The organism is Streptomyces sp. MAI_2237 (assembly GCF_054189285.1).
In genome coordinates this window covers 3088528-3543879 of sequence record NZ_JAJPGQ010000003.1, presented here as the reverse complement: position 1 = coordinate 3543879, position 455352 = coordinate 3088528, and the positions used below count along the sequence as shown (strand labels likewise).

The 455352-nt window shown below is 72.1% G+C and carries 388 protein-coding genes, 1 tRNA gene and 13 pseudogenes (2 of these 402 cut by a window edge); 176 read left to right on the top strand and 226 right to left on the bottom strand.

What is annotated here, in order from left to right:
- Positions 1–314, top strand: the 3' end of a protein-coding gene (locus LN251_RS26585) for a VOC family protein (RefSeq protein ID WP_458246608.1). 472 nt of this gene lie to the left of the window's left edge; only the last 314 of its 786 coding nucleotides appear in the window; the start codon falls outside the window, past its left edge; the stop codon is at positions 312–314.
- A gap of 15 nt (positions 315–329) precedes the next feature.
- Here the strand turns inward: LN251_RS26585 and LN251_RS26580 are convergent, their stop codons facing one another.
- From LN251_RS26580 to ligD (LN251_RS26570), 3 genes are all read right to left on the bottom strand, one after another.
- Complete coding sequence (locus LN251_RS26580; RefSeq protein WP_458246607.1) at positions 330–1364, bottom strand: LacI family DNA-binding transcriptional regulator; 1035 nt, start codon at positions 1362–1364, stop codon at positions 330–332.
- 164 nt (positions 1365–1528) lie between these two features.
- Entirely contained in the window at positions 1529–2488 is a 960-nt protein-coding gene (locus LN251_RS26575) for an ornithine cyclodeaminase family protein (RefSeq protein ID WP_458246606.1), read from the bottom strand.
- A 51-nt stretch (positions 2489–2539) separates the two neighbouring features.
- Positions 2540–3556 carry a non-homologous end-joining DNA ligase gene (gene ligD / locus LN251_RS26570; RefSeq protein WP_458246605.1) on the bottom strand — a complete coding sequence of 339 codons (1017 nt, stop codon included), beginning with the start codon at positions 3554–3556 and terminating at the stop codon, positions 2540–2542.
- A 73-nt stretch (positions 3557–3629) separates the two neighbouring features.
- On the opposite strand from ligD (LN251_RS26570), the gene LN251_RS26565 reads away from it, so the two are divergent.
- Positions 3630–4691 carry an ATP-dependent DNA ligase gene (locus tag LN251_RS26565; RefSeq protein WP_458246604.1) on the top strand — a complete coding sequence of 354 codons (1062 nt, stop codon included), beginning with the start codon at positions 3630–3632 and terminating at the stop codon, positions 4689–4691.
- 13 nt (positions 4692–4704) lie between these two features.
- Here LN251_RS26565 and LN251_RS26560 read toward each other — a convergent pair whose 3' ends face one another.
- On the bottom strand, positions 4705–5895 hold the full coding sequence (locus tag LN251_RS26560; RefSeq protein ID WP_458246603.1) for a zinc-dependent alcohol dehydrogenase: 1191 nt from the start codon (positions 5893–5895) through the stop codon (positions 4705–4707).
- A 221-nt stretch (positions 5896–6116) separates the two neighbouring features.
- On the opposite strand from LN251_RS26560, the gene LN251_RS26555 reads away from it, so the two are divergent.
- Complete coding sequence (locus tag LN251_RS26555) at positions 6117–7085, top strand: DUF3048 domain-containing protein (RefSeq protein ID WP_458246602.1); 969 nt, start codon at positions 6117–6119, stop codon at positions 7083–7085.
- Between the two features lie 13 nt (positions 7086–7098).
- Here the strand turns inward: LN251_RS26555 and LN251_RS26550 are convergent, their stop codons facing one another.
- Positions 7099–7563 (bottom strand): MarR family winged helix-turn-helix transcriptional regulator, encoded by a 465-nt coding sequence (locus LN251_RS26550; RefSeq protein WP_458246601.1) that lies wholly within the window; start codon positions 7561–7563, stop codon positions 7099–7101.
- Positions 7564–7774: 211 nt separating this feature from the next.
- On the opposite strand from LN251_RS26550, the gene LN251_RS26545 reads away from it, so the two are divergent.
- From LN251_RS26545 to LN251_RS26510, 8 genes are all read left to right on the top strand, one after another.
- Positions 7775–8530 carry a CoA transferase subunit A gene (locus LN251_RS26545; RefSeq protein ID WP_458246600.1) on the top strand — a complete coding sequence of 252 codons (756 nt, stop codon included), beginning with the start codon at positions 7775–7777 and terminating at the stop codon, positions 8528–8530.
- Positions 8530–9174 carry a CoA transferase subunit B gene (locus LN251_RS26540; protein ID WP_458246599.1) on the top strand — a complete coding sequence of 215 codons (645 nt, stop codon included), beginning with the start codon at positions 8530–8532 and terminating at the stop codon, positions 9172–9174. The genes LN251_RS26545 and LN251_RS26540 overlap by 1 nt, the downstream gene beginning before the upstream one ends.
- Positions 9171–10373 (top strand): thiolase family protein, encoded by a 1203-nt coding sequence (locus LN251_RS26535; RefSeq protein WP_458246598.1) that lies wholly within the window; start codon positions 9171–9173, stop codon positions 10371–10373. Before LN251_RS26540 ends, LN251_RS26535 begins: the two co-directional genes overlap by 4 nt.
- A gap of 18 nt (positions 10374–10391) precedes the next feature.
- Positions 10392–11165: a protocatechuate 3,4-dioxygenase subunit beta gene (gene pcaH, locus LN251_RS26530; RefSeq protein WP_458246597.1), complete on the top strand. Its 774-nt coding sequence runs from the start codon at positions 10392–10394 to the stop codon at positions 11163–11165.
- Positions 11166–11171: 6 nt separating this feature from the next.
- The gene (gene pcaG, locus LN251_RS26525; RefSeq protein ID WP_458246596.1) at positions 11172–11777 is read left to right on the top strand and encodes a protocatechuate 3,4-dioxygenase subunit alpha; all 606 of its coding nucleotides are present in this window, start codon (positions 11172–11174) and stop codon (positions 11775–11777) included.
- Positions 11774–13108 (top strand): 3-carboxy-cis,cis-muconate cycloisomerase, encoded by a 1335-nt coding sequence (gene pcaB, locus LN251_RS26520; protein ID WP_458246595.1) that lies wholly within the window; start codon positions 11774–11776, stop codon positions 13106–13108. Before pcaG ends, pcaB begins: the two co-directional genes overlap by 4 nt.
- Entirely contained in the window at positions 13105–14232 is a 1128-nt protein-coding gene (gene pcaDC, locus LN251_RS26515) for a bifunctional 3-oxoadipate enol-lactonase/4-carboxymuconolactone decarboxylase PcaDC (RefSeq protein ID WP_458246594.1), read from the top strand. Before pcaB ends, pcaDC (LN251_RS26515) begins: the two co-directional genes overlap by 4 nt.
- 64 nt (positions 14233–14296) lie before the next feature.
- Positions 14297–15088: an SDR family NAD(P)-dependent oxidoreductase gene (locus LN251_RS26510; RefSeq protein WP_458246593.1), complete on the top strand. Its 792-nt coding sequence runs from the start codon at positions 14297–14299 to the stop codon at positions 15086–15088.
- Between the two features lie 5 nt (positions 15089–15093).
- Here the strand turns inward: LN251_RS26510 and LN251_RS26505 are convergent, their stop codons facing one another.
- Complete coding sequence (locus LN251_RS26505; protein ID WP_458246592.1) at positions 15094–17775, bottom strand: ATP-binding protein; 2682 nt, start codon at positions 17773–17775, stop codon at positions 15094–15096.
- A gap of 909 nt (positions 17776–18684) precedes the next feature.
- Here LN251_RS26505 and LN251_RS26500 point away from each other — a divergent pair.
- Positions 18685–19686, top strand: coding sequence for a DUF2510 domain-containing protein (locus LN251_RS26500; RefSeq protein WP_458246591.1), 1002 nt, complete (start codon positions 18685–18687; stop codon positions 19684–19686).
- Positions 19687–19833: 147 nt separating this feature from the next.
- Here the strand turns inward: LN251_RS26500 and LN251_RS26495 are convergent, their stop codons facing one another.
- Complete coding sequence (locus LN251_RS26495) at positions 19834–20445, bottom strand: TetR/AcrR family transcriptional regulator C-terminal ligand-binding domain-containing protein (RefSeq protein WP_458246590.1); 612 nt, start codon at positions 20443–20445, stop codon at positions 19834–19836.
- A 241-nt stretch (positions 20446–20686) separates the two neighbouring features.
- Between LN251_RS26495 and LN251_RS26490 the strand changes: the two genes are divergently transcribed.
- Together LN251_RS26490 and LN251_RS26485 are read left to right on the top strand one after the other, a co-directional pair.
- Positions 20687–21487, top strand: coding sequence for a phosphatase PAP2 family protein (locus LN251_RS26490; RefSeq protein ID WP_458246589.1), 801 nt, complete (start codon positions 20687–20689; stop codon positions 21485–21487).
- Complete coding sequence (locus tag LN251_RS26485) at positions 21484–22428, top strand: hypothetical protein (RefSeq protein ID WP_458246588.1); 945 nt, start codon at positions 21484–21486, stop codon at positions 22426–22428. Before LN251_RS26490 ends, LN251_RS26485 begins: the two co-directional genes overlap by 4 nt.
- 592 nt (positions 22429–23020) lie before the next feature.
- On the opposite strand, the gene LN251_RS26480 is transcribed toward LN251_RS26485, so the two are convergent.
- Together LN251_RS26480 and LN251_RS26475 are read right to left on the bottom strand one after the other, a co-directional pair.
- The gene (locus tag LN251_RS26480) at positions 23021–23848 is read right to left on the bottom strand and encodes a phospholipid scramblase-related protein (protein ID WP_458246587.1); all 828 of its coding nucleotides are present in this window, start codon (positions 23846–23848) and stop codon (positions 23021–23023) included.
- 94 nt (positions 23849–23942) lie between these two features.
- The gene (locus LN251_RS26475; protein ID WP_458246586.1) at positions 23943–26000 is read right to left on the bottom strand and encodes a phosphocholine-specific phospholipase C; all 2058 of its coding nucleotides are present in this window, start codon (positions 25998–26000) and stop codon (positions 23943–23945) included.
- A gap of 252 nt (positions 26001–26252) precedes the next feature.
- Between LN251_RS26475 and LN251_RS26470 the strand changes: the two genes are divergently transcribed.
- The 3 genes from LN251_RS26470 to LN251_RS26460 are packed head-to-tail and all read left to right on the top strand — an operon-like array spanning position 26253 to position 28431.
- Complete coding sequence (locus LN251_RS26470) at positions 26253–27326, top strand: aromatic ring-hydroxylating dioxygenase subunit alpha (RefSeq protein ID WP_458246585.1); 1074 nt, start codon at positions 26253–26255, stop codon at positions 27324–27326.
- Positions 27323–27499: a hypothetical protein gene (locus LN251_RS26465; protein ID WP_203237643.1), complete on the top strand. Its 177-nt coding sequence runs from the start codon at positions 27323–27325 to the stop codon at positions 27497–27499. The genes LN251_RS26470 and LN251_RS26465 overlap by 4 nt, the downstream gene beginning before the upstream one ends.
- Complete coding sequence (locus LN251_RS26460) at positions 27496–28431, top strand: PDR/VanB family oxidoreductase (protein ID WP_458246584.1); 936 nt, start codon at positions 27496–27498, stop codon at positions 28429–28431. The genes LN251_RS26465 and LN251_RS26460 overlap by 4 nt, the downstream gene beginning before the upstream one ends.
- Before the next feature lie 123 nt (positions 28432–28554).
- On the opposite strand, the gene LN251_RS26455 is transcribed toward LN251_RS26460, so the two are convergent.
- From LN251_RS26455 to LN251_RS26375, 17 genes are all read right to left on the bottom strand, one after another.
- Positions 28555–28950, bottom strand: a complete 396-nt coding sequence (locus LN251_RS26455; RefSeq protein WP_458246583.1) for a group I truncated hemoglobin — start codon at positions 28948–28950, stop codon at positions 28555–28557.
- Between the two features lie 143 nt (positions 28951–29093).
- The gene (locus LN251_RS26450) at positions 29094–31235 is read right to left on the bottom strand and encodes a discoidin domain-containing protein (protein WP_458246582.1); all 2142 of its coding nucleotides are present in this window, start codon (positions 31233–31235) and stop codon (positions 29094–29096) included.
- Positions 31236–31305: 70 nt separating this feature from the next.
- The gene (locus LN251_RS26445; protein WP_458246581.1) at positions 31306–32904 is read right to left on the bottom strand and encodes a glycoside hydrolase family 13 protein; all 1599 of its coding nucleotides are present in this window, start codon (positions 32902–32904) and stop codon (positions 31306–31308) included.
- Between the two features lie 30 nt (positions 32905–32934).
- Complete coding sequence (locus LN251_RS26440) at positions 32935–33795, bottom strand: carbohydrate ABC transporter permease (RefSeq protein ID WP_458246580.1); 861 nt, start codon at positions 33793–33795, stop codon at positions 32935–32937.
- Positions 33792–34748 (bottom strand): carbohydrate ABC transporter permease, encoded by a 957-nt coding sequence (locus LN251_RS26435; RefSeq protein WP_458246579.1) that lies wholly within the window; start codon positions 34746–34748, stop codon positions 33792–33794. Before LN251_RS26435 ends, LN251_RS26440 begins: the two co-directional genes overlap by 4 nt.
- 5 nt (positions 34749–34753) lie before the next feature.
- Positions 34754–36103: an ABC transporter substrate-binding protein gene (locus LN251_RS26430; protein ID WP_458246578.1), complete on the bottom strand. Its 1350-nt coding sequence runs from the start codon at positions 36101–36103 to the stop codon at positions 34754–34756.
- Positions 36104–36252: 149 nt separating this feature from the next.
- Positions 36253–37248, bottom strand: a complete 996-nt coding sequence (locus LN251_RS26425; RefSeq protein ID WP_458246577.1) for a LacI family DNA-binding transcriptional regulator — start codon at positions 37246–37248, stop codon at positions 36253–36255.
- Between the two features lie 76 nt (positions 37249–37324).
- Entirely contained in the window at positions 37325–38026 is a 702-nt protein-coding gene (locus LN251_RS26420; protein WP_458246576.1) for a GntR family transcriptional regulator, read from the bottom strand.
- Positions 38027–38125: 99 nt separating this feature from the next.
- Positions 38126–39127, bottom strand: coding sequence for a proline racemase family protein (locus LN251_RS26415; protein ID WP_458246575.1), 1002 nt, complete (start codon positions 39125–39127; stop codon positions 38126–38128).
- A gap of 15 nt (positions 39128–39142) precedes the next feature.
- Entirely contained in the window at positions 39143–40033 is an 891-nt protein-coding gene (locus tag LN251_RS26410) for a dihydrodipicolinate synthase family protein (protein ID WP_458246574.1), read from the bottom strand.
- Positions 40030–41439 carry an FAD-dependent oxidoreductase gene (locus LN251_RS26405; RefSeq protein WP_458246573.1) on the bottom strand — a complete coding sequence of 470 codons (1410 nt, stop codon included), beginning with the start codon at positions 41437–41439 and terminating at the stop codon, positions 40030–40032. The genes LN251_RS26410 and LN251_RS26405 overlap by 4 nt, the downstream gene beginning before the upstream one ends.
- On the bottom strand, positions 41432–41734 hold the full coding sequence (locus LN251_RS26400) for a (2Fe-2S)-binding protein (protein WP_458246572.1): 303 nt from the start codon (positions 41732–41734) through the stop codon (positions 41432–41434). Before LN251_RS26400 ends, LN251_RS26405 begins: the two co-directional genes overlap by 8 nt.
- Positions 41731–42882 carry an NAD(P)/FAD-dependent oxidoreductase gene (locus tag LN251_RS26395; RefSeq protein WP_458246571.1) on the bottom strand — a complete coding sequence of 384 codons (1152 nt, stop codon included), beginning with the start codon at positions 42880–42882 and terminating at the stop codon, positions 41731–41733. Before LN251_RS26395 ends, LN251_RS26400 begins: the two co-directional genes overlap by 4 nt.
- 120 nt (positions 42883–43002) lie before the next feature.
- Positions 43003–43818, bottom strand: a complete 816-nt coding sequence (locus LN251_RS26390; RefSeq protein WP_458246570.1) for an ABC transporter permease — start codon at positions 43816–43818, stop codon at positions 43003–43005.
- Between the two features lie 21 nt (positions 43819–43839).
- A complete protein-coding gene (locus LN251_RS26385) occupies positions 43840–44703 on the bottom strand; it encodes an ABC transporter permease (RefSeq protein WP_458246569.1) in 864 nt (287 codons plus the stop codon).
- A gap of 3 nt (positions 44704–44706) precedes the next feature.
- Positions 44707–45900: an ABC transporter substrate-binding protein gene (locus LN251_RS26380; RefSeq protein ID WP_458246568.1), complete on the bottom strand. Its 1194-nt coding sequence runs from the start codon at positions 45898–45900 to the stop codon at positions 44707–44709.
- 29 nt (positions 45901–45929) lie between these two features.
- Entirely contained in the window at positions 45930–46967 is a 1038-nt protein-coding gene (locus LN251_RS26375; RefSeq protein WP_458246567.1) for an ABC transporter ATP-binding protein, read from the bottom strand.
- 127 nt (positions 46968–47094) lie between these two features.
- On the opposite strand from LN251_RS26375, the gene LN251_RS26370 reads away from it, so the two are divergent.
- Positions 47095–47820, top strand: coding sequence for a FadR/GntR family transcriptional regulator (locus tag LN251_RS26370; protein WP_383665646.1), 726 nt, complete (start codon positions 47095–47097; stop codon positions 47818–47820).
- A 36-nt stretch (positions 47821–47856) separates the two neighbouring features.
- Entirely contained in the window at positions 47857–48624 is a 768-nt protein-coding gene (locus LN251_RS26365) for a cache domain-containing protein (RefSeq protein WP_458246566.1), read from the top strand.
- 34 nt (positions 48625–48658) lie between these two features.
- Here the strand turns inward: LN251_RS26365 and LN251_RS26360 are convergent, their stop codons facing one another.
- On the bottom strand, positions 48659–49321 hold the full coding sequence (locus LN251_RS26360) for an MmyB family transcriptional regulator (protein ID WP_458246565.1): 663 nt from the start codon (positions 49319–49321) through the stop codon (positions 48659–48661).
- A gap of 224 nt (positions 49322–49545) precedes the next feature.
- On the opposite strand from LN251_RS26360, the gene LN251_RS26355 reads away from it, so the two are divergent.
- On the top strand, positions 49546–50199 hold the full coding sequence (locus LN251_RS26355; RefSeq protein ID WP_458246564.1) for a helix-turn-helix domain-containing protein: 654 nt from the start codon (positions 49546–49548) through the stop codon (positions 50197–50199).
- A 204-nt stretch (positions 50200–50403) separates the two neighbouring features.
- Here the strand turns inward: LN251_RS26355 and LN251_RS26350 are convergent, their stop codons facing one another.
- A complete protein-coding gene (locus LN251_RS26350) occupies positions 50404–51414 on the bottom strand; it encodes an alpha/beta fold hydrolase (RefSeq protein WP_058921992.1) in 1011 nt (336 codons plus the stop codon).
- 218 nt (positions 51415–51632) lie between these two features.
- Here LN251_RS26350 and LN251_RS26345 point away from each other — a divergent pair, with 218 nt between their 5' ends.
- Positions 51633–51860 carry a hypothetical protein gene (locus LN251_RS26345; RefSeq protein WP_458246563.1) on the top strand — a complete coding sequence of 76 codons (228 nt, stop codon included), beginning with the start codon at positions 51633–51635 and terminating at the stop codon, positions 51858–51860.
- A gap of 30 nt (positions 51861–51890) precedes the next feature.
- On the opposite strand, the gene LN251_RS26340 is transcribed toward LN251_RS26345, so the two are convergent.
- On the bottom strand, positions 51891–52574 hold the full coding sequence (locus LN251_RS26340) for a 4'-phosphopantetheinyl transferase family protein (RefSeq protein ID WP_458246562.1): 684 nt from the start codon (positions 52572–52574) through the stop codon (positions 51891–51893).
- A 55-nt stretch (positions 52575–52629) separates the two neighbouring features.
- Complete coding sequence (locus tag LN251_RS26335) at positions 52630–53490, bottom strand: metallophosphoesterase family protein (protein ID WP_458246561.1); 861 nt, start codon at positions 53488–53490, stop codon at positions 52630–52632.
- A 305-nt stretch (positions 53491–53795) separates the two neighbouring features.
- Between LN251_RS26335 and LN251_RS26330 the strand changes: the two genes are divergently transcribed.
- Together LN251_RS26330 and LN251_RS26325 are read left to right on the top strand one after the other, a co-directional pair.
- A complete protein-coding gene (locus LN251_RS26330; protein WP_458246560.1) occupies positions 53796–54941 on the top strand; it encodes an ATP-grasp domain-containing protein in 1146 nt (381 codons plus the stop codon).
- Positions 54942–55078: 137 nt separating this feature from the next.
- The gene (locus tag LN251_RS26325) at positions 55079–56767 is read left to right on the top strand and encodes a carbohydrate binding domain-containing protein (RefSeq protein ID WP_458246559.1); all 1689 of its coding nucleotides are present in this window, start codon (positions 55079–55081) and stop codon (positions 56765–56767) included.
- A 10-nt stretch (positions 56768–56777) separates the two neighbouring features.
- Here LN251_RS26325 and LN251_RS26320 read toward each other — a convergent pair whose 3' ends face one another.
- From LN251_RS26320 to LN251_RS26305, 4 genes are all read right to left on the bottom strand, one after another.
- Positions 56778–57608 carry a sulfotransferase family protein gene (locus LN251_RS26320; protein WP_458246558.1) on the bottom strand — a complete coding sequence of 277 codons (831 nt, stop codon included), beginning with the start codon at positions 57606–57608 and terminating at the stop codon, positions 56778–56780.
- 218 nt (positions 57609–57826) lie between these two features.
- Entirely contained in the window at positions 57827–60868 is a 3042-nt protein-coding gene (locus LN251_RS26315; RefSeq protein WP_458246557.1) for an alpha-mannosidase, read from the bottom strand.
- Between the two features lie 67 nt (positions 60869–60935).
- Positions 60936–62273: a 6-phospho-beta-glucosidase gene (locus LN251_RS26310; protein WP_458246556.1), complete on the bottom strand. Its 1338-nt coding sequence runs from the start codon at positions 62271–62273 to the stop codon at positions 60936–60938.
- Positions 62270–63034 carry a DeoR/GlpR family DNA-binding transcription regulator gene (locus tag LN251_RS26305; RefSeq protein ID WP_249838044.1) on the bottom strand — a complete coding sequence of 255 codons (765 nt, stop codon included), beginning with the start codon at positions 63032–63034 and terminating at the stop codon, positions 62270–62272. The genes LN251_RS26310 and LN251_RS26305 overlap by 4 nt, the downstream gene beginning before the upstream one ends.
- Positions 63035–63161: 127 nt before the next feature.
- On the opposite strand from LN251_RS26305, the gene LN251_RS26300 reads away from it, so the two are divergent.
- The 8 genes from LN251_RS26300 to LN251_RS26265 all read left to right on the top strand — a co-directional run bounded on the left by LN251_RS26300 (position 63162) and on the right by LN251_RS26265 (position 74742).
- Positions 63162–64181 (top strand): carbohydrate kinase family protein, encoded by a 1020-nt coding sequence (locus tag LN251_RS26300; protein ID WP_458246555.1) that lies wholly within the window; start codon positions 63162–63164, stop codon positions 64179–64181.
- Positions 64182–64263: 82 nt separating this feature from the next.
- Positions 64264–65550 (top strand): ABC transporter substrate-binding protein, encoded by a 1287-nt coding sequence (locus tag LN251_RS26295; RefSeq protein WP_458246554.1) that lies wholly within the window; start codon positions 64264–64266, stop codon positions 65548–65550.
- Positions 65550–66506, top strand: a complete 957-nt coding sequence (locus LN251_RS26290) for a carbohydrate ABC transporter permease (protein WP_458246553.1) — start codon at positions 65550–65552, stop codon at positions 66504–66506. The genes LN251_RS26295 and LN251_RS26290 overlap by 1 nt, the downstream gene beginning before the upstream one ends.
- 14 nt (positions 66507–66520) lie before the next feature.
- The gene (locus LN251_RS26285) at positions 66521–67384 is read left to right on the top strand and encodes a carbohydrate ABC transporter permease (protein WP_458246552.1); all 864 of its coding nucleotides are present in this window, start codon (positions 66521–66523) and stop codon (positions 67382–67384) included.
- Positions 67381–70299 (top strand): glycoside hydrolase family 2 TIM barrel-domain containing protein, encoded by a 2919-nt coding sequence (locus LN251_RS26280; protein WP_458246551.1) that lies wholly within the window; start codon positions 67381–67383, stop codon positions 70297–70299. Before LN251_RS26285 ends, LN251_RS26280 begins: the two co-directional genes overlap by 4 nt.
- Before the next feature lie 53 nt (positions 70300–70352).
- A complete protein-coding gene (locus LN251_RS26275; protein WP_458246550.1) occupies positions 70353–72185 on the top strand; it encodes a LamG-like jellyroll fold domain-containing protein in 1833 nt (610 codons plus the stop codon).
- Positions 72186–72202: 17 nt separating this feature from the next.
- A complete protein-coding gene (locus LN251_RS26270) occupies positions 72203–73873 on the top strand; it encodes a histidinol-phosphatase (RefSeq protein ID WP_458246549.1) in 1671 nt (556 codons plus the stop codon).
- 35 nt (positions 73874–73908) lie between these two features.
- Positions 73909–74742, top strand: a complete 834-nt coding sequence (locus LN251_RS26265) for a PaaX family transcriptional regulator (protein ID WP_458246548.1) — start codon at positions 73909–73911, stop codon at positions 74740–74742.
- Here the strand turns inward: LN251_RS26265 and LN251_RS26260 are convergent.
- Genes LN251_RS26260 through LN251_RS26245 form a run of 4 tightly spaced genes read right to left on the bottom strand, consistent with a single transcriptional unit; the run spans position 74733 to position 78514 of the window.
- Positions 74733–75188, bottom strand: a complete 456-nt coding sequence (locus tag LN251_RS26260; protein WP_362985829.1) for a MaoC family dehydratase — start codon at positions 75186–75188, stop codon at positions 74733–74735. The two genes, LN251_RS26265 and LN251_RS26260, sit on opposite strands and share 10 nt — an antisense overlap.
- Before the next feature lie 8 nt (positions 75189–75196).
- Positions 75197–76699, bottom strand: coding sequence for an acyl-CoA synthetase (locus LN251_RS26255; protein WP_458246547.1), 1503 nt, complete (start codon positions 76697–76699; stop codon positions 75197–75199).
- Between the two features lie 10 nt (positions 76700–76709).
- The gene (locus tag LN251_RS26250; protein WP_458246803.1) at positions 76710–77585 is read right to left on the bottom strand and encodes an amidohydrolase family protein; all 876 of its coding nucleotides are present in this window, start codon (positions 77583–77585) and stop codon (positions 76710–76712) included.
- Positions 77586–77596: 11 nt separating this feature from the next.
- Complete coding sequence (locus tag LN251_RS26245; protein ID WP_458246546.1) at positions 77597–78514, bottom strand: SDR family NAD(P)-dependent oxidoreductase; 918 nt, start codon at positions 78512–78514, stop codon at positions 77597–77599.
- A gap of 261 nt (positions 78515–78775) precedes the next feature.
- Here LN251_RS26245 and LN251_RS26240 point away from each other — a divergent pair, with 261 nt between their 5' ends.
- From LN251_RS26240 to LN251_RS26220, 5 genes are all read left to right on the top strand, one after another.
- Positions 78776–79201, top strand: coding sequence for a MarR family winged helix-turn-helix transcriptional regulator (locus LN251_RS26240; RefSeq protein WP_249838047.1), 426 nt, complete (start codon positions 78776–78778; stop codon positions 79199–79201).
- A gap of 49 nt (positions 79202–79250) precedes the next feature.
- Positions 79251–80660, top strand: coding sequence for an alpha/beta hydrolase family protein (locus LN251_RS26235; protein ID WP_458246802.1), 1410 nt, complete (start codon positions 79251–79253; stop codon positions 80658–80660).
- Positions 80657–81412, top strand: coding sequence for an IclR family transcriptional regulator (locus tag LN251_RS26230; protein ID WP_458246545.1), 756 nt, complete (start codon positions 80657–80659; stop codon positions 81410–81412). Before LN251_RS26235 ends, LN251_RS26230 begins: the two co-directional genes overlap by 4 nt.
- 138 nt (positions 81413–81550) lie before the next feature.
- Positions 81551–82750 (top strand): sensor histidine kinase, encoded by a 1200-nt coding sequence (locus tag LN251_RS26225; RefSeq protein WP_458246544.1) that lies wholly within the window; start codon positions 81551–81553, stop codon positions 82748–82750.
- Positions 82747–83415, top strand: coding sequence for a response regulator (locus tag LN251_RS26220; RefSeq protein WP_458246543.1), 669 nt, complete (start codon positions 82747–82749; stop codon positions 83413–83415). The genes LN251_RS26225 and LN251_RS26220 overlap by 4 nt, the downstream gene beginning before the upstream one ends.
- 28 nt (positions 83416–83443) lie before the next feature.
- On the opposite strand, the gene LN251_RS26215 is transcribed toward LN251_RS26220, so the two are convergent.
- Complete coding sequence (locus LN251_RS26215) at positions 83444–83857, bottom strand: VOC family protein (protein WP_058922014.1); 414 nt, start codon at positions 83855–83857, stop codon at positions 83444–83446.
- 209 nt (positions 83858–84066) lie between these two features.
- On the opposite strand from LN251_RS26215, the gene LN251_RS26210 reads away from it, so the two are divergent.
- From LN251_RS26210 to LN251_RS26200, 3 genes and pseudogenes are all read left to right on the top strand, one after another.
- A complete protein-coding gene (locus LN251_RS26210) occupies positions 84067–86184 on the top strand; it encodes an MMPL family transporter (protein ID WP_458246801.1) in 2118 nt (705 codons plus the stop codon).
- A 278-nt stretch (positions 86185–86462) separates the two neighbouring features.
- Complete coding sequence (locus LN251_RS26205) at positions 86463–87707, top strand: L,D-transpeptidase (protein ID WP_458246542.1); 1245 nt, start codon at positions 86463–86465, stop codon at positions 87705–87707.
- Positions 87708–87879: 172 nt separating this feature from the next.
- Positions 87880–89266, top strand: a pseudogene (locus tag LN251_RS26200) (glycoside hydrolase family 16 protein).
- Between the two features lie 59 nt (positions 89267–89325).
- On the opposite strand, the gene LN251_RS26195 reads toward LN251_RS26200, so the two are convergent.
- Positions 89326–90231: a helix-turn-helix domain-containing protein gene (locus LN251_RS26195; RefSeq protein WP_458246541.1), complete on the bottom strand. Its 906-nt coding sequence runs from the start codon at positions 90229–90231 to the stop codon at positions 89326–89328.
- A 146-nt stretch (positions 90232–90377) separates the two neighbouring features.
- Between LN251_RS26195 and tkt the strand changes: the two genes are divergently transcribed.
- The 8 genes from tkt to LN251_RS26155 all read left to right on the top strand — a co-directional run bounded on the left by tkt (position 90378) and on the right by LN251_RS26155 (position 100816).
- Positions 90378–92453 carry a transketolase gene (gene tkt / locus LN251_RS26190; RefSeq protein ID WP_458246540.1) on the top strand — a complete coding sequence of 692 codons (2076 nt, stop codon included), beginning with the start codon at positions 90378–90380 and terminating at the stop codon, positions 92451–92453.
- Between the two features lie 19 nt (positions 92454–92472).
- Positions 92473–93618 carry a transaldolase gene (gene tal / locus LN251_RS26185; RefSeq protein ID WP_458246539.1) on the top strand — a complete coding sequence of 382 codons (1146 nt, stop codon included), beginning with the start codon at positions 92473–92475 and terminating at the stop codon, positions 93616–93618.
- The gene (zwf, locus tag LN251_RS26180; RefSeq protein WP_458246538.1) at positions 93615–95156 is read left to right on the top strand and encodes a glucose-6-phosphate dehydrogenase; all 1542 of its coding nucleotides are present in this window, start codon (positions 93615–93617) and stop codon (positions 95154–95156) included. The genes tal and zwf overlap by 4 nt, the downstream gene beginning before the upstream one ends.
- The gene (gene opcA / locus LN251_RS26175) at positions 95153–96079 is read left to right on the top strand and encodes a glucose-6-phosphate dehydrogenase assembly protein OpcA (protein ID WP_058922022.1); all 927 of its coding nucleotides are present in this window, start codon (positions 95153–95155) and stop codon (positions 96077–96079) included. The genes zwf and opcA overlap by 4 nt, the downstream gene beginning before the upstream one ends.
- A complete protein-coding gene (gene pgi / locus LN251_RS26170; protein ID WP_458246537.1) occupies positions 96079–97761 on the top strand; it encodes a glucose-6-phosphate isomerase in 1683 nt (560 codons plus the stop codon). The genes opcA and pgi overlap by 1 nt, the downstream gene beginning before the upstream one ends.
- Before the next feature lie 11 nt (positions 97762–97772).
- A complete protein-coding gene (gnd, locus tag LN251_RS26165; RefSeq protein ID WP_458246800.1) occupies positions 97773–98651 on the top strand; it encodes a phosphogluconate dehydrogenase (NAD(+)-dependent, decarboxylating) in 879 nt (292 codons plus the stop codon).
- A gap of 6 nt (positions 98652–98657) precedes the next feature.
- Complete coding sequence (locus LN251_RS26160; protein ID WP_362987942.1) at positions 98658–99251, top strand: histidine phosphatase family protein; 594 nt, start codon at positions 98658–98660, stop codon at positions 99249–99251.
- Between the two features lie 107 nt (positions 99252–99358).
- Positions 99359–100816 carry a membrane-associated oxidoreductase gene (locus LN251_RS26155; RefSeq protein ID WP_458246536.1) on the top strand — a complete coding sequence of 486 codons (1458 nt, stop codon included), beginning with the start codon at positions 99359–99361 and terminating at the stop codon, positions 100814–100816.
- Here the strand turns inward: LN251_RS26155 and LN251_RS26150 are convergent.
- Together LN251_RS26150 and LN251_RS26145 are read right to left on the bottom strand one after the other, a co-directional pair.
- Positions 100803–102602 (bottom strand): bifunctional sugar phosphate isomerase/epimerase/4-hydroxyphenylpyruvate dioxygenase family protein, encoded by a 1800-nt coding sequence (locus LN251_RS26150; RefSeq protein ID WP_458246535.1) that lies wholly within the window; start codon positions 102600–102602, stop codon positions 100803–100805. The two genes, LN251_RS26155 and LN251_RS26150, sit on opposite strands and share 14 nt — an antisense overlap.
- Before the next feature lie 17 nt (positions 102603–102619).
- On the bottom strand, positions 102620–103495 hold the full coding sequence (locus LN251_RS26145; protein ID WP_458246534.1) for a shikimate dehydrogenase: 876 nt from the start codon (positions 103493–103495) through the stop codon (positions 102620–102622).
- Positions 103496–103638: 143 nt separating this feature from the next.
- Here LN251_RS26145 and LN251_RS26140 point away from each other — a divergent pair, with 143 nt between their 5' ends.
- Both LN251_RS26140 and LN251_RS26135 read left to right on the top strand, forming a co-directional pair.
- Complete coding sequence (locus LN251_RS26140) at positions 103639–104304, top strand: TetR/AcrR family transcriptional regulator (protein ID WP_458246533.1); 666 nt, start codon at positions 103639–103641, stop codon at positions 104302–104304.
- A gap of 190 nt (positions 104305–104494) precedes the next feature.
- Positions 104495–105841 (top strand): MFS transporter, encoded by a 1347-nt coding sequence (locus tag LN251_RS26135; protein WP_458246532.1) that lies wholly within the window; start codon positions 104495–104497, stop codon positions 105839–105841.
- A gap of 463 nt (positions 105842–106304) precedes the next feature.
- Here the strand turns inward: LN251_RS26135 and LN251_RS26130 are convergent, their stop codons facing one another.
- The gene (locus LN251_RS26130) at positions 106305–106679 is read right to left on the bottom strand and encodes a VOC family protein (protein WP_458246531.1); all 375 of its coding nucleotides are present in this window, start codon (positions 106677–106679) and stop codon (positions 106305–106307) included.
- A 104-nt stretch (positions 106680–106783) separates the two neighbouring features.
- Between LN251_RS26130 and LN251_RS26125 the strand changes: the two genes are divergently transcribed.
- The gene (locus tag LN251_RS26125) at positions 106784–109153 is read left to right on the top strand and encodes an ATP-binding cassette domain-containing protein (protein ID WP_458246530.1); all 2370 of its coding nucleotides are present in this window, start codon (positions 106784–106786) and stop codon (positions 109151–109153) included.
- Positions 109154–109352: 199 nt separating this feature from the next.
- Here LN251_RS26125 and LN251_RS26120 read toward each other — a convergent pair whose 3' ends face one another.
- On the bottom strand, positions 109353–109763 hold the full coding sequence (locus LN251_RS26120; protein ID WP_458246529.1) for a VOC family protein: 411 nt from the start codon (positions 109761–109763) through the stop codon (positions 109353–109355).
- Positions 109764–109892: 129 nt separating this feature from the next.
- Positions 109893–110330, bottom strand: a complete 438-nt coding sequence (locus LN251_RS26115) for a PPOX class F420-dependent oxidoreductase (RefSeq protein ID WP_458246528.1) — start codon at positions 110328–110330, stop codon at positions 109893–109895.
- A 92-nt stretch (positions 110331–110422) separates the two neighbouring features.
- On the opposite strand from LN251_RS26115, the gene LN251_RS26110 reads away from it, so the two are divergent.
- The 3 genes and pseudogenes from LN251_RS26110 to LN251_RS26100 all read left to right on the top strand — a co-directional run bounded on the left by LN251_RS26110 (position 110423) and on the right by LN251_RS26100 (position 113710).
- Entirely contained in the window at positions 110423–111013 is a 591-nt protein-coding gene (locus tag LN251_RS26110) for a TetR/AcrR family transcriptional regulator (protein ID WP_458246527.1), read from the top strand.
- Positions 111010–112403, top strand: a pseudogene (locus LN251_RS26105) (MFS transporter). The gene LN251_RS26110 and the pseudogene LN251_RS26105 overlap by 4 nt, the downstream one beginning before the upstream one ends.
- A 74-nt stretch (positions 112404–112477) precedes the next feature.
- Positions 112478–113710 carry a serine hydrolase domain-containing protein gene (locus tag LN251_RS26100; RefSeq protein ID WP_458246526.1) on the top strand — a complete coding sequence of 411 codons (1233 nt, stop codon included), beginning with the start codon at positions 112478–112480 and terminating at the stop codon, positions 113708–113710.
- Positions 113711–113715: 5 nt separating this feature from the next.
- Here the strand turns inward: LN251_RS26100 and LN251_RS26095 are convergent, their stop codons facing one another.
- The 4 genes from LN251_RS26095 to ribA form a co-directional block, all read right to left on the bottom strand.
- Entirely contained in the window at positions 113716–114867 is a 1152-nt protein-coding gene (locus LN251_RS26095; protein ID WP_458246525.1) for a saccharopine dehydrogenase family protein, read from the bottom strand.
- Positions 114860–115921: a saccharopine dehydrogenase gene (locus tag LN251_RS26090; protein ID WP_458246524.1), complete on the bottom strand. Its 1062-nt coding sequence runs from the start codon at positions 115919–115921 to the stop codon at positions 114860–114862. Before LN251_RS26090 ends, LN251_RS26095 begins: the two co-directional genes overlap by 8 nt.
- Positions 115918–117063, bottom strand: a complete 1146-nt coding sequence (locus LN251_RS26085; protein WP_458246523.1) for an NAD(P)/FAD-dependent oxidoreductase — start codon at positions 117061–117063, stop codon at positions 115918–115920. Before LN251_RS26085 ends, LN251_RS26090 begins: the two co-directional genes overlap by 4 nt.
- A 70-nt stretch (positions 117064–117133) precedes the next feature.
- The gene (gene ribA, locus LN251_RS26080) at positions 117134–117793 is read right to left on the bottom strand and encodes a GTP cyclohydrolase II (protein WP_249840867.1); all 660 of its coding nucleotides are present in this window, start codon (positions 117791–117793) and stop codon (positions 117134–117136) included.
- 38 nt (positions 117794–117831) lie between these two features.
- Here ribA and LN251_RS26075 point away from each other — a divergent pair, with 38 nt between their 5' ends.
- Complete coding sequence (locus LN251_RS26075; RefSeq protein ID WP_458246522.1) at positions 117832–118596, top strand: creatininase family protein; 765 nt, start codon at positions 117832–117834, stop codon at positions 118594–118596.
- Between the two features lie 134 nt (positions 118597–118730).
- On the opposite strand, the pseudogene LN251_RS26070 reads toward LN251_RS26075, so the two are convergent.
- The 5 genes and pseudogenes from LN251_RS26070 to LN251_RS26050 all read right to left on the bottom strand — a co-directional run.
- Positions 118731–119813: pseudogene (locus LN251_RS26070) on the bottom strand (lysylphosphatidylglycerol synthase transmembrane domain-containing protein); the annotation flags it as partial.
- A gap of 11 nt (positions 119814–119824) precedes the next feature.
- Positions 119825–120856 (bottom strand): class I SAM-dependent methyltransferase, encoded by a 1032-nt coding sequence (locus tag LN251_RS26065; RefSeq protein ID WP_458246521.1) that lies wholly within the window; start codon positions 120854–120856, stop codon positions 119825–119827.
- Between the two features lie 89 nt (positions 120857–120945).
- A complete protein-coding gene (locus LN251_RS26060; protein ID WP_458246520.1) occupies positions 120946–122136 on the bottom strand; it encodes a glycosyltransferase family 4 protein in 1191 nt (396 codons plus the stop codon).
- Positions 122133–122531: a 6-pyruvoyl trahydropterin synthase family protein gene (locus LN251_RS26055; RefSeq protein WP_058922042.1), complete on the bottom strand. Its 399-nt coding sequence runs from the start codon at positions 122529–122531 to the stop codon at positions 122133–122135. Before LN251_RS26055 ends, LN251_RS26060 begins: the two co-directional genes overlap by 4 nt.
- Positions 122532–122696: 165 nt before the next feature.
- Complete coding sequence (locus tag LN251_RS26050) at positions 122697–123677, bottom strand: zinc-dependent alcohol dehydrogenase (RefSeq protein WP_458246519.1); 981 nt, start codon at positions 123675–123677, stop codon at positions 122697–122699.
- Positions 123678–123783: 106 nt separating this feature from the next.
- Here LN251_RS26050 and LN251_RS26045 point away from each other — a divergent pair, with 106 nt between their 5' ends.
- Complete coding sequence (locus LN251_RS26045) at positions 123784–124560, top strand: CDP-alcohol phosphatidyltransferase family protein (protein WP_458246518.1); 777 nt, start codon at positions 123784–123786, stop codon at positions 124558–124560.
- A gap of 61 nt (positions 124561–124621) precedes the next feature.
- Here the strand turns inward: LN251_RS26045 and LN251_RS26040 are convergent, their stop codons facing one another.
- Together LN251_RS26040 and LN251_RS26035 are read right to left on the bottom strand one after the other, a co-directional pair.
- The gene (locus tag LN251_RS26040; RefSeq protein ID WP_458246517.1) at positions 124622–125059 is read right to left on the bottom strand and encodes a GNAT family N-acetyltransferase; all 438 of its coding nucleotides are present in this window, start codon (positions 125057–125059) and stop codon (positions 124622–124624) included.
- A 50-nt stretch (positions 125060–125109) separates the two neighbouring features.
- A pseudogene (locus tag LN251_RS26035) lies at positions 125110–125772 on the bottom strand (ABC transporter permease); the annotation flags it as partial.
- Here LN251_RS26035 and LN251_RS26030 point away from each other — a divergent pair.
- Both LN251_RS26030 and LN251_RS26025 read left to right on the top strand, forming a co-directional pair.
- Positions 125767–126251 (top strand): annotated as a pseudogene (locus tag LN251_RS26030) (ATP-binding protein); the annotation flags it as partial. The pseudogenes LN251_RS26035 and LN251_RS26030 sit on opposite strands and share 6 nt — an antisense overlap.
- A 45-nt stretch (positions 126252–126296) precedes the next feature.
- Entirely contained in the window at positions 126297–126692 is a 396-nt protein-coding gene (locus tag LN251_RS26025; RefSeq protein WP_458246516.1) for an SCO5389 family protein, read from the top strand.
- A gap of 13 nt (positions 126693–126705) precedes the next feature.
- Here the strand turns inward: LN251_RS26025 and LN251_RS26020 are convergent, their stop codons facing one another.
- The 4 genes from LN251_RS26020 to LN251_RS26005 are packed head-to-tail and all read right to left on the bottom strand — an operon-like array spanning position 126706 to position 131258.
- On the bottom strand, positions 126706–128070 hold the full coding sequence (locus LN251_RS26020) for a GH1 family beta-glucosidase (protein WP_458246515.1): 1365 nt from the start codon (positions 128068–128070) through the stop codon (positions 126706–126708).
- A 29-nt stretch (positions 128071–128099) separates the two neighbouring features.
- Entirely contained in the window at positions 128100–128939 is an 840-nt protein-coding gene (locus LN251_RS26015; protein WP_058922053.1) for a carbohydrate ABC transporter permease, read from the bottom strand.
- Between the two features lie 7 nt (positions 128940–128946).
- Positions 128947–129936: a carbohydrate ABC transporter permease gene (locus LN251_RS26010; protein ID WP_458246514.1), complete on the bottom strand. Its 990-nt coding sequence runs from the start codon at positions 129934–129936 to the stop codon at positions 128947–128949.
- Positions 129937–129941: 5 nt separating this feature from the next.
- Positions 129942–131258 (bottom strand): ABC transporter substrate-binding protein, encoded by a 1317-nt coding sequence (locus tag LN251_RS26005; protein WP_458246513.1) that lies wholly within the window; start codon positions 131256–131258, stop codon positions 129942–129944.
- Positions 131259–131468: 210 nt separating this feature from the next.
- On the opposite strand from LN251_RS26005, the gene LN251_RS26000 reads away from it, so the two are divergent.
- Positions 131469–133241, top strand: a complete 1773-nt coding sequence (locus LN251_RS26000; RefSeq protein ID WP_458246512.1) for a coagulation factor 5/8 type domain-containing protein — start codon at positions 131469–131471, stop codon at positions 133239–133241.
- Between the two features lie 43 nt (positions 133242–133284).
- On the opposite strand, the gene fusA is transcribed toward LN251_RS26000, so the two are convergent.
- Positions 133285–135315 carry an elongation factor G gene (fusA, locus tag LN251_RS25995; protein WP_458246511.1) on the bottom strand — a complete coding sequence of 677 codons (2031 nt, stop codon included), beginning with the start codon at positions 135313–135315 and terminating at the stop codon, positions 133285–133287.
- A 424-nt stretch (positions 135316–135739) separates the two neighbouring features.
- On the opposite strand from fusA, the gene LN251_RS25990 reads away from it, so the two are divergent.
- The 3 genes from LN251_RS25990 to LN251_RS25980 all read left to right on the top strand — a co-directional run bounded on the left by LN251_RS25990 (position 135740) and on the right by LN251_RS25980 (position 139404).
- Positions 135740–136912, top strand: a complete 1173-nt coding sequence (locus LN251_RS25990; protein WP_458246510.1) for an acyltransferase family protein — start codon at positions 135740–135742, stop codon at positions 136910–136912.
- Positions 136913–137050: 138 nt separating this feature from the next.
- Entirely contained in the window at positions 137051–138388 is a 1338-nt protein-coding gene (locus LN251_RS25985) for a hemolysin family protein (RefSeq protein WP_458246509.1), read from the top strand.
- A complete protein-coding gene (locus tag LN251_RS25980) occupies positions 138385–139404 on the top strand; it encodes a hemolysin family protein (protein WP_458246508.1) in 1020 nt (339 codons plus the stop codon). The genes LN251_RS25985 and LN251_RS25980 overlap by 4 nt, the downstream gene beginning before the upstream one ends.
- 67 nt (positions 139405–139471) lie before the next feature.
- On the opposite strand, the gene LN251_RS25975 is transcribed toward LN251_RS25980, so the two are convergent.
- From LN251_RS25975 to sucC, 4 genes are all read right to left on the bottom strand, one after another.
- A tRNA-Leu gene (locus tag LN251_RS25975) sits at positions 139472–139559 on the bottom strand.
- 151 nt (positions 139560–139710) lie between these two features.
- Positions 139711–141273, bottom strand: a complete 1563-nt coding sequence (locus tag LN251_RS25970) for an aldehyde dehydrogenase family protein (protein WP_458246507.1) — start codon at positions 141271–141273, stop codon at positions 139711–139713.
- A gap of 54 nt (positions 141274–141327) precedes the next feature.
- The gene (gene sucD, locus LN251_RS25965) at positions 141328–142227 is read right to left on the bottom strand and encodes a succinate--CoA ligase subunit alpha (RefSeq protein ID WP_458246506.1); all 900 of its coding nucleotides are present in this window, start codon (positions 142225–142227) and stop codon (positions 141328–141330) included.
- A gap of 10 nt (positions 142228–142237) precedes the next feature.
- Entirely contained in the window at positions 142238–143368 is a 1131-nt protein-coding gene (sucC, locus tag LN251_RS25960) for an ADP-forming succinate--CoA ligase subunit beta (RefSeq protein ID WP_458246505.1), read from the bottom strand.
- 177 nt (positions 143369–143545) lie between these two features.
- Here sucC and LN251_RS25955 point away from each other — a divergent pair, with 177 nt between their 5' ends.
- From LN251_RS25955 to LN251_RS25930, 6 genes are all read left to right on the top strand, one after another.
- Positions 143546–145228, top strand: a complete 1683-nt coding sequence (locus tag LN251_RS25955) for a thiamine pyrophosphate-binding protein (RefSeq protein ID WP_458246504.1) — start codon at positions 143546–143548, stop codon at positions 145226–145228.
- A gap of 11 nt (positions 145229–145239) precedes the next feature.
- Positions 145240–146472 carry a formyl-CoA transferase gene (gene frc, locus LN251_RS25950; RefSeq protein ID WP_458246503.1) on the top strand — a complete coding sequence of 411 codons (1233 nt, stop codon included), beginning with the start codon at positions 145240–145242 and terminating at the stop codon, positions 146470–146472.
- Positions 146473–146476: 4 nt separating this feature from the next.
- Positions 146477–148609: an acetate--CoA ligase family protein gene (locus LN251_RS25945; RefSeq protein ID WP_458246502.1), complete on the top strand. Its 2133-nt coding sequence runs from the start codon at positions 146477–146479 to the stop codon at positions 148607–148609.
- A gap of 243 nt (positions 148610–148852) precedes the next feature.
- Complete coding sequence (locus tag LN251_RS25940) at positions 148853–150241, top strand: OFA family MFS transporter (RefSeq protein WP_458246501.1); 1389 nt, start codon at positions 148853–148855, stop codon at positions 150239–150241.
- A gap of 2 nt (positions 150242–150243) precedes the next feature.
- Complete coding sequence (locus LN251_RS25935; protein WP_458246500.1) at positions 150244–151635, top strand: OFA family MFS transporter; 1392 nt, start codon at positions 150244–150246, stop codon at positions 151633–151635.
- Positions 151636–151844: 209 nt separating this feature from the next.
- Positions 151845–153020: a low temperature requirement protein A gene (locus LN251_RS25930; protein WP_458246499.1), complete on the top strand. Its 1176-nt coding sequence runs from the start codon at positions 151845–151847 to the stop codon at positions 153018–153020.
- A gap of 37 nt (positions 153021–153057) precedes the next feature.
- Here LN251_RS25930 and LN251_RS25925 read toward each other — a convergent pair whose 3' ends face one another.
- The 4 genes from LN251_RS25925 to LN251_RS25910 form a co-directional block, all read right to left on the bottom strand.
- Positions 153058–153732 (bottom strand): GntR family transcriptional regulator, encoded by a 675-nt coding sequence (locus LN251_RS25925; RefSeq protein WP_362988037.1) that lies wholly within the window; start codon positions 153730–153732, stop codon positions 153058–153060.
- A gap of 139 nt (positions 153733–153871) precedes the next feature.
- Positions 153872–154810 carry a beta-ketoacyl-ACP synthase III gene (locus tag LN251_RS25920; protein WP_458246498.1) on the bottom strand — a complete coding sequence of 313 codons (939 nt, stop codon included), beginning with the start codon at positions 154808–154810 and terminating at the stop codon, positions 153872–153874.
- Positions 154811–154984: 174 nt separating this feature from the next.
- Positions 154985–155119: an MFS transporter small subunit gene (locus tag LN251_RS25915; protein WP_275297591.1), complete on the bottom strand. Its 135-nt coding sequence runs from the start codon at positions 155117–155119 to the stop codon at positions 154985–154987.
- Complete coding sequence (locus tag LN251_RS25910) at positions 155088–156422, bottom strand: OFA family MFS transporter (RefSeq protein ID WP_458246497.1); 1335 nt, start codon at positions 156420–156422, stop codon at positions 155088–155090. Before LN251_RS25910 ends, LN251_RS25915 begins: the two co-directional genes overlap by 32 nt.
- 239 nt (positions 156423–156661) lie before the next feature.
- Between LN251_RS25910 and LN251_RS25905 the strand changes: the two genes are divergently transcribed.
- From LN251_RS25905 to fdhD, 5 genes are read left to right on the top strand one after another with little or no spacing between them, the layout of a single operon-like run.
- Positions 156662–157633 carry a 2-dehydropantoate 2-reductase gene (locus LN251_RS25905; protein ID WP_458246496.1) on the top strand — a complete coding sequence of 324 codons (972 nt, stop codon included), beginning with the start codon at positions 156662–156664 and terminating at the stop codon, positions 157631–157633.
- A 10-nt stretch (positions 157634–157643) separates the two neighbouring features.
- Positions 157644–159569 (top strand): molybdopterin oxidoreductase family protein, encoded by a 1926-nt coding sequence (locus tag LN251_RS25900; protein ID WP_458246495.1) that lies wholly within the window; start codon positions 157644–157646, stop codon positions 159567–159569.
- A 4-nt stretch (positions 159570–159573) separates the two neighbouring features.
- Complete coding sequence (locus tag LN251_RS25895; RefSeq protein ID WP_458246494.1) at positions 159574–161391, top strand: NADH-ubiquinone oxidoreductase-F iron-sulfur binding region domain-containing protein; 1818 nt, start codon at positions 159574–159576, stop codon at positions 161389–161391.
- A complete protein-coding gene (locus tag LN251_RS25890; RefSeq protein ID WP_458246493.1) occupies positions 161388–162248 on the top strand; it encodes a 2Fe-2S iron-sulfur cluster-binding protein in 861 nt (286 codons plus the stop codon). The genes LN251_RS25895 and LN251_RS25890 overlap by 4 nt, the downstream gene beginning before the upstream one ends.
- Before the next feature lie 7 nt (positions 162249–162255).
- Entirely contained in the window at positions 162256–163104 is an 849-nt protein-coding gene (gene fdhD / locus LN251_RS25885; protein WP_458246492.1) for a formate dehydrogenase accessory sulfurtransferase FdhD, read from the top strand.
- A gap of 271 nt (positions 163105–163375) precedes the next feature.
- On the opposite strand, the gene LN251_RS25880 is transcribed toward fdhD, so the two are convergent.
- Together LN251_RS25880 and LN251_RS25875 are read right to left on the bottom strand one after the other, a co-directional pair.
- Positions 163376–163903: an isochorismatase family protein gene (locus LN251_RS25880; protein WP_458246491.1), complete on the bottom strand. Its 528-nt coding sequence runs from the start codon at positions 163901–163903 to the stop codon at positions 163376–163378.
- A gap of 19 nt (positions 163904–163922) precedes the next feature.
- Positions 163923–164360 (bottom strand): MarR family winged helix-turn-helix transcriptional regulator, encoded by a 438-nt coding sequence (locus LN251_RS25875; RefSeq protein WP_403949974.1) that lies wholly within the window; start codon positions 164358–164360, stop codon positions 163923–163925.
- A 106-nt stretch (positions 164361–164466) separates the two neighbouring features.
- Here LN251_RS25875 and LN251_RS25870 point away from each other — a divergent pair, with 106 nt between their 5' ends.
- The 3 genes from LN251_RS25870 to LN251_RS25860 all read left to right on the top strand — a co-directional run bounded on the left by LN251_RS25870 (position 164467) and on the right by LN251_RS25860 (position 168608).
- Complete coding sequence (locus tag LN251_RS25870) at positions 164467–165384, top strand: quinone oxidoreductase family protein (RefSeq protein ID WP_458246490.1); 918 nt, start codon at positions 164467–164469, stop codon at positions 165382–165384.
- Positions 165385–165520: 136 nt separating this feature from the next.
- Positions 165521–167383, top strand: coding sequence for an exo-alpha-sialidase (locus LN251_RS25865; RefSeq protein WP_458246489.1), 1863 nt, complete (start codon positions 165521–165523; stop codon positions 167381–167383).
- A 10-nt stretch (positions 167384–167393) separates the two neighbouring features.
- Entirely contained in the window at positions 167394–168608 is a 1215-nt protein-coding gene (locus tag LN251_RS25860; RefSeq protein ID WP_458246488.1) for a DUF4185 domain-containing protein, read from the top strand.
- Here the strand turns inward: LN251_RS25860 and LN251_RS25855 are convergent.
- On the bottom strand, positions 168544–169560 hold the full coding sequence (locus LN251_RS25855; RefSeq protein WP_458246799.1) for a bile acid:sodium symporter family protein: 1017 nt from the start codon (positions 169558–169560) through the stop codon (positions 168544–168546). The two genes, LN251_RS25860 and LN251_RS25855, sit on opposite strands and share 65 nt — an antisense overlap.
- Before the next feature lie 191 nt (positions 169561–169751).
- Between LN251_RS25855 and LN251_RS25850 the strand changes: the two genes are divergently transcribed.
- Positions 169752–170639: a LysR substrate-binding domain-containing protein gene (locus tag LN251_RS25850; RefSeq protein ID WP_458246487.1), complete on the top strand. Its 888-nt coding sequence runs from the start codon at positions 169752–169754 to the stop codon at positions 170637–170639.
- Positions 170640–171258: 619 nt separating this feature from the next.
- On the opposite strand, the gene LN251_RS25845 is transcribed toward LN251_RS25850, so the two are convergent.
- Positions 171259–172254, bottom strand: a complete 996-nt coding sequence (locus LN251_RS25845; RefSeq protein WP_458246486.1) for an Lrp/AsnC family transcriptional regulator — start codon at positions 172252–172254, stop codon at positions 171259–171261.
- A gap of 111 nt (positions 172255–172365) precedes the next feature.
- Here LN251_RS25845 and LN251_RS25840 point away from each other — a divergent pair, with 111 nt between their 5' ends.
- The 3 genes from LN251_RS25840 to LN251_RS25830 all read left to right on the top strand — a co-directional run bounded on the left by LN251_RS25840 (position 172366) and on the right by LN251_RS25830 (position 176927).
- Positions 172366–173874, top strand: a complete 1509-nt coding sequence (locus LN251_RS25840) for an MFS transporter (RefSeq protein WP_458246485.1) — start codon at positions 172366–172368, stop codon at positions 173872–173874.
- Between the two features lie 232 nt (positions 173875–174106).
- Positions 174107–175933, top strand: a complete 1827-nt coding sequence (locus LN251_RS25835) for an AMP-dependent synthetase/ligase (protein WP_458246798.1) — start codon at positions 174107–174109, stop codon at positions 175931–175933.
- Between the two features lie 157 nt (positions 175934–176090).
- Entirely contained in the window at positions 176091–176927 is an 837-nt protein-coding gene (locus tag LN251_RS25830; RefSeq protein WP_458246484.1) for an aldo/keto reductase, read from the top strand.
- A gap of 109 nt (positions 176928–177036) precedes the next feature.
- Here the strand turns inward: LN251_RS25830 and LN251_RS25825 are convergent, their stop codons facing one another.
- A complete protein-coding gene (locus tag LN251_RS25825; RefSeq protein WP_458246483.1) occupies positions 177037–177651 on the bottom strand; it encodes a hypothetical protein in 615 nt (204 codons plus the stop codon).
- 191 nt (positions 177652–177842) lie between these two features.
- Between LN251_RS25825 and LN251_RS25820 the strand changes: the two genes are divergently transcribed.
- On the top strand, positions 177843–178538 hold the full coding sequence (locus tag LN251_RS25820) for a glycoside hydrolase family 75 protein (protein WP_458246482.1): 696 nt from the start codon (positions 177843–177845) through the stop codon (positions 178536–178538).
- Between the two features lie 126 nt (positions 178539–178664).
- On the opposite strand, the gene LN251_RS25815 is transcribed toward LN251_RS25820, so the two are convergent.
- On the bottom strand, positions 178665–179576 hold the full coding sequence (locus tag LN251_RS25815) for a class I SAM-dependent methyltransferase (protein WP_458246481.1): 912 nt from the start codon (positions 179574–179576) through the stop codon (positions 178665–178667).
- 125 nt (positions 179577–179701) lie between these two features.
- Between LN251_RS25815 and LN251_RS25810 the strand changes: the two genes are divergently transcribed.
- Entirely contained in the window at positions 179702–180472 is a 771-nt protein-coding gene (locus LN251_RS25810) for a phytanoyl-CoA dioxygenase family protein (protein ID WP_458246480.1), read from the top strand.
- 117 nt (positions 180473–180589) lie between these two features.
- On the opposite strand, the gene LN251_RS25805 is transcribed toward LN251_RS25810, so the two are convergent.
- Both LN251_RS25805 and LN251_RS25800 read right to left on the bottom strand, forming a co-directional pair.
- Positions 180590–182356, bottom strand: coding sequence for a glycoside hydrolase family 6 protein (locus LN251_RS25805; protein WP_458246479.1), 1767 nt, complete (start codon positions 182354–182356; stop codon positions 180590–180592).
- 30 nt (positions 182357–182386) lie between these two features.
- Complete coding sequence (locus LN251_RS25800; protein ID WP_458246478.1) at positions 182387–183874, bottom strand: cellulase family glycosylhydrolase; 1488 nt, start codon at positions 183872–183874, stop codon at positions 182387–182389.
- 278 nt (positions 183875–184152) lie between these two features.
- Between LN251_RS25800 and LN251_RS25795 the strand changes: the two genes are divergently transcribed.
- Positions 184153–187071, top strand: a complete 2919-nt coding sequence (locus LN251_RS25795) for a glycoside hydrolase family 48 protein (RefSeq protein WP_458246477.1) — start codon at positions 184153–184155, stop codon at positions 187069–187071.
- 296 nt (positions 187072–187367) lie between these two features.
- Positions 187368–190031, top strand: a complete 2664-nt coding sequence (locus LN251_RS25790; protein ID WP_458246476.1) for a cellulose binding domain-containing protein — start codon at positions 187368–187370, stop codon at positions 190029–190031.
- Between the two features lie 46 nt (positions 190032–190077).
- On the opposite strand, the gene LN251_RS25785 is transcribed toward LN251_RS25790, so the two are convergent.
- Complete coding sequence (locus tag LN251_RS25785) at positions 190078–191955, bottom strand: rhamnogalacturonan lyase (RefSeq protein WP_458246475.1); 1878 nt, start codon at positions 191953–191955, stop codon at positions 190078–190080.
- Between the two features lie 39 nt (positions 191956–191994).
- On the bottom strand, positions 191995–192945 hold the full coding sequence (locus LN251_RS25780; RefSeq protein WP_458246474.1) for a helix-turn-helix transcriptional regulator: 951 nt from the start codon (positions 192943–192945) through the stop codon (positions 191995–191997).
- A 39-nt stretch (positions 192946–192984) separates the two neighbouring features.
- Between LN251_RS25780 and LN251_RS25775 the strand changes: the two genes are divergently transcribed.
- Entirely contained in the window at positions 192985–193464 is a 480-nt protein-coding gene (locus LN251_RS25775) for a hypothetical protein (RefSeq protein WP_458246473.1), read from the top strand.
- Positions 193461–193922: a hypothetical protein gene (locus tag LN251_RS25770; RefSeq protein ID WP_458246472.1), complete on the top strand. Its 462-nt coding sequence runs from the start codon at positions 193461–193463 to the stop codon at positions 193920–193922. Before LN251_RS25775 ends, LN251_RS25770 begins: the two co-directional genes overlap by 4 nt.
- Here the strand turns inward: LN251_RS25770 and LN251_RS25765 are convergent.
- Both LN251_RS25765 and LN251_RS25760 read right to left on the bottom strand, forming a co-directional pair.
- Positions 193906–194649, bottom strand: a complete 744-nt coding sequence (locus tag LN251_RS25765) for a class I SAM-dependent methyltransferase (protein WP_458246471.1) — start codon at positions 194647–194649, stop codon at positions 193906–193908. The genes LN251_RS25770 and LN251_RS25765 overlap by 17 nt on opposite strands.
- A 5-nt stretch (positions 194650–194654) precedes the next feature.
- Positions 194655–194960 carry a 4a-hydroxytetrahydrobiopterin dehydratase gene (locus LN251_RS25760; protein WP_458246470.1) on the bottom strand — a complete coding sequence of 102 codons (306 nt, stop codon included), beginning with the start codon at positions 194958–194960 and terminating at the stop codon, positions 194655–194657.
- A 134-nt stretch (positions 194961–195094) separates the two neighbouring features.
- On the opposite strand from LN251_RS25760, the gene LN251_RS25755 reads away from it, so the two are divergent.
- From LN251_RS25755 to narJ (LN251_RS25740), 4 genes and pseudogenes are all read left to right on the top strand, one after another.
- On the top strand, positions 195095–195925 hold the full coding sequence (locus LN251_RS25755) for a helix-turn-helix domain-containing protein (protein WP_458246469.1): 831 nt from the start codon (positions 195095–195097) through the stop codon (positions 195923–195925).
- 132 nt (positions 195926–196057) lie between these two features.
- Positions 196058–196921 carry a helix-turn-helix domain-containing protein gene (locus LN251_RS25750; RefSeq protein WP_458246468.1) on the top strand — a complete coding sequence of 288 codons (864 nt, stop codon included), beginning with the start codon at positions 196058–196060 and terminating at the stop codon, positions 196919–196921.
- Between the two features lie 68 nt (positions 196922–196989).
- Positions 196990–197802, top strand: a complete 813-nt coding sequence (locus LN251_RS25745) for an SAM-dependent methyltransferase (RefSeq protein WP_458246467.1) — start codon at positions 196990–196992, stop codon at positions 197800–197802.
- A gap of 131 nt (positions 197803–197933) precedes the next feature.
- Positions 197934–198419 (top strand): annotated as a pseudogene (narJ, locus tag LN251_RS25740) (nitrate reductase molybdenum cofactor assembly chaperone); the annotation flags it as partial.
- A gap of 110 nt (positions 198420–198529) precedes the next feature.
- On the opposite strand, the gene dnaK reads toward narJ (LN251_RS25740), so the two are convergent.
- From dnaK to LN251_RS25710, 6 genes are all read right to left on the bottom strand, one after another.
- The gene (dnaK, locus tag LN251_RS25735) at positions 198530–200404 is read right to left on the bottom strand and encodes a molecular chaperone DnaK (RefSeq protein ID WP_458246466.1); all 1875 of its coding nucleotides are present in this window, start codon (positions 200402–200404) and stop codon (positions 198530–198532) included.
- A 169-nt stretch (positions 200405–200573) separates the two neighbouring features.
- Positions 200574–201002 carry an OsmC family protein gene (locus tag LN251_RS25730; RefSeq protein WP_058922110.1) on the bottom strand — a complete coding sequence of 143 codons (429 nt, stop codon included), beginning with the start codon at positions 201000–201002 and terminating at the stop codon, positions 200574–200576.
- Positions 201003–201059: 57 nt separating this feature from the next.
- Complete coding sequence (locus tag LN251_RS25725; RefSeq protein ID WP_458246797.1) at positions 201060–202793, bottom strand: vWA domain-containing protein; 1734 nt, start codon at positions 202791–202793, stop codon at positions 201060–201062.
- A gap of 62 nt (positions 202794–202855) precedes the next feature.
- Complete coding sequence (locus tag LN251_RS25720) at positions 202856–203917, bottom strand: ATP-binding protein (protein WP_458246465.1); 1062 nt, start codon at positions 203915–203917, stop codon at positions 202856–202858.
- An 82-nt stretch (positions 203918–203999) separates the two neighbouring features.
- On the bottom strand, positions 204000–206018 hold the full coding sequence (locus LN251_RS25715) for a phage holin family protein (protein ID WP_458246464.1): 2019 nt from the start codon (positions 206016–206018) through the stop codon (positions 204000–204002).
- 133 nt (positions 206019–206151) lie between these two features.
- Positions 206152–206559, bottom strand: coding sequence for a hypothetical protein (locus tag LN251_RS25710; RefSeq protein WP_458246463.1), 408 nt, complete (start codon positions 206557–206559; stop codon positions 206152–206154).
- An 84-nt stretch (positions 206560–206643) separates the two neighbouring features.
- Between LN251_RS25710 and LN251_RS25705 the strand changes: the two genes are divergently transcribed.
- Both LN251_RS25705 and LN251_RS25700 read left to right on the top strand, forming a co-directional pair.
- The gene (locus tag LN251_RS25705) at positions 206644–207417 is read left to right on the top strand and encodes an MBL fold metallo-hydrolase (protein ID WP_458246462.1); all 774 of its coding nucleotides are present in this window, start codon (positions 206644–206646) and stop codon (positions 207415–207417) included.
- On the top strand, positions 207414–208043 hold the full coding sequence (locus LN251_RS25700) for a DedA family protein (RefSeq protein WP_383677016.1): 630 nt from the start codon (positions 207414–207416) through the stop codon (positions 208041–208043). The genes LN251_RS25705 and LN251_RS25700 overlap by 4 nt, the downstream gene beginning before the upstream one ends.
- 55 nt (positions 208044–208098) lie before the next feature.
- Here LN251_RS25700 and LN251_RS25695 read toward each other — a convergent pair whose 3' ends face one another.
- From LN251_RS25695 to LN251_RS25680, 4 genes are all read right to left on the bottom strand, one after another.
- A complete protein-coding gene (locus tag LN251_RS25695; RefSeq protein WP_458246461.1) occupies positions 208099–209148 on the bottom strand; it encodes an MBL fold metallo-hydrolase in 1050 nt (349 codons plus the stop codon).
- Positions 209145–210392 (bottom strand): aminotransferase class I/II-fold pyridoxal phosphate-dependent enzyme, encoded by a 1248-nt coding sequence (locus LN251_RS25690; RefSeq protein WP_458246460.1) that lies wholly within the window; start codon positions 210390–210392, stop codon positions 209145–209147. The genes LN251_RS25695 and LN251_RS25690 overlap by 4 nt, the downstream gene beginning before the upstream one ends.
- A 165-nt stretch (positions 210393–210557) precedes the next feature.
- Entirely contained in the window at positions 210558–211496 is a 939-nt protein-coding gene (locus tag LN251_RS25685; RefSeq protein WP_458246459.1) for a hypothetical protein, read from the bottom strand.
- A gap of 213 nt (positions 211497–211709) precedes the next feature.
- Positions 211710–212504, bottom strand: coding sequence for an RNA polymerase sigma factor SigF (locus LN251_RS25680; protein WP_458246458.1), 795 nt, complete (start codon positions 212502–212504; stop codon positions 211710–211712).
- A gap of 255 nt (positions 212505–212759) precedes the next feature.
- On the opposite strand from LN251_RS25680, the gene LN251_RS25675 reads away from it, so the two are divergent.
- Both LN251_RS25675 and LN251_RS25670 read left to right on the top strand, forming a co-directional pair.
- Entirely contained in the window at positions 212760–214553 is a 1794-nt protein-coding gene (locus tag LN251_RS25675) for a thiamine pyrophosphate-requiring protein (protein WP_458246457.1), read from the top strand.
- A 122-nt stretch (positions 214554–214675) separates the two neighbouring features.
- Positions 214676–215326 (top strand): methyltransferase family protein, encoded by a 651-nt coding sequence (locus LN251_RS25670; RefSeq protein ID WP_458246456.1) that lies wholly within the window; start codon positions 214676–214678, stop codon positions 215324–215326.
- 10 nt (positions 215327–215336) lie between these two features.
- Here the strand turns inward: LN251_RS25670 and LN251_RS25665 are convergent, their stop codons facing one another.
- Positions 215337–215483: a hypothetical protein gene (locus tag LN251_RS25665; protein ID WP_458246455.1), complete on the bottom strand. Its 147-nt coding sequence runs from the start codon at positions 215481–215483 to the stop codon at positions 215337–215339.
- Positions 215484–215612: 129 nt separating this feature from the next.
- On the opposite strand from LN251_RS25665, the gene LN251_RS25660 reads away from it, so the two are divergent.
- The 4 genes from LN251_RS25660 to LN251_RS25645 all read left to right on the top strand — a co-directional run bounded on the left by LN251_RS25660 (position 215613) and on the right by LN251_RS25645 (position 217848).
- Positions 215613–216002: a DUF2795 domain-containing protein gene (locus tag LN251_RS25660; RefSeq protein ID WP_458246454.1), complete on the top strand. Its 390-nt coding sequence runs from the start codon at positions 215613–215615 to the stop codon at positions 216000–216002.
- Between the two features lie 215 nt (positions 216003–216217).
- On the top strand, positions 216218–216649 hold the full coding sequence (locus tag LN251_RS25655; protein WP_458246453.1) for a CBS domain-containing protein: 432 nt from the start codon (positions 216218–216220) through the stop codon (positions 216647–216649).
- Positions 216646–217302 carry a diguanylate cyclase gene (locus LN251_RS25650; RefSeq protein ID WP_458246452.1) on the top strand — a complete coding sequence of 219 codons (657 nt, stop codon included), beginning with the start codon at positions 216646–216648 and terminating at the stop codon, positions 217300–217302. The genes LN251_RS25655 and LN251_RS25650 overlap by 4 nt, the downstream gene beginning before the upstream one ends.
- Before the next feature lie 3 nt (positions 217303–217305).
- Positions 217306–217848, top strand: a complete 543-nt coding sequence (locus tag LN251_RS25645) for a type 1 glutamine amidotransferase domain-containing protein (protein WP_458246451.1) — start codon at positions 217306–217308, stop codon at positions 217846–217848.
- Positions 217849–217890: 42 nt separating this feature from the next.
- Here the strand turns inward: LN251_RS25645 and LN251_RS25640 are convergent, their stop codons facing one another.
- Complete coding sequence (locus LN251_RS25640) at positions 217891–218169, bottom strand: DUF6158 family protein (RefSeq protein ID WP_458246450.1); 279 nt, start codon at positions 218167–218169, stop codon at positions 217891–217893.
- Positions 218170–218225: 56 nt separating this feature from the next.
- Between LN251_RS25640 and LN251_RS25635 the strand changes: the two genes are divergently transcribed.
- Entirely contained in the window at positions 218226–219332 is a 1107-nt protein-coding gene (locus LN251_RS25635; protein ID WP_458246449.1) for a baeRF2 domain-containing protein, read from the top strand.
- A 4-nt stretch (positions 219333–219336) separates the two neighbouring features.
- On the opposite strand, the gene LN251_RS25630 is transcribed toward LN251_RS25635, so the two are convergent.
- Positions 219337–220956: an ABC-F family ATP-binding cassette domain-containing protein gene (locus tag LN251_RS25630; RefSeq protein WP_458246448.1), complete on the bottom strand. Its 1620-nt coding sequence runs from the start codon at positions 220954–220956 to the stop codon at positions 219337–219339.
- Between the two features lie 64 nt (positions 220957–221020).
- Positions 221021–221674 carry a histidine phosphatase family protein gene (locus LN251_RS25625; RefSeq protein ID WP_458246447.1) on the bottom strand — a complete coding sequence of 218 codons (654 nt, stop codon included), beginning with the start codon at positions 221672–221674 and terminating at the stop codon, positions 221021–221023.
- 231 nt (positions 221675–221905) lie between these two features.
- On the opposite strand from LN251_RS25625, the gene LN251_RS25620 reads away from it, so the two are divergent.
- Both LN251_RS25620 and LN251_RS25615 read left to right on the top strand, forming a co-directional pair.
- Positions 221906–222727 carry a class I SAM-dependent methyltransferase gene (locus LN251_RS25620; RefSeq protein ID WP_458246446.1) on the top strand — a complete coding sequence of 274 codons (822 nt, stop codon included), beginning with the start codon at positions 221906–221908 and terminating at the stop codon, positions 222725–222727.
- A gap of 42 nt (positions 222728–222769) precedes the next feature.
- The gene (locus LN251_RS25615) at positions 222770–222940 is read left to right on the top strand and encodes a hypothetical protein (RefSeq protein WP_058922132.1); all 171 of its coding nucleotides are present in this window, start codon (positions 222770–222772) and stop codon (positions 222938–222940) included.
- Between the two features lie 29 nt (positions 222941–222969).
- Here the strand turns inward: LN251_RS25615 and LN251_RS25610 are convergent, their stop codons facing one another.
- From LN251_RS25610 to LN251_RS25550, 13 genes are read right to left on the bottom strand one after another with little or no spacing between them, the layout of a single operon-like run.
- Positions 222970–223254 (bottom strand): gas vesicle protein K, encoded by a 285-nt coding sequence (locus LN251_RS25610; RefSeq protein ID WP_058922133.1) that lies wholly within the window; start codon positions 223252–223254, stop codon positions 222970–222972.
- A complete protein-coding gene (locus LN251_RS25605; protein ID WP_458246445.1) occupies positions 223251–223439 on the bottom strand; it encodes a gas vesicle protein in 189 nt (62 codons plus the stop codon). Before LN251_RS25605 ends, LN251_RS25610 begins: the two co-directional genes overlap by 4 nt.
- Positions 223436–224206, bottom strand: coding sequence for a GvpL/GvpF family gas vesicle protein (locus LN251_RS25600; protein ID WP_458246444.1), 771 nt, complete (start codon positions 224204–224206; stop codon positions 223436–223438). Before LN251_RS25600 ends, LN251_RS25605 begins: the two co-directional genes overlap by 4 nt.
- Entirely contained in the window at positions 224203–224553 is a 351-nt protein-coding gene (locus LN251_RS25595; protein ID WP_458246443.1) for a gas vesicle protein, read from the bottom strand. The genes LN251_RS25600 and LN251_RS25595 overlap by 4 nt, the downstream gene beginning before the upstream one ends.
- Positions 224550–225701: an SRPBCC family protein gene (locus LN251_RS25590; protein ID WP_458246442.1), complete on the bottom strand. Its 1152-nt coding sequence runs from the start codon at positions 225699–225701 to the stop codon at positions 224550–224552. Before LN251_RS25590 ends, LN251_RS25595 begins: the two co-directional genes overlap by 4 nt.
- Positions 225701–226420 (bottom strand): DNA primase, encoded by a 720-nt coding sequence (locus tag LN251_RS25585; RefSeq protein WP_458246441.1) that lies wholly within the window; start codon positions 226418–226420, stop codon positions 225701–225703. The genes LN251_RS25590 and LN251_RS25585 overlap by 1 nt, the downstream gene beginning before the upstream one ends.
- A complete protein-coding gene (locus LN251_RS25580; protein WP_058922139.1) occupies positions 226417–226680 on the bottom strand; it encodes a gas vesicle protein GvpG in 264 nt (87 codons plus the stop codon). Before LN251_RS25580 ends, LN251_RS25585 begins: the two co-directional genes overlap by 4 nt.
- 4 nt (positions 226681–226684) lie before the next feature.
- Entirely contained in the window at positions 226685–227455 is a 771-nt protein-coding gene (locus LN251_RS25575) for a GvpL/GvpF family gas vesicle protein (RefSeq protein WP_458246440.1), read from the bottom strand.
- A complete protein-coding gene (locus tag LN251_RS25570; RefSeq protein WP_458246439.1) occupies positions 227452–227886 on the bottom strand; it encodes a gas vesicle structural protein GvpA in 435 nt (144 codons plus the stop codon). Before LN251_RS25570 ends, LN251_RS25575 begins: the two co-directional genes overlap by 4 nt.
- Positions 227887–227938: 52 nt before the next feature.
- Entirely contained in the window at positions 227939–228295 is a 357-nt protein-coding gene (locus LN251_RS25565) for a gas vesicle protein GvpO (protein WP_458246438.1), read from the bottom strand.
- 46 nt (positions 228296–228341) lie between these two features.
- Complete coding sequence (gene ligD, locus LN251_RS25560; protein WP_458246437.1) at positions 228342–229271, bottom strand: non-homologous end-joining DNA ligase; 930 nt, start codon at positions 229269–229271, stop codon at positions 228342–228344.
- The gene (locus LN251_RS25555; protein WP_458246436.1) at positions 229268–231118 is read right to left on the bottom strand and encodes a transketolase; all 1851 of its coding nucleotides are present in this window, start codon (positions 231116–231118) and stop codon (positions 229268–229270) included. The genes ligD (LN251_RS25560) and LN251_RS25555 overlap by 4 nt, the downstream gene beginning before the upstream one ends.
- Entirely contained in the window at positions 231115–232803 is a 1689-nt protein-coding gene (locus tag LN251_RS25550) for an FAD-dependent oxidoreductase (protein ID WP_458246435.1), read from the bottom strand. Before LN251_RS25550 ends, LN251_RS25555 begins: the two co-directional genes overlap by 4 nt.
- A gap of 146 nt (positions 232804–232949) precedes the next feature.
- Here LN251_RS25550 and LN251_RS25545 point away from each other — a divergent pair, with 146 nt between their 5' ends.
- Both LN251_RS25545 and LN251_RS25540 read left to right on the top strand, forming a co-directional pair.
- On the top strand, positions 232950–233909 hold the full coding sequence (locus LN251_RS25545; protein WP_458246434.1) for an LLM class F420-dependent oxidoreductase: 960 nt from the start codon (positions 232950–232952) through the stop codon (positions 233907–233909).
- Between the two features lie 10 nt (positions 233910–233919).
- Positions 233920–235011 carry an enolase C-terminal domain-like protein gene (locus LN251_RS25540; RefSeq protein ID WP_458246433.1) on the top strand — a complete coding sequence of 364 codons (1092 nt, stop codon included), beginning with the start codon at positions 233920–233922 and terminating at the stop codon, positions 235009–235011.
- Positions 235012–235049: 38 nt separating this feature from the next.
- Here the strand turns inward: LN251_RS25540 and LN251_RS25535 are convergent, their stop codons facing one another.
- Together LN251_RS25535 and LN251_RS25530 are read right to left on the bottom strand one after the other, a co-directional pair.
- Positions 235050–236069, bottom strand: a complete 1020-nt coding sequence (locus LN251_RS25535) for an SDR family oxidoreductase (protein ID WP_458246796.1) — start codon at positions 236067–236069, stop codon at positions 235050–235052.
- Between the two features lie 24 nt (positions 236070–236093).
- Positions 236094–236612, bottom strand: coding sequence for a phage holin family protein (locus LN251_RS25530; RefSeq protein WP_458246432.1), 519 nt, complete (start codon positions 236610–236612; stop codon positions 236094–236096).
- 188 nt (positions 236613–236800) lie between these two features.
- Between LN251_RS25530 and LN251_RS25525 the strand changes: the two genes are divergently transcribed.
- On the top strand, positions 236801–237349 hold the full coding sequence (locus LN251_RS25525; protein WP_458246431.1) for a hemerythrin domain-containing protein: 549 nt from the start codon (positions 236801–236803) through the stop codon (positions 237347–237349).
- 81 nt (positions 237350–237430) lie between these two features.
- Positions 237431–237778, top strand: a complete 348-nt coding sequence (locus LN251_RS25520) for a VOC family protein (protein WP_362988157.1) — start codon at positions 237431–237433, stop codon at positions 237776–237778.
- Here the strand turns inward: LN251_RS25520 and LN251_RS25515 are convergent, their stop codons facing one another.
- From LN251_RS25515 to LN251_RS25470, 10 genes are all read right to left on the bottom strand, one after another.
- Complete coding sequence (locus tag LN251_RS25515) at positions 237779–239707, bottom strand: DUF5107 domain-containing protein (RefSeq protein WP_458246430.1); 1929 nt, start codon at positions 239705–239707, stop codon at positions 237779–237781.
- A gap of 69 nt (positions 239708–239776) precedes the next feature.
- Positions 239777–240322: a GNAT family N-acetyltransferase gene (locus LN251_RS25510; RefSeq protein ID WP_458246429.1), complete on the bottom strand. Its 546-nt coding sequence runs from the start codon at positions 240320–240322 to the stop codon at positions 239777–239779.
- A gap of 32 nt (positions 240323–240354) precedes the next feature.
- Positions 240355–241290, bottom strand: coding sequence for a S66 peptidase family protein (locus LN251_RS25505; RefSeq protein WP_458246428.1), 936 nt, complete (start codon positions 241288–241290; stop codon positions 240355–240357).
- A complete protein-coding gene (locus LN251_RS25500) occupies positions 241287–243239 on the bottom strand; it encodes a dipeptidyl-peptidase 5 (RefSeq protein ID WP_458246427.1) in 1953 nt (650 codons plus the stop codon). The genes LN251_RS25505 and LN251_RS25500 overlap by 4 nt, the downstream gene beginning before the upstream one ends.
- A gap of 16 nt (positions 243240–243255) precedes the next feature.
- On the bottom strand, positions 243256–244560 hold the full coding sequence (locus LN251_RS25495) for a M20/M25/M40 family metallo-hydrolase (protein ID WP_458246426.1): 1305 nt from the start codon (positions 244558–244560) through the stop codon (positions 243256–243258).
- Positions 244553–245386: a M55 family metallopeptidase gene (locus tag LN251_RS25490; protein WP_458246425.1), complete on the bottom strand. Its 834-nt coding sequence runs from the start codon at positions 245384–245386 to the stop codon at positions 244553–244555. The genes LN251_RS25495 and LN251_RS25490 overlap by 8 nt, the downstream gene beginning before the upstream one ends.
- A gap of 366 nt (positions 245387–245752) precedes the next feature.
- Positions 245753–246478, bottom strand: a complete 726-nt coding sequence (locus LN251_RS25485) for a class I SAM-dependent methyltransferase (RefSeq protein ID WP_458246424.1) — start codon at positions 246476–246478, stop codon at positions 245753–245755.
- Positions 246479–246652: 174 nt separating this feature from the next.
- A complete protein-coding gene (locus tag LN251_RS25480; protein ID WP_458246423.1) occupies positions 246653–249166 on the bottom strand; it encodes a SpoIIE family protein phosphatase in 2514 nt (837 codons plus the stop codon).
- Positions 249167–249310: 144 nt separating this feature from the next.
- On the bottom strand, positions 249311–251686 hold the full coding sequence (locus LN251_RS25475) for an MFS transporter (RefSeq protein ID WP_458246422.1): 2376 nt from the start codon (positions 251684–251686) through the stop codon (positions 249311–249313).
- Positions 251687–251855: 169 nt separating this feature from the next.
- The gene (locus tag LN251_RS25470; protein ID WP_362988179.1) at positions 251856–252299 is read right to left on the bottom strand and encodes an SRPBCC family protein; all 444 of its coding nucleotides are present in this window, start codon (positions 252297–252299) and stop codon (positions 251856–251858) included.
- 190 nt (positions 252300–252489) lie between these two features.
- Between LN251_RS25470 and LN251_RS25465 the strand changes: the two genes are divergently transcribed.
- The 3 genes and pseudogenes from LN251_RS25465 to LN251_RS25455 all read left to right on the top strand — a co-directional run bounded on the left by LN251_RS25465 (position 252490) and on the right by LN251_RS25455 (position 255705).
- On the top strand, positions 252490–253533 hold the full coding sequence (locus LN251_RS25465; RefSeq protein WP_458246421.1) for an Rv2578c family radical SAM protein: 1044 nt from the start codon (positions 252490–252492) through the stop codon (positions 253531–253533).
- 135 nt (positions 253534–253668) lie between these two features.
- A complete protein-coding gene (locus LN251_RS25460) occupies positions 253669–255246 on the top strand; it encodes an alpha/beta hydrolase (RefSeq protein ID WP_458246420.1) in 1578 nt (525 codons plus the stop codon).
- A gap of 58 nt (positions 255247–255304) precedes the next feature.
- A pseudogene (locus LN251_RS25455) lies at positions 255305–255705 on the top strand (RidA family protein).
- 25 nt (positions 255706–255730) lie between these two features.
- Here LN251_RS25455 and LN251_RS25450 read toward each other — a convergent pair.
- On the bottom strand, positions 255731–256306 hold the full coding sequence (locus LN251_RS25450; protein ID WP_458246419.1) for an adenylosuccinate lyase: 576 nt from the start codon (positions 256304–256306) through the stop codon (positions 255731–255733).
- A gap of 394 nt (positions 256307–256700) precedes the next feature.
- On the opposite strand from LN251_RS25450, the gene LN251_RS25445 reads away from it, so the two are divergent.
- The 9 genes from LN251_RS25445 to pssA all read left to right on the top strand — a co-directional run bounded on the left by LN251_RS25445 (position 256701) and on the right by pssA (position 267649).
- Positions 256701–258506: a 3-hydroxyacyl-CoA dehydrogenase family protein gene (locus tag LN251_RS25445; protein WP_458246418.1), complete on the top strand. Its 1806-nt coding sequence runs from the start codon at positions 256701–256703 to the stop codon at positions 258504–258506.
- A 160-nt stretch (positions 258507–258666) separates the two neighbouring features.
- Positions 258667–259482, top strand: a complete 816-nt coding sequence (locus LN251_RS25440) for a TetR family transcriptional regulator (RefSeq protein WP_458246417.1) — start codon at positions 258667–258669, stop codon at positions 259480–259482.
- A 410-nt stretch (positions 259483–259892) separates the two neighbouring features.
- A complete protein-coding gene (gene ccrA / locus LN251_RS25435) occupies positions 259893–261236 on the top strand; it encodes a crotonyl-CoA carboxylase/reductase (protein WP_458246416.1) in 1344 nt (447 codons plus the stop codon).
- A gap of 17 nt (positions 261237–261253) precedes the next feature.
- Positions 261254–263302: a protein meaA gene (locus LN251_RS25430; RefSeq protein ID WP_458246415.1), complete on the top strand. Its 2049-nt coding sequence runs from the start codon at positions 261254–261256 to the stop codon at positions 263300–263302.
- Positions 263299–264258: an HpcH/HpaI aldolase/citrate lyase family protein gene (locus tag LN251_RS25425; RefSeq protein ID WP_058922167.1), complete on the top strand. Its 960-nt coding sequence runs from the start codon at positions 263299–263301 to the stop codon at positions 264256–264258. The genes LN251_RS25430 and LN251_RS25425 overlap by 4 nt, the downstream gene beginning before the upstream one ends.
- Positions 264259–264263: 5 nt before the next feature.
- Positions 264264–264770: a MaoC family dehydratase gene (locus tag LN251_RS25420; protein ID WP_458246414.1), complete on the top strand. Its 507-nt coding sequence runs from the start codon at positions 264264–264266 to the stop codon at positions 264768–264770.
- A gap of 5 nt (positions 264771–264775) precedes the next feature.
- Positions 264776–265981, top strand: a complete 1206-nt coding sequence (locus LN251_RS25415) for an acyl-CoA dehydrogenase family protein (RefSeq protein ID WP_058922169.1) — start codon at positions 264776–264778, stop codon at positions 265979–265981.
- Positions 265982–266151: 170 nt separating this feature from the next.
- A complete protein-coding gene (locus LN251_RS25410; RefSeq protein WP_458246795.1) occupies positions 266152–266808 on the top strand; it encodes a phosphatidylserine decarboxylase in 657 nt (218 codons plus the stop codon).
- Positions 266809–266830: 22 nt separating this feature from the next.
- On the top strand, positions 266831–267649 hold the full coding sequence (gene pssA / locus LN251_RS25405; RefSeq protein WP_058922171.1) for a CDP-diacylglycerol--serine O-phosphatidyltransferase: 819 nt from the start codon (positions 266831–266833) through the stop codon (positions 267647–267649).
- A gap of 121 nt (positions 267650–267770) precedes the next feature.
- Here pssA and LN251_RS25400 read toward each other — a convergent pair whose 3' ends face one another.
- On the bottom strand, positions 267771–268901 hold the full coding sequence (locus LN251_RS25400) for a glycerate kinase (protein WP_458246413.1): 1131 nt from the start codon (positions 268899–268901) through the stop codon (positions 267771–267773).
- A gap of 200 nt (positions 268902–269101) precedes the next feature.
- Between LN251_RS25400 and LN251_RS25395 the strand changes: the two genes are divergently transcribed.
- Together LN251_RS25395 and LN251_RS25390 are read left to right on the top strand one after the other, a co-directional pair.
- Positions 269102–270175, top strand: coding sequence for an ADP-ribosylglycohydrolase family protein (locus tag LN251_RS25395; protein ID WP_458246412.1), 1074 nt, complete (start codon positions 269102–269104; stop codon positions 270173–270175).
- 25 nt (positions 270176–270200) lie between these two features.
- Complete coding sequence (locus LN251_RS25390) at positions 270201–270695, top strand: NUDIX domain-containing protein (RefSeq protein ID WP_458246411.1); 495 nt, start codon at positions 270201–270203, stop codon at positions 270693–270695.
- Positions 270696–270720: 25 nt separating this feature from the next.
- Here LN251_RS25390 and LN251_RS25385 read toward each other — a convergent pair whose 3' ends face one another.
- The gene (locus LN251_RS25385) at positions 270721–271101 is read right to left on the bottom strand and encodes a hypothetical protein (protein WP_458246410.1); all 381 of its coding nucleotides are present in this window, start codon (positions 271099–271101) and stop codon (positions 270721–270723) included.
- Between the two features lie 80 nt (positions 271102–271181).
- Here LN251_RS25385 and LN251_RS25380 point away from each other — a divergent pair, with 80 nt between their 5' ends.
- Positions 271182–271934 (top strand): SIR2 family NAD-dependent protein deacylase, encoded by a 753-nt coding sequence (locus tag LN251_RS25380; protein ID WP_458246409.1) that lies wholly within the window; start codon positions 271182–271184, stop codon positions 271932–271934.
- A gap of 13 nt (positions 271935–271947) precedes the next feature.
- Here LN251_RS25380 and LN251_RS25375 read toward each other — a convergent pair whose 3' ends face one another.
- Positions 271948–272430, bottom strand: coding sequence for a methylated-DNA--[protein]-cysteine S-methyltransferase (locus LN251_RS25375; RefSeq protein ID WP_458246408.1), 483 nt, complete (start codon positions 272428–272430; stop codon positions 271948–271950).
- Between the two features lie 20 nt (positions 272431–272450).
- Complete coding sequence (locus LN251_RS25370; protein ID WP_458246794.1) at positions 272451–273923, bottom strand: AlkA N-terminal domain-containing protein; 1473 nt, start codon at positions 273921–273923, stop codon at positions 272451–272453.
- Between the two features lie 159 nt (positions 273924–274082).
- On the opposite strand from LN251_RS25370, the gene LN251_RS25365 reads away from it, so the two are divergent.
- Positions 274083–274442, top strand: a complete 360-nt coding sequence (locus tag LN251_RS25365; RefSeq protein WP_058922177.1) for an ArsR/SmtB family transcription factor — start codon at positions 274083–274085, stop codon at positions 274440–274442.
- A gap of 16 nt (positions 274443–274458) precedes the next feature.
- The gene (locus tag LN251_RS25360; RefSeq protein ID WP_458246793.1) at positions 274459–275634 is read left to right on the top strand and encodes an MFS transporter; all 1176 of its coding nucleotides are present in this window, start codon (positions 274459–274461) and stop codon (positions 275632–275634) included.
- A 587-nt stretch (positions 275635–276221) separates the two neighbouring features.
- On the opposite strand, the gene LN251_RS25355 is transcribed toward LN251_RS25360, so the two are convergent.
- Together LN251_RS25355 and LN251_RS25350 are read right to left on the bottom strand one after the other, a co-directional pair.
- On the bottom strand, positions 276222–277109 hold the full coding sequence (locus tag LN251_RS25355; RefSeq protein WP_458246407.1) for a M48 family metalloprotease: 888 nt from the start codon (positions 277107–277109) through the stop codon (positions 276222–276224).
- Positions 277110–277169: 60 nt separating this feature from the next.
- Positions 277170–277553 (bottom strand): BlaI/MecI/CopY family transcriptional regulator, encoded by a 384-nt coding sequence (locus LN251_RS25350; protein ID WP_458246406.1) that lies wholly within the window; start codon positions 277551–277553, stop codon positions 277170–277172.
- A 217-nt stretch (positions 277554–277770) separates the two neighbouring features.
- On the opposite strand from LN251_RS25350, the gene LN251_RS25345 reads away from it, so the two are divergent.
- A complete protein-coding gene (locus LN251_RS25345; protein WP_458246405.1) occupies positions 277771–278712 on the top strand; it encodes a lysylphosphatidylglycerol synthase domain-containing protein in 942 nt (313 codons plus the stop codon).
- A gap of 30 nt (positions 278713–278742) precedes the next feature.
- On the opposite strand, the gene LN251_RS25340 is transcribed toward LN251_RS25345, so the two are convergent.
- The 3 genes from LN251_RS25340 to LN251_RS25330 form a co-directional block, all read right to left on the bottom strand.
- A complete protein-coding gene (locus LN251_RS25340; protein WP_458246404.1) occupies positions 278743–279501 on the bottom strand; it encodes a phosphatase PAP2 family protein in 759 nt (252 codons plus the stop codon).
- 164 nt (positions 279502–279665) lie between these two features.
- Entirely contained in the window at positions 279666–280280 is a 615-nt protein-coding gene (locus tag LN251_RS25335; RefSeq protein WP_458246403.1) for a phosphatase PAP2 family protein, read from the bottom strand.
- Positions 280277–280942, bottom strand: coding sequence for a DedA family protein (locus tag LN251_RS25330; protein ID WP_404162093.1), 666 nt, complete (start codon positions 280940–280942; stop codon positions 280277–280279). The genes LN251_RS25335 and LN251_RS25330 overlap by 4 nt, the downstream gene beginning before the upstream one ends.
- A 119-nt stretch (positions 280943–281061) precedes the next feature.
- On the opposite strand from LN251_RS25330, the gene LN251_RS25325 reads away from it, so the two are divergent.
- The gene (locus LN251_RS25325; protein WP_458246402.1) at positions 281062–281487 is read left to right on the top strand and encodes a BlaI/MecI/CopY family transcriptional regulator; all 426 of its coding nucleotides are present in this window, start codon (positions 281062–281064) and stop codon (positions 281485–281487) included.
- Positions 281488–281536: 49 nt separating this feature from the next.
- Positions 281537–282490, top strand: a complete 954-nt coding sequence (locus tag LN251_RS25320; RefSeq protein WP_458246401.1) for a M56 family metallopeptidase — start codon at positions 281537–281539, stop codon at positions 282488–282490.
- 29 nt (positions 282491–282519) lie between these two features.
- On the opposite strand, the gene LN251_RS25315 is transcribed toward LN251_RS25320, so the two are convergent.
- On the bottom strand, positions 282520–286194 hold the full coding sequence (locus LN251_RS25315) for a glycoside hydrolase family 2 TIM barrel-domain containing protein (RefSeq protein WP_458246400.1): 3675 nt from the start codon (positions 286192–286194) through the stop codon (positions 282520–282522).
- Between the two features lie 530 nt (positions 286195–286724).
- On the opposite strand from LN251_RS25315, the gene LN251_RS25310 reads away from it, so the two are divergent.
- The gene (locus LN251_RS25310; protein ID WP_458246399.1) at positions 286725–288578 is read left to right on the top strand and encodes a M1 family aminopeptidase; all 1854 of its coding nucleotides are present in this window, start codon (positions 286725–286727) and stop codon (positions 288576–288578) included.
- Positions 288579–288636: 58 nt separating this feature from the next.
- On the opposite strand, the gene LN251_RS25305 is transcribed toward LN251_RS25310, so the two are convergent.
- The 5 genes from LN251_RS25305 to LN251_RS25285 all read right to left on the bottom strand — a co-directional run bounded on the left by LN251_RS25305 (position 288637) and on the right by LN251_RS25285 (position 294562).
- Positions 288637–289428, bottom strand: coding sequence for a COG4705 family protein (locus LN251_RS25305; protein WP_458246398.1), 792 nt, complete (start codon positions 289426–289428; stop codon positions 288637–288639).
- Positions 289429–289620: 192 nt separating this feature from the next.
- Positions 289621–290130, bottom strand: coding sequence for an O-acetyl-ADP-ribose deacetylase (locus LN251_RS25300; RefSeq protein WP_458246397.1), 510 nt, complete (start codon positions 290128–290130; stop codon positions 289621–289623).
- A gap of 76 nt (positions 290131–290206) precedes the next feature.
- The gene (locus LN251_RS25295; RefSeq protein WP_458246396.1) at positions 290207–291619 is read right to left on the bottom strand and encodes a phytoene desaturase family protein; all 1413 of its coding nucleotides are present in this window, start codon (positions 291617–291619) and stop codon (positions 290207–290209) included.
- A gap of 111 nt (positions 291620–291730) precedes the next feature.
- On the bottom strand, positions 291731–292597 hold the full coding sequence (locus LN251_RS25290; RefSeq protein ID WP_458246395.1) for an inositol monophosphatase family protein: 867 nt from the start codon (positions 292595–292597) through the stop codon (positions 291731–291733).
- A gap of 138 nt (positions 292598–292735) precedes the next feature.
- Positions 292736–294562 (bottom strand): gamma-glutamyltransferase family protein, encoded by a 1827-nt coding sequence (locus tag LN251_RS25285; protein ID WP_458246394.1) that lies wholly within the window; start codon positions 294560–294562, stop codon positions 292736–292738.
- Between the two features lie 337 nt (positions 294563–294899).
- Here LN251_RS25285 and LN251_RS25280 point away from each other — a divergent pair, with 337 nt between their 5' ends.
- A complete protein-coding gene (locus tag LN251_RS25280; protein WP_458246393.1) occupies positions 294900–297182 on the top strand; it encodes an MMPL family transporter in 2283 nt (760 codons plus the stop codon).
- Positions 297183–297299: 117 nt separating this feature from the next.
- Here the strand turns inward: LN251_RS25280 and LN251_RS25275 are convergent, their stop codons facing one another.
- A complete protein-coding gene (locus tag LN251_RS25275) occupies positions 297300–297962 on the bottom strand; it encodes a response regulator (RefSeq protein WP_458246392.1) in 663 nt (220 codons plus the stop codon).
- A 96-nt stretch (positions 297963–298058) separates the two neighbouring features.
- Positions 298059–299165, bottom strand: a complete 1107-nt coding sequence (locus LN251_RS25270) for a sensor histidine kinase (RefSeq protein ID WP_458246391.1) — start codon at positions 299163–299165, stop codon at positions 298059–298061.
- 166 nt (positions 299166–299331) lie between these two features.
- On the opposite strand from LN251_RS25270, the gene LN251_RS25265 reads away from it, so the two are divergent.
- Entirely contained in the window at positions 299332–300336 is a 1005-nt protein-coding gene (locus LN251_RS25265; RefSeq protein WP_458246390.1) for a carboxymuconolactone decarboxylase family protein, read from the top strand.
- 243 nt (positions 300337–300579) lie between these two features.
- A complete protein-coding gene (locus LN251_RS25260) occupies positions 300580–301239 on the top strand; it encodes a hypothetical protein (RefSeq protein ID WP_458246389.1) in 660 nt (219 codons plus the stop codon).
- 25 nt (positions 301240–301264) lie between these two features.
- On the opposite strand, the gene LN251_RS25255 is transcribed toward LN251_RS25260, so the two are convergent.
- The 9 genes from LN251_RS25255 to LN251_RS25215 form a co-directional block, all read right to left on the bottom strand.
- Positions 301265–302791, bottom strand: coding sequence for an NCS1 family nucleobase:cation symporter-1 (locus LN251_RS25255; protein ID WP_458246388.1), 1527 nt, complete (start codon positions 302789–302791; stop codon positions 301265–301267).
- Positions 302792–302905: 114 nt separating this feature from the next.
- Positions 302906–303925, bottom strand: coding sequence for a TIGR03842 family LLM class F420-dependent oxidoreductase (locus LN251_RS25250; RefSeq protein WP_458246387.1), 1020 nt, complete (start codon positions 303923–303925; stop codon positions 302906–302908).
- A gap of 11 nt (positions 303926–303936) precedes the next feature.
- Positions 303937–305340, bottom strand: coding sequence for a dihydropyrimidinase (gene hydA, locus LN251_RS25245; RefSeq protein WP_458246386.1), 1404 nt, complete (start codon positions 305338–305340; stop codon positions 303937–303939).
- Positions 305341–305445: 105 nt separating this feature from the next.
- Positions 305446–306288, bottom strand: coding sequence for a nitrilase-related carbon-nitrogen hydrolase (locus tag LN251_RS25240; protein WP_058922200.1), 843 nt, complete (start codon positions 306286–306288; stop codon positions 305446–305448).
- Positions 306289–306443: 155 nt separating this feature from the next.
- Entirely contained in the window at positions 306444–308003 is a 1560-nt protein-coding gene (locus LN251_RS25235; RefSeq protein ID WP_458246385.1) for a PucR family transcriptional regulator, read from the bottom strand.
- Between the two features lie 42 nt (positions 308004–308045).
- A complete protein-coding gene (locus tag LN251_RS25230; protein ID WP_458246384.1) occupies positions 308046–309329 on the bottom strand; it encodes an aspartate aminotransferase family protein in 1284 nt (427 codons plus the stop codon).
- Positions 309326–310168 carry a nitrilase-related carbon-nitrogen hydrolase gene (locus LN251_RS25225; protein WP_383670013.1) on the bottom strand — a complete coding sequence of 281 codons (843 nt, stop codon included), beginning with the start codon at positions 310166–310168 and terminating at the stop codon, positions 309326–309328. The genes LN251_RS25230 and LN251_RS25225 overlap by 4 nt, the downstream gene beginning before the upstream one ends.
- A gap of 204 nt (positions 310169–310372) precedes the next feature.
- On the bottom strand, positions 310373–311062 hold the full coding sequence (locus LN251_RS25220) for a hypothetical protein (protein ID WP_458246383.1): 690 nt from the start codon (positions 311060–311062) through the stop codon (positions 310373–310375).
- Positions 311063–312207: 1145 nt separating this feature from the next.
- Complete coding sequence (locus tag LN251_RS25215; protein ID WP_249839680.1) at positions 312208–312459, bottom strand: helix-turn-helix domain-containing protein; 252 nt, start codon at positions 312457–312459, stop codon at positions 312208–312210.
- Positions 312460–312516: 57 nt separating this feature from the next.
- Between LN251_RS25215 and map the strand changes: the two genes are divergently transcribed.
- Both map and LN251_RS25205 read left to right on the top strand, forming a co-directional pair.
- Positions 312517–313284 (top strand): type I methionyl aminopeptidase, encoded by a 768-nt coding sequence (gene map, locus LN251_RS25210; protein WP_458246382.1) that lies wholly within the window; start codon positions 312517–312519, stop codon positions 313282–313284.
- A gap of 553 nt (positions 313285–313837) precedes the next feature.
- Positions 313838–316365: pseudogene (locus LN251_RS25205) on the top strand (ATP-dependent Clp protease ATP-binding subunit).
- A 45-nt stretch (positions 316366–316410) separates the two neighbouring features.
- On the opposite strand, the gene ggt reads toward LN251_RS25205, so the two are convergent.
- Positions 316411–318213 (bottom strand): gamma-glutamyltransferase, encoded by a 1803-nt coding sequence (gene ggt / locus LN251_RS25200; RefSeq protein ID WP_458246381.1) that lies wholly within the window; start codon positions 318211–318213, stop codon positions 316411–316413.
- A 116-nt stretch (positions 318214–318329) separates the two neighbouring features.
- On the opposite strand from ggt, the gene LN251_RS25195 reads away from it, so the two are divergent.
- A complete protein-coding gene (locus LN251_RS25195; protein WP_458246380.1) occupies positions 318330–319091 on the top strand; it encodes a hypothetical protein in 762 nt (253 codons plus the stop codon).
- A gap of 115 nt (positions 319092–319206) precedes the next feature.
- Positions 319207–320772 carry a CocE/NonD family hydrolase gene (locus LN251_RS25190; RefSeq protein WP_458246379.1) on the top strand — a complete coding sequence of 522 codons (1566 nt, stop codon included), beginning with the start codon at positions 319207–319209 and terminating at the stop codon, positions 320770–320772.
- A gap of 48 nt (positions 320773–320820) precedes the next feature.
- On the opposite strand, the gene LN251_RS25185 is transcribed toward LN251_RS25190, so the two are convergent.
- Positions 320821–321564, bottom strand: coding sequence for an amino acid ABC transporter ATP-binding protein (locus tag LN251_RS25185; protein WP_458246378.1), 744 nt, complete (start codon positions 321562–321564; stop codon positions 320821–320823).
- Between the two features lie 102 nt (positions 321565–321666).
- Positions 321667–322074 (bottom strand): DUF6278 family protein, encoded by a 408-nt coding sequence (locus tag LN251_RS25180; protein WP_249839673.1) that lies wholly within the window; start codon positions 322072–322074, stop codon positions 321667–321669.
- A 166-nt stretch (positions 322075–322240) separates the two neighbouring features.
- Between LN251_RS25180 and LN251_RS25175 the strand changes: the two genes are divergently transcribed.
- Positions 322241–324007 carry an SGNH/GDSL hydrolase family protein gene (locus tag LN251_RS25175; protein ID WP_458246377.1) on the top strand — a complete coding sequence of 589 codons (1767 nt, stop codon included), beginning with the start codon at positions 322241–322243 and terminating at the stop codon, positions 324005–324007.
- A 4-nt stretch (positions 324008–324011) separates the two neighbouring features.
- Here LN251_RS25175 and LN251_RS25170 read toward each other — a convergent pair whose 3' ends face one another.
- From LN251_RS25170 to LN251_RS25135, 8 genes are all read right to left on the bottom strand, one after another.
- Positions 324012–324791: an exodeoxyribonuclease III gene (locus LN251_RS25170; RefSeq protein ID WP_458246376.1), complete on the bottom strand. Its 780-nt coding sequence runs from the start codon at positions 324789–324791 to the stop codon at positions 324012–324014.
- Positions 324792–324843: 52 nt separating this feature from the next.
- Positions 324844–325479 carry an MBL fold metallo-hydrolase gene (locus LN251_RS25165; RefSeq protein WP_383669986.1) on the bottom strand — a complete coding sequence of 212 codons (636 nt, stop codon included), beginning with the start codon at positions 325477–325479 and terminating at the stop codon, positions 324844–324846.
- A 50-nt stretch (positions 325480–325529) separates the two neighbouring features.
- Positions 325530–326837, bottom strand: coding sequence for a bifunctional 3-oxoadipate enol-lactonase/4-carboxymuconolactone decarboxylase PcaDC (gene pcaDC / locus LN251_RS25160; RefSeq protein WP_458246375.1), 1308 nt, complete (start codon positions 326835–326837; stop codon positions 325530–325532).
- A gap of 146 nt (positions 326838–326983) precedes the next feature.
- Positions 326984–327751 carry a respiratory nitrate reductase subunit gamma gene (narI, locus tag LN251_RS25155; RefSeq protein ID WP_458246374.1) on the bottom strand — a complete coding sequence of 256 codons (768 nt, stop codon included), beginning with the start codon at positions 327749–327751 and terminating at the stop codon, positions 326984–326986.
- Positions 327748–328407, bottom strand: coding sequence for a nitrate reductase molybdenum cofactor assembly chaperone (narJ, locus tag LN251_RS25150; RefSeq protein ID WP_458246373.1), 660 nt, complete (start codon positions 328405–328407; stop codon positions 327748–327750). The genes narI (LN251_RS25155) and narJ (LN251_RS25150) overlap by 4 nt, the downstream gene beginning before the upstream one ends.
- On the bottom strand, positions 328404–330089 hold the full coding sequence (narH, locus tag LN251_RS25145) for a nitrate reductase subunit beta (RefSeq protein ID WP_458246372.1): 1686 nt from the start codon (positions 330087–330089) through the stop codon (positions 328404–328406). The genes narJ (LN251_RS25150) and narH (LN251_RS25145) overlap by 4 nt, the downstream gene beginning before the upstream one ends.
- Positions 330089–333796 carry a nitrate reductase subunit alpha gene (locus LN251_RS25140; RefSeq protein ID WP_458246371.1) on the bottom strand — a complete coding sequence of 1236 codons (3708 nt, stop codon included), beginning with the start codon at positions 333794–333796 and terminating at the stop codon, positions 330089–330091. Before LN251_RS25140 ends, narH (LN251_RS25145) begins: the two co-directional genes overlap by 1 nt.
- 103 nt (positions 333797–333899) lie before the next feature.
- Entirely contained in the window at positions 333900–334376 is a 477-nt protein-coding gene (locus tag LN251_RS25135; RefSeq protein WP_458246370.1) for a hemerythrin domain-containing protein, read from the bottom strand.
- Positions 334377–334561: 185 nt separating this feature from the next.
- Here LN251_RS25135 and LN251_RS25130 point away from each other — a divergent pair, with 185 nt between their 5' ends.
- Positions 334562–335029: a pyridoxamine 5'-phosphate oxidase family protein gene (locus tag LN251_RS25130; protein WP_458246369.1), complete on the top strand. Its 468-nt coding sequence runs from the start codon at positions 334562–334564 to the stop codon at positions 335027–335029.
- 144 nt (positions 335030–335173) lie between these two features.
- Here LN251_RS25130 and LN251_RS25125 read toward each other — a convergent pair whose 3' ends face one another.
- From LN251_RS25125 to LN251_RS25115, 3 genes are all read right to left on the bottom strand, one after another.
- Positions 335174–336394: a TIGR04053 family radical SAM/SPASM domain-containing protein gene (locus LN251_RS25125; protein ID WP_458246368.1), complete on the bottom strand. Its 1221-nt coding sequence runs from the start codon at positions 336392–336394 to the stop codon at positions 335174–335176.
- Between the two features lie 269 nt (positions 336395–336663).
- A complete protein-coding gene (locus LN251_RS25120) occupies positions 336664–337164 on the bottom strand; it encodes a hypothetical protein (RefSeq protein WP_458246367.1) in 501 nt (166 codons plus the stop codon).
- A gap of 39 nt (positions 337165–337203) precedes the next feature.
- On the bottom strand, positions 337204–338097 hold the full coding sequence (locus tag LN251_RS25115) for a DUF2249 domain-containing protein (protein WP_458246366.1): 894 nt from the start codon (positions 338095–338097) through the stop codon (positions 337204–337206).
- 405 nt (positions 338098–338502) lie between these two features.
- Here LN251_RS25115 and LN251_RS25110 point away from each other — a divergent pair, with 405 nt between their 5' ends.
- The 5 genes from LN251_RS25110 to LN251_RS25090 are packed head-to-tail and all read left to right on the top strand — an operon-like array spanning position 338503 to position 345904.
- Entirely contained in the window at positions 338503–342198 is a 3696-nt protein-coding gene (locus tag LN251_RS25110; RefSeq protein ID WP_458246365.1) for a nitrate reductase subunit alpha, read from the top strand.
- 1 nt (position 342199) lies between these two features.
- On the top strand, positions 342200–343723 hold the full coding sequence (gene narH / locus LN251_RS25105; protein WP_458246364.1) for a nitrate reductase subunit beta: 1524 nt from the start codon (positions 342200–342202) through the stop codon (positions 343721–343723).
- Positions 343720–344511 carry a nitrate reductase molybdenum cofactor assembly chaperone gene (gene narJ / locus LN251_RS25100; protein ID WP_458246363.1) on the top strand — a complete coding sequence of 264 codons (792 nt, stop codon included), beginning with the start codon at positions 343720–343722 and terminating at the stop codon, positions 344509–344511. Before narH (LN251_RS25105) ends, narJ (LN251_RS25100) begins: the two co-directional genes overlap by 4 nt.
- Complete coding sequence (gene narI / locus LN251_RS25095) at positions 344508–345290, top strand: respiratory nitrate reductase subunit gamma (protein ID WP_450439142.1); 783 nt, start codon at positions 344508–344510, stop codon at positions 345288–345290. The genes narJ (LN251_RS25100) and narI (LN251_RS25095) overlap by 4 nt, the downstream gene beginning before the upstream one ends.
- On the top strand, positions 345287–345904 hold the full coding sequence (locus LN251_RS25090) for a vitamin K epoxide reductase family protein (protein WP_458246362.1): 618 nt from the start codon (positions 345287–345289) through the stop codon (positions 345902–345904). The genes narI (LN251_RS25095) and LN251_RS25090 overlap by 4 nt, the downstream gene beginning before the upstream one ends.
- Here LN251_RS25090 and LN251_RS25085 read toward each other — a convergent pair.
- Genes LN251_RS25085 through LN251_RS25075 form a run of 3 tightly spaced genes read right to left on the bottom strand, consistent with a single transcriptional unit; the run spans position 345867 to position 348702 of the window.
- Positions 345867–346448, bottom strand: a complete 582-nt coding sequence (locus LN251_RS25085; RefSeq protein ID WP_458246361.1) for a NifU family protein — start codon at positions 346446–346448, stop codon at positions 345867–345869. The genes LN251_RS25090 and LN251_RS25085 overlap by 38 nt on opposite strands.
- Positions 346449–346456: 8 nt before the next feature.
- Positions 346457–348406: a ferrous iron transporter B gene (gene feoB / locus LN251_RS25080; protein ID WP_458246360.1), complete on the bottom strand. Its 1950-nt coding sequence runs from the start codon at positions 348404–348406 to the stop codon at positions 346457–346459.
- Positions 348403–348702 carry a FeoA family protein gene (locus tag LN251_RS25075; protein ID WP_458246359.1) on the bottom strand — a complete coding sequence of 100 codons (300 nt, stop codon included), beginning with the start codon at positions 348700–348702 and terminating at the stop codon, positions 348403–348405. The genes feoB and LN251_RS25075 overlap by 4 nt, the downstream gene beginning before the upstream one ends.
- 422 nt (positions 348703–349124) lie before the next feature.
- On the opposite strand from LN251_RS25075, the gene LN251_RS25070 reads away from it, so the two are divergent.
- On the top strand, positions 349125–349454 hold the full coding sequence (locus tag LN251_RS25070; protein WP_458246358.1) for a cupin domain-containing protein: 330 nt from the start codon (positions 349125–349127) through the stop codon (positions 349452–349454).
- A 13-nt stretch (positions 349455–349467) separates the two neighbouring features.
- Here LN251_RS25070 and LN251_RS25065 read toward each other — a convergent pair whose 3' ends face one another.
- From LN251_RS25065 to LN251_RS25045, 5 genes are all read right to left on the bottom strand, one after another.
- Positions 349468–351498: an SWIM zinc finger family protein gene (locus tag LN251_RS25065; protein WP_458246357.1), complete on the bottom strand. Its 2031-nt coding sequence runs from the start codon at positions 351496–351498 to the stop codon at positions 349468–349470.
- Entirely contained in the window at positions 351495–354320 is a 2826-nt protein-coding gene (locus LN251_RS25060; RefSeq protein ID WP_458246356.1) for an SNF2-related protein, read from the bottom strand. Before LN251_RS25060 ends, LN251_RS25065 begins: the two co-directional genes overlap by 4 nt.
- 112 nt (positions 354321–354432) lie before the next feature.
- The gene (locus LN251_RS25055; RefSeq protein ID WP_458246355.1) at positions 354433–355014 is read right to left on the bottom strand and encodes a sugar kinase; all 582 of its coding nucleotides are present in this window, start codon (positions 355012–355014) and stop codon (positions 354433–354435) included.
- Positions 355011–356159 (bottom strand): ROK family glucokinase, encoded by a 1149-nt coding sequence (locus LN251_RS25050; protein WP_458246354.1) that lies wholly within the window; start codon positions 356157–356159, stop codon positions 355011–355013. The genes LN251_RS25055 and LN251_RS25050 overlap by 4 nt, the downstream gene beginning before the upstream one ends.
- 172 nt (positions 356160–356331) lie before the next feature.
- Complete coding sequence (locus LN251_RS25045; RefSeq protein ID WP_458246792.1) at positions 356332–357069, bottom strand: GntR family transcriptional regulator; 738 nt, start codon at positions 357067–357069, stop codon at positions 356332–356334.
- Between the two features lie 129 nt (positions 357070–357198).
- On the opposite strand from LN251_RS25045, the gene LN251_RS25040 reads away from it, so the two are divergent.
- Positions 357199–358221, top strand: coding sequence for a Gfo/Idh/MocA family protein (locus tag LN251_RS25040; protein WP_458246353.1), 1023 nt, complete (start codon positions 357199–357201; stop codon positions 358219–358221).
- Positions 358222–358298: 77 nt separating this feature from the next.
- Here LN251_RS25040 and LN251_RS25035 read toward each other — a convergent pair.
- The 3 genes and pseudogenes from LN251_RS25035 to LN251_RS25025 form a co-directional block, all read right to left on the bottom strand.
- Positions 358299–359484 (bottom strand): annotated as a pseudogene (locus LN251_RS25035) (cytochrome P450 family protein).
- A gap of 73 nt (positions 359485–359557) precedes the next feature.
- The gene (locus LN251_RS25030) at positions 359558–360232 is read right to left on the bottom strand and encodes a response regulator transcription factor (protein WP_458246352.1); all 675 of its coding nucleotides are present in this window, start codon (positions 360230–360232) and stop codon (positions 359558–359560) included.
- Positions 360233–360388: 156 nt separating this feature from the next.
- The gene (locus LN251_RS25025; RefSeq protein ID WP_458246351.1) at positions 360389–361645 is read right to left on the bottom strand and encodes a sensor histidine kinase; all 1257 of its coding nucleotides are present in this window, start codon (positions 361643–361645) and stop codon (positions 360389–360391) included.
- A 168-nt stretch (positions 361646–361813) separates the two neighbouring features.
- On the opposite strand from LN251_RS25025, the gene LN251_RS25020 reads away from it, so the two are divergent.
- Positions 361814–362014, top strand: a complete 201-nt coding sequence (locus LN251_RS25020; RefSeq protein ID WP_458246350.1) for a hypothetical protein — start codon at positions 361814–361816, stop codon at positions 362012–362014.
- 498 nt (positions 362015–362512) lie between these two features.
- Here the strand turns inward: LN251_RS25020 and LN251_RS25015 are convergent, their stop codons facing one another.
- The 3 genes from LN251_RS25015 to LN251_RS25005 all read right to left on the bottom strand — a co-directional run bounded on the left by LN251_RS25015 (position 362513) and on the right by LN251_RS25005 (position 364553).
- Positions 362513–362899, bottom strand: a complete 387-nt coding sequence (locus tag LN251_RS25015) for a ribonuclease domain-containing protein (protein ID WP_458246349.1) — start codon at positions 362897–362899, stop codon at positions 362513–362515.
- 132 nt (positions 362900–363031) lie between these two features.
- Positions 363032–363658: a dihydrofolate reductase family protein gene (locus LN251_RS25010; RefSeq protein WP_458246791.1), complete on the bottom strand. Its 627-nt coding sequence runs from the start codon at positions 363656–363658 to the stop codon at positions 363032–363034.
- A gap of 82 nt (positions 363659–363740) precedes the next feature.
- A complete protein-coding gene (locus LN251_RS25005; protein ID WP_458246348.1) occupies positions 363741–364553 on the bottom strand; it encodes an AIM24 family protein in 813 nt (270 codons plus the stop codon).
- A 104-nt stretch (positions 364554–364657) separates the two neighbouring features.
- Between LN251_RS25005 and LN251_RS25000 the strand changes: the two genes are divergently transcribed.
- Positions 364658–365416 (top strand): SDR family oxidoreductase, encoded by a 759-nt coding sequence (locus LN251_RS25000; protein WP_458246347.1) that lies wholly within the window; start codon positions 364658–364660, stop codon positions 365414–365416.
- A 166-nt stretch (positions 365417–365582) separates the two neighbouring features.
- Here the strand turns inward: LN251_RS25000 and alc are convergent, their stop codons facing one another.
- Together alc and allB are read right to left on the bottom strand one after the other, a co-directional pair.
- The gene (alc, locus tag LN251_RS24995; protein ID WP_458246346.1) at positions 365583–366698 is read right to left on the bottom strand and encodes an allantoicase; all 1116 of its coding nucleotides are present in this window, start codon (positions 366696–366698) and stop codon (positions 365583–365585) included.
- A 49-nt stretch (positions 366699–366747) separates the two neighbouring features.
- Positions 366748–368088: an allantoinase AllB gene (gene allB / locus LN251_RS24990; RefSeq protein ID WP_458246345.1), complete on the bottom strand. Its 1341-nt coding sequence runs from the start codon at positions 368086–368088 to the stop codon at positions 366748–366750.
- A gap of 272 nt (positions 368089–368360) precedes the next feature.
- Here allB and LN251_RS24985 point away from each other — a divergent pair, with 272 nt between their 5' ends.
- The gene (locus LN251_RS24985; RefSeq protein ID WP_458246344.1) at positions 368361–369152 is read left to right on the top strand and encodes an IclR family transcriptional regulator; all 792 of its coding nucleotides are present in this window, start codon (positions 368361–368363) and stop codon (positions 369150–369152) included.
- A 42-nt stretch (positions 369153–369194) separates the two neighbouring features.
- Here the strand turns inward: LN251_RS24985 and LN251_RS24980 are convergent, their stop codons facing one another.
- Positions 369195–369509, bottom strand: coding sequence for a DUF5955 family protein (locus LN251_RS24980; RefSeq protein ID WP_458246343.1), 315 nt, complete (start codon positions 369507–369509; stop codon positions 369195–369197).
- A gap of 191 nt (positions 369510–369700) precedes the next feature.
- Between LN251_RS24980 and LN251_RS24975 the strand changes: the two genes are divergently transcribed.
- Positions 369701–370300 carry a nucleotidyltransferase family protein gene (locus LN251_RS24975; protein ID WP_403949450.1) on the top strand — a complete coding sequence of 200 codons (600 nt, stop codon included), beginning with the start codon at positions 369701–369703 and terminating at the stop codon, positions 370298–370300.
- Positions 370301–370484: 184 nt separating this feature from the next.
- Complete coding sequence (gene aceB / locus LN251_RS24970; protein ID WP_458246342.1) at positions 370485–372110, top strand: malate synthase A; 1626 nt, start codon at positions 370485–370487, stop codon at positions 372108–372110.
- Here aceB and LN251_RS24965 read toward each other — a convergent pair.
- The 3 genes from LN251_RS24965 to LN251_RS24955 are packed head-to-tail and all read right to left on the bottom strand — an operon-like array spanning position 372100 to position 374820.
- Entirely contained in the window at positions 372100–372393 is a 294-nt protein-coding gene (locus LN251_RS24965; protein ID WP_458246341.1) for a SelT/SelW/SelH family protein, read from the bottom strand. The genes aceB and LN251_RS24965 overlap by 11 nt on opposite strands.
- The gene (locus LN251_RS24960) at positions 372390–373295 is read right to left on the bottom strand and encodes a HipA family kinase (protein ID WP_458246340.1); all 906 of its coding nucleotides are present in this window, start codon (positions 373293–373295) and stop codon (positions 372390–372392) included. Before LN251_RS24960 ends, LN251_RS24965 begins: the two co-directional genes overlap by 4 nt.
- Before the next feature lie 22 nt (positions 373296–373317).
- Positions 373318–374820, bottom strand: a complete 1503-nt coding sequence (locus LN251_RS24955; protein WP_458246339.1) for an IucA/IucC family protein — start codon at positions 374818–374820, stop codon at positions 373318–373320.
- A 103-nt stretch (positions 374821–374923) separates the two neighbouring features.
- Between LN251_RS24955 and LN251_RS24950 the strand changes: the two genes are divergently transcribed.
- Genes LN251_RS24950 through LN251_RS24940 form a run of 3 tightly spaced genes read left to right on the top strand, consistent with a single transcriptional unit; the run spans position 374924 to position 378543 of the window.
- Positions 374924–376423 carry an IucA/IucC family protein gene (locus tag LN251_RS24950; RefSeq protein ID WP_458246338.1) on the top strand — a complete coding sequence of 500 codons (1500 nt, stop codon included), beginning with the start codon at positions 374924–374926 and terminating at the stop codon, positions 376421–376423.
- A gap of 45 nt (positions 376424–376468) precedes the next feature.
- Complete coding sequence (locus LN251_RS24945) at positions 376469–377734, top strand: VWA domain-containing protein (RefSeq protein WP_458246337.1); 1266 nt, start codon at positions 376469–376471, stop codon at positions 377732–377734.
- On the top strand, positions 377734–378543 hold the full coding sequence (locus tag LN251_RS24940) for a hypothetical protein (protein WP_458246336.1): 810 nt from the start codon (positions 377734–377736) through the stop codon (positions 378541–378543). The genes LN251_RS24945 and LN251_RS24940 overlap by 1 nt, the downstream gene beginning before the upstream one ends.
- Before the next feature lie 45 nt (positions 378544–378588).
- Here LN251_RS24940 and LN251_RS24935 read toward each other — a convergent pair whose 3' ends face one another.
- Positions 378589–379215, bottom strand: coding sequence for a winged helix-turn-helix transcriptional regulator (locus tag LN251_RS24935; RefSeq protein ID WP_458246335.1), 627 nt, complete (start codon positions 379213–379215; stop codon positions 378589–378591).
- Between the two features lie 81 nt (positions 379216–379296).
- Between LN251_RS24935 and LN251_RS24930 the strand changes: the two genes are divergently transcribed.
- The 3 genes from LN251_RS24930 to LN251_RS24920 all read left to right on the top strand — a co-directional run bounded on the left by LN251_RS24930 (position 379297) and on the right by LN251_RS24920 (position 381724).
- Complete coding sequence (locus tag LN251_RS24930) at positions 379297–380505, top strand: pyridoxal phosphate-dependent aminotransferase (protein WP_458246334.1); 1209 nt, start codon at positions 379297–379299, stop codon at positions 380503–380505.
- 103 nt (positions 380506–380608) lie between these two features.
- Positions 380609–381238 (top strand): hypothetical protein, encoded by a 630-nt coding sequence (locus tag LN251_RS24925; protein WP_458246333.1) that lies wholly within the window; start codon positions 380609–380611, stop codon positions 381236–381238.
- A gap of 63 nt (positions 381239–381301) precedes the next feature.
- Entirely contained in the window at positions 381302–381724 is a 423-nt protein-coding gene (locus tag LN251_RS24920; protein ID WP_458246332.1) for an acyl-CoA thioesterase, read from the top strand.
- Between the two features lies 1 nt (position 381725).
- Here LN251_RS24920 and LN251_RS24915 read toward each other — a convergent pair whose 3' ends face one another.
- Positions 381726–382277, bottom strand: a complete 552-nt coding sequence (locus tag LN251_RS24915) for a GNAT family N-acetyltransferase (protein ID WP_458246331.1) — start codon at positions 382275–382277, stop codon at positions 381726–381728.
- Positions 382278–382970: 693 nt separating this feature from the next.
- Complete coding sequence (locus LN251_RS24910) at positions 382971–383270, bottom strand: GntR family transcriptional regulator (RefSeq protein ID WP_458246330.1); 300 nt, start codon at positions 383268–383270, stop codon at positions 382971–382973.
- 338 nt (positions 383271–383608) lie between these two features.
- Here LN251_RS24910 and LN251_RS24905 point away from each other — a divergent pair, with 338 nt between their 5' ends.
- A complete protein-coding gene (locus LN251_RS24905; protein ID WP_458246329.1) occupies positions 383609–383809 on the top strand; it encodes a hypothetical protein in 201 nt (66 codons plus the stop codon).
- A gap of 697 nt (positions 383810–384506) precedes the next feature.
- On the opposite strand, the gene LN251_RS24900 is transcribed toward LN251_RS24905, so the two are convergent.
- The 6 genes from LN251_RS24900 to LN251_RS24875 form a co-directional block, all read right to left on the bottom strand.
- Positions 384507–384956: a hypothetical protein gene (locus tag LN251_RS24900; RefSeq protein WP_458246328.1), complete on the bottom strand. Its 450-nt coding sequence runs from the start codon at positions 384954–384956 to the stop codon at positions 384507–384509.
- Between the two features lie 578 nt (positions 384957–385534).
- Positions 385535–386119, bottom strand: coding sequence for a GNAT family N-acetyltransferase (locus tag LN251_RS24895; RefSeq protein ID WP_458246327.1), 585 nt, complete (start codon positions 386117–386119; stop codon positions 385535–385537).
- A gap of 287 nt (positions 386120–386406) precedes the next feature.
- Positions 386407–388608 (bottom strand): phage/plasmid primase, P4 family, encoded by a 2202-nt coding sequence (locus LN251_RS24890; RefSeq protein ID WP_458246326.1) that lies wholly within the window; start codon positions 388606–388608, stop codon positions 386407–386409.
- A gap of 221 nt (positions 388609–388829) precedes the next feature.
- A complete protein-coding gene (locus LN251_RS24885; RefSeq protein ID WP_458246325.1) occupies positions 388830–389123 on the bottom strand; it encodes a helix-turn-helix domain-containing protein in 294 nt (97 codons plus the stop codon).
- Positions 389124–389292: 169 nt separating this feature from the next.
- On the bottom strand, positions 389293–390198 hold the full coding sequence (locus LN251_RS24880; protein ID WP_458246790.1) for a recombinase family protein: 906 nt from the start codon (positions 390196–390198) through the stop codon (positions 389293–389295).
- Positions 390182–390802 carry a recombinase family protein gene (locus LN251_RS24875; protein WP_458246324.1) on the bottom strand — a complete coding sequence of 207 codons (621 nt, stop codon included), beginning with the start codon at positions 390800–390802 and terminating at the stop codon, positions 390182–390184. Before LN251_RS24875 ends, LN251_RS24880 begins: the two co-directional genes overlap by 17 nt.
- 45 nt (positions 390803–390847) lie before the next feature.
- Between LN251_RS24875 and LN251_RS24870 the strand changes: the two genes are divergently transcribed.
- Positions 390848–391429: an exonuclease gene (locus LN251_RS24870; protein WP_458246323.1), complete on the top strand. Its 582-nt coding sequence runs from the start codon at positions 390848–390850 to the stop codon at positions 391427–391429.
- Here LN251_RS24870 and LN251_RS24865 read toward each other — a convergent pair.
- The 9 genes from LN251_RS24865 to polX form a co-directional block, all read right to left on the bottom strand.
- Entirely contained in the window at positions 391375–391995 is a 621-nt protein-coding gene (locus LN251_RS24865; protein ID WP_458246322.1) for a TMEM175 family protein, read from the bottom strand. The genes LN251_RS24870 and LN251_RS24865 overlap by 55 nt on opposite strands.
- The gene (locus tag LN251_RS24860; protein ID WP_458246321.1) at positions 391988–393382 is read right to left on the bottom strand and encodes a nucleobase:cation symporter-2 family protein; all 1395 of its coding nucleotides are present in this window, start codon (positions 393380–393382) and stop codon (positions 391988–391990) included. The genes LN251_RS24865 and LN251_RS24860 overlap by 8 nt, the downstream gene beginning before the upstream one ends.
- A gap of 277 nt (positions 393383–393659) precedes the next feature.
- Positions 393660–395039 carry an 8-oxoguanine deaminase gene (locus LN251_RS24855; protein WP_458246320.1) on the bottom strand — a complete coding sequence of 460 codons (1380 nt, stop codon included), beginning with the start codon at positions 395037–395039 and terminating at the stop codon, positions 393660–393662.
- Between the two features lie 110 nt (positions 395040–395149).
- On the bottom strand, positions 395150–396097 hold the full coding sequence (pucL, locus tag LN251_RS24850; RefSeq protein ID WP_458246319.1) for a factor-independent urate hydroxylase: 948 nt from the start codon (positions 396095–396097) through the stop codon (positions 395150–395152).
- Between the two features lie 4 nt (positions 396098–396101).
- A complete protein-coding gene (gene uraH / locus LN251_RS24845; protein ID WP_058922258.1) occupies positions 396102–396497 on the bottom strand; it encodes a hydroxyisourate hydrolase in 396 nt (131 codons plus the stop codon).
- Positions 396498–396500: 3 nt separating this feature from the next.
- Entirely contained in the window at positions 396501–397013 is a 513-nt protein-coding gene (uraD, locus tag LN251_RS24840) for a 2-oxo-4-hydroxy-4-carboxy-5-ureidoimidazoline decarboxylase (RefSeq protein ID WP_458246318.1), read from the bottom strand.
- A gap of 166 nt (positions 397014–397179) precedes the next feature.
- On the bottom strand, positions 397180–397548 hold the full coding sequence (locus tag LN251_RS24835; protein ID WP_458246317.1) for a helix-turn-helix domain-containing protein: 369 nt from the start codon (positions 397546–397548) through the stop codon (positions 397180–397182).
- On the bottom strand, positions 397545–397796 hold the full coding sequence (locus tag LN251_RS24830) for a hypothetical protein (RefSeq protein WP_458246316.1): 252 nt from the start codon (positions 397794–397796) through the stop codon (positions 397545–397547). Before LN251_RS24830 ends, LN251_RS24835 begins: the two co-directional genes overlap by 4 nt.
- A 46-nt stretch (positions 397797–397842) precedes the next feature.
- Positions 397843–399585, bottom strand: a complete 1743-nt coding sequence (gene polX / locus LN251_RS24825; protein WP_458246315.1) for a DNA polymerase/3'-5' exonuclease PolX — start codon at positions 399583–399585, stop codon at positions 397843–397845.
- Positions 399586–399694: 109 nt separating this feature from the next.
- Here polX and LN251_RS24820 point away from each other — a divergent pair, with 109 nt between their 5' ends.
- The 4 genes from LN251_RS24820 to LN251_RS24805 all read left to right on the top strand — a co-directional run bounded on the left by LN251_RS24820 (position 399695) and on the right by LN251_RS24805 (position 403662).
- Positions 399695–400516, top strand: a complete 822-nt coding sequence (locus LN251_RS24820; RefSeq protein ID WP_458246314.1) for a TIM barrel protein — start codon at positions 399695–399697, stop codon at positions 400514–400516.
- Positions 400517–400541: 25 nt separating this feature from the next.
- Entirely contained in the window at positions 400542–401435 is an 894-nt protein-coding gene (locus LN251_RS24815) for a 2-hydroxy-3-oxopropionate reductase (RefSeq protein WP_458246313.1), read from the top strand.
- 175 nt (positions 401436–401610) lie between these two features.
- Complete coding sequence (locus LN251_RS24810; RefSeq protein WP_458246312.1) at positions 401611–403068, top strand: catalase; 1458 nt, start codon at positions 401611–401613, stop codon at positions 403066–403068.
- A gap of 354 nt (positions 403069–403422) precedes the next feature.
- Complete coding sequence (locus LN251_RS24805) at positions 403423–403662, top strand: hypothetical protein (RefSeq protein WP_404161864.1); 240 nt, start codon at positions 403423–403425, stop codon at positions 403660–403662.
- Positions 403663–403940: 278 nt separating this feature from the next.
- On the opposite strand, the gene gcl is transcribed toward LN251_RS24805, so the two are convergent.
- Positions 403941–405725: a glyoxylate carboligase gene (gene gcl, locus LN251_RS24800; RefSeq protein WP_458246311.1), complete on the bottom strand. Its 1785-nt coding sequence runs from the start codon at positions 405723–405725 to the stop codon at positions 403941–403943.
- Positions 405726–405892: 167 nt separating this feature from the next.
- On the opposite strand from gcl, the gene LN251_RS24795 reads away from it, so the two are divergent.
- Positions 405893–406582, top strand: coding sequence for a hypothetical protein (locus LN251_RS24795; protein WP_458246310.1), 690 nt, complete (start codon positions 405893–405895; stop codon positions 406580–406582).
- 75 nt (positions 406583–406657) lie between these two features.
- Here LN251_RS24795 and LN251_RS24790 read toward each other — a convergent pair whose 3' ends face one another.
- Positions 406658–408253 carry an AMP-binding protein gene (locus tag LN251_RS24790; RefSeq protein WP_458246309.1) on the bottom strand — a complete coding sequence of 532 codons (1596 nt, stop codon included), beginning with the start codon at positions 408251–408253 and terminating at the stop codon, positions 406658–406660.
- Positions 408250–409923 carry an AMP-binding protein gene (locus LN251_RS24785; protein WP_458246308.1) on the bottom strand — a complete coding sequence of 558 codons (1674 nt, stop codon included), beginning with the start codon at positions 409921–409923 and terminating at the stop codon, positions 408250–408252. Before LN251_RS24785 ends, LN251_RS24790 begins: the two co-directional genes overlap by 4 nt.
- 149 nt (positions 409924–410072) lie before the next feature.
- On the opposite strand from LN251_RS24785, the gene LN251_RS24780 reads away from it, so the two are divergent.
- The 3 genes from LN251_RS24780 (at position 410073) to LN251_RS24770 (ending at position 414884) form a co-directional block, all read left to right on the top strand.
- Positions 410073–410909 carry a response regulator transcription factor gene (locus LN251_RS24780; protein ID WP_458246307.1) on the top strand — a complete coding sequence of 279 codons (837 nt, stop codon included), beginning with the start codon at positions 410073–410075 and terminating at the stop codon, positions 410907–410909.
- A 168-nt stretch (positions 410910–411077) separates the two neighbouring features.
- On the top strand, positions 411078–413882 hold the full coding sequence (locus tag LN251_RS24775; RefSeq protein ID WP_458246306.1) for an ATP-binding protein: 2805 nt from the start codon (positions 411078–411080) through the stop codon (positions 413880–413882).
- A gap of 210 nt (positions 413883–414092) precedes the next feature.
- On the top strand, positions 414093–414884 hold the full coding sequence (locus LN251_RS24770) for a S1 family peptidase (RefSeq protein ID WP_458246305.1): 792 nt from the start codon (positions 414093–414095) through the stop codon (positions 414882–414884).
- Positions 414885–414979: 95 nt separating this feature from the next.
- On the opposite strand, the gene dmpI is transcribed toward LN251_RS24770, so the two are convergent.
- The 3 genes and pseudogenes from dmpI to LN251_RS24755 all read right to left on the bottom strand — a co-directional run bounded on the left by dmpI (position 414980) and on the right by LN251_RS24755 (position 417316).
- On the bottom strand, positions 414980–415162 hold the full coding sequence (gene dmpI, locus LN251_RS24765; protein ID WP_058922274.1) for a 4-oxalocrotonate tautomerase DmpI: 183 nt from the start codon (positions 415160–415162) through the stop codon (positions 414980–414982).
- A 93-nt stretch (positions 415163–415255) separates the two neighbouring features.
- Complete coding sequence (locus tag LN251_RS24760) at positions 415256–416122, bottom strand: LysR substrate-binding domain-containing protein (RefSeq protein ID WP_458246304.1); 867 nt, start codon at positions 416120–416122, stop codon at positions 415256–415258.
- A 53-nt stretch (positions 416123–416175) separates the two neighbouring features.
- Positions 416176–417316, bottom strand: a pseudogene (locus LN251_RS24755) (winged helix DNA-binding domain-containing protein).
- Between the two features lie 142 nt (positions 417317–417458).
- Between LN251_RS24755 and LN251_RS24750 the strand changes: the two are divergent.
- Positions 417459–418619 (top strand): magnesium and cobalt transport protein CorA, encoded by a 1161-nt coding sequence (locus tag LN251_RS24750; protein WP_458246303.1) that lies wholly within the window; start codon positions 417459–417461, stop codon positions 418617–418619.
- 53 nt (positions 418620–418672) lie between these two features.
- On the opposite strand, the gene LN251_RS24745 is transcribed toward LN251_RS24750, so the two are convergent.
- On the bottom strand, positions 418673–419611 hold the full coding sequence (locus LN251_RS24745) for an MIP/aquaporin family protein (RefSeq protein ID WP_249838556.1): 939 nt from the start codon (positions 419609–419611) through the stop codon (positions 418673–418675).
- A gap of 220 nt (positions 419612–419831) precedes the next feature.
- A complete protein-coding gene (locus LN251_RS24740; RefSeq protein ID WP_458246302.1) occupies positions 419832–420629 on the bottom strand; it encodes a YqjF family protein in 798 nt (265 codons plus the stop codon).
- A 174-nt stretch (positions 420630–420803) separates the two neighbouring features.
- Here LN251_RS24740 and LN251_RS24735 point away from each other — a divergent pair, with 174 nt between their 5' ends.
- On the top strand, positions 420804–421553 hold the full coding sequence (locus tag LN251_RS24735) for a YwiC-like family protein (RefSeq protein WP_458246301.1): 750 nt from the start codon (positions 420804–420806) through the stop codon (positions 421551–421553).
- Positions 421554–421648: 95 nt separating this feature from the next.
- The gene (locus LN251_RS24730) at positions 421649–422089 is read left to right on the top strand and encodes an SRPBCC family protein (protein WP_058922281.1); all 441 of its coding nucleotides are present in this window, start codon (positions 421649–421651) and stop codon (positions 422087–422089) included.
- A gap of 52 nt (positions 422090–422141) precedes the next feature.
- Here LN251_RS24730 and LN251_RS24725 read toward each other — a convergent pair whose 3' ends face one another.
- From LN251_RS24725 to LN251_RS24705, 5 genes are all read right to left on the bottom strand, one after another.
- Entirely contained in the window at positions 422142–423293 is a 1152-nt protein-coding gene (locus LN251_RS24725) for an XdhC family protein (RefSeq protein ID WP_458246300.1), read from the bottom strand.
- A 61-nt stretch (positions 423294–423354) separates the two neighbouring features.
- Positions 423355–424812, bottom strand: coding sequence for an NCS2 family permease (locus LN251_RS24720; protein ID WP_458246299.1), 1458 nt, complete (start codon positions 424810–424812; stop codon positions 423355–423357).
- 170 nt (positions 424813–424982) lie between these two features.
- Positions 424983–427370, bottom strand: a complete 2388-nt coding sequence (locus tag LN251_RS24715) for a xanthine dehydrogenase family protein molybdopterin-binding subunit (protein ID WP_458246298.1) — start codon at positions 427368–427370, stop codon at positions 424983–424985.
- 2 nt (positions 427371–427372) lie between these two features.
- Complete coding sequence (locus tag LN251_RS24710; protein ID WP_249838562.1) at positions 427373–427942, bottom strand: (2Fe-2S)-binding protein; 570 nt, start codon at positions 427940–427942, stop codon at positions 427373–427375.
- On the bottom strand, positions 427942–428832 hold the full coding sequence (locus LN251_RS24705) for an FAD binding domain-containing protein (protein ID WP_249838563.1): 891 nt from the start codon (positions 428830–428832) through the stop codon (positions 427942–427944). The genes LN251_RS24710 and LN251_RS24705 overlap by 1 nt, the downstream gene beginning before the upstream one ends.
- 345 nt (positions 428833–429177) lie before the next feature.
- On the opposite strand from LN251_RS24705, the gene LN251_RS24700 reads away from it, so the two are divergent.
- From LN251_RS24700 to LN251_RS24690, 3 genes are all read left to right on the top strand, one after another.
- Positions 429178–430851 carry a PucR family transcriptional regulator gene (locus tag LN251_RS24700; protein ID WP_458246297.1) on the top strand — a complete coding sequence of 558 codons (1674 nt, stop codon included), beginning with the start codon at positions 429178–429180 and terminating at the stop codon, positions 430849–430851.
- 152 nt (positions 430852–431003) lie between these two features.
- Positions 431004–431786, top strand: coding sequence for a hypothetical protein (locus tag LN251_RS24695; RefSeq protein WP_458246296.1), 783 nt, complete (start codon positions 431004–431006; stop codon positions 431784–431786).
- 93 nt (positions 431787–431879) lie between these two features.
- Positions 431880–432386 carry a DUF2231 domain-containing protein gene (locus LN251_RS24690; protein WP_458246295.1) on the top strand — a complete coding sequence of 169 codons (507 nt, stop codon included), beginning with the start codon at positions 431880–431882 and terminating at the stop codon, positions 432384–432386.
- A gap of 69 nt (positions 432387–432455) precedes the next feature.
- Here the strand turns inward: LN251_RS24690 and LN251_RS24685 are convergent, their stop codons facing one another.
- Positions 432456–433265 carry a GntR family transcriptional regulator gene (locus LN251_RS24685; RefSeq protein WP_458246294.1) on the bottom strand — a complete coding sequence of 270 codons (810 nt, stop codon included), beginning with the start codon at positions 433263–433265 and terminating at the stop codon, positions 432456–432458.
- Positions 433266–433794: 529 nt separating this feature from the next.
- Between LN251_RS24685 and LN251_RS24680 the strand changes: the two genes are divergently transcribed.
- Positions 433795–434829, top strand: coding sequence for a DUF2637 domain-containing protein (locus tag LN251_RS24680; protein WP_458246293.1), 1035 nt, complete (start codon positions 433795–433797; stop codon positions 434827–434829).
- A gap of 53 nt (positions 434830–434882) precedes the next feature.
- Here the strand turns inward: LN251_RS24680 and LN251_RS24675 are convergent, their stop codons facing one another.
- From LN251_RS24675 to LN251_RS24660, 4 genes are all read right to left on the bottom strand, one after another.
- Positions 434883–435335: an ATP-binding protein gene (locus LN251_RS24675; protein WP_458246292.1), complete on the bottom strand. Its 453-nt coding sequence runs from the start codon at positions 435333–435335 to the stop codon at positions 434883–434885.
- A 374-nt stretch (positions 435336–435709) separates the two neighbouring features.
- A complete protein-coding gene (locus tag LN251_RS24670; protein WP_458246291.1) occupies positions 435710–435835 on the bottom strand; it encodes a hypothetical protein in 126 nt (41 codons plus the stop codon).
- Between the two features lie 453 nt (positions 435836–436288).
- Positions 436289–436750 carry a hypothetical protein gene (locus LN251_RS24665; RefSeq protein ID WP_458246290.1) on the bottom strand — a complete coding sequence of 154 codons (462 nt, stop codon included), beginning with the start codon at positions 436748–436750 and terminating at the stop codon, positions 436289–436291.
- 56 nt (positions 436751–436806) lie between these two features.
- Positions 436807–437454, bottom strand: coding sequence for a hypothetical protein (locus LN251_RS24660; protein ID WP_458246289.1), 648 nt, complete (start codon positions 437452–437454; stop codon positions 436807–436809).
- A gap of 180 nt (positions 437455–437634) precedes the next feature.
- Between LN251_RS24660 and LN251_RS24655 the strand changes: the two are divergent.
- Positions 437635–439018: pseudogene (locus LN251_RS24655) on the top strand (helix-turn-helix domain-containing protein).
- Here LN251_RS24655 and LN251_RS24650 read toward each other — a convergent pair.
- Both LN251_RS24650 and LN251_RS24645 read right to left on the bottom strand, forming a co-directional pair.
- On the bottom strand, positions 439015–440757 hold the full coding sequence (locus LN251_RS24650; RefSeq protein ID WP_458246288.1) for a pyruvate dehydrogenase: 1743 nt from the start codon (positions 440755–440757) through the stop codon (positions 439015–439017). The pseudogene LN251_RS24655 and the gene LN251_RS24650 overlap by 4 nt on opposite strands.
- A 66-nt stretch (positions 440758–440823) precedes the next feature.
- Entirely contained in the window at positions 440824–442365 is a 1542-nt protein-coding gene (locus LN251_RS24645; protein ID WP_458246287.1) for a protein phosphatase 2C domain-containing protein, read from the bottom strand.
- A gap of 467 nt (positions 442366–442832) precedes the next feature.
- Here LN251_RS24645 and LN251_RS24640 point away from each other — a divergent pair, with 467 nt between their 5' ends.
- Positions 442833–443315: a DUF456 domain-containing protein gene (locus tag LN251_RS24640; protein ID WP_458246286.1), complete on the top strand. Its 483-nt coding sequence runs from the start codon at positions 442833–442835 to the stop codon at positions 443313–443315.
- Positions 443316–443334: 19 nt separating this feature from the next.
- Here the strand turns inward: LN251_RS24640 and LN251_RS24635 are convergent, their stop codons facing one another.
- The 7 genes and pseudogenes from LN251_RS24635 to LN251_RS24605 form a co-directional block, all read right to left on the bottom strand.
- On the bottom strand, positions 443335–443817 hold the full coding sequence (locus LN251_RS24635) for a methylated-DNA--[protein]-cysteine S-methyltransferase (protein ID WP_458246285.1): 483 nt from the start codon (positions 443815–443817) through the stop codon (positions 443335–443337).
- A 6-nt stretch (positions 443818–443823) separates the two neighbouring features.
- Positions 443824–445206, bottom strand: a complete 1383-nt coding sequence (locus tag LN251_RS24630) for a DNA-3-methyladenine glycosylase 2 family protein (protein WP_458246789.1) — start codon at positions 445204–445206, stop codon at positions 443824–443826.
- A gap of 649 nt (positions 445207–445855) precedes the next feature.
- A pseudogene (gene rsgA, locus LN251_RS24625) lies at positions 445856–446659 on the bottom strand (ribosome small subunit-dependent GTPase A); the annotation flags it as partial.
- Position 446660: 1 nt separating this feature from the next.
- Positions 446661–447425: pseudogene (locus tag LN251_RS24620) on the bottom strand (cellulose-binding protein); the annotation flags it as partial.
- Between the two features lie 218 nt (positions 447426–447643).
- Positions 447644–448987 carry a radical SAM protein gene (locus tag LN251_RS24615; RefSeq protein WP_458246284.1) on the bottom strand — a complete coding sequence of 448 codons (1344 nt, stop codon included), beginning with the start codon at positions 448985–448987 and terminating at the stop codon, positions 447644–447646.
- 58 nt (positions 448988–449045) lie between these two features.
- A complete protein-coding gene (locus tag LN251_RS24610) occupies positions 449046–449708 on the bottom strand; it encodes a pyridoxamine 5'-phosphate oxidase family protein (RefSeq protein ID WP_458246283.1) in 663 nt (220 codons plus the stop codon).
- A 97-nt stretch (positions 449709–449805) separates the two neighbouring features.
- The gene (locus LN251_RS24605) at positions 449806–450813 is read right to left on the bottom strand and encodes a hydroxyacid dehydrogenase (RefSeq protein WP_458246282.1); all 1008 of its coding nucleotides are present in this window, start codon (positions 450811–450813) and stop codon (positions 449806–449808) included.
- A gap of 109 nt (positions 450814–450922) precedes the next feature.
- On the opposite strand from LN251_RS24605, the gene LN251_RS24600 reads away from it, so the two are divergent.
- The 5 genes from LN251_RS24600 to LN251_RS24580 form a co-directional block, all read left to right on the top strand.
- Positions 450923–452173, top strand: coding sequence for an FAD-binding protein (locus tag LN251_RS24600; RefSeq protein ID WP_458246281.1), 1251 nt, complete (start codon positions 450923–450925; stop codon positions 452171–452173).
- Between the two features lie 101 nt (positions 452174–452274).
- Positions 452275–453438, top strand: coding sequence for an MFS transporter (locus LN251_RS24595; protein ID WP_458246280.1), 1164 nt, complete (start codon positions 452275–452277; stop codon positions 453436–453438).
- On the top strand, positions 453435–454442 hold the full coding sequence (locus tag LN251_RS24590; protein ID WP_458246279.1) for an ABC transporter ATP-binding protein: 1008 nt from the start codon (positions 453435–453437) through the stop codon (positions 454440–454442). The genes LN251_RS24595 and LN251_RS24590 overlap by 4 nt, the downstream gene beginning before the upstream one ends.
- 1 nt (position 454443) lies before the next feature.
- Positions 454444–455247, top strand: a complete 804-nt coding sequence (locus LN251_RS24585; protein ID WP_458246278.1) for an ABC transporter permease — start codon at positions 454444–454446, stop codon at positions 455245–455247.
- A gap of 59 nt (positions 455248–455306) precedes the next feature.
- On the top strand, positions 455307–455352 hold the 5' end (the start) of the coding sequence (locus LN251_RS24580) for an ABC transporter permease (RefSeq protein ID WP_458246788.1). It continues 701 nt past the right edge of the window; 46 of the gene's 747 nt are visible here — the first part of the coding sequence; its start codon is at positions 455307–455309; its stop codon lies off the right edge, out of view.

The window sequence follows — 455352 nt, the reverse complement described above, 5'->3', positions numbered from 1 at the left end:
CGCTCGGCCTGGAGACCTCCGCGGTGCCCTTCCCCGGCGGTACGTACACGTGCCTGAACCCCTCCGGCGGCGGCGAGGACTCCATGTTCGGCGGCATCGTCTCGCTCGCCGACGACCCGTCCGAGGACAGCCCCTACTGGCTTCCCTACTTCGAGGTCGCCGACGCCGAGGCGACGGTGGAGCGGGCCCGGGAGCTGGGCGCGACGGTGCGGATGCCGGCCACGGAGATCGAGGGCGTCGGCAGCGTGGCGAGGCTCGCGGACCCGTACGGCGCCCGCTTCGCGGTCATCAGGAGCGCGCCGCCGCAGGGCTGAGGGCGGCGGCCGGCGTCACGCCGAGGCCCGTCGCACCAGGGTGGTGGGCAGCACCACCCCGGCCGATGTGCCCTCGGCGTCCCGGTCGGTCCGGTGCCCGAGCCGGCCCAGCAACAGCCGTGCCATCAACCGCCCCATGCCCTCGATGTCCTGACGGACCGTGGTGAGCGGCGGGTCTGCCTGCTCGGCGACGGGCAGCATGTCGTCGAAACCGATCACGGCCACGTCCTCGGGCACCCGCCGCCCGTGCTCGCGCAGCACCCGCAGGGCCCCCACGGCGGTGAGGTCGTTCGCGGCGAAGACCGCGTCCACGTCGGGGCGCCGGTCCAGCAGCGCGCGCATCGCCCGCTCGCCGCCGGCCGGCGTGAAGTCGCTCTCCTCGACCAGCCGCGGGTCCGCGTCGGGCATGACGTCCCGGAAGCCGTCGAGCCGGTCGGCGGCGGACGTCTGGTCCAGCGGGCCGGTGATGTGCGCGACGCGGGAGCGGCCGAGGCCGACGAGGTGCCGTACGGCCTCGCGGGCGCCGCCCCGGTTGTCGCTGTCGACGTACACGGCGTCGCCGCCGCTCTCGCTCCAGCCGGGCCGTCCGCCGAACACGGTCGGCACGCCGGCGTGCTGGATCAGCCCGGGCAGCGGGTCGTCGAGGTGCAGTGAGAAGACGAGCGCGCCGTCGACGTGGCCGCCGGCGAGGTAGCGGCCGACCCGGGCGTGGTCGTCGCGGCCCTCGGTGAGGAGCAGCACGAGCTGGTTGTCGTGGGCCGTCAGCTCCTTGCTGATGCCGCGCAGCTGCAGGGCGAAGAAGGGATCGGCGAAGACCCGCGTCTCCGGTTCGGCGATGACCACGGCGACGGCGTCGTGGCGCCGGGTGACCAGGCTGCGGGCGGCCTGGTTCGGCACGTACCCGAGTTCGTCCACGGCTTGCCGCACCCGGGTGACGAGCGCTTCGCGCACGCCGTCCCCGCCGTTGACCACGCGCGAGACGGTGGCCCGCGACACGCCCGCCCGGGCGGCCACGGCCTCCAGCGTGGGGCGCGGTGCGGTCTCGGTCACTCGTGGCTCCTCGGGTGCGGGTGCCGATCAGGATAGCCCGGGCGACCGTCGAGGTGAGAGCGCTCTCGCTCCGGGCCGATGGCTGACGGCGCCGCTCGCCCGCGGTCGCGCCGCGCGCCCGCCCTGGTCTTCGCGCCGGGAGTCACCCTTCACGGAGTGGACGTTCATCGACCCCGGTCGACCGGCCCTTCGGCCAGCAGATCCACACGCTGCCCGGCGCCGTCCCGGTCGGCCCGCCGGTAGGCGAGCCAGGCCAGGGCCAGGTCCTGCCAGGGGAGCCCCACCGGGGCGTAGACCGTGCGCTCGTCGGCGCTCCTCCGTCCCGGGTGTTCCCCCCGCAGCACCTCGCCCAGCTCCGCGTCGGCGGCGGCCGCCGGGAGGCCCGCTGCGGCCAACGCGCCCATGTCCGCGGCGAGTTCGCGGTCGTCGACGACGAGCGTCGCGGCCTCAAGGAGATCGGCGGCCAGTTCCTGCTTGCCCGGCTCGTCCGCGCCGAGGCTGGTGACGTGCTGTCCCGGCCGGGTGTCCGCCCGCCGCAGCAGCGGCCGGCGCGACCACGTGGCCAGCAGCACCACGTCGGCCGCCGCGGCGACCTCCGGCGCCGACCCCACGACCCGGCCGCCGTGCCGTGCGGCGAACCGTGCCGCCCGTGCGCCGTCGGTGTCGTGGACGACCGGCGCGCCGGTCCCCCGCAGTGCCGCCAGGCCCTGTATCACCAACTCGGCCTGCGCGCCCGCCCCGACCACGCCCAGCGTCGCGCCGGGCCCGGCGAGCGCGTGGGTGCCCAGGGCCGCGGCGAGGCCGGTCCGCCAGGCCGTGACCGTCGCCGAGTCCAGCAGCGCGAGCAACTCGCCGTCCCTGCCGCTGTGCAGGCAGATCACCCCGCGCAACGCGGGGCCGGCGCCGGGGAACTTGGCGTTGACCTTGACCGTGTAGGCCTCGACTCCCGGCAGCAGCCCGGGCATCAGAGCGGTGGCCGTCCCGGGAAACGGCAGGTCCGTACGGACCCGCTGCCCCGCGACCGGCACGTCCCGCGCCGTGCGGAACCCCTCCCGGAGTGCGTCGAGACAGTCCTCGACGGTCAGCACGGTCTCCAGGTCGCCTCGCGTCAGTACAAGTGTCACCCGCCCATGATCGGCTGCGGCCGCGTCCGGGTCGAGGACCCGCGGGCACCCTCAGGAGGGGTCCTTCCGCGCCCGGCTGGGCTGCACCCGTCTGGGCTCCCCCGGCATCTTGGGGTACTCGGGCGGATACGGGAGATCGCCTAGCCCGTGATCGTGCTCGTCCCGGCGCGCGAGGTCCAGAAGGGCGTCGAGGGAGTAGCGGTGGTCGTCCATGTCGGCGTGCACGTCGCCGAGTTCGGCGAAGCGCGCGGGCATGGTGGCGATGTCGAAGTCCTGCGGATGCGCGACGCCGACCTCGTCCCAGCGCAGGGGCGCCGAGACGGGGGCGTGCGGGCGGGGCCGTACGGAGTAGGCGGAGGCGATGGTGCGGTCGCGCGCCGTCTGGTTGTAGTCGAGGAAGATGCGCTCGCCGCGCTCCTCCTTCCACCACTTGATGGTCACGCGGTCCGGCAGCCTGCGCTCCATCTCGCGGCCCACGGCGATGGCGGCGCGGCGCACCTGGGTGAAGGTCCAGCGGGGTTCGATCGGCACGAAGACGTGCAGGCCGCGTCCGCCGGAGGTCTTCGGGAAGCCCTTGAGGCCGCCGAACTCGTCGAGGACGGCGCGCAGTTCGTGGGCGGCGTGCACGGCGTCGTCGTAGTCGGTGCCGGGCTGCGGGTCGAGGTCGATGCGCAGTTCGTCGGGGCGGTCGACGTCGTCGCGGCGCACCGGCCACGGGTGGAAGGTGAGGGTGCCGAACTGGGCCGCCCACAGGACGGCGGCCTCCTCCGTGGGGCACATCTCGTCGGCGCTGCGGCCGCTGGGGAAGGTGATGTGGGCGGTCGGGATCCAGTCGGGCATGTTCTTGGGCGCCCGCTTCTGGAAGAAGGACTCGCCGGTGACGCCTTCCGGGTAGCGCTCCAGGGTGGTGGGCCGGTCGCGCAGGGCGCGCAGGATGCCGGGGCCCACGGCGATGTAGTACCGGGCGAGGTCCAGCTTGGTGAATCCGCGCTCCGGGAAGAAGACCTTGTCCGGGCTGGACAGCCGGACCGTACGGCCGCCCGCTTCCAGTTCCACCGCTTCGCCCATACCGACACGGTAGGCATACCCCGTACACCTCGCATACCGGGCGCAAAGCGACGTAGGCGAGCAGAATCGGGGCATGGATCTCCCGGTGATGCCGCCCGTGAAGCCGATGCTCGCCAAGTCGGTGGCGAAGATCCCGCCGGGCATGCAGTACGAGGCGAAGTGGGACGGCTTCCGGGCCATCGTGTTCCGCGACGGGGCCGAGGTCGAGCTCGGCAGCCGTACGGGCAAGCCGCTGACCAGGTACTTCCCCGAGCTGGTGAGCGCGCTCAGGGAGCGGGTGCCCGAGCGCTGCGTCCTCGACGGGGAGATCGTGATCGCCCGGGACGGGCACCTCGACTTCGACGCGCTCAGCGAGCGCATCCACCCGGCGGACTCACGGGTGCGGACCCTCGCCGAGCGGACCCCGTCCTCCTTCGTGGCCTTCGACCTGCTGGCCCTGGCGGACGAGTCGCTGCTGGACGTCCCGCTCACCGACCGGCGGGCGCTGCTGGAGCGGGCGCTGTCCGGGGCCACCGCGCCGGTGCACCTGGCGCCGGCGACGACCGACCTGGACGTGGCGCAGGGCTGGTTCGAGCAGTACGAGGGGGCGGGCCTGGACGGTGTCATCGCCAAGCCGCTCACGGCGCGCTACCTCCAGGACGAGCGCGCCATGTTCAAGATCAAGCACGAGCGGACGGCGGACGTCGTCGTCGCGGGCTACCGCCTCCACAAGAGCGGACCCGTCGTGGGTTCGCTGCTGCTCGGCCTCTACGACGACCAGGGCCGCCTTCAGCACGTCGGCGTGTCCGCCGCCTTCCCGATGAAGCGGCGCGCGGAACTGATCGAGGAGCTGGAGCCGCTCAGGATGGCGGACGTCGCGGGGCACCCCTGGGCGGCCTGGTCCGACGAGGCGGCGCACGAGACGGCGCGGCTGCCCGGCGCGCCGAGCCGCTGGTCGGGCAAGAAGGACCTGTCCTGGGTGCCGCTCAGCCCCGAGCGGGTGGCCGAGGTGGCGTACGACCACATGGAGAACGGGGCGCGCTTCCGGCACACGGCCCGATTCCGCCGCTGGCGCCCGGACCGGACCCCCGAAAGCTGCACGTACGCGCAGCTGGAGGAGCCGGTCCGCTACGACCTGGGCGAGATCCTCGGCTAGCGCCGCTGCCGCGTCAGGGCTGCATCAGCACCTTCACCATGCCGTCCCGCTTCTTCTGGAACGTCTCGTACGCGTGCGGCGCATCGCTGAGCGGCAGCCGGTGGGTGGCGAAGTCGTCGACGCCGAGCGGGTCCTCGTCCGTCAGGTAGGGGATGATCTCGTCGCTCCAGCGGCGCACGTTGGCCTGCCCCATGCGCAGCTGGATCTGCTTGTCGAACATGGTGAGCATGGGCATCGGGTCGGCCATCCCGCCGTAGACGCCGCTCAGCGAGATCGTGCCGCCCCGGCGGACCAGTTCGATCGCGGTGTAGAGGGCGGCCAGCCGGTCGACGCTGAACCGCTCGGCGAAGGGGCCGCTGATCTTGCGCGGCAGCATGGCCGCGGCCTGCTGGGCCAGCTTGGCCGCCGCGCTGCCGTGCGCCTCGGTGCCGACGGCGTCGATCACGGCGTCGGGACCCCGCCCGTCGGTCTCGTCGCGGATCGCCTCGACGAGTTCCTTCTCGTTGTCGAAGTTGCGGAGGTTGTACGTCTCCACGCCGCGCGCCCGCGCCCTGCGCAGCCGCTCGCCGACCAGGTCCACGCCGAACACCCGCCCGGCGCCTCGCGCCATGGCGATCCGGCAGGCCATGTCGCCGATCGGGCCGAGCCCGAGCACGGCGACGCTGCCGCCCTTGGGGACGCCCGCGTACTCGACCGCCTGCCAGGCGGTGGGCAGCACGTCCGAGAGGTAGACGAAGCGGTCGTCGGGCGGGCCCTCGGGAACCTTGATCGGCCCGAACTGGGCCTGCGGGACCCGCAGGTACTCGGCCTGTGCGCCCGGGACGGCGCCGTAGAGCCGGGTGTAGCCGAACAGGGCGGCGCCCATGCCCTCGCTGGTGACCTGGGTGGTCTCGCACTGGGTGGGCAGCCCGGTCAGGCACATCCAGCAGTTGCCGCAGGCGATCTGGAACGGCACCACGACGCGGTCGCCGACCGCAAGGTCGGGGACGCCCGCCCCGACCTCCTCGACGATGCCCATGGGTTCGTGGCCGAGGATGTCGCCGGGTGTCATGAACGGGGTCAGCACCTCGTACAGGTGCAGGTCGGAGCCGCACAGGCCGGTGGACGTGATGCGGATGATCGCGTCGGTCGGCTCCTGGATCTTCGGATCGGGCACGGTGTCCACTCGTACGTCCCGCTTGCCCTGCCAGGTCACAGCCTTCATCGCGTGGCACTCCCTCCATCGCGTCGGTGAGTCCGGTGCCGCGAGCCGCCCGAGTACCCGTGCGCCTGCCGGCGAAGCGCGCACGCAGGCGATGCCGGTTGTTCAGGGCCATTCGGCCCATTCGAGGCGCGCAATCAGATTCGATCGGGTATGGCCATCGATGAACTTATAAGCGCACAATCCTTGACAAGAGATAGGTGCCAACGGTAGAGGTGGGACGAATGGTGCGCAAGAGACGTGCCTCGCTGGTCGTGGCGCTGCTGGCCACGGGAACGGCGGTGCTGGCCGCGGGCTGCACGGGCGGGCACGGCACGGGGGACGGCGGTCGCGGGCGGCCGAAGTCGCCGACGGCTTCCGCCTCCCCGTCCACGCACCCCGGTTCCGTGCTCGCCGTGAAGATCGACAACGCCGGCCCCGCCCGGCCCCACACGGGCCTGCGCGACGCGGACGTCGTGTACGTCGAGCAGGTCGAGGGCGGACTGAGCCGGCTGATGGCGATCTACGCGAGCAAGCTGCCCAAGGCCGTCGGCCCGGTGCGCAGCGCCCGCGAGTCGGACCTGGAACTGCTCGGCCAGTACCACGATCCGACGCTCGCCTTCTCCGGCGCCCAGCACAAGCTGCTTCCGCTGATCGACAAGGCCCATCTGACGGCGGAGCCGCCCGAGAAGGCCGCCGACGCCTACTTCCGCGGCGGCGACCGGCCCGCACCGCACAACCTCTACCTGCGCCCCGCCCGCCTGATGCGCTCCGCCCCGGGCGCGGACGCCCTCACCGACGGCTTCCGCTTCGGCGCCGCGCCGGCCGGAGGCCGGGCCGACACCGCCACCACGGTCGCCTACCCCTCCGCCCGGTTCGCCTTCCGCTGGTCGACCGACCGCCACCGCTGGCTGGTGTCGATGGACGGGACGCCCACGGTGACGACCGACGGGCAGCCGGTGACACCGGCGACCGTCGTCGTGCAGCACGTGCGGATCCGCAAGTCCGGCTTCCGCGACTTCCTCGGCAACAACACGCCCTACACCGAGACGGTGGGCTCCGGGAAGGCGGAGGTGCTGCGGGACGGGAAGGTCTACGAGGCCGGCTGGAAGCGCGCGAAGGCCGCCGACGGCACCGACTTCACGACCGCCGACGGCAGGCCGATGAACTTCGCGAGCGGCCAGGTGTGGGTCGTGTTCGTCAAGGCCTCGTGACCGCTTCCTTCGCTCACCCCTGCGCCAGGAGGGGTTCCACCGGGTTGCGGAGCCCCTCGGCCGCGTCCGCGACCCGCTGGATGAGGTCGAAGAACACCGCCTGCTCGGCGGCGGACAGCGGGGCCAGGAAGACCTGGTTCATCCGGGCGGTGCGCACGGTCAGCTTGCGGTGGGTGCGCTCGCCGTCGTCCGTCAGCCGCAGCAGGAAACGGCGGCCGTCCTGCGGATCGCGCACCTTGTCCACCAGCCCGCGCCTGCCGAGCCGGCTGATCACCTCGGCGATCGTGGAGCGGTCGAGGCCCACCCGCTCCCCCACCGTGCGCTGGTCCAGGCCCGGCTCGTCGGCGAGCGCGTTGAGGACCGCGAACTGCGGCGAGGTGATCTCCTCCGAGACCATCGCGTTCCACAGCAGGTAGTGGGCCTGCTGCAGCCGCCGGGCCAGGTGCCCGGGGTGGGTGGTGAGGTCCACCGCGGCCATGTGAGCTCCCCGAGGTCGAATTAGTCTGTGCACTGAACGATACCTGCCGCCGTGCCGCCTGTCGCGGGTCCGGCGCCCTCTCACGACCTCGTAAAGCTCTCAGCTCTTGACGCTGCACTGTTCCGATGGCAGCGTGAAGGAAACTTCACGGAAATACTCAGTGCCCTGATCAATTCGTCACCGGGCGCTCGGACGGGATGGGGCTTCACGGATGGACAAGGTGGTCGCCACAGCCGCGGAGGCGGTGGCCGACGTGCCGGACGGCGCGTCGCTGGCGGTGGGCGGTTTCGGCCTGAGCGGGGTGCCGAACGTGCTCATCGGGGCGCTGTACGAGCGGGGCGTGTCCGGGCTGCGGGTGGTCTCCAACAACTGCGGGGCGATGGAGACGGGGCTCGCGGTGCTGCTGGCGGCCGGGCGGATCGCGCGGGTGACCGGGTCCTACATCGGCGCCAACAGGGAGTTCGCCCGGCAGTACCTGGCCGGGGAGCTGGAGGTGGAGCTGATCCCGCAGGGCACGCTGGCCGAGCGGCTGCGGGCCGGCGGCGCGGGCATCCCCGCCTTCTACACCCCGGCCGGAGTGGGCACCCAGGTCGCCGAGGGCGGCCTGCCCTGGCGCTACGACGGCACGGGCGGCGTCGCGCTGGCCTCGCCGCCGAAGGAGGTGCGGGAGTTCGACGGCACCGAGTACGTGCTGGAGCGGGGCATCCGCACCGACTTCGCGCTGGTGCGAGCGGCGAAGGGCGACCGGCACGGGAACCTGGTGTTCAACAAGTCGACCCGGAACTTCAACCCGCTGGCCGCCATGGCGGGCAGGGTCACCGTCGCCGAGGTGGAAGAGCTGGTGGAGCCCGGGGAGATCGACCCGGACGCGGTGCATCTGCCGGGCATCTTCGTCCAGCGGGTGGTGGCGCTCACGCCGGAGCAGGCGGCGGACAAGAAGATCGAGCAGCGGACGGTGAGCAGCTGATGGCCTGGGCGCGAGAGCAGATGGCGGCGCGGGCCGCGCGCGAACTGCGGGACGGGCAGTACGTCAACCTCGGCATCGGTCTGCCGACGCTGATCCCGAACCACCTGCCCGAGGGCGTGGAGGTGATCCTGGAGTCGGAGAACGGCATCCTGGGCACCGGCCCCTACCCCGCCGAAGCGGACGTCGACCCGGACCTGATCAACGCCGGGAAGGAGACGGTGACGGTCCTGCCGGGTGCGTCCTTCTTCGACTCGGCGCTGTCCTTCTCGATGATCCGCGGCGGGCACATCGACGTGGCCGTGCTGGGCGCGATGCAGGTCTCCGCCAAGGGCGACCTGGCGAACTGGGCCGTCCCCGGCAAGCTGATCACCGGCATCGGCGGGGCGATGGACCTGGTGCACGGCGCCCGCACGGTCATCGTCGTGATGACCCACAGCGCCAAGGACGGCTCGGCGAAGATCCTCGACGAGTGCACGCTGCCGCTCACGGGCAAGGCGTGTGTGAACCGTGTCATCACCGATCTCGGCGTGATCGACGTGACACCGGGCGGCCTGGTGTTGACCGAGGTCGCCCGAGGGGTGAGCGTCGATGACGTCGTCGCCAAGACCGGCGCGAAGCTGACTGTTGCGGAGGACCTGCTGTGAACACGGTTTACCTCGTCGACGCCGTCCGTACCCCGATCGGCCGCTACAACGGCGGCCTGGCGGCGGTGCGCCCGGACGACCTGGCCGCCCACGCGATCCGCGAACTCCTCGCCCGCACCCCCGGCCTGGACCCGGCCCGCATCGAGGACGTCTACTTCGGCAACGCCAACGGCGCGGGCGAGGAGAACCGCAACGTCGGCCGCATGGCCGCCCTGCTGGCGGGCCTGCCGACCTCCGTGCCCGGCGTCACCGTCAACCGGCTGTGCGCCTCCGGCCTGGAGGCCGTCATCCAGGCGGCCCGCGCCATCGCCGCCGGCGACGCGCACATCGCCGTGGCCGGCGGTGTGGAGTCCATGACCCGGGCGCCGTACGTGCTGCCCAAGTCGGACAAGCCGTTCCCCGCCGCGCACACCGAGCTGTACTCCACCACCCTGGGCTGGCGCATGGTCAACCCGAGGATGGAGCCGCAGTGGACCATCCCGTTGGGTGAGTCGGCCGAGCTCATCGCCGACAAGCACAAGATCAGCCGTGAGCAGCAGGACGAGTTCGCGCTCGCCTCGCACCGGAAGGCGGCCGACGCACAGCAGCAGGGCCTGTTCGACGCCGAGCTCGCCCCCGTCTCACTCCCGCAGCGCAAGGGCGAGCCGGTCCTCTTCGCCGCCGACGAGTGCGTCCGCCCCGACGCCTCCCTGACCGCGATGGCGAAGCTGAAGCCGTCCTTCCGCAAGGAGAACGGCACCGTCACCGCCGGCAACGCCTCACCGCTGAACGACGGCGCGGCCGCCCTGCTGCTGGTCGACGAGGAGGGCCTGAAGGCGGTGGGCCGCGAGCCGCTCGCCCGCATCTCCGCGACCGGCGTGAACGCCCTCGACCCGGACTACTTCGGCCTGGCCCCCGTCGAGGCCGTCAACCGGGCCCTCGCCAAGGCGGGCAAGACCTTCGACGACCTGTCCGTGCTGGAGCTGAACGAGGCCTTCGCCGCCCAGGTGCTCGGCTGCGTCGCCGAGTGGCCCGAGTTCGACCCGGCGATCCTCAACCCCCAGGGCGGCGCCATCGCGCTGGGCCACCCGCTCGGCGCCTCCGGTGCCCGGCTCGCCGGCACCGTCGCCCACCAGCTGGCCCGCCGCGGCTCCGGTGTCGGCGTCGCCACCCTCTGCATCGGCGTCGGCCAGGGCCTCGCCCTCGTCCTGGAACGCTAGGAACCCCGAGGAATCCCCATGACTCTCACCCAGCACGACATCGACCAGGAGATCGCCGCCGAGCACGCGGCCTACGAGAAGCGGGTCGCCGACGGCGCGCCGGTGGAGCACCACCCGCGCCGCGACTACGCCCCGTACCGCTCCTCGGTCCTGCGCCACCCCAAGCAGCCGCCGGTCGCCATCGACGTCAGCAAGGACCCGGAGCTGGTGGAGCTGCACTCCCCCGCCTTCGGCGAGCGGGACCTCGGCGCCATCGACAACGACCTCACCCGCCAGCACACGGGCGAGCCGGTCGGTGAGCGCATCACGGTCTCGGGCCGGCTGCTGGACCGGGCCGGAAAGCCCGTACGCGGCCAGCTCGTCGAGATCTGGCAGGCCAACTCGGCCGGCCGCTACGCCCACCAGCGCGAGCAGCACGACGCCCCACTGGACCCGAACTTCACCGGTGTCGGACGGACGATCACCGACGCCGAGGGCCGCTACCACTTCACCACGATCCAGCCCGGCCCCTACCCCTGGCGCAACCACCTCAACGCCTGGCGGCCCGCCCACATCCACTTCTCGATGTTCGGCACGGCGTTCACCCAGCGGCTGGTGACGCAGATGTACTTCCCGGCCGACCCGCTCTTCCCGTACGACCCGATCATCCAGTCGGTGACGGACGACGCGGCGCGCCAACGGCTGGTCGCCACCTACGACCACGACCTGTCCGTGCCGGAGTTCTCCCTGGGCTACCACTGGGACATCGTGCTGGACGGCCCGAACGCCACCTGGATCGAAGAGGGACGCTGACCTGCCATGACGAAGATCGACACCAGCCGGCCGGAGAGCGTGCTGCCCACCCCCTCGCACACCGTGGGCCCCTTCTACGGCTACGCGCTGCCCTTCCGCGGCGGCGAGGACATCGCCCCCCACGGGCACCCGGACACCCTCACCGTCCACGGCTACGTCCTCGACGGCGAGGGCCGGCCGCTGCCCGACGCGTTCGTGGAGCTGTGGGGCGCCGACCCGGACGGCAACGTCTCCACCACCGACGGCTCCCTGCGGCGCGACCCCGCCTCCGGCGACCACCTGGGCCGCAACGGCGTGGAGTTCACCGGCTGGGGACGCATCCAGACCGACGCGAACGGCCACTGGTACGCGCGGACCCTGCGTCCGGGCGCCCGGGGCCACAGCGCGCCCTACCTGAGCGCGTGCGTCTTCGCGCGCGGGCTGCTGGTGCACCTGTTCACCCGGATCTACCTGCCGGGCGACGAGGCGGCGCACGCGGCCGACCCGCTGCTCGCGCGGCTGCCGGCGGAACGCCGCGACACGCTGATCGCGAAAGACGAGGGCCACAGCACCTACCGTTTCGACATCCGCCTTCAAGGCGAAGGCGAGACGGTCTTCCTGGAGTTCCAGTGACTTCTGCCGGTCCCGACGACCCCGGCCTGCTCGCCCCCGGATGGGCCGGCTCCCCCGCCGCCTCCGCGACCTCCGACACGGCCTTCCTGCAGGCCCTGCTCGACGCGGAGGCGGCCCTGACCCGCGCCCAGGCCGCCCTGGGCCTCGCCCCGGCCGAGGCGGCGAGCGCGGTCACCGAGGCGGCCGACGCCGCCCGCTTCGACGTGCGCTCCCTCGCCGGGCGCGCCCGCTCCGGCGGCAATCCGGTCATCCCCCTGGTCGCCGACCTGACCAAGGGCGTCGGCGAGGAGTACGGCCCCTACGTGCACCGGGGCGCCACCAGCCAGGACATCATGGACACGGCGATGATGCTGGTCGCCGTGCGCGCCCTGGGGCCCGCCCTGGCCGACCTCGCCCGCACCGAGCGGGCGCTGGCCCGCCTCGCCGCCGAGCACCGCGACACCCCGATGCCGGGCCGGACGCTCACCCAGCACGCCGTGCCGACGACGTTCGGGCTGAAGGCGGCCGGCTGGCGTTCCCTGGTGCTCGACGCCCGCGACCGCCTCACCCGGGTGCGGGACTCCCTGCCCGCCCAACTCGGCGGCGCCGCCGGGACCCTGGCCGCCTTCACCGTGTACGGCGCCGCGGACACCGCGGACCTCGGCGCGGCCTTCGCCGGTGAACTCGGCCTGCGCACACCGCTCCTGCCGTGGCACACCCTGCGCACCCCGGTGGCCGATCTCGCGGGCTGCCTGGCCTTCACGGCCGGCGCGCTGGGCAAGATCGCGGCGGACGTCCTGGTCCTCGGCCGCACCGAGATCGCCGAGGTCGCGGAGGGCAGCGGCGGCGGCTCCTCGGCCATGCCGCACAAGGCCAACCCCGTGCGCTCCACGCTGATCGCCGCCGCCGCCCGGCGCGCCCCGCAGCTCGCGGCCACGCTGTACGGCGCGCTGGCCGCCGAGGACGAACGGCCCGCCGGGGCCTGGCACGCCGAGTGGGAGCCGCTGCGGGACCTGCTGCGGCTGACCGGCGGCGCCGCCCGGGACGCGGCCGAACTGACCGAGGGACTGCGGGTGAACGCGGACGCGATGCGCGAACACCTCTGCCTCACCAACGGGTTGATCGTATCCGAACGGCTGTCCGCCGAACTGGCCGCGGTGCTCGGCCGGGCCCGCGCCAAGGAACTGCTGACCGAGCTCGCCCGGCGGACCTACGCCGAGGGCCGCCCGCTCGGCGAACTCCTCGCCGAGCAGCCGGAACTGAAGGACACCGGCCTCGGCGAGCTCACCGACCCCGCCCGCTACACCGGCTCCGCCGGAGCCCTCACCGACCGTGCGCTGGAGCGACGTTGACCGAGAAACTCCTCAACCACCGTGCCGAGGGGCCCGCTTCCGCGCCCGCACTGCTGCTCGGGCCCTCGCTCGGTACGTCGTACGCGCTGTGGGACGAGGTCGCGCCCGAGCTGTCCGCCGCCCACCGCGTGATCCGCTGGGACCTGCCGGGGCACGGCGGGTCCGCCCCCGGCCTGATCGGGCCCGGCGCCACCGTCGGCGACCTCGCCGACCTGGTGCTCGCCCTCGCCGACTCCCTCGGCATCGACCGGTTCGCCTACGCGGGGGTGTCGCTGGGCGGCGCCGTCGGTCTGCACCTCGCCCTGCACCACCCCGAGCGCGTCTCCTCCCTCGCCGTGATCTGCGCCTCCGCCCACTTCAACGGCCCCGGGCCCTGGCAGGAGCGGGCCGAGCGGGTGCGCCGGGAAGGGCTGGACTGGCTCGTGGAGAACGCCCCGGCACGCTGGTTCCCCGACGGATTCACCATCCCGGAACTGGTACGGGACCAGGCCGCGGCCGACCCCGAGACGTACGCCGCCTGCTGCGACGCGCTGGCCGCCTACGACCTGCGCGACCGGCTCCCCGAACTCTCGGTGCGCACCCTGCTGATCGCCGGCCGCGAGGACCGGGCGACCCCGCCGCCGCACCTGCGCGAGATCGCCGACGCCGTCCCCGGCTCCACCCTCGTCGAGCTGCCGGGCGCCGGCCACCTGGCCCCCGCGCAGTGCCCCCAGGCCGTGCTGACCGCCCTGCGGGCACACCTCGACGGCGGCGCCGAGCCCGGCATGCGGGTACGGCGCGAGGTGCTCGGCGACGCGCACGTGGACCGCGCCCAGGCCCGCCAGACGCCGTTCACCGCCCGCTTCCAGGACTTCATCTCCCGCTACGCCTGGGGCGAGATCTGGACCGACCCGACGCTCTCGCGCCGCGAGCGCAGCATGATCACCCTGACCGCGCTGGTCGCGCACGGCCACTACGACGAACTGGCCATGCACGTGCGCGCGGCCCTCCGCAACGGGCTGACCCCCGAGGAGATCGGCGCGGTGCTGCTGCAGACCGCCGTGTACTGCGGGGTCCCGGCGGCCAACTCGGCGTTCGCCACGGCGCAGCGCGTCCTCGCCGAGGAGGCCGGGACGCAAGGGTGACCCTGCTGGTCGTAGCCTCAGCAGCAGCTCGCACATGCCGTCGCCGCGTGCCTACGGTGGCAGCATGTCCACCATCCTCATCACCGGCGCCACCTCGGGGCTCGGCCGCCACGTCGCCTTCGAGCTGGTCCGCTCCGGACACGTCGTCCTCGCCCACGGCCGCGACGCCGGGCGTACCGAGCGGCTCGTCGAGGAGCTGCGCACCGAGGGCGACGCCGAGGGGTTCGTCGCCGACCTGGCCTCCCTCGCGCGCGTGCGCGAGCTGGCCGCCCACGTCGCCGACGCGCACCCCGACCTGGACGTACTGATCAACAACGCCGGTGTGGGGGCGGGCAGCCCCGGCGCGGAGCGCGAGTTGAGCGCCGACGGCCACGAACTGCGCCTGGCCGTGAACTACTTGGCGCCGGTGGTGCTGACCCGCGCGCTGCTGCCGGTGCTGCGCGCGAACACACCGGCCCGGATCGTCAACGTGGGGTCGGCGGGCCAGGAGCCCCTGGACTTCGACGACGTCGAGTTCCGTCGCGGCTACGACGGCTTCGCGGCCTACCGCCGCGCCAAGTTCGCCCTGGCAGCCCACACCTTCGCCCTGGCCGAGGAACTGGCCGGCACCGGCGTCGCGGTGAACGTCCTGCACCCCGCGACCTTCATGGACACGGCCATGGTCCGGGAGGGCGGCGTCACGCCCTGGAACACGGTCGCCGACGGCGCACCGGGCGTCCTGGCCCTGGCGACCCAGGACGTGGGCACGGGCGGCTACTTCGACGGCACGAGCCGGTCGAGGGCGCACGAGCTGACGTACGACCGCCAGGTGCTCAGGCGTCTGTCGGCGGTGACGGACCAACTGCTGGCGCTGTAGCGCCCTCAGCGCAGGCCCCGTCCCGTCTCCAGCACCTCCCGGGCCGTCGCCACCAGACCGTCCGCACCGCACGAACGCGCCAGCGCCAGGCCGCGGTTGATCTCGGCCACCGACCGGGCGGCGATCCCGTACTCCACGCGGGCCGCCGCGTGCTCGTACTGGCAGGGCGACGCCTCCAGGTAGGCGACCGCCTGGGCGGCCAGCCGGACCGCCCGCTGCCCGGTCTCCAGCGCCGCGGCGCACCGCAGCGCCTCGCCGATGGCGGTGTCCGTACCGAACCGTTCGGCCTGCCGGCGGGCGTCGGTGGCCAGCCGGGCGGCCCGGGCCGGGTCCTCCGTGGCGAGGGCGCGCGCCAGGTCGAGGGCCCAGGGGACGACGACGGGGTTGTGGTGACCGCGGGCGGCGGCGGACTTCTCGGCCTCCTCCAGTTCGTTGATGCCGTCCTTCGTACGGCCGACGGCGAGCAGCAGCCTGCCGCGGACCGAGCGGACGTCGGGCATCACGATGGTGGAGGGGTAGGGCGGGGCGAAGCCGTACCGCTCGGCGATCTCCCAGGCCTCCACGACATGGCCGCGGGCCAGCAGGGTGTCGACGAGGTTGCAGGTCACGGTCCAGTACAGCGGCAGTCCGCGGCCGACCCGTTCGGCGAGGCGCAGCGACTCGCGCAGCGAGGTCTCCGCCTCCCGCAGCCGGCCGCGCCTGCGGTGCGCGAGGCCGACGTAGGCGTGCGCCAGGACGAGGTGGCCGCCGCTCCAGCCGGCGGTCTCGTAGGCGCGCAGGGCCTCGGTGCACAGGCTCTCGGCGCGGTCGAGGCGGTCGGTGTGCGCGTAGGAGCTGGCGAGCATCAGCAGCAGTTCGATGCCCCACTCGGTGTCGGTCCAGCCGAGGCCGGGGGCGAGGCGGCCGTTGACCAGGGAGCGGTCGCAGTACTCGACGACCTCTTCGGCGTTCTCGCCGTGGATCAGGGCGTCGAAGCCGCGCAGCATCAGCAGGGCGCGCTCGGAGTTGTCGCGGCCGGTGCAGGTCGCGGCGAGGGCGGCGAGGCGCTCGGAGCGGTCCGGGGAGACGGCCTCGCCGGCGATGCCCTCCCACATGAACCTGACCGCCTGCAGCCGCAGCTTGGCGGGGCCGTCCTCGTGCCGGGCGGCCTCCGCCTCGACCGTGCGGACGGCCTCCTCCAGCTGGTCGTTGTGCAGAAGGGCCTGGGAGAGGCGGAAGACGGCGTCCACGCGCTCGTCGCCGGCCAGGCCGGGCATGCCGAGCGCGGACTGGAGGTGGTCGATGGTGACGGCGGGCGCGGTCAGCAGGGTGGCGCAGCCGAGTTCGTAGAGCACGCGCGCGTGGACGTCCGGGGTCGGCGGTTCCAGCAGGGCGCGTTCCAGGCAGCGGCGGGCCGCGTCCGGGGCGCCGACGGCGACGTGTTCGCGGGCGGCTTCGCGCAGCTGCTCGACGAGTTCCTCGTCGTCGTCCGGGTGCACCTGCAGCAGGTGCCGGGAGGCCATGGCGGCGCCGAGCCCGGAGTCGGTGATGACCTGGGCGGCGATGCCGTGCATGGCGGTGCGCAGGGCGTCGGGGATGGAGTGGTAGACGGCGGTGGCGATCAGCGGGTGGACGAACTCCAGCTCGCCGGCGCCCGCCCCGGCGTCCGAGGGGTCGGGTTCGGCGAGGATGCGGGCGCCCTTGAGCAGCTCGGCGCAGCGTGCCGCCGCGGCCGGGTCCATGGTGGCGAGCTTGGCGACGAGGCGGACGGTGATGCCGGTGCCGAGGATGGCGGCGGCCCAGGCGAACCGGGTGGCGTCGATGCCGAGTTCCTCCAGGCGGGCGACGAGTCCGCCGCCGCGGGCCGAGCGGTTGAGGGCGCGCAGCTCGGCGGCGGAGCCCTCGGTCGGCTCCAGCTCGCTGTCCTGGACCTTGGCGAGGAGTTCGACGGTCTCGTACGGGTTGCCGCCGGTGACGGCCCAGACCTCGCGGCAGAACGGGGCGTCCGCGTGCGCGCCGAGGGTGGCGCGGGTGAGTCCGGCGGTGGCGTCCGGGGTGAGGGCGCTCAGCAGGGTCCCGGGGCGGCCCGCGGTGGCGGCGACCGCGTCGAGGAGGCGAGCGCTCTCGCCGCTGACCTCGCCGGGGCGGCGCGCCACGACGACCAGGACGGAGAGGTCGTCGAGGCGCTCGGCGAACGCGGCGAGCCAGAGCAGGGTCTCCTGGTCGGCCCAGTGGGCGTCGTCGATGAGCAGCACCAGGGGCCAGTCGCGCCGGGCGAGCCGGCGCACGGCGGCGACGAGGCCGTCGCGCACGCCCTGCGGGTCGGCCTGGCGCTCGCCGGGCTCGGTGATGCCGAGGGCGGGGCCCGCGACCTCGTACCAGTCGCCGAGGTACTCGCGCGCCTCCTCCGGCATCAGGGACACCAGGGCGGGCTGCAGCAGCTGGCGGATCACATTGAAGGGCACGGACCTGAGGGTCTCGCCGCCGCGGGCCGACCAGACCGTGCAGCCGCGCCGCTCCGCGATGTGGCGGGTCTCGGCGAGCAGGGCGGTCTTGCCCAGGCCCGCCTCGCCCTGGACCATCAGCAGGCTGCCCGAGGACGAGCGGTCGGCGCGCAGGGCGTCGACCGCCTGTGCGACGGCGGCGAGTTCCTCGTCCCGCTCCCACAGGGAGGCCGAGGCGGCCTCCATGGGCCGTACCTCCGTCATCCCGCTACCTCCCCAAGTCGCCCGAACGACGTACAGATCTCGAGCGTAGCGGGCCGGTCGTACGAGTGGAGGCCGGTCGGGGCAGCTGTTGCCGTGATGGGTGACAGCGGGTGCGGCCGGGCGACGCGCCGACGGCCTGACCTGCGTCCGAGTAGCCGACGGACCGTCAAAAGTCCTTCAAATGCAACTGTTTTTCCGCCAACGCGGGAACAGGCGGGGTTCGTGAGCGCTATGGGGGGCGCCGGGTGACGTGGCCGAGCGGCGCGTGGGCACGGGGGTGCGGCGGCGCGCGCCTGGCCCGTGAGCGGCGCGAGGGCACGGGGCCCGCGAGCGGCGCGAGGGCACAGGGCCCGTGAGCGGCGTGGCGGTGCGTATGGGCGTGCGGCACGCGCGCGTGCCGGGGCATCGCGTCCGGACCGGACGGGGTGCGGGCGAGGGCGCCGGGGCGGGGGCGGAAGCACGCCGGGAAGGGGGCGGCGCCGGGCCGGGGGCGAGGCGACGCCCGGACGAGTGAGGGGCGGCACTGGGGCGGGTGCGGGGGTAGGTGCGGGCGCGGGGCGACGCCCGGGCGGGCGCAGGGGCGGGGCGGCGCCGGGACGGGTGCGGGGGCAGGCGCGAGTGCGAGGCGACGCCGGAACGGGGACGGGGCGACGCCCGGGCGGGCGCAGGGGCGGGGCGGCACCGGGACGGGTGCAGGGGCAGGCGCGAGTGCGAGGCGACGCCGGAACGGGGACGGGGCGACGCCCGGGCGGGCGCAGGGGCGGGGCGGCACCGGGACGGGGCGGGTGCGGGGCGCGGTCGCCAGCGGATTGCGTGGGAAGGGGGGAAGCAGCCGACGTAGGGGCCGGTCGCGGCGCGAAGTCCGGATCCTCTCATCCCGCTTTCACCGACGCCTCATACGGTGGGGTCATGACGCAGGTGACTCCTCCCGGGTGGTATCCCGATCCGGGGCAGACGAATGAGGGTCCCGCCACCGAGCGCTGGTGGGACGGCAAGGCATGGACGGACCAGATCCGCCCCGCGGGCTCGGCCGCCGTATGGGGTCCCCCGGCGCAGTCGCCGACGGCCGGGGCGGATCCGGCGTACGCGGCGTATCCCACGTATCCGGCGTTCCCAGCCCAGCCGCCGCGCGCTCCGCGGCGCGGGCTGCACACGGTGATAGCCGTCGTCGTGGCGGCGGCGGTCCTCACGAGCATCGGCGTGGGCGTGTGGGCGCTGACCCGCGACGGCGGCTCGGGCGGCGGTACGGCGAACTCGCAGCCGGGCCCGGGCGGGCGGGGCGCGCCGTTCGGAGGCGAGGGCGGGCAGGGCGGCCCGGGCGGCTCCGGCGGCCCGGACGGCGGGCAGTCCCCCGCCCCCGGCCAGTCCGGGGCACCGAAGATCAGGAGCGGTTCGGTGACCGACCCGATCAGCGGCATCAGCCTGCCCATACCAGCGAACTGGTACGGACAGCAGCTCCAGGTGGGCGCCTCGGTCACGTCGAACGACTCCTACAAGTGCCCCGGCGACACCTCCAAGAGCTGCACCAGGGGTGGCGCGTACTCGGCTCCGGCCCAGGTCCTGAAGGCGTCGGGCAGCACGGCCGAGGAGGTCGCGAAGGCCGACATTCAGGCGAACGCCACGGAGTCGTACGGCGGCAAGACCTACGGTGCGATCACCTCGCACCAGGTGCTCGGCTCCAAGGCGGTCACGGTGGCCGGGCAGAAGGGCTACATGGTCCGCTGGAAGGCGGTCACCAGCAAGGGCTCCGACGGCTACGTCGAGTCGCTCGCGTTCCCCTCCCCCGCGAACCCCTCGAACATCGTCGTGGTGCGCTTCGGCGTCGACGTCGGCGAGAAGCAGTCGGTCATCGACGAGATCACCAAGGGCATCAAGGTCTCGACCGGCGGCGGTGACGGCAGCAACGTCTGACGCCGGTCCCGGCACAGGTCGGCCGGGTGGGGTGCCCCTCCGCTCAAGGGGCACCCCACCCGGCCGGGGAGTGCGCGCCGCCCCCGTCCCCACGGTGCGGCGCGACCAGGTCGCCGTCCAGTCATCCCGTGGACGGCGGCCCGGGTCTCAGGTGAGTCCGAGCGCGGGCAGCACGGCTGCCTCGACGAAGCGGACCAGGTAGTCGGGGTCGGCGTACGCGCCGTCCACGACGGGTCGGGCGCGGGCGACCCCGAACATCTGCGCCGGGATGTACTCCAGCGCCGGATGGTCGGCGGGGATCTCGCCGCGTTCCACCCCGCGCCGCAGCAGTTCCTTCAGCGCGGCGATCTCCGGGTAGACGATGGCCTCGCGCAGCGCCTGGGCGAGTTCGGCGTCCTGGGTGACGGCGTGGCCGAGGGCCTGCAGCAGCTTGGTGTCGTTGGTCGACCAGCGGCCCACGGCCCGCGCGGCCTCGCGCAGGTCGCCGGCGAGGGAGCCGGTGTCGATGCCGTCGAAACGGGACCTGCGACGCGAGCGCAGCGCGGCGACCACGAACTGGGGCTTGGTCTTCCACTGCCGGTACAGCGTGGACTTGCTGCACCGCGTGGTGGCGGCGACGCCCTCCATGGTGACGGCGTCGTAGCCGCACTCTCGGATCTGCTCGAGCACGGCGTCGAAGAACTCCTGCTCACGCTCGGGCGTGAGCTTGGAGCGGCGCGAGGCGACCGTGTCCGGTCCGTCCGCTGCCTGCGACGTCATGTGCTCGTCTCCCTCCGTGCGTCGAGCCGGGGCCGGGTGGGGCTCCACCTCGACCCTATTCCCTTGAGCGACTGTGTCTTTCCTCAATCGATACGCCAGTGTACCGGAACGCCCGCGTATCGGTACACTGCCGTATCGGAACGCTTCCGTTTCGGGACGTTGGCGTACCGATGAGTTCCGGCCGCGACAGAGGTCTCGACTCGCACCACCACACGCACCTCGTCAGCGAAGGGGCCGGGGGATGACAGCCCACACCGAGCCTGCAGAAGGAGAGACCCGCGCGACCGCGCGGCCTCCGCTCGTCCGTGAGCTCCTGCTCGTCGCAGGGCTCTTCCTCGTCTACAAGCTCGGCCGGCAGCTGGCCACGGGCCACACCGGCGAGGCGATCCACAACGCGCACCGCGTGTGGGACCTGGAACGAGCGGTCCGTCTGCCCGGGGAGGGCTCGGTGCAGTCCGCCCTGCTGCACGGAGACACGCTCGTGCACGTGGCGAACACCTACTACGCCACCGTCCACTTCCCCGCCACCGTGGCCTTCCTGGTCTGGCTGTACCTGCGGCGGCCCGCGCACTACGTCTGGGCCCGCCGAGTCCTCGCCACGGTCACCTCGGCGGCCCTGGTGCTGCCGTTCGTCTTCCCGCTCGCGCCGCCGCGGATGCTGGCCGGCACGGGCCTGATCGACACCGCCAGGGTCTACGGCCCCTCGGTCTACGGACCGCCGTCCTCGGACCATCTGTCGAACCAGTTCGCGGCGATGCCCTCGCTGCACTTCGGCTGGGCCCTGATGGTGGCCGTCGGCCTGATCGCGGCCTCCCGGTCCCGGTGGCGTTGGCTGTGGCTGCTGCATCCGCTGGTCACCCTGCTCGTCATCGTCGGGACGGCCAACCACTACTGGCTCGACGCGATCGTGGCCACGGCGATGCTCGGTACGGCGCTCGCCCTGATCCACCGGCCGCGGCACACGGTCTCCACGGCGGGCCGGGGCGGCACCACGCCGGCCTCCGCCGTCGACGACAAGATCCTGGTGGGAGCGGCCCGATGAGCGCCACCCTTGTCGCCGTCGCCCTGTCCCTGGTCTCCGCCGTCGCCTACGCGGCCGCGGCCGTGGCCCAGGAGCGGCTCGCCGCCCGCAGCTCCGGCACCGGCGCACTGCGCCTGCTGGCCGCCGGCGCCTGGTGGGCCTCCGTCGGCCTGAACGCGGGGGCGGCCCTGCTGCACGTCGTCGCCCTCAAGTACGGCCCGCTCACCGTCGTGCAGCCGCTCGGCGCGCTGACCCTGGTCGCCGCGGTGCCGATGGGGGCGCGCGCGGCCGGGCGGAAGGTGACGTCCGCCGAGTGGCGGGGCACCGCGCTGACGCTGGCCGGGCTGGGCGCGATCCTCGTCTCCGCTTCGGGGCAGGCGCCGGAGGCGGTGCTGAGCGTGCCCGAGGCGCTGGCGGTCGCCGGGGGGACCGCCGCGCTGATCGGCGCGCTCGCCCGACCGGGCGCCAGGCCGGGGCTGCGGCACGCCACGGCGTCCGGCTTCGCCTCAGGGGTCGCCTCGGCGCTCACCCAGACGGTGACGGTGGCGGCGACGGACCGTTCCGGTTCGCTGCTGAGCTGGCAGGTGATCGGCGTGGCCCTGCTGGTCGCCGCCTTCGCGGCGGGCGGACTGCTGCTGTCGCAGACGGCTTACCAGGGCGGGCTGGGCGCGCCCCTCGCCATGGTGACGCTGGCCAACCCGCTGGCCGCCGCGGCGATCGGGCTCTCGCTGCTCGGGGAACGGCTGCAGGGCGGGGCGGCGGGCGTCCTGCTCGCCGTCGCGGGAGCGGGCCTCGCTTCCTGGGGCGTGGTCCTGCTGACCCGGACCGGTCCCGGCTTCGCGCCGGCGGACGAGGAGCACCCGGTGGCGGCCGTCCTGGCCCTGAAGCCCGAATCGGCGCTGCGGGAGAACCCGCCGGTACCCCGGCAGCAGGCCGACCCGGGCCGCCTGACACCCCTCTGACCCTTCTTCGCCCGAGGTAGGCCTTGCCGGCGGAGCTATCCCGGTCCGCGGTCGGCCTCCCGGCGGAGCTATCCCAGCCCCGGCCGGTCTCTCAGCCGGGCTACCCCAGCCCGCGGCCGGCTTCCCGGCCGGGTGTCCCAGCCCGCGTGAGTCCTGCTTGAGCGCCGTGTCGACCGTCGGGTCGGCCTCCCGGCGGGGCCAGCCCAGCCTGCGGCCAGCTTCCCGGCCGACTATCCCAGCCCGCAGCCGGCCACCCGACCCGGCCTACCCCAGTACGCGGCCGGCCACCCGGCCGGGGCTACCCCAGCCCGCAGCCGCCCCCCGGCCGTGCTAGGCCAGCCCGCAGCCGGCCCCCCGGCCCGGGCTACCCAGCCCGCGGCCGGGCTCTCGGCCGGGTGTCCCAGCCCGCGCGAGTCCTGCTTGAGCGCCGTGTCGACCGTCGGGTCGGCCCCCCGGCGGGGCCAGCCCGCCCGCGGCCGGCTTCCGGCCGACTATCCCAGCCCGCAGCCGGCCACCCGACCCGGCCTACCCCAGTACGCGGCCGGGCCCCCCGGCCCGGCCTACCCCAGCCCCCGGTCGGCCTCCCGGCGGGCTATCCCAGTCCGCGCGAGTCCTGCTTCAGTGCCGTGTCGACCGTCAGGGCCGTGGCCACCACCAGGCTCAGCAGCGGTTCGGGCAGCTGGTAGTGGATCTGCAGCACGTAGTTGTCCGCGGTGGTGAACATCGTCTTGGCGAGGCCCTCCCACGTCTTCGTGATCCGGGCGACCTCGTTGCCCGCGTGGTCGACGATCGCGAAGTTCCAGGCCCGCCAGTTCTCCGCCTTGATCGCCCCGACCTGTTGGCCGTCGACGACCATCGCGAAGTTGATCTTCCCGATCATGTTCTGCTGGACGATCTCACCGACCGGCGAGCCGTCCGGACGGGACACGATCACCCGGGACTTGAGCACCTTCGCGGGCCGGGTCAGCACCAGCTGCGGCTGCCCGTGGGCGTCCCGGATCTCCAGCCGGTGCGTCATGAACTGGTCGAGGCTGGAGACGAACCGCAGCGCCTTCTTCAGCGCGCTCTGCCCGACCTCGGTCACCGAGCCGAGCTGGTTGCCGTTCTGATCCATGACCGTGTACTCGTTGGTCAGCTCGATCAGCTTGGCCTTCTGGTTGACCACCAGGACCGGCTCGGTGAACAGGCTGCCGCCACCGGGGCCGCTGGGCGCGACCCCGGCCTGCTGCTGCACCTGACGCTGCACCCGCGGGTCCGGGCCGGCGGGCTGCTGCGGTATGTGCTGAGCGGCGGCCTGCGGCTGCTGTTGGTCCGCCTGGGTGTGCTGGGTCCACTGGGCACCGTCCCAGTAGCGCAGGGTCTGCGGCGCTCCGTGCGGATCCGGATACCAGCCAGCAGATGTGTTCGATTGTGTGGTCACCGGGGCACACTACCCCGGCACCACCCACGCCCCGCCAGTCCCGGCAACACCGCCTTCATCAGCTTTTACCCGGGCCGCGGTCAGCCTCGGTCGCCTAGACCGTGATGAGCCCCGGGTCGCTCACCCCGGGCCGCCCGTTCTCGACGTGCCCGGCGAACCGCCGCAGGAACGCCGGGTCGGACTCGGAGGTGACGGTGAGGTCGTACCAGCGGCGGCTCGCCGCCAGATCGACCGTGTGCTTGACCGTGGCGCCGGGCCGGACGGTCAGGTACGTCGTCCGGCAGCCGTAGCCGCCGCTCAGCTTCAGCCGGACCGTGCCGGGGCCCTTGTTGGTGAGGGTCAGCTCGATGTCGTCGCCCTTGTGCCGGGCGGTGACCTCGGGTCCGGCGGTCTTGTTCGCCCCCTTGAAGGAGCGCAGGAAGCCGTTGGGGCCGTGCACGGTCAGGTCGTACGAGCCGTTCGAGTACGCCGAGTTCCAGGTGTCCGCCACCGTCTTGCCGGCCTCGGTGGTGTAACTCCACGGTCCGTCGGTGCGGTTGGCGGAGGTCACCAGGAAGGCCGTGCCCGCCTTCGCCCCGGAGGCGAAGGTCAGGGTGAACTTCCCGGCAGCCGTGTCCGCCGAACCGTCCACGGACGGCGCGTACTTGAGCGGGCGGGTGGGACGCGAGCCGCGCTCCTGCTTGGGCAGCGATCCGCTCGCCGGCGGGGTCGGCACGTAGTCGGGGTGACGGTTGTGGTCCGGCGGCAGGTAGCCGTCCGTGCCGGGCAGGGCGACCGGCCGGACGTCGTGGTGGGAGAAGTCGAACGCCGAGGTCAGGTCGCCACAGATGGCGCGCCGCCAGGGCGAGATGTTCGGCTCGTGCACGCCGAAGCGCCGCTCCATGAACCGGATGATGGAGGTGTGGTCCATGGTCTCGGAGCAGACGTAACCGCCCTTGCTCCAGGGTGAGACCACGAGCATCGGCACGCGCTGGCCGAGGCCGTAGGGGCCGGCCGGGTGGCCGGCGTCGCCCTTGAACAGGTCGGGGCCGACGTCGACGGTCGACTTGCCCTGCGCGGCCGAGCCGGGGGCGAACGGCGGGATCTGGTGGTCGAAGAAGCCGTCGTTCTCGTCGTAGGTGATGAACAGGGCCGTCTTCGCCCACACCTTCGGGTCGGAGGTCAGCGCGTCGAGGACCTGGGCGATGTACCAGGCGCCGTAGTTGGCGGGCCAGTTGGGGTGCTCGGTGAAGGCCTCGGGGGCCACGATCCAGGAGATCTGCGGCAGCTTGCCGCCCTTGACGTCCGCCTTCAACCGGTCGAAGAAGCCCTCGCCCTTGGTCGCGTCGGTGCCGGTGCGGGCCTTGTCGTGGAGGGGGTCGCCGGGCTGGGCGTTCTGGTACTGCTTGAAGTACAGCAGCGAGTTGTCGCCGTAGTTGCCGCGGTAGGCGTCCTGGATCCAGCCCCAGCCGCCGGCCGCGTCGAGGCCGTCGCCGACGTCCTGGTAGATCTTCCAGGACACGCCGGCCTTCTCCAGGCGCTCGGGGTAGGTGGTCCAGGTGTAGCCCGCCTCGTCGTTGCCGAGGACCGGGCCGCCGCCCTGGCCGTCGTTGCCCGTGTACCCGGTCCACATGTAGTAGCGGTTGGGGTCGGTCGAGCCGATGAACGAGCAGTGGTAGGCGTCGCAGACGGTGAAGGAGTCGGCGAGCGCGTAGTGGAACGGGATGTCCTCGCGGGTCAGATAGGCCATCGTCGTGGAGCCCTTGGACGGGACCCACTTGTCGTACCTGCCGCCGTCGAAGGCGGCGTGTCCGTCGTTCCAGCCGTGCGGCAGGTCCTGGATGAAGGCCAGTCCCAGGTCGTCGGCGTCCGGGTGGAAGGGCAGGATGTCCTTGCCGTTCGCGTCGGCCTGGTACCAGACCGGCTTGCCGTCCTGCCGGGTCACGGCCGGGCGCGGGTCGCCGAAGCCGCGAACGCCTCTGAGGGTGCCGAAGTAGTGGTCGAAAGAACGGTTCTCCTGCATCAGGACGACGATGTGCTCGACATCCTCGATCGACCCCGTGCGATGGTTCGCGGGCAGCGCGGCGGCGCGCTGGATGCTGCTGGACAGGGCGGTGAAGGCGCTCGTGGCGCCCGCGAGTTGGAGGAATCGGCGCCGATTGACTTCGGGCATGGGTGAGTGCCTCTCATCCTGGGTGCGGATGGCCGGAGCATGACGGATTGCGCGCGGTGCGAGTGTTCCAAGAGCGACGAACGTCAGGGAAGGGTGCGGTGGCGTCCGTGTGAAAGTCACCGGTACGCGCGGTGGGCCGGCCTGCTTCCGTCAGACGGAAGCGCCCTTGCCCGCCTGTGCCGCCCGTCACGAATCTGAGTCCAACCACGGCACGCGGGGCGAGGACGCCCCGCTCTCAGGGACGGGAACGCCATGCCTCACATCACCGCCTTCGCCAGGAACCAGTGGTACGTCGCCGCCTACAGCCATGAGGTGGGGCGCGAGGAGTTGCTCGGGCGGACGATCCTCGGTGAGCCCCTCGTGTTCTACCGGACCGAGGAGGAGGGCACGCCGGTCGCGCTGGCCGACCGCTGTGTGCACCGCCGCTTCCCGCTGCACGAGAAGCCGGGCCGGCTCGACGGCGACCGGCTCGTGTGCGGCTACCACGGCTTCACCTACGACACGACGGGCACCTGCGTCTACGTCCCCGGCCAGAAGCGCATACCGCGCACCGCACGGGTCGCCTCCTACCCCGTGGTCGAACAGGACTCCCTGGTGTGGGTGTGGATCGGCGACCCCGCGCTGGCCGACCCGCAGACCATCCCGCGGGCGCGGCACCTGGACTCCCCCGGCTGGGTCACCGTCCGCGGCATGGAGCCCCTCGACGCGGACTACGGGCTGCTGGTCGACAACCTCCTCGACCTGTCCCACGAGACGTATCTGCACGGCGGTTACATCGGGACGCCCGAGGTCGCCGAGACGCCGATCACCACCGAGGTCGACGAGGGCGCGGGCATCGTGCGGGTGAGCCGGCACATGGACGACGCCGCGTGCCCGCCGTTCTACGCCCGCTCCACCGGCATCGAGGGCCGGATCACGCGCTGGCAGGACATCGAGTACCACGCGCCCTGCCTGTACCTGCTGCACAGCCGGATCGCCCCGGTGGGAGTGGTGCCGGAGGCCGACGGCAGCGACCCGAACGCCTTCCACACCGAGATCACCTACGCGATCACCCCGTCGTCCGACGGACACGTCTACGACTTCTGGATGGTCTCCCGCGACTGGGCGACCGAGGACGCGGAGGTCACCGAGTTCCTGCGGGGCAACAACCACACCGTGGTGATGCAGGACGTGGACGCGCTCAACCTGCTGCAGCGGACGCTGGGTTCGGAGCGGACGGGATACCAGGAGCTGAGCATCAACATCGACACCGGCGGCCTGGCCGCCCGCCGCATCCTCGCCCGGCTGGTCGAGGAGGGCGACAAGCCCGTGGAGAAGGTTCTGTGAGCAACGGCCCCACCGGCGAGATCTACCGCATCGACTGGCTGCCGGGCACCGACGTCCTGCACGGCACCTGTCACTGCGGAGCCGAGCACACCGCCCAGGACCCGGTCGAGATGTGGGAGTGGATGCTCGGCCACCCCGAAGGACACCGGCCCTCGGAAGGCAGCACCTCATGACCGTGTACGAAGCCGAACTCGTCGTCGGCAGCCGGGAGTTCGCGGCCGACGGCGTGCTGTCCCTCACCCTGCGCCATCCTCTCGGCGAGGATCTGCCGGCCTGGGAGCCGGGCGCCCATGTCGATGTCGTGCTCGGGCCGGACCTGGAGCGGCAGTACTCGCTGTGCGGGGACCCCGGGGACCGCTCGGCGTGGCGGATCGCGGTGCTGCGCGAGCCGGCCGGGCGGGGCGGATCGGCGCACGTGCACGCGCAGTTGGGGGTCGGTGACAAGGTGCGGGTGCGCGGACCGCGCAACCACTTCCGGCTGGAGAGCGCGCCCCGGTACCGGTTCGTCGCCGGCGGCATCGGCATCACCCCCATCCTGCCGATGCTGGCCGCGGCCGCGGCGGCGGGCGCCGAGTGGACGCTGCTGTACGGCGGCCGGACGCGTGACTCCCTCGCCTTCACCGGGGAGTTGGCGCGCTACGGCGACCGGGTGACCGTCGCCCCGCAGGACGAGACGGGCCTGCTGGACCTCGGCTCCGTTCTCGACGACCTGCCCGCGGACACACTCGTCTACTGCTGCGGTCCGGGCCCGCTGCTCGACGCGGTCGAGGAACGCTGCCCTGCCGGACGGCTGCGCGTCGAGCGGTTCACGCCGAAGCCCTTGGAGGGCGGCGAGAACGGCGCGTTCGAGGTGGAGCTCGCGCAGAGCGGCCGTACGGTCACCGTCGCGCCGGACGTCTCGGTGCTGGACGCCGTCCGGGCCGCGGGCGTGGAGGTGCTGTTCTCCTGCACCGAGGGCACGTGCGGCACCTGCGAGACCGACGTGCTGGAGGGCACGCCGGACCACCGGGACTCGGTGCTCACGGACGCGGAGCGGGAGAGCGGGGAGACGATGATGATCTGCGTCTCGCGCTGCCGCGGCAGGAGGCTCGTGCTGGATCTCTGACGCCGCCGCACCCGGCTCCTCCGAGTGTCAACAATTTCATCGGCCGAACCCTCGACCCCGCGGGACGCGGCGCTCTGGGCTCCCTGCACGCCAGTCGAGCACTGCTGCGCGGTGCGCGGCGCGTCAGGCGGTGACGATGTCCGCCTTCAGCGGCAGCAGGGCCTGGGCGATCGTGCCGATGGTCGCCTCGTCCACCCCGGCCTCGGTGAGCGCGCCGGCCAGGTGGCCCACGACCTTGCCGAAGGCGTCGTCGGTGACGGCCAGGTGCTCGTGGGCCTTGCGCATGGAGCGGCCGGAGTAGGGGCGGGTGGCTCCGAGGGCCTGGCCGATGAAGCGCCGCTGGTGCTGCTTGAGGCGGTCCAGGTCCACCCCCGTGAAGTACGGCTGGAGGTCGGGGTCGCCGAGGACCCTGGCGTAGAAGAGGTCGACGACGGCCCCGACGGCGTCCTCCCCTCCGAGTCGCTCGAAGAGGGTGGGGGACGGGGTCGGGGCCGGCGTGCCGGAGGTGGTGTCGGTCATGGGGTCAGCGTCGCGACGCCGTCTTGCCGGGGCGTGAGGAGAGGGTTTCCGGGTTGTCAGAAGGGCCTCCGGCGGGCCCGGGACCGCGGTGAACTCTTCGCAACCGGCTCCTCACGCGCCGAGTGGACGCCCGAAACGGGGGGTCAGCTGGTCAGGTACGCCTCCACCTCGCTGAACTGACCCGCCGGCCAGCCGGTGTTGGCGCTGACGGACAGCCGCAGGTACCGCAGGTTCGTGCTCGCGGGCAGCGAGACGGTGGCCGTGTTGCCGCTCGCCGGGTCGAAGCGGTAGCCGGCGGAGCCGACGACGGTCGAGTAGGAGGAGCCGTCGGTGCTGCCCAGCACGGTGACGGTCTGGGTCCGCGCGCCCCACGCGGAGGACGGCGGCAGCTTCAGCACCAGGCGGCGGACCGCGTAGGACGAGCCGAGGTCGACCGTCCAGGACTGCGGGAAGGCGTTGTTCGTCGACTCCCAGTAGCTGTTGGCGTCGCCGTCGACGGCCTTGCCCGGCGTGTAGACGTCCTGCGAGCCGGTCGCGGTGGCCGGGCGGCCCTTGGCCAGGTTGCGGCCCGGGTCCGGGTCGGGGTTGCCCTGACCGGGCTGCGGCCAGGTCGAGCAGTCCGACCAGGTGCTGCTCCAGCCGGAGTTGCCGCCGCCGTCTGTGAGGACGAAGGTCCCCGAGCTCGCCGGGTAGGGGCAGTTGTAGACGCCGGCGACGCCGACGGCGGTGGCGCTCACGTTGCGGAAGGTGGCGGCGCCCTGCGCCTCGGCCTGGACCACGACCGTGCCGGTGTTCCTGACGGTGGCGCCGTCCACGGTGACGTTGCGGACGGGGTAGCCCTGTCCCCCGCCGGAGACGAACTCGAAGGCGCTGTAGGGGCTGTCGGTGATCGTCGTGTTGGTGATGTTCACGGTCGCGTTGATCGCGCTGTCGTAGGAGTCGACGCGCAGCGCGCCCATCGGGTGGTTCCAGTTGGGGTTCATCGCACCGGCGCGCACGAGGGTGTTGCCGTCGACCGTGATCGTCCCGGCGAGCGGGGAGAACGGGTCGAGGAACTTCTGGTTGGAGATCGCGATGCCGCTGCCGAGGGCGTTGGTGTCGGAGACCAGGTTGTTCTTCACGGCGATGTCGGTGCCGCCGTAGATCGCGATGCCGTTGGCGAGGTTGGGCTGCGAGATGGTGTTGTTCTCGAAGCTGCTGTTGCTGTCCGCCCCGTTCAGCGACCACATGGCGAGCGAGTCGTCGCCCTGGTTGCGCAGGAAGTTGCCCCGCACCCGGACCCCGTGCGCGTTGCCGTTGAGGTTGAGGCCGTCGGCGGTGGTGTCGAGGATGCGGCTGTTCTCGACGACCAGGTTGTCGTTGTTGCCCATCAGCCACAGGCCGACCTTCATGTGCTGGATCCACATGCCGGATACCGAACTGTTCGGCCCCAGCGCCCCGTTGACGAAGTTGTCGGGGTTGGAGTCGACGCGTTCGGTGACCTCGCCCATGACCGCGAAGTCCTTGATGTGGACGCCTCCGGAGGAGCTGGACTGGTCGATGAAGCGGGAGGTGTGCACGACCGAGTACCAGCTGCCGGCGCCCTGGAGGGTGACGTTCTGGACGCCGCTGAGGGAGGAGGTCAGCTTGTAGTCGCCCGGCGGGATCCACACCACTCCGCCCTGGGCGGCGGCGACGGCGTCCCGGAAGGCCTGGGTGGAGTCGACGTTGCCGCTGGGGTCGGCGCCCTTGGAAGTGACCGAGACGGACCCGGCGGGCTGGCTCGCGGCCTGGCCGACCTGCTCGAAGTCGGCTACGTCGACGGTCACTTGGGTGCCGGTGGCCTGGAAGGCGACCTTGTCGCCCTGCTGGACGTCCTGCCCCAGGAGCAGCCGGGCGTCGTCGAAGAAGTGGTGTGTCTTGGCGCCGGGGATCCAGCTGGTGTCGATGTAGGAGTACTTGGAGGTGACCGGCAGGGTCTTGGCGATCTTGGTGCCGTTGACGTACACGTCGAGCGAGCCCGACTGGCCGTCCGGGACGCTGTAGGAGAGGTTCACGGCGTTGGCCGCGCGCGGCACGGTGAACTCGACGCGCTGCCCGGCGGAGAGGCGTACGGCCTGGCGTCCCGAGGCCTCGGAGGCGAGGGTGCCCTGGGTGTAGTCGGGGCCGATCCTGGTGCCGGTGGTGGTGGCCGACTCGGCCTCGACCGAGGTGAAGGGCAGGGCGGCGCCGACGGCCGCGTGGGCGGTGGGCGCGGTGGTGGTGAGCAGGCCGGCGGAGAGGGCGACCACCATGGCGGCTGGCATGCCCCTGACAGTTCTGCGCATGTGCTGATCCCTTCGGGAGGTGGGGGTGAGGGGATGGCGGGACGCGGTCTCAGGCGCGCAGCCAGACCGCGGTGTCCTTCGGCAGCCGTCCCTCGTCGTCCAGGGGGCCGCTGCCGAGCAGGAGTCGGAAGTGGTCGGGCAGAGTCGCTGGCGGGTCGGCGAGGTTCACCACGCACAGGGTGTCGGCCCGGGCGAAGGCGAGGACGCCGTCGGGAGCGGGCAGCCAGGTGAGGGGGCCGTCGCCGAAGCCCGGGCGGAGACGGATCGCGGCCCGGTACAGGGCGAGCATCGAGCCGGGGTCGGCCGCCTGGAGGTCGGCGGCATACGCGGACCAGCCGGCCGGCTGCGGCAGCCACGGCTCCTGCCGCGAGCCGAAGCCCGCGTGGGGTGCGTCGGCCGTCCAGGGCAGCGGCACCCGGCAGCCGTCGCGGCCGGGGTCGTCGCCCTGGGAGCGAAAGTACATCGGGTCCTGGATGCTCTCGCGCGGGATGTCGGCCTCGGGCAGGCCGAGTTCCTCGCCCTGGTAGACGTAGACGGCGCCGGGGAGGGCGAGCGAGAGCAGGGCGGCCGCGCGGGCGCGCCGGGTGCCGAGCGCGAGGTCGGTGGGGGTGCCGAACGCCTTGGCCGCGAAGTCGAAGCCGGTCTCCGCGCGGCCGTAGCGGGTGACGGTCCGGGTGACGTCGTGGTTGCACAGCACCCAGGTGGCGGGGGCGCCGACCGGGGCGTGCTCGGCGAGCGTGGTGTCGATGGACGTACGCAGGCGGCCGGGCTCCCAGGGGCAGGACAGGAAGGAGAAGTTGAAGGCCGTGTGCAGTTCGTCGGGGCGCAGGTAGCGGGCGAAGCGCTCGGCGTCGGGCAGCCACACCTCGCCGACGAAGACGCCGTCGTAGTCGTCGGCCACGGCCCGCCAGGAGCGGTAGATGTCGTGGAGTTCGTCGCGGTCGACGAACGGGTGGGGGTCGCGGCCCGCGACGAAGTCCGGCAGTTCGGGGTCCTTGGCGAGCAGCGCCGCCGAGTCGATGCGGACGCCCGCCACACCCCGTTCGAACCAGAATCGCAGGATGTCCTCGTGTTCCTGGCGGACGGCCGGGTGGGCCCAGTTGAGGTCGGGCTGCTCGGGGGTGAACAGGTGCAGGTACCAGTCCCCGTCGGGCAGCCGGGTCCATACGGGGTCGGTGGAGCCGACGAACTGGGACGGCCAGTCGTTGGGCGGGTGATGGCCGCCCGGGCCGCGGCCGGGCCGGAAGTGGAACAGCTCGCGCTCGGGGCTGCCCGGGCCCGCGGCGAGCGCGGCCCGGAACCAGGGGTGCTGGTCGGAGACGTGGTTGGGCACGATGTCGACGATGGTGCGGATGCCGAGCTCCCATGCCTCGGCGATCAGCTTCTCGGCCTCGGCGAGAGTGCCGAACGCCGGGTCGACGACGCGGTAGTCGGCGACGTCGTAGCCGCCGTCCTTCATCGGCGAGAGGTACCAGGGGTTGAACCACAGCGCGTCGACGCCGAGTTCGGCGAGGTACGGCAGCTTCGAGCGGACGCCGGCGAGGTCTCCGGTGCCGTCGCCGTCGCCGTCGGCGAAGCTGCGGACGTAGACCTGGTAGATGACGGCGGAGCGCCACCAGTCCTTCCGGGCAGGGGTGGGCTGTCCCACGGTGCGTGCCTTTCTGTCGGAGGGAGGGCGTCAGCCCTTGGTGCTGCCCGCGCTGATCCCGGCGATGATGTGCCGCTGGAAGACGAGGAACAGGGCGACCATCGGGATGCTGGCGATCACCATCGCGGCGATGAGCACGGTCAGTTGGATGTTCTGCGACAGCTGGACCAGGGCCACGCTGATGGGCTGCTTGTCGGTGTCGGAGAAGACCATCAGCGGCCAGAGGAAGTCCTGCCAGACGGCCACCAGCGCGAAGATCGACACGACGCCGAGGACCGGCCGCGACATGGGCAGCACGATCGACCACAGGGTGCGCAGCTTCCCGGCCCCGTCGATCTCCGCTGCCTCCAGCACGTCGCGCGGGAGCTGGTCGAAGAACCGCTTGAGCAGATAGAGGTTGAAGGCGTTGGCGACGGCCGGCAGCCAGATGGCGACGGGATCGTTGAGCAGGCCCAGGTCGGCCACGGTGAGGTACTTCGGTACGACGAGCGCTTGTGCGGGGACCATCAGCGTGGCGAGGATGCCGCCGAGGATCACCTTGCCGAAGGCGGGCCGGAGCTTCGACAGGGCGTAGGCCGCGGCGGTGCAGAACACCAGCTGGCAGGCCCAGGCGCCGGCCGCCTGGACGACGGTGTTCCACAGGTGCTGCGGCAGCTGCATCAGGTCCCAGGCGTCCGTGTAGCCGCCGAGGTGCCAGCGCTGGGGAACGAGGGTGGGCGGGGTCCGGGCGATCTCGTCCGGCGACTTCATCGCGCCGGTCACCATCCAGTAGACCGGGAAGAGGAAGGCCAGGGCGAAGAGCAGGACGACGGCCGTGAAGACGCTCCAGTACAGCGCCCTGCCGCGGGGGCGGGCGAGGACCGCCGGGGAGATCAGGGTCCGGGTGCTCACGCGTCCTCCTCTCCGGAGCGGGTCAGTCGCAGGTAGACGGCGGCGAAGGCGCCGAGCAGCACCAGCAGCATGACGCTCAGGGCGCAGGCGCCGCCGAAGTCGTTGTAGAGGAAGGCGTACTTGTAGATCAGGTACAGGACGGTGACGGTGGCGTTCTCCGGACCGCCGCCCGTGATCACGAAGGGCTCGGTGAAGACCTGCATCGTCGCGATGATCTGAAGGAGCATCAGCATCAGGATGACGAAGCGCGTCTGGGGGACGGTGACGTGCCGGACGCGCTGGAGCAGGTTCGCTCCGTCGAGTTCGGCGGCCTCGTAGAGCTCGCCGGGGATGGACTGCAGGGCGGCGAGGTAGATCAGGACGGTGCCGCCCATGTTGGCCCAGGTCGCCACGAGGACCAGGGAGACGAGCGCGGTGTCGGCGCCGTTGGACCAGTTCGAGGTGGGCAGGTGCAGGAAGCGCAGCGCCTCGTTGGCGAGGCCGGCCCCTGGGTCGTAGAACCACTTCCACAGCAGGGCGCTGACCACCGGCGGGATCATCACCGGCAGGTAGACCACGACTCTGAAGAAGGCCTTGGCGTGCCGGAGTTCGTTGAGGACGAGGGCCATCACGAACGGGATCGCGAACCCGATCAGCAGGGCGAGCAGGGTGAAGGTGAGCGTGTTGCGCCAGGCGGCGGTGAACTCGGGGTCGTGCCAGACGCGGGTGAAGTTGGCGGTGCCGACCCACTCGGGCGAGGAGCCCGGCGTGTACTTCTGGAAGGCGATCACGACGGCGCGGATCGCCGGGTACCAGGAGAACAGGGCGAAGCAGACGAGGCCGCCGAGGAGGAAGGCGTAGGCCCGGGCCTGCTCGGCCGGGCGGCGCCGCCCCCGGCCCCCTACCGGGGGCGGCGCCGGGTCGGTGGCGGCGACGGCCGTGGTCACCGGTCGCCGTTCGGCCGTCTTGGTCATGGCGGTCAGCTCCGCGCCAGGATGCCGTCGATCTTGCCGGAGGCGTCCTTGAGGAGCTGGTCGATGTCCGCGTCCTTCTTGGTGAGGACGGCGGACACGGCGCCGTCGAGGACGGAGTAGATCTGCTGGGCGTCCGGCGGTTCGATCTTCATCTGCAGGCTCTGGTTGCCGTCGAGGAACGCCTGGTAGTTCTCCACCGGGACGTTGGCGTTGGCCTTCTTGACCTGCTGGTCGGTGGCGTCGGCGGCGCCGGTGAACAGGCGCGGCTCGGGCAGGCCGACCGGCGCGTCCGCCTTCTTGGCGCGGGCGTAGTCGCCGAGGAAGCCCTTGCCGGGGGTGAGGAACATGTGGTCGAGCCACTTCAGGCCGGCGCGGATCTGGGCGGGGGTGTCGTGCTTGTTGAACATGTAGCCGTCGCCGCCGATGAGCGTGCCCTTGCCGCCGGGCATGGGGGCGAGCGCGAGGTCCTTGTAGTCGCCGCCCTTCTCCTTGACCAGGATCGGGATGTTGTCGGGGGCGGAGAGGTACATACCGAGCTTGCCCGAACCCATCATCTGCTGCACGTCGTTGATGACGAGGAGCTGCTTGCTGCCCATCGAGTCGTCGGTCCACCGCATGTCGTGCAGGTTCTGCAGGACGGCGCGGCCCTCGGGGGTGTCGATGGTGGCCTTCTTGCCGTCGGCGCTCACCACGTCCCCGCCCTGGGAGTACAGCTCGGCGGTGAAGTGCCAACCGCCCTGGTTCTGGGCGCTGTAGTCGGCGTATCCGACGGTGCCGCCGCCGAGGGCGGCGATCTTCTTGGCGTCGGCGCGGACCTCCTCCCAGGTGGTGGGCGGCTTGTCGGGGTCGAGGCCGGCCTTCTGGAAGAGCTTGCGGTTGTAGATCAGGCCCATCGAGTAGCCGGTGCGCGGGATGCCGTAGATCTTGCCGTCGACGGTGTAGATGTCGCGCAACTGCTTCTGGATGGTGGCGTAGCTCTTCAACTCCTTGACGTACGGGGTGAGATCGGCCGCCTGGCGGATGTCGACGACGTGCTTGGCGTCCGTGAAGTACGTGTAGAAGACGTCCTCCATCTGCCCGCCGGCGAGCTTGGCGTCGAAGGTCTTGGGGTCCTGGCAGGGGAAGGCGTCGTGGGCGACGACGTCGATGTCCGGGTGCTTCTTCTCGAAGGCGGCGACGTCCTGCTCGAAGAACCCGCGGTCGACCTTGGCGCTCTTGGGCGGTTCGCAGTTGACGGTGATGCGCGTCTTGCCGCCGGACGAGCCGTCGTCGCCCGACCCGCAGGCGGAGGCGGCGAGCGCGAGCGAGCAGACGCTGAGCGCGGCGAAGGTACGGCGGAACCCGGTGCTTGTCATCGGTGGACCCCTCGTGGCGGGAGCGTGGAAAGCCCACGGCGGCCTGCGAGCGCACACCACCGTGTCCGGCGCCGCACACTCAAGCACCGCTGACATCTATCCGCAAGATGTCGCGCATCATCTGTAATTATTTGACAGCCGGGCGGATCTCAGGGACGAGGGGCTTGCGCGGTGGATCCGCGGACCACCAGCTCGGGCTCGAACAGCAGCTCCTCGGGGGTCACCGAACCGCCGCCGATCTGCGCGTTCAGCAGTTCCACTGCGGCCCGGCCCATGGCCTCGATGGGCTGGCGGACGGTGGTCAGCGGGGGCTCGGTGCAGTTCATGAAGGCCGAGTCGTCGTAGCCGACGACCGACACCTGCTCGGGCACGCCGAGACCCTTGCGGCGGGCGGCCCGGATCGCGCCGAGCGCCAGCGGGTCGCTGGCGCAGATGATGCCCGTGACGCCCCGGTCGATGAGCCGGGAGGCCGCCGCGTGCCCGCCCTCGAGGGAGAACATGGCCCGCGCCACGCGCTCCTCCGGCAGCTCGCCCATGGTCCGTGCCGCGGCCAGTTTGCGCGCCGACGGCATGTGGTCGTCGGGTCCGAGGACCAGTCCGATCCGCTCGTGCCCGAGGGAGGCCAGGTGCCGCCAGGCCTGCTCCACGGCCACCGCGTCGTCGCAGGAGACGCCCGGGAAGCCGAGGTCGTCGATGGAGGCGTTGACCAGCACGACCGGGATGTTGCGCTCGGCGAGCCGGCGGTAGTGCTCGTGCGGGGCGTCGGCCTGGGCGTAGAGGCCGCCGGCGAAGACCACGCCGGAGACCTGCTGTTGCAGCAGCAGGTCCACGTAGTCGGCCTCGGAGACGCCGCCCTTGGTCTGGGTGCACAGCACCGGGGTCAGACCGAGCTGGGCCAGCGCCCCGCCGATCACCTCGGCGAACGCCGGGAAGATGGGGTTCTGCAGCTCGGGCAGGACCAGACCGACCAGCCGGGCGCGCTCGCCGCGCAGCTGCGTGGGCCGCTCGTAGCCGAGGACGTCCAGGGCGCTGAGCACCGACTGCCGGGTGGCCTCGGAGACCCCCGGCTTGCCGTTGAGCACCCGGCTGACCGTGGCCTCGCTGACCCCTACCTTCTTCGCCACCTCGGCAAGTCGTCGCGTCATGAACGCAAGAATAGCGCAAGAAACGCAAACGGTTTGCGTAATGCTGCGGTTCGACGTAATGCTGCGTGTCGAGAGGTCAGCGTTCCTCGCGGGCGGCCCACAGGCCGCGGACATGGCCGAGGTGACGGTCCATGACCGCGCGTACGGCCTCCTCGTCCCGGGCCAGCAGGGCGTCGAGGAGTTCGAGGTGCTCCTGGGCGGAGGCCTCCAGCCGGCCCGCCTCCGACAGCGCCGTCAGCCCGTACAGCCGTGCCCTTCGCCGCAGGTCCCCCACGACCTCCACGAGGTGGTCGTTGCCCGCCAGCGCCAGCAGCCCGAGGTGGAACCTCAGGTCGGCCTCGACGTAGGCGATGAGGTCGCCCTTCGCGGCCGAGGTGACGATCTCCAGGGCGACCGGCCGCAGCGCCTGCAGATCGGCGGGGTCGGCGGTCGCCGCGAGGCCGACGGTCGTCGGGATCTCGATCAGTGACCGGACGTGGGCGTACTCGTCGAGCTGCTTCTCGGACAGGGCGGTGACCCGGAAGCCCTTGTTCGGGACGATGTCGACCAGGCCCTCCTTCGCCAGCTCCAGCATCGCCTCGCGGACCGGGGTGGCGGAGACGCCCAGGCGGGGGGCGAGGGCCGGCGCCGAGTACATATGGCCCGGGCGCAGCTCGCCGGTGATCAGCGCGGCCCGCAGCACGTCCACGACCCGCTCCCGGAAGTTGGGCTTCCGGCCGCCGAGCGCGGGCAGGGCGGGGGCGGGAAGGGCCGGGCTGGCGGGGCGGCGGGCGGGCATGGGCGTCTTCTCCCTGGGCGGTGCGAGGTCAGGTGGTACGTCATTGTCCCCGCCGCCGCCTGCCCGGGACCCGCGCGGCCGGGAGGCGGCGGCCGGCCCCTACAGGACGAACCCCGCGGGGAAGGGGTCGGTGGGGTCGAGCAGGTACTGGGCCGTGCCGGTGATCCAGGCGCGGCCGGTGAAGCTGGGCAGCACGGCGGGGCGGCCGGCGACCTCGGTGGTGCCGAGGAGGCGGCCGGTGAACCGGGTGCCGATGAAGGACTCGTTGACGAACTCGGTGTGCAGGGGGAGTTCGCCGCGTGCGTGCAGCTGGGCCATGCGGGCGCTGGTGCCGGTGCCGCAGGGCGAGCGGTCGAACCAGCCGGGGTGGATCGCCATGGCGTGCCGGGAGTTCCGGGCGGTGGAGCCCGGCGCGAGCAGGTGGACGTGGTGGCAGCCGCGGATGGACGCGTCCTCCGGGTGGACGGGTTCGTCCTCGGCGTTGATCGCGTCCATCAGGGACAGGCCCGCGGCGAGGATGTCGTCCTTGCGGGCCCGGTCGAAGGGCAGGCCGAACTCCTCCAGCGGAAGGATGGCGTAGAAGTTGCCGCCGTACGCCAGGTCGTAGGTGACGGTCCGGCCGTCGGCGAGGGTGGCCTTGCGGTCGAGGGCGACGGAGAACGACGGCACGTTCTTCAGCGTGACGTTCCTCGCCGCTCCGTCCTCCACCGCGACCTCGGCCACGACGAGGCCGGCCGGGGTGTCGAGCCGGATGGTGGTGACGGGCTCGGTGACCTCGACCATCCCGGTCTCCACCAGCACGGTCGCCACCCCGATGGTGCCGTGCCCGCACATCGGGAGGTAGCCGGAGACCTCGATGTAGACGACGCCCCAGTCGCAGTCGGGGCGGGTGGGCGGCTGGAGGACGGCGCCGCTCATCGCGGCGTGGCCGCGCGGCTCGTTCATCAGCAACTGCTTGATGTCGTCGCGGTGTTCGCGGAAGTACAGCCGCCGCTCGTTCATCGTGGCGCCGGGAATCGTGCCGATCCCGCCCGTGATCACCCGGGTGGGCATGCCCTCGGTGTGCGAGTCGACCGCGTGCAGGACGAGTCTGCTGCGCATGCGCTCTCCTCCCTCCTAGGCCAGGCCCGCCGCGACGGCCCGCTCGGTGGCCGTGCGGACCGCGGCCTCCTGCTCGGGCAGCAGCGGGACGCGCGGCGGCCGGACCGGGCCGCCGTGGCGGCCGACGACGTCCATGGACAGCTTGATGGCCTGGACGAACTCGACCTGGGAGTCCCAGCGCAGCAGCGGGTGCAGTTGCTCGTACAGCTTCTTCGCGGTGGCCAGGTCGCCGTCGACGGCCGCGTGGTAGAGCGCGCTGCTCGCGGCGGGCAGCGCGTTCGGGTAACCGGCCACCCAGCCCTTCGCGCCCGCGATGGCGAGCTCCAGCAGCACGTCGTCGGCGCCGATCAACAGGTCGAGTTCCGGGACGAGTTCGGCGAGGCGGTAGGCACGGCGGACGTCTCCGGAGAACTCCTTGACGGCGTGGATGTACCCCTCGCGGTGCAGTGCGGCGAGGAGTTCCGGCACCAGGTCGACCTTGGTGTCGATGGGGTTGTTGTAGGCGACGATCGGCAGGCCCGCCTTCGCGACCTCGGCGTAGTGCGCGAGCACGGAGCGTTCGTCGGCGCGGTAGGCGTTGGGCGGCAGCAGCATCACGCTGGCGCAGCCCGCGTCGCGTGCCTGCTCGGCCCAGCGCCGGGACTCCGCCGAGCCGTAGGCGGCGACGCCGGGCATCACGCGCGCGCCGCCGATCGCGGCGACGGCGGTCTCCACGACCCGGGCCCGCTCCTCGGGGGTGAGCACCTGGTACTCGCCGAGCGAGCCGTTGGGGACGACACCGTCGCAGCCGTTGTCGACGAGCCATGAGCAGTGCTCGGCGTACTTGTCGTAGTCGACGGACAGGTCGTCGGTGAGCGGGAGCGCCGTGGCGACGAGGATGCCGCGCCAGGGGCGGTGGTCGGTCATGAGGGCCCTTCCTCGGTGGGGTGGTCGGATGCCCGGGCCAGGACGCCGAGCGGCACGGGTCGCGCGAACGGCCGTCTGGACGCGGTGGGAGAGCATCCCGCGAGCCCGGCGACCGCGGGTGCGCAGATCCGGCCCTGACACCAGCCCATGCCGGCCCGGGTGAGCAGCTTCACGGTGCGCGGATCGCGCGCGCCCAGGTCTTCGACGGCGGCCCGGACGGCGCCGGCGGTCACCTCCTCGCACCGGCAGACCACCGTCTCGTCGGTCACCTGCTCGCTCCAGTGCGCGGGCGGCCGGTACACGCCGTCGAGGGCGGCGGCGAACTCCCGCAATCGGGTACGGGACTTGACGGCGGTCGCCCACTCCGCACGGTCGGGTTCGGTCCCCGTCAGGCGCGCCGCGGCGGAGCGTCCCGCGAGGCGGCCCTCGACGAGGGCGAGGGCGGAGCCGCCGATGCCGGTGGCCTCCCCCGCGGCCCACACGCCGGGTACGTCGGTGCGCTGCTCGTCGTCGACATGGACGGCCTGTCCGTCGAGGCGGCAGCCGAGGCTCTCCGCGAGGTCGGTGTGGGCCAGCATGCCGTGGCTCACGGCGAGGGTGTCGCAGGCGATACGGCGCCGGGTGCCGGGCCGGACGCGTCCCTCTGCGTCGAGCGCGGCGACGGTGACGGCCTCCACGCGCTCGGTGCCGTGCGCCTCGACGACCGTGTGCCGGAGCAGCGGCCGGATCCGGTGCCTGGCCAACTGGCCGGCGTAGCGGGCTGCTTCGGCGAGCTTGCCCGGCTGGGAGAGCAGCGGGCGGAGGTGCCGTACGAAGGCCCGGGGAGCGGCGGACTCGACGAGGGCGGCCACGTCCACGCCCGCGGCCGCCAGTGCCGTGGCCACCGGCAGCAGCAGCGGGCCGGTCCCGGCGACCACGGCGGCCCGGCCCGGGACGACCAGGCTTCCCTTCAGCATGGCCTGGGCGCCGCCCGCGGTGACGACACCCGGGAGGGTCCAGCCGGGGAAGGGCAACGCCTGTTCGTACCCTCCGGTGGCCAGGAGTACGGCGTCGGCGCGGACGGCCGCCGGGTCCTCCTGCTCGGGTCCGAGCAGCGCGTGCACGACGAAGTCCGCGGACCGCCGCTCCACGAACCAGACGTGATGATCCGTCAAGTGCCGTACGGTGCCTGCCCTCAGGTGGCCGCGCAGGTCGTCCCGCAGTCGCTCCCACACCCGCCACTGGTGGTGCAGGGCCTGCGGCCGGCGGGCGCGCAGCTCCGGCGCGGGCTGCCGGTAGAACTGGCCGCCCGCCTCCGCGGCGGAGTCGACGAGGGTGACGCGGAGCCCGCGCGCGGCCGCGGCGAGGGTCGCGGCGAGGCCCGCCGGGCCCGCGCCGATCACCGCGAGATGCGGTCGGTCAGTCATCGTGGCCGGTCCCCTCCTGCGTACGGATCACGTCGCCCGGGGCCAGCGGCAGCAGGCAGGCGCGCTGGTTGGGGCGGTCGTTGACGGTCACCAGGCAGTCGAAGCAGACGCCGATGCCGCAGAAGACCCCGCGGGGACGGCCCTCACCCCGGGTGGTGCGCCACGAGGTGACGCCGGCCGCCCACAGCGCGGCGGCGACGGTCTGGCCGGGCAGCGCCTCGATCTCCCGGTCGTCGAGGGTGACCGTGAAGGCGGGGCCGGGACGGGCGTCGGCCAGGTCCAGCGGGGAGTTCACGCGGCCTCCTCGGGGAAGCGGTCGGGGCGGAACGGCGCCAGGTCCAGGTCGGGTCGCCTGCCGGTCAGCGCCTGGGCGACGAGGTGTCCGGTGCCGGTGGACAGCCCGATGCCGGCGCCCTCGTGGCCGCAGGCGTGGTACAGGCCGGGAACCCTGGGGTCGGGGCCGACGGCGGGGAGGTGGTCGGGCATGTACGGGCGGAAGCCGAGGTAGGCGCGGGTGGCGCGCACGTCGGCCAGGAAGGGGAACAGCCGGGTGGCGCCCGCGGCCAGAGCGCGGACGGCGGGCAGCGAGAAGGTCCGGTCGAAGCCGACCCGTTCGCGGCTCGCGCCGATCAGGACGGGTCCGGCGGCGGTGCCCTCGACGACCGGCGAGGTCTGAAGGGCGGCCGAGTCGCTGGCCACGTCGGCCACATAGTCGGCGGCGTACACCTTGTGGCGGATCCGGCGCGGCAGGGGCTCGGTGACCAGGACGAAGCCGCGGCGCGGCAGGACGGGCAGGTGGACGCCGGCGAGGGCGGCGATCTCGCCGCCCCAGGTGCCGGCCGCGTTGACGACGGCCGGGGCGTGCAGGTCGCCCCGGTCGGTGCGTACCCCACGGACCGCGCCGTCCGGACCGCGCAGCACGTCCGTCGCCCGGTGGCCGGTGAGCAGGCGGGCGCCCGAGGCCCGCAGGAGGTGGGCGGCGGCCAGGGCGGGCATGACCTGGCCGTCCTGGGGGTAGTGGACGCCGCCCGGCAGCCCGGGGGCGAGGTGCGGTTCGAGCGCGTAGAGGGTGTCGCCCGCGACCGGTTCGGCGACGACCCCGGCGGCGCGCTGGGCGTCGGCGAAGCGCTCCAGGGCGGTCAGGCCGCCCGGGGAGGAGGCGACCACGACACCGCCCTTGGCCTCGTACTCGGCGGACGCTCCCAGCTCGGCGGCGAGTTCGGTCCACAACCGCCAGGACAGCAGAGCGAGTTCGAGCTCGGGTCCCGGCCCCTTGTCGGAGACGAGGATGTTGCCCTCGCCGGCGCCGGTCGTGCCGCCGGCCACGCCTCCGCGGTCCACGACGAGGACGTCCAGGCCCGCGCGGGCCGCGTACAGGGCGCAGGCGGCGCCCACCATTCCGGCGCCGATGACCACGACATCGCAGGTCAGTGGCTTGCTCACGCCAGTACTATGTCACATACCGCACGCGCTGGGAACGTCTTCGCCTCCCCCGGCCTTGCGTCCCCGGCCTGTGCCTGTCCCGGCCTTCGCCTCCCCCAACGCCGTCGCGCGCCCCGCCCCTCAGACCCGGCTCCCGGTCGCCGTGTCGGCCGACAGCCGCTGGGCGACGTAGATCGGGAGGACGGAGAGCAGCACCAGGACGGCCGCCACCACGTTCACCACGGGCGCCTGTTGGGGCCTGGTCATGTTGTTGAAGATCCAGATGGGGAGGGTCTCGATGCCGGGCCCGGCGGTGAACGTCGTCACCACGATCTCGTCGAAGGAGAGCGCGAAGGCGAGCAGTCCGCCCGCCAGAAGGGCCGAACGCACCAGCGGGAAGGTGACGTCGACGAAGGCACGGAAGGTGTCGGCGCCCAGGTCCATCGCGGCCTCCTCGTAGGAGCCGGAGGTCCGCCGCAGCCGGGCGACGACGTTGTTGAAGACGACGACGATGCAGAACGTGGCGTGGCCGACGATCACGGTGAACAGTCCCAGGCCCACCCCCAGCGGCTGGAGGACCGTGCCGAAGGCCGAGTTGAGGGCGATGCCGGTGACGATGCCGGGCAGGGCGATCGGCAGGACGACCACGAAGGAGATCGTGCCGCGGCCGAAGAACCGGTGCCGGGCGACGGCGAACGCGATCAGCGTGCCGAGGACGAGGGCGATCGTGGTCGCCCCCAGCCCGGCCTTGACCGAGGTCCACAGCGCTTCGCGGGCACCGGAGTTGCGCCAGGCGACGGACCACCAGTGCAGGGTCAGGCCGGGCGGCGGCCAGCTCGCGCTGCGGTCCGGGTTCAGGGAGTTGACGACGACCAGCAGCAGGGGCACGTAGATCACGGCGAAGCCGACCCCGGCGGCGACGCGCAGGGCGATGCGCGCGGAACGCGAGAGTTGCACGGCGGGCTCCTTCTCCAGGCTCTACAGGCTGCTGAGCGCGCCCGTACGCCGCATGGCGAGCAGGTACAGGACGATGACGACGACCGGGACCGTGCCGAGCGCGGCGGCCATGGGCAGGTTGAGCTCGATGTTGGAGTACACGAGGTTGCCGATCAGCTGGGTCTTGCCGCCGACGATCTGCACGGTGATGTAGTCGCCGAGGCTGAGCGAGAACGTGAAGATCGACCCGGCGGCGACGGACGGCAGCACCATCGGCAGCACGACCGAGCGGAAGGTGCGCCAGGTCCTGGCCCCCAGGTCGGCGGAGGCGTCGAGCAGGTTGGCGGGCAGCTGCTCCAGGGCCGTGTGGATCGGCAGGATCATGTACGGCAGCCAGAGGTAGGTCAGGGTCAGTACGGCGGCCGGCAGACCGAAGCCGGGGCCGCTGAGCCCGAACGGCCTGAGCATCCAGTCGGCGAGGCCGCCCTCGGACAGGATCAGCCGCCACGCGTACACCTTGACCAGGTAACTGGCCCACAGCGGGGTGAGGATGGCGACGACGAGCAGCGGGCGCCACCTGGGCCGGGCGACCCGGGCCGTGTAGAAGGCGACCGGGAAGGCGAGGACGGCGCACAGCACGGTCACCGCGGCGGCCACCCCCACGCTGCGCAGGATCACCTGCCGGTAGACGGGCGTCGTGAACAGCTCGTGGAAGTTGTCGGCCGACCAGACCTTCACGACCTCGGAGGTGAAGGAGTCCGTCGTCCAGAACGCGGAGACGAACAGCACTGTGAGCGAGCCGAGGTAGACCACGGCCAGCCACAGCAGCGGGGCGGTCAGCAGCAGGGCCAGACGGAGGCGGGGGCGGCGGTGCAGCGCCCCCGCGGTCCGGGTCAGCAGGGCCACGCCTCAGCCCTTGATCTCGGTCCAGGCCTGCACCCACTTGGCGTAGGGCACGCACTTGACGTCGGTGCGGCCGTCGAGGCACTGCTCGATGGGGGTGTTCCAGAAGGCGATGTTCTTCCAGTAGCCCTCGTCGGCCGCGTGGTAGGTGGCGCAGAAGTTCTTGTCGCTGGTGAGGTCGCAGGCCTTGGAGTTGGCGGGCGCCTCGCCGAAGTACTCGGCGACCTGGGCGTTGACCTTCGGGGAGACGATCCAGTCCAGCCATTTGTAGGCGCAGTTGGGGTGCTTGGCCTTGGCGGAGACCATCCAGGTGTCGGACCAGCCGGTGGAACCCTCCTTGGGCACGAACGCCTTGACCTTGGCGCCCTCGCCCGCGGCGAGGCTGGCGATGACCTGCCAGGTCGTGCCGACGACGGAGTCACCGCTCTTGAAGGCGGAGATCTCCTTGAGGTAGTCGCTCCAGTACTCGCCGATGTCCGCGTTCTGCTTCTTCAGCAGGCCGACGGCCGCGTCGAACTGCTTCTGGTCCAGCGCGTAGGGGTCCTTGATCTTCAACTCGGGCTTGGTGGCCTTGAGATACAGGGCGGCGTCGGCGATGTAGATCGGCGAGTCGTACGCGGTGACGTGGCCCTTGTACTTCGCGGCGTCGTCGAAGACCGCGGCCCAGGAGGTCGGGGCCGGGGTGACCTTCTGGGTGTTGTACATCAGCAGGTTGGCGCCGCGGCCGTGCGGGATGCCGTACATCTGCCCCTTGACGGAGTTCCAGGCGCCGTTCTTCAGGCCGCTGAAGATGTCCTTGTAGTTCGGTACGAGCTTGGTGTTGACGGGGGCGGCGTCGCCGGAGGCGATCAGGCGCAGGGAGGCGTCGCCGGAGGCGGAGACGGCGTCGTACTCGCCGGTCTTCATCAGCTTGACCATCTCGTCGGAGCTGGCGGCGACCTTGGAGTTCACCCGGCAGCCGGTCTGCTTCTCGAAGTCGGTGACCCAGTCGACCTTGGGGTCGTTGGAGCCGTCCTCGACGTAGCCGGCCCAGGCGATCAGGTTGACGCTGCCCTCGGGCTTGCCGAGTTTCGACGGCGCCTTGAGGTCAGGGGGGTTGAGGCCGCCGGCCGCCGAGCCGCCGCCGGAGTCGCAGGCGGTGGCGGCCAGCAGGAGTGCGGCGGCACAGGCCGCGACCTGGAAGGTTCGGGTGAGGCGCACGTCGTTCTCCCAATCGAGGTGGAGCGGGATCAGGGGTGGTCCGGGACCGGGACGGTGTGGCGGCGGTGCCACTGGAGCCGCACCCGGGTGCCGCGGTAGGCGGCCACGTCCTCGGCGGACGTCTCCAGGTTCTGCTGGAGGGCGGTGAGGCGGCCGCCGGCGTCGAGGTCGACGAGGAAGCGGGTGGCGTCGCCGAGGTAGACGACCTCGGCGACGGTGCCGACGGCGGTGGTGTGCTCCGGCTCGTCGGGTTCGGCGGACTCCTTCAGCACGCGGATCTTCTCGGGGCGGATGCTGTAGATGCCGGGGGTGCCGACGATCCGCTGGGCGGACTCGCCCTCCAGCAGGTTGGAGGTGCCGACGAAGGAGGCGACGAACGCGGTCGCGGGGCGTTCGTAGATCTCGGCGGGGGCGCCGACCTGTTCGATGCGGCCCTGGTTGAAGACGGCGATGCGGTCGCTCATCGTCAGGGCCTCCTCCTGGTCGTGGGTGACGAAGACGAAGGTGATGCCGACCTCGCGCTGCAGGGCCTTGAGCTCGACCTGCATCTGTTCGCGCAGCTTCAGGTCGAGGGCGCCCAGCGGTTCGTCCAGGAGCAGCACCCGCGGCCGCCCCACCAGGGCGCGGGCGAGGGCGACACGCTGGCGCTGGCCACCGGAGAGCTGTGCGGGCCTGCGCTTGCCGAAGCCCTCCAGGCGGACCTCGGTGAGGGCCTTGCGCGCCCGCACCAGCCGCTCGGCCTTGGGGACCTTGCGGACCTTGAGGGGGTAGGCGACGTTCTGCTCGACGCTCATGTGCGGGAAGAGGGCGTAGTCCTGGAAGACCGTGTGCACGTCCCGCTCGAAGGGGGCGAGGCCCGTGACCTCCTGGCCCGCGAGCTCGATGCGTCCGGCCGTCGGTGTCTCGAACCCGGCGATCATCCTCAGGACCGTGGTCTTGCCGGACCCGGACGGCCCGAGCATCGAGAAGAACTCGCCGTCAGCGATGTCCAGGTCGACCCCGGCCACGGCGTCGGTCTCCCCGAACGACTTCCGCAGATCCCGCAGCCGGATCGCACTTCCCTCCATGCAGGGGAACCTTTCTGGCGCTGTCCTCGTTTCACGGAAAGATATGAAGTCATAGTTCAAAGCTCAAGGCCCCCTTAGGGTAAAGCTTGAGTCAACGCGGAAGGTGGTGGCCGTGAAGCAGCAGCAGATGGACGGCGGCGCCCGCGGAGCCGTCTTCGCCCCGGTCGACAGCCGGGCGCGGGTGGACGCGGTCGTGCGCCGCATCGGCGACGCCATCGAGCTCGGCCTGCTCGCCGACGGCGAGCAGCTGCCCGGCGAGACCGAGCTGGCCGGCCGGCTCGGGGTGTCCACCGTGACCCTGCGCGAGGCCCTCATGGCCCTGCGTCAGCAGGGCCTGGTCACCACCCGCCGCGGCCGCGGCGGAGGATCCTTCGTCTCCCTCCCCGAGGTCCCCGGCGAGGAGCGCCTCAGGGCCCGCCTGCGCGGCTGGAGCACCGAGGAACTGCGCGACCTCGGCGACCACTGGGCGGCCCTGTCGGGCACGGCGGCACGGCTCGCCGCCGAGCGCACGGAACCGGACGACCTCCTGCAACTGCGCCGTACGGCTGACGAGTTGGCGCACGCCCAGGACGCACCGGCCCGCAGCCGCGTATACGGCCGCTTCCATGTCGAGCTGGCCGCGGCCGCCCAGTCGGCACGCCTGACCCGGGAGCAGGTGGCCCTGCAGACCGAGGTCGGGGCCCTGCTGTGCCTTGTGCTGGGGGACGACGAATATCGTGAAGAGGTGGCGGACCGTCACCGCGCCGTAATCTCCGCCGTGCAGGATGGGGCCCACGATTCGGCCAGGCAGCTGGCCGAGCGGTGCGTCCTGGAGTCCACGACACGGCTCATCGCCGTACGGATGTCCCTCTAGCCGCGCCGCGTCCGGTCACCGTCCGCTGGAGGGCGCATGAGGCTCGCGACCACGGCGCTCGGCACGGCAGCGGAGGAGTCGGTCGCGGCCGGGGTCGGCTCCGCCCTTGAGCACGTGTTCGAGGCCGTCTCCGCCACCCGCTCCGAGACGGCCGCACTGCTGGCTCGGGTGGCCGCCGAGGGCCGCCGCCCCGCCACCGTGGACCTCGCGGCCCTGCGCCCCGGCCTGCACACGCGGCTCGCCCGTATGGAACTGGTGTCGGGGGTGGGCTTCGTCGCCGCGCCGGGCCTGCTCGGCGACGTGCCGGCCTGGCTGGAGTGGTGGCAGTCCGACGCGCAGGGGGACGTCCGGCCGCTCCTGCTCGACCTCGACCCCGACCACTCGGCCTACGCCGACTACACGCACTGGGACTGGTTCGCGCTGCCCCGCGACACCGGCGAGCGCGCGGTGGCGGGACCGTACGTCGACTACCTCTGCTCCGACGAGTACAGCCTCACGCTGTCCGCACCGGTCGAGCTGGAGGGCCGGTTCGCCGGGGTCGCCGCGGCCGACGTCTACCTGCGGCACTTCGAGGCGGCCGTTCTGCCTCTCCTACGGCGGCTGCCCCGCCCGGCGCACCTGGTCAACGCGCGCGGCCGGGTGGCGGCCTCCGCGGACCCGGCGCATCTGGCCGGGTCGCTCACCAAGGGCCCTGACTTCGCCGCCGTGCTGGAGCGGCGGCGGCCCTCGACGGCCGGCGGCACCCTCCTCGTGCCCTGCGGGGGCGTGCCGCTCGTCCTGGTGACGCACCCACCACTGACATGACACCGTCGGCGACCTGAACGCCGACGGGGCCAGGTCAGCGCTCGGCGGCCGGCACCACCCGCAGGTGCGCGCCCGCCGACCGTGCCCTGGGCGACCTCGGACGGTCGCGCCGGGTTTCCCGCAGCACCAGCGTCCATCGCGTGTACCCCATCTCGCGCAGGGTCCGCGGCGTCTCGTCGACGACCCGGCAGTCCGTGGCGCCCCATCGCGGATCGGGGTGGAGCAGGGGCCGCACCGCGCCGTCGTGCTCCACGGCCCGCTCCCCCACCACGCTCATCCAGCGGGGCAGCCCCTGCCGGTAGGCGGCGTCCATGATGGGGTCCTGGGCGATGTCCCGGCGGATGGCCTGCAGACCGTGATCCTGGCCGTACCGCTCCACGGCGGCCGCGAAATGGGCCAGCATGGGCAGGCACCAGCTCGACTCGTGCTCGCCGAGCACGGTCCCCGCGTCGGGGTGGAACAGGACGAACCGCAGGAAGTTCTCGCCCGGCATGGCGGAGGGGTGCGGACCCACCCCGCCGAAAAGTGACGCGAAAGCGTTGTTGGAGAGAACGACGTCCCACCGGTGGTCGAGCACGACCGACGGAAAGGGAACGGCGTCCAGGAGGGTGGCGTAGTCCTGCAGGTACGCCTGGGCCCCAAGACTCTCGGGGACGGGCCGCGGTGCCGGCCGCCGCCCTCCTGCCTGATGTGCCATCGGGAGGTCACCCCTCTTGCCTATGCGGCCTTCACGCGGCGCCTTGATCCTGCGGCCCGGACGCGAGTCGTGTCAACTATCGTGGCATTTCATGCTCGTTGACGGCTGAAACTGGCCACAGTTGTGGCGAGACCTGGATGTGAGTTCGAAACTCCCGGTAATGTCCGTCGAGTTCACGGCAACCGCTTGTGAGAATCCTGTTGGGATACGTAGGAGATCTGTCGGTGACGGACGGCATCGAGGCTCCGGGGACCACGCCGGCGACCGCCGCGCTCTCGGCAGTCGTCGCTCGCGTCGGCACGCTCGCCGACCGGCTCGGCGTGCCGCACACGGAGATCTTCGACACCCGCCGCCTGTCGGCCGCCTCCGGCGTCCCCGAACCCGTCGTCAGGGCCCTCCTCGGCGGCCGCCCGGCCGGCGAACCGGACGTCCAGGCCCGCTTCCTGCAGCGCCTGGACCTGCTGCGCCGCACCCGTCTGAAGCCGAACGGCCGCAGGTACACCCAGCAGGAGATCGCCGACGGCGCGGGCATGTCCCGCCAGCAGGCCGGGGCCCTGATCAACGGCGACCGCCGCCCGACCATGGAACACTGCGACGCCATCCAGCGCTTCTTCCGCGTCCACGCGGGCTTCCTCACCGCCGAGGACCCCGAGGCCCTGACCACCGCGCTGCAGAGCACCGAACAGGACCTCCTGCAGCGGCTGGCCGAACGCGACGAGGCCGGCACCGCCGCGGACCCGCTGGAGAAGCTGCTGCAGGACCACGGCGTCCGCGGCATCGCCTGGCGGGCCGCCCAACTGCCCACCGACCAGCACCGCGACAAGGTGGCGGAGTGGCTGGACATGCTCCTGGAGGGCGTCAAGCGACCGGAGGGCTAGAGCCTGCCGTTTGGATCAGCTCGGCGTCGCGGCCCCTGGCGCGCACATCTGCGGCGTCGTCGTCACTCGCCGACTCCCTCCTCCGCTTTGCAGCTGCACGCACCAGACCCCGCTCGGGTCCGCCGCGGCCCACTGCTCCCTGCAGCCGAGCTGATCCACACCACAGGCCCTGGAGCCCTCGGCGGCCCGCTCGGCGAGCCGGTGTCACGTGGCGCTGCGTTCGCTCGCCTCTCTCAGTCCCCGCTCCGCGCCGCGGCCCGGGCCCTGGCCGACCAGCAGCTCCCGCCACCGCTCCCGGCTCCAGTGCGCCGCCTCGGTGCCCTCCGTGAACTCCTCGACCAGCGCCACGAACCGCCCCGGATCGCTGTGGAACGGAAAGTGCCCGGCGCCCTCGAAGATCTCCAGCCGGCTGCCCGGCATCGCCTCGTGCGCCCGGTACGCGTGCCGCACCGGCACCACGCTGTCCCGGTCGCCCCACAGCAGCATGGTCGGCATGCCCTGCGTCAGGTAGCACCGGTCGAGCATGGTCACCACCTGGCCGCGCCAGTCGACCACCGCCCGCAGCGTGCGGATGAACGCGTTGCGGGACGTCTCGTCCGGCAGCGCGTCCACCAGCGTGAGCAGTTCCGAGGCGTCCTGCCCGAGATCGGTGTCCAGCAGTCTCATCAGCCGTACCGCCGCCCCCACTTGCCACCGCATTCCCGGCAGCCGCAGGGCGGAGAGCGCCAGATGGGCTCCGGGCAGCGACACGAACCGCAGGACGGGGTTGACCTCCCGGCCCACTCCGCCCGCGCTGACCAGGATCAACCGCTCGGTCCGCTCGGGGAACTGGTAGGCGAACTGCATGGCCACCCCGCCGCCCAGGGAATGCCCCACCAGCGTCGCCGACTCGATGCCGAGCGCGGTCAGCAGATCGCGCACGCCGTTCGCGTACGCGGCCACCGAGTAGTCCGCCCGGGGCTTGTCCGAGTCCCCGTGGCCGAGCAGGTCGGGCGCGATGACCGTGTGCGTCCGGGCGAGATCGGGGATCAGCTCGGCCCAGGTGGCCGAGGAGTCGCCGATCCCGTGGATGAGCACCAGCGCCGGCCCCTGCCCCGCCCTGCGGAAGGCACGCCGGTATCCGTGCACCACCCGGTGGTGCAGCTGAAGTTCGCCGTCGCGGACCGGACGCAGCCGTGCGGCGCGCACCGGACGCGGGAGCGGGACGTCGACCATGCGCACGCCTCCCCTTCCCGGGCCGCCCCAAGGCGGCCGAAAGCCCTTGGCTCCAGCCTAGAACCGCTTTCCGACAAGGGATTTCGAGGACGTTTCACCTCCGCTAAGCGGGCGATCCGAAGCGTCCTCGAAGCCCATTGTCAGTGGCGGACGGCAAGCTGGACCCACGCACTCGAGTGAATGCGTGACCGATGACGCCGACACGGGGAGAGCCGACGATGCCGACTGCTGTACTGACCGACCGCGAGCGCACCGCCGTCCAGGCCTACCTGCGGCTGTTGCACACCGTACGAGCCGCCTTCGACGGTCCGCGCGGTGAGGTCCGACCATCCGTGGTACCGCCGTCCGTCCTCGCCGAGGCGGAGCAGGCGCTGGCGGCAGCGGGACTGACGGGGAACGAGGAGGAGTTCTTCCGGCTGCTGCAGAGCTGGTGTCCGGAGCCCTGAAGCCGTAGGACGAGAGCGCCGACCGGGGGCTCAGGCGGGGTGCGGGACCGCGACCGCCGTCGCCACGAGCCCCCGCTGCACGGTCCAGCGGCCCTCGAAGTGCCCCAGCCTGCGACCGCCCACCACCGGCCCGGGGACGAGGAGTTCGGCACGGAAGCCGCCGTGCCGCGGCCGGCCGGTGCCGGCGAACACCTCGATGTCGGCCTCGGCGAAGTCCAGCCAGCGCCCGGTGAGGGGGAACCACGCCTTGTAGACGGACTCCTTGGCGCTGAACAGGAGCCGGTCCCAGTGCACCTCGGGACGCTCCTCGGCCAGGCGGCGCAGCCGTGCCGCCTCCCCGGGCAGGAACACGGTGTCCAGGACCCCGTCCGGCAGGGGCTGGTCGGGTTCGGCGTCGATGCCGATGGAGGCCAGGTCGGTGGCGCGGACCACGGCCGCGGCGCCGTAGCCGTCGCAGTGGGTCATGCTGCCGGCCAGGCCGGCGGGCCAGCGGGGCGCTCCGCGTTCGCCGGGCAGCAGGGGCTGCGGGGGCACGCCGAGCTTCTCCATGGCGCGGCGGGCGCAGGTGCGGACGAGGGCGAACTCACGGCGGCGCTTGGCCACCGCCCGCCTGACGACCTCCGCCTCCTCCGGGTACAGGTGCCCGGGCTCGGTGCCGTCGTCGCCGTGCGCCTCCACGACCACCACCTCGTCCGGCAGCAGCTCCTCGATCACCCGTCCCCGACCTCCCTCGTCCGGTCCCGGCCGCACGGCTCGTCCCCAGGATCCCTCATCCGGCGCCGCCGTTCCGCGGCAGCACCGGCCGCAGCCGTGCCGGTGGTCGCGACCGCCCGCGCCACTCCCGTGGGTAGCCGACGGAGACCTCCTCGAAGCGGACGCCGTCCTGCCAGGTCGTCCGGGGGATGTGCAGATGGCCGTAGACCATCGTCCGCACGCGGTGGCGCAGGTGCCAGTCGGCGGTCAGGGCGGTGCCGCACCACATGGCGAACTCCGGGTGCCACAGCACGTCGCAGGGGTGCCGGTGCAGGGGGTAGTGGTTGACCAGGACGGTGGGCAGGTCGTCCGGAAGGGCGGCGAGCCGGCGTTCGGTCGCGGCGACCCGGGCCCGGCACCAGGCCTCCCGGGACGGGTAGGGGTCGGGGTGCAGAAGGTACTCGTCGTTGCAGACGATGCCGGTGCCGTGCGCGTGGGCGAGTCCCTCGTCCTTGGTGGCGCAGCCGGCCGGCAGGAACGAATAGTCGTACAGGAGGAAGAGCGGTGCGACGGCCACGGGTCCGCCGGTGCCCTCCCAGACGGGGTAGGGGTCCTCGGGCGTCGTGACGCCCAGGTCACGGCACATCTCGACGAGGTGCTCGTAGCGGGCGACGCCGCGCAGCGCGACGGGGTCATTCGGACGGGTCCACAGTTCGTGGTTTCCGGGCGCCCAGATCACCCGGGCGAACCGGCTCGCGAGGGTCTTCAGCGCCCAGCGGATGTCGGCGACGGTCTCCGAGACGTCGCCGGCGACGAGCAGCCAGTCGCCGTCGGACCCGGGGCGCATCGCCTCCACCAGGGCCCGGTTCTCGGGGTACCCGACGTGCAGGTCGCTGATGGCCAGCAGCCGCCCGGTGCCCTCGGCCGTCGACGTCACCTCTCGCCCCCCTCCGCGCCCTGTCACACGTGCGGACGCGACCCACGGGACCACATTCGCGACGTGTGGACAAGGCGGCATCCGGGGCCGTGCGCAGGTCCGCGCGGGGGCGGGCCGGTGCGGTCGGGCGGAAGCGGCCGATCCGTAACACGCGCGTTGCACGCGCAGCCCCGGGAAAGCCGTATGATCGCCCCACCACCACCGCATGCATCTCCCTTCACAGGGGCGGTTTGGTGACCCTCCATCTCCCCTGCCCGGGCACGGGCTGCTCCGCCCTGCCCGTGAACCGTGAAAGGACGGCTTGCATGGTCTCTCGCGTACGCGTCTGGCTCAACCGCACGTACGCGGAGAACGTGTTCTTCATGGATCAGCTGCGGCGAAATCCGAGTGATCGCGCGGTCGAGATCCATGCGACGCACGGCGACGCGGACTCGCCCGTGCTGGCCGCCGCCGACACCGCCGAACTGGAGCCGGAGGGCCTGTCCTCCGCCGCCTACGTCGAGTACGCGCTGGCCCAGTGCCGCCGCCGCGGCATCGACGTGTTCGTGCCCCGGCTGGAGCAGTCGGCGATCGTCGCGCACCGCGCGGACTTCGAGGCGGTCGGCACGGCGCTGCTGGCGCCGCCGCCGGAGGCCGTGGCCGTCTTCGAGGACAAGGTGATCGCCTACGAGGCCGTGCAGGCGATCGGGGTGCCGGTGCCCCCGTGGTGGCGGGTCCGCGGGGTCGACGAACTCGTCGCCGCCGTCGAGGAGTTGGAGGCGGCCGGGCACAAGGCGTGCTTCAAGCCGGCGTCCGGTGCGGGCGGGGTCGGCTTCCGGGTGATCACGCGTGCGCCCTTCTCGATGGCGCAGCTGACCGGCTTCCCGAGCCCGTACGTGCCCTTCGACCTGGTCGTCTCCGCGCTCAAGGACAGCGACGAGCCGGTGGACTGGCTGGTGATGCCGCGGCTGGAGCAGCCGGAGGTGTCGGTGGACTGCCTGACCGGGCCGGACAACCGGGTGCGGCTGGCCATCGGCCGGACGAAGAACGGCCGTCGGCGCGGGTTCACGCTCAACGAGCAGTGGCTGGAGCCGGCGCGGCGGATCGCGGAGGGCTTCGGTCTGCACTACCTGTCCAACATCCAGTTCCGGATGTTCGGCGACCGCCCGGTACTGATGGACGTCAACACGCGACCCGCGGGCGGGCTGCACCAGCTGTCGCTGTGCGGGGTCAACGCCCCTTGGGCGGCTGTGCAGTTGGCGCTCGGGGAGGACCCGGGCGAGATGGCGCCGCCCTTCCTGGGGCAGGACTACACGGTGGTGTCGGGGCCCCGGCCGCTGCGTGCGGTCTCCCTTCCCCAGCAGCGGGCCGAGGAGACCGGGACGCTGCTTCCGGCGGTGCCCGCACAGACGGCGGAGCCGGTCGAGGTCACTCCTTCCGGGGCGGCCGGCCGGGCCATCGCGCCCGCCTAGATCTCACCTCCACACCGGTCTGGACCAATCACGGCGCAACGTCTTGACACCGTGACTGGTCCAGACCAACTTGGTTGCGCACACCCCTGCTCTTCTCTCTGCACTCCCGAACACCCCCATTTCCCCAGGGAGATCGCGTGCGCGACACACTCAGACGTTCCAGACACCGGCTCCTCGCCCTGGTCGGCTCCGCCGCTCTCGCGCTCGCCGGGGCCATCGCCCTCCCGGGCACGGCCCAGGCGGCCAACATCCTGACCAACCCCGGCTTCGAGTCCGGCAGCCTCTCCCCCTGGACCTGCACCGGGAACCTCGGCTCGGTCGTCTCCTCACCCGTCCACGGCGGCTCCAAGGCGCTGCAGGGCGCGGTCACCGACAGCGACAACGCGCAGTGCACCCAGACCGTGGCGGTCCAGCCCAACACCACCTACTCGCTCAGCGGCTGGGTGCGCGGCTCCTACGTCTACCTGGGCGTCAACGGCGGTGCGTCGACCTGGACCACCTCGCCGTCGGCGTACAGCCAGTTGAGCGTCTCCTTCACCACCGGTGCCTCGCAGACCAGCGCGCAGATCTATGTGCACGGCTGGTACGCGCAGGGGACGTACTACGCCGACGACATCAGCCTCGACGGCCCCGGCGGAGGCGGAGGCGGCGGTGACACCCAGGCGCCCAGCACGCCCTCCGGACTGACCTCCACGGGCAAGACGTCGTCGAGCGTGTCGCTGAAGTGGAACGCCTCGACCGACAACGTCGGCGTCACCGCCTACGACGTCTACAGCGGCTCCAACAACGTGCTCTCCGTCTCCGGCACCTCCGCGACGGTCGGCGGGCTCTCGCCCAGCACGGCCTACACCTTCACCGTCAAGGCGCGGGACGCGGCCGGGAACACCTCCGGCGCCTCCAACTCCGTGAGTGTGACGACCGACGCGGGCGGCGGGGGCGGGACCGGCTTCAAGCAGGCCGCGCCGTACCTGTACGAGGGCTGGGGCGACCCGCCGAACCCGTCGACCGTGATGAGCGCGACCGGCGTCAAGTGGTTCACGATGGCGTTCGTGCTGGACTCGGGTGGCTGCACCCCGGCCTGGGACGGCAGCCGGGCGCTGACGGGCGGCGTCGACCAGACCGCCATCAACCAGATCCGTTCCGCCGGCGGTGACATCGTGCCGTCGTTCGGCGGCTGGCAGGGCAGCAAGCTGGGCGCCAACTGCTCCTCCGCGAGCGCGCTCGCCGGGGCCATCCAGAAGGTGATCGACGCCTACGGCCTCAAGGCCGTCGACATGGACATCGAGAACACGGACGAGTTCGAGAACGAGGCCGTGCAGGCGAAGATCCTGACCGCGCTGAAGACCGTCAAGGCCAACAACCCCGGTCTGAAGACGATCGTCACCTTCGGGACCACCACCACCGGGCCGACGTACTACGGCAACCGGCTCATCGAGCAGGCCCAGTCGCTCGGCGCGAACATCGACGTCTTCACCATCATGCCGTTCGACTTCGGCGGCGGCTCGGACATGTACGGCAACACCGTCAACGCGGCCGAGGGCCTGAAGGCGAAGCTGAAGTCGACGTTCGGCTGGGACGACGCGACCGCCTACGCGCACATCGGCATCTCCGGCATGAACGGCCTGTCCGACCAGCAGGAGAACACCACCCCGGCGATCTGGACCCAGATCAAGGACTGGTCCAACGCCCACCACATCGCGCGGCTCGCCTTCTGGTCGGTCAACCGCGACCGGCCGTGCCCGGGCGGGGGCGTGGTGAGCAACTGCTCCGGCATCAGCCAGAACAACTGGCAGTTCACCTCGATCACGGCCGGCTTCACCGGCTGAGCCGTCGTCGTCACGGGCGTGGGGGTGTCCCGGCCGGATACCCCCACGCCTGCGCCAACTCCGCCAGCCGGGGCGGCAGTTCGGTCCCGGAATCGGCGGTGCGGGCGGGCTGGACGCGGCCCGACCTGATGGTCGCGGACCAGTCGCCGAGCTGAGGCCGGAAGGTGCCGTGGTCCTTGCCGCCGTAGTCGAGCATCGCGGGCTCCCATGCGACGCCGAGGTAGTCGCACAGCGCGTGGGTCGCGCCCTCCGGGTCGGCGGTGAGGTCCTCGTACCGCAGCACGTGCGCGTCCAGGTTCCGCCGCGCCTCCTCGAGCCTCTCGGCGTAGCCGAGGACCTCGGCGCGGATGGCCGCGTGGTCGGGGTCGGTGCGCCGGTCGGTCAGCGAGGCGATGACGGCGCCTGGGTGGCGGAGCAGCAGGATGTACCGGGCGTTGGGCCAGCATCGGTGCAGGCGCGGCCAGATGAGCGCGTTGGGCGGCGTCTTGTCGACGATGACGTCCTTGCCGCTGCGGGTGAGTTCGAGGTGCAGCACCCGGTCCCACAGCAGGTGTTCGAGTTCGTCCTTGTCGAGCCGGAGGGCTTCCATCGCGTCCGCGGTGAACTCGCGGGAGAGGTGGACGTGCAGGGTGCGCAGGTGCATCTCGTGCGGGGCGCGGACGCGGCTGTGGCTGTTGAGCAGCACCCTGAGCAGGGTCGAGCCGGAGCGCACCGAGGACAGCACGAAGACCGGCGACTCCACCAGGCGCGGGGCGGGCGGGGCCGTGTACGACGACTCCGTGCCGCGCGGGGAGGGGATGGCGTCGAGCGTCCGCCGGGGCGGACTCACAGCCTGCGCCATCAGCCTCCCCCGCCGCCTCAGGCCCTTTCGTATCGCGGACATACGCCGGTCACGCACGCTGACACCTCTCTCTTGCCGTTGGCCCGCATCCCAGAGGGAGCGGGCGAACCCCAGGTGTCGCGCAGAAGAACGGCCCTGGTCGCAGACCTCCACGAGGCGTCTGCGACCAGGGCTTTTACCGCTTTCTTAAGATTCGATGGAAATCACCGCCGGACCGGTCAGCCGCGTCGCAGCCGAAGCGTGAGGATCTGGAAGGGCCGCAGGGCGACCGGGACCCCGTCCTCGGCCGTCTCCGCGTCCTCCAGCGGGCGCTCCAGCAGGTCGGTCACCTGGGCCCCGGCCAGCGGGAAGCCGGTGCGCAGGACGCCGGTCGCGCGGCCGCCCCGGGACTCGTAGAGCCGTACCACCACGTCGCCGGACTCGTCGTCGGCCAGCTTCACGGCCTCGACGGTGACGCCCTCGCCCTCGACCGAGACGACCGGCTGCGGCGCGCCCGCCGAATCGGCCACCCGCAGCGGCAGGTTGAGGGCGTAGCCCGCGGCCACCGCGTCCTCGATGCTCGCGCCGGGCAGCAGGGAGTAGGTGAGGTGGTGGCGGCCCTGGTCGGCGCCCGGGTCCGGGATGCGCGGGGCGCGGACCAGGCTGAGGCGGACCGTGGTGGTCGTACCGCCGTCCTCGCGGACCGTGCGGGAGACGTCGTGGCCGTAGGTGGAGTCGTTGATGACCGCGACGCCGTAGCCGGGCTCGCCGACGTGCACCCAGCGGTGCCCGGAGACCTCGAATCGGGCCGCCTCCCACGTGGTGTTGGTGTGCGTGGGCCGCTGGATGTGGCCGAACTGGATCTCGGCGGAGGAGTGCGGAGCCCGGATGTCCACCGGGAAGCCCGCCTTGAGGAACTTCTCCGCCTCGTGCCAGTCGATGTCCGTCTCGAAGTCGATACGGGGGCTGCCGGCACGCAGCGTGATCGTCTGGACGATCTTCGAGCCCTTGCCGAAGGAGCGCGTGACGCGGATCGAGCCGAGCAGCGGGTCGTCGTCGACGATCTCCACGGAGTCGGCGTCGAGGAGGTCCGTGTAGCGGTTCTTGTAGTGCTTGTCGACGTCCCACGCGTCCCAGTAGTTGGGCAGGTCGGTGTGCAGGCGCAGCAGGTTGCCCGCCTCGGCGAGGACCTCGCGGTTCGCCCTCAGGTCGAGAACGGACGAGAGCGTGCCGTCCTCGGCGACCACGACCCGGACCAGGCCGTTGTCGAGGACGCGGCCCTCCACCGTGACGGGGGCCGGGGGTTCGGCCGCCGCGACCGGCGCGCTGCCGTTGGCCGGCACCTCGACGAACGTCGGGAAGCCCGTCGCCGTACGGATGACCTCGGCGCGGTCGAAGGGGCTCGTGTTGAACACCCGAGTGCCGCCGGCGCCCAGCGCGGCCACCGCCTCGGCGGTCAGCGCCTCCAACTCCTCGGCCACGCGCACGTATTCGGCCTCGGCCTCGCGGTGGACCCAGGCGATGGACGAGCCGGGCAGGATGTCGTGGAACTGGTGCAGCAGGACCGTCTTCCACAGCCGGTCCAGCTTCTGGTACGGGTAGGCGTAGCCCGGCGCGTGCAGCGCGGCGGTGGTCGCCCACAGCTCCGCCTCGCGCAGCTTGTGCTCGCTGCGCCGGTTGCCCTGCTTGGTGCGGGCCTGCGAGGTGTAGGTGGCGCGGTGCAGCTCCAGGTAGAGCTCGCCGACCCACACGGGCGCGTCGGGGTACTCGGCGCGGGCCTTGGCGAAGAACTCGTCCGGGTGCTCGACGACGACCTTGGGCGAGCCCTCCAGGTCGGCCAGCCGACGGGCCCGCTCCATGATCTCGCGGGTGGGGCCGCCGCCGCCGTCGCCCCAGCCGAAGGGGGCGAGGGAGCGGGTGGCGTTGCCCTTCTCGGCGTAGTTGCGGACCGCGCGGGACATCTCCTCGCCGCTGAAGCGGGCGTTGTAGGTGTCGACCGGCGGGAAGTGGGTGAAGATGCGGGTGCCGTCGATGCCCTCCCACCAGAAGGTGTGGTGAGGGAAGGTGTTGGTCTGGTTCCAGGAGATCTTCTGGGTGAGGAACCACTCGTTGCCGGCGAGCTTGGCGAGCTGCGGGTAGGCGGCGTTGTAGCCGAAGGAGTCGGGCAGCCAGACGCCCTTGGTCTCGATGCCGAAGTGCTCGATGAAGAACCGCTTGCCGTGGATGAGCTGGCGGGCGATGGCCTCGCCGCCGGGCAGGTTGCCGTCGGACTCCACCCACATGCCGCCGACCGGCGCCCACTGGCCCTTCTTGACGGACTCCTGGATGCGGGCCCACACGTGCGGGTAGTTGTCGCGCACCCACTCGTACTGCTGGGCCTGCGAGCAGGCGAAGACGAACTCCTCGTACTCGTCGGCCAGGGCGGTGACGTTGGAGAAGGTGCGGGAGGTCTTGCGCTTGGTCTCCCGGATCGGCCACAGCCAGGCGGAGTCGATGTGGGCGTGGCCGACGCCGGAGATGACGTGGGCGCTGGCGTTGGCGGGCTTGGACAGCACCGGCCGCAGGGCCTCGCGCACGGCGGCGGCCGAGCCGGCGACGTCGTCCAGGTCGAGCAGGTCCAGGGAGCGGTCGAGGGCGTGCAGGATCTCGTGCCGGCGCGGGTCGTGCTCGCCGAGCTCCACCATCAGCTCGCGCAGCACCTGCAGGTCGAGGTCGAGGTGGAAGACCTCCTCGTCGAGGACGGCGAGGTCGGCGCGCCGGAAGGTGTACAGCGGCTCGTCGCCGGCCGTGCGGACGTCCCCGAGCGGGGTCGGCGCGGTGAAGTTGTTCGCGAGGATGTCGGGGTTGGAGGCCGCCTCGACCAGGTAGTCGATCGGCTCGCCGCCCTGCGCCGGGTTGGCGACGGGTACGTACTGGTTGAGCGGGTTGACCGCCTTCAGCGGGCGTCCGTCGGGCAGGTGGACCAGCGCCTCGGCCTGGTTGCCGGGCCAGTCGCCGGTGAAGCCGAGGTCGATGACCGCCTCGACGCGCCGGCCGGCCCACTCCGCGGGCACCTGTCCGCTCATCCGGAACCAGGTCGTGCCCCACGGCGGGCCCCACGGGGTGTCCATGGCGAAGGGCGCGTAGCGCTGGGACGCGGCCTCCTCGAAGGAGACGGGCTCGCCCGGAGCCTGCCAGGACTCGACCGACATCGGGACGGTGGCCGCGTAGAGCGCGGGCTTGATGCGCTGGGTGTGGAGGCGCTCGGCGCGCTCCTCGATCCGGCGGCGTTCGTCGTGCATCAGGGGTCTCCAGTGAGGCGGCGGCGGGAGTGGCTGGGGGACCTGGAAAGCGCTTTCCAGGTGCCGGTCACCTAAGGTACGCGAGGCCAGGATGGACCGCGGTGTAGCCCTCCACCAGACGTCGGGCCACGTTCACGGAGTCGACCAGCGGGTGCAGCGCGAAGGCCTTGGCGGCCGTGGTGCGGGAGCCGGACTCGGCGGCGGCCAGCACCTCGCGCTCGACGGCCTTGACCGCGCAGACCAGGCCGGTGGCGTGGCCGGGCAGCGGGTCGACGGCGACGGGGTGGGCACCGCTCGCGTCGACCAGGCAGGGCACCTCGATGACCGCGTCGGAGTCGAGCACCGTGAGGCTGGTGCGGTTGCGGACGTTGAGGATCAGGGTGGTGCGCTCGTCGCGGGCGATGGCCCGCATCAGGGCCAGGGCGACCTTCTCGTAACCGCCGGACAGGTCGTCGGCGTCGCGCTCACCGGCGCCGGCGGTCTCCCGGTTCTCGGCCATGTACGTCGCCTCGCGCTCGGCGCGGGTGCGGTCCCACAGCTCCAGGGCGGAGCCGCCCGAGCGCTCGACCTGCTCGTAGAAGCCGGCCTGCTGGTCGCGCAGGAAGGCACCGCGGGTGCGCTCGGCCCGCTGGTAGGAGCGGACGGCCTCGCGGTTGAAGTAGTAGTAGTGCAGGTATTCGTTGGGGATCGCGCCGAGGGAGCGCAGCCAGTCGACGCCGAAGAGCTTGCCCTCCTCGAAGGAGCCGAGCAGGTCGGGGTCGGCGAGCAGGCGCGGCAGCTCGTCACGGCCGGCGACGCGCAGGCCGCGCACCCAGCCGAGGTGGTTGAGGCCGACGTAGTCGATCCACGCCTCCTTCGGGTTCGCGCCGAGCACCCGCGCGATACGGCGACCGAGGCCGACCGGCGAGTCGCAGATGCCGATGACGCGGTCGCCGAGATGGCGGGACATGGCCTCGGTGACCAGGCCGGCGGGGTTGGTGAAGTTGATGACCCAGGCGTCGGGGGCGAGGCGGGCCACCCGCCGCGCGATGTCGACGGCGACGGGCACGGTCCGCAGGCCGTAGGCGATGCCGCCGGCGCCGACCGTCTCCTGGCCGAGGACGCCTTCGGCGAGGGCGACCCGCTCGTCGTCCGCCCGCCCCTCAAGGCCGCCGACGCGGATCGCCGAGAAGACGAAGTCGGCACCGCGCAGGGCGTCGTCGAGGTCGGTCGTGGCGGTCACCGTGGGCGCGTCCGCGACCGGGGCGGCCTGCTCGGCCAGCACCCGGGTCACCGCGGAGAGCCGGCCGGCGTCCAGGTCGTGCAGCACGACCTCGGTGACCCTGCCCGCGCCGCGGTCGCCCAGCAGGGCGCCGTACACGAGCGGCACACGGAACCCGCCGCCGCCCAGAATCGTCAGCTTCACTTGCGCACCTTTCCTGCCACGACCACCTCGACGCCCGCCTCCTGGAGGGAGGAGCGGGTCACCGGGTCGGCCGGGGCGTTCGTGACCACCACGTCCAGGTCCTCGGGACCACAGACCTTCGCCATGCCCGTACCCGGGAACTTGGCGGCGTCCGCGAGCAGGACGACCTTGTCGCTCGCCTTGATCATGGCCCGCTTCACCGGCACCTCGACGACCGTCGTGTCCATCACCTGCCCGCCCGGACGCACTCCACTGGTGCCCAGGAAGAGCCAGTCGGCATGCAGCTGGCGCAGGTTGTCCTCGGTGAGGAAGCCGACGAGGGAGCGGTACTCGCGGCGGACCATGCCGCCGAGCAGGACCAGCTCGATGCCCTCGTCGTCGGCGAGCTCCTCGTAGACGACGAGGTTGCTGGTGATCACCGTCAGCCGGCGGCCGTGCAGCTGCCGGGCGAGCCGGTAGGCGGTGGTGCCGATGTCCAGCAGCACCGACTGGCCGTCCGCGACCATGGCGGCGGCCCGCTCGGCTATGGCGTCCTTCTCGGCCACGCGCACCTCGGCGACCTCGGCGAAGGGCTGGTCGCCCTCCTCCACGACGGCGCCGCCGTGCACGCGGGTGAGCAGGCCGTCCTCCTCCAGCTTGACCAGGTCGCGCCGGATGGTGGCGGGGCTCACGGCCAGCTGCTCGGAGAGATCGGTCACGGACGCGGGGCCGCCGGAGCGCAGGGCCCGCAGGATGAGTTGGTGTCGTCGTTCTGCCAGCACGCCGTGCACACTACTCGTCATCTTCAATCAAATCCATGCTCGCTTCTGCTCGGGTATTGACCAATCTCGTGGATCGGCGCACGATTCCCGTCATCGAAATTGACGGGTTTTGACGAGAGGCGTTCCCGTGGACGACGACAGGCCCGATGTGCTGCTGACCGGGCTGCTCTTCTACGACCTCGTCCTCACGGGGCTCGGGAAGCCGCCGACGCCGGGCGAGGAGATCTGGACGGCCGGCATGGGCTGCGGCCCCGGCGGCATCGCCAACCTGGCGGTGGCCGCGTCCCGGTTCGGTCTGCGCACCTCGCTGGCCACGGTCTTCGGCGACGACTTCTACGGCGAGCACTGCCGGGACGTGCTGTGCGACCAGGAGGACATCGACCTCTCGCTCTCCCGGACCGCGGACGGCTGGCCCACCCCCGTCACCGTCTCGCTCGCCACCGGCGACGACCGGGCGCTCGTCACCCACGGCCAGGAGCCGCCGTACTCGCAGGACGCGCTGATGGGCGACCCGCCCGAGGCCCGCACCGCCCTCGTCCACCTCGAGGCCGAACCCCGCGAGTGGCTCACCAGGTCCGCCGCCGACGGCACCCGCATCTACGCCGACGTCGGCTGGGACCCCACCCAGGAGTGGTCCACCGACCTCCTGGACCAGCTCAAGCTGTGCCACGCCTTCCTCCCCAACGAGACCGAGGCGATGGCCTACACCCGCACCGACAGCGCGGTCGCGGCCCTCGGCACGCTCTCCGAACTGGTGCCGGTGGCCGTGGTCACCCGGGGCGGGGCCGGGGCGGTCGCCGTCGACCAGACCACGGGCGAGTACGCGGAGGTACCGGCCCTCGCGGTCGACGTGCTGGACGCGACGGGCGCCGGTGACGTGTTCGGCGCGAGCTTCGTCGCGGCCTCGCTCGGCGGCTGGCCGCTTCAGGAGCGGCTGCGGTTCGCCGTCCTCGCGGCCGGGCTGTCCGTCCAGCGGCACGGCGGCGCGCTCGCGGCCCCCGGCTGGTACGGCGTCGACCGCTGGTGGCGGTCGCTGACCGACCCGGACCTCCGGCGCGCCTACGGCTTCCTGGCCGACCGCCTGCCGGCGGACCCCGGCCCGCCCGTGCGGTACGCCCCCGTCACCCCGCCGGCCCGCCACCCCTGACCGCGCGGCTCCCCCACGAGCCCCGCGGACGCTAGCCCGTCCTCCGAACGTTGCGAAAAGATTCCGAAAGGCGGTGGGAGCTGTGCGGCTCTCACGAAGAGGCCTGCTGCGCGCGGGCCTGGCCGGTACGGCCGCCACGGCGCTCGGCGGCCTGACCTCCGGCTGCGCCGTGCCGACCGGTTCCACCGGCCGGAACATGGTCCTGTGGTACTGGGACGGCGGTCTCGGCGACACCGTCGTGAAGAAGGCCAAGGCCCGCTACGACTCCTCGGTCGACCTCCAGGCCATCAAGATCGGCGGCTACTACCGCTCCAAGCTGATCACCACGCTGGCCGGCCGTGCCCACGTCCCCGACATCGCGGGCCTCAAGGGCGAGGACATGGCCTCCTACCTCCCCGACGCCGACCAGTTCGTGGACCTGCGCACGCTCGGCGCCGACCAGTACGAGAGCCGGTACCTGCCGTGGAAGTGGCGGCAGGGCATCGCCGACGACGGCACGATGGTCGGCTTCCCCATCGACTGCGGCCCGGTCGCGCACTTCTACCAGTACCAGGTCTTCCGCAAGGCCGGACTGCCCTACGAACCGGCAGACGTATCGAAGGAGTTGAACACCTGGGAGAACTTCTTCGCGGCGGGCGAGCGGCTGCGGAAGCGGATCCCCGGCACCTCGCTGCTGACCGACGTCAACTCGGTCTTCGAGAACGTGGTGCAGCAGGGCGCCAAGCGGTACGTGGACAAGGACCGCCACTTCATCGGCGACCAGGAACACGTGCGCCACGCCTGGGCGCTGGCCGTGGAGGCCAAGCGGCGCGGGATCGTCTCCAACCTCGTCACGGGCACCCCGGACCAGATCTCCGCGGTGGACACCGGCAAGCTGCCCAGCCAGCTCGGCGCCTCCTGGGCGACGTACGACATCAAGAACGGCAATCCGAAGACCAAGGGACGATGGCGGATCGCCGACATGCCGGTGCGGCCGTCGAACAACGGCGGCTCGTTCCTGTCGATCACCAAGGCGTGCCGGGAACCGCAGCAGGCGTTCGAGATCATCTCCTGGATGCTCGACGCGGCCAACCAGGCCTCCGGCTACGTCGACGCGGGCCTGTTCCCCTCCACGCCCGCCTCCTACGGGCTGCGGCAACTGCGCGAACCCGACCCGTTCTTCGGCGGCCAGGTGACGACGGACGTCTTCGGTCCGGCCGCGCAGAAGATCGCCGTCGCCTACAACAGCCCGTTCGACGTGGCGCTCGGGCAGCCCATCAAGGACGAGATCAAGAACGTCGGCGTCCTCGGCAAGGACCCGGACAAGGCCTGGAGTGACGCCATGAGCAAGTGCCGGCGCATCGCGAAGCACCTGGGGGTGAGCCACTGATGGCCACCGCCCTGGAGAAGCCCCCCGTCGTCGCGGAGCGCACGCCGACGGCCCGTCCCCGCTCGGGGATACGCAAGTACTGGCACCTGTACGCCGCGATCTCCCCCTTCTACCTGCTCTTCCTCGCCTTCGGTCTGGTCCCCGTCGGCTTCTCGCTGTACCTGTCCTTCCACCGCTGGGACGGTCTCGGCTCCATGGAGTGGGCGGGCCTGTCGCAGTACCGCTACCTGCTGAGCGACAGCGACTTCTGGAGTTCGATCGGCACCACCCTGATCATCTGGGCGCTGGCCACCTTCCCCATGATCTTCCTGGCGATGGTCACGGCGGTGATGCTCAACTCCGCGGTCCGCTTCAAGAACGTGTACCGCTTCGCCTACTTCCTGCCGAACGTCACCTCCGTCGTCGCGATCGCCATCGTCTTCGGCTCGGTGTTCTCCACCAACTTCGGTCTGGTGAACGCCCTGTTGCAGGCCGTGGGGCTGGACCAGGTGGCCTGGCTCAACACCCCCTGGGGCATCAAGATCGCCATCGCGACGCTGATGACCTGGCAGTGGACGGGCTACAACGCGATCATCTTCCTCGCGGGTCTGCAGACCATCCCGAGCGAGCTGTACGAGGCGGCGCGCGTGGACGGCGCGAACCCCGTGCAGACGTTCTTCCGGATCACGCTGCCCCTGCTGCGCCCGACCCTGCTGTTCGTGCTGGTGGTCTCGACCGTCACCGGCCTGCAGAGCTTCACCGAGGCGCAGGTGCTGCTGCAGAACACCTCGAACGACTCGACGTTCTCCGGCGGCCCGGACCACGCGGGCCGGACGATGGTCCTCTACTTCTTCCAGCAGACCTTCGACAACAACGACTTCGGCTACGGCGCCGCCGTGGCGTGGGGGATCTTCCTCGTCGTCGTCATCTTCTCGATCATCAACTGGCGCCTGGTGCGGCGCCGGGGCGAAGACTAGGGGGCCGGGACACCATGGCATCCATCCAGGACACCAAGCGCCCCAAGGGCATCAGGGGAACCCGCGGCCGGGGCGTCGCGCTGCACGCGGTCCTCGTCGCCGGACTGCTGCTGTCGGCCTTCCCGTTCTACTGGGCCGTCATCATGTCGACGCACACGTCGACCGAGATCTTCTCCTACCCGCCGAAGCTGCTGCCCGGCTCGCACTTCCTGCGCAACGTCCGCGCCCTCTTCGACAACGTCGACTTCTTCGGCTCGATGCTCAACTCGCTGCTGGTGGCGGGCTCGGTGACCGTTCTGGTCCTGTTCTTCGACTCCCTCGCCGCCTTCGTCTTCGCCAAGTTCCACTTCCCCGGCCGCAGGCTGCTGTTCGGGCTGCTCATGCTGATCTTCATGGTGCCGACGCAGCTGGCGATCATCCCGCAGTTCGTGATGATGGCGAGGATCGGCTGGATCGGCTCGATGACGGCACTGATCGTGCCGGCGGCGGCCAACGCCTTCGGCATCTTCTGGATGCGCCAGTACATGCGCAGCGCCATCCACGACGAGCTGCTGGACGCCTCACGCATCGACGGGGCGCACTTCCTGCGCCAGTACTGGCACGTGGCCCTCCCGGTCGTCCGGCCGGGCCTGGCCTTCCTCGGCATCTTCACCTTCATGGGCCAGTGGAACGACTACGCCTGGCCGCTGGTCGCCCTCACCAACCCCGACAACGTCACCCTCCAGGTGGCCCTGTCCCAGCTCAACGGCGTGCACGGCACCACCGACTACGGCATGGTGATGACCGGCGCGCTGCTCGCCCTCGTCCCCCTGCTCATCGTCTTCGCCATCGGCGCCAAGCAGATCATCGGCGACCTCGGCAAGGGGGCCATCCGTTGAGCGACCCGCTCCTCGCGCTGCGCCCCTGGGAGGCCCCCGAGGTGACCTCCTGGGGGCGGCTGCCCATGAACGCCGTCGACCGGCGTGCCGGAGCCCTCTGCCTGGACGGCGACTGGCGCTTCCAGCTGCTGCCCGCTCCCGGAGCGCCGGCCGACGGCGCCTGGTCGTCGGCGTACGTCCCCGGCGCCTGGACCCTGCAGGACACGGACGACCTGCCGCGGTACACCAACGTCCGCATGCCGTTCGGCGACATCCCGCCGCACTCCCCCGCCGCCAATCCGACGGGGGTGTACGAACGTGACCTGGACGTGCCCGCCGAGTGGGCCGGGCGGCGGATCGTGCTCCAGGTCGGCGCCGCCGAGAGCGTGCTGCTGGTGCACGTCGACGGCCGGCCCGTCGGCCTCTCCAAGGACTCCCACCTGGCCGCCGAGTTCGACCTCACCGGCGTCGTGCGCCCCGGCGGGCGGTCGGTACTGCGGCTGACGGTCGTGAAGTGGTCGGACGCCTCGCACATCGAGGACCAGGACCAGTGGTGGCACGGCGGTGTCACCCGGTCGGTGCTCCTGTACGCGACCGACCCGCTGCACCTCGCCGACGTCACCGTCAGGGCGCGGCAGGACGGGGAGCTGCGCGTCGACTGCCGGGTGCGCGACGCGCGCGGCCCACTGCCCGACGGCTGGTACGTCAGCGCCGAGCTGGACGGCCGGCTCCTCACCCAGGACGCCGAGTTCGACCGGGTCAACGCCGAGGACGACCGGGTCTCCGGCTTCCTCGGCGAGGCCCGCGTGCACGGCTTCGTCCCCGAGGTGCGCACCTGGAACGCCGAGACGCCCGAGCTGTACGGCCTCACCGTCCGCCTGCACCGCCCCGACGGCACCCTCGCCGACGCCTCGCACCACCGGGTCGGCTTCCGCGACGTCGAGATCACCGGCCGGGACCTGCTGGTCAACGGCGAGCGCGTGTACATCCGGGGCGTCAACCGGCACGACTTCCATCCGCTGACCGGCCGGACGGTGTCGTACGACGACATGCGCGCCGACCTCGTCCTGCTCAAGCGCTTCGGCTTCAACGCGATCCGCACCTCGCACTACCCGAACGACCCGGCCCTGTACGACCTCGCCGACGAACTCGGCTTCTACGTCGTCGACGAGGCGGACATCGAGTCCCACGACCACGCCCACGAGATCGCCGACGACCCGCGCTACCTGAACGCCTTCGTCGACCGGGTCTCCCGGATGGTGCTGCGCGACAAGAACCACCCGTCGGTGATCATCTGGTCGCTGGGCAACGAGTCCGACTACGGCGCCCACCACGACGCCGCGGCCGGCTGGGTGCGCCGGCACGACCCGGCCCGGCCCCTGCAGTACGAGGGCGCGGCCAAGCTCAACTGGGCGGCCACGGACGACTGCTCCGACATCGCCTGCCCCATGTACGCGCCGCTGGAGGACTGCGTCGCCCACGCCCTGTCGGGCCGGCAGACCAGGCCGCTCATCCAGTGCGAGTACTCCCACGCCATGGGCAACAGCAACGGCACGCTCGCGGACCATTGGGCGGCCATCGAGTCCACTCCGGGTCTTCAGGGCGGGTTCATCTGGGAGTTCTGGGACCACGGCATCCTGCAGCGTGTGAACGACGGCAGACCGGCCGGGCGTGGGGGCGCCGGGCTCTATGACAACGGTGTCGCCGCGCCGGGCCATCGCTGGGCGTACGGCGGCGACTTCGGCGAGACGATCCATGACGGCGCCTTCATCGCGGACGGGGTCGTCTTCCCCGACCGCACCCCGAAGCCCGCCCTGTACGAGCACCGCGAGATCGCGGCGCCGGTGCGCATCGAGTGCTTCCGGCACGAGGGCATCGTCCTCGGCAACCACCAGCACTTCCGCGGCCTGGACTGGCTGGCCGGCACCTGGGAGCTGTCCCTCGCCGACGGCGGCACGCTGACCGCGCCCGCGGACCTGCCCGGCCTCAGGCCCGGCGAGACGGCCGCCGTGCCGCTGCCCTTCGCGCTGCCCCGCGACGGCGGCGAAGCCTGGCTGACCCTGCGGGTGACGACCGCGGAGGACCAGCCGTGGGCGCCGCGCGGCACCGAGGTGTGCCTGCCGCAGGTGCGCCTGCGCGGGCCCGCCGTCGCCGAGGACGCCCTCATGGACGGGGCCGTCGAGGTCGACGGCGAGGGCCTGCTCGTGCATCCGTCGCTGACGGCCGCGCCCACGCTGTCCCTGTGGCGGGCGCCCACCGACAACGACGAGCTGGGCGGCATGGCGCCGCGCTGGCGGACCTGGGGGCTGGACTCGCTGGTCCGCAAGCTCGTGTCGGTGCGGGCCGACGGCGGCCGGGTGACCGTGGACGCCGAGTACGCCGGCACGGCCGGCGTCGTGCGGCACCGGCAGGTGCTCACCCCGGTCGAGGGCGGCATCCGGATCGAGGAGGAGGCGGAGCTGCCCGAGGAGTTCGACGACGTGGCGCGGGTCGGCACCGTCTTCGAGACGGCGCCGGGACCGGACCTGCTGGAGTGGTTCGGGCAGGGGCCGTGGGAGTCGTACCCCGACCGGTGCGCGGGCGCGCCGGTCGGCCATCACTCGCTGCCGGTCGAGGCGACGTTCACGCCGTACCTGCGTCCGCAGGAGAGCGGCGGCCGGCACGGAGTACGGCGGTTCACGCTGTCGGCGCCCGACGGCACCGGTCTCGCGGTCGTGCTGGACGCACCCCGGCAGGTCTCCGTCACCCGGTACCGGGCCGAGGACCTGACCGCCGCACGGCACCACGACGAACTGGTGCCCCGTGCGGGCTGTGTCGTGCACATCGACGCGGCGCACCGGGGCCTGGGCACGGCCTCGTGCGGCCCCGACACCTTCCCCTCCTACCGCGTCGCGCCGGGTGTCCACCGCTGGAGCTGGACGCTGCGCGTGCGGTGACCCCGCCTCTCTGTCCCTGTCCCAGGTGACATGTCACATCCCACGGAGCACATGTGTGCACTTCGCATGACCACCCCCAGGGCGAGGCCGCGCAGGCCGGCGCCGGACGACGCAGTCTCCTCAGGGCCACCGCGCTGCTGGGCGCCGCCGCGGCCACGGGGCTCGCCCTTCCGGCCGGCGCCGAGGCGGCGCCCGCGAGCGCGCGTGCCCGGCGGCCCGATCCCGACAGCCGCCGCTTCACGCTCGCGGTGATGCCGGACACCCAGTACCTCTTCGACGGGCCCAGCATCGACAAGGCGCCGGCCGAGGCATCGCTGCGCTATCTGCTGGAGCACGGCCGGGAGGAGAACCTCGTCTTCCTCTCCCACCTGGGCGATCTCACGCAGAACGGCGCGCAGGCCGAATGCGCCGCGATCGGCGAGGCGTTCGGGCTGCTGGACCGGCGGGGCGTGGGCTACAGCGTCCTGGCGGGCAACCACGACGTGAAGTCCTCCTCGGACGACCAGCGCGGCCCGACGCCCTACCTTGACACGTTCGGTCCCCGGCGCTTCAAGCGTAAGCCGACGTTCGGCGGGGCCTCCGCGGACGGCTACAACACCTACCACCTGTTCCGGGCGGCGGGGCGCGAGTGGATGGTCCTCGCGCTGGACTGGCGGCTGTCGGACCAGGGCTACGCCTGGGCGAAGGACGTGCTCGCCGCCCACCCGAGGACAGCCGTCGTCCTCACCACACACGAACTCGTCGTCGCTGACGATCAGTTGTCGGCCTACGGGCAGCAGCTGTGGGACCGGCTGATCGCGGACCACGACCAGATCTTCCTCACCCTCAACGGCCACTACTGGCCGGCGGCCCGCGCCACCCGAAAGAACGCCGCCGGCCACGACGTGCACCTGCACCTCACCAACTACCAGAACCGCTACTTCGGCGGCGCGGCGATGATTCGGCTGTACCGCTTCGACCTGGACCGGGGCGTCATCGACGTGGAGACGGTCTCCCCGTGGATCCTCGGCCGGGCCCAGCAGGGCCTGAACCCGCTGGAGCGGCAGGAGATCGAGCTGAGCGGCGACGCCGACCGCTTCTCGGTGGAGATCGACTTCGCCGACCGGTTCTCCGGCTTCGACCCCGTGCCGGCCCGCGCGGCGCGGCCGGTGTCGCGGATGCTGGTCCCGGGCACCGTCGCCTACTGGCGGTTCGAGTCACCCGTCGCCGGCACCGTCCGCGACCTGTCCGGACACGGAAACGACCTCGCCCTCGTCACGGTGGGCGGCGGTGCGCTCGGCTGGTCCGCCGACCACCATCCCGACCAACCCGGCCACGGCAGCCTGGAGTTCCAGGGCTACAAGTCGCCGCTGAAGGGCGCGTACCTGCGCACCGTCGACGGCGCGCCGCTGAACTCCGGTACGTTCGAGGGCGGTTACACCATCGAGGCGTTCTACCGGCTTCCCGCCGACTGGGACCCGGACCATCACGCCTGGTCCGGCCTCGTCGGCCGCACCGGCACGGGCGGCGCCGCCGGCAAGACCGGCGACGACCCCGACGAGCCGCTCGCCACCCTGTCCCTGTCCAACGACCGCGAACCGCAGTGGGCGATGCGCCCGCTGAACCAGCAGGGCATCGCCACCAACTGGGGCCAGGAGACACCGCTGGAGACCTGGTGGCACCTGGCGGTCGTCAACGACGGCAGGCACACCACGCTGTACGTCGAGGGCTGCCCGGTGGTCCGCAACCCCAGGGCCCCCGCGGTCGGCATCGCCTCGGTGGGGCTGCCGTGGCTGCTGGGCGGCTACGAGTATGCCGGGAAGATCGACCAGATCCTGCACGGCCGCCTCGGCGACGTCCGGATCGTCTCCGGGGCGCTGCCCGTCACCTCCTTCATGAACCACTGAGCGCACAGGAACCGAAGATGACCGAGCAGCGACTGCCCGCCTGGGCCGACCCGTCCGTCTCCCCCGCCCGCCTCGACGCCCAGGGCGTGTCGAGGCGCCAACTCCTGCGCCGTGCCGGTCTGTTCGGTACCGCCTTCGCCCTGGGGTCGGCGGCGAGGCCCGCACTCGCCTCCCCGCGCGGCGGCTTCGGCGGCGAGGACCCCCGGCTCGCCTACCTCGTCGGCGACCACCACGTGCACTCCGTCTACAGCCACGACGCCAAGTACACGTTCTCCCAGCAGGCACGGGCCGCGGCGACGTACGGCCTGGACTGGATGGTGTTCAACGAACACTCCAACTTCGGGCACGCCTCCCACGGCGCGAAGCTGGAGCACGCCGAGATCGTCAGGGCCCGCGCGGAGAACCCGCGTCAGCTGATCTTCCAGGGCCTGGAGTGGTACATCCCGGCCGCCGAGCACTGCACGGTGTTCGCTGCTCCCGGCCCCCACGAGACCGATCTGCTCACGCAGTTCGAGCTGGCCTACGACGGCAAACTGCTGGGCTACACCGAGGGCTCCGCGGGCGCCGCGGACACCGCCCGCAACGAGGCCCATGCGGTCAAGGCGATCAAGTGGCTGGCCGAGCAGCGCCGTTCGGGCTACGTCGACGATGTCCTCGTCCTCGCCAACCACCCGCTGCGCCTGGGCATCGACTCCCCGCACGAGATGCGCAACTGGCGGGACGCGGCCCCCGAGATCATGATCGGCATGGAGGGCGCGCCCGGCGCCCAGGGTGCCGCGATCCCCGGCTGGCGCGGCAGCACCTCGATCCGCGGCGAGTACGAGAACAAGCCGACCGCGCAGTCCTGGGCGGGCTACCCGGCCGACGCGTTCCTCACGTACGGCGGCTTCGACTGGGCGACGGCGACGGTCGGCGGCCTGTGGGACTCGATGCTCGCCGAGGGCCGGCTGTTCACGATCACCACCAACTCCGACAACCACCGCACGGTCTTCGACACTTGGAAGAACGGCGACTGGCCGGCCGGGCAGAACTTCGACAACACCGGCAAGCTGCCCGACCCGGTGAACACCGACGCCCCGCAGCCCGGAAGCGACTTCTGGCCGGGCGAGTTCAGCCGCACCCACGTGGGCGTGACCCGCTACGGCTTCCGCGCCGTGATGGCGGGCCTGCGCGCCGGCCGGGTCTGGCTGGACCACGGGCACCTGCTGGACGGGCTGGACGTCCGGCTGAGGCGGGACCGCGACGCGGGCCGGGGCGTCACCCTCGGCGGCCGGCTCCGCGTCCGCAAGGGCGAGCGGATCACGCTGTACGTCACCGTCACCACGGCGTCCCGGCCCAACCCGCAGGGAATCCTGCCCGAGTTGGCGCACGTCGACGTGATCCGGGGCGCGGTGCGCGGCCCGGTGGCCGACCGGGACACCTGGCGGGCGCCGGACACCAGGGTCGTACAGACCAGGGACGTCTCCGGCCGCAAGGGGACGTACACCCTGCGCATCCCGCTGACGGCAGGCGAGGAGTCCTTCTACGTGCGGCTGCGCGGCAGCGACGGCAACCGGCACGGCGCGGGCTACCTGGGCGCCGCCGTCGACCCGAACGGCCCGGTTCCGCACGAGCCCGGGAACGGCGACCCGTGGGCGGACACGTGGTTCTACTCGAACCCGATCTTCGTCGACGTGGCGGGTGACTGAGCGGCACTGATCGACGACGTCGTACCGTGGGCCGCATGAACGGTGAGGAATCGTCCTTGCGGCCCCAGTCGCTGCTGCTGACGTTCCTGGGCGACCAGGTGCTCGGGCGGGACGTCTGCGTGTACTCCGGCAGCGTCATCGACGTCTTCGAGCGCGCCGGCGTCGGCGAGCAGGCGACCCGCTCCACACTGACCCGGATGGTCAAGCGCGACCTGCTGCGGCGCCAGCGCGAGGGACGCCGGATGTACTTCGGGCTGACCGAGCACTCCACGGCGGTCCTGCGGGACGGCGAGCGGCGCATCTGGCAGACCGGCGCCGTCAACCGCGACTGGGACGGCACCTGGACCCTCCTCGGCTTCTCCCTCCCGGAGTCCTGGCAGCGCCAGCGCCACGACCTGCGTTCCAAGCTCACCTGGAGCGGTTTCGGCCCCCTGTTCAGCGGCCTGTGGATCGCCCCCGGCGAGGTCGACGTCGCGGAACTGGTCTCCGAGCTCGGCCTCTCCGCGCACGTCAAGGTCTTCCGCGCGCACGCCGACGCCGGCATGGACATCGGCGCGATGATCGAGGAGACCTGGGAGCTGGCCGAACTCGCCGAGCGGTACACCGCCTTCGTGCGCCGCTGGCAGCCGTGGGAGACCGCTTCCCCCGAGGCCGACGAGGCCCTCGTGCTCCGCCTGCGCCTGCAGGCCGAGTGGCTGCAGATCATCCGCCGCGACCCGCGTCTGCCGGTCAAGCACCTGCCGGACGACTGGCCCGCGGAACAGGCCGAGAAGACGTTCCGCGCGGTCCACGACCGGCTCACGCCCCTGGCGCGGGACGCCGCGACCCGCCTTCTCGACCTGGTGCCGGTCCGCCCGGATCAGGCGTAGAAGCGCGACAGGCTCTGCAGCACCGCGGCCGGTTTGCCCCCGCCCTCGATCTCGATGGTGCCGTCCACGGTGATCTGCACACCGCCCGGCACCTCCTCCACCTCGGCCAGCCGCGCGGCCAGCCGGATACGCGACCCCACCTTCACCGGGGAGGGGAAACGGACCTTGTTCAGGCCGTAGTTGACCTTGGTGGTGACGCCCTGGACGTCCAGGAGCTCGGTGAACAGGGGGATGAACAGGGAGAGGGTGAGGTAGCCGTGGGCGATGGGGGCACCGAAGGGGCCCTCGGCGGCGCGCTCGGGGTCGACGTGGATCCACTGGTGGTCGCCGGTGGCGTCGGCGAAGGTGTCGATGCGCTCCTGGGTGACCTCGATCCATTCGCTGGTGCCCAGGTCGCTGCCCGCGAGCTTCTTCAGTTCGTCGATGCCGTTCACGGTGAGGCTCATGAGATTCCTTACTGGTTTCCGAAGCGCTTGCGCACGCGGGACTTGAGGAGTTTTCCGGAGGCGGTGCGCGGGAGTTCGTCCGCGAGGACCACCGACTTCGGGATCTTGTACTTGGCGAGGCGGCCGGCCAGGGTGGCCAGCACCTCGTCGGGGTCGAGCGAGGCGCCCTCGCGGGGCACGACGACCGCCCGCGGCACCTCGCCCCACTTGTCGTCGGGGACGCCGATGACCGCGCACTCGACGATGTCCGGGTGGGCGAGGAGCTGGTCCTCGATCTCGGCCGGGTAGACGTTCTCGCCTCCGGAGATGATCATGTCCTTGATGCGGTCGACGATGAAGACGTACCCGTCCTCGTCGACGCGGGCCGCGTCCCCGCTGCGGAACCAGCCGTCCGCGAAGGAGGCGGCCGTCTCCTCCGGCAGCCCCCAGTAGCCGGGCATGACATGGGGTCCGCGGACCACGACCTCGCCGGTCTCGTCGACCTCTACGGGGGTGAGGTCCGGCCGGACCACCCGGACGTCGCTGAAGAAGTGCGGGACGCCCGCCGAACCCGCCTTGCCCACCGCGTGTTCCGCGTCCAGGAACAGCGTTCCGGGGGACGCCTCCGTCATGCCGTAGCCCTGGAGGAAGGTGAGCCCGCGTTCCTGGTAGGCGGCGATCAGCGGCGTCGGCACCGGGGAGCCGCCGCAGGTCAGGATCCGCAGTGAGGAGAGGTCCGCGGACGGCCAGCGGGGGTGACGGGCCACCTGCTCGAACATCGTCGGGACACCGAACATGAAGGTGATCCGGTGTTCCTCGATCAGGTCGAAGGTGGCCTCCGGGTCGAAGGCCTCCACCAGGACGCAGGTGCCGCCCTTCAGGAGCACCGGCAGCGTCAGCATGTTCAGGCCGGCCGTGTGGAACAACGGCGCGGAGACCAGGGCGCGTTCGTCGGCGATCAGGTCGGTGTCGACCAGGACGTTGACCGCGTTCCAGGTGAGGTTGCCGTGCGTGAGCATGGCGCCCTTGGGGCGGCCGGTCGTCCCCGAGGTGTACATGATGATGCAGGTGTCGTCCGGGACGACCGGTTCGTCGATCGGTTCGGCCGCCGCGGCGGCGACCGCCCGTTCGTACTCGGCGCCCACTTCGACGTACGTACGCACGTCCGTGTCGCCCGGCAGTCCGGCGACCAGGCCGGCGTGCGAGGGGCCGTAGACGAGTGCCTTCGCGCCGGAGTCGGCGAGCTGGAAGGCGATCTCCGGGCCGGCCAGGCGGGTGTTGAGCGGGACGAAGACCGCGCCGAGGGTGCCCGCCGCGAACAGGGTCTCCAGGTAGGCGGGATGGTTCGGGCCGAGGTAGGCGATGCGGTCGCCGCGGCGCACCCCGCGGGCGCGCAGGGCGTGGGCGAGGCGGGTGGTGCGCTCGTACAGCCGCGCGTACGTGAGCGGGGCGCCGCCGTGGATCAGGGCGGTGCGGTGCGGGGTCTTGCGGGCCCGGCGTGCGGGCCACGAGCCCAGTCCCTCATTGCGCATCTACGGCCCCTTACGGCGTGGTGAGCCCGAGCAGGCGGGCGGCGTTCTCCTTCAGGATCCTCGGCCTCACCTCGTCCTTGATCGACAACTTGCCGAAGTCGGCGAGCCAGCGGTCGGGGGTCAGGACGGGGAAGTCGGAGCCGAAGAGGACCTTGTCCTTCAGCAGCGTGTTGGCGTACTGCACGAGCTGCGGCGGGAAGTACTTCGGCGACCAGCCGGACAGGTCGATGTGCACGCCCGGCTTGTGCGTGGCGACGGCGAGGGCCTCGTCCTGCCAGGGGAAGGACGGGTGCGCCAGGATGATCTTCAGATGCGGGAAGTCGGCGGCGACGTCGTCGACGTGCAGCGGGTTGGAGTACTTCAGGCGGATGCCGCCCCCGCCGGGGACGCCGGCGCCGATGCCGGTCTGGCCGGTGTGGAAGAGGGCGATGGTGCCCGTCTCCTCGATCACCTCGTACAGGTCGTACGCCACCGAGCGGTCGTTGGGGAAGAAGCCCTGGATGCTCGGGTGGAACTTGAAGCCCTTGACCCCGTACTCCTCGACCAGGCGGCGGGCCTGCTTCACGCCCGCCCTGCCGCGGAAGGGGTCGATGGAGGCGAAGGGGATGAGGACGTCCGCGTTGGCGGCCGCAGCCTCGGCGACCTCCTCGTTCGGGACGGGCGCGGTGCCGGTCGCGGACTCGGCGTCGACGGTGAAGATCACCGCGGCCATCCTCCGCTCGCGGTAGTACGCGGCCGTCTCCTCCAAGGTCGGCTTCCGCTTGCCCTCCACCTTGAAGTAGGCGGAGGACGCGTCGTGCAGATCGTCGTCCAGGGAGGAGTGGCCCTTGGAGGAGACCTCCGCGTGGGTGTGGACGTCGATCGCGACCAGGTCGTCGACGTTCATCGAGGGGGACATCACGCCTCCGGGAACTGGGGCGCCGGAATGCCGACCGACTGCAGCTCGGCGCCGACGGAGGTGGGGAAGGCGTCGGCCAGCGCCTCGGGGGTCCAGCCGCCGTCGGCGTACGCCGTCCTGATCTCCTGCGGATGCGACCAGAGTGCCACCTTGTCGCCGCCGATGCCGATGGCCTGTCCGGTGATGGAGCGGGCGGCGTCGGAGGCGAGGAAGGGCACGAGGGCCGCGCAGTCCTCGGGGGTGCCGAAGCCCTCGCCCTTGCGCAGGAAGGCCGGGAGCGGCTCGCCGTTGCGCATGGCCTCGATGTACGGGGCGAAGGCGGGGACGGTCTCGGTCATGGCGGTCGCGGCGACCGGCACGATCGCGTTGGCGGTGATGTTCGCCCGGCCCAGCTCCATCGACCAGGTGCGGGCCATGGCGGCGATGCCAGCCTTGGCGGCGGCGTAGTTCGTCTGCCCGAAGTTGCCGCGCTGCCCGGCCGGGGAGCCGACCAGGATCAGGGTGCCGCCCTCGCCCTGCTCGCGCATCCGGACGGCGGCGGCGCGGGCGCAGGTGAACGTGCCCTTGAGGTGGGTGGTGATCACCGCGTCGAAGTCGTCGTCGGTCATCTTCCACAGCACCTTGTCGCGCAGGATGCCGGCGTTGGTGACCAGGACGTCCAGCCGGCCGAACTCCTCGACTGCCCGGTTCACCAGGCGCTCGGCGGCCTCGCTCGTGCCGACCGGGACGACCTCGGCGACGGCCCTGCCGCCCGCCTCGGCGATGGACTTCACGGCCGCCTCGGCCACGGCCTCGTCGACGTCGTTGACGACCACGGACGCGCCGTGTGCGGCCAGGGCGTGCGCGTAGGCGAGGCCGAGGCCCCGGCCGCTGCCGGTGACGACGGCGACCTTGCCGGTGAGATCGATGCTGGGCACGAGTGGGTCCCTTCACGAGCTGAGCTGATGCGGGTGGTGCGGCTGACGTGCGTGGTGCGCGTGGTGCCGGTAGTGCGGCCGTACGACGCCGGCCGCGGCTCCGAGATCGAAGCTAAGAGCAATAATTGTTGACGTCAATAGTTGTTGGCGACCCACAGGTGCGACATGCTGGAATCGTCACGACGCACCGAGCCCAGGGAGCCCGCCATCACACGCCAGCACGTCACGAACCCGAGCCCCATCGACGCGGACGAGCCGTGGATGCGCGGACTGCACGCGGACACGGGCTACCTGCTGTATCGCCTGGGCCTGCGCTCGGGTCAGTTGTTCAACACGTTCCTGCAGGAGTCCGGGCTGCGCCTGCGCCACTACGCGGTGCTGCGCTTCCTGGCCGGCTCCGACGGCGCCCTGCAGCGGGAGCTGAGCACCCGCCTCGGCTACGACCCGAGCGCGATCGTCGGCCTGGTCGACGACCTGGAGAAGCTTGGCTTCGCCGAGCGCAGGCCCTCCCCCGACGACCGCCGCAGCCGGATCGTCGTCCTCACCACCGAGGGGCGCGCCTTTCTGCGCGACACCGACGAGGCGGGCCTGCGCGTGACGAACGACCTGCTGGGCCCCCTCGACCCGGCCGAACGGGAGGCGCTGCACGGCCTGTTGCTGCGGATCGCGGGGGACGGACTCGGCTGAGATGTTGTGCAAGTTGTTGACTGCCGATACTTGAGTGCCTAACTTCACGATGGCCTCGTCCCGCACTCCCCCCACGGAAGGGACCTCTGTGAAGACCCGCACCTGCCTCGCCGTACTGACCCTCGCCCTGAGCGCGGCCACCGCCCTGCCCGCCGGGGCGGCCACCGACACCCATCTGTCGGGTCAACTCCCCTCGGGTGCCGCGTACGTGATGGACGTCCCCGCCGCCTGGAACGGCACCGTGCTGCTCTACAGCCACGGCTACACCCCCGCCGGAGTCCCCAACCCGGCCCAGAACGCGCCCGGTTCGGGCACCCGGACCACACTGCTCGCCGAGGGCTACGCGCTCATCGGCTCCTCGTACGCCACCACGGGCTGGGCGGTGACGGACGCCGTACCCGACCAACTCGCCACGCTGGAGCTGTTCACACGGAAGTTCGGACCGGCGCGGCGCACCCTCGCCTGGGGCACCTCCTACGGCGGCTTCGTCACGACGGCCCTCGCCGAGCGGCAAGCCGACCGCTTCGACGGCTCGCTGTCGATGTGCGGGCTGGTCCAGGGCGGGGTCGCGAACTGGAACAGCACGCTGGACCCCGTCTTCGCGCTGCGGACACTGCTCGCGCCCGGCGAGGACATCCCGCTCACCGGCTTCGCCGACCAGGCGTCCGCGTCCGCCGCCGCGAAGTCGCTGACCTCGAAGACCGCCGCGGCCCAGCGGACGCCCGCGGGGCGTGCGCGCATCGCCCTCGCCGCCGCCCTGCACAACATCCCCGGCTACAACGACGCCTCGCAGACCGAGCCCGGCCCCGCCGACTGGACCACCCGGGAGGCCAACCAGTACACGGCGGTGAACGGGCTGCTGCAGCTGCCCGCCTTCAGCTGGCGGCAGGAGGCCGAGAGCCGGGCGGGCGGCAACATGTCCTGGAACACCGGCGTCGACTACACGTCGATGCTGGGCCGCTCCCCGCTGTACAAAGAGGTGACCGAGCTCTACAAGGAGGCGGGACTGTCCTTGCGCACCGACCTCGCGGCCCTCGCCACCGCGCCCCGGATCTCCGCCGACCCCGCGGCCGTCCGGTGGATGCGGCACACCAGCGTGTTCGGGGGCCGTCTCACCGACCCCCAGCTGGACATCCACACCACCGGCGACGCCCTGATCCCGGTACAGGCGGAGAGCGCCTACCGGCGGGCGGCCGGCGCGGCGGGCCGGGGCCCCCTGCTCGCCCAGGCCTACGTCGACGGACCCGGCCACTGCGCCTTCACCGACGGCGAGATGCTCGGCGCCCTGCACACCCTGGAGCACCGGCTGGACACCGGCCGCTGGGACGCCTCGCCGGGCACGCTCAACGCCCGCGCGGCGCAGGAGGACCCCGGAAGCGCACCGCGGTACGTGACCTACCGCCCGGCCGCATACCCCCGCCCCTACGACCTCGCCCACCCGGGAGACGCCCGGCCATGACCCTGCGCTCGGCCCCCGACCGGCTGCTGTCCGTCCTCGCCGCGTTCGACCACGAACACCCGGCGCTGTCCCTGACGGACATCAGCCGGCGGGCCGGGCTGACCCTGACCACCGCACACCGGCTGGTGGGCGCCCTGACGGAGTGGGGCGCCCTGGAGCGGGACGCCTCCGGCGTCTACCACGTCGGGCTCCGGCTGTGGGAGGTCGCGGCCCTCGCCCCGCGCGGTCTGGGCCTGCGGCAGATCGCGCTGCCGTACCTGGAGGACCTGTACGAGGCGACGCACGAGAACGTGCAGCTGGCGGTGCGGGACGGGTCGGAGGTCGTCTACATCGAGTGGATCTCGGGGCGCTCGGCCGTCGGCGTGCACATCCGGGTGGGGGCGCGCTGGCCGCTGCACGCCACCGGCGTCGGGCTCGCGCTGCTGGCGCACGCGGGCCAGGACGCGCAGGAGGAGTACTGCGCGGCCCCGCTCGCCCGCTTCACGCCGTACACCCTCACCGATCCGGCGGGACTGCGCCGGATGCTCGCGGAGGTGCGCCGCACGGGGGTCGCGGTGAGCGCCCGGCAGGTCACCGAGGACGCCCTGTCGGTGGCCGCCCCGGTGCGCGGGCCGGGCGGCGAGGTGGTCGCCGCGGTGTCCGTGGTGGTACCGCACGCCGACGCGCAGGTACCGGTCCTGGTGCCGGCCGTACGGCTCGCGGCCCGCGGCATATCGCGGGCCCTGGGGTGGCGGCCGCCGAAGGAGCCGTAGAGGTCCGGAAGGGCCCGGAGGTTCGGGAGGGGGCGGGAGGGGTCCGGAAGGGTCCCGTTCGAATATCCCTCTCGCCGGTGAGGCCGGCGGCCGGATGCGCTCGGGATACTGGGACCGCCCTGTCCCGAGGAGCCGCCCATGTCCCCGCAGTCCTGGTACGGGCGGGTCGCCGCGCGGCTGCGCACGGCCGACCCGTACGCCGTCGACACCGCTCTCGCCGCGCTCGTGCTGTTCGCCGTCTCCCTGCAGTGGCTCTTCCCCGACGAGGGCGACGACCGGCTGTCCTGGCAGGGCTGGCTGCTGGGGGCCGCGACGGCGGTGCCGCTGGTGTGGCGGCGGCGGGCGCCGTTCGCGACCGCGTGGGTCGTCTCCGCGGCCACCCCCGCGATGGCGGTCTACCACGCGCCGCCACCGGACGTGGTGTGGGGCGGCCTGGTCGTCCTCTACACCGTCGCCTCCCTCTCGCCGCCCTGGCAGCGCCGCCTGATGCTGACGGGCTGGCTGGTCGGCGCCACGCTCACCATGCAGCACAAGGAGCACGCCCGGCCCTTCGAGTACGCCTTCCACCTGCTGACGATCCTGTGCGCGTACGGGCTGGGCACGATGGCCCGGGACCGGCGCGCCCACACGGAGGCGGTCGAGGACCGGGCCCGGCGCCTGGAGCGGGAGCGGGCCGCCGACACCGCGCGGGCGATCGCCGAGGAACGCTCCAGGATCGCCCGGGACATGCACGACGTCCTCGCCCACGCGGTGAGCCTGATGGTGGTGCAGGCGGAGGCCGGACCCGTCGTGGTGCGCAGCGATCCCGAGCGCGCGGAGGCGTCCTTCGACGCCATCGCGTCGGCCGGCCGGGACGCGATGGCGCAGCTGCGGCGAATTCTCGGCGTCCTCAAGGAAGAGCCCGCGAACGGCACTTCACCGCAGCCGGCGGTCGCGGGGGTGCCCGCGCTGGTGCGTCAGGTCGCCGAAACAGCGGACCTGCGCGTGGAGTTGCGGACGCGCGGCGAGCCGCGGCCGCTGCCGGCCGACGCCGAGGTCGCCGCCTTCCGGGTGACGCAGGAGGCGCTGACCAACACGGTGAAACACGCCTACGCTACCTGCGCGACGGTCGAACTGGACTGGACGGAGGACGCGTTGACGCTCACGGTGACCGACGACGGACGAGGGCCGACGGCCCCGGACGGCGGGCACGGGCTGATCGGCATCCGGGAGCGGGCCGCCGCCTGCGGGGGCAGCGCCGAGGCGGGCCGCGGTCCCGACGGCGGCTTCCGCGTCGCCGTACGGTTGCCCGTCGTGGACGAGCGGCGGGCGGGAGTGCGGCAGCGGGGGCGGGCGTGAGCATCCGGGTGGTCGTCGCCGACGACCAGGAGCTGGTCCGCAGCGGCTTCAGCATGATCCTCGAGGCGCAGGCGGACATCGAGGTGGTCGCCGAGGCCGGGGACGGCGCCGAGGCGGTCGCGGCGGTGCGGCGGCACGGCCCGGACGTGCTGCTCCTCGACATCCGTATGCCGGTCATGGACGGGCTGGAGGCGGCGCGCCGGGTGTGCGCACACTCCGGCTGCAAGGTCGTCATGCTGACCACGTTCGACCTCGACGAGTACGTCTACGAGGCGCTGTCCGCGGGAGCCAGCGGCTTCCTGCTCAAGGACGTGCGCCGCGACGACCTCGTGCACGCCGTGCGCGTGGTCGCGGCCGGCGACTCCCTGCTCGCGCCCGCGGTGACCCGGCGCCTGGTGGCGGACGTCGTGCGCCGCCGCCGCGCGGAGGCCGCCTCGTCGGTCACCCCGCAGCGCCTGGAGGTCCTGACCGCCCGCGAGGTGGAGACGCTGCGGCTGCTGGCCCGGGGCCTGTCCAACTCCGAGATCGCCACGGCGTTCTTCGTCAGCGAGCACACCGTCAAGACCCATGTCAGCAACGTGCTGGGCAAGTTGGGGCTCCGGGATCGGGTGCAGGCGGTGATCTGCGCCTACGAGACGGGGCTGGTGACACCGGGCAGTCCCTGAGCCCGGGCAGCGCCGGGCCGGCCTCCGGCTACGGCGCCCGGTCGCCCAGTTCCTCGAACAGGGTCAGCTGGAGGGCGCCCGGGGCGTCGAGCCGGGAGTTCAGGGAGTTCCAGGGGGTGCGGGTCGGCTCGGCGAGGACCTCGGCCCCGGCGGCCGACAGCCGTGCCGTGGCGGCGGTCGCGTCGTCGACCTGGAGGGCGACCCGGACGGGGCCGGCGACACGGCGGCCCACCTCGACGTCGTCGATGAAGGCCGCGTGCCCGGGGTCGGTCAGCTCCAGCGTGGCCCGGCCCGCCTCCAGGATGGTGACCCTCCCGTCGGGGGAGGAGAACGCGGCGCGCTCGGGCAGGCCGAGGACGTCGCGGTAGAAGCGCAGGGCCTCGTCGTAGTCGGGTGCCGTGACGACGAGCCGGAGCTCGCGGACGGCGGGTTCCTCGGACATGCGGACTCCTCCGGGATCGCGGACGGCCTTCCCCGTCAGCCCCGGCGGCCCCGCGGTCGATTCCCGTCGCCTCCCTCCGGAGAGTGAGCCGGGCCGTTGTCTCCCCCGCGCGGGCGATGCCTCGAAACCGCTCCCTCCGGCGATCCTCCGGCACCCCGCCCGGCAGCAGTCTGAGGGCGATGGCAACCGACGACCCGCCGGGAGGCACCATGCTCTCCTCACTCGCCCGGACGGCGACCCGCCGCCCGCTGACCGTCATCCTGCTGTGGGTGCTCTTCCTGCTGCTCGGCTTCGGGCTGGGCACGGGCGTCTTCGGGCGGCTGTCCGACAACGTGCCCGAGGTACCGGGCACCGAGTCGGAACAGGCCGCCCAGTACCTCGACCGCGCCGACCCGGCCGGTGAGTCGATCACCGGCGTCGTGGCGGGAACCGCCGTCACCGCGCCCCGGCTGCGCGCGCAGGTCGAGCGGGCCGTCGCCGACGTGCGCCGCATCGAGGGGATCGCCGCCGTACCGGACCCGTACACGACGGACGGGCTCACGGCGCGGGACGGGCAGGCGCTGATCGTCCCGGTCACCCTCGACGGCGGTCTCGGCGACGACGCCGAGAAGAAGGCCGTGGACGCGGCCGTCGACCGCATCGAACGCATCGACGCCCCCCAAGTGCACGTCAGCGGAGGCCCGTTGCTGGGTCGGCAGCAGGGTGAGCGGGCCCAGCACGACGTCCGTGACGCCGAGTTGATCTCGCTGCCGGTCGTCCTCGCCCTGCTGCTGGTCGTGTTCGGCGGACTGCGCGCGGCCGCGCTGCCGCTGGTGATCGCGGTGAGCGGGATCGCGGGCGCCTTCCTGGCCCTGTTCGGCTTCAGCCACGTCACCGACATCTCGGTGTACGCGATCCAGGTGACCACCATGCTGGGGCTCGGACTCGCCGTGGACTACGCCCTGTTGATGCTGGTCCGGTTCCGCGAGGAGCGCCGGCACACCCCGGACGTCGACGAGGCCGTGCGCCGCACGGTCGCGGCGGCCGGGCGGACGGTGCTGTTCTCCGGGCTCACGGTCGCCGTCAGCCTGACCGGGCTGCTGGTCTTCCCCAGCGTGTTCCTGCGCAGCATGGGCCTGGCGGTGGCCGCCGTCGTCGTCATCGACATGCTGGCCGCGCTGACGCTGCTGCCCGCGCTGCTCGCCCGGTTCGGCGGCAGGATCGCCCCGGCGAAGGCCCGGCCGGTGGGCGAGGAGGGCCGCTTCTTCGCCCTTGTCGCCCGCTTCGCGGCCCGCCGCCGTGTCGCCGTCCTGGCGGTGGTCGTACCGGCCCTGCTGGTACTGGCCCTGCCCGTCACGGGCTTGCGGATCGAGATCGGCGACGCCACGCAGCTGCCCGCCACCACCGAGGCCCGGCGGCTGTACGACACCGTGGACGCCCACTTCCCGCCGGGCACCGGCGTCTCGCCGGTGACGGTGGTGCTGAAACCGGGCACCGATGCCGCCACCGCCGGCCGGATCCGCGCCCTGTCGCCCGTCGCCCGCTCCCGCTCACTGCCGGGCGGCGCCACCGTCGTCCAGCTGCAGCCGTCCGGGCGGGCGGACGGGGCGCGGGCCACCGCGCTGGTGGAGGCGGTGCGCGATCTGCGAGGCGGAGAGCCAGTGCAGGTCACCGGACCCGCCGCGCGCCTGGTCGACTTCCGCGCGATGCTCGCCGACCGGGTGCCGTGGGCGGCCCTGACCGTCCTCGTGGGCATCTTCGTCCTGCTGTTCGCGTTCACGGGCTCGGTCCTGATCCCGCTGCGCACAATCCTGACGACGCTGCTGAGTCTGGGCGCGGCGCTGGGCGTGGTGGTGTGGGTGTTCCAGGACGGCCACCTGGCCGGCCTGCTGGGCGCCGAGGGCCTGGGCGCGCTGAGCCTGACGGCGCCGCCGCTGATCGTCGCGATCGCCTTCGGGCTCGCCATGGACTACGAGCTGTTCATCCTGGCCCGGATGCGCGAGGCGCGGCGCGCGACGGGTGACGACCGGGAGGCGGTGGTGACCGGGCTGCGCCGTTCCGGCCGCGTCGTCACCTGCGCCGCGCTGCTGCTGGCCGTCGTCTTCGGCGCGTTCATGACGGGCGGTTTCTCGCCCATCCTGCAGATCGGCCTCGGCCTGACCCTGGCGGTCCTCGTCGACGCGACGGTCGTCCGGATGCTGCTGGTCCCGGCGACGATGGCGCTGCTGGGCCGGTGGGCGTGGTGGGCGCCGAGGCCGCTGCACCGCGCGCACGAGCGGATCGGGCTCGGCGAGGAGGCCCCGGCCCCGGAGACGGCCGTCGTGGGGAGCGGTTCCCGGACTCCGTGACGGCAGGACGCGTGCCCACTCGCCCGAGCGAGGGAGCTCTTCGGACCGGTCACGGTGATCGCGGACCTCTGCGCGGAGGCGGGTGCGGCGACGGACCTCGCGGCCGCGGCGACGTACCTCTTCGAGGAGCTCGCCACCGGCCCCGACGGATGCGTGTGGGTCGGCCCCGGCCGCTCCTCACGGGAATCTCAGGGAGCGGCCCGGGGATTCAAAGGATCAGCACATCTGCGCGGCGCAGGATGCTCCCGGAAAAGGTGGATATCCCAGGAAGGCCTGACGTGGGCGTCTCGCACATATCGAACCGGTCGCAGCGGCCGTCGCACAGGTGGTCCCGGCGCGGGCTGCTCGGCGCGCTCGGCGTGGCGCCGGCCGCCGCGGTCCTGACGGCGTGCAGCGGCTCGGCGGGCGCGTCGGAGGGCGCGGCGGAGGCGTCCTCGACGTCGACGCCGTCCGCCGCCGCGAAGAAGCCCGTCGTCTCGGTCACGCCCGCCGACGGCACCCGCAAGGCCGGTTTCTCCAGCCCCGTCGAGGTCACCGTGACCGACGGCGCCCTGGCCTCGGTGAAGGTCACCGGCAACGACGGCTCCACGCTGGCCGGTTCCCTCGACGCCGCCAGGACGAGGTGGACCTCGGTGAGGAACCCGTACTCGGGCACGAAGTACACGGTCACGGCCACCCCGGAGGGCGCCGCCGCGCAGACGGCGACCTTCACCACCAGGTCGCCGGGCGAGACCTTCGTCGGGTACTTCACGCCCGAGGCAGGCTCGACCTCGGGCGTCGGCATGCCGGTGTCGATCAACTTCACGCACGCGGTGAAGGACCGGGCGGCCGTCCAGAGGGCGATCACCGTCACCGCGGAGCCCGCGGTGGAGGTGGTCGGCCACTGGTTCGACGACACCCGGCTCGACTTCCGTCCGGAGACCTACTGGGCGGCCGGGACGAAGATCACGCTCAGTCTGCGCCTGAAGGACGTCGAGGGCACGGACGGCGTCTACGGCGTGCAGCAGAAGGACGTCACCTTCCACATCGGCCGGGAGCAGATCAGCACGGTCGACCTGTCGAGCAAGGAGATGACGGTCCGGCGGTCCGGCCGCACCGTCGCCACGTATCCGGTCTCCGGCGGCAACGCCCAGCACACCACCTGGTCCGGGATCATGGTCATCAGCGAGCGGTTCCGGCAGACCCGCATGGAGTCCTCCACGGTCGGGCTCGGCGACGAGTACGACATCTCCGACGTCCCGCATGCCCAGCGCCTGACCACCTCCGGCACCTTCGTGCACGGCAACTACTGGGCGTCCACCTCGGTGTTCGGCCACCAGAACACCAGTCACGGATGCGTGGGCCTGCACGACGCCAAGGGCGCGAGCGACGCGTCCGTGGACGGTTACAGGTTCTATGCGTCCTCGATGCTCGGTGACGTCGTCATCGTGAAGAACTCCGGTGAGAGGACGGTCGATCCGGCCAACGGCCTCAACGGGTGGAACCTGTCGTGGGCGGACTGGAAGGCGGGGAGTGCGGTTTAGCACGATTGCGTCGTTCAGGGTGTGAACTTCCGTGCCACGAAAGGACTTTCCTTGCTTTAACTCTTGACGACCCCGGTACCGGGGAGCACATTGGGCCCACTCTGAGAGCGCTCTCATCCCGCGCTCTCGAAGGTACCCGCAGCCCCTCACCCCGTACCCGGGAGGCACCCCCATGAGTGCAACCTCCGGCAGGCCCAGACGGCGACGCACGCTCGTCGCCGCCCTCAGCACGCTCGGCCTGGCGGCCGTGCTCGCCACGGCCGCCACCCAGTCCGCGGACGCCTCCGCGCCCACGCCCCCCTCGGGCTGGACACAGGTCTTCGCCGACGACTTCAACGGCTCGGCCGGCACCGGCGTCAACACCACCAACTGGCTCTACGACACCGGGACCTCCTACCCCGGCGGCGCCGCCAACTGGGGCACCGGCGAGGTCGAGAGGATGACCAGCAGCACCGGCAACGTCGCCCTCGACGGAAGCGGCAACCTGAAGATCACGCCGCTGCGCGACGCGGCCGGCAACTGGACCTCGGGCCGCATCGAGACCAACCGCACCGACTTCCAGCCCCCGGCCGGCGGCAAGCTGCGCGTCGAGGCGCGCATCCAGATGCCCAACGTCACCGGCACCGCGGCCGCCGGCTACTGGCCCGCCTTCTGGATGCTGGGCGCGCCCTACCGCGGCAACTACCAGAACTGGCCGAGCGTCGGCGAGCTCGACATCATGGAGAACGTCAACGGCATCAACAAGACCTGGGCCACCATGCACTGCGGGACGGCCTCCGGCGGCCCCTGCAACGAGACGACGGGCCTGGGCAATTCGACCGCCTGCCCCAACTCCACCTGCCAGTCCGGCTTCCACACCTACACCATGGAGTGGGACCGCTCGGCCAGCCCCGAGGCGATCCGCTTCTACGTCGACGGCGTCAACTACCAGACGGTGACGGCCAATCAGGTGGACGCGACGACCTGGGCCAACGCCACCAACCACGGCTTCTTCATCATCCTGAACGTGGCGATGGGGGGCGGCTTCCCCGCGGCGTTCGGCGGCGGGCCGACCAGCGCGACGGAGTCCGGCCACCCGATGCTCGTGGACTACGTCCAGGTGCTGTCGACCGGTGGGAGCGGTACCACTCCCCCGCCGTCCGGCAACCGCGACGCCTACAGCGCCATCCAGGCGGAGTCCTACGACAGCCAGTCCGGCGTCACCACCGAGGCCACCTCGGACACCGGCGGCGGCCAGGACGTCGGCTACATCGCGAACGGCGACTGGGCCCTCTACAAGGGCGTCAACTTCGGCTCCACGGCGGCCAAGCAGTTCTACGCCCGGGTGGCCAGCGGTGCCGCGTCCGGGGTCAGCGGCCCTGGTCCAGGTCCGCCTGGACAGCGCCACCAGCACCCCCATCGGCAGCTTCGCCGTCGGCAACACGGGCGGCTGGCAGTCCTGGACGACGATCCCGGCCAACATCAGCTCCGTCACGGGCACGCACGACGTCTATCTGACCTTCAGCAGCGGCCAGCCGGCGGACTTCGTGAACGTGAACTGGTTCGACTTCGGGCACTGACACCGCCCGGTACCGAGGAGGGGCTCCACGCACCGGCGTGGAGCCCCTCCTTCATGTCCTCACCGCAGCTCCGCCCGGAACGCCGCCGGTGTCATCTCCGTGTGCTGCTGGAAGAACTTGGAGAAGTTCGCCGCGTCCGGGAAGCCGATCGCCGCGCCCACCCGGCCGATCGGCATGTCCGTGTGGGCGAGGAGCCGCTTGGCCTCCAGGATCACGCGTTTGTCGATGAAGCCCTTCGGAGTCTCGCCGGTGGCGGCGCGGACCGCGCGGACGAGGGTGCGGCGGGAGTAACCGAGGGAGTCGGCATAGGCGCTGACGCTGTGATTGGTGGCGAAGCCCTTCTCCACGGCGTCGCGGAAGAGGGTGAAGGTGGTGTCCGACTGGAGCCGGGCAGCCTCGGCGGAGCTGGTCGCCAGATGGGCGAGGCGGAGCAGGAACGCCGTGAGGGAGTGGCGCAGGACGGCGGTGTGCAGGCTCGGCGGCAGGGTCTCGGTGTCCTCGTACTCGCGCGCGAGCTGGGCGAGGGCCGAGCGCAGGGCGGCCAGTCGGACCGGGCCGGGGCGGAGCAAGGGCGGGAGATCGTAGCGGTAGAGGCCGGTGGCCTCCACGGTGGCGCGCGGGAGGAAGCCGGGCTGCATGGTCAGCACGGTTCCGCGGTACTCGCTGGTCCGGGAGAAGCGGTGGACCTGACCGGGGCGGATCCACAGCAGGTCGCCGGCCGTCGCCTCGTACTCGGCGAAGTCGATCATATGGCGGACGGGGCCGGCGTCGAAGAGCATCACGACATGGAAGTCGATGCGGTGGACACGATGCAGGGGTGCGTCGGCGTGCCAGGTGCGGTCGGTTCCCATCGGGCCCACCTGCATCCCGACGCCCCGCACACTCAGCTCGACCGGGAAGGGGAACGTTCTGATCCCGTCCACACCGCCGTCACCGTCTCCGCCTTGGATGCTTCTGTCCGTCATGTCCCTCTACCGCCGCCCAGCTGCTGCTTTCGGTGTCCCACTTTCACCACAGGCTGGCACACGAGGACCTTCCCCCGTAAAAGTCAGACTTTTAAGTTTGAACGAGTCAGGCCAGCAATCCCGCTCAGATCGAGGATTTCTTGAAGATGAGTACGCAGACACCGGACAGCTTCGAATGGACCGAACTCGACCGTCGAGCCGTCGACACCGCCCGTCTGCTCGCGGCCGACGCCGTGCAGAAGGTGGGCAACGGCCACCCGGGCACCGCGATGAGCCTCGCCCCGGCGGCGTACACGATCTTTCAGAAGTTGATGCGTCACGATCCGGCCGACCCGGAGTGGACCGGCCGTGACCGGTTCGTCCTCTCCCCCGGCCACACCTCACTGACCCTCTACACCCAGCTCTTCCTCGCCGGGTACGAGGTCGAGCTGGACGACCTCAAGTCCTTCCGCACGCACGGCTCGCGGACCCCCGGCCACCCGGAGTACGGGCACACCGCCGGTGTGGAGACCACCACCGGCCCGCTCGGCCAGGGCGCCGCCAACGCCGTCGGCATGGCGATGGCCGCCCGCTACGAGCGCGGCCTTTTCGACCCCGAGGCCCCCGAGGGCACCTCCCCCTTCGACCACACGATCTGGGCGATCGTCTCCGACGGCGACCTGGAGGAGGGCGTCTCCTCCGAGGCATCCTCGATGGCCGGCCACCAGAAGCTCGGCAACCTGGTCTTCCTCTACGACGACAACCACATCTCCATCGAGGGCGACACCGCGACCGCGTTCTCCGAGGACGTCCTGAAGCGGTACGAGGCCTACGGCTGGCACACCCAGCGCGTCGAGCCCACCGAGAACGGCGACGTCGACGTGCCCGCGCTGTACGCGGCCCTGAAGGCTGCGCAGGCCGAGACCGGGCGCCCCTCGATCGTCGCGATGCGCACGATCATCGCCTGGCCCGCCCCGAACGCGCGAAACACCGAGGCCTCCCACGGCTCGGCGCTCGGCGACGACGAGGTGGCGGCCACCAAGCGCGTCCTCGGCTTCGACGCCGAGCAGACCTTCCAGGTGGCCCCCGAGGTCTTCGCCCACGCCCGCCAGGCCCTGGACCGGGGTGCCGAGGCGCACGCGGCCTGGGACAAGCAGATCGACAAGTGGCGCGGCGCGCACCCCGAGCGGGCCGAGCTGTTCGACCGGATCGTGGCCGGCCGGCTCCCGGAAGGGTGGCAGGACGCGCTGCCGGTGTTCGAGGAGGGCAAGGCCGTCGCCACCCGTGCCGCCTTCGGCAAGGTGCTGCAGTCCCTGGGCGCCGTCCTGCCGGAGCTGTGGGGCGGCTCCGCCGACCTGGCCGGCTCGAACAACACCACCATCGACAAGACGTCGTCGTTCCTGCCGGCGGGCAACCCGCTGCCCGAGGCCGACCCGTACGGCCGTACCGTCCACTTCGGCATCCGCGAGTTCTCGATGGCCGCGGAGATGAACGGCATCGCCCTGCACGGCAACACCCGCATCTACGGCGGCACCTTTCTGGTGTTCTCCGACTACATGCGCAACGCGGTGCGGATGTCGGCGCTGATGCAGCTGCCCGTCACCTACGTGTGGACGCACGACTCCATCGGGCTCGGCGAGGACGGCCCCACACACCAGCCGGTCGAGCACCTCGCCTCCCTGCGCGCCATCCCCGGCCTCAACGTCGTCCGCCCCGCCGACGCCAACGAGACCGCGATCGTCTGGGCCGAGATCCTCCGGCGGCACGCCACCGACCCCGCCCCGCACGGCCTCGCGCTCACCCGCCAGGGTGTCCCGACGTACGCGCCGAACCCGGATGCGGCGAAGGGCGGTTACGTGCTGAAGGAGTCCTCGAAGGACACCCCGGACGTCGTCCTGATCGCCACCGGCTCCGAGGTGCAGCTCGCCGTCGCCGCACGGGAGCAGCTGGAGGCCGAGGGGATCGGCGCGCGGGTGGTGTCGATGCCGTCCGTGGAGTGGTTCGAGCAGCAGCCGCGCGAGTACCGCGACAGCGTGCTTCCGCCGTCCGTACGCGCGCGGGTCGCCGTCGAGGCCGGGATCGGTCTGACGTGGTACCGCTTCACCGGTGACGCGGGACGCATCGTCTCCCTCGAGCACTTCGGCGCCTCCGCCGACGCCAAGATCCTGTTCGCCGAGTACGGCTTCACCCCCGAGAACGTCGCAGCGGCCGCCCGGGAATCCCTGACCGCCGCCCGCGGTTGATCCGATCGCAAGAAAGAAGATGATCACAGTGACCGAAGTGACCGCGACCGCGGGAGCACTCAAGCGCCTGAGCGACGAAGGCGTCTCCATCTGGCTGGACGACCTCTCGCGCCGCCGGATCGAGTCCGGCAACCTCGCCGAACTCGTCGCCAACAGCAACGTGGTGGGCGTGACCACCAACCCCTCCATCTTCCAGGCCGCCATCGGTTCGGGCGAGGGCTACGAGGAGCAGCTCGCCGACCTGGCGGTGCGGGGCGTCACGGTCGAGGAGGCCGTGCGCATGATGACCACCGCCGACGTCCGCGCCGCCGCCGACGTCCTGCGTCCGGTGTACGACGCCACCGGCGGCCGGGACGGCCGCGTCTCCATCGAGGTCGACCCGCGTCTGGCCCACGACACGAAGGCCACCGTCGCCGAGGCCCGGCAGCTCGCCTGGCTCGTCGACCGCCCCAACGTCATGATCAAGATCCCGGCGACGAAGGCCGGCCTCCCGGCGATCACCGAGGTCATCGGCCTCGGCATCAGCGTCAACGTCACGCTGATCTTCTCCCTGGAGCGCTACCGCGAGGTCATGGACGCCTACCTCGCCGGCCTGGAGAAGGCCCGGGCCAAGGGCCTCGACCTCTCCGTCATCCACTCCGTGGCCTCCTTCTTCGTCTCCCGCGTCGACTCCGAGGTCGACAAGCGGCTGGCCGCCCTCAGCTCCCCCGAGGCCGCCGCCCTCAAGGGCAAGGCCGCCCTGGCCAACGCCCGCCTGGCCTACCAGGCCTACGAGGAGGTCTTCGGCGGTGAGCGCTGGACCGCCCTGGCCGGGGCGCGGGCCAACAAGCAGCGCCCGCTGTGGGCGTCGACCGGCGTGAAGGACCCCGCGTACAAGGACACCCTGTACGTCGACGAGCTGGTCGCGCCGGGCACCGTCAACACCATGCCGGAAGCCACCCTGAACGCCACCGCCGACCACGGCGAGATCACCGGCGACACGGTGACCGGCGGCTACGAGCAGGCCCACGCCGACCTGACCGCCGTCGAGGCGCTCGGCATCTCCTACGCCGAGGTCGTGCAGCAGCTCGAGGACGAGGGTGTCGCCAAGTTCGAGACGGCCTGGCAGGAACTGCTGGACGCCGTGACGAAGTCCCTGGACAGCAAGGGGGTGGACGCGGGATGACCGAGATCGCCGCCACCGACTGGCAGAACCCGCTGCGCGACCCGCGCGACCGGCGGCTGCCCCGCATCGCCGGCCCGTCCGGCCTCGTCATCTTCGGCGTCACCGGTGACCTCTCCCGCAAGAAGCTGATGCCGGCCGTCTACGACCTCGCCAACCGCGGTCTGCTGCCGCCGGGCTTCTCCCTCGTCGGGTTCGCCCGCCGGGACTGGGAGGACCAGGACTTCGCGCAGGTCGTCCACGACGCGGTCCGCGAGCACGCGCGCACCGAGTTCCGCGAGGAGGTCTGGCAGCAGCTCGCCGAGGGCATGCGGTTCATCCCCGGCGACTTCGACGACGACACCGCGTTCGAGCAGCTGCGCAGCACCGTCGACGAGCTCGACAAGGCCCGCGGCACGAGCGGGAACTACGCCTTCTACCTGTCCGTACCGCCGAAGTTCTTCCCCAAGGTCGTCGAGCAGCTGAAGGCGCACGGCCTCGCGGACGCCCCCGAGGGTTCCTGGCGGCGCGCGGTCATCGAGAAGCCCTTCGGCCGCGATCTTTCGACCGCCCGGGAGCTGAACGCGCTCGTGCACGACGTGTTCGAGCCGGACCAGGTCTTCCGCATCGACCACTACCTGGGCAAGGAGACCGTCCAGAACATCCTGGCGCTGCGCTTCGCCAACCAGATGTACGAACCGATCTGGAACCGGTCGTACGTCGACCACGTGCAGATCACCATGGCCGAGGACATCGGCATCGGCGGCCGCGCCGGCTACTACGACGGCATCGGCGCCGCCCGTGACGTCATCCAGAACCACCTGCTGCAGCTCATGGCGCTGACCGCGATGGAGGAGCCGGCCTCCTTCGACGCCGGGTCGCTGCTGACGGAGAAGCTGAAGGTGCTCAAGGCCGTGAAGGTGCCGGAGGACCTCGGCCGGCACACGGTCCGCGGGCAGTACGCGGCCGCCTGGCAGGGCGGCGAGAAGGTGCGCGGCTACCTCGACGAGGACGGCATCGACCCGGCCTCGACGACGGACACGTACGCCGCCATCAAGCTGAACGTGGACAACCGCCGGTGGGCGGGTGTGCCGTTCTACCTGCGGGCCGGCAAGCGGCTCGGCCGGCGCGTCACCGAGATCGCGGTGGTCTTCCAGCGGGCCCCGCACTCGCCGTTCGACTCGACGGCGACGGAGGAGCTGGGTGAGAACGCGATCGTGATCCGCGTCCAGCCCGACGAGGGCATGACGGTCCGCTTCGGCTCCAAGGTGCCGGGCACCTCCATGGAGATCCGGGACGTGTCGATGGACTTCGCCTACGGCGAGTCCTTCACGGAGTCCAGCCCCGAGGCGTACGAGCGGCTCATCCTGGACGTACTGCTCGGCGACGCCAACCTTTTCCCGCGTCACCAGGAAGTGGAAGAGTCCTGGAAGATCCTCGACCCGATCGAGGAGTACTGGGCGAAGAACGGCAAGCCGGCGCAGTACGCCTCGGGGACCTGGGGACCCGGGGAAGCCGACGAGATGCTCGCACGAGACGGACGGAGCTGGCGCAGGCCATGAAGATCGACCTGACCGACACCACGGCAAGCAAGATCAACAAGGCGCTGGTGCAGGGTCGCCGCGCCCTGGGCACGCCCGCCGTGGGCATGGTCCTGACGATGGTGATCGTCACGGACGAGGAGAACGCCTACGACGCGATCAAGGCGGCCGAGGAGGCCTCGCACGAGCATCCCTCGCGCACCCTGGTCGTCATCAGGCGGCAGGCGCGCACCCCGCGCGACCGCATCGCGTCCAAGCTGGACGCGGAGGTGCGGGTGGGCTCCGACGCGGGCACCGGCGAGACGGTGGTGCTGCGCACCTACGGCGAGGTGTCCGACCACGCCGACTCGGTGGTCCTGCCGCTGCTGCTGCCGGACGCGCCGGTCGTCGTGTGGTGGCCGGTGGACGCGCCGGACAACCCCGCGAAGGACCCGCTGGGCGCCCTCGCGCAGCGCAGGATCACGGACCTGTACGCGGTGGAGAACCCGCTCCAGGCGCTGGAGACCCGCAGGCGTTCCTACGCCCCCGGCGACACCGACCTCGCCTGGACCCGGCTGACGCCGTGGCGTTCGATGCTGGCCGCCGCCCTGGACCAGGCCCGCGCCCAGATCATCTCGGGCGCGGTGGAGGCCGAGGCGGAGAACCCGGCCGCCGAGCTGCTGGCGCGCTGGCTGGAGGCGCGGCTGAAGGTGAAGATCGACCGCGTGGTCACCGCCGGCCCGGTCGTCACCGCGGTCCGCCTGGGCACCGTCGACGGCGAGATCGTCATCGACCGCCCGGAGGGCCCGCTGGCCACCCTGTCCCTGCCGGGGCAGCCTTCCCGCACCCTCGCGCTGAAGGTGCGCACCACCTCCGAACTCATCGCCGAGGAGCTGCGCCGCCTCGACGCCGACGAGATGTACGCCGTGGCCCTGCGGGCCGAGGCCGCCGAGGAGACCGTCTGATGTCCGACCACCCCCAGCTGTCCCGGCGCCCCGAGTGGACCGCGCTGGAGGACCACCGCGCCCAGGGGCAGCCGCAGCTGCGCGAGCTGTTCGCCACGGACCCGGGGCGCGCGGAGCGCTACGTGGTACGCGTGGGCGACCTGCGCATCGACTACTCCAAGCACCTGATCACCGACGAGACGCTCGCGCTGCTGCAGGAACTGGCCGCCGCCACCGACGTGTTCGGGCTGCGGGACGCCATGTTCCGCGGCGAGCGGATCAACCTCACCGAGGACCGTGCCGTCCTGCACACCGCGCTGCGCGCCCCGCGCGATGCGGTGATCGAGGTCGACGGCGAGAACGTCGTGCCGAAGGTGCACGAAGTCCTCGACAAGATGAGCGACTTCGCCGGGCGGGTCCGCTCCGGCGAGTGGACCGGGCACACCGGCAGGCGCATCAGGAACGTCGTCAACATCGGCATCGGCGGCTCGGACCTCGGCCCGGCCATGGCCTACGAGGCCCTGCGGGCCTTCACGGCACGGGACTTGACGTTCCGGTTCGTGTCGAACGTCGACGGCGCCGACCTGCACGAGGCGGTCCACGACCTGGACCCGGCGGAGACGCTGTTCATCGTCGCCTCCAAGACGTTCACCACCATCGAGACGATCACCAACGCCACCTCCGCCCGCTCCTGGCTGCTGGCCGGATTGGGGGACGGGGGCACCTCCCGCTCGAGCGAAGCCGAGAGCGGGGGAGACAAGGCGGTGGCCCGGCACTTCGTGGCGCTGTCGACGAACGCCGAGAAGGTCACGGACTTCGGCATCGACCCGGAGAACATGTTCGAGTTCTGGGATTGGGTCGGCGGCCGCTACTCCTACGACTCCGCCATCGGCCTGTCCCTGATGATCGCCATCGGTCCCGAGCGCTTCCGCGAGATGCTCGACGGCTTCCGCATCGTCGACGAGCACTTCCGCACCGCGCCCGCCGAGGCCAACGCCCCGCTGCTGATGGGCCTGCTGGGCATCTGGTACGGCAACTTCTTCGATGCCCAGTCGCACGCCGTGCTGCCCTACAGCCACTACCTCTCGAAGTTCACCGCTTATCTGCAGCAGCTGGACATGGAGTCCAACGGCAAGTCGGTGCAGCGCGACGGGCGTCCGGTGGGCTGGCAGACCGGCCCGGTGGTGTGGGGCACGCCCGGCACCAACGGCCAGCACGCGTACTACCAGTTGATCCACCAGGGCACCAAGGTCATCCCGGCGGACCTGATCGGCTTCGCCCGCCCGGTCGCCGAACTGAGCGACGAGCTCAAGGCCCAGCACGATCTGCTGATGGCCAACCTGTTCGCGCAGGGCCAGGCGCTGGCCTTCGGCAAGACCGCGGACGAGGTCCGGGCGGAGGGGGTGCCCGAGGAGCAGGTCGCGCACCGCACCTTCAAGGGCAACCACCCCACCACGACCGTCCTGGCCCGCGAGCTGACGCCCTCTGTCCTCGGCCAGCTGATCGCCCTCTACGAGCACAAGGTGTTCGTCCAGGGCGCGGTCTGGAACATCGACTCCTTCGACCAGTGGGGCGTCGAGCTCGGCAAGGTGCTCGCCAAGCGCGTCGAGCCCGCCCTGACGGAGGGCGCGGACGTCCCCGGCCTCGACCCCTCCACCACCGCACTCGTGGCCGCCTACCGCGACCTCAAGGAAGGCAACTGAACATGACAGCGATGCAGCTGGGCCTCATCGGTCTGGGCAAGATGGGCGGCAACATGCGCGAGCGGATCCGCCGCGCCGGCCACACCGTCATCGGCTACGACCGCAATCCCGAGCTCTCCGACGCGGCGAGCCTCGCCGACCTGGTCGACAAGCTCGAAGCCCCGCGCGTGGTCTGGGTGATGGTCCCGGCCGGCGCCCCGACCCAGTCCGTCGTGGACGAGCTGGGCGACCTCCTCTCCCCCGGCGACACCGTCGTGGACGGCGGCAACTCCCGCTGGACGGACGACGAGAAGCACGCCGCCGAACTCGGCGCCAAGGGCATCGGCTTCGTCGACGCGGGCGTCTCCGGCGGTGTGTGGGGACTGCAGAACGGCTACGCGCTCATGGTCGGCGGCGACAAGGAGCACGTCGAGCGGCTCCAGCCGATCTTCGACGCGCTCAAGCCGGAGGGCCCCTACGGCTACGTCCACGCGGGCAAGGTCGGCGCCGGGCACTTCTCCAAGATGGTCCACAACGGCATCGAGTACGCCATGATGCAGGCCTACGCCGAGGGCTGGGAGCTGCTGGAGAAGGTCGACTCCGTGGACAACGTCAGCGAGGTCTTCCGCTCCTGGCAGGAGGGCACGGTCATCCGCTCCTGGCTGCTGGACCTCGCGGTCAACGCCCTCGACGAGGACCCGCACCTGGACAAGCTGAAGGGGTACGCGCAGGACTCCGGCGAGGGCCGCTGGACGGTCGAGGCGGCCATCGACAACGCGGTGCCGCTGCCCGCGATCACGGCCTCCCTCTTCGCACGCTTCTCCTCCCGCCAGGACGACTCGCCGCAGATGAAGATGGTCGCCGCGCTGCGCAACCAGTTCGGCGGCCACGCCGTCGAGTCGAAGAAGTAGCGTGCCGTGGGTGACCTCCTCCTGGTCCGTCACGGCGAGACCGAGTGGAGCGCCTCGGGACAGCACACCAGCTTCACGGACCTGCCCCTCACCCAGCGCGGTGAGGAGCAGGCCAAGTCCCTCGCTCCGCTTCTCGCCCGGCGGACGTACGCGCTCGCCCTCACCAGCCCGCTGGCCCGCGCCGTACGGACCGCCGAACTGGCGGGCCTGACCGGCACGGCCGTCGAGCCGAACCTGCACGAGTGGAACTACGGCGCCTACGAGGGCATCACCACCGTCGAGATCCACCGCACCCGCCCGCACTGGGACCTGTGGCTGCACGGCGTCCCGCCGGGCGGCGAGGGCCGCCCGGGCGAGACGCCGGCCGAGGTCGGCGAGCGGGCCGACCGGGTGCTGGCCCGCGTCGACGCGGCCCTGCAGAACAGCACGGGCGACGTGATCCTGGTCGCCCACGGGCACTTCCTGCGCGTGCTGACGGCACGCCGGCTGGGGCTGTCCCCGGCGGAGGGCCGGCTGTTCCAGCTGGCGACGGGCACGGTGGGCCGGCTGTCCACCGAGCACGGCCACCCCGTCATCGCCGAGTGGAACACCCGGCCGTAGGTCCGCGGCCTCTCTTGGGCCATGTCGACGGCCTCGCTCAACACCCCTGGTGGAGCGGGGCCGTCGGCGTAGTGGCCGGACCCGGGACTGACTAGAGTTCCCGGTTTGTGGAGATCAACGAGCTGACGGCGGCCGAACGGCGGGTGTGGCGGGCGTTCGCCACGGGAACGGCCGTCGACTTCCGCGCGGGCGACGACGAGGACGTGACGGACGGCGGCCGGTGGGGGCCCGAACGAACCGTCCGGGCAGGCGTGTTGCGCGCCCTGCTGCTCAACGGCCCCCAGGAGGCCGGGGAGATAGCGGCCCTCAAGCTGGCCGGAGCCCGGATCACCGGAGTCCTCGACCTGCGCTACGGCGCGAGCGACGCCGCCGTCCGGCTGAGCCACTGCCACTTCCACGATGTTCCGGAGCTGTACGGCGCCCGGTTCCGTCAGCTCAACCTGAGCCATTCCGCGCTGCCCGGCCTGACCGCGGCCACCCTGCGGGTGGAGGGCGTGCTGCGGCTGACCGACTGCCGGATCTCCGGGCCCGTGCGGCTGGGCGGGGCCCACATATCCGGGGCGCTGTTCCTGGAGCGGGCGCGTCTGTCGGCGCCGGACGACCCGGAGCCGGTGCTGCGGCTGCACCACGCCGAGATCGGCGACGACCTGTGGGCGCCCGGGATGCGGGCCGACGGCCAGGTGCAGCTCGACGGGGCGGCCGTCGCGGGCACGGTGAATCTGGAGGGGGCGGAGTTCCACAACCCGGGGGCCACGGCCGTCAGTGCCCTGCGCATGGACACGGGGTCCGACCTCAGGATGAGATCCGTGCGCACCGACGGCCGGGTCGACCTTCGCGGCTCCCGTGTCCCGGCCCGTTTCGACCTGACCCGGGCCCGGCTGGCGAACCCCGACGGCACGGCCCTGCGCCTGAGCAGTTGCACCATCGGCGAGCTCTGGCTGCTGAAGGGCGCCATCGCGGGCATCCTCAATCTGCGCCGTGCCCACCTCGACGTCCTGTACCTGGACCCCGGGATGCTGCCGGCCAAGGTCTTCCTCAGCGACCTGACCTACACCACCCTCACCCCGCACGAGCCCGCCGAGCGCCGGCTGCCGATGCTGGAGCGCGACCCCCGCTACGAGCCCCACTCCTACGAGCAGCTGACCGCCGCCTACCGCCGCATCGGCGACGACTACGCCGCCCGCCTGGTGCAGCTCGCCAAGCAGCGCCGGCTGCGCACCACCCGCGCCTGGTACGGCCGCCTGTGGGGATACGTCCAGGACGCCACCGTCGGCTACGGCTTCCGTCCGCTGCGGGCGGCGGTCTGGCTGTTGTCGCTGCTCGCGATCGGCTCGATCGCGTTCGCGACGCACCACCCCCGGCCGCTCAAGGCGTCCGAGGCCCCGCACTTCAACCCCGTCTTCTACACCCTCGACCTGCTGCTGCCCGTGATCTCCTTCGGCCAGGAGGACGCCTTCGCCCCGGACGGCTGGTACCAGTACCTGGCCTACACCCTGATCATCACCGGCTGGATCCTGGCCACGACCGTCGTCACCGGCGTGACCAGGAGCGTCAGCCGCCAGTGAGCCGGCGCACCGCGTGCTGGGCGGCCAGCCGGACGGGGGCGTTGACCGCGCCGTACCCGCGGTAGCCGCCGTCGCGCTGGACCAGCTCGAAGAAGACGCGGCCCACGGTCCGGGTGTAGCAGTGCCGGAACTCCCCGTGGGCGTCACGGTCGTAGAGGATGCCCAGCTCGCGGTACGTCTCCAGCTCGCCGTCGGCGAACGCGAACCGGGCGGCCAGGTCGTCGTAGTAGTTCGCCGGCATCGGCAGCAGCGCGCCACCCGCCGCCCGGAAGCGCCGGGCCGCGGCCACCACGTCCGGGGTCGCCAGGGCGATGTGCTGGGCGTGGACGGTGTCGTCGGCCGGGGCCGCGCCGACCGACAGGGCGATGCGGACGCCGCCGCCGTCTCCCGTGACCGCGCGGCTGCGCAGCAGGCCGTAGGGGTCGGCGACGTCCACGCTCTCCTGGGCGGACAGGCCGAGGACGCCGCGGTGGAAGAGGGCGGCCTCGTCGAAGTGGTGCCAGGGCTGGACGCGGGCGAGGTGGTCGATGCGCATCACGCCGGTGCCGGCGGCCGGCTGCCCGGTGTCCTCGAAGTCGGCCCGCCAGTCGGGCAGTCCGGGGCGGTCGGTGGCGCAGAAGAACAACTCGGTGCCGTCGGGGGCCGCCACGGCGTCCAGCGGGGCGTCCCGCTCGGCGCGCCGGCGCGGCAGCACCGGCGCGAGCAGCGCCTCGGCCCGGCGGGCGGCGCCGGCCGGGTCCGGGGACTCCAGGCCGATCGCGGCGAGCCCGGTGCCGTCGCCGCGTCGGACGCCCGTGCCGGTGTTGACGAGGACGCGGGCCTCGCCCTGCTGCCACAGGTCGACGGGCTTGCTGCGGTGCCGGGCGCCGCGGGTGAAGCCCAGGGCGGCGAGCACGTCGGCGACCGGTCCGGCGTCGGGCGTGACCAGTTCGGCGAAGGCGACGCCGGTCGGGACGACCGGGGCGGGCAGGTCGGCCACGCCCACCTGTTCCTGTAGGACGAGCAGGGAGCGGTGGGCGTCCACGGCGGTGGGGCCGGCCTCGGCCTGGCGGAAGACGTCGTTGAAGACCTCCAGGGAGAGCGGGCCGTCGTATCCCGTGCGCAGCACGTGCCGCACGAGGCCGGTCACGTCGAAGCCGCCCTGGCCGGGGAAGCAGCGGTAGTGGCGGCTCCACTGCAGGACGTCCATGGCGAGCAGGGGCGCGTCCGCGAGCTGGAGGAAGAAGATCTTCTCGCCGGGGATGTCCTCGATGCCCTTGGGGTCCGAGCCGCGCGAGAGGATGTGGAAGCTGTCCAGGCAGGTGCCCAGCGCGGGGTGGCCCGCCGTCTCGACGACATGCCAGGCGTGGTCGTAGGTGCTGACGTGGCGGCCCCAGGCGAGCGCTTCGTAGGCGACGCGGACGCCGAAGTCCTGCGCGAGGTCGGCGAGCCGGCTCAGCTGCTCGGCGGCGAGGGCGTCGTCGTCGGTCGCGAGCGGGTGGACGCTGGAGCAGACGAGGACCGTGTCGGCGCCGAGGCGCCGCATCAGCTCGAACTTGTGCCGGGCGCGGCGCAGGTTCCGCGCGAACTCCTCCTCCGGCTCGGCCTCGATGTCCCGCAGGGGCTGGTAGAGGTCGACTCCGAGGCCGAGGTCGGCGCACCGGGCGCGGATCTCCTCGGGGCCGAGCGGGCTCGCGAGCAGGTCGTTCTCGAAGATCTCGACGCCGTCGAAGCCGGCCCGGGAGGCCGCGGTGAGCTTCTCGGTGAGGGAGCCGCTGAGGGAGACGGTGGCGATGGACGTACGCACCTTCGGGTACCTCCGTTTCAGTTGGCGGCGGTGACGGCGCCCGCGAGTTCGCCGATGTCCCGCAGCATGCGGGCCGTGTCGGGTTCGCGGCCGGTGAAGAGGCGGAAGGCGTCCGCGGCCTGGAAGACGGCCATGCCGCCGCCGTCCAGCGTGGCGCAGCCCACGGCGCGTGCGGTGCGCAGCAGTTCGGTCTCCAGCGGGCGGTAGACGACCTCGGCCACCCAGAGTCCGGGGCTCAGCAGCGCGGCGGCGAAGGGCAGGCCGGGGTGGGCGGCCATGCCGGTCGGGGTGGCGTGCACGACGCCGTCGGCCCCGTCGAGGAGTTCCGGGAGCCGGTCCGGGGTCGCGGCGGCGGCGCGTCCGGCGCCGAAGTGGCGGTTCAGGGCGGCGGCGAGGTCCGCCGCCCGGTCGGCGAGCGCGTCCACGACGGTGACCCGCCCGGCGCCGAGGGTGAGGGTGGCGTGCGCGACGGCCGCCCCCGCCCCGCCGGCGCCGAGCTGCACGACCCGCTCCAGCGGTACGTCGGGCAGCCCGCGGGCGAAGGACGCGGCGAAGCCGGTGACGTCGGTGTTGTGGCCGGTGGCGCGGCCGTCCTCGAAGACGACCGTGTTGACCGCGCCGAGCGCCTCGGCCTGCGGGGCGAGCGCGTCGAGGTGGTCGAGGACGAGCTGCTTGCACGGGTGGGTGATGTTCAGCCCGTCGTAGCCGAGGTCGCGGGCGGCCCGCACCAGGTCGCCGACGGCCTCCGGGCGCACGCCGAGGGTGTCGATGTCGATGAGCCGGTAGAGGTAGCGCAGGCCCTGCCGGTCCGCTTCCCGCTCGTGCAGCGCCGGGCTGAGCGAGGGGCCGATGCCGGCGCCGACCAGTCCGACGAGATACGAGTCCTTGGCCACGCGGTCCTCCTGAGCCAGACGCTAATGTACGAACCAGTACGTTAGCTATAGCAGCCGGACGGCCTCCCCGGGAAGACCCCGCAGGCGGCGCCCGGCACTCCTTCTAGAATCTGCGGCACCGGCCGCACTCCCGAAGGAACCCGATGACCAGCGTCGACGAACCGGCACGACCGAACGGGCGGATCCGCGACGCCGCCCGCACCCAGGCCGAGATCCTCGACGTGGCCACCCAGGAGTTCGCGCGGGCCGGCTACGACGGCGCCCGGGTCGACGAGATCGCCGCCCGCACCCGCACCACCAAGCGGATGATCTACTACTACTTCGGCGGCAAGGAGCAGCTGTTCACGACCGTCCTGGAGCGCGCCTACGGCGTGATCCGCGAGGCCGAGCAGCAGCTCGACGTGGACCACCTGGACCCGGTCGCGGCGATCCGGCGGCTGGCGGAGCTGACCTTCGACCACCACGAGCAGCACCCGGACTTCATCCGCCTGGTCAGCATCGAGAACATCCACGGCGCCGAGCACATCGCCGCCTCCGAGAAGCTCGGCCGGATGGGCTCCCCCGCCCTCGACGTGATCCGCCGCATCCTGGCCGCCGGGCAGGAGTCGGGCCTGTTCACGGCCGACGTCGACGCCGTCGACCTGCACGCGATGATCAGCTCGTTCTGCTTCTTCCGGGTCGCCAACCGGGCCACCTTCGGCGCCCTGTTCGACCGCGACCTGGTGGACCCGGCGCGACGCGAGCACTACCGCGCCATGCTGGGCGACATGGTGATCGCCTACCTGACGGCGGAGCGGACCGCCGGCTGAAGCCGTACGACGGCACCTCTTGACACCCGGGAAACGCGGCTGCACCATCCCTGGACATCCGCTACTAACTATCCAGTGCGTTCATTAGCCGGGTAGCGCCCGGCGCGGCCGCCCCGCCACCCCAGGGTCGCGGCACCTTCCCTCTCCGCTCACTCCGCCTACGCTGGAGTCCCCCCGAAGGAGCACCGCCGTGTCGTCCGTCCCCGCCGAAGCCGTCGGGCAGCCGAAGAAGGCGGCCGCCGCCGCCTGGATCGGCAGCGCCCTGGAGTACTACGACTTCTTCATCTACGGCAGCGCGGCCGCGCTGATCTTCCCGAAGGTGTTCTTCGACGAGTCCGACCCCGCCACCGCGACCCTGCTGTCGCTGGCCACGTTCGGCGTCGCCTACGCGGCCCGGCCGGTCGGCGCGCTCTTCCTCGGCCACTTCGGCGACAAGCTGGGCCGCAAGAAGATCATGGTCTTCACGCTGATCCTGATGGGTGTGTCGACGTTCCTGATCGGCTGTCTGCCCACCCGCGCCCAGGTCGGCACCCTCGCGCCGGTCCTGCTCGTGCTGTGCCGGGTGCTGCAGGGCATCTCGGCCGCCGGTGAGCAGGCCAGCGCCAACTCCATGACCCTGGAACACGCGCCGGGCCACCGGCGCGGCTTCTTCACCAGCTTCACGCTCAGCGGCACCCAGGGCGGCCAGCTCATCGCCACCCTGGTCTTCATCCCGGTGGCGGCCCTGCCCGAGGACCAGTTGCTGACCTGGGGCTGGCGGGTCCCGTTCTGGGCGAGCGTCGTCGTCGCGGGCGTCGGCTACGTCATCCGCCGCCGGCTGGAGGAGACACCGGTCTTCACGCAGCAGGCGTCCTCCTCCGAGGGCGTCGTGAAGCTGCCGCTGGCGGTGCTGCTGCGCGAGCACTGGGCGGACGTGCTGCGGGTGATCGCGGGCGCGCTGATCGCCTCCGTCTCCACGATCTTCACGGTCTGGGCGCTCGCCTACGCCACCGGCGACACCGTCGGCATGTCCCGCTCCTCGATGCTGTGGGTGGGCGCGCTCGCGAACCTCGTCGCGCTCGCGGCGATCCCGCTGTGGGCGACGCTGTCGGACCGCATCGGCCGCCGGCCGGTGTACCTGATCGGCGCCGCGGGCAGCGCGGTGGCGATGTTCGGGTACCTCTGGGCGATCTCCACCGGGAACTACCCGCTGACCCTGGTGCTGGGCATCGTCGCCTTCGGCGTCGTCTACAGCGCCGCGAACGGCGTGTGGCCGTCCTTCTACGGCGAGATGTTCTCCACCCGGGTCCGGCTGTCCGGCATGGCGATCGGCACCCAGGTCGGCTTCGCCGTGGCCGGTTTCGCGGTCACCTTCGCCGCCGAGATCGCGGGCCCCGACGGCGGTGACTGGTCCGCGGTGGCCCTGTTCACCGCCGCCCTGTGCGTCCCGCCGGTGATCGCCGTCCTCTCGGCCCGCGAGACGGCCGAGGTCCCCACCGAACGACTCGGCGAGCGCCCGGCGGCGGAGGCGGCCCAGCGGGAGACGGTGACGGCCTGATCCCTCGCGCGCCCAAGCCCCGGCCTCCGCACGGCACCGCCTGCCGGAGGCCGGGGCTTGCGCGTGCGCGCGACAGGGGTCCGCCGTCGCGCCACGGCCCGAGTTCCGCGCGAGCGCGACAGGGGTCCGCCGTCAGGCCACGGCCCATGTTTGCCGCGTGAGCGACAGAGGTCCGCCGCCGTCCCACGGCCCGCGCTCCGCGTGAGCGTGGCAAGGGGCCGCCACCAGGCCCCGGCCCACGTTTGCCGCGTGAGCGACAGAGGTCCGCCGCCGTCCCACGGCCCGCGCTCCGCGTGAGCGTGGCAAGGGGCCGCCACCAGGCCCCGGCCCACGTTTGCCGCGTGAGCGACAGAGGTCCGCCGCCGTGTGCCACGGCCCGAGTTCGGCGCGAGTGCGACAGGGGTCCGCTGTCGGGTTCACGGCCCGAGTTCCGCGTGAGCGCGACCGGCGGGCCGCCGTCAGGTCACGGTCCCGGTGCCCGTACCGCGTCGGCTCCCCCCGGCCGCGGGTGCCGTGGCTCGTACAGGGCGATCTCGCCTCCGCCCGGGAGCCGCAGCGCCGTCACCCGGCCCCACCGGACGTCCTGCACGGGGCGCGTGAACTCCACGCCCGCCCGGGTGAGTTCGGCGACGGTCGCGTCCAAGTCGTCGCACATCAGCATCAGTTCGTGCGCAGGCTCGCCCTCGGTCGGATGGCAGGCGACCTCGGCGGGCGGTGCCTCGAAGATCAGCCAGCCGTGCCCGGCGTCGACGTACGCCCAGCCGAGGACGTCCCGCAGGAAGAGGCGGTCCGCCTCGGCGTCACGGGAGTGGATCACCATGTGTGCGCCATTGATCACCCGACCGAGCCTACGCACGTGTATCAGGAATGGAGAAGCGCCGCTCCCGGGCCTCGCCTAGCCTGACCGTCACGGGCGTCACCCGCGCGACGGATGGAGAGACGATGAGCAAGGTGCCGGCACCCTCGCAGCACGCTGCCGACAGCCACGACCTGATCCGCGTGCACGGCGCCCGCGAGAACAACCTCAAGGACATCAGCGTCGAGCTCCCGAAGCGCCGGCTGACCGTGTTCACCGGCGTCTCCGGCTCCGGCAAGAGCTCCCTGGTGTTCGACACGATCGCCGCCGAGTCGCAGCGGCTGATCAACGAGACCTACAGCACCTTCGTGCAAGGTTTCATGCCGACCCTCGCCCGCCCCGAGGTGGACGTCCTCGACGGCCTGACCACCGCCATCAGCGTCGACCAGCAGCGCATGGGCGCCGACCCTCGCTCCACCGTCGGCACCGCCACCGACGCCAACGCGATGCTGCGCATCCTCTTCAGCCGCCTCGGCAAGCCCTACGTCGGCCCGCCCGGAGCCTTCGCCTTCAACGTGCCCTCCGTCTCGGCGGCCGGCGCGATCAAGGTGGGCGGCGCCAAGAAGGCGCAGAAGGTCACCTTCAACAAGGTCGGCGGCATGTGCCCACGCTGCGAGGGCCGCGGCGCCGTCTCCGACCTCGACCTCACCCAGCTCTACGACGACACCAAGTCGATCAACGACGGCGCCTTCACCGTCCCCGGCTACACCGGCGGCGGCTGGAACTCCCGCCTCTACGCGGAGTCCGGCTTCTTCGACCCCGACAAGCCGATCCGGAAGTTCACCAAGAAGGAACTGCACGACCTGCTGCACCACGAGCCGGTCCGAATGAAGATCGCGGGCATCAACATGACCTACGAGGGTCTGATCCCGCGCATCCAGAAGTCCATGCTCGCCAAGGACAAGGAGGCGATGCAGCCGCACATCCGGGCGTTCGTGGAGCGCGCCGTCACCTTCACCACCTGCCCCGACTGCGACGGCACCCGGCTCGCCGAGCACGCCCGGCAGGCGCGGATCAAGAAGCTCAACATCGCCGACGCCTGCGCCCTGCAGATCAGCGACCTGGCCGACTGGGTGCGCGGCCTGAAGGAGCCGTCGGTGGCGCCGCTGCTCACCGCGCTGCAGCAGACCCTCGACTCGTTTACCGAGATCGGCCTCGGCTACCTCTCCCTCGACCGCCCGGCCGGCACCCTCTCCGGCGGCGAGGCGCAGCGCGTGAAGATGATCCGCCACCTCGGCTCCTCCCTCACCGACGTGACGTACGTCTTCGACGAGCCGACCATCGGCCTGCACCCGCACGACATCCAGCGGATGAACGAGCTGCTGCTGCGCCTGCGGGACAAGGGCAACACGGTGCTGGTCGTGGAGCACAAGCCGGAGGTCATCGCGATCGCCGACCACGTCGTCGACCTCGGCCCCGGCGCCGGCACGGGCGGCGGCACGGTCTGCTACGAGGGCACGCTGGAGGGGCTGCGGAACAGCGACACCATCACCGGCCGCCACCTCGGCGACCGGGCGGCCGTGAAGGACACGGTGCGCAAGGCGACCGGAACGCTGGAGATCCGGGGCGCGCGCACGCACAACCTCCAGGACGTCGACGTCGACCTCCCGCTGGGCGTGCTGTGCGTGGTCACCGGTGTCGCCGGTTCCGGCAAGAGCTCGCTCGTGCACGGGTCGATCCCGGCCGACGCGGGTGTGGTGGCCGTCGACCAGAGCCCGATCCGCGGCTCCCGGCGCAGCAACCCGGCGACGTACACCGGTCTCCTCGACCCCATCCGCAGCGCCTTCGCCAAGGCCAACGGGGTGAAGCCGGCCCTGTTCAGCGCCAACTCCGAGGGCGCGTGCCCGACCTGCAACGGCGCCGGCGTCGTCTACACCGACCTGGGGATGATGGCCGGTGTCTCCAGCACCTGCGAGGACTGCGAGGGCAAGCGGTTCGACGCGTCGGTGCTGGAGTACCACTTCGGCGGCCGGGACATCAGCGAGGTGCTCGCGATGCCGGTGGCCGAGGCGGAGGAGTTCTTCGCGGCCGGCGAGGCGCGCACCCCGGCCGCCCACCGCATCCTGACGCGCCTGGCCGACGTCGGTCTCGGCTACCTCACGCTCGGCCAGCCCCTCACCACCCTCTCCGGCGGCGAGCGGCAACGCCTGAAGCTGGCCACGCACATGGGCGACAAGGGCGGCGTCTATGTCCTGGACGAGCCGACCGCGGGTCTGCACCTGGCCGACGTCGAGCAGCTGCTCGGCCTGCTGGACCGGCTCGTGGACGCCGGGAAGTCGGTCATCGTGGTGGAGCACCACCAGGCGGTGATGGCCCACGCGGACTGGATCGTCGACCTCGGCCCCGGCGCCGGACATGACGGCGGCCGGATCGTCTTCGAAGGCACCCCGGCCGACCTGGTGGCGGCACGCTCCACCCTGACGGGGAAGCACCTGGCCAGCTACGTGGGCAAGTGAGTGGTGAGCGCGGCTAGGGCCTGTCGTTTGGATCAGCTCGGCGTCGCGGGGTCTGGCACGCACATCTGCCGCGTTGTCGTCACTCGCCGACGCTCCGCGTCGACTCCCTCCTCCGCCTTGCAGCTGCACGCACCAGACCCCGCTCGGGTCGGCCAGGACGCACCGTCCCCTGCAGCCGACCTGATCCAAACGACAGGCCCTAGTTGTTCGACCAGCCGCGTTCGCACAGCACCAGGCGGTAGCCGTCGGGGTCCTCGACGGTGACGCCCCAGCGGTTCCAGTACGGGTTGGGGGACGGCACCCGTTTCCCTCCGTGCTCCTCCAGCCGCGCCACGAGGTCCTCGGGAACCTGCCCGTCGACGTAGACGACGAGCAGGTCCTCCTCGGTGGGCCGGGGCTCGACCGGGGCCGCGGACTCGTGGACGAGTTCCAGGTGCCATCCGGCGTCCGGCCAGCCGACCATCAGCAGGTCGTGCTCGCCGGGTTCGCCGCCGCCCTCGGTCCGCCATACGACGCTCAGCCCGAGTCCCGCCACCCAGAACCGCTCGGCGGCGGCGAGGTCGCGCGACGGGCGGGCGAGACGGATGTGGCTGCGGCCGTCGACGGGCATCGAGGTCTCCTCCTGCGCTGCGGGGTCTTGGTGTGCAGCCTAGGCAGCACGTGATCCCCGGGCCATGCGACATCGGGCCTGGGGCCACGGTCCTAGGACCCGGCTCGTCGGCCTGCCGGGCGGCCCGTCTCAGCCCTCGTTCGCACCCTTCGGGATGCCGTACGCCCGCTCCACCTTCAGCCGGACCACGAGCCGCCCGTCGCGCACCATCGCGGCGCGGTAGTCGTCCCAGTCGGGGTGCTCGCCGAGGACGTCGCGGTAGAGGCGGATCAGCTCCTCCACGGTGTCGTCGTGCGGGTCCTTGGCGACGGGCGAGAGCTCGGCGGTGCCCTCGACGACGGTGTAGGCACGGCGGTCGGGGGTGGAGACGTGGTAGGACACCCGCGAGTCGCGGCGCATGTTGCGGGTCTTGGCCCGGTCGTCGGTGACGGAGATCCGGACGATCCGCTCGTCCGGGTCGTAATGGTGGCTGACGTTCGACAGCTGGGGGCGGCCGTCGCGCTTGAGGGTGACCAGTACGCCGCCGCGGTGATCCGACAGCAGGTGGAGCAGTGTGTCCTGAGTCATATCCGGGTCAACCCGAGCGGTCCGGTACCGCATTCCCGGCTCCGGAGGCCCATAGGTAGACACTGTCTACCCGTTCCTGGTAGACAGTGTCTATGCCTGAATCGTCAAAGCCCGGACCGGAGACGGGACTGCGGGCCCGGCTCGTCGACGTCGGGGTGGAGCTGGTCGCCCGGGAAGGGGCGCAGGCGCTGACCCTGCGGGAGATCGCGCGCCGGGCCGGCGTCTCGCACGGGGCGCCGCGGCGCTACTTCCCCACCCACGTCGAACTGCTGTCCGCCATCGCCCGGCGCGGGTTCGCCGACCTGGCCGAGCGGGCCACGGCGGCGGTCGGGGACGGTACGGACTCGCCGCGCGAGCAGGTGGCGGAACTGGGTCGGGCCTACCTGGAGTTCGCGCTGGACAACCGCGGCATGTACGAGCTGATGTTCCGTCACGACCTGCTGGAGAGCGGCCACCTGGGCCTGCGGGACACCAGTCTTCCCCTGTTCGGCCGGCTGGTGGAGCTGGTCGGCCGGGCCCGCCCCGAGGCGGACGCCCGGATCGTCGCGGGCGCGCTGTGGGCGAACCTGCACGGCATCGCCCAGCTGTGGGGCTGGGGCAGCCTCCAACTCGCGACGGCGACGGAGGACTTCGGGCCGTTGCTGCGCACCGCGCTGGACGCGCACCTCGGGGCCGGGGCGTGAGACGGCAGCGCGCGCTGGCGCTGACCGGCAGCGTCGTCGGAGCGGTGGTGGTCGCTCTGGACGGCACGGTCCTCTCCGTCGTGCAGCCGACCCTGCGGCAGGACCTGGACGCCTCGTTGGCACAGGTCCAGTGGACCAGCACGGGTTACCTCGTCGCGGTGGCCGGCCTGCTGGTCTTCTCGGGACGGCTCGGCGACCGGTACGGCCATCAACGGCTTTTCGCCTTCGGCACGTTGGGCTTCGGGGCGGCCTCGGCGGGGATCGCCCTGGCCCCGGGATCGGGTGGGTGATCGCGCTGCGGGTGGTCCAGGGGGTGTTCGGGGCACTGTTGCAGCCGGCCACACTGGGCATGCTGCGGGCCGCGTTCCCACCGGACCGGCTGCGGATGCCGATCGCCGTGCGGACCAGTGCGATCGGGCTGGCGGCCGCGGCGGGTCCCGTCCTGGGCGGGGCCCTGGTGGCCGGTCCGGGCTGGCGTGCCGCCTTCCTCCTGAACGTCGTACCGACGCTGGCCCTGGGCGTCCTGGCCCTCACCTCGCTCGGCGGGGCGCGGCGACCGCGCTGGGCCTCCCCTCACCCCGTCACCGCCCTCGACCTGCCCGGTGCCCTGCTCCTCGCGCTGACCCTGGCCAGTCTCGTCCAGGCTCTCGTCGCCCTGCCGGAGCGGGGCTGGACGCCGGGGAGCGGTGCCGGGGTCGCGGTGGCCCTCGCCGCGGGGGCCGCGTTCGTGCGGCACGAGCGGCGGGCCTCAAGTCCGCTGGTGCCGCCGGACCTCGTCGGCTCGGCGGGCGTCGGCCGGGCGGTCGGCGTCCTGGTCGTGGCGTCGGCCGCGTTGCAGGGCACCTTGTTCACCGCGACCTTTCTACTGCAGAACGTCCTCGGCGTCGGCCCGCTGCGCATGGCCCTGCTCAGCCTGCCGCTGGCGGCCCTGATGATCCTCGCGGCGCCGTGTTGCGCGGTGCTGCTGCGCCGGTTCGGGGCCCGGCGGACGACGGTCGCGGCGATGGCCGTGCTGGCCGCCGGGATCGTGGTCCTGGACCGCGCCACCGGCACCCTCGCCTTCTGCACCGGGTTCGGTCTGCTGGGCGCCGGCTTCGGGACGGTCATGGTGGCGGCCACCCACGTCGTCGTACGGGAGGCCGCGGTCGAGTCCGCCGGGGTGGCGGGCGGGCTGAAGCAGACGGCGATGAACGTCGGGCCGGTGCTGGGCGTGGCGGTGGCGACGACGCTGACCGGGCCGCACGCTGGCGGCGCGCGGCTGCCGCTGATCGTCCTGGCGGTCGTGGCCGCGGTCGGCGCGGTCGTGGCCGGATCTCTGCCGGAACGTTCCGTCTCGATGATCAATCCTGGTCGACCCGGGGACCGTAGCGGTGTTCCTGCGCGACGATGAGGTCTGAGGTCAGGGCGGCGGGATATGCGGGATATCCCGTCCGGCACCTCGACGAGCGCATTCGGAGGAGAGCGATGGCACAGCTGCGGCAAGAGGTCGACCCGAGCGAGGTCGGGCTGGACGCGAAGGCGCTGGACCGACTCGACCAGCACCTCGCCCACCACGTCGACGAGGGACGCGTGCCCGGCTTCCTGGTGGCCGTGGCCCGCGGCGGACGCGTCGCCCATCTGACGATGCTCGGCCACCGCGACGTCGCGGCCGGACTGCCGGTCGAGCACGACACACTGTGGCGGATCTACTCCATGACGAAGCCGGTCACCTCGGTCGCCGCGCTGATACTCGTCGAGGAGGGCCGGCTGTCGCTGGACGACCCGGTCGCCCGCCATCTGCCGGCCTTCGCCGACCCGCAGGTGTACGAGGGCGGCTCCGGCGCCGACGTACGGACCCGGCTGGCCCGCGGCCCCGTCCTGATCAGGCATCTGCTGACCCACACCGCGGGCCTCACCTTCGCCTTCTACCGTTCCCACCCGGTCGACGCCCTCTACCGCGCGGCCGGCCTCGAGTCCTCGGTCCTGCCGGGCACCGACCTGGCGCGGACGGTCGACGTGTACGCGAGTCTGCCGCTGCAGTTCGAGCCCGGGACGCAGTGGAACTACTCGGTCGCCACCAACGTCCTCGGCCGGGTGGTCGAGGTGGTGAGCGGGCAGTCTCTCGACGAGTTCTTCGCCGAGCGGATCCTCGGCCCGCTCGGCATGTCCGACGCCGGTTTCCAGGTCACCGACGAACAGGCCCCCAGGCTGGCGGAGTTGTACGGCGAGACGGAGTCGGGCGGCATCGAGCCGGTCGCCGGGCTGCCGCTGCGCGGCGGGCGGCCGCGCCTGCTGTCCGGCAGCGGCGGGATGGTGGCCTCGGCGTACGACATGCACCGCTTCATGGAGCTGCTGCGCCGGCGCGGCGAGCTCGACGGCGTCCGTCTGCTGGCCCCCGAGACCGTGGACCTGATGACCAGGAACCACCTGCCCGGCAACGCGGACCTGCGCTCCTTCGGCTCCCGCCCGGCCCACGACGAGCCCCACAACGACGGCGTGGGGTTCGGCCTCGGCGTCTCGGTCGTCATCGACCCCGAGCGCACCCAGGTCCCCTCCACCCTGGGCGCCTACGGCTGGAGCGGCGCCGCGACGACCACCTTCTGGGTCGACCCCGTCCATGACCTGACCGTCCAGTTCATGACCCAGGTCCGCCCGAAGTCGTCCCTGAGGATCGTCCCGGACCTCAAGCGCCTGGTCCACGAGGCGATCACCGGCTGACTCGGCTACGCCGCGGAACGCAGGCCGAACTCCAGTCCTTCCGACCGCAGTTCGTCCAGCCACTGCCCGGAACGGGCCGCCGTCCCGGCGGCCCTGTTCAGCCCCGCCGGCAGGCTTCCGTCCAGGATGTGCCGGACGCCCAGCGCCAGCGGGAGCGACACGCACCGGGCCATGGCGCTCTCCTCCGCGTCCCCGGTGAGGTCGAGGAGGTAGCTCCCCGACCAACCGCCTTCCTGCGCGCGGACGTCCAGGGACACGGCGAGGACGACCCGGTCGCGGTCGGCGTCCGTCGTCGGATGGCGGGCCGCCAACTCCTGCGCCAGGGCGGCGATCCGCGCGTCGTCACCGGCCTTCAGCTCCTCGAACACCGGGTCCCAGGCCCGCAGCCAGCCGTCGAGCCGCAGGGTGCCGCGGACGAAGGTGTGCGCCCGCCAGGCGGCCGGGAGGCCGTACTGCCGGACGAAGGGCACGCTGTCGCGGTTGGGGTAGACCTCGAAGCGTTCCCCGTCGAGGACGTGGGCGCGGGTGGCCTCCCACGGGCGGCCGGCGACGGTCTCGGTGCCGTCCTCGATGTAACGGGCGGGCGAGCGCAGAGCGCCCAGCACACCGGCGGGAGCCCAGCTGAAGCGGTACCGGAAGTCGTTCGGGACGGCCGGTATGCCGCCGCAGTACGAGGTGAAGGTGTACGACGCCGGGGTGCCGGCGCCGACGGCCGCGCCGGCGCGGGCGACCAGGCTGTGGGCGAAGAGGTGGTCGATGCCCGGGTCGAGCCCGGCCTCGGTCAGGACGACCAGTCCGGCCCTCTCGGCCGCGGGGACCTGTGCGAGGACGGCGTCGGAGACGTAGCTGGAGCAGGCGAAGTGGGCGCCGCCCGCGACACAGGCGGCCAGGATCGGAGCGTGCTCCGGCGCGGGGAGCATCGACACGACGACGTCCCCGGGCGTCAGTTCGGCGGTGAGCGCGGGGAGCGTGAAGGCGCGGGGCTCGGCGCGCGAGCCGAGGCCGAGACGGTCCAGGGCGTCCGCGGCCCGCTGCTCGGTGCGGTGCCACAGACGTACCGGCCCGGCCCTCTCGCACAGCCGGGCCAGACCGCTGCCCGTGGACAGTCCGGCGCCGATCCAGTGGACGGTGCCGGACGCGGTGGCCCGCTCAGCCATTCCCGGACTCCCTTTCCGTGACGCCGAGTTCACGGCACGCCTGGTGGAATCGGTCGAGGCAGCGTCCCCACGGGCCGCCGACGGAGAACTCGAGCAACTGGATCACCAGGGCCGCCGAGAAGTCCGTGCTGGACTCCCGCGGCAGCAGGGACGGCAGGTTGTCGATGGCGATGAGGTCCAGCGGCGGTTCCTTGCGCAGCCGGCGCACCGGCTCGTCCCAGTCCGTGGTGCGGTCGTAGACCGGCAGGACGTTCAGCGGCGAGCCGACGTCGCAGGTGACGTCGCACAGCGTGCGCAGCCGGCGCGCGGGGGCGTCGAGGTCCTCCTCGCGCAGGAAGGGCGGGACGGGTGAGGTGGCGAGGACCGCGTTCACCATGACGTCGTGGCCGAGCAGGGCCGGGCGGTCCAGGTCACGGGTCTCGGCGAGGTCCCAGCAGGTCGGTTCGATCCCGGCGACCTGGAAGGCGACCCGTGCGCCCCGGCCGCTGCGGCCCAGGGCGCCGACGACCAGCGCCGTGAACTCCTCGTCCCCGCCGGCCCGCCGGAGCGTCTCGTCCAGCTCCTCCTTCGACCCCGGTACGAGCGGGGCGGCCAGCCTGCCGCGGCGCTGGAGCACGGCGAGGGCGGCGCCCAGGTAGCCCGCCCAGAAGCCGAAGGCGGCGAGGCGACGGCCGTCGTCGTCGACCAGGTACTCCAGGTCGAGCAGGGCGCCTCCCCCGGCGGCGAACCGCCGCAGCAGGGTCTCGGCTCCCGGCTGCCGCTTGTAGGCGTGCCCGAAGAAGATGTGCCGGTGCGGCAACTCGCCCGGCTCGTCCGGGAGTTCCTTGAGACCCAGGACGACGGCGTCGTGCGGCGCGGACACCCACGAGCCCGCCGACGCGACGCCGCAGCCGGCCGCCTCGTACTCCTCGATCGGGAAGATCCGCTGCGGGGACTCCTCCACCGTCAGCCTCACGCCCGCCTCGACGAGCCGCCGGGCGTCGGACGGCACGAGCGGTGTGCGGCGTTCGGTCGTACGGGCCTCGTGGCGCAGCCACAGGTGGAGATCGGTCATACGAGGTTGGCCTCCGGGCGCGGGGCGTCGGCCGCGAAGCGGTCGGCGCTCAAGGGGCGGACGTCCACGAAGGGTACGCGGCCCAGGTACAGGTCGCGGATCACCTCGCCGACGGCGGGGCCCTGCAGGAAGCCGTGTCCGGAGAAGCCGGTGGCGTAGAGGAAGCGGGAGACCGAAGTGGCCTCGCCGATCAGTGCGTTGTGGTCGGGGGTGATCTCGTACAGGCCCGCCCAGCCGCCGGTGCGGCGCAGGTCGAGCAGGGCCGGAGCGCGCCGCTCCATGGCCGCGTACAGGGCGGGGATCCAGCGGTCGTGGGTGTCGGTGGCGAAGCCGGGCCGCTCCTCGGGGTCGGACATCCCCAGCAGGAGACCGGGACCCTCGGCGTGGAAGTAGAGGCTGGTGGTGAAGTCGATGGTCATGGGGATGCCGGGGCGCGGTTGGGCGAGGGGTTCGGTGACCGCGATCTGGCGGCGCAGCGGCACCACCGGCAGGTCGACGCCCGCCATCGCGCCGACCGCCCGCGACCAGGCGCCGGCCGCGCAGATCACCGTGCCGGTCCCGATCCGGCCCAGGGTCGTGGCGACGGCGGTGATCCGGTCGCCCCGCAGCTCGATGCCGGTGACCTCGGTGTGCCGCAGGACGCGGACTCCCAGGGCCCGGGCGGCGGAGGCGTAGCCGTGGACGACCGCCTCGGGGGTGCAGTGGCCGTCGTCCGGGGAGAAGGCGGCGGCGAGCAGGCCGTCGGTGCTGATGAGCGGGGAGAGCCTGCGGGCCTCCTTCGGCGTGATCATACGGCTGGGCACGCCCAGGGAGTTCTGCAACCCGACGCCGCGCTCGAAGGAGGCGACCTCCTGCGGCGTCGACAGCAGGAAGAGGTAGCCGACGCGGTGCAGCCCGATGTCGTACCCGATCTCCTCCTCGAAGCGGCCGAACGCCTCCAGGCTGCGCGCCCCGAGCAGGATGTTCAGCTCGTCGGAGAACTGCGCCCGCACCCCGCCCGCCGCCTTCGAGGTGGATCCGGCGGCGAGTTCGTCCCGTTCGACGAGGACGACGTCGCGGACACCGGCGGCGGCGAGGTGGTAGGCGATGCTCGCGCCCATCACCCCGCCGCCGATGACGACGGCACTGGCCTGCGTGTTCACCGGCGAGCCTCCCAGGGGTGTCGGGTCGTCCCCTCTTCCTGTCCCCGCCCGCCGGGCCGTAACCGCAGGTTCAGGACAGGTGCGCCAGGGCGTCCAGGTGGGGCAGGACGTGGTCGAGCCGCTCCCGCTTGGTGCGCAGGTAGGTGATGTTGCTCTCGCACGGCGGGATCAACAGGGGGACGGTCTCGGCCACTTCGATGCCGTGCTGCACCAACGCCTCGCGCTTGCGCGGGTTGTTGGACATCAGGCGCACGGAGTTCACGCCCAGGTCGTGCAGGATGCCGGCGGCGACGCCGTAGTCGCGGGCGTCCACGGGCAGCCCGAGCGCGAGGTTGGCCTCGACCGTGTCCAGGCCCTCCGCCTGCAGGGCCATCGCGCGCAGCTTGGCGAGCAGGCCGATGCCGCGGCCCTCGTGGCCCCGCAAGTAGACGACGATGCCGCTGCCTTCGGCGACCACGGCCTTCAGCGCGGACGCCAGCTGGTCACCGCACTCGCAGTGCTGGGAGCCGAACGCGTCACCCGTCAGGCACTCGGAATGCAGCCGGGTCAGGACATCGTCCGTGCCTATCTCGCCGTGCACGAGAGCGACTTGTTCGTCGCCGCGATCGTGATCGATGTAACCGACCGCCCGGAATTGCCCGTACACCGTGGGCAGCGGGGCATTCACTATGCGTTCCACGCCTGTACGCTTCGCGCTCTTCTTGCCGAGTACGCCGATTTTATCTGTCATGATTCGATTCCTAAACAGAGACGAAAGGCCGTGAAGAAATGAGTGGTTCGGGCGTGCGTACGGCGGCGGACGGGCTGGTGCCGGCGGACACTACGGAAGAGGTACGGACCAGGGCGGCGGGTGTCTCAACGCAGGTCGCGGTCCTTCCGGTGGGAAGCTTCGAACAGCACGGGCCGTTCCTTCCGCTGGCGACCGACACACTGGTCGCCTGTGCCGTGGCCCGGGAGATCGCCGCGGCGTACCCGGTGCACCTCCTCCCTCCGGTGACCATCTCCTGCTCGCACGAGCACGCGGCCTGGCCCGGGACCGTCAGCATCTCCTCGGTGACCCTTCATGCGGTGGTGAGTGACATCGCGCAGTCCCTGCGCCGCTCCGGCGTCGACGCCCTGGTGGTGGTCAACGGGCACGGCGGGAACTACGTGCTGGGCAACGTCGTCCAGGAATCCTCCGCCCGTGGCGAGCGCATGGCGCTCTTCCCGGCCGCGGAGGACTGGGAGACGGCGCGGCAGCGGGCGGGGGTGACCACCTCGCTGCTGACCGACATGCACGCGGGAGAAATCGAGACCTCCATCCTTCTGCACGCTCACCCGGAATTCCTCCGGCCCGGTCACGAGACCGCCGATTTCGTCGCTGACGACCGTCGTCATCTGCTCACCCTCGGTATGTCCGGCTATACCGATTCGGGCGTGATCGGACGGCCTTCGCTGGGTTCCGCGGAAAAGGGGAAGGAACTGCTGGCGAGCCTCGCGGATTCCTTCGGCGCGTATTTCTCGCTCCTCGCCTCGGAGGACGGGCCCGCGTAGTCGGCGCCGGGTTCCGGGGTCGTTCCGGAACCCGTCCGCAGCCCCGTGTACCAGCGGGCGACGAGGACGACCGCGCCCGGCAGGGCGGCGACGAAGCTGAGCACGCCGTACACGACGGCGACCGCCACACCGCTGCTCGCACCGAGGCCGGCCGCGCCGAACGCCCAGGCGGTGGCGCCCTCACGGGGACCGAAGCCGCCGACGTTCAGCGGCAGGCCCATGGCGACCAGGGCCAGCACCGCGAGCGGGATCAGCGTGGCGGCGGAGGCCGGGGAGCCGGCGACCCGGGCGGAGAGCACGAACATGCCGATGTGACCGGCGAGGACGAGCAGCGAGGAGAGCGCGACGCCGGGGCCGTTGCGGCGGGAGAGCAGTCCCTTGCGCGCCTCGGCGAGCGTCGCGCGCAGGGCGCGGCCGCGGCGGGAGTCGGCCGTGCGGTTCATCCGCAGCGCCAGGACGACGGCGAGCGCGCCGACCGCGGCGAGCAGGACCGGCGGGGCGAAGCTGCGGACCTCGGCCCGCACGGGGGACGGCATGGTCAGCAGCACCGCGGTGCCGACGACGGTCAGCGCGACCTGTCCGGCGACCCGTTCGAGGACGACCGACCGTACGCCGCGGCCGAGGTCACCGGCGTCCTTGCCGTGCCGGACGGCCCGGTGCACGTCCCCGAGGACGCCGCCGGGCAGGGCGGCGTTCAGGAACAGCGCGCGGTAGTAGTCGGCGACGGCCGCCCCGAGCGGGAGCCGCATCTTCAGGCTGCGGGCCACCAGCGCCCAGCGCCAGGCGCTGAGCACGGTGGTGGCCACCCCGGTCAGGAGCGCCAGGACCAGCGTCGTCGCGTCGATCCGCCGCAGCCCGTCCAGCAGCACACCGGTACCGAGGTGCCACAGCAGGGCCCCGAGGATGACGACGCCCGCGACGGTCCCGAAGTGGCGACGCAGAACAGGGGAGTTGAGCCGCGCCAGGGCCCCTCGCCACCATGGCGTGCCGTTCGCGGCACGGTCGCGCTCCTCGCGGAGGGCGACTTCGGCGGCCCGGGCCCGCAGGGCGGACTCGCGCGCGGCGAGACAGGCGGCCCCGTCGTCCCACACCTCGACGACGACGGAAGCGGCACCGGCGGACGCCGGCACGTGGACCCCCTCGACCCGAGGGCTCGCCGCCGCGTCGGAAGCGACGTCCGCACCCCGCCGGCTGCCGGGCAGCACGACCGTCCTCATCGTCTCCACGCTCATGACGCCCCGCCCGTCGGCCGGGACATCGCCAAGAGGTCGCTGTGGTGGACGGTGACGTGCAGGTCGCCGGCCTCGCAGGCGGCCAGGCGGTCGTGCAGATACCGTTCTGCGCGGGCTGCCAGCTCGGGGCGCTCCTCGACGGCCGCGCCGACCCAGCCGCGCAGCCACTGGGCCGTCAGCTCGGCCTCGTCGGGGCCGAGCCGCCAGTGGCTCGGGTTGACCCGTACCGTGGCGCCCCGCTCCGAGAAGGCCTCGCAGGCGGCGTCGACCGCGTCCGGGCCGAGCAGGCCGTCGCGGCGCTGGTGGGCGTTGAACGCGTCGGTGATCTCCGCGTCCATCGGGTCGGACGGGCTGAGTTCGACGCGGCCGGCGACGGAGAGCGTCAGCAGGGCCGGGCAGCCCGCCCCCGTGCAGGCGTCGGCCAGGGTCTCCAGCTCCTCGCGGGTGAGCACGTCGAGGAGGGCGGAGGCGGTCACCAGGGAGGCACCGGCGAGCCCGTCGGCGGTGAGCCGGGCGACGTCGCCGCGGCGGGTCTCCACCGAGACCCGGCTGCCGTCGGCGGCGGACCGCGGCGAGGCGACGGCGGCGAAGTGCAGCAGGTACGGGTCACGGTCGTGCAGCACCCAGTGCTGGGCGCCGTCGAGCCGGGAGGCGAGCCAGCGGCCCATGGAGCCGGTGCCGCAGCCCAGGTCGTGGATGACCAGCCCGGCCTTGCCCGGGAGGTTCGCGAGCCGGATGCGCAGCGGGTCCAGCAGGTCGTGCGAGCGGGCGGCGGCGTCGGCGGGTTCGCGCAGCTCCAGCCACTCGGGCGCGTAGCGCGGGGGCTCGTCCGGCCCGGTGTCGCGCAGGCGTACGGTGGCGCGCTCGCCGGGACGGGCGGGACCGGCCCCGGGGATCACCGAACCGGCGGCGACCGCCGGGCCGGCTCCCGGGCCGTCCGTGCCCTGGGTGCCCTCCGCCACGGAACCCACCGCCTTCGCCTCGTGTCCGCCGGCCTCCGTGGGCACATCCGCCGTCCGTGTCACCATCTGCCGCCCCTCCCCCACCGTCTCCCGCGTGTCCCTCGGCCCCGGCTGCGCCGGAACCCTTCCGCCGGTCCTCACCGGTACGGTCCTGCTCATGCCGCCCTCCCGGGCTCGCTCGGCAGCCGGCCCAGCACTCCGGCGAGGCTGCGGGCCGTGGTGGCCCAGCCGTCCAGGGCGGCCCGCCGGCTCCGCGCGGCGGCCTTCAGCCGGCGCCGTACGTCGGCCTCGCCGAACCAGCCGCGCAGTTCGGCGGCGAGGGCGGCGGGGTCCTCCGGCGGCACCAGGATGCCGGGCACCCCGCCGTCGGGGGCGCGGCCGACCGCCTCGGGCAGGCCGCCGACGTCGGTCGCGAGCACCGGGATGCCGCGCGCGAGGGCCTCCGTCACGGCCATGCCGTACGTCTCCGCGTAGGAGGTGAGGACCATGAGGTCGGCGGCGTTGTAGCTGGCGTCGAGTTCCGCTCCGGCCTGCGGGCCAGCCAGCTCGATCCGGTCCTGAAGGCCGTGCTCCCTGATCAGCCGGCGCAGCTCGGCGACGTACTCCGGGTCGTGCCCGAGCCCGCCCACGCACACGCACGTCCACGGCAGTTCGGCCGCCGCGGCCAGCGCCTGCACCAGCCGGTGCTGGCCCTTGCGCGGGGTGACGGCGGCGACGCACAGCAGCCGCGAGACCCCGTCGGTGCCGGAGGCCAGCGGCGCGATGTCGGCGCCGGGCGCGGCGACATGGACCCGCTCGGGGGCCAGTCCGTGGTGCGAGACGAGCCGGCGGACCGCCCAGTCGCTGGTGGCGATCACGGCGGGCACGGCCCGCAGCACGACCCGCTCCCTGGCGTCCAGTTCGGCGGCGACCGCGGGCTCCAGCCCCCTCTCGTCGCCGAGCGGCAGATGCACCAGCACGGCGAGGCTCAGCCGCTCCGTCTCCGGTACGACGATCTCGGGCACCCCGCACGCGACGAGCCCGTCCAGCAGGACGACCGTCCCGTCGGGCAGTTCCCGCAGGACGCGGGCGAGTTCCGCGCGGGCCGCCGCCCCCGGCCGGGGCCACTCGCCGGCCACGGCGTGCTTGTGCACCTGCCAGCCGAAGCCGGGCAGGTCCAGGCTGACGCGCCGGTCGTAGGCGTTGCCGCCGCTGGGCGCCGCCGGGTCGTCGACGCCGCCCGGCATCACGAAGTGCACGGAGCGCAGGGACATGGGGATGATCTCGGCGTTCTTCAGCGTGGAGTGCTGCACGGGCACGTATCCGAGGGCCGGATGCGCCGTCTTCTCCAGGGTCACGTCGGTCACAGGGCACGCTCGTAACTCGCCCAGGCGATGTGCGACTCGTGCAGGGTGACGGTGATCCCGGCGATGCCCTTGGCACCCTCGCCGAGGCCGCCCTTCTCGATGCGGTCGGCGAGCCGGTCGGCGATGACCTTGGCCAGGAACTCCGTGGAGGTGTTCGTTCCGGCGAACTCGGGTTCGTTGTCGAGGTTTCGGTAGTTCAGCTCACTGACGACGGCGCCGAGTTCCTGCGTGGCCAGGCCGATGTCGACGACGATGTTGTCGTCGTCCAGCTGCTCACGCCGGAAGGTTGCGTCCACCAGGAACGTCGCTCCGTGCAGGCGCTGCGCGGGTCCGAAGACCTCGCCGCGGAAGCTGTGGGCGATCATGATGTGATCGCGGACGGTGACACTGAACAACGGACGACCCTCCAGGTGCGGCGCGTCTGGCCCCCCGGCAGTCGGCCGCCGGGGATGCCGTGTAGTACGGCTCATCGGTTCCCCGTGTTCAGCCGTCCCTCACTCTTTTCTCAGGTCAGGCGGTCTTGCCCGGCCCCGAAAGTCGTCCCGGATTGAACGACTGCGTCACTCTGTGTCCTCGTACCGGATGCGGTGGCAGAGCGCGGGCAGCTCTCCGGAGGCCAGCTTCGGCATGAGGTCCGGCAGTTCGTCGAAGGCGGACTCGCCGGTGACGAGTGCGTCCAGCGCCGGGTCGGCGAGCAGGTCGAGGGCGAGGGCGAGCCGGTCGGCGTAGCTCCGTCCGGCGCGGCGGGGGGAGACGGTGCCGACCTGGCTGGAGCGGATGACGAGGCGGCGGGAGTGGAAGGCCTCGCCGAGCGGGAGGGAGACCTTCCGGTCGCCGTACCAGCTCAGTTCGATCACCGTGCCCTCGGCGGAGAGCAGTTCGAGGGAGCGGGCGAGTCCCTGCTCGGTGGCGCTGGCGTGGACGACGAGATCCCGCTCGCCCTCCGCGTCCGCCGGCAGGGCGAAGTCGACGCCGAGGGCCCGGGCGATCTTCGCGCGCGCGGGATCGGCGTCCACGAGCTGCACGCTGACGCCCGGGAAGCGCGCCAGCAGCGCGGCCACCGAGGAGCCGACCATGCCGCCGCCGACGACGGCGATCCGGTCGCCGATCAGGGGCGCGGCGTCCCACAGGGCGTTGACGGCGGTCTCCACGGTGCCGGCGAGGACGGCCCGCTCGGCGGGCACGGTGTCCGGTACGACGGTGACGGCATCGGCAGGGACGACGTACCGGGTCTGGTGCGGATACAGGCAGAACACGGTCCGCCCGGCCAGCCGCTCCGGCCCCTCCTCCACCACGCCCACGTTCAGGTAGCCGTACTTCACGGGGGCCGGGAAGTCGCCCTCCTGGAAGGGGGCGCGCATGGCCGCGTGCTGGCTCTCGGGCACTCCGCCGCGGAAGACGAGGGTCTCCGTCCCCCGGCTCACGCCGGAGAACAGCGAGCGCACCAGCACCTGGTCCCCCGCGGGTACCGGCAGGTCGACGTCGCGTATCCGGCCCTCGCCCGGGCGATCCAGCCAGAACGCGCGTGCGGCGCGGTTCATCGACGTCCTCCTGAACGATCGGGAAGTGGTTCACGTACCGAGGTGTGCACAGGCCGCGCACAGTACGCGGCGTGATCGACTCTGTCATATGGCCGGAGGGTGTGCGGTGGCCCTGAACAACACATACGAAGCAAGGCTGGTCCAGCAGGAGACCGCTGTGGGAGCGGGCGTGCAGATCCTGTTGCTGGCCCTGCTCGGTACGGCGATCGGCCTAGGGCCGGCGGGCTGGCTGACCGGCCTCGCCTTCGCCGTCGCCACGTGGGCGGTGCTCTCCAGGGCGCTGCACCGCACCCGGCCGCGCTCCTTCGGCCCGGCCAACCGGGTGACGCTCGGCCGCGCGACCCTGGTCGGCGGAGTGACCGCCCTGGTCGCCGACTCCTTCGAGAGCTCGCCGCCGGTCACCGTCTTCGTCGGCCTCACGGCCGTCGCCCTGATACTCGACGGTGTGGACGGCAAGGTGGCCCGCGCCACCGGCACCTCGACGCCGCTGGGCGCCCGCTTCGACATGGAGGTGGACGCGTTCCTGATCCTGGTGCTGAGCGTGTACGTCTCCATGCAGGAGGGCCCGTGGGTCCTGCTGATCGGCGGCATGCGCTACGCGTTCGTGGCGGCGGCCCGCGTCTACCCCTGGCTGAACGCCCCGCTGCCGCCGAGCATGGCCCGCAAGACGGTCGCCGCGATGCAGGGCGTCTGCCTGCTCCTGGCCGCCTCCGGCTACCTCCCGGCAGCGGCCTCCTTCGGCGTCACGGCCCTCGCCCTCGCCTCCCTGACCTGGTCCTTCGGCCGCGACATCCGCTGGCTCCAGCGCGCGTCCCGCGTCGACGAGGCCGAGGTGGAGGAGATGCTGGAACTGGCGGCGGAACGCCAGACGGTGGCGTCCTGAGCGACGGCAGCGGCGGCAGCTACGCCACTGCAGACAGTGCCGTCCTGAGGGGCGGCCCCCCTCACCCCTCGATCGGGTACCGGTACACGGTCGAGCCGCGTCGCTGGAAGCCCAGCCGCTCGTAGAGCCGGTTGGCCGCTTCCCGGTCCGGGCGCGAGGTGAGGTCGACGGTGCGGGCTCCGGCCTCACGTGCGAGTCGCAGCGCCTGTTCCATCAGCAGCCCGGCGATCCCGTGACCTCGCGCCGCCTCGTCGACGATCACGTCCTCGACCCGGGCGCGCAGCCCGGACGGCAGCGCAACCGTCGTCAGGGTCAGGGTGCCGACGATGCCGTGGTCGGCACGGGCGACGAGGACGGTGTTCGTGTCGCAGGCCAGGACGCGGGCGAGCGCCTGCGCGTCGAGCGGCCGCGCGGAGCGCGACAGTTGCGGCAGCAGACGGCCGAGAGCCTCGACGAGCTCCTGGTCCGCCTCCCGGGCGGCCTCCACCTGGATCTTCATGGCGGCGAGCCCAGCGGCGCGGGAGCAGCGCGGTTGCCGTCGCCGCCAACTCACGCCCAGGCAAGGGCCCTTTGCTCGGGAGGTCGCGTCGTACGACGCCCCGGCCGCCGCACTCCCCCGGCCGCGCTCACCGCCAGCGCGCCGAGCAGGGCGAGTACGGCGGCCGGGGCGAGGACCGCCCACGGGGCACGCTCGGCGTAGGGCTGGTTCTCGGCGAGCAGCAGCCCCCATTCGGGCGACGGCGGCTGGGCGCCCAGGCCGAGGAAGGCCAGCGAGGTGAGGGCGAGGGCGGTGCCGGGCAGCCGGAGCAGGGCGTGGCGGGTGACGGGCGGGACGACGGCCGGCAGCAGTGCGCGCCGGAGCAGGTGCCGGCGGCCCGCGCCCAGTGCGCGGGCCGCGGTCACGTGCGGCGCGGCCCGCTCCTGGCGCAGCAGCGCGGAGGTGTGCGCGGCGAGCGGCGCCCAGGCGACGGCGCTCACCGCGAGGGCGGGCGTGGCCGGCCCGCTGCCCACGACGGCGGTCACCAGCAGCGCGCCGAGGACGGGCGGTACGGCGTTGACGGTGTCGGCCGGCGGCCCGGACAGGCGGGGCAGCGCCCCGAGCACCAGGCCGGCCACAAGGGCGACGGCGCCGATCACGGAGGCGAGCAGCAGGGTGTCGAACGCGCCGTGGGCGACCCGGGCCAGCAGGTCGCGGCCGAGCGCGTCGGTCCCGGCGAGTACGTCGTCGTCGACATGACGGTCGGCGCGGACGCGTGCGCCTCCACCTCACGTTCCTGGTGGTGGAGCCGACCCGCCAGGGCGTATCGGTGTACCGCCAGTTCCGCGACCACGCCCGGGAGTTCGGGATCCGCATCGCGGTCGTCGGGAACAAGGTGAACGGCGAGGACGACGTGCTCTTCCTCAAGGAGCAGGTGGGTGACGACCTGCTCACCCACCTGGTCCACTCGCCCTGGGTGAGAGCGAGCGAACAGGGCCGCCCGCAGGGCGAGTTGGAGGAGCGCAACCGTCACGCCCTGAACGTCCTGCGCGCGGCGGCGGACGCCCGCCCCAGGGACTGGGCCACCCTGCACCGCCACGCCGTCGAGTTCCACCTGCGCAACGCCCGCGCGTGGGCGGACCGCGCCACGGGCGAGGACCTGGCCCGTCAGATCGACCCGGAGTTCGTGCCGGGCCCGACGGCACTGACCTGACCGCCCCCTTCACTCACACACTGACGACCAGAACGGACACCCCCCATGTCTCTCGACGTCTCCCCCGAGCTCCTCGCCGAAGCCGAGTCCGGTGACATCCGTGAGGAGGACTTCGTGGCCACCGTCCGCGCGTCCCTCCCCTACGCCTACGACCTCATCGCCTCCCTGGCCGCCCAACTCGACTCGGCAGAAGCCGAGTTCGCCGACAACCAGACCCCGCCGCCGTCCGAGAGGGAGCGCGGGCAGCTGCTGCGCGCCCTGGCCGGCGACGCCATCCGGGGCAGCCTGGAACGCCACTTCGCCATCGAATTGGCCTTCCAGAACTGCCACCGCGTGGCGGCCTTCCGCCCGGGCGCACGAACCACCGGCGGCACCTACGACCGGTTCACGTCCGCCCGCTCCCAGGTTCTGAACCAGGCACCGGAGTTCAGGGACTGCTGACCGCGCCGTCCGGTCACGCGGCGTTCCGGGCCCGTCCCCGATGGGCCCGGACGATGTCCGCGTACCGGTGGCCCGTGCCCTTGATCGTGCGTTTCTGGGTCTCGTAGTCGACGTGGACCAGGCCGAACCGCTTGTCGTAGCCGTACGCCCACTCGAAGTTGTCCAGCAGGGACCAGGCGAAGTAGCCGGCCAGGGGGGCGCCCTTGCGGACGGCGGAGGCGCAGGCGGCCAGGTGCTGTTCGAGGTACTCGGCGCGCTCGGGGTCGTCGACGGTTCCGTCGGGGCGTACGACGTCCGGGTAGGCGGAGCCGTTCTCCGTGACGTACAGGCGGCGGACCGGGTACTCGTCGGTGAGGCGCAGCAGGAGCGTCTCGAGGCCGCTCGCGTCGATCTCCCAGTCCATGCCGGTGCGGGGCACGCCGAGCCGGCGCACGGAACGGACGCGGGGCGCCGGGGCCGAGGGGTCGTCGGCGACGATGGACGGCATGTAGTAGTTCAGGCCGTGCCAGTCGAGCGGCGCGGCGATCTTCGCCAGGTCGCCCTCCCGCTCGGGCAGTTCGACGCCGTAGACCTCGCGCATGTCGGCCGGGAAGCCGCGGCCGTACACCGGGTCCAGCCACCAGCGGTTGATGTGGCCGTCCTGCCGGCGGGCGGCCGCCATGTCCTCGTCGCGGTCGGTGGCGGCGTGCACGGTGGAGAGGTTGGTGACGATGCCGACCTGGGACGACGGCGCCGCGGCGCGGATCGCGTCGACGGCCAGGCCGTGGCCGAGGAGCAGGTGGTAGGAGGCGCGGACGGCGGCCGTCAGGTCGGTCAGGCCCGGGGCCATCCGGCCCTCCAGATGGCCGATCCAGGCCGAGCAGAGCGGCTCGTTGAGCGTGGCCCACTGGGTGACGCGGTCGCCGAGGCGTTCGGCGACGGCCGAGGCGTAGTCGGCGAAGGCGAGCGCGGTGTCCCGCTCCGGCCAGCCGCCGCGGTCCTGCAGGACCTGGGGCAGGTCCCAGTGGTAGAGCGTGACGAACGGGGTGATGCCCGCCTCCAGCAGGGCGTCGATCAACTCGTCGTAGAAGGCGAGGCCCTTGGGGTTGACCGGGCCGTCGCCGCCGGGCACCACGCGCGGCCAGGCGACGGACAGCCGGTAGGCGTTCGTGCCGAGCCGGCGCATCAGGCCGATGTCCTCGCGCCAGCGGTGGTAGTGGTCGCAGGCGACGTCTCCGTTGTCGTCGCCCTCGACCTTGCCGGGCGTGTGGGAGTAGGTGTCCCAGATCGACGGGGAGCGGCCGTCCTCCGCGACGGCCCCCTCGATCTGGTACGCCGCGGTGGCCGTGCCCCACAGGAAGTCGCGGGGGAAGGCGGCGAGGTCGATGCGGTCGGACACGGAAGTCCTCTCAAGACGGTGGGAGTGGGTCACTTGACGGCACCCGCCGTCAGCCCGGCGACGAGATAGCGCTGCAGCAGCAGGAAGCCGGCGACCACGGGCACGCTGACGACCAGCGAGGCGGCCATGATCTGGTTCCAGTAGACGTCGTTGAGCGTGGAGTAGCCCTGGAGGCCGACGGCGAGGGTGCGGGTGGTGTCGTTGGTCATGACGGAGGCGAACAGCACCTCGCCCCAGGCGGTCATGAAGGCGTAGACGGCGACCGCGACGATGCCGGGGATCGCGGCCGGCACGACCACCCGGAACAGGGCGCCGAGCGGGCCGCAGCCGTCCACCAGCGCCGCCTCGTCGAGGTCGCGCGGCACCGAGTCGAAGTACCCGATCAGCATCCAGATGGAGAAGGGCAGCGAGAAGGTCAGGTACGTCAGGATCAGTCCGCCGCGCGAGCCGAACAGGGCGATGCCGGTGGCGTTGCCGATGTTGACGTAGAGGAGGAACAGCGGCAGCAGGAAGAGGATGCCCGGGAACATCTGCGTGGACAGCACGGTGACCGTGAAGACGCGCTTGCCGCGGAAGCTGTACCGGCTGACGGCGTACGCGGCGAACACCGCGATCACCACCGAGCAGACGGTCGCCGCGCCCGCCACGATCAGCGAGTTGGCGAAGTAGCGCGCCAGCGGGACCGTCGACCAGATGTCGATGTACGGGCGGATCGTCAGACCGCTGGGCAGCCACCGGAACTTGCCGGTGACGTCCGCGAGCGGCTTGAGCGAGCTGGAGACCATCACGTACACCGGGACGAGCACGAACCCGGTGAGCAGGGTGAGGAAGACCCGGCGCGACCACAGGAACGAACTGGGGGGCGCCATGGGGGACTTAGACATCGCCGGTCCTCCGTCCGCGCGAGGTGAGCGCCAGGTACACGCCCGTCACGACGAGCAGGAACAGCAGCAGCAGCACGGACATGGCGGAGCCGGTGCCGAAGTTCCAGGTGACGAACGAGGCCTGGTAGATGTGCACCGAGATCAGGTCCGCGGCCTCGGGCGCGGACTTGCCGAACAGGACGTACGGGGTGTTGAAGTCGTTGAACGTCCACAGGAACAGCACCAGCAGCAGGACCTGGTTGACCGGGCTCAGCGACGGCAGGGTGATGCGGCGGATCTGCTGCCACATCCCGGCGCCGTCCAGGGCCGCGGCCTCGTACAGCTCCCCCGGGATGTTCTGCAGGCCGGCCATGACGATGAGGAAGGCGAAGGGCCAGCCCTTCCACACCGACACCGTCAGCAGGGCGTAGAAGCTGTTGTCGCCGATCAGCCAGAAGGACGGCTTGTCGGTGAGGTGGAGCTGGTCGTGCAGGACGTGGTTCACCAGGCCGTTGTCGTGCTGGAACATGAACACCCAGGTGATGACGGCCGCGTAGACCGGCAGGGCGTACGGCACCAGGAACAGCGCCCGCAGCAGGCCGCGGCCGGTGAAGGTGTCCTGCATGTAGATCGCGGCCGCGGTGCCGATCAGCCAGCACAGGCCGACGGAGAGCAGGGTGAAGGCGACGGTGACGAAGAAGGAGTGCAGCAGCGCCTCGCCGACGGGGGCGTCGAAGTCCACCGACACCTTGTAGTTGCCGAGGCCGGTCCAGGGCGCGGTGCCCCAGTCGCGGATGTAGAACTGCGTGAGCTCCTTGAAGCTCATCACGATGCCGATCACCATCGGCACCAGGTGGACCAGGAGTTCGAGGATCAGGGCGGGCAGGAGCAGCAGGTACGGGAGTCCGGCGCGGCGGATCCGCCCGGTGCGGCGACGCGGTTCGCGCGTCGCCGCACCGGCGGGACTCCCCCTCAGCGGTTCCTTGAGGGTGGTGGTGGTCATCGGGCTCACTTCGCCGGCATCTGCTGCTGGGCCTTCTCCAGGGCCGCCTTCACCGAGGCGGTGGTGACCGCGCGTCCGGCCGCCACGTCGGCGAACAGGTTCTTGACGGCCGTACCGACCGCCGTCTCGAACTGCGACTCGTCGGCGACCTGCGGCAGGGCGGCGGCGCTCTTGGCGAGGGTGTCCTTCAGGACCGCGTTGGCAGGGGAGTTGAAGGCCGCGTCGGTCTGCGCGGTCTTGACCGGCGGGATCGAGCTGTACGCCGTGTTGAGGATCTTCTGCTCGGCGTCGCTGGTCATGAACTTCACGAACTTCGCCGCGCCGTCGAGGTTGTGGCTGTTCTTGAAGACGGCCAGGTTGATGCCCGCGACCATCGAGTTGACCTGGGTGCCGGTGCCGGGGGTGCCGGACTGCACGGGGACCGGCGCGATGCCGTACTGGTCGGGGCTCATGCCCTGCGACTTGAGGTTGGCGGACGCGGACTGCCACAGCAGCATGGCCTGCTTGCCCTTGGCGAAGTCGCTGACGGACTGGTTCTGCGCGTACTCGGCGTCGCCGGTCGGGATGACCTTGTCCTTGGCCATCAGGTCGACGTACTGCTTGACCGCGTCGACGACCTTGGCGTTGGTGAAGTCCGCCTTGCCGTCGGCGGTGAAGAACTCGCCGCCGTGCTGCTTGGCGAAGACGAAGACGTGGTGGATGTTCTCGGAGAGGTTCGAACCCTCCGCGCCGAGCGGGGACTTGCCCTTCGCGGAGATCTTCTTGCCGTCGGCGACGAGCTCGTCCCAGGTGGCCGGGGGCTTGGAGATGCCGGCGTCGGCGAAGATCTGCTTGTTGTAGTAGAGGGCGTAGGCCATCGAGTACAACGGGACGGCGGCCGGGTCCTTGCCCGCCGCGCCGGTCGAGCCGAGCGCCGAGTCGACGAAGCGGTCCTTGCCGCCGATCTTGGCGAGATTCTTGGCGTCCCAGGGCAGCAGCGCGCCGGTGGCCTGCAGGGACGCGCTCCAGGTGTTGCCGATGTTCAGGACGTCGGGGCCCTGACCGGAGGTGGTGGCGGTGAGGATCCGGTTCAGCAGGTCCGACCAGGGGACCACCTCCAGCTTCACCTTGATCCCGGTCTGCTTCTCGAACTTGTCGAGTTCGGGCTGCAGGACCTTCTTGTCGACGGCGATGCTCGCGCCCTGGTTGGAGGCCCAGTAGGTGAGCGTCTTCGGCGAGTCGTTGGACCCGCCGCCGTTCGACGAACCGCCTCCGCAGGCCGTGGCGGCAAGGGCGAGTGACACGGTGACGGCGCCTACGGCCGCGGCTCGGATGCTGCGCATGGCTCCCGGTGTCCCTTCGGGGTTTGCAATCATGGCTTAATTTAGGACGTGAGTTAAACCTCCGGAGAGGAACTCGTCAAGGGGTACGGCAGCCCAGGGGCAATCCGGTCCCGACTCTTGACGCGAGTGTTCGGACAGTTGAAGCATGCACCGCCAAGAGAGCGCTCCCAGACCGCACCCCGTTCACTTCCCGAACAGGAGAGCCGCCGTATGCCCCTGCCCGACATAGGCCGCAGAACCGTCCTCGGCGCCGCCGCCGCTACCGCGCCCGCACTGCTCGGACTGTCGGCGCCCGCGCACGCCGCCCCCGAGACGCCCAGGAAGCCGCACCTCCTCCCCGGTGGCGGCGACCTGGGCCCCAACGTCCTGGTCTTCGACCCGTCCACCCCGGACATCCAGGCCAGGCTGGACGAGGTGTTCCGGCGGCAGGAGTCGGCCCAGTTCGGCACCGGCCGCTACGCGCTGCTGTTCAAGCCCGGCACGTACCACGGCCTCAACGCCCAGCTCGGCTTCTACACCTCCGTCGCGGGCCTGGGCCTGTCCCCCGACGACACCACCATCAACGGCGACGTGACGGTCGACGCCGGCTGGTTCGGCGGCAACGCCACGCAGAACTTCTGGCGTTCGGCGGAGAACCTGGCCCTCGTCCCGGCGAACGGCACCAACCGGTGGGCGGTCGCGCAGGCCGCGCCGTTCCGCCGGATGCACGTGCGCGGCGGCCTCGACCTGGAACCCACCGGCTACGGCTGGGCGAGCGGCGGCTACATCGCCGACAGCCGGATCGACGGCCAGGTGGGCCCGTACTCGCAGCAGCAGTGGTACACCCGGGACAGCGCGATCGGCAGCTGGCTCAACGGCGTGTGGAACATGGTCTTCTCGGGTGTCGAGGGCGCCCCCGCGCAGAGCTTCCCGAACCCGCCGTACACCACCCTCGACACCACCCCGGTCTCCCGCGAGAAGCCCTTCCTGTACGTCGACCGCGCGGGCGCGTTCCATGTGTTCCTGCCCGCGAAGCGCACCGACGCGCGTGGCGTGACCTGGGGCAACGGCACCCCGAGGGGCACCTCGCTGCCCCTGTCGCGCTTCTACGTCGCCAAGCCGGGCGTCTCCGCGGCCACCCTCAACCGGGCGCTCGCACAAGGGCTGCACCTGCTGCTGACACCGGGGATCTACCACCTGGACCGGCCCGTCCAGGTGAACCGCCCCAACACCGTGGTCCTGGGCCTGGGTTACGCCACACTGATCCCCGACAACGGCGTCACGGCCCTGCGGGTCGCCGACGTCGACGGCGTCCGCCTCGCCGGCCTGCTCATCGACGCCGGGCCGGTCAACTCCCCGACGCTGCTTGAGGTCGGCCCGCGCGGAGCCCACAAGGACCACTCGGCCAATCCCACCACCGTGCAGGACGTGTTCGTGCGCATCGGCGGCGCGGGTCCCGGCAAGGCCACCACCAGCATGGTGATCAACAGCCGGCACACCATCGTCGACCACACCTGGGTCTGGCGCGCCGACCACGGCGACGGCGTCGGCTGGGAGACCAACCGGGCCGACTACGGCATCGTCGTCAACGGCGACGACGTGCTGTGCACGGGCCTGTTCGTCGAACACTTCAACAAGTACGACGTCCAGTGGTACGGGCAGCGCGGGCGCACGATCTTCTTCCAGAACGAGAAGGCGTACGACGCCCCGAACCAGGCGGCGATCCAGAACGGCCCGGTCAAGGGGTACGCGGCCTACAAGGTCGGCGACCACGTCACCGCGCACGAGGGCTGGGGACTGGGCAGTTACTGCTTCTACAACGTCGACCCGAGCATCGTGCAGCACCATGGCTTCGCCGCCCCGGACCACCCGGGCGTGCGGTTCCACGACCTGCTCGTGGTCTCCCTCGGCGGCCAGGGCCAGTACGAGCACGTGATCAACGAGACGGGAGCCCCGACGTCCGGAACGTCGACCGTGCCGTCCACGGTGGTGTCGTACCCCTGAGCCGGGGGCGGCCCCGCCCGCGTGGGGCGGGGCCGCCGCGGCATCACCGTGCCGGTGCCGGCGCGTAGCCGGTGGGACGGGCCGTGAAGGTGCCGCGGCCCTGCGTCCGGCTGCGCAACCGGGTGGCGTAGCCGAAGAGTTCGGCCAGCGGCACCGTCGCCGTCACCACCGCCGCGCCCGACCGGGTGAGCGAGCCCGAGACCCGGCCGCGGCGCGCGGCGAGGTCGCCGAGGACGGCGCCGACGGCGTCCTCGGGGACGCTCACCGTGACCTCCACGACCGGTTCGAGGAGAACCATCGCGCAGGCCCGCAGGGCCTCACGCAGGCCCAGCCGGCCCGCGGTGCGGAAGGCGGTGTCCGAGGAGTCCTTCACGTGCGTGGACCCGTCGGTGAGGGTGACGCGCAGCCCGGTCACCGGGTGCCCGCCCAGCGGTCCCTCGCCGAGCGCCTCCCGGCAGCCGGCCTCCACCGCGCGCACGTACTCCTGCGGCACCCGCCCGCCGACGACGGCCGACTCGAACGCGAACCCCTCCTCCAGCGGCTCGACATCGAGGACGACATGGGCGAACTGCCCCGCCCCGCCGTCCTGTTTGACGTGCCGGAAGACGAAGCCGGACACCCCGCGGCCCACGGTCTCGCGGTGACTGACCGCGGGACGGCCGACGTTGACCTCGAGGCCGTGGACGCGCCGGAGCTGCTCCGCCGCGACCTCCAGGTGCAGTTCGCCCATCCCCGACAGCACCGTCTGACCGGTCTCCGCATCCGTCCGGACGACCAGTGAGGGGTCCTCCTCGGTCAGCCGGACGAGCGCCGCGGCCAGCCGGTCGGTGTCGGTGGACCTGCGGGCCTCGACGGCGACCGAGACCACCGGCTCGGTGGCGCCCGGCGGTTCGAGCACGAGCGGGGCGCGCGGGTCGCACAGCGTCGAGCCGGCCCGGGCCGACTTCAGCCCGACCAGGGCGACGATGTCCCCGGCCGGCGCACGGTCCACCTGGGTGTGGCGGTCGGCCTGCACCCGCAGGATGCGTCCGACCCGCTCGCCGCGGCGCGCGCCCGCGTCCCACACGGTGTCCCCCTTCCCGATCGTTCCCGAATAGATCCGCACGTACGTCAGCCGCCCGGTCGGCGTGGCGTGCACCTTGAACGCCAGCGCCGCGAACGGCGCCGCCGGGTCGGCCGCCCGCTCCTGAGCCGTACCGTCGTGGCCGCCGCGTACGGCGGGCACGTCCAGCGGCGAGGGCAGGTAGGCCACGACCGCGTCGAGCAGGGGCTCGATGCCGCGGTTGCGGTAGGCCGAACCGCAGAGCACCACCACGCCGTCGCCGCTGCGGGTCAGGTCCCGCAGGGCGGCGGCCAGGGTGCCGGCGGACAGCTCGTCGCGGCCGACGAACTCCTCCAGCGCCGCCGGGTGCAGCTCCGCGACGGCCTCCTCCAGCAGCCTGCGGCGCCGCCGCGCCTCCTCGCGCAGGGCCTTCGGCACCGGCATGTCCTCGGGCGCGTCGCCGCCCTCGGCCCAGACCAGCGCGCGCATGCGCAGCAGGTCGACGACGCCGGTGAAACGGTCCTCCGCGCCGATGGGCAACTGGACGACCAGGGGCGCCGGATGCAGCCGGTCCCGGATCGAGGCGACGGCCGTGTCGAGGTCGGCGCCCGCCCGGTCCAGCTTGTTGACGAACGCGATCCTCGGTACGCCGTGCCGATCGGCCTGCCGCCACACCGACTCGCTCTGCGGCTCGACGCCGGCCACCGCGTCGAACACGGCGACCGCGCCGTCGAGAACTCTGAGCGAGCGTTCCACCTCGGCGGCGAAGTCGACGTGGCCCGGGGTGTCGATCAGGTTGATCCGGTGGCCGTCCCAGGCACAGCTGACGGCCGCGGCGAAGATGGTGATACCCCGGTCGCGCTCCTGCGGGTCGAAGTCGGTGACGGTGGTGCCGTCGTGGACCTCGCCGCGCCGGTGCGTGGTGCCGGTGGCGTACAGGATCCGCTCGGTGACGGTGGTCTTGCCCGCGTCGACGTGGGCGAGGATGCCGAGATTGCGGACGGTGGTGAGGGCATCGAGGTGGGTGCGCACGGCCCGTTGGCCTTTCTGGTGAATTCGGAGCAGGGCGGCGCGATTCCCGGACGTGGCGGAGCGCAGGGCGGGCCTGCGGGCTCAGACGCGCGTCGCGGGCATCCGGTACCGGCCGCGCAGCGGGCACCGGACGGACGGGGACACCAGGATCACCTCGTACCGCGAGCGGGGGACGACGACAGCGGTGCGGTACGGCACGGCCGGTCTCCCCTCGTCACTCGGCCCGCGCGTCACAGTGACGCGCGGTGCGTGGCGAGTGTAGGGAACCGCGAGGCCACGGGGCATCACCTTTTTCCCGCCGCTCCGCTCAACGACCGCCCTGTCGATGTCAGATGGCCCCCGCGCGCCCCGGCGTCAACCCGTGCGCCCGGCCGGCCCCCCGCGCGGGTGGTTTACGGCCGCCGGATCCGGTGAGGCGGCTGTAATGTCCCAGTCGCAGACCACAGCCGTGGCCCCCGTGAAAGCCGCACCTCGCGAAGGCGCACCGCAGGCGGCGGGTTCCCTCCTCGGCGTGCGGGAGCCTCGGGCGAAGCAGCGTGACGCCTACTTCGACAACGCGAAGTACCTGGCGATCGTGCTGGTGGCGATCGGCCACGCGTGGGAGCCGCTGCGCGACGACAGCCGGGTGGTCAGCGCGCTCTACAACTTCGTCTACGCCTTCCACATGCCGGCGTTCATCGTCATCTCCGGGTACTTCTCGCGGAGCTTCGACGCGAGCCCCGGCCGGATCAGACGCCTCGTGACCGGGGTGGCCGTGCCGTACGTCGTCTTCGAGACGGCGTACACCCTTTTCACCCGCTGGACCGACCAGGAGCCCGACCGGCCCATCAGCCTGCTGGACCCCCTCTACCTGACGTGGTTCCTCGCCGCGCTGTTCGTCTGGCGGCTGACCACGCCGCTGTGGCAGCGCGTGCGGTGGCCGCTGCCGATCGCGCTGACCGTCGCGGCGCTCGCCACCCTCTCCCCGGACATCGGCAACGACCTCGACCTTCAGCGCGTCCTGCAGTTCCTGCCGTACTTCGTGCTCGGGCTGTGCCTGCGGCCGGAGCACTTCCGGCTGGTGCGGCGGTGGCGGGTGCGGCTGCTGGCCCTGCCGGTGCTGGCGGGCGGGGCAGCGGTGTCGTACTGGGCGGAGCCGCGGATGACCGGGGCCTGGTTCTACCACCGCGACAGCGCCCAGGAGCTGGGGGCGTCCGCGTGGTTCGGGCCGGTGATGACGCTGGCCGCCTTCGGCTTCTCGATGGTCCTGGTGGCCTGCTTCCTGTCCTGGGTGCCGGGTCGGCGGTTGTGGTGCACCGTGCTGGGCGCCGGCACGCTCTACGGCTACCTGCTGCACGGCTTCGTCGCCCAGGGCTCCAAGTACATGGGCTGGTACTCCCCCGACTGGATCCACCGCCCGCTCGGCGTGCTCACCGTCACGCTGGCCGCCGGCGCCGTCGTGACCCTGCTGTGCACACCGCCCGTACGGCGCGTCTTCCGGTTCGTCGTGGAACCGGACATGAAGTGGGCGTTCCGGAGGGAGCCGCGCGAGCGGGCCGCCGTTCCCGCGCAGACTCGCGAGCCGGGAACCCGGACCGGCTCCCAGGCGTTGTCCTGACAAGCACCGAGCGATGCGAGGAGTCACCCCTTTGTCCGCCAGACCGACGGACCCCCGGGGACCCGGTCCCCGACCGTCCCGCCGCGGTGAGCCCCACCGCGGCACCCGGCCGGACGCCCCCTTCCGGCCGTCACGCACGTGAGTACCGCGAGCGCCGTCTGGGGCCTGCTGGCCGTTCTCCTGCTGACCGCAGGCACCGGCTATTTCGTGGCCCAGGAGTTCGCCTACGTCTCCGCCGACCGCCTCGCCCTGGCCCGTGAGGCGCGGGCCGGGGACCGCCGGGCAGCGCGGGCACTGAAGGTGCTCGAGCGGCTGTCGTTCATGCTGTCCGGCGCCCAGCTGGGCATCACGGTCACCGGCCTCGTCGTCGGTTTCATCGCCGAGCCGTCCGTGTCCGCGCTGCTCGGGCCCGCCCTGTCCGGCGTCGGCGTCCCGGACGCGGCCGTCACCGGCGTCTCCGTGGTGCTCTCCTTCGCCGGCGCCACGGTGGTGCAGATGGTGCTGGGCGAGCTGGCCCCGAAGAACCTCGCCATCGCGGTGCCCGAGCGGCTGGCGAAGGCGCTGGCCGCCTCGACGCTGGCCTATCTGAAGGTCGTAGGGCCCGTCGTGCGGATCTTCGACGACGCGGCGGACCGGCTGCTGCGCCAGACCGGCATCGAGCCGGTCGAGGAGCTGCACCACGGCGCCACCCTGGAGGAACTCGGCCACATCATCGGCGAGTCGCACGAGCGGGGACGGCTGCCCAAGGACACCGCCGAGCTGCTGGACCACGCGCTGGAGTTCTCCGAGCGCACCCTGGACGAGGTGATGGTGCCGCGCGCGGACACCGTGTTCGTCCGGGCGGACGCGAGCGCCGCCGAGGCCGTCGACCTCATCGGCAAGTACGGCCACTCCAACTATCCGGTGCTCGGCGAGCACCCCGACGACGTCGGCGGCGTGCTGGGCGTGCGCGAGCTGATGCGGCTGCCCGCCGACCGGCCGGCCGCGACGAGCGCCGGCGCGCTCGCCCGGCGCGCGCTGCTGCTGCCCGACACCCTCCCGCTGCCCCGGGCGGTCGAGCGGATGCGGGAGCGGGACGACGAGTTCGCGGTCGTGCTCGACGAGCACGGCGGCGTGGCGGGTGTCGTCACCTACGAGGACATCGCCGAGGAACTGGTCGGCGACATCGCCGACGAGTCCGACACCGTCACCCGCCTCGCGGTCGCCGACCGCGACGGCTGGCTGGTGGACGCCGGGCGCCGGCTGGACGAGATCGCCGAGGCCACCGGCATCGAGCTGCCCGCGGACGACGACTTCGACACGGTGGCCGGCCTGGTCGTGGACCGTCTCGGCCGCTTCCCGGCCGTCGGCGACCGGCTCACCGTCGAACTGCCCGACGGCGGCCGCGCGGTGATCGACGTCCGTGCAGTGGACCGGCACGTGCCCGAGCGCGTGCGGATCACGCGGCCGGTGCGACGGACGGAGGAACGGCGTTGAGTTTCCCGATGGCTCTCTTCGTCACCGTGGTGCTGCTGATCGGCAGCGGCTTCTTCGTGGCCGCCGAGTTCGCGCTGGTCGCCGCCAAGCGGCACCGCATGGAGAAGGCGGCCGCCGAGGAGCGGCGCGGAGCGCGGGCGGCCCTGGACGGCATGCGCGAACTGTCGCTGATGCTGGCCGGCGCCCAGCTCGGCATCACCGTCTGCACCCTCGGCCTGGGCTCGGTCTCCAAGCCGGCGATCTCGCACTCGCTGGACCCGGTGCTGCGCGCGCTGGGCCTGCCGGGCGCGGTCAGCTACGGCATCGCGTTCGCCGTCGCCATGATCGTCGTGGTGTTCCTGCACATGGTGGTGGGCGAGATGGCCCCCAAGTCCTGGGCGATCGCGCATCCGGAGCGCTCGGCGATGCTGCTCGCGCCGCCGTTCCGGGCCATGGTGACGGCCGTACGCCCGCTGATCTCACTGCTCGACGCCGTCAGCAACGCGCTGGTACGGCTGTGCCGGGTCACCCCGCGCGACGAGTCGGCCTCCGTGCACAGCCGGGAGCAGCTGACGCACCTCGTCGCGGAGTCGCGGCGGCTCGACCTGATCAGTGAGAGCGACGCCGAGCTGATCACCCGCTCGCTGACCGAATCCGAGACTCCGGTGGGCGCGCTCCAGGTCCCGGCCGCGCGGATCACCTCGGTGGACGCCGCCGCCGATGCCGAGGAGGTGCTGCGCGCGGCGGCGGCCGGCGACCGCACCCGCCTGCTGGTCCGCGACGGGGATCGCGTCCTCGGCTCCGTGCACGCCCGGGACGCCCTGGTGACCCGCGCCCGGGGCCGCGGCACGCGCGCCCGGGACATGGCCCGCCCGGTGCCCGAGCTGGCCGCGGACACCACGGTCGCCGACGCGATCGACGTCCTGCGCGCACACCGCGCCTCGCTCGCCGTCGTCCGCGACGGCACCGGCCGGCTGACCGGCATGGTGACCCTGGACGACCTGCTGGCCCGCTTCCTGCAGCCGCGGGCGGCCTGACCGGGCCGCCGCCGGCCGGCCCGCGAAACGCGAAAGACCCCTGATCAACAGGGGTCCTTGCTGGTGCTGGTGTCCGAGGGGGGACTTGAACCCCCACGCCCGATAAAGGGCACTAGCACCTCAAGCTAGCGCGTCTGCCATTCCGCCACCCGGACCAGGTGTCTGCCGCCGGACAGGGGGTGTTCCCCGCGGCGACAGACACAACAATACCAAGCTTTCGGAGTGCGTTTCACCTGCGTATCCGTGTGCCGCCGGGGGGCGTCCGCGGGCCCGGAAGCGGGCACCGGGACGCCGGCCGGTCGTCGGTCACGGCATGAGGTGGTAGTCCGGGAAGTTCCCCGGCAGCCGCTCCTGCGCCGGGCCCCGTGTCACGGCGCGGACGAGGAGTTCGCCGCCGACGAACGCCCCGCGCCAGGACGCCCCGAAACCGCCGAAGAGCTCGTCGCGGTCGCCGCGGGAGCGGGCCTTTCCGTGGCCGACCTTGAACGCGCGGATCTGCGGGGCGAGCCGGTCGAAGGTGGACCGGTCGTCGGTGGAGAGGGTGGCCACCAGCGCGCCGTTGGAGGCGTTCATCGCGGCCAGCAGTTCCGCCTCCGTGTCGACCAGGACGACGGTGTCGACCGGGCCGAAGGGTTCCGCGTGGTGCAGCGGCGAGGACGGCGGCGGGTTCAGGAGCGTGACGGGCTGGACGTAGGCCGAGGTGTCCTGGCCCGGCAGGAAGCGGGCGTCTGCCTCGCGGCCGCGGTGCAGCGGCACGGCGCCGCGGTCGACGGCCTCGGCGACCTGGTCGCGCAGTTCCTTGGCCTTGGCCGCGTTGATGACGGGCCCGACGTCGAGTGCGGGGAAGGGGTCCTCCGGGCGTTCGACGGCGAGCGGGTGTCCGACCCGCAGCGTGCGCACCGCCGGCAGGTAGGCCGCGAGGAAGTCGTCGAAGAGCTCCCGCTGGACGACGAAGCGCGGGTAGGCCGTGCAGCGCTGCTTGCCGTAGTCGAAGAGCTTGGGTACGGCCGCTGCGAGCGCGTCCCAGTCGGAGTGGTTCCAGATGCCCCAGGTGTTGAGTCCCTCCTGTTCGAGGATGTGCCGTTTGCCGAGGTCGGCGACGGCGGTGGCCACGGCGGCGCCGGTGTCGCGGCCGCCGACGAAGGAGACACAGCCGATCTCGGGCGCCCGCACCAGCGCCGGGGACAGCTCTCCCCCGCTGCCGCTGACGAGGGTGACGGGGAGGCCCTCGCGGGCGGCGAGCGCGCAGGCCAGGGTGAGACAGGCGAGGCCGCCGTCGGTCGGGGTCTTGGCGATCACCGCGTTGCCCGCCAGCGCCTGCACGAGCAGGGCGTGGACGAGGACGCTCATCGGGTAGTTCCAGCTGGCGATGTTGGACACCGGGCCGTCCAGCGGGGCCCGGCCGTCGAGCATCGGCTCGATGCCGTCGACGTACCAGCGCACCCCGTCGACGGCCCGGTCGACGTCCGCCTGCGCCAGCCGCCAGGGCTTGCCGATCTCCCAGACGAGGAGCAGGGCGAGCAGGTCGCGGTGGGCGGTGAGGGCGTCGAGGGTGGCGGCGACGCGGGCCCGGCGTTCGTCCAGGGGTACGTGCCGCCAGGCGCGGTGCCGGTCGAGGGCGGCCCGTACCGCCTGGTGCGCGGTGGGGCCGTCGAGGCGGGGCGGGCCGGCGATCGGGCTGCCGTCGACGGGGCTGGTGGCGGGCAGGGCCCGGCCGTCGGCCTGCCAGGAGCCGGCCCAGAGGTTGAGGACGCGGTCGTCCCGGAAGGCCTCCGGGGCGACGGTCAGGCAGCGCTGCCAGGCGTCTGCCCAGGATGTGCCGGATTTGAGGGTGAGGGTGGGGGTGGCGGTGGTGAGGGTGGATGCCATTCGGTTGCTCCGCTTCCGGTGCACAGTCGGGGGCGGGGAGATGGATGGCTCACGTCAACCATGGGTGAGCGACCGCGGCTCTTCCAGACGCGTGAGCACGAGTTTCGCCGTTTCGGTCGGTGTGCCGCCCACTCGCACCCCGGCCGCCTCCAGGGCCTCCTTCTTCGCCTGCGCGGTGCCGGTGGAGCCGGAGACGATCGCGCCCGCGTGGCCCATCGTCCTGCCCTCGGGTGCGGTGAATCCGGCGATGTAGCCGACGACGGGCTTGGTGACGTGGTCGCGGACGTAGGCGGCGGCGCGTTCCTCGGCGTCGCCGCCGATCTCGCCGATGAGGACGATCAGTTCGGTGTCCGGGTCGTCCTGGAAGGCGGCCAGGCAGTCGATGTGGGTCGTGCCCACCACCGGGTCGCCGCCGATGCCGACGCAGGTGGAGAAGCCGATGTCGCGCAGTTCGTACATGAGTTGGTAGGTGAGGGTCCCCGACTTGGACACCAGGCCGATGCGGCCGGGCTTGGTGATGTCGGCGGGGATGATGCCGGCGTCGGACTGTCCCGGAGTGATCAGGCCGGGGCAGTTGGGGCCGATGATCCGGGTGCCCTTCCGCTTCGCGTACGCGGTGAAGGCGACGGAGTCGTGGACCGGGATGCCCTCGGTGATGACGACCGCGAGGCCGATCCCGGCGTCGGCCGCCTCGACGACGGCCGCCTTGGCGAAGGCCGGTGGGACGAACACGACGGTGACGTCGGCGCCGGTCGCGTGGACGCCCTCGGCGACCGAGCCGAAGACGGGGACGGCCCGCTCGTCGAAGTCGACGGTGGCGCCCGCCTTGCGCGGGTTGACGCCGCCGACGATGTCCGTGCCGGCCGCGAGCATGCGCCGGGTGTGCTTCATGCCCTCGCCGCCGGTCATGCCCTGGACGAGGACCTTGCTCTCCTTGGTGAGATAGATGGCCATGTCCGTCTCCTCAGGCGGTGGTGGCGAGTCGGGCGGCGCTCAGGGCGGCGCCGTCCATGGTGGTGGCCTGCTGGACCAGCGGGTGGGCGCGCTCGTCGAGGATGGCGCGGCCGCGGGCGGCGTTGTTGCCGTCGAGCCGGACGACCAGCGGTTTGGTCAGCCGTACGGTGTCCAGCGCCTGCACGATGCCGTCGGCGACCGCGTCACAGGCGGTGATGCCGCCGAAGACGTTGACGAACACCGATGTCACGTCGGGGTCGGAGAGGATGACGGACAGCCCGTCGGCCATGATCTGCGCGGAGGCCCCGCCGCCGATGTCGAGGAAGTTGGCGGGGCGGGCGCCGCAGCCGGCGACGACGTCGAGGGTCGACATGACCAGTCCCGCGCCGTTGCCGATGATGCCGACCTCGCCGTCCAGCTTCACGTAGTTGAGGCCCTTGGCGACGGCCGCCGCCTCCAGCGCGTCGTCGTGCTCGACGTCGTCGGCGCCCCAACGCGTCTGCCGGAAGCGGGCGTTGTCGTCGAGGGTGACCTTGCCGTCGAGTGCGAGGATCCGGCCTCCTTTCGTGCGCACGAGCGGGTTGACCTCGACGAGCAGCGCGTCCTCGCGGACGAGCACCTCCCACAGGCGGACGAGGACGTCGACCGTCTGCGCCGGCAGCCCCGCCGCCTCGGCGATCTCCGCCGCCTTCGCCGACGTCACGCCCTCGGCCGGGTCGACGGGGATACGCGCGACGGCCTCGGGCCTGCTCGCGGCGACCTCCTCGATCTCCATGCCGCCCTCGGCGGAGGCGATCGCGAGGAAGGTGCCCGCGGCCCGGTCGAGGACATAGGAGACGTAGAACTCGTCCTCGATGTCCACGGGTTGGGCCAGCATGACCGTGCCGACCCGGTGGCCCTTGATGTCCATGCCGAGGATCTGGCGGACCGTGAGCTCCGCGGCGGCCGGGTCCGCGGCGAGCTTCACGCCGCCGGCCTTGCCGCGCCCACCGGTCTTCACCTGAGCCTTCACCACGACGCGCCCGCCGAGGGCGCGGGCGATCTCGCGGGCCTTCTTGGGTGAGTCCGTCACCTGGGCCCTCGGCACCAAGATGCCGTGTTCTTCGAAGAGTTCCCTTGCCTGGTGTTCGTACAGGTCCATCTCGGCTCCTGTCTGCGAAGTCATCGCGAGGCCGAACTCCGATGACTGGAAAGTGCCGCACGCCCCCTGGACACCACCCACCGGATGCGGGATAACAAGGTTCATACAGTATTCGTCGACTGTATGCAATGTACCGCGAGAGCGTTCCCACCCCCTACGAAGGGACAGGACTTCGCCATGCCCGACGACACCCAGGACGTGATTTCCGGCGGTCACCTCGTCGCCAAGGCTCTGAAGGCCGAAGGGGTCGACCGCATCTACACGTTGTGCGGCGGCCACATCATCGACATCTACGACGGCTGCGTCGACGAGGGCATCGAGGTCGTCGACGTACGACACGAACAGGTCGCCGCCCACGCCGCCGACGGCTACGCCCGGATCACCGGCCTGCCCGGTTGCGCGGTCGTCACCGCGGGCCCGGGGACGACCGACGCGGTCACCGGTGTCGCCAACGCCTTCCGCGCGGAGTCCCCGATGCTGCTGATCGGCGGTCAAGGGGCCCTCACCCAGCACAAGATGGGGTCCCTGCAGGACCTGCCGCACGTCGACATGATGACGCCGATCACCAAGTTCGCGGCGGCCGTGCCGGACACGGCGCGCGCCGCCGACATGGTGTCCATGGCGTTCCGCGAGTGCTACCACGGCGCGCCCGGCCCCTCCTTCCTGGAGATCCCGCGCGACGTGCTGGACGCCAAGGTGCCGGTGAGCAGGGCACGCGTGCCGAAGCCGGGCGCCTACCGCGCCTCGACCCGCTCGGCCGGTGATCCCGAGGCCATCGAGAAGCTCGCCGACCTGCTGGTGCACGCCGAGAAGCCGGCCATCCTGCTGGGCAGCCAGGTGTGGACGACCCGCGGCACCGAGGCGGCCGTGGAGCTCGTACGGACCCTCAACATCCCGGCGTACATGAACGGCGCGGGCCGCGGCACCCTGCCGCCCGGCGACCCGCACCACTTCCAGCTCTCGCGCCGGTACGCCTTCTCGGGCGCCGACGTCATCGTCATCGTCGGCACGCCCTTCGACTTCCGCATGGGCTACGGCAAGCGGCTGTCCCCGGAAGCGACGGTCGTCCAGATCGACCTCGACTACCGCACCGTCGGCAAGAACCGCGACATCGACCTCGGGATCGTCGGCGACGCCGGGCTGGTGCTGAAGTCGGTGACCGAGGCGGCCTCGGGACGCCTCAACGGCGGCGCGGCCAAGCGCAAGGAGTGGCTGGACGAACTGCGGGCGGCCGAGCAGACCGCGCTCGAGAAGCGGCTGCCGAGCCTGAAGTCGGACGCCTCGCCGATCCACCCGTACCGCCTGGTCAGCGAGATCAACGACTTCCTCACCGAGGACTCGATCTACATCGGCGACGGCGGCGACATCGTCACCTTCTCCGGGCAGGTCGTCCAGCCCAAGTCGCCCGGCCACTGGATGGACCCGGGCCCGCTCGGCACCCTCGGCGTCGGCGTCCCCTTCGTCCTCGCCGCCAAGCAGGCCCGGCCCGACAAGGAGGTCGTCGCCCTCTTCGGCGACGGCGCCTTCTCGCTGACCGGCTGGGACTTCGAGACCCTCGTCCGCTACGACCTGCCGTTCGTCGGCATCGTCGGCAACAACTCCTCGATGAACCAGATCCGTTACGGCCAGAAGGCCAAGTACGGCGAGGAGCGCGAGCGGGTCGGCAACACCCTCGGCGACGTCCACTACGACAAGTTCGCGCAGATGCTGGGCGGTTACGGCGAGGAGGTCCGCGACCCCGCCGACATCGGCCCCGCCCTGCGCCGCGCACGCGAGTCGGGCAAGCCGTCGCTGATCAACGTCTGGGTCGACCCGGACGCGTACGCCCCCGGAACCATGAACCAGACGATGTACAAGTGAGGTGAACGCCCGTGACCCGCACAGCACTTGAGGGCATCCGCGTCCTCGACATGACACACGTCCAGTCCGGGCCCTCCGCCACCCAGCTGCTGGCCTGGCTCGGCGCGGACGTCGTCAAGCTGGAAGCTCCGACCGGCGACATCACGCGCAAGCAGCTGCGCGACCTGCCGGACGTCGACTCCCTCTACTTCACGATGCTCAACTGCAACAAGCGCAGCATCACCCTCAACACCAAGACCGAGCGCGGCAAGGAGATCCTCACCGAGCTGATCCGCCGCTCGGACGTCATGGTCGAGAACTTCGGCCCGGGCGCGGTCGACCGTATGGGCTTCACCTGGGATCGCATCCAGGAGATCAACCCGCGGATCGTCTACGCCTCCATCAAGGGGTTCGGGGACGGCCCGTACACCAACTTCAAGGCGTACGAGGTCGTCGCGCAGGCCATGGGCGGATCGATGGCGACCACCGGTTTCGAGGACGGGCCGCCGCTGGCGACGGGCGCCCAGATCGGGGACTCGGGCACGGGCGTCCACGCCGTGGCGGGCATCCTCGCCGCGCTGTTCCAGCGCGAGCGCACCGGGTGCGGCCAGCGGGTGAACGTGGCCATGCAGCACGCGGTGCTGAACCTGTGCCGGGTGAAGCTGCGCGACCAGCAGCGCCTGGCCCACGGCCCGCTCGCCGAGTACCCGAACGACGACTTCGGCACCGAGGTCCCCCGGTCAGGCAACGCCTCCGGTGGCGGCCAGCCGGGCTGGGCGGTCAAGTGCGCGCCGGGCGGCCCGAACGACTACGTGTACGTCATCGTGCAGCCCGTCGGCTGGCAGCCGATCAGCGAGCTCATCGGCCGGCCCGAACTGGCGGAGGACCCCGAGTGGGCCACTCCCGAGGCCCGGCTGCCCAAGCTCAACAAGATGTTCCAGCTGATCGAGGAGTGGTCCTCGACGCTGCCCAAGTGGGAGGTGCTGGAGCGGCTCAACGCGCACAACATCCCGTGCGGGCCGATCCTGTCGACGAAGGAGATCATCGAGGACGAGTCGCTGGTCGCCAACGAGATGGTCGTCACCGTCCAGCACCCCCAGCGCGGCGCGTTCACGACCGTCGGCAGCCCGCTGAAGCTGTCCGACTCCCCCGTCGAGGTGAGCAGTTCCCCGCTGCTCGGCGAGCACAACGAAGAGGTCTACGTCGGCGAGCTCGGCCTCGGCGACGAGGAGCTGCGCCTGCTCAAGTCGAACGGGGTGATCTGACGTGATGGCGGAAGACCGGGAGCTCAGGGTGCGCTCGCTCCTCGACGCCGTGCGGGCCGAAGGGCGGACCGCGCTGACCGCGCCCGAGGGCAAGGTGATCGCCGACGCGTACGGGATCGCCGTACCGGGCGAGGAGCTGGCGCGGGACGTCGACGAGGCCGTCGCCTGCGCGGCACGCTTCGGCGGGCCCGTGGTGATGAAGATCGTCTCGCCGGACATCCTGCACAAGACCGACGCCGGCGGAGTCGTCGTCGGGGTCGAGGGCGCCACGGACGTGCGGGCCACGTTCTGCGGGATCGTCGAGAACGCGCGGGCGTACGACGCGAACGCCCGCATCGACGGCGTACAGGTCCAGGAGTTGCTGCCGCAGGGGCAGGAGGTCATCGTCGGCGCGGTGACGGACCCGACGTTCGGCAAAGTCGTCGCCTTCGGGCTCGGCGGCGTGCTCGTCGAGGTGCTGAAGGACGTGACGTTCCGGCTGGCGCCGGTGAGCGCGGACGAGGCGCTGTCGATGCTGGACTCGATCCGCTCGGCGGAGATCCTGCACGGGGTGCGCGGCGCCCCGGCCGTGGACCGGTGGGCGATCGCCGAGCAGATCCGGCGGGTGTCCCAACTCGTGGCGGACTTTCCGGAGATCGCCGAGGTGGACCTCAATCCGGTGATCGCCACGCCGGAGGGCGCGGTCGCCGCCGACATCCGGGTGATCCTCGCCGAGAGGCAGCCGCCGCCGCGCAGGAGGTACACGCGCGACGAAATCCTCACCTCCATGCGCCGGTTGATGCAGCCCGCGTCGGTCGCCGTGATCGGCGCCTCCAACGAGCAGGGGAAGATCGGCAATTCGGTGATGCGCAACCTCGTCGACGGGGGTTTCGCCGGGGAGATCCACCCGGTGAACCCCAAGGCCGATGACATTCTGGGCCGCAAGGCGTACAAGAGTGTCACCGACGTTCCCGGTGAGGTGGATGTGGCGGTCTTCGCGATCCCCGCCAAGTTCGTGGCCTCGGCGCTTCAGGAGGTGGGACGCAAGGGGATCCCGAACGCCGTGCTGATCCCCTCCGGGTTCGCGGAGACCGGCGAGCACGAACTCCAGGCGGAGATCGTGGGGATCGCCGAGCGGTACGGCGTCCGCCTCCTCGGTCCGAACATCTACGGCTACTACTCGACGTGGCAGGACCTGTGCGCCACGTTCTGCACGCCGTACGACGTCAAGGGCGGGGTGGCGCTGACCTCGCAGTCCGGCGGGATCGGGATGGCGATCCTGGGCTTCGCCCGCACCACGAAGACAGGCGTGTCGGCGATCGTCGGCCTCGGCAACAAGTCGGACCTCGACGAGGACGACCTGCTGACCTGGTTCGGCGAGGACCCGCACACCGAGTGCATCGCGATGCACCTCGAGGACCTCAAGGACGGCCGCGCCTTCGTCGAGGCCGCACGGGCGACCGTGCCGAAGAAGCCGGTAGTGGTGCTGAAGGCGGGACGGACGGCGGCCGGTGCCAAGGCGGCCGGGTCGCACACCGGGGCGCTCGCCGGCGACGACGCCGTGTACGACGACATCCTGAAGCAGGCCGGGGTGATCAGGGCCCCCGGACTGAACGACATGCTGGAGTACGCGCGCGGGCTGCCGGTGCTGCCCACCCCGCGGGGCGACAACGTCGTGATCATCACCGGGGCCGGCGGCAGCGGCGTCCTGCTGTCGGACGCGGTGACCGACAACGGCCTGTCCCTGATGGAGATCCCGCCCGACCTCGACGAGGCCTTCCGGAAGTTCATCCCGCCGTTCGGAGCCGCGGGCAACCCGGTCGACATCACCGGTGGCGAGCCGCCGTCGACGTACGAGGCGACGATCCGGCTGGGTCTGGAGGACCCGCGCATCCACGCGCTCGTCCTCGGCTACTGGCACACCATCGTCACTCCCCCGATGGTCTTCGCGGAGCTCACCGCGCGCGTCGTGGCCGAGTTCCGCGAGCGCGGCATCGAGAAGCCCGTCGTGGCCTCCCTCGCGGGCGACGTCGAGGTCGAGGAGGCCTGCCAGTACCTGTACGAGCGCGGGGTGGTGGCGTACCCGTACACGACCGAGAAGCCGGTGGCCATACTCGGGGCGAAATACCGCTGGGCGCGCGCCGCGGGGTTGTTGTGATGCCGGCGGGGACTGCCGTGCCGACGGCGTGCGAGCGGGGTCGGCCGGGGGTCGGGGGGTTGTCCCCCGGGCGTGACACAGCTCGCTGGGCGCGCCGCGGGGTTGTTGGGGGGCGGTTCATGACGTGAGCCATGCGCGGGGGCGGCCGGCAGTGCGGCCGGCCGGCCCCGGGACCCGTGCGCACACGAAAGGCATTGGACAGGGGGCGCTGGCCAGAGCTTTCGACGCAAGGGGCACTGAACGATGACAACGACCGACTGTTCGACCTCCGTCCCGTACCGGGAGGTGAGGGATCGCAACGGCCGCGTGTACCGGATCGGCGAGTCAGACGTCGACGTCATGGGCCGGACACGCAAGTGGATGGTCATCCTGCCCTGGGTGGGCATGATGGGCATCAGCTCCGCCGAGTACGCGTTCACCTCGGCGGAGGACACGCTCCACGAGGCGCATCTGTGGAGCAGCGGACACATCTTCTGGCTGATGGGCGTCTGGGTGTTCTTCCAGGCGGCCGTGGCCTTCCCCGCCGGGCAGCTGCGCGAGAGCGGCAGGCTTCCGGCTCGTACGGCCATGCTGCTGGGCGCCGTCGGCACGATGCTGGGCTATCTGTCGCTGGCGTACGCGCCGCACGTCGCCGTCGCCTACCTCGGCTTCGGCATGTTCAGCGGCATCGGCGCCGGTCTCGTCTACGCGACCTGCGTGAACATGGTCGGCAAGTGGTATCCGGAGCGCAAGGGCGGCAAGACCGGCTTCGTCAACGGCGGTTTCGCCTACGGGGCCGTGCCCTTCGTGTTCCTGTTCACCTCGTACATGGACCTCGGCAACTACCGGACGGTGCTCGCCACGGTGGGGATCGGGCTGTGTCTGCTGGTGGCCTCGGCGGGCTGGTTCTTCAAGGACCCGCCGAAGAACTGGTGGCCGGCGCACGTCGACCCGCTCCGGCTGACCGACGACCCGAAGATCCGCCGGGCGCTGGAGAAGAACCCGCCGGCGGTCAGGCAGTACACCCCGAGGGAGGCCGCCCGTACGCCCGTCCTGTGGATGATGTGGTTCTGTCTGCTGTGCACGGCCGGCATCAACATCTTCGGCATCGCCTTCCAGGTGCCGTTCGGCAAGGACATGGGGTTCGCGGGCGGGGTCGTGGCCACGGCGATGTCCCTGAAGGCCGTCGTCAACGGCACCGGCCGGGGCGTCATCGGCTGGATCTCCGACCGCCGAGGGCGCCGCAACACCCTGATCATCGTCTGCGTCGTGCTGGGCACCGCCCAGTTCGGCGTGCTGGTCTCCGGCCAGATGGGCAGCATGCCGTTCTTCCTGTTCTGCTCCATGGTCTCCGGATTCGGCGGCGGGGCGATCTTCCCGCTGTTCGCGGCCATGACCGCCGACTACTTCGGCGAGAACAACAACGCCACCAACTACGGCATGGTCTACAGCTCGAAGCTGATCTCCGGGCTCGTCGGCTCCGGCCTGGGCGCGGTCGTGGTCGGCGCGTGGGACTACCACGGCGCGTTCGTGCTGGCGGGTTCCATCGGGCTGGCCTCCGCGGTCCTGGCGCTCTTCCTGAAGTCCCCGGGCAGGCCGAACGCCCGGCGCATCGTTCCCAACCCGCACCCGCTCGGCGAGGAGATGGCATAAGCATGACAGCAGATCCGCTCTCGGCCGATCCGGCAGCCGCACACCGTCCCTACCGTGAGGTCACCGACACCCGCGGCCGCGTCTACCGCATCGGTGAGACCGACCACGACATCCTCGGCCACTCCCGCAAGCTCATGGTGTACCTCCCGTGGATCGCCATGATGGCCATCAGCGTCTTCGAGTACGCGTACGGCTCCGCGGAGGACACCCTGTCCCACGCACACGGCTGGACGCAGTCCAACACCTTCTGGATCCTCAGCGTCTGGGTGTTCTTCCAGGCCGGCATCGCCTTCCCCGCGGGCTGGCTGCGCGAGAAGGGCATCCTCACCGCGCGCCGGGCCATGTACATCGGCTCCGGCATGTGCCTGGTCGGCTTCCTCGCCCTGTCCCACCTGAGCGACGTGCTGCTGGCGATCGTCGGTTTCGGCGTCGTCGGCGGTCTGGGCGCCGGCCTGGTCTACGCGACCTGCATCAACATGGTCGGCAAGTGGTTCCCCGAGCGCCGCGGCGCCCGTACGGGCTTCGTCAACGGCGGCTTCGCCTACGGGTCCCTGCCGTTCATCTTCATCTTCAACTACGCCTTCGACACCGGCAATTACCACCGCGTGCTGGACCTGATCGGCTGCTACGTCATGATCGTGGTATTCGGGTGCGCGTTCTTCTTCAAGGACCCGCCGAAGAACTGGTGGCCCGCGGACATCGACCCGCTGACCTTCTCCGGCAACCGGAAGAACGCGGCGAGCCTCGCCAAGAACCCGCCCGCCACACGGCAGTACACGCCCAAGGAGGCCATCAGGACCGGCATGCTGCCGCTGATGTGGATCTCCATCGTGATGACGGCCGGTGTGTCGATCTTCGGGATCTCCTTCCAGGTCGACTACGCCAAGCAGGTCGGCTTCGGCCCGCTGGTGGCGGCCTCCTCGATGGGCGTCATGGCGGTCATCAACGGCATCGGACGCGGCGTCGTGGGCTGGCTGTCCGACAAGTGGGGCCGCAAGCCGACCCTGGTCTTCGTCATCGTCGTCCTGGGTCTCGCCCAGTTCGGGGTGATCCTCGCGGGCGAGATGAAGAGCGAGTGGCTCTTCCTGTTCTTCGCCTTCCTCTCCGGATTCGGCGGCGGCGCCTTCTACCCGATGTTCGCCGCTCTGACCCCGGACTACTTCGGGGAGAACTACAACGCCACCAACTACGGCCTCGTCTACAGCGGCAAGCTGATCAGCGGCCTGTTCGGCGGCGGCCTCGGCTCCATGGTGGTGGCGGCCTGGGGCTACAACGGGGCCTACGCCCTGGCCGGGGGCGTCTCCATGATCGCGGCGGCGATCGCCCTGCTGCTGCGGCAGCCGGGACGCAGCGGCGCCGACGCGCTGACCGCGCAGCCCCAGCCAGCGGGCTGACGGCCCGCGCGCGTGGGGAGGCCCTCCCCGGGATGCGGGGAGGGCCTCCCCACGCGGCCGAGGTCGGTCGGGAACCGCGAAGGCGCAGGACGCCGTCGGGCCGAGGTCCGCCCTCCCGGGAACGGAGAAAAGTCGCGCGCCGCGGGCAGCGGGACCGCCTACGATCTGGTCGGCATCGCCGCAGGGGGCCACGGACGCAGGGGGACGGCATGGGCAGCGCAGTGGAGGAACCGGGCCGCAGGGTCACGACGTTGGAGCTCTTCTTCGATCTGGTCTTCGTCTTCACCCTCACCCAGCTCACCGTGCTGCTCGCCGCTGATCTGACCTTCGCCACCGCGGGACGCGTGGCGCTGATCTTCGTGGTGCTGTTCTGGATGTACGGCGCCTACGCCTACCTCACCAACCAGGTGCCGCCGGACCGGCCCTCCCGCCGGCTGCTGCTGATGCTGGGCATGGGGGCGTTCCTGGTCTGCGCGCTGGCGATCCCGCGGGTCTTCGACGACACCGGTGTGGTCTTCGGGCTGGGCTTCCTGGCGGTCGTGGTCGTGCACACCGCCCTCTACACCCGCAGCCACGGCCGGGACTCCATCTGGTACGGCGTCCCGAACGGGCTCGCCGCGCTGTCCGTGACCGCGGCCGGCCTCGTCGACGGCCTGGCGGCGGACGGTCTGTGGGTCCTCGCGCTCCTGCTGCAGTTCGTGACGCCGTTCCTGGCCGAGCACGGGCCCGGGCGGGCCGACGGGCGGTCGGCCGACGTCATGCGGGCGCAGCTGGGCCGGCTGGACCCCGCGCGCTTCGTGGAGCGGCACGGGCTGCTGCTGATCGTCGCGTTCGGCGAGTCCGTCATCGCGATCGGCACCGGGATCGGCGATCTGCCGCTCACCCCGGGGCTGTTCGGCGGGGCGTTCCTCTCACTGGCGCTGGCGGTCGCGCTGTGGTGGACGTACTTCGTGCGGGACGAGGAGCTCGCCGAGGCCGCGTTCCGGGCCACGCCGGCACCGAGTCGCTGGCGGCTGGCGATGAACGCGTACTACCACGCCTTCCTGCCGATGCTGCTCGGCATCGCCTACCTGGCCACGGGTGTGAAGAAGACCCTCGGCCATCTCACCGAGCACCTGCACACCGGTCCGGCGCTGGCGCTCGCGGGCGGGGTGGCGCTCTTCCTCGCGGGGGACGTGGCGTTCCGGGCGGTGCTGCGGCTGTACCCGGTCCGCTTCCGGGCGGCCGCGGCCCCGGCCGCCCTGTCCGCCGCGCTCATCGGCGTCCACGCCTCGGCGGTCGCCGAACTGCTGGCCCTGGTGGCGGTGTTGGTGGTCATGCTGGCGGTCGAGGCACGCACGGCCCGGCGCACGACCGTGGCTCCCGTGGTCACGCCGGTGCCGTGACCACCCCCGCAGCACGCGAACGGGCCGCCGGTCAAGGTCACTTGGCGCGCTGGTGGTACGAGCGGCGGGTGTGCTCCGTGTGCTCCCGCATCAGGTGCGTCGCCCGGTCCTCGTCGCGGTCCGAGATGGCCGCGATCAGTGCGCGGTGCTCGATCCAGGACTGCTGTCCGCGCTGGCGGGCGATCGGTGTGTAGTACCAGCGCACGCGGCGGTCGACCTGGGCGGCGAGTTCGGCGAGGACGGCGTTGCCCGCCAGCTCCATGATCTTCGTGTGGAAGCGGGCGTTCATGGCGACGGCGCCGTCCACGTCGTCCGCGGCCACGGCCTTCTCGCCCTCGGCGCACAGCTCTTCGAGCACCTTGATGCCGGCGCTGCCCGCGTTGGCGGCGGCCAGCCGGGCGGCCTCGGCCTCCAGCAGGGTTCGGACGGTGAGGAGCTGGTCGGCCTCCTCCTCGGTCGGCTCGTGCACGAACGCGCCCTGGGCGGGCCGCAGATCGACCCAGCCCTCGGTGTTCAGCCGCTGCAGCGCCTCCCGTACGGGCTGGCGCGACACGCCCAGGTGGCCCGCCAGTTCGCTCTCCACGAGGTGCTGGCCGGGCTGCAGGGCGCGGGTGGTGATGAGTTCGAGCAGTGCCTCGTAGACGCGGTCGCGCAGCGGGCCGGGGCGTTCGAGCTTGGGCACCGCACCCTGCGGCAGTCCTGTCGACAACATCGGTCGGTCCCCCTCCTGTGCAGCACGGGGCAACTGCAGCCGGACATCCAGTATGGATTGTCTTTCGTCTACAGTCTACGGCGCACAAGAGCCAGGGGGCTGACGCGTCGGTTGCGTCACACCGCCCGGAATCCGCAGGTCACGGGCAGTGCACGACCTGGCCGGCGTACGACAGGTTTCCGCCGAATCCGAACAGCAGCACCGGATCGCCGGTCGCGACGGCGCCCTGTTCGACGAGCTTGGAGAAGGCCAGCGGGATGCTCGCCGCGGAGGTGTTGCCGGAGTCGACGACGTCCCGCGCGACGACGGCGTTGACGGCGCCGATCTTCTCCGCGAGGGGCTCGATGATCCGCAGGTTGGCCTGGTGCAGCACCACGGCGGCGAGGTCGGCGGGCTCCAGCCCGGCGCGCTCGCAGGCCTTGCGGGCGATGGGCGGCAGCTGGGTGGTGGCCCAGCGGTAGACGCTCTGCCCCTCCTGGGCGAACCGCGCGGGCGTGCCCTCGATGCGCACGGCGTGTCCCATCTCGGGCACCGATCCCCACAGCACGGGCCCGATCCCGGCGGCGTCGGACGCCTCGACGACGGCGGCCCCCGCCCCGTCCCCCACGAGCACGCAGGTGGTGCGGTCGGTCCAGTCGGTGATGTCGGTCATCTTGTCGGCGCCGATCACCAGGGCCCGCGTGGACGCGCCGGCGCGCACGGCGTGGTCGGCGGTGGCGAGGGCGTGGGTGAAGCCGGCGCACACGACGTTGACGTCCATCGCGGCGGGCGAGGGGATGCCGAGGCGGGCGGCGACCCGGGCGGCCATGTTGGGCGAGCGGTCGACGGCGGTGGACGTGGCGACCAGGACCAGGTCGATGTCGGCGGGTGCGAGTCCGGCGCCGGCGAGGGCCTTGGCGGCGGCGTGCGCGGCGAGTTCGTCGACGGGTTCGTCGGGGCCGGCGATGTGCCGGGTGCGGATGCCGACGCGGGAGGTGATCCACTCGTCGCTGGTGTCGACCATGCCCGCCAGGTCCTCGTTGGTGAGCACCCTGGCGGGCTGGTAATGGCCGATGGCGGCGATGCGCGAGCCGTTCATGCGGTGGTCCCCCTCGGGCCGTGGGTTGCGGGATCCACCAGTCTGATCAGTGACTCACGGGTACGGCGGCACGTAAGGCGACAGGAAACGGGCGCCCGGGTTGTCGGATTCTGTCATCCTCCCGAAAGGAGAAAAGGGACACCCGAACACTTCTTCAGGAGTTACCCCTTCCCGTCACCCGGTGAAGAGCTTCGTCGCCTTCTGCACCAGCTCGTACAGGCCGTAGGCGAGCGGCGCCCCGACCCACAGCCAGGCGAAGGCGATGAGCGGTCGCCGGTCAGGCGGACTCTGGCTGCTGTCGTTCGGCATCGAGGGCCTCCTCCCGCGTGGCGGGGACGTGGTGGCGGGCGTGGACGGGCCGGACGAACTCGTTGGCGACGAAGCCGATGACGAGCAGCCCGATCATGATCATGAAGGAGAGGCTGTAGAGGCTCGCGCCACTCTTGCCGTCCTCCTTCTGGTGGTCGGCGATCCAGTTCACGATCAGCGGCCCGAGCACGCCGGCCGTGGACCAGGCGGTGAGCAGCCGGCCGTGGATCGCGCCGACCTGGTAGGTGCCGAAGAGGTCCTTCAGGTAGGCCGGGACGGTCGCGAACCCGCCGCCGTAGAAGGAGAGGATCACCATCGCGCACAGGACGAACAGCGGCTTGGACGAGTCGCCGAACAGGGCGATGAGCGCGTACATCAGCGCGCCGACGCCCAGATAGACGCGGTAGATGTTCTTGCGGCCGATCAGGTCGGAGGTGGACGACCAGCCGATGCGGCCCGCCATGTTGGCAGCCGACAGCAGGGCGACGAAGCCCGCCGCGGCCGACACCGAGACAGGCGTCGAGGTGTTCGCGAAGAAGTCCGTGATCATGGGGGCGGCCTTCTCCAGGATGCCGATGCCCGCGGTCACGTTCATACAGAGCACGACCCACAGGCACCAGAACTGCGGGGTGCGCAGGGCGCTGCCCGCGGAGACCTGCGGGCCCTGGAGGGTGCTCGGGGCGCCCTGGACCGGCCGGTCGGCGCGCGGGACCCGCACCAGCAGGACGCCGAGCGACATGAAGACGGCGTACGTCAGCCCGTGCACGAGGAACGCCATCGCGATCCCCGAGCTGTCGGAGCCGAAGGACTGGAGCATCTGCGTCGACCAGGGCGAGGCGATCAGCGCGCCGCCGCCGAAGCCCATGATGGCGATGCCGGTGGCCATGCCGGGCCGGTCGGGGAACCACTTGATCAGGGTGGAGACGGGTGAGATGTAACCGATGCCCAGGCCGATGCCGCCGACGAAGCCGTAGCCGAGGACGATCAGCCAGTACTGCTCGGTGGCCGCCCCGAGGGCGGAGATCAGGAAGCCGGAGGAGAAGCAGACCAGGGCCACCGTCATCGCCCAGCGCGGCCCGTTGCGTTCGACCAGCGTGCCGCCGAACGCGGCGGACAGGCCGAGCATCACGATGGCGAGCTGGAAGGGCAGCGCGCTCTCGGTGCCGCTCAGGCCCAGCGCGGACTCCAGGGGTGGCTTGAACACGCTCCAGGCGTAGGCCTGGCCGATGGAGAGATGGACGGAGAGGGCGGCGGGGGGAACCAGCCAGCGGCTCCAGCCGGCCGGTGCGACGGGGGGACTCATGATCCCGAACGGTAGGCACCGGCAGGGTAGTTGAAAAGGCGACGCGTCGACCGTATGCGATGAGCGGTATGCGACGCGCGCCGAACGGTCGGACGCGACCGGCACGGGGAAGCGGCGGGCTCGGGTGCTGCGCGACGTCTTGTCGCCCCTCTCTCCATACTGTAGACAATATTCAGTCGACGAAGTCGACAGTGCGCTCCTCTCCCCGGTATCCCTCGACCGAACGGAGCTCCCTCGTCATGAAAGTCGCAGTCCTGGGCGCCGGTGCGATCGGCGCCTACGTCGGAGCCGCCCTGCACCGCGCGGGCGCCGACGTCCATCTCATCGCCCGTGGACCGCACTTGGCGGCCATGAGGCAGCACGGAGTCCGGGTCCTCTCGCCGCGCGGCGACTTCACCGCGCACGCCCACGCCACCGACGACCCGACGCAAGTCGGCCCGGTCGACTACGTCTTCCTGGGCCTCAAGGCCAACTCGTACGCGGCGTGCGGGCCGCTCATCGAGCCCCTGCTGCACGACACCACGGCGGTGGTGGCCGCGCAGAACGGCATCCCCTGGTGGTACTTCCACCGCCACGGCGGCCCCTACGACGGCCACCGCGTCGAGAGCGTGGACCCCGAGGGCGCGGTCAGTGCGGTGCTCGCGCCCGAACGGGCCGTCGGATGCGTCGTCTACGCAGCGACCGAACTGGAAGGACCAGGCGTCGTACGGCACTTGGAAGGCACCCGGTTCTCCGTCGGCGAGCCCGACCGGAGCGTGTCCGGGCGCTGCGCGGACTTCAGCGCGGCCATGGTCGCGGGCGGCCTGAAGTGCCCGGTGGAGCCGGACCTGCGCAACGACATCTGGCTCAAGCTGCTCGGCAACATCTCGTTCAACCCGATCAGCGCCCTGGCCCGCGCCACCATGCGGCAGATGTGCCTGCACGGCGGCACCCGCAAGGTCATCGAGACCATGATGGCCGAGACGCTCGCGGTCGCCGAGGCCCTCGGCTGCGAGGTCGGCGTCTCCATCGAACGCCGGCTGGCCGGGGCCGAGCGCGTCGGCGACCACCGCACCTCCACGCTCCAGGACCTGGAGCGCGGCAAGCCGCTCGAACTCGACGTACTCCTCGCGGCCGTCGTCGAGTTGGCGGAGATCACCGGCGTCGACGTGCCCACCCTGCGCACCGTGCACGCCATCTCGGACCTGCTCGCCCTGAGGACCGCCGCATGAGGAGTGCCGCATGAGCAAACGCGACCGGACCCCGAAGACCTACACCCGGCTCACCCACCCCCTGGTCCGCGACAACCGCGACGAGCCCTTCCGGCAGGCGAGTTGGCAGGAGGCCCTGGACCGGGCGGCCCGCGGCCTGGAGCTGGGCCGCGGCGCGTTCGGCATGTTCTCCTGCGCCCGGGCCACCAACGAGATGAACTACGTGGCGCAGAAGTTCGCGCGGGTCGTCATGGGCACCAACAACGTCGACTCCTGCAACCGGACCTGCCACGCCCCCAGCGTCGCCGGCCTGTCCGCCGCCTTCGGCTCGGGCGGCGGGACGTCGAGTTACGAGGAGATCGAGCACACCGACGTCATCGTGATGTGGGGCTCCAACGCCCGCTTCGCCCACCCGATCTTCTTCCAGCACGTGCTGAAGGGCATCAGGAACGGCGCCCGGATGTACGCCGTCGACCCGCGCCGCACCTCCACCGCCGAGTGGGCGGAGAGCTGGCTCGGCCTCAACGTCGGCACCGACATCCCGATGGCCCACGCGATCGGCCGCGAGATCATCCACGCGGGCCTGGCCAACGAGGCGTTCATCGCACGGGCCACGACCGGCTACGAGGAGTACCGGGCGCTCGTCGAACCGTGGACGCTGTCCCTGGCGGAGAAGGTGACGGGCGTACCGGCGCGCGCCATACGGGAGTTGGCGCACGCCTACGCCCGCGCCGAACGCGCCCAGCTGTGCTGGACATTGGGCATCACCGAGCACCACAACGGCACCGACAACGTCCGCGCGCTCATCAACCTCTCCCTGCTGACCGGCCAGGTCGGGCGCTACGGCGCCGGACTGCAGCCGCTGCGCGGGCAGAACAACGTGCAGGGGGGCGGCGACATGGGCGCCATCCCCAACCGCCTGCCCGGCTTCCAGGACATCCTCGACCCGGCCACCCGGCTGAAGTTCGAGTCGGCCTGGGACACGGTCATCCAGCCCCACTACGGACTGAACCTGACGGAGATGTTCGAGGCGATGGAGGACGGCACCCTCAAGGCCGTCTACTGCATCGGCGAGAACCCGGCCCAGTCGGAGGCCGACAGCGAACAGGCCGTACGGCGCCTGCGGCGGCTCGACTTCCTCGTCGTGCAGGACATCTTCCTCACGAAGACCGCCGAACTGGCGGACGTGGTGCTGCCCGCGACCGCCGGCTGGGCGGAGACCGACGGCACGACCACCAACAGCGAGCGGCGGGTCCAGCGCGTGCGCCGCGCGGTCACCCCGCCCGGCGAGGCCCGCGAGGACATCGACATCATCTGCGAACTCGCCGCACGCCTCGGCCACGACTGGAAGTACGCCGACGCCGAGACCGTGTGGAACGAACTGCGCTCGGTCTCCCCGGACCACTACGGCATGACGTACGAACGCCTGGCGGAGCACCAGGGCATCCAGTGGCCCTGCCCCAGCACCCAGGCACTCGAACCGACCTACCTGCACGGCCGGTTGTGGGACAAGGACCCGGCCAGGCGCGGCGCGCCCGCCCCCTTCGGGATCGTGCGGCACGACCCGCCCGTCGACCTCACCGACGAGCGGTACCCGATCCGGCTGACCACCGGACGGCGCCTGGACTCCTACAACACCGGTGTGCAGAGCGGCGGTTTCGCCTCCCCGCTCCGGCGCGGCGAGTACGTCGAGCTGTCCCCGGAGGACGCCGAGCACTACGGCGTCGTCGTCGGCGAGAAGGTGCAGGTCTCCTCGCGGCGCGGCGCGGTCGTGGCCCCCGTCTGGGTCGACCCGGCGCTGCGCCCCGGCCTCGCCTTCATGACCATGCACTTCCCCGACGACGTGGACACCAACCGGCTGACGATCGAGGCCAACTGCCCGATCGCGGGGACGGCGGAGTTCAAGGCGTCGGCGATCCGGATCGACAAGCTCCCCGTCGCGACCATCGTGAGGTGACCTGATGGATCTGCAGTTCGGCGACAGCAAGCCGACGGACGACGAACGGGCCGCCGTCGACGCCCTGCTGGGCCCTCCCGAGTCCTCCTGGGAGGGCGCCGACCGGTCCGACGCCGACCTCAGGTGGGCGCGGGGCGGCCGCGAGGCCCGGGGCCGGCGCGAGATGCTGCTGCCGGGGCTGCACGCGATCAACGACCGGATCGGCTGGATCAGCGACGGCGCCCTCGACTACCTGTGCCGCAGGCTGACCGTGCCACCGGCGGAGGCGTACGGCGTCGCCACCTTCTACGCCATGTTCTCCGTCCGGCCGCGCCCGGCCACCGTGCTGCACCTCTGCACGGACCTGGCCTGCGCGGCGGCCGGGGCGTCCGAGCTGTGCGCGGGCGTCGAGGCCCGGCTCGGCCCCGGCGTCTCGGTGCAGCGCGGCCCCTGTCTGGGCCTGTGCGAACGCGCCCCGGCCGCCCTCGCCGTCCGCGCGGGCGACCCGGTGCGTACGGCGGTGGCGGCGCCGGCGACGGTCGAGGCGGCCGTCCTTGCCGCGAGCGCCCCGGACTCCGCCCCGGAGGAACCACCCGCCGCGATGGCGGTGCCCCAGGCCGGCGACCCGGGACTCGTGCTGCTCGGCCGGGTCGGCGTCGTCGACCCGGCCTCCCTGGACGACTACCGCGCCCACGGCGGCTACACCGCCCTGCGCCGGGCCTTCGAGCTCGGCCCCGCCGGGGTGATCCGCGAGGTCACCGACTCCGGCCTGGTCGGGCGCGGCGGCGCCGCCTTCCCCACCGGCCGCAAATGGCAGGCCACGGCGTCCCAGCCCGACCACCCCCACTACCTCGTATGCAACGCCGACGAGTCCGAGCCGGGCACCTTCAAGGACCGCGTCCTGATGGAGGGCGACCCGTACGCGCTCGTCGAGGCGATGACGGTGGCCGCCTACGCGGTCGGCGCCCACCGCGGCTACCTCTACCTGCGCGGCGAGTACCCCCGGGCGCTGCGACGACTGGAGCACGCCGTCGCGCAGGCACGCGCACGCGGCTTCCTCGGCGACGACGTCCTCGGCCAGGGCTACGCCTTCGACATCGAGATCCGGCGCGGAGCCGGGGCCTACATCTGCGGCGAGGAGACCGCCCTGTTCAGCTCCATCGAGGGCTACCGGGGCGAGCCGCGCTCCAAACCTCCGTTCCCCGTGGAGAAGGGACTGTTCGGCAAGCCGACGGTGGAGAACAACGTCGAGACACTGGTCAACGTCCTGCCGATCCTGACGAGCGGCGCACCGGCGTACGCGGCGATCGGCACGGGCCGGTCCACCGGCCCCAAGCTGTTCTGCGTGTCGGGCAGCGTCGAACGGCCGGGGATCTACGAGCTGCCGTTCGGGGCGACGCTCGGCGAGGTCCTCGCCCTGGCCGGGGTCCGCGAGAACCTGCGGGCGGTGCTGCTCGGCGGCGCGGCCGGCGGCTTCGTACGCCCCGACGAACTGGACATCCCGCTCACCTTCGAAGGCACCCGGGAAGCCGGCACCACCCTCGGCTCGGGAGTCGTCATGGCCTTCGACGACAGCGTCCCGCTGCCCCGGCTGCTGCTGCGCATCGCCGAGTTCTTCCGCGACGAGTCCTGCGGCCAGTGCGTGCCCTGCCGGGTCGGCACCGTGCGGCAGGAGGAGGCCCTGCACCGGATCGTGCGGCGCACCGGCCCGGCCGCCGCCGACGACATCGCGCTGCTCAGGGAGGTCGGCCGCGCCATGCGGGACGCCTCCATCTGCGGTCTCGGGCAGACCGCGTGGAACGCCGTGGAATCCGCCATCGACCGTCTGGGGGCGTACGAATGACCGTGACATCGCTGGGGATCCCGCGCCGGCTGCTGGAGTTCACGATCGACGGCGAGGCGGTGCGGGTGCCCGAGGGCTCGACGATCCTCGACGCCTGCCGGGCCGCCGGGAAGGACATCCCGACCCTGTGCCAGGGCGACACCCTGCGCCCCAAGAACGCCTGCCGGGTCTGCGTCGTCGAGGTGGAGGGCTCCCGGACCCTCGTACCGGCCTGCTCGCGCCGGGCCGAGCCCGGGATGGAGGTCCGCACCGGCACCGAGCGCGCCCGGCACAGCCGCAAGATCGTCCTGGAGCTGCTCGCCTCGTCCGTCGACGTGTCGACGACTCCGCAGGTCGCCGCGTGGATCAAGGAGTACGAGGCGAAGCCGGACCGTTTCGGCCCCGACGCGGCCCGGCTGAACGAAGAGCCGAAGATCGACAACGACCTGTACGTGCGCGACTACGACAAGTGCATCCTCTGCTACAAGTGTGTCGACGCCTGCGGCGACCAGTGGCAGAACACCTTCGCGATCTCCGTCGCCGGCCGTGGCTTCGACGCGCGGATCGCCGTGGAGCACGACGCCCCGCTCACCGACTCCGCCTGCGTGTACTGCGGCAACTGCATCGAGGTCTGCCCCACCGGCGCGCTGTCCTTCAAGTCGGAGTTCGACATGCGGACCGCGGGTACCTGGGACGAGACCAGGCAGAACGAGACGACCACCGTGTGCGCCTACTGCGGAGTGGGCTGCAACCTCACGCTCCATGTGCAGGACAATGAGATCGTGAAGGTCACCTCCCCGCACGACAACCCGGTGACCCACGGCAACCTCTGCATCAAGGGCCGCTTCGGCTACCAGCACGTACAGAACCGGGACTGAGGCACACATGGGACGAGTCACGGAACGACGCAAGGTCATCCGCATCCGCGACGGGGCGGTCTCGTCCCGCCCGGACACACTCGTCGCCGAGGAGCCCCTGGAGATCCGGCTGAACGGCAAGCCGCTCGCGATCACCATGCGCACCCCGGGCGACGACTTCGCGCTGGCCGCGGGATTCCTGGTCAGCGAGGGCGTACTCGCCGAGCAGGACGACCTGCAGAACATCGTCTACTGCGCGGGCGCCACCGTCGACGGCTCCAACACGTACAACGTGGTCGACGTGCGGACCGCGCCGGGCGTGGCGATCCCCGACATCACCCTCGAACGGAACGTCTACACCACCTCGTCCTGCGGCCTGTGCGGCAAGGCGAGCCTCGACGCCGTACGGACGACGGCCCGCTGGCCGATCGCCGACACTCCCCCGGTCCGGATCGACCCCGAGCTGCTCGCGAGCCTCCCCGACCGGCTGCGCGCGGCCCAGCGGGTCTTCGACCGGACCGGGGGCCTGCACGCGGCCGCGCTGTTCAACGAGGGCGGAGAGCTGCTGGACGTACGAGAGGACGTGGGCCGGCACAACGCGGTCGACAAACTGGTCGGCCGCGCCCTGCAGAACGGGGACCTGCCCCTGTCCCGGACGATCCTGCTGGTCTCCGGGCGGGCCTCCTTCGAGCTGGCGCAGAAGGCCGTGATGGCCGGCATCCCGGTCCTGGCCGCGGTGTCGGCACCGTCCTCGCTGGCCGTGGACCTGGCCACCGAGACCGGGCTGACCCTAGTGGGCTTCCTGCGCGGCACCTCCATGAACGTGTACGCGGGCGAGGACCGCATCGCCCTGCGGACCGCGGCCGCCCAGGGGTGACCGCCTCCCCGCGGCACGGCGGCGGGACCCCGACCGGCGGGGAGCGCCCCCTGCGCCTTCGGGGTCCCGTCCTCTTTGTTTGCTGCGTTCGCCTTCGGGGGCGCTGTGTGCCGGTGTCGAGAGCGCCATCGTGCTCGGCGCTGCGCGCCTCCGCGCGTTCACGCTCTCGACACCGGCGCGCCCCCTGCGGCCCTCTTCGCGGCCGGCGCGTGGGTGGCGTGGGCGTGGGTGGGCTCTTGCCGTCAGGGCAGGAGAGGTACCTGCGTTGTGGTCAGGCGGCGACGAAGCGGACCTGGGGTGCCGTCACCACCGTGCCCAGGCGGGGGAAGTCGAGGCGTACCGAGGCCTCGTGCTCGGCGGAGGTGAAGGCGGCCATGGCGTCCTCGACGAAGATCAGGTCGTAGCCGAGGTCGCCGGCGGCGCGGGCGGTGGACTCGACGCCCAGGTTGGTGGCGATTCCGGCGAACACGAGCGCGCGGATGCCGCGTTCGCGCAGGAGGTCGTCCAGGCCGGTGCCCTGGAAGCCGCCGATGGTCCGCTTCACGACCTCCAGATCGCCCTCTTGGGCGAGGCCCGCGACCAGACCGCTGCCGGGTGGCTGTTCGGCGACGCCGGGGCGTTCGACGCGAATGAGGACGACGGGCGCGCCGGCTGAGCGGAAAGCGGTCGCCAACTCCTGGGCGGTGGAGAGTACTTCGGTGCCTTTGCGGGGCTCCAGGGGCAGCGCGACGATCCGGTCCATCAGATCGACGAGGACGAGGGCGCTGCGCGCGGGGTCGAGGGCGAGGGGTGGGGTCATGACGGAACGTTATCCGCCGTCAGCCCTCCGTACCGGAAATCCGGATCAACAAGGTCAGGAACCGGTCGCGTTCCGCCGCCGTGAGGGGCGCGAGCAGCTCGTCGTTGGCCGCCCGGGCCGCCTTCTCGCAGCGCTCCAGCAGCCGCGCGCCCGGCGCGGTGAGGGAGACGGCGTTCTTGCGGCGGTCCTTCGGGTCCGGTTCGCGGACGACCAGGCCGGCTCCCTGGAGGTCGTTGAGGACGCCGACCAGGTCCTTCGGGTCGAGCCGCACGCCGCGGCCGAGGTCGGCCTGGGCGACGGGCGCGAGGTCGCGGACCGCGGAGAGCACCACGTGGTGCCACATCTTCAGCCCCTCGGCGGCCAGCGCCTCGGCGACCAGGGCGCGCCCCCGGTCGGCGGCGCGGCCGAGCAGCCAGCTGGGCAGGGAGCGGATCGCGGCGAGCGGGGCTTCGGGCATGGCAGGAGCCTAGGCCGAAAACCGTTGGGAGTCCCCATGGATTCTCGCTATCGTTGGGGCTCCCAATGAATTGCCGTCGGGTGTTCCGACGGTCTCTGGAGGTGCGATGCGCCGCGTTCGGTACGAGTCCCCCGGTGGCCCTCTGTTCCTGGAAGAGGTCGCGATTCCGGAGCCCGACCCCGGTGAGCTGCTCGTCCGGTGCGAGGCGGTCGGCGTCACCCTTCCGGTCGTCCGCAAGGTCACCGAGGCCGCCGCGCCGGTTCCGCTGGGCGGCGAGGTCGCCGGGGAGGTGGTGGCCGTCGGCGAGGGGGTGGGTCGCTTCCGGGTCGGCGACCGGGTGACCGGGCTCGTCTTCGGGCACGGGTACGCCGACTTCGCGGTGCTCGGGGAGGCGATGGCCTCGCCGGTCCCGGACGGCGCGTCCGCCGTCGACGCCGTCGCCCTGGTCCGCAGCGGTCTCGTCGCGCTCGGGGCCCTGGAGGCGGCCCGGCCCGAGCCGGGCGAGGCCGCTCTGCTCACGGGCGCGGCGAGCGGGGTGGGCCATCTGGCCGTGCAGCTGGCGCGGACGCGGGGCGCGGGCCGGGTCGTCGGGGCCGTGTCCCGTCCGGGGAAGGGGGACTTCGTGCGCTCCCTCGGCGCCGACGACGTGATCTGCTACGGCGACGAGGGGTGGGGCGAGCCCGTCGACTACGCGCTCGACGCGGTGGGCGGCGAGTTGCTCGGAACGGCGCTCGCGGCACTGAGCCCCGGCGGGCGGCTGGTGGCGTACAGCTCGGGCGGCGGGAGCGTCCAGGCGTACGACCTGCTCGTGGGCGCCAAGTCGGTGATCGGCTTCCAGATGGCGCGGATCGCGCGCGGGAAGCCGGAGGTGTACGAGCGGTGGCGGCTGGAGCTGTGGCGGCTGTTCGCGGAGGGCGCGCTGAAGCCCGTCGTGCACGGGGAGTTCGCGCTGGAGGAGGCCGCGAAGGCGCATGAGGTGATCGAGTCGCGCGGCAATCTGGGGAAGGTGGTCCTGCGGCCCTGACAGCAAGTGGCCGCACGGTTCTTGTGGGTCCTCGGAGACCGCAACTAGCCTCTGTGACACGGACATTGGACGTCGGATGTCCGGATGTCCGGTCGTACAACCGGTCGTACAGACCTCTGAAGGGCAGGTGCGCACCATGCCGTCACGTCTTCGCACCCGGCTGAGAGCCGTCGGCGTCGGGCTGGTCGCGGCCGCCGCGCTCGCCGCGCTCCCGGCCCCCGCCGCCCACGCTGCCTCGAGGGCGCCCGAGTTCGAGCAGCAGGTGCTGTTCAAGGCCGCCCAGGACCCCGGTTACGCCTGCTTCCGGATACCGGCGGTCGTGCGGACGACCGCCGGGACGCTGCTGGCGTTCGCCGAGGGGCGGCGGCTGAACTGCGGGGACGCCGCGGACATCGACATCGTGCTCAAGCGGTCCACGGACGGGGGGCGCACCTGGGGTCCGCTGCGGGTCGTCACCGCGGGCGGCGGTGACACGCACGGCAACCCGGCGCCGGTCGTGGACCGGGAGACGGGCCGCGTGCTGCTGGCCGAGACGTACAACACGGGCCGTACGGACAGCGCCAGTTGCTCGGTGCCCTGCGACCGGACCCCGCATCTGCAGTACAGCGACGACGACGGCCTGACCTGGTCGGCGCCGCGCGACCTGAGCGACGAGATCCTGCCCGCCGACTGGAACTCCTGGTACGCCACCGGTCCCGTGCACGGCATCCAGCTCACCCGCGGCAAGCACGCGGGACGGCTCGTGCTCGGCGTCAACACCGAGACGTGGAACGGCAGTCGGGTGGCAGCCAATCACGCGGCACTCATCGTCAGCGACGACGGCGGCGGCCACTGGCGGGCCGGTGCCACCGACTCCTGGCCGATCGCGGACGGCGGCACCTTCCGGCAGAAGCCGTCCGAACTCACCCTCGCCGAGCGCCTCGACGGCTCGGTCCTGGTCAGCGGGCGGGAGCAGGACGGCACCGACCTCGGCCACCGCACCCAGGCCGTCAGCCGGGACGGCGGCGACAGCTTCACCGGTCCCTTCCGCGACCTGCCCGACCTCTACGCCCCCCAGGTGCAGGGCTCGATGCTGCGCCTGGGCGACCGCATCCTGCTGGCCTGCCCGGGCGACCCGGACCGGCGCCGGACCATGATGATCCGCTCCTCCTACGACGGCGGCCGCACCTGGGACAGCGTCGACCGCGGCACGGTCGTGACGACGGACTGGTCGGGCTACTCCGACCTCACACGGATCGACCGGGACACCGTGGGGCTGCTGTACGAGGGCGGGGCCGTCGACGCGCGCGACGAGATCCGCTTCGCCCGCTTCACCGAGGACTGGCTGCGACCACGGCGCGGCCCCGACCCGACCACCCCCGACCTGGCCCGGCACGCGCGCCCGGCGGCCGTCCTCGGCGGAGCCGCGGAGACGAAGGGCGTCCTCGGCGGCGCGCTGGAGTTCGACGGCGCCGACGACGCCGTACGGCTGCCCTACAGCGACCGGCTGCCGCTCGGGACGAAGGACTTCACCGCGGCCCTGTGGTTCCGCTACACCGCCGGCACCGGCGAGCAGCCGCTGCTGTGGATGGGCGGCATCGGCACCGCGCAGCCGCAGGTATGGCTGCGCGCGGAGCCCGCCAACGACCGCCTCCAGGGCCTGATCACCGTGCGCGACGGGGCGGCGGCCCCGCGGTCGGTGTCCGTCCGCACCAACGGCGCCTACAACGACGGCCAATGGCACCGGCTGGCGCTGCGCCGCGGCGGCGGACGGCTGACGCTGTTCATCGACGGCACGTCCATCGGCACCGCCGACGTGCCGGGCTCCGTCAGCCGCAATTCCCCCTTCGGCGTGCACATCGGCCAGCGCATGGACAGCCGCGCCTTCTTCACCGGCGCCATCGACGACGTCCATGTGTGGGACCGGGCGCTGAGCGACGAGGAGATCGCCGGGCGGGACGCGTCCTTGAAGGACACCGTCCTGTGGCTGCCCATGGACCACGTGCGCGACAACCACTAACGTCCCGTGGGTGCCCGACGACGTACGAGCACGACAGCGGACGGGGACCGGCATCGGCCTGCTGCTGACGCTGGTCCTCGCGGCCGTGCTGCTCACCGCCCTCCCGGACCACGGCGGACGGCAGGGCGGCGGGTGCGCGCCGTACACGGTCTCCTCCTGGTCCGCGGACGACCGGCTCACGGACGAGTTCACCCGCTACGGTGACGACCCGGCCCGCGGCGACGACTGGACCGGCGGCGACGGCACCCACTCGGTGCGGCTGCCGGACGGCCGGGTGCTGTGGCTGTTCTCCGACACCTATCTCGGCCAGGTGCACGCCCCGCCCAACCCGGTCGGCGAGTCCGCCTCCTGGCGGGACACCTCCGCGCCGCTGGTGCGCAACTCGGCCGTGGTGATGCGCGACGGCCGGCTGCGAGCCACGCTTCCGGCGCCGCTGTTCCCCGATCCGGCGCCCGGCCAGTGGCGGTGGCCCGTCGCGGCCCGCGTCGAACCGCGCTCCCCCGGCTCGTCCGAGCAGGTCGTCCGGGTGCTGCTGTGGGTGCGAACGGCCGGAGCGCCGCCGTGGATCTACGGCGTGCCGACCGCCACCGAGGTGGCCACGCTCTCGCTGCCCGACCTGCGGGTGGAGTCGGTGGTGAAGGTGCTCGACCAGAGCCTGGTCGCCGACCCCTCGCGCCGGGTCCTGTTCGGCACGACGCTGGTCGAGAAGGGCGGCTGGAGCTACGTGTTCGGCGGCGACGACCGGCAGGCGGCCTCCCACCCGTCGTCCTCGGCCTACCTGGCCCGCGTGCCGGAGGGCCGGCTCGCGGACCCGTCGGCCTGGCGGTACTGGGACGGCACGGGGTGGGGGACGCGGGCCGCCGCGGTGCGCGGGGCGAAGGTGGGCAGCGCGTTCTCCGTGGTGCGCGAGGACGGCACGTACGTGCTGTTCACCATGGCCGCGGGGAGCGCCGGCCTGACCACCGTGACCTCGTACTGGGCCTGCTCCCCCACCGGGCCGTGGCACGGCCCGACGCGGAACTTCGGCGCCTCGCTGCCGGCGGCCGAGGTCGCCGCGTACAACCCGCAGGCGCACCCCGCCGTGTCCGGCGGCTCCGGGGGGCGGCTGGTGCTCAGCTACGACGTCAACTGGCTGCAGACGACGGGCGCTTCGGCGGGCATCAACGCGAACGTGGCCCTGTACCGACCGCGTTTCGTGACGGTGCGGCTGGCCCGGAGCCGGTGACGTCGTCGTCGAGCGGGTCGCGCGAGCGGCGCTTGGCGATCACCGCGCACACCATCAGCTGCATCTGGTGGAAGAGCATCAGCGGCAGCACGGCCAGCGAGGCGTGGGCGCCGAACAGGACGCTCGCCATGGGCAGTCCGGAGGCGAGGGACTTCTTGGACCCGGCGAACTGGATCGCGATGCGGTCCTCGCGGTCGAAGCGCAGCGCCTTGGCGCCGTACCAGGTCAGGGCGAGCATCACGGCGAGCAGCACCGCCTCCACGACCAGCAGGCCGCCCAGCCGGACGGGGCTCACCTGGTGCCAGATGCCCTGGACCATGCCCTCGCTGAACGCGGTGTAGACGACCAGCAGGATCGAGCCGCGGTCGACCAGGCCGAGGACCTTCTTGTGCCGGGCGACGAAGCCGCCGATCCAACGGCGCAGCACCTGCCCGGCGAGGAACGGCACCAGCAGCTGCAGCACGATCTTGACGAGCGAGTCGGCGCTGAAGCCGCCGCCGCTGTTGCCGAGGAGGGCGGCCGCCAGCAGCGGGGTGACGACGATGCCGACGAGGGAGGAGAAGGAGCCCGCGCAGATCGCGGCGGGCACGTTGCCGCGGGCGATCGACGTGAAGGCGATCGACGACTGGATGGTGGACGGGACGAGGGTGAGGAAGAGCAGGCCCTGGTAGAGCGGCTGCGTCAGGAAGACCGGGACGAGGCCCCGGGCGGCCAGGCCCAGCAACGGGAAGACCACGAACGTGCAGGCGAGGACGGTGCCGTGCAGCCGCCAGTGCCGCAGCCCGTCCAGTGCCTCGCGCGTGGACAGCCGGGCGCCGTACAGGAAGAAGAGGAAGGCGATCGCCGCCGTGGAGGCGCCCGAGGCCACGTCGGCCCCCGTCCCGCGCGCCGGGAACAGGGCCGCCAGGCCCACCGTCCCGAGCAGCAGCAGGATGTACGGGTCGATCGGCATCCAGCTCGGCCATCGCAGGCGTTTCACGGTGCTCCACTTGCTTGTCGCTGGGTCGGGAGGTCTCGGGGGAGGGGGTCTGTGGGAGGCACGGAGTCCCCTGCTCCATCGTCCTCCTCCGCGGAGCGATCGGGAATCCGTCATACCGCTCTGACTGTCATCGCCGTTCATGATGACCAGCTACCGTGGCCCTTATGTACGAGCCCTCCCACCTGCGTACCTTCCTTGCCGTCTCGCAGACGCTGAGCTTCACGCAGGCCGCCCGGCGGCTCGGGCTGCGGCAGTCCACCGTCAGCCAGCACGTGCGGCGCCTGGAGGACGTCACCGGCCGCCGGCTGTTCTCCCGGGACACGCACTCCGTGGAGCTGACCGAGGACGGCGAGGCGATGCTGGGCTTCGCGCGCCGGATCCTGGAGGTGCACGAGCAGGCGACGGCGTTCTTCGCCGGCACGCGGCTGCGCGGCCGGCTCCGCTTCGGCGCCTCGGAGGACTTCGTGCTGACCAGGCTGCCGGAGATCCTTGAGGGCTTCCGCCACGACCATCCCGAGGTGGACCTGGAGCTGACGGTCGAGCTTTCGGGCACCCTGCACGAACAGCTGCAGGCCGGGAAGCTGGATCTGGTGCTGGCGAAGCGCCGCCCGGAGGATCCGCGCGGGGAACTGGTCTGGCACGACGAACTGGTCTGGATCGGCGCGGAGCGGCTGCGCCTGGACCCGGACCGGCCGGTTCCGCTGATCGTCTTCCCGCCGCCGGGCATCACCCGCGCCCTCGCCCTGGAGGCCCTGGAGCGGCAGGGCCGTCAGTGGCGCATCGCCTGCACCAGCGGCAGCCTGAACGGACTGATCGCCGCGGCCCGGGCGGGGCTCGGCGTGATGGCCCACTCCCGCGGCCTCGTCCCACCGGGCCTGACGCGGGTACCGGAGCGGGCGGGACTGCCGGAACTGGGGAAGGTCGACTTCGTACTGGTCCACGGCCGGCGCCGGGCCTCCGCCCAGAGCGCGGCCGACGCCCTGGCGGCAGCGATCCTGGCAGCCGGCGACCGCCTGCACCGCCGCTGGAGCCGCCGTGCAGACGCCAGCTAGCGAGACCGCCCCCTCTTCGGACCCCGGCCAGGAAGTGGGCAGCCGCAAGGCAGGCCCCGCCCCACAACCGCCCCCGTCAGGCCCCGTCGACCGACCGCCCCCACCTACGGACCCCGGTCAGCGAGCGGGCAGGGGCGAGGTGGGCCCCACCCGACGGCCAGCCCAAGCCCCGACCCGCCGACCGCACCCCCGCTGGACCGCCTTGCAGACGCCGGCTAGCGAGACCGCCACCTCTTCGGACCCCGGTCAGGAAGTGAGCAGCCGCAAGGCAGGCCCCGCCCCACGACCGGCCCCGTCAGGCCCCGTCGACCGACCGCCCCCACCTACGGACCCCGGCCAGCGAGCGGGCAGAGGCGAGGTAGGCCCTCAACCCACGACCGGCCCCGTCAGGCCCCGTCGACCGACCGCCCCCACCTACGGACCCCGGTCAGCGAGCGGGCAGAGGCGAAGTAGGCCCTCAACCCACGACCGGCCCCTCAAGCCGGGGCGGCTGACCGCCCCCAGCCGTCGGCCGCGGCCGGCGAGCGGGCAGGGGATCGGCCGGCCCACCCGACGACCGGCACCCTCAAGCCCCCCGCGGCTGCCCGCACCCCCACTCGTGCCCCCGCCCGGACCCCGGTCACCGCACCGGTAGCGGATACGTGAGCTGTTTGATGCGGCGTAGGAATACGGTCGTCTCCACGTGCTGGATGCCGTCCAGGTGGCCGAGGGGGCCGCTGAGGTAGGCGTACAGGGCGGCGGTGCTCTCCGCCAGGGCGGTCGCGACGATGTTGCAGGGGCCGGCCGTCGCGGAGGCGTGGGCGATCGGACGGTGGCCGGCCAGGGCTTCGCCGACCGAGTGCAGGGCGGCCGGGGCCGCGGTGATCCACAGGAGGGCGACCACCGGGTGGCCGACCGCGGCCGAGTCGCACTCCGAGTCGACGTACACCGCCCCCGAGGCGCGCAGCGCGGCGAGGCGGCGCTTGACCGCGGACTCGGACAGGCCGGTGGCGCGCTGCAGTTCGGGGTAGGTGGCGCGGCCGTCGCGTTCCAGGGCGGCCAGCAGGGGCTCGTCCTCGGCGGTGAGGCGGGCGGGTCCCGGGACCGGGCCGCCGGGCGGGCGCAGCGCCTCGGTCTCCTCGGCGGTGAGGGCGCCGAGCTTGCTGATCCAGCCCTGGGCGCCGCCGTAGAAGCGGTGCAGCAGCTGGTGGGCGCGGATCTCCACCACGCTGGGGGTGCGCGGGAGCTTGCCGAGCAGCAGGTCGTCGTGGTCGCTCGAACTGCGCGGGCGGGTCAGGCACAGGACCTCGGTGCCACCCGAGGCGAGTCCGACCCAGGAGGTGTCGGGGCGCTTCGCGAGCGCCTCCCCGATGGCGGGGGCGCTGTCGGGCGCGCAGCGCACCCGCAGCATCCACTGGTCCCGCCCCAGCCGGTGCGCGTCCGGCATCACCACGACCCGCAGCCCGGCCTCGGCGCACAGCCGCCGGTAGCGGCGGGCGACGGTCTGGTCGGAGACGCCGAGCACCGAGGCGACCTTGCTGAAGGGAGCCCGGCCGTCGATCTCCAGGGCCGTCAGCAGGCGCACGTCGAGCTCGTCGAAACCGGACGTCGGCAGTGCGTGGATATTCGTCTCCATAGAGCCCCCTGATGTCGGATTCCGGCGCCCGGAGGCCCATGGCCGCCACGATCGGCCGGAGCGTCCCATCGTACGGAGACAGACGCAGCCATCGCACGAGGAGTTGAGGACATGCGTACTTGGGGGCCGCTCACGGCCGTCTGCCTGGGCACGTTCATGCTGTTGCTGGACGTGACCATCGCGGTGGTCGCACTGCCGGACATGGCGGGCTCGCTGCACGCCTCACTGAGCGACCTGCAGTGGGTGATGGACGGCTACGCGCTCGCGCTGGCCGCGCTGCTGCTCGGGGTGGGCGCCGCGGCCGACATCCTGGGCCGTCGGCGGGTGCACGTCACGGGCGTCGTGGTGTTCGCGACGGCGTCGCTGCTGTGCGGCGTCGCGGGCGGGCCGGGGACGCTGGTCGCGGCGCGCGGCCTGCAGGGCCTGGGCGCGGCGGCGATGCTGGCGACCACCCTGCCGCTGCTCAGCTCGGTGTACCGGGGCAGGCAGCGCTCGGCGGCGCTCGGTGTGTGGGGCGCGGTCAGCGGCGCCGCGGCCGCGGTGGGACCGGTGGTCGGCGGACTGCTGACGGACGGGCCGGGCTGGCGGTGGATCTTCTTCGTCAACCTGCCGGTGAGCGTGGCCTCGGTGTGGCTGGTCCTGAGGGTCGTACCGGAGTCGCACGGTTCGCGCGAGCGCCGCGTGGACTGGGCGGGCACGGTGACGTTCGCCGCGTTCGCGGGCGCGCTGACGTACGGCGCGGTGCGGGCCGGGCAGCACGGCTGGGGCGAGACGGGCACCGTGCTGGCGTTCGCGGCGGCCGTCGTGGCGCTGGCCTGTTTCGTCGTCGCCGAGCGGCGCGGCACCGACCCGATGCTGGACCTGCGGCTGTTCGCGAAGCCCGCGTTCTCGGGGGTGATGGCCGGCGCGCTCGCCTTCAACGCCGCCGCGTTCGGCCTGATGGCCTACGACTCGATCTGGCTGCAGTCGCTGCTCGGGATGAGCCCGGTGCGCGGCGGCCTGGTCTTCCTGTGGCTGTCGCTGTCGTCGTTCGTGGTGGCGGCGGCCGGTGGGCGGCTGCTGCACGGGGTGCCGGCCCGGATCACCGTCGGGGGCGGGCTGCTGCTGATCGGTTCGGGGCAGTTCTGCATGACCTCGCTGGACGCGGGGTCGACGGCGTCCGCGCTGGTGCCGGGGCTGGTACTGGTGGGTGTCGGTACGGGCCTGGTGGCACCGGGGCTGGCGGGCGCCGCGCTGGCCACCGTGCCGCAGGACCGGCACGGGATGGCGGGCGGCGCGGTCAACACCTTCCGCCAGCTCGGCCTGGCGCTCGGCATCGCCGTCTACGGGACCACGCTGACCTCGCGGATGCAGGACACGCTGCCGCACGGCCCGGCCCACGCGCTCGCGGGCGGCGGGGCGGGGGCGCTGCGCGGCGCGTTCTCCGAGCACGCGCTGCGCACGGCGTTCGCCGCGGGCCTGAACACCGCCGCCGGGGCCGCGGGGGTGACCGCCATGGTCGCCGGGGCGCTGGTGGTCGCCCTGGTCCGGGCGCCGCGTGCGACCGGGGGCACTGTGACGAAACCGGGCCGTGAGACGCTGACAGAGACGACGGGCGCACCGTCGGCAGGAGGCCGTTGACCTGCGGTCAAGGGCGGTAGCCGGCTCGTACAGATTCCGTGGAGATTACGGGACCGAAACTTACTCAACCGTCAGTTTTCTGTCCGACCCTTCCTGATGTGAGCGCATTTTCCGCCCGCTGGGCGGGGTGTACGTGAGGGTTGTTCCGATTCGGCGCCCCTCCCGCCCCGTCTCCGGGTGGGGTAGCTTTCACGGCGCTTGCGAAGTCTCGAACAGGGAGCGGGGAGTGGGTTTGCGCGAGTTCACCAGCCCGCCGTTGACGCTGCCGCCGACGGTGGGCGGCCTGGCCGACGTCGTCTTCGAGCGCGCCCTGGAGGACCCGCTGCACATCTCCCTCGGCCGCAAGGACGACGAGGGCCGATGGCGCGATGTGACGGCGGCGGAGTTCCGGGACGAAGTCCTGGCCCTCGCCAAGGGGCTGCTCGCCCGGGGCATCCGGTTCGGCGACCGGGTCGCGATCATGTCCCGCACCCGCTACGAGTGGACCCTGTTCGACTTCGCGCTGTGGACGATCGGCGCCCAGGTGGTGCCCATCTATCCGACGTCCTCGGCGGAGCAGTGCTTCTGGATGCTGTACGACTCCGAGTGCTCGGCGGCGATCGTGGAGCACGAGGACCACGCCATGACGATCGCCAGCGTCATCGACCGGCTGCCGCAGCTGCACCAGCTGTGGCAGCTCGACCTCGGCGCCGTGCAGGAGCTCTACGACGCGGGCGCGCACCTCGACGACGACGTGGTGCACCGCCACCGGCAGGCCGTCACCCCGGCGTCGACCGCGACGATCATCTACACCTCGGGCACCACGGGCCGCCCCAAGGGCTGTGTGATCACCCACAGCAGTTTCATGTGGGAGGCGGACACGGTCGCCGACCGCTGGGAGTCGGTCTTCCACTCCAAGAAGGGCGACGAGGCGGCGACCCTGCTGTTCCTGCCGCTCGCGCACGTCTTCGGGCGCATGGTGGAGGTCGCCGCGATCCGCCGCGGGGTGCGCTTCGGCCACCAGCCGCAGCTGCACGCCGCCGCCCTGCTGCCGGACCTGCAGGCGTTCAAGCCGACGTTCATTCTCGCGGTGCCGTACATCTTCGAGAAGGTCTTCAACGCCTCCCGCCGCAAGGCCGAGAAGGAGGGCAAGGCCGGGCCGTTCGAGAAGGCCGTCGAGATCGCCGTGAAGTACGCCGACGCCGTCGAGGCGAAGGCCTGGGGCATCGGCCCCGGCCCGTCGGCCGGTCTGCGCATGCAGCACCAGCTGTTCGACAAGCTCGTCTACTCCAAAGTGCGCGCGGCGATGGGCGGCCGGATCCGCAACGCCATGTCCGGCGGCTCCGGGATGGACCGCCGGCTGGGCCTGTTCTTCGCGGGCGCGGGCGTGCAGATCTACGAGGGCTACGGCCTGACCGAGTCGACGGCCGCCGCGACCGCCAACCCGCCCGAACGCACGCGCTACGGCACGGTCGGCCGGCCCGTCCCGGGCGTCACCGTGCACATCGCGGACGACGGGGAGATCTGGCTGCACGGCCCGAACATCTTCCAGGGCTACCTCAACAACCAGAAAGCCACCGACGAGACCCTGCACGACGGCTGGCTCGCCACCGGTGACCTGGGCTCCCTGGACGAGGACGGCTACCTCACCATCACCGGCCGCAAGAAGGAGATCCTCGTCACCTCCGGCGGCAAGAGCGTCTCCCCGGGGGTGCTGGAGGAGCGGGTCCGGGACCATCCGCTGGTCAACCAGTGCATCGTCGTCGGCAACGACCGCCCCTACATCGCCGCGCTGGTCACCCTCGACCACGAGGCCGTCGAGCACTGGCTGACCATGCGCGGCAAGCCGCGGCTGTCCCCGGCCGAGCTGGTGCGCGACGCCGACCTGGAGACGGAGGTGCGGCGCGCGGTGGTCGCCGCGAACACGCTCGTCTCGCAGGCCGAGTCGATCCGCACGTTCCGGATACTGGCGCAGCCGTTCACCGAGGAACACGGCCTGCTGACCCCGTCGCTGAAGCTGAAGCGCAAGGCGATCGAGAACGCCTACGCCAACGAAGTCGAGGCGCTGTACCGCGCTTAGGGCCTGTCGTAGGTCTGGGTCCGCGTCGTCAGGGCACCTTCAAGGTGACGTCACGCACGGGCGCCGCGATGGATTTCCCGGTCAGGAATGCATCACGGCCCGTGATCGTTGACGATAGGAGTACGACCTGACAGACAACCGTAAGGATCAAGAGCTCGTGAGCAGCAAGGTCCCCCCGATCATCCTCAACAACGGCGTCGAGATGCCCCAGCTGGGCTTCGGCGTCTGGCAGGTGCCGGACGACGAGGCGGAGCGGGCGGTCGCCACCGCGTTGGAGGCCGGGTACCGCAGCATCGACACAGCGGCGATCTACGGCAACGAAGAGGGCACCGGCAAGGCGATCGCCGCCTCCGGCGTCCCGCGCGAGGACATCTTCGTCACCACCAAGCTCTGGAACAGCGAGCACGGATACGACGCGACGCTCGCCGCGTTCGACGTCTCGCTGCGGAAGCTGGGCCTGGAGTACGTCGACCTCTACCTCATCCACTGGCCGACCCCGGCCCGCGACAAGTACGTGGACACGTACAAGGCGTTCGAGAAGCTGCTCGCCGACGGCCGCGTCCGCGCGATCGGCGTGTCCAACTTCGAGCCGGAGCACCTGCGCCGGCTCATCGACGAGACGTCCGTCATCCCTGCGGTGGACCAGATCGAGCTGCACCCGCATCTGCAGCAGCTCGCGGCGCGCGAGTTCCACAAGGAGCAGGGCATCGCCACCGAGGCCTGGTCGCCGCTCGGTTCGGGCAAGGGCCTGCTGGAGGTCCCGGCGCTCGTCGCCATCGCCCAGAAGCACGGCCGCACCCCGGCGCAGGTCGTGCTGCGCTGGCACCTGCAGCTGGGCAACGTGGTGATCCCCAAGTCCGTGACGCCGTCCCGGATCAAGGAGAACATCGAGGTGTTCGACTTCAGCCTGGACACCGAGGACCTGGCCGCGATCAGCGCGCTGAACGAGGACCGGCGCCTGGGCCCGGACCCGTCCACCTTCAACATGGCCTGAGAACAACATGGCCTGAGAACGCGTCAGGTCCCGCGCGAAGGCCCCCGCCGTGCGGCGGGGGCCTTCGTGTGCGGGGCCGGTCCGCGTCCCGGCCGGCTTGCGCGAAGGGTCAGTTGCCGCCCCACACCTCCGCGTGGACGATCTCGAACTCCTCCAGTGCGACCACGGTGACATGTGCCTTGGCCGCCCCCTCCTGCCGGACGGACGCCTGCGACGAGCGCGACGCCGCCAGCGACTCGCGGTCCGCGAACAGGGCGCCGACCAGGCCGCGGCCACGCGCCCGGTCGATGTGCAGGGACGTCCCGGTGAAGCCCGGCAGCGTCTCCAGCCGGGGGGCCACCGAGGCCCGGAAGGTCTCGGCCAGCAGATCCGCGTCGGCGGGGTCGAACTCCAGCCGCGTGATGCGCAGTCCGCCGCCGGACACCGGCCTGCCGGCCGGGTGGTAGACGGCCACCTCGTAGTTGTCCACCGCGATCGTCGCCGCGAACGGCTCCATCAGCGACGGGCGCCGCTCCCGCATGACCTCGTCGCTGTTACGCCTGGCCTCCTCGGAGTCCCACCAGCTGACGGCCAGCAGTTTGCCGAGCTCCCGGTCGACGAAGATGCCGGCCCCTCGGTATCCGGGGCGCTCCTGCAGCAGGTCCCGGCCCTGCGCGTTCAACGCCCTGATGGCGGTGTCCACCTTCGCGGGATCTCCGGTGGCATACACAGTGCGCACGAACATGAGCCTCGCCTCCCAGAAGTAGGGCGAATTTCCGGAATGCTCATTCCATCCAGTCTTGTCCTGGGCGCAGAGCAGTGCAATCAGGGCGGCGAACAGAAGTCCGGACCAAGGGGGTTGACGGGAGCACGTAAAGCGCGCGACCTTGTACGCCACCCGGTAAGGAAACTTTCCTAACAGAAGGGTCCCCCACAGTGCGTCTACGAACACTGACCCTCGCCGCGGCCTCCGGAGCCGCCCTGCTCGCCGCCGGAGTCCTCCCCGCGAACGCCTCCGGCACCGCCCGTCCGGCCACCACTCAGGAGGGCTCGGTCAGCGCGGCCGACCTGCTCGCCAAGGTGACCTCCTGCTCGCAGATCTCGAACGGCAAGTACAAGACCGACGACGAGACCTCGGCCACCGTCCCGGTGTGCGGCAAGAACGGCGCCGTGTTCTGGAAGGCCGACATGGACATCGACTGCGACGGACAGCGCACGTCGAAGTGCAGCGAGAGCACCGACCCCTGGTACCAGGACGACACGGCCTTCCACCAGTCCGACGGGCGGCCGCTGCGCGCGGACTCGCTGCCGTACGTCGTCGTGCCCAGCTCCAGCAGCATCTGGAAATACTCCAGCGCCGGCATCAAGGGCGGCGGCGTGGTCGCCGTGATCTACAACAACAAGGTCGAGTACGCCGTCGTCGGCGACACCGGCCCCACCAAGATCATCGGTGAGGCCTCGTACGCCACCGCGAACGCGCTCGGGATCGACCCGGACCCCGAGACCGGCGGCGCCGACTCCGGCGTCACCTACATCCTGTTCAAGAACTCCCAGGTGTCCCCCATCGAGAGCCACAGCGCGGCCGTCACCCTGGGGGACAAGCTGGCCAAGCAGTTCCTGCAGAACAACTGACCCCGGCCGGACAGCCCGACCGGCCTTCGCGCGGGGCCGGTCGGGCTGTCCGCCGGCCGGTGGGCCGGGGCCGCTCCGCACCGCCGGTGCCGGGACCCAGGGAATCCGCACCGCCGGGGCCGGGACTCAGCCGGTGCGTACCGCCGTGTTCACGGTGTGCGCCGCCAGGACGAACACGTCCGGACGGTGGTGCACGCCCGCCTTGTCGTCGGGGTCCAGGAGGCGGTCCAGGGTGGTGCGGTCGTCGGCGTCGAGGCGGTCGCCGAAGGACTCCCGGAACCGGCTCAGGGTGTCGGCGACGTAGGCACGGGCCCGGTCGGAGGCGGGCGCGGGCAGGTCGAGGAGGAAGGTGCGCGTACGGGCGTGGGTCAGCCCCGCGCCGCTCAGCAGCGCCTGCCAGTCCTCCACCTCGTCGACAGAGCCGGGCAGGTCGGCCCGCATCCGCGCGAACCACTCCGCTTCCAGCACGTCCAGGCGCGCCTGCAGCCCGGGGCGGCCGAAGCCGAGGTCGCGCGGCAGGAACCGGGCCGGCAGACCGCCCTCCATGATCGCCAGCGTCCCGCCGGGCGCCAGCCGCTGCGCGAACGCGGCGAGGGCGGCCCGTTGGTCGCCGAGGTGGTGCAGGCTGCGGCCCGCCCACAGCAGATCGGCCGGATAGTCCAACTCCCCCAGCACCTGCGGCAGTTCACCGGCCAGGGTGTCGAACCGGTCGGCGTGGCCCTGTCGCTCGGCCCGCTTCCGGGCCCGCTCCAACAGCGGTGCGGAGCCGTCGACGGCCATGACGCGGGCGCCCGGGAAGGTCTCGGCGAACAGGCAGGTGACGACCCCGGGGCCGCTGCCCGCGTCAACGATCAGCCCCGGCTCGGTCACCTCTCTGCCGAGCCAGTTCAGGGCGCGCTCGTACAGGGGCGTGAACAGTTCCGCCTGCGCCTCCAGGTGCGGGGCCATCTCGGCCCAGTCGATGTCGGTGCCGTCACCGTGCGCGTGCCGGTGGCCCTCTTGGTGGTGACCGTGTCCGTGGTGGTGCTCGTGCGCCATGCTCGTCAGCCTCTCGTCCGCGATGCCGCCAGCGTGCTCCGACGCACCGGGCGGGGGCCACTTCTGTTGCCGGGGCGGCAAAAAACCGGGTGCGGTCGGGGCGCCCCGTCTCCCAGGATGGCCCGATGGACGACAGGCTGGTCGAGCGCTTCCTCGCGGACGGTTTCGTGAAAGTCGAGGGGGCGTTCCCGCCCAGGGTGGCCGAGGACTGCGCACGGCTGCTGTGGCGGGAGACGGGGTACGACCCCGAGGACCCGGCCACCTGGAAGGACCCGGTGGTGCGGGTGGGCGACATGGCCCAGGGGCCGTTCGCCGCGGCCGCCAACTCCCCCGAGCTGCATGAGGCGTTCGACCTGCTGGTGGGCGAGGGCCGGTGGCTGCCCCGCTACTCGCTGGGCACCTTCCCGCTGCGGTTCCCGCACGAGCGGGAGCCGGACGACGCGGGCTGGCACATCGAGGGCAGCTACCTCCCCGAGGGGGAGAGCTGGTATTTCACCAACCTCCGCTCCAGGGACCGCGCCCTGCTGATGCTGTTCCTGTTCAGCGAGGTCACGGAGGCGGACGCCCCCACCCGTATCCGTGTCGGCTCCCACCTCGACGTACCGCCGCTGCTGGAGCCGTACGGCGAGAAGGGCGTCTCGGGTCTCGAGATCGCGCCGAAGCTGGTCGAGGCCACCGCCGACCGCCCGCTCGCGTACGCCACCGGCAGCCCCGGCGACGTCTACCTGTGCCACCCCTTCCTGGTCCACGCCGCCCAGCCCCACCACGGCACCCGCCCCCGCTTCATGGCCCAGCCCCCGCTGATGCCGGCGGTGCCCTGCGAACTGGACCGCCCGGACGGCGACCACTCCGCGGTGGAGTACGCGATCCGCCGAGGCCTGGCCCAGAGAGCCTGACCCCGGCGGACCGGTCTTTGAGGGGCGCGGGGCTGTGTCTGATGTGCGGCTACCGCCGCGTGGGCGCGACCAGCCACAGGTGGCCCGCAGGTCCCCACGCAGCGCAGCCGTGCCGGTCTACAAAGGCGGGTACGCGTTCTGCATCAGCTGCTGGAACTGCGCCGAGAACCAGTGCCCCGACAGCGGAGCGTTCGGCAGGGCACCCGACAGGTTGTTGCCGTTGCGCGCGTTGCCCGTGTACGTCGGGTCGCACATCCGGTCGAAGCCCTTGCCCTCGTCGTTGGCGATGGCGGTGCTGGAGCCGTCCGACTCACCCGGAGGCTTCATCCACACGTAGGCGTCGATCCCGCTGGCCGGGCTGGCCTGCGGACGCTCGCCGAGACCGGCGCCGGACTGGTTGCACCAGTTGCCGACGTGGATGCGGCGGTCGTAGCGGCCGCCGTCGACGTAGGTGTCCACGCTGGTCTTCGCGCCGGGACCGGTGGGACGCGCGGAGCCGCCCCAGCCGTTCCTGGAGGTGTCGATCAGCATGCCGATGTTCGAGTTGAAGCCGACGGAGACCAGTTCGTTGCGGAACGCCTGGGCGAACGACAGCTCGTCGACGTACCGGTTCCAGTCCACCCACTTCGACTGGCGCACGGTGGTGCCGTTCACCGTGTCGTCGATGGTGAAGTTGTTCTCCTTCAGGGCGCTGTAGTTGGCCGTGTTGGTGATGAAGCCCTGGACGTCGTCGACGGTCGCGCCCTCGCTGGTCGCGGCCTGCTTCATGATGTTGGCGGACGGGGCGAAGTTGTCGTCCCAGCCGAGCCAGCCGTGGTGGCCGGCGTCGAGGTAGTTGTAGACGTTCGGGATCGCGCCGAGCTTGGCCAGCGCGTAGCCCACGCCCTTCACGTAGTTGCCGTTGGCGAGCATGGTGTCGCAGTTCGGGGTGGCGGTGGCGCGGCTGCCGGTGTTGGTGACCAGGTTGGGCAGCGAGTCGATCTCGATCGTGGTGACGATGCGCAGGGAGGCGTACTTGGCGTCCGACAGGATCGCCGCGATCGGGTCGATGAACTGCGTCTTGTACTTGTCGATCTCGGTCGGGCCGAGTTCGCCGTTGGAGGCGAGGGCCGAGCAGTCACGTCCGGGGAGGTCGTAGACGACCAGCTGGACGACTTCCTCGCCGCTGCCCTTCTGCTGGAGGGCCGCGTCGAGGTGGTCGCGCAGGCCCATGCCGCCGTTCACGCCGTTGATGGCGGCGATGCGGTCGAGCCAGACGCCGGTGGGCTGGTTGGAGACGCGGCTGCCGCCCGGTTCGGCGGCCGCCTTCGTGGACCACTCGGGGTTCACGTATACCTTGGCCCCGGCGTAGGGGTTGTCGACACGGCTGCCGGTGCCACCGCCGCCCGTTCCACCGCCGGTGCCGCCACCGGTCCCACCGCCCGTACCTCCGCCGGTCCCGCCGCCCGTGCCGCCGCCGCTTCCGTCGTCGACGTTGCAGGTCACACCGTCGAGGGTGAAGGTCGTCGGCAGCGCGTTGGTGCCGCTGTAGGAGCCGTTGAGCCCGAAGCTGACCGAACCGCCGGTGGCCAGCGTGCCGTTGTAGGTCTCGTTGGCGGCGGTGACGGCGGTACCGCTCTGGCTGACCTTGGCGTTCCAGTAGCTGGTGACCTTCTGGTTGCCGGCGTACGACCACTTCAGCGACCAACTGCTCTTGGCGGCGCTGTTGTTGGTGACGGTCACGGCGGCGGTGAAGCCGGTGTCCCACTGGTTCTGCACCTTGTAGTCGACGGTGCAGGGGACGGACTGGAGTCCGATGTCCCCGGGGACGACGGCCGTCGCGGTCCCGGCGGTCCCGGCGACCAGCGCCAGGGCGGCGAGTATCGCTGTTCTGGTACGACTCATGAGTGCGGGTTTCCCTCTCCGATACGGGGGTTACGGGTTGACCGCGCGCAGGTGGTCGCGCAGCCCGATGCCGTACGACGTGGGGGTTCCGTCGTATTGGGAGATGAGCGAGGGACCGGAGGAGCAGTCCCAGGTGTTCCAGGTCCAGCCCAGGTAGGACAGGCTGTGGTCGTCGAACCACTTCATGACCCGGTCGACGAACCCGTGCGAGCAGGTGTTCTCGCCGATCTCCCCTGCCACCAACGGCACTTGGGCCGCGACGGGGGCGAGGGTGGAGTTCCAGCAGCTCTCGCTCGCGCAGGAGTTGAAGTTGTACCCGTGGTAGGCGGCGACGAGGTTGCCCGCCGGGTCACTGGGCCGGTACGTCAGCCACTGGCTCAGGTCGTTCGAGTAGGCCAGGCCGCCCGCGAGGACGACGTTCCTGGCGCCGGTGGCGCGCACCGCGTCGATAAGGTCCTGCATGCCGGCGACCTGGTACCCGATGCCGGGGCAGGTGCCGCCGTCCCGCCAGCACTGCCACGCCTGGGTGGTCGTGGAGGTGGCGCGGTCCGGGTAGGGCTCGTTGAACAGGTCGAATGCGACGGCCCGGTCGCCCTTGAAGGTGTTGGCCACCGAGGTCCAGAAGGACGGCGTGTACTGCGCGTCCGGCATCGGCTTCTGGCAGGTGGCGTGGACGTCGGAGCAGCCGGCGGAGTTGCCGGTGTACTGGCCGTAGGTCCAGTGCAGTTCGACGATCGGGGTCATGCCGTGCGCCTCGACCCGGGCCACCAGGTCCTTGACGGCGTTGATGTATGCGGCGCCGCCGTACTCGGACTTGATGTCGGAAAGCCCCAGCCAGCACTCCTCGTTGAGCGGGATGCGGACCGCGTTCACCTTCCAGTCGGCGATCGCCTTGATCGCCGCGTCGTCGACCGGACCGTCCCAGATGCCACGGCCCTGGACGCACATGAACTCGCCGCCGGAGCGGTTCACGCCGAGCAGCCGGCGCGTGGCGCCCGAGGCGTCCACGAGCCTGTTGCCCGAGACCTGCAGCGCGGGTGCCGTGCCCTCCGCCGGGGGCTTTGTCGGGGGTTCCGTCGGGGTGGGTGACGGCTCCGGATCGACGTTGCACTGGGTGCCGTTCAGCTTGAACGACGTCGGTGCGGCGTTGCTCCCCGAGGCCGGCCGGGAGGCGAGGAACCCGACGCTGACGCTCGCGCCGGCGGCCGATGTGCCGTTCCAGCTCTCGTTGGCGGCGGTCACCGTCGTGCCGGACTGGGACCACTTGGCGTTCCAGCCCTGGGTGACCTCCTGGCCGTCGGCGAGATCGAAGCTCAGGCTCCAGCTGCTCAGAGCGGCCGTGTTGTTCGTGAACGTCACGGCACCCTGGAAGCCGGTGTCCCACTGGCCGGTGACCGAGTACTCCACCGAGCAGGCGGGCGTGGCTCCCTGCGCCGTCACCACCGGAATAGCCATGCTCCCGACAAGAGCGACCACGCCGGCAGCGGCTGAAAGCACTGAACGCGGGGGGTGTCGCATGAGCGACTCCTTGCAGCTCAGGCGCGTCGTGACGGACGCGTCGACTGATGGAACCGCTCCCACTGGTGCCAACGAAGCTAGCGCCAAGTGACAGCGATGGACAGGGGGGTCGCGAAGTTTCCTGACTTTCCCTCAGCTGAAAGGCGGTCGAATCATTTCGACTCTTCAAGCACCTTGACCGCCCCCACCCCCGTCCCCACTATGGGAGCGCTCCCACTGGTTCAAGGCTTGTTGCTCCTCCCCCACCTTCGCTCGAGCCGCAAGGAGGAACCAGCACCATGCATCCAAGACGCAGACGCCGCGGGACGCGGCGGCTGTGGACCGCTGCCATGGCGGCCCTCGCCCTTCCGCTCACCATGCTCGGCACCGGCACGACTCCCGCCCACGCGGCGGCACTTCAGTGCAGTGTCGACTACAAGACGAACGACTGGGGCTCCGGCTTCACCGCGGACCTGACGATCACCAACCGCGGCACGGACACCATCGACGGCTGGACGCTGACCTACAGCTACTCGGGCAACCAGAAGCTGAGCAACGGCTGGAACGGCACATGGTCGCAGTCCGGTTCCGCGATCACCGTGCGGGACGCGGGCTACAACGGGAAGATCGCCGCGAACGCGGCCGTCTCCACCGGCGCGCAGTTCACCTACAGCGGCACCAACACCGCTCCCACGAACTTCGCGATCAACGGCACCACCTGCGCCGGCGCGCACCAGCCGCCGGTCACCGTGCTGACCAGCCCCTCGGCCGGCGCGGTCTACACGCAGGGCACCGCCGTGCCGCTGGCGGCCACCGCGGCGGCCGCGGACAACGCGACGATCAGCAAGGTCGAGTTCTACGACGACACGACCCTGCTGGGCACGGACACCAGCGCGCCGTACACCCTGTCGGCCTCCGGGCTCGCGGTGGGCAGCCACTCCCTGGTGGCGAAGGCGTACGACAGCCTCGGCGCCTCCGCCGAGTCGACGCCGGTCGGCATCACCGTCGCCTCCGGCCCGGCCGTGGTCGCCTCTCCGACCCAACTGGGCGTCCAGCAGGGCAAGTCGGGAACGTACGCGGTGAAGCTGTCGTCGCAGCCCTCGTCGAACGTGACGGTGACGACGGCCCGCGCGAGCGGCAACTCCGGTCTGTCGGTGACGGGCGGGGCGAGCCTGACCTTCACCCCCTCCAACTGGAGCACCGCGCAGAACGTGACCGTCACCGCCGACTCGTCCGGCACCGGCGCCGCGTCCTTCGAGTCGACGGCCACCGGGTTCACCAAGGCGACGGTCACCGTGACCGAGCTGGCGGCCTCGAAGGCGTACGACGCCCGCTTCCTGGACCTCTACGGGAAGATCACCAACCCGGCGAACGGCTACTTCTCGCCCGACGGCATCCCCTATCACTCGGTGGAGACGCTGATCGTCGAGGCGCCGGACCAGGGGCACGAGACCACCTCGGAGGCCTACAGCTATCTGCTGTGGCTGCAGGCGATGTACGGCAAGGTCACCGGTGACTGGTCCAAGTTCAACGGCGCGTGGGGTCTGATGGAGAAGTACATGATCCCCACGCACGCCGACCAGCCCACCAACTCCTTCTACAACGCCTCGAAGCCGGCCACCTACGCTCCCGAGCTGGACACGCCCAACGAGTACCCGGCGAAGCTGGACACCTCCGTGTCCGTGGGTTCGGACCCGATCGCGGGCGAGCTGAAGAGCACGTACGGCACGTCCGACGTCTACGGCATGCACTGGCTCGAGGACGTCGACAACGTCTACGGCTACGGCGACACGCCCGGCGGCACCTGCGAGGGCGGTCCGACGGCGAAGGGACCGTCGTACATCAACACCTTCCAGCGCGGCGCGCAGGAGTCGGTGTGGGAGACGGTGCCGCAGCCGACCTGCGACGCCTTCAAGTACGGCGGCAGCAACGGCTACCTGGACCTGTTCACCGGCGACTCGTCCTACTCCAAGCAGTGGAAGTACACGGACGCCCCGGACGCCGACGCGCGTGCGGTGCAGGCCGCGTACTGGGCGGACGTGTGGGCCAAGCAGCAGGGCAAGGGCAGCGACGTCTCCGCGACCGTGGGCAAGGCCGCGAAGATGGGCGACTACCTGCGCTACGCCATGTACGACAAGTACTTCAAGAAGATCGGCAACTGCGTGGGCCCGTCGACCTGTGCGGCCGGCACCGGCAAGGACGCCTCGCACTACCTGCTGTCCTGGTACTACGCGTGGGGCGGCGCGACCGACACCAACGCCGGCTGGGCCTGGCGGATCGGGTCGAGCCATGTGCACGGCGGCTACCAGAACCCGCTGGCCGCCTACGCGCTGAGCTCCTACGCCGACCTGGAGCCCAAGTCGGCCACCGGCACCTCGGACTGGGCCAAGTCGCTGCAGCGGCAGCTGGAGTTCTACCAGTGGCTGCAGTCGTCCGAGGGCGCCATCGCGGGCGGCGCGACGAACAGCTGGGCCGGCCGGTACGCGACTCCGCCGTCCGGTACGTCGACCTTCTACGGCATGTACTACGACCAGCAGCCCGTGTACCACGACCCGCCGTCCAACCAGTGGTTCGGCTTCCAGGCGTGGTCCATGGAACGCGTCGCCGAGTACTACCAGCAGACGGGCAACGCGCAGGCCAAGGCGATCCTCGACAAGTGGGTCAAGTGGGCGCTGTCCAAGACCACGATCAACCCGGACGGCACCTACCAGATCCCGTCGACGCTGCAGTGGTCGGGCCAGCCCGACACCTGGAACGCCTCCAGCCCCGGCTCCAACAGCGGGCTGCACGTCACCGTCGCCGACTACACCAACGACGTCGGCGTGGCGGCCGCGTACGCCAAGACGCTGACGTACTACGGCGCCAAGTCCGGTGACGCGAACGCCAAGTCGACGGCGAAGGCGCTCCTCGACGGCATGTGGAGCAACTACCAGGACAGCCTGGGCGTCGCGGTCCCGGAGACCAGGGCCGACTACAACCGCTTCGACGACGGCGTGTACGTCCCGAGCGGCTACAGCGGCAAGATGCCGAACGGCGACGCGATCAACTCCTCGTCGACGTTCATCTCGCTCAGGTCCTTCTACAAGAACGACCCGGCCTGGTCGAAGATCGAGGCGTACCTCAAGGGCGGCGCCGCGCCCTCGTTCACGTACCACCGGTTCTGGGCCCAGGCGGACATCGCCCTGGCCATGGGTTCGTACGCGGAGCTTCTCGAATAGTCCCCGCCGGGCGCTGCCGCGGGGGGATGCGGTGTTCGGCTGCGGGTCCGTTGTGGCTGGTCGCGCCCACGCGGCGGCAGCCGCAGATGGATGCAGCCCCGCGCCCCTTCGGGGCGCACCACCCACCGCCCCTCTCGCGGTACCGCCTGAAGGCTTCGCGTGCGTGGCTCCGTCACCTGACGACGGAGCCGTCCCGCCGGGCAGCCCCCACCCGCACGGGGGCTGCCCGGCGACTCTCGTATGACCGAGAAAGCGCTTACCGCCCTTCCGCAACCCCCACCCGGAAAGGATCCCCCGTGCGAAGAACCCGCATCCTCACGGCCGTCCTCGCGCTGGCCGCCGGTCTGCTCGCCGGCACACCCCCCGCACTCGCCGCCGGCCACACCGCCGGGGCCGCCCTCGCCGCCGACACCTACACCTGGAAGAACGCCCGCATCGACGGCGGCGGCTTCGTTCCGGGGATCGTCTTCAACCGCACCGAGAAGAACCTCGCCTACGCGCGCACGGACATCGGCGGCGCCTACCGCTGGCAGCAGTCGACGAAGACCTGGACGCCGTTGCTGGACTCGGTCGGCTGGAACGAGTGGGGACACACCGGCGTGGTCAGCCTCGCCTCCGACTCCGTGAACCCGGACAAGGTGTTCGCGGCCGTAGGGACGTACACCAACAGCTGGGACCCGACGAACGGCGCCGTGCTCAGGTCCGCCGACCGGGGCGCGAGCTGGCAGAAGACCGACCTGCCCTTCAAGCTGGGCGGCAACATGCCCGGCCGCGGCATGGGCGAGCGGCTCGCGATCGACCCCAACAAGGACAGCGTGCTGTACCTGGGCGCGCCCAGCGGCAAGGGCCTGTGGCGGTCGACGGACTCCGGGGTGACCTGGTCGCAGGTGACGAACTTCCCGAACGCCGGGAACTACCAGCAGGACCCGAGCGACACGACCGGGTACGCGAGCGACAACCAGGGCATCGTCTGGGTCACCTTCGACGAGTCCACCGGCAGCTCCGGCAGCGCCACGAAGACGATCTACGTCGGGGTCGCCGACAAGGACAACGCGGTGTACCGCTCGACGGACGCGGGCGCGACCTGGACCCGGCTGGCGGGCCAGCCGACGGGCTATCTGGCCCACAAGGGGGTCCTCGACGCCAAGAACGGCTACCTGTACCTCGCCTACAGCGACAAGGGCGGCCCGTACGACGGCGGCAAGGGGCAGGTGTGGCGCTATGCCACGGCGAGCGGCACCTGGACGAACATCAGCCCGGTCGCCGAGGCCGACACCTACTACGGCTTCAGCGGGCTGACCGTCGACCGCCAACACCCCGGCACGGTGATGACGACGGCGTACAGCTCCTGGTGGCCGGACACGCAGATCTTCCGCTCGACGGACAGCGGGGCCACCTGGACGAAGGCGTGGGACTACACGTCGTATCCCGACCGCGCCGACCGCTACACGATCGACGTCTCGTCCTCGCCGTGGCTGACCTTCGGCGCCAACCCGTCTCCGCCCGAACAGACCCCGAAACTCGGCTGGATGACGGAGTCGCTGGAGATCGACCCGTTCGACTCGAACCGGATGATGTACGGCACGGGCGCGACGCTGTACGGCACCGAGAACCTCACCCAGTGGGACAGCGGCGGCAAGTTCACCGTGAAGCCCATGGTGCAGGGCCTGGAGGAGACCGCCGTGAACGACCTGGCGTCGCCGCCCAGCGGTGCGCCGCTGCTCAGCGCCCTGGGCGACATCGGCGGCTTCCGGCACACGGACCTGACCAAGGTCCCGTCGATGATGTTCACCTCGCCGACCTTCACGACGACCACCAGCCTCGACTTCGCCGAGACGAACCCGAACACCGTGGTGCGGGTGGGCGATCTGGACTCCGGCCCGCACATAGCCTTCTCGACGGACAACGGCGCCAACTGGTTCGCCGGGACCGACCCTTCGGGCGTCAGCGGCGGCGGGACGGTGGCCGCGGCCCCCGACGGCAGCCGGTTCGTGTGGAGTCCGGCGGGCACCGGCGTGCAGTACACGACCGGTTTCGGCTCCTCGTGGCAGGCGTCGAGCGGAATCCCGACGGGGGCGGTCGTCGAGTCCGACCGCGTGGACCCCAAGACCTTCTACGGCTTCAAGTCCGGCAAGTTCTACGTCAGTTCGGACGGCGGCGCGACCTTCACCGCCTCCTCCGCGAGCGGCCTGCCCAGCGGTGACAGCGTGCGCTTCAAGGCATTGCCCGGCACCAGGGGCGACGTCTGGCTCGCGGGCGGCGCCTCCGACGGCGCGTACGGCCTGTGGCACTCCACCGACGGCGGGGCGAGCTTCACCAAGCTGTCGAACGTCGAGCAGGCCGACACGATCGGCTTCGGCAAGGCGGCGACGGGAGCCGCGTACCAGACCCTCTACACCAGCGCGAAGATCGGCGGCGTGCGCGGCATCTTCCGCTCCACCGACAAGGGCGCGACCTGGACCCGCATCAACGACGACGCCCACCAGTGGGGTTGGACGGGCGGGGCCATCACCGGTGATCCGCGGGTCTACGGCCGGGTGTACGTCTCGACCAACGGCCGGGGTGTCGTCTACGGCGACACCTCCGACACCGGCGGAGGGGACGGCGGGGGTGGCACGGACCCGTCACCGACGCCGACCGGCGCCTGCACCGTCACGTACCGGATCACCAACCAGTGGGCGGACGGCTTCCAGGCGGACGTGCGGCTCGACAACACCGGGTCGACCGCCTGGACGGGCTGGTCGCTGGGCTGGTCCTTCGCGAACGGCCAGAAGATCGGCCAGTTGTGGAACGCCGACTTCACCCAGTCCGGCGCGACGGTGACCGCGAAGAACGTCGGCTGGAACGGGAACGTGGCGGCGGGCTCGTCCGTGAGCTTCGGCTTCACGGGAACCTGGTCGGGCTCGAATGCGAAACCGACGTCGTTCGAGCTGGGCGACCAGACCTGCACGGTCGCCTGACGTCCGAGGGCGCGTGCCCGGCAGGGGCACGCGCCCTCGTCGTGCCCTACGGGGTGTACACCGTCGGGCGCGGCGGTGCCGCCATGCCGTCGCCGATGAAGAAGCTCGGGTGCGGGGGCTGGTTGTAGGCGGTGTTCTGCCAGGCCAGGGCGGTGCGGTACTGGGTGTCGTGGAGGAGGGTGGTGATCCTCGTCGTCGTCTCGTACGGCGTCGAGTAGATGCGCAGTGCCGTGTTGTCGGTCGTCGGCCAGACGACCTCCTCGCGCCAGTCGCCCAGGATGTCGCCGGACAGGGACGGCGTGGCCTTGGTGCCGTTGTTCGAGTGGACCGAGGCGCCGGTCAGCAGGCGGGTGTCGGACGAGGTTCCGTACTTGTCGATATGGGTGCCGTCGAGGAGTTCACGGACCGGGTCGCCGTCCCACCAGGACAGGAAGTTGGTGCTGGAGGGCTTGCGGCCGGACACCACTGCGCCCTTGGGGTTGCGGATGCCGCTCTCCGCCGACGACCAGGACTCGGCGCCCGCGCTGCCCGCCCAGATGTCGCCGGAGACGCCCCGGCCGTTGTCGCCGTTGGCGGGGGTGGACCAGATGACCTGGCCGGTCCTCGCGTCCGCCATCCATGAGGACGGCTTGGTGCCGTCCTCGTCGACCTTGAACTCCTCCAGGCCCGGCCGGGACGGGTCGAGGTCGCCCACGTGCAGGGCGTCGCCGTGGCCGTTCCTCGTGGTCCACAGGCCGCTGCCGTTGTCGTCCACGGCCATCGAGCCGTACACGATCTCGTCCTTGCCGTCCCCGTCGACGTCGGCGACCGAGAGCTGGTGGTTGCCCTGGGCGTCGTACCCCTTGCCGGAGTTGGTCGAGGAGGTGGTGTCGAAGGTCCAGCGGCGGGTGAAGGAGCCGTTCCGCCAGTCCCAGGCGGCGATCACCGTGCGGGTGTAGTAGCCGCGGGCCATGATCAGGGAGGGGCGGGAGCCGTCGAGGTAGGCCGTGCCGGCGAGGAAGCGGTCGACGCGGTTGCCGTAGGAGTCGCCCCACGAGGACACCGTGCCGCGCGCGGGGACGTAGTCGACGCTCTGCATCGCCTTGCCGGTCCGCCCGTCGAACATGGTCAGGTACTCGGGGCCGGAGAGCACGTACCCGCCGGTGTTGCGGTGGTCGGCCGAGGGGCTGCCGATCACCGCGCCGGTGCCGTCGACCGTGCCGTCGGCGGTCTTGGCCGCGATCTCGGCCCTGCCGTCGCCGTCGTAGTCGTACACCTGGAACTGCGTGTAGTGCGCGCCGGAGCGGATGTTGCGGCCCAGGTCGACGCGCCACAGCCGGGTGCCGTCGAGCTTGACGCCGTCCAGGTAGGTGTCGCCGGTGTAGCCGGACTGGGAGTTGTCCTTGGCGTTCGTCGGCTGCCATTTGAGGACGAAGTCCAGCTGGCCGTCGCCGTCGAGGTCGCCGACGGAGGCGTCGTTCGCCTCGTAGGTGTACGCGACGCCGTCGGGGGTGGTGCCGCCGGCCGGCGGGCTGATGGGCACGTCCTTGTAACCCGTGCGGAGTTGTACCGCGTGCTCGGAGTCGGCCTGCTCGACGCCGCCCACGATCGCGCGGACGGTGTAGTCGGCCTGGGCGGGGGCGCCGGAGTGGAAGAAGTTCGTGGAGCCGGTGATCGGCGCGGAGTTGACCTTCGTGCCGGCCCGGTAGACGTTGAAGGAGACGTCGCCGGGGTCGGTGCCGAGCCAGCGCCAGCTGACCAGGTTGCCGCTGTCGGTGTGGACGCTGACCAGGCCGCGGTCGAGCTTCTCGACCTGCCGTGCGGTGGCGGCCTCGGCGGGGGTCGGGGACAGGGCGGTGAGACCGGCGGCGGCCAGGGCGGCGGTCGCCGTCACCGCCGGGAGGAGGGCGCGGCGTCGTCTGCGGTGCGGGTGGGGGTGCTGCACGGGACGGACCTCCAGAGAGGACGGACGGGTTCCGCCCCCTCAGTCGCCGCCGTGCGGGGCCGGGTTGCCGTACATTCCGGCCAGTTCGGCGACCGTGCGGGCGATGCTCAGCCGCAGGTCGGAGGGTTCCAGGACCTCGATCCCCGACCCCAGGCGCAGGAACTCGCCGTGCGCGTGCGCCACGGACTCGATGGGCACCCGGGCGACCGTCCAGCCGTCGGCGTCGGTGCCGAGGCCGACCGCCCTGGGCAGGCGCACGTCCGGGGCCAGCCGTACGACGGCCTCGCCGCGGTACAGCCGGTCGTGGAAGTCGCGCTGGTAGGCCGCCCAGTACGCGGCCAGGTCGAAGTCGGGGGGCCGGGTGAACTCCTCGCCCGGGTCGGCGAGCCGCAGGATCTGGTCGACGCGGAAGGTGCGCGGACCGGGGCCCGCGACGACGTACCAGCGCCCCGCCTTGAGGACCAGCCCGTACGGCTCCAACCGCCGCTCCACGTCGGTGGGTTCGGCCCAGCGGCGGTACAGCACGTGCAGCACGCGGCCGTGCCACACCGCGTCGGCGACCGCCGTGAGGTACGGCGTCTCCGCCGCGTCCGCGTACCAGCCGGGGGCGTCGAGGTGGAAGCGCCCGCTGATCCGGTCGGCGTGGGCGCGCAGCTCGGCGGGCAGGGCGGCGCGCACCTTGAGCTGGGCGGCGGCCAGGACGGTCCCGAGCCCGAGCTCGGCCGCCGGGCCGGGGGCGCCGGCGAGGAACAGGGCCTCGGCCTCGTCGGCGGTGAGGCCGGTCAGGCGGGTGCGGTAGCCGTCCAGCAGGCGGTAGCCGCCGGCGTGGCCCGCGTCGCCGTAGAGCGGGACGCCCGCCGCGCCCAGTGCCTCCACGTCCCGGTAGACCGTGCGGACGGAGACCTCCAGCTCCTCGGCGAGCTGGGCGGCGGTCATCCGGCCCCGGGTCTGCAGCAGCAGGAGGATCGAGACGAGACGGCTGGACTTCACTGACACATGGTGTCAGTGAAGCGGCCCTAGCGTCACCTCATGCCGTTCACGGAGAAACCGCTGACCGTGCCGCCGCCGATCGAGGTGGCCGGCCGGCACGTCAAGCGCTACCACGTCACCGCCGACCCCGCGGGCATCGCGCCCGACGTGGAGAAGGCGGCGTACGCGATCCTGCCCGAGCTGCTGCCGGAGCCGGACGGGACGCCGCCGGTGTCGTTCGTCGTCGTTCACCGGGGAAACGACGACGGCGCCTACGTCAACGTCTACAGCTGGGTGTGGGACAACGTCCTGCACTACGCGAACGCGGCCGCCGGCCAGCCGGTCCTCGGCTGCCCCGACCGGGACCCCACCCACTTCGTCCGGCCCCGACTCCCCTGGATCGGCTGCGTCTTCGAGCTGCCGCCGATCCAGCACGAGCGGGACGCCTGGGTGCGGCACATGCTCGTGCCCGAAGTCCCGGATCTGGCCGCCTACTTGTCCGACACCCTGCCCGAAGGAACCACGGGAGACCGCACATGAGCAGTCCGCACGACTTCGACTTCCTGCACGGAGCGTGGGAGGTGGCCCACCGCCGCCGCACCGACTTCCTCGACCCGGACAGCGGCTGGGTGGAGTTCGCGTCCACCAGCCGGTGCTTTCCGCTGTTCGACGGCGCCGCGAACCTCGACGAGATCGACCTGCCGCACCTGGGAGCGAAGGGGCTGACCCTGCGGCTGTTCGATCCGGAGCGCGCGGAGTGGTCGCTGAACTGGTCCTCCAGCCGCACCGGCACGCTGTTCCCGCCGGTCTTCGGCCGCTTCGAGGGTGATCGCGGCGAGTTCTACGGCGACGACACGCACGACGGCAAGGACGTGCGCGTGCGGTTCGTCTGGTCGGGCGTCTCCCCCGCCGCGGCCCGCTGGGAGCAGGCGTTCTCCGTCGACGGCGGGGAGAGCTGGCTGGCCAACTGGACGATGGACTTCAGCCGGCCTTCCTGAAGCTCCGCAGGTGGAAGACCGGGTCGGGGCGGGGCCGGTCCTGGTCGGGGAGCCCCGCGAGACGGTCGGCGAACTGCTCGGCGAGCGGTTCGCCCGGCGGCAGGGTGACGAACCAGCCACGCCGCAGGTCGGCGACGGTGCGGCGAGGGCTGCGTCCCTGCCCGTGCCCCTGGAAGCGGGCCTGCCCGGCCGGGAGCAGGCCCTGGTCCGCGGCGTACCGGATGACGACGTCGGCGGGGTCGCTGGGCACGCTGCGCGGCCGCTCGGCGAGCACGGCGTCGATGTCGCTGCCGACGTTGTGGGAGGCGGCCTTGTCGACGGTGGTGACGTACACCCCGCCGGGTCTGAGGACCCGGGCGCACTCGGCGACGACGGCGCGGACGTCCCGCGGCCCGTCCAGCAGGTGCAGCAGCCACACGCTGCTCACGGCGTCGAACGTGGCGTCCGGGAACGGCAGCGCACGGCTGTCGGCCAGGGCGATCGCGCCGGGCAGCCGGGCGGCGGCCATACGGGCCATGCCGGGCGTCAGGTCGACGCCGGTCACCCGGGCCGCGGGCCGCGCGGCCGCGAGCCGGCGGGTGACGATGCCGGTGCCGCAGCCGACGTCGAGGAGGTGTCCCACGGTGGCCGGGAGCAGGCCCAGCACGGCGGCCGCCGCGGCCGCGGCCCTCGCCTCGCCGCCGCGTGTCCGGTCGTAGGCGCCGGCTTCCTTGTCGTAGTCGAGCACGTGCGTCAGCGTGCCCCGTGGCCGGCCGCGAGCTCCTCGACCCTGCTCGCGAGGCCGAAGTCAAGCTCGGTGATCCGGCCGCCGGCGCTGTGGGTGTTCACCGACAGGGAGACGGTGTTGTAGCCGAGGGTGAGGTCGGAGTGGTGGTCGAGCTCCTCCTGGACCCGGGCGATGTGCACGACCATCGCCGTGGCCGCGAAGTGCGAGGTGAGCCGGTAGGAGCGGGTGAGCCGGTCGTCCTCGGCCGACCAGCCCGGCAGCTCGTCCAGCCGGGCCTCGATCTCTTTCTGGGACAGCGGTTCCACGGGCATGGCCGCGCTCCTTCCTCGGCTGCGAATGCCTCTCCAGCCTCCCACAGCCCGGTGACTGCGGTCCTGGTCAGAGCGTTCCCGGGGGTGGGGCGAGGACACCTCGCGGGCGGCGTTCCTCGACTACGGTCGTACACATGACCACTGCCGTGACCGGAACCATCGCCTCCGCGACCGCTCCCGCCGAGAAGGGCGTCGGCCCGCTGCTGCGTGCCTGGCGGGAGCGGCGCCGGGTGAGCCAGCTGGAGCTGGCCCTGCGCGCCGACTCCTCGGCCCGGCACATCAGCTTCGTCGAGACGGGCCGTTCCCGGCCGAGCGAGGAGATGGTGCTGAAGCTGGCCGAACACCTGGACGTGCCCGTCCGGGAGCGCAACGCGCTGCTGCTCGCGGCGGGTTACGCCCCGCGCTACCCGGAGACCCCGCTGGACGACCCGGCGCTGGGCGCCCTGCGCGAGGGCATCGAGCGGCTCATCCAGGGCTACGACCCCTATCCGGCGTTCGTGGTCGACGCGACGTACGACGTGGTCGCGGCCAACCGCGGCATCATGACGCTGCTGGACGGGCTCCCGGAGTCCCTGCTGAAGCCGCCGCTGAACGCCATGCGGCTGACCCTGCACCCGCAGGGCCTGGCGCCCCGCATCCTCAACCTGCCCGAGTGGCGCGGCCACCTGCTGGCCCAGATGGAGCGGCAGATCGCCCTGCACCGGTCGGCACCGCTGCGGCGGCTGTACGAGGAGGTCGCGGCCTACCCGGTCCCGGAGAGCGATCCCGGCGGCGAACCGGCCGAGCCCGTGCCGTACTTCGCGCTGCCGATGCGGATCGAGCACGAGGGCCGGACGCTGTCGTTCATCTCCTCCATCTCGACCTTCAACACGCCCATGGACGTCACCGTGGCCGAACTGGCCATCGAGACGCTGCTCCCGGCCGACCCGGCGACGGCGAAGTACCTGCGGTCGCTGATCTCCTGACACCCGCCCGAGGCGGCCGGCCGGCGCCCGTTCGGCACACGTGGCAAGCGCCTCACCGCCGACCCCGTGAGACTGACACCGGAACATGACACACTGCTTCGCGCGGACTTCGGCGCGTAGGGGAGGCGTGGCGTGAGTGAGCGGCGGCCCGCGCCCACTGTGGGCCAGGTGGTGCTGGGCAAGCGGTTGCAGGAGCTGCGGGAGGCTGCGGGCTTCAAGCGCGAGGAGGCCGCGCGCGTGCTGCGCGTGGCGCCGGCGACCGTACGGCGGATAGAGATGGCCGAGGTCGCGCTGAAGATCCCGTACGTCCAGGTGCTGCTGACCACGTACGGCGTGCCGGACGAGGAGGCCGCCGCGTTCGTCGCGCTGGCCGAGGAGGCGAACCAGCCGGGCTGGTGGCAGCGCTTCCACGACGTCCTGCCGGACTGGTTCAGCCTGTACGTCAGCCTGGAGGGCGCCGCCCGCATCATCCGCTCCTACGAGCCGCACTTCGTGCCCGGCCTGCTGCAGACCGAGGAGTACGCGCGCGCCGTCATGGAGGCGGGGACGATCGGCCAGACCGGCCCGGAGACCATCGACCGGCACGTGTCGCTGCGCATGGCCCGGCAGAAGCTCCTGGACCGCCCGGACCCGCCCCACCTGTGGGTGGTCATGGACGAGACGGTGCTCAAGCGCCCGGTCAGCATCCGCGGCGAGGTCATGCGGGAGCAGCTGGACAAGCTCCTGGAGTTCGCCGAGCGCGACCGGATCACGCTGCAGGTCGCCGAGTTCGAGGACGGCCCGCACCCGGGGACGTACGCGCCCTTCACGCTGTTCCGGTTCGCCGAGCCCGAACTGCCCGACATGGTCTTCACCGAGTACCTGACGGGCGCCCTCTACCTCGACTCGCGGGGCGAGGTCTCCGCGCACCTCGAGGTCCTGGACCACATGACGGCACGCGCCGCCTCGGCCCAGCGCACGAAGAAGCTGCTGCGGGAGTACCGCGAGACCTTCTGAGCCCGCCGCCGGACTCGCTCCCGCGCGGCACGCACGGCACCCTTCCCACCCCGAGGAGACGACACCGCATGACCGGATCCGACGCCTTACCGCAGATCGACACCAGCCGCCCGCACCCCGCCCGCGTGTACGACTGGTGGCTGGGCGGCAAGGACAACTATCCGGTGGACGAGGAGCTGGCCCGCAACATCCTGGCCGCCGACGGCACCGCGGTGCGCGGGGCGCGCGCCAACCGCCGTTTCATGCACCGGGCCGTGCGCGCCGCCGCGGGGGCCGGGGTGCGCCAGTTCCTCGACATCGGCACCGGCATCCCCACCGAGCCCAACCTGCACCAGGTGGCGCAGGAGGCGGCGCCGGACGCGAAGGTGGTGTACGCGGACAACGATCCGATCGTGCTCCGGCACGCGGAGGCCCTGCTCAGCGGCTCCGCGGAGGGCAGCACCCAGTACGTGCACGCCGACGTCCGCGACCCGGACACCATCCTGCGGCTGGCCGCCGAGTCCCTGGACCTGTCGCAACCGGTCTCGCTGTCCCTGATCGCGCTCACCCACTACCTGGGCGACGAGGAGGACGACGTCCACGGCCTCGTCAGGCGGTACGTCGAGGCGCTCGCCCCCGGCAGCTTCCTGATCCTCTCCCAGGTCACCCAGGACCTCAGCCCCGAGGGGGTGGCCAAGGCCGCGGGGCTGTTCCGCAGGAGCGGCACGCCGTTCCACCCCCGCACGCTGCCCGAGTTCTACCGCTTCTTCGAGGGCCTGGAGCTGCTCGGCCCCGGCGTGATCCCCGTGCACGGCTGGCGGCCGGAGCCGGTGGACGTGGAGGCGCAGGAAGAGGGCGTCGTCCCGGTGTACGCGGGGGTGGCCCGCAAGCCGGGCGCCTGACGCCCGCGACCCGTACACCCGTACGGATGCCTGGACAGGTGCGTTCCCTCGCCCGCCCCTAGCGTCGAAGCACGGGGCGAGCGAGGGAGCGAGGGACGTGGCCGACACGCGGATACCGGCAAGGAGGTCCGATGCCCTCTGACGCGGTCCTCCATCAGGCGGCAGCGCTCTGCCTGACCTACCCGGACGACGACTTCCGCGCCCGGCTGCCGCTGCTGCGCGAAGCCGCCCCGCAGCTGCGGGAGTTCACCGACCACGCGGCGGTCACGCCGGCCCGGGAGCTGGCCGCGCACTACGTCCGGGTCTTCGACTCCGGCGACCGGTGCGACCTGCGGCTGAGCCGGTGGCAGGACGCGGACACCCGGCGGCGCGGAATGACGCCCGCCCGCTTCGGGGACGTCTACCGCGCCGCCGGACTGGAGATGACCGACGGGGAGCCGCCCGACTTCCTGCCCGCCGTCCTGGAGTTCACGGCCCGTACCGGCGACACGGGCCTGCTCGCCGGGCACCGCTCCGGCCTGGAACGGCTGCGCACCGCGCTGACCGACCTCGGCACGCCGTACGCGACCGTCCTGACGGCCGTGTGCGCGACCCTGCCGGCCCCGGGCGCCGCAACGACCGGGGCGACGGCCGGTACGACGCCGGTTGCATGGGCGCGGGGAACGGCGCGGCCGGCCACATCGAACCCGCGGCCGCCCGACGACGTGCCCCGGCACCCCTCTGGGCGCTAAGCCGCGCCTCCCTTCGTGTCCTTCTCGTCGTCGACGATCTCCGCGTCCACCACGCCCTCTTCCTCGGGGCCCGCCTGTTCGTGGGCCGTGCTCTGCTCTCCGCCCGAGCCGCCGGCGCCGGCGGCGTTCGCGTACATCGCCTGGCCCATCTTCTGGCTGACGGTGGCGAGCTTCTCGACGCCCGTGCGCAGTTCGCCGGTCTCGGCGTTCCGCTCCAGGAGCCCCTTCAGCTCCGTGGTGGCCTCCTGCACCTCGGACTTGGTGTCTGCGGGGATGCGGTCCTCGTTGTCCCGGATGAACTTCTCGGTCTGGTAGACGAGTTGCTCGGCCTGGTTGCGGGTCTCGGCTGCCTCCCGGCGCTTGCGGTCCTCCTCGGCGTACTGCTCGGCCTCCCGCATCATGCGGTCGATGTCGTCCTTGGGCAGCGCGCTGCCGCCGGTCACGGTCATCTTCTGCTCGCGGCCGGTGGCCAGGTCCTTCGCCGAGACGTGCATGATGCCGTTGGCGTCGATGTCGAAGGCCACCTCGATCTGCGGCACGCCCCGTGGGGCCGGCGGCAGCCCGGTGAGGTCGAAGACGCCCAGCTTCTTGTTGTACGCGGCGATCTCCCGCTCGCCCTGGTACACCTGGATGCCCACCGAGGGCTGGTTGTCGGTGGCCGTCGTGAAGATCTCCGAACGCCGGGTCGGGATCGTCGTGTTGCGCTCGATGAGCTTGGTCATGATGCCGCCCTTGGTCTCGATGCCGAGGGACAGCGGGGTGACGTCGAGCAGCAGGACGTCCTTGACGTCGCCGCGGATGACACCGGCCTGCAGGGCGGCGCCGACGGCCACGACCTCGTCGGGGTTGACGCCCTTGTGCGGGTCCTTGCCGGTGAGTTCCTTGACGAGGTCGGTGACGGCCGGCATGCGCGTGGAGCCACCGACGAGGATGACGTGGTCGACCGCGGACAGCTTGATGCCCGCGTCCTTGACCGCCTGGTGGAAGGGGGTCTTGCAGCGGTCGAGGAGGTCGGCGGTGAGCTCCTGGAACTGCGCGCGGGTCATCTTCTCGTCGAGGTGCAGCGGCCCCTCGGCGGAGGCGGTGATGTAGGGCAGGTTGATCGTCGTCTCCGAGGAGCTGGACAGTTCGATCTTGGCCTTCTCGGCGCCCTCCCGCAGCCGCTGCAGGGCCATCTTGTCCTTGCCGAGGTCGACGCCGTACTGCCCCTGGAACCGCTTGACCAGGTGCTCGACGATCCGCTGGTCCCAGTCGTCGCCACCGAGGTGGGTGTCGCCGTTGGTGGCCTTGACCTCGATGACCCCGTCGCCGATCTCCAGCAGCGACACGTCGAAGGTGCCGCCGCCGAGGTCGAAGACCAGCACGGTCTGCTCCTCGCCCCGGTCGAGGCCGTAGGCGAGGGCGGCGGCCGTCGGCTCGTTGATGATCCGCAGGACCTTCAGGCCCGCGATCTCCCCGGCCTCCTTGGTGGCCTGCCGCTGCGAGTCGTCGAAGTACGCGGGGACGGTGATCACCGCGTCCGTGACGTCCTCGCCGAGATAGGACTCGGCGTCCCGCTTGAGCTTCTGCAGGACCCGCGCCGACAGCTCCTGCGCCCGGTAGCGCGTGCCGTCGATGGAGCCCTGGTCGGGGAAGCGCCAGTGCGCGTCGCCCATGTGCCGTTTCACCGAGCGCGCGGTGCGCTCCACGTTGGTCACCGCCTGCCGCTTGGCGACCTCACCGACCAGCACCTCCCCGTTCTTGGCGAAGGCCACGACCGACGGTGTGGTCCTGGCCCCCTCCGCGTTGGCGACGACCGTGGGTTCGCCGCCCTCCAGGACGGCCACCACCGAGTTCGTGGTCCCGAGATCGATCCCGACCGCACGTGCCATCTCCGTCCCCTTCCGCCAGGCACTTCCCAGACTCCAGCACAAAACTTGAGTGCGCTGTTGTCAATGCCGCGTAGGTCCCGGGTACCCCCGGCGAACGGCTCCCGGGTACCCCGGAAAACACCGGTGCCGCGCTCCCGGGCACGGGGCGCGGCACCAGGGGGGCGCGGTTTCAGGCCAGCTTGGCGGACAGGGTGATCGTCGTGCCGGCCAGGGCCTGGCTGACCGGGCAGTTCTTCTTGGCGTCCTCGGCCGCGGCGACGAAGGCGTCGTCGTCGATGCCGGGGACCGTGCCCTCGACGGTGAGGTGGATGCCGGTGATGCCCTCACCCGGCTGGAAATTGACGTCCGCCGAGGTGACGAGCTTGGTGGGCGGGGTGCCGGCGCCGTTCAGGGCGTGCGAGAGCGCCATGGAGAAGCAGCTGGAGTGCGCGGCGGCGATCAGCTCCTCGGGGCTGGTCTTGCCGTTCGCGTCCTGGGAGCGCGAGGCCCACGTCACCGGCTGCGCCTCGATGGCCCCGGAGGAGTCGAAGTTCACGACACCGCTGCCCTCGAGCAGGTTGCCTTCCCATACGGTGTGTGCGGAGCGCGTGGTTGCCACGGTGAATCCTTCCGAATTCCTGCTGTTGCTTGCGTCCCCATCCGATCACATTCCGGCTCAGCGCACCCGGAAGACCGGTCCGCGGGCGGTGAACGGCAGCCGGGCGCCCTGCGGGATCAGGTAGGCGTGCTCGCGGCGGACGCGCAGCACGTCGCACCAGCCGTCGGTGATCACCAGGACGGGCGCGCCCGGCGGGAAGTCGTCCGCCCGGTGCAGCAGGTCGATCCCGGGCTGCAGGACCGTACCGCCGCGGCCGTGCACGCGCACCCGGCCCGCGATCTCGGTCACCGGCAGATAGCCCGCGTCGTGGGGCGCGGCGTCGCAGAAGACGACGCGGGCGGCCGGCACGTCGCGAGCCCCGGCGTACGAGGCGATCGCGCCGAGTGCCTTGCCCAGCAGGGTGTGGCTCATGGAGCCGGAGGTGTCGAGGACGACGCCGAAGGTGCAGCGGGCGATCTCCTCGGGCGGGACGTAGTGGCCCGCGCGCGGGATGTCCGGGGTGGAGGACTGACGGCGGGAGGGGCGGGCGTACGTCCGGACGGGCTGCGGGCTGGGCACGAACTCGTCGAACCAGCGGGCGAGTTGGGCGTCCCAGGGCAGGGGCGGCTGACTGAGGGCGCGGATCTCCTCCACCAGCCCGCCCGGCAGGTAGCCGCGTTCCTGCCGCTGGTGCAGGTCCAGGCCCTGGCCGAGACCGCGGCGGTAGAACTCGTCGAGGTCGACATGGGTGCCGGGCGGGCCGAGCGGGGCGCCGAGCACGTCGCCGACGCCCTTCCCGCGCAGGGTGGCGAGCCGGCGCATGCGGCGCAGGTCGCCGGCGATGCGGTCGTAGACCTCCTCGGCGGACAGCCCGGCGAGCGCGGGGTCGTGCAGCAGGCCCTCGGGCATGGTGCCGACCTGCATCTCGACCAGCCAGCCGTTGATGACGTAGTCGCAGGCGATGTTGAACAGGTAGGGGTCGCGGGCGCCGCAGCGGTCACCGTGGCGCAGGGCGGCGTGCAGCATCTCGTGGGCGAGGACGAACCGCCATTCCTCGTCCTCGAGTTGCCGCAGGGGGTTGACGTAGATCTCGCCCGCCTCCGGGTTGACGGCGGCCACGGAGATGCCGTGCGCACGGGCGAGTTCGGCGTCGGCGACGAGGGTGATGCCGGCCGCGATGCCGCCGAGCAGCGGGTAGGAGGAGACGAACCAGCTCAGCGCCTTCTGCCAGGGGCGGCGCGGGGCCACCTCACCGTCGAGGGAGTCGCGGCGGCCGCCCGCCATGTCCATCGCCGCGGACACGGTGCGGGTCAGGGCGGCGGCGAACGCCAGCTGGTGGTCCGGTGGGGCGCCGTACCAGCCGTTCCATTTCAGCAGGAGCTGGTCGGGTTCGGCGCCGGCCGTGCCGCAGCGCTCGTAGGCGGGCGGGAGGCCGTCCCGGCGCCAGCGGGCGGCGAGTTGCTCCTCGTCGCCGTCGGGGTAGGAGACGGGGAGCCCTTCGGGGGTCTCGCCGACGGTGAAGCTCAGCAGGAAGCGGTTGACGACGACGCAGCGCGCGGCGAGGTCGAAGCGGTCCGGCTGGACGCGCTCGCCCTTCGCCGCCGGGACGTGCCCGAAGCCGAGGTGGAGGACGGCGTGCGCGAGTGCCCAGGCCCAGGCGGCGGGCTCGGCGAGGCGATGGGGGTGGACGTGCAGGTCCGCGTCGGAGTCGACGACCACGAGCCCGTCGCGCGGGGCGAGCCGGCACTCCTCGTGCCGGCACACGTCGAACGCGACGGCCGCCAGCGCCGGGTTGGCCTTCACCAGGCGCATCCCCTCGGCGAACGCCTCGGCCGCCGGGTCCCGCTTCTTCTCCCCCTTGCCCTTGCCGCGGCTCACCGCCGCGCCTCCACCAGCCTCGGCATGTCCCGCGCCGCCTCGATGAGGAACCACGACGGCAGCACGGGGTTGCCGTCGGCGTCGGACGCGATGACGGTCTGGGCGACCTCGACGGAGATCTCCGCGAGCTGCACCAGCAGCGACTTGGCGCGGTAGGCGGTCTGCCGGCCGTTGGCCGACATGTGCTCCTTGCCGACGGGGAGTTCCTTGACCAGGCGGCCGCGGAAGGACTCGGCGAGGTAGTAGAGCAGGTCGCGGTCCTCCACGCGGTGCGGCCAGGGGGCGTCGCCCTTGATGATCGCCTCGATGCCGAACCGGCTGCGCACGATCTTGACGTAGCCGCAGAAGGCGGTGGCGTGCGCGGGCGTCAGGGTGCCGTGCGCGACGACCTTGAGGGTGTCCTCGTCGAGGTCGCGGCCGAAGGAGTGCAGCGCGTCGGAGAGCATGTGCCAGGAGCGGGGCGTGGAGAAGGGCTCCTCGGTCTTCGGCGGCTTGGACCACAGGTGGTCGGGGCGGTCGGTGAGGTGGTCGAGGACCCAGGGGTGGATGCCGTTGCCCGCCGCCCAGGCCAGCCAGTCCTTCGCGGAGGCCTCCAGGTGGACGTGGGTGAGGCGGTTGACCAGGGCGGAGGCGATCGGGCGGGCGAGGGCGTTGTCCGTGGCGCGGTTGCCGGCGCCGATGACGATGGACCCCTTGGGCAGCTCGTAGTCGCCGATGCGGCGGTCGAGGATGAGGGAGTAGAAGGCCTTCTGCACGTCCGGGGTGGCCGCGTTGAGCTCGTCGAGGAACAGGCAGTACGGCTCGTCGCGGGCGATCGCCTCCGGCGGGCAGAACACCGACCGGCCGTCGCGGATCTGCGGCACGCCGATCAGGTCCTCCGGTGCCAGCTGGGTGCCGAGCAGGCTCACGCACTCCAGACCGAGCGACTCGGCGAACTCCCGTACCAGCGAGGACTTCCCGATGCCGGGCGCACCCCAGAGGAACACCGGCCGGACGGTGGCCAGCCCCAGCAACAGTTCGGGGATACGGGCGGGAGTGACGGTGACAGCGGCCTGCAAGGGGTTCCTTCGCGGTTCGGGTGCACGACGACTCGAACAGTGTGAGCCGGTGCCCGAACAGGCGCAGCCCATTTTCGGGGCCTCAGGCCGCTTGCTCCCCCTCCTCGAGCAGCGGCACCTGAGGACCGTCGGCCTCCCGCAGCCAGCGCCGCAGGACCCGGTGCACCCGCTCGGCGCCGACGAGTTCGCCCCCCTCCTCGACCGGTGCCGACAGGGCGACCGGCGACAGCAGGAAGGGCCTGCCCTGCGCGCCGCCGAGCCCGCCGTGCGAGCCGATCTGCTCCTCGAAGGCCAGCACCTCCCCGTCCACGGGGTCGTGGAAGGAGTTGACCATGATGTCGGCGGTGTGCGGGAAGGAGTGGGTGCGCCGCACCGCGTCGGCCGCGCCCGGCCCGAACGCCTCCAACGGGCCCCTCTTGTCCTCGAGTTCGTCCAGCGGGACCTCGGCGCCGTACGCGCCCAGCACGACCCCGCCGTGCCGCTCGCTGCGGACGAGGAGGAAACCGATGCCGGGATGGTTGGCGAGGGTCGTCAGCAGCGCGGGGTGGCGGGCGTCGATCTCCTCCTTGCTCATCCGGTGCGGCACGTCCGGGAAGGAGATCAGGCCGAGGTTGCCGGAGGCCAGCACCAGCGGCTCGGCACGGCGGCCGGAGGGGCGGTACCGCTCGCCGCCCTCCACGGGCCTGCGCAGCGCCGCGCGCACGGCGGCCCGGGCCTCCGCACCGCTGTGGGTGCGCCGGGCGCGGCGCGGCACGGGCAGCCCGCAGCCGGCCCGCACCAGGTCGCCGAGGCTCAGGCCGTAGCGGGAGCGGAACGTCTCGCCGGGGCTCTGCCCGTGGTCCGACAGCACGACGATCCGGTACGGCCGCGGGGCGTGCTCGGCGACGTTCGCGATGAGGGCGAGCGCGCGGTCGAGGCGTTCGAGGACCTTCCCGGCGTCGCGGCTCGCCGGGCCCGAGTGGTGGGCGACCTCGTCGTAGGCGACCAGGTCGGCGTAGACGGCGGTGCGCCCGGCGAGCATGTCGCCCATCACCGCGGCGACCACGACGTCCCGTTCCACGACGGTCGCGAAGGCGCGTATGAAGGGGTAGAGGCCGCCGCGGGACACCCGCGGGCGCTGCTTGCGGATCCGGGCCCGGGTGGACTGGCCGATCTCGCGGCCGACCTCGGCGACGAAGGACAGGGCGGTGCGCACGGCGTTGGCCGGGTCGGAGAAGTAGGCGAAGTAGCCGGCCCGGGAGCGGGTCTCCCGGCCGCGCCTGCGCGTGGCGATGGACAGCACCAGGGCCTGCTCGTCGGCGCCGCCGCCGAAGAGGTTGCCGCGGCTGGCCCCGTCGAGGGTCAGCAGTCCGGTGTCGCCGGTGAACTCCACGGCGCGGCGCTGGAGTTCCGCGGCGCTGGTCGGGCGGTTGCAGACCATGACCTCGCCGGTGTCCTTGTCGTACCAGCGGAAGGCGGGGACGTCGTGGTTGGTGCCGTGCAGGATGCCGAGCTGGCTGGCGCCGGTCTGGCTGGACCAGTCGGTGCGCCAGGGGGTGAGCCGGTGCGTGGACCCCGTCCAGCGCGCGACGGTGGGCATGATCCCCTTGGCGGCCGCGTCCAGCAGGACGTCGTGGCCGACGCCGTCGAGCTGCACGAAGACGGTGCCGGGCGAGGCCGGGCCGGGCGGCAGCCGCCTGCGGCGGCGGTCGGCGAGCCGGTAGAGGCGCCGCCGGTAGGCGTCGTCGTCGCGGACGGCGAGGGCGGCGCCGGTGGCGGAGGCGACGGCGGACATCACGGCGGCCACGACCACGGCGGTCTCGGGGGCCGCCTCGGCACTGCTGGCGGGATTGAGGCGCAGGGCGACCAGCAGCAGGGAGCCGTTGAGGACGAAGACGAGCAGCCCCAGCACGAGCGCGGGCACGAGCAGCAGCAGCCGCACCAGCAGCGGCCACACCAGGGCCGACAGCACACCGAAGGCCCCGGCGCCGACCGCGGCGGTGACGGCGATGTGGGTGGCGCTCTCGCCGTCCGGGGACTGCAGGCGGAAGTCCGGCAGGATCCCGGCGAGCACGAGCATGGTGACCGTCGAGACGGCCCACACCGTGACACTCCGGCCCATCTGACTGGCGATCCGTCGCCACCGCCCGCCACGCACTCCCGCACACCTCACGTCCCGCCCGTCGTCGATGCGGGCCTGGACCAAGCGTGTCATACGAGGTGCGAAGGGGCCCCGGGGTTCCGCGGGGGTGGCCTCAGCGCCCGTCGTAACCGGCCGTCGGCATCGACAGCCTGCGGTGCACGCGTGCCTTCATCTGGGCGTCGTAGCAGGGCTCCTCGAAGCCCACCGTCTCCACCTGCACCCCGCGCCGCGCGCACTCCGCGGTGAACTCCTCCACGGACGACAGAGCGCTCTCCAGCACCCGCCGGCTCGGCGCCACGAACAGGTCGAGGCCGGGGCGGACGCCGTCCCACAGCACGCAGTGGTCGGGCCGCAGTCCCCGCACCAGAAGCTCCCGGCTGACGATGTAGCCGTGCTCGGCAGCCCAGCGCGCACACATCGCGTGCTGACTGCGGGAGTCCACCAGGAAGGGGTCGGCGTCCAGCTCCTCGAGCGGCGTCAGACTCGCGATCGCCGTGACGCGCACGCGCATCGGTCCCATGGCGTCCCCCTCACCTCCGGGTTTCGCCGCCGACCCTACTCCAGCCCGTAGGCTTCGGGGAGTCGCGCGAAGGAGGCAAAGAAGGTGCCGGTGGAGATCACCTGGTGGGGTCACGCGACCTGCACGGTCGAGGACTCGGACGTACGGGTGCTCACCGACCCCCTGTTCGCCCGCCGGCTCGCCCATCTCCGGCGCCGCAGAGGCGCGCTGCCACCGCCCGGCGCCTGGCGCGCGGACGTGGCGCTCGTCTCCCACCTGCACGCCGACCATCTGCACGTGCCTTCGCTGGAGCGGCTCGCCGAGGGCACGCGCCTGCTGGTGCCCCGGGGCGCACGCCGGGCGGTACCGGGGCTGCGCCGGCTCACGCACCTCCGGCTGACCGAGGTGGCGCCCGGTGACCGGCTGACCTTCGGGGACGTGGCCGTACGGGTCGTGCCCGCCCTGCACGACGGGCGGCGGCTGCCGGTCGGCCCGCATCGCTCCCCCGCCCTCGGCTACGTCGTCGAGGGCCAGGCGCGGACCTACTTCGCCGGGGACACCGGGCTGTTCGACGCGATGGCGCAGGAGGTGGGGCCCGTCGACGTGGCGCTGCTGCCGGTCGGCGGCTGGGGGCCGTACCTCGGCGAGGGCCATCTGGACGCGGGACGGGCCGCGCAGGCGCTGGCCCGGCTGGCGCCGCGCAGCGCGATACCGGTGCACTACGGCACGTACTGGCCGATCGGGATGGACGCCGTGCGCCCCCACGAGTTCCACGCGCCGGGCGACGAGTTCGTGCGCCTGGCGGCCGGCCACGCGCCGCAGGTGGCGGTGCACCGGCTCGGACACGGGGAGAGCGTGCGGCTGGAGGTCGCCCGGTGATGTGGCTGGCCGCCACGGTGACCTCGACCGTGCCGCCCGAGTCGACGCAGCAGGCGCTCGGCTATCCGTCGCTGTTCCTGCTCGTGCTGTTCGGGGCGCTGGTGCCGGTGATCCCGACGGGGGCCCTGGTGAGTTCGGCGGCCGTGGTGGCGTTCCACCAGACGGCGCCGTTCGCGCTGGCGATGGTGTTCGTGACGGCGTCGCTGGCCGCTTTCCTCGGGGACGCGGCGCTGTACTGGCTCGGGCGGCGCGGGATGAACTCGAAGAACGGCTCCCGCTGGCTGGAGGCGATCCGGTCGCGGGCGCCGGAGGAGCGGCTGGCGCAGGCGCAGGAGAAGCTGGCCGAGCACAACGTCTCGGTGCTGGTGCTGTCGCGGCTGGTGCCGGCCGGCCGGATCCCGGTGATGCTGGCCTGTCTGCTGGCGAAGTGGCCGCTGCGGCGCTTCTCGCGGGGCAACCTGCCGGCGTGCCTGGCGTGGGCGGCGACGTACCAGGTGATCGGGATTCTGGGCGGGTCGCTGTTCCCGGAGCCCTGGGAGGGCGTGGTCGCGGCGGTCGCACTGACCGTGCTCGTCAGCGCGACCCCCGGCATCTGGCGCCGCATCCGCCGGACGACGACCGCCTAGGGCGCGTGCCAGGCGCCGCGGGGCAGGCGGGACTTTCGACACACGCCCTAGCGGGCTACTCCAGCACCCGCGACGCCCCGACGGGCAGGTCCCACAGGTCCGCGCGGTCCAGTCCCGCCTTCTCCCAGGCCGCGCGCACGCGGGTGAGCGGTTCCAGGACCGGCTCCGCCGACAGCACGAACGTGCCCCAGTGCATCGGCGCCATGCGCCTGGCGCCGAGGTCGCGGGCCGCTCTGACGGCCTCCTCCGGGTCGCAGTGGACGTCGCTGAGCCACCAGCGCGGGTCGTAGGCGCCGATGGGCAGCAGGGCGAGGTCGATGCCGGGGTAGCGCTCGCCGATGCGGGAGAACCAGTGGCCGTAGCCGGTGTCGCCCGCGAAGTGGACGCGCTGTCCGTCGGGGGCGGTCAGGACCCAGCCGCCCCACAGGGAGTGGCAGGTGTCGGTGAGGGTGCGCTTGGACCAGTGGTGGGCGGGGACGAAGTCGAAGCGGACACCGTCCAGTTCGGCCGCCTCCCACCAGTCCAGCTCGGTGACCTCGGTGAAGCGCCGGCGGTGGAACCAGCCGCCGAGGCCGGCGGGCACGAACACCGGGGTGTCGCGCGGCAGTCGGCGCAGGGTGGGGGCGTCCAGATGGTCGTAGTGGTTGTGGCTGATGACGACGGCGTCGACGCGCGGCAGGGACTCCCAGGGGATGCCGACGGGGGTGATGCGCGCCGGGGTGCCGAGGATGCGACGGGACCAGACGGGGTCGGTGAGGACGGTCAGTCCGCCGATCTGCACCACCCAACTGGCGTGGCCCGCCCAGGAGACGGCCAGCGTGCGGGCGTCGACGCGGGGCAGGGGGGCGGGGGCGAAGGGGAGCCTGGGGATGTCGGCGAGGCCCTCGCGGCCGGGGCGCACGGAGCCCTCGCGGGCGAAGCGGGCCATGGCCTTCAGACCGGGCAGGGGGGCGGTCAGGCGGTCGTGGAAGGTGCGCGGCCACTTCCGGCGTTCGCCCAGGGGGCGGGGCTCGGCGAGGGGCGGGAAAGGGGGCGCGAACACCGGCGTCGACGCCGGATCGTCCGCTTCCCGGGTGGTGGTGGTCGACTCGGACTGCTGCGTCATCGAGGAGGCTCCCATCGCTGAGCGTCGTCGCGGAGATCGTCGAAGACCGACTTCACATGACTCAACGCGCGTTGCACGTGTGGCAGTTCCAACGGCGCGGGGGACACGAGACATTCCGCCCGCTCGTCGTCCGTACGGCCCAGCAGCGGGCCGGTGGACAACCGGACGCGCAGGGCGCCCAGTTCGTCCCCGAAGCGGTGGCCGCCGGGCGCGGGCATGCCGAGCCGGACGGCGAGGAAGTCCTCCAGTTCCTGGGCGTCGCCGACACCGTGGGCGGTGAGGGCGGAGCGCAGCGGGGCGAGGTCGGCGTAGACGTGCCGGCCTGCCTGCGGGGGCAGCGAGAGCGTGCCGGCGCGCACGAGCACGCCGTGCAGGGCTTCGGCCATCCGGGCGTGCAGGCGTACGGCGGCGGCCACGCGCGCGGTGACGGGCAGCGGCTCGCTGAGCGCGTAGGCGGCCGGTGCGGCGACGGGGCCCGCGATCCGGGCCCCCAGGGCGGTGAGGATGTCGAGCACGCGCGCGTGGAGGCCGGTTCCGGCGTCGCCCGCCGGGAAGCGGGCCACCGCGGCCGGCCAGCCCGGGGGCAGCAGCGCGCCGGCCAGGTCGGTGACGACGGTGACCCGGTCGGGCAGCATCTCGGCGGGGCTGAGCTGCACGGTGTCCCGCGGGGCGTGCAGGGTGTCGCGCCAGGTCTCGTCGCTGACCAGGTGCAGGCCCTCGCCCGCGGCGGCCTCCACGCAGGCGTGCAGCGCCTCGGGCGGGGCCACGGTCGCGGTGGGGTCGTCGGCGACGGACAGCACGAGCAGTCGCGGGTCACCGCCCTCGGCGCGCACGCGCCGGACGGTCTCCAGGAGGGCGTACGGGTCCGGGACGCCGCCGCACTCGGCCGGCGTCGCGACGTGGAAGACCGGTCTTCGCAGCAGGCGGGCGTACGGCGCCCACCAGGCCGCGCACGGCCGGGGCACCAGGACGTCGCCGCCGAGCGCGGCGGTCAGCGCGAGCAGCAGCGCGGGAGCGCCCGGTCCGGCGGCGACCCGCTCGGCTCCGGTGGCGAGACCGCGCCGTTCCCAGTAGTCGCAGGCGGCCCGCAGGAGGGCGGGGCCGCCGCCGACCGGTTCGGCGTCGGCGCGGGCGGCGGCAGCGGCGAGGACGGCGGTCAGTTCGGGCAGGACGGGCAGGCCGTCCTCGGGGAGCGGCGGTCCGAAACGGACGGGGCCGTGGCCTTCCGGGTCCGTCCGCGGCATCCCTACCTCCGTCGTGGCTGCTTGCTGCGCCGGGCCCCGGGACGGTGGTGCCGTCCGGCTCCCCCGTCCGTGCGGTAGCCGGGTCCCTGGGCTCTGAGTACCCCGTGAGCCGTCGCCTCATGGGGGTCCCCCGGGTCGTGGGGGTCACACCCGGCGATCTTCCGGTCAGCCGCCGGCGCCGGAGTCGCGGTGGCGCAGCCGGTGGGCGGCGGCGCCCAGCGCGCCCGCGATCAGGACGCCGCCCGCGACCAGCGCGGGCACGGAGTCGGTGAAGGTGCCGCCCTCACCGGCCCGGACGCCGCGCTGGACCGGGGCCGTACCGCAGCCGTCGGTGCGCTGTTTCTCGGCGCACCGAGGGGTGCCGCCGCCGAGGTCGACCTTGAACGTGGCGCTCCACGCGGCACCCCGCCCGCCGGGCGGGGCCGGGCAGGTGCCGTTCACGGTCCATGCCGAGTCCGCGGTCACCGAGCCCGGGGGCACCGCGCCCGGACCCACCGCGTCCGGGGCCGCAGCGTCCGGGGCAGCTCCGTCCGGGGCCGTACCGTCCGGAACCGCGGCATCCGGTGCCGCCGGGTCCGGGGGTACGTCGCCGGGGCCCCCGGCGACCGTGGGCACCGTCTCCGGGCCCAGGGCGTCCGCTGCCGCCGCGTCCGTGGGCACCGAGTCCGGGCCCACGGCGTCCGGGCCCGCCGCGTTCGGGGCCGTCGCATCCGGGGCCGTCGCATCCGGGATCGCCGTGTCCTGCGGCGCGGCCGCGTCCGGGGCCGCGGGGTCCGCGGTGGCCGGGCCACCGTCCTCCAGGTCGGTCGCGGAGGCGATGCGGGCGGTGCCGCGATAGGTGACCCCGGCGGCCCGCTGCGCGTCGCCGGCGACGCGCTGCAGCTTGACCGTGCCCTCGTCGAAGGCCTGCGAGGTGGCGTCGATGGTGGTGGGCGCCGCGCCGCCGGTGGATTCGCAGGAGACCGAGACGGTGACGGTGCCGCCGGGCGACGCGGTGCCAGGGCTGACCTCCGAGGCCGGGTCCGCGAAGGCGGCCGCGGCGGGGAAGCCGACCGCGGCACCCGCAAGGGCCGCGGCGGACAGGACACGGGCGGTGCGGCGCATGAGGTGGGCTCCTTCGAGCGGCGTCTGCGGACGGGTCACGCAGGGCGTGCCTCGTCCCCATCACAGCCCTCACCCCGCCACCTCGCGCGCGGCCGGGCACCATTCGCGTCACGCACTGGGCCGAGCGGGTGACAAGGACCGGGAGACGCGAGGGCCGCCCGGAGGCGGTGGCCTCCGGGCGGCCCGGATGCGGTGGAAGCTCTCCGCGCGGCGCTACGCCGCCTCGTTCAGCACCTGTTCGCGCACACGGCTGCAGCAGCGGCTGATCAGCCGGGAGACGTGCATCTGCGAGATGCCCAGCTGCTCGGCGATCCGGCTCTGGGTCATGTCGCCGAAGAAGCGCATGTACAGGATGGCCCGCTCCCGCTCGGGCAGCGCCGCCAGCCGGGGCGCGACCGCCTCGCGGTCCACCACCGTGTCGAGGGCGGGGTCGGGCGAGCCGAGGGCGTCGCCGAGGGAGTAGCCGTCCTCGCTGCCGGGAAGCTCGGCGTCGAGGGAGAGGGCGGAGAAGCTCTCCAGGGCCTCCAGGCCGGCCAGCACGTCCTCCTCGCTCATGTCGGCGTGCTCGGCGATCTCGGCGACGGTGGGCCTGCGGCCCGAGACGGTCTGGCTGAGGTCCTGCGCGGCGAACCGGACCCGGTTGCGCAGCTCCTGGACCCGGCGCGGGACGTGCAGCGTCCACATGTGGTCGCGGAAGTGCCGCTTGATCTCACCGGTGATGGTGGGCACGGCGTAGCTCTCGAAGGCGTTGCCGAGTTCGGGGTCGTACCGGTCGACGGCCTTGACGAGGCCGAGGGCCGCGACCTGGCGCAGGTCCTCGTAGTTCTCGCCGCGGTTGCGGAACCGGCCGGCGAGCCGTTCGGCCATGGGCAGCCAGGCCTCGACGACCCGTTCGCGCAGTGCGTCCCGCTGCGGGCCGGGGGGCAGCGTCGCGAGCCGACGGAAGGCGTCGGCGGTGTCCGGGGCGTCGTCGTGCGGGTGGTGCTTCGTGCTCGCTCGAGTGGGCATGGTGCGTCCCAACTCCCTCGGTGGTGCTCGGGGATGGACGGTCACCGTGGGAGGAGGTCCGCGCGAGGGGGACAGGCGCGGCCGGGGCGGCACAAGGGGCCGCTCCCACGGACGTGCCTCCTGTCCGAAGCACTGACCCTGCGCCTGCCCCGGGTCCGCCCCGGCAAACACGCCGATGTTTTCCCCAGGCCCGCCGGGTGACTCGGTCCGCAGGCGACTGCTGCCCGTTCGTCCGACGACCCGGGAGGTCCGCACATGAGCACCAAGGTCTCCGACCACATCCTGCAGCGGCTCCGTGAGTGGGGGGTGGACCACGTCTTCGGCTATCCGGGCGACGGCATCAACGGGCTCCTCGCCGCCTGGGGCAGGGCGGAGAACCAGCCACGTTTCGTGCAGTCGCGGCACGAGGAGATGTCCGCGTTCGAGGCCGTCGGCTACGCCAAGTTCAGCGGCCGTCTCGGCGTGTGCGTGGCGACGTCCGGACCGGGGGCGATCCACCTGCTCAACGGCCTGTACGACGCCAAGCTCGACCATGTGCCGGTGCTGGCGATCGTCGGCCAGACCCACCGCACGGCGATGGGCGGCTCGTACCAGCAGGAGGTCGACCTGCACACGCTGTTCAAGGACGTCGCCTCGGACTTCATCGAGACGGTGACGGTTCCCGAGCAGCTGCCGAACGTCATCGACCGCGCCATCCGCACCGCCTACGCCCGCCGCTCCCCCACCGCGATCATCGTCCCCGGCGACGTGCAGGAGCTGGACTACTCGCCGCCCACCCACGAGTTCAAGATGGTCCCCTCCAGCCTGGGCCGCAGCTCCTGGACGGCCGTTCCCTCGGAGGACGCGCTGCAGCGCGCGGCGGAGATCCTCAACTCCGGTGACAAGGTGGCGATCCTCGTCGGCCAGGGCGCCGCCGGAGCACGCGCCGAGGTCGAGCGGATCGCCGAGCTGCTGAAGGCCGGCGTGGCCAAGGCGCTGCTCGGCAAGGACGTCCTGAGCGACGAACTGCCGTACGTGACCGGCTCGATCGGCCTGCTGGGCACGCGCCCGTCCTACGAGCTGATGCGGGACTGCGACACCCTGCTGACCATCGGATCCTCCTTCCCCTACACGCAGTTCATGCCGGAGTTCGGCAAGGCGCGCGGGGTGCAGATCGACATCGACCCGCACATGGTGGGGATGCGTTATCCGTACGAGGTGAACCTGGTCGGCGACGCGAAGGCGACGCTCGAACGGCTCATCCCGATGATCGACCCGGCCCGCGGGCCCGAGTGGTACGACACGGTGTGCGACAACGTGACGCGCTGGCGCGACGTGATGGAGCGGCGGGCGCAGCAGTCCGCGGACCCGATCAACCCGGAGTACGTCACCCACGCGCTGGACGCGCTGCTGCCGGAGAACGCGATCATCACCTCCGACTCCGGCTCGGCGGCCAACTGGTACGCCCGGCACCTGACGATGCGGCCCGGCATGCGCTCCTCGCTCTCCGGCACGCTGGCGACCATGGGGCCCGGGGTGCCGTACGCGATCGGGGCGAAGTTCGCGCATCCGGACCGGCCCGTGATCGCGCTGGTCGGGGACGGCGCGATGCAGATGAACGGCCTAGCGGAGATGATCACGGCGGCCAAGTACCGCCACGCGTGGGAGGACCCGCGGATGATCGTCGCCGTCTTCAACAACCGCGATCTCAACCAGGTCACCTGGGAGATGCGCGCGATGGAGGGCGCCCCGTCCTTCCTGCCCTCGCAGGAGCTCCCGGACGTGCAGTACGCCGCGTTCGCCCGCTCCCTGGGACTGACCGGTGTCCGGGTGGAGAAGCCCGAGGACGTCGAGGCCGGCTGGCGCGCCGGGCTGGAGGCGGACGGCCCGGCGGTGATCGAGTTCCTCACCGATCCCGCGGTCCCGCCGATCCCGCCGCACGCCACCTGGGAGCAGATGGAGGCCACGGCCGCGTCCATCCTCAAGGGCGACGCGGACCGCGGCTCCATGATCAAGCAGGGCCTGAAGGCGAAGGTGCAGGAGTTCCTGCCGGGGCACGAGAAGAAGTAGGGGCCTGTCGGGGCCTCGGGGGTGTCCGCCCGCGGGTGGAGCGTGTGCTCCACCCGCGGGCGGGGCGCGGTTCAGCCCGTGGGTGGTGGTGGTCCGCGGGCCCCGCGCCGCAGTCTTGAGGCATGGATTCGCTTCGCTCCGCACTCGCCGTGCTCGTGGCCGTCTGCGCCGCCGTGTTCGTCGCGGCGTGGCTCCTCGGCGCGGTGTATTTCGGCGTGAGGAGAGGCTCAGGCGCCCGGGACCTGGTCCGTGACCTGCGCGGGACCCTGCCGCGCCGTCTGGCCCTGATCGCCGGTGCCGGGTCGCTGGTGCTGGTGGTGCGGCGGACCTCGGGGTCCTGGCGGCACCACCTGGAGTTCTGGCAGCCGGAGCTGGCGCTCCCGGGCGCCGCGCTGGCCGTGGCCTCCACCGTCTGGCTGGTGTGGGCGCGGTGGGTTCTCGGCACCATGTGGGCGAGCGTCCCGATGGTCCGGGAGCACCACGAACTGCGCACCGACGGCCCGTACCGGATGGTCCGCCATCCCATCTACACCGGGATGCTCGGGCTGGTCACCGGCGCCATGGCAGCCTCTGGCTTCGGGGTCTGGGTGCTCGTCCTCGCGGTCACGGTGCCCTGGCTGCTGCGCCGGGCCCGGATCGAGGACGGCCTGATGGCGGACCGCTTCGGCCCGTCGTACGAGGCCTACCGCGCCCGCGTACCGGCCCTCATACCTTCGCTCCGGCCGCCCCGGGGCATACCGCGGCGGGCGGACGGTCACGGCCCCACGACCTGACGCGCAGGCGCTAGGTGCCCGCCGTCCCCGGCGGGCCGACAAGGGTCTTCTCGTTCCGGTCGGTCTTCTTCGTTTGCAGCAGCAGCTCCTCGTAGCGGCCCAGTGCCAGCACGACGCCGAGCATGAGGAGCGGGATGAACAGGGCGATCAGCGCCATGGCCGTTCCCTCCCGGAGATGGGAGTGGGGGGCATCTGCCGGGTCTCCCCGCCTTCGTTGCGCAAACCCTCGTGTCGGCCTCCGCTCATCGGGTACGCGGTCGCCACCCGAAGGACTGGAGGGAGTCTCATGCAGCGAGGCAGCAACCGGTTGAGCGTCCATCGCGACGAGGAGATGAAGCACGAACTGCAGGGTCTGCTCCGCTCCGGGCACCCCACCCGGACCGAGGAGTGGCACGACCCGGAGCCCACGGCCGACGACGACCCCGAGATCGCCGGCGGCCCGATCGCCCCGGGAGGTTCCGCGTCGCTCACCGCGATCCGCACGGAACTGGCCCGGCACCTCAACCGCCACACCTTCCCCGCGGGGCCCCGCGACCTGGCACGCGCCATGCGTCGCGCGCACGCACCGGACGCCCTGGTGGAACCGGTGGAGCGCCTGCCCCGCACGGCGCACTACACCACGATCCAGCACCTGGCGGAGGCTCTGGTGGAGTCGGGCCGGGAGCGTCGGGAGTGATCCGCGCGGTGCGGCCGGCCACCGGGTTCCGACGGAGGTGCCACTCGTGACGCCGGCACACGGAGGCCATGGGGCCGCGCCTGCCCGGTGGGGCGGCCGAGCCCTCGCCCCGGGGCACGCATGGCCCCCGGCGCCAGGGGTACTGCGGGCGGCGTCATGCCGACGACGGCCGCGGTACTCCCATCGGCCGGGGAATGGAGGAAGGGCCGACTGTGATGGCTGATTTCGTGAGGGAGGTCATGACGCCGGGCGTGGTCGCCGTCCGCCCCGACGCGTCACTGGTCGAGGCGGCGCAGCTGATGCGCACGCAGGACATCGGCGATGTGCTGGTGGCCGACGGACAGCGGATCGTCGGTGTGCTCACCGACCGCGACATCACGGTGCGGGCGGTCGCCGAGGGGATCGACCCCCTCACCGTGAGCGCGCGGTCCGTGTGCACGCCGGATCCGGTCGTGGTAGGCCCGGACGACCCCGTCGGGACGGCCGTCGCGCTGATGTGCACACATGCCGTGCGCCGGCTGCCGGTCGTCGAGGACGGGATGCCGGTCGGTGTGGTGAGCCTCGCGGACCTCGCCGTGGCCGAGGACCCGGACTCGGCGCTCGCCGCGATCGGCCGGGCCGAGCCGGCGGGCGGTGCCACCGCGTGAGCCGGGGCCTGGCCGCGGAGATCAGTGCCACCGGCGTCAAGGTCGACGTCGGGGACGTGACGACCCGTTACCTGCTGTACGGCCTGCTGCCGAGCTGGTTCGTGCCGGGTCTCGCCGACTGGGTGATGCACCGGCGCACCAGGATCGAGGAGACGGCGGGCACCAAGGAGTCGCTCCTGCACTCGCTGATGATGGCCGAGGTGGGCCTGCCCATCGCGCTGACCCTGCGCTACGAGGTGAACCCGCTGCTGCTGACCGTGCAGTTGGGCGGGGCCGCGGTGCACGAGGCGACCGCGCTGTGGGACGTACGCACCGCGGTGGACAGCGACCGTGAGGTCAAGCCGGTGGAGCAGCACATCCACAGCTTCCTGGAGTCCCTGCCGTTCGCCGCGCTGGCCGCGTTGACGTGCCTGCACGCCGACCAGGTCAAGAAGCTGCTGCGCGGTGGGGACGGCGACCCGGACGCCTGGCGGCTGGTGCCGCGCCGGCGACCGCTGTCCCGCGGCTATCTCGCGGGGATCGCCGCCGCGATCGGTACGTGTGTGCTGCTGCCGTACGGCGAGGAGCTCGTGCGCTGCGTGCGCGCGGGCCGTCGGAACAAGAAGCGCGCCACCGGTGACGAAGCCGAGTGGCGTGCGCCGAAAGGACGTTGAGACATGCGCATCGCATTCCTGACCGCACCCGAGGGTGTCGAGCAGGTCGAGCTGACCGACCCGTGGCAGGCCGTGAAGGACGCCGGTCACGAGCCCGTGCTGGTGTCGACGAAATCCGGTGAGATCCAGGCGTTCAACCACCTCGACAAGGCGGACACGTTCCCCGTGGACGAGGTCGTCGGGGAGACCTCGGCGAACTCCTTCGGGGCCCTCGTGCTGCCGGGCGGGGTGGCGAACCCGGACTTCCTGCGCATGGACGACAAGGCCGTGTCGTTCGTGCGGGACTTCTTCGAGCAGGGCCGCCCGGTCGCCGCGATCTGCCACGCGCCCTGGACCCTGATCGAGGCGGACGTCGTACGGGGACGGGTGCTGACCTCCTGGCCGAGTCTGCGGACGGACATCCGCAACGCGGGCGGCACCTGGGTCGACGAGCAGGTGAAGATCTGCGACCACGGCACCAACAAGCTGGTCACCAGCCGCAAGCCGGACGACCTGAAGGCGTTCTGCGACGCCTTCCTGCACGTGTTCTCCGAGGGCGCCGGCTGACGGCCCGCGGGGCCGGCCGCCGGTACCCGGCCAGTGGTGCCGTCAGGAGCGGGGAGTCACCGACTCCCCGCTTCGGCGTTCCCGGGCGCCTTCCCGGGTGCGGCCCGCGGCCACCATGCGCTGGGGATTGCGGCGCAGGTACTCGCCCTCCAGCTCGGCCATGCGGCCGTTGTGGGCCCGCAGCGCGTCGCTGGAGCCGTACAGCAGTGTGTCGTGGCGTGTGCGGTGGATCGTCTCCAGCTCCTTCATGAGCTGCTGGTCGTCCAGCCTGCCGACGTCGACTCCGGTCATGGTGGTGTCCCGCTCGTCGTGTTCGTCCATGCGGTCCGGGTACCCGCCCGACGGCAACAACCCCAAGTGGCATCTGGGAGGGGGCCATGGATCTCGCCTTTCTCCACCCACTCTACGAACATCCGGGGCCCTGGGCCTCCGTGTACGTCGACACCTCCCGGCACACGGAGGACACGCCCCACGAACGGCATCTGACGGCCGTGGCGCTGGCCCGGGACCTGGACCGGCAGGGTGCGGACGAGGCGACGTGCCGGGCCGTCCGGGCGGCCCTCGACGAACTGCAGCACTCCTCCGAACCGAACGGCCGGGCGCTGTTCGCCCGCGCGGGCGAGGTGGTCCTCGACCCGGCGCTCGCCCGGCCACCGATGCGGGACAGCGCCCTGTGGGCGCCGCTTCCGCACACGGCCCCCCTGCTGGAGCTGGCCGGTGAGGACCCCGTCTGCCTGGTGGCCTACGTGGACCGCAAGGGAGCGGACCTGGAGCTGCGCAGTGCGATGGGCAGCGAGGACGCCGGATCGGTCGCCGGCCGCCAGTGGCCGGTGCACCGCACGAGCACGGTCGACTGGTCGGAGCGGCACTTCCAGCTGGAGGTGGAGAACACCTGGGAGCACAACGCGTCCGAGATCGCGCAGGCGCTGGCCGCCTGCCAGGAGGAGACCCGGGCGGATCTGCTGATCCTCGTGGGCGACGACCGGGAGCGGCGGTCCGTGCACGAGCGGCTGCCCCGGCATCTGCGGGCGCTGGCCGTCGAGGCGCGGCACGGCACCGGCAGCAGGCTGTTGGACGAGGATGTGGAGCGGACCCGCGAGGAGCACGTGCGGCAGCGGGCCGAGCGCGAGCTGGACCGTTTCCTGTCGGCGCGCGAGCCGGACGCCGAGGGTCACGCCGGTGCGGTGGAGGGCGTCCCGGCCCTGGTGGAGGCCGCCCGCGAGCACCGCATCGACGAGCTGCTGATCCGCCCCGACGGGCCCGACGCCCACCGCGAGGTGTGGATCGGCGAGGACCCGGACCAGGTGGCGGTGCGCCGCACGGACCTGAAGATCCTCGGCGAGCAGCACTCCTGGCCGGGCCGCGCGGACGACGCGCTGATCCGTTCGGCGGTGGCCACCGGAGCCCCGGCCCTGTCGGTGTCGTCGGCGAGGGAGCGGGAGGCCCCGGTGGGCGGCCTGGGAGCCCTGCTGCGGTGGACGTGAGCGGCTAGCGCACCCGCTCCACGCGCCGTTCGTCCCACACCGGCTCCGCGGTCTCCCGCACCCGCCCGTCACTGCCGAAGACCAGATATCGGTCGAACGAACGGGCGAACCACCGGTCGTGCGTGACGGCGAGCACCGTGCCGTCGAACGCCTCCAGACCTTCCTGGAGCGCCTCGGCGGACTCCAGGTCGAGGTTGTCGGTCGGCTCGTCGAGCAGCAGCGCGGTGACGCCCCGCAGTTCCAGCAGCAGGATCTGGAAGCGGGCCTGCTGGCCGCCGGAGAGCCGGTCGAAGCTCTGCTCGGCCTGGTTGGTGAGTTCGTAGCGGCGCAGCCGGGACATGGCCGCGCCCCGGTCCTGGGCGTGTTCCTGCCACAGGATGTCCAGCAGGGTGCGGCCCATCAGCTCGGGGTGGGCGTGGGTCTGGGCGAAGTGCCCGGGCACCACTCTCGCCCCGAGCTTCCACAGTCCGGTGTGGGCCACGTCCTCGCCGGCCAGCAGCCGCAGGAAGTGGGACTTGCCGGAGCCGTTGGAGCCGAGGACGGCGACGCGTTCGCCGTAGAAGACCTCCAGGTCGAAGGGCTTCATCAGGCCCGTGAGCTCGAGCCCCTCGCAGGTGACGGCCCGTACTCCGGTACGGCCGCCCTTGAGCCGCATGGTGATGTCCTGCTCGCGCGGCGGCTCGGGCGGCGGGCCGGCCTCCTCGAACTTGCGCAGCCGGGTCTGTGCGGCCTGGTAGCGCGAGGCGAGTTCATGGCTGATGCTGGCGGCCTGACGGAGGCTCAGCACCAGCTTCTTCAGCTGGGCGTGCTTCTCGTCCCAGCGGCGGCGCAACTCCTCGAAGCGGGCGAAGCGTTCGCGCCGGGCGTCGTGGTAGGTGTCGAAGCCGCCGCCGTGCACCCAGGCGTCGGCGCCGGCCGGCCCCGGCTCCACGGACACGATCTTCTCCGCCGCCCGCGCGAGGAGTTCACGGTCGTGGGAGACGAAGAGCACGGTCTTGCGGGTCTCCTTCAGCCGCTCCTCCAGCCAGCGCTTGCCGGGCACGTCGAGGTAGTTGTCGGGCTCGTCGAGCAGCAGCACCTCGTCGGTGCCGCGCAGCAGCGCCTCCAGCACCAGCCGCTTCTGCTCGCCGCCGGAGAGGGTGCGGACCTCCCGGAACTGCGCCTTGTCGTAGGGCACGCCTAGCGCGGCCGTGGTGCACATGTCCCACAGGGTCTCCGCCTCGTAGCCGCGGACCTCGGCCCAGTCGGCGAGGGCCTGCGCGTACGACAGCTGCGCGGCCTCGTCGTCGACGGTCATGATGGCGTGCTCGGCCCGGTCGACGGCCTGCGCGGCCTCGCGGATCCGGGGCGGTGCGACCGACACGAGCAGGTCGCGCACGGTCGTCTCGTCCCGTACGGACCCCACGAACTGCCGCATCACGCCGAGGCCGCCGCTCACGGTGACGGTGCCGCCGTGCGGTTTCTGCTCGCCGGAGATCAGCCGCAGCAGGGTCGTCTTCCCGGCTCCGTTGGGTCCGACGAGGGCCACGACGGCCCCCTCGCCGACCCGGAAGGACACATCGCCGAGCAGCGCCCTCCCGTCGGGGAGGTAGTACTCGAGGTGCGCGGCTTCCAGATGTCCCATGAGGCGGCATTCTCCGGGCCGCGGCGCGGACTCGGCAAACTCTTATCGCTCGGTGCCGGCGCCGTCACTCGGTGTCGACGGGGCGCCCGGCGGGTCCGCCCTCTCCGGCGGGTGCCACCAGCGCCCCGGCCCACGACAGCGCCTTCCACCCGTCCCGGGGCGTTCCCTCCAGGATCACCACGCCGGTGTTCTGCAACGGATGGGCGGCGGCGAAGGGCACATCCACGTTGTCCGCGCGGGCCGCGGTCCACATGCGGATGGCGGCGCCGTGGCTGACCATGGCGACGGTGCCGGCGCCGCTCGCGGCGGCCTCCGCGACCACGGCGTCGTAGCGGGCCAGCGCCTCCGTGCCGCTCTCGCCGCCCGGCATCCTCAGCTCCGTCTCCCCCGCCGCCCAGGCGAAGACCGTCTTCATGTACAGCAGTCCGTGCTCGGAGTCTCCGGGCAGCATCTCCAGGTCGCCGGCCGACACCTCGCGGATGCCGTCGCGCACCAGCGGCTCCAGGCCCCGGGCGGCAGCCAGCGGGGCGGCGGTGAGCTGCGTGCGCACCAGGGTGGAGACGTACAGGGCCTCGATGTCCTCGTCGGCCAGGGCCTCGGGCAGGGCCGCCGCCTGGCGCTCGCCGAGCTCGGTCAGGGGCGCTCCGGGTACGGCGGTGTCCAGCAGCGCCCCGACGTTGGACGGAGTCTGGCCGTGGCGTACGAGGAGCAGACGCATACAGGGAGCCTTCGTGTCTCGGTCGCTGCCCGCCGGGCGGGAAACGGGCACTTCAGCAGGGTACCCGCCGGCGGCTGGGCCCAGCTCGGCCGCACCGGCCCGTGGCCCGGGCCCCGCGGCCCTCCCGATTGACACTCCGTCAGTCCATATGGCAAAACGCGGGTCTCATCATTCGACATGCGGGCGTACGGTGAGACGCACCGACGAAGCGTCGAACAGGGGAGTTCAGCCATGTCGAAGCCGCAGGAGACCGCCGTCTACACGCACGGGCACCACGAGTCGGTGCTGCGTTCGCACGCCTGGCGGACCGCCGCCAACTCCGCGGCCTATCTCCTCGGCTCGCTGAAGCCCCACATGCGGATCCTGGACATCGGCTGCGGCCCGGGCACCATCACCGCAGACCTGGCGGCCCTCGTCCCGGACGGCCACGTCACGGGCGTCGACCACGCGCCCGGGGTCCTGGAGCAGGCCAGGGCGACGGCGGCCGAGCGCGGCCTGACGAACGTCGACTTCGCGGTCGCGGACGTCCACGCCCTGGAGTACCCGGACGACACGTTCTGCGTGGTCCACGCCCATCAGGTGCTCCAGCACGTCGGCGACCCCGTGCAGGCGCTGCGCGAGATGCGGCGGGTCACGAAACCGGGCGGGTTCATCGCCGTCCGCGACTCGGACTACGCCGCCATGACCTGGTATCCGGCCTCTCAAGGGATGGACGACTGGCTGGAGCTGTACCGGCGGGTGGCCCGCGCCAACGGGGGCGAGCCGGACGCCGGCCGCCGGCTGAAGTCCTGGGCACTGCGGGCGGGGCTCACCGACATCACCGCCACTTCCGGCACATGGACCTTCTCCACACAGGCGGAGCGGGCCTGGTGGAGCGGGCTGTGGGCGGACCGGACGATGGCATCGGCGTACGCCGAGCGTGCCACCAAGGGCGGACACGCGACCCCGGAGCAGCTGAGGGCGGTGTCCGACGCCTGGCGGGAGTGGGGGGCGCACGAGGACGGCTGGTTCGCCGTCCTGCACGGAGAGATTCTGTGCCGGAAAGATGCCTGAATCTCCTTTCCCCGGATACCCGGAGAAAAGGAGGTTCATATTATGGTTGCCGTCCTTCTCGTATTGCTCCTGGCGCTGATTCTTTTCGGCGCGGGATTCGCACTGAAGGCCCTCTGGTGGATCGCCCTGGCGGTTCTGGTGGTGTGGCTGCTGGGCTTCCTGGTACGCGGCACCACAGCGGCCGGAGGCAGGGGCCGCTGGTACAGGTGGTAGGCCGAGAGAACTGAGTCACCCAGCGGAAATCAATCGCGCGGCAGCAGCGGTCCCAGCGGCCCGAGGTCCAGGTTCAGGTCCTCGGGCCGCAGTCCGTAGCGTTCGCGCAGCTCGGTCATGCGGTCGTCGAGGAGCATCAGCGTGAGCCCGATCCGCTCCTCCTGCTCCTCGTTCAGGTCGCCCGTGTCGAAGCGGCGCAGCGCCTGGCGTTCCATGAGCTGCCGCAGCAACTCCACGACGGTCAGCACGAGTTTGATGAGATCGCGTTCGACCGTGTCGGGTTCCAGGTCCAGCCGGTTGCGCGGGGCCGTCATAGCAACTCTCCCCAGGGCGAGGGCACTTGCTCGTTCACCGAGCTGATCAGGGCGTTGAGGTCGATGCGGACCAGGTCGACGTCCGCGATGCGCAGGGTGATGTCCCCCTTGATGACGACGCCACCGGCCAGCAGTCGGTCGAGCAGGTCCACCAAGGCGATCTCCCGGCGTTCCACTGAGGTCATGCTTCTTCCCCCGCAAAGGAATAGGCGGCCCACGGCCCGGTGAGTTCCACCCGAATTCCGAGATCGTCCGCCTGGGTTTCGTCCTTCGTCCGGTCCACCAGTTCCACGAATTCCTCGGAATCCTGGCGGGGCACGAGATAGGCGGCGTTCAGCACGTTGCGGCCGGCGACCCCGGACAGTGCGGGATTCTGCGGGGCGTGCATCCGGGAGTCCTCGGCATACGCGGAGAGCGTGGAATGCAGCCGGTTGGCGAACTCCTCCGTGCGCTGCCACATGTCCTCGTTCGCGTGCACCCGCATCCGGCGCTGGCGCAGGTAGTCCCGGCCGGACACCGGCTTCGCCGCGGGGGCGGCCTCGCTCTGCTGCGGCTCGGTCTCGGCGTACACCTTCACGCCCCACTCCACCCGGCCCTGCAGCCGGTCGAGGATGCGCCGGAACTCGTCCTCGCGGTCCTCCAGCATCACGCGGACGCCGCTGTCGTCGCGGAAGACGGTGGCCATCCGCAGGGGCAGCGGGGTGGTGACGACGGTGAGCGCGTCGATCACGCTCTGGTGGGCTCGCGCCGTCTCGGTCAGCCAGTCCAGATCCTCCAGACGGCGGCGGAGCGGCTCCTCAGCGAAGTCCCGCTCCGGCACGTGGCTCACCACGGCGATCAGACCGTGGTGGGTCAGCATTCTGGGCGGATCGCCGGCCACGCCCTTCAGCTGGGCCTGCAAGGGAGTGCCGAAAGGACGGCAGACGGCGTAGACGTAGCGCAGTCCGCTCATGACCTGTCCTCCTCCTCACGCTCCCGTTCCGCGAGTGCCTCCTCCAGGGGCTGCAGCCGCTCCAGCCGCTCGCGCAGCTCGGCGTTCTCGCGGGCCAGTTCGTTGCGGCGGGCACGGGAGGACAGCGCGGGGTCGTCCTCCCACCAGTCGATGCCCATCTCCTTCGCTTTGTCCACCGAGGCGACGATCAGCCGCAGCTTGATGGTGAGGAGCTCGATGTCGAGAAGGTTGATGCGAATGTCACCGGCGATCACAATGCCCTTGTCGAGCACGCGTTCCAGGATGTCGGCAAGGTTGGCGCCCGAACCCTGACCGTAGGGTTCGGGCATCCGGCTGGCCATGGTCATCGACGGCCCCGACTATCGGCGTACTCGGGCTCGGGCTCTTCCTCGGTCTCTTCCTCTTCCTCGTCCTCGTACTCGCCCTCGGGCTCCTCGGCCTCTTCCTCGGCCTCGGGCTCCTCGTCGTACTCCTCGCCCTCTTCCTCTTCGTCGTACTCGCCCTCGGGCTCCTCCTCGCCCTCCTCGCCCTCTTCGCCTTCTTCTTCGCCCTCGTAGGCGTCCTCGCCCTCGTCCGAGCCCTCCTCGGAGCTCTGCTGCGATTCCTCCTCCTCTTCGGCGATCGCGTCCTCGTGGCTGCGGACGACCTCGCCGTCGCGGATCTCGCCGCGCCAGCTGTCCTCGGCCTCGCCCTTGAGGGTGATGAAGCGGACGAAGTTCTTGAGGTCGAGCCGGGCACGGCGGCCCTGGGCGCGCCAGATGTTGCCGGTCTTCTCGAACAGGCCCGTGGGGTAGTACTCGATGACCAGCAGGACCCGGGTGAGGTTGTCGTCGAGCCGGTGGAAGGAGACGACGCCCTTGGTGGTGCCCTTGGCGCCCTCGGAGGACCAGGCGATCCGGTCGTCCGGGATCTGCTCGGTGGTCTTCGCCTTCCAGCTCCGGTTGGACCAGAAGATCTTCATCTGCCAGTCGCTCTGGGTGTCGTCGGAGCGGCCCGCGCTCTTGACGCCCTTGGCGAAGGTGCTGAAGTCCTGGTACTGCGTCCACTGGTCGTAGGCGGTGCGCCGGTCCACGCCGACGTCGACGGACTCGATGATCACCGTCGGCTTCTTGCCGGCCCCCTTCTTGCGCTTGCCCTTGCCGCCCCCACCGAGGTTCTTGAAGGCTTCCACGACGTTCTCCTTGGCGCGTGAGGCGCCGACCTCCAGGGCGGAGCGCAGCGGCCCCTTGCCCTCGGCCAGCTTGCGGCCGCCGTCCAGGGCGAGCTTGGCGAAGCCGGGGCTGTTGCCCTCGGCTATGTCGTTGAGCTTCCCCGTGGTCTCGCCCAGCTTGCGGCCGACGCCCGTCAGCAGGCGCGTGGCCTGCGCGGCGAGGTACTCCTGCACCTCGCCCTTGAGGCGGTCGGCGGCCTCGCTGTGGGCCAGATCCGTCAGCGGGGACGCCTTGTCGGTCGCTCCGCGCGCGGCCGAGGTGGCCGATCCGACTGTCTCGGTCATCACTCACCGCCTCCCTTCGGCCGACGGGAGCGGGCTCCGCGGGTGCCGCCGCCGGCCGCGGCCGTCTTCTTGGCGGCCTTCTTCGCCGGGGCCTGTCCGCCCGAGGTCCGCTTGGCCGCCGTCTTCTTGGCCGGGGCCTTCTTCGCGGCCGTCTTCTTGGCCGGGGCCTTCTTGGCCGCCTTCTTGGCGGTCCGCCTCACCGGGGCCCGGTCCTCGTCGGAGTCCGAGGACTCCTCTTCCTCCGCCTCCGGTTCCTCGTCGTCGTGCTCGTCGCGAGGTTCCTCCTCGCCCTCCTCGGGTTCCTCCTCGTGCTCCTCTCGGGGCTCCTCCTCCTCAGTGTCCTCCCGCCCGGCGTCCTCGTCCTCCTCGTCGGAGTCGAGACCGCCGGTCGCCTTGCCGGCCACGCCCGACAGCTGGTCGCGGACCTGGGCGGTACGGCCGTGCAGACGGTCGGCGAGGGCGCTCATCTGCCGCTCCACCATCGCGCCCGAGGCCGCCTTGCCGACGCCGCGCATGTCCTCGCGCAGCTGGTCGCCGATCTCCTTGAACTGCGGGTTGTTCTGCAGTTGCTGGGAGAGGACGTCCGCCAGCATGCGCGGGCTCAGATGCAGCCGCTTGCCGGCCACGAGCCCGCCGAGCGCGAACGCCATTTTCATTTTCTTGGTACGTCCGAGGACGTATCCGGCCCCTACCGCGAGGCCCAGTCCCACTCGGTTCATCGTGCCGTCCCGTTGCCTGTGGCCCCGCCTCTGCGCAGGCCGGTCTCCAGCCGGTCCAGGAGTTCGTCCTCCTGTCGGTCGAACTCCTCCTCGTCGATCTCGCCGGCCTCCAACTGCTCTTCCAGACGGGCGAGTTCGGCCCTGACCGTCGACGGGTCGTAGTAGATCCGCTCCGCCTCCTGCAGGACCTGCCCGATCACCCAGCCGCTTCCGCGCACCGGGGCGAAGGGCAGCAGGACCAACTCCTTGATCAATCCCACGTGCTCACTCCTGGGCGATGCCCGGACCTGCCGCGGAGCTCGCGTGCTCGGCGGGGCCCGGTTCCACGAAGCTGTACGGGGGCAGCGGCCCGTTGACGCGCAGCTCGATGTGGGGATGGCTGTTGCGGATCCGGTCCACCGCCGCCAGGAACTCGTCGGCGGAGTCGCGGTCCACCAGGAAGGAGACGTTGAGCAGCCAGCCGCTGGACTCGGGGCCGGCCGCCACGTCGGCGGCGAGGGGTTCGAGGGCCTGCTGGACCTCGGCCGCGTCCTCGGCCTCGCGGGCCTTGACCGCGGAGACCACCATCTCGCCGAGCCTGAGCCGGTCGTCGTAACTGCCGCCGCCCGCCTGCCGGTTGGCCTCGGTCATGGCGCGGATGTCCGGGTTGCCGGACATCACCAGGTGCAGTACGGCCTCTTCCTGGTGGGTGGCCTTGACGTTGTACTCGACCTTGCCCTCCAGGGCGCCCAGCCGCTCCTTGTAGTGGTCGGCGCGCTCGGTGAGGACACCGGTGACGGTGTCGTCGTCCGGTGCGACGCTGCCGAAGCGCATGGGCAGCACCACCCCGGCGGCGCCCGCCTCCGCGAGTACCGCCTGATGGGCGAGCAGGTCCTTGCGCTTGGGCCGCAGCCCCTCGGGCGCGTCGCTCACGACGGCCGCCAGCTCCCCGGCCTGCAGGACCCGAACCTGGCGCGGCGGATCACCGACGCCCACCAGGTCCTCCGGGAGCGCCGGGTGCGAACTCGCGGTGATGCCGTAGACGTACGTGCTCACTCCTGCTCCTCCTTCCTGCGCGAGGTCGTGGCCTTGCGGGTGCGCGGCCGGGACTCGGTCTCCTTCTCGCGCCCCTCGTCACGCGCCTGCTTGAAAGCGCCGGAGACGGTCTCGGCGGCTCCGGAGAGCGCACCCTTGGACTTGCCGCGCGCACCGGACTCGGTCATCTCACCGACCAGGTCGGGCAGGCCGGGGTCCTTGTGCGGGCCGGACTCCAGATCGAGCCGGTTGCACGCCTCGGCGAAGCGCAGGTAGGTGTCGACGCTGGCCACGACGACACGGACGTCGATCTTCAGGATCTCGATGCCGACCAGGGAGACCCGAACGAACGCATCGATGACCAGACCCCTGTCGAGGACGAGTTCCAGAACGTCGTAGAGGCCGCTGGAACCGCCCCCGCCGCCGGTCTGCTGTGCCGGGACAACGGTCATGCCGACCGCGCCTCCTTTTCTGTGGTCTCGGAAATGTGAGCGGGACGGTGGCCTAGCGGCCGCCGGACCTGTGTGCGTCGGCCCGCCCGCGCTCGTAACGTCGGACACGTCGGTATCCGGTCAGTTGACCGTCCTGGTCGAGGTCGACCTGATAGCTCGCCATCAGGCTCATCGTGTCCGGCACCCGCGCCAGCTCCAGGACCTCGACCTCGAGACACCAGCCGTCGTCCGTCTGCTCGAACGACGAGACGCTCTCGGGGGTCATGCCCGTCAGCTCCGCGAGCTGGGTGCGCGCGTTGCGCAGCACCTCCATCGGGTTGGACCGCTTTCTCGCCCCGCCAGTCCCTTTGTCCGAATTCTGCGATTCCTGTGAATTCTGGGATTCTTGTGAGTTTCTTGTGTCAGACATGGCCACCTCTTGTTTGCGGGTGGCCGCAATATCAGCCGCCAAACCTTCACGCACCGCGCAAGGCGTCGAGCCTGCGCCGGGCGGGTCCGAGCGCGCGCGCCTTGCTGAGGAGGCCGGCCCAGGGGTCGCCGCGGACCTGTTCGACCGCGTCGGCGATGGTCCAGCGACGCGCGTGCAGGCCCGGGTCGTCCAGCTGGGACCAGTCCATGGGGGTGGCCACGGGCGCCCCGGGCAGGGCACGCACGGTGAGGGGGGCGACCGCCGTCTGCGCGTAGGCGTTGCGGCCCACGTCGAGGTAGAGCCGCTCGCCGCGGTCCTTCTTGCGAGCGGCGGTGGTGAGCCGGTCGGGGTGGGCCTCGGCGAGGGTGTCGGCCACTTCCCGGGCGAACGCGCGGACCTCGTCGAAGTCGTTCTGGCCGTCGACCGGCACCACCACGTGCAGGCCGCGCGATCCCGTCGTCATCAGTGCGGAGGGCAGCTTCAGCTCGTCGAGGAGCTCGCCCAGCCACCGGGCCGCCTCCCGCACCGCCGCGAAGTCGTCACCCGCCGGGTCCAGGTCGAACACCATCCGGTCGGGCCGGTCCACCCGCCCCACCCGGGACAGCCAGCGGTGCAGGGTGACGGCGGCCTGGTCGGCCAGGTACACCAGGGTGGCCGTGTCGCCGCACACGGTGTGGCAGACCGTGCCGCCCTCCTTGGCCAGCTCGACGCGGGTGATCCAGTCCGGGTAGTTCTCGGGGGTGTTCTTCTGCATGAAGCGCGGGCCGTCGATGCCGTCCGGGTGCCGTTCCAGCATCAGCGGACGCCCGCGCAGGTGCGGCAGCATCAGCGAGGCGGCCGACCGGTAGTAGTCGACCAGGTCGCCCTTGGTGTACTCCTTCGCGTCGCCGCTTCCGGGGAAGAGCACCTTGTCCGCCCGGTGGACCCGCACCGTCCGGCGCCCGGCCCGCACGGTCCGTGCACCGTCGGCGCTCACGACACGACCGCCTCCTCCACCAGCAACCTCCCGGCCGCCGCGATCGACTCGGCGTCGATACCGGCCGCGTGCAACTGCTCGTCCGGCGAGGCGGAGCCCGGCATGTCGCGCACGGCGAGCCGCACCAGCCGCGGTACGGGCCGGCCGTCGAGGAACGCGTCCAGGACGGCGTCGCCGAGACCGCCCTCCTCGTGGTGGTCCTCCACGGTGACCAGGCAGCCGGTCTCCTCCGCGGCCCGGCGCAGCGTGAGCCGGTCGACGGGCTTGACCGAGTACAGGTCGACGACCCGGACCCGGATACCCTCCCGCTCCAGCGCGTCGGCGGCGGCGAGCGCCTCGTGCACGGTGACACCGGCCGCGACGAGGGTCAGCCGGTCGTCGGCGGAGGACCGCAGCACCTTGCTGCCGCCGATCGGGAACTCCTCGTCGGGGCCGTAGATCACCGGGCTCTCGCCGCGGGAGGTGCGCAGGTAGCGGATGCCCTCGCAGCCCGCCATCTCGGCGACCAGCCGGGCGGTCTGGTTGGCGTCGCACGGGTACAGCACGGTGGAGCCGTGCACGGCCCGCATCATCGCCAGGTCCTCCAGACCCATCTGGGAGGGCCCGTCCTGGCCGATGGCGACCCCGGCGTGCGAGCCGACGAGGTTGATGCCGGCGCCGCTGATCGACGCCATCCGCACGAAGTCGTAGGCACGGGTCAGGAAGGCCGCGAACGTGCAGGCGTACGGCACCCAGCCGCGGGCGGCGAGACCGACGGCGGCGGCGACCATCTCCTGCTCGGCGATGTAGCACTCGAAGTAGCGCTCGGCGTGCTCCTTGGCGAAGGCCTCCGTGCGCGTGGAGTCGCCGACCTCGCCGTCGAGGGCCACGACGTCGCCGCGGCCGCTGCCGAGCGCGGCCAGCGCCTCCCCGAACGCGTTGCGGGTGGCGACCTCCTCGCCGCCCTTGTCCCAGCGGGGCAGCTCGTAGTGGCCGGTGCGCACGGCGTGCAGCATCCGGGCCGCGGGCGGTTCCTTCACCTGGACGCGGATGTCGCGGGGGCCGCCGAGCTCGGCGATGGCCTCGTCCGCGTCGGGCAGCGGCTTGCCGTGCAGGCCCTCGCGGTCCTGGACGGCCTGGACGCCCTTGCCCTTGAGGGTGCGGGCGAGGATGACGGTGGGCTGGCCGGCGGTCGAGGCCGCCTCGCCGTAGGCGCGGTCGATGGCGTCCACGTCGTGCCCGTCGACCTCGATGGTGTGCCAGCCGAACGCCTGGAAGCGGCGGGCGTAGGCGTCGAGGTCGTGCCCGTGCCGGGTGGGTCCGCGCTGGCCCAGCCGGTTCACGTCGACGACGGCGGTGAGGTTGTCGAGGTGCTCGTACGCCGCGTGCTCGGCGGCCTCCCACACGGATCCCTCGGCCAGTTCGCTGTCCCCGCACAGCACCCACACGCGGTAGCCGGTGCGCTCCAGGCGCTTGCCGGACAGCGCGATGCCGACGCCGACGGGGAGCCCCTGGCCGAGCGATCCGGTGGCCGTCTCGACCCAGGGCAGCCGGCGCGGGGTCGGATGCCCTTCGAGCCGGCTGCCGAGCTTGCGGAAGCTCAGCAGTTCCTCGTCGTCGACGGCGCCGACCGCCTTGTAGGCGGAGTACAGCAGCGGCGAGGCGTGCCCCTTGGACAGCACGAAGCGGTCGTTGCCGGGGTGGGCGGGGCGGTCGAAGTCGTAGCGGAGGTGGCGGGCGATCAGGACGGCCATCAGGTCCGCGGCGGACATCGAGGACGTCGGGTGCCCGGACCCCGCGGCAGCCGCGGCGCGCACGCTGTCGACCCTCAACTGCTGGGCGAGCTCGGTGAGTTCGGTGGTGTTCATGCGTCTCCTTCTGTGGAAATGTCGGAGCGGCGGTCGGGTCCGGGAGTCTGCGCGCCCTCACCGTCACGCGCCTTCCCGTCCGAGTCGCCACCGGCCGGTCGGCCGGGCTGATTCTTCGCGGCCTCACCGCCGGGCTGATTCTTCGCGGCCTCGCCGCCCGGCTGGTTCTTCGCGGGCTCTCCACCCGGCTGGTTCTTCGCGGGCTCTCCACCCGGCTGGCTCTTCGCGGCCTCTCCACCCGGCCGGCTCTTCGCGGGCTCGCCGCCCGGCCGGCTCTTGGCGGGCTCGGGCTGTTCCGTCGTCCCGGTCCGCCCTGAGGTGTCCGCCGCGGTGGCCGCGCCGGGGCCCGAGCGGGCCTCGGTCTCCGGTCGGCCCTCCGGCCGGCCCGCCACCCGCGCCAGCTCCGGGGAGGCGGTGTCGAGGGGCACCGACCAGGAGCGGACGAGGCCCAGCTGGACGGCCTGGCGCGGCAGTACGGCGTCCAGGAGCCAGTCGGCGGCGACCCGGACGCGGTTGCCGGGCATCGCGGCGAGGTGGTAGCCCCGGGTGACCGCGCCCGCGACGGGGCCGGACAGCGGGACGCCGAGCGGATTGGCGGCGGCCTTGACCCCGCCCAGGTCGACGACGAACCCCAGGTCCCGGTGGCTGTAGGCCCGCCGCTCCCCGTGGCCCAGCGACGCGGCGACGTTGCGGCCCGCGACCTTGCCCTGCCGCCAGGCGTGCTGTGCCGTCATCGGGGTGTACTGGCCGGGCTTCTCCAGATCCGGCACGGCCGCCGCGTCCCCGGCGGCGAACAGCTCGGGCCGGCCCGGCACCTGCAGGTGCGGATCGACGAGCAGGCGGCCGCGTTCCATGGGCAGCCCCATGGACTCGGCGAGCGGATCGGGCCGTACGCCGACGCACCACACCAGCGAGCGGGTGGGCACGAACTCGCCGTCGGTGAGCAGCACCCCCTCGTGCGTGGCCTCCTTCACGGAGGTGCCCATGCGCACGTCGACGCCCCGCTCGCGCAGCACGGTGTCGGCGGTGCGCGAGAGGTGTTCGTCGAGTTCGGGCAGCACCCGTTTCGCGATGTCGAGCAGCAGCCAGCGTGGCCGCATGCCCCGGCGCAGCGGATGCTTGCGGACCTGCGCGTCGGTGAACAGCTTCCCCTGCGCGGCGACCTCGGTGCCGGTGTACCCGGCGCCGACCACCACGAAGGTGCAGCGCGCGGCGCAGGTCTTCGGGTCGTCCGCGGCGGCCGCCAGCTCCACCTGCCGGGTCACGTGGTCGCGCAGGTACAGCGCCTCGGGCAGCCCGCGGAAGCCGTGCGCGTGCTCGGCGACGCCCGGGATGGGCAGCAGCTTGTTGACGCTGCCTGCCGCGAGCACCAGCCGGTCGTAGGCGAGGGTCCCGCCGTCGCCCTCCGGCCCGGTGAAGTGCACGGTGCGCCCGTCGAGGTCGATCGCGTCGGCCTCGCCGAGGACCAGCCGGACGTGCGGCAGGGTGCCGGAGAGGGAGACGGTGACCCGGCGCGGCTCCAGGATGCCGGCGGCGACCTGGGGCAGCAGGGGCAGGTACAGGAAGTAGTCGGTCGGATTCAGCAGGGTGACCTCGGCCCTGTGCCGCATCAGACGGGACAGGGTGCGGGCCGTCTGGTACCCGGCGAAGCCGGCTCCGACGATCAGGATGCGGGGTCGAGCCACGGTTCGCCTCCGGCGCTGTCGTGGGCGTCGTACGGAGACTTCCGCGTCCCCCTGGTCAGGGCCGCCAAACGTGCGCCGGTTTCCGTCGCGGCCCCCGGGTACCCGGACCCGGACCACAACCGCCGACGTCGCGGAGGCACTCCCCCATGCCCGAGTACGGCTATTTCCTCTCGTGCGAGCAGTACGGTCCCGCGGAGCTGATCGAGCAGGCGCGGATGGCCGAGCAGGCCGGTTTCCAGTCGTTGTGGATCTCGGACCACTACCACCCGTGGAACGACGAGCAGGGCCAGAGCCCCTTCGTGTGGTCGGTGATCGGCGCGCTGTCCGAGGCCGTATCGCTGCCGGTGGAGACGGCGGTGACCTGTCCGACCGTGCGGATGCACCCGGCGGTGGTGGCGCAGGCCGCGGCGACCAGCGCGGTGATGACGAACGGCGCCTTCCGGCTCGGTCTCGGCTCCGGTGAGGCGCTCAACGAGCACATCCTCGGCGACCACTGGCCGCCCGCGCACGTCCGCCTGGAGATGCTGGAGGAGGCCATCCAGATCATGCGCCGGCTGTTCAGCGGCGAGGAGGTCAACCACCGCGGCCCGCACTACACGGTGGAGAACGCCCGGCTGTACACGGTGCCGGAGGAGCCCGTGCCGATCGACATCTCCGGCTTCGGGCCGGCCGCCACCAAGCTGGCGGCACGGGTCGGCGACGGCTACATCACGATGATGCCGGACGCGGCCATGGTGGAGCAGTACCGCAAGGGCGGGGGCGGCGGGAAGCTGGTCAGCGGCGGCACCAAGGTCTGCTACGACACCGACCGGGACGAGGCCGTACGGACCGTGCACCGGCTCTGGGCGAACGAGCAGCTGCCCGGCGAGCTGAGTCAGGTGCTGCCCTCCCCCAGGCACTTCGAGCAGGCGCAGCAGCTGGTCACCGAGGACATGGTGCGCGAGAACCGGGTGTGCGGGGACGACGTCGACGAGCACGTGGCGGAGCTGAAGCAGTTCGCGGACGCCGGTTTCGACCGGGTCTACGTCAACCAGATCGGCCCCGACCTGCGCGGCTTCTTCGACTTCTACCGGACGAAGGTGCTGCCGCAGTTGCAGCAGGCGTGAGGGGGCGGCGATGAAGCTCCAGCGGCCCGTCGTCTCCGTCTACACCGTGCCCACGGACGCCCCCGAGGCCGACGGCACACTGTCCTGGGACTCGACGACGATGGTGATCGCGGAGGTCTCGGCAGCCGACGCGACCGGCACGGGCTGGACGTACGGCCCGCCGGCCGTCGCCGACTTCCTGCGCGGACAGCTGGCCCCGCTGGTCGAGGGCCGCGACGCCCTCGACGTCCCCGCCCTGCACGACGCGATGTGCCGTTCCGTGCGCAACGCGGGCCGGCCGGGTGTCGCGGCGTGCGCGATCTCGGCGCTCGACATCGCCCTGTGGGACCTGAAGGCCCGCCTGCTCGAACTGCCGCTGGCGCGGCTGCTCGGCGTGTGCCGGGAGGAGGTGCCGGTGTACGGCAGCGGCGGTTTCACGACGTACCACGACACGCATCTGGCCGCCCAGCTCAACGGCTGGGTGCACGGGCAGCACATCCCGCGCGTGAAGATCAAGATCGGTGAGAGCTGGGGGCGGGCGGTCCCCCGTGACCTGGCCAGGGTCCGCGCCGCACGTCATGTCATCGGCGAGGACGCGGAGTTGTACGTCGACGCCAACGGCGCCTACACCCGCAAGCAGGCCGTGCGGGTCGGCCGTGCCCTCGCGGAGCACGGGGTCGGCTGGTTCGAGGAACCGGTCTCCTCCGACGACCTCACCGGCCTGCGGCTGGTCCGCGACGCCCTGGTCTGCGACGTCACGGCCGGTGAGTACGGATACGACCTGCCCTACTTCGCCCGCATGATCGCGGCGGGCGCGGTCGACTGCCTGCAGATCGACGCGACGCGCTGCGGCGGCATCACGGAGTTCCTGCGCGCCGCGGCCCTGGCCCAGGCCCATGGCCTGGAGGTCTCCACGCACTGCGCGCCCCACGCGCACGCGGCGGCCGCAGCGTCGCTGCCCAACGTCCGCCACATGGAGTGGTTCCACGACCACGTCCGCATCGAGGACATGTTCTTCGACGGGGCCCTGGACCCCACGGGCGGTTCCGTGCGGCCGCTGGGCGGCGTGGGCCACGGACTGACGCTCCTGGCGGAGGAGGTGGGCCAGTACCGGGTGGGCTAGGACCTGCCGTTCGACAGGCCCTGGCCAAGGTCCCCCGGCTAGCGGCGCACCAGGCGGGTGAGCCTGCGGGCCGCCAGCACGCCGGCGCCGACGGTCAGCACCGCACCCGCCCGGGTCCGGTTGCGCGAGACCCAGTCCTGCGGGCTGCTCCCGTGGGCCTCCCCGTCGAACCGCCCGTGGGCGCCGAAGTCCCGCCCGTGCGGTCCGTCCACGGGTGCCCACAGGTTGGCGGACTCGCCGTGCTGCCCCTTGTCCTGCTGGGACTCGAAGCCGGTCCGTGCCAGGTAGCGGTCCAGTACGCCGGGGGCCACCGCGTTGGCGATCAGGGTGGCCGCCGTGGAGCCACCGACCCAGTACTCGCGGCGCCGGGCGTGCGAGGCGGCGTGGACGATCGCCCGTCCGGCGACCTCGGGCTGGTAGACGGGAGCCACCGGCCGGGCCTGTCCCGGCATCCGGCTGAGCACCCAGTCGAACTGCGGGGTGTTGACGGCCGGGAGCTGCACCATCGTGGTCCGCACCCCGCTGCGGGAGTGCAGCAGCTCGCACCGCAACGACTCGTTGAACCCCTGGATCGCGTGCTTGGCCCCGCAGTACGCCGACTGCAGCGGAATCCCGCGGTACGCCAGCGCGGAGCCGACCTGCACGATCGTGCCGCGGTCGCGCGGCAGCATGTGGCGCAGGGCGGCCCGGGTGCCGAACACGTAACCCAGGTAGGTCACCTCGGTGACCCTCTTGAACTCGTCCGGGGTGATCTCGGTGAACGGCGCGAACACCCCGGCGAAGGCGTTGTTGACCCAGACGTCGATGTGCCCGAACGTGTCGACGACGCGCTGAGCCGCGTCCTCGACGGCCTTGGCGTCCGCCATGTCCACGGGGACGACCAGAGCCTCGCCGCCGGCGCGCTGCACCTCGTCGGCGGCCGCGGCCAGACCCTCGCGTCCCCGGGCCAGCAGGGCGACCCGGTCGCCCCGGGCGGCGAAGGCCACGGCCGTGGCCCGGCCGACGCCTCCACTGGCGCCGGTCACCACGACGGTCCTGGGACTCCCCGGTACCTGCACTCCCCAACGCTTGCGCACCTCGCGTCACCCCCGGTGATGCGGCTGCTCGGGATCCATGTTCTCCTGCGTCGGCGCCGGTATTCCCGGCACGCCGGCCGCCGGCGTCCCGGCCACGGGCGCACCGCTCGCGCCGGCCGCGCCACCGGGTGCCACGGGCGGCACCGGCGGATACGGAGGAGTGGCGCCGTGGGTGCGGTCGCGGTCGGTGGCGGCCGCCATCTGCGCCGCGTGCTCCGAGCCGGGCCGGGAGGCGGAGGGACGGGCAGCGCTGCGCAGGGCGTAGGCGACGACGCCCAGGATCACCGCGGCGATCAGCGCGGCGGCCCAGTCGGGCAGGGCGATCGCCAGCGCGAGGCCCACGGCGAGGGCGAGGGCCGCTCCCGCGTAGAGGGCCACGGCGCCGGACGCCCCGTACAGCATGGCCCTGCGGCGCTGCTTGCGAGTCTGTTCGCGCAGTTCGTCGCGCACGGTCTCGCGCGCCACCTGCGCCAGCTCGTCGACCAGGTGCTTGTCCAGATGCTCCAGATGATCCAAGCCTTCCATGGCCGCCGGGTACCCGTACGCCCCAGCGCATAACGCGGTCCGTCACGGCCGGAAAGCAGCGCGTCAGCCCCGGGGCCCCGGGTACCCACCGGCTCGCACGACCGAGAAAGCGCACGTCGGACTATCGCACGACTTCACACGACTTCACACGACGAAACCCTCACACAACCCATCGCAGGAGTGACGGCATGACGGAGCGCACCGACGTGGTGGAGCTGCTCGAGCAGCAGCACACCGCGATCCGAGAACTGTTCGACGAGGTGGCGAACACCAAGGGCGAGGACCGCAAGCGGCACTTCCACGATCTCGTCCGGCTCCTCGCGGTGCACGAGACCGCGGAGGAGGAGGTCGTCCACCCCTTCGCCCGCAAGCACATCGAGGGCGGTGAGCTGGTCGTCAAGGACCGCATCGAGGAGGAGGAGAAGGCCAAGCAGGCCCTGTCCCGGCTGGACGACATGGATCCGGACTCGCCCGCGTTCCTGGACGGGTTCGCCGCCCTGCGCCAGGACGTCCTCGCGCACGCCGACAACGAGGAGCGGTACGAGTTCGCGCACTTCGCACGGATCGCCGACCGCGGCAGGCTCGAGGCCCTGGCCCGCGCGGTGCGGGCGGCCGAGGCGCTGGCACCGACCCGCCCGCACCCGGGCACCGACACCGCCCTGAAGAACGTGGTGGTGGGACCGATGGCGGCCGTCATCGACCGCACCCGTGACGTCGTACGCAAGGCCATGGGCTGACCCACGCCCGAGGGGCGGCCGGAGCAGGGTGATCACCGGAACGGATCACCTCGTCCGGCCGTCCCAACTAGGCTCGTCCGCATGGACATTCTGGGAGCCACGCTGCGCATCTGCGTCGACGACCTGGAGACCGCGGTCCCCTTCTACGAACGCCTCGCGGGCGGCCACGCCCTCCGCTTCGAACGCGGGGGCGTCCAGGTGGCCGCGGTCGGCTGCTTTCTGCTGATGAGCGGGCCCGAGGCCGAGCTGGAGGTGCTGCGCAAGGTCGCGGCGACCATCGCGGTGAAGGACCTCGACGAGGCCCACCGGGTGCTCACCGAGCTCGGGGCGCGCATCGTCGCCGGTCCGGTGCCGACGCCCGGGGGCCGCAACCTGATCGCGATGCACCCGGACGGCACGGTGTACGAGTACGCGGACCGCAATCCGTAGTCACGCCTCCGGCGGCCGCATGCGGAAGTCGTAGTGCGCCGGGAGGGGTTCGTCGCTCAGCCCCGCCCACAGCCGGCCGATCGTCTCCGCGCCCTCCCGCAGGTCGGCGACCTCGAAGCCGGCACGGAAGATGTCGCGCGCCTCCTCCGGCATCCTCTCCGCGAGCAGCAGCCCGGCCTCGATCAGCCGGAACCTGCCGCGCCGCCGGACGGCGGGCCGGAGCCGGTCCCACACGGCGCGCGCCTGCGCGGGGCGGCCCGCGGCGAGCAGTGCCTCGATCGCCTCGCGGCCCAGCGCGGCCGTGGCCGCCGTCCACGACGCGCCGTCGTCGCGCCGCTCGGCGCACAGGTCGTCGAAGGCCTCCACATACCGGTCGGCGGCCCGCTCCGGGTTGCCGCCGACCTGGTCGGCGACGGCCAGGCAGCGCAGCAACGGCCACAGGGACGGGGCGAGTTGGAGCGCCCGCTCCCAACTGCGCACGGCCTGCGCCCGGTCGCCCGCATGCCACTGGGCGACGCCGAGGTGGTACTCGGTGAGCGGGGTGGCCGGCGCGGTCTCCAGCATGTCCCGCCAGTGCGGGGCGACGAGCGTCTCGCCGGGCGGCCGCACCCGGCGCGGCTCGGGGAGGAACCCGGCACGCAGGAGGTGCAGCCAGGGCTTCTGGGCGTCGCCGAGGGTGCTCTCGTCGAAGGGCGTGCCGGGCAACTTCAGGTCGGCGCGCAGTACTTCGAGGGCGCCCCAGCCGGAGCCGGTGGCGAGGGTCCCGTCCGGTTCCGTGTCGGCGCACGCCTTCCAGGCGGCGTACGCGGCGTCGACTTCAGCGCGCGGGAGGGCCGCTTCGAGGCGGGCCTCCACCTCGTCGGCGGCCGACGGGGAGTGCAGCGGACCGTACGCCTCCAGCCAGGACACCTCACTCTCCGCGTCCAGCCGTACGTGCTCCAGCTGGGTGCGGGCGAGGCCGGCCTGGATCTCCAGGTAGCCGTGGGTGCCCGGTTCGGTGAGCCACTGCTGCCAGCGGCGCCCGCCGGGCCCCTTGCCCCAGATGAAGAGCTTTCGGCCGCGCAGCGCGTCGGTGGAGGTCTGCACCAGCCCGTGCCCGTCGGCGTCGAGCGCGGCGATCCAGCGGCGTCGGTCCTCGGGAACGTCGTAGAACCAGTCGGCGGCGTGCGGGTGGTGCTCGATCTCCGCGTGCGAGGGCGCGGGCACCCTCCGCAGCCGGTGCTCGTACCCGAAGTGCCAGGCCTCTTCGGCGGGTACGAGGACCCGGCGCGTCTCGGGGACGGCGACGTTGGACCACCAGTACGTCGGTACCTGCCGCCGGTGGGGGTTGCGGACGCGGACGCCGACGTAGAGGAAGTCGGAGCCGTCCGGCAGCCAGAGGTCGACCTGGAAGGGCAGGTCGCGCAAGCGTTCCCACTCCCACAGCCGGAGCATCTCGCCGCCGTCGGGGGCGGCGACGCGGGCCGCGTGGAGGGGTGAGCAGGCAAGCGTCGTGTGGCCGGTGGCGCCGATGTTCCATTCGATGCCGCCGGAGAACCAGGCGCCGTTGAGGGCGAAGGCGGCCGGCTGGAACACGGGGTTGCGGTACAGCAGTTCGCGGCCGGTCGGCTTGTGCAGGAGGGAGGCGACCCGGCCGCCGAGCCCCGGCAGGACGGTGACGCGCAGCCGGTCGTTCTCGATCACGAGGGCGTCGATCCCGCGGGGCTCGCGCGAGCGCCCGTATCCGTCCCTCGTCCGCACCGGCAGCAGGCTGCGCAGGGGCTCGTAGCCCGCCTGGCGTGCCATGTCACGCGGCAGTTCGTCGCGCTCGCGGTCCTCGATGCGGTGCACCTCGTGCGGGAGCCGCAGTGGGGGCAGCGGATTGTCCGGCCCCAGCTCCGCCGCCGGCATGGTCAGTACCTCACGTCGGATCGTCGTCACGATCACCATGGAAGCCGCTGACCGGTGATCCGGCCAGGGGACCTACCGGTCAGGATTGCGCAAAGGCGGCCTCGCGGGTCATCCCGTCATCTCGACGGTGATGGCCCAGCGTTCGTGGTCGCGCCACGCCCCGTCGATGAAGAGCATGTTCGGGGAGAAGCCCTCCAGGCGGAAGCCGCAGGAGCGGGCCAGGGCGATCGAGGCGGTGTTGCCCGGCTGCACGTTGATCTCCAGGCGGTGCAGGCGCATCGGCCCGAAGGCGTGGCCCACCACCAGCCCCAGTCCCTCGCGCATCAGTCCGCGGCCGGCGGCGTGCGCGAAGGCGCCGTAACCGAGCGCGCCGCACTGGAAGCCGCCCTCGACGATGTTGTTGATGTTGATGAACCCGGCGATGGCGCCGTCGTCCTTCTCGCACACGAGGAATCCGGCCTTGGTCGGGTCCTCGATCAGCCGGCCGGCGTAGGCGGTGTACGCGTTCGCGGTGTCCGGCGGGAACAGCCACGGGTGGTGCAGGTCCTTGCTCTCCCGGGCCCGCGCGGTGAACTCGGCACCGTCTGCGTAGGTGAAGTGGCGTATCCCGACCCGGGGTCCCTCGGCGAGATGGCGGGAAGCGGTGTGCGGCATCCCGCCACCCTACGTCGCGCGCCCGCTCTTGGTCAGCGCAGCGCGGGCTCGTCCAGGGTCAGCGTGCCCGCGTCGGCGTCGAATGCGGCGGACACCCCGAAGGGGATGGTCAGGGCGCCCGCACAGTGGCCGAACCCGAAGTCCTCGGCGATCGGGACGCCGAGCCCGCCGAGCCGGTCGACGAGCAGCGCACGCACCTTCTCGTACGGCTCGCACTGCTCCCACGACCCGAGCAGCACCCCTCGCACCCCCTCCAGCCAGCCCGCGCGCCCGAGCTGGGTGAGATAGCGGTCCAGGCGGTACGTCTCCTCGCCGACGTCCTCCAGGCACAGCAGTCCGCCGCGGGCACCGGGTCGGACGTGCGGGCTGCCCTGCTCGGCGGCGAGCAGACACAGACAGCCGCCGAGCGTGACGCCCCGCGCGCGCCCGGGGACGAGGGCGCGGCCCTGGGAGGTGATCGTGCGGACGGTCTCCGGCGCGAAGAGGCTTGACCTGAGGTGTTCCTGCGCGCGGGCGTTCTTGACGAAGTCGACGCCGGCCGCCATCGGCCCGTGCAGCGTGACCAGGCCGAGGCGTGCGGCGAACGCCTCGTGCAGCACGGTGACGTCACTGAAGCCGACGAACACCTTCGGCCCGGCCGCCCGCATCGCCTCCCAGTCGAGGAGGTCGACCATGCGCTGCGCGCCGTAACCGCCCCGCGCGCACAGCACGGCGTCCACCGAGGGGTCGCACCAGGCGGCCTGCAGATCGGCGGCGCGGTCGGCGTCCGTCCCCGCGAGGTAGGTCAACTCGCCGTGCCGGTCGAGCACATGGGGCGCGACGACCGGCTCGAGGTCCCAGCCGCGCAGCACGTCGAGGCCGGCCTGGAGCCGTTCCTCGGGCACCGGCCCGCTGGGGGCGACGACGGCGACGCGGGCGCCGGGGGCGAGCCGGGCCGGCCGCAGGAGTTCTCGTACCGCTTCGCTCACTCGGACAGCTCCAGGGTCGGGACGCCTCGCGGATCGATGCCGAACACCTGCGCGTACAGGGACAGTTCGGCCTCCATACAGCGGATCATGGTGTCGGCGCGCCGGAACCCGTGCCCCTCCCCCTCGAAGGCGAGGTAGGCGTGCGGCACCCGCCGGCGCCGGATCCGCTCCAGGAACCGCTCGCACTGCGCGGGCGGGCAGATCACGTCGTCCAGGCCCTGGAGCAGCAGGAACGGCGCGGTGACACGGTCGGCGTGCTCGGTGGGCGAGCGTTCCGCGTACCGGCCGGGCACCTCGGCGAGCGGTCCGACCAGCGACTCCAGGTACCGCGACTCGAAGTCGTGGGTCTCCCCCTCGGCCCAGGCGGCGAGGTCGAGAACGGGGTAGAGGATCGTGCCGCAGGCGTAGACGTCGGTCTGGGTGAGCGAGGCGGCCGTGGTCCAGCCGCCGGCGCTGCCGCCGCGGACGGCGAGCCGGTCGCGGTCGGCGGTGCCCTCGTCGGCGAGGGCGAGGGCGACGGCCGCGCAGTCCTCGACGTCGACGACGCCCCACTGCTCGCGCAGCCGCTCCCGGTACTCGCGGCCGTACCCGGTCGAACCGCCGTAGTTCACCTCGGCGACCCCGATGCCGCGAGAGGTGAAGTAGGCGATGGACAGGTCCAGGACGAGCGGCGATCTGCTGGTGGGCCCGCCGTGCGCCCAGACGACGAAGGGCGGCAGCTCGTCGCCGGGAGGGACACAACCGGGGTTGTGGGGCGGGTAGATGTGGGCGTGGACGTCGCGTCCCGCGGGCCCGGTGAAGGTGCGGATCTGCGGCTCGGGGTAGTGGGCGGGGTCCACGGCGTCCTGATGCTCGGCGCCGACCACCCGGGCCCGTCCGGTCCTGGTGTCCAGCTCCACCACCTCGTACGCGCTGCGCGGGCTCGCGCCGACCGAGACGACCCGCTCGCCGTGCACGGCCAGCGTGGGCGCGAACTCGGTCCAGGGGCCGGCCGCGTCGACGATCTCCCCGGTCTCCGGGTCGAGGACGCCGAGGGCGGTGGCGCCGCGTCCGTGCACCACCGCGACGAGCCCGCTCGTCAGCGGGGCGAACCAGCGGTGGCCGAGTTTCCACAGCGGCCCGGCGAACTCCTCCTCGCGGGGGCACAGGGGCGTGCCGTCGCGGTAGAGGTTCCACCAGCCGGTGCGGTCGCTGGCGTACAGCAGGGACCCGTCGGCCGCCCAGTCGGCCTGCGCGATCGACTCCCGCGGCCCGCCGGCGACGGTCCGCGGCCGGCCGAGCCGGCCGTCGTCACCGATCTCGGCGACGACCAGCTCGGTGCCGTCCCAGGGCATCCGCGGGTGGTCCCAGACCAGCCAGGCGGCGCTGCGTCCGTCGGGCGAGATCCGCGGGCCGGTGACGAACCGGTGTGCGTCGTCGGTGAGTTCGCGCACCGCGTCGCGGTCCTGGGCGGCCGAGCCGTCCAGCGGTACGGCGGCCAGGACGCGGCGTACGTCGGTGGGGCCGTCGCCGGTGAACTCCTCCAGGACACACCACACTTCGCCTCGATCGAGCCGCACCTGCGGCTCCGCCCAGCGCAGTCCGCCGCCGACGGGTGACAGCGGCGTCAACGGCATCGGCTCGCCGCCTGGTTCGTACCGGTAGAGGCGCTGGTCGGGGAAGTTCACGAAGACCACGACCGGGCGGCCGTTCAGCAGCAGCCCGGCCCAGGGGTGCCCGCCGTACTCGATGACGCGGCTGCGCACGTTCCACGGTGCGGGCAGCACCGGCTCCTCGCGGCCGTCGGCCCGTCTGCGCACGAGAGTGCGCCGGCCGCCCTCCTCGGGCCGGGGCTCGGTCCACCAGGCCTCGTCACCGACGAAGCCGACGTACTCGGGGTGCCCGTCGTGCACGGCGGCGAGCGCCGCGTCGATGGGTGAGGGCCAGGAACCGTACGGCAGGGTGTGCACGTCTCTCCCAACTCGCCTAGGCCGTGCGCAGGAACCGGTCGAGTACCCGGACGCCGAAGTGCAGTGCCTCCACCGGCACCCGCTCGTCGACGCCGTGGAACATGGCCTGGTAGTCGTACCCCTCCGGCAGCTTCAGCGGGGTGAATCCGTAGCCGGTGATGCCGAGGCGGGAGAACTGCTTGGCGTCCGTGCCGCCCGACATGCAGTACGGCACCACATGGCCCTCGGGCGCGAACTCCTCGACGGCGGCGCGCATCCGGGCGTAGGTCGGCGAGTCCAGGGGTGCCTGCAGGGCGACCTCGCGGTGGTGGTACTCCCAGTCGACGTCCGGCCCGGTGAGCCGGTCGAGGGTGGCGCGGAACTCGTCCTCGCCGCCGGGCAGATACCGACCGTCGACGTACGCGACGGCCTCGCCCGGGATCACGTTGACCTTGTAACCGGCTTCCAGCATGGTCGGGTTGGCGCTGTTGCGGACGGTCGCCTCGACGAGCTTCGCGGCCGGGCCGAGCTTGCGCAGCAGGGCGTCCACGTCGTCGAGGCCGCCGTCGACGCCGTACAGCGCGGCGAGTTCGGTCAGGGCCGCCCGCACCGTCGGGGTCGGCCGCAGCGGCCACTCGTGCTCGCCGATGCGGGTGACGGCGGCGGCGAGGCGGGTGACCGCGTTCTCCCCGTTCACCTTGGAGCCGTGCCCGGCACGCCCGCGCGCGGTGAGCTTCAGCCAGCCGGTGCCGCGCTCGCCGGCGGCGATCGGATAGAGCTGCCGGCCGCTGCCGTCGTGGAAGGTGAACGCCCCCGACTCGCTGACGCCCTCGGTGCACCCCTCGAAGAGGCCGGGGTGCTCGTCGGCGAGGAACCCGGAGCCGTCGCGGGCGCTGTCCTCCTCGTCCGCGGTGAAGGCGACGACGACGTCCCGGCGGGGCCGGACGCCCTCGCGCGCCCACTGCCGCACCACGGCGAGGATCATCGCGTCCATGTTCTTCATGTCGACCGCGCCGCGCCCCCACACGACGCCGTCGCGGATCTCCCCGGAGAAGGGGTGCACGCTCCAGTCCTCGGCCCGGGCCGGGACGACGTCCAGGTGACCGTGGAGCAGCAGCGCGTCGGCGGACGGTTCGCTGCCCGCGATACGGGCGACGACGTTCGTCCGCCCCTCGGTGCGCTCCAGCAGGACGGGCTCGAGGCCCGCCCCGGCCAGCTGTTCGGCCGCGTACTCGGCGGCGGGCCGCTCCCGGCAGTCGCCGCCGCCCCGGTTGGTGGTGTCGATCCGGATCAGGTCGGAGGTGAACCGGACCACCTCGTCCAGTGCCTGCTGGTCAGCCATACTGCTCCTCCACCGCGGCCGAGACGATCGTGGTGACCGCCTTGAAGGTACGGATGCCCTCGTACATGGTGCCGCTGGTGTACGCCACCTTGCGCTCGCCGATCCCGTCCACGCCGGGCACGACGGTGGCGGCCATGGCGAGGTGCTCGGCGTCGAACTCCAGGGCGATGGTGAACGGCCCTGCCCGCAGCGGTTCGTGACAAACCGCCAGCTCTGCCGCCGCCTCGGCCGCGGCCCGGATGTCGGCGGCGGTCCTCGTCGGTGTGCGGCACACGGCCGCGTACCGCGAGACATGGTCCTTGACGGCGACCTTGAGTGCCTCCGGCGCGTACCCGAGGGCGTCCTCGCAGGCCACGTCGTCGCCGGTGACGAGGACGACGGGCACGCCGTACTCGGCGACGACGTGCGCGTTCAGCAGGCCCTCGCTGGCCCTGACGTCGTTCAGCCACACCCCGGTGATGGAGTTGGCGAGGTAGGTGTGGGCGAGGACGCCCTCCATGCCGGCGCCGGCGTGGTAGCCGACGAACGCGATCCCGTCCACGTCGCCGTGCTGCACGCCCTCCACCATGGACAGCGACTTGTGCCGTCCGGTGAGCATCTGCGTCCGCTCGTCGAGCCGTTCCAGGAGGAGGTTGCGCATGGTCCAGTGGGCCTCGTTGACGACGACCTCGTCCGCCCCGCCGTCGAAGAACCCCAGCACGGCCGCGTTCACGTCCGAGGTGAACATCGAGCGGCACCGCTCCCACTGCGGTGTCCCGGGCAGCACGTCGGCCGGCCACGTGACGCCCGTGGCACCTTCCATGTCGGCGCTGATCAGGATCTTCATGATGCGCCACGTTACGCGCCGGGACGGGTCCGGTTCCAGGACTCGCTGCTTCGGAGGAGCCCGGGTTGCGGCGGCGGGCGCGGCGGCGTCGGATGGGAGTCCGTCGATGCCGAAGGCGAGGGCCCATGACGAAGCACGATCCCGCGGCGGACGACCGGCGTCCCGGGGGCCTTCCCGTGCGCTGCCAGGGCCGTACGGCCGCCCGGAGGGCGCGGCGGACTGCCCCGACCCCGCCCGCTTCGAGGTCGTCCGCTACCGGCGGCCGGCGCCGGCCGTGTGCCCGGTGCATCTGGGGCCGTCCCTGCTGATGGCGGGCGATGTGCTGTGGCCTGCTCAGGTGTCACTGGTCCGCTAGCGCGGCGGCCCTCAGCTCACGCGGCCCGCCACCAGCCACTTCGACGGCAGTTCGATCCGTGCGCCGTCGGCGGTGAACTCGGTGGTGACGAGCGGTAGTTCGCCGGCGGCGAGCACCGTGAGGCCGGCCGCCGTCAGATACCCGGGCACGTCGTCGTCGGCGACCTCACCGGGCGCGAGACCGTGCCGGAAGACCGGGGCGAGCTTGGGCGGCGGGCCGGAGGGGCCCTGCGCCAGGCCCACCAGGACGGGCTTGGCGGTCTCGGACAGTTCCACGAGGAAGGCACGCCCCCGCTCGCCCACCAGCGTGGCGATGCCGTCCGCCATGGCCTGCCGGGCGTCGGGCTCGACCTGGTGCAGGACGCCGCGCATGTAGACGTTGGCGTCGCCGAGTTCCGCGTGCAGCGTCTCGGTCTCGTTCTTCTCCACGGCGTCGAGCACCCGGTAGCCGGCCTGGCCCGCGGGGTCGGCCTGCCGGGCGTGCTCGACGGCGGCGGCGGACAGGTCGGCGCCCACCACGTGCCGGAAGCGGTCGGCGAGGAAGCGGGTCTGGGTGCCGTTGCCGCAGCCGAGGTCCACCATCGCCAGGCCCGAGTCGACCAGATGGGGCGCGAACAGGCCGAGGTGGACGCCGGCGGTCAGGGCCGGCTCCGCGTCCCAGAAGACGGCTCCCTCCTCCTCGGGAGCCTCGCGCCAGAAGCCCTCCCAGGCCTCCCGGTACCTGCTCGTCACGCTCATGTCCGTCTCCCCAGGGTGCGCCGCGAACCCGTCCCGAGTGACGGGCCAGTACGGTCTACCGCGGCCCCGGCACGGCTACAAGCGCGTGGCGCATTCCTTCACGCCGCTTTCGACAGGTGTGCGCGCCTGGCGCATCGCACGCTCGCCCGTGGGGCGCGGGTGGCCGATGGGGCGTCAGCGCCGCGGCAGCGTGAGCTCGAACCAGACGGTCTTGCCGGTCGTCGTACGGCTGGTGCCCCACTCGCGCGCGAGGGTGCTCACCACGCGCAGTCCGCGCCCGAAGTCGTCGTACGGTTCGGCGCTGAGCAGGGTCGGCAGCTCGTGGTCGTCGTCGTCCACCTCGCACAGCAAAGTGTCGCCGCGGACGAGACGCAGCAGGACCGGGCTGCCGTGGGAGTGCCGTACGGCGTTGGTGACGAGCTCGCTCACCGACAACTCGGCCTGGGCGGCGAGTTGCGCCAGCCCCCAGGCGTGGAGCTGTTCGCGGACCACGGCTCGCGCGCGGGAGACCTCGACCGGGTCGAGGGAGAGCCGCCACTCGGCGACGTCGTCGGCGTCGATGCCGTTGAGCCGGGCCATCAGCAGGGCGACGTCGTCCTTGCGGCCGCCGCGTCCCGCCGCCGAGAAGGTCGCGGCGAGGGCGCGGATGATGGCGTCGCAGGCGTCGTCCATGGACGCGGCGGGGTGGGCGGCGGACTCGCTGAGGGCCGCCAGGCCCACGCCGATGTCCTCGCCGCGCACCTCGACCAGCCCGTCCGTGCACATCACGATCCGGTCGCCGGGCTCCACGCGCACGCACACCGCCTCGAACGGCACCCCGCCGACGCCGATGGGCGCGCCGGTGGGCAGGTCGAGCAGCTCGCTACGGCCGTCCTCGGCCCGCACCAGCACCGGCGGGATGTGGCCGGCGTTGGCGAGGTGCAGTTCGCTCGCGATCGGGTCGTAGACGGCGTACAGGCAGGTCGCGAGGTAGGTGTCGCCGAGGCGCTGGGCGAGGTCGTCGAGGTTGCGCAGGAGCTGGGCGGGCGGCAGGTCGAGGGCGGCCATGGTCTGCACGGCCGTGCGCAATTGGCCCATCATCGCGGCCGAGTTGAGGCCGTGGCCCATGACGTCGCCGACGACCAGGGCGGTTCGGGCCCCGGGCAGCTTCACGGAGTCGAACCAGTCCCCGCCGACGCGTCCCAGCAGGGTGCCGGGCAGGTAGCGGGTGGCGATGTCGCAGCCCGGCATGCGCGGCGGGATGTGCGGCAGCATGCTGTCCTGGAGGGTCTCGGCGACGCTCTCCTGGTAGGTGTACATGCGCGCGTTGTCGAGCACGAGGCCCGCGCGGGCGGCGAGTTCGGCGCCGGTGACGCGGTCCATGTCGTGGAAGACGGGCCGCTCCGGGTGGCGCAGCAGGATCATGAAGCCGAGGACGACGTTGCGTGCCTTCAGGGGGACGACCAGCATGGAACGGTTGGTGATCAGCGGCCGGATGTCCCGCTTCTCGAACTGCGAGGCGATGGCGTGTCCCATCTCCTCGCTGATGCGCGGCACGAGCACCGGCTCGCCGGTGGTCATGCACTGGAAGAACGGCGTGTGCGCCGGGAACGGCATGGCCTCGCCGACCGGCACGACGTCGTCCCACCGGCCCGGTTCGTCGGTGTGCTCGACGGCGACCCGGTGCCACATGGTGGTGGTGTCGGGGACGCCCTCGGGGAACCCCTCGCCGGCGACGACCTGTTCGCGCAGATAGGTGCCGGCGACGTCGGTGAAGCGCGGGACGACGGCGCGGCTGACCTCGAGGATCGTCGTGGCCAGGTCGAGGGAGGTGCCGATGCGGCCGCTGACCTCGTTGAGGAACTCCAGGCGTTCGCGTACGGCGGCGTATTCCAGGTCCTCGGCGTCGTCGGCGAGTTCCCGGGGTATCGGTAATCCTTCGGCGGCGGCACGCGCGGCCCGCTCGCGGCGGGCCCGGCGCTGCACGCGGCGGGGCACACCCCAGTCGGGGGTCACGGGCACCCGGTCGTTCTGGCTGAACTCCAGTACCGGGTAACCCAGTTCGAGGACCTGCGCGACGATCCGGGCGCTTTCGCCGACGCTCATGCTGGGCAGGATCTCGGGCAGCCGGCCGGCCAGTTCCTCGGCTCCGGGGAAGTCGGTGTGCAGGGCGAAGCCGGGTGCGATCCGTTCGAAGGCCAGGTCGTCGTCGGGCTCGTCCTGGTGGAGCCTCGCGGTGTCGGCGGCGAGCACGAGAAGCCGCTCCCGGCCGGGGCCCACCAGCGGGTACGCCCACCACAGCACGTCGACGCGGTCGCCGGAGCGGCCCGGTTCGCTTTGTCCGGGGACGGTCAGGCGGGCGCGGCCCGCGGCCGGGTAGGAGAACCTGCCGTCCAGCGACGAGTCGAGGCCGGGGCCGAGGCCGTCGTAGGCCGCGAACGCCCCGTACTCGGGGATGTCCTCCTCCTCGGGCAGCACGCCGGAGACGGGCAGCAGGTCGACGGCGGCGCGGCCGATCGCCTCCTCCTTGGGGACGCCGAACAGTCGGCGTGCGCCGGTGCTCCAGTGGGAGACGAGGCCGCCGCGGTCCACGACGACCACGGCCAGCGGGACCCGGCCGGTCGCGGCCTGGCCGTTCGCCGCGCCGTTCCCGGATCCGAGGCTGGGAGGTGTGTCCCTCTCGGTGCCACGGTCAGCGCCACTTTCCATGGCCCAGGCCCTCTCTCCCCATGGCTCGGCAAGATCTGTGCCGCCTGCTCCACCGTACGGCTCCGGCCGTCGGCGGTGTGCGGCAATGCGCGAATTCGTGCCCGGCGCGACCGCCCGCGCGCGGGGGCGCACTGCGGGGTCCGGTCAGTCCTCGTGGCTCAGTTGCAGGTCGCGCTCGGTACGGCCGCCGCCGGCCACCTGGAGCACGGTGGCGACCGGCGGGTAACCGGCGGCGATGACGGTGTACTCGCCGGTGGCCAGGTCGGTGAAGCGGAACGTCCCGTCCGGGCCGGTGGTGAGCGAGTCGACGACGTTGCCCGCTACGTCGAGCAGGGTCACGCGCGCGTCCTCGACGAGCCGTCCGCCGCTCGCGCGCACGGTGCCGCGCAGGACGGCGCCGCCGGTGAGCTCGACGTCCTGGCGGGTCTCGCGGGAGGCCCGGACGGTGACCGGGAGGGCGACCGGGCGGTACGTGTAGGCGCTTGCGGCCAGGGTGTACTCGCCGGCGACGAGTTCGGTGACGAGGTAGCCGCCCTCGGGTCCGCTGCGGGTGGTGGCGACGACCTCGCCGCGCACGTCGGTGAGGGTGAGCGTGGCGTCCGGTACGGGTGTGCCGTCGGCGGTGCGCACCTGGCCGGCGAGGCGCCCGGCGCCGCCGAGGACGATGTCCAGCTCGACGGGGCGCTCGCCCACGGTGACGGTGACGGCCTGCGGCTGGTGGCCGCCCGCGGCGGCGATCAGCACGTACGGGCCCGCGCCGGGCGTGGACAGCCCGTACCGACCGTCCTCACCGCTCGTGCCCCGGCCGATCTGCTGACCGGTCACGTCGATCAGGGTGAGCGCCGCGCGGGCCAGTGCGGTCCCGTCGGAGTGCCGCACCGTGCCGTGGACGGTGGGGGCGGCGGTGTTAGGCGTCCGGACGCCGGGAATCCGGGCGTCGGTGACTGGGTCCGTTTCGGCAGCGTGGTGGGACACCAGTGGTTTCTCCTTGAGGAAGAAGGCGAGGAGCACACCGAGGGCGAGCACCGGCACGAGGCGGAGGAAGATGCCGGGCATGGCGTCGGCGTACGCCCGGACGTAGTCGTCGCGCAGCGGTGCGGGCAGCGCGTGCACGAGCCGCGGGGTGAGGGACTGCGGGTCGGGGAGCGCGGCGCCCGCGCGCGGGGGGAGGCGTTCCCCGAGCGCGTCGGTGAGCCGGCCGGCGAAGAGGGTGCCGAAGACCGCGGCGCCGACACTGCCGCCGATCTGCCGGAAGTAGTTGTTCGCGCTCGTCGCCGTGCCGAGGTCGGCGGGGCGTACCGAGTTCTGCACGGCGAGGATCAGCACCGGCATCACCATGCCGATGCCGGCGCCGAGCACGGCCATCCAGAGGCCGTACTGCAGCCGGGGCGTGTCCACCTGGAGGCGGGACAGCAGCCACATGCCGACGCAGGCGACGGCGCTGCCGAGCACGGGATAGACCTTGTAGCGCCCGGTGTGGCTGATGAGCTGGCCGCAGACGACGGAGGCGCCCACGATGCCGCCCATCATGGGCAGCATGAGCAGCCCCGACTCGGTGGCGCTGGCCCCGTCGACCATCTGCAGGTACGTCGGCAGGTAGCCGGCCGCGCCGAACAGCGCGACGCCGATCACCAGGCCGACCAGGCCGGTGACGACGAAGACGGGGTCCCGGAACAGCCGCAGCGGGATGAGGGGTTCGGCGGCGAGGTGCTCGGCGACGAGGAAGAGAACGGCGGCGGCGACGGCCCCGGCGCCCAGGCCGAGGATCGTCCGCGAGTGCCACGCGTACTCGGTACCGCCCCAACTGGTCAGCAGCACCAGGCAGGTGGAGGCGGCGGCCAGCAGCAGGGCGCCCGGAACGTCGATGCGCCCCCGGCTCCGCGGCTTGGGCAGTTTCAGTACGGCGGTGACGACGGCCAGGGTGACCAGGCCGAAGGGGACGTTGAAGTAGAAGCACCAGCGCCAGGAGAGGTGGTCGGTGAAGTAGCCGCCCAGCAGGGGGCCGGCGACCGAGGCGAGTCCGAAGGCGGCGCCGATGAGGCCCATGTAGCGGCCGCGCCGCCGCGGCGGCACGATGTCCGCGATGATCGCCTGCACGCCGGTCATCAGGCCGCCCGCGCCGACGCCCTGGACGGCGCGGAAGGCGATCAGCTGGTCCATGGACCGCGCGCGGCCGGCGAGTGCGGCGCCGATCACGAAGACGACGATGGCGAACTGGAAGACGCCCTTGCGGCCGAGGAGATCGCCGAGCTTGCCGTAGACCGGCAGTCCGATAGTGGCCGTGAGCAGGTAGGCGGTCATCGTCCACGACATCCGGTCGAGGCCGTGCAGCTCACCGACGATCCTCGGCAGCGCGGTGGCGACGATCATCTGCTCCAGAGCGGCGAGCAGCAGCGCCAGCATCAGCCCGACGAAGACCAACCGCACCCGGCGCGGGCTCGGTTCGGCCGTCGCCGCCGGTGCCGGATCGGCACTGGGCGCGGGCGCCGTCTCCTCGTGCGTCAGAGTGGTCCCGCCCACGTGCCGCTCCCCTCGTCGCGCCTGCCGCACAATTCCCGCGTAAGCGACAACTGCGAGCAAGCGCGGCGAGTTACGGAGTGCGGGGGCGCCGGCCGGAGATCCACTCGAACCGGTGAGAGGACCGGTGGGCGGGAACTACGCGGGGCAACGCCCCGCGTTCACCGCCGACTTACTTCTCCACCTCGGTGGCGAGCTTCGCGAGCACGGCGTCGTAGATCCGGGCGAGGCCCTTGGGCGCGAAGGTCTTCTCGAAGAAGCCGCCGATGCCGCCGGCGCCGTTCCAGACGGTGGTGACGACCACGCGGGACGTGCCCTCGCCGGCCGGGGTGACCGTCCAGGTGGTGACCATGGAGGAGTTGCGGTCCTTCTCCACGAGCTGCCCGTCGGTGGGCTCGGTGACCTCCAGGAGACAGTCGCGGACGCGCTTGCTGGTGGCCTGGAGCTTCCAGTGGACGAGGGTGCCCTCGCCGTCGCCGCCCTCGCGCACCTCGTACTCGCTGAAGTGCTCGGGCAGCAGCTTCGCGCGCGTGCCGCTGTAGTCGGCGAGGGCGTCGAACACCTTCTCCGCGTCCGCCGCGACGACCCGCTCAGTAGTGGCCTCGACCTGCGCCATCGATTTCCTCCAGGACTTGCGTTCTCGGGGTTGGGGCAAGCCAACCACCCCCGCCCACGGCCACCCAAATCGGGGTGCCCCAGGGCGGCACACAGGTGTCTCGAGGGTGTCGGAAGCGATCAGAAACAGCCCTTGCACGATAATTCGAACACGTGTTTCACTCTCGGGGTAGCGGCACCGAGGAGGCGTCATGCGCTGGGAGAACCTCACAGTGGAGTCCGGCGGCCACAGCCGGGCGGCCGACGCCGCGCTGTTCGGCGCGGACGCGGTCGTGAGCAGGACCTTCGACACGCCGGAGTTCCGCGGGATCACCTTCCACGAGGTGCGGGCCCGCTCGATCGTCAACCGGGTGCCGGGGGCCTCGCGGATGCCGTTCGAGTGGACGGTCAACCCCTACCGGGGGTGCTCGCACGCGTGCGTGTACTGCTTCGCCAGGAAGACGCACACCTATCTCGACCTCGACTCGGGGCTCGACTTCGACTCCCAGATCGTGGTCAAGGTGAACGCCCCGGAGGTGCTGCGCCGCCAGCTGGGCTCACGCCGCTGGCAGGGCGAGCACATCGCGATGGGCACCAACGTCGACTGCTACCAGCGCGCGGAGGGCCGCTACCGCCTGATGCCGGGCATCCTGTCCGCGCTGCGCGACCACGCCAACCCCTTCTCGATCCTGACCAAGGGCACGCTGATCCTGCGCGACCTGGACCTGATCGTGCAGGCGGCGCAGGTGACGGACGTCGGCATCTCGGTCTCGGTCGGCTTCACCGACCCCGAGCTGTGGCGCACGGTGGAGCCGGGCACGCCCGCACCGGAGCGCCGCCTTGAGGTGGTGCGGGCGTTCACGGACCACGGCATCGGGTGCGGTGTGCTGATGGCACCGGTGCTGCCGTTCCTGAGCGACCACCCGGGCCAACTGCGCGCCACCGTGCGCGCCATCGCGGCGTCGGGGGCCACGTCCGTCACTCCCCTGGTGCTGCATCTGCGCCCGGGCGCCCGCGAGTGGTTCATGGCCTGGCTGGCCCAGCGGCACCCGCATCTGGTGGCACGCTACGAGCGCCTGTACGCGGACGGCGCGTACGCCCCGAAGTGGTACCAGCGCCGGATCACCCGTCAGGTGCACGAGCTGGCCCAGGAGTACGGCATCGGCCCCGCGCGCGCGGGGATGCCGCGGCGGGTCCGGCCCCCGGAGCCGGCCGGGACGGACGTCGCCGAACCGACCCAACTTTCGCTGATCTGAGAGCAATCGAGCGCATCCCGCGGCCCGATCGGGTCAACTATCGCCAGAACGAGTTCTTCCAGCGCCACGGGCCGGGACGATTCGGCGAGGACCGTGACCTTCACGGTCCGACCCCCTCCGTCCTGGGAGGACTCCATGAGACAACGCGCAGCCGTGCTGTGCGCCGCCGCCGTCGTGGCCGGCACGGTCACGGCCGGCCCCGCCGACGCGAGCGCCCCGGGCACCGCGGACACCGTCCCCGCCGCGAGACTCGCCTGGGAGAGCTGCGGCACCACCGACTATCCGACGCTCCAGTGCGCGTCCCTCAAGGTCCCGCTCGACCACGACGACCCGCACGGCAAGCAGATCACCCTCGCCCTGTCGCGGGTGAAGCACACCACGAAGGAGAGCCTGGGCCCGCTGCTGGTCAACCCCGGCGGACCGGGCGGCAGCGGCCTCACCCTCGCCGGGTTCGTGGCGTCCTCGCTGCCCAAGGCGGTCGCGTCCCGCTACGACGTCGTCGGCTTCGACCCGCGCGGGGTGGGCAGGAGCAGGCCCGCCCTGAACTGCGCACCGGGCCACTTCGACGCGGTGCGGCCCGACACCGTGCCGGCCACTCCCGCGACGGAGCGGGCCGGGCTGCGGCGCGCCAAGGCTTTCGCCGCCGCCTGCGGCCGCACGTACGCGAGCGTGCTGCCGTACATCGACACCGTCCAGACCGTGCGGGACATGGACGCGATCCGCGCGGCGACCGGGTACCGGCGGACCAGCTACTTCGGCTACTCCTACGGCACCTATCTCGGCGCCGTCTACGCCAAGTTCTTCCCCCAGCGCGTCAAGCGCCTGGTCCTGGACTCGATCGTCGACCCGACGGGCGTCTGGTACGACGACAACCTCGCGCAGGACTACGCGTTCAACGACCGCCACCGGGCCCTGATGTCCTGGATCGCCAAGTACGACTCGACGTACAGGCTGGGCACGGATCCGGAGCGGATCGAGGCCAAGTGGTACGCGATGCGCGGGGCGCTCGCGAAGAAGCCGGCCGGCGGCAAGGTGGGCGCCTCCGAGCTGGAGGACACCTTCATCCCCGGCGGCTACTACAACGGCTACTGGCCCTACCTCGCCGAGGCGTTCGCGGCCTACGTGAACGACAAGAACGCCGATCCGCTGGTCGAGGCGTACGAGAACTTCGGCGCGCTCGACGCCTCCGGGGACAACGGCTACAGCGTCTACACCTCGGTGCAGTGCCGCGACGCGCACTGGCCGCGCCACTGGAAGCAGTGGCACAAGGACACCTGGGAGGTGTACGACAAGGCGCCCTTCATGGCGTGGAACAACGCCTGGTACAACGCGCCGTGCGCGTTCTGGCCGACGGACGCGCCGCGGGCCCTGAACATCGCCAACGGCAAGCTGCCGCCGGTGCTGCTGTTCCAGGCGACGAACGACGCGGCCACGCCGTACGAGGGCGGTCTGACGGTCCACCGGATGCTGGCCGGTTCGAGTCTCGTCGTCGAGGAGGGCGGCGGGAACCACGGCATCACGCTCAGCGGCAACGCCTGCCTGGACAAGCACCTCGCGAACTACCTGTCCGACGGCACGGTGCCGCGCGGTGCCGGGGAGATCGACGCGGTCTGCCAAAGGCTGCCCGATCCCAAGCCGCTGACCTCCTCGAAGGCGGCCTCGCCCTCGGCCCGCGGTTCGGCGCTGCACGGCCTGGTCGGCTTCCGCGGCTGATCCGTCGGCGGTCCGGGCGGGGGCGGCCGTTGTCAGACCCGTGGTCCACCATGGACGCATGAGTGAGCTGACCAGGATTCCCGGCCCCGACGGCGTCTTCCCCGCCGCCCAGTACAGCCATGTGGTCATGGGCACCGGCCGCCTCGTCGCCGTCGCGGGCCAGATCGCGGTGGACGGGGACGGCAAGCTCGTCGGCAAGGGCGACCCCGGGGCGCAGCCCGCCAGGTCTTCGAGAACCTCCGCCGCTGTCTGGCCGCCGCCGGCGCCTCCTTCGACGACGTCGTCAAACTCACCTACTTCGTGACGGACATGGCCCATATGCCGGCGATCCGGGCGGCCCGCGCCGAGCACATACCCGACGACCGCCTGCCGGCCGCCTCGGCGGTGCAGGTCGCCGCGCTGGTCCGGCCGGAGTTCCTGCTGGAGATCGAGGCGCTCGCCGTGCTCGGCGGTTCGTGACGCCTCGGCGCCGTCCGACTCCGCGTCACCGCTGTCGCGGGATGCGCGCCAGCGCCCGCACCGCCGCCTCCGCGAGGGCCGGGTGCGCCAGGGCCTCGTTGAGCACCTGCCGGGCGCGGGCGTCCTGGAGCGTGCCGAGCCCCTCCACGCAGGCGAGGGCCACCCGGCGATGGGGGTCGTGCGGACGCAGCCTGCGTTCCAGCGTCGTGATCAGAGCCGGTACGGACTCCGGGGCGCGCAGCTCCGCCAGGAGGCGGACCGGGTGCAGGGCGTAGGCGACGCGGAGTTCGTTGGTGGCGAGGGCGGCCGCAGCGCGGGCGGTGCGGGGGTCGCCGAGGCGGGCCAGGGCGTAGGAGGCGGAGGCGCAGCGCTGCGGGTCACGGTGGTTGAGGAGCAGGACGAGGGACTCGAAGGCGCGCCGGTCGCCGGCGAGGCCGAGCCGGAACGCGGCCAGTTCCCTGGCCCACAGCGGCTGCCCCGGCTCGGTGAGGACGCCGGCCAGCTCGTCGAGGTCTTCGGTCGCCGTGAGCCGGTCGTACGCGACGGACCCTCCGGACTCCTGCCGTACACGCTCCGTGAGTGATCGCAACTCTTCGTCCATGGCATCGAGATTAGAGGGACCGTCGAGCGCTCGGGACGTACATCACAAACACGGGGTCTGGCGCGCTCGTTACCCACCGGTTAAGCTCATACGAGCGAGTTACCCACTCGCACCCCCTCGTGGCGGCCTGGTGACGCAGCCGTCGTGAGAGCAGTCGGTTCGGTACCTCATGTACCGCAGCACGACCCGGCCCCGGGACAGGGCCGGTCGGATTCCGCCGTTCGCTCCGGGCGTGTGCACGCCCACCGGCGACGGCACCGGGCGTGTGCGCTCGCAGCCCGGCAACACCCGCATTCATCCACGCACCCGGTGCGCCAGGGCACGGCTTCGGCCGGGCCGGTCTCGGCGCACCCGGGGGCGCTTCCAGTCGTCACCCTCATTCCTGGAGTCCGCGATGGCCACTCCCCTGTCCCAGCCCCCTCACTCCCCCCTCTCGACCGTTGCCGTCGTCGGTCTCGGCACCATGGGCACCGGCATCGCCGAGGTCCTCGCCAAGGCCGGCCGTCAGGTCGTCGGCATCGACATCAGCGAGGCCGCCGCCGCCAAGGCGCTCGCCGCCCTGGAGGCCGCCACCGCCCGCGCCGTGGAGAAGGGCCGGCTGACCGAGCAGGAACGCGCCGACGTCCTCGCCCGCGTGCGCGTCTCCACCGACCTGCGCGCCGCGGCCGACGCCGACCTGGTCATCGAGGTGGTTCCGGAGTCGTACGAGATCAAGCACCAGATCTTCCGCGAGCTCGACACGATCGTGCGTCCGGAGACGATCCTGGCGACCGGCACCAACGCCCTGTCGGTGACCCGCCTGGCCGCCGACTCGGCCCGCCCCGAGCGCATGCTCGGCCTGCACTTCTTCAACCCGGCGCCCGCGATGAAGCTGGTCGAGGTCGTCTCCTCGGTCCTGACCGCGCCCACCGCCGTCGCGGCCGTCACCGACCTCGCCCTCGACCTCGGCAAGGAGCCCGTCGCGGTCGGCGACCGGCCCGGATTCGTCGCCGACGGCCTGCTGTTCGGGTACCTCAACCAGGCGGCCGCGATGTACGAGGCGAAATACGCCTCCCGTGAGGACATCGACGCCGCGATGCGGCTGGGCTGCGGTCTGCCGATGGGCCCGCTCGCCCTGCTCGACCTGATCGGCATCGACACCGCGCGCACGGTCCTGGAGGCCATGTACGCCGAGTCGCACGATCGGCTGCACGCGCCCGCACCGATCCTCAAGCAGCTCAGCGAGGCCGGTCTGACCGGCCGCAAGTCGGGCCGGGGCTTCTACAGCTACGACGCTCCCGGCAGCGCGACGGTCGTGCCGGACGCCCTCACCCCCGCCTCCGGCGACCTGGCGGCGCCCGGCCGTCCGGTCCGCTCCGTCGGCGTCGCCGGTTCGGGCACCATGGCCTCCGGCATCGCCGAGGTCTTCGCCAAGGCCGGCTACGACGTCGTCCTGGCCGCCCGCAGCGAGGAGAAGGCGCAGACCGCCAAGGCCCGCATCGGCAAGTCCCTGTCGCGCTCGGTCGACAAGGGGCGGATGACGGCCGAGGCCGCCGCGCAGACCCTGGAGCGGATCACGCCTGCCGGGTCCTACGAGGCCTTCGCCGACGTCGACCTGGCCGTCGAGGCGGTCGCCGAGGACCTGGAGGTCAAGCAGCAGCTGTTCCAGGCGCTGGACAAGGTCTGCAAGCCGGGCGCGGTCCTGGCCACCACGACCTCCTCGCTGCCCGTCGTCGCCTGCGCCCGCGCCACCTCGCGCCCGCAGGACGTGATCGGCATGCACTTCTTCAACCCGGCGCCGGCGATGAAGCTCGTCGAGGTCGTCCGTACGGTGCTCACCGCCGACGACGTCCACTCCACGGTCCGCGAGGTCTGCGTCAAGATCAGGAAGCACGCCGTGGACTGCGGCGACCGGGCCGGCTTCATCGTGAACGCGCTGCTCTTCCCGTACCTCAACAACGCGATCAAGATGGTGCAGGAGCACTACGCGTCCCTGGACGACATCGACGCGGCGATGAAGCTGGGCGGCGGCTACCCGATGGGCCCCTTCGAGCTGCTGGACGTCGTCGGCCTCGACGTCTCCCTCGCGATCGAGAAGGTCCTGCACCGCGAGTTCCGCGACCCGGGCCTCGCTCCGGCCCCGCTCCTGGAGCACCTGGTGGCCGCGGGCTGCCTGGGCCGCAAGACCGGCCGCGGCTTCCGTGAGTATGCCCGCCGCTGACGGCGTCGGCGACTGGTTCAGAGGCGAGAAGGACTGGGGCGGACTGCTCGAGCCGGGCGGCCACCCCGCGTCCGCCGGACCCGGCACTCCCCCGCCCGCGGAGGGCGGGGGAACCCCGGTACATGCGCGCCAAGCTGCGCACATGCAGTACGTTCGGGTCATGTCCCAGCCCGCCAAGTCCTCACGTACACCAGCTACGCCCGACGCGCCGGAGAGTGCCGCAGGCAGCCGAGCCGCCGCCCAGCGGCTCAAGATGCGCCGAGAACTGGCGGCCGCGGCCATGGAGCTGTTCGCGACCAAGGGCTACGAGGCGACCACCGTCGACGAGATCGCGGCCGCGGCCGGGGTCGCCCGCCGCACCTTCTTCCGCCACTTCCGCTCCAAGGAAGAGGCGATCTTCCCCGACCACGACGACACCCTCATCCGGGCCGAAGCGGTGCTCAACGCGGCTCCCGCGCACGAGCACCCGCTGGACACGGTGTGCCGGGGCATCAAGGAAGTCATGCGGATGTACGCGGCGCGGCCGGAGATCTCGGTCGCCCGCTACAAGCTGACGCGCGAGGTGCCCACCCTGCGCGAGGCGGAGATCGCGTCGGTGGCGCGCTACGAGCGCCTCTTCACCCGCTACCTGCTGGGCCACTTCGACGAGCACGCGCACGACGACGACGCCAACGACGACCCGCTGCTGGCCGAGGTCGCCGCGTCCGCGGTGGTCACCGCCCACAACCACGTCCTCAGGCGCTGGCTGCGGGCCGGCGGACAGGGGGACGTGGAGGCGCAGCTCGACCACGCCTTCGCGATCGTGCGCAAGACGTTCGGGACCGGCATAGGGGCCGGCCGCTCCGGCGCGCCGAAGCCGGCCGCCGCCCCCGCCTCGGTGTCCGCCCAGGGCGAGGTCCTGGTGGCGGTGGCGCGTACCGACGCGCCCCTGGACGAGGTCATGCGCACCATCGAGCGGGCCCTCAAGGAGCGCTGAACGGCGGTTCGCGGTGTGATGACGGCCACCCTTCGGGGTGGCCGTTTTGCCATGTCAGGGCACCTTTTCGCGCGGATTTCAGAGGCAGTTCGATCGATCATCGCTCATTTGTTACGTAAAGATTTCACCTGAGAGCAACTCCTGGCACTCAGTGCCTTGTCACGTGACACGCGGTGTCATACCTTGAAGGAGTCCGGGCGGCCGGCGTGCAGACCACGCGCACGTCGGCTGTCCCCTCAAGCCCCTGGCTTGCGCGCCCGGACGCCTGCGTCACAGGCACCCTCCCGCGCCACAAAGCGCTGCCGAACAGCACGACCGCCGAACCGACGGCACCTTCGAAAACCCTCAGCAGCACACCGACGTGACCCTCAGCGTCTCCCCTCAAGACGCCATTCGCCGGAGGCAACACCGTGACCGTGAAGGACATCCTGGACGCGATCCAGTCGACCGACTCGACGGCGGCGGACTTCGCCGCTCTGCAGCTCCCCGAGTCGTACCGCGCGATGACCGTGCACAAGGACGAGACGGAGATGTTCGCGGGCATGGAGACCCGCGAGAAGGACCCCCGCAAGTCGCTGCACCTCGACGAGGTGCCCCTGCCCGAACTCGGCCCGGGCGAGGCCCTCGTGGCCGTCATGGCCTCCTCGGTCAACTACAACTCCGTGTGGACCTCGATCTTCGAGCCGCTGTCCACCTTCGGGTTCCTGGAGCGCTACGGCCGCACCAACGAGCTCGCCAAGCGGCACGACCTGCCGTACCACATCATCGGCTCCGACCTCGCGGGCGTCGTCCTGCGCACCGGCCCGGGCGTCAACGCCTGGAAGCCCGGCGACGAGGTCGTCGCGCACTGCCTGTCCGTCGAGCTGGAGTCCTCCGACGGCCACAACGACACGATGCTCGACCCCGAGCAGCGCATCTGGGGCTTCGAGACGAACTTCGGCGGCCTCGCCGAGATCGCCCTCGTCAAGTCCAACCAGCTGATGCCGAAGCCCGGCCACCTCTCCTGGGAGGAGGCCGCCGCCCCCGGCCTGGTCAACTCCACCGCCTACCGCCAGCTGGTCTCCCGCAACGGCGCCGCCATGAAGCAGGGCGACAACGTCCTGATCTGGGGCGCGAGCGGCGGCCTCGGCTCCTACGCCACCCAGTTCGCGCTGGCCGGCGGCGCCAACCCGATCTGCGTCGTCTCCAGCGACCAGAAGGCGGACATCTGCCGCTCGATGGGCGCCGAGGCGATCATCGACCGCAACGCCGAGGGCTACAAGTTCTGGAAGGACGAGAACACCCAGGACCCCAAGGAGTGGAAGCGCTTCGGCAAGCGCATCCGCGAGCTCACCGGCGGCGAGGACATCGACATCGTCTTCGAGCACCCCGGCCGCGAGACCTTCGGCGCCTCCGTGTTCGTCACCCGCAAGGGCGGCACCATCACCACCTGCGCCTCGACCTCCGGCTACATGCACGAGTACGACAACCGCTACCTGTGGATGTCCCTGAAGCGGATCATCGGCTCGCACTTCGCCAACTACCGCGAGGCCTGGGAGGCCAACCGGCTGATCGCGAAGGGCAAGATCCACCCGACGCTGTCGAAGACCTACTCCCTCGAGGAGACCGGGCAGGCCGCCTACGACGTGCACCGCAACCTCCACCAGGGCAAGGTCGGCGTGCTGTGCCTCGCCCCCGAGGAGGGCCTCGGCGTGCGCGACGAGGAGATGCGCGCCAAGCACATCGACGCCATCAACCGCTTCCGCAACATCTGAGACACCCGGGGTCATAGATGACTGAGCGTCAGCCCGCCGACGGCACGCGGGAGAAGGACCGGCCGTGGCTCATGCGCACGTACGCCGGCCACTCCACGGCCGAGGCGTCCAACGAGCTGTACCGGCGCAACCTCGCCAAGGGGCAGACGGGCCTGTCCGTGGCCTTCGACCTGCCCACGCAGACCGGCTACGACTCCGACCACATCCTCGCCCGCGGCGAGGTCGGCCGGGTCGGCGTGCCGATCGCGCACCTCGGTGACATGCGCCGGCTGTTCCAGGACATCCCCCTGGAGCAGATGAACACCTCGATGACGATCAACGCCACCGCCATGTGGCTGCTGGCGCTCTACCAGGTCGTCGCCGAGGAGCAGGGTGCGGACATCACCAAGCTCCAGGGCACGACCCAGAACGACATCGTCAAGGAATACCTGTCGCGAGGGACCCATGTCTTCCCGCCGGAGCCCTCACTCCGGCTGACGACGGACATGATCGCGTACACGGTCTCCCACATCCCGAAGTGGAACCCGATCAACATCTGCAGCTACCACCTGCAGGAGGCGGGCGCCACGCCGGTCCAGGAGATCGCGTACGCGATGTCCACCGCGATCGCGGTTCTCGATGCCGTGCGCGACTCAGGGCAGGTCCCCGCCGAGAAGTTCGGGGACGTCGTGGCCCGCATCTCCTTCTTCGTGAACGCGGGTGTCCGCTTCGTCGAGGAGATGTGCAAGATGCGGGCGTTCGGGCGGATCTGGGAGAAGATCACGCTCGAGCGGTACGGCATCGAGAACCCCAAGCAGCGCCGCTTCCGGTACGGCGTCCAGGTCAACTCCCTCGGGCTGACCGAGGCGCAGCCGGAGAACAACGTCCAGCGGATCGTGCTGGAGATGCTGGCGGTGACCCTCTCCAAGGACGCACGCGCCCGTGCCGTGCAGCTCCCGGCCTGGAACGAGGCGCTGGGTCTGCCCCGCCCCTGGGACCAGCAGTGGTCGCTGCGGATGCAGCAGGTGCTCGCCTACGAGAGCGACCTGCTGGAGTACGACGACATCTTCGAGGGCTCGAAGGTGATCGAGGGCAAGGTCGCCCAGCTCGTCGAGGACTCCCTCGCCGAGATCGAGCGGATCCAGGAGATGGGCGGCGCGATGGCCGCCGTCGAGTCCGGCTACCTCAAGTCGCAGCTCGTCTCCTCGCACGCCGAGCGGCGCGCCCGGATCGAGTCCGGCCAGGAGAAGATCGTCGGCGTCAACATCTTCGAGACGACCGAGCCGAACCCGCTGACGGCCGATCTCGACACGGCCATCCAGACGGTCGACCCGGCCGTCGAGGCACGGGTGATCGCGGGCCTGCAGCACTGGCGCGACACCCGCTACCAGCCGCCCTTCAACCACCCGCGCCCCTGCAAGGCGCTGGAGCGGCTGAAGGAGGCCGCCAAGGGCACCGACAACCTCATGGACGCCACCCTGGAGTGCGCCCGCGCCGGTGTCACGACCGGCGAGTGGGCCGGGGCCCTGCGCGAGGTGTTCGGCGAGTTCCGCGCGCCGACGGGGGTCTCCTCCGCGCCGGTCGCGGTGGCCGCCGAGGCGGGCTCCGCGCTCGGCGAGGTGCGGCGCAAGGTCGACGCCACCGCCCGCGACCTGGGCGTCGGCAAGCTGCGCTTCCTGGTCGGCAAGCCCGGCCTGGACGGGCACTCGAACGGCGCCGAGCAGATCGCCGTGCGGGCCCGCGACGCCGGCTTCGAGGTGGTCTACCAGGGCATCCGCCTGACGCCGGAGCAGATCGTGGACGCCGCCCTCGCCGAGGACGTGCACGCGGTCGGCCTGTCCATCCTCTCCGGCTCGCACGCGCAGCTCGTGCCGGACGTCCTGGAGCGGCTGCGTGTGGCCGGTGCCACAGACATCCCCGTCATCGCCGGTGGGATCATCCCCAATGGAGATGCCGAGCAGCTCAGGGCCGCCGGAGTGGCCGCCGTCTTCACCCCGAAGGACTTCGACATCACCGGGATCATCGGCCGCATCGTCGACGAGATCCGGAAAGCGAACAAGCTCGACCCCCTGGAGGTCCCCGCATGACCGTCAACCGTCTCCGCCCGCGGCGCTCCTGCCTGGCCGTGCCGGGCTCGAACCCCCGCTTCCTGGAGAAGGCTCAGGGCCTCCCGGCGGACCAGGTCTTCCTCGACCTGGAGGACGCGTGCGCGCCGCTCGCCAAGCCCGAGGCGCGTCACACCATCGTGAAGTTCCTCAACGAGGGTGACTGGACCGGCAAGACGCGGGTCGTGCGGGTCAACGACTGGACGACCGAGTGGACGTACCGCGACGTCGTCACGGTCGTCGAGGGCGCCGGCCAGAACCTCGACTGCATCATGCTGCCGAAGGTGCAGACGGCCCAGCAGGTCGTCGCCCTGGACCTGCTGCTGACCCAGATCGAGAAGACCATGGGCTTCGAGGTCGGCAAGATCGGCATCGAGGCGCAGATCGAGAACGCGCAGGGCCTGAACAACGTCAACGAGATCGCGCAGGCCTCCCCGCGCGTCGAGACGATCATCTTCGGCCCGGCCGACTTCATGGCGTCCATCAACATGAAGTCGCTGGTCGTGGGCGAGCAGCCGCCCGGCTACCCGGCGGACGCCTACCACTACATCCTGATGAAGATCCTGATGGCCGCCCGCGCCAACAACCTCCAGGCGATCGACGGCCCCTACCTGCAGATCCGCAACGTCGAGGGCTACCGCGAGGTCGCGCAGCGCGCCGCCGCGCTCGGCTTCGACGGCAAGTGGGTGCTGCACCCGGGCCAGGTCGAGGCGTCCAACGAGATCTTCTCGCCCTCCCAGGAGGACTACGACCACGCCGAGCTGATCCTGGACGCGTACGACTACTACACGTCCGAGGCGGGCGGCAAGAAGGGCTCCGCGATGCTCGGCGACGAGATGATCGACGAGGCCAGCCGCAAGATGGCCCTGGTCATCTCCGGCAAGGGCCGGGCCGCCGGCATGCAGCGCACGTCGAAGTTCGAGATCCCGGAGGCCTGAGCGCGATGCAGTTCGGACGCACCTACGAGGAGTTCGAGGTCGGGGCGACGTACAAGCACTGGCCGGGCAAGACGGTCACGGAGTACGACGACCACCTGTTCTGTCTCCTCACCATGAACCACCACCCGCTCCACATGGACACCAACTATGCGGAGAAGACGACGGACTTCGGCAAGAACGTCGTCGTGGGCAACTACATCTACTCCCTGCTGCTCGGCATGTCCGTGCCGGACGTGTCCGGCAAGGCGATCGCCAACCTGGAGATCGAGTCGCTCCGGCACGTGGCGCCGACCTTCCACGGCGACACGATCTACGGCCAGACGACCGTGCTCGACAAGTGGCCCTCGAAGTCGAAGAACGACCGCGGGATCGTCTACGTCGAGACCAAGGGCTACAAGCAGGACGGCACGCTGGTCTGCGTCTTCCGCCGCAAGGTGATGGTGCCGACCGAGACGTACATCAAGGAGCGCGGCGGCGAGCAGCCCGGCCGCCCGGAACTTCAGGAGGGCTGAGCCCCATGGCGCGCCTCGCCCAGACCGCCGGTCTGACCGACATCCAGCAGGAGATCCTCTCCACGGTCCGCGACTTCGTGGACAAGGAGATCATCCCGGTCGCCACCGAGCTGGAGCACCGCGACGAGTACCCGCAGGCGATCGTCGACGGCCTCAAGGAACTCGGCCTGTTCGGCCTGATGATCCCCGAGGAGTACGGGGGCCTGGGCGAGTCGCTCCTCACCTACGCCCTGTGCGTGGAGGAGATCGCCCGCGGCTGGATGTCGGTCTCCGGCATCATCAACACCCACTTCATCGTGGCGTACATGCTCAAGCAGCACGGCACGCAGGAGCAGAAGGACCACTTCCTGCCGCGCATGGCGGCCGGCGACATCCGCGGCGCCTTCTCCATGTCGGAGCCGGGCCTCGGTTCGGACGTGTCCGCCATCACCTCCAAGGCGGTCAAGGACGGCGACGAATACGTCCTCAACGGCCAGAAGATGTGGCTGACGAACGGCGGAACGTCAAGTCTGGTCGCCGTACTCGTCCGAAGTGATGAAGGACACCCCGAGGGCACCGCGCCCCACAAGTCGATGACGACCTTCCTCGTCGAGAAGGAGCCCGGCTTCGGAGAGGTCCGCCCCGGCCTCACCATCCCCGGGAAGATCGACAAGATGGGCTACAAGGGTGTCGACACCACCGAGCTGATCATGGATGGCCTGCGGATTCCGGCCGATCGGGTGCTCGGCGGCGTCACCGGCCGAGGTTTTTACCAAATGATGGACGGCGTCGAGGTTGGGCGCGTGAATGTGGCGGCGCGTGGTTGCGGCGTCGCTCAGCGTGCCTTCGAACTCGGCGTCCAGTACGCCCAGCAGCGCCACACTTTCGGCAAGCCGATCGCCCAGCATCAGGCGATCCAGTTCAAGCTCGCCGAGATGGCTACCAAGGTCGAGGCCGCGCATGCGATGATGGTGAACGCCGCACGCAAAAAGGACTCCGGGGAACGTAACGACCTTGAGGCCGGCATGGCGAAGTACCTCGCCTCCGAGTACTGCAAGGAGGTCGTGGAGGACGCGTTCCGGATTCACGGTGGCTACGGCTTCTCGAAGGAGTACGAGATCGAGCGTCTCTACCGTGAGGCACCGATGCTCCTCATCGGTGAAGGTACCGCCGAGATCCAGAAAATGATCATCGGTCGCAGGTTGCTCGAAGAGTATCGATTCCAGGGCTAGATGTCCGGATACGGGGTGTTTTCTTGGAGAAGAAGATCACACCCCGTCAACACTCTTCGGCCGCCGACTCGGCTTCCTGGCTTGCCCAGTTGTGGCCGTCGCCCGGTACGATCCCCGGAAAGCCGCCGTCCCCCGTTACAGCGCGGCATCATCCGCTACGAAGGTCATCCATGCCCCACAGCCAAACCTCTGCACCACGCGACAGCCTGGCAGGCGTACGTCTTGCGCGCGGAGCATCGCCGTGGCTTCTCCCGACCGTCGCCACCGCAGCCCTCAGCCTGGCCCGCGCCCGCCGCTCCGGCGTCGCCAAGGCCGTGGCCGTACCCGCCACCGCGCTCGCGGCCGGCATGCTGTGGTTCTTCCGCGACCCGGAGCGTGAGATCGCCACGGGCCGGGTCATCTCCCCCGCCGACGGTGTGGTGCAGAGCATCATGCCGTGGAAGGACGGCCGTACCCGCGTCGCGATCTTCATGAGCCCGCTGAACGTCCACGTCAACCGCGCGCCGCTCTCCGGCACGGTGACGTCGGTCGAGCACATCCCCGGCGGGTTCGTTCCGGCGTTCAACAAGGAGAGCGAGAACAACGAGCGCGTCGTCTGGCACTTCGACACCGAGCTCGGCGACATCGAGATGATCCAGATCGCCGGCGCGGTGGCCCGCCGCATCGTCCCCTACATCCCGCAGGGCACGAAGGTCGAGCAGGGCGACCGGATCGGTCTGATCCGTTTCGGCTCGCGTGTCGACATCTACCTGCCGGAGGGCGTGGAGGTCGCCGTGGAGGTCGGTCAGAAGACCGTGGCTGGGGTGACTCGCATTGACCGTGATTGATCCTGATACCCAGACGGGCTGGGTGCCCGGGGCGGACGAGGTCGACGACGAGGAGGAGATGCCTCTTTCTCTCCGCCTCTCGATAGCGGACACCCTCACCCTCGGCAACGCCACGTGCGGCTTCATGGCGGTGTACTTCACCACCACCGGCATCCTGATCCCGCACCTCACCGGCGACCAGGAGACCGGCATGGCCCGCCACAGCGCGGCCACGGCGGTCATCCTGATGCTGTGCGCCGCGGTGTTCGACCTGTTCGACGGTCTGGTCGCGCGCAAGCTGCGCTCCTCCCCCATGGGCGCGGAGCTGGACAACCTCTCCGACCTGATCAGCTTCGGACTGGCGCCGGCGTACTTCGTCCTCGTCTACGGCATGGTCGCCGACGACGCGCACCAGAGAGTGGCCGCGGTAGGGGCGATCGTGGTGCTCCTGGCCGTCGTCCTACGACTGGCGCGCTTCTCGTGCGTGACCGTCCCGAACGGGATGTTCCAGGGCATGCCCTCGCCGTTCGGCGCGCTGACGGTCGTCTCGATCGTCCTGCTGGAGCTGCCCTTCGTGGCGACCCTGCTGGCGATCCTGGGCACCGCCTGGCTGATGGTGAGCCGGGTCGAGTACCCCAAGCCGCGCGGCCGCCTCGCGGTCGCCATGCTGTCCTGGATCGTCGTGTCCATGGGTCTGCTCGCCGCCTGGGCCTTCGACGCCCCCGGCGGCCAGCTGCTCCTGCAGACGGGCTGCGCGCTGCAGCTGGTCACGGGCGCGGTCATCCCGCTGTTCGCCACGGCCCGCCGGGTGAACAACTTCCGCGGCAACCGCCGCGAGGCCCGCGCGGCCCAGCTTCCGTAGCGGACGCTGTCGTACGACGGCGAAGGGCCCCTAGCCGGACGGCTCGGGGCCCTTCGCCGTACCCGGGGCTTCCCCGGGCCGGGACGTCACGCCCTCAGGTCCCTCAGGTCCCTCAGGTCCCTCAGGTCAAGAAGTCCCGCCCGATCTGCTCCGCCACCCGCTCCAGGATCGGGCCGGCGTCCATGATGCACTTCGCCACGTCCGGTTCGATCTCCGTCAGGGCGTACGCCCGGCGGATGCCCGCCCGGCCGAGGGCCTGCGGCGGCAGGGCGAGCCGTCCGCAGACCGCGACGACCTCCTTGTCCGCCGCGCGGGCCGCCGCGGCGACGCCCGCCGGGGCCTTGCCGTGCAGGGTCTGCTCGTCCAGGGAGCCCTCGCCGGTGATCACCAGGTCCGCCCGCTCCAGCGCCGGGGCGAAGCCCAGCACGTCGAGCATGACCTCGATGCCGGCACGGAAGCGGGCGCCGAGCAGAAGGGCGCCGTAACCGATGCCGCCCGCCGCGCCCGCTCCCGGGGAGGCCGCGTGCTCGGCCGCCGTCGGGCCCACCGTCTCCTCCAGCACCTTCGCGTAGTGCGCGAGGGCCGAGTCCAGGGCCGCCACGTCGTCCGGGGAGGCACCCTTCTGCGGGCCGTACACGGCCGGGGCGCCCTTCGGGCCGGTCAGGGGGTTGTCGACGTCGCTGGCCAGGATCAGTTCCACGTCGGCGAACCGCGGGTCCAGGCCCGACAGGTCCGCCGTGGCCAGGTCGCCCAGGCCACCGCCGCCCGGCGGGACGGGCTCGCCGTCCGCGTCGAGGAAGCGGGCGCCCAGCGCCGACAGCATCCCGGCGCCGCCGTCGGTGGTCGCGCTGCCGCCGACGCCGAACACGATGGTGCGGGCGCCCGCGTCGAGGGCGGCCCGCAGCAGCTCGCCTGAGCCGTACGTGGAGGCCGTCAGCGGCGCGAAGACGCCCTGGGGCAGCCGCTGCAGCCCGCTCGCCTCCGCCATCTCCACGACCGCCGTCTCGCCGCGCAGCGCGAAGGCCGCGGTCACCTCGTGGCCGAGGGGCCCGGCGACGCGCACCTCCCGCCGCTCGAAACCGGCGGCGACCGCCGCGTCCACGGTTCCGTCGCCGCCGTCGGCGACCGGCAGCGACGCCACCTCCACGGCCGGCACGACCCGGCGCAGGCCGGCCGTCACCCGCTCGGCGACCTGCACGGCCGTCAGCGACCCCTTGAACTTGTCCGCGGCGATGAGCACGCGCTGTGTCACCAGTTTTCCCCTCGCTCTCCGGGCCTCGCGCACGTCAAGGCCAGTCGCGCCGCTGCGACCTTAACCGGAGCACACCCCCGCCGTCATGCACCGCCCAGAGCCTGAGAACGGCGTGGGAGCACCCTACGAGCGCCGTGGGGGGCGCCTGTGCGGACGTCCGAAACCGCACACGCGCGCCCGGAATTGGGTAAACCGGAAGCATGACCCCTGTGGGCACCGAGCAAGAGCTCGCCGACCGCGTCCTCGGGGGCTGGCTGGGCCGGATCGCGGGCAACATGCTCGGCAAGCCGGTCGAGCAGGGCGACCTGTGGACGCGGGACCGGATCGACCGCTATCTGCGGCAGGCAGCCGCCCTGCCCCTGACCGACTACCTCCCCGAGCCGGCCGTCGAGAGCGACGGCTTCGAACTGCGCCCCGAGTGGCGCCAGTGCGTCCGCGGCCGCATCCACGGCAGCTGCCGCGACGACGACGTCGACTACGCCATCCTCGGCCTGGACCTGCTGGAGACCCACGGCTTCGGCTTCAGCACCGAGCAGGTGGGCGACCTGTGGCTGCTGAGACTGCCGTACCTGCAGACGTTCACCGCGGAGCGGGCGGCGTACCGCAATCTCACGAACGGTCTCAAGCCGCCGCTGACCGCGACCTACGACAACCCCTACCAGGAGTGGATCGGCGCCCTGATCCGCGCCGACATCTACGGCTGGACCTGTCCCGGCACGCCGCGCCGGGCCGCCTCCCTCGCCCGCCGGGACGCGGTGCTGTCGCACACCGGCAACGGCGTGTACGGCGCTATGTGGGCGGCGGCGCTGATCTCGGCGGCGTTCACGGCGCCGACGATCCGGCACGCGGTGGACGCCGCGCTGGCCGTGATCCCGGCGAGCAGCCGCCTGGCCCGCACCGTACGCCGGGTCGTCTCGCTCCACGACACGCGGATGACCTGGGAGGACACGCTGACCACGGTCGCCGAGGAGACGGCCGGCCTGGGCTGGATCCACACCGTCCCCAACGCCGCGGTGCTGACCGCGGGCCTGCTGTACGGCGACGGGGACTTCACCCGCACCATCACGCTCACCGTCCGCGGCGGCCTGGACACCGACTCCAACGGCGCGACGGCGGGCTCGGTGGCCGGTGTCCTGACCGGGGCGGCCGCGATCCCGCCGCAGTGGACGGAGCCGCTGGAGGACACCGTGCGCAGCGCGGTCTTCGGTTTCGACGGCGCCCGCATCAGCGACCTGGCACGGCGGACGGTGCGGCTGGTGGGCGAGGAGGAGTGAGGCGGTGGCTGGTTACCCTTCCTGGATGAGCAGCTCTGAAGACTTCGCCGCGTACGTCGCGGGTCTGCCCCGCATCCTCTCCGGTGCCGCCGCCCTGTTCCGTGACACGGCGGGCCGGGTCCTGCTCGTCGAGCCCAACTACCGCGACGGCTGGGCGCTGCCCGGCGGCACGATCGAGTCCGACGACGGCGAGACCCCGCGCCAGGGCGCGCGGCGCGAGACGCTGGAGGAGATCGGCCTCGACCGCGAGCTCGGGCGCCTGCTCGCGGTGGACTGGGTGTACCGGCCGGGCTGGCCGCCGCTGGTGGCGTACCTCTACGACGGCGGCGTCCTCGGCGAGGACGAGCTGAAGGCGATCCGCCTGCAGGAGGAGGAACTGCTGTCCTGGCGGCTCGTGGAGCGCGCGGACCTCGGCGACTACCTCCTGGGCACCCTCGGCGGCCGCGTCCTGGCCGCCCTGGACGTCCTGACCGAGGGCTCGGGAACGGCGGAGCTGGAGAACGGGCGGCGGGTGGGCTGACCCCGCCCGTGCGCCGGTGCGCGGCTCAGGGGCCGCCGAGTTCGGCGACGAGGTCGGGGTCCCGCAGGCCGGGCAGGTCGTATCCCTGCTCCTCGTCCCAGGGGATGTCCAGATCGTCCAGGTGCACGTGCCAGTCGGCGTCCGGCAGGGCCCGGCGCAGCTCCGTCAGGGAGTCGAGCACCGAGGCCAGGACCGGGAGCATACGGCCGGGGTCCAGCGGCATCTTGGTGGACCCGGCGAGCAGCTCGTCCGGCTCGTCGGCGTTCCTGTCGTACAGGGTGAGGCACTCCTGGTCGTCGTAGGGGAACGCGGCCAGGTGCGCGGCGACGATGCGCTCCACCTCGGCCGACTCGGTCTCGGACGGCGGCAGGGCGCGGCGTGCGCGGTAGTAGAGGGAGACGCTCATGTGCCGAGCGTAGGGGTGGGGTCCGACAGCGGCCGATATCCGTTGGCCGGGCCGGGATCGCGCGATCTACCCTCGGTGCCATGTCCAAGCCCCTCGTCGCCGTCCTGAGCGGCGCCGGCATCTCCACCGACTCCGGCATTCCCGACTACCGCGGGCCGAACGGCCTGTGGCGGCGGGACCCGGAGGCCGAGAAGCTCGTGACGTACGCGTACTACATGGGCGATCCGGAGATCCGGCGGCGGTCGTGGCGGATGCGGCTCGAGAGCCAGGCGCTGGGCGCCGAGCCCAACGCGGCGCACCGGGCCGTGGCCGCGCTGGAGCGGTCCGGGGTGCCGGTGCGGGTCGTCACGCAGAACGTGGACGGGCTGCACCAGCTCGCCGGGATGCCCGCGCGCAAGGTGCTGGAGCTGCACGGCACCGCACGGCAGGTGGTGTGCACGGCCTGCCACGCCCGTGGGTCCATGGAGGACGCCCTCGCCCGGGTCGAGGCCGGAGAGGCGGACCCGCCGTGCCTCGACTGCGGCGGCATCCTGAAGTCGGCGACCGTGATGTTCGGCGAACGGCTCGACCCTGAGGTGCTGAGCCAGGCCGTCGCCGTCACCAAGGCGTGCCAGGTGTTCATCGCCGTCGGAAGCAGCCTCCAGGTGCAGCCCGCCGCCGGGCTCGCCGGTGTCGCGGCCGACCACGGCGCCCGGCTGATCATCGTCAACGCCGAGCCGACGCCGTACGACGAGATCGCGGACGAGGTCGTGCGGGAGCCGATCGGGACCGCGCTGCCGAGACTGCTGCGCACGCTGGGCGCCGAGGACGTACCGGCGACTCCGCGTCCGTAGTCCGTGCGGCCGGCTAGAAGAGCGCCGAGCCCCGCTCGAAGTCCAGCAACCGTCGCTTGCGGGGGAGACCGCCGCCGTAGCCGGTGAGGCTGCCGTCGGCGCCGACGACGCGGTGGCAGGGGACGATGATGCCGATGGGGTTCTTGCCGTTGGCGAGGCCGACCGCGCGGGAGGCACCAGGGCTGCCGAGGGCGTCGGCGAGTTCGCCGTAGGAGCGGGTCTCGCCGTAGGGGATGCGGCGGAGCTGGTCCCAGACCGTGCGCTGGAACGGGGTTCCGTGGAGGTGGAGTTCGAGGGTGAACTCCTTCAACTCCCCGCTGAAATAGCCGTTCAGCTGGTCCTTCGCCTCGCCGAGGACACTGTCGTCGCGGTCTCCGAAGGTCTCCTGCGGCGGGCGGTGGCGCTGGTCGGTCATGTAGAGGCCGCAGAGGGTGCCGGCCTCGGCGACGAGGGTGAGGGGGCCGTACGGGCTGTCGGTGACGGTGTGTCGTCTCACTGGATGTCCCTGCCTGTTCGCTACACCGGGAGGAAGTTGATGGGGTGGCTGTCGGTCGCCCACAGGTACTGGACCGCGTACGCCCGCCAGGGCCGCCAGGCCGCCGCGCGGGCGGTGAGGGCCGCCGGGGTGGAGGGCAGGCCCAACTCCTGGGCGGCGCGCCGGATTCCGAGGTCGGTGGGGAGGAAGGCGTCGGGGTCGCCGAGGGCGCGCATCGCGATGACGTCCGTCGTCCAGGGGCCGAAGCCGGGGAGGGCGAGGAGGCGGGCGCGGGTCTCCGGCCAGTCGCTCTCCGGACCCAAGTGGATGGTGCCCGAGGCCAGTTCGGTGACGAGGGTGGTGAAGGTGGTGCGGCGGCTGCGGGGCATCGCCAGGGTCTCGGGGTCGACGGCGGCCAGGGCCTCGGGGGCCGGGAAGAGGTGGGTGAGACCGCCCTCGGGATCGTCCACCGCCTCGCCGTGGGAGGTGACCAGGCGGGCCGCGTGGGTGCGGGCCGCGGCCGTGGAGACCTGCTGACCCAGGACCGCCCGCACGGCGAACTCCGCCTCGTCGACGGTCCGCGGGACGCGCCGGCCGGGGGCCTTGTCGACGAGCGGGGCGAGGAGGGGGTCCGTGCGCAGCTGTTCGTCGATCGCGACCGGGTCGGCGTCCAGGTCGAGCATGCGGCGGCAGCGGCTGATCGCGACGGGCAGGTCGCGCAGGTCGCTGAGGGTGAGGCGGCAGGCGATGTGGTCCGGCCGCGGGGTGAGCGACGCGATGCCGTGGCCGTAGGGCAGGCGGAGCGTGCGGCGGTAGGCGCCGTCGCGCCACTCCTCGACGCCGGGTACGGCCGTCGCGGCCAGGTGCCCGAAGAGGTTGTCGGGGTTGAGCGGGGCGCGGAAGGGGAGCCGGAGGGTCAGCGTGCCGGGCGTGGTGACCGGGTTCCTGCTCTTCGGCAGGCGGGCGCGCAGCTCGCTCGGGGAGAGGGCGAAGACCTCGCGGACGGTGTCGTTGAAGGTGCGGATCGAGGAGAACCCGGCCGCGAAGGCGATCTCCGCCATGGGCAGCGGGGTCGTCTCGATCAACAGGCGTGCCGTCTGGGCGCGTTGGGCGCGGGCCAGGGCGAGGGGGCCCGCGCCGAGTTCGGCGAGCAGCTGGCGTTCGACCTGCCGGGTGCTGTAGCCGAGGCGGGCGGCGAGGCCGGGGACGCCGTCGCGGTCGACGACGCCGTCGGCGATCAGACGCATGGCGCGGGCCACGAGGTCGGCACGCTGGTTCCACTCCGGGGAGCCGGGGCTGGTGTCCGGGCGGCAGCGCTTGCAGGCACGGAAGCCGGCCTGCTGGCAGGCGGCGGCACTCGGGTAGAAGGTCATGTTCCGGGGCTTGGGCGGGACGACCGGGCAGCTGGGCCGGCAGTAGATGCGGGTCGTCAGGACCGCCGTGAAGAACCAGCCGTCGAAGCGGGCGTCCTTGGACCGGACGGCCCGCACACAGCGCTCTCGGTCGGTGTGCATCCCGTTCTGCATGCCTCCAGCATCGGCTACGGAGACGGGCCTCGCTGGCGAGAATCCGACATCGACGTCGACTGCCCTGGGACGGCGCGGATCACGGGAAGGGCCACCGGTATGCGCTCGCCCGTTCGGCTGCCGGGGCCCGCTGGGTAGGATGCCCGCATGGGTCATGGAGCCGCCGCCGCGCAGGACGTCACCGAGCGCGTCCGTCTGGACGCGGGCAACGTCGCGAAGGTGGCGACCACGCTCCAGGCCCTGTCGACCCCCTCCCGGCTGCTGATCCTCGCCCGGCTGCGCGAGGGGCCGCTGCCGGCCACCGAGCTGGCCGCCGAGGTGGGGATGGAACAGTCCGCGTGCTCGCACCAGTTGCGGCTGCTGCGGAACCTGGGCCTGGTCGTCGGTGAGCGCCGCGGGCGGTCGGTCGTGTACGCGCTGCACGACCACCATGTCGCCGAGCTCCTCGACCAGGCCGTGTACCACGTCGAGCACCTGCGGCTGGGGATCAGTGACGCCGGGGAGTGACCCCGCGCGCCGGCGGATGTGGCCCTTGTACGCCGCCGGGTTCACCACCGCCTTCGGAGCGCACGGCATCGCCGCGAACCTCGGCGGCGCCGGCCGGGACGCCGTCACCTCGCTGCTGGTCCTGGGCGGTCTGCTCGCCCTGTACGACGGTGCCGAGGTTCTGCTCAAGCCGGTGTTCGGCACGGTAGCCGACCGGGTCGGGGCGCGGCCGGTCCTGCTGGGCGGACTCGTGGGCTTCGCCGTCGCGTCCGCGGTGTACGTCCTCGCGGACAGCCCCGGATGGCTGTGGGCGGCGCGGCTGGGGCAGGGGGCGGCGGCGTCCGCGTTCTCGCCGGCCGCCTCCGCGCTGGTGTCGCGGCTCAATCCGGCTGCGAAGCAGGGGCGGGCGTTCGGCAGTTACGGCTTCTACAAGTCGATCGGCTACACGCTGGGTCCACTGCTGGGCGGGGTGCTGGTGTGGGCGGGAGGGCTGCGGCTGCTGTTCACGGTGCTCGCGGTGCTCGGCGCGGCCGTCGCCGTGTGGGCACTCGTCGCCGTCCCCGTCGTACCGCCGCTTCCACGGGCGCGGCAGACCGTGCTGGATCTCGCGCGCCGGCTCGCGGACCCGGCGTTTCTCGTGCCGACGGCCGCGCTCGCGGGGGCGACGGCCGCGCTGTCGGTCGGTGTGGGGTTCCTGCCGGTGTCCGGCAGGGTGGCGGGGCTCGGGACGGTGGCGACGGGGGCCGCGGTGTCGGTGCTGGCCGCCTGCGCGGCGGTCGTCCAGCCGCGGGCCGGCCGGGCGCTGGACGCGGGCCGGCTCGGCGCGCGCACCGGCCTCACCGCGGGGCTGCTGCTCGCCGCCGCGGGCCTGGCCTGCGCGATGCTGCCCGGACTGGCGGGCATCCTGCTCGCCGCCGTCCTCATCGGCGTCGGCACCGGCCTGATCACACCGCTCGGCTTCGCCGCACTGGCCTCCGCCACCCCACCCGAACGCCTCGGGCAGACCATGGGCGCGGCCGAGCTGGGCCGCGAACTGGGCGACGCGGGCGGCCCGTTGCTGGTGGCCGCGGTCGCCACGACGGCGACACTGACGTACGGCTACGCGGCACTGGCGGTGGTCCTGGCGGGCGGCACGGCGGTGGTCGCGGTGACGGCGGGTGCGGGTGCAGGTACGCGGCGCGCGGCGCGCACGACGGGGGGACGGGACAGCTGACGTCGGCCGGGTCGCCGGACGGGTGAGCGGTGCGGCTGATGTCGGTCCCGCCAGTGACGCGGGGGCGCTGAGCGGGGCGGTTGACGTCGGCCGGGTCGCCGGACGCGTGAGCGGTGCGGCCGATGTCGGCCGGGTCGGCGGCGCGGGGGCGCTGAGCGGGACGATTGACGTCGGCCGGGTCGCCGGACGCGTGAGCGGTGCGGCCGATGTCGGCCGGGTCGGCGGCGCGGGGGCGCTGAGCGGGACGGTTGACGTCGGCCGGGTCGCCGGACGCGTGAGCGGTGCGGCCGATGTCGGCCGGGGCGGCGGCGCGGGGGCGCTGAGCGGGCCGGTTGACGACTGCCGGGGCGCCGGACGGGTGAGCGGTGCGGCCGATGCCGGTCCCGCCAGTGACACGGGGGCGCTGAGCGGGCCGGTTGACGACTGCCGGGGCGCCGGACGCGTGAGCGGTGCGGCCGATGTCCGTCCCGCCAGTGACGCGGGGGCGCTGAGCGGGGCGGTTGACGTCGGCTGGGGTGCCGGACGGCCGAGCAGCCGGGGAGCAGGCGACGTCCGCCCCGGGCCGACGGGCTGTCCGGGCGGCGCTCCTAGAGCGTGCCGCCCGTCAGCAGGCTCAGCAGGTCACCCGTGGCGTCCGCCGCTCCGAGGGCCGCGAGGGCGCCCAGGGTCAGGATGGCCGCGGCGACGGGGCGCAGACGGCGTGGCGCGGTGGTCTGGAGGGCGGCGACGCGGCGGGTGACGGCGCGGTCGGCGAAGTGCAGGACGCAGTCCGCGCCCTGGGCGACCAGGGCGGCGCGGGCCAGCGCGCGGGCCGTGGTGCGGCGGTCGCCGACCGCGCCCGCGGCCTGTTCGTCGGCCCAGCGTTCCACCAGGTAGGCGACGGCGTCGCGGACCGGCAGGAGCAGCGGGTTGCCCGCGGCGGCCAGGGTCACCGCGTGGACGTAGAACGCGTGCCGGTGGGTGAGGTGGGCGCGCTCGTGGGCGAGCAGGACCCGGCGTTCGGCGGGGCGCAGCGCGGCGAGCATGGCGCTGGTGACCAGGATCCGGCCCGGGTCGCCGGGCACGGCGAAGGCGCGGGGCCGCGGCGAGGCGGCGACGACGAGTTCGGTGCCCGGCGGGTGGCCCTCGCACAGCCGGCGCAGGGTGCGGCGGGTGGCGCGCTGGGTGCGGACCGCGCCCAGGATGCGGCCGACGGCGACCGCGAGGAGGCAGAGGGCGAGGACGGCCACGGCGTCCGGGACCGGCTCGGGCAGCGCGCGGCCGTCGGCGCGGGCGTGGGCGACGAGCGACGGGGCCTCGCCGGCCAGGGTCGCGGTCAGCAGCCCGAGGGCCCACAGCGAGGCGCCGGCGGTGAGCACCGCGGCACCGGTCAGCGCGCGGGCCGCCGCCGCGGGCGTCCCGAACCGGGCGAGCCGCGGGCCGACGGCGCCGAGCAGGAGCGACAGCAGCAGCGGGGTGTACACGTCGATCCTCATGCGCCCCCTCCTGTCCGCCCGTCGAGCCCGTATGCCCTACGCCGGCGCCGGCCGGCCACGTCACGCACCGCCGTCGGCCAGCAGCTCGCGCAGGGCGCTCTCCTCCTCGGGGCTGAGCCCGGTGACGAACTGCTGCAGGGCGGCTATCGGATCGGGCCCGCGGTCCAGGGCCCGGTGCATGGCCTCGGCGGTCATCTCGGCGGCGTTCTTCGCGGGACGGTAGGCGCCGCGCCGTCCGTCGGCGTCGCGCAGGACGAGGTCCTTGTCGTGCAGGCGGCGCAGGATGGTGTGCACGGTGTTGTAGGCGAGCCCGTCGCCGAGTTCGGACTGGATCTCGGCCGGGGTGAGGGGCCGTTCCGTCGCCCACAGGGTGGCGAGGATCTCGCTCTCCAGCTCCCCGGGGCTGCGTCGCTCGGCCCTGCCGCGAGGGGTCGTGCCTGCCATGGCCACCACCTTACGGTGCGTAGGGTCCCTCGGTCACCGACTCGCACCTGCCCCTTACCCGCCTCAGACGCCCTGCCGACCTACACGCTGTAGGGTGAATTCGGACCTTACACACTGTAGGGCCGGGAGGGTCGGGAGGGATGAGGATGACGACGACGTCCCCCGCCTCCCCCGCCTCCTTCGCATTCTCACGCGCCGCGGCGAAGCGGCACGCGGCATGAGCACCCCGGTCGGTCCGTCGACGGCCGTCGGCCGGCGGCTGCCGTGGCAGGGCCTGCTGGGGATCGTGGTGGCCGCGGGAGCCGCGGGGCTCGCCGTGCGGCACTGGCCGGTGCTGGACGCGGGGGCGGACCGGCTCGCCGTCGCCGACCGCGGATGGCTGTCGCTGGCGGCCCTGCTCGCCGTGCTGACCTGGGCGTGCTCGGCGCTCGCGCTGCAGGGGGCGGTGCGGGAGGCACTGCCCGTACGGCGACTGGTGGCGGCGCAGTTCGCGGCGTCCGCGGCGAACCACGTGCTGCCCGCCGGACTGGGCGCCGGTGCGGTGAACGTGCGGTTCCTGATGCGCTGCGGCCTGTCTCCCGGCCGGGCGGCGACGGCCCTCGCGGTCAAGGGCACGGCGGGCACCGTGGTGCGGGGCGCGCTGATCGCGGGTCTCGCCATGGCCTGGCCGGGCATGCTGCGGCTGCCGGCGGTGGGCCGCTGGCCCCTGCTCGCCGGCGCGGCGGTCGCCGTGGCGGCCGCTTGTGCGGCCGTGCTGCTGCGGGCCCGGCTGCGGCGCGCACTGGCCTGCGCGGTGGCCGATGTGCGCGGTGTGCACGAGCGTCCGGGGCGGGCGGCGGCCCTGTGGGGCGGCTCGCTGGTGTTCGCCGCGCTGCACACGGGCGTCGTCCTGGCCGTCGTACGGGCTCTGGACGGGCCGCTTCCGGCGGGGCGGGTCGCGCTCGCGTATCTCGCCGCGAGCAGCGCCGCCGTCCTGCTGCCGACCCCGGGCGGGCTCGGTTCCCTGGACGCCGCGCTCGCATGGTCGCTGACGGCGGCCGGGGCGCCGGCGGCGGTCAGCGTGTCGGCGGTCCTCGGTTACCGGTTGCTGACGGTGTGGCTGCCCCTGGTGCCGGGGCTGCTGGTGCTCGGCGGGTTGGTGCGCGCGAAGGCCCTGTGAGGGGCGGCGGCTCGGGCCACCGGCGCGGGCTCAGCTTTCCGGGGGTTCCGGCGCGGACGGAGAGTCCGGTGACGGTCGGGAGGACGTCGAGGGCGCGCGCGTCGGTTCGTTGTCCTGCGGTGCCGTACCGGAGTCGCCCGCCGCCCACTGCCACCATCGGGTCAGTCCCCAGCCGCACAGGGCGAGCCAGGAGACGGCGAGCAGCCAGCCCCCGAGGACGTCGCTGGCCCAGTGCACGCCGAGGTACACCCGGGTCGCTCCGACGGCGGCCGCCCAGCACACCGCGAGCACACAGGTCGTCCGCGCGAGGTCGGGGCGCGAACGGCGCGTGACGGCCCAGCAGAGCAGGCCCGCGGTAAGGGCGGAGGTCGTGGTGTGGCCGGAGGGGAACGAGTAGCCGGAGGCGTACGCGACCCAGTCGGCGGGGTTGGGCCTCGGCCGCGCGAAGGACTCCATCACCACGTCGCGCACCAGTTGCCCGGCGAGCAGCACGGCCAGGGCGCAGGGCACCGTCCTCAGCCGCTCCCGCGCGTCACGCCCGGCGATCACCCCGGCCACGGCGACGATCAGGTACGGCCAGATCCCCGACCCGGTCGCGGTGATGCCGCGTGCGAGGGCCTGCGCGACGGGTGGCCGGTGTCCGACGGCCCACGTGTGGAGGGCGCCGTCGCCGGGCAGCGGGGTCCCGTGCCGTACGCCCACCAGGACCGCGAGGCAGGCGAACAGTGCGGCGCAGAGGAGTCCGGCCCGCACCGTCCCGGACCGCACCGCCCGCCGCGTCTCACTCACGCGGATTCCTCCGTGCCAGTGCCCACGGCAACTCCTTTCCACCGCGCGGGACCCGCACCCGGCCCCCGCGCGTCCGCGCCCGCGGTCGTCGGCCGCCGCGACCGCCCCGGCTCCGCCGTACGGTCAGCCACCGCTCCGCGCCCGTCGTCCACTCCAGCGTGCGCTCAGCCACCGCCCCGCGTGCCCGTCACCAGCTCCCCGAACCGGGTTCCGGCCGCCCGCTCCACCAGGGGCGCGGCCCGGTCCGCCAGCAGCATCAGCGGCCAGGCGAGCAGGGCGCCGAAGGCGAGCCCCACCACCACGTCGTGCGGGTAGTGCACGCCGATCCAGACGCGGGAGACGGCCATCAGGACGGCGGCCAGGGCCGCGACCCGGCCCAGGACCCGGTCGGTCAGGGCCACCGCCACCGCCGCGGCCCCGGCGATCACCGCGTGGTTGCTGGGAAACGACCAGTCGCCCACCGCGGGGCACGCCTCGACGGTGACGGTGTGCAGCGTGCGGCAGGGTCTGTTCTCGGCGACGGCGGACTTGACCAGGACGTCGACGACGTAGCAGAGGACGACGACCACGGGGGCTGCCAGGGCCCGGATCAGACGGGCCTGATCGCCGCGGGCCCGCCACCAGGCGGCGAGCATCAGCGCACCGAACACGGCGAGGCCGTAGTCGGACCAGTCGGCGACCGTGGTGTCCACGGCGTGGGGGGTGTCGCGAGCCAGGTGGGTGATCCACAGGTAGAGGCCGCCGTCGACCGAGGCGCCGCCGAAAGCGAGGGGGGTCATGAGGAGACCTCCGAAGAGGCGCGGCGCGCCCGCGCGCGGCGTGCCTCGAGAGCGAGCGGGGTCAGGGAGGCGAGGACCACGACGGCGACCAGGGGCAGGAGGTAGCGGTCGACGTTCGGCACCGAGGAGCCCAGGGCGTAGCCGCCGAGCACGAGACCGACCGTCCACAGCAGGCCGCCGACCACCTGCCAGAGCGTGAAGACCCGCACCGGCACGTCCAGCGCACCGGCCAGCGGGTTCAGCACGGTCCGCACCACCGGCACGAAGCGGGCCAGCACGACCGCCTTGGCGTGGCCGTACCGGGCGAGCAACTCCTCGGCCCGGGCCGCTCCCTCGTGCAGCTTCCGCGCCCGGCTGCGCACCAGCAGCGCACGGCCTCCGCGCCGTCCGATCCAGTACCCGGTCTGCGCCCCGAGCAGGGCTCCCACCACGGCCGCGGCCAGCACCTGCCCGAGCGAGAGGTGCACGGAGCCGCGGACGCCGTTCGCGCACAGCAGTCCCGCCGTGAACAGCAGCGAGTCCCCGGGCAGGAAGAAGCCGACCAGCAGGCCGGTCTCGGCGAACAGGACCGCGGCGACGCCGAGCGCGCCGAAGGCGGAGAGCAGGGACCCGGCATCCAGGACGTTCACCGCTTGGGTCATGGCGAACTGGGCAGCTGCCATGCGGGCGGCCCCTCTCATACTGGAACGTGGACGGTGCGGGCAGAGGCCCGCGCCGGGCGACTACAGTCATGTAGACCGTCTACTGAACTGTAGACGAATAAGTGTCGAGGAGCGTTCCCATGCCCCAAGGGCAGATTGACGAGCCGTTCGACGGCCCGGACGACGGGCGCCCGGAACGGCGGCCGGCCGGCGAGCTGGAGGCGAGCGTCCTGGCCGCGCTGTGGGCGGCCGACGGCCCCCTCACCCCCGGCGCCGTCCAGCTGGAGCTCGGCCAGGGCCTGGCCCGCACCACCGTCACCACGATCCTCACCCGGCTGCACGCCAAGGGCGTGGTCACCAGGGCGCGCTCCGGGCGCGGCTACGCCTACGCCCCGGCCCAGGACTCCCCCGGTCTCACCGCCCGCCGCATGCACGCCGAACTCGACAAGGACGAGGACCGCGGCACCGTCCTCGCCCGCTTCGTATCCGATCTGAGCCAGGAGGACGAGCAGTTGCTGCGCAGTCTGCTGGCGGACGGCGCCGCGGGCCCGGACGACACCGCGTGACCGGCCGCCCGGAGCCGTCCGGCGCGACGGCGGCCTGTGGAGGAACCCTGTGATCTACGCCGTGTGGCTCCCGCTCCTGATGCCGCTGCTCGCGGTGCCCGTGGCCCGGCGCGGCGCCGAGCTGCTGTCGCCGCGGACGGCCGCGTGGGCGCTGACCGCCCTGGCGCTGGTCCTCGCCGGCTCCAGTACGGCCGCGCTGGCGCTGCTCGCGCTGGACGGCGCCCTGCGGCTGCCGTTCGTGGCGGCGCTCGGCCACTTCTCCCCGCATCTGCTCGGCGACGGTTCGTCCGCCACCGTGCCGGCCGCGGTCCTGGCGGCCCTCGCGCTGGCCGGCCTGGGCGTGCTGGTGCCCTGGCGGGCCCGCCGCCATCTGCGGGAACTGCGCGCCGCGCACCGCAGTTGCGGGCACGAGCCGGGCGCGGGCGACCTGTGGGTGCGGCCCGACGCCCGCCCCGACGCCTACGCCCTGCCCGGCCGGCCCGGCCGCATCGTGGTGACCACGGGGATGCTGCGCGCCCTCAGCGCCCGGGAGCGCGAGGTGCTCTTCGCGCACGAGCGCGCCCATCTCGTGGGCCGCCACCATCTCTTCCTCGCGGGCGCGGAGCTGGCCGTGGCGCTGCATCCCGCCCTGCGCGGCCTGCGGGCGCCGCTGTCGTACGCCCTGGAGCGCTGGGCCGACGAGTCCGCCGCGCGGGCGACGGGCGACCGTGCCCTCACCGCCCGCGCGGTCGGCCGGGCCGCGCTCGCCGCCGGCGCGGCAGGCCCCGCGCCCCGGCCGCGGCTGTCCCTGACGGCCACCGCGGGCCCGGTCCCCCGGCGTGTCACCGCCCTGCTCAACCGCTCCGCGCCCGCCGGCCGGCTCCTCCCGCGCACCCTGGCCTGTCTGCTGCTGGCCTGTGTCACGCTGTCGGCCGCCGCCGCCCTGGAGGCGGCCACCGATCTGCACAACGGCATCGAGGTCGCCCAGGGCGAGACCGGCCACCTCTCCCCGCAGGGTCGCTGACACCCACGCCGGAGGCGCCCTGCCTCCGGCTACCCGTTGACGTCCGTCGCCGTCGGCCGTCGCGTCGCGGCCGTGGGGTCGGTGCCGGGGGTCAGGGGCCGCAGGCGGTAGGTGTACGTGTAGTCGCGGTCGGCGAAGAGCTTGTACGCGTCGTGCGTCTGCGCGCCCCAGCTGTTGTCGCCGCCCACGCCCATCTGGCGGTGGCTGACCCGCAGGACGACCGCCTCGCGCGGGGTGAGCTGGTACGCGTGCCGCGCTCCCACGGACAGGTCCTCCGGGGTGAAGTGGGAGGCGTTGACCTCCAGCAGCGGCTCACCGGAGACGAGCAGGCCCTTGCCGCCGCCGTCCGTCAGGGCGATCCAGCGGACGTCGGTCTTGTTGCCGTTCTCCTGCGGGCGGATGTAGGGCGTCCACTGCCCGGAGACGGTCCCGGAGTACAGGCCGACGTCGGTGCCGTCGTTGCGGTCCCAGTGGTTCTCCTCGGGACCGCGGCCGTAGTAGCGCAGGTGTTCCAGCCGGGCGGGCAGGAAGAGGAGGGTGCCGACCTCCGGGATGTAGGGGAGGTTCGACGCGCCGGGATGCAGGGTGTTGTCGACCTTGATCTCGCCGTTGCCGAAGACCGTGCAGGTGGTGGTGTACGTCGACTCGACGGTCGTCGGCAGCGTGCCGCCGACCTTGATCTCGACGGCTCTGTCGCGCAGGGCGCGCACGGCGACGTCGGTCACCTTGCGGCGGGCGCCCGCGTCGCGCCACGTCTGGTTGCGGGTGTGCTGTCCGTTGCCGTGGTCGTTGTCGGTCGGCGCCCGCCAGAAGTTGGGGACGGGACCGGAGTCGATCAGGCGGGCGCCCCGGCTCTCGTACGAGGTGATGGTCCCGCTGCCCTTGTCCACGGTGACGGTGAAGTCCCGTCCTGTGACGGTGACATGGGAGTCGTTCTCCTCGTACCGCAGCGCCGGCACACTGCTCAGCGGTACGGGCCGCACCGCCGGACTGCCCGCGTCGAGCGGGAGTTGCCGCGCGGCCACCTCGAAGCCCGCCTCGGCCCAGGGGGTGGACTCCCTCGTGGTGAAGGAGAGTTCCAGGAAGTACTCGGCGCCCGGCGCGGGGTCGCGCGGCAGCCGGAAGGGCACGGTGATCTCCCGGGCGGACAGGGGCGGGACGTCCAGCTGATCCCGTGTGAGCCGTCCGCGTCCGATGACCTTCCCGTCCTCGACCAGCCGCCAACTGCCGTCGAACTCGCGCAGGTCGGTGAAGAGGTACTCGTTGGTGAGGGTCACCCGGCCCGCGGCGCCGCCGGTGGCGTCGATCGCCTGGTAGATCCGCTTGATCTCGGCCGCCTTGCCGGTGTGGCCGCGGTCGGCGGTGACGATGCCGTTCGCGCAGAAGTTGCCGTCGGTGGGGTTGTCGCCCCAGTCACCGCCGTAGGCGAGGAAGGTCTTCTCGCGCGGCCGCCGCTCGGTGAGGCCGACGGTGGCGGCGTCGAACCAGAAGCGCACGCCGTCGTCGCCGGGGCCGCGGTCCGTGGCGGCGAGTTCGGCGGCGGTGAGGGCGCGGGCGTACACCCGGGCGCGCCGGACGGTGCCGCTGAACTCGCGGGTGGGGTTGTCGGTGTCGGTGGCCAGCGCGAGCGGGGCGGTGTTGACGTCGGGCCGCCGGGTGGTGGACCTGGTGGCCCTCACCGCCCCGTCGACGTACAGGGTCAGCGTGCCCGCGTCGGCGTCGAAGACGCCCGCGATGTGATGCTCGGTGCCGGTCCAGTCGTCGGGCAGCGACCAGCTCGCGGTGATCCACTGGCCGCTGCCGTAGAGGAAGAACTCCAGGCTCCTGTCGGACTGTTTGAGGGCGTAGTGGGTGTCGCCCTTGGCGAGGATCGGCTGGTGATAGCCCGTCACGTGCGGGGTGGCCCATGCCTCCAGAGTGAGGGAGCCGGTGAGGTCGAGGCGCTCGTCCCGCTCGAAGACGGTGGCGCCGAAGACGCCCTTGTCGCGGTCGAAGGTGCCTGACGGGTTGACGATCTCGCCGTGCAGCGCGCCGGGGCCGGCCTCGGTGAACCGTTTGCGCGGCGGGGCGGGCCGCCGGATCGACTGGTCCACGAAGTCCCAGATCCAGCCGCCCTGGAGGACGTCGTGGCGGCGGACGACGTCCCAGTACTCCTTGAAGTTGCCGTTGGAGTTCCCCATGGCGTGGCTGTACTCGATCATCACGTACGGGCGGGTGTCGGCGGTGTCCTTCGCGCGGGCCTCGACGCGCGCGGGCGTCTCGTACATCGCCGAGCGGATGTCGCTGATCGTGGGGCGGTCGTCGCCCTCGTACTGGATGACGCGGGTGGGGTCGTAGGAGCGGATCCAGTCGTGCATGGCGACGAAGGTGCTGCCGCCGCCGGCCTCGTTGCCGAGGGACCAGATGACGACGGACGCGTGGTTCTTGTCGCGGTGGACCATGTTCTTGGCGCGCTGCACGCAGGCCGCGGTCCAGTCTGCGTGGTCGCCGGGGTACTGGTCGCGGATGCCGTGGGTCTCGAGGTTGGTCTCGTCCACGAGGTAGAGGCCGTACTGGTCGGCGAGTTCGAGCCAGACGGGGTTGTTCGGGTAGTGCGAGGTGCGCACCGAGTTCATGTTGAGGCGTTTGATGATCCGGATGTCCTCGACCATGTCGGCGCGGGTGAGGGCGGTGCCGCGGTCGGGGTGCATCTCGTGGCGGTTGGTGCCGCGCAGCGAGACGGGCTTGCCGTTGATGCGCATCAGGCCGTCGACGAGCGCGAACTCGCGCAGGCCGACGCGATGGGAGAGGGTCTCGATCACCCTGCCGGAGGGGTCGCGCAGGCGCAGGACGGCGGTGTAGAGGTGCGGGTGCTCGGCCGACCACAGCTTGGGGCCGGGTACGGCCCTGGCGGCCTGTACGGTCCTCTCGCCGCCGGCGTCGAGGTCCACGGTCTGCTGCAGGGGGCGGGACCAGACGGGGTGTCCGCCGGTGTCGTAGAGCTGGGTCTCGACGGAGTAGCGGCCCTTGTTGCCGCCGTCGTAGTCGCGCACGCTCGCGGTGACCGACAGCCGGGCGGAGGTGTGGTCGTCGCCGAGCGGGGTGTCCAGCTTGAAGTCGCGCAGGTGCACGGCGGGCGTGGAGTACAGGTAGACCGAGCGGAAGATGCCGCTCAGCCGGATCATGTCCTGGTCCTCCATCCAGTCGCCGTCGGAGAAGCGGTAGACCTCCACGGCGATCTGGTTGGTGCCGGGTCTCAGGTGCGGGGTGATGTCGTACTCGGCCGGGGTGAAGGAGTCCTCGTGGTAGCCGGCCAGGGTGCCGTTGATCCACACGTAGTGGGCGGACTTGACGCCCTCGAAGTGCAGGAAGGTGCGCCGTCCGGACCATGAGCGCGGCACGGTGAAGGTGCGTCTGTACTGGCCGACGGGGTTGAAGCGGGTCGGCGCGGCGGGCGGCCGCGCGTCCTCGCCGAGGCCGTTGGCGCCCCACCAGGGGTAGGTGATGTTGACGTAGATCGGGTGGTCGTGGCCGTGCACCTGCCACGCCGAGGGCACGGGGACGGTGTCCCAGCCGCTGTCGTCGAGGTCGGTGCGGTGGAAGTCGACGTCACGGTCGTCGGGGCGGTCGGAGTGCGCGAACTTCCAGGTGCCGTCGAGGCTGAGGCGGTACGGGGAGCGGGTGCGGTCGGCGGCCAGGGCCTGGCCGAGGTTGGCGTACGGCATCAGCGTGCTGTGCGGGGGCTCGGTGCCCAGCTGGAAGACACCGATGTCGCCGTTCCACTCCGGTGTGCCGTCGGTGGCGGCCGGGGCTGCCGTGCGAGCACCGGCCGGGGGCGCGGAGAGAGCGAGCGCGCCGAGGACGGCGGCGCCCGTCTCCAGCAGACGGCGGCGGCTGACGAGGCGGTCGGAGCGGGCCGGGCGGGGCGCGTGGGGGTACAGGATGATCGTGGCCTTCCTCGGGACGACGGTGCGGTGCGCGTACTGAGGGTGCGTCAGATCGTGTGGGGTGTTGTGGGATACGGGAGTTGCACCCTAGGTCTTCGAACAGAACCGGAGCAATATCACTGTCGGACTCTGTTCGCTTCTGAGCTTCCACCTCAGGCCGGTACGCCAATCCCCGTTGAGCCGTTCGGTGTGGCATGCTCCCGTCAAGCAACTGACGCACGCAGTCCACGACCACCCGCCGGCGCACCCCAGCCGGCCGGGCGGCCGCCGAGCAGGCCGCAACCCCGGCCTCCGCAAAGGAGTCACGCGTGAGAACCGTCCCCCACAGATCCGTCGTCGTACGCACCCTCGCCGTCGCCGCGCTGGCCGCCGTGTCCCTTCTCCCGGCCGGTCCGGCGACCGCCGCGCCCGACGCCGCGGCCGCCTGCACCCCGGCCCAGGTCGTCGCCAACGGCGGCTTCGAGAGCGGTACTTCACCGTGGACGCAGTCGTCCACGAACGTCATCACCAGCCGGACCGGACAGGCCCCGCACGGCGGCACGAACTACGCCTGGCTGGACGGCACCGGCGCCACCCGCACCGACACGCTCTCCCAGAGCGTCACGATCCCCTCCGGCTGCGCCACCGCCACCCTGTCCTTCTGGCTGCACATCGACACCGCCGAGACGACCTCCTCGACCGCCTACGACAAGCTGACGGCGAAGATCGGCGGCACGGCCCTGGCCACGTACTCGAACCTCGACAAGAACACCGGGTACGTGAAGAAGACCCTCGACGTCTCGTCCTTCGCGGGCCAGACGGTCACCCTCGCCTTCACCGGCACCGAGGACTACAGCCTCCAGACCAGCTTCGTCATCGACGACGTCGCCCTCGACACCTCCGGCGGCACGACCCCGCCGGCCGACTCGACACGGACCCCGGCCTCACCCTCGTACACCGTCAGCCTGAGCAGCGACAGCGCCGGCACCGTCTGGACCGGTCACGAGAGCGCGACCTTCACCAACGCCTCCTCGACGGCCCTCGGCGAGGTGTACCTGAGGCTGTGGGACAACTACCACGGCACCTGCGACGCCCCGCCGATCACCGTCACGAACGTCAGCGGCGGCACGGCCGGCTCCCTCTCCGTGGGCTGCACGGCCCTGCCGATCACCCTGCCGGCACCCCTTGCGCAGGGTCAGTCCGCCACGATCGGCTTCGACCTGGGCATCACCGTGCCCAGCGGCGCCGACCGGTTCGGCCACGACGGGGCGTTCAGCTTCATCGGCAACGCCCTGCCCGTCCTCGCGGTCAAGGACGGCTCCGGCTGGCACCTGGACCCGTACACCAACAACGGCGAGTCGTTCTACTCGCTGGCCGCCGACTTCAAGGTGACCCTCGACCACCCGAGCAGCCTGCTGGTCCCGGCCACCGGCACCTCCGTCGACACCCCCGGCACCAGCGGACGCACCGTCACCACGGCGACCGCCTCCAAGGTGCGCGACTTCGCGTGGGCGGCCGGGCCGTTCAGCAAGATCTCCGGCACCTCGTCCGCCGGCACCGCGATCAACGTCTACTCCGTGTCGGGCATCAGCTCCTCCGACGCCCAGTCGATGCTCAGCACCGCGAAGACGGCCGTCGACGCGCACGCCGGGCGCTTCGGGGCCTACCCCTACGGCGAGTTGGACGCCGTCATCGACAACAACTACTGGTTCGGCGGCATGGAGTACCCCGGCTTCGTCCTCGACCTCGTCAGCACCACCGCGCTCACCCACGAGATCGGCCACCAGTGGTGGTACGGCATCGTCGGCGACGACGAGTACAACAGCCCCTGGCTGGACGAGGCGTTCACCGACTACTCCACCGACCTCGCCCTCGGCAAGACCGGCACCAACTGCTGGAGCAGCGTCTCCTGGTCGTCGTCGGCGGAGAAGATCACCAACTCCATGGCGTACTGGGACGCCCACTCCTCCCGCTACTCCACCGTCGTCTACGGCTACGGCAAGTGCGCCCTGCACGACCTGCGCCGGCTGATCGGCGACACCGCGATGACCAAGCTGCTGAAGGACTACGCGACGTCGCACTGGTACGGCGTCTCCACCACGGCCGAGTTCAAGGCGGCGGCCCAGGCCGCGACGAGCACGGACCTGACGTCGTTCTGGAGCACGCACCGCATCGACGGCTGAGCGAGACGACCGCGTGACGAGGCTGCCGGGCCTCCGCGGGCCGGCAGCCTCTCGCGCCTCAGACCGCCGTGCCGGCGGGCGCGTCGCGGCGGGAGAGGGCCAGGTAGCCGACGAAGCAGGCGATGGCGGCGCTCCAGGCGAGCGTGACCGGACCCAGTCCCAGGGCCAGGCCGCCCCGGTGGTGCCCGACGGCCATCCAGTCGGCGAGGGAGGCACCGAGGGGACGGGTGACGACGTACGCCGTCCAGAAGGCGGGGACGGCGTTCAGCGCGCCGAGGCGATGGGCGACCGCGGGCACGCAGATCGCGACGCCGAAGAGCACCACCGATCCCAGGTACCCGAAGCCGACGGTCGCGGTGAGGTCCCCGGCGGCGGTGCCGAGGGCGAACGTGGCGAGGACGGCCGCCCAGTAGAAGGCCTCCCGGCGGCGGGTGCGGATGCCGTGGATGGACAGGGTGCCCTCGACGGCGTACCAGAGGGCGAAGACGGCGGCGAGCGCGGCGAGGAACAGCGGCGTGGACACCAGGTAGGGCACGCCGAGGCCGACGTGCAGGACGTCGGCGGCCATCGTGCCGAACACGCTGACCATGACGACGGCCGTCCAGTACACCCAGGCGACATAGCGGCGGACGGCGAACTGCAGCACCAGGGAGGCGGCCAGCGCGAGACCGCCGAGCGCGACCGCGGGCACGGGACCGAGCAGACGGGCCAGCAGGTCCGAGGCGGTCTCGCCCATTCCGGTGGTGAGCACCTTGACGATCCAGAAGTACACGGTGACTTCCGGGACCTTGTTCGCCATGGCGCGCAGGGGGACGAGTGGCCGGTCGTCGAGGAGGTGCTCTGTGGTCATGGAGCGCACGATGACACGCCGGACCGCCCGCGCCACAGGGGTCTTTACCAGGGCTTTGGGGCTTGCGGTGCATGAGTTTCATCAGCACGCGACCAGCCTGAAAGCAACCTGAACATCGCGGAACATCGCTGGTCGGCGAGCCTCGACTGCGCTAGGGCGTGCCCTGTAGGCGGCAAGGGCGCCGGGCGGGGGTCAGTCGAGTCGGCGGGCGAAGGTCTCGTAGGCGGTGTCGTCGAAGAGGACGAACCGCACCTCTTCGACGCCTGTGGGCGTCGCGCGCACCGTCTCCAGGGCGATCCGGGCGGCGTCGTCCATCGGCCACCGGTACACGCCGGTGGAGATCGCCGGGAACGCGACCGTCGCGGCGCCCAGTTCGTCGGCGACCCGCAGCGACTCCCGGTAGCAGGAGGCGAGCAGGTCGGAGCGGTCCTCGGTGGCCGACCAGACCGGGCCGACCGTGTGGATCACCCACCGCGCGTCCAGTCGGCCGGCGGTCGTCGCGACGGCCCGGCCGGTGGGCAGGCCCTTGCCGTAGTGCGACGCGCGCAGCCTGCGGCACTCCTCGAGGATCTCCGGGCCACCCCGCCGGTGGATGGCGCCGTCGACGCCACCGCCGCCGAGAAGGGAGGAGTTCGCCGCGTTGACGACGGCGTCGACGGACTCCTGGGTGATGTCGCCCCGGACGAGGGTGATGCTGGTCATGACTGCCTGTATACCCGACGGCACCGGGCGGGGCCCGCTTCGGACGGTACGGGGCCGTCGAGGGCGAGTGCGCGCGTCACCCCGTCTGCCGCAGCCTGCGCCAGACCGCCTTCGCCGCGTTGTGGCCGGACATGCCGTGGACCCCCGGGCCCGGCGGGGTGGCCGAGGAGCAGATGAAGACCGCCGGGTGGGGGGTGTGGTACGGGAACAGGGACAGTCGGGGGCGCAGCAGTGCCTGCAGGCCCGTCACCGCGCCGGTGCCGATGTCGCCGCCGACGTAGTTGGCGTTGCGGGCGGCCAGTTCGGGCGGGCCGGCGGTGGCCCGGGCCAGGACGCGGTCGCGGAAACCCGGTGCGAAACGCTCCAGTTGGCGTTCCATGACGTCCGTGAGGTCGCCGGTCCAGCCGCTCGGGACGTGGGCGTACGCCCAGAAGACGTGCTTGCCCTCGGGTGCGCGGGTGGGGTCGACCACGCCGGGCTGGACGGTGATCATGAAGGGCCGGTCGGGCGCCCGGCCCTCCCGGGAGGCCGCGCGCAGGGCGGCCCCGATCTCCTTGCTGTCCGCGCCGATCTGCACGGTGCCGGCGCTCCGGGCCTGCTCGGCGGTCCACGGCACCGGGCCGTCCAGCGCGTAGTCGATTTTGAAGACGCCGGGGCCGTACTTGTAGTGCTCGTAGAAGCGGCCGAAGCCGGCGATGCGGGCCAGGGCGGTGGGTGAGGTGTCGAAGACGTAGGCGCGCGCGGGCGGCAGGTCGTCGAGGCGCTTGACCTCGTAGTCGGTGTGGACCAGGCCGCCGAGGTCCTTCAGATACGCCGTCAGGGCGTCCGAGATCGACTGGGAGCCGCCCTCGGCGACGGGCCAGCCGCGCGCGTGGGCGGCGAGCGCGAAGACCAGGCCGACGGCGCCGGTCGCGAACCCGCTGAGGGGGGCCATCACATGGGCCACGAGGCCGGCGAAGAGGGTCTTGGCCGGTTCGTCGTGGAAGCGGCGGGTCAGCCAGGTCGACGGGGGCAGGCCGGCGAGTCCGAAGCGGGCGAGGGTCACCGGGTCGCGGGGCAGCGCGGTCGACGGCAGGGACATGAAGTCGCGGGTGAGGGTGTCCCAGCTGGACAGGAACGGCGCGACCAGCCTGCGGTACGCGCCCGCGTCCCGCGAGCCGAACGACGCGGCCGTCTCGGCGACCGAGCGGGACAACACGGCGGCGCTGCCGTCGAGGAAGGGGTGGGCCATGGGCAGCTCGGCGTGCAGCCACTTCAGGCCGTACCGCTCCAGGGGCAGGGCGCGGAACGCAGGGGAGTTGACACCGAGCGGGTGGGCCGCGGAGCACGGGTCGTGCCGGAAGCCCGGCAGGGTGAGCTCTTCGGTACGGGCGCCCCCGCCGACGGTGCCGCGGGCCTCGAAGACGGCCACGGAGAAGCCGCGGCGGGCCAGCTCCACGGCGGCCGTCAGTCCGTTCGGCCCCGCACCCACCACGACAGCATCGAGCATCGACGGCACCTTCGGACCCCTTCGTCAGCCGATGGCCACTGGGGGCCAGGATATGCCGGGGGTCTGACAGCCCCGGGGCTCGGGTACCGCCTGCCGGGACCGCCCTCCGGGTCAGGCCGCGCCCGACAGCAGCCCCACCACCCTGCGGGCCGTGGCCAGGTCGCGGGCCGCGGTGAACGGCAGGGCGTTGCCCCCGGTGATGCGGAACGGCTCGCCGGTCACGGTCAGGTGGGCGCCGCCCGCCTCCTCGACCAGCAGCAGGCCCGCGGCGTGATCCCAGGCGGCCTCCCAGGAGAAGGCCGTGGCATCCGACTCGCCGCGGGCGATCGCCAGATACTCCAGGCCGGCCGAGCCGCAGGCGCGCGGCGCGACGCCGTCGGTCCACAGGCCGAGCAGGGCCCGCTTCTGGTCGTCGGTGGTGTAGTCGGGGTGGGAGGTGGCCACTTGGAGGTCCCGGCCCGGTTCGGGCGAGCCGGCGTGGAGGCGCTCGCCGTCGAGGAAGGCGCCCTGGCCCCGCACGGCGGTGGCGAATTGACCGCGGGCCGGTGCGTACGTCCAGGAGGCGAGGAGGACCCCGCGGTGCGCGAGCGCGACCAGGGTGCAGAAGCCGGTGTCGCCGTGCACGAACTGGCGGGTGCCGTCGACGGGGTCGACGATCCAGACCGGGGCGTCGCCGCCGATCGCCTCGTACGTCATCGGGTCGGCGTGCACCGCCTCCTCGCCGACCACGACGGACCCGGGCAGCAGGGCGCCGAGCGCCTCGGTGAGGTGCCGCTCGGCCAGCCGGTCCGCGTCGGTCACCAGGTCGTGCGGTCCGTTCTTCTGGTCGACTTCGTGAGCGGCCAGCCGGCGGAAGCGGGGCATGATCTCGGCCGCGGCGGCCGCGCGGACCGCCTCCTCCACGTCGGCGGCGTGCTTGGCGAGGAACTTTTCGTGCCCGGCGAGAAACTCTTCGTTGGTTTCCGTGTCTTCGATCATGGCTCCATGAGAACACGCGCCACTGACAATCCCCGCCGGGCCGGTGGACACCCGGTGGAATCGGCGTGAACTCGGGGATTTCCGGACTGGGGGCTTCGTGTACTCGGACTCCGGGTGGCTCACCCGCGGGGTTCCGGATCAGCGGCCGACGGCGTATCCCTGCATGCCGCGCGGGTTCGCCGCCGCCGACAGGATGCCGGTACGCGGATCGCGGGCGACCGCGCACAGCCGTCCCTCGGACCACGGGTCGCCCACGGTGACGTGGTGGCCGCGCCGGCGCAGCTCCTCGACGACGTCCGTGCCGACCCGCGACTCCACGGTCACGCTGCCCGGTCGCATGCCGCGCGGGTAGAAGGAGCCCGGGAAGCCGTCGTTGTGCCAGTTCGGGGCATCGATCGCGCCCTGCAGGTCGAGGCCGCCGCGGACGGGTCCGCGCAGCGCGACGGCCAGGAAGAAGTGCAGCTGCCACTGGTCCTGCTGATCGCCACCGGGCGTGCCGAACGCCATCACCGGGACGCCGTCGCGCAGGGCGATGGAGGGCGTGAGGGTGGTGCGGGGACGGCGGCCGGGGGTGAGGGAGGCCGGCAGGCCCTCCTCCAGCCAGGTCATCTGCAGCCGGGTCCCGAGCGGGAAGCCCAGTTCGGGCACGACGGGGTTGGACTGCAGCCAGCCGCCGCTGGGGGTGGCGGCGACCATGTTGCCCCAGCGGTCGACGACGTCGAGGTGGCAGGTGTCGCCCCGGGTGGCGCCGTCCGGGGCGACGGGCGGCTCGCCGGGCACCGGGGAGGCCGGTCCCTTCGCCACGGTGGGCTCCCCCGCCCCCATGGGACTGAACCCCGGCTCGTCGGTGACCACCACGTGCGCGTGCGCGCTGAGCCGCGGCGCGTGTCCGCCGGGACTGCCGGGACGCAGCTCGTACGAGGCCTTGTCGCCGACGAGGGCGCGCCGGGCGGCGTTGTACTCGGCCGACAGCAGCTCGTCGAGCGGCACGTGGGCGGCGTCGCCGTACCAGGCCTCCCGGTCGGCCATGGCGAGTTTGCAGCCCTCGATCAGCAGGTGGAGATAGTCGGCGGAGCCGTGGGCGGGCAGTTCGGCCGGGAGCAGGGCGAGTTGCTGGAGCAGGACGGGGCCCTGGCTCCAGGGGCCGGCCTTGCACAGGGTCCAGCCGTTCCAGTCGTACGTCGCCGGGCTCTCGTAGGTGGCGGACCAGCCGGCGAGGTCGGCGGCCGTGAGGGTGCCTGCGTGGCGCTCGCCGCTGGTGTCCAGGGTGGGGCGCGCGGACTGGCGTACCAGGGCCTCGGCGATGAAGCCGGTGCGCCACACCTCGCGCGCGGCCTCGATCTGGGCGGTCCGGTCGCCGCTGCCCGCGACCTCGGCGAGCAGCCGCTTCCAGGTGGCGGCGAGGGCGGGGTTGCGCAGCAGTTCGCCGGGGTGCGGGGCCCGCCCGTCCGGCAGGTACACCTCGGCCGACGAGGTCCACTCCGTCTCGAACAGCTCGCGGACGGTCTCGACGGTCGCGCCGACGTTCTCCACGGGCGCGTGCCCGTGTTCGGCGTATCCGACGGCGTACTGGAGCACGTCGGCGAGGGATTTCGTCCCGTGGTCGCGCAGGAGCAGCATCCAGGCGTCGAAGGCGCCGGGGACGGCGGCGGCGAGCGGCCCGGTGCCGGGGACGAGGTCCAGGCCGAGTCCCCGGTAGTGGGCGACGCTCGCCCCGGCGGGTGCGACGCCCTGTCCGCACAGCACCCGCACCTCGCCGCCGGCCAGCGCGAGCAGGATCGGCACCTCGCCGGCGGGGCCGTTGAGGTGCGGCTCGACGACGTGCAGCACGAACGCTCCGGCCACGGCCGCGTCGAAGGCGTTCCCGCCGTCCTCCAGCACGGCCATCGCGGCCTGCGAGGCGAGCCAGTGGGTGGAGGACACCATGCCGAAGGTGCCCTGGAGGGTGGGACGGGTGGTGAACACGGGGGTCTCTCACCTCGTTGGCTGCGTGGGTGGCGTACATCGGCCGGGCTGACGGGGGCTCAGGATCGGTCCGCTCCCCAGCAGGCTAGCGATCGCCCCGCGCCGCCCCTCACCCGCTTCCGGTGCGAACCGGGCGCGGGGGCCGGAGCGGTGGCCGGTATGTCTCCCTTATTCAGAACTTTCACCGCATTAAGGTGCGAAACGCCCGAAGAGCGGGAGGCAGGCGCCCCCTCGCGAGCTCCGGCGGAAAGGCAGCACACCCATGACCTCCATCGCCGGCCCGGCGGGGGAAGGCCGTCCTGACGGCCCGCCCCGTCGCCGAGGTCCCACGCGCCCGGTGAGGTGGAGCACCTGGGTGGCCCGGCGCCGCTGGTGGGTCCTGTCCTTCTGGGGCGTGGTGGTCGTCGTCTCCGGCCTCTTCTATCCGCATCTGGTCTCGTCGCTCGTCGCGTCCGACTACAGCGTGACCGGCTCGGACTCCCAGCAGGTCTCCCAGCTGCTCGAGAAGGAGTTCCCCGCGGCGGGGGCCGAGCAGGACGTGATCGTCTTCGACGCGGACCACCTGACGATCAAGGACAAGGAGTACGTGCAGGTCGTCGATCGCGTCGTGAAGGCCGTGGGCAACGAGCCGGGGGTCACCTCCGTGCTGGGTCCCACCGACCCGGGCATGCAGAGTGCGCTGTCGAGGGGTACGGCGGCGGTGGCCTCGCTGGGGCTGGCGGGGAACGACCGGGAGCGCGGCTCCCGGGCCGCCGATCTCCAGGACGTCGTGCGGAACGCGGCGGGCGACGGTCCGGTCCGGGCCTACCTGACGGGATACTCACCGACGGCCAACGACCTGACGGAGGTGGAGAACGCCGACGTGGAGCACGCCGAGTCCATCGGCATCCCCATCGCCTTCCTCGTCCTGCTCACCGCGCTGGCCGCCCTGGTCGCCTCGTGCGTTCCCCTGATCACCGCGCTGGTCAGCCTCATGACGACGTTCGGGGTTCTCACCCTGCTCACGACGGTGACGGCCTTCGACGCCTTCCTGCTCTCGATCGTCACGATGATCGGCGTCGGCATCTCCATCGACTACTCGCTCTTCGTCCTGTTCCGTTTCCGTGAGGAGCTGGCCCGCGTCCGGGACGAGCGACACACCGACGCCGTGGCGCACTCGGTGGGGGTGGCGATGGCGACGAGCGGCCGGACGATCGCCTTCTCCGGCGTGATCGTCGCCGTTTCGCTGTGCTCGCTGCTCGTGGTGGACTCGCCGCTGTTCCCCGGGATCGCCCTGGGCGCCGTACTGGTGGTGCTGTGCACGCTGCTGGTCGCCTGGACGATGCTGCCCGCGCTGCTGGCGGCCCTCGGCGAGCGCGTCAACCGGGGGGCGCTGCCCGAACGTATGCAGCCGAAGGACGACGTGTCGGACGGGTCGGGACGGCCGGGCGGCTGGGAGCGGTGGGCCCGTACCGTTCTCGCCCACCCCTGGATGGCCATTCCGGCGGCGGCTCTGCTGGTCGTGTTCGCCCTGCCGACGGTCGGCATCAAGCTGGGCATCGACCTGGGGATCTCCGCGATCTCCGGCGAGCCCTCGGGCAAGGGCGCCGCGATCCTCGCCGACAAGTTCAGCGCGGGCGCGCTGTCCCCGATCCAGGTCCTGGCGTCGCACGAGGGCTCGGGGGCGCTCGACGCGAACGATCTCAAGACGATCGACTCGTTCACGACGGCACTGTCGAAGGACCCCCGTGTCGCGGGCGTCTTCTCCGTCACGACGCTGCTCAGGCAGACGACCGGGACGGTGTCCCCGCAGGCGCTGGGGCAGTTGGAGCAGGACCCGGCGGTGAAGCCGGTCCTCGACCAGACGGTCAACGTCGGCGGCGGGGACGACCGCACGGTGATCACCATCGTGCCCAGAGCCGCCGTCGACTCGGCCGAGGCGACGCAGCTGGTGGAGGACCTGCGCGACGAGATGATCCCCGCGCGGACCTCGTCGGCCGGCCCGCAGATGCTGGTCGGCGGCGAGACGGCACAGTTCAGCGACCTGTCCGACGAGACGCTCGGCAAACTGCCGCTGGTCATGACCATGGTGCTGACGCTGTCGTTCTTCTACCTGCTGCTGATCTTCCGTTCGGTGCTGCTGCCGCTGAAGGCGGTGGTGCTGAACCTGCTCGCCACCTTCGCGGCCTTCGGGCTCACGACCTGGGTGTTCCAGAAGGGGCATCTGGAGGACCTGTTCGGCTTCACGAGTGTGGGCTTCGTCCAGGTCTACCTCCCGATCATGGTCTTCGCCCTGTTGTTCGGCCTCTCCATGGACTACGAGGTGTTCCTCATCGGCCGCATGCGGGAGGAGTACCTGCTCACGCACGACAACGACCGCGCGGTGGTGAAGGGCCTGGCGCACACGGCGCGGCCGATCGCCGCGGCGGCGGTCATCATGGCGGCCGTCTTCGGCTGCTTCCTCGTCGCCGACGTACTCGAACTGAAGCAGTTCGGCTTCGCCCTGGCGGTGGCGGTCGTGCTGGACGCGACCCTCGTACGCCTGCTGCTGGTACCGGCGTTCATGAAGGTCGCGGGCCGGGCCAACTGGTGGGTGCCCAAGTTCCTGGACCGGCACCTGCCCCGGATCGACCTCGACTGAGACGGCGCCCGCGAGCGCCCCGGACGGGCCGGCGATCCGCCGCCCGGCCGGTCGAACCCGCGTCCCCCACGAAGAATTTTCCGGCGTAGCCGGGCTCGGCCGTGAGCGGGTGACCGTTCACGGCCGGCGCGGCGCCACCAGACCCGACTCGTAGGCGAAGACGACCAGTTGGGCCCGGTCGCGGGCCCCGAGCTTGGTCATGGCGCGGCTGATGTGGGTCTTGGCCGTGAACGGGCTGATGACCATGTGCCCGGCGATCTCCTCGTTGGTCAGTCCCCGGGCGGCCAGGGCCGTCACCTCGCGTTCGCGGCGGGTCAGGCAGTCGAGGCCGGGGGCGGTCGCCCGGTCCGGCGGGCGGGAGACGAACTCGCCGATGAGGGTACGGGTGATGGACGGCGAGAGCAGGGCCTCGCCCCGGGCGACGACCTCGATGCCCTGGAGCAGCTCGGCCGGTTCGGTGTCCTTCAGGAGGAAGCCGCTGGCCCCCGCCCGCAGCGCCTCGAAGACGTACTCGTCGAGGCCGTAGTTGGTGAGGATCACCACGCGTACGGCCGCCAGGGCGGGGTCGGCGGCGATCAGCCGGGTCGCCTCGATGCCGGTCATCACCGGCATCTGGACGTCGATCAGCGCGATGTCGGGCACGTGCGCGCGGACCAGGGCGAGGCCCCGCTCGCCGTCCGCGGCCTCGCCCACCACCTCGATGCCGTCCTCGGCCTCCAGCAGGGCGCGGAACCCGGCACGCATCAGCGCCTGGTCGTCGACGAGCGCGACTCTGATCACCTCAACTCCCCTTTCCGCACCGGGAATCGCCGGGCGACGCCGCCCCGGCCATCCGGCCACCCTGTCTCGTCGACCGCACCCGTGAGCCGGCGCCGCTCATCCCGCCTCCCCCAGCGGCAACCGCGCCCGTACCGCGAAGCCGCCCTCCGGGCGGGGGCCCGTGCGCAGGGTGCCGCCGAGGGCGGTGACGCGTTCGCGCATGCCGGTGAGGCCGACGCCCGGCGTGGGAGGGCGGGCCGGGTCGGCGGCGCCGTCGTCCTCGACGCGTACCGCCAGGTCGTCCTGCCCGTAGTCGAGCCGGACGCTCACCTTGGCCGGGCCCGCGTGCCGGGCCGCGTTGGTCAGTGCCTCCTGCACGATGCGGTAGACGGCACGGTCGACCGCGGCCGCCAGGGGCCGTTCCTCACCGGTCACCGCGAGTTCGGCGGTGAGGCCCGCCGCGCAGGCCCGCTCGACCAGGAGCGCGGGGGTGCCGGCGGGCTCGTCCTCCGAGCGCAGGATCTCCAGGGTGGCGCGCAGTTCGCGCATCGCCTCACCGCTCGCGTCCTGGATGGCGAGCAGCGCGGGCGGCACCTCCTCGCCGCGTTTGCGCGCCAGGTGGACGGCGACGCCGGCCTGGAGCTTGACGATCGAGATGCTGTGGGTGAGGGAGTCGTGCAACTCCCGTGCGATGCGCAGGCGTTCCTCCCCCGCACGGCGCAGGGCGGCCTCCTCCCGGGTCCGCTCGGCCTCCAGCGCGCGCCGCTCGGTCTGGCGCAGGTAGGCCTGCCAGTTGCGATCGGCCTGTCCCGCGACGACGGCGCACAGGAACCAGCCCGCGAGCAACGCCGTCCGCTCGATCACGTCGTGCGACAAGGGGCCCGTCGCCAGCCACGCGCCCAGGAACGCCCCGCTCGCCACGGCCGCCCAACCCCGGCGTCCGGCACTCGCCGTCGTGGCGACGGCGATGAAGACCGGCAGGGCGGACAGCGGGCCCGGGTGCGCGTGCAGCACGTACCCGGCACCGCACGCCGCGGCGGTGACCGCCACCGTGCGCGGCGCCACGCGGTGGAAGGCCAGGACGGCCGAGGACAGGACGACGAGCGCGTAGTCGACGGCCCCGGTGTCCCGGCCGAAGGCGGCCGTGGTCACGGCGAGAGCACCGACGGCGGCCGCGAGGGCCACGTCGGCGAGCCCCTGGCGTGTGGTGAAGTGCCCGCTCATGCAGGCACAGTAGAGGGCCGCGCCGACCGCGGCGTCACCCCTGTGGACGGCTCCCCGGCTACTCCCCCCGCAGTAGTGCGGGGCCCCGGCGGCCTTGCCGTCGTAGCGCCAAGTGCCTCCGCGGGGACGACGACCGGGTCCGCCCCCGCCGCGCATGCTGCTGTGCATGCCCACACCCTTCCGGTACACACAGCCACCGTCGCCCACGTCGGCCTCCGGCCGGGTCGCCGAGGTCCACGCGCAGATCGCCGCGGACTTCGGCATGGACCGGCCCGCCACCTTCATGGTCCTGTCCTCCGCCCCCGAACTCCTCGCCCCAGCATGGGCGTTGATGCGCGAGTCACTGATCGCCGGCCCCGGCAGCCGCACCGGCAAGGAGCTGGCCGCGCTCGGGGTCTCCCTCTCCAACAACTGCCCGTTCTGCGTGGACGCGCACACCGTCCTGCTGCACGCGACCGGCGACCACGCGCTGGCCGAGCGGCTGGCCCGCGGCGACGATCCCGAGAGCGAGGAGCACACCCGCGTGCTCGACTGGGGGCTCGCCAGCCGCGTCCCCGGGGCAGCGCTGCGGCCGTACCCCTTCCCCGAGGAGCACGCGCCCGCCTACCTGGGGACCATGCTCACCTTCCACTTCATCAACCGCATCGCCTCGGCGCTGCTGTCCGAACAGCTCCTGCCGGGCGGGGTGCAGCGCTTCCGGGCGGTGCGCAGTCTCGCGGGCCGCGCGCTGAGCCGCGCCGTCCGCCGCGAGGCCGAGCCCGGGGCGTCCCTGCCCCTGCTCGACACGCTCGGCCCCGGCCCGGACTGGGCTTTCGGCTCCCCCGTGGGCCCCGCCTACGCGGCGCTGCGCGCGGCCGCCCGCACCGGCGCCGAACTCCTCGAACCGGCCGAGCGCACCCTCGTCCACCAGGCCCTGCGGGACTGGGACGGCGAGCACCCGTCGGCCGTCCTGCGCGGCTTCCCGACCCGGCGTGAACAGCCCGGCGCCCGTCTGGCGCTGCTCGCGGCGCTCGCGCCGTACCGCATCACGGACGAGGACGTGGCCGCCTGGCACATGCCCTGGCACAACGACGGGCAGCTGGTCCGGCTCGTCGCGTACGGCGCCTTCGCGGCGGTGGACCGCATCGAGAGCGCGTTCGCGCTGTCGGCCGCGCGGGAGGCCACGTCATGACGACCACCGACGCCCCCTTTGTTCGGTTCCAGAATCCTTAGCGGGTTTTATCCGAATACGAGAGAATCGTCGCCACTTGTTCGGACGGCAGCCGGTTGGTCACGGGACCTCGCACCGGGCTCAGTGACCGCCCGAGCACGGAGCGAGTTGACACTTCCGTCTCACAGGGACTCATGTGAGACTGGCGCTCCGTCCGCAGTGCGGACTCCTTCCGCACACCGTCCCCCACCGAGAAGTGTGCCCGTGCGTGAATTTCCCCTGCCGCTCGCTCTGACCGCGCGCCTGTCCCCCGTCGTGGTGCTCGCCGCGATGGGCTGGGCGCTGTCGTCCAGCCCCGCGACGCCGGCCGACCAGCACAACGAGGCGCAGCAGAAGAGCACTTCGACGCCGTCCGCGCCGTCGACGGCGGCCGCGGCGACCAAGTCGTACAGCGCCGCCCCCGCGCCGTGCGGCAGCGTGGCCACGGCGACGCTCAAGTCGCTCGTCCCGGGCGCCAAGACGGCCGGGAAGGAGATCAGGTCCACGGACGAGAAGCTGCGCCGCACCTGCTCCTGGAACGCCCTCAAGGGCTACGACTACCGCTGGCTCGACGTCTCCTTCGAGGTCCTGGACTCCGACGCGGCGGCGCAGAAGGAGTACAAGGAGAGGATCGCGGAGAAGAGCGGCGGAGGCGCCGTACCGGGGCTCGGGGACGCTGGCTACTCGGTCGTGAACCTCACCACCGAGGACAAGCAGCAGACCCGGGAGGGCGTGGTGATAGCCCAGATGTCCAACGTCCTGGTCGTCACCACCTACAACGGCAGTGACTTCGAGACGAAGAAGGCGCCCGGCACGGACGAGATCAACAAGGGCGCCATCAAGGCCGCGAAGGACGCCGTGACCGCGCTGAAGGGCAGCCGATAGCGTTCACCGGCCGCCCTTCGGGGCTTCAGGCCTCCAGGCGCTGTCTGCCGCGCAGCAGCATCAGGGCCAGGTAGACGGCCATCGAGGTGCCCAGGCCCACCGCCCAGCCGTAGTCGGCGAGCGGCTTGAGCGCCGGGACGGGCCGTCCGTCGATCAGCGGCTCGAAGCTCGCGCCGCCGATCGCCAGCACACCGCCCGTCACGAAGGCGACGACGGCCCGCCAGTTCCAGCCGCCCTCGTACCAGTAGCGGCCGCCCGAGCGGTACAGGTCGACCAGGTCCAGCTTCCCGCGGCGCAGGATCCAGTAGTCGGCGATGAGGATGCCGGCGACCGTGCCGAGCAGACCGCCGACCAGGCCGAGCCAGGTGAAGATGTAGCCCTGCGGGTCGGAGTACAGCTTCCACGGGAAGATCAGTACGCCGAGGACGCAGGTGGCGAGCGCCCCGACCCGGAAACTGACCTTCCTGGGCGCGATGTTGGAGAAGTCGAAGGCCGGGGAGACCAGATTGGCGGCGATGTTCACCGACAGGGTCGCCACCAGCACGGTCACCAGGGCGAACAGCAGGCCGAAGACGTTGTCGGTCTTGGCGGCGAGCTGTACCGGGTCCCACACGGCCTGGCCGTACACCTTCTGCGAGCCGGAGGTGACCAGCACCGAGAGCAGCGCGAACAGCGTCATGGTGGTGGGCAGTCCGAGCGCCTGGCCCCAGGTCTGCGCCTTCTGGCTCTTGCCGTAGCGGGTGAAGTCCGGGATGTTCAGCGACAGGGTGGACCAGAAGCCGATCATGCCCATCAGGGACGGCCAGAACAACTTCCAGAAGTCGCCGCCCCAGCCGAGCTTGGAGGGCTGGTCGAGCAACGGGCCGAAGCCGCCCGCCTTGTCGCTCATCCAGACCAGCATCACCAGCGCGCCGACGATGACGAAGGGCGCCGCCCAGTTCTCGAAGCGGCGGATCGTCTCCATGCCGCGATAGATGATCGCGACCTGGATCACCCAGAAGATCGCGAACGACAGCCACATCGTCCAGGGGTAGGCGCCGATCTTCCCCGCGTCGGACCAGCCGTTGCCGATGAGCTTGCCGGCCAGGAAGTAGATCGCCTCGCCGCCGATCCAGGTCTGGATGCCGAACCAACCGCACGCCACCAACGCCCGTACGACGGCGGGCAGGTTGGCGCCGCGCACGCCGAAGGAGGCACGCGCGAACACAGGGAACGGGATGCCGTACTTCGGACCGGCGTGCCCGGTGAGCAGCATCGGGACCAGCACGATCACATTGGCCAGGGCGATGGTGAACACCGCCTGCTTCCAGTCCATGCCGACGGCGATCAGACCGGAGGCGAGGGTCCAGGAGGCCGTGTTGTGGGCCATGCCGACCCACAGGGCGGAGAAGTTGTACGTGGTCCAGGTGCGCTTCTCGATCGGGACCGGGAGCAGGTCCTCGTTCGCGTACGGGCCGCTGGGCAGCGGGGATCCCGGCGCGATCTCCACGCGTCCGTCGGCGAGGGTGACTTGAGCGGTCGGCGGTATGGCCGTGGGAGCGGTGTCGGTCATGGGCAGGCCAATCGATGAAGGGGGTCCGGAAAGGCCGTGCGGGTCTCCGGGTGTCCCCTCCCCGGGGAGGTGGGGAGGGGAGTTCTGGAGTGGGGGGATGGGGTGTTGTGCGGTTCAGGCGTTGACGGCGGGGATGATCTGCGCGCCGTAAGCGTCGATCACCGCTTCCTGGGCGTCGTGCATGTCGTAGACGGCGAACTGGTCGACGCCCAGTTCGCGCAGGGCGTGCAGCTTCTCGATGTGCTTCTCGGCGGGTCCGATGACGCAGAACCGGTCGACGATCTCGTCGGGCACGAACTGGGTGTCGGGGTTGTCGGCGCGGCCGTGGTGGGAGTAGTCGTACCCCTCGCGGGCCTTGATGTAGTCGGTGAGTTCGTCGGGTACGGCGGCGGAGTGCTCGCCGTACTTCGAGACCAGGTCGGCGACGTGGTTGCCGACCATGCCGCCGAACCAGCGGCACTGCTCGCGGGCGTGGGCGAGTGCCTCGGGCGAGTCGTCCTCGGTGACGTAGGCGGGGGCGGCGACGCAGATCTTGACGTCGGAGGGGTCGCGGCCGGCGGCCTTGGCCGCGTCCTTCACGGCCTTGACCATGTACTCCGTGAGGTAGAGGTCCGCGAGCTGCAGGATGAACCCGTCGGCCTCCTCGCCGGTCATCTTCAGGGCCTTGGGCCCGTACGCGGCCATCCACACCGGGAGTTCGGCGCCGGGTTTGATCCACGGGAACCTGACGACCGCGCCGCCGAGGTCGGCCTCCTCGCCCCGGCCGAGCGCCCGGATGACCTTCATGGCCTCGCTGATGCGGGCCAGGGTGTTGGGCTTGCGGCCGGCGACCCGCATCGCGGAGTCGCCGCGGCCGATGCCGCAGACGGTGCGGTTGCCGAACATGTCGTTGAGGGTGGCGAAGGTGGAGGCGGTGACCTCCCAGGTGCGGGTGCCGGGGTTCGTGACCATCGTGCCCACGGTCAGCTTCTGCGTGTTCGCCAGGATCTGACTGTAGATCACGAACGGTTCCTGCCACAGCACGGCCGAGTCGAAGGTCCAGCCGTGGGTGAAGCCGTTGCGCTCGGCGCGCTTCATCAGGCTGACGACCTTCGAGGCCGGTGGATCGGTCTGCAGGACGAGTCCGAAGTCCATGTGCGCCACTCCTAGTTGAGGTACTGACAGGTGGAGCGCGGGGTGTAGACGCCGTGTCCGGCGCGTCCGGTGTACTCCCGCTCGGTGATGACGGCTTCGCCGCGCGAGAGGACCGTCTCGACCCGGCCGGTGGTGCGCTTGCCCTCGTACGCCGAGTAGTCGACGTTCATGTGGTGCGTCTCGGCGGACATGACCTGCTCGGCGTGCGGGTCGTAGATGACGATGTCCGCGTCGGCGCCGGGGGCGATGGTGCCCTTCTTCGGGTACATGCCGAACATCCGGGCGGGGGTGGCGCAGGCGATCTCGATCCAGCGGCGGCGGCTGATGTGCCCGTCGACGACGGCCTGGTGGAGCAGGTCCATGCGGTTCTCGACCCCGGGAAGGCCGTTGGGGATCTTCGAGAAGTCGCCGCGGCCCAACTCCTTCTGGCCGACGAAGCAGAAGGGGCAGTGGTCGGTGGAGACGACCTGGAGGTCGTTCGTCCGGAGTCCCTGCCACAGCTTGGCCTGGTGCTCCTTGGGGCGCAGCGGGGTGCTGCACACGTACTTCGAGCCCTCGAAGTCGGGCTCGGCGAGGTTGTCGGTGGACAGGAACAGGTATTGCGGGCAGGTCTCGCCGAACACCGGCAGCCCCTCGTCGCGCGCCCGCGCCAGTTCGGCCACCGCCTCCATCGCCGAGACGTGCACGACGTACAGGGGCGCGCCGGCGACCTGCGCGAGCCGGATGGCGCGGTGGGTGGCCTCCGCCTCCAGCAGGGCCTTGCGCACCTCGCCGTGGTAGCGCGGGTCGGTCTCGCCGCGGGCCAGCGCCTGCTCGACGAGGACGTCGATGGCGATGCCGTTCTCGGCGTGCATCATGATCAGGCCGCCGTTCTCGGCGGAGCGCTGCATGGCGCGCAGGATCTGGCCGTCGTCCGAGTAGAAGACGCCGGGGTAGGCCATGAACTGCTTGAAGGAGGTGACGCCCTCCTCCACGAGCAGGTCCATCTCCTTGAGCGTCTCCTGGTTGACGTCGGAGACGATCATGTGGAAGCCGTAGTCGATCGCGCAGTTGCCCTCGGCCTTGGAGTGCCAGGTGTCCAGGCCCTCGCGCAGGGAGTGCCCGACGCTCTGCACGGCGAAGTCGACGATCGTGGTGGTGCCGCCCCAGGCGGCCGCCCGGGTGCCGGTCTCGAAGGTGTCGGAGGCGAAGGTGCCGCCGAACGGCAGCTCCATGTGGGTGTGGGCGTCGACGCCGCCCGGGATGACGTACTTCCCGGTGGCGTCGATCGTCCGCTCGGCGGCGAACGCCTCGGCGGCGGGAGTGCCGGAGGCGGCCAGGGCGGCGATGCGGCCGTCCTCGATCAGGACGTCGGCGTGGAGTTCGTCGGATGCGGTGATGACGAGACCGCCGCGGATGAGGGTGCGGCCGACCATGGGTTCACGCTCCGTTCGGTTGTCGAAAAGTGCGAGTGCGGGTCGTCGGGGGCTGGTCGCGCAGTTCCCCGCGCCCCTTCGGGGCGCGGGTACGACTGTCGGCTGTCAGGGCGCCGTGATCGGGGCGTACGCGTCGGGCCGGCGGTCGCGGAAGAACTGCCAGCGGTCGCGGACCTCGCGCAGCTTGGCCAGGTCCAGGTCGCGGACGACGAGTTCGGTCTCCTTGTCGGAGGCGACCTCGCCGACGAACTGGGCCTCCGGGTCCACGAAGTAGGAGGTGCCGTAGAAGTCGTTGTCGCCCAGGTCCTCCACGCCGACCCGGTTGATCGCGCCGACGAAGTACTCGTTGGCGACGGCCGCCGCCGGCTGCTCCAGCTGCCAGAGGTAGCGGGACAGGCCGCGCGAGGTGGCCGAGGGGTTGAAGACGATCTCGGCGCCCTCCAGGCCCAACGCCCGCCAGCCTTCGGGGAAGTGGCGGTCGTAGCAGATGTAGACGCCGATCCGGCCGACCGCCGTGTCGAAGACCGGCCAGCCGGCGTTGCCGGGCCGGAAGTAGAACTTCTCCCAGAAGCCCGGGACTTGGGGGATGTGGTGCTTGCGGTACTTGCCGAGGTAGGAGCCGTCCGCGTCGATCACGGCGGCCGTGTTGTAGAGGACGCCGGGCTGCTCCTCCTCGTACATCGGCAGGATCAGCACGAGGCCCAGTTCCCTGGCGAGCGCCTGGAAGCGCTGGACGATCGGGCCGTCGGGGACCGCCTCCGCGTACTCGTAGAACGCCTTGTCCTGGACCTGGCAGAAGTAGGGTCCGTAGAACAGCTCCTGGAAGCACAGGACCTGAGCACCCTGCGCGGCCGCGTCCCGGGCCGCCTGCTCGTGCACCTGGATCATCGACTCCTTGTCGCCCGTCCACGCGGTCTGGAAGAGGGCGGCGCGGATCACTCTGCTCATCGGGACCTCCGGTCGCTCGGTGTGCGAGAAGGCTAGGGAGTCCGTCAGCGGCCTTTGAGTTGCACGGTGTCACGTCTGCGGGTGTGCCGCGTGTCACGCTGTCACCCTGTCGTGGGCCCATGTTTCACCGCCGTTTTCCCAGGTCGTCGCATGTTTCACCCCTGTTGCGCGTCATGCGCGAGGAGCGCGATGTGCACCGAGGCCGCCTGCTCGAAGTCGTCGAGGTCGACGCCGAGCCGGCCCTGTATGGCCTCCAGCCGGCGGTAGAGCGCGGGGCGGGAGACGTGGTGGAGCTGGGCGGTGCGGGACTTGTTGCGGCCGGTGGCGAGGTAGGTGCGCAGCACCGACAGCAGGTCCTCGTCACCCGCGCACAGCAGCCCGTCCAGCTCTCGCTCGGCGAACGACTGCACGTGCGGATCGTCCCGCAGCAGCCGGATCAGGCCGCGCAGGTGCACGTCCTTGAGGCGGACGACGGCCGGGAGGTCGAGGGCGGCGGCGGAGTCCGCCACGGCGTCGGCGACGTGCTGGGCCTCGCGCAGCCCGGCGGGCACGTCGTCCCAGGCGGTGCGCGGGTCGGCGGCGGCCACGGTGGTCCGCGCGGTCTCCGACCGCAGCCGGGCGGCGAAGTTGGCCACGAGCACGGTGGCGTCCTGGTCCCGCGCCAGGCTCAGCAGCACGGCGGTGGCGCCGTCGGCCAGCTCGGCGACGATCCCGGGCAGCCCCAGCAGGCGCAGCACCCGCTCCAGTCGGGCGGCATCGCCGTCCCGCACGACCAGCGGCACGAAGGTGCGCCGGTTGACGGGGAGTCCGGCGGCCCGCGCGCGCGGCAGCAGCTGCCGTGCCGGTACGACCCCGCTGACCAGGTCGGTCAGAAGGCTCTGTGCGGACTGCTCCTCCCAGGTGTGGGCGGAGTGGCCGCCGAGCATGCGGTGCAGGACCAGGGCCTCGGCCGCGCGGTCGGCGAGCAGCCGCCCGGTGGCGGTGTCCCCCCGGTGTCCGCACAGCACGATCTGTCCCCAGCGCTCTCCCCGCCCGCCCAGCTCGGCGCGGATCCAGCCGTCGCCCTCGCTGCCGCCGGCCTGCCGGGAGATGCGCTCCCAGTCGCGCAGCACGTCGTCCACGGCCGGCCGCTCCCCCGCCGTGGCGAGGACGCGGTGGGCGAGGTTGGTGACGACGACCGGGCAGGCGCTGTGCTGGGCGACCTCGTCGAGGAGGCGTTGCAGCGGGGCGCCGGCCGTGATGAGTCCGGTCAGGGCGGTCCGTACGGACTCCGACAGGCTGACGGCGGCGAACTTCCGCCGCACCAGCCGGGCCTGGACCTCCTCCGTCAACTCGGCGAAGGGGAAGGGCCGGTGCAGGACGACCATCGGCAGCCCGCACCGCTCGGCGGCCCGGCGCATCACGTCCGGCGGCGCGGGGAAGGCGCGCCCGAGCCCGAGGACCACGGCCGCCGCCTCCGCGCGGTGCAGGGACCGGATGTACTCGGCCTGCTTCTCCTCGTCGCCGGCGAGCAGCACCCCGGTGGTGAGCACCATCTCGCCGCCGCTGAGCATCACGCCCACGTCGGGCGCCTCGGCGACGTGCACCCAGCGCACCGGGCGGTCCAGCTGGCCCGCGCCGGCCACCACCTCGGGCTCCCCGGCGAGCACCCGTTCCAGGGTGAGCACCTGGCGCACCGACAGGGCGGGTTCGAGGGTCCCGAAGGTGGTGGTCATGAGGGTCTTCCCTTGCTCAGCGCACGGCTGCTCAGCGCACGGCTACGACAGGCTCCTCAGAGCGGATTCGAGGATCGCGGCGCCTTCCTCGGCCTCCGCGACGGTCAGGGACAGCGGCGGGGCGATGCGCAGGGCGCTGGTGTTGTGGCCGCCGCCCTTGCCGATCAGCAGCCCGCCCGCGCGGGTCGCCTCCAGCACGGCGGCCGCCGCGTCCGGATCGGCCTGGTCGGTGCCGGGCCTGACCAGTTCGACGCCGAGCATCAGTCCGCGCCCGCGCACCTCCCGTACGTGCGGGACCTGTGCGGCGACGGCCCGCAGCCGCTCGGCGAGCAGTCCGCCGACGCGCCGGGCGTTGCCCTGCAGGTCGTGCTCCAGGAGGTAGGTGAGGTTGGCCAGGCCCGCCGCCATGGTGATCTGGGTGCCGCCGAACGTCGAGATGCTGTTGGCGTCCAGGCAGTTCATGATCTCGGCGCGGGCGACGACACCCCCGATGGAGCTGCCGTTGCCGATGCCCTTGGCGAAGGTGAGGATGTCCGGCGGCCCGTTCTGTCCGTGTGCCTGCCAACCCCAGAAGTGGTCGCCGGTGCGGCCCCAGCCGGTCTGCACCTCGTCGGCGATCCACAGGATGCCGCGCTCGGCGAGGACCTCGCGGAAGGCCGCGTACAGGCCGTCGGGACCCGAGGTGAAGCCGCCGACGCCCTGGATCGGTTCGGCGATCAGGGCCGCGGGCGGGCGGGTGTGCCCGAGCAGGTCCTTGAGGTCGTCGACGCAGGCCGCGATGAAGTCGGCGTCGCTCAGGGAGGCGTACGGGCCGCGGGTGCGGACACCGCCGTGGACGTAGAGCGTCTGCAGCGGGGACAGCGAGGTCGGCGACCAGCCGCGGTTGCCGGTGATGCCGACGGCGCTGAAGGAGCGGCCGTGGTAGCTGTTGCGCATCGCCAGGATCGTGTTGCTGCGCCGGTAGGTCGTGGCGAGCAGCAGCGCGGTGTCGTTGGCCTCGGTCCCCGAGGTGGTGAAGAAGACACGGGCGTCCGGGATGCCGCTCAACTGGGCGATGCGCTCCGCGAGTTCGACCATGGGGCGGTTGAGGTAGAGGGTCGACGAGTGGAGGATCCGCCCGGCTTGCTCGCTCACCGCCTTCGTCACCTCGGGCAGCGCGTGCGCGGTCATCGTGGTGAGGATGCCGCCGAAGAAGTCGAGGTACTTGTTGCCGTCCGAGTCCCAGACGTGGCGGCCCTCGCCGTGGGTGATCTCGATCGGGTCGCCGTAGTAGAGGGCGAGCCAGTCCGGCAGGACGGATCGATGGCGTGCGTAGAGGTCGCTCACGGCTGCACCAGCCCCTCGTAGGCGTCGGGTCGTCGATCCCGGTAGAACGCCCACTGCCGGCGCACTTCCTCGATCAGGTCGAAGTCCAGGTCGCGGACGACGAGTTCTTCCTTGGTGTCGCTGGCGACGTCGCCCACGAACTGGCCGCGCGGGTCGACGAAGTAGCTCGTCCCGTAGAAGTCGTTGTCGCCGTACTCCTCCTGGCCGACGCGGTTGATGGCGGCGATGAAGTACTCGTTGGCGACGGCCGCGGCGGGCTGTTCCAGCCGCCACAGGTAGGAGGACAGGCCGCGGTGGGTGGCCGACGGGTTGTACACCAACTGGGCGCCGTTGAGGCCGAGTTGGCGCCAGCCTTCGGGGAAGTGGCGGTCGTAGCAGATGTAGACGCCGACCTTGCCGACCGCCGTGTCGAAGACGGGCCAGCCGATGTTGCCCGGCTTGAAGTAGTACTTCTCCCAGAAGCCTTTGACCTGCGGGATGTGGTGCTTGCGGTACTTGCCGAGGAAGGTGCCGTCGGCGTCGATCACGGCGGCGGTGTTGTAGTAGAACCCGGACTGCTCGACCTCGAAGACGGGGACGACGACCACCATCCCGGTCTCGCGGGCGAGCTCCTGCATACGGCGGACGGTCGGCCCGTCGGGCACCGGCTCGGCCCAGCGGTAGTGCTCGGGCTCCTGGACCTGGCAGAAGTAGGGGGCGTTGAACACTTCCTGGAAGCCGATGACCTTCGCGCCCTGTCGGGCCGCCTCGCGGGCGTGCTCCTCGTGTTTCGCCACCATGGACTCGGTGTCGCCGGTCCAGGTGGCCTGGACCAGAGCGGCACGTACGACGTTGGCCATGAGCTGCTCCTTCGGCGGGGACGTCAGAGCCTCTACGCCCGTAGATTCGGCCGTAGAGGGATGAACGTAAGCCTCCGGGAGGGCCTTGCCAAGACCATCGCCGTCAACCCGCAGTGTCGATCATGTTTCGCACTCCTGTGGGTGATCGGAGAGGCCGGTGGGAGAGGGATGTGAGGGTTCTCGCGGAAGGTCGGCGGGCGGGTGTCAGGCGGTGAATCCGGCTACCCGGAGGGCGTGCACCAGATCCCAGTGTCGCTCCTCCGACACGCCGTGCGCGGCCTCCAGCAGAAGCGGGACGAGGACGCCCGGGTCGGCTTCCGCGCTGCGGGCCGCCTCCTCGGGGGTGCGGACGCGGACGTAGGCGTCCAGCAGCGCGCCCACCTCACGCCGGCGCCCCTCGGCCGAGAGCCCCAGCACGGCCTGCCCGATCTCCGTGGCCGGCCGTACGACGCCCTGCCGCAGGATCTGCTCCGCGTCGGCCGCGCGCCCGGCCGCGACCAGCGCGTCCGCCGCGGCGACCAGCCGGTCGGCGGGCAGCGAGGCGGCCTCCCACAGCAGGGTCGCCCAGTCGAAGCCGAGTCCCGCGTCCTGAAGCTCCGCGGCGAGCAGCGGGAACCGGGTGGCGGGCCAGTGGGCGACCTCGACGAGCAGCGCGTGCGCGTCGCCGCTGCGCCCTTCGGCACGCAGCCGCACCAGCCTGCCGACGGCCTCCGCCACCTCCCGCGGCCCCGCCGTGTCCAGCGGCTCCGTCTCGGGCTCCGGCTGCCGCTCGGGGGCCTCTGCGGCCCCGGCGAACCGCGCTCCGCGGGGGGTACGGCCCTCGGTGGCGGCGGGGCCGGCGACGGCAGGTGTGCCGGCCGGCGGCGCGACGACGGCAGCGGCCTCCTCCCCCATCCCGGCGAACCGGGCACTCCCACGGCGGCGCTTGCGCTGCTTGGGAGCGGGGACTTCCGGGGCGTCGGAATCGGGGGCGGGGGCTGGGGGGAGCGGGCTTCGGGGAGGGAGGGTTCGGAGGTGGAGCGGGTGTGGGCGGGCCCAGGACTCCTGGGTCGCGCAGCGTCCGGGTCGCGCTGTTCGCGCGGGTCGGGCGCCGGGGACGCGGCCCGGAGGCCGGCATCAGGGGCGTGCGGGCCGTGTGAGGCGGGGGCGGCGGCCTCGCCACGGACGAAGTTCGGGCGAGCGGCCCAGGTGGGGTGCGAGCCGCCCTGCCGGCCGTCCCCGGTACCCGCTCCCCCGGAGCCGTACGGCCCGCGTTCTCGCGCGGAGGCGGCGGGCAGGCCGCCCCCTTCGTCCGTCCAGGCTTCGCCGGAGGGTGCGGCGTCGCCCCGGGAAGGGCCGTCGATACGGTACGGCGCGCTGGGCGCGAGGGGTCCGCGGCGCACGGCCGACTCCCGCTCCCCCGTCGCGCGCCGGTCCGACTCGGCCATACGGGCTCGGAGTTCGGCGCACCGGGCGGTGGCGCGATGGTGGTCGTCGCGGGCCCAGGCGAGGTCGAGGCGGAGGGCGTCGGCCTCCTGGCGGGTGGCGGCGGAGGTGAGCAGACGGCTCAGCTGCGCCTGCCGTTCGGCGGCGTAGCGCTGTTCGCGGAGCATGACGTCGAGCCGGTCGCTCAGGGCGTCCCGGCCGCCGGGCCGGGCGTCGTACGCGGTGAGCGCGGCGGCGTGCAGCGCGCGGGCCCGCTCCTGTTCCGGGGCGGCGGCGCCGGGGCCGAGGGCCGCCGCGAGGTCGTGCAGCAGCGCCTCCATGACGTCCCACGGCGGCACCTCGCGCCCGTCGAGACAGGCGTGCATCCCGTCGGGATCGCGCTGCCAGAACACCGCGCACCAGCCGCCACGCTGGTCCAGGCGCACCAGCAGGCCGTTCAGGTAGTTCGCGAACTCCCGCACCTGACCCGGGAGTTGATCCACAGTCATCGCTCAACTCCCGCCAGACCGGAGCACTCCGGTTCCGTAGGCAACACCAGTCGTGTTACGGCGGTGCTACGGACAGTTTGCAGGCGGCGCGCGGAGAGCTCATTACGGGATCTTGACCGATGCGCGCTACACGGGCAGCAGAGCGCACTGGGTGACGAGGTCGTCCATCGACAGGCCGAGGGTCCGGGCGAGCGCGGCGACGGTGAAGAACGCCGGTGTCGGCGCCCGCCCCGTCTCGATCTTGCGGAGGGTCTCCGCGGAGATCCCCGCCGCCGCGGCGACGTCAGTCATGCTGCGGCCGCCGCGGGCATCGCGGAGCAGGCGCCCGAGACGCTCGCCGCGTTCACGCTCTTCTGGGGTGAGAGGGGTGCGCACCATGCCGTCATTCTAATCCCGCATTTCTAGCCGGTCGAGTAAGCCGGTATAGTAATTGGCATGGTGGAGCTCAAGACAGACACATCGATCGACGCGATGCACGCGGCGGGCCAGGTGCTCGGCCGGACTCTGACGGCCGTACGGCAGGCCGCGGACGTGGGCGTCTCCCTGCTGGAGTTGGACGAGGTGGCCCGCGGGGTGCTGCGGGAGGCCGGTGCCTCCTCCCCCTTCCTCGGCTACCGTCCCTCCTTCGCACCGGTCCCTTTCCCGGCGGTCATCTGCGCCTCGGTGAACGACGCGATCGTGCACGGCATCCCGACCGGCTACCGGCTACGCGACGGCGATCTCGTCTCCATCGACTGCGGGGCCGAACTGGACGGCTGGGCCAGCGACTCGGCGATCAGTTTCGTCGTGGGCGAGCCGCGCCCGGCCGACGTACGTCTGATCGAGACGGCGGAGCGGGCGCTGGCGGCCGGCATCGAGGCGGCGGTGGTCGGCAACCGCACCGGCGACATCGCGCACGCGATCGGCACGGTGTGCCGGGCCGCCGGATACGGCATCCCGCAGGGGTTCGGGGGCCACGGCATCGGCCGCCGGATGCACGAGGACCCCTCGGTGCCCAACGAGGGCCGCCCGGGCCGCGGCTTCCGGCTCCGCCACGGCATGGCCCTCGCGATCGAGCCGATGCTCATCGCGAGCGGCCGGGACGGCTACCACGAGGCTCCGGACGGCTGGACCCTGCGCACGAACGACGGCTCTCGTGCGGCCCACGTGGAGCACACGGTGGCGATCACCGACGACGGACCGCGCATTCTGAGCGCGCGGTGAGTCGCCCGGGGCCGGGGTCTTTGCCGACCCGCGCCCCGACTGACCGCCCGGCCTTGTGCCGACCCGATGCCCCCGACTGACCGCCCGCGCCGCTGCCGTAGCGGACCTCCCGGCAGGCCGTGCCGGTCGCGTGCGACGTCGCACCGCCCGACGAACCGCCGGGGGCTGCCGGGCCCCGTCCGGGACCAGGGCCGGTGCGGGACCGCCGCGGCACCACCGCAGGACCACTGCCCGGCACCACCGCCGGACGTCCTCCCGACCTCGCCGGCGCACTGCCGGACCGTCTCAGGACCCGTACCGGGCCCGTGGCGAGCCTTCATGCACCGCGGGCCACCGCGGAACCGCCACCTTGCCCCGGGCCGTGCGCCGGCCGCCCCTCCTCCCCTCGGACGCACCCCCGGAACGCACCCCCGGACCCGCTGGACGTGCCCCCTTCCGGGGGCCGTGCCAAGGTGGTGTAACCGGGACCTGCAGGGGCACCCGCGTGGACCGGCACGTCGATCAGCGAGCGCGTCCCGCCAGGCGCCGGGACGCCGGAACGGAACGAACGCTCATGACCAGCGGCTTCCCCGGTCCCGGCGACTTCGGATCGGACCCCTTCCAGGAATTCTTCGCCCGCTTCTTCGGCGGCCCCCGCCAAGGCCCACGGCAGATCGACATCGGCCGTCTGCTCAGTCAGCCGGCCCGGGAGCTGGTCCGGGGCGCCGCCCAGTACGCGGCCGAGCACGGCAGCCGGGACCTGGACACCCAGCATCTGCTGCGGGCCGCGCTGTCCGCCGAGCCGACCCGGAGTCTGCTCAGCCGGGCCGGCGCCGACCCCGACTCGCTGGCGTCGGAGATCGACGAGCGCTCCGGTCCCGTCCAGCACACCCCCGAGGAGGCACCGGCGCCCACCTCGCTGTCGCTGACCCCGGCCGTCAAGCGCGCCCTGCTGGACGCGCACGACCTGGCGCGGGCGAGTGGCGCCGGCTACATCGGCCCCGAGCACGTCCTCAGCGCGCTCGCGGCCAACCCTGACTCGGCGGCCGGGCACATTCTCAACTCGGCCCGCTTCGCCCCGTCCGGTCTGCCGCCCGAGCAGCCGGAGACGGCCCAGCCCCGGACGGAACGGCCGCGTGCCACGGGTACACCCACCCTCGACAAGTACGGCCGCGACCTGACCGACCTGGCGCGGCAGGGCCGTATCGACCCGGTGATCGGCCGGGACGACGAGATCGAGCAGACCATCGAGGTGCTCTCCCGGCGCGGCAAGAACAACCCGGTGCTCATCGGGGACGCGGGCGTCGGCAAGACCGCCATCGTGGAGGGGCTGGCCCAGCGGATCGCGGACGGGGACGTCCCCGACGTGCTGATCGGGCGGCGGGTTGTCGCGCTGGACCTGACCGGTGTCGTCGCGGGCACGCGTTACCGGGGCGACTTCGAGGAGCGGCTCACCAACATCGTCGGCGAGATCCGCGCCCACTCCGACCAACTGATCGTCTTCATCGACGAGTTGCACACCGTCGTCGGCGCGGGCGGTGGTGGCGAGAGCGGTTCGATGGACGCGGGCAACATCCTCAAGCCGGCCCTGGCAAGGGGGAGCTACACATCGTCGGGGCGACGACGCTGGAGGAGTTCCGCCGCATCGAGAAGGACGCGGCCCTGGCCCGCCGCTTCCAGCCCATCCTGGTGCCCGAGCCCTCCGTCCCGGACGCCCTGGAGATCCTGCGCGGTCTGCGCGACCGCTACGAGGCCCACCACCAGGTCCGCTACACCGACGAGGCGCTGGTCGCCGCCGTCGAGCTGTCCGACCGCTACCTGACCGACCGCCGCCTGCCCGACAAGGCCATCGACCTGATCGACCAGGCGGGCGCCCGGGTACGGCTGCGCGCCCGCACGAAGGGCACGGACGTACGGACCCTGGAGCGCGAGATCGAGCAGCTGACCTGCGACAAGGACCAAGCGGTCGCCGACGAGAGTTACGAGCGGGCGACCCAGTTGCGGGACCGTATCGCGGAGTTGAAGCAGCGGATCGCCGACACCTCGGGCGGTGATCAGGCCGACGAGGGCCAGCTGGAGGTGACCGCCGAGGCTATCGCGGAGGTGGTGTCCCGGCAGACGGGCATCCCGGTCGCCAGCCTCACCCAGGAGGAGAAGGAGAAGCTGCTCGGGCTGGAGGGGCACCTGCACGAGCGGGTCGTCGGCCAGGACGAGGCGGTCGCCGTGGTCGCCGAGGCGGTCATGCGCTCGCGTGCCGGGCTGGCCAGCCCCGACCGGCCGATCGGCAGCTTCCTCTTCCTCGGCCCGACCGGCGTGGGCAAGACGGAACTGGCCCGTGCCCTGGCCGAGGCCCTGTTCGGCAGCGAGGAGCGCATGGTCCGCCTCGACATGAGCGAGTACCAGGAACGCCACACCGTCAGCCGCCTGGTCGGCGCCCCGCCCGGGTACGTCGGCCACGAGGAGGCCGGCCAGCTCACCGAGGTGGTCCGCCGGCACCCGTACTCGCTGCTCCTGCTGGACGAGGTGGAGAAGGCGCACCCGGACGTCTTCAACATCCTGCTGCAGGTGCTCGACGACGGCCGCCTGACCGACTCGCAGGGCCGCACGGTCGACTTCACCAACACGGTCATCGTGATGACCAGCAACCTCGGCTCCGAGGCCATCTCGCGCCGCGGCGCGGGCATCGGCTTCGGCGCGGGCGGCGCGGACGCCGACGAGGAGGCCCGGCGCGAGCAGATCCTGCGTCCGCTGCGCGAGCACTTCCGCCCCGAGTTCCTCAACCGGATCGACGAGATCGTCGTCTTCCGCCAGCTGACGGGCGATCAGCTGCGGCGCATCACCGAGCTGTTGCTGGAGCGGACGCGCCGTCTGATGCAGGCCCAGGACATCACGGTCGACTTCACGGACGCGGCGGTGGACTGGCTGGCGGAGCGCGGCTACCAGCCGGAGTACGGCGCCCGTCCGCTGCGCCGCACGATCCAGCGCGAGGTGGACAACCGCCTGTCCCTGCTGCTGCTCGACGGCACGGTCAAGAAGGGCGGCCGGGTGACGGTGGACGCGTCCGGCGGCGCGCTGGACTTCCGCCCCGGGCAGGAGGCCTGAGGGCGCGGGAACCGGGCGACCGGTCCCCGCGCCCGCCGTCGGGAGCTACCGGACCGGGTCGACCACCTGGGCCGATCCCCCGCCCCGTCGTACGGTCTCGGCGGCGGCCAGCCACTTGCCGCCGGGCAGCCGCTGCACGCCGGTGGCGGCCCCGATCTCGGGGTTGAGCGAGAACGAGTGCCCGATGGCCTCCAGCCTGGTCCTCAAGTCGCTGTTGTAGAGACCGGGTTCGAGCTCCGTCTTGGCGGCGTTGCGCTGGCTGGCCCGCGGCGCGGCAATCGCGTCGACCAGCGGCAGGTGACGGTCGAGGAACTCGGTCAGCACCTGCAGCACGGTGGTGATGATCGTCGCCCCGCCCGGTGAACCCACGGCCACCACAGGTGTGTTGTGCCGGTCGAGGACGATGGTCGGGGAGATCGAGGACCGCGGGCGCTTGCCGGGGCCCGGCAGGTTCGGGTCGTGCACGGCGGGGTTGGCGGGGGCGAAGGAGAAGTCCGTCAGCTCGTTGTTGAGCAGGAACCCGCGTCCGGGCACGGTGATCCCGCTGCCGCCGGTCTGCTCGATGGTCAGCGTGTAGGACACGACGTCGCCCCACTTGTCGGCCACCGTCAGGTGCGTGGTGTTCTCGCCCTCGTACGTCGTCGGTGCCGCCGTACCGCCCGAGCCGCACGCAGCGGGGTGCCGGGGGTCGCCCGGTGCCAAGGGGCTGGTCAGCACCGCGTCGTCCTTGATGAGGCACGCTCGCGAGTCGGCGTACTTCTGCGACAGCAGTTCCTTCGTCGGTACGTCCTCGAAGGCGGGGTCGCCGACCCAGCGCCCACGGTCGGCGAACGCGATCCGGCTCGCCTCGATGTAGTGGTGCAGGTACTGGACCTCACCGGCCTTCGAAAGGTCGGTGTTCTCCAGGATGTTGAGGGCCTCGCCGACCGTGGTGCCGCCCGAGGAGGAGGGCGCGATCGAGTACACCTTCAGGCCGCGGTACGCCGTCTCGGTGGGCGCCTGGAGCTTGGCGGCGTAGGCCGCGAGGTCCTTCTCGGTGAGCTTGCCCGGGCGCGCGTTCCAGCCCGAGGCCGGGTCCACCGGGGGCTTCTCGACCGTGTTCACGATGTCCTGCCCGAGGTCGCCGTGGTAGATCGCCCCGACGCCCTTCCTGCCCAGCTCCCGGTAGGTCCGGGCGAGTTCGGGGTTCTTGAAGGTGGAGCCGACCACCGGCAGTTGCCCACCCGGGAGGAACAGCTTCGCCGTGTCCGGGAAGTACCGGAAGCGGGTCTCGTTGGCGGCGGTCTGGGAGCGGAAGGTGTCGTCGACGACGAAGCCGTCGCGGGCGATCCGCTCGGCGGGCTTGAGCACCGTGCCGAGTCTCCTGCTGCCCCACTTGTCCAGCGCCGTCTGCCAGGTGGCGGGCGTGCCCGGCGTGCCGACGCTCAGGCCGCTGCTGACGGCGTCGGCGAAGGCGAGCGGCTTGCCGTTCTCGAGGAAGAGGTCGGAGCCGGCGGTCAGCGGGGCGGTCTCGCGGCCGTCGATGGTGTGCACGGTGCGGGACTTGGCGTCGTAGTAGACGAAGTAGCCGCCGCCTCCGATGCCGGAGGAATAGGGCTCGGTGACACCGAGCGCGGCGGCCGTGGCGACGGCCGCGTCGACGGCGTTGCCGCCCTTGCGCAGGACCTCGATGCCGGCCGCGGAGGCGTCCGCGTCGACGCTCGCGACCGCTCCCCCGTAGCCGACGGCGACCGGTACTTTCGCCGGAGCGCCCCTCGTCGCGTCCGTGGGCGGTGCCGCCGCCCCCACCGACACCACGGCGGCCGAGATCGCCAGGACCGACAGTTTTCTCGCGACAGGGCGACGCATCCGTACCTCCAGTGAAGGGCCGTCCGGGCAGCCTATGCCATCCTCATGGCCACGTCAGGAAGGCGCGGCCCGGCCCTCGAACACGGGTTTGCGCGGGCCCGCTAGCATGCGCGCCCATGAATGACGACGTGCGCAACATCGTCCTGGGAGTGGTCGCGGCGGGCATCAGCGCCGCGCTCGGCTGGATCGCCCGCACCTACCTGTGGAAGCGCAGACTCCGCCGCAAGCAGGCGTTCTTCGGGCTGCCGGACAACTCCGAGACGCTGCTGGTGGTGAACCGGGACGCGGGCAGCCCGGATCTGGCGGTGCACCGGTACGACGTGTTCGCCCTGCTGGAACTGTCCGCGCTCATCAAGGACTGCGGGGCGAACGCGCAGGTCGTCACCCAGGACGCGGCGCAGCAGGGCTTCGGCGAGCGGACCGAGTTCTGCGTGGGCGGGCCGGGGTCGAACCGGCGGATGCTCGCGCACATGTCGGCCATGCTGCCGGGGGTGCGCGTCAATATCGATCCCGAACCGGGCCCGGACCGGGGCGCGTTCCAGATCGGGAGCGAGCGCTACCGACTGGATTCCGGCATCACCGAGTACGTTTTGCTGGCCCGGATCACCACGGGGCAGTCCCGTCCCGTGTTCCTCTTCTGCGGCCAGCGGGCGATCACGAACCAGGCGGCGACGCGCTATCTGGCGCGCCATCACGAGCAGTTGGCGCGCAAGTACGGCAACAAGTCCTTCGTGCTCCTGCTCAAGGTGGTCAACTCCCAGGCGTACGGCCCCGATGTGGTGGAGCTGGTCGCCGATGTGACGCGCGCGGCGCAGGACCCCCTGCCGGCCGCGACGGCGGTGACGCCGGCTCCACGCAACTCCCATCGCTCGTCCTGAATTGATTCACATCCCAACAATCGTTACTGGCACGTAACTTACCGACGGGTTACTTCCGGTAGCAAGCGACGGTTACCGTCTGGTCACTTTGCTCTGACCAAGTGAGGAGTGACCCGTGGGACACCATCGCAGGGCTCTGCGCACGACCGCCGTGGCCGCCGTCTCGGCGTCGTTGATCGCCGGTGGCGTCCTCGGGCTCGCCCCCGCCGCCCAGGCGACGGGCGCCGTCCGCTTCGTCGACATCACCGGTGACGGCGGCACGGTCCTGAAGGCGAACGTCACCCTGCCCGCGGGCGCCGACGGCACGCGCCGCTACCCGCTGATCGTGCTCCCCACGAGCTGGGGCTTCCCCCAGGTCGAGTACCTCGCCCAGGCGCAGAGACTCGCCGACTCCGGTTACGTCGTGGTCGGTTACAACGTGCGCGGCTTCTGGCAGTCCGGCGGACGCATCGAGGTCGCCGGGCCCGAGGACACGGCCGACGCCTCCAAGGTCATCGACTGGGCGCTCGCCAACACCCCGGCCGACGCGTCCCACATCGGCATGGGCGGCGTCTCCTACGGCGCCGGGATCAGCCTGCTCGCCGCCGCGCACGACAAGCGGATCAAGGCGGTCGCCTCACTGAGCGGCTGGGCGGACCTGATCGGCTCGATCTACTCCGGCCGCACCCAGCACGTCCAGGCGGCCGCCCTGCTGGACGGCGTGAGCGTGGTCACCGGCCGCCAGGACCCCGAGGTCCGGCAGGTCTTCGACGACTTCTACGCCTCCAACCTCGCCAAGGAACAGGACCTGATCGACTGGGGGAAGAAACGTTCAGCCGCAACCTACGTGGACCAGCTGAACAAGAACGGCGCCGCCGTCCTGATGGCCAACGCCTGGGGCGACACCGTCTTCCCGGCCAACCAGTACGCCGACTTCTACGAGAAGCTGACCGTCCCCAAGCGCCTGGAGTTCCGCCCCGGCGACCACGCGACGGCCGAGCTGACCGGCCTGTTCGGACTGCCCAACGACGTCTGGACGGACACCGAGCGCTGGTTCGACCACTACCTCAAGGGCACGGACAACGGCATCGACCGCGAGGCGCCGGTCCAGCTCAAGCCCCGCTCCACGGGCGGCTACGAGGGGTACCCCGACTGGAAGTCGGTGGGCGCGAACCGGCAGAAGATCGCGCTCGGCGGCACCACCACGATCCACACCAACGTCGACTCCGGAGCGGACGGCGGGATCGTCTTCCTGTCCAGCATCCTCGACCAGGTGGCCCAGGTGCCGCCCCTGGCCGCCATCCCCCTGCTCCCCCGCCGCTGGGCGGCCGTGTGGCAGTCGGAGAAGTACGCCACGGCCCGCCGGGTGCGCGGCACCGCGAAGCTGCACACCACGCTCACCCCGACCAAGGAGAGCGGCACCCTCGTCGCCTACCTCTACGACGTGGGGCCGCTCGGCCTCGGCAAGCTGGTCAGCAACGCGCCGTACACCTTCCACGGCCGCACGCCCGGCGAGCCGTTCGGCGTGGACCTGGAGCTGTTCTCCACGGCCTACGACGTCCCGGCGGGACACCGGCTGGCCCTGGTCGTCGACACGGTCGACCCGCTCTACATCGAGCACAACCCGTCCGGCGCGCAGCTGACCTTCTCCTCGCCGGCGGACGACCCGTCGTACGTGTCGATTCCGGTGCGCGAGCAGTGATCTCCGGCCGCTGCCGGGCGGGTTCGGCTCCGTCGGGGGCCGTGTGGCTCAGTGCTGGAGGATCTTCGACAGGAAGTCCTTGGCGCGCTCGCTGCGCGGGGCGGTGAAGAACTCCTCCGGTGCGCGGTCCTCGACGATGCGGCCGTCGGACATGAACACGACGCGGTTGGCGGCGGAGCGGGCGAAGCCCATCTCGTGGGTGACGACGATCATCGTCATGCCGTCCTGGGCCAGCTGCCGCATGACCTCCAGGACCTCGTTGATCATCTCCGGGTCGAGCGCGGAGGTCGGCTCGTCGAACAGGAGCGCCTTGGGCTCCATGGCCAGGGCGCGGGCGATGGCCACGCGCTGCTGCTGGCCGCCGGAGAGCTGGGCCGGGTACTTGGGCGCCTGGTCGGCGAGCCCGACGCGGTCGAGGAGCCTCCGCGAGCGCTGGTCGGCCTCGCCCTTCCGGCGTCCGCGGACCTTGATCTGGCCGAGCGAGACGTTCTCCAGGACGGTCTTGTGGGCGAAGAGGTTGAAGGACTGGAACACCATGCCCACGTCGGCGCGGAGCCGCGCGAGCGCCCTGCCCTCCTCGGGCAGCGGCTTTCCGTCGAGCAGGATCGTGCCGGACCGGATCGTCTCCAGCCGGTTGATGGTCCGGCACAGCGTCGACTTCCCCGACCCGGACGGGCCGATGACCACGACCACCTCCCCCTTGCCGACGGTGAGGTCGATGTCCTGCAGGACATGCAACTCTCCGTAGTACTTGTTGACGTCATGCAGTTCGATCAACGGATCGACGGCCATACGCAGCCCTACTCACTCTCCGCTGTGTCGTGGTTGCCGCAAACTATCCAGGCCCATGGCCGAGTTGATACACGACACGCACTTTTCGGGCATTAGCCGTATTTACGACTCCGCGACCTCGGCGTACAGCTGCGAGAGCTCGGGGGCGCCGCTGGCCGCCCATTCCTGGCCGGATTCCACCACGTCGAACTCCCGGCCGGACTCGAGCAGGACGACGGGCTGCCCGTCGGAGCGGATCTCCCAGGCGGCGCCGGGCACCGTGCGCACGATGACCGTGCCCAGGTACAGCCCCGCGTCGTTGCCGAGCCAGGGCAGCACCTCCTCGTCGTCCCGCCAGCGCGGCACGACCTGGTCGAGGGCCTCCAACGACGCGGCGGAGTCGTCGAGTTGGACGCCCTCACGGGACGCCAGCGACCGGAGCAGCTCACACTCGGCGAGGAGTTCGGCGATGCCTTCGGGATCGAGGGCGCCGTACTCCTGGTGCGGGTGGCCCAGAAAAGGGATCTTCATACGTCCAGCGTGTCATTCGCACCGGCGTGCGCACCACAGGCGCGCGGATGGTCACTTCGGGGTGATTTCGCGCCGAGTCCGTGCACGCCTCGTTGACGGGCCCCTCCCGCCTCCCTAGCTTCACCCTGCGTCTTTCGTCCCACCGGTGAGCGGGAGGAGTCGGAGCGTGCGCCGACGGGTCCGGGGCTTCGCGACCGCCCTCGTCCTTCTCGCCGCCCTGGTGCCGGCCGTCTCCGCCGAGGCCGAGGCCGTCGCCGGCCGCCCGGCGGAACCGCTGGCGCTGGAGCGGCTCTTCGACAACAGGGCCGTCAGCGACGACTCCCGGCCGGCCGCGGCGGACCTCGACGGCTCCGGCGCCTCCCTGTCGGCGGGCGATCTGGCGGCGGCGGGCTGGACGCCGGGCCGCGCGCTGACGGTGCAGGGTGCCCGGCTGACCTGGCCGGACCGGTGGCCGGGCGAGCCGGACAACGTCCGCGCCGACGGGCAGTCCGTGCGGGTGCGCGGCGGCGGCGACGCGCTCGCCTTCCTGGTCACGGGCACCGGCGGGGGCGAGCCGGGCGGCGCGGGCTCGGTGTCGTACACGAACGGCACCCGCTCCTCGTACACGCTGACGGCCCCCGACTGGCGCACCGGGCCGCTCGCCACGAAGGCGGTGGCGCTCCCCCACGTCAACACCCCGGGTGGCCGGCTCGGGGAGCGGGCGCGGCTGTACGTCGTGACGGTGCCGCTGGTGGCGGGGCGCACGGTCGCCTCGGTGCGCCTGCCGCGGGCGAGGGGCCTGCACGTGTTCGCGCTGGCCGTCCGGGCGTCCGGGGCGGCCTGGACGGGGAGCTGGGCGGCGGCGACGTCCGGGTATCCGGCCGTGGGGCCGTGGAGCGGGCGGACGCTGCGGCTGGTGGTGCACACCTCGGCGGGCGGTCCGCGGGTGCGGCTGCGGTTCGACAACACCTTCGCGGCGGCGCCGGTGCGGATCGGCGGCGCGTCGGTGGCCGTGCAGGCGGCCGGGGCGGCGGCACGGGACGTGCCGGTGCCGGTGTCCTTCGGTGGGGCGGCCGGGGCCGAGATCCCCGCGGGGGCGCAGGTCCTCAGCGACCCGCTGTCCTTCAGTGTGCCCGAGGACACGAACCTGCTGGTGAGCTTCCACCTGCCGGACACGGTGACGGCGGCGCCGGTGCACCGGGTCGCGGTGCAGCGCTCGTACGTGAGCGCGCCGGGCGACCACACGGCGGAGGGCTCCGCGGCGGCGTTCACCACGACGCTGACCAGCTGGCCCCTGCTGACCGGTGTGGACGTCGGCGGCGGACCGGGGTCGGTGGCGGTGATCGGGGACTCGATCACCGACGGCAACACCTCGACGCGGGACGCGAACCGGCGCTGGCCCGACGTACTGGCCGGCCGGCTGCGCGCGCAGGACCGCGTCCCGCGCTACGGGGTGCTCAATCTGGGCGTCTCCGGGAACAGGGTGGTGACCGACGGGTATCCCGGCGACGGGGTGTCCACGGACACCGGCGGGGTCGGCGCGCTGCACCGCTTCGACCGCGACGCCCTCGCCCAGACCTCCGTCCGCACCGTGATCGTCTTCGAGGGCGTCAACGACGTGCGGTGGGGCACGTCGGCGCGGCAGGTGATCGCCGGGCTGCGGGAGCTGGCCGTCCGGGGGCACGCGCGGGGGCTGCGGATGCTGGTGGCGACCGTCCTGCCCTGCGAGGGCGAGGCCCGCTGCACCCCCGCGGCGGACGCCGAACGGGTCGCGGTCAACGACTTCGTCCGGGGGACGGACGCGTTCGACGGCGTCCTCGACTTCGACGCCGTCGCGCGCGACCCCGCCCGGCCGTCACGGATGCTGCCCGGGTACGACAGCGGGGACCATCTGCACCCGGGGGACGCGGGGCTGGCGGCCCTCGCGCGGTCGGTGGACCTCAGGCTGCTGTGAGGCCTCAGACGTCCAGGTCCACGACCACCGGCGCGTGGTCCGAGGCACCCTTGCCCTTGCGCTCCTCCCGGTCGACGTAGGCGTCCTTGACCGCCTTCGCGAACGGCTCGTTGCCGTACACCAGGTCGATGCGCATGCCGCGGTTCTTGGGGAAGCAGAGCTGGCGGTAGTCCCAGTACGTGAAGGGGTGCTCGTACTTCAGCGGGCGCGGGACCACGTCCGACAGGCCCGCCTCGCGCAGGGAGGCGAGGGCGGCGCGCTCGGCCGGGGTGACGTGGGTGGAGCCCTCGAAGGCGGCCCGGTCGTAGACGTCGTCGTCCGTCGGGGCGACGTTGTAGTCGCCGAGGACCGCGAAGGGGCGGCTGCCGGCCGCGTCACCGGCGACGGCCGCCTTCAGGGCCTCGAACCACTGGAGCTTGTAGGCGTAGTGCGGGTGGTCCACCTCACGGCCGTTGGGCACGTACACCGACCAGACGCGGACCTTGCCGCAGGTCGCCGAGATCGCGCGGGGCTCGGTGGCGCCGTCGTAACCGGGGTCGCCGGGCAGGCCCTTGACCACGTCCTCCAGGCCGACGCGGGAGAGCACCGCCACGCCGTTCCACCTGCCGGTCGCGTGCACCGCCGCCTCGTAGCCCAGCTCGCGCAGCTGGTCGAACGGGAACTGCTCCTCGGCCAGCTTGGCCTCCTGCAGGCAGAGCACGTCGGTGCCGCTGCTCTCCAGCCAGGCCAGGAGCCTCGGCAGGCGGGCGGTGATCGAGTTCACGTTCCAGGTCGCGATGCGCATGCCCCACAACCTACCGGGCGGGACCGACAACGCCTCCGGCCCGCCGTCCGGGCTAGAGGTCCGCCGTGCCGCCCGGTGTCAGCCGCAGGTGCTCCGAGCCGCCCAGGGCCCCGATCTGCCGGTCGTAGATCGGGCGGGCGAGGTCGGTGAGCAGGGCGTCGTGGATGTCGTAGGCGCGCTGCGGCCGGACTTCGCGGACGTAGTCGATGACCTCGGAGATCTTGTTCCAGGGGGCCATCACCGGGAGCATCAGCGTCTCGACGGGGTGGTCGGGGACGGTGAGGGCGTCGCCGGGGTGGAAGACCTTGCCGCCGTCGATCAGGTAGCCGACGTTGGTGATCCGCGGGATGTCCGGGTGGATCACCGCGTGCAGCTCCCCGTGGACCTGGACGTCGAAGCCGGCGGCGGTGAAGGTGTCACCGTGGCCGACGGTGTGCACGCGGCCGGGGAAGGCGGCCGCGATCTGCCCGGCGACGGAGGCCAGCGTCCAGATCTCGGTGGCCGGGTCGGCCTCCATGGCCGCCCGCAGCCGCCCCTCGTCGAAGTGGTCGGGGTGCTCGTGCGTGACGAGGATGGCGTCCGCGCCGAGCGCGGCGTCCTGCTCGCTGAATCCCCCGGGGTCGAGGACGAGCGTGCGCCCGTCCTTTTCGAGGCGCACGCACGAGTGCGACTTCTTGGTGAGCTTCATGGGTCCATCCTGCCGTCGTGGCCGCCCGCCGGCCCAGCGGGGCCCGCGGGTCACTCCTCGGGCGTGGTCTCCTCCCGGATGACCTGCTGCGCCACCTTGAAGGCGCTGCCCGCCGCCGGTATGCCGCAGTAGACGGCCGCCTGCAGCAGCACCTCCTTGATCTCGAGCGGGGTGAGGCCGTTGCGCAGGGCGGCCCGGATGTGGACGGCGAGGTCGTCGAGGTGGCCGCCCGCGACGAGGGCGGCGAGGGTGACACAGCTGCGCGAGCGCCGGTCGAGGCCGGGCCGGTTCCATATCTCGCCCCACGCGTATCTGGTGAGGAGTTCCTGGAAGTCCCCGGAGAACGCGTCGGCCTCGGCCAGCGTCCGGTCGACGTGTGCGTCGCCGAGCACCTCGCGGCGGATCTTGATGCCGGTGTCGTAGAGGTCGGGGCGTCCGGTCTCCGGCGCGGGGGCGGTCGCCGGTGCGATCTCGGCGATGGGCGCGGGCTGCCGGGGCTGCGGCCGGTCCGCGAGGGCGGGCTTGACGGGGGCCGCCGGGATCGCGATCTGGCCGGTGGAGGACTCGACGTAGCCGGGCTGCCAGGCGGTGGAGAAATGCCGGACCAGCAGGTCGGTGACGGCGGCGGGCTGCTCGACCGGTACCAGGTGGGAGGCGCCCGGCACGACGGCGAGGCGGGCGTCCGGGATGCCCGCGACCAGGGTGCGTGCCTCGGCGGGCCCGGTGACCTGGTCGTCGGAGCCGACCAGGACGAGGGTCGGCACCCCGACCCGGCCCAGTTCGGCGCGCACGTCGAACGACGCCAGCGCCTCGCAGGCGGCGATGTAGCAGCCGGGGTCCGTGGTGCGCACCATCTGCACGGCCCAGTCGGTGATCGCGGGCTGCGTCGCCGCGAACCCGGTGGTGAACCAGCGGTCGGGGGACGTCCGCGCGATGGGGTCGAGCCCGTTGGTGCGCACGATCACCCCGCGCTGGCGGAACTCGTCCGCCGTGCCGAAGCGCGGCGAGGCCGCGATCACCGCGAGCGAGGCGAGCCGTTCGGGGTGGCGCAGGGCGAGCTCCAGGCCGAGGCCGGCGCCGAGCGCGCAGCCCGCGTAGCCGAAGCGCTGCACCCCGAGGCGGTCCAGGGTGGCCAGCAGCCGCTGGGTGAGCTCGGTGACCGATCCGGCCGGGTAGGCGGGTGCGCCGCCGTGTCCCGGCAGGTCGAAGCGGAAGACCCGCCACTGCCTGGTCAGCTCCGGCACCTGGCGGTCCCACATGTGCCAGGTGGTGCCCAGGGAGGGACCGAGGATCAGGACGGGGGCCTCTTCCGGCCCGTCGAAGCGGTATTGCAGGGTGTTGGACGAACTTTCACTCACCCGACTCACGCTCCCACATCTCACTGTGCCCCTCTGACGCAGGTCGTGAGAATGCGGGTGGGATCGGGTGAAGGCCTGGGGAGGGGCATGGCGCCGCGGGCGGCGGACGATCTCCGTCGGCGGCGGCACGACCTCCCGCGGGGCGGTCAGCCGACGCGTTCCCAGCCGCGGCGTGGCGGGCGGGCGCCGAGCCGCTCGTCGCGGCTGCGGTAGACGATGTAGGGGCGGGTGAGGTAGCCGAGCGGCGCGGTGAGCATGTGCACGAGACGGGTGAAGGGCCAGGCGGCGAAGAGCAGCATGGCGCTGATCGCGTGCAGCTGGAACAGGACGGGGGCGCCGGTCATCCGGTCGGGGTCGGGCCGCAGGGAGAAGACGCCGCGGAACCACAGGGAGATGGTCTCGCGGTAGTCGTATCCGCCGCCGACGAGGTTCGCGGCCACGGTGGCGGACAGGCCGAGCACGATGGTCGCGGTCAGCAGGACGTACATGGCCTTGTCGTTGCGGGTGGTGGCGGAGAAGACGGGGCCGACGGTACGGCGGCGGTAGACGAGGATCGCCAGTCCGCCGAGCGTGCACACGCCCGCGATCGTGCCCAGGACGACGGCCGAGGCGTGGTAGGCGTTCTCGCTGATGCCCACCGCCTCCGTCCAGCTCTTGGGGACGACCAGGCCGCCGATGTGGCCCAGCAGCACGACGAGGATGCCGAAGTGGAACAGCGGGCTGCCGATGCGCAGCAGGCGCCGTTCGTACAGCTGGGAGGAGCGGGTGGTCCAGCCGAACTTGTCGTAGCGGTAGCGCCAGACGTGGCCGAGGACGAACACGGCGAGGGCGACGTAGGGCAGGGCGACCCACAGCAGGACGGCGCCGGTGCCGGTGCCGGCCGCGAGCGTGAGGGGCGGTGCGGGCGTGGTCATCGGGAGCCCCTCACGGTGGGGTCGGGCAGGAGTACGGGGGTGGCGTACGGGTCGAGGCCGACCTGTTCGTCGGGCGGGCCGGCCGCGGCGAGGCGCAGGACGGCCTCGCGTTCGTCGCCGGCGAGGGCGGGCAGGGTGGCCGAGACGGAGTCGAGCACCCGGGCCCAGGGCGAGTCGTCGTCGGTGAGAGCCAGGCGCAGCAGTTCCAGGCCGGCCCGGTGCTCGGTGAGCAGGCGGACTCCGGCGTCCGGTTCGGTCGCGGCGAACTCCAGGACGACGGCGAGGTGGTCGGGCAGTTCGTCGTCGCTCAGCCGCCAGCCGGCGGCGGCGTAGGCCTGTTTGAGGCGCAGCAGGGCCAGGCCGCGCTTCCGCGTGTCGCCGTGGGTGTAGTAGGTGAGGTAGAGGCAGCAGCGTTTGCGGTGGTCGAAGGTGGCCACGTAGGCGGTGGCGAGGTCGTCGGGGGCGGTCTGTCCGGCGAGGGCGGTGAAGGCCAGCAGGGGCTGGGCGACCGGCTGCGGCAGACCGGCGGCGACCCGGGCGGCGAGGTCGAGGTGCCGGGCGAAGCGTGCGTCGGGGTAGCCGAGCAGAAGGGACTGCGTCTGCCAGGCGTGCGGGTGCCAGGGCTCGGTGCGGGAGCCGCGCGATGTCTTCCTCATGGCCGTGGCTCGGTCTCCTCTCCGGGGCCGTCGGCGGGCGGGGGCGGGAACAGGCCGGGCGGGGAGCTCTTGCCGTCCCAGTTGAGGAGGTTGACCCGGGTGGCCTTGTCCACGGGGGCCGCGGGGGTCTCGGCGGTCTGCCGGTCGCGCAGGGCCCGGTAGTTCTCCACCGCGATCGGCGCGGCGCCTCCGGAGGTCTCGCCGAAGGGGCCGGAGCCGCCCATGCCGGGGCCGCCCTCGTAGTCGAGGCTGCACTCGGTGGCCAACTCCTCCAGGTGATGGGCCTGTTCGGCGTGGGCCGGGGGGATGACGTAGCGCTCGTCGTACTTGGCGAGGGCCAGCAGCCGGTACATGTCGTACATCTGCTCCTCGCTCATGCCGACCGCCTCGGGGATGGCGGCGTCGGGTTCGCGGCCGAGGTTGATGTCGCGCATGTAGGAGCGCATGGCGGCCAGGCGGCGCAGCACCGTGTCCACCGGGCCGGGGTCGCCGGCGGTGAAGAGCTGCGCGAGGTAGTCCACCGGGATGCGCAGGGCGTCGACGGCGGCGAAGAGGTTGGTGTGGTCCTCGGCGTCGTGGCCGGTGTCGCGGACGGCGTCGACGACCGGGGACAGCGGCGGGATGTACCAGACCATGGGCAGGGTGCGGTACTCCGGGTGCAGCGGCAGGGCGACCTTGTAGGTGTTGATCAGGGCGTGGACCGGGGAGCGCTGGGCGGCCTCGATCCAGTCCCGCGGGATGCCCGCCCGCTCCGCGGCACGGACGACGTCCGGGTCGGCGGGGTCGAGGAGCACGCCGCGCTGGGCTTCGTAGAGGTCCTTCTCGTCGGGCGTGGAGGCGGCCTCCAGCACCCTGTCGGCGTCGTACAGGACGAGTCCGATGTAGCGCAGCCGTCCGACGCAGGTCTCCGAGCAGACGGTGGGCAGGCCGACCTCGACACGCGGGAAGCAGAACGTGCACTTCTCGGCCTTGCCGGTGCGGTGGTTGAAGTACACCTTCTTGTACGGGCATCCCGTCACGCACATCCGCCAGCCCCGGCAGCGGTCCTGGTCGACCAGGACGATGCCGTCCTCGGTGCGCTTGTAGATGGCGCCCGAGGGGCAGGACGCGGCGCACGAGGGGTTGAGGCAGTGCTCGCAGATGCGCGGCAGGTAGAACATGAAGCTCTGCTCGAACTCCAGCTTGATCTTCGTGGAGATCTCCCGCAGCAGCACGTCCTTCTCGCCCGTCGCCTGGGAGCCGCCGAGGTCGTCGTCCCAGTTCGCCGACCAGGAGATCTTCATGTCCTTGCCGGAGATCAGGGACTTGGGGCGGGCGACCGGGGTGTGCTCCTGCGCCGGGGCGTTGGTCAGGGTCTCGTAGTCGTACGTCCACGGCTCGTAGTAGTCGTCGAGGGTGGGCAGTACGGGGTTCGAGAAGATCTGGATGAGCTTCTTGAACCGGCCGCCCGCCTTCAGGGCGAGGCGTCCCTTCTTGTTGAGCTCCCAGCCGCCCTTCCAGGTGTCCTGGTCCTCGTAGCGGCGGGGGTAGCCCTGGCCGGGGCGGGTCTCGACGTTGTTGAACCACACGTACTCGACGCCGGTGCGGTTGGTCCACGCCTGTTTGCAGGTGACCGAACAGGTGTGGCAGCCGATGCACTTGTCGAGGTTCATCACCATCGCCATCTGGGCCATCACGCGCATCAGTAGGTCACCTCCTGGTTCGCGCGGCGCCGGATGACGGTGACCTCGTCGCGCTGGTTGCCCGTCGGACCCAGGTAGTTGAAGGCGTACGACAACTGGGCGTAGCCGCCGATGAGATGGGTGGGTTTGATCAGCAGGCGGGTCAGGGAGTTGTGGATGCCGCCGCGCCGGCCGGTGGTCTCGGTGCGGGGCACGTCGATCAGGCGGTCCTGGGCGTGGTGCATGTAGACGGTGCCCTCCGGCATGCGGTGCGAGACGATCGCGCGGGCGGCGACGACGCCGTTGCGGTTGACGGCCTCGACCCAGTCGTTGTCCCGCACGCCCACCTTGGCGGCGTCCTGGGTGCTCATCCAGATCGTCGGGCCGCCCCGGGAGAGGGACAGCATGAACAGGTTGTCCTGGTACTCGGAGTGGATGGACCACTTGTTGTGCGGGGTGAGGTAGCGGACCGTCAGGCCGAGTTCGCCCCTCTCGCCCACCTGCGGTTCGCCGAACAGGGCGTGCATGTCCAACGGCGGTCGGTAGACGGGGAGCTGTTCGCCCAGGGCGGCCATCCAGTCGTGGTCGAGGTAGAAGTGCTGGCGGCCGGTGAGGGTGTGCCAGGGCTTGAGGCGTTCGACGTTGACGGTGAACGGGGAGTAGCGGCGGCCACCGGTCTCCGAGCCGGACCATTCGGGGCTGGTGATGACCGGGACGGGGGCGGCCTGGGTGTCGGCGAAGGTGATCCGCCTGCCCTCGTGCTCGGCGGCCAGGTCGGCCAACTGCACTCCGGTGCGGGCTTCCAGGGTGTGGAAGCCCTGGGTCGCCAGGTGGCCGTTGGTGGTGCCGGACAGGGCGAGGATCGCCTCGCAGGCGTCGACGTCCCGGGTGAGCGAGGGACGGCCGTCGACGGGGCCGCCGCGGACGACGCCGTTCTTGTGCCGCAGGTACTGCAGTTCCTTGTCCAGGTGGAAGGTGACGCCCTTGGTGGTGGCGCCGAGGGAGTCCAGCAGGGGGCCGAGGGCGCCCATCTTGTCGGCGATCGCGCCGTAGTCCCGCTCGACGGTGACGAGCCGGGGCATGGTGCGGCCGGGCTCGGGCTCGCACTCGCCGGCCTTCCAGTCGCGGACCCGGCCGCGGGGGTTGGCCAGTTCGTCGGGGGTGTCGTGCAGCAGCGGCGCGGCCACCACGTCCTCGCGCACGCCGAGGTGTTCGGCGGCCTGGCGGCTGAATTCGCGGGCGAGGGTGTGGAAGGCGTCCCAGTCGGTGCGGGTCTGCCAGGGCGGGGCGATGGCCGGGTTGAAGGCATGCACGAAGGGGTGCATGTCCGTGCTGGACAGGTCGTGTTTCTCGTACCAGGTGGCGGCCGGCAGTACGACGTCGGAGAAGACGGTCGTGCTGGTCATCCGGAAGTCCAGGGTCAGCAGCAGGTCGAGCTTTCCGGCGGGGGCCTCCTCGCGCCAGACCACGTCCTTCGGGCGGGCGTGCGGCGGTGCCTCGGCGGCGCGCACCGAGGAGTCCGTGCCCAGCAGGTGCTTGAGGAAGTACTCGTTGCCCTTCGCGGAGGAGCCGAGCAGGTTGGCCCGCCAGACCGTGAGCACCCGCGGGAAGTTCTCGGGCGCGTCCGGGTCCTCGCCCGCGAACCCCAGCCGGCCCGCCCTCAGCTCGCCCACCACGTGCTCCGCTGCCGTGCGCCCGGCCGCCGCGGCCTCGTCCGCGAGGTCGAGGGGGTTGCGGTCGAAGGTCGGGTACGACGGCATCCAGCCCATGCGCGCGGAGGCGGCGATGACGTCCGCGGTGGTCCTGCCGGCGAACGGGCCGCCGGAGCCGGGCGCGGCGAGGGTGTCGGCGGAGAAGGGGTCGTAACGGAACTGGTCGGCGTGCAGGTACCAGTAGGCGGTCTGGATCATCTGCCGGGCCGGGCGGTTCCAGTCGGCCGCGGTCGCGATCGCCGAGTAGCCGGTGAGCGGGCGGACCTTCTCCTGGCCGACGTAGTGGGCCCAGCCGCCGCCGTTGACGCCCTGGCAGCCGGTCAGTGTGGTCAGCGTCAGGAAGGCGCGGTAGATGGTGTCGGAGTGGAACCAGTGGTTCGTCCCCGCCCCCATGATGATCATGGACCGGCCGCCGGATTCCTCGGCGTTGGCCGCGAACTCCCGGGCGATCCGGGCCGCCTTGCCGGCGTCCACCCCGGTGACGGCGGCCTGCCAGGCGGGGGTGTACGGCTCGCTCGCGTCGTCGTAGCCGGTGGGCCAGCGGCCGGGCAGTCCGGCGCGGGCCACGCCGTACTGGGCGAGCAGCAGGTCGTAGACGGTGGTCACCAGGCGGCCGGCCACGCGTCGCACCGGCACGCCGCGGCGCAGCCGGTCCGCGCCGCCGTCGGCGTCGAAGCGGGGCAGCTCCAGCGGCACCGGTTCCTCGCCGCCGCCCTCGGCGGACAGCAGCGGGTCGACGTCTCCGAGGTCCAGGTTCCACTTTCCGGCGCCCGACTCTCCGTAGCGGTCGCCGAGGGTGCCGTTGGGCACGACGGGCCGTCCGGTCGCGCCGTCCAGCAGCACGGTGCGGAACTCGGCGTGTTCCGCCGCGGCGTGTTCGCCGCCCAGGTCGGCCGCCGTCAGGAACTTGCCCGGCGTGTACGTGCCGTCCTCGCGTTCCTCGACGGTGACCAGGAAGGGCAGGTCCGTGTACCGCTTGACGTAGTCGGTGAAGTACCCGGTGGTCCGGTCGACGAAGAACTCCTTGAGGACGACGTGGCCCATCGCCATCGCCAGCGCCCCGTCGGTGCCGGGCCGCGCCGCGAGCCACTCGTCGGCGAACTTGACGTTGTCGGCGTAGTCCGGGGAGACCGCCACCACCTTCTGGCCGCGGTAGCGGGCCTCGGCCATCCAGTGCGCGTCCGGGGTGCGGGTGACGGGCAGGTTCGAGCCCCACATGATCAGGTAGCCGGCGTCCCACCAGTCCCCCGACTCCGGGACGTCCGTCTGGTCGCCGAAGACCTGCGGCGAGGCCACCGGAAGGTCGGCGTACCAGTCGTAGAACGACAGCATCACCCCGCCGAGCAGCGAGTAGAACCGGGCGCCGGCCGCGTGGGAGACCATCGACATCGCCGGGATCGGTGAGAAGCCGGCCAGCCGGTCGGGGCCGTACTCCTTGATCGTGTGGACGTGCGCGGCGGCCACCATCTCCACCGCCTCGTCCCAGCTCGCCCGCACCAGGCCGCCCTTGCCGCGCGCCTGCTTGTAGCGGCGGGCGCGTTCGGGGTCGGAGACGATCTCCGCCCAGGCCGCCACCGGGTCGCCCAGGCGGGCCTTGGCCTCGCGGTACATCCGCAGCAGCACGCCGCGTACATACGGGTAGCGCACCCGGGTGGGCGAATAGGTGTACCAGGAGAACGCCGCTCCGCGCGGGCAGCCGCGCGGCTCGTACTCGGGGCGGTCCGGGCCGACCGAGGGGTAGTCGGTCTGCTGCGCCTCCCAGGTGATGATGCCGTCCTTGACGTACACCTTCCACGAGCAGGAGCCGGTGCAGTTCACGCCGTGGGTGGAACGCACCACCTTGTCGTGCGACCAGCGGTCCCGGTAGAACGCGTCCGCCTGGCGGCCGCCGCTGCGGTGCAGGGTGCGCAGGTCCTCCGAGATCTCCGCCCGGGTGAAGAACCGGCGTGAGCGCACCAGCGCGTCCGTCAGCTCGTTGTCCAGGCCCGCCTGTGTCCGGCTGGTTTCCGTGCCCACCGTGCCACTCCGCCCCGGGCGCGCAGGCCCGTACGAGTCGTGATCAAGTCCGGCCGTTCACGACTCTACGACCGCCGCCCCCGGGAAGGTCAACAGCCGGGGGTCAGGCGGCGCGTCCGGGCAGGGCGCCACCCGCCCGGGCGCGCACCTCCTCCACCGCTTCCCATTCCTCGGTGCCCAAGGTCGCGAGCGCGGCCGGAAAAACGCCGTCCTGCTCCTTCAGGATGTGGTCGCGCAGCATCGCCATCGCCGCCATCAGCCGATCGGGCCAGGACGGGTCGGAGGGCGTGGCACCGTCGGCGCACTCGGCCAGCACCGCTTCGATGTGGCGGTGCTCGGCCTCCAGGGCGGCGATCTGCTCCGGGAAGTCCGGGGCCAGCGCGGGGAACAGACCGTGTTCCTCGACCCGCGTGTGGGGGTCGAGCACGGTGCTGATCCGCCGGGCGACCTCGGCCATCCGTGCCACGTCGGCGTCCTGGTGGGCGCTGCGCAGGTGGCTGATCAGGCGGACGACCTCGTCGTGCTCACGGGTCAGCTCGTCGATGGACGTCAGGGACTGGCAGCCGCAGTACTCGCACACCGGTTGTCTCCTCGCTCCTGTGCCGGGACGGGCGCGCCGCGGACGGCGCTCCCTCCACCACGGTGCGTCCGCGCGTCCGCCGACGGCAGGGGCCATCGGTCCCCGGCCGAGGACGGACGTCCCGCCCGTCGCAGTAGGGCCGGTCGGCCCTACCCCGGACGTACACACCCACGGACGATGGACTGATGTTCCAGACAGACAGCTTCCGCGCACTCGACCGACAGGAGAGTCTGCGCCTGCTGGCCAAGGTGCCGGTCGGCCGCGTCGTGTACACCCGCCAGGCACTGCCCGCGGTCCTGCCCATCAACTTCTCCCTCGACGAGGACGACGCCGTCCTGCTGTACACCTCGCCCGCCTCCGACCTGGTGCGGGCCATCGAGGGCGTCGTGGTCGCGTTCGAGGCGGACGAGTTCGACGCGGTCACCCGGTCCGGCTGGAGCGTGATCGTCACCGGGCGGGCCACCGTGGTGACCGACCCGGCCGAGCACGAGCGGCTGTCCCGCTCCGGCCCCATCTCCTGGATGCCCCCGCGGGACGGGGTCTTCGTCCGGATCGACGCCGAGATGATCACCGGCCGGTGGGTCAACGGAGCCGTCGGCATGGCGGCGGAGGAGAGCGCCGCCGTACCGCGCCCCGCCGGGACCGGTGCCTGAACAGTCTGCCGTCCCCGGTGGGGGTCGGTCCCGCGGATCGCTGCGCGGGATGCGGGCGTCGTCCCGCCCGTAGCCGAACCTGATCACAGCAGCCGCTTGCAGTACGGCGTCCTCACTCCTTGGAGCCCCGGGTGCGGGCGGCCGTCACCCTCCCGCTGGTTCTTCGCCGGCACCTCCGTTCAGCAGCGCGGCCAGTTCCCGCTGGTGGGGGAAGGAGCCGGGCCGGTAGCCGCACCACGGCTCCTCGGCGAAGGGGTCGCCGGTGACGCCGTACGCCCGTGACCGCGAGCCGCCGCAGACCTCGCGGAACTCGCAGGCCCCGCAACGGCCTTGAAGCATGCCGGGTGAGCGCAGGGCGGTGAACAGCGGGGAGGTGCGATAGACCGACGTCAGCGGCGAGGTGCGCACGTTCCCCGCGCTCAGCGGCAGGAAGCCGCTGGGGTGCACGTCACCGGTGTGGGAGACGAAGACGAAGCCGCGGCCGGCGTTGACGTCCAGCGGCGGCCGCCGCACTCGGCGCACCCTGCCGTCCAGGCCCAACTCGGCGGCGCGCTCGCGCAGTTCGCGGTACAGCGGGCCGAGGCCGAGCACCGCGACATGGTCCTCGCCGCGGTCCGCGAGGATGCGGCGCTGCAGCGCGACGCGGCGGAAGTGGTGGGCCTCGGTGGTCTTGGCGGGGACGGTCAGGCCGACGTCGTGAACGAAGTGGAGGACGTCCTCGGTCTCGGCCGCGGTCAGTGCGCCGAGGTCGCGGCCGCGGCCGGTGGGCACCAGGAAGAAGGCGCTCCACAGCATCGCCCCGTGCTCGGCGACCAGCCGGACGATGTCGGGCAGGTCGTGCAGGTTGTGCCGGGCGACCGTGGTGTTGATCTGCACCTTCATGCCGAGGGAGCGGGCGGTGTCCCAGGCGTCCAGGGTCCAGCGGTAGACGCCGGGCACCCCGCGGAAGGTGTCGTGCACCTCGGCGGTGGAGCCGTCCAGGCTGAGCGAGAGCCCGGACGCGCCCGCGGCGTGCACGGCGCGCAGCCGCTCCTCGGTGAGCGTGGGGGTGCCGGAGGGCGAGACGGCGACCCGGACCCCGATCCGCCGCCCGTGGGCGATGAGCTCGGTGAGGTCGGGGCGCTGGAAGGGGTCCCCGCCGGTGATGACGAACAGCGGGGCGGGCTGCCCGAAGTCGGCGACCTGGCGCAGCAGGTCCTTGGCCTCGGCGGTGTCCAGTTCGCGGGGGTCACGGCCGGGCACGGCCTCGGCGCGGCAGTGCAGGCAGGCCAGCGGGCAGGCCCGGGTGGACTCCCAGATGACGATGAACGGGCGCTCCGCCGCGTCGTGCCGCTGGCGGCGCACGGCCCGTACGACGGTGCTCATCTGCCCGCCCTCCCCCGTGTGTCGGGGCTGTGTCCGGCCGCCCTGGAGTCAGGGCAGACGAGGCGGGCGGCCGGACGGTGACCGGCCCGGACCGTGCGCGGCGCCTGTGCCGGGGGACGGCGACGGAAACGGCCCCACAGGCGCGGATTGCGGTGGTGCACGGGATACCTCCGGGTCGGTCGCTGATCATCATGCGGAGCGGGAAGGGTGCGGCGCGGCGGCCGACCGGTCCCCGCCGGAGGGCCGACGGTCCCTTGACCTACGGCCGGTCAGGGCGGCGGCACTGTGCTTCCAGGCCGGTGGCGGTGGCCACGAGGGCCGCTCCGGTGCCGGTCAGCAGGGCGCCGAGGCCCATGACGAGGGTGGTGAGGTGCCAGGGCCTGGCAGGCGGACAGCAGCGAGCCGCGCAGGGTCTCTCCCATGAACGCGGTCTGCCGCAGCCGGACGAGCTTGTCGTCCTCGCCGCCTTCGGCGTGGAGTTCGTCGGTGATCTCCGCGTAGGTCAGGCCGCCGGTCGCCTGGGCGAGATGGTCCTTGATGAGGTCGGCGTAGGCATGGGCCTCGATCCCGGTGCGCACCTGGCAGCCGGTGAAGCGGGCCAGGTGGGCGGGGAGTCCGTGGTCCGGGAAGGAGATGCGCTGCGCGGTCAGTTCGGCCCGGATCTCCTTCCGGCCGCTGCGCCCGCGCAGCAGCATGACGGGTCCGGCGGCGGACAGGGCGATGCCGACCAGGCCGATCAGGGCACGGGTGCGGCGGGGCGCGGCCTTCATGAGGGGTCTTCCTTCGTACGCGGGGCGGTGAACGGGGGGTCAGCGGTGGCCGAGCCGGAGCCGCCAGGTCTCGGGGCCTCGCTCCAGGTACTCCACCGTGAAGACGCCGGGGTGCCGGTCCTCGATCTGGGCGAGCAGCGGAAGCGGGTCGTGCGGCGCGACCAGCACCATGGCGCCGCCCGCGGGGACGGCGTCGAGTGCGCCGAGGACGGAGGCGTGACGCAGGGAGTGCGGGACGGCGCGCACGTCGAGCTCGGGAAGGGCCGCCTCCCGGGCACCACCACAGCCGCAGCCCCCGCCGCAGCCGCCCGCCGTCTTCGGCGCCTCCGGCTCCGGCTGCCGGCGCGTCACGTCGCCGTCCTGCCCGCAGGCCGGCGCGCCGCCGCCGACTGCTTTCTCCGTCTCTACCTGACGGTGCGTCACACTTGCTTTCTGTCCTGGGACTTCGGCCGAGGGAAGGCTGTCGTGCAGTCGGGTGAGGAGGGCGGCCAGGGAGACGCCGGGGGCCATGGCGAGCAGGGGCAGGACCAGACCGTTCTCCTTGGCGATGTGCTCCTCGAAGAGGACCTGCAGGGCCCTAGCGTCGGCCACCGCGTCCGCCGGTGCCGCCGCCTCGCGCAGGGCGTCCACGAGCGCGGCGAGGCAGCGGTGTTCGGCCACCAGGCTCACGATCAGCAGCCGGGCGTCGGGCATGGTCCGCGCGGCGGGGTAGAGGACGGCCTCCTTGGCCTCCGCGTACGGCAGGACCTCGCGGTCGCAGAAGGCCGCGAGGCCGGCACGGACCCGCTCGGCCGCGCTCGGGTCGGTGCCCGCCGCGGTGGTCAGCAGCGCCACGCGGCCGGCCAGTTCGCCCGCCGTACGGGCTTGGTGTGCCTCGGCGGTCTCGAGGGCGAGGGCGTCCTCGGGGGCCGACGCGACGGTCAGCGCGCTCATCACGTTGTCTCCAACAGGTCGGTGGCCGGCTCGGCCGACCGGTGCGGGTGGCGGCGGCCACGGATGCGCGCCGACGCGGGGCGGATGCCACGTCCGGCCGCGCGAGGCGGCCGGACGCCCGACCGAGCCGGGTGGCACACTCCGTGCTCGCCGTGACCCGGGCGGCCGGGGACGGGGGAACGGCCGCCGGCGAGTACGGCACGCGATCGTGAACGCGCCTCGGCATCCACGGTTCGATCAGTGCTCAGAATGCAACGCCGGGCCCACCCGCCTCGCCCGCCGACCGGTCCCCGCACCGGGGCCATTGGGCCCTGTCCCCGCCGCCGGAAGGGGGCCGAAAGGCCGTCCGGACAGGACCGCCCGCCCCAGGCGCACCAGGGGACGCGCCGCCTAGCGTTCCGGTCCATGGAGAACGATCAAAACGCTCGGCGGGAACAGCCGCGCGGCGAGCAGGGCTGGCCGCTCGCGGCCCGGCGGTTGCTGACGCGGCGTGAGGTCTCGGCCGACGGCCGGGCCGTGTTCGGTGAGAACGACGGCAAGTGGGAGGGCTTCTACCGGGACCGGTGGGCGCACGACAAGGTGGTGCGCTCCACGCACGGCGTGAACTGCACGGGCTCCTGCTCGTGGATGGTGTACGTCAAGGACGGCATCATCACCTGGGAGCACCAGGCCACCGACTATCCGTCGATCGGCGCGGACTGCCCGGAGTACGAGCCGCGCGGCTGCCCCCGGGGCGCGTCGTTCTCCTGGTACACGTACTCGCCCAGCAGGGTGCGCTACCCGTATGTGCGGGGTGCGCTGCTGAAGCTGTGGCGTGAGGCGCGCCGCCGCCTCGGCGACCCGGTGGCCGCGTGGGCGGAGATCACCTCCGACCCGGCGAAGGCCCGCGCCTACAAGCGGGCGCGCGGCAAGGGCGGCCTGGTGCGCGCCGACTGGGACGAGGTGGCCGAGCTGGTGGCCGCCGCGCAGGTGCACACCGTCAAGGAGTACGGGCCCGACCGCGTCGCCGGGTTCTCGCCGATCCCGGCGATGTCGATGGCGTCGTTCGCCGCGGGCGCCCGGTTCATGTCGCTGATCGGCGGCACCCTGCTGTCGTTCTACGACTGGTACGCCGACCTGCCGATCGCCTCGCCGCAGGTCTTCGGCGACCAGACGGACGTGCCGGAGGCGGCCGACTGGTGGAACGCCGGCTATCTGGTCATGTGGGGCTCCAACATCCCCGTCACGCGTACGCCCGACGCGCACTTCCTGACCGAGACCCGCTACAACGGCACCAAGGTCGTCGCGGTGAGCCCGGACTACGCCGACAACGTCAAGCACGCCGACGAATGGCTCGCCCCGCATCCCGGCACGGACGGGGCGCTGGCCATGGCGATGGGGCACGTGATCCTGCGCGAGTTCCTGGTCGACCGTGAAGTGCCGTACTTCCGCGACTACTTGAGGTCGTTCACGGACGCCCCGTTCCTGGTGACCCTGCGCGAGAGCGAACACGGCATGGTTGCGGACGGGTTCCTGACCGCGGCCGACCTCGGGCACGACACGGAGCACGCGGAGTCCAAGACCGTGCTCCTCGATGCGTCCACCGGCGACCCGGTGGTACCCAACGGCTCGCTCGGCTTCCGCTGGGGGGAGGCCGAGCGGGGCCGCTGGAACCTGGAACTCGGCGACGTGGTGCCCGAGCTGAGCCTGCTGGAGTCGGCCGAGGACACCGTCGGGATCGCCCTGCCGCGCTTCGACGAGGGCCCCACCGAGGGCGGTTCGGTGATGGTGCGCGGGGTGCCGGTCCGCACGGTCGGCGGCCGACTGGTGACCACCGTCTTCGACCTCATGCTCGCCCAGTACGGCGTCCACCGCCCCGGTCTGCCGGGCAGCTGGCCCGCCTCCTACGAGGACGCCTCGCAGCCGTACACCCCGGCGTGGCAGGAGACCGTCACCTCGGTGCCCGCCGAGCAGGCGGCCCGTATCGCCCGGGAGTTCGCCCGCAACGCGGAGCGCACCCAGGGCCGTTCGATGATCGCGATGGGGGCCGGCACCAACCACTGGTTCCACTCCGACACCATCTACCGCGCGTTCCTTGCGCTGACGACGATGACCGGCTGCCAGGGCGTCAACGGCGGCGGCTGGGCGCACTACGTCGGCCAGGAGAAGGTCCGTCCCGTCACCGGGCTGCAGCATCTGGCGTTCGCCTTCGACTGGCAGCGGCCCACCCGGCACATGGCGGGGACCTCGTACTGGTACCTGAACACCGACCAGTGGCGCTACGAGGCCTTCGGGCCCGAGGAGCTGGCGTCGCCGCTCGGCGCGGGACGCTTCAAGGGCAAGGCGTTCGCCGACACCCTCGCGCAGGCGGTGCGGCTGGGCTGGACGCCGGGCCACCCCGGTTTCGACCGCAACCCGCTGGACCTGGCCGACGAGGCGGCGGCGCAGGGCCGACCGGTCGCCGAACACGTCGTCGACGAACTCAAGGCGGGACGCCTGAGGTTCGCGGTGGAGGACCCGGACGACCCGGCCAACTTCCCGCGGGTGCTGACGGTGTGGCGGGCCAACCTGCTGGGCTCCTCCGGCAAGGGCAACGAGTACTTCCTGCGGCACCTGCTGGGCACGGACGCGGCCGTCCGCTCCGCCGAGACCCCGCCCGAGCACCGCCCGCGGGAGGTGGTCTGGCACGACGAGGCGCCCGAGGGCAAGCTCGACCTGCTGGTCGCGATGGACTTCCGGATGACGTCCACCGGCCTGCTCGCCGACGTCGTCCTGCCGGCCGCGACCTGGTACGAGAAGGACGACCTGTCGTCGACGGACATGCACCCCTTCGTGCACGCCTTCACCCCGGCCATCGCACCGCCCTGGCAGGCACGCACCGACTACGACACCTTCCTGACGATCGCGGACAAGTTCAGCGAGCTGGCCGTCGACCACCTGGGCACGCGCACGGACGTCATGGCCGTGCCGCTGCAGCACGACACCCCCGACGAACTCGCCCAGCCCGGCGGCGTGGTGCGGGACTGGAAGGCCGGCGAGTGCGAGCCCGTCCCGGGCCGGACCATGCCGAAGCTCGTCACCGTCGAACGCGACTACACGGCCGTGGCGCAGAAGATGCGGGCGATCGGCCCGCTCCTCGACACGCTCGGCACGACCACCAAGGGCGTCACCGTCCACCCCGACCGGGAGATCGAGGACCTGCGCCACCGCAACGGCACCGTCCGCGACGGCGTGGCCGCCGGCCGCCCGTCCCTGGCCACCGCCACCGACATGTGCGAGGCGATCCTCGCCCTGTCCGGCACCACCAACGGGCGGCTGGCCACGGAGGGCTTCCGGCGGCTGCAGGAGCAGACCGGCAGCGAGGGCCTGGTCGAACTGTCCGCCGAGCGGGAGGCGGAACGGATCACGTTCGCCGACACCCGCACCCAGCCCCGGGCGGTCATCACGTCCTACGAGTGGTCGGGTTCGGAGACCGGCGGGCGGCGCTACTCGCCGTTCGTCATCAACACCGAGCACCGCAAGCCCTGGCACACCCTCACCGGCCGCCAGCACTTCTTCGTCAGCCACGACTGGATGACCGAGCTCGGCGAGCAACTGCCGGTCTACCGGCCACCCTTGAACGCACCGAGGCACTACGGGGACGAGCAGCTGCGGGACGGACGCGCGGAGGTGACGGTGCGCTACCTCACCCCGCACTCGAAGTGGTCCATCCACTCCAACTACCAGGACAACAAGTACATGCTCGACCTGTCCCGCGGCGGCCCGACGATCTGGATGTCGACCACCGACGCCGAGAAGATCGGCGTCAAGGACAACGAGTGGATCGAGGCCTACAACCGCAACGGCGTCGTCGCCGCCCGGGCCGTGGTCACCCACCGGATGCCCGAGGGCACGGTGTACATGTACCACGCCCAGGACCGCACCGTGAACGTGCCGAAGACCGAGGTCAGCGGCAAGCGGGGCGGCATCCACAACTCCCTCACGAGGCTGCTGCTCAAGCCCACCCATCTCGCGGGCGGCTACGCGCAGTTCACCTACGCCTTCAACTACTACGGCCCGACCGGAAACCAGCGCGACGAGGTCACGGTCATCCGGCGTCGCTCGCAGGACGTGGAGTACTGATATGCGCGTGTTGGCCCAAGTGGCGATGGTGATGAACCTCGACAAGTGCATCGGCTGCCACACCTGTTCCGTCACCTGCAAGCAGACGTGGAGCAACCGCACCGGCGTGGAGTACGCCTGGTTCAACAACGTCGAGACCAAGCCCGGAGTCGGCTACCCGCGCCGCTACGAGGACCAGCAGCGCTGGAAGGGCGGCTGGATGCTCGACAAGCGGGGCCGGCTGGTGCTGCGCTCCGGCGGCCGGGTCAAGCGGCTGCTGTCGCTGTTCGCCAACCCCGACCTGCCGTCCATCGAGGACTACTACGAGCCGGTCACCTACGACTACGACAACCTCGTCGGCGCCCCGGCCGGGCCGGACATCCCGGTCGCCCGCCCCCGCTCCGTACTCACCGGCCGCCCCACCGCCATCACCTGGGGCGCCAACTGGGAGGACGGCCTGGGCGGCGCGCCGGAACACGCCGGCGGCGACCCGAACCTCTCCGGCGAGTGGGCGCAGAAGGTGAAGTTCGAGTTCGAGCAGACCTTCCTCTTCCACCTGCCCCGGCTGTGCGAGCACTGCCTCAACCCCGCCTGCGTCTCGGCCTGTCCGTCCGGCGCGATGTACAAGCGGACCGAGGACGGCATCGTCCTGGTCGACCAGGACAAGTGCCGCGGCTGGCGGATGTGCGTCACGGCGTGCCCGTACAAGAAGGTGTACGTCAACCACGCCACCGGCAAGGCCGAGAAGTGCACGTTCTGCTTCCCGCGCATCGAGGCCGGCCAGCCCACCGTCTGCTCGGAGACCTGCGTCGGCCGGCTGCGCTACCTCGGACTGCTCCTGTACGACGCCGACCGCGTCGGCGAGGCCGCGGCCACCGTGGACGAACAGGACCTGCTGGACGCCCAGCGCGGCGTCTTCCTCGACCCGAACGACCCCGAAGTGATCGCCGCGGCACGGGAGTCGGGCATCCCGGAGGACTGGCTGGCGGCCGCCCGCCGCTCCCCCGTGTACGACCTGGTCTGCCGTTACAAGGTGGCGCTGCCGCTGCACCCGGAGTACCGCACCCTGCCCATGGTCTGGTACGTGCCGCCGCTGTCACCGGTGCTGGACGCCGTCACCGGCGCGGGCGGCGACCAGGACGACCCCGACCATGTCTTCGCCGCCGTCACCCGGCTGCGCATCCCGCTGGAGTACCTGGCGGAGCTGTTCACCGCGGGCGACACCGACGTGGTGGCCGGCGTGCTGATGAAACTCACCGCGCTCCGCTCCCACATGCGCTCGCGCACGCTCGGCGAGGAGGCCGACGAGTCGGCGCTGGCGGCCGTCGGGCTCACCGCGGGCGAGGCCGAGGACCTGCACCGGCTGCTCGCGGTCGCCAAGTACGCCGACCGCTACGTCGTGCCGGCCGCGCACAAGGAGGACGCGGCCGCGCTGAGCGCCATCGAGAACCGCTGCCCGGTGGAGACCACCGGCGACCCGCAGCCCCGCAAGGTGATGCTCGGCATCCCCACCCTGCGCCGGGCGTCCGACGGAGGACGAGCATGAGCCCCCTGCCGACGACCATTCCCGCACTCGTGCGCACCCGCGTCCGGGCCGCCGTACGCCGGCCCGGGCGGCTCACGCCCGAGGAGACCGCCGGCCGGGCACTGACCCTGCGGCTCGTGTCGCTGCTGCTGCAGTACCCGGACGAGGAACTGACCGACTCGCGGGCCGAGTTGACGACCGTGGTGGCGGCGCTGCCGGACACCCCGGCGGCGCAGCAGCTGACGCGGTTCGCCGACTGGTTCGCCGCGCAGGAGCCCGAGGCGCTGCAACGGCACTACGTCGAGATGTTCGACCTGCGCCGCAAGAGCAGCCTCTACCTCACCTACTACCTGCACGGCGACACCCGGCGCCGCGGCATGGCGCTGCTCACCCTCAACCAGCGCTACCGCGCAGCAGGTTGGGACACCGACGGGGGCGAGCTGCCCGACCACCTCCCGGTCGTCCTGGAGTTCGCCGCCCTGGCGGGCCCGGGCGGGGGCGAGGCGCCGCTGCGCCAGCACCGGCGCGGCCTGGAGCTGATCCACCGGGCGCTGACCGACGCCGACTCGCCCTACCGGCACGTCCTCGCCGCGCTGCTCACCCTGCTGCCGCCGCCCACCGACGCCGACCGTGCCGCGGTGGCCCGGCTGGCCGCCGAGGGCCCGCCCAACGAGGACGTCGGACTCGACCCCTACGGCACCTATGGGGACGGCGAGTTCGCGCCTCCGGGCGCGTTCGTGCCGCCGCCGCCCGCCCCGCCGACCCGGGTACCGCCCGCCCCGACCAGCCGTACGGAAGGCCCCCGATGAACGCCCCGCTGACCCTGTCGGCCACCGCCACGGCGAGCAGCACCGACCTGCTGCTGTGGACCGCCTTCCCCTACATCTGCCTCGCCGTGTTCGTGGTGGGGCACGTCTGGCGCTACCGCCAGGACCAGTTCGGCTGGACCTCGCGCACCAGTCAGCTCCTCGAGCACCGCTGGCTGCGCTGGGGCAGCCCGCTGTTCCACCTCGGCGCCTTCGCCGTGATCGCCGGACACGTCGTCGGCCTGGCCGTCCCCGCCTCCTGGACGGAGGCGGCCGGGATCAGCGAACACGCCTACCACACCACGGCCGTGGCACTCGGTTCGGTGGCCGGGGTGGCCATGGTCACGGGTCTGGGCATGCTGTGCGCCCGCCGGCTGCTGGCCCGCCGGATCCGCCTGACCACCGACCGCAGCGACAAGCTGCTCTTCCCCCTGCTGACCCTCACGGTCCTGCTGGGCTTCAGCGCCACCGCCGTGCACAACGTCTTCGGCGGCGGCTACGACTACCGGGAGACCGTCTCCGTCTGGTTCCGCGGCGTCTTCACCCTGCACCCGCAGCCCGAGGCGATCTCCGGGGCGCCGCTGCTGTTCCAGCTGCACGCCCTGAGCGCCTGCCTGCTCTTCGCGGCCTGGCCGTTCACCCGGCTGGTGCACGTGTGGAGCGCGCCGGTCGGCTATCTCGTGCGGCCCTACCTGGTCTACCGACGGCGGGCCGGCACACCGCCCGCGCCGAAGCCGGCCGTCGGGGCGGGCTCCTCGTCCGGCTCGCGCCGCGCGGCATGAGCGGCGACCCCGCACCCCTCCCGCCCACGCGTGCGGTGGGCGCCGGACGCCGCACCGGTCTGGTCATGCTCGTGGCCGGGGTCGTCGGCTGGTTCGCCTCCTTCCAGCTCACGGTGGACGACTGGCGGCTGCTGAAGGACCCGGGCTACCGGCCGCCGTGCAACATCAGCCCCGTCGTGAGCTGCGGCAGCGTCATGTCCAGCGCCCAGGGCAGTATCTTCGGGTTCCCCAACATGCTGCTCGGGCTGGGCGCGTTCGCCGCCGTGATCGCTCTGGGGGTGGCCGTGCTGGCCGGGGCCCGCCTGCACCCCCGGCTGTGGCTGGCACTGGATGCCGGGGCGCTGGCGGGGGTGGTCTTCGTGCACTGGCTGATGGGCCAGTCCCTGTACGAACTGAACAAGCTCTGCCCCTACTGCGCCGCGGTCTGGGCGGTCACCATCGCCCTGTTCTGGTACCTGACCCTGCACTGCCTGGAACGAGGAATCCTGCGCGCGCCACGCGGTGTGGTCACGGTCCTGCGGGACACCCACGGGCTGCTGCTGGCCGGCTGGTACGGCGTGATCGTGATGCTGGTCCTCACCCGTTTCTGGTCCTACTGGAGCGGCCTGCTCTGAACGGCGGGCCGGGCGGCGCGGCACTGTCGCGGACCTCCCGCAGCGCGGGATGGCGCTGCCGTATCCGGCGCTCCAGCCGCTGGTGCAGGGTGAGCCAGGAGGCGGGGCAGCCGTGGCAGGCGCCGTGCAGGGAGACGGTGACGACGCCGTCCGTCACGTCGACGAGGTCGACCCCGCCGCCGTGGGAACGGACGAAGTCGCCCGTCTCCCCGGCCAGGACCTCCAGCACCACGCGGTACAGCACGGCGTCGTCGTCACCGGGGTCCGTGCGGGCGTCCGGAATCCATCCGGCAGGGTCTTCGAGGGCCGTGTGCAGCGCGGTGCGGACCCGGGGGCCGGCCTCGGCCCAGGTGCGGCCCGGGCCGAGACGCGTGACGACCGCCGTGGCCTCCAGAAAGATCCCGGTGAGGGTGCCGTCGGCGAGCAGCGCGGCCATGGCCTCCGGTACCCGCGCGAGCGGGCCGGTGCCGGTGAGGGTCCCGGCAGAGATCATCCAGCGCAGCACATCGGGCCGGTTCGCCGGCTGGGGGTGCAGGGGGATCATGGCGCGGCTCACCCGCCCAGCAGGACGGTGACCGTGCGGGCCAGATAGGCCATCAGCCAGGCCAGGACGGTCAGATAGCCGAAGGCGGTCGCCGGCCACCGCCAGGTGCCGGTCTCCCGGCGCAGGACGGCGACGGTGGCCATGCACTGCAGCGCGTAGACGAAGTAGACCAGCAGGGCGGCGACGGTCGGCGCGGTGAACACCCGCTCCCCGGCACGGGGTTCGCCGGTGCGCGTCATGGACCGCAGGGCCTGCTGCGGCTGTTCGGGGTCCTCGGCGGCGGCGACCTGACCCAGGGTGGCGACGAAGGTCTCGCGGGCGGCCTGGGCGGACAGCACACCGACGTTGATCCGCCAGTCGAAGCCGAGCGGGTCGAAGACCGGGGCGACCAGGCGGCCCAGGCCGGCGGCGTAGCTGTGGTCGACGGCGTACGCGGACACCGCCACGGTGTCGGTGGTGTCGACGCCGGCCGCGCGCAGCTGCGCGTCCGTGTGCAGGGGCAGGTTCAGCAGCAGCCACAGCAGCACACTGGTGGCGACGATGACGGTCGAGCACTTGCGCAGGAAGGCCCGCGCGGACGACCACATCGCCACCAGCACCGCGCGCGGGGCGGGCAGCCGGTAGGGCGGCATCTCCATGAAGAACGGCACGGCCGGGCCGCCGCGGTCGCCGATCCTCTTGAACGCCCAGGCCGCCAGCATCGCGGAGACGGCGCCCAGCAGGTACAGGCCGAACATGACCAGGCCCTGCGCGCCGAACAGGCCGACCCGGGTGGCGGGGTCGACGACGAGCCCGATGAGCAGGACGTACACCGGAAGCCGCGCCGAGCAGGTCATCAGCGGGGCGGCCATCATCGTGGCCAGGCGGTCCCTGGCCGAGGGGAGGGTGCGGGTCGCCATGATGCCGGGGACCGCGCAGGCGAACGACGACAGCAGCGCCACGAACGCGCGGCCCTCCAGCCCGAAGCGGGCCATCACCCGGTCCATCAGGAACGCCGCCCGCGCCATGTAGCCCACGCCCTCCAGCAGGGCGAGCAGCAGGAACAGCAGCATGATCTGCGGCAGGAAGACCACGACGCCGCCCACACCGCCGATCAGAGCGTGGCCCAGGAGCCCGGACAGCCATGGATTGCCGACGTGGGCGTCCACTTGGCCCGACAGCCACGCGAACAGCGTCTCGACCCGGCCCTGGACGGGGGCGGCCAGGGTGAAGACGGTCTGGAAGAACAGGGCCATCACCGCGAAGAACACCACGGTCCCCCAGACCGGGTGCAGCAGCACCGCGTCCACGCGCTGGGTGACCAGGTGCCGTTCGGGGGGCCGGTAGCCGGCGAAGGCCAGGACCGACTCCGTCCAGGCGTCCCGCTCGCCCGGGTCGGTGGGCGGCGGCACGGCCGGCGTCGGCCAGGTGCGCCAGGTGGCGAGCAGCTCGCGCAGCCGCGCGATGCCCCAGCCGCGGTGGCCGACCACGGGCAGCACCGGCACGCCGAGCGCCCGCGCGAGCGCGTCGACGTCCAACAGGCCCTGGCGGCGTGCCAGTTCGTCGGTGAACGTGACCACCACGCAGGCGGGCAGCCCGCGGGCCAGCACCTGGGCGACGAGCCCCAGGGAGCGGCGCAGTGTGGTGGCGTCCACGACCACCAGCAGCGCGTCGGGCCGCTCCGTGCCCGCCGACCGGCCGTCCAGGACGTCGACGGTGATCTGCTCGTCCGGGCTGATCGGTTCCAGGCTGTAGGTGCCCGGCAGATCCTCGACGACATGGCGGTGCCGGCCCGAGCGGGAGGTTCCGACGAATCGGGAGACGGTCACGCCCGGGTAGTTGCCGGTCTTGGCCCTCAGGCCCGTCAGCCCGTTGAAGACGCTGGTCTTGCCCGAGTTGGGCGCACCGACCAGGGCGATCCGGGGGCCTGTGGTCAGGATCGTCCGCCCGCCGTCGGCGTCATGGCAGCCGGCGCTCACCGCTCCACCCCGGTGACGCGCACGCACGCCGCCTCGGTCCGGCGCAGGCACACCTCGTAGTCCTTGACCCGGTACAGGACAGGATCGCGCAACGGAGCGCGGCGTACGACCTCCACCACCGCACCGGGAGTGAAGCCCAGGTCGTGCAGACGGCGGACGACCAAGGGGGCTCCGTCGGCGACGACCTCGGCCACCACCGCCCGCGCACCGGGGGCCAGCTCCGCCAGGGAGCGCGGCGCGGCCGCGTCGATCGTGCCGGTCACACCGATCTCGTCGGTCTCCTCGACAGCCCTCATGTGCGTCTCCACCCCATCGCGCGCCGGGAGGCTTGGTGAGGTAAAGCTAACCTCACTTGCCTGGCGGAGGGGCCGGTCTCAAGGCCCTGGAACGCGGGTCCTTCGGTCCCTCGGACCAGGACCACCGGGCCCTGTCGGCGAGCAGGGCCGGCCGCCTCCCCGGCACGGGAGGCGGCCGGCGGTGACCGGGACGGCGGGCCGCCGCTCCCCTCCGCGGCCGTCAGGCATGGAGAACGCTCGGCGCACGGGTGACAGCGACCTTCGGCGGCTCCCGCCGTCCGGTTCCGGGAAGAAGCATCGCCGACCCGAAAGCGCGGCACACGTGCCGAACAGCCCCCATCGCAGGGGCTGTTGGTCCTGTGCGGTGCCGCCACCCGCACCCACGGTGGCCACAGCCGCGCCTCGCGCGGACACTGGTCACCATGCAGAAACTGTCACTGGACGCACTCGCCCGCGAACACCTCGAACGCGCTGCGGCCGCCGCCACCGGCCGCAGCGCCACCACCGTGTACGGCGGGCACGAACACGTCCTCCGCCAGACCGTGCTCGCCCTGACCGCCGGAACCGAGCTGGCCGAGCACGAGAGCCCCGGGGAGGCGACCCTGCTGGTCCTGCGCGGCCGGGTCCGCCTCATCAGCGGCGACACGTCCTGGGACGGTCGGACCGGCGATCTCATCGCCCTTCCCTCGGCCCGCCACAGCCTGCGGGCGGACGAGGACGCCGTCGTCCTGCTCACCGTGGGCAAGGCCTGACGGCACGGCACTGTCAGAGGTCGTGCGGCGCGCCCAGACCGGTGAGTGCCCCCACCGGGTCGAGATCCGGCGTGCCGCGCGGCCACCAGTCGTCGTGGCCCGGTTCGGACTCGTAGGCGTACCAGAGGCCGTCACGGCCGAGGCGGAGCTGGACGTGGCCGCGGGGGTGGGTGAGGTGGTTGCGCCAGGGGCGGAAGGCCGGAAGGTCCGCGGCGAGGAGCAAGGGACGCGCGCGGTCGAAGCGGCCGGCCGGCGGGTCCCAGGGCTCCTCCAGGACGGCAAGCCCCTCCGGACCGCCCTGCCGCCAGGCGGCGACGGCCCGCGCGAGCTCGGCCGGCGTGTGGCCGGACGCGGCGGCCAGCGAGGCGTACAGGGACCGGGTGGCCGCGGTGAGACCGGAACCGGGGCGGGCGGCGGCGACCCGGACCGCGTCCTGCCACAGCGTCAGCTCGGCCACGGGGTCACGGCCGGTACTGAGCAGGGCGTGCGCACGGGCCGCGGCGTCGGTCGCCAGTTGATCCAGCGCGAAGGGGTCGGGGCCGCCCGGTGCCGCCGGGTAGACGGGAGGCTGCTCGGGGTGCGCGGGCACGGGCAGCGGCGGCGGGAGGGCCGGGAGCCGGCCGTCGGCCAGGACGGCGTCGGCGGCGCGGACGCCGGGGAGTTGCGCCGGTTCCCGCTCCTGGGCGGCGCGGGCCGCCCGGGCCGCGTTCAGCCGCGACAGGGCGTCGAGCAGCTCGCGTTCACCGCGGCCGCGCAGCAGAAGCAGGACGAAGGGGTCGGCGTCGAGCAGCCGGGCCGTCTGGTAGCACAGGGCGGCGGCGTGTTTGCAGGGGTGGCCGCGGTCGGGGCAGCTGCAGTGCGGGTCGAGGTCGCGCGGCCCCGGCAGCAGCGGCACCCCGCAGTCGGCCAGCGTGTGCGGCAGCTCCTTGTCGAGCAGCGCGGCGATGTGCCCGGGCCGCTCGACGGCGGCGTCCAGGAAACGCCGCCAGTCGTCGTCCCCCAGCGTGCGCAGCCGCACCTGCACCCGGTACGGGCGCGGGCGGCTGCCCTGCACGTACGCCAGTACCAGCCCCGGCGTGACCGTGATGGCGTCCACGTGTCCCTGCTCGGCGTAACTCCTGCCGCGGGCCAGCCTCTTGGCGTCGAGCGCGCCCTCCTCCAGGGCCGTGACCCACGCGTTCCCCCACCAGGTCCGCGCGAACGCCCCGGCATCCGGGGGCGGCAGAGCGGGGAACGTGCGCCGCAACTCGCCGTCGCGCGAGGGGGCGGCCATGGAGAGGGCCGGCGCCGGAAGGGACGGCTCGGCGAACGGGTCACCGCCGGAACCGGCGCCTCCCGGAGACGGCCCGTCCGGGCCGGGCAGCTCGTCAGGCTCCACACGCCGAGCGCCCGCGGCGGCCGAACCTCCCTTGCCGGCAGGGTCGTCGAGCGCAGCCCTGTCCTCCTCCGGGGCCTCGTCGGAAGGCATGCGGAAGGCCCCGGCGAGCAACTCCCGCACGGCACGCGCCTGGACACCCGGAGACCGCCCGCCCACACCCCCGGGCGGTGCCCCGGCCGTCCGCTCGGCGCGGCGCGGCCCCCACGCGGGGCGGCCGTCCGCCCGCTCGCCGGTCTCGTCGTCCCGCCGTGCCTTGCGGGCGGCCCGCAGTGCTTCCCGCGCGGCGTCGGCGCCCCCGCCCGAGCGCACACCGGGACCCGCGCTCGACGGCTCCTCCACGCCGTCGACGGACTGCTCCGCCTCGCCTCCGTCAGCCGCGTCGCCCTCCGCGGCCGGTTCTTCGCCGAGGGGGGCATCGGCGGCGAGGGCCCGCCGCAGTGCCGCGCGGGCGGCGTCCCCGGGTCGCGCCTCGGCCTGCCGGGGTCCCTCGGAGGAGCCCCGTCCTTCCGCGGGCGCCTCCCCGACGGCTTGGCCCGGTGCGGTCCCCTCCCCCGCATCCGGATCGGCCGTCGACCCGGCCGCGACGTCCTCCTCCTCGTCCCGGAGCCGTCGCTCCCGTGCCTCCCGCAGGGCGCGGCGCGCCTCGTCCGCCGGGCTCGGGGTCATGACGGCCTCCTGAGCGACACGAGGTCGGTGAGTTCACGGTCGGTCAGCTCGGTCAGCGCCGACTCGCCGGAACCGAGGACGGCGTCGGCCAGGGCGCGCTTGGCCTCCAGCATCTCGGCGATGCGGTCCTCGACCGTGCCCTCCGTGATGAGGCGGTGCACCTGCACCGGCTGGGTCTGGCCGATCCGGTAGGCACGGTCGGTGGCCTGCTCCTCCACGGCCGGGTTCCACCAGCGGTCGAAGTGGACGACATGGCCCGCGCGGGTGAGGTTCAGGCCGGTGCCCGCCGCCTTCAAAGACAGCACCAGTACCGGGGTCGCACCGCTCTGGAAGCGGTCCACCATGCGTTCCCGCTCGGGCACGGGCGTGCCGCCGTGCAGCAGGTCCACCGGGACCGCGCGGGCGGCGAGATGGGCGGTGATCAGCCGGGCCATGCCGACGTACTGGGTGAAGACGAGCGCCGAGCGGTCCTCGGCGAGCAGCGTGTCCAACAGCTCGTCCAGCAGGGCGAGTTTGCCGGAGCGGGCGAGCAGGCGGCCGTCGGACACCGCGGCCGTCTCCTCCTTCAGGTACAGCGCGGGGTGGTCGCAGATCTGCTTCAGGGCGCCCAGCAGCTTCAGCACCAGGCCCCTGCGCGCGATGCCCTCCGACGTCTCGATGGCCAGCATCGACTCCCGGACCACCGCCTCGTACAGCGCGGCCTGTTCGCGGGTGAGCGGCACCGGGTGGTCCGTCTCCGTCTTGGGCGGCAGCTCGGGCACGATGCCCGGGTCGGACTTCTTGCGGCGCAGCAGGAAGGGGCGGACCAGGCGGGCGAGCCGCTCGACGGCCTCCGCGTCCTCGCCGTTCTCCACCGCGCGCGCGTGCCGGGCGCGGAAGGACTTCAGGGGGCCCAGGAGTCCGGGCGTGGTCCAGTCGAGCAGGGCCCACAGCTCGGAGAGGTTGTTCTCGACGGGCGTGCCGGTCAGGGCCACCCGCGCCGGGGACGGGATGGTGCGCAGCGCCTTCGCCGTCGCCGAGTACGGGTTCTTCACGTGCTGGGCCTCGTCCGCGACGACCATGCCCCAGCCCTGCTCGGCGAGCCGCGGCGCCGTCGTCCGCATGGTGCCGTAGGTGGTGAGGACGAAGCCGCCGGTCAGGTCGTCCAGGCTGCGGTCGGGGCCGTGGAAGCGGCGTACGGGGACGCCGGGCGCGAAGCGGTTGATCTCCCGCTGCCAGTTGCCGAGCAGGGAGGCCGGGCACACGACCAGGGTCGGCTCGCGGTGGGCGCGCTTGAGGTGCAGCGCGATGACCGTGATCGTCTTGCCGAGGCCCATGTCGTCGGCGAGGCAGCCGCCGAGGCCGAGGGAGGTCATGAGGTCCAGCCAGGCCAGGCCGCGCAGTTGGTAGTCCCGCAGGGTGGCGTGCAGGGCGGCCGGGGGCTCGGCGGGGCGCACCCCGGCGGTGAGGCGGTCGCGCAGGGCGGCCAGGGCACCCGCCGGGACCGCCTCGACGGTCTCGCCGTCGACCTCCGCGCTGCCGGTGAGGGCGACGGACAGCGCGTCGACCGGGTCGAGCAGGCCCAGTTCCCGCTTGCGGGCCCTGCGGACGAGGGCCGGGTCGACCAGCACCCAGCGGTCCCGGAGGCGGACGACGGGGCGGTGCGCCTCGGCGAGGGTGTCCATCTCGGCCTCGGTGAGCGGGTCGCCGCCGAGCGCCAACTGCCAGCGGAACTGCAGCAGTTCCTCGCTCTCGAAGAAGCCGGTGCCGTCGGTCGCCGAGCCCGGGGCGGGGCGCACCACCGCGGCCGCGGAGAGGTCCTGGGCGAGATCGCGGGGCCAGTGCACGGCGACGCCCGCCGCCGCGAGACGCGTCGCCGCCACCCCGAGCAGATCGCCCAGCTCCTCGTCGTGCAGGGCGAGGACGTCCGGCACGTCCTGTTCGGCGAGCCGGTCCAGCGGCGGCCAGATGCGGGCGGCGCGGCGCACGGCGAGGGCGGCGTCCACGCGTGCGCGTGGCCCGAACGCGGCGGCCGCCTCGCCCGCCCACAGGGCCGCCGCGTCGACGACGAGGGTGGGGTCGGCGAGGCTGTGCACCTGGACGATCGCGGCGCCCGCCGTGCGCACCGACTCCTGGCCGTCGAAGAGTTCGTAGGCGGACAGGTCCAGGCGCAGGGAGATGCGCACGCCCGCGTCCATGCCGGCGGCGACCTCCGCGGCCCAGCCGTGGGCGTCGGGCAGGCGCTGCGGGCGGCGGTCCGCGAACGGCCTGCCGCAGGCGTGGGGGGCGGCCGGGGTGCGGGGCAGGGTGTCCGCGACCGCGTCCAGGAAGGCACGGACCAGCGCCTCCGGTTGGGGCAGCCGGAGCGGACCCGGGCCGGGCAGCGGAACGGCGTGGCCCTCGTGGGGCAGGGCGGCGGCGACCGCCCTGAGGTGGGCGATGTCGTCCGGGTCGAGAGGGCCGGCCCGCCAGGCGTCGTGACCGGTGGCCGTCAGGCCCGGCAGCAGACGGCCGCGGGCGACCAGCCGCAGCGCGTGCAGGGCGGCCGCTCCCCAGCAGGCGGTGGCGGGGTGGGCGGCCGGGTCGCGGCGGGCCCGGACCAGGAGGGGCAGGGCCTCGCCGACGGTGAGGGTCAGCGCGGGGGCGGTCCGGCGCCGTACGCCGGACGCTCCGTGCGGTCGTACGACCGTGAGCTCGGTGTCCTCGGCGGGCAGCGGGTCGCCGTCGGGGTCCCAGAAGGCGATCCGGCCGTCCCTGGGCAGGGGAGCGGGCAGGAAGACGGCGGCGAGCCGGACGGGGACCCGTGCTTCCGTGTGTTCGGCCACCACAGCCGTGTCGCCCATACGACCTGTCACCTCCCTGCCCGCGTGTCGGATCAGACGTCTTCGACTCTACGGGCGGGGTCTGACAATCGGCCCCGGCGGCCGCGCCGGGGCTCGGCGGGCCGCGGACGGGCTAGGGAACCGTGCGGGAGACGACGTAGAAGAACGGGTTGTTCGCGTCGGACATGTTCACGACGACGTCCTGGGTGGGCGCCGGGTCCTTCTGCTTGTGGACCAGGCCGTACCAGGGTCCGGGGCGGGTGAACCGCCAGCCGGTGATCTTCTGGTCGCGCGCGCTGATGGTGACGTCGTCGCGCTTGAGGTCGGCGCGGCTGACGCCCATGTCGTGGAGGAAGACGTCGAGGTTGCGGACCGGGGTCTGGAACTGGACGTAGAGCCGGCTGGTCTTCCAGTTGTTCGTCTCGTAGTAGGCGACCTTGCCGGAGGGATGCGGCATCGGCACCTGGTAGATGCGGCGCTGGACCTTCGACGGCCAGCCCCGGGTGAGGCCGGTCGCCGAGTACTTGGCCTCCTTGTCCTTGCCGCTGTTGCGGCTCTGGTTCGCGGAGATCACCAGGTAGCCGGCCGGGACGCCGATGAGCAGCACGATGATGAGCAGGGTGAGGGCCCTGCGGCGGATCATGTGGCGGCGGTCCTCGGCGGGCTGCCCGGGCTCGTCCGGGGGCGCCGCCTGACGCGGCAGCGATGCCGTCATGCGGTGTCCCGGGTGGAGCGGCGGCCCTCGGTGTACCGGGCGTAGCGCTCGTAGCGCTCGACCCGGCGCCGGTTGGCACGGCGGAAGCGGCGGGCGACGAGACGGGCCAGGTCGGCGGCGCCCACCATGCCGGCCTCCGGGCCGAGCTGGGCGCGCACGATCCGGGCCTCGGGGCGGTAGCCGCGGCCGGTGAGCTGGCGCTTGAAGGCGTCGCGGGCGGGGGCGATGAGCAGGTCGTCGGCCGCGGAGACGCCGCCCCCGATGACGAAGCAGGAGGGGTCGAGGGCCGCGGCGAGGTTGGCGATGCCGACGCCCAGCCACTGGCCGATGTCCTGCAGCAGCTCGATGCACATCGCGTCGCCCTCGCGGGCCAGCTCGGTGATCATCGGGCCGCTGATGTCGCCGATCTGCCCCTTGACGTGCTCGATGATCCCGTACGCCACCGGCGAGTCGGCGGCGGCCAGCTCCTTGGCCTCGCGCACCAGGGCGTTGCCGGAGCTGTACTGCTCCCAGCAGCCGCGGTTGCCGCACGGGCAGCGGTGTCCGCCGGGGACGACCTGCATGTGTCCGAACTCGCCCGCGACGCCGTACTTGCCGCGCTTGACCTGGCCGTCCTCCAGGATCGCGCCGCCGATGCCGGTGCCGAGCGTGATCATGACCAGGTGGTCCTCACCGCGGCCGGCGCCGAAGCGCCACTCGGCCCAGGCGGCGGCGTTGGCGTCGTTGTCGACCAGTACGGGCACGGCGAGCCGCCCGGCGAGGCGGTCGCGCAGCGGCTCGTTGCGCCAGGACAGGTGGGGGGCGAACAGGACGCGGTTGCGGTCGGCGTCGACCCAGCCGGCCGCGCCGATGCCGACGGCGTGCACGTCGTGGCGGTCGGACAGGTCCAGGACCAGTTCGACGATGGTGTCCTCGACGACCTTGGGGCTCTTGGACTTGTCCGGGGTCTCCGTGCGGAGCTTCTCCAGGATGTTGCCGTCGGCGTCGACGACGCCCGCCATGACCTTGGTGCCCCCGATGTCGATGCCGACCGTCGGCACGCGGGGTGCGGTCAGGTGCGAGCGGCGCTCTCGGGTGCCGACCGTGCGCAGGGCCGTGGCACGCCGGGAGCCTATGGGAGCCGTGAAGTTGCCGTAGGTGCTCATCAAGCCCCGATTGTGCCGCACGCTCACGCTGGGTGCCGAGCGGGGGAGCGACGGGAGGCGTGTGATGTGCGTCCGCCTTCGCTTCGAAGGGGCCGGTCGCGCGGCCCTCGGCGGCCGCGCCACGCGCCATTGTCGTGACTTTATGACATAAGTGCGACCTGACCGCTCCTTCTCAGCCCCGCACGAGCAGCTGGAACTCGAAGGAGTAGCGGCTCGGCCGGTACGTGTGCGTGCCGTACTCGACCGCCCTGCCCGTGTCGTCGAACGTCACGCGCTGCATCGTCAGGAGCGGGGCGCCCTCCGGCTCCGCGAGACGCTCGGCCTCCGCCAGGGTGGCCGCGCGGGCGCCGATCGTCTGCCGGGCGCTGTGCAGGGTGATGCCGACGGCCCGCATCATCCGGTACAGGCCCGTCGCCTCCAGCTGCACCGTGTCCAGGTCGAGCAGGCCAGGCGGGATGAAGTTGCACAGGTACGCCATCGGCTCGCCGTGCGCGAGGCGCAGCCGTTCCACCTGGTGGACCTCACTGTCCTCGGCGACCCCCAGGGCCGCGGCGATCTCGGCGGTCGCCGGAACGACGGTGTTGACCAGCACCTTCGTCGCGGGGCGCTGACCGGCCGCCTCCAGGTCGTCGTAGAGGCTGGAGAGCTCCAGCGGGCGTTTGACCTGGCTGTGCACCACCTGGGTGCCGACGCCGCGGCGGCGGACCAGGAGGCCCTTGTCGACCAGGGACTGGATGGCCTGGCGGACCGTGGGGCGGGACAGACCGAGCCGGGCCGCCAGCTCGATCTCGTTGCCCAGCAGGCTGCCGGGCGTGAGCGCTCCGTGCTCGATCGCCGCCTCGAGCTGCTGCGACAGCTGGAAGTACAGCGGGACGGGAGAGCTCCGGTCCACGCTGAGCTCGAGCGACACGGTCGGGTCCACTTCAGGGTTCGGCACGCGCCGAGCGTAGCTCCACACGTTGTTGACGGGAAGTTGTGTAGTTCGATTGTCCGGACATACGCATTGACAGCTCGGCCACCAAACCCTCACTTTGTTTTCATGCGCATCGGGGTCATCGGTACGGGGCGGATCGGCACCATCCACGCGAACACGCTGAGCCGCAATCGCGAGGTCGGGTCCCTGATCCTCACGGACGCCGATCCCGCGCGGGCCCAGGAGCTGGCGCTCCGCCTCGGGGAGACGGCGGCGCCGGGAGTGGACGAGATCTTCAAATGGGGCGTCGACGCCGTGGTGATCACCGCCTCGACGGCCGCCCACGCCGAACTGATCGGTCGGGCAGCACGCTCGGGGCTCCCGGTGTTCTGCGAGAAGCCCATCGCACTGGATCTGCCCGGCACGCTCACCGCCCTCTCCGAGGTCGAGAGCGCCGGGACGATCCTGCAGATGGGGTTCCAGCGCCGCTTCGACACCGGGTACACGGGTGCCCGGGACGCGGTCCGCTCGGGCCGGCTCGGGCGGCTGCACACGGTCCGCGCCCTGACGTCCGACCAGGTCCCTCCCCCGCCCTCGTGGCTGCCGCTGTCCGGCGGGCTGTACCGGGACGCTCTGATCCACGACTTCGACATGCTCCGCTGGGTGACCGGACGCGAGGTCGTCGACGTGTACGCGGCCGGGTCGGACGCCGGGCCGCCCATGTTCCGGGAGGCGGGCGACGTCGACACCGGCGCGGCGCTGCTCACCCTCGACGACGGCACGCTCGCGACGGCCACGGCGACGCGGATGAACGGCGCCGGGTACGACGTGCGCATGGAGCTGGCCGGGGAGCTCGACCAGATCGTGGTCGGCCTCGACGACCGCACGCCGATCGCCTCGACGGAGCCGACCGGGCCGCCCGCCGCGGACAAGCCGTGGTCGGGGTTCCTGGAGCGCTTCGGACCCGCCTACGAGGCCGAACTGGCCGCGTTCGTCGAGGTCGTGCTCGGCCGACGGGCGAACCCGTGCGACGGACGCGAGGCCCTGCAGGCCCTGCGCATCGCCGAGGCCTGCGAGATCTCCCGGCGCGAGCGCCGACCGGTGGCGCTCGCGGAGATCCCGGGCCGGGTGGAGTCGGCGTTCCGGTGAGGGGGCCGGCGCGGGTGCGCCGGCCGTACCGAGGCACGGCCTCGGCCGGCCGGCCGCGTCAGCGGCGCACGGCGCTGCTACCAGCGCACCGGAAGGCTGCGTACCCCGCGCATCAGCATGCCCGGCAGCCAGTCGCCGGGCGGGCCGTCGAGGGTGAGCCCGGGGGCGCGCTCCAGCAGGGTCCGTATCGCCGTGCTGGCTTCGAGGCGGGCCAGCGGGGCGCCCAGGCAGTAGTGGACGCCGTGGCCGAAGGCCAGGTGGCCGCGGGTGTCGCGGTGGGAGGTCGAAGCGGTCCGGCGCCGGGTAGCGCAGGGGGTCGCGGTCGGCGGCGGTCAGGCCGATCATCACGGCGTCGCCCCGCGGGATCTTCGTCCCGGCGATCTCCAGGGTCTCGGCGGCGAACCGGAACGTGGCGTTCTCCACCGGGCCCTCGTAGCGCAGGGTCTCCTCCACCGCCGCGTCCACGAGGCTCATGTCGGCGCGCAGGGCCGCGAGTTGGCCGGGGTGGGTGAGCAGGGTACGGACGGCTCCGCTGATCAGGTTGACCGTCGTCTCGTGGCCCGCGATCAGCAGGACGAAGGCCATGCCGCGCAGTTCGCCCGGGGAGAGCCGGTCGCCGTCCTCGGCGGTGGTGCGCACGAGATCACTCAGCAGGTCGCCGGTCGGGCCCGCGCACCGCTTGTCCTCGATCAGCTCGGTGAGGTACGCGGCAAGCCGTGTGAAGGCGTCGTACTCGGCCTCCGGGCTGCTCGGTGCCACCGCCTCCGTGGACATGCGGCGGAACTCCGCGCGGTCCAGCTCGGGCACGCCCAGCAGCTCGCAGATCACCGTGATCGGCAGCGGGTACGCGAAGGAGTCCACCAGGTCGGCCCGGCCGCGCGGCAGCATCGCGTCGAGCAGTTCGTCGGTGATCTGCTGGATCCGCGGCTGCAGTTCCTGCACGCGGCGCGCGGTGAAGGCGCGCGAGACCAGCGAGCGCAGCCGGGTGTGCTGGGGCGGGTCGGTGACCAGCAGGTGCTTGCCGATGAGCCCTTCGTCGAGGAACTCCAGGCCGATCCTGGCGGCGTCCTTGGCCAGGCGCGGGTCGCCGAGCGCCGCGCGGGCCTCCTCGTGGCCGACGACGAGCCATGTCTCGTAATGGGCGTCGACTCCCGGCAGCCGCACCCGGTGCACCGGCCCGCGCTCGCGCAGGAGCGCGTACACCGGATGCGGGTCGGTGCGGAAGCCGTCGCCGAACTCCCCCAGATCGATCAGTTCCGCCATGTGGCTCGAACCTGCCTTCCCCCGCCCCCCGTCCGGTGGTCACCGGTACCCGGACAACGCGCGGCGCCCGCCGCTAGTGCCCTTCCGGTTCCTCCAGCAGTCCGGCGTCGTAGGCCAACAGGGCGATCTGCACGCGGTTGTTGAGGTCCAGTTTGGCGAGGATGCGCGAGACGTGGGTCTTGACGGTGGCGACGCTCATGAAGAGGTCCGCGGCGATCTCCGCGTTGGACAGCCCCCGGCCGACGGCGACGGCGGCCTCGCGTTCGCGGTCGTTGAGCAGCGCGACGCGTTCACGTGCGCGTGCCCGGCGCGTGTCGGCGGCGTTGCCCACGGCGTGCTCCACCAGCTGGCGGGTGACGGTGGGCGACAGCACGGGATCACCGGTCGCGACCCGGCGGACGGCGTCGACGATCTCGGCGGGCGGGGTGTCCTTGAGGACGAACCCGGCGGCCCCCGCGCGCAGGGCGCGCAGGACCTGCTCGTCGGCGTGGAAGGTGGTCAGGACGACGACCTGCGGGGCGTCCTTGCGGGCGCGCAGCCGCTCCGTGGCAGTGAGACCGTCCACCGACGGCATCCGGATGTCCATGAGGACGACGTCGGGCCGGGTGCGGTCGACGAGCGCCTCGACCTCGGCGCCGTCGGCGGCCTCGCCGACGATCTCGATGTCGTCCGCACCGCCCATCATCAGTGACAGGCCGGCCCGCACCAGGGGGTCGTCGTCGACGAGGAGCAGTCTGATCGCAGTCATGGGCCTCACGTAATCACGGTCGCGGTCACGGCTGTTGGCAGCTTCGCACGGCCATCGTCCCGGTCGCGTCATCCCCTGGGGCGGCCCCGCGTGACGCTCGTCTCGCGACCTCCGTCCCGCGGGCAGCAGTGCGTGGCGATCGTCTCGCGGGCGTCGTCACCAGGGCAGCCACGCCCGTACCCGGAAGCCGCCGTCGGCGTCCGTGCCGTGGTCCAGGCGTCCCCCGGCCAGCGTGGCCCGCTCCGTCAGCCCGATCAGGCCCTGCCCGGAGCCGGGCACGGGAGGCACCTCGCCCTCGGGCCGGGGGTTGCGCACGGTGACCGTCAGCCCCTCACCGGGGGCGCCCGACATCGTCACCGTGACCTCCGTGCCGGGTGCGTGCTTGCGGGCGTTGGTCAGGGCCTCCTGGGCGATGCGGTAGGCGGTACGGCCGACGGAGGCCGGGACGGCGCCGGGGTCGGTGACGCGGCTGTCGAGGGTGACCTTCATGCCGGCCTCCCGCGACTCCGCGACCAGCGTGTCCAGCGCGGCGAGCGTCGGCTGCGGACGCCCCGCCTCGTCCGGCTCACCCGCGCGCAGGACGCCGATGATCTCGCGCAGGTCCTGCAGGGCCTCGTGCGCGCTCTCCCGGATGACTCCGGCCGCCCGGGCGATCTCCTCCCTGGGCGCGTCGGGCCGGAACTCCAGGGCGCCCGCGTGGACGCTCAGCAGCGTCAGCCGGTGGGCGAGGACGTCGTGCATCTCCCGGGCGATGGCCTCACGGGCCAGCCGCTGCGCCTGCTCCGCCCGCAGCCGCGCCTCCGTCTCCGCGCGCCGGGCGCGGTCCCGCAGGCTCAGCATCAGCTGCCGCTTGGAGCGTACGAACATGCCCCAGCCGATGACGGTGACGCTCAGCAGTTCGGCGAAGGCGACGGCTCCCGCATACGGCAGGTCGGGGTCCGGGCGCATCCAGTAGTACAGCGGGACCAGCGCGAGCTGGACGCCGCCGATCCAGGCGACGTACCGGAAGGGCCGGTGCACGGCGAGGCTGAAGAGGGCGATCATGGCGGCGCCGCCCGCCGTGTTCGACACCAGGCCGACCGGGATCATCGCGACGGCCAGGCCGAGCGGCCAGCGCCGCCGCAGCCACACCGCCGCGCAGGCCAGCGCGCCGAGCAGCTGGTCCAGGACGGCGAGGGAGTGCGAGGTGTGCGGGTCGCCGTTCAGGGTGTCGGCGGCCGCGAGGCCGATGGCCGCGGCGAGCACGAAGCAGGTGAAGTCGACGATCCAGTCCCGGGCGGTGCGCCGCGGCCGGCCCGACCGTCCTGCGTCGGGGTCGATCTCATGGAGCAGGGCGGACGGGAAGAGCCATCTGCGCCGCCCCGCGACGCCTGGCACGGCGGCCGTCGGTCTGTCGTCCCTCACGCTCGACAAATCTACGCAGCCGCGGCCTCCGGCACCTCCCTTCGCGGGCGATCGCCGACCAAAGTCGGCGCGGCGCAGACTTTCGGCGCGGGCGGCCGCGCGGAGCCGGACCTTGGTCGGTCACGGCTCGCCCCGCGGCCGATGTGCGTGGGGGGTCCGCGGGGCGAGGGTCGTGCCATGAAGCGGTTGCTGGAGGTACTCGGTTTCGTCGCCCTGGTCCAGGGCGTCCTGGGCCTGGTGCACGAGTTCACCCACTGGCACGTGGGACTCGTGCAGCGGATCGGCTTCCTCGACCGCCACGCGGTCTACGCGAGCGTCGCCCTGGTAGTGCTGGCGTTCGCCCTGTTCGCAGCCGCGGAAAGCCAAAACCCCGGCTGACCAGGAACCCCGGCCGAACCGATACTCGCCCCAGCCCGGACCCCGCCCCAGACCGATGCCCGGCTCGGCCGGCGACCCGGTTAAGCCGGAGGCGCCGCCAAGCCCGAGGCCCGACCCAGACCGAAGCCCGGCTAAGCCCGAGGCCCGCCCCTAAGGCCTGGCCCCGCCGGACGCCCGGCCAAGTCCCGAGCCCCGCCCAAACCGAAGCTCACCTCAGCCCAAAGCGCGACTCAGCCGGACGCCCGGCCAGGCCCGAAGCCGGGCTCAGACCGAGCCCTGCTCAGCCGGAGGCGCCGCCAAGCCAGAGGCCCGACCCAGCCGAAGGCCCGGCCAAGTCCCAAGCCCGGCCCAAACCGAAGCCCGCCCCAGCCCAAAGCGCGACTCAGCCGGACACCCGGCCAGGCCCGAAGCCGGGCTCAGACCGAGCCCTGCTCAGACCGAGCCCGGCTCAGACCGAGCCCGGCTCAGCCGGGCGCCCGCTCGCTGCGCGTGCCTCGTTCAGCAGGTGAAGTCGATCAGGTCGAACGTGGCGTAGTGGTCCGAGGTGTAGTAGTCCTCCTGGTTCTCCTCACCGGTGACGATGCGGCGGGCGCCGCGTGTGGACGAGCCGGGCGTCTTGACCGTGTACTCGTGGTAGTAGCCGGAAGGCTGGCCGGGCAGGACGCCCTCCGAATTACGGAAGACGGTGCCGTCCTGCGAGTACGGGTAGGGGCCGCCCGAGGCGATCAGGTCGAGCGTGTCGTACGCCTGGGAGGGCAGGTCGCCGTAGCAGATGGTGCCGGTCGCGGCGGACGCCGGAGTCGCCGCGACCGTGCCGCCCATCAGCAGGGCGGACAGAAGGGCGGCTGCGGCGCCGGCACGAGTGGCGCGTGGGGGGAATCTCATGCCCGACATGATGACGCGCGTAGACAGTGGCATGTCAATGACAACTCCGTGGAGTTTTCCCGCACGTCCCATGAGTTTTCCGCGCGTTAACGTGGGGCCGCGGCCCGCCACACGGCCCCCACAACGCCCCGGTCAGTCGGTCTGCGGCAGCTCGTAGGAGCCGTACTCGGGCCGTCCGGCCGGCTCGTACGTCTGCAGGGAGACCCCGGCGGAGGTGATACGACCGCCCACGTGCCGGAACTTCGTCGGCAGCGCGCCTTCCTCGAACAGGCGCAGGCCCGAGCCGAGGACGACGGGGAAGGTCAGCAGGTGGAGGGTGTCGACGAGGTCGAGCGCGAGCAGGGACCGCACGAGGGCGCCGCTGCCGTGCACCTGGAGCTCGCCGTCGGTGCGCTCCTTGAGGGCGGTGACCTCCTTGGCGAGGTCGCCGCCGAGCACGATGGTGCCGGCCCAGGAAGGGTCGGTGAGGGTGGCCGAGGGCACGTACTTCGGCAGCGCGTTGAGTTTGCCCGCGATGGGGTCGGCCGGATCGGTCATCTTCGGCCAGTACCCCGCGAAGATGTCGTAGGTACGGCGGCCGAGGAGGAAGGCGGCGGAGCGGTCGAAGACCTCGGTGACGAACCGGCCGAAGTCGTCGTCGCCGAAGACGAAGCTCCAGCCGCCGTGCTCGAAGCCGCCCCGGGTGTCCTCCTGCGGACCGCCGGGCGCCTGGTAGACGCCGTCGAGCGTGACGAAGATCGTGGAGACGAGCTTGCCCATGACGGGTGCCTGCTTCCTGGTGGTGGGGTCTGCTGTCATCACCTCAGACCCCACCGGCGCCCGCAACTCATCGCTCAGCGGTTCATCCGGCGTGCGTGGAGAACAGTCCTCCGGTCGGGCCCTGCTTGTCTCCGCCCTGGGACTTCTTCAGGGCGTTCGCCAGGCTCTCGATGGTCAGGGACTGCAGGATGACGCGGCCGTGGCCCTCCAGGGTGGCCAGGGACAGGCCCTCGCCGCCGAAGACGGCGTTCATCATGCCCTGGCGGTTGAGGCCGCCGATGCGCTGGACCCCGTACTGGATGCCCTCCTCGAAGGCGACGACGCAGCCCGTGTCGACCTCGATGCGGCCGCCGAAGTCGGCCGGGTTCAGGTCGATGAAGTTGCCGGCGCCCGCGATGATCACGGTGCCGCGGCCGGTGAACTTCTCCAGGACGAAGCCCTCGCCGCCGCTCCTGCCGGTGCGGCCGCCCTGGAAGGCGATGCCGAACTCGACGGTGGACTCGGCGGCCACGAAGGCGTCCTTCTCGGCGAACCACGCGCGCGTGCCGTCCAGCTCCAGGGCGCGCATCTCGCCGGGGAGCACGCCCGCGAAGCCGACGGTGCCCTCGCCGCCCTGGGAGGTGAAGTACTGGAACGCCAGCGACTCGCCCGCGAGCGCGCGCTGGCCGACCTGCATGGCGGTGCCCATGGCCTGGCGCAGCATGCCGCCCATGCCGCCGCTCCCGCCCTGCTGCTGATCGCCGCCGCCGGACGGGCCGGACAGGCGGGTCTCCATGGTCACGTTGGTCGTCTTGAACAGGAACTTGCCGGCCTCGCAGTACACCGTCTGACCGGGTTGCAGGCTGACCACCGCCATCTGCATGGCGTTGCCGACGATCTCTTGCTGAAGTGTCACGCCGGGAGAACGTCGGAGGGGGCGCGCAGAGTTCCGTCCGAGCTCCCGAGGCAGGTGTCCGACGGCCGCCAGCGCGCGCGTGCGGCGGCCGCTGGGATGGACCCATGACAACGACACACGCGAACACGCACGGCACCCTGAACGGCAAGGTCGCCCTGGTCACCGGCGGCAGCCGCGGCATCGGCGCGGCGACGGCCGTGCGGCTGGCCCGGGAGGGCGCGGACGTGGCCGTGACCTACGTGCACGGCAAGGAGGCCGCCGACGACGTCGTACGGCGGGTGGAGGCACTGGGAAGGCGGGCGGTGGCGCTGCGCGCGGACGCCGCGGACGCAACGGAGGCGGCGGGGGCGGTGGAGCGTGCCGAGGAGCTGCTCGGCGGCCTGGACGTGCTGGTGAACAACGCGGGCGTGGGGGTGCTCGGGCCACTGGAGGATCTCTCGCTCGCGGACGTCGACCGGGTGCTGGCCGTGAACGTGCGCGGGGTGTTCCTGACCTCGCAGGCGGCGGCAGCGCGGATGCGGCCGGGCGGCCGGATCATCACCATCGGCACATGCATGACGCAGCACGTGCCGGGGCCCGGCGGCACCCTCTACGCGACGAGCAAGTCGGCCCTGGTCGGCCTGACGAAGGCCCTCGCCCGCGAGCTGGGCGGGCGGGGGATCACGGCGAACATCGTGCATCCCGGCCCGACCGACACGGACATGAACCCGGCGGACGGACCGTATGCCGCCGCTCAGGCGGCGATGACGGCGGTCGGCCGGTTCGGCACCGCCGACGAGGTGGCGTCGACGGTCGCCCACCTGGCCACAGCGGCGTACGTCACCGGCGCGGAGTTCGCCGTCGACGGCGGCCACGCGGCGTGACCCGAGCGGGGCGCACCGGTTCTACGGGCCGGTGCGCCCAGCACGCTTCGCCCCCGGACGGCTCAGTTGCCCCACCCAAGGACGGCCACCGCCGCCCCACGTGCTCAAGGCGTCCCGCCAAGCTCGGGGGGGCGGCGGTTTCCGGCCGGTGTGTCCCGCGCGGTGGTCAGCCGCCGAGTTCCTGGTGGCGGGCCGTCAGGCTGGCCGCGCCGCTGTCCGTGAGGGTGCCGTGCAGGCGCAGGCGGGAGATGCCGCCGTCCGGGAAGATGTCCACGCGCGCGTGCGTGGCGACGGCCGGGGCCGGCAGGACGAAGCGGTGGTCGGTGTCGGGCTGGAGGCGGGTGCGCGGGAGGATCTCGGTCCAGTCGCCGTCCTCGCCGTCGCGTACCGACACCGACGCCCAGCCCGCGCTGTTGCCCTTCAGGTAGGCCGTGTCGATCTCGATGGCGCGGATCTGCGCCTGCGCGGCGAGCCGGTAGCGGATCCAGTCGTTGCCCCGGTCGCGGCGCCGGCGGGTCTCCCATCCGTCGTCCATCTTGCGGGAGCGGCCCGGCCGGATGGTGTTGGTGGCCGGTGAGTAGAAGAGGTCGGAGGCGTCCTCGACGCGGCCGCCGTTCTCCAGGGCGACGACGTCGAACGCGCCGAGGGCCGCCAGCCACGCCGGGTCCGGTACGACCTCGCCGTACACGCGCAGCCGCGCGATGCCGCCGTCGGGGTGCTGGTTGACGCGCAGGTGGGTGAAGCGCTGCTCGACGGAGACGGCGAAGCCGTTCGCCGCGTGGCCGCCGACCGGGGTGCGCGGGACGAGGGCCGTCCACTTCACGTCGTCGCCGAGGAGCTCCTCCGGCGACGGGGAGCCGGGCACCGAGGTCCCCTCGACGGACACCGCCTGCGGGTAGTTGCCGCGGAAGTGGGCGGTGTCGACGACGATGCCGCGGACGACACCGGGCGCGCCGAGGCGGACCAGCGCCCAGTCGTGGTCCTCGACGGTGGGCCAGGGGTGCCCGGCGCTCGCACCGCGCCGGCGGCGGGTCTCCCAGCCGTCCATGATCTTGCCCTTGTGCCCGAAGTGCTCCGGGTCGAACTCGGCCCGCTCGGGCACCAGGAGGTTCTCCCGCTCGGCGAAGAACTCGTCGTTGGCGGCGATGACACCGGCACCGAGCCGCCGGTCGGCGAGGTCGGCGTACTGGGTGAAGGGGAAGTCGGCGGTGCGGTAGTCCGCGTACGGGTCACCGCCTCCGTAGGGGTTCGCGTCGCCGGTGAAACTCGGAATCGCCGTCACGGTGATCAAAGGTTCCTTTCGGGAGTGGGCCGCCTCGGGAGCGGGCGGATCAGGGGACACGGGTCAGCAGGCGGCCCTTCGGGTCGGTGAACTGGCCGTCGGCGACGATGCGTTCGCCGCGCAGCCAGGTCGACTTCACGACGCCGTACAGGGTCTTGCCGGCGTACGCGGTGACACGGTTGCGGTGCTGGAGGGCCGCCGGGTCCACGGTGAAGGTCTCGTCGGGTGCGAGGACCGCGAAGTCGGCGTCGTGACCGGGCGCGATGGCGCCCTTGCGGGTGTCCAGGCCGACCAGTCCGGCCGTCCGGGAGGACATCCAGCGGACCACGTCCTGCAGGGTGTGGCCGCGCTCCCGGGCCGCCGTCCAGACGGCAGGGAGGCTCAGCTGGAGGCCGGAGATGCCACCCCAGGCGGTGGCGAAGTCGCCGGTCTTCAGGTCGGCCGTGGACGGGGAGTGGTCGGTGACCACGCAGTCGATCGTGCCGTCGGCCAGCGCCTGCCACAGCAGGTCCTGGTTGGCGGACTCCCGGATGGGCGGGCAGCACTTGAACTCGCTGGCGCCGTCCGGGACTTCCTCGGCGGTGAGGGTGAGGTAGTGGGGGCAGGTCTCGACGGTGACGCGGACGCCGTCCGCCTTCGCGGCGGCGATCAGCGGCAGCGCGTCGCTCGACGACAGGTGCAGCACGTGCACGCGGGCGTCGAGGCGTCTGGCCTGGTCGATGAGCTGGGCGATGGCCGTGTCCTCGGCGTCGCGCGGCCGGGAGGCGAGGAAGTCGGCGTAGCGGGGACCGTCCTGCTGCGGGGCGGCGTCCAGGTGGTGCGGGTCCTCGGCGTGCACGATCAGCAGTCCGCCGAAGGAGGCGATCTCGGCGAGCGACCGGGCGAGCCCGTCCTGGTCGAGGTGCGGGAACTCGTCCACGCCGGACGGGGACAGGAACGCCTTGAAGCCGAAGACGCCGGCCTCGTGCAGCGGGCGCAGGTCCTTGACGTTGTCGGGCAGGGCGCCGCCCCAGAAGCCGACGTCGATGTGCGCCTTGTCGGCGGCGACCGCCTGCTTCGTGCGCAGGTGGTCGACGGTCGTGGTCGGCGGGAGGGAGTTGAGCGGCATGTCGACGAGGGTGGTGATGCCGCCGGCCGCCGCCGCGCGGGTGGCGGTCCAGAAGCCCTCCCACTCGGTGCGACCGGGGTCGTTGACGTGCACGTGGGTGTCGACCAGTCCGGGCAGCAGGACGTGGTCGCCGACGTCCTCCAGGCGCGCACCGGCGGGCACGTCGGCGTCGTACGGCAGGACGGCCGTGATCGTGCCGTCGGCGACCGCGACCGAGGCGGCGCGCGTCCCCTCGGGCGTGATGACGCGTGTCGAGCGCAGCACCAGTTCTGTGTCGGACACCCGGACCCCTCTCTGCCGCCGCCGTCACGCCCCGGAAACGGGATTTACTTCCACGTAACGGAATTCAACTTTCTGTTGAAGGAGTCTTCACTCCCGTCCCGATGCCGTCAAGGGCACACTTCCCGGGAGAGCTGCCGACGCCTGCACTCTGGACGTTTCCGCAAAGCGGAATTAGAATTCCAGCAAGCAGAACGTAGCTACGTACGAGCGGGGAGTCAACCGGCTGCCGGGTAGGCTTTGGCCCCTTCCGCCAGTCCCGAAAGGAACGCGCCGTGCCGACGTCCAGCGCCAGCACCACCGACTCCGCCAAGTCCAACGGTGGCGGAGTCCAGTCCCTCGAGCGCGCCTTCGACCTGCTCGAGCGGATGGCCGACGCGGGCGGCGAGGTCGGCCTGAGCGAGCTGTCCGCGAGCAGCGGGCTGCCGCTGCCCACCATCCACCGCCTGATGCGTACCCTCGTGGCCTGCGGATACGTCCGCCAGCAGCCCAACCGCCGGTACGCGCTCGGCCCCCGCCTGATCCGCCTCGGCGAGTCGGCCTCCCGCCTGCTGGGCACCTGGGCGCGCCCCTACCTGGCCCGCTTGGTCGAGGAGACTGGTGAGACGGCGAACATGGCGCTGCTCGACGGCGACGAGATCGTCTACGTCGCCCAGGTGCCCTCGAAGCACTCGATGCGCATGTTCACCGAGGTCGGACGCCGGGTGCTGCCGCACTCCACGGGTGTCGGCAAGGCCCTCCTGGCGAACACCCCGGACGACGAGGTCCGCGCCCTGCTCGCGCGCACCGGCATGCCGGCCGCGACGGAGAAGACGATCACCACGCCGGAGGGCTTCCTGGCGGCCCTGGCGGACGTACGGCGCCAGGGGTACGCCATCGACGACAACGAACAGGAGGTCGGGGTGCGCTGCCTCGCGGTGTCCGTGCCCGACTCCCCCACCTCCACGGCGATCTCCATCTCCGGCCCGGCCGGCCGGGTCACGGAGGCGGCGACGGAGCGCATCGTGCCGCTGCTGCAGCAGGTGGCGGTGGAGCTGTCGGAGGCACTGGCGAGCACCGGAAGCTGAGTCGGCCCGAGGAGACCTCGGCGAACGGGAGGTGACGTCCCGTCACCGCCGGGGCGGCTCCCCGAACAGGTCCACCGCGTGGCGCACCTCCGACAGGCCGCCCGAGAGGGCGCTGACCGACCCGATGGCGCCGGCGATCAGCAGTAACGAGCGGCGGAGCCGCGGGATCTCGGGGGCGCCGTCGATCGTCATGGCGGCGAGGGCGGCCAGTTCGTCCTCGGCGATGCAGCGGTCGGGGAAATCGGCCGGGTGCGCGGCGAGTTGGCGGCGCAGCCGGGACACGGCGGAGCGCAGTCCCGCCACCCTCGGATCCTCGCCGCTGCCCGTCACAGGTTTCTGCCCCAAGCTCCGCAACACGGCTCTCCCCCTCGCACTCCCCTGTGCGCCGTCGTGTGATGGTGCTCCCGCCGAGCGGTCCCGTGGCACTGGTCGGGCGCCGGGGGACGCGGGTCAGTAAACGCCACCCGATGCGGGGCGCGCCACCGCGCGGACCGAAATTCAGCCCCTGGAAACCGGGCCCTCGCCCGTGCGTCAGGTATGCAGGACGCATGACGGAGAAAGAGCGCGAACCGGCCGGGCTGCTCCTCGCCGCCGGGGGCGGCCGCCGCCTCGGCGGGCGGCCCAAGGCCCTGCTGGAACACCGCGGGCGCCCGCTCGTCGAGTACGCGGTCGGCGTGCTGCGCGCGGCCGGGTGCGCCCGCGTCCACGTGGTCCTCGGGGCGCGGGCCGACGAGGTGCGCCGGCGGGCGGAGCTGGGCGGATGCGTGGTCGTGGAGAACCCGGCGTGGGAGGAGGGCATGGGGTCCTCGCTGCGGGCCGGGCTGGACTCGCTCGCCGGGACGGGCGCCCGGGCCGCCCTCGTCTCGCTCGTCGACCAGCCGGGGATCGGCGTGGAGGCGGTGCGGCGGGTACTCGCCGCCTACGAGGACGACGGCTCGCTCGCGTCTGCCGCGTACGACGGGGTGCGCGGGCATCCGGTGCTGCTGGGTGCCGCGCACTGGGCCGGGATCGCCGAGAGCGCGAGCGGGGATCGCGGGGCCCGCGCCTACCTCCGGGCCCATCGGGAGGCGATCAGGCTCGTCGAGTGCGGGGACGTGGCACGGCCGTACGACATCGACACGGAGGCCGATCTGATCCACCTTGAGTGAGCGGGGTGGCACGCGGAGCCACCTTCCCTCGACCCGGAGAATCTCGACATCAACAAACCATTGAAGTTCCACGATGAGGAAACTAGTATCCACTGTTCAGAAGCGCCCTGCTGCTCCCGGGGTGTTGCTCGCCGTACCCGGAACGACTGGCACCCGGTGCCACCGCTGAAGGAAGTGACAGCTCATGTCCACACCAGCGCCGTCCCCGCTGGCCATCGTCGACGCCGAGCCCCTGCCCCGGCAGGAGGAGGTCCTCACCGAGGCGGCGCTCGCCTTCGTGGCCGAGCTGCACCGGCGGTTCACGCCGCGCCGTGACGAACTCCTCGCCCGCCGCGCCGAGCGCCGCGCCGAGATCGCCCGCACCTCCACCCTCGACTTCCTCCCGGAGACCGCCGCGATCCGCGCCGACGACTCCTGGAAGGTCGCCCCCTGCCCCGCGGCCCTGGAAGACCGCCGCGTGGAGATCACCGGTCCCACCGACCGCAAGATGACCATCAACGCCCTGAACTCGGGCGCGAGGATCTGGCTCGCCGACTTCGAGGACGCCTCCGCGCCGACCTGGGAGAACGTCGTCCTCGGGCAGGTCAATCTGGCCGACGCCTACACCCGGAACATCGACTTCACCGACGAGACGTCCGGCAAGTCGTACGCCCTGCGCCCGAACGAGGAGCTGGCGACGGTCGTCATGCGCCCGCGTGGCTGGCACCTCAACGAGCGCCACCTCGTCGACGCCGACGGCAACCAGGTCCCCGGCGCCTTCGTCGACTTCGGCCTGTACCTCTTCCACAACGCCCAGCGCCTGCTCGGCCTCGGCAAGGGCCCCTACTTCTACCTCCCGAAGACCGAGTCGCACCTCGAAGCCCGCCTGTGGAACGAGGTGTTCATCTTCGCGCAGGACTACCTCGGCATCCCCCAGGGCACCATCCGCGCCACCGTCCTGATCGAGACGATCACGGCCGCGTACGAGATGGAGGAGATCCTCTACGAACTCCGCGACCATGCCTCGGGGTTGAACGCCGGCCGCTGGGACTACCTGTTCTCCATCGTCAAGAACTTCCGCGACGGCGGCGCCAAGTTCGTCCTGCCGGACCGCAACGCGGTCACGATGACGGCCCCGTTCATGCGCGCGTACACCGAACTCCTCGTCCGCACCTGCCACAAGCGCGGCGCGCACGCCATCGGCGGCATGGCGGCCTTCATCCCCTCGCGCCGGGACGCCGAGGTGAACAAGGTGGCCTTCGAGAAGGTCCGCGCCGACAAGGACCGCGAGGCGAACGACGGTTTCGACGGCTCCTGGGTCGCCCACCCCGACCTGGTCCCGATCGCCATGGAGTCCTTCGACAAGGTCCTCGGCGACCGGCCGAACCAGAAGGACCGGCTGCGCGAGGACGTGCACGTCGAGGCGGCCGACCTGATCGCCGTCGACTCGCTGGACGCGAAGCCGACGTACGCCGGTCTGGTCAACGCCGTCCAGGTGGGCATCCGTTACATCGAGGCGTGGCTGCGCGGTCTCGGCGCGGTGGCCATCTTCAACCTGATGGAGGACGCGGCCACCGCCGAGATCTCCCGCTCGCAGATCTGGCAGTGGATCAACGCGGGCGTCGAGTTCGAGAACGGCGAGAGGGCCACCCCGGAGCTGGCCCGCAAGGTCGCCGCCGAGGAACTGGACAATATCCGCGGCGAGATCGGCGAGGAGGCCTTCGCGGCCGGCCACTGGCAGCAGGCCCACGACCTGCTGCTGACGGTCTCCCTCGACGAGGACTACGCCGACTTCCTCACCCTGCCGGCGTACGAGCAGCTCAAGGGCTGACGTCCTCCTGCGGGACCGTGTCCGAGTGGCCCAGGGGCTTCCCCGGGGCCACTCGGTCGCGTACGGCCCGCTTCACCGCCGTCGGCTCGGGAAAGCCCTGCTCGCGACGGTCCCAGACGACCTCGTCGTCCACGCGCACGACGAACACCCCGCCCTTGCCCGGCCGCAGCGCCAGCTCGGTCAGCTCCGCCTCGAACGTCGTCAGCAGTTCCTGCGCCAGCCAGGCGGCACGGGGCAGCCAGCGGCACTGGGTGCAGTACTCGATCTCGACCCGGCCACTCATCCGAGGTGCACCGACCAATCCTGTTCGGCCGCGGGCTTGCCGTGCAGGTCGGGGACCTGCCGGAGCCACGCGGGGCGTCCTTGCTGGTTCTTCGCCGCCCGCCGGGCCTCCTCGGCGGCCAGTTCCTCCCGGCTCGGGAAGTCCGTGGGCAGCCACTGCGCCGAGGCCCGCACCCGCGCGTGCAGGTAGCTCACGTAGGCGTCGCGGGCCTCGGCGGGCGAGGCATGGTCGGTGAGCCAGGCGTCGGGGACCTCCGCGACGACCCGGCGCAGCAGTTCCTCGGTCACCCTGGGCGCGAGCTCGGCGTCGGCGGCGCGCACGTCCGGGCCGTAGTGGCCGAGGGCGTGGTGGCGGAAGTCGTAGGCCTTGGCGGGGTCGGTGCCGTCCCAGCGGTGGTGGAAGACGAGGGCGGCGCCGTGGTCGATGAGCCACAGCCGCGGGGGCACGGTGCCCAGGGTCGGCCAGACCATCAGGTTGGAGCTGTGGACCGTGCGGTCGACGTTGACGGTCAGGGCGTCCAGCCAGACGATCCGGCCCGCCTCCAGGGGGTCCACCGGGAAGACCTTCGCGAGGTCCGGGGTGAAGTCCTTGGCGCCCGGCAGGTAGTCCATGCCGAGGTTGAGGCCGCTGCTCGCGGCATGCAGGTCGCGGACCTCCTGGTGCGGCTCGCCGTCGGCGATCGCCGGGTCGAAGTGCACGAGGACCAGCTCGGGGAAGCGCAGTCCGAGCGCGCGGGCCAGCTCGCCGACGATCACCTCGGCGACGAGCGCCTTGCGGCCCTGCGCGGAGCCCGTGAACTTCACGACGTAGGTGCCCAGGTCGTCGGCCTCGACGACTCCGGGCACGGAGCCGCCGGACCGCAGCGGGGTCACATATCGAACAGCAGTCACGTCGCGCAGCACATCGGCCAGGGTATGTCAGCGCTCACCCGGCCAGCGGATTCGGCAGCGGCAGATAGCGGGCGTCCGCGCCGTCCGCGCCCGTCCAGCGCAGCAGCAGGTTGGTCTTGCCGGGCAGGGTGGGTGCCGTGAGCAGGCCGGAGGCCTCGGGGAGGCCGTGGCGGGACAGTTCGCGGCGGGCGGCGGGCCAGGGGTCGAGGCCGGGGCGGCGTTCGGCCAGGGCGCCCGCGACCTCGGTGAGGTGGTTGACGACCAGGCAGTACACCAGGCGCTCCCAGCCCGCCGCCCGGGACACCTCCGGCAGCAGCTTGACGCCCTCGGCGTCCCGGAACAGGGCCTGCACCGGAGTGCCGGCGGCGTCCACGGCGACCAGCGTGTTCTGCAGATGGGCCTCCAGGACGACGCCGTGCTCGGCGAAGGCGGTCAGCGCCGGGGGCACGACGGCCCTCAGATACGCCTCCCACCAGGCCGCCGGGTCCTCGGCGGTGTCGAGCGGGCTGCCCTCGAAGCCCTCCACCAGCCCGGCGGCGAGCAGCGGGGTCGCGCCGGGCAGCACGCGCCCGCGCAGTCCGTCGCGGACCAGGACGGCGAGTTCCTCGAAGGCGCATCCCGCGGTGCGGTAGCCGCGGTCGCCGAGCCAGGCGGCCGGGGCGCCCATCGCGGCGAACGCGGCCGTGACGGCCGTGTCGGTCCGGCGCAGCCTCAGCAGGTCGTGGCGCCACAGCCGGCGGATGTCGTTGGTGATGCGGACGTCGAGGCTGAACTTCAGGAACAGGTCGTGGGCCGGGGCGTACAGCGTGCGGATCGCGGCCGTCGGCCAGGCGTCGAAGCCGGTCGTGCCCAGCCGGACCAGGCGGCCGTCGGCGAAGGCGGGCGCGAGGTCGACCAGGTCCAGCTGCCAGGGGTGGGCCGGCAGCAGCCGGTAGCCGGGCGGCGCCTCGCCGAGCGCGTCCAGCGCGGAGGTGTCGCCCTCCTCGACGACCGTGTCCTCGCGCACGCCGAGCAGGACCAGCGGGAAGCGGGCGTGCGCCTCGGGGGCGTACGGCAGCCAGCCGGCGACCGGACCACCGCCGCGCGCCTTGGGCGCCGGGTGGTACGGGTGGCCGGTGATCAGGGACTGCTCGGAGCGCAGGTACGGGTCCTCGGGCGCGGTGGCCCGGGCGCGGGCGGCGAGCAGCGCGGCCACGGCGTCCCGGCTGTCGATCATCTCGGCGGGCAGTTCGTGGTTGGACAGGCCGGTGTGCCGGCGCAGCTCCTCGCCGACGAGCTTGACGAGTTCGGTGTGGCCGACGCGGTGCCACTGCCCGGCCGCGAACACCTCGGGAGCGGCCGGACGCCGCTCGCCGCGCACCCGCAGCAGGCGGCCGGTGCCGGGCAGCCGGTACGTGCGCGGTGCCCGCTCGTCCGGGGACGGTGGGCCGGACACGGGCTCCGCCACCTCACGCAGCAGACAGTTGAGGAGCGGCACGGCGGCGTACGCGTCGGCGCGGTCGGCGTCGCCACCGGCATGAGGGGGGATGAGATCCACGCGATCCACTCGTTCCCTGAAGGCCCGTTCGGGAGAAGATGATCAGTATGTATGCCGTCGCGACCTGTCCGTGACGCCCTGTTCGTACCCGAGGAGCACGCCCGTGGACCGTCCCCGACCCGCGGAGACCGAGGTCGCCGACGAGCTGGCCGTCGTACGTCCCGGCCTGCTGTCACGGTACGCGGCCGAGCTGGCGGGCGCCCGGGCGGCCGTGCTGACCCGGCTGTGGCGGGCGCTCGCGTACGAGCCGCTGCCCTGGGTCGCGGGGCGTGAGCCCGGCCGGGAGGGCCTCGCCCTGCGCCTGGCCGACGGCCGCCGGCTGCACGGCCCGGCCGCGGACCCGTACGCGACCGACGCGTACGTCGATGTCGTACGACTGGACGGCACGGCGTACGACGATCCGGCGCGGCTGATGACCGGCCTGGCCGTGCCGCACGGCAGCGGCTTCGCGGCCGAGCTGGGGCACAGCGTGGCCTCGACGGCGCTGTCGCGCGCCGACCGGGCGCCGCTCACGGACGCGTGGCCGACGACCGACCGGGAGTGGGAGCAGCGGGTGGTGGACGGGCATCCGTACCACCCCAACTGCCGTTCCCGGCCCGGCTTCTCGGTCGCCGAACAGCTGGCGTACGGGCCCGAGCACCGGCCGGTGGTGCGGCTGGGGACGGTCGCGGTGCGCCCGGAGGAGTGCCTGGTGACGGGGGTGTGGCCGGACGAACTGCGGGACACGGGACGGCTGTTGCTGCCGGTGCATCCGTGGCAGGCGGCGCACGTGCTGAAGCGGAGCTGCGAGGACGGGTTCGCCGCGCACCCGCTGATGTCCTTGCGGACGCTCGCCGTGCCGGACGGGCCGCACGTCAAGACCGCGCTCAGCGCCCGGCTGACGTCCTCGGTGCGGGACATCTCGGTCTACTCGGTCGGCATGTCGGCGACGCTGTCGGCGTTCGGGGAGTCGCTGGCGGCGCGTTCGGACGGCTTGTTGCACGTCACCCGGACGCTGGGGGCGGCGACGGCCGACTCGCCCGACCTCGCCGCCGTGCTGCGGGAGTCACCGGGGACGTACGCGGCGACGGACCGGGGCGAGCGGGTGGTGCCGGTGGCCGCGCTGGCCACCACCGCGCTGCCGTCGTCGCCGTCGTGGCTCGCCGAGTTCGCCCGCCTCGCCCTCACCGTCGGGCTGCGTCTGCTGGAGATCGGTGTGGCTCTGGAGGCGCACGGCCAGAACCTGCTGGTCGTCCTCTCCGCCACGGGCGCCCCGCTGCGGCTGGTCTACCGCGACCTCGCCGACATCCGCGTCAGCCCGGCACGGCTCGCCCGGCACGGCGTCCCGGTCCCGGAGCTGACCGGACGGATCGTCACGGACGACGAAACCGCCCTCAGGCGCAAGCTGTTCGGCTCCCTGGTCGCGGGCGCGCTCGCCGGTACGGCGGGTTCGGCGGGCGCGCTGGGGGCGGCGCTCGAGACCGCCGTACGGGATCTGCCGCGCACGCCCGACCTCGTGGCCCTGCTCGAAGAGCCGCTCCCGACGAAGGCGTTGACGCTGATGCGGATGTCGCCGGGGACGCCCGGGGACCAGTGGACCGTCTTGCCCAACCCCCTGCGCTGACCGGTCGTTTTGGATCACGGCCCACCTGATCAATAGGATCCGCCGATGATCAGAACACAACGGCTGGCGGCGGGAGTGTGCGCCCTGCTCGCCACCTTGGCGGCCGGGCTCGCCTTCCCGGCCGCGGCGGAGGCCGGCGAACCCACGAGCGGGGCGAACGCGAAGGTCGACCTCGTCCTCGACGTCAGCGGTTCCATGCGGACCCGGGACATCGACGGCGGCACCCGGATGGCGGCGGCGAAGCAGGCGTTCAACGAGGTCCTCGACGCCACGCCCGAGGACGTCCAGCTCGGCATCCGCACGCTCGGCGCGAACTACGCGGGCAACGACCGGCAGACGGGCTGCAAGGACACCGCGCAGCTGTACCCGGTCAGCACGCTGGACCGCACCGAGGCCAAGACGGCGGTGGCGACGCTCTCGCCGACCGGGTGGACGCCGATCGGCCCCGCGCTGCTGAAGGCCGCGGGCGACCTCGCCGACGGTGACGGCTCCAAGCGGATCGTGCTGATCACCGACGGCGAGGACACCTGCGCCCCGCTCGACCCGTGCGAGGTGGCCCGCGAGATAGCCGCCAAGGGCATCGGCATGACCATCGACACGCTCGGCCTGGTCCCGAACACCAAGCTGAACAAGCAGCTCAGCTGTATCGCGGAGGCGACCGGGGGGACGTACACCTCGGTCGAGCACACCGACGAACTCACCGACAAGGTCAACCAGTTGGTGGATCGCGCCGCCGACCCGGTGGTGACGCCGGTGGCGACCGAGGGCGCCACGCAGTGCACCGACGCGCCGACGCTGAAGTCGGGTCTGTTCACCGACCGCGAGGAGTTCGGGCAGCAGCGCTGGTACAAGGTGGACGTCGACCCGGGCAAGGAGCTGCGTGCCTCGGTCAGCGTGGCGGCGGACCGGGCCGTTAACCCGTCCTACGGCGTGCTGCTGCGGGCGGTCACGGTGCACGGCCGGGAGATCGTGCGCGGCGAGTCGGCGGGCAACGGCCGCACCGACGTGATCTCGACGGGGCTGCGCTACCCGAAGGCGGAGAGCGACGCGGACGACGCTCCCGCGGAGACGGTGTGCCTTCAGGTGACCAACTCCTTCTCTCCGGCCTCGGGTGTGAAGACCACGCCCGGTATGCCGCTGGAGCTGACGGTGGACGTCGTCGACGGCCCCTCGAAGGCGAGCGACGTGGCGTCGTTCGGTCTCGGGCGCGGCTGGTGGCTGCTGGGTGTGCTGGTGCTGTTCGGTTTCGTCGCCGGTCTGCTGTGGGGCTGGCTGTCGCGCTGGCGGGTCGCGGTCTGGAGGACCAACTGATGCGGATCACACGGATGCTGGGCGCGGCGGCGCTGCTGTTCGGGCTGACGGTCACCCCGGCCGTCGCGGACTCCTCCCCCTCCCCGAGCGCCTCGGGCGACGACTCCGCGCCGACGTCGGCGGGCACGTCGTTCCGTACGGCGGCCGAGGTCGACCAGGGGCAGGAGGCGACCGCGAGCGCCTCCACGGGCGACTACCTGTACTGGTCGTTCCCCGCGGACGCCGGGCAACGGCCCACGGTGCGGGCGACGGTGAAGCTGCCGGCCTCGCACGCGGCCCAGACCTGGCAGATCGACGTCTACGACGGTCTGCGCCGCCGCCAGTCCTGCCAGTACGGGGCGCAGACCCGTACGGCCGAACAGGGCTCCACGAACGTCGAGTTGGCCTGTGTGCTGCGCACGGTCCGGGCCTGGTCGGAGCCGTGGGCCGACGACCCGCTGCCGGGCACCTACTACATCCGGCTGACGGCGCTGAACCTGACGACGGCCGACCTGGGCCAGCCGGTGAAGGCGTCCGTGCGGGTCGACTCCAAGGACATCGGCGGCTCGGCGGCGGTGGACGGCTCGCTGGCGCAACCGCTGGTGCCGGGCATCGCCGTGTCGTCGAAGTCGGGCTTCAAGGACGGTGACACGTCGAAGGCGGCGGTGCTGTCCAGCATCGAGCCCGACGGCGGCTGGACGTCCGGCTGGTGGTCGGACCGCTGGGTGTGGACCGGGATCGGCGCGGTGCTGGCCGCGCTCGCCGGGATCGGCGGCTACGCGCTGACCCGCGGGTCGGGCCGGCCCTCCCGGGTGCCGCCCGCGGCCTGACGGCCCGTCGGGGAGCCCGCCGTACGTCCGTACGGCGGGCTCTTCTCATGCGTCCCGCAGGGACTTGGCGAGCGTGCCGTCGCCGGTGACCGTGACGCGCCCGTCCCGCACCGCGTCGGCGAGGCGCAACTCCCCGCGGCCGAGGGCAGCACAGGTCCCGGCGTCCAGGACGAGCCGCGCGTCCGGCTCACCGGGGGCGGGACCGTCGCCGTACACCGGGCCGTCCTCGGCGCCGACGAAGAGGTGGAAGTCGCCCTCCTCCAGGCCGACTTCGACGAGTCCTTCGCCCTCCAGCGCCCGCAGCAGGGGCAGCGCGAACCAGTGGGCGCGCAGGGCGTCCGTGGGCCGCCGCTCCCCCAGCTCCTCCTGCCCCCACACGCTGAGCGCCTGCAGCACGGGCAGCAACTCGCGTCCGCGCGAGGTGAGTTCGTAGACGTAGGCGGCGCCGGGCGGCGGCAGGCGGCGCCTGGTCGTCAGCCCGTCGCGCTCCATGTCCTTCAGCCGTGAGGCGAGTACGTCCGTGCTCACACCGGGCAGGTCCGCGTGCAGGTCGGTGTAGCGGCGGGGTCCGGCCAGCAGCTCCCGGACGATCAGCAGGGTCCAGCGGTCGCCGACGGCATCGAGCGCGCGGGCGGCGGAACAGTACTGGTCGTAGCTTCGGCGTCGTGACATGCGACGCAGTCTAGACATGTCATTGGACTTTCCAAGCACCCACTTGGTAAAACCAAGCACCACCAGATACCGGAGGGACGCATGGAGTTCCGGCAGTCGAACAAGCTCAGCGAGGTCTGTTACGAGATCCGCGGCCCGGTGATCGAGCACGCCAACGCGCTGGAGGAGGCGGGCCACAGCGTGCTGCGCCTGAACACCGGCAACCCCGCGGTGTTCGGCTTCGAGGCGCCGGAGGAGATCCTCCAGGACATGATCCGGATGCTCCCCCAGGCACACGGCTACACCGACTCGCGCGGCATCCTCTCCGCCCGCCGGGCGGTCGCCCAGCGCTACCAGACCCTGGGCCTGGAGGTCGACGTCGACGACGTCTTCCTCGGCAACGGCGTCTCCGAGCTGGTGTCCATGGCCGTTCAGGCGCTGGTCGAGGACGGCGACGAGATCCTCATCCCCGCCCCGGACTTCCCCCTCTGGACGGCGGTCACCACGCTGGCGGGCGGCAAGGCGGTGCACTACCTCTGCGACGAGCAGTCCGACTGGAACCCGGACCTGGAGGACATGGCGTCGAAGATCACGGACCGCACCAAGGCCGTGGTCATCATCAACCCCAACAACCCCACCGGCGCGGTCTACCCCAAGGCGGTCGTCGAGGGCATCCTCGACCTCGCCCGGCGGCACGGCCTGATGGTCTTCGCCGACGAGATCTACGACCAGATCCTCTACGACGACGCCGTCCACCACTCCGCCGCGGCCCTCGCCCCCGACCTCGTCGTCCTGACCTTCTGCGGCCTGTCGAAGACCTACCGGGTTGCCGGCTTCCGCTCGGGCTGGCTGGTGGTGACCGGCCCGAAACAGCACGCGAAGAACTACCTGGAGGGCCTGACCATGCTGGCCTCCATGCGCCTGTGCGCCAACGCCCCCGCCCAGTACGCCATCCAGGCCGCGCTCGGCGGCCGCCAGTCCATCCGCGACCTGACCACACCCGGCGGCCGCCTCTACGAACAGCGCGACGTGGCCTGGGAGAAGCTCAACGAGATCCCCGGGGTGTCCTGCGTGAAGCCCAAGGGCGCGCTGTACGCGTTCCCGCGCATCGACCCCAAGGTGCACAAGATCCACGACGACGAGAAGTTCGTCCTGGACCTGCTGCTCCGCGAGAAGATCCAGGTGGTGCAGGGCACGGGCTTCAACTGGCCCGCCCCCGACCACTTCCGCATCCTCACCCTGCCCCACGCCGACGACCTGGAGGCGGCCATCGGCCGGATCGGGCGGTTCCTCAGCGGGTACCGGCAGTAGCGGCACCACGTCGCCGCCGCCTCTGCGCGGGCCGGTTGTCAGACCCGCGTCGTAGCCTTCGAAGCAGGTGGGAGCAGGGGCCCGAGGCCGGGAGGAGGACGCCGTGACACGACCGCCGACCGCCGCGCAGCGGCGTGTCATCGACGCCGCCGATCCCGTCACCGGGCGGCTGCGGGGTACGGAGGCGCAGCTGGCGGCGCTGGTGAAGCGGGGGCTGGCCTTCCGGCACCCGCGGCCGCCGCACGACCACTTCCTGACGCCGGCCGGGCACCGGATACGCGGCGCCGAGGAGCCGGCCGTCCCTGCGGAACCCGAGGCGGCCGCGGCGGGAGGTGGGTTCGCCGCGCGGGTCGGCGGCGAGGAGGAGGCGCCGCAGACCGGTCCGGCCCGCGTCCGCGAGGTGCACAGCGCCTGGCAGGGACTGCTGGAGCTGCGCCGCATGACCAACCGTGACTGCGCCACGGACCGGCCCTGCGACTGGGAGCGCACGCATCTCGTGCAGGCGGCCGCGCTCGCCCTGGAGGCGGCCGGGCACCGTCCGGCCGGGGCGGGCCCGGAGGGCTACCGGGTGCGCGCGACACCGCAGCCGGAGGCGGTCGCCGTCCACGAGCCGGCCGAGGAGGCCCGGCGGGCGTGCGCGGCGACGCTGGAGCGGGCGGGCTGGCAGGTCGGCGAGTACGCGGAGCCGCGCACGGGGAGGCGGTATCTCCTGGCCTCCCCGCGCCGGGCGTGATGAGCATGCCAAGATCGGAGGTCGTCACATCCGGCACGAGAGTCAGTACGCGAAGGGAACGCAGTGAGCGAGCCGTTTTCCGTCCCGGTGACCGTCCGCGGATACGAGACAGACGCACTGGGCCACCTCAACCAGAGCGTGTACCTCCAGTACGCGGAGCACGCCCGGTGGTCCATCCTCCAGGCCGCCGGGGTGGGCCCCGCCGAACTGCTCGCCAAGGGGGTCGGGCCGGTGGTCCTGCGGACGACCGTCGACTACGTGCGCGAACTGCGCGCGGGCGACGAGGTGTCGGTGTCGTGCGCCTTCGAGTGGGGCGAGGGCAAGACGTTCCAGGTCGCGCAGACCATCACGAAGGCGGACGGCACGGTCTCCGCCGAACTGCGCTCGGTCGGCGGCCTGCTGGATCTCGCGGAGCGCCGGCTGGTCGCCGACCCGCGGGGATACTTCCGCGCGCTGACGGACCGGCCGGAGCTGTTCGGCCTCTGATCTACGCCGGCCGGGTCCGCGCGTGCACATGCCCGTCCCGGGGGAAGGCGGGCGGTGCGGCGGGCAGCAGCCCGGTGAGTTCGTAGCGGCACTTCCGCGCGACCGCGCAGGAGGCCGTGTTGTCGGTCTGGTGCACGAGTTCCAGGCGGGCGAGTCCGTCGTCGGCGAACTCGGCGAAGGCCCAGTCCGTCAGCGCCTCCAGGGCCCGCGGCGCGATCCCACGGCCGCGGGCGCGGGCTGCGGTCCAGTAGCCGACCTCCGCCGAGGCGGCACCGGGGGTGGCGCGTTTGAGGACCACATGGCCGACGGGCGCGTCCTCCTCCACGACGGCGAAGGCGAGCCGCTCGCCCGTCTCCCAGCCGCGCCGCTGCTCCGTCACCCAGCTCGCCGCAGCGCTCTCGTCCTCGACGGCGAAAGTCGTCCAGCGCCGCAGGGCGTCGTCGCCCCGCAGCCCGAGCAGCGCGGGGGCGTCGCCCGCTTCCCAGGGGCGCAGCGCCAGCGCCGGAGCCGAGGCAGTGGGGGGCGCCGTCAGCCGTGCGGTGATCCTGTCCATGCGGGGGAGCCTACGACGGCCCGTTCGGGGCGAGGGGCGCCCGGGCGCCGAAATAGGATGCGGCCGGCCGTGTTCGGCTGCGATGATCCGCGGTCATGTCCGCACGCCGCGTGAAGCCCAGCCGCTACATCTCCGTCGACAACGTTCCACTCATGGTTGCACGGAGAGTAGTCACTATGTGATCAAGGAACATGCAGGTCAGAGCGATTTACAGCAGCGAATCTGGCCGTGATCGGCCGTAGCACTGGCACGCGCCTCCAGCGCTACGCCCTGTAGTCAGAATCCGGCCCTGCCATGCACGTCGTCACGGCGCCTGACGTGAGGCATGGCAACCCTGCCGACGGCCAGGGGTTGGGAGCGAAGGGCATCGGCTTGCCCATGATCAACGGCATGACCAACGCGGCGATGGAGGCGAACTCCACGGCGCACGGCTTGAGCGGCATGAGGGCGCTCGCTTTATCCATGGACTGCACGCCGTGGCCATTCACCCATAGGGCAACGGCCAGGCGTCCGCAGGCAGGCACGAGCGGCTGCGGATAACCACCCGGTGCAGCGCACACGGATCAGCGCACGAAATCATCCATGCGGCCTGCACGATGTCCGGATTGCCCCGGTCTGACCCGGGGGTTTTAACCTGGAGCACCTGGGACGGGATAAACCCCGCCCCCGCGCAGGTCCCAGGCCTCTCAGGCTCTACGCCTGCGGCGGCTGCGCCTGCTCCGGGGACGCCCCACCGGGCACGGGGTCGGCCACATAGGTGCCGCGCCCGTGGACAGTGACGATCAGACCCCGCTCGCGCAGCACCCCGGCGGCCCGCCGGACCGTCAGATATGCCACGCCGTACTCCTGGGCGAGATCACGCTCAGAGGCCAGGCGTGCACCTGGCCTGAGTTCACCTGCTCGAATCCTGGCCTCGATGTGGTCGGCCACGGCCACGTAGATGAGCTGCGGGCCCTGCGGGTTGAACTCAGGCACCTCGCTGCGATCACTCATAGAGGCAACGTAAAGCGCTATCGAGCAGCACGAATCTTTGGAGAGCTATACAGAGCTCTACTTGAGTGACTACCGTCGGAGACGAAAGGACCCCGGCGAGTCGGTCAGGACTCCCGGGGCATGGCCGGACACCCAAGGAGTGCCGACATGCCACACGCTACCGATCGACCACCTAATGCCGAACAGCGCGCGCAGGTCGCCTACAGCGCCCTTTTGGAGCACTGCGCCGGGTGCACCGCGTGCAAGAGCCCGGAGCCTCCGGAGGAGCCCTGCACGGAGGCGCAGCACCTGGCCGAGGCGTACCGCCTCGCGCGCCGCGAAGCACGGGGAGTCGCGTCATGACCGCCCCCGTGCGCGTGTGTCATTGGTGCGATGAGCCGATCACCGACCCCGGTGACGCCGTGGCCGTCCTGCACGACACGGGCAACTCCGGCCCCGGCTGGACCGTATGGGCGCACCGCGACCACGCAGATGCCGTCGACATGATCGACGGCGACCTCCTGCGGATCATGATGCGGCTCTGGGCTGCGGGTAGCTGAGGCCCCGCACAGACCAACGCCCCGCCGGTGACGCTGCCCGGCGGGGCGTTGCCGTGCGCCAGAGGCGCTCGCGCCAGGCCGACGCCGTGGCAACCAGGCATCCGGGGACAGATGGGGAGTCCTCCCCTTTTCGCCCACACCGCCCTGAATTCGCATCGCGCAAGCATTCCGATAGAGAAAAGTCGACATTTCCACCCCCTGGCAATTCAGAAGCCTCGAATGTGCCTTTTATGGATGAATTCAAGGAGAGCTTGAGGGGCTAATTCGAGGCCCCTCGGCAATATTCAATAAAGAGGGGCCACGCGTGAATGCGCGTGGCCCCTCTTCTGTGCACCTACCAGGCTTATCGACGCCCTGCCATGGCTGGTCTACGGAACCGGAGGAATAGATATCCGGTAGGTGCCAGACCCCTTTGACTGCCTGACAGACTCAGGCCGTCCCGGGACGGGAGTCAGTGCCGCCCGTGCCATTGGTCCGGTACGTCTGCGCGGACGCGCCGAGGAATCCAGAGTCAGGCGACTCCGAGTCCATGGCATTCGGGCCGGGGCGCTGAGCGCCCGCGTTGGCACCCATGAGCGGCTGCTGCGTGTATGCGGCGGCGCACCCGCCCTTGAGCGCCCGCATGTCCTGGCGCCCCGACTCATGGCCCGGGTCACCGGAAAGGTCAGCCCCTGGCACAGCTCGCATGGAATCCATCTCAGTAACCCATTCCGTTGTAGGACTGCGTCCCTGCCGAATTCCCCTGGCTGCGCAAGTAAGCCATGAGGGCGTCCGGCGTCTCCGCATTCCGTATCTGGCGAATCTGCTCAGCCTGAGTTCCGGCCGGGGCTGCTACGCCCACCACCCCTTGCTCCTGCATCCGCTGGATTTGAAGCTGCTCTTCCTGCGTGAGTCGGGAGTTCGGATACGCACCCTGGGAAGGCTGAAGGGTCTCGCCCTCCATCAATTCCGCGAGTGCAGCCTTCTGTTCTTCCAACTCTTTCTTGAGCTGCCGGTTTTCCGCCGTGATCGCCTTCATGTGGGCTCGGAGCCCTGGCGACCTAGGCGCGTTGCGCCGCTGCTGCGGCTGAGGCTCAAAGTCCTCGTCGTCCTGCTCGTACTCATCGGGGTCGCCCCCGTAGTAACCGAATCCGCCGCCATAGTTCACGGCGCGTCCCCTTTCCTGGCCGCCATCTCTCGGGGAAGAGATGGGTTCCGTCTCCGGGCTTTCACAGACCGGGGGCCGGGCGATCCCGGTCGATGTGGCGAATCTACCGGGCCCCACTGGCAATCCACGCAATTCTCAGGAACCCCCGAGCCGGCGACCGTCTATCGAATGCGGCGAGCGGCTCGGAGGTCATCGCCTAGGAGCTGACCGCTCCCACCTTCTTCGGCCTCGACGCATTCCACATGACGCGGCGTGCGGCCTGCTCTATTCCGGGGTCTTGCTCAATGATTCCCAGGAGCCATGCAAGGCGTACGACGGGCTCTTCTCCAGAACGACTGTGCGCCCGCATGGCGGCCTCCTGGACGATGAGCGATACGCAGTGAGGGCAGGCGCCTTTCAGGCCACCCCAGGGGCATTCACGGATCTGTGCGACGACGTCGCGGCTAAACCGCACAGTTCACCCCCGGAGGGGTGGTGATCTCGGATACGGCAGACATAGTCTCGTGTTCCTCCTTCTGGTCACGCGGGACGGAGATCGGTGAGCGCATCCGGATGGCCGCCCGGGTGCGCTCACGTGCTTATGCGATGGTGATGACTTCCGCCTTCACTTTCTTGACATAGTTCGTCACCAGGGTTTCGGCGGTCATTTCCAGGCGCCTACGCACGCATCGATTGCAGGGCCGAGCTGGGTGGCCGTGTTTGTGGCGGCACTGTGCCGCCATGGCGTCCATCGCTTCACGGTGGACGCGATTGCGTTCGCTCCACATCTGCGGCGAGCGGCCTGCCTCCGGGATTCCGAGGGTGGCGAACAGGGAGCGTGACGCCAGGGTGAACGGCGCTTTCGCCCTGAGGGTCCCGGGGCAGGCGTCGCACGCGTGCATCAGCACCGACCGGGCGATGCCGTTCCTGCGGAACTCCATCGACACGTAGACCAACTCCACGGCGAACATCTGCAAGTCCATCGAGATGAAACCCACGGTCTGGCCCTCGTGCTCGATGAGGGCCGTGGACAGGAAGTCCGCTACCGGTGTCCCGTCCATCCACTCCCCGGTGTTCTCGAATCCCTCCATCAGGTAGTCGCGATAGAGGGCGGTGAGGGTCGCTGCATGCTCGGGGTCGAGGGGATCGAACCGGTGCAGGGTGCACGGCGTCAGTGGTGGCACGCGTCCTCCTCCGTGGGTTTATGCGGCAGATGGGGTGCACCCCGGGGGTGCACAAAGGGGGGCGACCAGACGGCGCGCTAGGTGGCGCGGGCCCCAATCCGGTCCGCCTCGGTTCGAGAGGGTGCAGAGTTTGTGCACCCTCCTTCTTCGGTGTCTGTGCTGGTCAGGCCGAAATAGCGGGTTGCCAGGGTGCAGAGGGTGCACAAATCTCTAACCCCCCTTACGTACGTACGCGTGGGGGGTAGGGCAGTTCCTGCACCCTGTGCACCCTCCTGCGCCCCGTGGCTTCACCGTGGGCGGCCCGTTCCTTCCGCTGTGTCTGTGACCCGGATTCCGGCGAAGCTGCGCGTGCCGCGCACGATTACCGGCCGGACTCCGGCGGCCTCCAGCCGGTCGTAGAACTCGGTCGCCTTGAGCGTTCCGTGGCCGTCGCGACTGGCCCAGTTCTTGTAAACGGCATAGAGCGCGGTGCGCGGGATGCGGGAGTCGGGATCGGGTGCGGTGCACTCCGATATCCACGTGCGCACCTGGTCCACTCTGCGGACGAACTCCTCCCGCGCCGCCTGTGCAGAGGGCGACAGTTCAAAGTCTCCTCGCGCCATGAGCCGTCGCAATGCCGGAACTGCCTTGGCTGCGACCCCGGCTAGTTCGGCTTTCGTCTGAAGTCGCTGGTCAAGCGTGCGGTCCTCGCGGCCCTCGAAATTGTGCGGGAAGTGCTGGATCACCCAGCGAGAGAGATAGCCGACGGTGGTGTCTGCTGACCCGGGGATCTTGTTGGCGCTGAACACCGGGACCGCCCACGGCGTGAACTCGAAACCGTCACGGCCCTTGTGTTCGGCCCTGATCGAGTCCAAGCCCGTGATGTTCTTGAAGACCCCCGTGGTCTCCAGGTAGGTGCCATCGATATCGCCTGCGATGTTTGCGATCTTTCCGAACAGGGACGCGGTGGCGAATCGGTTGCTGACCAAATCGGTCAGTGATGCAGAGCTGATGTTCTGCTTTCCGAGCAGCGCCTCCACCACACGCAGGAAAGTGCCCTTACCGTTACGCCCGGTGCCGGTCAGCATGACGGCTTTGTGGAGCGGGTTACCCGAGTACATCAGGTAGCCGATCAGCTCCCACATCATGTCGATGGCGTCGGCAGGCAGAACCTGCCCTAGAAACGCATCGAACTCGGGACAGCCGGCCGTAGGGTCCCAGTCCACGGAGAGTTGCACCGTGGACAACACGTCGGGGGTGTGCGGCGCAAGGGTGTCGGTCTGCCAGTAGTACAAACCGTTACGGAAATTGATGACCTCCGGAACCGGCTCGCACTCGATGTCCGGGATGCGACTCCGAACAATGTCTTCGGCATTGACCGCGTAACTGCGCCGGTAGTCCTCGCCTAGCAGGAGCGCCGCGCGATGACGCGCCACGTCCTTTGATGGGACCCAGACTCCATCGCGGTACGTCCACATGAGGCTGTCTATCCCAGCCGCGAGCGGCCCAATACCAAGTACGTCCGTGGCAAGAGTCGCCGCGAGGAAAGTCCGGGCCCCCTCGATGCGGGTGAAATACCGCTCCCTGTTCCCGTCAGGGGTGCGCCTCTCTTGCCATTCCCTGGGGTCCTTGCCCGCGTCCTTCAACCCCTGCTCGATTCCGTCGTATCCCTTCTCCTGGCCGTCCTCCCACATGTCGACGGCGGCGCGCAGCAGCGCGCGCAACTCCTGTACGGACACCTGATCCGGGGCGTACTGCGCCAGCTCGTACGCGATGTCATTGACTGGCTGCGTGGCCGGTCCGCCGACCGGCATGGCGCGGATCTCGGCGCACTTGCTCTCGATGTAGCGGCGCAGCCCCTCAGGGGGCGCCTGCGGCCCGTTCGGAGGCTGCGTGGCCGTCCGGTCCACCGTGGGCGCGCTGGGCCGCCTGGAGAACACGAGAGGCTTTCGCGTCAGCTTGTCCGCGACCCATGCGGGGAGTTCAGCCGGTGCCACCCTGGCCGTGACCCGGTACTGGCCCCGTACGCCTTTCTCCTCGACGACGGACGGCGCCGCAACGACGTACCCGCCATCGCCCCGGGTGTCGACGTCCCGTCCGAGACCCGCCTTGTCGGTGCCGGTGGAGTTCTTCAGGCGCGGCTCCGGCATCTGGAAGTAGTGCTGCCAGCCACCGGACCACGTCTTCACGGTGTACGTCTGCGGGAGTTCACCCATCACCTCGGTGATCGACTCCAGCGTCTCGGCGCCCTTCTTCCCGTTCTTGGTGTCCACGTCGATGACGAACAGATTCGAGATGCCGGTAGCGATGCCGATATTGGCGTTCGGCGTCTCGGTCCACCATGCGGTGATGATGGCCGGATCGGTGGTGGCGTCCTTGAATCCGTTGGGCGTGACGGGCGTCTTCCCTAGAGGGCGCAGCGGTAAGACAGACCAGCCCATCCGTTGGGCGTAGGTGAGGGCTGCGGCGAGGAGAGGATTACGGGACTCACCCGATGGCAGATACGCCATACTGGCAATACCTCTTGTTTCTGAGATCGGCCCGACCAAACTCTCCGGTCGGGCCGATTGCTTTTCTGGGCAGGCCCGGTCTTCAGACCCCGCGCAATGGCGGGGCTCCTCTCCTCCGTCGGGGCCTAGCTCCTACGTGTCATGCTGGGTTCTGCCTTTCATCGGGCGTCCGCTGAGATCCGCCCCCGGGACCTGAAACCGGGGGCGGTTTCTCATGTGGTTTACGCAGCCGTAGGCGGCGCGAGCAACGCACGCAGCCGCTCTAGCTGTTCTGGGTTCAGAGCAGGTGCGGCATCGACAATGCGCCGCACGTACAGGTCGAGGCTGGGCGGGCTGGATACCTCGATATGCGCCCGCACCTCTGCCTCAGAAACCCGAGTGAGTCCGGACGTGACCCGGTACGCGGTGAGTTCGCCGCGCTCGATCATGCGATAGACCGTGGTGCGACCCACCTGAAGAATCTCCGCTGCGCGATTGGGTCCGATCAGATCGGACGGCGCAGGGACGCTGTGCATCGTGTGGCCTCTTTCGGAGAGCAGGCGTCCGCACATGACACCGGGTCAGTGTCAGTGCGGCCAGACTCTCCTTTCTGGCGTCCCAAATGTACCGGGGCATCTCTCGATAAAGCCAATCCGAGAGATGCCCCGTCAGGTGGGACCCATATTCGGTTACATAGGCGATTGCCTATTCGCCTGCGGTTCTTGACCAATTGATACGGTCCGTCACCGCGTCAGATGGACTGTCGTCCACACGGCGCACACGCGGCCGCCCGATGACCTCCGGCGACAACAGGAGCGCAGCAATGGCACGTTGCGCCGTGACCTCTGTGGCCGCCCAACGCTCTGCCGCACCGGGACCGGTCTTGAACATCGAGACCAACGGATTCGGTGTCGTCAAGGAGCGCTCCTTGCCCTCCAACTCCCGGATCTCCGCCTCCAGCGCCTCGACCGACCGCGCGCGTTCTCGCGACTCGGCCAGGGAGCGGGCAGGCTCAGCGTTCTCGAACTCCTCCAGCAGGGCACGCGCCCGTGACAGTTGGGCCCGAACGCGGGACAACTCGGGGTCATCGCCAGGACGGGACAGCCCGTCGGCAATGTCCGGCCGCGACAGATAGGCCAGCACCACGCCAGGGTGCTGGGCGTCCCCGATGAGAAAGGCGTCCGTCTTCGCCCTGTCGATTCTCAGACAGCCATACCGGCGGCAGACATAGGCCGCGTGACCATGGTGGCCGCCCGCGTTCTTGGCACGCTCCCCGGTCGAAATGGTCATGGCCTCGCCGCACACATCGCATCGGAGTGTGCCGGTCAGAATGTGCCGGACCGCGTTGGTCGTGTGGGATTTGCGGCTCGGGTCGGCCAACAGCCGTTGCACGGCCTCAAAGGTCTCCACCTCGATCAGCGGGGGCCAGTTGCCGGGGCGCTCGCTGGCGCCGTGCACACGCATTCCGATGTACGCCTTACGGGTCAGCATGTGCCGAAGGTTCTGCGCGCGGAACGGGACTCCGTTCTGCCGCGACACAATGCCGCGCCGCTCCCAGTCAAGGGCAACGGACCGAATGGACTCCGGTGCCTTCTCAGGGCCTCCGAGCACGCGCCGGAACAGCTCCTGCACCAACGGGGCCCTCGACCGGGTCCGGGTACTGCCTCACTGGCCGTGGACGGCCGTCGATCAGCTCATAGTCACGGGCATAGCCGAACGGCGTCTTCCCGTGCGGCCTGCCCTCGTCCAGTGCGGAGTTCACGCCTCGCAGCGTACGAGCGGAGAGGAGGCGTGCCTCCTTTTCGGCGTCATTGATGCCGGAGATCAGAGAGTGCCGGTCGCCGTAGTTGGACGGGTTGAAGGTGCGGTCAAGACTCGTGACGTGGATCAGGTATCCGCCCCGCTCCACCGCGTCCACGAGCGCTACGCCTTTGCCGGTCTCACGGGCGAGTCGGGAGACCTCCCACAGCACCAGGACTGTTCCCGGCTCTCCGAATTCGCTGGAGTCCAGGTCGGCCATGAGCCGGTCAAAGTCATCCCGGGTTTTGCGGGCGTACTTACTGGCCGACCCTGTGTCGGCGTACGCCTCACCCCATGTCCAGGGGCCGTGTTCCTGCTCTGCCCGGATGTTGTCTTTGTGCTGGTCCTCCGTGGAGACGGAGCGCCCGCCCCGCCCCTTACTGGATCTCAGGTACTCCCTGGCAACCGTGGTCATGTCCCCTCCTGGTGACGTGCTCTGAGGGGCACCATACGTAGAACTTTGTCCGTCGACATCGAGGCCGACGGCCCCATCCCGGGGCCGTACTCGATGCTGAGTCTCGGTGCCGCGGTCGCCGGGACGCAGGATGCCGACGGCTTCACCGCCGCCGACCCCGAGGAGCGGACCTTCTACCGCGAACTGCGGCCGATCAGCGAGGAGTTCGTGCCGGAGGCGCTCGCCGTCAGCGGACTCGACCGGGAGCGGCTGAGGACCGAGGGGGCCGAACCGGCCGTCGCCCTAGCCGAGTTCGGCGACTGGGTGCGCGAGGTCTGTGCCGGGGCGCAGCCCGTGATGTGCGGCTACCCGGCCCCGTACGACTGGACGTTCCTGTACTGGTACCTGATCCGGTTCACCGGCGCGAGCCCCTTCGGGCACTCGGGCTGCCTGGACATGAAGACGCTGTACGCGACGGCTGCCGCTGCGGGCGGTCGCCAAGGGGACGATGCCCCGGCATCTGCTCTCGCGCCGGCGGCACACGCACCACGCCCTGGACGACGCGATCGAGCAGGCCGAGCTGCTGGCCAACCTCATGAACTGGCCGGGTCCGGCCGGGTCGGCACCGGCAGCTGGTTGAAGGCGTAGTACAGGGCGAGCAGGCCGTGCGCGGCCAGGGTGAGCGGCGCCGAGACGAAGGCGAGACCCACCGTGACCGGGTAGCCGAGGGAGCCGAGGGCGAAGCGGGCCCGGGTGGCGCGGGCCGCCTCGACGTCGACGCGTTCGTCGAAGAGATGGCCGGTGCGGGTCAGATGCCACCACAGGGCCTGGAAGGCGAGCGCCATCGCCACCATGACGAGGCTGTAGACGGCCGCGGCGACGTGCGAGGGCGCGTCCTCGCGCAGGTACCGCGCGAGCATCGCGGTCGGCCAGGGCACGGCGGCCACCACCATCAGCACGAGCAGGTTCAGGAACATCAGCCTGCGGTCGACGCGGGCGACGTAGCTGAACAGCTGATGGTGGTTGATCCACATGATGCCGATCACGAGGAAGCTCACCACGTAGGCGGCGTACGACGGCCACTGCGCGCCGAGGGCGTGCCACAGGTCGCCGCTCTCACCGACCTCCGGGACCTTGATCTCCAGGATGAGCAGGGTGATGGCGATGGCGAAGACGCCGTCGCTGAAGGCCTCGACGCGGCCGGACTCATTCATGGGGGACAGCGTGCACCATCGCGGGCGCCTCCATCGGGTGTGTCACCTCCTGTGCGTCACGGCCCTTGCCGAGGTGGTTGAAGACCAGGTTCAGTGCCACCGCGGCCACACAGCCCGTCGAGATGCCCGAGTCCAGCACGATCCGCGCCGTCTCGGGGAAGGCGTGGTAGAACTCCGGCGCGGTGATCGGGATGATGCCGACGGCGAGCGAGACGGCGACGATCAGGACGTTGTTGTCCTTGTCCAGCCCCGCCTTGACCAGGGTCTGGATGCCGCTGGCGGCGACCGACCCGAAGAGGACCACGCCCGCGCCGCCGAGCACCGGGCGCGGTACGACGGCGATGAGGGAGGCTGCTATCGGGCACAGCCCCATCAGGACCAGGAAGCCTCCGCCGGCGGCGACGACGTAGCGGCTGCGGATGCGGGTCATGGCGACCAGGCCGATGTTCTGGGCGAAGGCGCTGCACATGAAGCCGTTGAACAGGGGGCTGAGGGCCGAGCCGAGGGTGTCGGCGCGCAGGCCGGCGGCGATCGTCCGCTCGTCGGCGGGGCGTTCGACGATCTCACCGAGCGCCAGCATGTCGGCGGTCGACTCGGTCATCGACACCACCATCACCACGCACAGGGACAGGATCGCGGCGAGGTGGAACTGCGGTGCGCCGAAGTGGAACGGCGTCGGGAAGCCGACGACGTCCGCGTGGGCCACCGGGCCGAAGTCCGTGACGCCGAAGGGGATCGCGACCAGGGTGCCCGCGACCATGCCCAGCAGGACGGCGATCTGCTTGACGAAGCCGCGGGTGAAGCGGCGCAGCAGCAGTACGAGCAGGAGGGTCACGGCGGCCAGGGTCAGGTACTTGGCCGAACCGTAGTCCTCGGCACCGGGGTTGGGGCCCTGTGCCCAGCCGAAGGCGACCGGCAGCAGGGACACGCCTATCAGCGTGATGACGGTGCCGGTGACGACGGGCGGGAAGAAGCGGACCGCCTTGCAGAAGATGGGGGCGGCCAGGAATCCGAGGAGGCCGGCGACGATCACCGCGCCGTAGATGACGGGCAGGGCGTCGGTCTTGTCCTTGGTGGAGGCGACGACCGCCGTCATGGGGGCCACCCCGGCGAAGGTGACACCGTTGACGAAGGGCAGCCGGGCGCCGATCTTCCACACGCCCAGGGTCTGCAGGAAGGTGGCGAGGCCGGCGGTAAACAGGCAGGCGCCGGTGAGGAAGGTGAGGTCGGTGGCGGAGAGGCCGATGGCCGCGCCGACGATCAGGGGCGGGGCGACGACTCCCGCGTACATGGCGGCCACGTGCTGCAGACCGGTGGTCGCCATCTTCAGGGCGGGGAGTTTCTCGTCGACGGGGTGGGTCCCCTCGACAGGGCAGGTGGCGGACACGGGCGGCTCCTCCGGGCGGGTGACACGTCGGCTCTGACGTGGGTTTCAAGGAGGTGGTGCACGGTCATGGGGGGACCTCCCGCTCGAGCGAAGCCGAGAGTGGGGGAGGGACCGAGGCCCTGATGGGCCGTGGGACGGTGACCGTTCCGGGGCGCACGCGTCCACGTGCGCCCCGGAGACGGCCGCCGTGGGACCCGCTGGGTCCACGGCCACCGGTCGAGGGCCGTCCCCCTCGACCGGAGATCTTCGGCCGGCTCAGCCCTGCTCTACGGCCGGCTCAGCCCTGCGCGGCGATCCGCGCCAGGCGCTGGGCCTGCTCGCGAGTGGAGCGGGCGATCGCGTCCTCGTCGACGTGCAGCAGGCGGCCCTCCTCCACGATCTGCCGGCCGCCCACGAAGGAGGCGGTCACCGGGGCCGCCGCGCCGAAGACCAGCGCGGTGACCGGGTCGGCGATGGAGGCGTGGGCGAGGGTGTCCATCCGCCACAGCACCAGGTCGGCCAGCTTGCCGGGTTCCAGCGAGCCGGTCTCCGTCGCCCGGCCCAGTACCTGTGCGCCGCCGTAGGTGCCGAGGCGAAGGGCCTGGCGGGCGTTGAGTGCGGCCTCGCGGTGGGCGCCGAGGCGGTTGATGAGCAGGGCGTTGCGCAGTTCGGTGTGCAGTTCGCCGGACTCGTTGGAAGCCGTGCCGTCGACGCCGAGGCCGACCGGGACGCCGGCCGCCAGCATGTCCGGGACGCGGGCGATGCCGGCCGCGAGGCGGGCGTTGGAGGAGGGGCAGTGGGCGACGCCGGTCCTGGTGCGGGCGAAGGCGGCGATGTCGGAGTCGTTCATGTGGACGCAGTGCGCCATCCACACGTCCTCGCCGAGCCAGCCGGTGGACTCGAAGTAGTCGGTAGGACCCATGCCGAACAGCTCGTGGCAGAACTTCTCCTCCTCGACCGTCTCCGAGCCGTGGGTGTGCAGCCGCACCCCGAGCCGCCGGGCCAACTCGGCCCCTTCACGCAGGAGTTCGGTGGACACGGAGAAGGGCGAGCAAGGGGCCACGGCCACCTGGGTCATCGCGTCGAAGGAGGAGTCGTGGTGCTCCTCGACGGTGGCCTCGGTGGCGGCGAGGGCGCCTTCGAGGGTCTCGACGGCGAAGTCCGGGGGCAGGCCTCCGTCCTTCTCGCTGCGGTCCATGGAGCCGCGGGCCAGGGTGAAGCGGACGCCGGTCTCGCGGGCGGCGCGGATGATGGCGCCGGACAGGTCGCCGGAGCCCTTGGGGAAGACGTAGTGGTGGTCCATGGCGGTGGTGACGCCGCCGCGGGCCATCATCGCGAGCGAGCCCTGGGCCGCCGAGTAGCACATCTCCTCGTCGATGCGCGCCCACGTCGGATAGAGGGCGACGAGCCAGTCGAAGAGGTTGTGGTCGGTGGCCAGGCCCCGGGTGATCCACTGGTAGAAGTGGTGGTGGGTGTTGACCAGTCCGGGGGTGACCAGGTGCCCGGTGGCGTCGATACGGCGTACGACGTTCTCCAGGCCCTCGGGGGCCCTGCCCGCGCCGAGCGTCTCGACGCGGTTGCCGGCGATGACGACGTGACCGTTCGCGTACTCGGTGTCGTGCGCGTCGACGGTCGCGATCGCACAGTTCTCGATGACGATGCGCCGGTCTGCTGCCATGGTTCGTCCTTTGCGCTTCGGTGGAGAGGGCACGGCAGGACCCCGGGAGATTTGAGTGCCGCGGCCGGTTCGAGGACCTCACCGGCCGCGGGTGCCGCATGGTGCAGTTCTTACAGGTTCGTCAGGTCCACGGGGATCTTCGGCTCGCAGCCGTCCCGCAGGACGGTCGCCTCGATCAGCCCGTACGGGCGGTCGGCGGCGAAGTAGACCTCGTTGTCGTTCTTCAGCCCGAAGGGCTCCAGGTCGACGAGGAAGTGGTGCTTGTTCGGCAGCGAGAAGCGGACCTCGTCGATCTCGCCGCGGTTGTTGATGATCCGCGAGCCCATCTGGTACAGCGTCTGCTGCAGCGACAGGGAGTAGGTCTCGGCGAAGGCCTGGAGCATGTGCTTCCGGGTCTGCTCGTAGGACTTCTCCCAGTGGGGCATCTTCTGTTCGTCGTCGGTCCAGTTGAACCGCCAGCGCGCCGAGACCGAGGTGGCCAGGATGCGGTCGTAGGCCTCCTGGAGCGTCGTGTACTTGTCCTTGACGTAGCCCCAGAACTCGGAGTTGGTCGAGTTCATCACCGTCAGGTCCTTCAGCCCGGATATGACCTCCCACGACGAGCCGTCGTAGGTGATCTGCGTGACCCGCGTCTCCTGGCCCTTCCTGACGAAGGAGTGCTTGACCTCGTCGGCGCCGATGAACTGCGAGTTGGCGTCGGAGGCCTCGATCCGCTCCCAGGCGTACTCCTCGATGCGGATGCGGGCGCGGTGGATGGGCGCCTGCGAGGTCACGAAGTGCCGGGCGAGGTGGATGCCGAACTGCTCGGCGGACTCGATGCCGTGCTCCTTGGCGAACGCGAACACCGTGTTCTTGGTGGTGTCGGTCGGCAGGACGTTGGCGTTGGAACCGGAGTAGTGGACCTCCTCCATGTCGCCGCTCAGGGCGACGGAGACGTTGAGGTCCTTGATGTGGTGGGTGGCGCCCTCCCGCGTGATCTTCACGACTCGGTTCTCGGCCTTGCCGTACTGGTTCTGTCCCAGCATCACAGGGCGGGCAGGGCGGGAATTGACGGTCATTTAGCTAGCTCCCTCGGTAAACGGAGTAGCCGAACGGGTTGAGCAGCAGCGGTACGTGGTAGTGCTCGCCCGGCACGACGGCGAACGTGATCGCCACCTCCGGGAAGAACACGCCGGGTCCGCTGTCCCGATTCGCGGGGGCGTCCTGCTGCGCATCGGCTTGCTTCTTCTCGAAGTACGGCTCCACGGCGAAGTCGAGTCGTACGTGGGTGGTCCCCTCCGGCAGCGCCGGCAGGTCCTTGCACCGGCCGTCCGCGTCGGTCGCCGAGCCGCCGAGGTCCCGCCATTCCGCCTCGCGCCCGCCGCGGGCACTGAGCCGGACGGCGACCGCCTCGGCGGGGCGGCCGGCGCTGGTGTCCAGGATGTGGGTGGACACGGAAGCGGTGGTGCTGGTGCTCATGGGTCAGGCGTCCTCTTCGACGAGTCGTGCCAGTCGGATGCGGTTGATCTTGCCGAGTTCGGTACGGACGATCTCCCGTTCCCGCTCGGGCGGGTTGCCGAGCCGCTCCTCGACCGCGTCGCGCATCTGCTCGGCGGTGCGGCCGGTGGCGCAGATCAGGAAGACGTGGCCGAACTTCTCCTGGTAGGCCAGGTTCAGTTCGAGCATCCGCGCCCGGAGTTCCTCGGGGGCGCCGGCCATGCCGCGCTGTTCCCGGGCGGAGGTCGGATCGCCCGGCCGGGGACGGCCGATGGGCGGGTGGCCGGCCATGGCCTCCTCCAGGTCGGCCGCGGTCAGCTCGGCCATGGCGGCGTCGCCGGCGGCATACAGCTCCTCGGTGGTGGCGTAGGGGCGGGCGGCCAGCACCCGCTTCGCCCAGGCGGTGGAGGCACACACCTCGTGGAGGGCGGCGTGGGCCGCCGGCTCCTGAAGCGCGTTGAACCGGGCCAGGCCCGGGGGCGTGGAAGTCGACGTCACGGGAGCCTCCGTGGCCGCGAAGGGCCTTCGTGCTGAACGGGCTGCGGAACAGCTAACGCCTTGCGGCGACAAGCCGTCAACACTTTGTTGAAAATTCGCGGTGACAAACCCGTGACGCGGTTCCGGGGCCGAGCCGGGCGGCGGTGCCCGCCGGGCCCGGCTCGACTCAGCTCTCCTTGTCGCGGTTCAGGTAGTTGTAGACCGTGAACCGGCTGACGCCGAGCGCGCTCGCCACGGTCTCCACGCCGTGCCGCACGGAGAAGGCGCCGCGCGCCTCCAGTATCCGTACGACCTCCTGCTTGGCCTTGCGGTCCAGGTCGGCCAGCGGCTTGCCCTGCTTGCGCTCCATGGCGGCCAGGATGTGGTCGAGGGAGTCGGCGAGCTGGGGCAGGCGTACGGCGACCGCGTCGGCGCCCTCCCAGGCGAGGACGACGTCGTCGGGGCCGGCCTCGTCCGGCGGCAGCATCTCCCCGCCCATGGCGTCGACCAGCGGCTTCACTGCCGTGATGAACGGCTCGTCCCCGGTGCCGGTCACTCCCCGCCCTCCCCGACCACGTTGAGCTGGAGGGTGACACGGGTGGCGCCGGCCTCGAGGGTCTTGCGCAGCAGGGCGTCCACGGCCGTCAGTACCGCGTCGGCGCCGCCTTCCGCCGTGTTCCCGAAGGGGCCGACGTCCACCGCGTCCAGCTCGGCGGCCTCGACGACCTGGCGGGCGACGACCGCGTGCGCCGGGGCCTCGTCGAGGTCGAAGGGCTCGGTCGTGAACTCCACTCTCAATCGCACGCGCTCAACCTAACGCGCCGCACGGCCTTTGGGGCAGCCCTCTCGGTCACGGCCGCCCCTTGCGCAGAAAGGCCCGCAGCCTGCGCTCCGGCCAGGTGTTGATCACGTCGTCGGCGGTGAGCCAGCCGCGCTGGGCGGTGCCGATGCCGTAGCGCATGTTGTCCAGGTGCGGCACGGCGTGGGCGTCGCTGTTCACGGCGAACCGCACGCCGTACCGCCTGGCCCGCAGGATGTCCTCGTCGCGCAGGTCGAGACGGTCCGGGTGGGCGTTGATCTCCAGGGCCGTGCCGGTGCGGGCGCAGGCGGCGAAGACCGCGTCGAGGTCGGCGTCGATGCCGGGCCGCCTGCCGATCAGCCGGGTGGTGGGGTGACCGATGACGTTGACGTACGGGTTCTCGCAGGCACGCACGAGCCGCCGGGTCAGGGCGTCGGGGTCCTGGTGGAAGTGCGAGTGGACGGAGGCCACGCACAGGTCGAAGCCGGCCAGGAACTCGGCGGGCCAGTCCACCTCCCCCTCCGGCCCGATGTCGAGCTCCGCGCCGTGCAGCAGCCGCAGCCCGCCGCGCCGCCCCGCGGTCGCGAGGGTGCCGTCGAGTGCGCGGACCCGCTCGCGCTGGGCCAGCATCCGCTCGTCGGTCATGCGCTGCATGGCCATGTCGGGGCCGTGGTCGGTGATCGCGTAGTAGGAGTAGCCGCGCGCGGCGGCCGCCTCGGCCATCTCCTGGAGCGGGGCGAGTCCGTCGGTGAGGTCGGTGTGGCTGTGCAGGTCGCCGCGGAGGTCGGCCTCGGTGACCAGGTCGGGCAGCTCGCCGCGCAGCCCGGCCTCGATCTCGCCGCGGTCCTCGCGCAGGGTCGGCGGGATCCACGGCAGTCCGAGCCGGGCGTACACCCCCTCCTCGGTCTCGGAGACGATCCTCTCGCCGGTCTCGACGTCGAAGAGCCCGTACTCGGAGAGCTTGAGCCTGTGGTGCACGGCCCGCTCGCGGGTGCGGATGTTGTGGGCCTTGGAGCCGGTGAAGTACTGCAGGGCGGCGCCCCAGGAGTCCGGCGGCACGACGCGCAGGTCGACGTCGAGCCCCCTGTCGGTGCGCACGGACGTCTTCTTCTCGCCCGTGCCGATGACCTCGGTGACGTACGGCAGCGCGGAGAACGCGCGCATGATCGGCGCGGGGGTCGTGGAGGCGGCCAGGACGTCGATGTCGCCGATGGTCTCCCGGTACCGGCGCAGCGATCCGGCATGGGCGCAGCGCAGGCAGCCGTCCACCGCGGACAACGCGGCCACGATGTCGTCGGCGAGGCCCAGGGCGACGTCGAGCCGGACGCGCCCGCCGGCGGAGCGCAGGAGCTCGATGCCGTGCAGGATGTTCTCCTCGGTCTTCGGCCCGAAGCCCTTGAGGTCGCGCAGCCGCTCCCGGTGGATGGCGTCGGCCAGTTCGTCGACCGAGGAGATCCCCAGCTCCTGGTACACCGCCATGGCCTTCTTCGGGCCGAGCGTGGGGATGGCGGTCAGCCGGCGCACCCCGGCGGGGATCTTCGCCCGCAGTTCCTCGACGGCCGTGACGTTGCCGTGGTCGACGTACTCCCGCACCTTCAGGGCGATGGACTTGCCGACGTTCGGGATCTGCTGAAGGCCCTTGAGGTCGAGGGTGGCGACGTCGGCGTGGTGGCCGCCGACGGCCCGCGCGGCCTTCTCGTAGACGCGTGCCCTGAACGCGTCTCCGCCGGTGATCGAGATGAGGTCGGCGTACTCCTGGAGCAGCGCGGCGACCTCGTCGTTGGACCGGGCCACATCCCCAGAGTACTTGACAGCCCTCCCCCGCCACAGGCAATCTTCCGTTAAACAGAAACTAACTTCCGCAATACGGAATCACTCGACACGGAAGGGAGCGCCGACCCGCATGGGATTCGCAGAGCAGCGCTTCAACGTCAACCTGTCGATCCTCTTCACGGAACTCCCGCTCCTGGAGCGCCCCGCGGCCGCCGCCGCGGCCGGCTTCACCGCGGTCGAGCTGTGGTGGCCCTGGGTCGACTCCCCCACCCCCGAGCAGTCCGAGCTCGACGCCCTGAAAGGGGCGATCGAGGACGCGGGCGTCCGGCTCACGGGCCTGAACTTCTACGCCGGGCAGCTGCCGGGGCCCGACCGCGGCGCCCTGTCGGTCCCGGGCGAGGAGTCCGAGCGGTTCCGCGCCAACATCGACGTGGCCGCCTCCTTCGCCGCCTCCCTGGGCTGCCGGGCACTGAACGCCCTGTACGGCAACCGCGTCGACGGCGTCGACCCGGCCGAGCAGGACGCGCTGGCCCTTCAGAACCTGGTGCTCGCGGCCCGCGCGGCCGACCGGATCGGCGCGATCCTGCTGATCGAGGCCCTCAACAAGCCGGAATCGCCGCTGTATCCGCTGGTGAGCGCCCCGGCCGCGATCGACGTCGTCGACAAGGTCAACGCGGCGACCGGGCTCGGCAACGCGAAGTTCCTCATGGACCTCTACCACCTGTCCATGAACGGCGAGGACCTGCCGGCGGTGATCGAGCGGTACGCCGCGCGGACCGGCCATGTGCAGATCGCCGACAACCCGGGCCGCGGCGCCCCGGGCACGGGCTCACTGCCCCTCGAAGACCTCCTCGACCGACTGAAGAAGGCGGGCTACGACGGCTGGATCGGCCTCGAGTACAAGCCGGGCGACCGCCCGAGCGCCGAGGCCTTCGACTGGCTGCCCCGCTGACCCCCGCACCGAAAGGCAGTTCCTCATGAGCGACACGCTTCCCAAGATCTCCTGGATAGGCCTCGGCATCATGGGCTCCCCCATGTCCGAGAACCTGATCAAGGCGGGTTACGACGTCACCGGCTTCACGCTGGAGCAGGACAAGCTGGACCGGCTGGCCGCGGCCGGCGGCACCGCCGCCGGCTCGATCGCCGAGGCCGTCCGCGACGCCGACGTGATCATCACGATGGTCCCCGCGTCGCCGCAGGTCGAGGCCATCGCCTACGGCCCCGACGGCATCCTGGACAACGCCCGCTCCGGCGCGCTACTGATCGACATGTCGTCCATCACCCCGCAGACCTCCGTGGACCTGGCGAAGGCCGCCGCGGACAAGGGCGTCCGCGTCCTGGACGCCCCCGTGTCGGGTGGCGAGGCCGGTGCCGTGGAGGCGGTGCTGTCCATCATGGTCGGCGGCGAGCAGGCCGACTTCGACCACGCGAGGCCGATCTTCGAGGCGCTGGGCAAGACCATCGTGCTGTGCGGTCCGCACGGCTCGGGCCAGACCGTGAAGGCCGCCAACCAGCTCATCGTCGCCGTGAACATCCAGGCGTGCGCCGAGGCCGTCGTCTTCCTGGAGAAGTCCGGCGTGGACCTCGAGGCCGCGCTGGACGTCCTCAACGGGGGCCTGGCGGGCTCGACCGTGCTGACGCGCAAGAAGGACAACCTCCTTCACCGTGACTTCAAGCCCGGTTTCCGCATCGACCTGCACCACAAGGACATGGGCATCGTCACCGACGCCGCCCGCAACGTCGGCGCCGCCCTGCCCGTCGGCGCCGTGGTCGCCCAGCTCGTCGCCAGCCTGCGCGCGCAGGGCGACGGCGGGCTGGACCACTCGGCGCTGCTGCGGGCCGTCGAGCGGCTCTCCGGCGCCCGGGTCTGACCGGGCGGGCCACCGAAGCTTCCGGGCGGCGCCACCGCCGACATCTGTCCTGTCGCGCCCAGGCGGGGGCGCCGCCCGGAAACCACTTCAACAAACTGTTGACGCTCCAGCCGTCCACTCCTAGGCTCCACGAAGCGGAAATGAACTTCCGCTGCCACCCGCATGGAAGGTCCAGATGTCGAAGCGCGTGCTCACCACCGAGTCCGGCGCCCCGGTCGCCGACAACCAGAACTCCGCCTCCGCAGGCATCGGCGGCCCGCTCCTCCTCCAGGACCAGCACCTGCTGGAGAAGCTGGCGCGCTTCAACCGCGAGCGCATCCCGGAGCGGGTGGTGCACGCCCGCGGCTCGGGCGCGTACGGCTACTTCGAGGTGACCGACGACGTCACCGGGTTCACCCACGCCGACTTCCTGAGCGCGGTGGGCCGGCGCACCGAGGTCTTCCTGCGCTTCTCGACCGTGGCCGACTCCCTCGGCGGCGCGGACGCGGTCCGCGACCCGCGCGGCTTCGCCGTGAAGTTCTACACCGAGGACGGCAATTACGATCTCGTCGGCAACAACACCCCGGTGTTCTTCATCAAGGACCCGATCAAGTTCCCCGACTTCATCCACTCGCAGAAGCGCGACCCCTTCACGGGCCGTCAGGAGCCGGACAACGTCTGGGACTTCTGGGCTCACTCCCCCGAGGCCACGCACCAGGTGACCTGGCTGATGGGAGACCGCGGCATCCCGGCGTCGTACCGCCACATGAACGGCTACGGCTCGCACACCTACCAGTGGACGAACGCCGAGGGCGAGGTCTTCTTCGTCAAGTACCACTTCAAGACCAACCAGGGCATCCGCTGCCTGAGCAGTGAGCAGGCCGCCGAACTCGCGGGCAGGGACGCGAACTCCCACCAGACGGACCTGCTCCAGGCCATCGAGCGGGGCGTCAACCCGTCCTGGACGCTGTACGTGCAGCTGATGACGGCGGCGGAGGCGGCGGACTACCGCTTCAACCCCTTCGACCTGACCAAGGTGTGGCCGCACGCCGACCACCCGCTGCGGCGCGTGGGCCGGCTGGTCCTCGACCGCAATCCGGACAACGTCTTCGCCGAGGTCGAGCAGGCCGCGTTCTCCCCGAACAACTTCGTGCCGGGCATCGGGCCCTCGCCCGACAAGATGCTCCAGGGCCGCCTGTTCGCCTACGCGGACGCCCACCGCTACCGCCTGGGCGTCAACCACACCCAGCTGGCCGTGAACGCCCCGCGGGCGACCACGGCGGACAACTACGGCCGCGACGGCCTGATGGCGTCCAACTCCCAGGGCCGGTACGCCAAGAACTACGAGCCGAACTCCTACGGCGGCCCCGTCGAGACCGGCCGCCCGCTGTCCGCCCCGCTCGCGGTGACCGGCTGGACCGGCACCCACGAGGCCGCGCGGCACACCAAGGACGACGACTTCTCCCAGGCGGGCGAGCTGTACCGCCTGATGTCCGAGGACGAGAGGTCCCGGCTGGTCGCGAACATCGCCGGCGGCCTGTCCAAGGTCTCCCGTGACGACGTGATCGAGAAGAACCTGGCCCACTTCCACGCCGCCGACCCCGAGTACGGCAGGCGCGTGGAGGAGGCGGTCCACGCCCTGCGCGAGGACTGAGCCACAGACGGCCCGCGGCGGCCGGACGGCCCGGATGAGGGGTGGCCGGACGGACGTCCGCGGGCAGGCCGGAGACCGCGGCGGCGTGCGAGCCAGTGCGGTGGTGAAGGTCCTGGCCCTCCTCCTTCGACCTGAGGGGAGGAGCGCCCGGTGCCGTCGCAGCCGCCGCGGTCCCTGCCATCCCTCCCGTACGACCACGGACCCCGTCCGGCGGCGCGAATGTCCTGTCGCGCCCAGCCTCGCGCCGCCGGACGGCACCACCCCAGAAGAGCGCCGGATGCGGACACCCCCGCATCCGGCGCTCTTCCGCGTCCACGGGGTGCGCGTCCGGCCGGCGCGCAGGAGCCTGAAGGCATGGCACATCAGAGGGAACATCCACATGTGGTGGTGCATCCGCCGGCCCTCGACGGGTCCCGGCGGGTCACCGAGGGCGACGAGACGCTGGGCATCGCCACGCACGCGGACGACGTGGGCGAGATCCTGCGGCTGGCCGACCTGTACGTCACGGACGTCGAGGGCAGCGATCTCATCGAGTGGCAGGGCGGCGGACCGGACGACTGGCCCGGGCTCTCGGAGCACCACGAGGGGGCTTGAGGCGCGCTGCGCGCGTACGCACCGGACGTAGGACGTCTACGCAAACCTCAAATTCAGCTCTGAACACGGTTCAAGGGGCTTCAACTGCCCCCGCCCTTGGGCACATTCTCGTCACACGGGGCCCGCCGGCACGGGGGCGGCGGGCACCGGTACGGGGGAAAACGGGGGACGGCACGGGGGAATCGGGGGACGGTTCGCAAGAACCGGGCACGCGGAAGGGCGGTCCAGCCAGTCGGCTGGACCGCCCTTCGGCCGTCGGGCCCCGCGACCCGCGCGACTCAGACCTTCAGCGTTCGGATCGAGGTCGGAGCGTGTCCCGGCTCGGTCGCGAGCTCCTCGAACTCCACGACGTTGCCGATGTCGTTGGTCGTCGACATGGAGATGTTGGTGACGCGCTCCAGGATCGCCTCGACGACGACCGGGACCCGGTACTCCTGCGCCAGCTTCTTCGCCTGCTCGAAGGCCGCGCCCAGCTCGGCCGGGTCGGTGACGCGGATCGCCTTGCAGCCCAGGCCCTCGGCGACCTTGACGTGGTCGACGCCGTAGACGCCGAGCTCGGGCGAGTTGACGTTCTCGAACTCCAGCTTCACCTGGAAGTCGATGTCGAACGCCCGCTGCGCCTGACGGATCAGGCCCAGATACGCGTTGTTGACCAGGACGTGGACGTAGGGGATCTTGTGCTGCGCGCCGACGGCCAGCTCCTCGATCATGAACTGGAAGTCGTAGTCGCCGGAGAGCGCGACGACCTGCGCCTCCGGGTCGGCCTTGGCGACGCCCAGCGCCGCCGGGATCGTCCAGCCGAGGGGACCCGCCTGGCCGCAGTTGATCCAGTGGCGGGGCCGGTAGACGTGCAGCATCTGGGCGCCGGCGATCTGCGAGAGGCCGATCGTGGAGACGTACCGGGTCTCCGGCCCGAAGGCCTTGTTCATCTCCTCGTAGACGCGCTGCGGCTTGATCGGGATGTCGTCGAAGTGCGTACGGCGCTGGAGCGTCGCCTTCTTCTCCTGGGCCGAGGCGGCCCACGCCGAGCGGTCGGGGAGCCTGCCCTCCGCCTTCAACTCCCGTGCCACCTCGACGAACAGCTTCAGCGCGGCCTTGGCGTCGGAGGCGATGCCGTAGTCGGGGGCGAAGATCCTGCCGATCTGGGTGGGCTCGACGTCGACGTGGACGAAGGTCCGGCCGGCCGTGTAGACGTCCAGCTTGCCGGTGTGGCGGTTGGCCCAGCGGTTGCCGATGCCGAGGACGAAGTCGGACTCCAGGAAGGTCGCGTTGCCGTAGCGGTGCGAGGTCTGCAGGCCCACCATGCCGGCGTTCAGCTCGTGGTCGTCGGGCAGCACGCCCCAGCCCATCAGGGTCGGGACGACCGGAACACCCGTCAACTCGGCGAACTCGACCAGCAGTTCACAGGCGTCCGCGTTGATGACACCGCCACCGGCGACGATCAGGGGACGCTCGGAGGCGTTCAGCAGCCCGATCGCCTTCTCGATCTGGGCGCGGGAGGCGAGCGGCCGGTAGACCGGGAGCGGCTGGTACGTCTCCGGGTCGAACTCGATCTCCGTCAGCTGGACGTCGATGGGCAGGTCGATCAGGACCGGGCCGGGGCGGCCGGAGCGCATCAGGTGGAAGGCCTGCTGGAAGACGCCGGGGACCTGCGCCGCCTCCAGGACGGTCACCGCCATCTTGGTGACCGGCTTGGCGATGGAGGCGATGTCGACGGCCTGGAAGTCCTCCTTGTGGATCACGGCGGTCGGCGCCTGACCGGTGATGCACAGGATCGGGACGGAGTCGCCGATCGCCGAGTACAGACCGGTGATCATGTCGGTGCCGGCGGGGCCCGAAGTGCCGATGCAGACACCGATGTTGCCGGGGCGGGTCCTGGTGTACCCCTCGGCCATGTGCGAGGCGCCCTCGACGTGGCGGGCGAGGGTGTGGTGGATGCCGCCGGAGGCCTTGAGCGCAGCATAGAAGGGGTTGATCGCCGCACCGGGCACCCCGAACGCGTCGGTGACGCCCTCGCGCCTGAGGATCTCAACTGCCGCGCGGGCAGCGGTCATACGTGCCATCGAGTACTCCTGCCTCGGCTGTCGGAATGAGCACTCCCGTCGCGCCCCGCGGTGAGCACTTCCGCATAGTGGAAATGAACTTCTACTATCTGGAAGCAATGTAAGTGGGTGAGGGAAGGCAGTCAAGGGACGGACAGGCGGGGGTGCGCGGGAGGACGATGTGGGGCATGACCGAGAGACTCTCGGTGTGCTGCCCGGCCTGCCGACGCGAGCACCTCTACACGGCGCCGTCGTTCCCCTGCGCGTGCGGGGCGACGGTCACTCCGGAGCTGGACCGGCACGGGACGGCGACGGCCGTGACCCACGCCGTGAGCGCGGAGGACTGGATGAGCCTGCGGTGCGCGGTCTGCGGCCGCCGGGACGAGTGGCCGTACCCGGAAGTGGGCTGCGCCTGCGGGACCGTGCTGCGGGTGCCGGTGACCGGCGGGAGCGCCGCGGAGGAGGGCGACGGCACGAGGGCGGCCGGCCCGGCGGAGCGGCGGCCGGCCTTGCCGCCCGTCACGATCCGCACCGCGCGGGACGCGGTGCTGGCGGCCGCGCTGTATCTGCGCCGGCTCGGCTACCGGGACCTCCGCCGAGCCGACCAACGGCCGCCGTCGGGTGTCGGCCTCGCCGCGCGCGGGCTGCTGGCCCAGGTCGACCCGGCGGTGCGCCCGGCCTCGCTGCGGGACGTGGAGTGCCTGTGGCTGACGGCCATGACGGAGTCGGCGGGCTGTGTCTACTTCTCCCTCGCCGGGTACGCGGGCGACGCCCGCGCCCGCGCCGACGACCTGGGTGTCCCTCTCTTCGTCCTCGACGTCACCGGGACCGCGCAGCCGGTCAACAGCCTGGCGGACGAACTGGACGCCGGACCGTGAAGAACCGCGGCCGGTGGGGAACTGCGGGCCGGTGGGGGTCGGTCGCGCAGTTCCCCGCGCCCCTTTCGGGGCGCTTCAGTCCCCGGCGTATGTCTCCCTGAGCTCGACTTTGCGGACCTTGCCCGAGACCGTCATGGGGAAGGACTCGAGGATCCGGAGCCGGCTGGGGATCTTGTAGTGCGCCAGCCTCCCCTCGCAGAAGGCGCGCAGGTCCTCCAGGGTGAGCGGGTCGGCCGCGTCCTTCGGGATGACGCAGGCCAGGACCTCCTCGCCGTACTTCTCGTGCGGGACGCCGACGACCTGGACGTCCTGGATCCCGGGGTGGCCGTAGAGGAACTCCTCGATCTCACGCGGGTAGATGTTCTCCCCGCCCCGGATGATCATGTCCTTGATACGGCCGACGATCTCGACGTACCCGTCCTCGCGCATCACCGCCAGGTCGCCGGTGTGCATCCAGCGGCCGGGGTCGACGGCCTCGGCGGTCTTCTCGGGCTCGTTCCAGTAGCCGAGCATCACGCTGTAGCCGCGGGTGCACAGCTCGCCCGCGCTGCCCCGGGGCCGGGTGATCCCGGTGGCCGGGTCGACGACCTTCACCTCCAGGTGCGGCAGGACGCGGCCGACGGTGCCCGTGCGGTGTTCCAGGTCGTCCTCGCGCCGGGTCTGGGTGGAGACGGGCGAGGTCTCCGTCATGCCGTAGCAGATCGACACCTCCGCCATGTTCATCTCGGTGACCACCCGCTTCATCACCTCCACCGGGCAGGGCGAGCCCGCCATGATCCCGGTGCGCAGCGAGGAGAGGTCGTAGGAGGCGAAGTCGGGCAGGTTCAACTCCGCGATGAACATGGTCGGTACGCCGTACAGCGAGGTGCAGTGCTCGCGCTGGACTGCCTCCAGCGTGGCCTTCGGGTCGAAGGACGGGGCCGGGATGACCATGCAGGCGCCGTGCGAGGTGGCGGCGAGGTTGCCCATGACCATGCCGAAGCAGTGGTAGAAGGGCACCGGGATGCACACCCGGTCCTGCTCGCTGTAGGAGATCATCTCCCCCACGAAGTAACCGTTGTTGAGGATGTTGTGGTGGGAGAGGGTGGCCCCCTTGGGGAAGCCCGTCGTGCCCGAGGTGTACTGGATGTTGATCGGCTCGTCGCAGGACAGCTCCGGATACGGCACCGGTGCCTGGGGCGCACGGGCGAGCAGCGCCTCCCAGCCCGGGTCGCCGATGAACACGGCCTCCCGCAACTCCGGGCAGCGGCCGCGCACTTCGCCGACCATCGCCCGGTAGTCGCTGCTCTTGTGGCTGAGGGAGGCGAAGAGCAGCGAGATGCCGGCCTGCTTGAGGACGTACTCCACCTCGTGGGTGCGGTAGGCCGGGTTGATGTTCACCATGATCGCGCCGATGCGGGCGGTGGCGTACTGCACCAGTACCCACTCGGGGCAGTTGACCGCCCAGATCCCGACCCGGTCGCCCTTGGCGACCCCGCTCGCGAGCAGCGCCTGCGCCAGCCGGTCGACGTCCGCGGCGAACTGCGCGTAGGTCCAGCGCCGCCCGGAGGGCACGTCGACGAGGGCCTCGCGGTCCGGCCAGGCGGCGACGGCCCGGTCCAGGTTGGCGCCGATGGTGTCGCCGAGCAGCGTGGTGGTGCTCGTGCCGTGGCTGTACGACGGTTGCGTCACCGGAAGTCCTCCTCGCGGTACTCGGCCGACGAGCCTGCGGCGGTGGCTTCGCGCAGCTCGATGCGGCGGATCTTGCCGGAGACGGTCTTGGGCAGCGGCGCGAACTCCAGGCGGCGGATGCGCTTGTACGGCGCCAGGACCTCGCGGGAGTGCTCGAAGAGCACCTTGGCGGTGTCGGGCCCGGGCTGCCAGCCCTCGGCGAGCACGACGTACGCCTTGGGCACGGCGAGGCGCACCTCGTCCGGGGCGGGCACGACGGCCGCCTCGGCGACCGCCTCGTGCTCCAGCAGGGCGCTCTCCAGCTCGAAGGGGCTGATCTTGTAGTCGGAGGCCTTGAAGACGTCGTCGGCGCGACCGACGTACGTGATGTAGCCGTCCTCGTCGCGGGAGCCGATGTCGCCGGTGCGGTAGTAGCCGCCGGCCATCGCCTCCGCCGTACGGTCCGGGTCGCCGTGGTAGCCGGTCATCAGGCCGACGGGCCGGGCCGACAGGTCGAGGCAGATCTCGCCCTCGGTGGCGCCGGGGGCGCCGGAGACCGGGTCGAGCAGTTCGACCTTGTAGCCGGGGCTCGGCCGGCCCATGGAGCCGGTCTTGAGCCGCTGCCCGGGGCTGTTGGAGACCTGCACGGCCGTCTCGGTCTGCCCGAAGCCGTCCCGGATGGTGACGCCCCAGGAGCGGCGGACCTGCTCGATGACCTCGGGGTTCAGGGGCTCGCCCGCCGCCACCGCCTCGCGCGGCCTGTTCCGCAGCTGGGTGAGGTCGGCCTGGATGAGCATGCGCCACACGGTCGGCGGGGCGCAGAAGGTGGTCACGCCCGCGCGGTCCATCTCGGCCATCAGCCGGGCCGCGTCGAAGCGCGTGTAGTTGTGGATGAAGACGGTCGCCTCGGCGTTCCAGGGCGCGAAGAGGTTGGACCAGGCGTGCTTGGCCCAGCCGGGCGAGGAGATGTTCAGGTGCACGTCGCCCGGCTTGAGGCCGATCCAGTACATGGTCGCCAGGTGGCCGATCGGGTACGAGGTGTGGGTGTGCTCGACCAGCTTGGGGCGGGCGGTGGTGCCGGAGGTGAAGTACAGCATCAGCGGGTCGTCGGCGAGGGTGGGCCCGTCGGGGAGGAACTCGGCGGGGGCCGCGTACGCGTCCTCGTAGGGCTCCCAGCCCTCCTCGGGCAGGCCGCCGACGGAGATGCGGGTGTAGGTGCCGGGCACGTCGCCGAACTTGGCGGTGTCCTCGGCCCGGACGATCACGTGCTTCACGCGGCCCCGGTCGACGCGGTCGCGCAGGTCGGCGGGGCCGAGCAGCGGGGTCGCCGGGATGACGACGGCCCGCAGCTTCATCGCCGCCAGGGCGGTCTCCCACAGCTCGGTCTGGTTGCCGAGCATGACCAGAATGCGGTCCTCGGGCTGGACACCCCGGTCGCGCAGCCAGTTCGCGACGCGGTCGGAGCGGGCGGACATCTCCGCGAAGGAGACACGCACCTCGCTGCCGTCCTCCTCGACGATGTGCAGCGCGGTCCGGTCGTTGCCCTCGGCGATGACGTCGAACCAGTCGAGCGCCCAGTTGAAGCGCTCGGGCCGGGGCCAGCCGAAACCCTCGTACGCCTTGGCGTAGTCCTCGCGGTGTTCCAGCAGAAAGTCCCGCGCGCTACGAAAGGCCTCCGTCGCGGTCGTCATCTCGCTCCTCCTCGATACCGGACCATTGCCGGGCGGCTCTCTGCCATCGTGTAATCCGTGATGCAGGTCTCACCACCCCCGAACGGGGGTGCGTCGTGGGACCGGGGCCCCCGGGACAGGGACCCCAGGCTGCAGGAAAGGGCGAGCAGGTGACAGCAGACGCGGCCGGGGCGGTCGAGATACGCAACGCGCTGGTACGACTGCGGCGCGCGACCGGACTGCCGGTCGCCTTCGGGGGCCTGGTGGAGCCGGGCCGTCGGCGGGTGCGCATCAGCGAACTGAGCGGCAACAGCACGGCCGCGCTCAGCGGGCTCCCGGTGACCTCGGGCAACGGCCTCGGCGGCCGGGCGGTCGCGCTCGCGCGGCCGTGCGCGGTGACCGACTACTCCTCGGCGAAGCAGATCAGCCACGAGTACGACATCCCGGTCGCCACCGAGGGGCTGCGCTCGATCCTGGCGGTGCCGGTGGTGGTACGTCGCCGGGTGCGCGGTGTGCTCTACGGCGCCCTGCGCACCGCCGAGCCGCTCGGCGACCGCACGCTGGGCGCGGCGATGGAGGCGGCGCGGGACGTGGAGCAGGCGCTGGTCGTGCGCGACGAGGTCAGGGGGCTGCTCGCGGCGGCCGCCGGCAGTGAACCGGTGCGGGAGCGGGCGCCGGGCGCCGTGTGGGAGCAGGTGCGGGAGGCGCACGCGGTCCTGCGGGCGCTGGCGCCGCGGATCGCGGACCCTGTGCTGCGGGCCGACCTCCTCGACGCCTGCAGGCTGCTGACCCCGGAGCCCGCCCGGAGCGAGGTGCGCCTGGCACCGCGCGAGCTGGACGTGCTGACCTGTCTGGCGGCCGGGGCGACGAACGCCGGCGCGTCGGAGCGGCTGGGGCTGAGGCCGGAGACGGTCAAGAGCTATCTGCGGTCGGCGATGCGCAAACTGGGCGCGCACACGCGGGGTGAGGCGGTCGCCGCGGCGCGCCGGGCGGGGCTGTTGCCGTAGGGTCCGTCCGGCGGACCGGGGCGCCCCGAGCGGGTCGGCTATTCATTCGAGGGCGCCTTGAATTTCGCTCTGCTGCGCCATTGTTATATCCCTCACCACCTCGTCCGTCCGAATTCCAATCAGTCGTTGCCTAGAATTTGGCTCGGACACGACACACGGAGGGGAGCGGTGACCGTGCGACGGGACTTCAAGGAGCCTGCCAGAGGCCGCCCCGACCTGGTCATCGGCCGGGACGAGCTGGTCGCCGCGGCGCGGGAGCAGCTCGCGCGCGGCGGCAGCGTACTGCTCCACGGCCCCGCCGGAATAGGAAAGTCCACCGTCCTGCGGGCATTGGCATCCGAATATGGGACATCGGCCGGCACCGTGTTGCGCTGCTCGGCGACCGAGTCCGAATCCCATCTCCCGTTCCTGGCCCTGGCCGACCTCCTCGGCCTGGTCCTCGACGACGTGTCCGACAAGCTGCCCGCGGCCCAGCGCACGGCCCTGGAATCGGCGCTCGGCGGCGGCGAGTCCACCCTCCAGCGCGACGGCCTCGCCCTGCGCCTGGCGGTGCTCTCCGCCCTGCGCGCCCTGGCCGCCGACGGCCCCGTCCTGGTCGTCGCCGACGACCTGCAGTGGCTGGACTCCGCGAGCGCCGAACTCCTCGGCTTCGCCGCCCGCCGCCTCGGCGGCACCCGCGTCCAGCTGCTGAGCGCGGTGCGCACGGAGGGCCAGGAGTACGACCGCCATCTGCGCTCCTCGCCGCCGGACACCCTCGCCGTCCGGCTCGGCGCGCTCTCCCGCGCCCAGGTCTCCGCGCTGCTGGACCACCGCGGCTACACCGGCCTGCCCCGCTCCACGGTCCGCGACATCCACCGCACCAGCGGCGGCAACCCCCTCTTCGCGCTCGAACTGGGCCGCGCCCTGGCCGAGAACCCGACACCGCCCCGGCCCGGTGAGCCCCTGCCGGTGCCGACCTCGCTGCGCACCCTCGTCCTCAACCGCCTGGAGGCCCTGTCCGACGAGGCCCGCCGCACCCTCCTCGTCGCCAGCGCCGGCGCCCGCCCGACCCTGGCCCTGCTGCACGCGGCCGGCCGCGAGAACGCCGAGGCCGAGACCGCCCGGGCCGCCGAGCTGGGCCTGCTGGCGACGGACCCGGAGGGCCCCGCCGTCCGCTTCGCGCACCCGCTGATCTCGGCCGCGCTGTACGCGGAGGCCCCCGCGCAGGAGCGGCGCGCGGTGCACGCGGCGTTGTCCACGGCGGCCTCAGACCCGATCGAGCGGGCCCGGCACCTGGCGCTGGCGACCACCGGCACCGACCCGGAGGCCGCGGCCCGGCTCGCCGAGGCCGCCGCCCTGGCCCGGGACCGCGGCGCCCCGTCGGCGGCCGCCTCGCTGGGCCTGCTCGCCGCCCTGCACACCCCGGCCGACGACGAGCCCGCACCGGACCAGCGCCGGCTGCAGGCCGCCGAGGACGCGATCACCGCGGGCGAGGTGGACCTCGCCCGGGACATCGCCCGCGAGGTGCTGACCCGCGCCACCTCGCCCGAGGACCGGGTGCGGGCCTGGATGGTGGTCATCGAGGCGGCGGGGCAGGCGCTCGGCGAGGTCGACACCGTCTACCCGCAGGTGCTCGCCGACGCCGGCGACGACCCCCGGCTGCTCGCCCTGGTCCACTACCAGCTGGCCTGGCGGGGCCTGGTGGTCGAGGGCGACTTCGCCAAGGGCCGCGAGGAGGCCGCGCACGCTGCGGAGCTGGCGGCCCGGGCCGGCGACCGGCGCACCGAGCTCCTCGCGCTGTCCTTCCAGGCGCAGACCGAGGCCCTGATGGGCCACCCGGCCGCCCCCGAGACCATCAAGCGTGCCCTGATGGAGCCGCAGGACCCGCAGGTGACCTGCCATCACAACGGCGCCGGCATGGCCCGCTACCGCTGGCTGATCATGAGCGACGAGCTGCCCGACGCCCGGGCCACCGTCAGCGGGCTGCTGCGCGAGGTGCGCCGGCGCGGCATGGTCGAGAGTGAGGTGCACTTCGTGCGCCTGCTCGCCGACACCGAACTGCGCTCCGGGAACTGCGGGCGGGCCCTCGACCTGGCCCGCGAGAGCATGCGGCTGGCCCGCGACTCCGGGATCGGCGAGATGCCCTCCGCCGTGCTCGCCTCCCTCGCGGAGGCCGCCGGCGGGGACGTGCAGCGGGCGCTGGAGCTGGGGCGGGAGGCGGTGGAACTCGCCGAGCAGGCCGGGGACCAGATGTACATCTCGCGGGGTCTGACCGCGCTCGGACAGGCCCAGCTGGTGGCGGGCGACGCGGAGGGGGCGGTGGCCTCCCTGCGCCGGGTGCGGGAGTTGGAGAACGGTTTCGGCATCACCGACCCGGCCCGCGGCCGCTGGCACGGTGACCTCGCCGAGGCCCTCGTGCGCATCGGGGAGCTCGACGAGGCGCAGCGGGTCGTCGACGAGACCCGCGCGCACGCGCTGCGGCTGGGCCGCGAGAGCATGCTCGCCGTGCTGGACCGGGCCGAGGCGCTGGTGCGTGCCGCGCGAGGCGACCAGGAGGCCGCCGTCGCCCAGCTGACGTCGGCTCAGGACCGGCTGGCCCGGCTGGGCTACGGCCTGGAGGAGGCCCGCGCCGCGTTCGCGCTCGCCGGCCTGCACCGGGGCCGGCCCGGCCCGACGTCGTACGACGAGGCGGCCCGGCTCTTCCGCCGCTGCCGGGCGCTGCCGTGGCTGCGCCAGGCCGAGGCGGCGGCGGTCGCGGGCCGGGGGGAACCGAATCCGCCCGCTCCCGCGTCAGAGGGCCTGGAGGGCCTCGCCTCGATGGAGCGTCAGGTCGCCGCGCTCGTCATGGAGGGCGCGACCAACCGCGAGATCGCCGCGCGTCTGTTCATCAGCGTCAAGACGGTCGAGGCCACCCTCACCAGGGTCTATCGCAAGCTCGGCATCCGCTCCCGGGTGGATATCGTCCGACTGGCGGCGGGGCGCCGTACGAAGTGAGGTTCGTCCCGGTTTACTGAGCGGCGACCGAGGGTTTTCCCTGCCCAACTCCCGCTAGGGGGTTCCCTCATTGGGACGAGGGTGCGCCGGGTCCTAGTTTTTGGGACGTGCCGCTCGCCCGGGCATACGGGGGTCGGTCCCGCGACCCCCGTGCAGCACCCCCCACAGCACCCGCGCGAACCCCACCGGCAACGCCCACTGAGGAGACTCATGTTCGGGATCGACCGCGCAAGAAAGACCGCCGCCGTGGTGGCGGCGGCCGCTGCGGCCGCAACGACGGCACTGATCAGCGCCCCCACCGCTGTCGCCGCCCCCCAGCCCATCGTCGGCGGTACCACGACCACGACGACCGCCTACCCGTTCATGATGCAGATCACGGACGCCTCGCAGAACCAGTTCTGCGGCGGCACCCTGGTGTCCGCGACCAAGGTGGTCACCGCGGCGCACTGCATGGTCGGCGAGACCACGAGCAGCGTCCGGGTCGTCGGCGGCCGCACCTACCTGAGCGGTACCAACGGCACGGTCAGCCGGGTCAGCAAGATCTGGATCAACCCGTCCTACACGGACGCCACCAACGGCGACGACGTCGCCGTCCTCACGCTTTCGACGTCGATGCCGTACACCACGGCGAAGTACGTCTCCTCCTCCGACACCTCGGTGTACGCGGCCGGCACCACCGCCCGGATCCTCGGCTGGGGCACCACGTCGGAGAACGGCAGCTCGTCCAACCAGCTGCGGACCGCGACCGTCCCGGTCGTGTCCGACGCCGGCTGCAAGAGCTCCTACGGTTCGGACTTCGTGCAGTCCGACATGGTTTGCGCCGGATACACCTCCGGCGGCACAGACACCTGCCAGGGCGACAGCGGCGGTCCCCTGCTCATCGGGGGCGTCCTGGCAGGGATCACTTCTTGGGGCAACGGCTGCGCCGAGGCGGGTTACCCGGGTGTCTACACCCGGCTGACCACCTTCTCCAGCCTGGTGACGGCGCAGGTGAACTCCTAGCCCCAGAAGATCTCCTGAGCACCCCTCAGGTGAGTGACCAGGGGGCGTTGCGAGCTACCACGAGCAGCTCGCAGCGCCCCCTATCCATGGGCGCGCTACTTGTCCGCGGTGAGCGTGCCCGCGGCGCCCCAGCTGTCCGCCGGGACCTCGTGGATCCAGACCTGAACGGTCTCCGGCGGGATCCGGTAGGCGTCGACGAAGGCGTCGGTGACGCGCCGGACGAGCTCCCGCTTGAGCTCGGGGTCGCGCGGGCCCTGCTGGACGGTGACGATCGGCATGACTGAACTCCCTTGTGGTGCGTGTTCCTTCGGGTGGGTCCAGTCCATCGCGCCGGGCCTTCGCGACCAAGGGCCACATGGCGAACGCAGCGATCAGCTCTCGTGATCGCCGCAGGCCAGGAGCAGGGTGTCCAGGTGCGGGACGGGCGAGGAGACGGGCACGGCCAGGCCCGTCGACAGGGCAAGGCCCGGGGCGCGGAAAGGGACGAAGGCCACCCGCGGGCTGTGCAGCACGCGGGCGTGGGAGGCGTAGACGACCGTCCAGCCGGGGCGGCTGCCGATGGTGGCGAGGGTGTCCTGGAGGGAGCCGTTCGCCGGGCCGGGCAGCGGCTGGAAGCCGGCCTCGTGGCAGGCGCCGACGACCAGGTCGACCAGGGCGGGGTTGTTGCGCCGCTCCGTCAGGCTCAGCGGCAGCTCGGCGAGTTCCCCGAGGTCGATCTCCGTCCGGCCGGCGAGCGGATGGGAGGCGGGCAGGGCCGCCACCAGGGGGTCGGGCCACAGCGGCAGCACGCGGACGCCGGGGACGGGGTCGACGGACCGTACGAACGCGGCGTGCAACTGCCCTCCGGCGACCCGGGCCAGTCGCTCGGTGGCCGGGAGCGAGAACAGCTCCACCGGTACCTGCGGCGCGTGGCGGGCGAACGCGGCGAGCACCCGGTCCAGGTGGGCGCCCATGCCCGTACTGGTGCCGATCCTGAGCCCCGGAGGCGGGGCGACGGCCCCGCGGGCCCGGTCCGCGGCGGCCAGCACCTCCCGTGCCCTGGGCAGCAGCCGCTCCCCCGCCGCCGTCAGCCGCACCCGGCGCGGAGTGCGGTCGAACAGCTCGGCGCCCAGCTCCCGCTCCAGGCGCTGTATCTGCATGCTCACCGCGGACTGCACGATGTGCAGCCGCTCGGCCGCCCGCCCGAAGTGCAGCTCCTCGGCGACGGTGACGAAGTAGGTGAGCTGCCGCAGTTCCATGGCCCGACTCTAGAGGGGACGGCGGGGCCTTGTTCCCCCGAGCGGACGGAGGGCTACCGGATCACCGTGTCGAAGCGGATGTCGTACGGCGTTGCCGGGTGCAGGGTCGCCAGCATCCGCGCGGGCCTCGTCGGCCAGGTCCGCCCGCTGGGCCCTGGTGAGCCGGCCGAAGGGCTCGATCACGAGGGCGTCCCGCTCCGGCTTCCACACCCCGGCGAGGAAGCCGTCGACGAGGAAGGTGCGGTGGGCCGTGTTGCCGACCCAGCTGCGGCCCCGGTACTCGGGCGGTACGACGCGGGTGCGGTCGGCGTGCGAGAGGAGCAGGTTGTCGAACTCGGGCAGGAACCGGGGAGGGGCCGGGGTGTCGGGGTCGGGGCGCGGGGCGTCGGGCAGGTCGAAAAGCTCGGTGCCGGCGGCGTCGCGGAAGGTGAGCAGCTCGGGGCGGAGCCGTTCGAAGGCGTCCCGCAGCCGGGTCAGGCCGGCCCAGGTCTGCATGTCCTTGACGGAGGCGGGGCCGAAGGCGGCGAGGTAGCGCCGGATCACGGCGTCGGGCGCGGGCGCCTCCCCGGCGGGACGGCCCAGCCAGTGCTCGGCGGTGGTGAGGGCGACCTGCCCGCTGCTGCCCCACAGGCCCCGCGGGGTGACCTGGACGAGGGGCAGTGCGCAGCGGGCGGCGACGCCGAGGGCCTGCGGGTCGGCCTCGGGCCACTCGGCGGCCAGCGCCTCGCGCAGCTCCTTCATGGTGCGGGGCGCGGCCTCGACGAGGTCGCGGGCCAGCGCGGCGAGGCGGCCGAGGTCCACGCCCACGAGGCCCTTGCGGAACTGGGTGAGTTCGCGGTCACGGGCGGGCTGCACCAGCGGGCGCAGGGTGAGGCAGTCGTCGGCGGTGTGGGTGTGGATGGTCGAGCGCATCGTGACGATACGGACGATCTCGCGGGCGGCCATCGGCTCCGAGAGGTGCTCGGGAGCGAAGCCGTCGAGGCGAGCGGCGAGCGCGTAGTACGGCGGTTTCACGTTCTGCGCCTGGAGCCCCAGGAGATGGCCGACGGCGGCCGCCACGGTCAGCGGGGCCCGGCGCAGGAGCAGCTGCCGGTCGAGGGTCGCACGGTTCAGGGCGCGGGGACCGAGCACGGGGGCATCGGCGGCGCTCGCCCTCGGGGCGCGCCGCGTGCGGGCGGGGGTTGTCCTGGTCATGTCGGGCACGCTAGTCCGGCTTGCGGACAGGATCTGTCCGCGACGCTCACCGAATCCGGGGGCGTCCGCCACCCGGGCGTCGTTTGCCCCGTATATCCTGCCCGGGATCACGCAGCCGCAGTTCGACCCGGGAGGCAGCCGCATGTCCGAGCGACGCGCCCGTCCGGCCCCCAGGAACTCCGTGAAGTCCGTCTTGCGCCGCGCCCTGACGACTCCGCAGCCCCCGCCCGCCGAGACCGCAGCCCCCTCGTCCGCGTCCGCGACCCCGGAGACGGCCGAGGTCGCCAGCGTCGTCCAGGCGGCCCTGTACCGCGACGGCGTCCGCGTCTCCTCGCCGGCCACCCTCGCCGAAACGTTCCGGGAGCTGCGCGAGGCGCGGTCCGGGATGGCCTGGATCGGTCTGGCCCGCCCCACCGAGAGCGAACTGCTCTCCCTGGCTGCCGAGTTCGACCTCCATCCGCTGTCGGTCGAGGACGCGATGGAGGCCCACCAGCGGCCGAAACTGGAACGCTACGGCGACACGCTGTTCGTCGTGCTGCGGGCGGCCCGCTATCTGGACGCCCCCGAGGAGGTCGACTTCGGCGAGCTGCACGTCTTCGTCGGCCCCGACTTCGTGATCACGGTGCGGCACGGCGCGGCCCCCGACCTGTCCGCGGTGCGCCACCGCATGGAGCAGTCGCCGGAGCTGCTGCGGCTCGGACCGGAAGCGGTCCTGTACGCCATACTCGACGCGGTGGTCGACGGGTACGCCCCAGTGGTCGCCGGTGTGCAGAACGACGTCGACGAGATCGAGACCGAGGTCTTCCGCGGCGATCCCGAGGTCTCCCGCCGGATCTACGAACTCTCCCGGGAGATGGTCGAGTTCCAGCGCGCCACCCGTCCCCTGGTGGGCATGCTGCACGGTCTGATGGCGGGCTTCGCCAAGTACGAGACCGACGAGGAGCTCCAGCGCTATCTGCGGGACGTCGCCGACCACGTCACCCACACGAGCGAGCGGGTCGACGGTTTCCGGCAGGCCCTCACCGAGATCCTCACCGTCAACGCGACCTTGGTGACCCAGCAGCAGAACGCGGAGATGCGGGCCCTGGCGGAGGCGGGGTTCGAGCAGAACGAGGAGATCAAGCGCATCTCCTCGTGGGCGGCGATCCTGTTCGCGCCCACCCTCGTCGGCACCATCTACGGCATGAACTTCCGCCACATGCCCGAGCTGAGCTGGAGCTTCGGATATCCCTTCGCCATCGGGCTGATGGGGGTCATCTGCGGCGGCCTGTACGTGATCTTCAAGCGCCGGGACTGGCTCTAGGCGGTCGGGCGCCGGGCTCGGGAAGCGCGGTGCCCGACCGCGTGTCCTCCGGTCTACTCCTCCACCACCGGACGCGTCCGGCCCGGCTCGGGCAGTTCGCCCATCTTGTCGCGCACGTTCAGGACGTCCCCGATGAACAGGTCGTAGACCAGCACACCGATGACGCCGCCGATCAGCGGCCCGACGATCGGGATCCACCAATAGGCGCTGAAGGCACCCGACAAGGAACCCGGCAAAGCCAGCTCCTTCCATCCCGCGATCCAGGTGAACAGGCGGGGGCCGAAGTCACGGGCCGGGTTGATGGCGTACCCCGCGTTCGCGCCGAAGGACATGCCGATGGCGGCCACCACGAAGCCGATCAGCAGTGGTCCGAGGTTCGCCTGCACCGCCGTGTTGCGCATATCGATCAGGGCGACGACCAGCATCACCAGGAAGGCGGTACCGACGATCTGGTCGATGAGTGGCCCCCAGATCCCGCCGTGGAAGTACGGCGCCGGGAACGTGCCGAAGATCGAGAACGAGGCCAGTGTGTGGCCGTTGGTCTTCGGGCCCTTCATGGCGCCGTCGAAGGCGCCGATCGCGTTGTGGTAGACGCCGTAGACCAGCGCCGCCCCGGTGAACGCCCCGACGAGCTGGGACCCCCAGTAGGGCAGGACCTTGGCCCAGGCGAACTTGCGGCGCACCGCGAAGGCCAGGGTCACGGCCGGGTTGAGGTGGGCGCCGCTGACGCCGCCGGCGACGTAGATGCCGAAGACGACCGCCATGGCCCAGCCCCAGGTGATGAGGAGCCAGTCCCCCACCCCGACGAAGATCGTGGTGGGTCCCGAGGTTCGGCCGGATCCGGGCAGTGCCGCGACCGCCATGGCGACCACACCGCATCCGAAGGAGATGAGGACGAACGTCCCGAGGAACTCCGATAGGCATTCGCCCAGCAGGCCCCCGCGACTTCTGAGCCTGGAGGGTTTCACCAGGGGAGGGATTTCCACAGCCATGTCGGCCCCCTTGGAGATTGGTTCCGGTCAGCACCACCATCGTCCGCCGGAGCCTCGCCCACCGCCAGGCAGAGTGCACCAATTCGTACACAAGGCCGTATCCCGGGGGTAATGGATATCGGCACTGTCCAAGAGCTGGTCAGCGGATGCGGGGCCGCCGTCCGCCCGGATTTCCGGGGCAGCGGGCCTGGGCCGTGGGGTTGCCGACGGGGCAGGACGCCTAGGGCGTGGGGATGCCGGCGGGGCGGGACAGGCGGCCGAAGCGGGCCGGGACGCCCGGGGAGTACAGGACGCTCACCGGCTCGCCCACCGGCGCGGGAAGACCGGCGGCGGCCACCAGGTCCTCCTCGCACTCGAGCAGCTCGGCCCGGTGCAGGGTCCAGCGGGGGTGCGCGTTGCGCAGGTACGTCGGCCGGCCGAAGAACGCCGCGTGCATGCCCCAGCGGGCGGTCAGGAAGTGCTCCAGCTCCGTCGGCCGGGCGATGTGCTCGCCCACCCGTACGGTGATCCGGCTGTGCGCGCCGCGCGGGCCCGGCAGGCGGCGGGAGCTGGTGTAGGTGACGGTGTCGCCGTCCGGGCCCGCCGTCCTCCGCACGGCCATGCGGGACCACAGGTACGGCATCCGGAAGCCGAGCCGTCCCACCGCCACCGGGATCAGCCGGGAGGCGTCGAGCGAGCGGAACACCACCCCGCGCCGCCCGTGCCGGTCCACCGAGTACAGCCGGACGTTGGTCTCCGGGAAGGTGCCCAGGTAGGGGACGCCGGGCAGGTGCAGCCAGCCCACGCGGTGCATCCGGAACGCGACCAGGCCGACGTAGGTGACCCCGTCCAGGGTGTCGGGGACCGTGCCCGGAGGCAGGAGTCCGGCGACGTCGGCCGGGTCGGCGGCCCAGTGCAGGAAGGTCAGGTCGAGCCAGGACTGGGTGAGCAGGGGACGCGGTATCTCGCCCGGCGCGTCCGCGGTGACGGGTTCCGGCGGGACGGGGCCCGGTGACCGGGGCTCTCGGACGGACGGCATCGCGCCAGTATGCCCGGGCGCCCCGGACGCCTCTCCGGGCCCCCGTCTTGTCCGGACGGGGGGCGAGAAGGACCTTGGTCCCGGCGGAAGGGGACCAACGCACCCGGGTGCCGCCGCCGCGCGGTGACAGGCTGAGGGAGCCACGTCCGTACGGCCGGGAAGGGGATGGACAGCATGGCTTCTCGTGCCGTACGGCGCTGGCTTCCGCAGCAGCACGGCGCCTGGGCGATGCTGGTGTCGCCGTTCCTCGCGGGCATGCTGATCGCCACGCCGACGCCCTGGGACGCCGTCCTGCTGCCCGCGTGGCTGCTCGGCTACCTCGCCGCGTACCATCTCCAGCAGTGGCTGCGGCTCGACCGCCTCTCGCGCAATCCGAAAGCCGCCGCACGGCACATCCGGCCTGCCCTGACCTTCGCCGCCGCCCTGCTGCCGCTCGCCGTGGCGCTCCTTGTGCACGCGTCCTGGCTGCTCCTCGCCGCGGCCTGCGCGCTGCCGTTCCTGGCCGTCAACTGCTGGTACGCCCGGCACAACCGGGAGCGGGCCCTGGTCAACGGACTGGCCGCGGTGGTGCCGGCCTGCGGGATGCTGCCGGTGGCCGTGCTGCTCGGCGGCGGCACGGCGGGGCAGGCCTGGCGGCCGGCCCTGGTCTGCCTGCTCTACTTCGCCGGGACGGTGTTCCACGTCAAGACCATGATCCGCGAGCGCGACAGCCGCACGTACCTGCGGGCCTCGCGGGCGTACCACGTGGGGGCGCTGGTCGTGGCGTGCTTCCTGTCCCCCTGGGTCGCCGCCTTCTTCGCGCTCTGTCTGCTGCGGACCCTGGTCGTGCCGGCGCTGGGCCGGGTGCCGGTGCCGGTGGTCGGAGCGATCGAGGTCGCCCTGTCGCTGCTGCTGGTGGGGGTGCTCGTGCCGGTGTACGGCTGAGCGTCCACGACTCCTCGTGGCCCGCGCGCTGGGCCAAGTGCGTGACGCGCCCACCAAGTGCGCTGTGAGCAGCCCGGATTCCCTACGATCGGCACGTGGTCAACTTCCTGCTCGAACGCACGGCGCCGCTCTCCCCGCCCGAGGCCTGGCGCCGCCTCACCGACTGGCCCCGGCACGGCGAGGTGGTCCCGCTGACCCGGGTCTCGGTGCTCACGCCGGCACCGACGGGTGAGGGCACGGTCTTCGTGGCCCGCTCGGGGCTCGGCCCGCTCGCCTTCGACGACCGGATGGAGGTCACCGTGTGGCGTCCGCCGACCGACGAGGAGCCGGGCATCTGCCGCCTGGAGAAGCGCGGCCGGGTGGTGCGGGGCTGGGCGGAGATCGAGGTGTGGCCGGGGCCTGGCGGGCGGGCCCGGGTGGTGTGGCGGGAGGAACTGGCGGTCCGGTTCCTGCCGGGCCTCTTCGACCCGTTGCTGGAACAGTCGGCGCGGCTGATGTTCGGGCGGGCGGCGAACCGGCTGCTGCGGATGCGGTGACGGCCGCGCAGGATGCGCTGACGGCCCCGACGGCCGTGTGGGGTGCGGCAGTTCAGGCCACCGAGCCGATCCGGCGCGTGGGTGCCGCGGTCGGGTCGTGGTGGATCGGGGTGTGCGCGCCGGTCAGGGACACGCCGCTGCCGCCGCGCCGTTCGGCGACGATCTCGGAGGCGATCGACAGGGCCGTCTCCTCCGGGGTGCGGGCGCCGAGGTCGAGGCCGATCGGCGACCGCAGCCGGGCCAGCTCCAGCTCGGTGACGCCGACCTCGCGCAGCCGCTCGTTGCGGTCGAGGTGGGTGCGGCGAGAGCCCATCGCGCCGACGTAGGCCACCGGCAGGCGCAGCGCGAGTTGCAGCAGGGGGACGTCGAACTTGGCGTCGTGGGTCAGCACGCACAGGACGGTACGGCCGTCGACCCGCGTGCGCTCAAGGTACCGGTGGGGCCACTCGACGACGATCTCGTCGGCCTCCGGGAAGCGGGCGCGGGTGGCGAACACCGGGCGGGCGTCGCACACGGTCACGCGGTAGTTCAGGAACTTGCCGACGCGGACCAGCGCCGACGCGAAGTCGATGGCACCGAAGACGATCATCCGGGGCGGGGGGACGGAGGACTCCACGAGGATCGTGAGCGGTGCTCCGCAACGAGAGCCCTGCTCTCCGATCTCCAGGGTGCCGGTCCGGCCGGCGTCCAGGAAGGCCGTCGTCTCGCCCACGACCGTACGGTCCAGCTCCGGATGGGCGCCGAGACCGCCGTCGTGGGAGCCGTCGGGCCGCACCACCAGGGCGCGGCCCAGCAGCTCGGGCGGCCCGGACACGATCCGCGCCAGCGCCGCCGCCTCCCCCCTCGCGGCGGCGGCCAGCGCGGACGCGGTCGCCGGGCGGCCGGGATCGCCGGCCCGCACCGGGCTGACGAGGACGTCGATGATGCCGCCGCAGGTCAGGCCCACGGCGAAGGCGTCCTCGTCGCTGTATCCGAAGCGCTCCAGGACGGTTTCCCCGTCGTCCAGAGCCTGCCGGCACAGCTCGTAGACGGCGCCCTCCACGCAACCGCCGGAGACCGAGCCGATCGCCGTGCCGTCGCCGTCCACCGCGAGGGCGGCACCCGGCTGGCGCGGGGCGCTGCCGCCGACGGCCACCACGGTGGCCACGGCGAAGTCGCGGCCCTGCTCGACCCACCGGTTCAGCTCGTCGGCGATGTCCAGCATCTGTCGGTCTCCTTCAGGGGGTGAGTGGAGGGCGTGGACGAGAGCGGGTTTCCTCGGGCGCCTAGTGCACGCCCATCCAGCTCTCGATCGGGTTCAGCGCGAAGTACACCAGGAAGATCGCCGTCAGGCCCCACATGAAGGCGCCGATCTCGCGGGCCTTGCCCTGGGCGGCCTTGATGGCGGTGTAGGAGATGACGCCCGCGGCGACACCGGCGGTGATGCTGTAGGTGAACGGCATGACGACGACGGTCAGGAAGACCGGGATCGCGGTCGCGCGGTCGGCCCAGTCCACGTGCCGGGCGTTCATCAGCATCATCGAGCCGATGACCACCAGGGCGGCGGACGCGACCTCCTGCGGGACGATCGCCGTCAGCGGGGTGAAGAAGAGGCAGGCCGCGAAGAACAGGCCGGTGATCATCGAGGCCAGTCCGGTACGGGCGCCCTCGCCGACGCCGGTCGCCGACTCGATGAAGACGGTCTGCCCGGAGCCGCCGGCCACCCCGCCGATCGCGCCGCCCGCGCCGTCGATGAACAGCGCCTTCGACAGCCCCGGCATCCGGCCCTTGTCGTCGGCCAGTTCGGCCTCGGTGCCCACGCCGATGATGGTGGCCATCGCGTCGAAGAACCCGGCGAGCACCAGGGTGAAGACGATCATGCCGACGGTCATCGCGCCGACCTTGCCCCAGCCGCCGAACTCGACGTGCCCCATGAGCGAGAAGTCGGGCATCGACACGGCGCTGCCGTGCAGTTCGGGGGCGCCGTTGGCCCACTGCCGGGGGTCGACGACGCCGGCCGCGTTGAGGATCGCGGCCACGATCGTGCCGCTGACGATGCCGACGAGGATGGCGCCGGGGATGTTGCGGGCCTGCAGCATGAAGATCAGCAACAGGGTGCCGGCGAACAACAGCACCGGCCAGCCCGCGAGTTCGCCCGCCGGGCCGAGGGTGACCGGGGTGGCCTTGCCCTGGTGCACGAAGCCGGCCTTGTAGAAGCCGATGAGGGCGATGAACAGGCCGATGCCCATCGTGATGCCGTGCTTGAGCGCGAGCGGGATCGCGTTCATGATCATCTCGCGCAGTCCGGTGACGACCAGCAGCATGATGACCACGCCGTACATCACGCACATGCCCATGGCCTGCGGCCACGTCATCTGCGGGGCGACCTGCGAGGACAGCACGCCCGAGACGGACAGGCCGGCGGCGAGGGCCAGCGGGACCTTGCCGACGAAGCCCATCAGCAGGGTGGAGAGGGCCGCCGCGAACGCGGTGGCGGTGATCAGGGCCTTCTGGTCGAGCGTGTCCCCCGCCACGTCCTTGCCGGACAGGATCAGGGGGTTGAGCAGGAGGATGTACGCCATCGCCATGAAGGTGGTGACGCCGCCGCGGACCTCGCGCGGAACGGTGGATCCTCTCCGGGATATGTGGAAGTACCGGTCGAGCCACGACCGTCCGGCGGGGACGCGGGTTCCTTCGCCCGCGTCCTCCGAGACGGTCTGCGGCTCCAGTGACTGCTGGGTCATGTGGGCCTACTCCCAAGGTTCAAAGGGGCACCCGCGAACTGCTGTGAGTGGTGCGGGATTTGGGAAGGTGCTGCGGCCGCACGACCCGGGGGACGGCCCGAGACGAACGAGCTGGTTGCTCCGGGCGGCACGTCGGAATGTGACGTTCCCGTGCCGCCCGGAGAGATGTGCTACGCCGTGCCGGTCAGGTGTTCGGGCCGTACCGGCGTCCTGTTCAGCTCCAGGCCCGTCGCGTTCCGGATCGCCGCGAGGACGGCCGGGGTCGACGACAGGGTGGGAGCCTCGCCGATGCCACGCAGCCCGTACGGCGCGTGGTCGTCGGCGAGTTCGAGCACGTCGACGGGGATGGTCGGCGTGTCGAGGATCGTGGGGATCAGGTAGTCCGTGAAGGAGGGGTTCCTGACCTTCGCCGTCTTCGGGTCGACGATGATCTCCTCCATCACCGCCACGCCCAGGCCCTGGGTGGTGCCGCCCTGGATCTGGCCGACGACGGACAGCGGGTTGAGCGCCTTGCCGACGTCCTGGGCGCAGGCCAGCTCGATCACCTTGACCAGGCCGAGCTCGGTGTCGACCTCGACGACGGCGCGGTGCGCGGCGAAGGAGTACTGGACATGGCCGTTGCCCTGGCCGGTGCGCAGGTCGAAGGGCTCGGTGGGGCGGTGCCGCCACTCCTCCTCGACCTCGACGGCCTCGCCCTCCAGGACGTCGACGAGGTCGGCGAGGACCTCGCCGCCGTCGGTGACGACCTTGCCGCCCTCCAGCAGCAGCTCGGCCGTCGCCCACGCGGGGTGGTAGGTGCCGAACTTGCGGCGCCCCATCTCCAGCACCCGCTCGCGCACCAGCTCGCAGGCGTTCTTCACGGCGCCACCGGTGACGTAGGTCTGCCGGGAGGCGGACGTCGAACCGGCCGAGCCCACCTGGGTGTCGGCGGGGTGGATGGTCACCTGGGCGACGCCGAGCTCGGCGCGGGCGATCTGCGCGTGGACGGTGACGCCGCCTTGGCCGACCTCCGCCATCGCGGTGTGCACGGTGGCGACGGGCTCGCCGCCGACGACCTCCATGCGGACCTTGGCGGTGGAGTAGTCGTCGAAGCCCTCGGAGAAGCCGACGTTCTTGATGCCGACCGCGTAGCCGACACCTCGTACGACGCCCTCGCCGTGGGTGGTGTTGGACAGGCCGCCGGGCAGCTGCCGTACGTCCGCGCCCTCGCTGGACTCCCACTGGCGCTCCGGCGGCATGGGCATCGCCTTGACGCGGCGCAGGAGTTCGGCGACGGGGGCCGGGGAGTCGACCGGCTGCCCGGTCGGCAGGAGCGTGCCCTGCTCCATGGCGTTGAGCCGGCGGAACTCCACCGGGTCCATGCCGAGCTTCTTCGCCAGCTTGTCCATCTGCGCCTCGTAGGCGAAGCACGCCTGGACCGCGCCGAAGCCGCGCATGGCGCCGCAGGGCGGGTTGTTGGTGTAGAGGGCGATGGCCTCGATGTCGACGTCGTCGACGACGTACGGGCCGACCGACAGGGAGGAGGCGTTGCCGACGACGGCCGGGGATGCGGAGGCGTAGGCGCCGCCGTCCAGCACGATCCGGCACTTCATGTGCGTGAGCTTGCCGTCCTTCGTCGCCCCGTGCTCGTAGTACAGCTTGGCCGGGTGGCGGTGGACGTGCCCGAAGAAGGACTCGAAGCGGTTGTAGACGATCTTGACGGGCTTGCCGGTGCGCAGGGCGAGCAGACAGGCGTGGATCTGCATGGACAGGTCCTCGCGGCCGCCGAACGCGCCGCCGACGCCGGCCAGCGTCATGCGCACCTTGTCCTCGGGCAGGCCGAGGACGGGCGCCATCTGGCGCAGGTCGGAGTGGAGCCACTGGGTGGCGATGTAGAGGTGGACGCCGCCGTCCTCCTCCGGGACCGCGAGGCCGGACTCGGGGCCGAGGAAGGCCTGGTCCTGCATGCCGAAGGTGTACTCGCCCTCGACGATCACGTCGGCCCGCGCACGGGCCGCCTCGACGTCGCCGCGGACGATCGGCTGGCGGTGCACGATGTTGGGGTGCGGGACATGGCCGATGTGGTGGTCGTCCCGGTTGTCGTGGACGAGGATCGCGTCGGGCGCGGTCGCGGAGGCCTCGTCGGTGATGACGGGCAGCTCGCGGTACTCGACCTTGATCTTGGCGGCGGCGCGGCGCGCGGTCTCCGGGTGGTCGGCCGCGACGATGGCGACCGGCTCACCGTGGTGCCGCACCTTGCCGTGCGCGAGGACCGGGGTGTCCTGGATCTCCAGACCGTAGTTCTTCACCTCGGTCGGCAGGTCGTCGTACGTCATGACGGCGTAGACACCCGGCGTGGCGAGCGCCTCGCCCGTGTCGATGGACACGATCTCGGCGTGCGCGACCGGGGAGCGCAGGATCTGCCCCCAGAGCATGTCCTCGTGCCACATGTCGGAGGAGTACGCGAACTCGCCGGTGACCTTGAGGGTGCCGTCCGGGCGGAGGGTGGACTCGCCGATGCCGCCCTTGGTCTGCGAACCCTGGGTGATCTTCGTGGGGGTTCCGCTGGGGGAAGCCATGGTCAGACCGCCTCTCCCTGCCGGGCGGCCGCCAGGCGGACCGCGTCCATGATCTTCTCGTAGCCCGTGCAACGGCACAGGTTGCCCGACAGCGCCTCGCGGATGTCCGCGTCGGTGGGGTTCGGGTTGTGCTCCAGCATCTCGTCGGCGGCGACCAGCAGGCCCGGGGTGCAGAAGCCGCACTGGACAGCGCCGGCGTCGATGAACGCCTGCTGGATGGGGGCCAGTTCGGTGCCCTCGCCGGTCTGCGAGTCGGTGCCCCGGGCCTGCCAGCCCTTGGCCTCGTCCAGAGAGGTGCCGCAGGAGGTGCCGCACGACCGTGCCTTGGCGTAGTCCGCGAGTCCCTCGACGGTCACGACGTCCCGGCCCTCGACCTGTCCGGCCGCCACCAGGCACGAGCACACCGGAACGCCGTCCAGGCGGACCGTGCAGGAGCCGCACTCGCCCTGCTCGCAGGCGTTCTTGGAGCCGGGAAGACCCAGGCGCTCGCGCAGCACGTACAGCAGGGACTCGCCCTCCCACACGTCGTCGGCCTCCTGCGGACGTCCGTTGACGGTGAAGTTGACCCGCATCAGGCGGCTCCCTCGGTGTGGCGGCGGGCGCCGCGGTACGACTCCCAGGTCCAGGTCAGCGTGCGGCGGGCCATGACGCCGACCGCGTGGCGGCGGTAGCTCGCGGTGCCGCGGACGTCGTCGATCGGGTTGCAGGCGCCGGAGCACAGCTCCGCGAACTGCTTGGCGACCGACGGGGTGATGATCTTTCCGTTGTCCCAGAAGCCGCCCTCCTCGAGCGCCGCGTTCAGGAACTCCTCCGCGGCCTTCGCCCGGACCGGGGTGGGGGCGGCCGAGCCGATGCCGGTGCGGACGGTGCGGGTCTCGGGGTGCAGGGCGAGACCGAAGGCGCACACGGCGATCACCATCGCGTTGCGCGTACCGACCTTGGAGTACTGCTGCGGGCCGTCGGCCTTCTTGATGTGCACGCTCTTGATGAGTTCGTCGGCGGCGAGGGCGTTGCGCTTCACACCGGTGTAGAACGCGTCGATCGGGATGAGGCGGGTGCCGCGCACCGACTCGACCTCGACCTCGGCGCCGGCCGCGAGCAGGGCGGGGTGGGCGTCGCCGGCCGGGGAGGCGGTGCCGAGGTTGCCGCCGACGCCGCCGCGGTTGCGGATCTGCGGGGAGGCCACGGTGTGCGAGGCGAGGGCCAGACCGGGCAGCTCGGCGCGCAGGTTCTCCATGATCTTCGTGTACGGGACGGAGGCCCCGAGACGCACGGTGTCCTCGCCGACCTCCCACTCGGTGAGGTCGGCGACGCGGTTCAGGTCGAGCAGGTACTCGGGCCGCCGATGGTCGAAGTTGATCTCGACCATCACATCGGTGCCGCCCGCAATGGGCACAGCGGTGGGGTGCTCGGCCTTCGCGGCGAGCGCCTCCTCCCAGCTGGCGGGGCGAAGGAAGTCCATGACCGGCTCTCTTCTTCGTCTCGTGGGTGGAACGGATTTGAGCCACTTCCGGTGCGGCGGGACCGGCTCGTCCATATGCAGTTCACGCGGAGTGGGGTCAGTACACAGCTCGGTACTCCATGGGGGTCAGTCACGGAAACCATGAAGGAGTTGGCTGGCCAGGGCGGGCATCTTGTAGATTCGTATGAACGGAGGCACTCAGTTACCTCCCTGTTTTCCTGTAGAAACGCAGGAGACAGCCCGGCGACCGAAGGGTGCGGCTACCGCGCCGTCCGGCGGACTTCTCCCTCCGGCCACCCTCTGGATTCATCGTAGATTTCGAGACATAGAACGGCGGCGACGAGAATGCGGCTGCGCGCACTTCTGGACACCGATGCGCTGGGCCTGAGGCTGCTCGGTGGCGAGGACGAGCTGGACCGCACCGTACGGGGCGTCATGACCACCGACCTCCGGGACCCGAGCCGCTATCTGTCGGGCGGCGAGCTGGTGCTCACGGGGCTGGCCTGGCGGCGCGACGCGGATGACTCGGACCCTTTCGTACGCATCCTCGTGCAGGCCGGCGTGGCCGCCCTGGCGGCCGGTGAGGCGGAGCTCGGGGACGTGCCGGAGGACTTGGTGCTGGCCTGCGCCCGCAACCGGCTGCCGCTGTTCGCCGTGCACGAGTCGGTGGCGTTCGCGACGATCACCGAGCACGTGGTGCGGCAGGTCAGCGGCGAGCGCGCCGGGGACCTCGCGGCCGTCGTCGACCGGCACCGCCGGATGATGACCTCCGGTCCGGCCGGCGGCGGCCCGGACGTGGTCCTCGACCTGCTCGGCTCCGACCTGGACCTCAGAGCCTGGGTGCTGTCCCCCACCGGCCGGCTCATCGCGGGCTCCAAGGTGGCCGGGCCCGCCCTGCCCGCCGAGGCCTGCGCCGAGCTGGCCGCCGAGCACCTCGCCGCCACCCGCACCGGCCGCCGCGGACCGCACCGGCTGAGCGTGGGCCAGGCGACGTACTCGCTCTTCCCGATCCGCAGCAGCGGCCGCACCCCGCAGGCCGCCCGGGACGTCCGGGAGACCGTCCTGTCCGACTGGCTGCTGGCCGTCGAGGCGGACGCGGGCGACTGGCCCGCCGAGCGCCTCGACCTCCTGCAAGGCGTCACCCAGCTGATCTCCGTCGAGCGGGACCGCCGGGACGCCGCCCGCACGGTCCGGCGCCGCCTCGCCCAGGAGGTCCTGGAGCTGGTCCAGACGGGCGCCGCGCCCGCCGAGATCGCCGCCCGCCTCAGGGTGGCCGCCCCGGTCCTGCTGCCCGGTCTCGGGGCCGCCCCGCACTGGCAGGTGGTCGTGGCCCGCGTCGAGTGGCAGGACGCCGGCATCGAGGCCGGACCGGTCGCCCAGGCGCTGCTGGAGGAGATCCTGGTCGACCCGCTGGCGACGGGCCCGGAGCCCTCGGACCGGATCGCCGTCGCGCACACCGGCGAGGAGGCCGTGGCCCTCGTCCCGCTGCCGGCGGTCTCCGCCGAGCACGACGGCTCGGAGACGGGGATCCTCGCCGAGGCGCTCCTGCAGTCCGTACGGGAGTCGCTGTCGGCCGGCCTCGACGACGACGGGCAGCTCACGCTCGGGGTGAGCGCGGCCGTGCACTCCGCGGAGGGCCTGCGCGGGGCGCTGGAGGAGGCGCGGCACGCGCGCAGGGTCGCCGCCGCGCGGCCGGGGCGGGTGTGCGCGGCGGGCCACCAGGAGCTGGCCTCGCACGTGCTGCTGCTCCCCTTCGTGCCGGACGACGTGCGGCGCGCGTTCACCGCGCGGCTGCTCGACCCGCTGCGCGACTACGACCGCCGTCACCGCGCCGAGCTGATCCCCACCCTGGAGGCCTTCCTGGACTGCGACGGCTCCTGGACCCGGTGCGCGACCCGGCTGCACCTGCACGTCAACACGCTGCGCTACCGGGTCGGGCGGATCGAGCAGTTGACGGGCCGCGACCTGTCCCGGCTGGAGGACAAGCTCGATTTCTTCCTGGCGTTGCGCATGAGCTGAGAGTCCTCGGCGGGGGCCTCGAATGGCACCAAGTGCCGTCCAGGTCCCACGACTTTGTGAAATCCTTCACCCAGCCCCTTGGCCGAGCGCCCGGATTCGTGCTGAGATGCGGCCACCAACCAAGGCTCGATGGCGTGCTCGGGGAGGGCAACGTGGCGCATACCGCCATGTCTGGTACCGGAACGACCGCAGGTGACGATCCCCTCCAGACCGCGGTATGGCGGCTGCGCTCACGGGCCTGCTGGGTCGACGCGGCCGCACTGCTGGAGCCGGTCGCCGCCGGCTCCGCGCTGCAGAGAGCGGCGCTCCTCGTGGAGAAGTGCCTGTACACGGAGCAGGGCTGGGAGGCGGCCGAGGACGCGCTCCGTACGGCGGAGGCCCTTGCCCACACCGACGACGAGCGCGGCGCGGCCGCTTGTGAACGCGGGTACTTGGCGTACGCGGCGACGCTGCACTCCGTGCGCGACCGGGCCGACGAGGCGCGGGCCGCGCTCGGCCGGGCGGCGGCGCTGATCGCGCCCGGGGCGGCCGGGCGGCCGCTGCTGGACTTCCGGCGCGGGCTGATCGCCGAGAACCTGACCGGCTCCCCGCAGGCCGCGCGGGCCGCGTACCGCCGTGCGCACGCCGGTGCCACCGCCCACTCCGATCCCCTGCTGCTGTCCTTCACCTGGCGCCATCTCGCGGGCCTCGCCCTGCGGGAGGGGGAGCTGGCGGAGGCGCGGCACGGGTTCGCCGAGTCGCTGCGCATCCGCGAGGAGCTGGGCTACCTCGTCGGCACGGCGCCCGCCCTGGTGTCGCTGGCCGACGCGGAGACGGAACCGGAGGCGTCCCGGCTGCGGGAGGAGGCCCGGCGGCTGTTCCGGCTGCTGGGCGGCGTACCGACGTGGCTGGCACGGCAACTGGCACCCCCGGCACCGGACGCGGCGACGGCCTGAGGCGTGATTTCGTTGGCCTAGAGGTCACTGAGAGGAACCTGAGAGGTTGCTGTGCCAGTGTGGCGCGCCCAACCCCCTCATAGGAGCCTCTCGATGAGCCTCGTCAATGGCTTGCCCGCACATGTCCTCTTGGTGCACTTCGTCGTCGTCCTCGTGCCACTGACCGCGATAGCGGTCGTGGCGAGCGCCGTGTGGCCCGCCGTCGCGCGCCGCATGGGCGTGGTCCTGCCGGTGCTCGCGCTGGTCACGCTGGCGAGCGTGCCGCTGACCACGAGCGCCGGCGAGTGGCTGGAGGAGCACGTGGGCAGCGACGCCCTGGTACGGCGGCACGCGGAACTCGGCGACGGGCTGCTGCCCTGGGCCCTGGGCCTGTTCGTGCTGGCGGCCGCGGTGTGGTGGACCACCCGGCGGACGTCGTCGTCCGAGCAGACGGGCAACCGGTCGGCGTCGGTCGTGCGGATCGCGGCGGCGGTGCTGTCGGTCGTCGTGGCGGCCGGGGCGGTCGTGGACGTGTACCGCATCGGTGACTCCGGCGCGAAGGCCGCCTGGCACGACGGCTACTCGAAGACCGCCAAGGGATCGGGCGACGGGGACGACTGACCCCCCGCCTCGCGGACGGGACGTGCGGGGGTTCCGGTCGGTGGGAACTCCCGCACGGCCCACGGCTGTTCAGCGCCGGCGGGCCGCTCCCGCGAAGTGCTCGCCCACCAGCGCCCGCACCACGTCCAGGTCGCGGGCGATCAGGGCGTCGAGCAGTGCCGTGTGTTCCGCCGCGTCGGCCACGAGGTCGGCGCGGCCGCGCGACGCCGGTGCCCCGACCAGCGGCCACTGCGCGCGGCGGTGCAGGTCGTCGGCGATGCGGACGAGTTGTTCGTTGCCGGACAGGGCCAGCATCGCCCGGTGGAAGGTGCGGTCCGACTCGCCGTACGTCGCCCGGCAGCCCGAGGACGCGGCGCGGACCGTCGCCTCGGCGAGCGGGCGCAGCTCCGCCCAGCACTCCACCGGGACCGTACGGGCCAGGCGCAGCATCACCGGCACCTCGATCAGCGCCCGCACCTCGGCCAGCTCGGCCAGTTCCCGGGTGCCGCGCTCCACCACCCGGAAGCCGCGGTTGGGCACCACCTCGACCGCGCCGTCCAGCGCGAGCTGCTGCATCGCCTCGCGCACCGGTGTCGCGGAGACGCCGAAGCGCTCGCCCAGGGCCGGCGCCGAGTACACCTCGCCGGGCCTCAGCTCGCCGGTCACCAGGGCGGTGCGCAGCGCGGAGAGGATCTGTCCCCGCACCGAGGCCCGCTGAACCGGACGCGGTCCGGTGATCGGCTGCTCACTGTGCGTGTGCTCGCCGCGCGTGCCCCCGCCCGCGGCGATGCCCCGTTCCCGGTCGACGTCGGCCGCGGCCGGCTGCGGCGGCACCCTGGGCACGCCCGTACCGGCCCGCGGGACACCCGTCCGTGCCGAGCCCTGCGCGCTCTGCCTCACGGGTCCTCCTCCGGACGTGTCGGTACTTGGGGTCATTACGGCGGGTTGTTACTCGTCCGTCAAGCACCATAAGCGCACAAGCCGTCAGTTCAAATCCCGACCATCCCGAATCAGGCAAGGCTTACCTTGCCGGCCAGTCCGGCCAAGAAGGGCGCGACCCCGCTGGGCACGCCGGGCCACCTGCCGCCCACCGGCCGGTCAAGCCGTCGGGAGCGGAGGCCAGTTGAGACCCCCGGAGGCGCAACCTCCGCGCCGGTCCCGTAAGATCACCGCGACGAGACCACCCCTTCGGTTACAGGTACTTCACAACTTCCTCACTTGTCGCAGGAACTTCCCGAAGAACCATCCGTATGGGTAGTCTTATTCGAACTCAACTCCCGCCCCTCAAGCGGCAGTTCGAGCAGAACGCCGCCCTGGGCATCCCCTTGCACCTCCTTGGCGGCCTCTTGCCCCGAAACCCCCTGAGGGCCGGTGGGATTGGGCCACTATGGCGGGCGTTACGCCCTATCCCAATGCAAGGGACCCCTAGATGAGACTGACCGACATATCGCTGAACTGGCTGCTTCCGGGCGCCGTACTGCTCCTGGGCATGCTGGCGGCGGTGGCGGTGCTCGCGCGCAGCAAGCGGTCCGGCGGGGAGCACGCGAAGGACGACTCGTGGGAGCGCAGCGAGGAGCGCCGCAGGCGCAAGGAGGCTCTGTACGCGACCGCCTCCTACGTGCTGCTGTTCTGCTGTGCGGCGGTCGCCGCCGCGCTCTCCTTCCACGGCCTGGTCGGCTTCGGCCAGCAGAACCTCGGCCTCACCGACGGCTGGGAGTACCTGGTGCCGTTCGGTCTGGACGGCGCGGCCATGTTCTGTTCCGTGCTCGCGGTGCGCGAGGCCAGCCACGGTGACGCGGCCCTCGGCTCCCGGATACTGGTGTGGACGTTCGCGGGCGCCGCGGCCTGGTTCAACTGGGTGCACGCGCCCAGGGGCATCGACCACGCGGGCGCGCCGCAGTTCTTCTCCGGCATGTCCCTGTCGGCGGCCGTCCTGTTCGACCGCGCACTGAAGCAGACCCGCCGTGCCGCCCTGCGCGAGCAGGGCCTGGTGCCGCGTCCGCTGCCGCAGATCCGTATCGTCCGCTGGCTCCGGGCTCCCCGTGAGACCTACAGGGCCTGGTCGCTCATGCTCCTGGAGGGCGTGCGCAGCCTGGACGAGGCGGTCGACGAGGTCCGCGAGGACAAGCGGCAGAAGGAGGAGAACCGGCTGCGCCGCCGCGAGGCGGACCGTCTGGAGCGCGCCCAGCTCAAGGCGATCAGCCGCGGCCACCGCGGGTTCGTCGGCCGTGGCCGGCCCGAGCCGCAGGCCCTGGAGCGGGCCTCCGCCCAGGCCACCGCGGAGCCTGCCATATCGGCGCCGGAGCCGCTGCCCGTACGCACGCGTCCCTCGTTGCAGCCCGTCCGCAAGGGCGGTTCTGACCCGGTGACCGTCGACCTCACCGCGGAGGACGACACAATGGCCCTGCCGCGCCTCGACTCCCTGGAGCGCAAGCTCAAGGACCTCGAGCAGCAGTTCGGCTAGAGACGGCCGTCATGGGGAGGGGGCGTGGCCTGCGGGCCACGCCCCCTCCCCGTTCACGCGGCCTCCGCGCCGAGTTCGAACCACACGGCCTTGCCCACCCCGTGCGCCCGCACCCCCCACGCGTCCGCCAGGGACTGCACCAGGACCAGGCCCCTGCCGTGCGTACCGTCGTCGGCCACCGGCACCCGCAGCCGCGGCCTGCGGGCCACGAAGTCCCGCACCTCCACCCGCAGTCCGTGGGAACCCACGGTCGCGGTGAGCACCGCGTCCCGGTCGGTGTGGACGAGTGCGTTGGTGACGAGTTCGCTGGTGAGCAGCTCCGCTATCTCCGACCGTCCGGGCCTGCCCCAGTGCCGCAACAGCTCGCGCAGTGCCCTGCGCGCCTCGGGTACCGCCTTCAGGTCCGCCCGTCCGAGTCTCTGCCGTAGCTGCGACGGCTGGTCCGATGCCGGGACGCCGTCTGCCCTTTCCTCCACCGTCTGAGCCGAGGAGGCCCCGATCGCCATGGGACCGCCCCCTCGTGCCTGCCTCTTCATGACCCCCGCCCGCGTGCCGATGTCGGTTCCCCTCCTTGTCGAACACGTTCACGGGATCCATGCCCCATGCCACACGCGCCAGTCATGTCGAATCATCGACGACCAGGTGTTCGGCCACGGTTGTGGTCCTCACGGCCGGGCGCCCGGACCCTGCGGAGGAAGGCGCCGGAACCGTCCGGGCGGGGACGGCACCGCCGCGCACGGCGACCACGCACGCGGGGAAGGGCGTCCGGAACGTGCCATGAGCCAGTTCGCGTGTCCCGTGCACCGCGGTGCACGCGAGTCGCCGGTCCCGTCCGCGCGAGGCGTGGAGCGGACGCCGCCGGTCGCCCGTGCGAGCCTCGCTACCGGTACGGCCTGCCGAAAGCGCTGGTCGGGGCGGTGATGCCGGGGTCCCGGGCGACGGGCCGGGTACCGAGGCCGACGGTCTGCCGTACGGCGACGCGGGCGGCCCGCTCAGGGGCGCGCACCGCGCGGGGACCGCGGCGCCCTCGCCTCCCCGTCGTCTCTGGGCGGTCTCTCCCGTGAGCGGAGGCGAGCCGGTCGTTCCGCGTCCGAAGGAGCCGCCGACGGCTCCGTGCCAACCGGCTCCGCGCCTACGTGCCCGGCCGACGTCCTGACCGCCACGGATCGCCCCATCTACCGATTCCGGTCTGCCGAGGCCGCCGTACATGACGAAACCCTGTGGCAGATGGTCCGCGCGGGGCGTGAACCGTCCTTCGGACGAGCGAGATCCGCCCCCGAGCCCCGTCGCCCGCGCGGCCGTCCCGCCGCCGCTCGTGAAAGTGGCCGGAATCCGCCGCTCGCCGCTGGGGGACAGGAGCCCGAACCGGCCGGACATGCCGGAACGGCCGCGGCGCGGAGGCCGGTGGACCTCCGCGCCGCGGCCGCCTCATCCTCGGGTGGCGTCGCCGGCCGGGCGACTACTTCGCGCCCAGGGCCTTCGTGCCGATGCGGTAGATCTTGTGGGTGTCGCGGGTGACGTCGACGTACACCTTGGTGGTGCTGTTGCGGCTCCAGGTGAGGGTCACGACGGCCTCCGTGTGGTTCCTGGCGGTGCCGTTGTCGGTGACCTTCCAGGCCAGCGGGACGTTCTGGGCGCGCAGGACGCCGTCGGCGTGCTCCCGGTCCTCCCAGGCCGCCAGCTGCCTCTGGAAGGCGGGCGTGAGGGCGTGGGCGCGCAGGGCCTGGCCGAGGCTGCCGCTGTCCTCGTCGGTCACCGCGTCGATGTAGGAGCCGTAGAAGTCGGCGACGCGGGTGAGGTTGTCCGACGACTTGCCGCTGACGCTGCGCGGGGCGCCGGCGGAGGCCTGGGCGGTGGCGCCGAGACCGAGGGCGACGGCGAGGACGCCGGCGGACAGGGCGGTGCGGGTCTTGCTGTTCATGTGAGTTCCCCGATTTTCGAAGTGTGCGGTGTGTGCGGTGTCTGCGATGCGTGCGGTCAGTGCGGTACGTGCGGTACGTGCGGTACGTGGAGCTTCTCGACGGCCTTGGTGGCCGTCTTCTTGAACGCCTTCACCGGGGCGGCCTTGAAACCGCCCATGCGTCCCCAGTCGACGACCGTCACGGTCCGGCCGTCCCGGCCGACCGCGAGGAGACGGACGTCGGTGGCGCCGTAGGACGTCTCGGTGTGCAGGCCGTAGAGGTGGGCGCCCTCCTCCACGGGCAGGGTGCCGTAGTCCTTGAAGGTGACCTTCAGGTCCGGGTCGGCCTTCTCGGTCCGGGCCGCGCAGGACCTGATGTCCTTGTCCAGCCGCGCGACGCGTCCCTTCGCCGCGCCGGTGGTCGAGGACTCGACGCTGACCTGGACGGCGTGCGCGTCGAGGTCGGTGCGGAACTCCCGGTACCAGGAGCCCCGGTCGTCGTTCAGCACCTTCCCCAGGCAGCGGTCCGCCTCCACCGTCTCCGGCAGGCCGGCGGTGACCTTGCCGGCCGTCCAGGACGACGTGAGGTGCGGCGGAAGGTCGGCGGCGGCCAGGAAGCCGGGTGCCTTGGTGGCGGCGCCCGCCGGCTGGGCGAGTGCGGTGCCTGCGGCGAGGCCCGCGGCGGCGAGTGCGACGAGCACACCTGCTCGGGTGCGCTTGGGCATGGGTGTCCCCCGTGAGTGAGTACATGGGTATGGGCTGTCGCCGCGACGCCGGAGGGTCGGTCCGGCCCTGGTCGGTGCGACACCAAGAGCATCGGCCGTCCCGGTGGGCCGGCGCAACGCCCGCCGCCCGTTCGACGGTGGTGGAACCATCCCAGCCCATCTGACGTGCAGGTATATGGAGTGCCTGGGATACGGGGACGCGACGCGACGACGGGGGAACGGTGTCGGCTGGGGACGAGGTCGAGGAGTTCGCGGCACTGCTGCGCCGGCTGAAGGACCGCACGGACCGGAGTTACGGCTCCCTGGCCCGGCGCCTGCACATGAACACCTCCACGCTGCACCGCTACTGCGCGGGAGAGGCGGTACCGCAGGAGTACGCCCCGGTGGAGCGCCTCGCCGCGTTCTGCGAGGCGACACCGGTGGAACGCCTGGAACTGCACCGCCTGTGGCTGCGCGCGGTGGCGGCGCGCCGGCGCCCACGGCCGACGGGGCAGGACGCACCGGAGGAGGCGGAGGGCACGGAGGACGCGGTGGGCTCGGAGGGCACGGCTGCGGCGACGGGACCGACGCCGGTGCCGATGCCGGCGGATGAGCCGACCGCTGCGGAGGACGCCGGTCCGGCGGACGGGGTGGAGCCCGTACCCGGGCCTGCTTCCGGGCCGCGCCCCTGGTACCGGCGGCGGATGCTGGTGTCCGTCGGGGGTGCGTGCGTGCTGCTCGCCTCCCTGGGCGGTCTGTCCAGCACACGCGGGCTCCGCGCGGCATGACGGCGCCCGGGACGACGGCGCCGGGTGCGCCGTGGCGCCCGTCGAAGCCTTCGGCGGGCCCCTCCTCCACCGCGGCCCCCGGTACGCCGTCGCCCGAGGCCGGGAAGAAGTCCGGCGCCTCGCCCTCCGCGGGCGGCGGTGCCGGCGGAACCGGTGAGCGGGCCACCGGGCTTCCCCTCGCCTGGACCGTGGACTCCCAGGTGTGGCAGGGAGGCTGCGGTCACGACTACGTCATCGACAAGCCGCCCGCCGAAGTGCCCCCGCCCCCGGTCCAGCAGGACGCCGGGACCTGGGCGGCGACCCAGGGCGCGGTGCACGGGCGGCAGACCCTGGTGCAGGTCTCCGTGCAGGGGCGCTCGTCGACGGCCGTCGTCCTGGAGGCGCTGCGGGTACGGATCGTCGGCCGGGGGCAGCCCCTGACCGGCAACTCCTACGCGATGGACCAGGGCTGCGGCGGCGAGCTCACGCCCCGCAGCTTCACCGTGAACCTCGACGCCGACCGCCCCGTGGCCCGGCCGGCGGACGGCGCCGACAGCGCACACACGATCCCCGCCGTGCACTTCCCCTACCGTGTCTCCGCCCAGGACCCCGAGGTGCTGCTCGTGGACGCGACGACACGCGCCCACGACGCCCACTGGTACCTCGAACTCGACTGGTCCTCCCAGGGCCGCAAGGGCACGATCCGCATCGACGACCACGGCCGCCCGTTCCGCACGACCGGCATCGCGGACCTGCCGCGCTACTGGTACGGCACGAACGATGCCGGCGAGCGAGCCTGGGTCCCGTACGAGGGTTAGGGCCTGGGCACGTTGCGGAGGTTGGAGCGGGCCATCTGGAGCATGCGGCCCACTCCGCCGTCCAGGACGATCTTCGACGCCGACAGGGCGAACCCGGTCACCATCTCGGCGCTGATCTTCGGTGGGATCGACAGGGCGTTGGGGTCGGTGACGATGTCGACCAGGGCGGGGCCCTTGTGCTTGAAGGCGGACTTCAGGGCCCCGGCGAGGTCCTTGGGCTTCTCCACCCGCACCCCGTGGGCGCCGCACGCGCGGGCCACGGCCGCGAAGTCGGGGTTCTTGTTGGTGGTGCCGTAGGACGGCAGCCCGGCGACCAGCATCTCCAACTCCACCATGCCGAGGGAGGAGTTGTTGAACAGGACGACCTTGACCGGCAGGTCGTACTGGACGAGCGTCAGGAAGTCGCCCATCAGCATGGAGAATCCGCCGTCGCCCGACATCGACACCACCTGCCGGCCGCGGTCGGTGAACTGGGCGCCGATCGCCATCGGCAGGGCGTTCGCCATGGAGCCGTGCGAGAAGGAGCCGATGACCCTGCGGCGGCCGTTGGGCGAGATGTAACGGGCGGCCCAGACGTTGCACATGCCGGTGTCGACGGTGAACACCGCGTCGTCGTCGGCGAGTTCGTCCAGGACGGACGCGACGTACTCGGGGTGGATGGGGACGTGCTTGTCGACCTTGCGGGTGTAGGCCTTGACGACGCCCTCCAGCGCGTCCGCGTGCTTCTTCAGCATCCGGTCGAGGAAGCGGCGGTCGGTCTTCTCCTTCACCCGCGGGATCAGGCAGCGCAGGGTCTCGCGGACGTCGCCCCAGACGGCGAGGTCGAGTTTCGAGCGGCGGCCCAGGTGCTCCGGCCGGACGTCGACCTGGACGATCGTCACGTCGTCCGGCAGGAAGGCGTTGTAGGGGAAGTCGGTGCCGAGCAGGATCAGCAGGTCGCACTCGTGGGTGGCCTCGTAGGCGGCGCCGTAGCCGAGCAGGCCGCTCATTCCGACGTCGTAGGGGTTGTCGTACTGGATCCACTCCTTGCCGCGCAGGGCGTGTCCGACAGGTGACTTGATCTTCCCGGCGAACTCCATGACCTCGGCGTGGGCGCCGGCCGTGCCGCTGCCGCAGAAGAGGGTGACCTTCTCGGCGCGGTCGATCATGTCGGCCAGCTTGTCGATCTCGGCGTCGCCCGGCCGGACGGTGGGCCGGGAGGTCACCAGCGCGCTCTGGGCGGCCCGTTCGGGGGCGGGCTGGTCGGCGATGTCGCCGGGAAGGGAGACGACGGCGACGCCCGAGCGCCCGACGGCGTGCTGGATGGCGGTCTGCAGCAGCCGCGGCATCTGCTGGGGGCTGGAGATGAGCTCGCTGTAGTGGCTGCACTCGCGGAACAGCTGGTCGGGGTGGGTCTCCTGGAAGTAGCCGAGGCCGATCTCGCTGGAGGGGATGTGCGAGGCGAGGGCGAGGACGGGCGCCATGGACCGGTGGGCGTCGTACAGACCGTTGATGAGGTGCAGGTTGCCGGGGCCGCAGGAGCCGGCGCACGCCGCGAGCTTCCCGGTGATCTGGGCCTCGGCGCCGGCCGCGAAGGCGGCGGTCTCCTCGTGGCGGACGTGCACCCAGTCGATGGCGGCGTTGCGCCGCACGGCGTCCACGACGGGGTTGAGACTGTCGCCGACGACGCCGTAGAGGCGCTTGACTCCGGCTCGGACGAGGGTGTCGACGAACTGTTCGGCGACGTTCTGTTTGGCCATGGTGCTGTCTGCCCCTTCGGTCTCCGACAGATCCCTACGGGGTACATGAATTCACAACCGTCCGCGTCACGCCTCCCAAACGGCGGCGGCCGTACGGTCGTCCGCGTATCCCTTGACCCGGACCTGGGTGTCGGCGAGGAACGCGGCGAGCCCCGGCGGCGTCGGACCGGACCACCGGCCCGTCAGATAGCGGCACAGGTCGGGTTCGCCGCGCAGGGGTTCCGCGAGGCCGCCGGTGCACATCAGGAGCGTGTCACCCGGGTGGGCGATGGAGGCGCGGAAGCGGAAGGGTTCCCGGGGCGGCTGCGGGGCGGGTTCGTAGGGGCTGGGGGGCGTCGGGATGCCCAGGTCCATCGTCAGGCGGTCTCCCTCGGGGGTCTCGGCCGGCAGTGAGCCGAAGCCGACGACCGGTTCGCCGGTGACGTCAAAGACGCGGGGTTCGATGTCCTGCCAGTCGCCGTCCCTGAGGCGGAACAGACCGCCGTCCCCGACGCCGAAGAAGACGCGCGTACGGCACTCGGGGTCCGCGGGCAGCAGCAGGCAGCGCAGGCTGGCCGCGTACTCCTCCGGGTCGATGCCCTGTTCGGCCGCGCTGGCGCGGAGTTTGCCGAGGCTGCGGTCGGTGAGGCGGTGAAGGCCGGACTTGAGGTCGCCGCGCCGGCCCGCCCGGATGTCCTCGGCGAGCCGGGCGTGGCTGCGGCCCACGGCCCGGCCGATCCAGTGGCAGGCCTCGGCGGCGGCGCGGTGGGCGCCGGGGGTGGCCCGGGCGCCGGTGGCCATCGCGACGAGGACCAGGGCGTGCTCGGCGGTGCCGAAGCGGGCGGTGAGGAGGGAGTCGCGGCGGGGTTCGCCCCGGTAGCGGGCGGAGTCGCCGCGGACGGAGGCGGCGCGCAGCGTGCAGGCGCCGTAGCGGGCCCCGTCGAGGACGGTGTCGGCGACGAGGTCGTCCAGGTCGTCGGGGTCGGCGGGCGGCAGCGCGGTGGGTTCGGCGTCGTAGGTCGGCGGGCCGGACCCCACGTAGTCGACGGCGGGCGGGGGAAAGGCGGGGAGGTCCAGGTGGGTGGCCGTGCGGGGGACGGGCGGGGGGCCGGAGTCGGGGGTCCCCGGGGCCTGGGTCCCGCGGGTGCCCTGCGGGGGTGCGATGTCGCGCGACGCGGTTCGCGGGGTGCCGTCCCCGTGCGTGAAGGGAGCCGGCCCCGTGGGCGGCGGGGGTGGGGTGTCGCGCGGCACGGATCGCGGGGTGCCGTCCCCGTGCGGGAAGGGCGCGGGTGGGGGGGCCTGTGTGCCGGCCCGCGGGGGGCCGTCCGGTTCCGGGTAGGGGGGCGCCGTGCCGGGTGGCTCCGTGGGCGTCCGGCTGGACGGAGGCTGGTCGGGAGGCGGTGTCTCGGTGCTCCGGGAACGCTGTTGCGGAACCCCCGGGCCCGCCCCGGGATCGCTGTCCTCGCCCCGCTCCCCCGCCCCGGCGTGCACCGCTCCCGCCGCCGAGGCGAACCGGTCGTCCAGCGTGTCGGCGGCGGGGGCGGGCCCCGTGTCCTCGATGGAGTCGTCGTACAGCTGTCCCCACCAGTCGTCGTCGCGCCCGGTGGGCCTTCCCCCCTGCTGACTCATGCCCCTAATTGTCCACCGCCGGGGCCGGATGAAAACGGGGCATCGGGAAAATGCCGCACGGCACGCCGCGTCGAACGGCGTGTCGAGTGAGCCGTCGAACGCGGGTGCGAGGGAAGTCGCCGGGCGGCTCCACCCCCCACGGGAGAGCCGCCCGGCGACCACCGGGGTGACCCGGGCCCGGATCCCCTGCGTGCCGGCGGTGCGCCGACGGCACGCTCACGGGCCCGGATCACGCTGTGGACGACCGGATCACGTCCCGATCCGGTCGGACCCGAACCGAGTGTGACCCGGTTCCCTGGAGCCGAGCTGTGCGTCGGCTCGGGATTCCGCCGCAGGCGGGCGGGGCCGACAGGGTCGTGCCGCCACCTTGGCAAAGTGACGGGCGGTACGGCGCCAACGAGCGGGGCTGGGTGACCCGGGATCGGCCCTGACCGGCGCATGCGGCGCGGCTCGGGCACCCTGGGCTCATGGGAGTGTGGGACCTCGTGCTGGTCGGCCTGGTCCTCCTGCTGGGCCTGTGCGGGGTGCTGGTGCCCGGGGTGCCGGGGTCGTGGCTGGTGTGGGCCGCGATCATGTGGTGGGCGCTGAAGGACCCGCGGCCGCTCGCCTGGTGGGTCCTGGTCGGCACCACGGTCGCGCTGCTGCTCTCCCAGGTCGTGCGCTGGGCGCTGCCGCCGCGACGGCTGCGGGCCGCCGGGGCCACGGCGCGGATGGGCGTGTACGCGGGTGCCGGCGCGTTCCTCGGGTTCCTCCTGTTGCCCGTGCTGGGCGCGATCCCCGGCTTCATGGGCGGCATCTATCTAGGTGAACGCCTGCGTCTGGGCGGGCACGGCGAGGCGATGGCGGCCCTGCGCACCGCGATGCGCTCGGGCGGTTCCAGCGTGCTGGCGGAGCTGTTCACCTGCCTGCTGATCGCCGGGGTGTGGCTGGGCGCGGTGATCCACGGCTGACGGGCCGCGGTGCCGGGCGCTACAGGCATCCTTCCAGGGTGAGCAGGCGCACCTTGCGCTCCAGGCCGCCCGCGTAGCCCGTCAGGGCGCCGTTCGCGCCGATCACCCGGTGGCAGGGCCGCACGATGAGCAGCGGGTTGGCGCCGATCGCGCCTCCGACGGCCCGGACGGCCGCCCGGGGCGCCCCGATCCGCGCGGCGATCTCGCCGTACGTCGTGGTGGCGCCGTAGGGGACGGAGTCCAGGGCGGCCCACACCCGCTCCCGGAACTCGCTTCCCGCCGTGCTGAACGGCAGCCGGAAGTCCTTCAGTTCCCCGGCGAAGTAGGCACCGAGCTGTTCCTCGGCGTCACGGAAGAGGGCCGGTTCGTGCCGCCAGTCCGGCGCCACCTCACGACCGTTCCGCTGCCCGGGCACGGAGAGGGAGGTCAGGGCTCCGGTGGCGTCGGCGGTGATGAGCAGGGCGCCGACGGGGCTGTCGACACGGGTCCACAGGGTGGTCATCGCGGTTCAGTCCAACTCTCCTGCTGCGCGCAGGTGTCGTAGGGCGTACGAGCGCCAGGGGCGCCAGGTGTCGGGCACGTCCGGGCCGGGCGGGGCGACGTCGGGGTCGCCGAGGGCACGGGTGCGGATCGCGGCGACGGTGGAGGGGTCCATGCCGGGCAGGGCGAGGAGGGCGGCGTGCGCCTCGTCGCGGTCGGCGCCCGGATCGAGACGCAGGGCGCCGTCGGCGAGGGCGGCGGTGAGGGCGCCGAGGGTGCCGTCGGGTTCGGCCTCGGCGAGGACGGCCGGTTCGGGGAAGAGGTGGGTGAGGCTGCCGGTGGGCGAGTCGAGGGCCTTGCCGTACCGCCGTACCAGCCGTTCGCTGGCCCGCGGCCCCACCAGGGCCCGTACGGCCGCCTCGTCCGCGTCGGCGGCGCCCGGCGAGCGCAGGCCCGGGCGGGCGGCGACGAGGGGCGCAAGCCGTGGGTCGGCGCCGAGCCGCTCGTCGATCGCGTACGGGTCGGAGTCGAGGTCGAACAGCCTGCGCAGCCGGCCGACGGCGGTGGTGAGGTCGCGCGGGTCGGTCAGCTGCAGGCGGGCCTCCAGCCAGCCGCCGGGGTGCGCGGCGGACGCGGACCCGGACGTGCCCGGCCGTTCGTCGACGGCGACGACGCCCGTGCCGTGCGGGAGGCGGAGGGTGCGGCGGTAGGTGCGGCGGCCGCGCTCCCCGCTCACCTCCTCCACGCCGGGAACGGCCTCCTCGGCGAGCAGGTCGAAGACGGCGCCGGTCCGGTACGGGCCGCGGTGGGCGAGCCGCAGCGGGATTCCCCCCACGGGACGCCGGCCCCGCTGCCGGGGCGCCGCGGCCCGCAGCTCGCTCGGTGTGGAGGCGTAGACCTCGCGGACGGTGTCGTTGAACTGCCGGACGCTGGCGAACCCCGACGCGAACGCGATCTCCGTGATGGGCAGGTCGGTCGTCTGCACCAGCACCCGCGCGGTGTGCGCCCGCTGGGCCCGGGCCAGGGCGACCGGTCCGGCGCCGAGCTCGGCGGTCAGCTGCCGCTGCACCTGGCGGGCGCTGTAGCCGAGCCGCCCGGCGAGCCCGGCGACGCCCTCGCGGTCGACGACGCCGTCCGCGATCAGCCGCATGGCGCGGCCCACCACGTCGGCGCGGGCGTTCCAGTCGGCGGATCCCGGCACGGCGTCCGGGCGGCAGCGGCGGCAGGCCCGGAAGCCGGCGCCCTGGGCCGCGGCGGCCGTGGCGTAGAAGCGGACGTTGCGGCGCTTCGGGGTCACGGCCGGGCAGCTGGGACGGCAGTAGATGCCGGTCGTCTCGACGGCGAAGAAGAACTCGCCGTCGAACCGCGCGTCACGGCTCCGCACCGCCTCGTACCTGGTGTCCTCGTCCATCACGCATCCAGTGTGCGCCGCCCGGAAAGCACAAGGCTGGCGGAAATCAGACACGACACCCACCGGGCGCGGGGTCACCTGAGAACCACGCCCCGCACGGTCATCGACGCCCGGGATGCGCCTGGGACGGCGCCCCGACCGGCCACCGGCCCAGGCGCCGCGGCCCCCGCACGGCCGTCGGCCAGGCGGGGGCCGGTCGGGAGGGGGCACCTGGTTCAGGAACCGCACCCCGCCGGGAAGGGCGCCCCGCGCAGGAACTTCGCCCGGCCCAGGAACTCCACCCCGCTCGGAAAGGACACCCGGTTCAGGAACTCCGCCCCGCCGGGAAGGGCGCCCCGCGCAGGAACTTCGCCCGGCCCAGGAACTCCACCCCGCTCGGGAAGGACACCCGGTTCAGGAACTCCGCCCCGCCGGGAAGGGCGCCCGCCCAGAGAGGACGCCCCGCGCAAGAACGGCGCCCGGTCCAGGAGCTGCGCCCCGCTCGGGAAGGGCACCCGGTTCAGGAACTCCGCCCCGCCCGGGGGACGACGCCCCACCCGGGGAAGGCGCCCCACCCGGGGAAGGCGCCCCACCCGGGGAAGGCGCCCCATCCGGGGAGGGCGCGCCCCGCCCAGTAAGGGCGCCCGGCGCAGAACCGCACCGCGCCCCCTCACATGCGGCGTCCCCTCTTCAGTTCCATGGCCGCCCTGCCCTCCGCGCCCTTGCGCTTCCAGTCTCGGCGGAGTTCCGCGCGGGCTCGGGCGTCGGTCTTGGCCACGATCCACTGGTTCTCGCGGACCAGCTTCCGGTAGCTCTCGAGCCGTCGTACCTGGAGTTCCCCGGCGTCCACGGCCGCGAGTACCGCGCAGCCCGGTTCGGCGCCGTGCGCGCAGTCGTGGAAGCGGCACTGCTGGGCGAGTTCCTCGATCTCGGCGAAGACCTGCCCGACGCCGGTCTCGGCGTCCCACAGGCCGACGCCGCGCAGTCCCGGCGTGTCGATGAGCACTCCCCCGCCGGGCAGGGCGAGCAGGTTGCGGGTGGTCGTCGTGTGGCGCCCCTTGCCGTCGACGTCCCGGATGGCCTTTACGTCCATCACGTCGGCGCCGACGAGGGCGTTCACGAGAGTGGACTTGCCCGCGCCGGACTGGCCGAGCAGCACGGTCGTGCCGTCGCCGACGGCGGCGCGCAGGACGTCGAGTCCGTCGCCGTCCACGGCGCTGACCGTCAGGACGGTCACGCCGGGCGCCGACAGTTCCACGTCCTGGACCAGGTGGGCCCGGGTCACCGCGTCCGGCACGAGGTCGGCCTTGGTGAGGACGACGAGCGGCTGGGCGCCCGACTCCCAGGCCAGCGCGAGGAACCGCTCGATGCGCCCGAGGTCGAGCTCGGCCGCGAGCGACACCGCGACGATGGCGTGGTCGACGTTGGCGGCGAGGATCTGCCCCTCGGACCGCTTGGAGGAGGTGGAGCGCAAGGCGCTCCAGGTAGGCGAGGCCGCCCCAGCCGATCACCCCGCCGGCGAGGGCGGTGGGGAGTCCGCCGCCGTGCGGGCGCAGACAGGCCGCGGCCTCGGCGCAGTCCACGCAGGTGGCGAGGTGGCGCGAGAGGTCGGCGGGGATGTCGGCGCCGGGCGAGCGGGTGACCGCGTCGAGGAGGCGGGCGTAGCTGCGGCAGTTCGCGTCCAGCGGCGTGTCGAGGTGGGCGCGGTGGCAGCGGTCGCGGAACAGGCGGCGTACCTCGGTGAGTTCCTCGCCGACGAGCGCCGGGTCGAGGCCGAGCCGGCGGGCCACCACGGAGTGCGGCAGCGCCTCCACCTCGGCCAGCCACAGCAGGGTCGCGTCCGCGTCCTGCAGATCGCGCAGGGCGCGCAGGGCGAGCGGGCGTTGCAGCGGCGGCCCGGTGTAGCGCGTGGCCTTCTCGGAGTTCAGCCACAGGCGCAGGTCGGGGTCGAGGTCGTCGCCCTGTCCGCTCTCCTCCCAGTCGGCCGCCGTGCTGCGCACGGCGGTCAACAGCAGCGGAATCATGGGCAGTCGGGGTGAGCGGCGGCCGGTGCCTCGGGCCACGGGTCCGCTCTCCGTGTCGCGGACCTCGCGTATACCGAGCGCGAACGCCTCCGAGGCCAGCTGCGTGGCCGCGGTGGCGCCGGCGGTGCACAGGTCGGCGTAGGAAAGCACCGCGTCCCAGCACTCGGAGAACAGCGCGGCCTCGGCGGCGTCCTTCGGGGTCGGCAGGTCGGGCATGGGTCTCCTGCATTGAAAGCGAGGTCAACTCACCATGACGGCAAAGGAGTTGGGGGGAACCTCGCGGCAGGGCAGGAGCCTTTCACGTTTTTCTCACAACTGACAAGCGCTGTGTTCAGTTGTCCTGACAGACCCCTGTGGAACCGCCGCCGGGCCACAACTCCGGCCTCATGTACGCAAGGAGACCACGCTTCGACTCACCGTGCCCAGAGGTTCGCTCACACCTCCGCCGTCTCCTCCGCGCTCTCGTCCGTCGTCTCCCGCGCCGGAAGGCTGTCCATGAAGGAGCTGACGGAGAACACGGCACGGCCGGGTCCGGGCGGGCCGTAACCGGGGGGCGAGGACAGGCCGAAGTCCTCCATGGTCTGCCGGTAGGCCTGCAGCAGCCGGATGTGGTACTCCAGCGGCGCGCCCGCCGGGTTGGCCTTGCCCAGCGGCGTCGTGGGCTCCGGGCACCAGGTGGTGAAGCGGGGCGTGATGCCGTTCGACATGAAGAAGCGCAGGCCCTCGGTGGTCGAGTCGATCGCCTCGTCGACCGTCTTGAACCCGAAGGGCTCGGCCATCTCCACGCCCGCCACGAAGTTGGGGATGACGTTGCGCGCGCCGAAGACGTCCGCCGAGTCCAGAATGCGCCTGTGCCACTCGTCCCGGCCGACGTACCGCTCCTTGCCCGGGCAGTACATCTTGAACAGATACTCGTCCCACACCTCGTAGTTGGGGTGGTAGATCTGCACGCCGTAGTCCTTGAACCGCTGCACGTCGTCCTTGGGCAGCGCCTGTGCGACGACCTTGCCGATCCAGCGGCCCGGGAAGCGCTCCTCGATGGCCTTGGCGTAGTGGCCGTAGAAGTCGGCCTCGTCCCGCCCGGAGACCGTCTTGGTGATCGCGCCGCCGGTGAGCGTGTAGGCGGTGGACGCCTTGGCGGTGTCGTACCGGTCGATGATCTCGAGGGCCTCCAGCACCTCCTCCACGTCCTTGACGCCCGTGTACGGCCGTCCCGCCGCCTTGTGCTGGCGCCAGTTGTGGTTGATGTCGCAGTACTGGCACTCCTCCTTGGCGCCGAAGTACTGGCAGACGCGGAAGACGGTGAGGTAGATCAGGTAGCCCCACTGGATGGTCGGGGCGACCTCCATGACCGACTTCCCGTTGGACAGGGTGTGCCGGTAGTACTCGGGCATGGGCGGCACGCCGACGTCCGAGATGCGGTTCCCGTCGAGGTAGAGGCCGAGCACTCCGTGCTCGTCGGCGGCGACCCGGTACGGCGAGGACGGGTTCACGCGGACGGAGACGACGGTGCGGCGCAGGTCGTAGGGGCCGCCGGTGAGGATGATCTCCTCCGGGGGCCGGCGCAGGGCGGCCTCGCCGAGCTCGGGCAGGGTGCCGTGGTCGAAGGAGAAGATGAAGTACGACTTCGGCTTGACCTCGCCGCCCTCGTTGTCGCTCAGCGCGGAGGGGTCGAAGGCCACACCACCACGCAGCAGGTCCTCTTTGAAGACGGCTTCCCGCGGTACGTGCGGAAACCGCTCCATCAGATCCTCGACCAGTGCGGTACGGCTGCCCATCCCCACTCTCCTCCCGGCTCAGGCGTTCGACTCCCCACCGTATGCCCCCACCCGGCGCTCAGCCGTGGCGGGCCCCCTCACGGCGCGCGATGTGTCCTGGTATCGGCCGGCCGGGCGGCAGCAGCGGGTCGGGCACCGGGGTGCCCCAGGCCGAGGTCAGCGGCAGGACGCCGGCCCACAGGCCCAGCTCGGCGTCGGGGCCGGCGCCGTCGTCGGGGGCCCCGGTGCGGATCTTCACCGAGGCCTGTTCGAGGGAGAGGGCGAGGAGCGTGGTGGCGGCGAGCTCCTTGCGGCTGGGGCGCCGGGCGTACGACCACTGGCCGGGCGCCGCGTGCTCGGTGAGCAGCCGCAGCCCGGTCAGCTTCTCCTCGGGATCGGTGACCTTGCGGGCCTCGCCGTGGATCATGGCGCTGCGGTAGTTGACGCCGTGCTCGAAGACGGAGCGGGCGAGGACCAGCCCGTCCACGTGGGTAACGGTGACGCACACCGGGGTGCCGCCCGCGAGGCTGCGGCTGGCCACCGAACCGTGCAGGTAGAGCTGCCGCTCGTCGCGGCCGTAGACCGTCGGCACCACCAGGGGCCGGCCGTCGACCACCACGCCCAGGTGGCAGACGAACCCGGCGTCTAGGACGGCGTCGAGGTCGGCACGGTCAAGGCTGCCCTGTTCGCGCAGGCGGCGGTGCCGGGTGAGGTCGGTCTCCGGAAGCGATGGGCGCGTCATACGGAGGGACGCTACCGATACCGCGGCTGCAACGCTAGATATGTGCGGATAGCTCTGCCAGGAACCGAATCCGCTACGAAATCCGCAGGCGACCTGCTCAGGCTTCCCGCTCCAGCACCCCCGGGTCCACCGGATGGGCGAGCCCCTCACCCGCGAGCAGACGGGCGGCCTCCTCGGCGACCGTCATGCCGAGGCGGGCGAGCTCGTTGCCCTGGGAACCGGCGAGGTGCGGGGTGACGAAGGCGCCCGGGAGGTCGTAGAAGGGCGAGTCGGCCGGGAGCGGCTCGGGGTCGGTGACGTCGAGGACGGCGTTCAGCCGCCCGGTGCGGACCTCCTCGACGAGGGCGCCGTGGTCGACCAGACCGCCGCGGGCGGTGTTGATCAGGGTCGCCCCGTCGGGCATCAGGGCGAGTTCGCGGCGACCGAGGAGACGGCGGGTCTGCGGGGTGTCGGGGGCGTGGACGGTGACGATGTCCGAGGTGCGCAGCAACTCGTCCAGCGGCAGCAGCGGGACGCCGAGTTCGGCCGCCCGGCCTTCGGTGACGTACGGGTCCGTGAGGCTCACGCGGAGGTCGAAGGGGGCCAGCAGGGCGATCAGGCGGCGGCCGATGCGGGAGGCGCCGATCACGCCGACGCGGCGGCCGTGGTTGCCGATGCCGGGGACGACGCCCCAGCCGTGCCGGCCCCGTTCGGTGCGCAGGTGCTCCCGGGCGGCGAGGACGCCCTTCCCGGCCAGCAGGATCATCGCGAGGGTGTACTCGGCGACCGGGACGGCGTTGGCGTCGGCCGCCGAGGAGACCAGGATGCCGCGCCGCCAGACCTCGGGCGTGGTGAAGCCCTTGACCGAGCCGGCCGCGTGCAGGACGGCCCGCAGCCGGGGCGCCGCGTCGAGGACGGCCGCGTCCAGCGGGGGGCAGCCCCAGCCGGTGACCAGGATCTCGGTGCGGGCGAGCGCCTCGCGCACGGCCGCCGTGGTGAAGTCCTCGGCGATCAGGTCCGGGTCGACGTCCACCGCCTCGCGGAGCCGGGCCAGCACCCGCGGAGGGAAGACGAGCGGCAGATTGCCCGCGGTCATGGCGAACAGGGCCCGGGGACGCTGGGACAAGGGGGTGGCCCTCCGGCTTCGCGAGGAAGTTGTAGAAAACGCTCTCCACGGTAGGCGGCGGCGAATGAGAGGGTCAACGTGCACACACTTCTCGGGAGGGACGGCAGGGATGACGGAGACGGTCACCAACTGGGCGGGCAACATCACCTACACGGCGAAGGAGCTGCACCGCCCCCACTCGCTCGACGCGCTCGGCGCGCTCGTGGCCGGCGGCTCCGCGGTGCGCGTGCTGGGCAGCGGGCACTCCTTCAACGAGATCGCCGAGCCGGGCGCGGACGGCGTCCTGCTCTCGATCGCCGCCCTGCCGCCGGTGATCGACGTGGACACCGCGGCCCGTACGGTACGGGTCTCGGGCGGCGTCCGGTACGCCGAACTGGCGCGCGCGGTTAACGCCCAAGGGCTCGCGCTGCCCAACATGGCGTCCCTGCCGCACATCTCGGTGGCCGGCTCGGTGGCGACCGGCACGCACGGCTCGGGTGTCGGCAACGGCTCGCTGGCGTCGGCGGTGCGCGAGGTCGAGCTCGTCCTGGCGGACGGGTCGACGCTCACCGTGGGGCGGGGCGACGAGCGCTTCGACGGCGCCGTGACCTCGCTGGGCGCCCTGGGCGTCGTCACCGCCCTGACCCTGGACCTCGAACCGTCGTACCGGGTCGAGCAGCACCTGTTCACCGAACTGCCGCTCGCCGGGCTGGACTTCGAGAAGGTCGCGGCGGCCTCGTACAGCGTGAGCCTGTTCACCGACTGGCGGGAGCCGGGCTTCCGCCAGGTGTGGCTGAAGCGGCGCACCGACCAGCCGCTGCCGGACTTCCCGTGGGCGGCGCCCGCCACCGAGAAGCTGCACCCCGTGCCGGGCATGCCGGCGGTCAACTGCACCGAGCAGTTCGGGGTGCCGGGGCCCTGGCACGAGCGACTGCCGCACTTCCGGGCGGAGTTCGTGCCCAGCAGCGGCGCCGAGCTGCAGTCGGAGTACCTGCTGCCCAGGGCACGTGCCCTCGACGCGCTGCACGCCCTGGACGCGATCCGCGCGACGGTCGCGCCCGTGCTGCAGACCTGCGAGGTGCGGACGGTGGCCGCCGACACGCAGTGGCTGAGCCCCGCGTACGGACGCGACACGGTGGCGCTGCACTTCACCTGGATCGAGGACACGGCGGCCGTGCTCCCCGTGGTGCGGCGGGTGGAGGAGGCCCTGGACGGCTTCGACGCGCGGCCGCACTGGGGGAAGGTGTTCACCGTGCCGGCGGCCGTGCTGCGCAGCCGGTATCCGCGGCTGGGCGACTTCCGGGCGCTGGCACGGGAACTGGACCCGGCGGGGAAGTTCAGCAACGCGTTCGTGCGGGACGTCCTGGGAGAGGCTTCGTAAGGCCCATTTTTAAACCCCTTGTCGAATAACTCCCGCGGGTCATAGCCTGGCGCCGCCGGTGGCCGCCGTGGCCCGGCCGGACGTTCTGCGGGGGAAACCGGGTGACGGACACGGAAGTGCGCTCCGGCGCGGCCGGACGGCTGTTCAGCCGGCCGGCCGCGGTCGCGTCCTGCGCCGGGTTCGTCCTCATCGGCATGCTCCAGGCGCTCTTCGGGCCCGCCGTCCCGGGCCTGCGCGAGGAGTTCGGCCTGTCCCCCTCGGGCGCGGGCCTCGGCCTGAGCCTGCACTTCGCGGGCGGCGTGGCCGGCGTCCTCGCCTTCAACGCGATCCACGCCCGGATCAGCAACAGAGCCCTGCTGTACGCGAGTTACGCGCTGATGGCGGTGGGCGCCGCCGGCTTCGCACTCGCCCCGGCCTGGCCGCTCGCGCTGGCCGCCGCCTTCCTCGGCGGCCTGGGCTTCGGCGGCATCGACTACGGCCTCAACCAGCTGTTCGCGGTCGGCTTCGGCCACCGCTCCACGGCCATGCTGAACGTCCTCAACGCCCATTTCGGCATCGGGGCGGTCCTGGGGCCGGCGGTGGTGGCGTGGGCCGGCCCCGGCGACTACGCGTACGCCTTCGGCGGTTGTGCCCTCCTCGCCGGAGCGCTGGCGCTGTGCACGAGTGGCGTGCGCACGCACCCCGCCGAACCGGAGGAACCGAAGGCCGGGTCGCCCGTCCTGTCCCGTGTCCTGCTCGGCTTCCTCGTCCTGTACGTCCTCAACGTCGCCGTCGAGGCGGGCGTCGGCGGCTGGGAGCCCACCCATCTGGAGACCGTCGGCTACAGCGCCACCGTGGCCGCCTCGGCGACGTCCGTGTACTGGCTGATGCTGACCGCGGGCCGGTTCCTCGTCGTGCCGATCGCCCTGCGACACTCCCCCGAACGCATCCTCGCCCTGTGCGCGGCCGGCATGACGGCGTGCCTGCTGCTGTCGCTGGTGGCGGGGGCGGCGCCGGTGGCGTACGCGGGCGTCGGGTTGTTCATCGCGCCGGTCTTCCCGACCGGGCTGCCCTGGCTGAACAGGGCCCTTCCCCAGGCCAGGCGCGCCGGCGCCTGGGTCATCGCCGCGTCGATGATCGGCGGAGTGGCGGCTCCCCCACTGCTGGGAGCGGGTATCGAGGCCTCGGGCATCCACGCGGTCCCCTGGCTGCTCGCCCTGCTCTCCGCCGCCTCGCTCGTGGCGACCGCGTGGTTGATCCGACTCACCCGGAGGTCCGTCGATTGAGCGGCAGCATCGAGGTGCGGGGCCTGTCCCGCGCCTTCCGTTCCACCGTCCGCCGTCCCGGTTTCGCCGGGGCGCTCAGATCCCTGGTCGACCCCGAGCGGGTCACCAAGCACGCCGTCAGCGACATCACCTTCGACGTGGCCCCGGGCGAACTCCTCGCCCTGCTCGGCCCGAACGGCGCCGGCAAGTCCACCACCATCAAGATCCTCACCGGCATCCTCACCCCGACCGCGGGCGAGGCCAGGGTCGCGGGCGTCGTCCCCTACCAGGAGCGGGAGCGCAACGCCCGCAACATCGGCGCGGTTTTCGGGCAGCGCACCCAGTTGTGGTGGGACCTGCCGGTGCGGGAGTCGTTCGCGATCCTGCGCGACATCTACGAGGTGCCACGGGCCGAACACGCGGCCCGGTTAAGGGAGTTCGACGACCTGCTGGAGCTGTCGGCGTTCTGGGACACCCGGGTGCGGCATCTCTCCCTGGGCCAGCGGGTGCGCTGCGACCTGGCCGCCGCGCTGCTGCACGACCCTCCGGTGGTCTTCCTGGACGAGCCGACCATCGGCATGGACGTGGTGGTCAAGGAACAGGTGCGGGAGTTCCTGCGGCACCAGGTCGAACAGCGCGGCCGTACCGTCCTGTTGACCACGCACGACATGACGGAGGTGGAGCGGCTCGCCGAACGGGTCGTGCTCGTCAACCACGGCCGGCTCGTCCTGGACGGCACCCTCGACGAGATCCGCCGCACCTACGGCTCGACGTGGCAGGTGCGGGTCACGCTCGCCGACGCCCACACCGACGTCGTACCGCCGCCGGGCATCGCGCTGCTCGGGAGGGACGGCCCGCGGGCCGTGTTCGGCCCGGACGGCCCCGGCGCGCCGACCGTCCACCAAGCCCTCAAGGCGGTCATCGAGCGGTACGAGGTGACGGACGTCGCCATCGACGAGGCGGACCTGGAGGACGTGATGCGGGCCGCCTACGTCCACGCCGGACCCGCCGCCGAGGAGACCTGAGATGGCCGTCCTGCACGCCTGGCGGGCCGCCCGCGTCACCCCGCTCGGCGAGCTGCACGCCCCGCCCCGGATGACGGCGGCCCTGGTCCGGCTGGTCGTCCAGGTGGTCTTGGTCGCCTCGCTGTGGAACGGCCTGTACGCGCACGCCGGACCCACCGCGGGGCTCAGCCGCGACCAGGCCGTCGCGTACGCGGTGCTGGCCGTACTGGCCTCGCGGCTGCGGGAGCTGGACCAGTACGCGGGGCGGGACACGGTCCTGCAGCACATGCACTTCGGCACCATCGTCTACTGGTACCTGCGCCCGCTGCCGCCCGCCCGCTACCACGCGCTGCGGGCCCTGGGCGAGCAGGTCTACGGCGCCGCCTGGGCGCTCGCCGGGTACGCGGTGTGCCTCGCGGCCGGGGTGGTGCGGCCGCCGGAGTCGGCGCTGGTGGCCGGGGTGTTCGTGGTCAGCCTGCTGCTCGGCCAGCTGGTCCTGTACTTCGTGATGCTCCTGCTGGACCAGATGTGCTTCTGGACCCTCCGCAACAACGCGGCCATGCTGATCCTCGTCTTCGCGCAGAACCTGCTGTCCGGGGTGTACGCGCCGCTGTGGTTCTTCCCGGGCTGGTTCCGCGCGATGAGCGCCTTCCTGCCCTTCCAGGCGACGCTCAGCGTGCCGCTGTCCCTGTACATCGGGCGGATCCGGCCGGCGGACGCGGCCGGTCAGCTGGCGATCCAGGCCGCCTGGGCCGTGCTGCTGTTCCTGCTCACCCGGTTCCTGTGGCGGCGGGCCGCCCGTCGTGTCATCTCCCAGGGAGGCTGACGACCGTGCACGCCGTCCGCACCGCGTGGCGCATCACGCGGCTGAACGTCCGCGCCCAGATGGAGTACCGGGTCGAGTTCCTGCTGAACATCGCGATCGGCGCGA

What these genes read in the sequence shown, in the direction of transcription:
- ligD (WP_458246605.1), bottom strand. Translation starts at nt 3,556, where the DNA reads ATGGGCGAAGCGGTGGAACTGGAAGCGGGCGGCCGTACGGTCCGGCTG.
- LN251_RS26565 (WP_458246604.1), top strand. Translation starts at nt 3,630, where the DNA reads ATGGATCTCCCGGTGATGCCGCCCGTGAAGCCGATGCTCGCCAAGTCG.
- LN251_RS26560 (WP_458246603.1), bottom strand. Translation starts at nt 5,895, where the DNA reads ATGAAGGCTGTGACCTGGCAGGGCAAGCGGGACGTACGAGTGGACACC.
- LN251_RS26555 (WP_458246602.1), top strand. Translation starts at nt 6,117, where the DNA reads ATGGTGCGCAAGAGACGTGCCTCGCTGGTCGTGGCGCTGCTGGCCACG.
- LN251_RS26550 (WP_458246601.1), bottom strand. Translation starts at nt 7,563, where the DNA reads ATGGCCGCGGTGGACCTCACCACCCACCCCGGGCACCTGGCCCGGCGG.
- LN251_RS26545 (WP_458246600.1), top strand. Translation starts at nt 7,775, where the DNA reads ATGGACAAGGTGGTCGCCACAGCCGCGGAGGCGGTGGCCGACGTGCCG.
- LN251_RS26540 (WP_458246599.1), top strand. Translation starts at nt 8,530, where the DNA reads ATGGCCTGGGCGCGAGAGCAGATGGCGGCGCGGGCCGCGCGCGAACTG.
- pcaH (WP_458246597.1), top strand. Translation starts at nt 10,392, where the DNA reads ATGACTCTCACCCAGCACGACATCGACCAGGAGATCGCCGCCGAGCAC.
- pcaG (WP_458246596.1), top strand. Translation starts at nt 11,172, where the DNA reads ATGACGAAGATCGACACCAGCCGGCCGGAGAGCGTGCTGCCCACCCCC.
- LN251_RS26510 (WP_458246593.1), top strand. Translation starts at nt 14,297, where the DNA reads ATGTCCACCATCCTCATCACCGGCGCCACCTCGGGGCTCGGCCGCCAC.
- LN251_RS26505 (WP_458246592.1), bottom strand. Translation starts at nt 17,775, where the DNA reads ATGACGGAGGTACGGCCCATGGAGGCCGCCTCGGCCTCCCTGTGGGAG.
- LN251_RS26500 (WP_458246591.1), top strand. Translation starts at nt 18,685, where the DNA reads ATGACGCAGGTGACTCCTCCCGGGTGGTATCCCGATCCGGGGCAGACG.
- LN251_RS26495 (WP_458246590.1), bottom strand. Translation starts at nt 20,445, where the DNA reads ATGACGTCGCAGGCAGCGGACGGACCGGACACGGTCGCCTCGCGCCGC.
- LN251_RS26490 (WP_458246589.1), top strand. Translation starts at nt 20,687, where the DNA reads ATGACAGCCCACACCGAGCCTGCAGAAGGAGAGACCCGCGCGACCGCG.
- LN251_RS26485 (WP_458246588.1), top strand. Translation starts at nt 21,484, where the DNA reads ATGAGCGCCACCCTTGTCGCCGTCGCCCTGTCCCTGGTCTCCGCCGTC.
- LN251_RS26475 (WP_458246586.1), bottom strand. Translation starts at nt 26,000, where the DNA reads ATGCCCGAAGTCAATCGGCGCCGATTCCTCCAACTCGCGGGCGCCACG.
- LN251_RS26470 (WP_458246585.1), top strand. Translation starts at nt 26,253, where the DNA reads ATGCCTCACATCACCGCCTTCGCCAGGAACCAGTGGTACGTCGCCGCC.
- LN251_RS26460 (WP_458246584.1), top strand. Translation starts at nt 27,496, where the DNA reads ATGACCGTGTACGAAGCCGAACTCGTCGTCGGCAGCCGGGAGTTCGCG.
- LN251_RS26455 (WP_458246583.1), bottom strand. Translation starts at nt 28,950, where the DNA reads ATGACCGACACCACCTCCGGCACGCCGGCCCCGACCCCGTCCCCCACC.
- LN251_RS26450 (WP_458246582.1), bottom strand. Translation starts at nt 31,235, where the DNA reads ATGCCAGCCGCCATGGTGGTCGCCCTCTCCGCCGGCCTGCTCACCACC.
- LN251_RS26435 (WP_458246579.1), bottom strand. Translation starts at nt 34,748, where the DNA reads ATGACCAAGACGGCCGAACGGCGACCGGTGACCACGGCCGTCGCCGCC.
- LN251_RS26430 (WP_458246578.1), bottom strand. Translation starts at nt 36,103, where the DNA reads ATGACAAGCACCGGGTTCCGCCGTACCTTCGCCGCGCTCAGCGTCTGC.
- LN251_RS26425 (WP_458246577.1), bottom strand. Translation starts at nt 37,248, where the DNA reads ATGACGCGACGACTTGCCGAGGTGGCGAAGAAGGTAGGGGTCAGCGAG.
- LN251_RS26420 (WP_458246576.1), bottom strand. Translation starts at nt 38,026, where the DNA reads ATGCCCGCCCGCCGCCCCGCCAGCCCGGCCCTTCCCGCCCCCGCCCTG.
- LN251_RS26415 (WP_458246575.1), bottom strand. Translation starts at nt 39,127, where the DNA reads ATGCGCAGCAGACTCGTCCTGCACGCGGTCGACTCGCACACCGAGGGC.
- LN251_RS26410 (WP_458246574.1), bottom strand. Translation starts at nt 40,033, where the DNA reads ATGACCGACCACCGCCCCTGGCGCGGCATCCTCGTCGCCACGGCGCTC.
- LN251_RS26405 (WP_458246573.1), bottom strand. Translation starts at nt 41,439, where the DNA reads ATGACTGACCGACCGCATCTCGCGGTGATCGGCGCGGGCCCGGCGGGC.
- LN251_RS26375 (WP_458246567.1), bottom strand. Translation starts at nt 46,967, where the DNA reads ATGGAGGGAAGTGCGATCCGGCTGCGGGATCTGCGGAAGTCGTTCGGG.
- LN251_RS26370 (WP_383665646.1), top strand. Translation starts at nt 47,095, where the DNA reads ATGGACGGCGGCGCCCGCGGAGCCGTCTTCGCCCCGGTCGACAGCCGG.
- LN251_RS26365 (WP_458246566.1), top strand. Translation starts at nt 47,857, where the DNA reads ATGAGGCTCGCGACCACGGCGCTCGGCACGGCAGCGGAGGAGTCGGTC.
- LN251_RS26360 (WP_458246565.1), bottom strand. Translation starts at nt 49,321, where the DNA reads ATGGCACATCAGGCAGGAGGGCGGCGGCCGGCACCGCGGCCCGTCCCC.
- LN251_RS26350 (WP_058921992.1), bottom strand. Translation starts at nt 51,414, where the DNA reads ATGGTCGACGTCCCGCTCCCGCGTCCGGTGCGCGCCGCACGGCTGCGT.
- LN251_RS26345 (WP_458246563.1), top strand. Translation starts at nt 51,633, where the DNA reads ATGCCGACTGCTGTACTGACCGACCGCGAGCGCACCGCCGTCCAGGCC.
- LN251_RS26330 (WP_458246560.1), top strand. Translation starts at nt 53,796, where the DNA reads ATGGTCTCTCGCGTACGCGTCTGGCTCAACCGCACGTACGCGGAGAAC.
- LN251_RS26320 (WP_458246558.1), bottom strand. Translation starts at nt 57,608, where the DNA reads ATGGCGCAGGCTGTGAGTCCGCCCCGGCGGACGCTCGACGCCATCCCC.
- LN251_RS26315 (WP_458246557.1), bottom strand. Translation starts at nt 60,868, where the DNA reads ATGCACGACGAACGCCGCCGGATCGAGGAGCGCGCCGAGCGCCTCCAC.
- LN251_RS26290 (WP_458246553.1), top strand. Translation starts at nt 65,550, where the DNA reads ATGGCCACCGCCCTGGAGAAGCCCCCCGTCGTCGCGGAGCGCACGCCG.
- LN251_RS26285 (WP_458246552.1), top strand. Translation starts at nt 66,521, where the DNA reads ATGGCATCCATCCAGGACACCAAGCGCCCCAAGGGCATCAGGGGAACC.
- LN251_RS26270 (WP_458246549.1), top strand. Translation starts at nt 72,203, where the DNA reads ATGACCGAGCAGCGACTGCCCGCCTGGGCCGACCCGTCCGTCTCCCCC.
- LN251_RS26265 (WP_458246548.1), top strand. Translation starts at nt 73,909, where the DNA reads ATGAACGGTGAGGAATCGTCCTTGCGGCCCCAGTCGCTGCTGCTGACG.
- LN251_RS26260 (WP_362985829.1), bottom strand. Translation starts at nt 75,188, where the DNA reads ATGAGCCTCACCGTGAACGGCATCGACGAACTGAAGAAGCTCGCGGGC.
- LN251_RS26255 (WP_458246547.1), bottom strand. Translation starts at nt 76,699, where the DNA reads ATGCGCAATGAGGGACTGGGCTCGTGGCCCGCACGCCGGGCCCGCAAG.
- LN251_RS26250 (WP_458246803.1), bottom strand. Translation starts at nt 77,585, where the DNA reads ATGAACGTCGACGACCTGGTCGCGATCGACGTCCACACCCACGCGGAG.
- LN251_RS26240 (WP_249838047.1), top strand. Translation starts at nt 78,776, where the DNA reads ATGCGCGGACTGCACGCGGACACGGGCTACCTGCTGTATCGCCTGGGC.
- LN251_RS26235 (WP_458246802.1), top strand. Translation starts at nt 79,251, where the DNA reads ATGGCCTCGTCCCGCACTCCCCCCACGGAAGGGACCTCTGTGAAGACC.
- LN251_RS26230 (WP_458246545.1), top strand. Translation starts at nt 80,657, where the DNA reads ATGACCCTGCGCTCGGCCCCCGACCGGCTGCTGTCCGTCCTCGCCGCG.
- LN251_RS26225 (WP_458246544.1), top strand. Translation starts at nt 81,551, where the DNA reads ATGTCCCCGCAGTCCTGGTACGGGCGGGTCGCCGCGCGGCTGCGCACG.
- LN251_RS26215 (WP_058922014.1), bottom strand. Translation starts at nt 83,857, where the DNA reads ATGTCCGAGGAACCCGCCGTCCGCGAGCTCCGGCTCGTCGTCACGGCA.
- LN251_RS26210 (WP_458246801.1), top strand. Translation starts at nt 84,067, where the DNA reads ATGCTCTCCTCACTCGCCCGGACGGCGACCCGCCGCCCGCTGACCGTC.
- LN251_RS26195 (WP_458246541.1), bottom strand. Translation starts at nt 90,231, where the DNA reads ATGACGGACAGAAGCATCCAAGGCGGAGACGGTGACGGCGGTGTGGAC.
- tkt (WP_458246540.1), top strand. Translation starts at nt 90,378, where the DNA reads ATGAGTACGCAGACACCGGACAGCTTCGAATGGACCGAACTCGACCGT.
- tal (WP_458246539.1), top strand. Translation starts at nt 92,473, where the DNA reads ATGATCACAGTGACCGAAGTGACCGCGACCGCGGGAGCACTCAAGCGC.
- zwf (WP_458246538.1), top strand. Translation starts at nt 93,615, where the DNA reads ATGACCGAGATCGCCGCCACCGACTGGCAGAACCCGCTGCGCGACCCG.
- opcA (WP_058922022.1), top strand. Translation starts at nt 95,153, where the DNA reads ATGAAGATCGACCTGACCGACACCACGGCAAGCAAGATCAACAAGGCG.
- pgi (WP_458246537.1), top strand. Translation starts at nt 96,079, where the DNA reads ATGTCCGACCACCCCCAGCTGTCCCGGCGCCCCGAGTGGACCGCGCTG.
- gnd (WP_458246800.1), top strand. Translation starts at nt 97,773, where the DNA reads ATGCAGCTGGGCCTCATCGGTCTGGGCAAGATGGGCGGCAACATGCGC.
- LN251_RS26140 (WP_458246533.1), top strand. Translation starts at nt 103,639, where the DNA reads ATGACCAGCGTCGACGAACCGGCACGACCGAACGGGCGGATCCGCGAC.
- LN251_RS26125 (WP_458246530.1), top strand. Translation starts at nt 106,784, where the DNA reads ATGAGCAAGGTGCCGGCACCCTCGCAGCACGCTGCCGACAGCCACGAC.
- LN251_RS26120 (WP_458246529.1), bottom strand. Translation starts at nt 109,763, where the DNA reads ATGCCCGTCGACGGCCGCAGCCACATCCGTCTCGCCCGCCCGTCGCGC.
- LN251_RS26115 (WP_458246528.1), bottom strand. Translation starts at nt 110,330, where the DNA reads ATGACTCAGGACACACTGCTCCACCTGCTGTCGGATCACCGCGGCGGC.
- LN251_RS26110 (WP_458246527.1), top strand. Translation starts at nt 110,423, where the DNA reads ATGCCTGAATCGTCAAAGCCCGGACCGGAGACGGGACTGCGGGCCCGG.
- LN251_RS26100 (WP_458246526.1), top strand. Translation starts at nt 112,478, where the DNA reads ATGGCACAGCTGCGGCAAGAGGTCGACCCGAGCGAGGTCGGGCTGGAC.
- LN251_RS26095 (WP_458246525.1), bottom strand. Translation starts at nt 114,867, where the DNA reads ATGGCTGAGCGGGCCACCGCGTCCGGCACCGTCCACTGGATCGGCGCC.
- LN251_RS26090 (WP_458246524.1), bottom strand. Translation starts at nt 115,921, where the DNA reads ATGACCGATCTCCACCTGTGGCTGCGCCACGAGGCCCGTACGACCGAA.
- ribA (WP_249840867.1), bottom strand. Translation starts at nt 117,793, where the DNA reads ATGACAGATAAAATCGGCGTACTCGGCAAGAAGAGCGCGAAGCGTACA.
- LN251_RS26075 (WP_458246522.1), top strand. Translation starts at nt 117,832, where the DNA reads ATGAGTGGTTCGGGCGTGCGTACGGCGGCGGACGGGCTGGTGCCGGCG.
- LN251_RS26065 (WP_458246521.1), bottom strand. Translation starts at nt 120,856, where the DNA reads ATGGTGACACGGACGGCGGATGTGCCCACGGAGGCCGGCGGACACGAG.
- LN251_RS26050 (WP_458246519.1), bottom strand. Translation starts at nt 123,677, where the DNA reads ATGAACCGCGCCGCACGCGCGTTCTGGCTGGATCGCCCGGGCGAGGGC.
- LN251_RS26040 (WP_458246517.1), bottom strand. Translation starts at nt 125,059, where the DNA reads ATGAAGATCCAGGTGGAGGCCGCCCGGGAGGCGGACCAGGAGCTCGTC.
- LN251_RS26025 (WP_458246516.1), top strand. Translation starts at nt 126,297, where the DNA reads ATGTCTCTCGACGTCTCCCCCGAGCTCCTCGCCGAAGCCGAGTCCGGT.
- LN251_RS26015 (WP_058922053.1), bottom strand. Translation starts at nt 128,939, where the DNA reads ATGGCGCCCCCCAGTTCGTTCCTGTGGTCGCGCCGGGTCTTCCTCACC.
- LN251_RS26010 (WP_458246514.1), bottom strand. Translation starts at nt 129,936, where the DNA reads ATGACCACCACCACCCTCAAGGAACCGCTGAGGGGGAGTCCCGCCGGT.
- LN251_RS26005 (WP_458246513.1), bottom strand. Translation starts at nt 131,258, where the DNA reads ATGCGCAGCATCCGAGCCGCGGCCGTAGGCGCCGTCACCGTGTCACTC.
- LN251_RS26000 (WP_458246512.1), top strand. Translation starts at nt 131,469, where the DNA reads ATGCCCCTGCCCGACATAGGCCGCAGAACCGTCCTCGGCGCCGCCGCC.
- LN251_RS25990 (WP_458246510.1), top strand. Translation starts at nt 135,740, where the DNA reads ATGTCCCAGTCGCAGACCACAGCCGTGGCCCCCGTGAAAGCCGCACCT.
- LN251_RS25970 (WP_458246507.1), bottom strand. Translation starts at nt 141,273, where the DNA reads ATGGCATCCACCCTCACCACCGCCACCCCCACCCTCACCCTCAAATCC.
- sucD (WP_458246506.1), bottom strand. Translation starts at nt 142,227, where the DNA reads ATGGCCATCTATCTCACCAAGGAGAGCAAGGTCCTCGTCCAGGGCATG.
- sucC (WP_458246505.1), bottom strand. Translation starts at nt 143,368, where the DNA reads ATGGACCTGTACGAACACCAGGCAAGGGAACTCTTCGAAGAACACGGC.
- LN251_RS25955 (WP_458246504.1), top strand. Translation starts at nt 143,546, where the DNA reads ATGCCCGACGACACCCAGGACGTGATTTCCGGCGGTCACCTCGTCGCC.
- LN251_RS25945 (WP_458246502.1), top strand. Translation starts at nt 146,477, where the DNA reads ATGGCGGAAGACCGGGAGCTCAGGGTGCGCTCGCTCCTCGACGCCGTG.
- LN251_RS25940 (WP_458246501.1), top strand. Translation starts at nt 148,853, where the DNA reads ATGACAACGACCGACTGTTCGACCTCCGTCCCGTACCGGGAGGTGAGG.
- LN251_RS25935 (WP_458246500.1), top strand. Translation starts at nt 150,244, where the DNA reads ATGACAGCAGATCCGCTCTCGGCCGATCCGGCAGCCGCACACCGTCCC.
- LN251_RS25930 (WP_458246499.1), top strand. Translation starts at nt 151,845, where the DNA reads ATGGGCAGCGCAGTGGAGGAACCGGGCCGCAGGGTCACGACGTTGGAG.
- LN251_RS25925 (WP_362988037.1), bottom strand. Translation starts at nt 153,732, where the DNA reads ATGTTGTCGACAGGACTGCCGCAGGGTGCGGTGCCCAAGCTCGAACGC.
- LN251_RS25920 (WP_458246498.1), bottom strand. Translation starts at nt 154,810, where the DNA reads ATGAACGGCTCGCGCATCGCCGCCATCGGCCATTACCAGCCCGCCAGG.
- LN251_RS25915 (WP_275297591.1), bottom strand. Translation starts at nt 155,119, where the DNA reads ATGCCGAACGACAGCAGCCAGAGTCCGCCTGACCGGCGACCGCTCATC.
- LN251_RS25910 (WP_458246497.1), bottom strand. Translation starts at nt 156,422, where the DNA reads ATGAGTCCCCCCGTCGCACCGGCCGGCTGGAGCCGCTGGCTGGTTCCC.
- LN251_RS25905 (WP_458246496.1), top strand. Translation starts at nt 156,662, where the DNA reads ATGAAAGTCGCAGTCCTGGGCGCCGGTGCGATCGGCGCCTACGTCGGA.
- LN251_RS25900 (WP_458246495.1), top strand. Translation starts at nt 157,644, where the DNA reads ATGAGCAAACGCGACCGGACCCCGAAGACCTACACCCGGCTCACCCAC.
- LN251_RS25895 (WP_458246494.1), top strand. Translation starts at nt 159,574, where the DNA reads ATGGATCTGCAGTTCGGCGACAGCAAGCCGACGGACGACGAACGGGCC.
- LN251_RS25890 (WP_458246493.1), top strand. Translation starts at nt 161,388, where the DNA reads ATGACCGTGACATCGCTGGGGATCCCGCGCCGGCTGCTGGAGTTCACG.
- fdhD (WP_458246492.1), top strand. Translation starts at nt 162,256, where the DNA reads ATGGGACGAGTCACGGAACGACGCAAGGTCATCCGCATCCGCGACGGG.
- LN251_RS25880 (WP_458246491.1), bottom strand. Translation starts at nt 163,903, where the DNA reads ATGACCCCACCCCTCGCCCTCGACCCCGCGCGCAGCGCCCTCGTCCTC.
- LN251_RS25875 (WP_403949974.1), bottom strand. Translation starts at nt 164,360, where the DNA reads ATGCCCGAAGCCCCGCTCGCCGCGATCCGCTCCCTGCCCAGCTGGCTG.
- LN251_RS25870 (WP_458246490.1), top strand. Translation starts at nt 164,467, where the DNA reads ATGCGCCGCGTTCGGTACGAGTCCCCCGGTGGCCCTCTGTTCCTGGAA.
- LN251_RS25865 (WP_458246489.1), top strand. Translation starts at nt 165,521, where the DNA reads ATGCCGTCACGTCTTCGCACCCGGCTGAGAGCCGTCGGCGTCGGGCTG.
- LN251_RS25855 (WP_458246799.1), bottom strand. Translation starts at nt 169,560, where the DNA reads ATGCCGATCGACCCGTACATCCTGCTGCTGCTCGGGACGGTGGGCCTG.
- LN251_RS25850 (WP_458246487.1), top strand. Translation starts at nt 169,752, where the DNA reads ATGTACGAGCCCTCCCACCTGCGTACCTTCCTTGCCGTCTCGCAGACG.
- LN251_RS25845 (WP_458246486.1), bottom strand. Translation starts at nt 172,254, where the DNA reads ATGGAGACGAATATCCACGCACTGCCGACGTCCGGTTTCGACGAGCTC.
- LN251_RS25840 (WP_458246485.1), top strand. Translation starts at nt 172,366, where the DNA reads ATGCGTACTTGGGGGCCGCTCACGGCCGTCTGCCTGGGCACGTTCATG.
- LN251_RS25825 (WP_458246483.1), bottom strand. Translation starts at nt 177,651, where the DNA reads ATGTTCGTGCGCACTGTGTATGCCACCGGAGATCCCGCGAAGGTGGAC.
- LN251_RS25815 (WP_458246481.1), bottom strand. Translation starts at nt 179,576, where the DNA reads ATGGCGCACGAGCACCACCACGGACACGGTCACCACCAAGAGGGCCAC.
- LN251_RS25810 (WP_458246480.1), top strand. Translation starts at nt 179,702, where the DNA reads ATGGACGACAGGCTGGTCGAGCGCTTCCTCGCGGACGGTTTCGTGAAA.
- LN251_RS25805 (WP_458246479.1), bottom strand. Translation starts at nt 182,356, where the DNA reads ATGAGTCGTACCAGAACAGCGATACTCGCCGCCCTGGCGCTGGTCGCC.
- LN251_RS25800 (WP_458246478.1), bottom strand. Translation starts at nt 183,874, where the DNA reads ATGCGACACCCCCCGCGTTCAGTGCTTTCAGCCGCTGCCGGCGTGGTC.
- LN251_RS25795 (WP_458246477.1), top strand. Translation starts at nt 184,153, where the DNA reads ATGCATCCAAGACGCAGACGCCGCGGGACGCGGCGGCTGTGGACCGCT.
- LN251_RS25775 (WP_458246473.1), top strand. Translation starts at nt 192,985, where the DNA reads ATGCCGTTCACGGAGAAACCGCTGACCGTGCCGCCGCCGATCGAGGTG.
- LN251_RS25770 (WP_458246472.1), top strand. Translation starts at nt 193,461, where the DNA reads ATGAGCAGTCCGCACGACTTCGACTTCCTGCACGGAGCGTGGGAGGTG.
- LN251_RS25760 (WP_458246470.1), bottom strand. Translation starts at nt 194,960, where the DNA reads ATGCCCGTGGAACCGCTGTCCCAGAAAGAGATCGAGGCCCGGCTGGAC.
- LN251_RS25755 (WP_458246469.1), top strand. Translation starts at nt 195,095, where the DNA reads ATGACCACTGCCGTGACCGGAACCATCGCCTCCGCGACCGCTCCCGCC.
- LN251_RS25745 (WP_458246467.1), top strand. Translation starts at nt 196,990, where the DNA reads ATGACCGGATCCGACGCCTTACCGCAGATCGACACCAGCCGCCCGCAC.
- dnaK (WP_458246466.1), bottom strand. Translation starts at nt 200,404, where the DNA reads ATGGCACGTGCGGTCGGGATCGATCTCGGGACCACGAACTCGGTGGTG.
- LN251_RS25725 (WP_458246797.1), bottom strand. Translation starts at nt 202,793, where the DNA reads ATGCGCCTGGTGAAGGCCAACCCGGCGCTGGCGGCCGTCGCGTTCGAC.
- LN251_RS25715 (WP_458246464.1), bottom strand. Translation starts at nt 206,018, where the DNA reads ATGGGCCGGAGTGTCACGGTGTGGGCCGTCTCGACGGTCACCATGCTC.
- LN251_RS25710 (WP_458246463.1), bottom strand. Translation starts at nt 206,559, where the DNA reads ATGGGACCGATGCGCGTGCGCGTCACGGCGATCGCGAGTCTGACGCCG.
- LN251_RS25695 (WP_458246461.1), bottom strand. Translation starts at nt 209,148, where the DNA reads ATGACGCAGCAGTCCGAGTCGACCACCACCACCCGGGAAGCGGACGAT.
- LN251_RS25690 (WP_458246460.1), bottom strand. Translation starts at nt 210,392, where the DNA reads ATGCCGCGGACGGACCCGGAAGGCCACGGCCCCGTCCGTTTCGGACCG.
- LN251_RS25685 (WP_458246459.1), bottom strand. Translation starts at nt 211,496, where the DNA reads ATGCGCCGCACCGCCCGTGTCCTGTCCGCCGCGGCCCTTGCGGGTGCC.
- LN251_RS25680 (WP_458246458.1), bottom strand. Translation starts at nt 212,504, where the DNA reads ATGCCCACTCGAGCGAGCACGAAGCACCACCCGCACGACGACGCCCCG.
- LN251_RS25675 (WP_458246457.1), top strand. Translation starts at nt 212,760, where the DNA reads ATGAGCACCAAGGTCTCCGACCACATCCTGCAGCGGCTCCGTGAGTGG.
- LN251_RS25670 (WP_458246456.1), top strand. Translation starts at nt 214,676, where the DNA reads ATGGATTCGCTTCGCTCCGCACTCGCCGTGCTCGTGGCCGTCTGCGCC.
- LN251_RS25665 (WP_458246455.1), bottom strand. Translation starts at nt 215,483, where the DNA reads ATGGCGCTGATCGCCCTGTTCATCCCGCTCCTCATGCTCGGCGTCGTG.
- LN251_RS25660 (WP_458246454.1), top strand. Translation starts at nt 215,613, where the DNA reads ATGCAGCGAGGCAGCAACCGGTTGAGCGTCCATCGCGACGAGGAGATG.
- LN251_RS25655 (WP_458246453.1), top strand. Translation starts at nt 216,218, where the DNA reads ATGGCTGATTTCGTGAGGGAGGTCATGACGCCGGGCGTGGTCGCCGTC.
- LN251_RS25645 (WP_458246451.1), top strand. Translation starts at nt 217,306, where the DNA reads ATGCGCATCGCATTCCTGACCGCACCCGAGGGTGTCGAGCAGGTCGAG.
- LN251_RS25640 (WP_458246450.1), bottom strand. Translation starts at nt 218,169, where the DNA reads ATGGACGAACACGACGAGCGGGACACCACCATGACCGGAGTCGACGTC.
- LN251_RS25635 (WP_458246449.1), top strand. Translation starts at nt 218,226, where the DNA reads ATGGATCTCGCCTTTCTCCACCCACTCTACGAACATCCGGGGCCCTGG.
- LN251_RS25630 (WP_458246448.1), bottom strand. Translation starts at nt 220,956, where the DNA reads ATGGGACATCTGGAAGCCGCGCACCTCGAGTACTACCTCCCCGACGGG.
- LN251_RS25625 (WP_458246447.1), bottom strand. Translation starts at nt 221,674, where the DNA reads ATGCGTCTGCTCCTCGTACGCCACGGCCAGACTCCGTCCAACGTCGGG.
- LN251_RS25620 (WP_458246446.1), top strand. Translation starts at nt 221,906, where the DNA reads ATGTCGAAGCCGCAGGAGACCGCCGTCTACACGCACGGGCACCACGAG.
- LN251_RS25615 (WP_058922132.1), top strand. Translation starts at nt 222,770, where the DNA reads ATGGTTGCCGTCCTTCTCGTATTGCTCCTGGCGCTGATTCTTTTCGGC.
- LN251_RS25610 (WP_058922133.1), bottom strand. Translation starts at nt 223,254, where the DNA reads ATGACGGCCCCGCGCAACCGGCTGGACCTGGAACCCGACACGGTCGAA.
- LN251_RS25605 (WP_458246445.1), bottom strand. Translation starts at nt 223,439, where the DNA reads ATGACCTCAGTGGAACGCCGGGAGATCGCCTTGGTGGACCTGCTCGAC.
- LN251_RS25600 (WP_458246444.1), bottom strand. Translation starts at nt 224,206, where the DNA reads ATGAGCGGACTGCGCTACGTCTACGCCGTCTGCCGTCCTTTCGGCACT.
- LN251_RS25595 (WP_458246443.1), bottom strand. Translation starts at nt 224,553, where the DNA reads ATGACCATGGCCAGCCGGATGCCCGAACCCTACGGTCAGGGTTCGGGC.
- LN251_RS25590 (WP_458246442.1), bottom strand. Translation starts at nt 225,701, where the DNA reads ATGACCGAGACAGTCGGATCGGCCACCTCGGCCGCGCGCGGAGCGACC.
- LN251_RS25585 (WP_458246441.1), bottom strand. Translation starts at nt 226,420, where the DNA reads ATGAACCGAGTGGGACTGGGCCTCGCGGTAGGGGCCGGATACGTCCTC.
- LN251_RS25570 (WP_458246439.1), bottom strand. Translation starts at nt 227,886, where the DNA reads ATGACCGTTGTCCCGGCACAGCAGACCGGCGGCGGGGGCGGTTCCAGC.
- LN251_RS25565 (WP_458246438.1), bottom strand. Translation starts at nt 228,295, where the DNA reads ATGTCTGACACAAGAAACTCACAAGAATCCCAGAATTCACAGGAATCG.
- LN251_RS25555 (WP_458246436.1), bottom strand. Translation starts at nt 231,118, where the DNA reads ATGAACACCACCGAACTCACCGAGCTCGCCCAGCAGTTGAGGGTCGAC.
- LN251_RS25545 (WP_458246434.1), top strand. Translation starts at nt 232,950, where the DNA reads ATGCCCGAGTACGGCTATTTCCTCTCGTGCGAGCAGTACGGTCCCGCG.
- LN251_RS25540 (WP_458246433.1), top strand. Translation starts at nt 233,920, where the DNA reads ATGAAGCTCCAGCGGCCCGTCGTCTCCGTCTACACCGTGCCCACGGAC.
- LN251_RS25530 (WP_458246432.1), bottom strand. Translation starts at nt 236,612, where the DNA reads ATGGAAGGCTTGGATCATCTGGAGCATCTGGACAAGCACCTGGTCGAC.
- LN251_RS25525 (WP_458246431.1), top strand. Translation starts at nt 236,801, where the DNA reads ATGACGGAGCGCACCGACGTGGTGGAGCTGCTCGAGCAGCAGCACACC.
- LN251_RS25520 (WP_362988157.1), top strand. Translation starts at nt 237,431, where the DNA reads ATGGACATTCTGGGAGCCACGCTGCGCATCTGCGTCGACGACCTGGAG.
- LN251_RS25515 (WP_458246430.1), bottom strand. Translation starts at nt 239,707, where the DNA reads ATGGTGATCGTGACGACGATCCGACGTGAGGTACTGACCATGCCGGCG.
- LN251_RS25510 (WP_458246429.1), bottom strand. Translation starts at nt 240,322, where the DNA reads ATGCCGCACACCGCTTCCCGCCATCTCGCCGAGGGACCCCGGGTCGGG.
- LN251_RS25495 (WP_458246426.1), bottom strand. Translation starts at nt 244,560, where the DNA reads ATGGCTGACCAGCAGGCACTGGACGAGGTGGTCCGGTTCACCTCCGAC.
- LN251_RS25490 (WP_458246425.1), bottom strand. Translation starts at nt 245,386, where the DNA reads ATGAAGATCCTGATCAGCGCCGACATGGAAGGTGCCACGGGCGTCACG.
- LN251_RS25485 (WP_458246424.1), bottom strand. Translation starts at nt 246,478, where the DNA reads ATGAGCGTGACGAGCAGGTACCGGGAGGCCTGGGAGGGCTTCTGGCGC.
- LN251_RS25480 (WP_458246423.1), bottom strand. Translation starts at nt 249,166, where the DNA reads ATGGAAAGTGGCGCTGACCGTGGCACCGAGAGGGACACACCTCCCAGC.
- LN251_RS25470 (WP_362988179.1), bottom strand. Translation starts at nt 252,299, where the DNA reads ATGGCGCAGGTCGAGGCCACTACTGAGCGGGTCGTCGCGGCGGACGCG.
- LN251_RS25465 (WP_458246421.1), top strand. Translation starts at nt 252,490, where the DNA reads ATGCGCTGGGAGAACCTCACAGTGGAGTCCGGCGGCCACAGCCGGGCG.
- LN251_RS25460 (WP_458246420.1), top strand. Translation starts at nt 253,669, where the DNA reads ATGAGACAACGCGCAGCCGTGCTGTGCGCCGCCGCCGTCGTGGCCGGC.
- LN251_RS25450 (WP_458246419.1), bottom strand. Translation starts at nt 256,306, where the DNA reads ATGGACGAAGAGTTGCGATCACTCACGGAGCGTGTACGGCAGGAGTCC.
- LN251_RS25445 (WP_458246418.1), top strand. Translation starts at nt 256,701, where the DNA reads ATGGCCACTCCCCTGTCCCAGCCCCCTCACTCCCCCCTCTCGACCGTT.
- LN251_RS25440 (WP_458246417.1), top strand. Translation starts at nt 258,667, where the DNA reads ATGTCCCAGCCCGCCAAGTCCTCACGTACACCAGCTACGCCCGACGCG.
- LN251_RS25430 (WP_458246415.1), top strand. Translation starts at nt 261,254, where the DNA reads ATGACTGAGCGTCAGCCCGCCGACGGCACGCGGGAGAAGGACCGGCCG.
- LN251_RS25425 (WP_058922167.1), top strand. Translation starts at nt 263,299, where the DNA reads ATGACCGTCAACCGTCTCCGCCCGCGGCGCTCCTGCCTGGCCGTGCCG.
- LN251_RS25420 (WP_458246414.1), top strand. Translation starts at nt 264,264, where the DNA reads ATGCAGTTCGGACGCACCTACGAGGAGTTCGAGGTCGGGGCGACGTAC.
- LN251_RS25415 (WP_058922169.1), top strand. Translation starts at nt 264,776, where the DNA reads ATGGCGCGCCTCGCCCAGACCGCCGGTCTGACCGACATCCAGCAGGAG.
- LN251_RS25410 (WP_458246795.1), top strand. Translation starts at nt 266,152, where the DNA reads ATGCCCCACAGCCAAACCTCTGCACCACGCGACAGCCTGGCAGGCGTA.
- LN251_RS25395 (WP_458246412.1), top strand. Translation starts at nt 269,102, where the DNA reads ATGACCCCTGTGGGCACCGAGCAAGAGCTCGCCGACCGCGTCCTCGGG.
- LN251_RS25390 (WP_458246411.1), top strand. Translation starts at nt 270,201, where the DNA reads ATGAGCAGCTCTGAAGACTTCGCCGCGTACGTCGCGGGTCTGCCCCGC.
- LN251_RS25385 (WP_458246410.1), bottom strand. Translation starts at nt 271,101, where the DNA reads ATGAGCGTCTCCCTCTACTACCGCGCACGCCGCGCCCTGCCGCCGTCC.
- LN251_RS25380 (WP_458246409.1), top strand. Translation starts at nt 271,182, where the DNA reads ATGTCCAAGCCCCTCGTCGCCGTCCTGAGCGGCGCCGGCATCTCCACC.
- LN251_RS25370 (WP_458246794.1), bottom strand. Translation starts at nt 273,923, where the DNA reads ATGCACACCGACCGAGAGCGCTGTGTGCGGGCCGTCCGGTCCAAGGAC.
- LN251_RS25365 (WP_058922177.1), top strand. Translation starts at nt 274,083, where the DNA reads ATGGGTCATGGAGCCGCCGCCGCGCAGGACGTCACCGAGCGCGTCCGT.
- LN251_RS25360 (WP_458246793.1), top strand. Translation starts at nt 274,459, where the DNA reads ATGTGGCCCTTGTACGCCGCCGGGTTCACCACCGCCTTCGGAGCGCAC.
- LN251_RS25355 (WP_458246407.1), bottom strand. Translation starts at nt 277,109, where the DNA reads ATGAGGATCGACGTGTACACCCCGCTGCTGCTGTCGCTCCTGCTCGGC.
- LN251_RS25350 (WP_458246406.1), bottom strand. Translation starts at nt 277,553, where the DNA reads ATGGCAGGCACGACCCCTCGCGGCAGGGCCGAGCGACGCAGCCCCGGG.
- LN251_RS25345 (WP_458246405.1), top strand. Translation starts at nt 277,771, where the DNA reads ATGAGCACCCCGGTCGGTCCGTCGACGGCCGTCGGCCGGCGGCTGCCG.
- LN251_RS25335 (WP_458246403.1), bottom strand. Translation starts at nt 280,280, where the DNA reads ATGACCCCCCTCGCTTTCGGCGGCGCCTCGGTCGACGGCGGCCTCTAC.
- LN251_RS25330 (WP_404162093.1), bottom strand. Translation starts at nt 280,942, where the DNA reads ATGGCAGCTGCCCAGTTCGCCATGACCCAAGCGGTGAACGTCCTGGAT.
- LN251_RS25325 (WP_458246402.1), top strand. Translation starts at nt 281,062, where the DNA reads ATGCCCCAAGGGCAGATTGACGAGCCGTTCGACGGCCCGGACGACGGG.
- LN251_RS25315 (WP_458246400.1), bottom strand. Translation starts at nt 286,194, where the DNA reads ATGCCGTACGCCAACCTCGGCCAGGCCCTGGCCGCCGACCGCACCCGC.
- LN251_RS25305 (WP_458246398.1), bottom strand. Translation starts at nt 289,428, where the DNA reads ATGACCACAGAGCACCTCCTCGACGACCGGCCACTCGTCCCCCTGCGC.
- LN251_RS25300 (WP_458246397.1), bottom strand. Translation starts at nt 290,130, where the DNA reads ATGACCAGCATCACCCTCGTCCGGGGCGACATCACCCAGGAGTCCGTC.
- LN251_RS25295 (WP_458246396.1), bottom strand. Translation starts at nt 291,619, where the DNA reads ATGCTCGATGCTGTCGTGGTGGGTGCGGGGCCGAACGGACTGACGGCC.
- LN251_RS25290 (WP_458246395.1), bottom strand. Translation starts at nt 292,597, where the DNA reads ATGATCGAAGACACGGAAACCAACGAAGAGTTTCTCGCCGGGCACGAA.
- LN251_RS25270 (WP_458246391.1), bottom strand. Translation starts at nt 299,165, where the DNA reads ATGAGCGGGCACTTCACCACACGCCAGGGGCTCGCCGACGTGGCCCTC.
- LN251_RS25265 (WP_458246390.1), top strand. Translation starts at nt 299,332, where the DNA reads ATGCCCACACCCTTCCGGTACACACAGCCACCGTCGCCCACGTCGGCC.
- LN251_RS25255 (WP_458246388.1), bottom strand. Translation starts at nt 302,791, where the DNA reads ATGACCGACACCGCTCCCACGGCCATACCGCCGACCGCTCAAGTCACC.
- LN251_RS25250 (WP_458246387.1), bottom strand. Translation starts at nt 303,925, where the DNA reads ATGGACTTCGGACTCGTCCTGCAGACCGATCCACCGGCCTCGAAGGTC.
- hydA (WP_458246386.1), bottom strand. Translation starts at nt 305,340, where the DNA reads ATGGTCGGCCGCACCCTCATCCGCGGCGGTCTCGTCATCACCGCATCC.
- LN251_RS25240 (WP_058922200.1), bottom strand. Translation starts at nt 306,288, where the DNA reads ATGAGCAGAGTGATCCGCGCCGCCCTCTTCCAGACCGCGTGGACGGGC.
- LN251_RS25235 (WP_458246385.1), bottom strand. Translation starts at nt 308,003, where the DNA reads ATGACCACCACCTTCGGGACCCTCGAACCCGCCCTGTCGGTGCGCCAG.
- LN251_RS25225 (WP_383670013.1), bottom strand. Translation starts at nt 310,168, where the DNA reads ATGGCCAACGTCGTACGTGCCGCTCTGGTCCAGGCCACCTGGACCGGC.
- LN251_RS25220 (WP_458246383.1), bottom strand. Translation starts at nt 311,062, where the DNA reads ATGGGGGAGGAGGCCGCTGCCGTCGTCGCGCCGCCGGCCGGCACACCT.
- LN251_RS25215 (WP_249839680.1), bottom strand. Translation starts at nt 312,459, where the DNA reads ATGGTGCGCACCCCTCTCACCCCAGAAGAGCGTGAACGCGGCGAGCGT.
- map (WP_458246382.1), top strand. Translation starts at nt 312,517, where the DNA reads ATGGTGGAGCTCAAGACAGACACATCGATCGACGCGATGCACGCGGCG.
- ggt (WP_458246381.1), bottom strand. Translation starts at nt 318,213, where the DNA reads ATGCGTCGCCCTGTCGCGAGAAAACTGTCGGTCCTGGCGATCTCGGCC.
- LN251_RS25195 (WP_458246380.1), top strand. Translation starts at nt 318,330, where the DNA reads ATGAATGACGACGTGCGCAACATCGTCCTGGGAGTGGTCGCGGCGGGC.
- LN251_RS25185 (WP_458246378.1), bottom strand. Translation starts at nt 321,564, where the DNA reads ATGGCCGTCGATCCGTTGATCGAACTGCATGACGTCAACAAGTACTAC.
- LN251_RS25180 (WP_249839673.1), bottom strand. Translation starts at nt 322,074, where the DNA reads ATGAAGATCCCTTTTCTGGGCCACCCGCACCAGGAGTACGGCGCCCTC.
- LN251_RS25170 (WP_458246376.1), bottom strand. Translation starts at nt 324,791, where the DNA reads ATGCGCATCGCGACCTGGAACGTGAACTCGATCACCGCCCGCCTGCCG.
- LN251_RS25165 (WP_383669986.1), bottom strand. Translation starts at nt 325,479, where the DNA reads ATGAAGCTCACCAAGAAGTCGCACTCGTGCGTGCGCCTCGAAAAGGAC.
- narI (WP_458246374.1), bottom strand. Translation starts at nt 327,751, where the DNA reads ATGACCACGCCCGCACCGCCCCTCACGCTCGCGGCCGGCACCGGCACC.
- narJ (WP_458246373.1), bottom strand. Translation starts at nt 328,407, where the DNA reads ATGAGGAAGACATCGCGCGGCTCCCGCACCGAGCCCTGGCACCCGCAC.
- narH (WP_458246372.1), bottom strand. Translation starts at nt 330,089, where the DNA reads ATGCGCGTGATGGCCCAGATGGCGATGGTGATGAACCTCGACAAGTGC.
- LN251_RS25130 (WP_458246369.1), top strand. Translation starts at nt 334,562, where the DNA reads ATGTTCCAGACAGACAGCTTCCGCGCACTCGACCGACAGGAGAGTCTG.
- LN251_RS25125 (WP_458246368.1), bottom strand. Translation starts at nt 336,394, where the DNA reads ATGAGCACCGTCGTACGGGCCGTGCGCCGCCAGCGGCACGACGCGGCG.
- LN251_RS25120 (WP_458246367.1), bottom strand. Translation starts at nt 337,164, where the DNA reads ATGAAGGCCGCGCCCCGCCGCACCCGTGCCCTGATCGGCCTGGTCGGC.
- LN251_RS25115 (WP_458246366.1), bottom strand. Translation starts at nt 338,097, where the DNA reads ATGAGCGCGCTGACCGTCGCGTCGGCCCCCGAGGACGCCCTCGCCCTC.
- LN251_RS25110 (WP_458246365.1), top strand. Translation starts at nt 338,503, where the DNA reads ATGGAGAACGATCAAAACGCTCGGCGGGAACAGCCGCGCGGCGAGCAG.
- narH (WP_458246364.1), top strand. Translation starts at nt 342,200, where the DNA reads ATGCGCGTGTTGGCCCAAGTGGCGATGGTGATGAACCTCGACAAGTGC.
- narJ (WP_458246363.1), top strand. Translation starts at nt 343,720, where the DNA reads ATGAGCCCCCTGCCGACGACCATTCCCGCACTCGTGCGCACCCGCGTC.
- narI (WP_450439142.1), top strand. Translation starts at nt 344,508, where the DNA reads ATGAACGCCCCGCTGACCCTGTCGGCCACCGCCACGGCGAGCAGCACC.
- LN251_RS25090 (WP_458246362.1), top strand. Translation starts at nt 345,287, where the DNA reads ATGAGCGGCGACCCCGCACCCCTCCCGCCCACGCGTGCGGTGGGCGCC.
- LN251_RS25085 (WP_458246361.1), bottom strand. Translation starts at nt 346,448, where the DNA reads ATGATCCCCCTGCACCCCCAGCCGGCGAACCGGCCCGATGTGCTGCGC.
- LN251_RS25075 (WP_458246359.1), bottom strand. Translation starts at nt 348,702, where the DNA reads ATGAGGGCTGTCGAGGAGACCGACGAGATCGGTGTGACCGGCACGATC.
- LN251_RS25070 (WP_458246358.1), top strand. Translation starts at nt 349,125, where the DNA reads ATGCAGAAACTGTCACTGGACGCACTCGCCCGCGAACACCTCGAACGC.
- LN251_RS25065 (WP_458246357.1), bottom strand. Translation starts at nt 351,498, where the DNA reads ATGACCCCGAGCCCGGCGGACGAGGCGCGCCGCGCCCTGCGGGAGGCA.
- LN251_RS25060 (WP_458246356.1), bottom strand. Translation starts at nt 354,320, where the DNA reads ATGGGCGACACGGCTGTGGTGGCCGAACACACGGAAGCACGGGTCCCC.
- LN251_RS25055 (WP_458246355.1), bottom strand. Translation starts at nt 355,014, where the DNA reads ATGACGGCATCGCTGCCGCGTCAGGCGGCGCCCCCGGACGAGCCCGGG.
- LN251_RS25050 (WP_458246354.1), bottom strand. Translation starts at nt 356,159, where the DNA reads ATGAGCACCTACGGCAACTTCACGGCTCCCATAGGCTCCCGGCGTGCC.
- LN251_RS25040 (WP_458246353.1), top strand. Translation starts at nt 357,199, where the DNA reads ATGCGCATCGGGGTCATCGGTACGGGGCGGATCGGCACCATCCACGCG.
- LN251_RS25030 (WP_458246352.1), bottom strand. Translation starts at nt 360,232, where the DNA reads ATGACTGCGATCAGACTGCTCCTCGTCGACGACGACCCCCTGGTGCGG.
- LN251_RS25020 (WP_458246350.1), top strand. Translation starts at nt 361,814, where the DNA reads ATGAAGCGGTTGCTGGAGGTACTCGGTTTCGTCGCCCTGGTCCAGGGC.
- LN251_RS25015 (WP_458246349.1), bottom strand. Translation starts at nt 362,899, where the DNA reads ATGAGATTCCCCCCACGCGCCACTCGTGCCGGCGCCGCAGCCGCCCTT.
- LN251_RS25010 (WP_458246791.1), bottom strand. Translation starts at nt 363,658, where the DNA reads ATGGGCAAGCTCGTCTCCACGATCTTCGTCACGCTCGACGGCGTCTAC.
- LN251_RS25000 (WP_458246347.1), top strand. Translation starts at nt 364,658, where the DNA reads ATGACAACGACACACGCGAACACGCACGGCACCCTGAACGGCAAGGTC.
- LN251_RS24975 (WP_403949450.1), top strand. Translation starts at nt 369,701, where the DNA reads ATGACGGAGAAAGAGCGCGAACCGGCCGGGCTGCTCCTCGCCGCCGGG.
- aceB (WP_458246342.1), top strand. Translation starts at nt 370,485, where the DNA reads ATGTCCACACCAGCGCCGTCCCCGCTGGCCATCGTCGACGCCGAGCCC.
- LN251_RS24965 (WP_458246341.1), bottom strand. Translation starts at nt 372,393, where the DNA reads ATGAGTGGCCGGGTCGAGATCGAGTACTGCACCCAGTGCCGCTGGCTG.
- LN251_RS24945 (WP_458246337.1), top strand. Translation starts at nt 376,469, where the DNA reads ATGATCAGAACACAACGGCTGGCGGCGGGAGTGTGCGCCCTGCTCGCC.
- LN251_RS24940 (WP_458246336.1), top strand. Translation starts at nt 377,734, where the DNA reads ATGCGGATCACACGGATGCTGGGCGCGGCGGCGCTGCTGTTCGGGCTG.
- LN251_RS24935 (WP_458246335.1), bottom strand. Translation starts at nt 379,215, where the DNA reads ATGTCACGACGCCGAAGCTACGACCAGTACTGTTCCGCCGCCCGCGCG.
- LN251_RS24930 (WP_458246334.1), top strand. Translation starts at nt 379,297, where the DNA reads ATGGAGTTCCGGCAGTCGAACAAGCTCAGCGAGGTCTGTTACGAGATC.
- LN251_RS24915 (WP_458246331.1), bottom strand. Translation starts at nt 382,277, where the DNA reads ATGGACAGGATCACCGCACGGCTGACGGCGCCCCCCACTGCCTCGGCT.
- LN251_RS24910 (WP_458246330.1), bottom strand. Translation starts at nt 383,270, where the DNA reads ATGAGTGATCGCAGCGAGGTGCCTGAGTTCAACCCGCAGGGCCCGCAG.
- LN251_RS24905 (WP_458246329.1), top strand. Translation starts at nt 383,609, where the DNA reads ATGACCGCCCCCGTGCGCGTGTGTCATTGGTGCGATGAGCCGATCACC.
- LN251_RS24890 (WP_458246326.1), bottom strand. Translation starts at nt 388,608, where the DNA reads ATGGCGTATCTGCCATCGGGTGAGTCCCGTAATCCTCTCCTCGCCGCA.
- LN251_RS24885 (WP_458246325.1), bottom strand. Translation starts at nt 389,123, where the DNA reads ATGCACAGCGTCCCTGCGCCGTCCGATCTGATCGGACCCAATCGCGCA.
- LN251_RS24875 (WP_458246324.1), bottom strand. Translation starts at nt 390,802, where the DNA reads ATGACCACGGTTGCCAGGGAGTACCTGAGATCCAGTAAGGGGCGGGGC.
- LN251_RS24865 (WP_458246322.1), bottom strand. Translation starts at nt 391,995, where the DNA reads ATGAATGAGTCCGGCCGCGTCGAGGCCTTCAGCGACGGCGTCTTCGCC.
- LN251_RS24855 (WP_458246320.1), bottom strand. Translation starts at nt 395,039, where the DNA reads ATGGCAGCAGACCGGCGCATCGTCATCGAGAACTGTGCGATCGCGACC.
- pucL (WP_458246319.1), bottom strand. Translation starts at nt 396,097, where the DNA reads ATGACCGTCAATTCCCGCCCTGCCCGCCCTGTGATGCTGGGACAGAAC.
- uraH (WP_058922258.1), bottom strand. Translation starts at nt 396,497, where the DNA reads ATGAGCACCAGCACCACCGCTTCCGTGTCCACCCACATCCTGGACACC.
- LN251_RS24820 (WP_458246314.1), top strand. Translation starts at nt 399,695, where the DNA reads ATGGGATTCGCAGAGCAGCGCTTCAACGTCAACCTGTCGATCCTCTTC.
- LN251_RS24815 (WP_458246313.1), top strand. Translation starts at nt 400,542, where the DNA reads ATGAGCGACACGCTTCCCAAGATCTCCTGGATAGGCCTCGGCATCATG.
- LN251_RS24810 (WP_458246312.1), top strand. Translation starts at nt 401,611, where the DNA reads ATGTCGAAGCGCGTGCTCACCACCGAGTCCGGCGCCCCGGTCGCCGAC.
- LN251_RS24805 (WP_404161864.1), top strand. Translation starts at nt 403,423, where the DNA reads ATGGCACATCAGAGGGAACATCCACATGTGGTGGTGCATCCGCCGGCC.
- gcl (WP_458246311.1), bottom strand. Translation starts at nt 405,725, where the DNA reads ATGGCACGTATGACCGCTGCCCGCGCGGCAGTTGAGATCCTCAGGCGC.
- LN251_RS24795 (WP_458246310.1), top strand. Translation starts at nt 405,893, where the DNA reads ATGACCGAGAGACTCTCGGTGTGCTGCCCGGCCTGCCGACGCGAGCAC.
- LN251_RS24785 (WP_458246308.1), bottom strand. Translation starts at nt 409,923, where the DNA reads ATGACGACCGCGACGGAGGCCTTTCGTAGCGCGCGGGACTTTCTGCTG.
- LN251_RS24770 (WP_458246305.1), top strand. Translation starts at nt 414,093, where the DNA reads ATGTTCGGGATCGACCGCGCAAGAAAGACCGCCGCCGTGGTGGCGGCG.
- dmpI (WP_058922274.1), bottom strand. Translation starts at nt 415,162, where the DNA reads ATGCCGATCGTCACCGTCCAGCAGGGCCCGCGCGACCCCGAGCTCAAG.
- LN251_RS24760 (WP_458246304.1), bottom strand. Translation starts at nt 416,122, where the DNA reads ATGGAACTGCGGCAGCTCACCTACTTCGTCACCGTCGCCGAGGAGCTG.
- LN251_RS24750 (WP_458246303.1), top strand. Translation starts at nt 417,459, where the DNA reads ATGTCCGAGCGACGCGCCCGTCCGGCCCCCAGGAACTCCGTGAAGTCC.
- LN251_RS24745 (WP_249838556.1), bottom strand. Translation starts at nt 419,611, where the DNA reads ATGGCTGTGGAAATCCCTCCCCTGGTGAAACCCTCCAGGCTCAGAAGT.
- LN251_RS24740 (WP_458246302.1), bottom strand. Translation starts at nt 420,629, where the DNA reads ATGCCGTCCGTCCGAGAGCCCCGGTCACCGGGCCCCGTCCCGCCGGAA.
- LN251_RS24735 (WP_458246301.1), top strand. Translation starts at nt 420,804, where the DNA reads ATGGCTTCTCGTGCCGTACGGCGCTGGCTTCCGCAGCAGCACGGCGCC.
- LN251_RS24725 (WP_458246300.1), bottom strand. Translation starts at nt 423,293, where the DNA reads ATGCTGGACATCGCCGACGAGCTGAACCGGTGGGTCGAGCAGGGCCGC.
- LN251_RS24720 (WP_458246299.1), bottom strand. Translation starts at nt 424,812, where the DNA reads ATGACCCAGCAGTCACTGGAGCCGCAGACCGTCTCGGAGGACGCGGGC.
- LN251_RS24715 (WP_458246298.1), bottom strand. Translation starts at nt 427,370, where the DNA reads ATGGCTTCCCCCAGCGGAACCCCCACGAAGATCACCCAGGGTTCGCAG.
- LN251_RS24710 (WP_249838562.1), bottom strand. Translation starts at nt 427,942, where the DNA reads ATGCGGGTCAACTTCACCGTCAACGGACGTCCGCAGGAGGCCGACGAC.
- LN251_RS24705 (WP_249838563.1), bottom strand. Translation starts at nt 428,832, where the DNA reads ATGGACTTCCTTCGCCCCGCCAGCTGGGAGGAGGCGCTCGCCGCGAAG.
- LN251_RS24700 (WP_458246297.1), top strand. Translation starts at nt 429,178, where the DNA reads ATGCGGCTGCGCGCACTTCTGGACACCGATGCGCTGGGCCTGAGGCTG.
- LN251_RS24690 (WP_458246295.1), top strand. Translation starts at nt 431,880, where the DNA reads ATGAGCCTCGTCAATGGCTTGCCCGCACATGTCCTCTTGGTGCACTTC.
- LN251_RS24680 (WP_458246293.1), top strand. Translation starts at nt 433,795, where the DNA reads ATGAGACTGACCGACATATCGCTGAACTGGCTGCTTCCGGGCGCCGTA.
- LN251_RS24675 (WP_458246292.1), bottom strand. Translation starts at nt 435,335, where the DNA reads ATGGCGATCGGGGCCTCCTCGGCTCAGACGGTGGAGGAAAGGGCAGAC.
- LN251_RS24665 (WP_458246290.1), bottom strand. Translation starts at nt 436,750, where the DNA reads ATGAACAGCAAGACCCGCACCGCCCTGTCCGCCGGCGTCCTCGCCGTC.
- LN251_RS24660 (WP_458246289.1), bottom strand. Translation starts at nt 437,454, where the DNA reads ATGCCCAAGCGCACCCGAGCAGGTGTGCTCGTCGCACTCGCCGCCGCG.
- LN251_RS24650 (WP_458246288.1), bottom strand. Translation starts at nt 440,757, where the DNA reads ATGGCCAAACAGAACGTCGCCGAACAGTTCGTCGACACCCTCGTCCGA.
- LN251_RS24645 (WP_458246287.1), bottom strand. Translation starts at nt 442,365, where the DNA reads ATGAGTCAGCAGGGGGGAAGGCCCACCGGGCGCGACGACGACTGGTGG.
- LN251_RS24640 (WP_458246286.1), top strand. Translation starts at nt 442,833, where the DNA reads ATGGGAGTGTGGGACCTCGTGCTGGTCGGCCTGGTCCTCCTGCTGGGC.
- LN251_RS24635 (WP_458246285.1), bottom strand. Translation starts at nt 443,817, where the DNA reads ATGACCACCCTGTGGACCCGTGTCGACAGCCCCGTCGGCGCCCTGCTC.
- LN251_RS24630 (WP_458246789.1), bottom strand. Translation starts at nt 445,206, where the DNA reads ATGGACGAGGACACCAGGTACGAGGCGGTGCGGAGCCGTGACGCGCGG.
- LN251_RS24615 (WP_458246284.1), bottom strand. Translation starts at nt 448,987, where the DNA reads ATGGGCAGCCGTACCGCACTGGTCGAGGATCTGATGGAGCGGTTTCCG.
- LN251_RS24610 (WP_458246283.1), bottom strand. Translation starts at nt 449,708, where the DNA reads ATGACGCGCCCATCGCTTCCGGAGACCGACCTCACCCGGCACCGCCGC.
- LN251_RS24600 (WP_458246281.1), top strand. Translation starts at nt 450,923, where the DNA reads ATGACGGAGACGGTCACCAACTGGGCGGGCAACATCACCTACACGGCG.
- LN251_RS24585 (WP_458246278.1), top strand. Translation starts at nt 454,444, where the DNA reads ATGGCCGTCCTGCACGCCTGGCGGGCCGCCCGCGTCACCCCGCTCGGC.